This window comes from Devriesea agamarum, assembly GCF_900070355.1.
Classification (GTDB): domain Bacteria; phylum Actinomycetota; class Actinomycetes; order Actinomycetales; family Dermabacteraceae; genus Devriesea; species Devriesea agamarum.
Window position 1 is genome coordinate 1787817 of sequence record NZ_LN849456.1, and the last position, 461373, is coordinate 2249189.

At 60.9% G+C, this 461373-nt stretch carries 349 protein-coding genes, 5 tRNA genes, 1 other RNA gene and 3 pseudogenes (2 of these 358 running past the window's edge); 184 read left to right on the forward strand and 174 right to left on the reverse strand.

What is annotated here, in order from left to right; translation table 11 throughout:
• The 4 genes from BN1724_RS07760 to BN1724_RS07780 form a co-directional block, all read left to right on the forward strand.
• Positions 1 to 189, forward strand: the 3' portion of a protein-coding gene (locus BN1724_RS07760) for a heavy-metal-associated domain-containing protein (RefSeq protein ID WP_058234894.1). Its footprint begins 36 nt before the window's first position; the window shows 189 of its 225 coding nt (coding positions 37–225); the start codon falls outside the window, past its left edge; it ends in the stop codon at positions 187 to 189.
• Positions 190 to 193: 4 nt separating this feature from the next.
• Positions 194 to 2557 (forward strand): heavy metal translocating P-type ATPase, encoded by a 2364-nt coding sequence (locus BN1724_RS07765; RefSeq protein WP_231928200.1) that lies wholly within the window; start codon positions 194 to 196, stop codon positions 2555 to 2557.
• A gap of 552 nt (positions 2558 to 3109) precedes the next feature.
• A complete protein-coding gene (gene focA, locus BN1724_RS07775; protein ID WP_058234896.1) occupies positions 3110 to 4012 on the forward strand; it encodes a formate transporter FocA in 903 nt (300 codons plus the stop codon).
• Between the two features lie 198 nt (positions 4013 to 4210).
• Positions 4211 to 5686 (forward strand): FAD-dependent oxidoreductase, encoded by a 1476-nt coding sequence (locus BN1724_RS07780; RefSeq protein WP_058234897.1) that lies wholly within the window; start codon positions 4211 to 4213, stop codon positions 5684 to 5686.
• A gap of 156 nt (positions 5687 to 5842) precedes the next feature.
• Here BN1724_RS07780 and BN1724_RS07785 read toward each other — a convergent pair whose 3' ends face one another.
• The 3 genes from BN1724_RS07785 to BN1724_RS07795 all read right to left on the reverse strand — a co-directional run bounded on the left by BN1724_RS07785 (position 5843) and on the right by BN1724_RS07795 (position 8816).
• Entirely contained in the window at positions 5843 to 6190 is a 348-nt protein-coding gene (locus BN1724_RS07785) for a hypothetical protein (RefSeq protein WP_058234898.1), read from the reverse strand.
• Between the two features lie 29 nt (positions 6191 to 6219).
• Positions 6220 to 7431, reverse strand: a complete 1212-nt coding sequence (locus tag BN1724_RS07790; protein WP_058234899.1) for a pyridoxal phosphate-dependent aminotransferase — start codon at positions 7429 to 7431, stop codon at positions 6220 to 6222.
• Between the two features lie 68 nt (positions 7432 to 7499).
• Positions 7500 to 8816 carry an RICIN domain-containing protein gene (locus BN1724_RS07795; protein WP_058234900.1) on the reverse strand — a complete coding sequence of 439 codons (1317 nt, stop codon included), beginning with the start codon at positions 8814 to 8816 and terminating at the stop codon, positions 7500 to 7502.
• 325 nt (positions 8817 to 9141) lie between these two features.
• Here BN1724_RS07795 and BN1724_RS07800 point away from each other — a divergent pair, with 325 nt between their 5' ends.
• The 5 genes from BN1724_RS07800 to BN1724_RS07820 all read left to right on the forward strand — a co-directional run bounded on the left by BN1724_RS07800 (position 9142) and on the right by BN1724_RS07820 (position 16097).
• Positions 9142 to 11460: an alpha-galactosidase gene (locus BN1724_RS07800; protein ID WP_058234901.1), complete on the forward strand. Its 2319-nt coding sequence runs from the start codon at positions 9142 to 9144 to the stop codon at positions 11458 to 11460.
• A gap of 107 nt (positions 11461 to 11567) precedes the next feature.
• Positions 11568 to 12488 (forward strand): carbohydrate ABC transporter permease, encoded by a 921-nt coding sequence (locus tag BN1724_RS07805; protein WP_058234902.1) that lies wholly within the window; start codon positions 11568 to 11570, stop codon positions 12486 to 12488.
• 10 nt (positions 12489 to 12498) lie between these two features.
• The gene (locus BN1724_RS07810; RefSeq protein WP_084252873.1) at positions 12499 to 13446 is read left to right on the forward strand and encodes a carbohydrate ABC transporter permease; all 948 of its coding nucleotides are present in this window, start codon (positions 12499 to 12501) and stop codon (positions 13444 to 13446) included.
• Between the two features lie 14 nt (positions 13447 to 13460).
• Entirely contained in the window at positions 13461 to 14915 is a 1455-nt protein-coding gene (locus BN1724_RS07815; RefSeq protein WP_084252874.1) for an ABC transporter substrate-binding protein, read from the forward strand.
• Positions 14916 to 15368: 453 nt separating this feature from the next.
• Positions 15369 to 16097: a hypothetical protein gene (locus BN1724_RS07820; protein WP_058234903.1), complete on the forward strand. Its 729-nt coding sequence runs from the start codon at positions 15369 to 15371 to the stop codon at positions 16095 to 16097.
• Between the two features lie 146 nt (positions 16098 to 16243).
• On the opposite strand, the gene BN1724_RS07825 is transcribed toward BN1724_RS07820, so the two are convergent.
• From BN1724_RS07825 to BN1724_RS07840, 4 genes are all read right to left on the reverse strand, one after another.
• Positions 16244 to 16849 carry a DUF4126 domain-containing protein gene (locus BN1724_RS07825; protein ID WP_157085818.1) on the reverse strand — a complete coding sequence of 202 codons (606 nt, stop codon included), beginning with the start codon at positions 16847 to 16849 and terminating at the stop codon, positions 16244 to 16246.
• Between the two features lie 1038 nt (positions 16850 to 17887).
• Positions 17888 to 18304, reverse strand: a complete 417-nt coding sequence (locus tag BN1724_RS07835) for a hypothetical protein (RefSeq protein WP_058234905.1) — start codon at positions 18302 to 18304, stop codon at positions 17888 to 17890.
• Between the two features lie 1285 nt (positions 18305 to 19589).
• On the reverse strand, positions 19590 to 20009 hold the full coding sequence (locus tag BN1724_RS12935; RefSeq protein ID WP_157085819.1) for a hypothetical protein: 420 nt from the start codon (positions 20007 to 20009) through the stop codon (positions 19590 to 19592).
• Positions 19984 to 20790 carry a hypothetical protein gene (locus BN1724_RS07840; protein WP_157085820.1) on the reverse strand — a complete coding sequence of 269 codons (807 nt, stop codon included), beginning with the start codon at positions 20788 to 20790 and terminating at the stop codon, positions 19984 to 19986. Before BN1724_RS07840 ends, BN1724_RS12935 begins: the two co-directional genes overlap by 26 nt.
• Before the next feature lie 637 nt (positions 20791 to 21427).
• Here BN1724_RS07840 and BN1724_RS07845 point away from each other — a divergent pair.
• From BN1724_RS07845 to pgm, 5 genes are all read left to right on the forward strand, one after another.
• Complete coding sequence (locus BN1724_RS07845; protein ID WP_058234907.1) at positions 21428 to 22090, forward strand: hypothetical protein; 663 nt, start codon at positions 21428 to 21430, stop codon at positions 22088 to 22090.
• Between the two features lie 342 nt (positions 22091 to 22432).
• Positions 22433 to 23053 carry a DUF47 domain-containing protein gene (locus BN1724_RS07850; RefSeq protein ID WP_058234908.1) on the forward strand — a complete coding sequence of 207 codons (621 nt, stop codon included), beginning with the start codon at positions 22433 to 22435 and terminating at the stop codon, positions 23051 to 23053.
• A 3-nt stretch (positions 23054 to 23056) separates the two neighbouring features.
• Positions 23057 to 24055 carry an inorganic phosphate transporter gene (locus BN1724_RS07855; RefSeq protein ID WP_058234909.1) on the forward strand — a complete coding sequence of 333 codons (999 nt, stop codon included), beginning with the start codon at positions 23057 to 23059 and terminating at the stop codon, positions 24053 to 24055.
• Between the two features lie 107 nt (positions 24056 to 24162).
• Positions 24163 to 25005, forward strand: coding sequence for a DUF308 domain-containing protein (locus tag BN1724_RS07860; protein ID WP_058234910.1), 843 nt, complete (start codon positions 24163 to 24165; stop codon positions 25003 to 25005).
• Between the two features lie 107 nt (positions 25006 to 25112).
• Positions 25113 to 26750, forward strand: coding sequence for a phosphoglucomutase (alpha-D-glucose-1,6-bisphosphate-dependent) (pgm, locus tag BN1724_RS07865; RefSeq protein ID WP_197671773.1), 1638 nt, complete (start codon positions 25113 to 25115; stop codon positions 26748 to 26750).
• Between the two features lie 118 nt (positions 26751 to 26868).
• Here the strand turns inward: pgm and BN1724_RS07870 are convergent, their stop codons facing one another.
• The gene (locus BN1724_RS07870; protein ID WP_084252876.1) at positions 26869 to 27540 is read right to left on the reverse strand and encodes an IMPACT family protein; all 672 of its coding nucleotides are present in this window, start codon (positions 27538 to 27540) and stop codon (positions 26869 to 26871) included.
• Between the two features lie 386 nt (positions 27541 to 27926).
• Here BN1724_RS07870 and BN1724_RS12940 point away from each other — a divergent pair, with 386 nt between their 5' ends.
• Complete coding sequence (locus BN1724_RS12940; protein WP_157085821.1) at positions 27927 to 28994, forward strand: hypothetical protein; 1068 nt, start codon at positions 27927 to 27929, stop codon at positions 28992 to 28994.
• 113 nt (positions 28995 to 29107) lie between these two features.
• Here BN1724_RS12940 and BN1724_RS07880 read toward each other — a convergent pair whose 3' ends face one another.
• Positions 29108 to 29677: a low molecular weight protein-tyrosine-phosphatase gene (locus BN1724_RS07880; protein WP_058235877.1), complete on the reverse strand. Its 570-nt coding sequence runs from the start codon at positions 29675 to 29677 to the stop codon at positions 29108 to 29110.
• Positions 29678 to 29828: 151 nt separating this feature from the next.
• On the opposite strand from BN1724_RS07880, the gene BN1724_RS07885 reads away from it, so the two are divergent.
• The 3 genes from BN1724_RS07885 (at position 29829) to BN1724_RS07895 (ending at position 32652) form a co-directional block, all read left to right on the forward strand.
• Complete coding sequence (locus BN1724_RS07885) at positions 29829 to 30317, forward strand: GNAT family N-acetyltransferase (RefSeq protein ID WP_058234913.1); 489 nt, start codon at positions 29829 to 29831, stop codon at positions 30315 to 30317.
• Positions 30318 to 30476: 159 nt separating this feature from the next.
• Positions 30477 to 31472 carry an App1 family protein gene (locus BN1724_RS07890; RefSeq protein ID WP_231928201.1) on the forward strand — a complete coding sequence of 332 codons (996 nt, stop codon included), beginning with the start codon at positions 30477 to 30479 and terminating at the stop codon, positions 31470 to 31472.
• Positions 31473 to 31638: 166 nt separating this feature from the next.
• A complete protein-coding gene (locus tag BN1724_RS07895) occupies positions 31639 to 32652 on the forward strand; it encodes an aldo/keto reductase (protein WP_058234915.1) in 1014 nt (337 codons plus the stop codon).
• 180 nt (positions 32653 to 32832) lie between these two features.
• On the opposite strand, the gene BN1724_RS07900 is transcribed toward BN1724_RS07895, so the two are convergent.
• The 3 genes from BN1724_RS07900 to BN1724_RS07910 are packed head-to-tail and all read right to left on the reverse strand — an operon-like array spanning position 32833 to position 35557.
• Positions 32833 to 33639: an amino acid ABC transporter ATP-binding protein gene (locus tag BN1724_RS07900; protein ID WP_058234916.1), complete on the reverse strand. Its 807-nt coding sequence runs from the start codon at positions 33637 to 33639 to the stop codon at positions 32833 to 32835.
• Entirely contained in the window at positions 33639 to 34658 is a 1020-nt protein-coding gene (locus BN1724_RS07905; RefSeq protein WP_084252878.1) for an amino acid ABC transporter permease, read from the reverse strand. The genes BN1724_RS07900 and BN1724_RS07905 overlap by 1 nt, the downstream gene beginning before the upstream one ends.
• Positions 34604 to 35557, reverse strand: coding sequence for an ABC transporter substrate-binding protein (locus BN1724_RS07910; RefSeq protein ID WP_058234918.1), 954 nt, complete (start codon positions 35555 to 35557; stop codon positions 34604 to 34606). The genes BN1724_RS07905 and BN1724_RS07910 overlap by 55 nt, the downstream gene beginning before the upstream one ends.
• Positions 35558 to 35914: 357 nt before the next feature.
• Between BN1724_RS07910 and BN1724_RS07915 the strand changes: the two genes are divergently transcribed.
• Positions 35915 to 37225 carry a ClC family H(+)/Cl(-) exchange transporter gene (locus tag BN1724_RS07915; RefSeq protein ID WP_058234919.1) on the forward strand — a complete coding sequence of 437 codons (1311 nt, stop codon included), beginning with the start codon at positions 35915 to 35917 and terminating at the stop codon, positions 37223 to 37225.
• A gap of 442 nt (positions 37226 to 37667) precedes the next feature.
• Here BN1724_RS07915 and BN1724_RS07925 read toward each other — a convergent pair whose 3' ends face one another.
• From BN1724_RS07925 to BN1724_RS07935, 3 genes are all read right to left on the reverse strand, one after another.
• Positions 37668 to 39818, reverse strand: a complete 2151-nt coding sequence (locus BN1724_RS07925; RefSeq protein ID WP_084252879.1) for an ABC transporter ATP-binding protein — start codon at positions 39816 to 39818, stop codon at positions 37668 to 37670.
• Entirely contained in the window at positions 39815 to 41521 is a 1707-nt protein-coding gene (locus tag BN1724_RS07930; protein WP_058235879.1) for an ABC transporter ATP-binding protein, read from the reverse strand. The genes BN1724_RS07925 and BN1724_RS07930 overlap by 4 nt, the downstream gene beginning before the upstream one ends.
• A gap of 90 nt (positions 41522 to 41611) precedes the next feature.
• Positions 41612 to 42205, reverse strand: a complete 594-nt coding sequence (locus tag BN1724_RS07935) for a TetR/AcrR family transcriptional regulator (RefSeq protein WP_058234921.1) — start codon at positions 42203 to 42205, stop codon at positions 41612 to 41614.
• Between the two features lie 124 nt (positions 42206 to 42329).
• Here BN1724_RS07935 and BN1724_RS07940 point away from each other — a divergent pair, with 124 nt between their 5' ends.
• The 3 genes from BN1724_RS07940 (at position 42330) to BN1724_RS07950 (ending at position 47881) form a co-directional block, all read left to right on the forward strand.
• Positions 42330 to 44978, forward strand: coding sequence for a glycoside hydrolase family 3 N-terminal domain-containing protein (locus BN1724_RS07940; RefSeq protein WP_058234922.1), 2649 nt, complete (start codon positions 42330 to 42332; stop codon positions 44976 to 44978).
• 404 nt (positions 44979 to 45382) lie between these two features.
• Positions 45383 to 45997 carry a DUF6318 family protein gene (locus BN1724_RS07945; RefSeq protein ID WP_058234923.1) on the forward strand — a complete coding sequence of 205 codons (615 nt, stop codon included), beginning with the start codon at positions 45383 to 45385 and terminating at the stop codon, positions 45995 to 45997.
• Between the two features lie 225 nt (positions 45998 to 46222).
• Positions 46223 to 47881, forward strand: coding sequence for an L-lactate permease (locus tag BN1724_RS07950; RefSeq protein WP_058234924.1), 1659 nt, complete (start codon positions 46223 to 46225; stop codon positions 47879 to 47881).
• Positions 47882 to 48032: 151 nt separating this feature from the next.
• On the opposite strand, the gene BN1724_RS07955 is transcribed toward BN1724_RS07950, so the two are convergent.
• From BN1724_RS07955 to BN1724_RS07970, 4 genes are all read right to left on the reverse strand, one after another.
• Positions 48033 to 48962, reverse strand: coding sequence for a class I SAM-dependent methyltransferase (locus BN1724_RS07955; RefSeq protein ID WP_084252881.1), 930 nt, complete (start codon positions 48960 to 48962; stop codon positions 48033 to 48035).
• On the reverse strand, positions 48959 to 49474 hold the full coding sequence (locus tag BN1724_RS07960; protein ID WP_231928202.1) for a DUF456 domain-containing protein: 516 nt from the start codon (positions 49472 to 49474) through the stop codon (positions 48959 to 48961). The genes BN1724_RS07955 and BN1724_RS07960 overlap by 4 nt, the downstream gene beginning before the upstream one ends.
• A 91-nt stretch (positions 49475 to 49565) precedes the next feature.
• Positions 49566 to 52802, reverse strand: a complete 3237-nt coding sequence (locus tag BN1724_RS07965) for an AAA family ATPase (protein WP_058234925.1) — start codon at positions 52800 to 52802, stop codon at positions 49566 to 49568.
• A 138-nt stretch (positions 52803 to 52940) separates the two neighbouring features.
• Entirely contained in the window at positions 52941 to 54140 is a 1200-nt protein-coding gene (locus BN1724_RS07970) for an exonuclease SbcCD subunit D (RefSeq protein WP_058234926.1), read from the reverse strand.
• A 496-nt stretch (positions 54141 to 54636) separates the two neighbouring features.
• Between BN1724_RS07970 and BN1724_RS07975 the strand changes: the two genes are divergently transcribed.
• The 10 genes from BN1724_RS07975 (at position 54637) to nicT (ending at position 64144) form a co-directional block, all read left to right on the forward strand.
• Complete coding sequence (locus BN1724_RS07975; RefSeq protein ID WP_084252882.1) at positions 54637 to 55959, forward strand: ammonium transporter; 1323 nt, start codon at positions 54637 to 54639, stop codon at positions 55957 to 55959.
• Between the two features lie 32 nt (positions 55960 to 55991).
• On the forward strand, positions 55992 to 56957 hold the full coding sequence (locus tag BN1724_RS07980) for an urea transporter (RefSeq protein WP_197671774.1): 966 nt from the start codon (positions 55992 to 55994) through the stop codon (positions 56955 to 56957).
• 68 nt (positions 56958 to 57025) lie between these two features.
• On the forward strand, positions 57026 to 57331 hold the full coding sequence (locus BN1724_RS07985) for an urease subunit gamma (RefSeq protein ID WP_058234927.1): 306 nt from the start codon (positions 57026 to 57028) through the stop codon (positions 57329 to 57331).
• 4 nt (positions 57332 to 57335) lie between these two features.
• Positions 57336 to 58199: a hypothetical protein gene (locus tag BN1724_RS13440; RefSeq protein ID WP_058234928.1), complete on the forward strand. Its 864-nt coding sequence runs from the start codon at positions 57336 to 57338 to the stop codon at positions 58197 to 58199.
• A 9-nt stretch (positions 58200 to 58208) separates the two neighbouring features.
• A complete protein-coding gene (locus BN1724_RS07995) occupies positions 58209 to 58619 on the forward strand; it encodes an urease subunit beta (RefSeq protein WP_058234929.1) in 411 nt (136 codons plus the stop codon).
• Entirely contained in the window at positions 58619 to 60343 is a 1725-nt protein-coding gene (gene ureC, locus BN1724_RS08000) for an urease subunit alpha (protein ID WP_058234930.1), read from the forward strand. The genes BN1724_RS07995 and ureC overlap by 1 nt, the downstream gene beginning before the upstream one ends.
• Positions 60343 to 61140: an urease accessory protein UreF gene (locus BN1724_RS08005; protein ID WP_231928203.1), complete on the forward strand. Its 798-nt coding sequence runs from the start codon at positions 60343 to 60345 to the stop codon at positions 61138 to 61140. The genes ureC and BN1724_RS08005 overlap by 1 nt, the downstream gene beginning before the upstream one ends.
• Before the next feature lie 106 nt (positions 61141 to 61246).
• Positions 61247 to 61888 carry an urease accessory protein UreG gene (ureG, locus tag BN1724_RS08010; protein ID WP_058234931.1) on the forward strand — a complete coding sequence of 214 codons (642 nt, stop codon included), beginning with the start codon at positions 61247 to 61249 and terminating at the stop codon, positions 61886 to 61888.
• Entirely contained in the window at positions 61885 to 62970 is a 1086-nt protein-coding gene (locus BN1724_RS08015; protein ID WP_197671775.1) for an urease accessory protein UreD, read from the forward strand. Before ureG ends, BN1724_RS08015 begins: the two co-directional genes overlap by 4 nt.
• A gap of 82 nt (positions 62971 to 63052) precedes the next feature.
• Positions 63053 to 64144 carry a Nickel transporter NicT gene (nicT, locus tag BN1724_RS08020; protein ID WP_197671776.1) on the forward strand — a complete coding sequence of 364 codons (1092 nt, stop codon included), beginning with the start codon at positions 63053 to 63055 and terminating at the stop codon, positions 64142 to 64144.
• Positions 64145 to 64363: 219 nt separating this feature from the next.
• Here the strand turns inward: nicT and BN1724_RS08025 are convergent, their stop codons facing one another.
• From BN1724_RS08025 to BN1724_RS08040, 4 genes are all read right to left on the reverse strand, one after another.
• Positions 64364 to 64987: a hypothetical protein gene (locus tag BN1724_RS08025; RefSeq protein WP_058234932.1), complete on the reverse strand. Its 624-nt coding sequence runs from the start codon at positions 64985 to 64987 to the stop codon at positions 64364 to 64366.
• 80 nt (positions 64988 to 65067) lie between these two features.
• On the reverse strand, positions 65068 to 65802 hold the full coding sequence (locus tag BN1724_RS08030; RefSeq protein WP_058234933.1) for an ATP-binding cassette domain-containing protein: 735 nt from the start codon (positions 65800 to 65802) through the stop codon (positions 65068 to 65070).
• Between the two features lie 2 nt (positions 65803 to 65804).
• Positions 65805 to 66584 (reverse strand): ABC transporter permease, encoded by a 780-nt coding sequence (locus BN1724_RS08035; RefSeq protein WP_084252884.1) that lies wholly within the window; start codon positions 66582 to 66584, stop codon positions 65805 to 65807.
• Positions 66574 to 67515, reverse strand: a complete 942-nt coding sequence (locus BN1724_RS08040) for an ABC transporter ATP-binding protein (RefSeq protein WP_197671777.1) — start codon at positions 67513 to 67515, stop codon at positions 66574 to 66576. Before BN1724_RS08040 ends, BN1724_RS08035 begins: the two co-directional genes overlap by 11 nt.
• A gap of 86 nt (positions 67516 to 67601) precedes the next feature.
• Here BN1724_RS08040 and BN1724_RS08045 point away from each other — a divergent pair, with 86 nt between their 5' ends.
• Positions 67602 to 68243: a TetR/AcrR family transcriptional regulator gene (locus tag BN1724_RS08045; RefSeq protein WP_172797102.1), complete on the forward strand. Its 642-nt coding sequence runs from the start codon at positions 67602 to 67604 to the stop codon at positions 68241 to 68243.
• Here the strand turns inward: BN1724_RS08045 and BN1724_RS08050 are convergent.
• Both BN1724_RS08050 and BN1724_RS08055 read right to left on the reverse strand, forming a co-directional pair.
• Positions 68220 to 69113, reverse strand: a complete 894-nt coding sequence (locus BN1724_RS08050) for a hypothetical protein (protein ID WP_157085823.1) — start codon at positions 69111 to 69113, stop codon at positions 68220 to 68222. The two genes, BN1724_RS08045 and BN1724_RS08050, sit on opposite strands and share 24 nt — an antisense overlap.
• Positions 69114 to 69139: 26 nt before the next feature.
• Complete coding sequence (locus BN1724_RS08055) at positions 69140 to 70282, reverse strand: ThiF family adenylyltransferase (protein WP_157085824.1); 1143 nt, start codon at positions 70280 to 70282, stop codon at positions 69140 to 69142.
• A 476-nt stretch (positions 70283 to 70758) separates the two neighbouring features.
• On the opposite strand from BN1724_RS08055, the gene BN1724_RS08060 reads away from it, so the two are divergent.
• Positions 70759 to 71451, forward strand: coding sequence for a CPBP family intramembrane glutamic endopeptidase (locus BN1724_RS08060; RefSeq protein ID WP_058234936.1), 693 nt, complete (start codon positions 70759 to 70761; stop codon positions 71449 to 71451).
• A gap of 315 nt (positions 71452 to 71766) precedes the next feature.
• On the opposite strand, the gene BN1724_RS08065 is transcribed toward BN1724_RS08060, so the two are convergent.
• Positions 71767 to 74352, reverse strand: a complete 2586-nt coding sequence (locus BN1724_RS08065) for a 5'-nucleotidase C-terminal domain-containing protein (RefSeq protein ID WP_058234937.1) — start codon at positions 74350 to 74352, stop codon at positions 71767 to 71769.
• Positions 74353 to 74587: 235 nt separating this feature from the next.
• On the opposite strand from BN1724_RS08065, the gene BN1724_RS08070 reads away from it, so the two are divergent.
• On the forward strand, positions 74588 to 75940 hold the full coding sequence (locus BN1724_RS08070) for an NAD(P)/FAD-dependent oxidoreductase (RefSeq protein WP_058234938.1): 1353 nt from the start codon (positions 74588 to 74590) through the stop codon (positions 75938 to 75940).
• A gap of 363 nt (positions 75941 to 76303) precedes the next feature.
• Here BN1724_RS08070 and BN1724_RS08075 read toward each other — a convergent pair whose 3' ends face one another.
• Complete coding sequence (locus BN1724_RS08075) at positions 76304 to 77617, reverse strand: glycoside hydrolase family 125 protein (RefSeq protein ID WP_058234939.1); 1314 nt, start codon at positions 77615 to 77617, stop codon at positions 76304 to 76306.
• A gap of 617 nt (positions 77618 to 78234) precedes the next feature.
• Between BN1724_RS08075 and BN1724_RS08080 the strand changes: the two genes are divergently transcribed.
• From BN1724_RS08080 to BN1724_RS08095, 4 genes are all read left to right on the forward strand, one after another.
• Complete coding sequence (locus BN1724_RS08080) at positions 78235 to 80214, forward strand: glycosyltransferase family protein (RefSeq protein WP_058234940.1); 1980 nt, start codon at positions 78235 to 78237, stop codon at positions 80212 to 80214.
• 284 nt (positions 80215 to 80498) lie between these two features.
• Positions 80499 to 81743 carry a UDP-N-acetyl-D-mannosamine dehydrogenase gene (wecC, locus tag BN1724_RS08085; RefSeq protein ID WP_058234941.1) on the forward strand — a complete coding sequence of 415 codons (1245 nt, stop codon included), beginning with the start codon at positions 80499 to 80501 and terminating at the stop codon, positions 81741 to 81743.
• Entirely contained in the window at positions 81740 to 84118 is a 2379-nt protein-coding gene (locus tag BN1724_RS08090) for a CgeB family protein (RefSeq protein ID WP_084252885.1), read from the forward strand. Before wecC ends, BN1724_RS08090 begins: the two co-directional genes overlap by 4 nt.
• A gap of 19 nt (positions 84119 to 84137) precedes the next feature.
• Complete coding sequence (locus BN1724_RS08095; protein WP_058234943.1) at positions 84138 to 86096, forward strand: glycosyltransferase; 1959 nt, start codon at positions 84138 to 84140, stop codon at positions 86094 to 86096.
• Positions 86097 to 86124: 28 nt separating this feature from the next.
• On the opposite strand, the gene BN1724_RS08100 is transcribed toward BN1724_RS08095, so the two are convergent.
• From BN1724_RS08100 to BN1724_RS08195, 21 genes and pseudogenes are all read right to left on the reverse strand, one after another.
• On the reverse strand, positions 86125 to 87273 hold the full coding sequence (locus tag BN1724_RS08100) for a DUF6270 domain-containing protein (protein WP_058234944.1): 1149 nt from the start codon (positions 87271 to 87273) through the stop codon (positions 86125 to 86127).
• Positions 87270 to 89717 carry a hypothetical protein gene (locus BN1724_RS08105; RefSeq protein ID WP_058234945.1) on the reverse strand — a complete coding sequence of 816 codons (2448 nt, stop codon included), beginning with the start codon at positions 89715 to 89717 and terminating at the stop codon, positions 87270 to 87272. Before BN1724_RS08105 ends, BN1724_RS08100 begins: the two co-directional genes overlap by 4 nt.
• A complete protein-coding gene (gene wecB, locus BN1724_RS08110) occupies positions 89708 to 90985 on the reverse strand; it encodes a non-hydrolyzing UDP-N-acetylglucosamine 2-epimerase (RefSeq protein ID WP_231928204.1) in 1278 nt (425 codons plus the stop codon). The genes BN1724_RS08105 and wecB overlap by 10 nt, the downstream gene beginning before the upstream one ends.
• A gap of 110 nt (positions 90986 to 91095) precedes the next feature.
• Positions 91096 to 92157 carry an ABC transporter ATP-binding protein gene (locus BN1724_RS08115; protein WP_058234946.1) on the reverse strand — a complete coding sequence of 354 codons (1062 nt, stop codon included), beginning with the start codon at positions 92155 to 92157 and terminating at the stop codon, positions 91096 to 91098.
• Positions 92141 to 93052, reverse strand: coding sequence for an ABC transporter permease (locus BN1724_RS08120; RefSeq protein ID WP_058234947.1), 912 nt, complete (start codon positions 93050 to 93052; stop codon positions 92141 to 92143). The genes BN1724_RS08115 and BN1724_RS08120 overlap by 17 nt, the downstream gene beginning before the upstream one ends.
• Positions 93049 to 94938: a glycosyltransferase family 4 protein gene (locus BN1724_RS08125; RefSeq protein WP_172797103.1), complete on the reverse strand. Its 1890-nt coding sequence runs from the start codon at positions 94936 to 94938 to the stop codon at positions 93049 to 93051. The genes BN1724_RS08120 and BN1724_RS08125 overlap by 4 nt, the downstream gene beginning before the upstream one ends.
• A gap of 174 nt (positions 94939 to 95112) precedes the next feature.
• The gene (locus BN1724_RS08130; protein WP_058234949.1) at positions 95113 to 96537 is read right to left on the reverse strand and encodes a sugar nucleotide-binding protein; all 1425 of its coding nucleotides are present in this window, start codon (positions 96535 to 96537) and stop codon (positions 95113 to 95115) included.
• A gap of 64 nt (positions 96538 to 96601) precedes the next feature.
• A complete protein-coding gene (gene rfbB, locus BN1724_RS08135; RefSeq protein WP_058234950.1) occupies positions 96602 to 97600 on the reverse strand; it encodes a dTDP-glucose 4,6-dehydratase in 999 nt (332 codons plus the stop codon).
• Position 97601: 1 nt separating this feature from the next.
• Complete coding sequence (rfbA, locus tag BN1724_RS08140) at positions 97602 to 98474, reverse strand: glucose-1-phosphate thymidylyltransferase RfbA (RefSeq protein ID WP_058235889.1); 873 nt, start codon at positions 98472 to 98474, stop codon at positions 97602 to 97604.
• Positions 98475 to 98523: 49 nt separating this feature from the next.
• A complete protein-coding gene (locus tag BN1724_RS08145; protein WP_058234951.1) occupies positions 98524 to 99783 on the reverse strand; it encodes a glycosyltransferase family 4 protein in 1260 nt (419 codons plus the stop codon).
• A 123-nt stretch (positions 99784 to 99906) separates the two neighbouring features.
• Positions 99907 to 100662, reverse strand: a complete 756-nt coding sequence (locus BN1724_RS08150; protein ID WP_058234952.1) for a PRC-barrel domain-containing protein — start codon at positions 100660 to 100662, stop codon at positions 99907 to 99909.
• Positions 100659 to 103223: a hypothetical protein gene (locus BN1724_RS08155; protein ID WP_058234953.1), complete on the reverse strand. Its 2565-nt coding sequence runs from the start codon at positions 103221 to 103223 to the stop codon at positions 100659 to 100661. The genes BN1724_RS08150 and BN1724_RS08155 overlap by 4 nt, the downstream gene beginning before the upstream one ends.
• A gap of 128 nt (positions 103224 to 103351) precedes the next feature.
• The gene (locus BN1724_RS08160) at positions 103352 to 103852 is read right to left on the reverse strand and encodes a TetR/AcrR family transcriptional regulator (protein WP_058234954.1); all 501 of its coding nucleotides are present in this window, start codon (positions 103850 to 103852) and stop codon (positions 103352 to 103354) included.
• Positions 103853 to 103867: 15 nt separating this feature from the next.
• A pseudogene (locus BN1724_RS13580) lies at positions 103868 to 104050 on the reverse strand (TetR/AcrR family transcriptional regulator); the annotation flags it as partial.
• Between the two features lie 155 nt (positions 104051 to 104205).
• A complete protein-coding gene (locus tag BN1724_RS08165; protein WP_084252888.1) occupies positions 104206 to 105390 on the reverse strand; it encodes an aspartate-semialdehyde dehydrogenase in 1185 nt (394 codons plus the stop codon).
• Positions 105387 to 106856: an aspartate kinase gene (locus BN1724_RS08170; protein WP_058234955.1), complete on the reverse strand. Its 1470-nt coding sequence runs from the start codon at positions 106854 to 106856 to the stop codon at positions 105387 to 105389. Before BN1724_RS08170 ends, BN1724_RS08165 begins: the two co-directional genes overlap by 4 nt.
• A 337-nt stretch (positions 106857 to 107193) precedes the next feature.
• On the reverse strand, positions 107194 to 109377 hold the full coding sequence (locus tag BN1724_RS08175; protein WP_058234956.1) for an NAD(+) synthase: 2184 nt from the start codon (positions 109375 to 109377) through the stop codon (positions 107194 to 107196).
• A 22-nt stretch (positions 109378 to 109399) separates the two neighbouring features.
• Positions 109400 to 109993 carry a recombination mediator RecR gene (gene recR / locus BN1724_RS08180; protein WP_058234957.1) on the reverse strand — a complete coding sequence of 198 codons (594 nt, stop codon included), beginning with the start codon at positions 109991 to 109993 and terminating at the stop codon, positions 109400 to 109402.
• A 90-nt stretch (positions 109994 to 110083) separates the two neighbouring features.
• Complete coding sequence (locus tag BN1724_RS08185) at positions 110084 to 113143, reverse strand: DNA polymerase III subunit gamma and tau (RefSeq protein WP_067635256.1); 3060 nt, start codon at positions 113141 to 113143, stop codon at positions 110084 to 110086.
• Between the two features lie 68 nt (positions 113144 to 113211).
• Positions 113212 to 113308, reverse strand: an RNA gene (gene ffs / locus BN1724_RS08190) — signal recognition particle sRNA small type.
• Between the two features lie 200 nt (positions 113309 to 113508).
• Positions 113509 to 115035 carry a M20 family metallopeptidase gene (locus tag BN1724_RS08195; protein WP_084252889.1) on the reverse strand — a complete coding sequence of 509 codons (1527 nt, stop codon included), beginning with the start codon at positions 115033 to 115035 and terminating at the stop codon, positions 113509 to 113511.
• Between the two features lie 256 nt (positions 115036 to 115291).
• Between BN1724_RS08195 and BN1724_RS08200 the strand changes: the two genes are divergently transcribed.
• The 4 genes from BN1724_RS08200 to BN1724_RS08210 all read left to right on the forward strand — a co-directional run bounded on the left by BN1724_RS08200 (position 115292) and on the right by BN1724_RS08210 (position 118729).
• Complete coding sequence (locus BN1724_RS08200) at positions 115292 to 116956, forward strand: sodium-dependent transporter (RefSeq protein ID WP_058234958.1); 1665 nt, start codon at positions 115292 to 115294, stop codon at positions 116954 to 116956.
• Between the two features lies 1 nt (position 116957).
• Positions 116958 to 117074 (forward strand): methionine/alanine import family NSS transporter small subunit, encoded by a 117-nt coding sequence (locus tag BN1724_RS12635; protein WP_084252890.1) that lies wholly within the window; start codon positions 116958 to 116960, stop codon positions 117072 to 117074.
• 109 nt (positions 117075 to 117183) lie between these two features.
• A tRNA-Ser gene (locus BN1724_RS08205) sits at positions 117184 to 117268 on the forward strand.
• A 432-nt stretch (positions 117269 to 117700) separates the two neighbouring features.
• Positions 117701 to 118729 carry a cation diffusion facilitator family transporter gene (locus tag BN1724_RS08210; RefSeq protein WP_084252891.1) on the forward strand — a complete coding sequence of 343 codons (1029 nt, stop codon included), beginning with the start codon at positions 117701 to 117703 and terminating at the stop codon, positions 118727 to 118729.
• Positions 118730 to 118776: 47 nt separating this feature from the next.
• On the opposite strand, the gene BN1724_RS08215 is transcribed toward BN1724_RS08210, so the two are convergent.
• The 4 genes from BN1724_RS08215 to putP all read right to left on the reverse strand — a co-directional run bounded on the left by BN1724_RS08215 (position 118777) and on the right by putP (position 123393).
• Positions 118777 to 119172, reverse strand: coding sequence for a FeoC-like transcriptional regulator (locus BN1724_RS08215; protein ID WP_058234959.1), 396 nt, complete (start codon positions 119170 to 119172; stop codon positions 118777 to 118779).
• A gap of 10 nt (positions 119173 to 119182) precedes the next feature.
• The gene (gene feoB / locus BN1724_RS08220) at positions 119183 to 121186 is read right to left on the reverse strand and encodes a ferrous iron transport protein B (protein WP_058234960.1); all 2004 of its coding nucleotides are present in this window, start codon (positions 121184 to 121186) and stop codon (positions 119183 to 119185) included.
• Positions 121187 to 121190: 4 nt separating this feature from the next.
• Entirely contained in the window at positions 121191 to 121424 is a 234-nt protein-coding gene (locus BN1724_RS08225) for a FeoA family protein (RefSeq protein WP_058234961.1), read from the reverse strand.
• Between the two features lie 436 nt (positions 121425 to 121860).
• Positions 121861 to 123393 (reverse strand): sodium/proline symporter PutP, encoded by a 1533-nt coding sequence (gene putP, locus BN1724_RS08230; RefSeq protein ID WP_269447057.1) that lies wholly within the window; start codon positions 123391 to 123393, stop codon positions 121861 to 121863.
• Positions 123394 to 123944: 551 nt separating this feature from the next.
• Here putP and BN1724_RS08235 point away from each other — a divergent pair.
• The 3 genes from BN1724_RS08235 (at position 123945) to BN1724_RS08245 (ending at position 126009) form a co-directional block, all read left to right on the forward strand.
• Entirely contained in the window at positions 123945 to 124220 is a 276-nt protein-coding gene (locus tag BN1724_RS08235) for a MoaD/ThiS family protein (protein ID WP_058234962.1), read from the forward strand.
• Positions 124217 to 125464, forward strand: coding sequence for an MFS transporter (locus BN1724_RS08240; RefSeq protein ID WP_058234963.1), 1248 nt, complete (start codon positions 124217 to 124219; stop codon positions 125462 to 125464). The genes BN1724_RS08235 and BN1724_RS08240 overlap by 4 nt, the downstream gene beginning before the upstream one ends.
• A 218-nt stretch (positions 125465 to 125682) precedes the next feature.
• Positions 125683 to 126009, forward strand: a complete 327-nt coding sequence (locus tag BN1724_RS08245; RefSeq protein ID WP_058234964.1) for a hypothetical protein — start codon at positions 125683 to 125685, stop codon at positions 126007 to 126009.
• Between the two features lie 158 nt (positions 126010 to 126167).
• Here the strand turns inward: BN1724_RS08245 and BN1724_RS08250 are convergent, their stop codons facing one another.
• Positions 126168 to 126860 carry a TetR/AcrR family transcriptional regulator gene (locus BN1724_RS08250; RefSeq protein WP_058234965.1) on the reverse strand — a complete coding sequence of 231 codons (693 nt, stop codon included), beginning with the start codon at positions 126858 to 126860 and terminating at the stop codon, positions 126168 to 126170.
• An 82-nt stretch (positions 126861 to 126942) separates the two neighbouring features.
• Between BN1724_RS08250 and BN1724_RS08255 the strand changes: the two genes are divergently transcribed.
• A complete protein-coding gene (locus tag BN1724_RS08255; RefSeq protein ID WP_058234966.1) occupies positions 126943 to 129969 on the forward strand; it encodes a YhgE/Pip domain-containing protein in 3027 nt (1008 codons plus the stop codon).
• 205 nt (positions 129970 to 130174) lie between these two features.
• Here BN1724_RS08255 and BN1724_RS08260 read toward each other — a convergent pair whose 3' ends face one another.
• Positions 130175 to 130696, reverse strand: coding sequence for a ferritin (locus BN1724_RS08260; RefSeq protein ID WP_058234967.1), 522 nt, complete (start codon positions 130694 to 130696; stop codon positions 130175 to 130177).
• Between the two features lie 329 nt (positions 130697 to 131025).
• Between BN1724_RS08260 and rocD the strand changes: the two genes are divergently transcribed.
• Positions 131026 to 132249, forward strand: a complete 1224-nt coding sequence (gene rocD / locus BN1724_RS08265; protein WP_058234968.1) for an ornithine--oxo-acid transaminase — start codon at positions 131026 to 131028, stop codon at positions 132247 to 132249.
• A gap of 89 nt (positions 132250 to 132338) precedes the next feature.
• Here rocD and BN1724_RS08270 read toward each other — a convergent pair whose 3' ends face one another.
• The 5 genes from BN1724_RS08270 to thiD form a co-directional block, all read right to left on the reverse strand.
• Entirely contained in the window at positions 132339 to 133301 is a 963-nt protein-coding gene (locus BN1724_RS08270; protein ID WP_058234969.1) for an ABC transporter substrate-binding protein, read from the reverse strand.
• A gap of 136 nt (positions 133302 to 133437) precedes the next feature.
• Complete coding sequence (locus BN1724_RS08275) at positions 133438 to 134103, reverse strand: ABC transporter permease (protein WP_058234970.1); 666 nt, start codon at positions 134101 to 134103, stop codon at positions 133438 to 133440.
• Positions 134100 to 134744, reverse strand: a complete 645-nt coding sequence (locus BN1724_RS08280; RefSeq protein ID WP_157085827.1) for an ABC transporter permease — start codon at positions 134742 to 134744, stop codon at positions 134100 to 134102. Before BN1724_RS08280 ends, BN1724_RS08275 begins: the two co-directional genes overlap by 4 nt.
• The gene (locus tag BN1724_RS08285; RefSeq protein WP_058234972.1) at positions 134744 to 135622 is read right to left on the reverse strand and encodes an ABC transporter ATP-binding protein; all 879 of its coding nucleotides are present in this window, start codon (positions 135620 to 135622) and stop codon (positions 134744 to 134746) included. Before BN1724_RS08285 ends, BN1724_RS08280 begins: the two co-directional genes overlap by 1 nt.
• Before the next feature lie 191 nt (positions 135623 to 135813).
• Positions 135814 to 136617 carry a bifunctional hydroxymethylpyrimidine kinase/phosphomethylpyrimidine kinase gene (gene thiD, locus BN1724_RS08290; protein WP_058234973.1) on the reverse strand — a complete coding sequence of 268 codons (804 nt, stop codon included), beginning with the start codon at positions 136615 to 136617 and terminating at the stop codon, positions 135814 to 135816.
• 233 nt (positions 136618 to 136850) lie between these two features.
• On the opposite strand from thiD, the gene BN1724_RS12640 reads away from it, so the two are divergent.
• The 7 genes from BN1724_RS12640 (at position 136851) to BN1724_RS08325 (ending at position 143253) form a co-directional block, all read left to right on the forward strand.
• Positions 136851 to 137552 (forward strand): GtrA family protein, encoded by a 702-nt coding sequence (locus BN1724_RS12640; RefSeq protein ID WP_084252893.1) that lies wholly within the window; start codon positions 136851 to 136853, stop codon positions 137550 to 137552.
• Positions 137518 to 137940 (forward strand): PTS sugar transporter subunit IIA, encoded by a 423-nt coding sequence (locus BN1724_RS08300; protein ID WP_067635258.1) that lies wholly within the window; start codon positions 137518 to 137520, stop codon positions 137938 to 137940. Before BN1724_RS12640 ends, BN1724_RS08300 begins: the two co-directional genes overlap by 35 nt.
• Positions 137941 to 138112: 172 nt before the next feature.
• Positions 138113 to 138385 (forward strand): HPr family phosphocarrier protein, encoded by a 273-nt coding sequence (locus BN1724_RS08305; protein ID WP_058235894.1) that lies wholly within the window; start codon positions 138113 to 138115, stop codon positions 138383 to 138385.
• A 254-nt stretch (positions 138386 to 138639) separates the two neighbouring features.
• Positions 138640 to 139665, forward strand: coding sequence for an ornithine carbamoyltransferase (argF, locus tag BN1724_RS08310; RefSeq protein WP_058234975.1), 1026 nt, complete (start codon positions 138640 to 138642; stop codon positions 139663 to 139665).
• Between the two features lie 118 nt (positions 139666 to 139783).
• Entirely contained in the window at positions 139784 to 141352 is a 1569-nt protein-coding gene (locus tag BN1724_RS08315; protein WP_084252895.1) for a YfcC family protein, read from the forward strand.
• 45 nt (positions 141353 to 141397) lie between these two features.
• Complete coding sequence (locus BN1724_RS08320; protein ID WP_058234976.1) at positions 141398 to 142255, forward strand: dimethylarginine dimethylaminohydrolase family protein; 858 nt, start codon at positions 141398 to 141400, stop codon at positions 142253 to 142255.
• A gap of 11 nt (positions 142256 to 142266) precedes the next feature.
• Entirely contained in the window at positions 142267 to 143253 is a 987-nt protein-coding gene (locus tag BN1724_RS08325) for an NAD(P)-dependent oxidoreductase (protein ID WP_058234977.1), read from the forward strand.
• Between the two features lie 119 nt (positions 143254 to 143372).
• On the opposite strand, the gene BN1724_RS08330 is transcribed toward BN1724_RS08325, so the two are convergent.
• Positions 143373 to 144386: a pyridoxal-phosphate dependent enzyme gene (locus BN1724_RS08330; RefSeq protein ID WP_058234978.1), complete on the reverse strand. Its 1014-nt coding sequence runs from the start codon at positions 144384 to 144386 to the stop codon at positions 143373 to 143375.
• A 227-nt stretch (positions 144387 to 144613) separates the two neighbouring features.
• Between BN1724_RS08330 and BN1724_RS08335 the strand changes: the two genes are divergently transcribed.
• Both BN1724_RS08335 and BN1724_RS08340 read left to right on the forward strand, forming a co-directional pair.
• Positions 144614 to 144952 carry a hypothetical protein gene (locus tag BN1724_RS08335; RefSeq protein WP_058234979.1) on the forward strand — a complete coding sequence of 113 codons (339 nt, stop codon included), beginning with the start codon at positions 144614 to 144616 and terminating at the stop codon, positions 144950 to 144952.
• A 69-nt stretch (positions 144953 to 145021) separates the two neighbouring features.
• Positions 145022 to 145402: a hypothetical protein gene (locus tag BN1724_RS08340; RefSeq protein WP_058234980.1), complete on the forward strand. Its 381-nt coding sequence runs from the start codon at positions 145022 to 145024 to the stop codon at positions 145400 to 145402.
• A 167-nt stretch (positions 145403 to 145569) separates the two neighbouring features.
• Here the strand turns inward: BN1724_RS08340 and BN1724_RS08345 are convergent.
• Positions 145570 to 145657 (reverse strand) — tRNA-Ser (locus BN1724_RS08345).
• A gap of 310 nt (positions 145658 to 145967) precedes the next feature.
• Between BN1724_RS08345 and BN1724_RS08350 the strand changes: the two genes are divergently transcribed.
• Positions 145968 to 148178 (forward strand): S9 family peptidase, encoded by a 2211-nt coding sequence (locus tag BN1724_RS08350; RefSeq protein ID WP_084252896.1) that lies wholly within the window; start codon positions 145968 to 145970, stop codon positions 148176 to 148178.
• Positions 148179 to 148379: 201 nt separating this feature from the next.
• On the opposite strand, the gene BN1724_RS08355 is transcribed toward BN1724_RS08350, so the two are convergent.
• From BN1724_RS08355 to BN1724_RS08385, 7 genes are all read right to left on the reverse strand, one after another.
• Positions 148380 to 149258 carry a MetQ/NlpA family ABC transporter substrate-binding protein gene (locus tag BN1724_RS08355; protein WP_058234981.1) on the reverse strand — a complete coding sequence of 293 codons (879 nt, stop codon included), beginning with the start codon at positions 149256 to 149258 and terminating at the stop codon, positions 148380 to 148382.
• Between the two features lie 85 nt (positions 149259 to 149343).
• Positions 149344 to 150021 carry a methionine ABC transporter permease gene (locus tag BN1724_RS08360; protein ID WP_058234982.1) on the reverse strand — a complete coding sequence of 226 codons (678 nt, stop codon included), beginning with the start codon at positions 150019 to 150021 and terminating at the stop codon, positions 149344 to 149346.
• Positions 150022 to 151038: a methionine ABC transporter ATP-binding protein gene (locus BN1724_RS08365; protein ID WP_058234983.1), complete on the reverse strand. Its 1017-nt coding sequence runs from the start codon at positions 151036 to 151038 to the stop codon at positions 150022 to 150024.
• A 157-nt stretch (positions 151039 to 151195) separates the two neighbouring features.
• A complete protein-coding gene (locus BN1724_RS08370; protein ID WP_058234984.1) occupies positions 151196 to 151507 on the reverse strand; it encodes a hypothetical protein in 312 nt (103 codons plus the stop codon).
• 74 nt (positions 151508 to 151581) lie between these two features.
• Positions 151582 to 152370, reverse strand: a complete 789-nt coding sequence (locus BN1724_RS08375) for a collagen-like domain-containing protein (protein WP_058234985.1) — start codon at positions 152368 to 152370, stop codon at positions 151582 to 151584.
• Positions 152363 to 152659, reverse strand: coding sequence for a hypothetical protein (locus BN1724_RS08380; RefSeq protein WP_058234986.1), 297 nt, complete (start codon positions 152657 to 152659; stop codon positions 152363 to 152365). Before BN1724_RS08380 ends, BN1724_RS08375 begins: the two co-directional genes overlap by 8 nt.
• A gap of 45 nt (positions 152660 to 152704) precedes the next feature.
• Complete coding sequence (locus BN1724_RS08385; RefSeq protein ID WP_157085828.1) at positions 152705 to 153589, reverse strand: hypothetical protein; 885 nt, start codon at positions 153587 to 153589, stop codon at positions 152705 to 152707.
• Positions 153590 to 153667: 78 nt separating this feature from the next.
• On the opposite strand from BN1724_RS08385, the gene BN1724_RS08395 reads away from it, so the two are divergent.
• Positions 153668 to 154471 carry a hypothetical protein gene (locus tag BN1724_RS08395; protein ID WP_157085829.1) on the forward strand — a complete coding sequence of 268 codons (804 nt, stop codon included), beginning with the start codon at positions 153668 to 153670 and terminating at the stop codon, positions 154469 to 154471.
• 81 nt (positions 154472 to 154552) lie between these two features.
• Here BN1724_RS08395 and BN1724_RS08400 read toward each other — a convergent pair whose 3' ends face one another.
• Complete coding sequence (locus BN1724_RS08400) at positions 154553 to 155803, reverse strand: hypothetical protein (protein ID WP_058234990.1); 1251 nt, start codon at positions 155801 to 155803, stop codon at positions 154553 to 154555.
• Between the two features lie 2 nt (positions 155804 to 155805).
• Positions 155806 to 157008, reverse strand: coding sequence for a hypothetical protein (locus tag BN1724_RS08405; protein WP_058234991.1), 1203 nt, complete (start codon positions 157006 to 157008; stop codon positions 155806 to 155808).
• Between the two features lie 885 nt (positions 157009 to 157893).
• Here BN1724_RS08405 and BN1724_RS08410 point away from each other — a divergent pair.
• Both BN1724_RS08410 and BN1724_RS08415 read left to right on the forward strand, forming a co-directional pair.
• Entirely contained in the window at positions 157894 to 158352 is a 459-nt protein-coding gene (locus tag BN1724_RS08410) for a hypothetical protein (RefSeq protein ID WP_058234992.1), read from the forward strand.
• On the forward strand, positions 158303 to 158857 hold the full coding sequence (locus BN1724_RS08415; RefSeq protein ID WP_058234993.1) for an ImmA/IrrE family metallo-endopeptidase: 555 nt from the start codon (positions 158303 to 158305) through the stop codon (positions 158855 to 158857). The genes BN1724_RS08410 and BN1724_RS08415 overlap by 50 nt, the downstream gene beginning before the upstream one ends.
• 128 nt (positions 158858 to 158985) lie before the next feature.
• Here BN1724_RS08415 and BN1724_RS08420 read toward each other — a convergent pair whose 3' ends face one another.
• Positions 158986 to 159669, reverse strand: a complete 684-nt coding sequence (locus BN1724_RS08420) for a hypothetical protein (RefSeq protein ID WP_157085830.1) — start codon at positions 159667 to 159669, stop codon at positions 158986 to 158988.
• Positions 159670 to 160009: 340 nt separating this feature from the next.
• Between BN1724_RS08420 and BN1724_RS08425 the strand changes: the two genes are divergently transcribed.
• Together BN1724_RS08425 and BN1724_RS08430 are read left to right on the forward strand one after the other, a co-directional pair.
• Positions 160010 to 160249 (forward strand): hypothetical protein, encoded by a 240-nt coding sequence (locus BN1724_RS08425; RefSeq protein ID WP_058234995.1) that lies wholly within the window; start codon positions 160010 to 160012, stop codon positions 160247 to 160249.
• A gap of 195 nt (positions 160250 to 160444) precedes the next feature.
• Positions 160445 to 161638, forward strand: a complete 1194-nt coding sequence (locus BN1724_RS08430) for a C40 family peptidase (RefSeq protein WP_084252897.1) — start codon at positions 160445 to 160447, stop codon at positions 161636 to 161638.
• 154 nt (positions 161639 to 161792) lie between these two features.
• Here the strand turns inward: BN1724_RS08430 and BN1724_RS08435 are convergent, their stop codons facing one another.
• The 3 genes from BN1724_RS08435 to BN1724_RS08445 form a co-directional block, all read right to left on the reverse strand.
• Positions 161793 to 162623, reverse strand: a complete 831-nt coding sequence (locus BN1724_RS08435; protein WP_084252898.1) for a nucleotidyl transferase AbiEii/AbiGii toxin family protein — start codon at positions 162621 to 162623, stop codon at positions 161793 to 161795.
• A 1-nt stretch (position 162624) separates the two neighbouring features.
• Positions 162625 to 163239 (reverse strand): type IV toxin-antitoxin system AbiEi family antitoxin domain-containing protein, encoded by a 615-nt coding sequence (locus BN1724_RS08440; RefSeq protein WP_058234997.1) that lies wholly within the window; start codon positions 163237 to 163239, stop codon positions 162625 to 162627.
• Between the two features lie 100 nt (positions 163240 to 163339).
• Positions 163340 to 164113: a GNAT family N-acetyltransferase gene (locus BN1724_RS08445; RefSeq protein ID WP_058234998.1), complete on the reverse strand. Its 774-nt coding sequence runs from the start codon at positions 164111 to 164113 to the stop codon at positions 163340 to 163342.
• A 251-nt stretch (positions 164114 to 164364) separates the two neighbouring features.
• Between BN1724_RS08445 and BN1724_RS08450 the strand changes: the two genes are divergently transcribed.
• On the forward strand, positions 164365 to 165606 hold the full coding sequence (locus BN1724_RS08450; protein ID WP_058234999.1) for an aminotransferase class I/II-fold pyridoxal phosphate-dependent enzyme: 1242 nt from the start codon (positions 164365 to 164367) through the stop codon (positions 165604 to 165606).
• Positions 165607 to 165730: 124 nt separating this feature from the next.
• Entirely contained in the window at positions 165731 to 166429 is a 699-nt protein-coding gene (locus BN1724_RS08455; protein WP_058235000.1) for a DedA family protein, read from the forward strand.
• 79 nt (positions 166430 to 166508) lie between these two features.
• Here the strand turns inward: BN1724_RS08455 and BN1724_RS08460 are convergent, their stop codons facing one another.
• Both BN1724_RS08460 and BN1724_RS08465 read right to left on the reverse strand, forming a co-directional pair.
• Entirely contained in the window at positions 166509 to 169244 is a 2736-nt protein-coding gene (locus tag BN1724_RS08460; RefSeq protein WP_084252899.1) for a 3-hydroxyacyl-CoA dehydrogenase NAD-binding domain-containing protein, read from the reverse strand.
• A gap of 52 nt (positions 169245 to 169296) precedes the next feature.
• Complete coding sequence (locus tag BN1724_RS08465; protein ID WP_058235001.1) at positions 169297 to 170217, reverse strand: DUF4862 family protein; 921 nt, start codon at positions 170215 to 170217, stop codon at positions 169297 to 169299.
• A 341-nt stretch (positions 170218 to 170558) separates the two neighbouring features.
• Here BN1724_RS08465 and BN1724_RS08470 point away from each other — a divergent pair, with 341 nt between their 5' ends.
• The 4 genes from BN1724_RS08470 (at position 170559) to BN1724_RS08485 (ending at position 176884) form a co-directional block, all read left to right on the forward strand.
• Positions 170559 to 171986, forward strand: a complete 1428-nt coding sequence (locus tag BN1724_RS08470) for a dicarboxylate/amino acid:cation symporter (protein ID WP_084252900.1) — start codon at positions 170559 to 170561, stop codon at positions 171984 to 171986.
• A 180-nt stretch (positions 171987 to 172166) separates the two neighbouring features.
• The gene (locus BN1724_RS08475) at positions 172167 to 173495 is read left to right on the forward strand and encodes an MFS transporter (RefSeq protein WP_058235002.1); all 1329 of its coding nucleotides are present in this window, start codon (positions 172167 to 172169) and stop codon (positions 173493 to 173495) included.
• Between the two features lie 142 nt (positions 173496 to 173637).
• A complete protein-coding gene (locus BN1724_RS08480; protein WP_058235003.1) occupies positions 173638 to 174393 on the forward strand; it encodes a DsbA family protein in 756 nt (251 codons plus the stop codon).
• Positions 174394 to 174484: 91 nt separating this feature from the next.
• Positions 174485 to 176884, forward strand: coding sequence for an ATP-binding cassette domain-containing protein (locus tag BN1724_RS08485; protein ID WP_058235004.1), 2400 nt, complete (start codon positions 174485 to 174487; stop codon positions 176882 to 176884).
• 139 nt (positions 176885 to 177023) lie between these two features.
• Here the strand turns inward: BN1724_RS08485 and BN1724_RS08490 are convergent, their stop codons facing one another.
• From BN1724_RS08490 to BN1724_RS08500, 3 genes are all read right to left on the reverse strand, one after another.
• Entirely contained in the window at positions 177024 to 178238 is a 1215-nt protein-coding gene (locus BN1724_RS08490; protein ID WP_058235005.1) for an AI-2E family transporter, read from the reverse strand.
• 211 nt (positions 178239 to 178449) lie between these two features.
• Positions 178450 to 179607 carry an MFS transporter gene (locus tag BN1724_RS08495; RefSeq protein ID WP_157085831.1) on the reverse strand — a complete coding sequence of 386 codons (1158 nt, stop codon included), beginning with the start codon at positions 179605 to 179607 and terminating at the stop codon, positions 178450 to 178452.
• Positions 179608 to 179914: 307 nt separating this feature from the next.
• A tRNA-Leu gene (locus tag BN1724_RS08500) sits at positions 179915 to 179998 on the reverse strand.
• Positions 179999 to 180257: 259 nt separating this feature from the next.
• Between BN1724_RS08500 and BN1724_RS08505 the strand changes: the two genes are divergently transcribed.
• Both BN1724_RS08505 and BN1724_RS08510 read left to right on the forward strand, forming a co-directional pair.
• Positions 180258 to 181166: a hypothetical protein gene (locus tag BN1724_RS08505; RefSeq protein WP_157085832.1), complete on the forward strand. Its 909-nt coding sequence runs from the start codon at positions 180258 to 180260 to the stop codon at positions 181164 to 181166.
• 56 nt (positions 181167 to 181222) lie between these two features.
• The gene (locus BN1724_RS08510) at positions 181223 to 182503 is read left to right on the forward strand and encodes a DUF418 domain-containing protein (RefSeq protein ID WP_058235008.1); all 1281 of its coding nucleotides are present in this window, start codon (positions 181223 to 181225) and stop codon (positions 182501 to 182503) included.
• Here the strand turns inward: BN1724_RS08510 and BN1724_RS08515 are convergent.
• Positions 182492 to 183943, reverse strand: coding sequence for an amino acid permease (locus BN1724_RS08515; RefSeq protein WP_084252901.1), 1452 nt, complete (start codon positions 183941 to 183943; stop codon positions 182492 to 182494). The genes BN1724_RS08510 and BN1724_RS08515 overlap by 12 nt on opposite strands.
• Before the next feature lie 217 nt (positions 183944 to 184160).
• Between BN1724_RS08515 and BN1724_RS08520 the strand changes: the two genes are divergently transcribed.
• The 3 genes from BN1724_RS08520 to BN1724_RS08530 all read left to right on the forward strand — a co-directional run bounded on the left by BN1724_RS08520 (position 184161) and on the right by BN1724_RS08530 (position 187015).
• Positions 184161 to 184772, forward strand: coding sequence for a MarR family winged helix-turn-helix transcriptional regulator (locus BN1724_RS08520; protein ID WP_058235009.1), 612 nt, complete (start codon positions 184161 to 184163; stop codon positions 184770 to 184772).
• 2 nt (positions 184773 to 184774) lie between these two features.
• A complete protein-coding gene (locus BN1724_RS08525) occupies positions 184775 to 186082 on the forward strand; it encodes an MFS transporter (RefSeq protein ID WP_058235010.1) in 1308 nt (435 codons plus the stop codon).
• A gap of 126 nt (positions 186083 to 186208) precedes the next feature.
• Positions 186209 to 187015: an MFS transporter gene (locus tag BN1724_RS08530; protein ID WP_084253141.1), complete on the forward strand. Its 807-nt coding sequence runs from the start codon at positions 186209 to 186211 to the stop codon at positions 187013 to 187015.
• A 133-nt stretch (positions 187016 to 187148) separates the two neighbouring features.
• Here the strand turns inward: BN1724_RS08530 and rplI are convergent, their stop codons facing one another.
• From rplI to BN1724_RS08560, 6 genes are all read right to left on the reverse strand, one after another.
• The gene (gene rplI / locus BN1724_RS08535; RefSeq protein ID WP_058235012.1) at positions 187149 to 187616 is read right to left on the reverse strand and encodes a 50S ribosomal protein L9; all 468 of its coding nucleotides are present in this window, start codon (positions 187614 to 187616) and stop codon (positions 187149 to 187151) included.
• 19 nt (positions 187617 to 187635) lie between these two features.
• The gene (gene rpsR / locus BN1724_RS08540) at positions 187636 to 187872 is read right to left on the reverse strand and encodes a 30S ribosomal protein S18 (protein ID WP_058235013.1); all 237 of its coding nucleotides are present in this window, start codon (positions 187870 to 187872) and stop codon (positions 187636 to 187638) included.
• A gap of 169 nt (positions 187873 to 188041) precedes the next feature.
• Positions 188042 to 188626, reverse strand: a complete 585-nt coding sequence (locus BN1724_RS08545; RefSeq protein ID WP_058235014.1) for a single-stranded DNA-binding protein — start codon at positions 188624 to 188626, stop codon at positions 188042 to 188044.
• Positions 188627 to 188670: 44 nt separating this feature from the next.
• A complete protein-coding gene (gene rpsF, locus BN1724_RS08550) occupies positions 188671 to 188961 on the reverse strand; it encodes a 30S ribosomal protein S6 (protein ID WP_058235015.1) in 291 nt (96 codons plus the stop codon).
• Between the two features lie 227 nt (positions 188962 to 189188).
• Positions 189189 to 191504, reverse strand: coding sequence for a transglycosylase domain-containing protein (locus BN1724_RS08555; RefSeq protein ID WP_231928205.1), 2316 nt, complete (start codon positions 191502 to 191504; stop codon positions 189189 to 189191).
• A gap of 134 nt (positions 191505 to 191638) precedes the next feature.
• Positions 191639 to 193153, reverse strand: coding sequence for a CCA tRNA nucleotidyltransferase (locus BN1724_RS08560; RefSeq protein WP_058235901.1), 1515 nt, complete (start codon positions 193151 to 193153; stop codon positions 191639 to 191641).
• Positions 193154 to 193324: 171 nt separating this feature from the next.
• On the opposite strand from BN1724_RS08560, the gene BN1724_RS08565 reads away from it, so the two are divergent.
• The gene (locus tag BN1724_RS08565) at positions 193325 to 195949 is read left to right on the forward strand and encodes a DUF6049 family protein (protein ID WP_157085833.1); all 2625 of its coding nucleotides are present in this window, start codon (positions 193325 to 193327) and stop codon (positions 195947 to 195949) included.
• Positions 195950 to 196148: 199 nt separating this feature from the next.
• Here the strand turns inward: BN1724_RS08565 and BN1724_RS12645 are convergent, their stop codons facing one another.
• Complete coding sequence (locus BN1724_RS12645) at positions 196149 to 196511, reverse strand: hypothetical protein (protein ID WP_084252902.1); 363 nt, start codon at positions 196509 to 196511, stop codon at positions 196149 to 196151.
• On the opposite strand from BN1724_RS12645, the gene murJ reads away from it, so the two are divergent.
• From murJ to BN1724_RS13335, 5 genes are all read left to right on the forward strand, one after another.
• The gene (gene murJ, locus BN1724_RS08570; protein WP_084252903.1) at positions 196510 to 198405 is read left to right on the forward strand and encodes a murein biosynthesis integral membrane protein MurJ; all 1896 of its coding nucleotides are present in this window, start codon (positions 196510 to 196512) and stop codon (positions 198403 to 198405) included. The genes BN1724_RS12645 and murJ overlap by 2 nt on opposite strands.
• 149 nt (positions 198406 to 198554) lie before the next feature.
• Complete coding sequence (locus BN1724_RS08575) at positions 198555 to 201704, forward strand: protein kinase family protein (RefSeq protein ID WP_058235018.1); 3150 nt, start codon at positions 198555 to 198557, stop codon at positions 201702 to 201704.
• Positions 201705 to 201741: 37 nt separating this feature from the next.
• Positions 201742 to 202497, forward strand: coding sequence for a hypothetical protein (locus tag BN1724_RS08580; RefSeq protein ID WP_157085835.1), 756 nt, complete (start codon positions 201742 to 201744; stop codon positions 202495 to 202497).
• Positions 202498 to 202615: 118 nt separating this feature from the next.
• Complete coding sequence (trxB, locus tag BN1724_RS08585; RefSeq protein ID WP_084252904.1) at positions 202616 to 203572, forward strand: thioredoxin-disulfide reductase; 957 nt, start codon at positions 202616 to 202618, stop codon at positions 203570 to 203572.
• Positions 203573 to 203937: 365 nt separating this feature from the next.
• Positions 203938 to 204456, forward strand: coding sequence for a YbbN family protein (locus tag BN1724_RS13335; protein ID WP_084252905.1), 519 nt, complete (start codon positions 203938 to 203940; stop codon positions 204454 to 204456).
• 4546 nt (positions 204457 to 209002) lie between these two features.
• On the opposite strand, the gene BN1724_RS08595 is transcribed toward BN1724_RS13335, so the two are convergent.
• The 8 genes from BN1724_RS08595 to rpmH all read right to left on the reverse strand — a co-directional run bounded on the left by BN1724_RS08595 (position 209003) and on the right by rpmH (position 215627).
• Positions 209003 to 211039: a ParB/RepB/Spo0J family partition protein gene (locus BN1724_RS08595; RefSeq protein WP_058235022.1), complete on the reverse strand. Its 2037-nt coding sequence runs from the start codon at positions 211037 to 211039 to the stop codon at positions 209003 to 209005.
• A gap of 207 nt (positions 211040 to 211246) precedes the next feature.
• Positions 211247 to 212182, reverse strand: a complete 936-nt coding sequence (locus BN1724_RS08600; RefSeq protein WP_172797105.1) for a ParA family protein — start codon at positions 212180 to 212182, stop codon at positions 211247 to 211249.
• The gene (gene rsmG / locus BN1724_RS08605; protein ID WP_058235023.1) at positions 212172 to 212861 is read right to left on the reverse strand and encodes a 16S rRNA (guanine(527)-N(7))-methyltransferase RsmG; all 690 of its coding nucleotides are present in this window, start codon (positions 212859 to 212861) and stop codon (positions 212172 to 212174) included. Before rsmG ends, BN1724_RS08600 begins: the two co-directional genes overlap by 11 nt.
• 6 nt (positions 212862 to 212867) lie before the next feature.
• Positions 212868 to 213530 (reverse strand): R3H domain-containing nucleic acid-binding protein, encoded by a 663-nt coding sequence (locus BN1724_RS08610; RefSeq protein ID WP_084252906.1) that lies wholly within the window; start codon positions 213528 to 213530, stop codon positions 212868 to 212870.
• A 75-nt stretch (positions 213531 to 213605) separates the two neighbouring features.
• A complete protein-coding gene (gene yidC / locus BN1724_RS08615; protein WP_058235024.1) occupies positions 213606 to 214700 on the reverse strand; it encodes a membrane protein insertase YidC in 1095 nt (364 codons plus the stop codon).
• A gap of 93 nt (positions 214701 to 214793) precedes the next feature.
• Positions 214794 to 215069 (reverse strand): membrane protein insertion efficiency factor YidD, encoded by a 276-nt coding sequence (gene yidD, locus BN1724_RS12650; protein WP_407919300.1) that lies wholly within the window; start codon positions 215067 to 215069, stop codon positions 214794 to 214796.
• On the reverse strand, positions 215066 to 215443 hold the full coding sequence (gene rnpA / locus BN1724_RS08620; RefSeq protein ID WP_084252907.1) for a ribonuclease P protein component: 378 nt from the start codon (positions 215441 to 215443) through the stop codon (positions 215066 to 215068). Before rnpA ends, yidD begins: the two co-directional genes overlap by 4 nt.
• A 46-nt stretch (positions 215444 to 215489) precedes the next feature.
• Positions 215490 to 215627 carry a 50S ribosomal protein L34 gene (gene rpmH, locus BN1724_RS08625; RefSeq protein ID WP_058235025.1) on the reverse strand — a complete coding sequence of 46 codons (138 nt, stop codon included), beginning with the start codon at positions 215625 to 215627 and terminating at the stop codon, positions 215490 to 215492.
• A gap of 400 nt (positions 215628 to 216027) precedes the next feature.
• On the opposite strand from rpmH, the gene dnaA reads away from it, so the two are divergent.
• The 12 genes from dnaA to BN1724_RS08685 all read left to right on the forward strand — a co-directional run bounded on the left by dnaA (position 216028) and on the right by BN1724_RS08685 (position 229422).
• Entirely contained in the window at positions 216028 to 217701 is a 1674-nt protein-coding gene (dnaA, locus tag BN1724_RS08630) for a chromosomal replication initiator protein DnaA (protein ID WP_407919301.1), read from the forward strand.
• 660 nt (positions 217702 to 218361) lie between these two features.
• The gene (gene dnaN / locus BN1724_RS08635; RefSeq protein WP_058235905.1) at positions 218362 to 219486 is read left to right on the forward strand and encodes a DNA polymerase III subunit beta; all 1125 of its coding nucleotides are present in this window, start codon (positions 218362 to 218364) and stop codon (positions 219484 to 219486) included.
• Between the two features lie 29 nt (positions 219487 to 219515).
• Positions 219516 to 220829, forward strand: a complete 1314-nt coding sequence (gene recF, locus BN1724_RS08640) for a DNA replication/repair protein RecF (protein ID WP_058235027.1) — start codon at positions 219516 to 219518, stop codon at positions 220827 to 220829.
• Positions 220830 to 220831: 2 nt separating this feature from the next.
• On the forward strand, positions 220832 to 221410 hold the full coding sequence (locus BN1724_RS08645; RefSeq protein WP_084252908.1) for a DUF721 domain-containing protein: 579 nt from the start codon (positions 220832 to 220834) through the stop codon (positions 221408 to 221410).
• Between the two features lie 389 nt (positions 221411 to 221799).
• Entirely contained in the window at positions 221800 to 223803 is a 2004-nt protein-coding gene (gyrB, locus tag BN1724_RS08650) for a DNA topoisomerase (ATP-hydrolyzing) subunit B (RefSeq protein ID WP_058235906.1), read from the forward strand.
• A 278-nt stretch (positions 223804 to 224081) separates the two neighbouring features.
• Positions 224082 to 226670, forward strand: a complete 2589-nt coding sequence (gyrA, locus tag BN1724_RS08655) for a DNA gyrase subunit A (RefSeq protein WP_157085926.1) — start codon at positions 224082 to 224084, stop codon at positions 226668 to 226670.
• Between the two features lie 3 nt (positions 226671 to 226673).
• A complete protein-coding gene (locus BN1724_RS08660) occupies positions 226674 to 227273 on the forward strand; it encodes a DUF3566 domain-containing protein (protein ID WP_058235028.1) in 600 nt (199 codons plus the stop codon).
• 255 nt (positions 227274 to 227528) lie between these two features.
• Positions 227529 to 227602 (forward strand) — tRNA-Ile (locus BN1724_RS08665).
• Between the two features lie 26 nt (positions 227603 to 227628).
• Positions 227629 to 227805, forward strand: coding sequence for a DLW-39 family protein (locus BN1724_RS12945; protein WP_157085836.1), 177 nt, complete (start codon positions 227629 to 227631; stop codon positions 227803 to 227805).
• 28 nt (positions 227806 to 227833) lie between these two features.
• Positions 227834 to 227909: transfer RNA gene (locus BN1724_RS08670), tRNA-Ala, on the forward strand.
• Positions 227910 to 228474: 565 nt separating this feature from the next.
• Entirely contained in the window at positions 228475 to 229092 is a 618-nt protein-coding gene (locus tag BN1724_RS08680; RefSeq protein ID WP_058235030.1) for a hypothetical protein, read from the forward strand.
• Between the two features lie 9 nt (positions 229093 to 229101).
• Positions 229102 to 229422 carry a hypothetical protein gene (locus BN1724_RS08685; RefSeq protein ID WP_058235031.1) on the forward strand — a complete coding sequence of 107 codons (321 nt, stop codon included), beginning with the start codon at positions 229102 to 229104 and terminating at the stop codon, positions 229420 to 229422.
• Between the two features lie 77 nt (positions 229423 to 229499).
• Here BN1724_RS08685 and BN1724_RS08690 read toward each other — a convergent pair whose 3' ends face one another.
• The 3 genes from BN1724_RS08690 to BN1724_RS08695 form a co-directional block, all read right to left on the reverse strand.
• Positions 229500 to 229724: a DUF2283 domain-containing protein gene (locus BN1724_RS08690; RefSeq protein ID WP_058235032.1), complete on the reverse strand. Its 225-nt coding sequence runs from the start codon at positions 229722 to 229724 to the stop codon at positions 229500 to 229502.
• A gap of 65 nt (positions 229725 to 229789) precedes the next feature.
• Positions 229790 to 230218 (reverse strand): DUF7010 family protein, encoded by a 429-nt coding sequence (locus BN1724_RS13585; protein ID WP_407919302.1) that lies wholly within the window; start codon positions 230216 to 230218, stop codon positions 229790 to 229792.
• Between the two features lie 13 nt (positions 230219 to 230231).
• Positions 230232 to 230456: a hypothetical protein gene (locus BN1724_RS08695; RefSeq protein WP_058235033.1), complete on the reverse strand. Its 225-nt coding sequence runs from the start codon at positions 230454 to 230456 to the stop codon at positions 230232 to 230234.
• 297 nt (positions 230457 to 230753) lie between these two features.
• Here BN1724_RS08695 and BN1724_RS12950 point away from each other — a divergent pair, with 297 nt between their 5' ends.
• From BN1724_RS12950 to BN1724_RS08715, 5 genes are all read left to right on the forward strand, one after another.
• On the forward strand, positions 230754 to 230918 hold the full coding sequence (locus BN1724_RS12950; RefSeq protein WP_157085837.1) for a hypothetical protein: 165 nt from the start codon (positions 230754 to 230756) through the stop codon (positions 230916 to 230918).
• A 296-nt stretch (positions 230919 to 231214) separates the two neighbouring features.
• Positions 231215 to 231463, forward strand: a complete 249-nt coding sequence (locus tag BN1724_RS08700) for a hypothetical protein (RefSeq protein WP_157085838.1) — start codon at positions 231215 to 231217, stop codon at positions 231461 to 231463.
• A 275-nt stretch (positions 231464 to 231738) separates the two neighbouring features.
• The gene (locus BN1724_RS08705) at positions 231739 to 232458 is read left to right on the forward strand and encodes a CPBP family intramembrane glutamic endopeptidase (protein WP_058235035.1); all 720 of its coding nucleotides are present in this window, start codon (positions 231739 to 231741) and stop codon (positions 232456 to 232458) included.
• A gap of 195 nt (positions 232459 to 232653) precedes the next feature.
• Positions 232654 to 233586, forward strand: a complete 933-nt coding sequence (locus tag BN1724_RS08710) for an ABC transporter ATP-binding protein (RefSeq protein ID WP_058235036.1) — start codon at positions 232654 to 232656, stop codon at positions 233584 to 233586.
• Positions 233573 to 234382, forward strand: a complete 810-nt coding sequence (locus tag BN1724_RS08715; protein ID WP_058235037.1) for an ABC transporter permease — start codon at positions 233573 to 233575, stop codon at positions 234380 to 234382. Before BN1724_RS08710 ends, BN1724_RS08715 begins: the two co-directional genes overlap by 14 nt.
• 116 nt (positions 234383 to 234498) lie before the next feature.
• Here the strand turns inward: BN1724_RS08715 and BN1724_RS08720 are convergent, their stop codons facing one another.
• On the reverse strand, positions 234499 to 235137 hold the full coding sequence (locus BN1724_RS08720) for a response regulator transcription factor (RefSeq protein ID WP_058235038.1): 639 nt from the start codon (positions 235135 to 235137) through the stop codon (positions 234499 to 234501).
• Positions 235134 to 236237, reverse strand: a complete 1104-nt coding sequence (locus BN1724_RS08725; RefSeq protein WP_058235039.1) for a sensor histidine kinase — start codon at positions 236235 to 236237, stop codon at positions 235134 to 235136. Before BN1724_RS08725 ends, BN1724_RS08720 begins: the two co-directional genes overlap by 4 nt.
• A 405-nt stretch (positions 236238 to 236642) precedes the next feature.
• Here BN1724_RS08725 and BN1724_RS08730 point away from each other — a divergent pair, with 405 nt between their 5' ends.
• The 4 genes from BN1724_RS08730 (at position 236643) to BN1724_RS08745 (ending at position 241057) form a co-directional block, all read left to right on the forward strand.
• Positions 236643 to 237365 (forward strand): ABC transporter ATP-binding protein, encoded by a 723-nt coding sequence (locus BN1724_RS08730; RefSeq protein ID WP_058235040.1) that lies wholly within the window; start codon positions 236643 to 236645, stop codon positions 237363 to 237365.
• Positions 237366 to 237652: 287 nt separating this feature from the next.
• The gene (locus tag BN1724_RS08735; protein WP_331709470.1) at positions 237653 to 238768 is read left to right on the forward strand and encodes an FtsX-like permease family protein; all 1116 of its coding nucleotides are present in this window, start codon (positions 237653 to 237655) and stop codon (positions 238766 to 238768) included.
• 377 nt (positions 238769 to 239145) lie between these two features.
• Positions 239146 to 240372, forward strand: a complete 1227-nt coding sequence (locus tag BN1724_RS08740; RefSeq protein ID WP_157085839.1) for an MFS transporter — start codon at positions 239146 to 239148, stop codon at positions 240370 to 240372.
• A 262-nt stretch (positions 240373 to 240634) separates the two neighbouring features.
• Entirely contained in the window at positions 240635 to 241057 is a 423-nt protein-coding gene (locus BN1724_RS08745; RefSeq protein ID WP_058235042.1) for a thiol-disulfide oxidoreductase DCC family protein, read from the forward strand.
• A 320-nt stretch (positions 241058 to 241377) separates the two neighbouring features.
• Here BN1724_RS08745 and BN1724_RS08750 read toward each other — a convergent pair whose 3' ends face one another.
• A complete protein-coding gene (locus tag BN1724_RS08750; RefSeq protein WP_058235043.1) occupies positions 241378 to 242103 on the reverse strand; it encodes a TetR/AcrR family transcriptional regulator in 726 nt (241 codons plus the stop codon).
• Between the two features lie 84 nt (positions 242104 to 242187).
• On the opposite strand from BN1724_RS08750, the gene BN1724_RS08755 reads away from it, so the two are divergent.
• On the forward strand, positions 242188 to 243654 hold the full coding sequence (locus BN1724_RS08755; RefSeq protein ID WP_084252912.1) for an MFS transporter: 1467 nt from the start codon (positions 242188 to 242190) through the stop codon (positions 243652 to 243654).
• On the opposite strand, the gene BN1724_RS08760 is transcribed toward BN1724_RS08755, so the two are convergent.
• A complete protein-coding gene (locus tag BN1724_RS08760; RefSeq protein ID WP_084252913.1) occupies positions 243651 to 244103 on the reverse strand; it encodes a replication initiation protein in 453 nt (150 codons plus the stop codon). The genes BN1724_RS08755 and BN1724_RS08760 overlap by 4 nt on opposite strands.
• Before the next feature lie 129 nt (positions 244104 to 244232).
• Here BN1724_RS08760 and BN1724_RS08765 point away from each other — a divergent pair, with 129 nt between their 5' ends.
• Both BN1724_RS08765 and BN1724_RS08770 read left to right on the forward strand, forming a co-directional pair.
• Entirely contained in the window at positions 244233 to 244445 is a 213-nt protein-coding gene (locus BN1724_RS08765) for a hypothetical protein (protein WP_058235045.1), read from the forward strand.
• A 27-nt stretch (positions 244446 to 244472) separates the two neighbouring features.
• Complete coding sequence (locus BN1724_RS08770; RefSeq protein ID WP_058235046.1) at positions 244473 to 244970, forward strand: hypothetical protein; 498 nt, start codon at positions 244473 to 244475, stop codon at positions 244968 to 244970.
• A 13-nt stretch (positions 244971 to 244983) separates the two neighbouring features.
• Here BN1724_RS08770 and BN1724_RS08775 read toward each other — a convergent pair whose 3' ends face one another.
• The 5 genes and pseudogenes from BN1724_RS08775 to BN1724_RS08795 all read right to left on the reverse strand — a co-directional run.
• Positions 244984 to 245655, reverse strand: a complete 672-nt coding sequence (locus BN1724_RS08775) for a hypothetical protein (RefSeq protein ID WP_172797106.1) — start codon at positions 245653 to 245655, stop codon at positions 244984 to 244986.
• Positions 245656 to 245710: 55 nt separating this feature from the next.
• Positions 245711 to 245944 carry a hypothetical protein gene (locus tag BN1724_RS08780; RefSeq protein ID WP_058235048.1) on the reverse strand — a complete coding sequence of 78 codons (234 nt, stop codon included), beginning with the start codon at positions 245942 to 245944 and terminating at the stop codon, positions 245711 to 245713.
• 526 nt (positions 245945 to 246470) lie between these two features.
• Positions 246471 to 246725, reverse strand: coding sequence for a helix-turn-helix domain-containing protein (locus BN1724_RS13590; protein WP_084252914.1), 255 nt, complete (start codon positions 246723 to 246725; stop codon positions 246471 to 246473).
• On the reverse strand, positions 246722 to 246997 hold the full coding sequence (locus BN1724_RS08790) for an HTH domain-containing protein (RefSeq protein ID WP_058235050.1): 276 nt from the start codon (positions 246995 to 246997) through the stop codon (positions 246722 to 246724). Before BN1724_RS08790 ends, BN1724_RS13590 begins: the two co-directional genes overlap by 4 nt.
• A pseudogene (locus tag BN1724_RS08795) lies at positions 246994 to 247212 on the reverse strand (primase C-terminal domain-containing protein); the annotation flags it as partial. The gene BN1724_RS08790 and the pseudogene BN1724_RS08795, both read right to left, overlap by 4 nt.
• Before the next feature lie 44 nt (positions 247213 to 247256).
• Between BN1724_RS08795 and BN1724_RS08800 the strand changes: the two are divergent.
• Positions 247257 to 247718 (forward strand): annotated as a pseudogene (locus tag BN1724_RS08800) (mycothiol transferase); the annotation flags it as partial.
• 167 nt (positions 247719 to 247885) lie between these two features.
• On the opposite strand, the gene BN1724_RS08805 reads toward BN1724_RS08800, so the two are convergent.
• From BN1724_RS08805 to BN1724_RS08850, 10 genes are all read right to left on the reverse strand, one after another.
• A complete protein-coding gene (locus tag BN1724_RS08805; protein WP_058235052.1) occupies positions 247886 to 249472 on the reverse strand; it encodes an ABC transporter ATP-binding protein in 1587 nt (528 codons plus the stop codon).
• The gene (locus BN1724_RS08810) at positions 249469 to 250149 is read right to left on the reverse strand and encodes an energy-coupling factor transporter transmembrane component T (RefSeq protein WP_058235053.1); all 681 of its coding nucleotides are present in this window, start codon (positions 250147 to 250149) and stop codon (positions 249469 to 249471) included. Before BN1724_RS08810 ends, BN1724_RS08805 begins: the two co-directional genes overlap by 4 nt.
• Entirely contained in the window at positions 250150 to 250728 is a 579-nt protein-coding gene (locus BN1724_RS08815; protein WP_058235054.1) for an MptD family putative ECF transporter S component, read from the reverse strand. It abuts the gene before it with no gap.
• 106 nt (positions 250729 to 250834) lie between these two features.
• Complete coding sequence (locus BN1724_RS08820; RefSeq protein ID WP_058235055.1) at positions 250835 to 252562, reverse strand: ABC transporter ATP-binding protein; 1728 nt, start codon at positions 252560 to 252562, stop codon at positions 250835 to 250837.
• Entirely contained in the window at positions 252559 to 254301 is a 1743-nt protein-coding gene (locus BN1724_RS08825) for an ABC transporter ATP-binding protein (protein ID WP_058235056.1), read from the reverse strand. The genes BN1724_RS08820 and BN1724_RS08825 overlap by 4 nt, the downstream gene beginning before the upstream one ends.
• Positions 254279 to 255091: a thioesterase II family protein gene (locus BN1724_RS08830; RefSeq protein ID WP_084252917.1), complete on the reverse strand. Its 813-nt coding sequence runs from the start codon at positions 255089 to 255091 to the stop codon at positions 254279 to 254281. The genes BN1724_RS08825 and BN1724_RS08830 overlap by 23 nt, the downstream gene beginning before the upstream one ends.
• Positions 255088 to 256215, reverse strand: a complete 1128-nt coding sequence (locus BN1724_RS08835) for a Gfo/Idh/MocA family oxidoreductase (protein WP_058235058.1) — start codon at positions 256213 to 256215, stop codon at positions 255088 to 255090. The genes BN1724_RS08830 and BN1724_RS08835 overlap by 4 nt, the downstream gene beginning before the upstream one ends.
• Positions 256212 to 257381, reverse strand: coding sequence for an NAD(P)H-binding protein (locus BN1724_RS08840; protein WP_084252918.1), 1170 nt, complete (start codon positions 257379 to 257381; stop codon positions 256212 to 256214). The genes BN1724_RS08835 and BN1724_RS08840 overlap by 4 nt, the downstream gene beginning before the upstream one ends.
• Positions 257378 to 262939, reverse strand: coding sequence for a non-ribosomal peptide synthetase (locus BN1724_RS08845; protein WP_058235060.1), 5562 nt, complete (start codon positions 262937 to 262939; stop codon positions 257378 to 257380). Before BN1724_RS08845 ends, BN1724_RS08840 begins: the two co-directional genes overlap by 4 nt.
• Entirely contained in the window at positions 262936 to 270639 is a 7704-nt protein-coding gene (locus BN1724_RS08850) for a non-ribosomal peptide synthetase (protein WP_058235061.1), read from the reverse strand. Before BN1724_RS08850 ends, BN1724_RS08845 begins: the two co-directional genes overlap by 4 nt.
• 496 nt (positions 270640 to 271135) lie before the next feature.
• Between BN1724_RS08850 and BN1724_RS08855 the strand changes: the two genes are divergently transcribed.
• The 14 genes from BN1724_RS08855 to BN1724_RS08920 all read left to right on the forward strand — a co-directional run bounded on the left by BN1724_RS08855 (position 271136) and on the right by BN1724_RS08920 (position 304943).
• Complete coding sequence (locus tag BN1724_RS08855; protein WP_058235062.1) at positions 271136 to 272602, forward strand: lysine N(6)-hydroxylase/L-ornithine N(5)-oxygenase family protein; 1467 nt, start codon at positions 271136 to 271138, stop codon at positions 272600 to 272602.
• A complete protein-coding gene (locus BN1724_RS08860; protein ID WP_084252919.1) occupies positions 272599 to 273720 on the forward strand; it encodes a FecCD family ABC transporter permease in 1122 nt (373 codons plus the stop codon). The genes BN1724_RS08855 and BN1724_RS08860 overlap by 4 nt, the downstream gene beginning before the upstream one ends.
• Positions 273717 to 274790: a FecCD family ABC transporter permease gene (locus tag BN1724_RS08865; protein WP_058235063.1), complete on the forward strand. Its 1074-nt coding sequence runs from the start codon at positions 273717 to 273719 to the stop codon at positions 274788 to 274790. The genes BN1724_RS08860 and BN1724_RS08865 overlap by 4 nt, the downstream gene beginning before the upstream one ends.
• Positions 274787 to 275692, forward strand: a complete 906-nt coding sequence (locus BN1724_RS08870; protein ID WP_084252920.1) for an ABC transporter ATP-binding protein — start codon at positions 274787 to 274789, stop codon at positions 275690 to 275692. The genes BN1724_RS08865 and BN1724_RS08870 overlap by 4 nt, the downstream gene beginning before the upstream one ends.
• A gap of 197 nt (positions 275693 to 275889) precedes the next feature.
• On the forward strand, positions 275890 to 276909 hold the full coding sequence (locus tag BN1724_RS08875; protein ID WP_084252921.1) for an ABC transporter substrate-binding protein: 1020 nt from the start codon (positions 275890 to 275892) through the stop codon (positions 276907 to 276909).
• Between the two features lie 7 nt (positions 276910 to 276916).
• The gene (locus BN1724_RS08880) at positions 276917 to 278686 is read left to right on the forward strand and encodes a (2,3-dihydroxybenzoyl)adenylate synthase (RefSeq protein ID WP_058235065.1); all 1770 of its coding nucleotides are present in this window, start codon (positions 276917 to 276919) and stop codon (positions 278684 to 278686) included.
• A gap of 59 nt (positions 278687 to 278745) precedes the next feature.
• Positions 278746 to 278997 carry a phosphopantetheine-binding protein gene (locus tag BN1724_RS08885; protein ID WP_058235066.1) on the forward strand — a complete coding sequence of 84 codons (252 nt, stop codon included), beginning with the start codon at positions 278746 to 278748 and terminating at the stop codon, positions 278995 to 278997.
• Positions 278994 to 279215 carry an MbtH family protein gene (locus BN1724_RS08890; RefSeq protein ID WP_058235067.1) on the forward strand — a complete coding sequence of 74 codons (222 nt, stop codon included), beginning with the start codon at positions 278994 to 278996 and terminating at the stop codon, positions 279213 to 279215. The genes BN1724_RS08885 and BN1724_RS08890 overlap by 4 nt, the downstream gene beginning before the upstream one ends.
• The gene (locus BN1724_RS08895; RefSeq protein WP_058235068.1) at positions 279212 to 280015 is read left to right on the forward strand and encodes a siderophore-interacting protein; all 804 of its coding nucleotides are present in this window, start codon (positions 279212 to 279214) and stop codon (positions 280013 to 280015) included. The genes BN1724_RS08890 and BN1724_RS08895 overlap by 4 nt, the downstream gene beginning before the upstream one ends.
• A 93-nt stretch (positions 280016 to 280108) precedes the next feature.
• The gene (locus tag BN1724_RS08900) at positions 280109 to 292297 is read left to right on the forward strand and encodes a non-ribosomal peptide synthetase (RefSeq protein WP_058235069.1); all 12189 of its coding nucleotides are present in this window, start codon (positions 280109 to 280111) and stop codon (positions 292295 to 292297) included.
• On the forward strand, positions 292294 to 300138 hold the full coding sequence (locus tag BN1724_RS08905) for a non-ribosomal peptide synthetase (RefSeq protein ID WP_058235070.1): 7845 nt from the start codon (positions 292294 to 292296) through the stop codon (positions 300136 to 300138). Before BN1724_RS08900 ends, BN1724_RS08905 begins: the two co-directional genes overlap by 4 nt.
• Positions 300135 to 302015 (forward strand): ATP-binding cassette domain-containing protein, encoded by a 1881-nt coding sequence (locus BN1724_RS08910; protein ID WP_058235071.1) that lies wholly within the window; start codon positions 300135 to 300137, stop codon positions 302013 to 302015. Before BN1724_RS08905 ends, BN1724_RS08910 begins: the two co-directional genes overlap by 4 nt.
• Positions 302016 to 302017: 2 nt before the next feature.
• Complete coding sequence (locus tag BN1724_RS08915; protein WP_058235072.1) at positions 302018 to 304006, forward strand: ABC transporter ATP-binding protein; 1989 nt, start codon at positions 302018 to 302020, stop codon at positions 304004 to 304006.
• 142 nt (positions 304007 to 304148) lie between these two features.
• Positions 304149 to 304943, forward strand: a complete 795-nt coding sequence (locus BN1724_RS08920) for a 4'-phosphopantetheinyl transferase family protein (protein WP_058235073.1) — start codon at positions 304149 to 304151, stop codon at positions 304941 to 304943.
• 263 nt (positions 304944 to 305206) lie between these two features.
• Here the strand turns inward: BN1724_RS08920 and BN1724_RS08925 are convergent, their stop codons facing one another.
• Entirely contained in the window at positions 305207 to 305524 is a 318-nt protein-coding gene (locus BN1724_RS08925; protein WP_231928206.1) for a helix-turn-helix domain-containing protein, read from the reverse strand.
• 1006 nt (positions 305525 to 306530) lie between these two features.
• Here BN1724_RS08925 and ptsP point away from each other — a divergent pair.
• Both ptsP and BN1724_RS08935 read left to right on the forward strand, forming a co-directional pair.
• Entirely contained in the window at positions 306531 to 309155 is a 2625-nt protein-coding gene (ptsP, locus tag BN1724_RS08930) for a phosphoenolpyruvate--protein phosphotransferase (protein ID WP_231928207.1), read from the forward strand.
• A 23-nt stretch (positions 309156 to 309178) separates the two neighbouring features.
• Complete coding sequence (locus tag BN1724_RS08935) at positions 309179 to 310969, forward strand: PTS transporter subunit EIIC (RefSeq protein WP_058235075.1); 1791 nt, start codon at positions 309179 to 309181, stop codon at positions 310967 to 310969.
• 323 nt (positions 310970 to 311292) lie between these two features.
• On the opposite strand, the gene BN1724_RS08940 is transcribed toward BN1724_RS08935, so the two are convergent.
• The 21 genes from BN1724_RS08940 to BN1724_RS09040 form a co-directional block, all read right to left on the reverse strand.
• Positions 311293 to 312903: an MFS transporter gene (locus BN1724_RS08940; protein ID WP_197671780.1), complete on the reverse strand. Its 1611-nt coding sequence runs from the start codon at positions 312901 to 312903 to the stop codon at positions 311293 to 311295.
• A gap of 13 nt (positions 312904 to 312916) precedes the next feature.
• Positions 312917 to 314296 carry a hypothetical protein gene (locus BN1724_RS08945; protein WP_058235076.1) on the reverse strand — a complete coding sequence of 460 codons (1380 nt, stop codon included), beginning with the start codon at positions 314294 to 314296 and terminating at the stop codon, positions 312917 to 312919.
• On the reverse strand, positions 314287 to 314877 hold the full coding sequence (locus tag BN1724_RS08950) for a 4'-phosphopantetheinyl transferase family protein (protein ID WP_172797107.1): 591 nt from the start codon (positions 314875 to 314877) through the stop codon (positions 314287 to 314289). The genes BN1724_RS08945 and BN1724_RS08950 overlap by 10 nt, the downstream gene beginning before the upstream one ends.
• A 17-nt stretch (positions 314878 to 314894) precedes the next feature.
• Positions 314895 to 317270, reverse strand: a complete 2376-nt coding sequence (locus BN1724_RS08955; protein WP_084252923.1) for a beta-ketoacyl-[acyl-carrier-protein] synthase family protein — start codon at positions 317268 to 317270, stop codon at positions 314895 to 314897.
• A 3-nt stretch (positions 317271 to 317273) separates the two neighbouring features.
• Entirely contained in the window at positions 317274 to 318365 is a 1092-nt protein-coding gene (locus tag BN1724_RS08960) for a hypothetical protein (protein ID WP_058235078.1), read from the reverse strand.
• Entirely contained in the window at positions 318365 to 320773 is a 2409-nt protein-coding gene (locus BN1724_RS08965) for a GNAT family N-acetyltransferase (protein WP_058235079.1), read from the reverse strand. The genes BN1724_RS08960 and BN1724_RS08965 overlap by 1 nt, the downstream gene beginning before the upstream one ends.
• 21 nt (positions 320774 to 320794) lie before the next feature.
• Positions 320795 to 321427, reverse strand: coding sequence for a 3-hydroxyacyl-ACP dehydratase FabZ (gene fabZ / locus BN1724_RS08970; protein WP_084252924.1), 633 nt, complete (start codon positions 321425 to 321427; stop codon positions 320795 to 320797).
• Positions 321424 to 321726, reverse strand: a complete 303-nt coding sequence (locus tag BN1724_RS08975) for an acyl carrier protein (protein ID WP_058235080.1) — start codon at positions 321724 to 321726, stop codon at positions 321424 to 321426. Before BN1724_RS08975 ends, fabZ begins: the two co-directional genes overlap by 4 nt.
• Positions 321727 to 321875: 149 nt before the next feature.
• Positions 321876 to 322637: an SDR family oxidoreductase gene (locus tag BN1724_RS08980; RefSeq protein ID WP_231928208.1), complete on the reverse strand. Its 762-nt coding sequence runs from the start codon at positions 322635 to 322637 to the stop codon at positions 321876 to 321878.
• The gene (gene sbnB / locus BN1724_RS08985) at positions 322630 to 323811 is read right to left on the reverse strand and encodes a 2,3-diaminopropionate biosynthesis protein SbnB (protein WP_084252925.1); all 1182 of its coding nucleotides are present in this window, start codon (positions 323809 to 323811) and stop codon (positions 322630 to 322632) included. The genes BN1724_RS08980 and sbnB overlap by 8 nt, the downstream gene beginning before the upstream one ends.
• Positions 323808 to 325010, reverse strand: a complete 1203-nt coding sequence (gene sbnA / locus BN1724_RS08990) for a 2,3-diaminopropionate biosynthesis protein SbnA (RefSeq protein WP_197671782.1) — start codon at positions 325008 to 325010, stop codon at positions 323808 to 323810. The genes sbnB and sbnA overlap by 4 nt, the downstream gene beginning before the upstream one ends.
• Positions 325007 to 327448 (reverse strand): lantibiotic dehydratase, encoded by a 2442-nt coding sequence (locus BN1724_RS08995; protein WP_058235081.1) that lies wholly within the window; start codon positions 327446 to 327448, stop codon positions 325007 to 325009. Before BN1724_RS08995 ends, sbnA begins: the two co-directional genes overlap by 4 nt.
• A complete protein-coding gene (locus BN1724_RS09000; protein ID WP_197671783.1) occupies positions 327445 to 328827 on the reverse strand; it encodes an aminotransferase-like domain-containing protein in 1383 nt (460 codons plus the stop codon). Before BN1724_RS09000 ends, BN1724_RS08995 begins: the two co-directional genes overlap by 4 nt.
• A gap of 12 nt (positions 328828 to 328839) precedes the next feature.
• On the reverse strand, positions 328840 to 329085 hold the full coding sequence (locus BN1724_RS09005) for an acyl carrier protein (protein ID WP_058235082.1): 246 nt from the start codon (positions 329083 to 329085) through the stop codon (positions 328840 to 328842).
• Positions 329086 to 329141: 56 nt separating this feature from the next.
• The gene (locus BN1724_RS09010; RefSeq protein ID WP_058235083.1) at positions 329142 to 330932 is read right to left on the reverse strand and encodes an AMP-binding protein; all 1791 of its coding nucleotides are present in this window, start codon (positions 330930 to 330932) and stop codon (positions 329142 to 329144) included.
• A complete protein-coding gene (locus BN1724_RS09015; protein WP_084252926.1) occupies positions 330919 to 331872 on the reverse strand; it encodes an ACP S-malonyltransferase in 954 nt (317 codons plus the stop codon). Before BN1724_RS09015 ends, BN1724_RS09010 begins: the two co-directional genes overlap by 14 nt.
• A 26-nt stretch (positions 331873 to 331898) precedes the next feature.
• On the reverse strand, positions 331899 to 332711 hold the full coding sequence (locus tag BN1724_RS09020; protein WP_058235084.1) for an ABC transporter permease: 813 nt from the start codon (positions 332709 to 332711) through the stop codon (positions 331899 to 331901).
• Between the two features lie 51 nt (positions 332712 to 332762).
• Positions 332763 to 333710: an ABC transporter ATP-binding protein gene (locus BN1724_RS09025; protein WP_058235085.1), complete on the reverse strand. Its 948-nt coding sequence runs from the start codon at positions 333708 to 333710 to the stop codon at positions 332763 to 332765.
• Between the two features lie 42 nt (positions 333711 to 333752).
• Entirely contained in the window at positions 333753 to 334421 is a 669-nt protein-coding gene (locus BN1724_RS09030; protein ID WP_058235086.1) for a ParB N-terminal domain-containing protein, read from the reverse strand.
• 154 nt (positions 334422 to 334575) lie between these two features.
• Positions 334576 to 335181 carry a response regulator gene (locus tag BN1724_RS09035; protein ID WP_058235087.1) on the reverse strand — a complete coding sequence of 202 codons (606 nt, stop codon included), beginning with the start codon at positions 335179 to 335181 and terminating at the stop codon, positions 334576 to 334578.
• A 135-nt stretch (positions 335182 to 335316) separates the two neighbouring features.
• Complete coding sequence (locus BN1724_RS09040; protein ID WP_172797108.1) at positions 335317 to 336474, reverse strand: sensor histidine kinase; 1158 nt, start codon at positions 336472 to 336474, stop codon at positions 335317 to 335319.
• Between the two features lie 12 nt (positions 336475 to 336486).
• Between BN1724_RS09040 and BN1724_RS09045 the strand changes: the two genes are divergently transcribed.
• Positions 336487 to 337863, forward strand: coding sequence for an anaerobic sulfatase maturase (locus BN1724_RS09045; RefSeq protein ID WP_197671784.1), 1377 nt, complete (start codon positions 336487 to 336489; stop codon positions 337861 to 337863).
• Between the two features lie 114 nt (positions 337864 to 337977).
• Positions 337978 to 338997 (forward strand): TerC family protein, encoded by a 1020-nt coding sequence (locus tag BN1724_RS09050; RefSeq protein ID WP_058235090.1) that lies wholly within the window; start codon positions 337978 to 337980, stop codon positions 338995 to 338997.
• Positions 338998 to 339294: 297 nt separating this feature from the next.
• Here the strand turns inward: BN1724_RS09050 and BN1724_RS09055 are convergent, their stop codons facing one another.
• The 3 genes from BN1724_RS09055 to BN1724_RS09065 all read right to left on the reverse strand — a co-directional run bounded on the left by BN1724_RS09055 (position 339295) and on the right by BN1724_RS09065 (position 344288).
• Positions 339295 to 340188: a hypothetical protein gene (locus BN1724_RS09055; RefSeq protein ID WP_058235091.1), complete on the reverse strand. Its 894-nt coding sequence runs from the start codon at positions 340186 to 340188 to the stop codon at positions 339295 to 339297.
• A 682-nt stretch (positions 340189 to 340870) separates the two neighbouring features.
• Positions 340871 to 341926: an esterase/lipase family protein gene (locus BN1724_RS09060; RefSeq protein WP_058235092.1), complete on the reverse strand. Its 1056-nt coding sequence runs from the start codon at positions 341924 to 341926 to the stop codon at positions 340871 to 340873.
• Positions 341927 to 342068: 142 nt separating this feature from the next.
• Positions 342069 to 344288 (reverse strand): beta-glucosidase, encoded by a 2220-nt coding sequence (locus BN1724_RS09065; RefSeq protein WP_058235093.1) that lies wholly within the window; start codon positions 344286 to 344288, stop codon positions 342069 to 342071.
• Between the two features lie 423 nt (positions 344289 to 344711).
• Between BN1724_RS09065 and BN1724_RS09070 the strand changes: the two genes are divergently transcribed.
• From BN1724_RS09070 to BN1724_RS09080, 3 genes are all read left to right on the forward strand, one after another.
• Entirely contained in the window at positions 344712 to 345194 is a 483-nt protein-coding gene (locus BN1724_RS09070; protein ID WP_058235094.1) for a cation:proton antiporter regulatory subunit, read from the forward strand.
• Between the two features lie 53 nt (positions 345195 to 345247).
• A complete protein-coding gene (locus tag BN1724_RS09075; protein WP_058235095.1) occupies positions 345248 to 346438 on the forward strand; it encodes a cation:proton antiporter in 1191 nt (396 codons plus the stop codon).
• A gap of 73 nt (positions 346439 to 346511) precedes the next feature.
• On the forward strand, positions 346512 to 347381 hold the full coding sequence (locus BN1724_RS09080; RefSeq protein ID WP_084252927.1) for a VIT1/CCC1 transporter family protein: 870 nt from the start codon (positions 346512 to 346514) through the stop codon (positions 347379 to 347381).
• A gap of 155 nt (positions 347382 to 347536) precedes the next feature.
• Here BN1724_RS09080 and gluQRS read toward each other — a convergent pair whose 3' ends face one another.
• Entirely contained in the window at positions 347537 to 348964 is a 1428-nt protein-coding gene (gene gluQRS / locus BN1724_RS13595; RefSeq protein ID WP_407919303.1) for a tRNA glutamyl-Q(34) synthetase GluQRS, read from the reverse strand.
• A 354-nt stretch (positions 348965 to 349318) separates the two neighbouring features.
• On the reverse strand, positions 349319 to 350035 hold the full coding sequence (locus tag BN1724_RS09090; RefSeq protein ID WP_231928209.1) for a hypothetical protein: 717 nt from the start codon (positions 350033 to 350035) through the stop codon (positions 349319 to 349321).
• 1017 nt (positions 350036 to 351052) lie between these two features.
• Here BN1724_RS09090 and BN1724_RS09100 point away from each other — a divergent pair.
• The 3 genes from BN1724_RS09100 to BN1724_RS09110 all read left to right on the forward strand — a co-directional run bounded on the left by BN1724_RS09100 (position 351053) and on the right by BN1724_RS09110 (position 354141).
• The gene (locus tag BN1724_RS09100; RefSeq protein ID WP_058235098.1) at positions 351053 to 351292 is read left to right on the forward strand and encodes a hypothetical protein; all 240 of its coding nucleotides are present in this window, start codon (positions 351053 to 351055) and stop codon (positions 351290 to 351292) included.
• A gap of 305 nt (positions 351293 to 351597) precedes the next feature.
• Complete coding sequence (locus BN1724_RS09105; RefSeq protein ID WP_058235099.1) at positions 351598 to 353265, forward strand: gluconokinase; 1668 nt, start codon at positions 351598 to 351600, stop codon at positions 353263 to 353265.
• 336 nt (positions 353266 to 353601) lie between these two features.
• Positions 353602 to 354141, forward strand: a complete 540-nt coding sequence (locus tag BN1724_RS09110) for a peptidylprolyl isomerase (protein WP_058235100.1) — start codon at positions 353602 to 353604, stop codon at positions 354139 to 354141.
• A 190-nt stretch (positions 354142 to 354331) separates the two neighbouring features.
• Here the strand turns inward: BN1724_RS09110 and BN1724_RS09115 are convergent, their stop codons facing one another.
• On the reverse strand, positions 354332 to 355750 hold the full coding sequence (locus tag BN1724_RS09115; RefSeq protein ID WP_231928210.1) for an MMPL family transporter: 1419 nt from the start codon (positions 355748 to 355750) through the stop codon (positions 354332 to 354334).
• A 4-nt stretch (positions 355751 to 355754) separates the two neighbouring features.
• Here BN1724_RS09115 and BN1724_RS12955 point away from each other — a divergent pair, with 4 nt between their 5' ends.
• Positions 355755 to 356252 carry a hypothetical protein gene (locus tag BN1724_RS12955; protein WP_157085843.1) on the forward strand — a complete coding sequence of 166 codons (498 nt, stop codon included), beginning with the start codon at positions 355755 to 355757 and terminating at the stop codon, positions 356250 to 356252.
• A gap of 293 nt (positions 356253 to 356545) precedes the next feature.
• Here the strand turns inward: BN1724_RS12955 and BN1724_RS09125 are convergent, their stop codons facing one another.
• The gene (locus BN1724_RS09125; protein WP_058235103.1) at positions 356546 to 356803 is read right to left on the reverse strand and encodes a hypothetical protein; all 258 of its coding nucleotides are present in this window, start codon (positions 356801 to 356803) and stop codon (positions 356546 to 356548) included.
• Between the two features lie 17 nt (positions 356804 to 356820).
• A complete protein-coding gene (locus BN1724_RS09130; RefSeq protein WP_157085844.1) occupies positions 356821 to 357369 on the reverse strand; it encodes a hypothetical protein in 549 nt (182 codons plus the stop codon).
• Between the two features lie 285 nt (positions 357370 to 357654).
• Between BN1724_RS09130 and BN1724_RS09135 the strand changes: the two genes are divergently transcribed.
• Positions 357655 to 358470 (forward strand): rhomboid family intramembrane serine protease, encoded by an 816-nt coding sequence (locus BN1724_RS09135; RefSeq protein ID WP_058235105.1) that lies wholly within the window; start codon positions 357655 to 357657, stop codon positions 358468 to 358470.
• An 882-nt stretch (positions 358471 to 359352) separates the two neighbouring features.
• On the opposite strand, the gene BN1724_RS09140 is transcribed toward BN1724_RS09135, so the two are convergent.
• The gene (locus BN1724_RS09140) at positions 359353 to 359997 is read right to left on the reverse strand and encodes a pyroglutamyl-peptidase I (protein WP_058235106.1); all 645 of its coding nucleotides are present in this window, start codon (positions 359995 to 359997) and stop codon (positions 359353 to 359355) included.
• A gap of 16 nt (positions 359998 to 360013) precedes the next feature.
• A complete protein-coding gene (locus BN1724_RS09145; RefSeq protein WP_058235107.1) occupies positions 360014 to 360967 on the reverse strand; it encodes a helix-turn-helix transcriptional regulator in 954 nt (317 codons plus the stop codon).
• Positions 360968 to 361062: 95 nt separating this feature from the next.
• Between BN1724_RS09145 and BN1724_RS09150 the strand changes: the two genes are divergently transcribed.
• The 5 genes from BN1724_RS09150 to BN1724_RS09170 all read left to right on the forward strand — a co-directional run bounded on the left by BN1724_RS09150 (position 361063) and on the right by BN1724_RS09170 (position 365253).
• Positions 361063 to 361428 carry a VOC family protein gene (locus tag BN1724_RS09150; RefSeq protein WP_058235108.1) on the forward strand — a complete coding sequence of 122 codons (366 nt, stop codon included), beginning with the start codon at positions 361063 to 361065 and terminating at the stop codon, positions 361426 to 361428.
• Between the two features lie 276 nt (positions 361429 to 361704).
• Positions 361705 to 362148, forward strand: a complete 444-nt coding sequence (locus BN1724_RS09155) for an Hsp20/alpha crystallin family protein (protein WP_058235109.1) — start codon at positions 361705 to 361707, stop codon at positions 362146 to 362148.
• Between the two features lie 191 nt (positions 362149 to 362339).
• A complete protein-coding gene (locus BN1724_RS09160; RefSeq protein ID WP_058235110.1) occupies positions 362340 to 363020 on the forward strand; it encodes a GNAT family N-acetyltransferase in 681 nt (226 codons plus the stop codon).
• A 287-nt stretch (positions 363021 to 363307) separates the two neighbouring features.
• Positions 363308 to 364261 carry a type IV toxin-antitoxin system AbiEi family antitoxin domain-containing protein gene (locus BN1724_RS09165; RefSeq protein WP_058235111.1) on the forward strand — a complete coding sequence of 318 codons (954 nt, stop codon included), beginning with the start codon at positions 363308 to 363310 and terminating at the stop codon, positions 364259 to 364261.
• An 89-nt stretch (positions 364262 to 364350) separates the two neighbouring features.
• Positions 364351 to 365253, forward strand: a complete 903-nt coding sequence (locus BN1724_RS09170; protein ID WP_058235112.1) for a nucleotidyl transferase AbiEii/AbiGii toxin family protein — start codon at positions 364351 to 364353, stop codon at positions 365251 to 365253.
• On the opposite strand, the gene BN1724_RS09175 is transcribed toward BN1724_RS09170, so the two are convergent.
• Together BN1724_RS09175 and hutG are read right to left on the reverse strand one after the other, a co-directional pair.
• Complete coding sequence (locus BN1724_RS09175; protein ID WP_058235113.1) at positions 365210 to 366361, reverse strand: ROK family transcriptional regulator; 1152 nt, start codon at positions 366359 to 366361, stop codon at positions 365210 to 365212. The two genes, BN1724_RS09170 and BN1724_RS09175, sit on opposite strands and share 44 nt — an antisense overlap.
• 609 nt (positions 366362 to 366970) lie before the next feature.
• Positions 366971 to 368167, reverse strand: coding sequence for a formimidoylglutamase (hutG, locus tag BN1724_RS09180; protein ID WP_084252929.1), 1197 nt, complete (start codon positions 368165 to 368167; stop codon positions 366971 to 366973).
• A gap of 96 nt (positions 368168 to 368263) precedes the next feature.
• On the opposite strand from hutG, the gene BN1724_RS09185 reads away from it, so the two are divergent.
• From BN1724_RS09185 to hutH, 4 genes are all read left to right on the forward strand, one after another.
• Entirely contained in the window at positions 368264 to 369034 is a 771-nt protein-coding gene (locus BN1724_RS09185) for an IclR family transcriptional regulator (protein WP_157085845.1), read from the forward strand.
• Between the two features lie 198 nt (positions 369035 to 369232).
• Positions 369233 to 371014 (forward strand): urocanate hydratase, encoded by a 1782-nt coding sequence (hutU, locus tag BN1724_RS09190; protein WP_058235917.1) that lies wholly within the window; start codon positions 369233 to 369235, stop codon positions 371012 to 371014.
• A gap of 23 nt (positions 371015 to 371037) precedes the next feature.
• Positions 371038 to 372324, forward strand: coding sequence for an amidohydrolase family protein (locus BN1724_RS09195; RefSeq protein ID WP_058235115.1), 1287 nt, complete (start codon positions 371038 to 371040; stop codon positions 372322 to 372324).
• A gap of 200 nt (positions 372325 to 372524) precedes the next feature.
• On the forward strand, positions 372525 to 374174 hold the full coding sequence (gene hutH / locus BN1724_RS09200) for a histidine ammonia-lyase (protein ID WP_084252930.1): 1650 nt from the start codon (positions 372525 to 372527) through the stop codon (positions 374172 to 374174).
• A gap of 165 nt (positions 374175 to 374339) precedes the next feature.
• Here hutH and BN1724_RS09205 read toward each other — a convergent pair whose 3' ends face one another.
• Both BN1724_RS09205 and BN1724_RS09210 read right to left on the reverse strand, forming a co-directional pair.
• On the reverse strand, positions 374340 to 376622 hold the full coding sequence (locus BN1724_RS09205; RefSeq protein ID WP_058235116.1) for a hypothetical protein: 2283 nt from the start codon (positions 376620 to 376622) through the stop codon (positions 374340 to 374342).
• Positions 376619 to 377287, reverse strand: a complete 669-nt coding sequence (locus tag BN1724_RS09210) for an ABC transporter ATP-binding protein (RefSeq protein WP_058235117.1) — start codon at positions 377285 to 377287, stop codon at positions 376619 to 376621. Before BN1724_RS09210 ends, BN1724_RS09205 begins: the two co-directional genes overlap by 4 nt.
• A gap of 196 nt (positions 377288 to 377483) precedes the next feature.
• Here BN1724_RS09210 and BN1724_RS09215 point away from each other — a divergent pair, with 196 nt between their 5' ends.
• Both BN1724_RS09215 and BN1724_RS09220 read left to right on the forward strand, forming a co-directional pair.
• Positions 377484 to 377918: a VanZ family protein gene (locus BN1724_RS09215; RefSeq protein ID WP_058235118.1), complete on the forward strand. Its 435-nt coding sequence runs from the start codon at positions 377484 to 377486 to the stop codon at positions 377916 to 377918.
• 265 nt (positions 377919 to 378183) lie between these two features.
• Entirely contained in the window at positions 378184 to 379299 is a 1116-nt protein-coding gene (locus tag BN1724_RS09220; protein WP_058235119.1) for a hypothetical protein, read from the forward strand.
• A gap of 104 nt (positions 379300 to 379403) precedes the next feature.
• On the opposite strand, the gene BN1724_RS09225 is transcribed toward BN1724_RS09220, so the two are convergent.
• The 5 genes from BN1724_RS09225 to BN1724_RS09245 form a co-directional block, all read right to left on the reverse strand.
• A complete protein-coding gene (locus BN1724_RS09225) occupies positions 379404 to 381623 on the reverse strand; it encodes an iron ABC transporter permease (protein WP_058235120.1) in 2220 nt (739 codons plus the stop codon).
• A complete protein-coding gene (locus BN1724_RS09230) occupies positions 381620 to 382609 on the reverse strand; it encodes an ABC transporter substrate-binding protein (protein WP_058235121.1) in 990 nt (329 codons plus the stop codon). The genes BN1724_RS09225 and BN1724_RS09230 overlap by 4 nt, the downstream gene beginning before the upstream one ends.
• A 110-nt stretch (positions 382610 to 382719) precedes the next feature.
• The gene (locus tag BN1724_RS09235) at positions 382720 to 383658 is read right to left on the reverse strand and encodes an ABC transporter ATP-binding protein (protein WP_231928211.1); all 939 of its coding nucleotides are present in this window, start codon (positions 383656 to 383658) and stop codon (positions 382720 to 382722) included.
• Between the two features lie 125 nt (positions 383659 to 383783).
• Entirely contained in the window at positions 383784 to 384407 is a 624-nt protein-coding gene (locus BN1724_RS09240; protein ID WP_231928212.1) for a DUF417 family protein, read from the reverse strand.
• Between the two features lie 373 nt (positions 384408 to 384780).
• Positions 384781 to 386382 carry a M81 family metallopeptidase gene (locus tag BN1724_RS09245; protein ID WP_058235122.1) on the reverse strand — a complete coding sequence of 534 codons (1602 nt, stop codon included), beginning with the start codon at positions 386380 to 386382 and terminating at the stop codon, positions 384781 to 384783.
• A 318-nt stretch (positions 386383 to 386700) separates the two neighbouring features.
• On the opposite strand from BN1724_RS09245, the gene BN1724_RS09250 reads away from it, so the two are divergent.
• From BN1724_RS09250 to BN1724_RS09260, 3 genes are all read left to right on the forward strand, one after another.
• Complete coding sequence (locus BN1724_RS09250) at positions 386701 to 387543, forward strand: sulfite exporter TauE/SafE family protein (protein WP_058235123.1); 843 nt, start codon at positions 386701 to 386703, stop codon at positions 387541 to 387543.
• Positions 387544 to 387790: 247 nt separating this feature from the next.
• Positions 387791 to 388759 carry an ABC transporter ATP-binding protein gene (locus tag BN1724_RS09255; RefSeq protein ID WP_157085847.1) on the forward strand — a complete coding sequence of 323 codons (969 nt, stop codon included), beginning with the start codon at positions 387791 to 387793 and terminating at the stop codon, positions 388757 to 388759.
• Positions 388759 to 389535 (forward strand): ABC transporter permease, encoded by a 777-nt coding sequence (locus BN1724_RS09260; protein ID WP_058235124.1) that lies wholly within the window; start codon positions 388759 to 388761, stop codon positions 389533 to 389535. The genes BN1724_RS09255 and BN1724_RS09260 overlap by 1 nt, the downstream gene beginning before the upstream one ends.
• Before the next feature lie 41 nt (positions 389536 to 389576).
• Here BN1724_RS09260 and BN1724_RS09265 read toward each other — a convergent pair whose 3' ends face one another.
• On the reverse strand, positions 389577 to 390548 hold the full coding sequence (locus BN1724_RS09265; protein WP_058235125.1) for a sugar-binding transcriptional regulator: 972 nt from the start codon (positions 390546 to 390548) through the stop codon (positions 389577 to 389579).
• A 230-nt stretch (positions 390549 to 390778) separates the two neighbouring features.
• Between BN1724_RS09265 and BN1724_RS09270 the strand changes: the two genes are divergently transcribed.
• The 5 genes from BN1724_RS09270 to iolG all read left to right on the forward strand — a co-directional run bounded on the left by BN1724_RS09270 (position 390779) and on the right by iolG (position 397986).
• The gene (locus tag BN1724_RS09270; protein WP_058235126.1) at positions 390779 to 392509 is read left to right on the forward strand and encodes a glycerol-3-phosphate dehydrogenase/oxidase; all 1731 of its coding nucleotides are present in this window, start codon (positions 390779 to 390781) and stop codon (positions 392507 to 392509) included.
• Positions 392510 to 392793: 284 nt separating this feature from the next.
• Positions 392794 to 393537 (forward strand): MIP/aquaporin family protein, encoded by a 744-nt coding sequence (locus BN1724_RS09275; protein ID WP_058235127.1) that lies wholly within the window; start codon positions 392794 to 392796, stop codon positions 393535 to 393537.
• 63 nt (positions 393538 to 393600) lie between these two features.
• Entirely contained in the window at positions 393601 to 395136 is a 1536-nt protein-coding gene (glpK, locus tag BN1724_RS09280) for a glycerol kinase GlpK (RefSeq protein WP_058235128.1), read from the forward strand.
• 362 nt (positions 395137 to 395498) lie between these two features.
• Positions 395499 to 396743: an MFS transporter gene (locus BN1724_RS09285; RefSeq protein WP_084252934.1), complete on the forward strand. Its 1245-nt coding sequence runs from the start codon at positions 395499 to 395501 to the stop codon at positions 396741 to 396743.
• A gap of 253 nt (positions 396744 to 396996) precedes the next feature.
• Positions 396997 to 397986, forward strand: a complete 990-nt coding sequence (iolG, locus tag BN1724_RS09290; RefSeq protein WP_058235130.1) for an inositol 2-dehydrogenase — start codon at positions 396997 to 396999, stop codon at positions 397984 to 397986.
• A 56-nt stretch (positions 397987 to 398042) separates the two neighbouring features.
• On the opposite strand, the gene BN1724_RS09295 is transcribed toward iolG, so the two are convergent.
• A complete protein-coding gene (locus BN1724_RS09295; protein WP_058235131.1) occupies positions 398043 to 399617 on the reverse strand; it encodes an FGGY-family carbohydrate kinase in 1575 nt (524 codons plus the stop codon).
• A 4-nt stretch (positions 399618 to 399621) separates the two neighbouring features.
• Positions 399622 to 401940 carry an FdhF/YdeP family oxidoreductase gene (locus BN1724_RS09300; protein ID WP_084252935.1) on the reverse strand — a complete coding sequence of 773 codons (2319 nt, stop codon included), beginning with the start codon at positions 401938 to 401940 and terminating at the stop codon, positions 399622 to 399624.
• A 70-nt stretch (positions 401941 to 402010) separates the two neighbouring features.
• Between BN1724_RS09300 and BN1724_RS09305 the strand changes: the two genes are divergently transcribed.
• Both BN1724_RS09305 and BN1724_RS09310 read left to right on the forward strand, forming a co-directional pair.
• Complete coding sequence (locus BN1724_RS09305; RefSeq protein WP_084252936.1) at positions 402011 to 402508, forward strand: NUDIX domain-containing protein; 498 nt, start codon at positions 402011 to 402013, stop codon at positions 402506 to 402508.
• 168 nt (positions 402509 to 402676) lie between these two features.
• Complete coding sequence (locus BN1724_RS09310; protein ID WP_058235132.1) at positions 402677 to 403921, forward strand: alpha/beta hydrolase; 1245 nt, start codon at positions 402677 to 402679, stop codon at positions 403919 to 403921.
• A gap of 148 nt (positions 403922 to 404069) precedes the next feature.
• Here the strand turns inward: BN1724_RS09310 and BN1724_RS09315 are convergent, their stop codons facing one another.
• Together BN1724_RS09315 and BN1724_RS13200 are read right to left on the reverse strand one after the other, a co-directional pair.
• Positions 404070 to 404606 (reverse strand): hypothetical protein, encoded by a 537-nt coding sequence (locus tag BN1724_RS09315; RefSeq protein ID WP_058235133.1) that lies wholly within the window; start codon positions 404604 to 404606, stop codon positions 404070 to 404072.
• A 758-nt stretch (positions 404607 to 405364) separates the two neighbouring features.
• Positions 405365 to 407404, reverse strand: coding sequence for an aminotransferase-like domain-containing protein (locus BN1724_RS13200; RefSeq protein WP_197671785.1), 2040 nt, complete (start codon positions 407402 to 407404; stop codon positions 405365 to 405367).
• 323 nt (positions 407405 to 407727) lie between these two features.
• On the opposite strand from BN1724_RS13200, the gene pdxS reads away from it, so the two are divergent.
• The 15 genes from pdxS (at position 407728) to BN1724_RS09395 (ending at position 422111) form a co-directional block, all read left to right on the forward strand.
• Positions 407728 to 408642: a pyridoxal 5'-phosphate synthase lyase subunit PdxS gene (gene pdxS / locus BN1724_RS09325; protein ID WP_058235924.1), complete on the forward strand. Its 915-nt coding sequence runs from the start codon at positions 407728 to 407730 to the stop codon at positions 408640 to 408642.
• A gap of 19 nt (positions 408643 to 408661) precedes the next feature.
• A complete protein-coding gene (gene pdxT / locus BN1724_RS09330; protein WP_058235135.1) occupies positions 408662 to 409570 on the forward strand; it encodes a pyridoxal 5'-phosphate synthase glutaminase subunit PdxT in 909 nt (302 codons plus the stop codon).
• A gap of 311 nt (positions 409571 to 409881) precedes the next feature.
• Positions 409882 to 410835, forward strand: coding sequence for a carbohydrate ABC transporter permease (locus BN1724_RS09335; RefSeq protein WP_084252938.1), 954 nt, complete (start codon positions 409882 to 409884; stop codon positions 410833 to 410835).
• Positions 410832 to 411680 (forward strand): carbohydrate ABC transporter permease, encoded by an 849-nt coding sequence (locus tag BN1724_RS09340; protein WP_058235136.1) that lies wholly within the window; start codon positions 410832 to 410834, stop codon positions 411678 to 411680. Before BN1724_RS09335 ends, BN1724_RS09340 begins: the two co-directional genes overlap by 4 nt.
• Before the next feature lie 106 nt (positions 411681 to 411786).
• Entirely contained in the window at positions 411787 to 413082 is a 1296-nt protein-coding gene (locus tag BN1724_RS09345) for an ABC transporter substrate-binding protein (protein ID WP_058235137.1), read from the forward strand.
• A gap of 102 nt (positions 413083 to 413184) precedes the next feature.
• Entirely contained in the window at positions 413185 to 414273 is a 1089-nt protein-coding gene (locus BN1724_RS09350; RefSeq protein ID WP_058235138.1) for an ABC transporter ATP-binding protein, read from the forward strand.
• A 41-nt stretch (positions 414274 to 414314) separates the two neighbouring features.
• Positions 414315 to 415343 carry a formate dehydrogenase accessory sulfurtransferase FdhD gene (fdhD, locus tag BN1724_RS09355; protein ID WP_058235139.1) on the forward strand — a complete coding sequence of 343 codons (1029 nt, stop codon included), beginning with the start codon at positions 414315 to 414317 and terminating at the stop codon, positions 415341 to 415343.
• A gap of 262 nt (positions 415344 to 415605) precedes the next feature.
• Positions 415606 to 416331: an energy-coupling factor ABC transporter permease gene (locus BN1724_RS09360; RefSeq protein WP_331709456.1), complete on the forward strand. Its 726-nt coding sequence runs from the start codon at positions 415606 to 415608 to the stop codon at positions 416329 to 416331.
• Positions 416324 to 416743 (forward strand): energy-coupling factor ABC transporter substrate-binding protein, encoded by a 420-nt coding sequence (locus BN1724_RS09365; protein ID WP_084252939.1) that lies wholly within the window; start codon positions 416324 to 416326, stop codon positions 416741 to 416743. Before BN1724_RS09360 ends, BN1724_RS09365 begins: the two co-directional genes overlap by 8 nt.
• A gap of 76 nt (positions 416744 to 416819) precedes the next feature.
• Entirely contained in the window at positions 416820 to 417524 is a 705-nt protein-coding gene (gene cbiQ / locus BN1724_RS09370) for a cobalt ECF transporter T component CbiQ (RefSeq protein ID WP_407919321.1), read from the forward strand.
• Positions 417521 to 418369, forward strand: a complete 849-nt coding sequence (locus tag BN1724_RS09375; protein WP_231928213.1) for an energy-coupling factor ABC transporter ATP-binding protein — start codon at positions 417521 to 417523, stop codon at positions 418367 to 418369. The genes cbiQ and BN1724_RS09375 overlap by 4 nt, the downstream gene beginning before the upstream one ends.
• 257 nt (positions 418370 to 418626) lie before the next feature.
• Positions 418627 to 419718 carry a metal ABC transporter substrate-binding protein gene (locus BN1724_RS09380; protein WP_084252940.1) on the forward strand — a complete coding sequence of 364 codons (1092 nt, stop codon included), beginning with the start codon at positions 418627 to 418629 and terminating at the stop codon, positions 419716 to 419718.
• Positions 419715 to 420467, forward strand: coding sequence for a metal ABC transporter ATP-binding protein (locus BN1724_RS09385; protein WP_058235143.1), 753 nt, complete (start codon positions 419715 to 419717; stop codon positions 420465 to 420467). The genes BN1724_RS09380 and BN1724_RS09385 overlap by 4 nt, the downstream gene beginning before the upstream one ends.
• Positions 420467 to 421318, forward strand: coding sequence for a metal ABC transporter permease (locus tag BN1724_RS09390; protein ID WP_058235144.1), 852 nt, complete (start codon positions 420467 to 420469; stop codon positions 421316 to 421318). The genes BN1724_RS09385 and BN1724_RS09390 overlap by 1 nt, the downstream gene beginning before the upstream one ends.
• Before the next feature lies 1 nt (position 421319).
• Complete coding sequence (locus BN1724_RS09395; RefSeq protein ID WP_058235145.1) at positions 421320 to 422111, forward strand: metal-dependent transcriptional regulator; 792 nt, start codon at positions 421320 to 421322, stop codon at positions 422109 to 422111.
• A 16-nt stretch (positions 422112 to 422127) separates the two neighbouring features.
• Here the strand turns inward: BN1724_RS09395 and BN1724_RS09400 are convergent, their stop codons facing one another.
• Positions 422128 to 423666 (reverse strand): phosphotransferase, encoded by a 1539-nt coding sequence (locus tag BN1724_RS09400; RefSeq protein WP_058235146.1) that lies wholly within the window; start codon positions 423664 to 423666, stop codon positions 422128 to 422130.
• Between the two features lie 628 nt (positions 423667 to 424294).
• On the opposite strand from BN1724_RS09400, the gene BN1724_RS09405 reads away from it, so the two are divergent.
• Positions 424295 to 425743 (forward strand): hypothetical protein, encoded by a 1449-nt coding sequence (locus BN1724_RS09405; RefSeq protein WP_058235147.1) that lies wholly within the window; start codon positions 424295 to 424297, stop codon positions 425741 to 425743.
• A gap of 84 nt (positions 425744 to 425827) precedes the next feature.
• Here BN1724_RS09405 and BN1724_RS09410 read toward each other — a convergent pair whose 3' ends face one another.
• The 4 genes from BN1724_RS09410 to BN1724_RS09425 all read right to left on the reverse strand — a co-directional run bounded on the left by BN1724_RS09410 (position 425828) and on the right by BN1724_RS09425 (position 430363).
• Positions 425828 to 426730, reverse strand: coding sequence for an SDR family oxidoreductase (locus tag BN1724_RS09410; RefSeq protein ID WP_084252942.1), 903 nt, complete (start codon positions 426728 to 426730; stop codon positions 425828 to 425830).
• A 116-nt stretch (positions 426731 to 426846) separates the two neighbouring features.
• The gene (locus BN1724_RS09415; RefSeq protein ID WP_058235148.1) at positions 426847 to 427503 is read right to left on the reverse strand and encodes a cysteine hydrolase family protein; all 657 of its coding nucleotides are present in this window, start codon (positions 427501 to 427503) and stop codon (positions 426847 to 426849) included.
• Positions 427504 to 427534: 31 nt separating this feature from the next.
• On the reverse strand, positions 427535 to 428953 hold the full coding sequence (locus BN1724_RS09420) for a purine-cytosine permease family protein (protein WP_058235929.1): 1419 nt from the start codon (positions 428951 to 428953) through the stop codon (positions 427535 to 427537).
• Between the two features lie 378 nt (positions 428954 to 429331).
• Positions 429332 to 430363 carry an Lrp/AsnC family transcriptional regulator gene (locus tag BN1724_RS09425; protein WP_058235149.1) on the reverse strand — a complete coding sequence of 344 codons (1032 nt, stop codon included), beginning with the start codon at positions 430361 to 430363 and terminating at the stop codon, positions 429332 to 429334.
• Between the two features lie 125 nt (positions 430364 to 430488).
• On the opposite strand from BN1724_RS09425, the gene BN1724_RS09430 reads away from it, so the two are divergent.
• Positions 430489 to 432105 (forward strand): amino acid permease, encoded by a 1617-nt coding sequence (locus BN1724_RS09430; RefSeq protein ID WP_058235150.1) that lies wholly within the window; start codon positions 430489 to 430491, stop codon positions 432103 to 432105.
• A 109-nt stretch (positions 432106 to 432214) separates the two neighbouring features.
• Positions 432215 to 433813, forward strand: a complete 1599-nt coding sequence (locus BN1724_RS09435) for an amidohydrolase (RefSeq protein WP_058235151.1) — start codon at positions 432215 to 432217, stop codon at positions 433811 to 433813.
• Between the two features lie 135 nt (positions 433814 to 433948).
• Here BN1724_RS09435 and BN1724_RS09440 read toward each other — a convergent pair whose 3' ends face one another.
• Positions 433949 to 434440 (reverse strand): hypothetical protein, encoded by a 492-nt coding sequence (locus BN1724_RS09440; RefSeq protein ID WP_157085849.1) that lies wholly within the window; start codon positions 434438 to 434440, stop codon positions 433949 to 433951.
• A 366-nt stretch (positions 434441 to 434806) separates the two neighbouring features.
• Here BN1724_RS09440 and BN1724_RS09445 point away from each other — a divergent pair, with 366 nt between their 5' ends.
• Positions 434807 to 436450, forward strand: a complete 1644-nt coding sequence (locus BN1724_RS09445; RefSeq protein ID WP_058235153.1) for a DHA2 family efflux MFS transporter permease subunit — start codon at positions 434807 to 434809, stop codon at positions 436448 to 436450.
• Between the two features lie 192 nt (positions 436451 to 436642).
• Here the strand turns inward: BN1724_RS09445 and BN1724_RS09450 are convergent, their stop codons facing one another.
• From BN1724_RS09450 to BN1724_RS09460, 3 genes are all read right to left on the reverse strand, one after another.
• Positions 436643 to 437476: an aldo/keto reductase gene (locus BN1724_RS09450; RefSeq protein WP_058235154.1), complete on the reverse strand. Its 834-nt coding sequence runs from the start codon at positions 437474 to 437476 to the stop codon at positions 436643 to 436645.
• A 189-nt stretch (positions 437477 to 437665) separates the two neighbouring features.
• The gene (locus tag BN1724_RS09455) at positions 437666 to 438850 is read right to left on the reverse strand and encodes an alpha/beta hydrolase (RefSeq protein ID WP_058235155.1); all 1185 of its coding nucleotides are present in this window, start codon (positions 438848 to 438850) and stop codon (positions 437666 to 437668) included.
• Between the two features lie 100 nt (positions 438851 to 438950).
• Positions 438951 to 440240 (reverse strand): alpha/beta hydrolase, encoded by a 1290-nt coding sequence (locus BN1724_RS09460; RefSeq protein ID WP_058235156.1) that lies wholly within the window; start codon positions 440238 to 440240, stop codon positions 438951 to 438953.
• Positions 440241 to 440416: 176 nt separating this feature from the next.
• On the opposite strand from BN1724_RS09460, the gene lysX reads away from it, so the two are divergent.
• A complete protein-coding gene (gene lysX / locus BN1724_RS09465) occupies positions 440417 to 443806 on the forward strand; it encodes a bifunctional lysylphosphatidylglycerol synthetase/lysine--tRNA ligase LysX (RefSeq protein ID WP_084252944.1) in 3390 nt (1129 codons plus the stop codon).
• Positions 443807 to 443888: 82 nt separating this feature from the next.
• On the opposite strand, the gene BN1724_RS09470 is transcribed toward lysX, so the two are convergent.
• Complete coding sequence (locus BN1724_RS09470) at positions 443889 to 444947, reverse strand: LacI family DNA-binding transcriptional regulator (protein WP_172797109.1); 1059 nt, start codon at positions 444945 to 444947, stop codon at positions 443889 to 443891.
• Between the two features lie 194 nt (positions 444948 to 445141).
• Between BN1724_RS09470 and BN1724_RS09480 the strand changes: the two genes are divergently transcribed.
• From BN1724_RS09480 to BN1724_RS09530, 11 genes are all read left to right on the forward strand, one after another.
• Entirely contained in the window at positions 445142 to 446683 is a 1542-nt protein-coding gene (locus tag BN1724_RS09480; RefSeq protein ID WP_084252946.1) for an LssY C-terminal domain-containing protein, read from the forward strand.
• A gap of 69 nt (positions 446684 to 446752) precedes the next feature.
• Entirely contained in the window at positions 446753 to 447247 is a 495-nt protein-coding gene (locus BN1724_RS09485; RefSeq protein ID WP_058235160.1) for a flavodoxin domain-containing protein, read from the forward strand.
• A gap of 314 nt (positions 447248 to 447561) precedes the next feature.
• The gene (locus BN1724_RS09490; protein WP_058235161.1) at positions 447562 to 448995 is read left to right on the forward strand and encodes an APC family permease; all 1434 of its coding nucleotides are present in this window, start codon (positions 447562 to 447564) and stop codon (positions 448993 to 448995) included.
• A gap of 76 nt (positions 448996 to 449071) precedes the next feature.
• Positions 449072 to 449476, forward strand: coding sequence for a universal stress protein (locus tag BN1724_RS09495; protein WP_058235162.1), 405 nt, complete (start codon positions 449072 to 449074; stop codon positions 449474 to 449476).
• A 177-nt stretch (positions 449477 to 449653) separates the two neighbouring features.
• Positions 449654 to 451693, forward strand: coding sequence for a PhoX family protein (locus BN1724_RS09500; protein ID WP_058235931.1), 2040 nt, complete (start codon positions 449654 to 449656; stop codon positions 451691 to 451693).
• 245 nt (positions 451694 to 451938) lie between these two features.
• Positions 451939 to 454965 (forward strand): DUF4040 family protein, encoded by a 3027-nt coding sequence (locus BN1724_RS09505; protein WP_058235163.1) that lies wholly within the window; start codon positions 451939 to 451941, stop codon positions 454963 to 454965.
• Positions 454962 to 455294, forward strand: coding sequence for a sodium:proton antiporter (locus tag BN1724_RS09510; protein WP_058235164.1), 333 nt, complete (start codon positions 454962 to 454964; stop codon positions 455292 to 455294). Before BN1724_RS09505 ends, BN1724_RS09510 begins: the two co-directional genes overlap by 4 nt.
• Positions 455291 to 456808, forward strand: a complete 1518-nt coding sequence (locus BN1724_RS09515) for a monovalent cation/H+ antiporter subunit D family protein (protein ID WP_058235165.1) — start codon at positions 455291 to 455293, stop codon at positions 456806 to 456808. The genes BN1724_RS09510 and BN1724_RS09515 overlap by 4 nt, the downstream gene beginning before the upstream one ends.
• On the forward strand, positions 456805 to 457839 hold the full coding sequence (locus tag BN1724_RS12665) for a Na+/H+ antiporter subunit E (protein ID WP_231928214.1): 1035 nt from the start codon (positions 456805 to 456807) through the stop codon (positions 457837 to 457839). The genes BN1724_RS09515 and BN1724_RS12665 overlap by 4 nt, the downstream gene beginning before the upstream one ends.
• Positions 457839 to 458099, forward strand: coding sequence for a monovalent cation/H+ antiporter complex subunit F (locus BN1724_RS09525; protein ID WP_058235166.1), 261 nt, complete (start codon positions 457839 to 457841; stop codon positions 458097 to 458099). The genes BN1724_RS12665 and BN1724_RS09525 overlap by 1 nt, the downstream gene beginning before the upstream one ends.
• Positions 458099 to 458473, forward strand: a complete 375-nt coding sequence (locus BN1724_RS09530) for a cation:proton antiporter (protein WP_231928215.1) — start codon at positions 458099 to 458101, stop codon at positions 458471 to 458473. Before BN1724_RS09525 ends, BN1724_RS09530 begins: the two co-directional genes overlap by 1 nt.
• 228 nt (positions 458474 to 458701) lie before the next feature.
• Here the strand turns inward: BN1724_RS09530 and BN1724_RS09535 are convergent, their stop codons facing one another.
• Positions 458702 to 459931, reverse strand: a complete 1230-nt coding sequence (locus BN1724_RS09535) for a M20/M25/M40 family metallo-hydrolase (protein ID WP_058235167.1) — start codon at positions 459929 to 459931, stop codon at positions 458702 to 458704.
• A gap of 612 nt (positions 459932 to 460543) precedes the next feature.
• On the opposite strand from BN1724_RS09535, the gene BN1724_RS09540 reads away from it, so the two are divergent.
• Positions 460544 to 461373, forward strand: partial view of a dipeptidyl-peptidase 5 gene (locus BN1724_RS09540; protein ID WP_058235168.1) — the start only. 1507 nt of this gene lie beyond the right edge of the window; 830 of the gene's 2337 nt are visible here — the first part of the coding sequence; it begins with the start codon at positions 460544 to 460546; its stop codon lies beyond the right edge, outside the window.

Sequence of the window (461373 nt, forward strand, 5' to 3'; positions counted from 1 at the left end):
TGCGGACACTGCGTCAAAGCCGTCACCGAAGAAGTTGGGGAACTGCACGGCGTCAGCTCCGTCAATGTCGACCTCGTCAAAGGCGGCGCGTCAACCCTGACCATCACCTCCGAAAGCCCGCTCGAACGCGACGCCGTCCAAGCCGCACTCCACGAAGCAGGCGACACCTACGATCTCCAAGGAGAGTAAAACCATGACCCAGGTCATGCCTGAGCGCACGACGCCCCCATCCGAGACAGGCGATCTGCGCCGAGTCGATCTCGACATCACCGGGATGACGTGTGCTTCCTGCGTCTCCCGGGTCGAAAAGAAACTGAAAAAACTCGACGGTGTGCAGGCGAGCGTCAACCTAGCCCTCGAACGCGCCAGCGTCCTGGTGCCGCTTGGCCCCCGCGCCGACGGCACCACCATCACCGATGACGAGCTCGTCGCCGCCATCGAAAAAGGCGGCTACGGAGCCCACGTCCGGCACGCCGACGGGCCCGACTCCAATGCAGCCGGACCCTCGGCCGCCGAGATGGACGAGCGCGACGCCGCCGCAGTCCGCCAACACCGCGACGCCCGGCAGCGAACCATCGTCGCCGCCTCCCTCGCCATTCCAGTTCTGCTGCTATCTATGATTCCCGCCATCCAATTCCCCGGATGGCAATGGGTGGTATTCATCCTCGCCACCCCGGTTGTGTTCTACTGCGCCTACCCCTTCCACCGCGCAGCCATCACCAACCTCCGCCACGGCAGCGCCACCATGGACACCCTGGTCTCACTCGGGGTCACTGCCGCATACCTCTGGTCAGTCTGGGCCCTATTCTTCGGAGGGGCTGGACACCTGGGCATGACCATGAGCTTCAGCCTCACCCCAGCCATCCAGGCCTCCGGACACCACGAGATCTACTTTGAATCCGCAGCCGTGGTCACAACCCTGGTTCTGCTCGGACGCTGGGCCCAGGCCCGCGCTGTGCGCCGCTCTTCCGAAGCCCTGCGCACCCTACTCGACCTCGGAGCTAAAGAAGCAACCCTGCTCGAGCTCACCCCCGACGGCCAAACCCGCGAAGTTACCGTCCCGATTGACCGCCTCACCCCCGGCGATGTCTTCGTCGTCCGGCCCGGCGAGAAAATCGCGACCGACGGCGTCGTCATCGACGGACACAGCGCCGTCGACCGTTCCATGCTGACCGGCGAATCCGTTCCCGAAGATGTCGAGACCGGCAGCGAGGTCGCAGGGGCCACCGTCAACGCCTCCGGACGCCTCCTAGTGCGCGCCACCCACGTCGGAGCCGACACCCAGCTCTCACACATCGCCCGTCTGGTCGAACAAGCGCAGTCATCCAAGGCCCCTGTTCAGCACCTGGTCGATCGCATCAGCGGCGTTTTCGTCCCGGTTGTGATCATCCTTGCGCTCATCACCCTGTTCGGATGGGCCCTGACCGGACACACCTGGGAACAGGCCCTCACCGCAGCGGTGGCAGTCCTAGTGATTGCATGCCCGTGCGCGCTCGGCCTGGCCACCCCCACCGCGATCATGGTGGGAACCGGACGCGGAGCCGAACTGGGCATCCTGATCCGTTCCGCTCAAGCTCTCGAAGCCACCCGGCGCATCAGCACCGTCGTGCTCGATAAAACCGGCACGCTGACAACCGGAACCATGCAGGTCGCAGAGGTTACGCTGATCCCGAACACCACCGGTAACCAGCTCGATGCAGACACCATCGTGCGCCTAACCGGGGCCGTCGAAAACGGCAGCGAACACCCCATTGCACGGGCCATCGTGGAATCAGTCATTGACCGGCTCGGCCCCAACGCACTCGATGACCTCGACCTCTCCGAGGCCGGAGCTGTCGCAGGTACCGGTATGCGCGCGACAGTCAACGGACACCAGGTTGATGTGCGACGGCCAGCTGCCGACGATAACCTGCCCGCTCAGCTCACAGACGCCATCACCGCAGCGGGTTCCCAGGGCCGCTCCGTCGCCCTGACCGTGATCGACGGCGAACCCGTTGCCCTCTGGCAAATTTCCGACACCATCCGCGAGGAAACCCCGGCGGCACTCGCCGAACTGCGCCGCCTCGGTATCACCCCGGTGCTCGCCACAGGTGATTCACCGGAGGCTGCCCAGGCCCTCGCCACCCAACTCGGCATCGACGAAGTGCATGCGCGACAAAGTCCCGAGGACAAACTCGCCCTGGTCACCTCCCTGCAAGAGCGGGAACACGCGCATGGCGGTCAGGTAGCCATGGCCGGTGACGGGATCAACGACACCGCGGCGCTAGCCCAAGCCGATCTCGGAATTGCCATGGGATCAGGAACCGACGCGGCGATGGCTAGCGGCGACATCGTGGCATCCAGCGGCTCCATCGCCGCGGTGCCGACCGCTGTCCGGCTAGCTCGCTCCACGCTATCGACGATTCGCTGGAACCTGTTCTGGGCGTTCATCTACAACGTGATTGCGATTCCGCTAGCGATGCTGGGCATCCTTGGACCGCTGATTGCGGGCGCCGCCATGGCGTTCTCCAGTGTCTTCGTGGTCTCCAACTCGTTGCGTCTGCGCCGATTCCGCTGAGGGATCTCACGACAGCCAACACGATATCGCAACGTCCGCTACCGCATGATTCCGCTATCCGGATTCATTCCCGGAATATCGCGTCAGATCCTGCTTCGTCGCTAAGATAAAAGGGCTTGTGACTCATGCTATGAGTCACAAGCCCTTTTACGAAGGCGTCTGGACATCAACGTCCTTCGACCGAAGGAGCTGACACTCGCGAGAGAGGGATCATGCGGTGCGCACTCCAGACTCCCCCCCCGACGCGATCACCATCACGATGTCCCATTGCCTGACATTTGATGCATCGATCAACTGAAAGCTCAACGGCTTTAAATGCCTCGACCTTGAAGGGGATGGCACCGTCGCCATCGCGACCCATAGACCAGGATTCGTCCTTGTCCATCCCAGCGAAGAATTTCCCGCGGTCCCCACCTAAAAAGCTTCTTCACCCAACGGCTTCGCCAGACCGCTTAGCAACCTCTGGTGCAAAAATGCCAGGACCAATCCCGACTTCACGCTCGACAAAGCGGTACATTGTGGTCTGCACAACACGACCACGATTGAGGAGCCATGGACGATCTCGCCGGCAAAATGACTATTGCTGCCCCGCCACAGATGGCAAAGCTGCTCGACGAAGGCATGGTTGCCAAGGCAACTAAAGACAAACTGACCATGTTCCTGCTGGCCTTGTCAGGCGGCGCCTTCATCGGCCTGGGTTTCATCTTCTATGTGACCTCCCAGCAGAGCCTGCAGGGGTTCCCGCTCGGGATCGCGAAAGTCATCGGCGGTTTTGTGTTCTCCGTCGGCCTGATCGCGGTGGTGCTGTCCGGTTCAGACCTGTTCACCGGCACCACCATGACTATGGTCTCGCGCCTGACTCACAAGATTTCCACCGCCCAGATGCTCGCCCACTGGGGCATTAGCTACGTCGGAAACCTGGTGGGCTCGCTAGTCGTTGCCGTGCTGATTATCTTGGCGGGCACTCCCACCACCAACGGCGGGGCCTGGGGCGTTGTCGTCATGAACGTGGCGAACTCGAAGGTTCACCACACCTGGGTCCAGTCTCTCGTGCTCGGCTTGCTCGCGAACTTCGCCGTCTGCCTCGGGGTGTGGTTGTCCTATTCCGGACGATCCACGGTGGACAAAATGCTCGGCATCGCCGGGCCCATCGCACTGTTCGTCGCATCCGGTTTTGAGCACTCAGTTGCCAACATGTTCATGCTGCCCACCGGTCTGCTCATTAAGTACACGGGAGGAGAGGCTTTCTGGTCCTCCCCTGCCGTCACCGCAGCCCACCTCACGCCCGACAGCTTCTCGGGGCTGACCGTCGGCACCGCCATCTGGAACAACCTGATCCCGGTGACTATCGGCAACGTTATTGGCGGCGCACTGTTTATCGGCGCGTACTTCTGGCTGTGCTACCTCCGCCCGCACCGGGCTGCCGAGGCTAAGCAAGCCCTGCACAAGGCCTGAGCACCCGAAGGCGCCAAGTCCCCGCCGGCGCCTGACGAGGCCGACTGAATCATCCTCGACCCTCCACGTGATGCACAACGCCTGATTCAGTGCTCGATGCCCCTCTCACCCGGGGGCTTCCCGCATATACAGTGGAGGCCGTTATTCACCCGCCTTCATTCGGTGTGCCCGGTGAAGGCCCGACTCCCACGAGGGCCCATGTTCTCCACTTCTCCGTTGCGCCTCGCTGTCATCGGCGCAGGTCCGGCCGGCATTTATGCTGCCGAGACACTCACGAAGACCGACGCCGTCAAGTCCGGCGAACTGCCCGTCGCCATTGACCTTTTCGATCAGCTCCCTACACCGTTCGGGCTGATTCGCTACGGCGTGGCGCCCGACCATCCTCGGATCAAAGGGATTATCACCGCGCTGCACCGTATCCTCGGCCGTGGCGATATCCGTTTCTTTGGCAACGTGGCGTTCGGAACCGATCTGACCCTCGCTGAACTGCGCGAACACTATGACGCAATCATTTTCGCCACCGGTGCGTTAAAGGATGCCGCACTTGATATTCCGGGAATCGACCTCGACGGCTCCTACGGCGGTGCCGACTTTGTAGCCTGGTACGACGGTAACCCCGACTATCCGCGCACCTGGCCGTTGACTGCTGAGCAGGTGGCTGTGATCGGCAACGGAAATGTGGCCTTGGACATCGCCCGGGTGCTCGCGAAATCTGCCGACGAGCTGCTGACCACTGAAATTCCAGCCAATGTGTATGAAGGTCTCGCGGCATCGCCGGTGACCGATGTGCACGTGTTCGGGCGCCGTGGACCCTGCCAGGTCAAGTTCACTCCTTTGGAGACCCGGGAACTCGCCCATCCACGCGGAGTGCAGATGGTGCTCGATCCCCGGGACTTCGACCAGGTGTCCGACGAGGAATGGGAAATCGTCTCGCGCGATAACCGTCAAAAGCAGGTAGTTGACACCTTCACCCGCTGGTTGGAGGAGCAAAAGGAGCGCGAAGCGTCGGGGGCTGAACCCGTGGATGCCCACGGCAACCCGGTCCAGCGTCGCCTGCACCTGCACTTTTGGCATCGTCCGGTCGAGGTGCTCGGCACGGACGGCAAGGTGACCGGGATGCGGTTTGAACGCACGCGGCTCGATGAATCGGGAGCGATCGTCGGCACTGGCGAGATGGTGGACTACGAGCTCGGCGCTGTGTACCGGGCTGTTGGCTATTTCGGAACCGAGCTGCCGGAGATCCCCTTCAATACGCAGCGCGGGGTGATCCGTAATGCCGCCGGGCGGGTGTTGGACGAGAACGATTCGCCGATCCCGGGTTTGTACACCAACGGGTGGATTAAGCGTGGACCGGTGGGGCTGATCGGCGCGACGAAGTCCGATGCGCTGGAGACCATCACCTGTCTGCTGGAGGATCTACCGAATCTAGTTCCGGCTCCGGATCGAGACCCTGAATCTACCTTCCGTCTGCTGGATTCCAAGGGCGTGGATTACACCACCTGGGAAGGCTGGCTGCGTTTGGAAGAGCATGAGAAGGCGCTCGGCGCCGAGACGTTGGATGCCGACGGCAATCCGCGGGCCCGGGTCAAGGTGGTTGAGCGCGACGAGATGGTCGCCATTGCCGGTCATCGTGCTGAACTTGATGAGGACAACGCGCCGTCCGCATCTGCGTGATGTCGATGGGCGCGGCACTGTCGCCGAATTCCGCGTGGATCGGATGCCCTGGATGCCCTCACTCAGGGCATCCGATACCCAGGATGGGCCGTGCCCCTGGGCCGATACCGACCGCGGCTGACGCGCACCTGGGCTGATGGCCGCTCAGAGGCCCGATCAGGACCAGCCGATGACCGCGTCCTGCAATGCAGCTGTGTCGACTTTGCCGAAGCTATCGCGCGGTAGGGCACCGGCGGGAAGCCCTTCAACGATCAACCCGACCTGGTCCCCGTTCTGGGCATCGTCCGCACGTTTATGGTCTCGGTCAATACGCGCGATCTTTACGGTGTGCCTCTGCTCATTGAGGGTGTAGACGGCAGTCTGGCCTGCGTTGACTTTGCCAAACGTGATCACGCTCAGCAACACGACGTCTCGCGCCCCAAACGCAATCGCGTCATGAATGTCAGCGCTAAACGAGGAGGTCGGTACGGGCCTGGAATCTGAACGACGTGAGAATATCCCCATGTCCGGATCCTATCGTTCACGGTAGATCGTTAACGGCGAATTGTGCCGAGGAAGTCTGCAAGACGCCCCATAGCATCGGTCAAGATATTCACATCAGGCAAAGTCACCACCCGGAAGTGATCGGGTTCAGACCAGTTAAATCCGGTGCCCTGCACGATCAGCAGTTTCTTTTCCCGCAGAAGTTCCAGCGCAAATTGCACATCGTCGTCAACCCGATACATCTCACGGTCAATACGCGGAAACAGATAGAGCGCTCCCTGCGCTTTTTCGCAGGTGATACCCGGGATTTGCGTGAGCAGACGGTGCGCCACCGACATCTGTTCGTACAGCCGACCGTTGGGCAAAATCAGGTCGTTGATTGACTGGTAGCCGCCCAGGGCAGTGGCGACCACATGCTGAGCGGGCACATTGGGGCACAGTCGCATATTCGCTAAAACATCGAGACCTTCAATGAAGTTACTGGCGTGTTCTTTGGGTCCATAAAGCGTCATCCAACCGGACCGGAAACCCGCCACCCGGTACGCTTTCGACAGCCCATTAAAGGTGATGGATAGAAGGTCGGGGGCGAGCTGAGCCACTGAAGTGTGGGTGGCATCGTCATACAAAATTTTGTCGTAGATTTCGTCGGCGAGCAGGAGCAGGCCGTGCTCACGGGCAATGGCGATCATGCCTTCCAGCACCGACGGCGGATAGACCGCACCGGTGGGGTTATTTGGGTTGATAATGACCAGTGCTTTGGTGCGGGGCGTGACCTTGGCTGCGAGGTCTTCAAGGTCGGGCCACCAGTGGTTGGATTCATCGCAGCGATAGTGCACCGGGGTTCCCCCGGCAAGTGCCACACAGGCCGTCCACAGCGGATAATCCGGGGCAGGGATCAACACTTCATCGCCGTTGTCCACGAGCGCCTGCAGCGACATTTGGATCAGCTCGCTGACCCCGTTGCCGAGATACACATCGTCGAGTTCAATACCGGGCATGCCCTTGGTCTGGTAATACTGCGCCACCGCACGCCGCGCGGCAGGGATACCCTTCGAGTCGGAGTATCCCTGCGCCGTCGGAAGCATGCGGATCATGTCGACCAGGATTTCGTCCGGGGCTTCAAACCCGAACGGGGCTGGGTTGCCGATGTTCAGCTTGATGATTTTCTGTCCCTCAGCCTCCATCCTGGCGGCCTCAGCGGGCACCGGTCCTCTGATTTCGTAGCAGACGTGGCGCAGCTTTGAGGACTGGGTGAAGATCATGATGCCCCTCCGATGTGGTCGAAGGCCCAGCCTATAAAACGCCTCGCGGTAGCGGGGGCCGATTGCGTTTATGAGGCACTCTGCAGCGTCCACTCGTGGGCGTGACCCGCAGGTTCTTGCTGGTCGAGGTGGTCGCCGCTGGGGGCCATCGCCAGGCCACTGAACGCCGAGCGGATGCTGAATGCTTCCCCTCCGCCTGCCAGAAGGTGCCAGCGGCGGCGGGTTCCCGCGGAGTCGTAGGTGGTTTCTGCGTTGGGAACGGTCACCACCGGCACTCCGACCTGGCCTTTACCTCCGTCAAGACCCAGCATGACGGTGCGGGAGTCGTCGGTGATGCTGTAGGTGAAGTCCTCAGCCTGGGTCACGCTCCACAGCTGCCCCTGGCCGCCGACGTCCTGGACGGTGAGTGCGGAGGCACCTTCCCGTCGGGTCAAAGCTTTCCCGGTGGCTGCGTGCACGATCCGGTAGGTGCCGGGTTGAGCGCGGCGGCCTGCGGTGTAGTAGTAGGCGCGGACGTCGTCGATCGCATAATGCGCCGGAAGGTGCTGGTCCACGGGTTTGCCGAGGTGTCCTTCGAGGCTGAGCACAATGTGCCTGGACATGCGGGCCAATGATGCATGCGGGGCTTTGAGGTCCCAGGCGAGGTGGCGGTCGAAATAGAAGCGGAGGTGGTCATCGCGCCGTTCGACCCCGAACAGGTGATAGTCGGTGCTGATGTCCGCGAGCCCAGTTTGATAGTTGTGTCCGCCAAATGCCATGTGTTTGTCACCCCAGGTGTGGGTGGCCATGTCCATGCTGGTGAAGTGGAAGGTTTCTTCGATATCGATCTCGGGGTGAGGGTCTGCGCCGTTGAGAAGTTCGGGGCCACCGTTGAGGTTGGAGGATTGCAGCCACACAGCGGAAAGCACGTTAGCTGCGGATGGCAGAACTTTCGCTTTGACCTCGATATATGTGCACACGCCGGGCACGTCGAGGGTGGATTCAACAGCACCGAATGTGTAGGCGGGGCCTCCCGCGCTGCCATCGAGGTGTCCTTTGGCGGCGGCTAGGCGCAGCTGTCCATCGGTAACCGCAACGTTTTTGTCGGAGAATGTGCCCTCGCCTGAGACGGGGTACCACAGGCCGCGGTGCCAGATCGAGTTGCTGCGGGCGGGGTTAGAGAAGTCGTCGCCGAGAGCGGGAATAACGCTCCAGCCTGCGTTGGGGTCCCAGGTGGCGCCGGGCGCTGCGAAGGCCGTTTGCCAGGCCGGGCCGAGACCGAATCCCAAACCGGTGGCTGCAAGAACCGCTCCTTTGAACAGGGTGCGGCGTCGGCACGAGGTGCCGTCGGCTGTAACAGAACCGTCGTCCGAGGCGGAGTACGGGGTTCCATGAAGTGTGGGCATCGTTGCTTCCTTCGTGTGACATGGCGGCAAGGCGTAAGCACGACACACGATGAGCGCGCTAGTGCTTGAGCGGAGACTACCCCGCTGATATTGCGACCGCTAGCGATCACAGCCCCTGCCTGAAAGTACGTTTTCACAAGCCATTGACCACCGATTACTCATCGGTTTATATCTAAAACAGGCGTCTGACGTGGAGCCTTGGGGGCACGATCTGCTGCCAGCTATTGGCCCGGCACATACCCCACCCCGTGCCACAGCATCACCGTTCACCGCCGCGCCGTACCCCTGATATTCCTGCCCGCTCAGCCAGCACCGGAGCCAATTCATGAGCCGTCCGACTCACCGCATTCACCTCGCGACCGACCAGGTAAGCCTCCTGCTCGACGTCACCGAGGCGCACGTTCCGACGATTGTGCACTGGGGCGCCTCCCTAGGTGACCTGAGTGCGGCCGATGCCGACGCCATTGCGGTCGATGCCGTCGAGTTCTCCCCGGAAAGCGCTCCGGACCTCACCCTGAAGCCGTCGATCCTTCCCCAACAGGCCGATGGCTGGGACGGAAACCCGGGCATCATGGGGTACCGGGATGGCGGCGGCGACTTTTCCCCTCAGTTCACCGTGACCGGCGTCTACCTGGTTGAGCACGAACACGACGCTGCGCGAGCAGCCGGAGCCACCGCGCCCGTACCCTCGGATGCGTCCGATGGCGGGCGCGAGCTGGACGCATTTACTCAAACCGGCCCCGCGCTGGTGCGTTTTGACCTGGCCGATGACACCGCTCAGCTCAAGGCCGTGCTAGAGGTTGAAATGCTGCCGAGCGGGCTGGTCCGGATGCGGATGCGTCTGGCAAACACCGGAACCAGCCTGTACAACCTGCACGCCCTCACGCTGACCTATCCGCTTCCCATGGAGGCGACGCAGATCCTTGATTTCGCAGGTCGCTGGGGCAAGGAGAGGTCTCCTCAGACCCGGGACATCACGGTGGGCACTCATCTGCGTGAGAACCGGAAGGGACGCACGGGCGCCGATTCCACGTATGTTCTGCACGCAGGCACCGAAGATTTCGGGTTCCAGCGCGGAGAGATCTGGGCGTTGCACGTGGCCTGGTCTGGTAACCATCGGGCGTATGTGGAAAAGCTCTCCAGTGGCCACCAGGTCCTGGGCGGTGGCGAGTTGCTTATGCCCGGGGAAGGCAGACTCCAAGAAGGCGAGGAGTACACCACGCCATGGCTGTACGGGGCCTACGGTATGGGCCTTGACACCATCGCGCACCAGTTCCACCGGTACCTGAGGTCTCGTCCGCAGCATGTCGATACCGCGCGTCCGGTCACGTTGAACGTGTGGGAAGCCGTCTATTTCGACCACAACTTTGAGCGTCTGCGCAATCTCGCTGACCGTGCAGCAGCCCTGGGCGTGGAACGGTATGTGCTGGATGACGGCTGGTTCGGTTCGCGCCGCGATGACCGGTCCGGCCTCGGCGACTGGTATGTATCCAAGGACATGTGGCCCGACGGCTTGGGCCCGCTTGTCGATCATGTCACCGGCTTGGGAATGCAGTTCGGCCTGTGGTTCGAGCCTGAGATGATCAACGAGGATTCCGACCTGGCACGCCTGCACCCCGAGTGGATTATGGCCACCGGTGATCGTCTGCCGATTCAGCGGCGCCACCAGCAGGTGCTGAACCTGTCGATCCCGGCAGCGTATGAGCACATTCGTGACCGCATGGTGGATCTGCTCACCGAGTACAACATTTCCTACATCAAATGGGACCACAATCGCGATCTGATCGACGCGGGCACGCAGCCCGTCGGTCAGGCAGCCATTCACGAGCAGACCCTTGCCACCTACCGATTGTTCGACGAGTTGCAGGCCCGGTTCCCCCACTTAGAAATCGAGTCATGCAGTTCCGGTGGCGCCCGCATCGACCTGGGGATCATGGAACGCTCCGACCGCGTGTGGGTGTCGGATTGCATCGATCCGCTCGAACGCCAGCACATGAACCGGTGGACAGCTCAGCTGCTCCCCTTGGAGCTGATGGGCAGCCATATTGCGTCCGGTGAGTCCCACACCACGGGGCGTCTGCATCCGATCGCGTTTCGGTGCGCCACCGCCCTGTTCGGACATCTGGGAATCGAATGGGATCTCGCTCAGGCCACCGAGGATGAAATGGCGGCGCTGCGCGAATGGATCGCATACTACAAGCGCCATCGCGACCTGATTTGCTCGGGTGAGCTGGTGCGTGCTGACCGCGGGGAAGACTCGATGTGGGTTAGCGGGGTCGTTGATCGCGACGCCTCCCGGGCACTGTTTTCCATCGCATCCGTTGCCCGTTCCTCGGTGACTCCACGCGGCCGTATCCGTCTTCCCGGTCTGGATGCCTCCCGCCGGTATCGGGTGCGTCCGCGCGTCATCGGCAGCATGCCGGTCGGGTTCGCTCTGCCGCGATGGGCACGTCCGACTGCCGACGGCTGCGGATATGACGGCATCACCCTGCCCGGACAGGTTCTTGCGACCTGCGGATTGCAGGCCCCGCTGATGAGCCCTGATTCCGTGCTGCTGTTGGAAGTAGACACTGATCCCGCTGAGTCCGATGCCGCAGGCGCCCGCCGCCGCGGCGCGCCCACTCATCGCGCTGAGCTCACCTGAGTTTGTCACAGACGTCCCCGGGCATCCTCCACGCCCGGGGATCCCTCCTCCTTCACCCATCACCGCCTTCGAGCCGAAACAACTACATCGCCCGGAAAGGAACGACGATGTCTCCTCCAGCAGCTGTGTCGCAGTCACCGGCGACTCCGCGTCGCCGCAAACATCGTGACGACACGAAGATTGCCCTGCTGTTCATCTTGCCGGCAACCATTGGCCTGCTTGTCTTCTTGATCTGGCCTCTGATTACCGGGATCTACTACTCCTTCACCGAGTACGACGTCCTCACTCCGCCGAAGTGGACGGGTCTGAGTAACTACTCCCAGATGCTGGGCGACCCGGTGTTCTGGAACGCCATCTGGGTGACCGTCGAATACGTGCTGATCAATATCGGCGTGCAGACTGTGCTCGCCCTGGTCATCGCGGTGTTGATGCACCGGCTCACCCAGTCGACCTGGCTGCGCTCGATCATTCTGGCGCCCTACCTGGTCTCCAACGTCGTGGTCGCGCTCATATTCCTGTGGATGCTGGATGCTCAGCTGGGCATCGTAAACATGGCGATCGAAGCGCTCGGGTTCAATGCCGTGCAGTTTTGGAGCGACTCAAACCTTGCGATTCCCACCATCGCACTGGTGAATGTGTGGCGCCACATGGGATACACGGCTCTGCTGCTGTTCGCCGGTCTGCAAGCCATCCCTGACAACCTCTACGAAGCAGCCCGCACGGACGGCGCGACCGAAACTCAAATGTTCTTCCGCATCACGTTGCCGCTGCTGCGACCGATCCTCGCTCTGGTGCTGATCATGTCGATTATCGGTTCCTTCCAGGTCTTTGACACCGTGTCGGTGGCGACCCAGGGCGGGCCTGTCAATGCATCGCGCGTTTTGCAGATGTACATCTACGACAAGGCGTTCGGCCAGTTCGAGTTCGGTTACGCCTCTGCACTGTCGGTTGCCCTGCTGATCGTGCTCATGGTCATCACCTTCTTCCAGTACCGGATCACCCGCGCCGGTAAGACGGACCTGGACTGAGGAGCCCCCTATGACAACCTCTACTGCTCCCCTCGACAGCTTGGCCACCGCCAGCTCAGACCAAAAAGCGTCGCGCCGACGCAAACGCCCCACCTGGCGTCTGGTTCTGGCCTGGACAGTCATGGTGATCCTGATCCTGATCACCCTGTTCCCGTTCTACTGGATTTTGCGCACCGCATTATCCAGCAACAGTGCACTCGCCACCTCACCGGGATCCCTGCTCCCCACGGGCTTCACCATGGGCGGGTTTGAGCGCGTGTTCGGCATGCAAAGCGTGTCGGAGGCGGTTGCCGAAGGTGGGTCCGGTGCCACCATCCATTTCTGGCGCTACCTGCTGAACTCGGTGATTGTCGCCACCTGCGTCACCGTGGTCCAGACCTTCTCGTGCGCTATGGCCGCCTACGCATTTTCTCGGCTGCGCTGGCGCGGACGCGATGTGGTCTTCTTGATCTTCCTCGGCTCGCTGATGGTGCCCACCATCTTCACGCTGCTTCCGAACTTCGTGCTGATTAAGAACCTCGGACTGATCGACACCTTGCCGGGCATTATGCTGCCCACCCTGTTGATTTCCCCGTTCGCTATCTTCTTCCTCCGCCAGTTCTTCAATAACATTTCCCGCGAAGTGGAAGAGGCAGCGCTAATCGATGGCGCCAGCAAGATCCGGGTTTTCTTCAAATTGGTGCTGCCGATGTCCTCTGCCCCTATGGTGACGCTCGCACTGCTGACTTACATCACGACTTGGAACGAGTACTTCTGGTCTTTGATGGTCTCGTACACGGACTCCTCCCGGGTGCTGACGGTGGCACTCGGCGTGTTCCGTGCACAGACTCCGCAGACCGGCCCTGACTGGTCCGGTTTGATGGCCGCAACCCTGGTCGCGGCCGCACCGATGGTCATCCTATTCGCCCTGTTCGCTAAGCGGATCGTCAATTCGATCGGCTTTTCCGGCATCAAGTGAGGAGGCGGTCCGCTATGTCCGCACAACATCCCTCGTCGCAGGACCACCCTGCTTCGCCCGAACCGCATTCCTCCCACAACGCCTTTCATTCCGGTCCGCACCGGGGCCATGGCAACCGAAGCAGCCGGCGCAGCTTCTTAACGGCCACGGTCGCCACCTCTGTGGCGGCGCTGGCCGGAGCGGGCCTCGCCGGATGCTCAACCGGGAGCACCGGTGGGCGGATCGAATTGGACTATTGGCTGTGGGATGCCAATCAGCTCCCAGCCTACGAAAAGGCGATTAAAAAGTTCGAGGAAAAGTACCCGAATATTTCAGTTCGGATTACCCAGCTGGGATGGAATGACTACTGGACGAAACTCACCGCGAGTTTTGTGGCCGGTGCCAGCCCCGATGTTTTCGCTAATCACCTGGCTAAATATCCACAAATGATGAGCCTGGGTGTGATCGCTAAACTCGACCAGCTCGGAGCCACTAAGGGCCTGCGCAATTCCGATTTCAAACCGGGTCTGGCCGACCTGTGGGTGGGAACCGATGGCCACCGTTACGGTGTGCCCAAGGATTACGACACCATGGCGCTGCTGTTTGACCGCAAAACGGTGGAAGCATCCGATCTCACCTCGAAGGATCTTCAGAACCTGACCTGGAACCCCGACAACGGAGGAACCTTTGAACAGGTCCTCGCACATTTGTCGGTGGATAAGTCGGGACGCCGCGGGGACCAGCGCGGGTTCGATAAGAACAATGTCGCCACCTATGGCCTCGCGGTTAAAGATAAGACCGACTACATCGGTCAGGCTGAATGGTCCTCTTTCGCACTGGCCACCGGCTGGTATTACATGAACAAAAAGACCTGGGGCACCAGGTTCCAGTTCGATGATGAGCGCTTCCAGTCGTCCCTGAATTGGTGGGTGGGATTGTCTCGCAAGGGATTCATGCCCAAGTTCGGCGAGGTCGGCCCGTCCATCACTGGCAGCCAGCAGCTAGCATCCCACCGGGCAGCTCTTGCCGTCGACGGATCCTGGATGATCGGTACCTACGCAAAAACCGAAGGGATCGAGCTGGGCATGGCCTCCATCCCGTCGGGACCCATCGGACATCCGGTGTCGTTGTATAACGGTTTGGGTGACTCTGTGTCGGCCCATTCACGGCACCCCGAGGAAGCCTCGCGGCTCGCAGCTTTCCTGGGTAGCCCTGAGAGCCAGCGCATCGTCGGCGACCAAGCGATTGTGTTCCCCGCAACCGAGGCGGGCACCGAGGCGGCAATCTCGGCCTACCGCCAACGCGGGATCGACGTGACAGCGTTCACGGACCGGGTGAAGCTCAATCAGACCGCACTGTACCCGCTGGCTGACCACGCCGCCCAGATCCAGGCCATCATGCAGCCGGCTATGGATGCTGTCTGGATCGGGTCCATGCCGATCAAGGAGCTGACCAGCTACAACGACAAGGTCAACGCGCTGTTTACGTGATGTCTGCACGTGATACCTGCATTGCGTAATACCTGCATTCACGCGATACCTGCGGATCGGTGAGTTAGCAGTTCGCATGACCCTTGGACATGAGGCCTGGGGTCATGCGACTGGATTCGTGCAGCCGGGGTCGTGCTGCCGAAGCGGCGCGCCCTCAATAGGCGCAGCCCACCTGTGCGCGGCCAATATGTACGGTCTGCCCAGGGGCGAATTTAGCCGGGCCACATCCAACCGGAGTCGCGCCCAGCCAGAATCGCGCCCAGCCGGGGTCGTGCTACCGAAGCGGCGCGCCCAGCCGGAGTCGCGTCCAGCCAGGATCGGTAAGGTTACGGTTGAGAACACCGCTATGTTGCGCAAGTGTCTCGCCGACACCGCGCCATGCCTGCTGCGTGACAACTGCTGTGTACCAACTATTGCGAGGCTACTGTCCGCGTCCGTTTGGAAGGGAACCCCATGACTGCTCCGACTCCCCAAGATCTCCCGGCCAACCTCGGGTATGACGACGATCAGAATCTCCCGGAGCCCGATGATATTGCCGAAGCGCACTACTCGGCGTTCGAGCTGGATTTCATGATCTCGCTGCGGGAAACCGAGGCTGGCGTTATCACGCGCAAGCAGCTCGGTCTGATCGAGCTACCCGAGGATGCAGCAGACTATGTCCGGTCAGCGGTCGCTTCTGGTCTCTTTGCCCGCAGGAAGGTTGAAGGCACGGACGGGAAATGGGCTCTAAACGCCGAAGGCCAAGTCATTGCCTCAACGCTCACGTCCGCCGACCGGTGGCTCGGCTTCGCCCTCATGCAAGGTGATGCGTTGCACCCTGCATATGCGGTGAAGGCCGACGAATCCGTTCTGCTGCTGGATCACGAAGAACTCGATACCTTCAGTATCCGGGCTTTGACCGGCCCCAGCGTGCTTCCCGATGCTCTTGCAACCATTGCGTATTCATTCCTGTCCGAACGCGGTGGACGCACTGTGTCGTTGCGCCGCACCGATGCATCCAATCCTGAAATTCAGGTTCAGTTAATGCTGCACACCGATGAGGACGGCACGTGGAAGCTCGGCCACGAGCCGGTGAAGGACGATGGTAATCTCACCATCACCCCGATGAGTCCTGAGGATGTTCCCGCACTGCTCACGGCTTTTTGGGAGTCGGGCGCCAGCGCGCCTCTAACTGAGTCATAGGCGCTGAGACTGAGGCGGGCCTCAAGGAGCGGGCACGTTCTGGGTACATCTCCCTGGGGCCTATGTCAGTAAGGCTCCCCTCTCCATGAGGGTGCATTTCAATAAAGACGCATTTGAATAAGGACGTATTTCAGTAAGGGCTTATCTCAGTGGAGGCTCGGCCCGACCGGTGCGCGACGCCGTCTAGCTTCTCGGACCCGAGCCGACAGATTCGTGACCGCTTTGTGAATGCGATAGGCGACATACAGCCCCACGATCAGGAAAAAGATCGCGAGAATTGCGGCGATTACCGGCAGCAGTACGGCCAGTAAACTCATCGCGACTGCGGCGATATCCTCGCCAAAGCTCACGACCCAGTTCGAGACGGGTTCAGGCGAGACGTTCACGGCTGCGCGCGCCGTAGCTTTTGCCGCGTGCGCCGCGAACGCTGTTGCTGCCCCGAGGATAGCCATCACGACGGCGTGGACGGTGTCCGTCTCCCCTCCGAGAAGGTAACCCAATGCTCCACCGGCGATGGGCCTAATAACTACATGAATCTGATCCCATAGCGAATCGAAGTACGGCACCTTGTCGGCCAGGAAATCGACCACCAACAAGATGCCGGTGATGACGAGCACATCGGTCCGCTGTATGACTGCGGGAACCTGCTCCAGCCCGGCCAACCGCCCAACCAGACCGACTAAAAAGATCGCGAGGTAGGGACGCACCCCGCTCGCCCATGATGAGCCGAGTGTCATCAGCAGAGATTCCATCTCATCCCCTTTATCCGGTCAGGGCCTTCATGTGGCACCTGCGGGTGCATGGTCTTTAGGTTGTGGTTCGTTGCGTTATGGCCTGTTGAGTTGATATCGCAGGTTGCTTTACCAGTGTTGGTGCCGACTGCTAGTTCAAGGATGCCACTGAAGGCTGGCGTTTGCGGAGCAATGGGGCGAGACTTATGGATGCATGTCTGGAGTGCCTATGCTGTGGCTGCGTGGACTGCGCCTTAGCGGGCCGAATTTTGTTGCCGCGCTTCCCCGCCTGAGCGGCTTGGAGCGGCACGGGCCTCCCGGTGCTTATCTGTTAGCTGGTTGCTACATCTTGTTGGCGGGCTTGGACCGAGGGCTGGTGTCGACGGCAGGTGTCGGGGTTCGAGCTGTCAGTGTTGACCACTGGGTCGTTGGTGCCGATGATTCTAGACTCGCCTGGGTCGCCCCGTAGCGGCAGTGCGTCACACAGTAAGTAGCGAAACCAATAATTTCGTTTTCCTAAATAGTGCAGGTAATACAAGTTTACTGCCGGGCACCGTTGGTGAAAATATTTTATAGCTACCTACGAGAACTAGCCGAACCCACAGCGAGACTACTGCCCCAGATTAAAAACTCATGATTTTGTTAATGCCATTTGATGTTTACCCCATCTGAAAACACAAATTTCCTACAGGTTTGTTTGAATAAACAAACCTTCAGCTGCCGCCGGGCCCTTACATCCCCCTTCACACCCTCTCACCTACGTGAGGCATCCCTTCACAATGCCAGCATCCAATACCAAAGTATCTGAATATAGGCTAGCGAAAACTATCGAAACTATCGAAACTATCGTACAGGAGAAAAATTCAGCGCGAAGGATTAGCTAATCCCTAACGCTCCCACCTTCTTACGCTTCAACCGGTGGCGCCTGATCGTGCATACTCCTCATTGGAGTTGAGGCCCTCCCGCGAAGGTGCACGGCATATCCGCCAACAGTAAGAGCTTATGAAACCCGACTCTATAAAAACATTAACCATCTAAAATTACACTAAATAGCATAGTCTAATTTACTAAACGATACGATTGCGCCGTAGGGATCCCGTTGGGGGTATTTGGCATAATCGCCCGGGAAAACCAGCCAACCTCAAAAATATACTCTCTACCCGGTTTGAATGACTTCGCTAACTCAAATTTATTATCAGAAGTGACACCCTTGGTGTAACCAATGTGACCACACTCTTTAGTGTAAATAACTACACCAGCCGTCGTCACAGAGCCTTTATTTCCGCCCTTACTGGTCTTTATTTTCGCAGACGTCACTTCGCAGCACCACTGCTCAATACCTAAAGTATCTAAATATGGACTAACGGCCACCATGGCGACAAAAGAAAATATCACAAACGCGGCGCCGAATACTAGCCAGTCTTTCGCCACCTCTTGCCATAATCGCTTACCCTTCGAGCGACTGCGTCTGGTCATGCATACTCCTTACTGGTGTCGACGTCTGTGCGTGGCGAGCAGCGGTTGGCCCACGACCACCGTTAGCGCCACCTTCAATCATCGCGCTTGTCCAGTCCTCAGGCTGCGCATCACCTGCTTGCAAGGCGACGTTCGCCAGAGACGTAGCTGTGCCAATCGACCGGTCCATAGCTTGCTCAGCAATAACACCACTGATATTCCTTGGAGCAGCATGCCGAGCAGTATTAGACACCACCCTGTCCAACTGCGGCAGCCCATCCGCTACCCGCGAACCAACCGCAGAAGCCGACTTTCCAGTGATCTGAGAACTTGCGCCATTGGTCAAGAGATTTTCCTGGTGACAATCGGTTATCTTTTGACGATTTGATCGGTGTCAGAATCGTTCATTTCGGGCGTGATCGTCAGAATATTAACAGTAAGAAATATTGCGATCTATATATCAGTCTACCAAACGGTATGACGATACGGCAGGAACCCCATTCCATGCGTTATTAAAAAATGTTCGAGAGTACCAACCGACTTCCAAAATATACGTCCGACCCGGAATGAAAGAGTTTGCTATTTGATTTTTATTCTCATAGTTCATACCCTTAGAAAAATCGAGTAGCCCACAGTTTTTCGTATGGATGCGGATACCGGTAGTGGTTACAGAACCCTTGCCGCCAACAGATCTTGAATCCGGTTTTGCGGATACCACTTCGCAGCACCACTGCTCAATACCTAAAGTATCCAAATACGGGCCAGTAAAAAATTATGGCAGCAATCGCAAACAAGAAAAATCCGACGCTAAGGATTAGCCAATCCTTCACGACCTCCCTCCACGGCCTCTTACTCTTGGACTGCTGGTGTCTGGTCATGCATATCCTTACTGGTGTCGACGTCTGTGCGTGGCGAGCCGCAGTTGGCCCACGACCACCGTTAGCGCTACCCTCAATCATCGTGCCTACCCAGTCCGGGTCCCGCCCACCTTCCTACAGATCATGAACCCAGCTTCGCGGACACCACCTCCTAACACCATCGCTCGATACCCAAATTGTCCGAACTTAGGCGGTAAGCCAATATGACAAAAAGCGAAAAACAAAGCCCCCTTACTGAGTATTACTAAATTTTTCGAGATCTCCCGCCGCGGCTTCTTAATCGCCAATTAATGACGCTCTATCACACATACTCGCTCCCGATATTGAACCCTCGCATGCAGGTTTTAAGACCAACTTTTGTATCTATAAAAAAGTTTTATTCACCAAGCGAAAAAATGAGATTCCATTGCTGTGCACACTGAGGTCTTTCACCCTATGAACCGATATGATTGCGCCGCCGGAATCCCATGGGGAACAAAGTTCAGCATGATAATCCGTGAATACCATCCAACCTCAAAAACATATTCCCTACCTGGGAGAAATGATTTCGCAATTTCGTCCTTGTTTTGGGAATTTACGCCTCGATAAAACGTTATTTGCCCACAGTTTTTTGTCTCAATAAGCACATCGTAAGTAGTGACAGATCCTTTATTTCCGGTAACTGTTGTATCTCCCCGCGCAGACAGAACTTGGCAACGCCATTCCTCAATAGCTATTGAATCCAAATAGGGACTGGCTAAAACGATTCCAAGTATCGTCGCCATGACCAGTATCACGCTACATGCCAGGCGCTTTTTAAAAGTCTTCTGCCACGCTGGTTTGCTATTCGGTCGAATGTGCATGCTCATGCATGCTCCTTACTGGCGTCGAAACTTTTGCATGAAGACCCGCCGTCGGACCACCGCCACCATTTGCGATACCTTCAATTGCGGCGTTTAATAATTCTTGCGGATTTTGGTTTCCTGGAGCCAGTGCAGCATTCCCGACGGACGTAATTCCGCCGACAATTCGATCTGCAAACTGTTCGCCGATGATTCCTCCGATATTCCTTGGAGCAGCATGCCGAGCGGTGCTAGACACCACCTTGTCCAACTGCGGCAGCTTATCGGCTACCTGTGAACCGACCGCAAGGGCAATTTTCCCCGCCGCAAAGGAACCCACGCCGTTGACCACGAACCCTCGCCCGGCGGCACTCGCATACCCTTGAAGACTGTGATCCGCGTTAGGGTCAAGCGCTGTTGAGGTGACGTTACCCGCCGCACCGCTAAAACCATTAGCAAGAGCCCCACGCACTGCAGTACTACGCAACGGCTGCACGATCCGACTCCCACGCCCAGCTATACCCGCAACCTTCCTCAGCACATTCGCAGCACCACCACCACCCACAGCACCGTGACCAGGAAACCGCGGTAACGGGTCGAGATTAGCTGTTTTAAACGCGGGACCAGGAAGCTTATCCAGGTTAGGAGGCTCAGGCTTCCCAACAGCTTCATGCCATTTCTTAGTGATTTCCCACCGGTTGTTATACCACTCCACCCAGTCATTGTTTTCCGTGCGGCGTTCATCCTCACGGTGAGCGGCATCAACCATGATTTGAACATTATCGACGATATTTTGTAACGCGGTCATCAAACGGTCCGCATCACTAGCCGCGACACGCGCGTTTTCTTTAAAGATATCCGCGAAGCGACCCCTAAATTCCTCACACGCCTGGTCAACACACGAACTCCGGTAGGTCCTCTGCCAGAAAAGTTTATTTCTCGCAGAGGAACACTCATCGATCACACTCTGAGCGATGCTGTAATTAAAACGCCCTTTAGGATCCTCGGGTAAGAGCGGAACCTTAACGTACGTCCCTCCCATTGCAATGCCCCCTAATACCTACTCCAGCACTGGAGTCATCTCTACCTGTACCCAAACATGTGCGATGCGACAGGATGATCCAACACCTAGCAGGCCAGAGGAATCAACCCGACATCAGTCGATACCCTACCCCGCATCCCCAGGAACCGCCACAAAACACCCCCGTGGACAGCAGGACACCACATGACCTTCCACCCAAGATCTCGCACAACCGCCCACTCCCACCTCATCCTCCCCACCCCTATTCCCCTCTCACACCATCACCTCACCCACCGGCCTCTCAAATCACACCACGCTGATCCCACACGAACTCCCCCATGCCAGTGCCCACCATCCCGAGCAGCGCAAAAATCTATCTGCGCACGCGGCGTCGGCGCGGAAGCATCGTCATTAGAGTGGGGCCATGGCACAGTTTCGGCGCCCAGCGTCTCTTTCACCTGCGAAACAGGATCAACTCCCCGGCGATCCCGACCCGGCTGATCTCACCGACGTTGCGCATGCATCGGCGCAAGCCCTGCTGTCGTCGGTGCGCCAAGAGGCAGCCGATGACGAGGTGGTGCGCCGGGTAATCCACCTCGTGCAGCGGGAAGGCCTTGAGGACATCGCGGCGTTGTGGTCCCATGCGCCTGCCGATACCCTGCCCGGCACCTTGTGGCGGCTGTATACCCTGCACACTTGGGTCGCACGGGACCCATCCGATGTCGTGCAGCGGTACGAGGCAGGCGCACGGACCGCTCCTGGCCTGCGCTATCTTGCCGGGGTTGAGGAGCCTCTCGATATTGACCGCATCCGGGTGACGCTCGATGAGATTATGCGGGGAGTTTTCGCGGGCGATCTCGCTCTTGCCCTGCACCGGGCATCGGCCTTGCTGACTTTAGTGGCTTTTGGCACCGCTCATCTGGCGGACCAGGATGAACCGTTTCAGTTCCCGAACAAGTCGGACACCTCACAGCCCGTTGGAGATGACCTCGGCGAACAGCTCACCTTGCAGGCGCATCGCCTGCTGACCACCGCCGAAGAGCTAGACCATGCTGCGGTGCTTGAACGCAACGGGAAACTGGTCTGACAGGGAGCGCATCCGGGCACCGCGTCAGACCACACCGACCCGCCCTTCACTACAGCGCTTCGCCGACCCCGGCCTACGCTTCCGGGTCCGCCCCTGCGTTCAGTCTCACGAGCCGACGGCTTGCATGAGATGCCCCCCGGTGAATTAGACTCAACGAGCGTCGGGTCGCGGTAGCCCCGGGCTCCAACCATTGCCGCTCCGAGCGGCCTTCGCGCCGACAGGCGCTTCCCGGCCCGACGCATTCTCTTTTCACAGCGGTTCCTCACGACGTTCCATCAGCTGGTCCCGCAACTTATCGCTCGTCCGTACGGTGGCTTCACCCGTCCGTCATCAGGAGTCAGAGTGCGTTTGTTCTTGCGTGCGCGCGAACGGCCGGTCCACGACCTTTTCGCGGACGCCGCGCAACTCCTCGTGCAGGGGGCGCAGACGCTGTCGCGGACCCTTGGGGAGTCGCCCGCGCATCGGGAAGCCTTGCATGCTCTGCTTGCGGAACATGAGCTGAGTTTGCATCAGACCACCCAGCGCATTGCGAACCGGCTGGCTGATTCCCTGATCACTCCGTTTGAGGCGGAGATCTTGCATTCCTTGGCGCTGACCATGGATGATGCGGTTGACGGCATGGAAAAGGCTGCTGATCTCACCGTTCTTTTTGACCTCGGCACCGCCCCACGCTGCTTACTGGATCTCGCTCAGGTGATTGAACGGGCAGCGGACATCACCGCGGAGGCGATCTGGCAGCTGTCTAACGTCGATAGCCTCCGCGATTTTTGCATTGAGATGCGACGGCTGGAAAACCATGGCGACCGTTTGGCGCGCCAGGCTGTGGTCGGGCTGTTTTCTTCCGATGCTGACTACCGCACCATGTTGAGGATCCGCGAGCTGATCGGGGTTCTTGACGGGGTGGTGGACACTTTTGAACGTTTCTCTCGGCTGGTTGATTTGCTGCGTGTCAAGGACGCGTGAGCGATGGTTAGTGGCACCTTGCTCGCGGTTATCGCGTTAACTGTCGCGTTTGCTTTTGTGAACGGTTTTCACGACGCCCCCAACGCAGTGGCGACCTCTATTACAACGAAAGCGCTGACGCTGCGTGCTGCGTTGCCGGTGACCGCTGCCCTGAATTTGCTGGGGTCGCTCTTGGGGCTGGGTGTTCTGGCTGCTCTCGGTCATGGCGCCCTGGCCCTGTCGGGTGTTCCCGCGCTTTTGTCCTCGACTGGGCAGACGGGGCTCAATATTTTGTTGGCTGCCCTGTCTGTGGCTACGGTCTGGAACATCGTAACCTGGTGGTTCGGAATCCCGACTTCGTGTTCGCATTCCCTTTTTTCTGGGTTGGTCGGGGCCACCACCGTGGCCGGGGTGATGCAACCGGGTATCGCGGGCATGCTCAGCTGGATTGTTGTTCCCATCGCAGCCTTGATCAGCGCTTATGTCATGGTGATCCTTCTATCGAGGATGTCGCGTAGCCAACGCCTGCGGATACGCAATCGGCATCTGCGTCTGATCCAGACGGTATCGGCCTGCGCCGTCGCTCTCGGGCATGGTATTCAAGACGGCCAGCGTTCCATGGGGGTGTTGGTGGCGGCACTAGCGATGACCGGCCTTCAGGGTGAGTCCACTGTTCCCTGGTGGGTGGCGGCCGTGGTGGCTTTGGCGCTGGCGCTGGGCACCTTGGCCGGAGGGCGCCGCATCATCCGCACCCTGGGGCGTCGGCTAACGAATCTCACCACGCCGCAGGGACTCGCTGCTGAAAGCACCACGGCGTTAGCGCTATACGGCGCGAGTTTCGCAACCGGCACGGCGGTATCTACCAGCCATTGCCTGACCGCGAGCATTATCGGTGCGGGGGCAGCGGTGGGGCCCGGCGCCGTGCGCTGGTCACTGGCGGCACGAATTGTGGGGTTCTGGGTGCTAACCCCGTTTGTGTGCGCGCTCGGTGCAGCGGGACTGCTGTTCGCGCTCGGATCCTGAGTAAATATCAGCCGAAAGTCAGGTACTTTTGCGTCCCGAGTCGTTCTGCTATGTCGTAGGCAGACATTACGCTGGTGACATCCAGTTACCGACTCGGAGGTTCCATCGTGTCAGAGCAGCCCACTAACCGCCCCCGACCCACCTACGGTCTTCCCGGCGAACCCGCCACACCTCATCAGGCACAGAGCCAGAGCCCGTTTGGCGCCTCAGAGCAGCCGGTAAATCAAGGCAGCCAGGCTGAGCCCGGACCGTCCTACAACGCCGGCACCACCCCTGCTGCACCTGCTGCGCCCTCCCCGTTTTCTACTGCGGCTCCCGGTTCTGCTACGGCTCCCGGCGGCCCGTTCTATTCGGCGCAGCAACCGCCGAGCGGGTTGCCTCGCGGCGAGAAACCTCGTCGCCGGGGCCTAAAGATGACCATCATCGGCGGTGTGCTCACGGTCTTGGCGATTATCGCGGTGATCGTGTCCGTTGTCGTCATGGTCGGCAGCATGGCCAGCCTGGTAGTTGGCAACCCTCACCCGATTGAAAATGGAAAAACCACAGTCAAGGCCGAGGCTTTTTCGATGCTCATGGTGGCAACTCCTGCCGCCGATGCACCTCAGGCCACCTGCACCGCGACCGGCACTAATCCGAGCGACGTGCAGATAATCCCTCAGGAAACCGATCAGCCCGTGCCTTTGGGAGACTCGAAGACCCAGTATGTCTATAAATTCAACGTCGTCACGGAGAACGATACGACCGTCACGCTCTCATGCGAGGGAACGAACGCTGCGGTCTACACCGGTCCGGCACCGATTGGCTCGAGCATGATCGGTGGCGTTGCCGCCATCATCCTCAGCGGTCTGGTGGGTCTGGTCGGATTCATTTTGCTGATCGTCGGCATCGTGCGACTGGTGCGATCGGGTCGGGTACGCAAAGAGTGGGATCGCACCGCTACCATGCGCTGACGGCCGTCTCACCATATATCCGGCCTCAGGTCTTTCCCGCCTGAGCACTCGTACAGTGGTGGCATCACGCGCACCCGAGATCACAAGAACGTCCACGGAGGTAGATCATGCATGCACGAGCAGGCCAACCGGCGCTGACGGAGGATCTCATTGATGTGGGGGCTGTTCTCGACGCCTATTACGATCTGCATCCGGATCCCGATAACCCGGCTCAGCAGGTTTCGTTCGGCACCTCGGGCCACCGCGGTTCATCCTTGGACACCGCGTTCAATGAGGACCATATCGCCGCCACCACGCAGGCAATCGTGGAGTATCGGGCGAGCCAGGGCATCCGCGGTCCGCTATTTATTGGCCGCGATACCCATGCCCTGTCTCGTCCGGCCTTCGACACCGCGATTGAGGTGTTAATAGGCAACGGGGTCGACGTCCTGATCGATGCATTGGATACCTACACCCCAACCCCAGCTATCTCCCACGCGATTCTGGTGCACAACCGAGAGCTGTCGGCGGATGCGCCTGAGCGGGCCGACGGCATTGTGGTCACCCCGAGCCACAATCCACCCCGCGATGGCGGCTTCAAATACAACCCGCCCCACGGCGGTCCAGCAGACAGTGACGCAACCAGCTGGATCGCAAGTCGCGCTAATGAGCTGCTGCGCGAAAAGCTGCGCACGGTTCGTCGGACGGCCCGCAAGCAGGCTTTGGTCTCAGCTCGCCCCTACGATTACATCCACTCCTATGTGCGTGATCTCGACAGCGTGATCGACATTGCCGCAATCCGCAGCACCGGGATCTCCATCGGAGCGGATCCCCTTGGCGGCGCGTCGGTGGATTACTGGGCAGAAATCGGTGAGATGCACGATTTGAATCTCACCGTTGTCAATCCGTCGGTCGATCCGCAGTGGGCATTTATGACCTTGGATCGTGACGGCAAAATCCGTATGGATTGTTCCAGCCCCTGGGCGATGGCCAAGCTGGTTGATCATCGCCACGAGTACGACATCTCCACGGGCAACGATGCCGATGCTGACCGCCACGGCATCGTGACTCCGGACGCGGGTTTGATGAACCCCAACCATTACCTCGCCGTTGCGATCTCGTACCTGTTTGAACATCGTCCCAGCTGGCCGGCCAACGCGAAGGTTGGCAAGACTTTGGTGTCATCCGCGCTGATTGACCGCGTCGCGGCGTCGTTGAACCGTGACCTGCATGAGGTGCCGGTCGGATTCAAATGGTTCGTTCCCGGGTTAATTGATTCGTCCGTAGCGTTCGGCGGCGAGGAAAGCGCCGGGGCCAGCTTCCTGCGTCACGATGGTTCGGTCTGGACGACCGATAAGGACGGCATGATCTTGGCCTTGCTCGCCTCGGAGATTCTTGCGGTCACGGGGAAGACGCCGAGCCAGCTGCATGCCGAGCTCGTGGACCGGTTCGGTGCCAGTTCGTATGCCCGTATCGACGCTCCCGCAACCAGGGATCAAAAGGCGCGGCTTGCCGCCCTGTCTTCCGACCAGGTCACCGCCACCGAGCTTGCCGGGGAGACCATCACGAGCGCTGTGACCACGGCGTCTAACGGCGCTGCCATCGGCGGACTCAAGGTATCCACGCACAGCGCTTGGTTCGCTGCCCGCCCGTCCGGAACCGAAGACGTGTACAAGATCTACGCGGAGTCCTTCCGAGGCGATGACCACCTCGCCCAGGTGCAAGACGCCGCACGAGGCGTTGTTGACTCGGCTCTGAAGGACTAGCGGCTGGCCCGGCCAGCTCCGTCAGCACGAAGAACTGGCCGGCCGCACCTAAGAGTTGAGTGGCTATGACGAGCGGCTGGCTATAACGAGCTACTGTTCATGACGAGCGGCTGGCCAGTTAGACCGCCTGGTCGACGTTTTTAACACCGCGAACCAGTGGCGTTGCCGCGCCTCGAGTGACATCAGCGATGACCTCGCGCATGCGGTTCCCCTCGGCGGGGCGAACCAAAATGTCGAGGTTGACCTGCGCTCCATACGTCACCGAGTCCACTATGACGCCCCGCGCACGCAGGTCGGATTCAATGCGGCCGGCCTGCGCATGGTCAAGTGATAGCCCCCAGATCTCGTGATGAACTCGGCGAGCTCTCGGCGCGACCTCCAGTGCCCGCGCCGTAGCTTCGCCGTAGGCACGGACAAGCCCTCCCGCGCCCAATAGAGTTCCGCCGAAATAGCGTATGACCACAGCGCTGATGTCTACCACGCCGGAGCCCAGCAAAACATCGAGCATCGGACGGCCTGCGGTGCCCGACGGCTCACCATCGTCACTGGAGTGAGTCAGGATTATTCCATCGGCTTGATGCACGGCAGCAGAGCACACATGGCGGGCGTCGTGGTGGGCCTTACGGGCCGCCTCAACGAAGGCACGGTGTTCCATGTCATTGCCGGTCGCCGTGATTCTCGCCATGAAACGAGACTTTTTGACCTCCAGAAGCGCCTCTACGTACCCAGGAGATGTTGCAGTCACCGAACTATGAAGAACTAGCAGCTCGTTGCCGTCATTGATGTTCATCTCGGGGTAACCTCAGATCGATTCGCGCTAGGGTACCGTTGGGTAACGTGAAGAGGAGGGCATGTTTGTCCCTGCACATTATGTACGTTTATCCACATCGTGTGATGATTCCCTCGGCGATTCGTAAAGACTTGTTAAGGTATTGTGCACGGCACAGAGATCTGATCTGATGCGCCAGCGACTACAGTTTTCCCTCAGGTCAATGCGATGGGATGCCGTGATCGGGCCATACCGGCTCGAATAGCGTCTAGCCTCGCATTGCACGATGGCGGGTGAGGCTCGAGCCGTAGGCGGATGAGCTGTCACTGATAGCGCTAAAGCTTGACGGCATGGATACGATGCGCGAGATGCGCCGCGACGATGGAAAGTGAGGGAGGAGGCCACGCATGACTGCTCAGCGTGACAGTGCACCGAAGCCCACCCTGTGCACACCTGAATCGTCACGACCGATCTGGTTGCGCATACCCGGCACCTGCCGTCCCGTTCTTCTCGCGGTCGCGAGCGCCACTCTCTTGTGCACTCCCCCCCTTGCCGTTGGACTGGCTTACGCAAACCCAATCACAGTCCCTGAGCATCCAGACGGCGTCCCGACCGCGTCTGCCACCGCGCCACTGTCGGCTCCCTCTTTCGCGCCACATATTTCTCAGCCTGAACATATCTCTCAGCCTGGGCCGCAGCTGGTCGACTCCACCGGTCCCAACATCGCCTCCCCGCACGATAGAGCGCATGGACCAAAGGAACCTCGGGTCAGTATGGCCCCGCCCTCTATCGATATCTTTCCGCCAGGAATCGCAATTGGCGCCACCACGGACTCAACCCCGACTGACGCACCAACACCTTCGGAGAAACCGGAACCTTCGCGGACTCCTACCGCACCTCCGACGCGTAGCCCCGATATCACTCCCACGCCGACTCCCACCTCGCGGCCTACGGAGGCTCCCACTCCGAGCCCAACCCATCATCACCCGGACCCCACAACGGGGCCGACGCAGCCAGCCCCAGCCCCCACGCCATCCTCCACCCCGCAGCCGAGCTCACGCCCTCAGCAGCCCACGCGTGGCGCGACCGAGGACGTCGTGCCTGGGGCACCGGAAGCCACTCCAGCCCAGTCCCCGTCTGAAACGCACCGGCATTCGTCCACGTCTCGTGCCATTGACGGGGCAGCTGTTCCCGGCGGCCCCGCAAATCCGCCGAAGCCTCCACCCCCAGGCCATGAGCGGCCGCTTGATCGTCTGCTGCAGGTGTTCTCCAGCGACAACACGGGCGCCTTCAACACCATCCGCAAAATCCTGGTGACCGCACTCGGCCTGGCGTTTATCGCTGCTGCGGTCATGGTGGGCGCCACCTGGCGCAATCGAATCGCCACCGCACGCGATGAAGCCCGGATGCATTCTGACGAGGTCCCGCATACCGACGTGCAGGCTCCGCAAACACCATCTGCCCCCCAGGTCTAGCTGCCGCCAGAGCGACGGGCAGCGCTGCCAGGCTGATAGGTGCCACCCTTTAGACGCCATCCGCTGTAGGCGATGCCCGATTTAGGTAGCGCCCGATTTAGGAGCTTCCCGCTTTAGGCGCTGCCCAGTTTCAATTTGGGTGGTGCGGTTTCAATTTGGATGGTGCGGTCGAGCTCGGCGATCCGGTTGCGAACGAACAAAACCAGCGACGGCAATGCCCTCGAAAGCTGCCTCACCGTACGATCAAACGCCCTCTGGCCTTCGTACCAGGGGTCAGCTACTCCGAGCGCATCTTCGCGCGCGTTAGCCGGAGCCGTCGGGTCAAAAGCTCGCCATAGAAGAATTCTCGGCCCGTCACCGTCCGTGCACGTCTGTTCTGCTTTACGACGCATAGTCTCGGCATGCGAGGCAGTCATAGCCAGAACAAGATCCCATTGAGCCAGTTCAGAAACCTGTACGGCGCGCGCAATATGCTCGGGCACCTCGTATCCGGCGCGAGTCAGGGCCAGGGCAGTGCGCTCATCAATTGGCGCACCCTCGGATTCCCAGCTCGTACCGCAGGAGTCAACCTCGACCCGATCTCCCAGACCCGCTTCGGCGAGCGCGGAGCGCAGCAGGGTAGCCCCCATCGGCGAACGGCACACATTGCCAGTGCACACCGTGAGCACACGATAAACCTTCACCTGGCCCAGTGTGTCAGCTTCGTCCGGGATCAGCCAACTAGAAGGGCTCGGGTATGCCTTTGGACACGGCGATAACACCTTCGGCGGTCGCCCCAGTTCATTGCGGTACGTACAATCGAGGCCAGGACCACACGCTACAGGAGGGATCGGCATGGCTGAGATCATCGCGGCACGCGACGAACACTGGCACCTGGTGCGTGAGATTAGGTTGCGTTCGCTCAGTTCCGACCCGTCGGCCTTCGGCCAAACCTGGGAGAAGGAAAGCACATACGACGACAGCGTCTGGAAGCAGCGAGTTCACGACGCAATGTGGTTTCTCGCCATGGAAGATGACACTCCCATTGGGGTGGTTGCATCCCGCCACGAAGAAGACGCCCCTGAAAACGAGCGTGAGCTTCAGGCTATGTGGGTAACCCGGGAACATCGCAAGAGCGGAGTTGCTCAGACACTGGCGGCGGCCGTTCTGGCGTGGGCAGCGGATGACGGTGCCGATACCGTCACGCTGTACGTCGGCCCGTCTAACGAACCTGCCCGGGCCACATACAACTCACTGGGCTTTACCGACACCGGCGACCGCTGGCAGATCGACGATGATGACCCGTCCGCTGCCTGGATCAAGATGGCAAAGCGCATCGCCTGACGCTATGCGTCCGCGATACGTATCCTCATGCCTTTACTTCCGCCGTCCCTCATTGTCGCCGCCTCACTGAGGCGTCTGGCGGCGCGCAGCAGGTCTGCCCCTGCGAGCACAGGACGACCTCATTGGTCAGCCCGGTTTGAAGATAAATGGAATCGGTCCGTGGCGAGGCTCCTGAACAGGATGGGTTGGGAGGTGCGTATCCAGCCATTCCACGGCTACGGTTCCACTCGCCGCATCAGGGTGATGGCGAAGCTTTTGTATGCCTCTCCTACCACCGACCCTGACTACCATAATCAGCCGGTGCACGATATGCGCACGATGGCGGTCCGAGGTTTTCGTAACTTCACGTCGCAGATCGCCCCCTTTGCTCCGGTGACGATTACCGCGGGCGGTCGAGTGTTCAAAGTCCATGCCGACCGGTCGGGGATTGTGGATGTCATGCTGGAGGTGTCACTGGAGCCGGGCACGGCACAGGTGGACATCACCACGGAGATAGGCGATTCGGTGACCACCGAGGTGACCGTCTTTGACCCGGAGGAACGTCTGGGAGTCGTCAGCGATATCGATGACACCGTGATGGTGACGATGCTTCCGCGACCCCTGATCGCGTTCTGGAATGCCTTTATCCTGCATCAGACGTCCCGGCAGGTGGTTCCCGGGATGCCGATGCTCTATCAGAAAATTGCCGAAGCCCATCCGGCGACACCGTTTGTGTACCTGTCGACCGGTGCCTGGAACGTGTATCCGGTGCTGCGTCGGTTCCTGTACAAAAATGGTTACCCGGCGGGACCGATTCTGCTGACGGATTGGGGCCCGACGAACACCGGGTTTTTCCGCAGCGGCGCCGAGCATAAAAAGCAGACGTTGCGGCGCTTGGCCGAGCGGTTCCCGGAGATGCGGTGGCTGCTGATTGGTGACGACGGGCAACATGATCCGCAGATCTACGGTGATTTCGCTCGCGCCTACCCGCGCCATGTGGAAGGGGTTGCGATTCGCCGGCTCACCGCCCGGGAGCAGGTGCTTGCGCACTTCTCGTTCACCCCGTTAGAGCAGGGTCGTCTTCCCCTTGCTCCTCGCGATGTTCCCCATGTGGCAGCGCCTGACGGGCACGGTCTGGCTGATGCTCTGCGACGGGTAGGAACCTTGCCGTCATAGCAGCGGTGGTCCCGTGCGGCTGCCTGATGTGACCGGTTGGGAGGCTCAGTGGGGCGGCTGCGGCACTGTGCGGGTGCTCGACACACCGGCTCCACCGAGATAACGCCCAGCATCCCCGCCGTCCTTCTCTAGAAAACATCCAGAGAATAGGTTTAGCCTTCCCGTCATGACCGACGCCACGTACAAGCCCGCTATCGACCGCTACACCAACACCGACTACCGCCGGTGCGGTCGCTCAGGGCTCTTCCTCTCCCCGGTCTCCCTCGGCCTCTGGCATAACTTCGGGCACGATCGTCACTACGACGTACAGCGCTCCATCGTGCGCAAAGCGTTTGATCTCGGCGTGACCTCAATTGACATCGCCAACAATTACGGTCCGCCGCCCGGAGCAGCCGAAGAAATCTTCGGACGCATCCTGCGAGATGACCTGCACCCCTACCGCGACGAGTTAGTCATCTCCACCAAAGCCGGATACCGCATGTGGAGCGGGCCGTATGGAGACTACGGTTCCCGCAAATATCTCCTGGCATCGCTGGATCAGTCCCTGCGTCGGCTCGGCGTGGACTACGTCGATATTTTCTACCACCACCGGATGGACCCCCAGACCCCGCTGGAAGAAAGCCTCGGGGCACTGGCCACCGCGGTTCAGCAGGGCAAAGCGCTCTACGTCGGACTCTCGAATTACTCGCCGGAGAAAACCCGCCAAGCCGCTCAGATCCTGCACGACATGGGGGTTCCGTTGCTGATCTGTCAGCCGTCATACTCCATGTTCAACCGGACCATTGAACACGGACTGCTGAGCACACTCAATGATCTCGGCGTCGGCGCGGCTGTGTTTTCACCGCTTCAGCAAGGTCTGCTGACCAGCCGATACCTGGGTGGGGTGCCGGAAGGTTCGCGAGCAGCCAGCAACGGATTCCTCACCGCCCGGCAGGTGAAAGACCGCGCATACCTGCATCGAGCCCACTCCTTGCAGGAAGTAGCAGCCGAACGCGGCCAGAGTCTCGCGCAGATGGCGTTGGCCTGGGTGCTGCGGCACCGTGAGGTCACCACCGCGATCGTTGGCGCATCTAGTGCCGCGCAACTTAGCGAGAACGTGCGTTCGCTCAGCAACACTTCGTTCACCGCCGAAGAACTGCGAATCATCGATACCTACGCCGTGCACGGTACCGCGGCCTAAGTCGAGACCCGCAGGCTAACTCGAGGCCCGCGGCCTAAGTCGAGGCTCGCATACTAAGTCGGGGCCCGCGGCTTGAAGCCGTGTCTGAGGGGCTACCTCACCAAGTAGGTGTTTCGCCGCCGGGCCTATTCCCTCGCGAACCACGTCGGCGGCGCTGTGTAAAGCGTCGCCGACGCTGTCTTATAAGACGGAGGCGAGAAAATCCCTCAGACGCGGTGACCGCGGCACATCAATGACGTCGGCAGGTGGCCCCTGTTCGAGGATGCGGCCTTCATCCATGAACACGACCTGGTCGGCAACCTCGCGGGCAAATCCGATCTCATGCGTGACCACAACCATTGTCATGCCCGAAGCGGCGAGGTCTTTGAGCACCGCGAGCACTTCGGCAACTAGTTCCGGGTCCAAGGCACTGGTGGGCTCGTCAAATAGCATCAGGTCCGGTTCCATGGCCAGGGCCCGGGCAATAGCTACCCGCTGCTGCTGGCCGCCTGACAGCTCCGAGGGAAAGTACTCGGCGCGGTCAGCTAATCCCACGCGGTCTAATAACTCGCGGGCCTTGGCCTCAGCCTGTTTTGTACCAAGACCATGCACCTGAATCGGAGCTTCCATCACATTGTGAAGCGCCGTTAGATGCGGAAACAGGTGAAAGCGTTGGAACACCATCCCGATGCGGGAGCGCTGCTGGGCAATCTGGCGAGGCGATAGACGCTGCCAGCGACCATCCGGGCGCACCTTATCTTCAAACCCTTGGGTCACACCTTCGATTCGGATCCGACCAGCCGTCGGTTCTTCCAGCTGGTTAATGCAGCGCAAGAGGGTGGACTTACCTGATCCAGACGGGCCAATCAGGACGCACACCTCGCCGTTCTCAACGGTGAGGTCGCACCCCTTGAGCACACTGACCTGTCCGAATTCCTTGTACAGGTCGCGGATCTCAATGGCAGGGGGCTGGGGAGCGCTGGTGGGGGTCGGTTTGGGGGATGTCATCACAGTTCAACCTCCGGCAACGGATCCTTCGGGGTGGTACCTGCACGGTTCACTGCGGCCTGCCGGGATCGCATCCGTGATCCCGGGCCCTGAGTTGCTTGCCGGTCGTCAAAACCGCGTCCGTAATACTGCTCAAGGTAATGCTGACCGATCATGAGGATTCCGGTCACCACCAGGTACCACAGGGCGGCCACGATCAGAAGCGGCACCGGTGTAAAGAGCTTGTTCGCGATGCCGTTGGTGGCAAAGGTGAGGTCGAGGGTGAACGGCACCGCGAGCACCAAGCTGGTCGTCTTGAGCATGCCGATAGTTTCGTTGCCCAGCGGTGGAACAATAACTCGCATTGCCTGGGGAATGATGATGCGCCGCAAAATCGTGCGCTCGGACATGCCCAGGGCTTTGGCAGCTTCGCTCTGCCCGCGATCCACGGAGTTCAGTCCCGACCGTACGATTTCGGAGAGGTAGGCCCCTTCGTTGAGGCCCAGCCCGATCACAGCCGCCCAGAATGCGCTGAGCAGATCGCGGGTGGAGAATTCAAAGAGTTGGGGGCCAAAGGGGATCCCCACCACGATCTTTGGAAGGATCACGGTAAACAGCCCCCAGAACACCAGCTGGGTGTAGACGGGGGTGCCGCGGAAGACGAATATGTATGACCAGGCCACGCCGCGCAGCACCGGGTTCTCCGAGCGCCTCATAATCGCTGCCACCACGGCCAAAATGGTGCCGAGAATCATTGACAGCGCGGTCAGCAGCAGCGTCCAGCCGACACCCTGCACCACTTTGACATCAAACATGTACGTGGCGACGGTGTGCCATTCAAAGACGGGATTCGTCACCAGGAAGCGGATGAATACCACGGCGACGAGGGCGATGATCGCGGCTGAGATCCAGGTTCCCGGGCGCGGATAATTGCGGACCTGTATCCGGTCGGGGATGGGGTCGCGATGACTATACGATGCGTGCTTCACGGCTTCGGGTTCACTTCCGACGTCGGGATCATTCCACTCTCGTTGCCCCATGCGGCAAGGATTTCGCGCATGTGGCCAGAGTTGATGAGGTATTGAACAGCCTGCTGCATCGCCGTCGCCAGGCGCGTATCGTGCTTGGCGACGACGATGCCGTTCAGGGCTGAGTCTTCGATGCCGCCGATCTGTTCAAGATGGCTGCGGGACTGCTTGACGGCGTAGGCAATCACGGGTGAATCGGCGAGGAAGATGTCGGCTTTACCGCCCGCGGTGTTGGTGGCGGCGTCTGCGTTGGAGGTGTAGGCCAAGACGTCGACGCCTGAGCGGCCCGAGGCTCGGCACACCTGATCCAGGGCATTGGCTTCATCTTCCATATAGGTGCCGACCTGGACGGCCACTCTTTTACCGCAGAGGTTCTTCGGGTCGATCGCATAGGGATTACCGGCCATCACGCCGTAGGACATACCCGCTTGAAAGTAGGAGATCATGTTGACGGCGTCGAGCCGTTCGGTGTTGATGGTGAAGCTGGAAATACCAACGTCGTATTTGCTACCGATTCCGGGGATGATCTGTGCAAAGACTGCGTTTTCAGTGCGAGTGCTAAGTCCGAGGGTTAGCCCGATAGCTTTGAGGATGTCGATGTCGTAGCCGACTGCCTCCCCTTCGGAGCCGACGAATTCTGCGGGGGCGTAGTTCAGCGAGGCCGCGTTGACGAGGACGCCTCGACGGCGGATCTCATCGGGCACGAGCGCCGCGATGCGTGGCTGCTCACGGATGGAGGTGAAGTCCACCTTCGGGATTGCGCCGGATTCGCGGTCGAGTCGTTCGGAGGCGTAGGTGCATCCGGCGAGGGCTGCGGGCGCGATCACACCCGCTGCTGCGAGGCGAAGCAGAGTCCTGCGGGAGGGGGTTGCGCCGACGCTAGGGCCAGGGCCTGGCGGGCGTTTCTCCATGGTTCTCCTCGGGATGGAGGTGGGCTAGACATGACGGAAGGCTTGAGTTTATGCATCCGAGTGCATATCTACAAATTGCGAGACCAGATTCTGGATACCGGGAGTGACGTCCACAGAGCCGATCCGATAGCCGCCGATCACCCCGGCGATCCCTCTGTGCCGGCGACAGGGATCGACACTACCCGGCAGCACCGGCGCCACCCGCGATGTCCGGCGTGACCAATAACATCGATAGCAAAGAGTTATCGGGCGGAAACTCAAACCGCCACGGACTCCAGTCACGTAAAGTACTAGCGAAAACACGTGAGAAGTGAGACTAAATGCCGCTGGATCTGCGTCGGGAAAGGTGCATCGGGAATGTCAGCGAACGCGACACCTGAAGAGCCCTACGGCACCACCGGACAGCTGGTGGTCATCGGTGTTGCCGGCATCGTGATTGGCGTCGGTGCCGGGCTTGTCGCAGCTGCCTTCCGATGGGTTCTTGAGCACGGGGGTTCTCTGCGCACCGCCGTCATCGAATGGGCCCACGGCTATTCATTTCTCGGTTTCCTGCTGATCGTCGCCGTGGCCGCGCTCATGTGCGCGGTCGCCGCCGCCCTGGTACGCATCGTTGAACCCCATGCGGAAGGCAGCGGCATCCCCCACGTTGAAGCCATTGTGGAAGGCCGCAAAGAGCCCGCCAGCCTATGGCTGGTTCCGGTCAAGTTCGTCGGCGGTGTCCTCGCCATCGGCGCAGGTCTGCCACTCGGGCGCGAAGGCCCCCTAGTCCAGATGGGCGCGGGCGTCTCTCACCTGGTCACGACCCTGATTCGCCGCAGCGCCATCGACAGCCGCATTCTGATGGCCGCAGCTGCGGGCGCGGGTCTGGCCGCAGCGTTTAACGCCCCGCTAGCGGGCGGCATTTTCGTCCTCGAAGAACTTGTCAAACGATTCGACACCCGGATCATGATCGCCGTGTTGGCGACCTCCAGTTCCTCGATCACGATCATCCATCTGCTCCTCGGATCAGACCCGGTTTTTGAGGTTCCGCCCATCCCCGACTTCTCCCTCGCCTTCATTCCGATCGTGCTCATACTGGGCCTGATCTCGGGAATCCTCGGCGTCATGTACAACAAGGCAATCCTGCGCGGCCAAGCCGTGGCGGACAGGCTCACCATTCCGGTGGAACTGCGCGCCGCAAGCATCGGCGCCCTGGTTGCGGCCATCGCCTGGTTCGCCCCCAGCCTGGTTGGCGGCGGGGATCCGCTCACCGAGCGCATCCTGCTCGGAGGTCAATTCACCGTCATCGCGCTCGTTGGGCTTTTCGCTCTGCGCTTTGTTCTGGGTGTTTTAGCGTATTCCGCGGGCACACCCGGCGGCTTATTCGCACCGATGCTGGTGCTCGGTTCAGCACTCGGGGCGGCCGTGGGTGGCGCCGCCACGGTGTTGATCCCTGGCAGCGCCCCTGGGCCGACGACCATGGCTCTGGTCGGCATGGCCGCATTCTTTGCAGCCAGCGTGCGCGCACCGGTCACCGGCATGATCCTCGTGATCGAGATGACCGGCGCAACCCCGACGCTCACCCCCATGCTGATCGCATGCTGCATATCTATGCTGTTCGCAACACTGGTGCGCAATAAGCCGATCTACGACGCACTCGCCGACCGTTCCGCAGAGAAGAGCAACTAGAACAGCGCCTCTTTGGCCGTAGAGGCGGGCATTTTCAGAATTAACCCACACTAACCCGCAGCAACCCCCGAGGCAAAGGAGCTCACCATTGCTAAGAAAGGCTACAAACTTTTTTATAGGTTTCGCCGCACTTTATATCATTTTGCTCGTGATGAGCTTTCTGTTTAAAGGGTTTTCGGGTACGGATTTTATTAAAACTCTAGTGACCGCTTTTATTGTGTCACTCTTTTGGAACTTGATTCTAGTCATCAAAGAAAAGAAAGATCGCCAGAAGAGCCGCGATTCACGATCATGAGGGTGCCAATCCGTTATCAACAGATCAGCACCCTCACAACTATTCCCCGGGCCGGCGGATAGAACACAACACCCGCCGAACCCCCGTCCTGACGCACGGACGCCTTAATGCCTCGACGCCCTAACGTCCTGGCGCGCCGCGAGAGGCTCAGGCCGGATAGGAACGTCCAGCGGGAACACCGGCCGGCACGGGCGAATCAGCCCCCTCCACCTCGGAGGTAGCCCCTTCAAACTGGGACATGTACAGGCGGTAGTACGGTCCCCGATGAGCCAACAGTTCCTCATGGGTGCCCTGCTCCACGATGTCGCCATGCTCCATGACCAGAATCAAATCCGCGTCACGGATGGTGGACAGTCGATGTGCGATCACAAAGGAAGTGCGACCCGAGCGCAAGGTGTTCATCGCGTTTTGAACCAACACTTCGGTTCGGGTATCCACGCTCGAGGTGGCCTCATCGAGAATCAGCAGATTCGGTTGGGCGAGGAAAGCGCGGGCAATCGTCAAAAGCTGCTTTTCACCCGCGGAAATATTCGAGCCTTCGCTGTCGATCTCCGTCTGATACCCATCGGGAAGCTGACGCACGAAATCATCAACGTGAGTGGCTTTCGCCGCCTCAATGACTTCCTCATCGGTCGCATCCAGCCGCCCGTAGCGCAAATTCTCCATGATCGTGCCGTTAAACAACCAGGTGTCCTGAAGAACCATGCCTGTGCGCGCCCGCACCTGTTCGCGGCTGAGGTCACGGATATCCACTCCATCAATGGCGATCCGACCGCCATCAATCTCATAGAACCGCATCACCAAATTGACCAGAGTGGTCTTGCCCGCACCGGTCGGACCGACAATAGCCACGGTGTGACCGGGGTCAGCAACCAAGGACAAATCCCGGATCAACGGACGCGACGGGTCATACGAGAAGCGCACATGCGAGAACTCAACGCGACCCTCACCGATCCGCTCCGCCGCCTCGTGAGAGGTCGCACGCGACGCCTCCGGTTCCTGTTCCTCAGCATCGAGCAGCTCGAACACGCGTTCCGCGGACGCGACCCCGGACTGCAACATGTTTGCCATAGACGCGAGCTGGCTGAGCGGCTGGGTGAACTGGCGAGAGTACTGGATAAACGCCTGCACATCACCGAGCGTCATCTGCCCGTTAATAATCCGCAGACCGCCCACCACCGCGATCACCACATAGGACAGGTTTCCAATGAAGGTCATCATCGGCATGATCAGCGACGAGACGAACTGCGCTCCGAAGGAGGCTTTATACATTTCCCGGTTGCGGTTTTCAAACTGAGCAGTGACCTCCTGCTGGCGCCCAAACACCTTAACCAGTTCGTGGCCCGAGAAAGCCTCTTCCACCTCAGAGTTCACGTTGCCGGTCGCGTCCCACTGCTCCTGATAGAGCTTCTGAGCCCGTTTACCCACCACGGCGGTGATGATTCCAGCCAGCGGGATCACGCACAGGGCGATCAGGGTCAGCTGCCAGGACACCCAGAACATCATCGCGATCGTGCCCACCACGGCCACGGACGACATCATCAACGAGCTAATCGTGTTAATCAGCGTGTTTTGAATATTGTCGATATCGTTGGTGACCCGCGACAGCACTTCACCGCGTTTCATCCGGTCGAAATACGACAGTGGCAACCGATGAATTTTCTCTTCAATATCGCGGCGCATTCGATACACCATGCGAAACACGACCCGGTTGAGCATCAAACCCTGCAACCAGTTAAACAAGGCCGACACCAAATACAGACCCAGCACGGTCAGCAACACCACATGCAAAGCACCAAAGTCGATGCCGTGCCCGATGTTCAGGTTCATCCCGGAGATCATGTCGGCGAGCTGCGTATTACCGTCGGCGCGCAGGTGAGCCTCCACCTGAGCTTGGGTCGTACCCGGCGGAACTTCCTCACCGAGCTGGCGGGAAATGACCCCGTTAAACACAATGTCGGTGGCGTGGCCAAGCACTTTCGGACCAATCACCGACAGCACCATGCCCACCACTGCCAGCACCACGGCCGCGATCAGGGGACCGCGGTCGGGCCGCATCTGGGCGAGCAAACGCTTCATCGACGGCCAGAAGTTCTTGGACTTTTGCCCGGGCCTAATCCCACGTTCGGCGTTCTTTTCAGCGGCCAGTTCCGCCGCAGCCTCTACTTCGTCACCGGCGAGATGCGCGGGTTCGCCCTCGGAAGCCGTGCCCGTGGCAGGCGATGCCTGAGCAGTCTCGGACGGCGAGGCGTCAGCGGCTGATTTACCGCGAGATGTTTTATTGCGAAGCCAGCTCATGCCACGTCCTCCTCAGCGCCCTGGGAGCGCACGATTTCGCGATATGTGTCGTTGGATGCGATCAGCTCAGCGTGAGTTCCCGCGCCGACGATGCGTCCGTGGTCGAGCACCAAGATCAGATCGGCCCGGGTGATGGTGGTGACCCTCTGGGCGACGATCACCACCAGGGCGTCCCGCGTCACCGGCTGTAAGGCGGAGCGGAGTTTTGCGTCGGTGGTGAGGTCCAGTGCCGAGAATGAGTCGTCGAACAGATAGATTTCCGGGCGAGCAACCAGAGCTCGGGCGATGCACAAGCGTTGACGCTGGCCACCGGACACATTGGTGCCTCCCTGGGCGATCGGCGACTCAAGCTGCTGCGGCATAGCGGACACGAAGTCTTTGCCCTGTGCGATCTCTAGGGCGCGCCACAGTTCCTCGTCGGTGGCGTCGGGATTACCAAACCGCAGGTTCGAGGCGACGGTTCCCGAAAAGAGGTAGGGCTTTTGCGGAACGAATCCGATCCGGTTCCACAGCACCTCCGGGGATAGATCTTTCACATTGACGCCGTCAACCAGGATCTGACCGTCGGTGGCATCCAGCAGACGCGGGATGAGGTTCAGCAAGGTGGTTTTACCGGCGCCGGTGCCCCCGATAATGGCGACCGTCTGCCCAGCCTTGGCGGAGAAATTAATGTCGCTCAAGACGGGCCGTTCGGCCCCTGGGAAGGTGAAGGCGACATCGCGCAGTTCTAACGAGCCGCGCACGCTGACGTCATGCACCGCGTCGGTGGGCAAAACGACCGAGGACTCGGTGGAGAGAACCTGGTCAATGCGATCAGCCGAGACCATAGCGCGCGGAATCATCATGGTCATAAAGGTGGCCATCATGACGGCGATCAGGATCTGGATCAGGTAGGACATGAAGGCCGTAATGGATCCGACCTGCATGGTGCCTGCGTCGATCATGGGTGCCGCAAACCAGATCACGAACACGCTGGAGGCGTTGAGCGTAAACATGATGAACGGGTTCATGATGATCATGAGCAGACCGACCTTGCGGTTGAGGTCTGTGATGTCGGCGTTGGCGACCTCGTAGCGGTCCCGCTCCCACTGTTCGCGGGTGAAGGCGCGCAGCACGCGGATGCCGGTGATCTGCTCGCGCAGAATCTGGTTGATCCGGTCGATCTTCTTTTGGATCTTCGCGAACAGCGGGGCCGCGAAGAAGATCAGCACCCCGATCACACCCAGCATGATCGGAACCATGACCGCGATGAGCCAGGCGAGATCGGCTTCTTGCTGGAGAGCCATAATCACGCCGCCGATCCCGGTGATCGGCGCCTGAACCAGGAAGTTCATCGCGAAGAACGAGAGCATTTGGACTTGCTGCACGTCATTGGTGTTGCGGGTGATCAGGCTGGCCTCGCCGAAGTCTTTGACTTCCTTGGATGAGAAGGCCAAAACCCTCTGGAACAGCTTGGATCGCAGGTCTTTGCCCAGGCTCATCGAGGATCGTGCCGAGGCGTAGTTGGAGACCACAATGGCGATGATGTTGCCGAAGGCCACGAGCAGCATCCAGCCACCGAGCCGCCAGATTTCGTCGATGTCTCCCTTAGCGACACCGTCATCGATGATGCTGGCGTTGAGCGTTGGGAGGTAGAGAGCGGTCATGGCGGCACCGATCTGGAAGATCAGCACCACCAGCAACCAGGGCCAGTAAGGGCGCATGAAGCGCCAGATAAGGCGGATAAGGGTCACATTCGCTCCGTTCGAGTATGACTTGGATCGTGCGGCAGGGGCCGATCGCCACCGCATAGGTCAGGAAGTAGCTAGAACACCGTCTAATAACCGATCAACGACGACCCTGGCCGGTGTGACATCCCCGCCGGTCACCAACGGGTGCACGCTGGCGTACACGCAGGTGTCGAACAGCCGCTGGAATTGCGGCAGGGTGATATCCAGTTGGTCGCGATCCTCACCGACGAGCTCGGTGAACGCTTCGATGTAACACTTCATGTATGCGTTTTTCACATCGTCATCTCTGGTGCTGAGGCTGGGAACAATTCCACACGCTTGTAAGAAATCGTAATGCGCGAGAATCGTGGCGGCGTTCAGTTCCGCCAACTCGTAGAGCCGCTCGCGCAGCGGGAGCGTCCGGTCGAACTGTCGGATTTTTTCCAGTCGAGATTCGTCGTAGAGAACTGAGCGGATTGCGCAGTCGAGGATTTCTTCTTTGCTGGCAAAGACGGAAAACAGTGTGCCTTCGGCAACCTGTGCTGCCTGCGCGATCTGCCTGCTGGTGATGTCGCGGCCATGAGTGCGCATGAGCTCAACCGCGGCTTCGACGATCTGCCGGCGGCGTTCTTCGGGCGCGACTGGGCGCGCGCGTTTGCGCGAATATGTTTCTGGCATCCCCACACCATAAATGAGTGAGCACTCACTCACAAGTTATTTTCCCCTCGCCAGGGGTGTCGTACGTCCCACTGACTTGTCCTACGCTATTCACAGCGTGATATCGACCACGAAGGGGTCTGGGATGCGCAAGACGCTCGAGAAACTCAGCACCGTTCTCCCCCACCTCGGGGGACTGCTTGCCCAAGACACATCGCTGCCGGTCCAGGGAGACCGAAAGATCGACCCACACCTCGCCGCCCTATGCAGACGCGCCGCCGCCGACGGGATCGTCCTGTTGCGGCACGACGAGACTCTGCCCATCGCCGGACGCCGTATCGCGCTGTTCGGTCGCTGCCAGATCGACTACTTCACGGTCGGATACGGCTCCGGCGGAGACGTGCACGCGGCCTACACGACCGACCTTCTCACCGCGTTACAAGCAGACCAGCAGACCGCAGACCTTCAGCCCGAACCAGCAGCCAACCCGCCTGCCGCAGCAGACCCCCCAACAGATCGCGGTAACCATGGCGACATCAATGCGAATACGGTCATAACCGATAGCCCGGCCAGCCGACCCATCATCGATAAGCACCTCGCTGGAATGTACTCAACCTGGTGCGCTCACAATCCGCCGGATCACGGCACCTGGGGACACTGGCCTCGCCACTACCCCGAAATGCCCCTGTCCTCCGACGAGATTCACGCTGCCGCCCAACGCAGCGAGGCCGCCATCGTCATCATCGGCCGAGCCGCCGGCGAAGACCGCGACAACGTCCTAGAACCAGGCAGCTTCTACCTCACCGACGATGAGCGCCAGCTCCTCGACCAGGTCACCAACGCATTTGAACGAACCATTCTGGTCCTGAACTGCGGCAACATCATCGATCTATCGTTCCTCACCGACTACGGCACCCGCATCGGCACCGTGGTCTACGCCTGGCAGGGCGGAATGGAATCAGGCCGCGCACTCGCCGACGTGCTCACCGGCCGCGTCACCCCCAGTGGAAAACTCCCCGACACCATCGCGTGCAGCTACCGCGATTACCCGTCGTCCACAAACTTTGGCGGAAAAGACGCCAACAACTACGCCGAGGACATTTTCGTCGGCTACCGCTATTTCGAGACCTTCGCCCGCGACCGGGTGATGTTCCCCTTTGGTTTCGGCCTGTCCTACACATCCTTCACGATCACGGGCGAACTCAGCGAACCGCGAACTGAACCACCCACCACCGTCAACCTGCTCTCCCCTGCCCAAGCCACCCCATCACCAGATGACGTGGTCACCGTTCGAGCGACGGTGACCAATACCGGGGATACGTTCAGCGGCCGCGACGTTGCCCAACTGTATGTGCGCGCCCCACAAGGAGTCCTCGGCAAACCGACGCGACAACTCGTCAGCTTCGCAAAAACCGACACCCTCGCGCCCGGGGCATCGCAATCACTTCAACTCACGGTGCCATTGCGCAATCTAGCCTCCTACGACGACGCCGGTGGCACCGGACATCGCAACGCCTGGGTACTTGAAGCGGGCTCATACGAGTTCTTCCTCGGCTCCGACGTGCGCAGCGCTACCTGCATCGGATCCATCTCCATACCGGAGCTGATCGTGACCGAACAGGTCGAAGAAGCCGCAGCCGTCGCCCCCGAACACCGCTTTGCCCGCCTCACCGCCCGCCCCGGAGCCACGGACACCGCGGACCCGATTCCGATTTACGCACCCGTCCCCGTGCGAACTGTTGACCTCACCCAGCGCATTCTGAACGATCTACCAGCTGATATCCCCCTCACCGGAAACCGCCACCTCACAGCCGATGATGTGCGTGGCGGGCGGGCAAGCCTCGATGCCTTCCTAGCGCAATTAAGCCCCGACGAATTGGAAGCTCTCACCAGGGGCGACAACATCATGAACTCACCGTTGGGAACACCCGGCAACGCGGGAGTGCTCGGCGGGGTGAGCCCCGCATTGCGCGCCCGGGGCGTTGACCCGATCACCGCAACGGACGGACCCTCCGGGCTTCGCCTGGCTGCCTATGCTTCGCTGCTTCCCTGCGGGACCGCACTCGCATCCACCTGGGATACCACCCTCGTCCAAGACCTGGCCAATGCCCACGGACACGAAATGCGCGCCAAGGGCTCCCAGCTGTTGCTGTCACCCGGAATGAATATTCACCGCGACCCATTATGCGGACGCAACTTTGAGTACTTCTCAGAAGATCCCCTGGTCAGTGGCAAGATGGCGAGCGCTATCGTCACCGGAGTGCAAAGCAACGGACTTGCCGCCTGCCCGAAGCACTTCGCCGCGAACAACCAGGAGTTTCGCCGCACCCACAATGACTCCCGGGTCTCAGAACGCGCCCTGCGGGAGATCTACCTGCGAGGATTTGAAATCTGTGTGCGCCAGGCCCAACCGAAAACCATCATGACCTCCTACAACAAGATCAACGGAGTATGGGGGCACTATCACTACGAGCTGGTCACCACTATCCTGCGCAAACAGTGGGGCTACCAGGGGCTCGTGATCACCGATTGGTGGATGCGGCCCGCGCAGGACCCACATTTCCCGGGCCTGACCAATAACGCGTACCGGGTGCGAGCGGGCGTCGACGTTCTGATGCCTGGTTCCTCAGGGCCAACCCGTAAACAGGCAGATCGTTCGCTGCTCAGCTCCTACCGTTCCCCCCATGGCATCACCCTCGGCGAAATACAAAGCTCCGCTCGGCGTGTGCTTCAGTTCGTCTTCGATGCGCGCGGCGGTGACGACCACGGTGACGACCAACGCAAGCTGAGGTAGCTCGTCGAACGCGGCTTTGGGGGCGTGCAGGGCGCAGGGCGCAAGCCGGCGCGACGTCAGAAGTACACGGGGAGTGCGATCGAGGTGCACTTGGGAGTGCGCGAAGGGCTGGGTTTGCCCTGCCACAGAGCAAACCCAGCCCTCCGCCTATCCCGCCCACCAGGCGGGATGGTGAAGGCCTCCCCCGTTGGACCTCCAGATCATTCCCTTCCGGCGCCTCCGCTACACGAGCCCCCAGCTCCTGGTTGCGCCGGCGGCAGCGACCGTTCCCTCCACAAGCCGCTACCTACGCCAAGAAATGCATTCCCGGTTCCGAAGGACTGCATAACCTCGACACCCACGACAGTACGGACCACATCCCCCTTTGACCATGGGCAGACCTCCCCACCGGGTACGGTAGACCGGTGACCCGTCGAACCCAGAGAATCATCGTCGGCCTCCTGGCGCTCGCACTGATCGTCCCGGTCGGAGCACTCGGCATCGGACAACTGTTCCGTTCAGAGATTCCCGACCCTGCGGTCAGCGCAACCCCGACCGACCCTCGACCTGAGGTTGATCCGGCATCCCAGCCCAAGCCCTCCCCCACAGCAGCACCGCCCACCGTTCCAGGGCAGGATCAGCGGACCCTTGCCGGGGCGGAAGCCGCCGTGCGGAACCTGCTCGGCTCCTACGCCTACATGATGGCAACCGGCGACGTAAAGCTCTGGCAGAACCTGGTCGCACCCGAATGCAAAGTGTGCTCAACCTTCATCTCTAACACCCAATACCTGCACTCCATCGGTGGCTACCAAGTCGGCGGGGAATTCAACATCACCAAGACCGAGGGCACGGTCGAAGGCGACCCGCCCACCCAAGCCAGCGTCACCGTCGATTTCACCCAGAACACCGCGCAGCTCATCGACAACCCCAAAAAGGCGCCCCACCAGCTACAAGCACTCAACGGACGCCTCACCGCCACCTTCACCTGGACCGACAGCGGGTGGAAAGTGAAGGACATGATCCTCGCTCCCAAGGGGTGAGTCATCGGTGCACTGCCCGCTTCGCGCCACCTCCACACGCAGAATGTGACGTAAACTTCGGCGACGCATCGTGGAATGGGCCGCGCAAACGTCCCACGTCGTGTTCAATATCCCAAGTCACCGTGTCAAACGTCTTCGCAACACCGTGCTCCGGGTTTATCCCGACCGGACCGCGAGTCAGCTCACGGAGTCGTCACTGACCATTCCTCTCAGGAGTCCAGCTCGATGGAGACCTTCACTCCCGTTCCCGCGCCTGTCGCCGGGAGCATCACCCTGTCCGCATTAGTCGCCCTCATTCCTCTTGTTCTATTTTTCGTTTTACTGGCCGGACTAAAGCTTCGCTCCCACTGGGCGGGTCTAATTTCCCTCGCCGCCGCGATCGTCATCGCCGTGATCGGATTCGGCATGCCGACGGGCTTGGCTGCCCTGTCCGCAACCCAGGGAGCCGTTTTCGGCGCTTTCCCGATCTTCTGGATTGTGCTGATGGCTGTGTGGCTTTACCAGGTCACGGTCATCTCGTCACGGTTTGAGGACATGCGGCGCATCTTCGACCGCATCGGCGGCGGCGATATCCGCATTCAAGCCATCTTGATCGCATTCTGCTTCGGCGGCCTAATGGAAGCACTCGCCGGCTTCGGCGCTCCCGTGGCCATCACCGCCACCATGCTGATCTCGCTCGGTATTAAGCCTCTCAAAGCGGCGGCCACCGTGCTGGTTGCCAACACCGCACCAGTAGCGTTCGGCGCCATGGCCATCCCGATCACCACAGCGGGCCGTCTCACCGACACCGACCCGCACCACATCGCCGCCATCGCCGGACACCAGACTCCGATTCTCGCCGCCTTCGTGCCGCTGATTTTGCTGCTGATCCTGGATGGCTGGAAGGGCGTTCGGGACGCGTGGATGCCCGCCCTCATCGTGGGCGTCACCTTCTCCATCGCACAGTGGTGGTGCGCCACCTTCTTCGTGTACGAGCTGACCGACATCGTATCCTCGCTCGTGGGTCTGCTGGCCGCCATCGTCTTTCTGCGGCTCGTACCCCCGCGCAATGCGGACGAGAGCAATAAGCGCCTCGGTATCAAGGCCCCGGAACGCACCGAGGTGCTCACCGGTTCCCGCGTGTGGTACGCACTGCTGCCTTACCTGCTGGTCATCGTGATCTTCGGTATCGCCAAGCTGGTGCCTGCGGTCTCGTCCTTCCTGTCGGGAACCGACCTGAAGATTCCGTGGCCCGGACTGCACGGGCACCTGGTGGATGCGAAGGGTGCCGTGTCATCGTCCACCTTCTACTCCTTCCAGTGGCTCTCCAGCCCCGGCACTCTGCTGCTGATCACCGGTTTGATCGTCGCCGTCATCTACTCATGGCGGACCGAAAATGGTCGGTACCCGATGACCGTGGGCGCTGGTATCCGCGAACTCGGGCGCACCTTTGTCAATATGCGGTGGACGCTTCTGACCATCATGTCCGTGCTGGCTCTCGCTTACGTCATGAACTTCTCCGGTCAGACCGTCACCATCGGCCTCTGGCTCGCCGCAACCGGCGCCCTGTTCCCCTTCCTGTCGCCGATTCTCGGCTGGGTCGGGGTTGCGGTGACCGGATCAGATACCTCGGCCAATGCCCTGTTTGCCAAGCTTCAGCAGACCGCTGGGCAGCAGATCGGGGTCGATCCGTCGCTTCTGGTGGCGGCAAATACAACCGGTGGCGTGGTTGGCAAGATGATCTCCCCGCAAAACCTCGCGATTGCCGCCGCATCCGCAAATCTCGACGGCCAGGAAGCCACCATCTTCCGCACCGTGATCTGGTGGTCGCTGGGCATGCTCGCGGTTCTCTGCGTGATGATCTTCCTGCAGTCCACATCCGTGCTCGGCTGGATGCTGCCGTAAAGCACTCCTGACACCATCGTGCACCGCATGCACGATCTGAGGGGGCTAGCCGAATCAGGCTGGCCCCCTCTTTTATCCACGGACGGGATATTCATCTCCCACCGCGAATCTGTCCTTCTCTCACCCCTCGCCACTGCGATGGGTCAGCTACTCAGCCGGTCCGCCGGAAGATCAAGGCGTCCGTTCGGTAGGGCAAACCCACGACAGCTCCCCGGGCATATCCGAGGTGCTCATGCAGGTACCAGTCCAGATTGGAAAACACTCGTTCTCGCTGGTGGTCCGACGCGGTAATGACGTACGACCTGGTTCGGGCCAAATTGATGAGGTCTGCCGTTGAAAGCGGATCCTCCCAACGCACTGCCTGGCGATGCACCAGCTCAAAACCGGGCACGCGCGGGAGGAAGTCTTCACGCTGCACGTCACCTGCATGCATAATCCGTGAATACCGATGCACCCAGGGCACAGTCACATCCAAGGTGTTCCACACCAGCGCGAGTCTGCCGTCCGGGGCTAGAACACGGTCTATTTCGCGAGCCGCAGCGTCAGCATCAAACCAGTGCCAGGCCTGAGCCACGGTGACAAGGTCGTACACCTGAGTCGCGGCGTAGGTTGCTTCGGCAGACGCGACACGGCATCTCACCCGGCCTGTGAGAGTCTCCGGGGATGCCTGATCAGCACGGCGTATCAGGTGCTCGAGCATGTGAGCGCTCAGGTCGAGGGCGAGGACATCGCAGCCCCGCTCGGCTAAACGCAGGGCGAGTTTGCCCGTGCCTGCCCCCAGATCGAGCACCTGCGGGGATTGCGGCGGATGCTGCCGATCCGGTCGGTACCGGGTGGGAATCGCATCCATCAAGAAGTCGATAGCTTTGGCAGGATAGGTGGGCCGCAGCTGGTCGTACTCTTCCCCCTGGGCCTGAAATGCTGCTGCCAACTGATCGCGTCGCTTGCGGCTGCCGAACGCTGGGTTGTCACGCCGCGATATCGACGGGGTGGCGCGCTGCGGTATCGGCGGGTTATCGCGCCGCGGTATCGATGGGTTGTCACGCCGCGATCTTGACGAGGTGGCGTTACGGCCGGTCATTGAGCCATCCATATGAAAAACAGCCCCATGGACACCACCCAGGTCCCGAAGGCGAGCAGTGCCATCGATAGCTCAATGACTATGCCTACTCCGATGGCTTTGATGGCGACCCAACTGGAGTTCACGGATGGACCTAGTTCCCGCAGGCGCAGCAGTTCACATGCGAACAACCCGAGGACGAATCCGATGAATAGGCCGAGAACTGGAATGGCGAATGCCCCGATAATCGCCGCGATCACCCCGACGAGGATCGACCTGTTGGGCACTTTTTGAGCTTTGAGTCGTTTACCCGTGAGCACGTAACTGGCGCTCATCCCGGTTGCTAGCAGCACTGCCCCGATGGCGAACGTCACCCATCCGTGCCACCCCCCGATCACCAGGGCCCAGATCAACAGGCCGATCAATGCCGTGATGGAGCCGGGAAGCACGGGTAGAACGATGCCAAGAAGACCGATAATCATAAGAATCCCGGCAATCACGGTGACGACGATCTGAAGGGTCAGGGTATCCACGGAAGGATCCTACGGGCCTCGATGCGCAGCAAGGGTCTCATGTGGCTGCCCCGGCCTTCACGCGAGGGCAGCGGTGACGGACACATGTGTATCAGGCGAACACGGTCAGGGTGGAGTGGCCGGACGGGGTGCGCTCAACGTGCACTCGCTCGGCGATTCGCTGTTTGAGTTCGGGGATGTGGGAGACGATGCCGACCGCACGACCGGCATCGGCTAGACGGGTGATTTCTTGGATCACCGTCTCCAAGGTGTCGGCATCAAGACTTCCGAATCCTTCGTCGATAAACAGTGTTTGCAGTTCCACACCTCCGGCTTCGGCGGTGACGATATCGGCCAGTCCGAGGGCGAGGCATAGCGACACGATGAAGGTTTCACCGCCGGACAGGGTTTCGGGGACGCGCACTGTGTCTGTGCGGTGGTCGATGATTTTCAGGTCCAGGCCGGTGTGGGAACGTCTGCGGGATCCGTCATCTCGCACCAGTTCAAGCAGGGACGAGCTCATCACGCTCAGGCGCGCATTAGCGGCTCCGACGACGTCATCAAACCTCCTCATCAGCACGTATGTGGATAGCCGGATCCGGTCGGCATCCGAGGAGTTCCCCGTCACCAGATCAGCGACCTGCAAAATCACGCCGGCGCATGAGCGCATCGCAATGGTTTCGGTGAGCACGCGAAGAACCGCTTCGCGCGCTCGGCGCACAGCCATCAGGGTGGCTTGAGCCTGCCCAGCCGCACGGTCAGCTGCGGTTAAGGCCTCCTGTGCACTGTGGCATGCGGCCTCAGCCCGCTCACGCTGCTGGTTGAGCACACGCAAGTTTTCTGCGCTCGCGTCGGCCTGGCGGACAGCTTCATCTTCCATCCCCACAACTAGGCGCTGGCATGCGGTGTCATGCTCGTGAACGCGACGTTCTTCGGCTTCGCGAACCTCCGGCTCCATAAGCGCTGCCGTGATCGCGTCATCGTCGGTAAAGCCGCTGCCATCGCGAGCGAGGCAATGTTCCTGCCGGGTTTGGACTGCGCGCTCCACAGCTTGTTGGGCGGTGCGCAGCAGGTCAGCGATGGAGCGCGCAGCCGCTGCGATCTGTTCATAGAACGCCCGTTTATCGGCCACCCGCTGGTAGCCGTCGCAGGCGCGGTGAATGGTTTCCGCATCCCGAGTGAACTGAGCCATCGCCTCCGTGCGGCGGGTGCGCAACTGCTCTGCTCGCTCGCGCACAGTGGCAGCCTCGGCTTCTAAGGTGGCAGTGTCGCGGTCGAACGCAGCTACCTGTGTGGTGAGTTTTTCAACCGCACGGGCTGCTTTCTGCGCCTTGGCGTGGAGCATTTTCGACTCCTGGTGCGCAGCGTCGGCGACTTCACCGCTCATCCCGCCAGCTGCTTCACTGGCCTGCGTATACATCGCGTGCAGGCGTTCGCAATCAGCGCGCGCCGACTGCACCTGATCGTCGATGTGGCGGCGCTTTTGTTCAGCCGCTTCAACATCGTCAAGCTGAACAGCATCCGGTGCGGGATGCGCAGGGGCGGGGTGCTCCTGACTGCCGCACACGGGGCAGGGCTGATCGGGAGTGAGGGTGAGGGCTAACTGGGCTGCGATGCCAGCCAGGTGCCGCCTGCGTAGATCGTGTTCGCTCGCAAGTGCTTTGTCTGCACGCCGTAGCCGACCCGCTAGGAGCTTGCGCGCCGCGCGGAGGTCTTCCTCAAGTGCTGCGGCCTGACGCGCTTGATGGGCCCTATGGTGGGCTGCCTCCATCGCGGCGCGGAGGTCTGGTAGACCCTGCGCATTGTCCTGGGCGTGTTCGAGTGTGCGCATGAGCTTTGTGCGCACTAGGGGGCGAGCGGCTAACCGTTCGGTAACGTCGGTGTGCGTGGCTTCGGTGGTGGTGAGTTCCGCAGTGACCGCGGCGATGGCTCGTTCTCGCGCGGGCAGAGCACTTTCGAGTTCTACCAGGGTCCGCAGTTCACCGGCTTGTTCGGAGGCTTTGGCTGCGCAGTCTGCCAGGGTTCCAAGCACCAGGTCACAGTGCTCGGGCTGTTCACTCAGCATCCGAATCGCTGTGCGTGGTCCCTCTGTCATGAGGGGGCCGTTTCGCCCCCAGGTATCGGGCAGCTGGGCCATCAGATCGTCCGGAGCCTCGTCTAACGCCGTGCTGACTGCATTCCAAGCACGTGCCGCTGTGTGGTCAGCTTGGTTCGCACTTTTGAGGCTGCGGGCAAGGGGCTGCGCCCGAGTGTCGTCTGCCAATCGAGCACAGCGAGCTAAATGGTCATCGCGGGCTTGTTCGATCTGCTGCGCAAGCCGATCCAGGTCACGGCGTCGCTGCGCGGCTTGCCATGTCCCGCCTACGGCTTCACGGTTCTCACTGGCCCGAGCCAGTTCTTGGCGAGCGCGTTCGGCCTGCGCTTTTGCTACGTCCCGCCGGGTTTCAGCGGCACCCACCACCTCGTCGAGCTGAGTGGTCTGGAGGTCGGCGCCGACCGAGCCGGGAGGTTGCGGTTGCGAGCCTAGGGGTTGGGATTGCAATCCGGGAGATTGGGGTTGTGACCCTGCGGTGGCCGGGTGTATTGCGCTTTGGTCTTTCACCTGCTCTGCGAGGTGTTCCGCGGCGTCGTCGCTGAGCTCGGCGGCCTCAGCAAATCGGGCGATCACCGCTCCCAGTTTGGCCTCGGCCTCTTGCATGTCGCGCCGGGCTTGGCGTCGGCGTTCTTCGAGGTCTTGTTCAATTCGCTCATAGATTTCGGTGCCGAAGACGCGCTGGAGCACGGCTTGCCGCTGGGCGGTTCCAGCTCGCAGAAATCGCGCGAATTCCCCTTGGGGAAGGACCACCGTCTGGGTAAATTGCTCTCGGGTCAGACCGATGATGCGCTGCATTTCCAGGCCGATTTCATCCATCCGTATGGATATCGGTTCCAGCCCTGCGCCAGCGCCTGCGGTATCAGCGATCACGACGGGCAGTAGCTCGGGTGAGGTCAGGCGCCACAGCATCGCACGCGCCTGCTGTTTGGTTGTCCCGCCTCCGCGTTTTTTTGGTCGTTCGTATTCGGGATAGCGCCGGATGCGGTAGATACCCGCCCCGGTTTCGAGCACCAGGTCGACCCAGCTGGGTTCGATGGGATCAACGAATTGAGACCGTATGCGCTGGGGGCTGGCTCCTGCGCCTGCGACTTGCCCGAAAAGCGCATAGGTAATGGCGTCGATCAGCGTCGATTTTCCGGACCCGGTGGGGCCGTCGAGCAGAAATAGACCCGATGCGGACAGGGACACCAAGTCGATCCGGTGCTCACCGGCAAAAGGGCCAATGCCGCGCAGAGAAAGATGCAGAAGTTTCATTGGGCACCCCCGCAGTCGAGATGCCCGGGGCCTGGGAACCAGCGACGAATCCCAATCGCAGGCCACCGGGAGAATTTCGGCGTTGAGTGAGAAAGGGGAAAGCCCCGCGCGCTAAGGGCGCGGCCTCGTGTGGGGTGGCTATATCTCATAGGTCCGCGCCTTTCGGTACGACTCTTCCAACACGTCGCGTTCGGCCTGGCTCGGAGCACGCCCGAGCATGTGGTCATAGAAGTCATCCATGATGGCAAGCGGACTGTGCGCAGCACTCACCACAGGGGCCAGGGTCGGCTCCGAACGACCTTCCGGACGGTATTCGCTGAGCAGGAGGTGGGGAAAGATAGCCCGCAAACTCTCCATGAGGTGGGGCGGGCGGACGGAGTCGGTGACCACAGCGTGAACCCAGTCGTCACGGTGCTCAGCAGCGCGCCTCACCAAGTCCTGAAGAGGACCGACGAGCTCGACCATGCCTCGAGGCACCGGAGTTGGGATTCTCTCTACCTCCACCGAGTCAGCCATGAGGTCCACCAGCAAGACGCATTTACGATGATTTCGCTCCGAGAAGGAAAACGGCAGCGGAGAACCCGAGTACCAAATACAAGTATCGCTGGCAGGCACACTGACCTCCTGGCAGCCGTGCAAATGGCCCAAAGCAACGTAGTCAACCCCCGCAAAGAGTTCGGCGCTAACCGTGTCAACTCCCCCGACCCGAACATCGCGTTCCGAATCGCACCCGACTCCCCCGGCGGCAAAGGTATGGGCGAGCACAACCGTCCGCAGCGCTGAACCCGAGGCCTGCTCACTGCAGGCGAGCTCACCGCAGGGCTGAGGCAGTGCGGCTGCAATGCGGGCGCGGATGCGATCCATGGCGGCAGCCGTCACCGCCGCGTGCGAGCGCGCAAGGGGTTGATCGAGGCCATCGGCCAATTGATAGCGCATGATGTCCGGTTCGAGATAGGGCACACCGTAGAACTGCACCACGCCGAAGTCATCGTAGACCTCAACCGGGTGCTCAATGGCGGCGATATCGGTCAAGAAGTGCACCCCGGCGCGCATCAGTTCCCGGCCGAAGCCGAGGCGGGCCGCCGAATCGTGGTTCCCGGGGGTGAGGATGACTGTAGCGTGCTGGGCGATTTCAGTGAGCGTGCGCGAGAGCAAGCGCACCGCGGGGACCGGAGGTATCGCACGGTCGTAAATATCCCCGGGAATGACCACGACATCGACGTCGCGTTCTCGCACCTGGTCGATCAGGAAGCGGTGGAAGACTTCCTGATGGCCCATGAGGTCCTCCCCGTGCAGGGTTCGGCCAAGGTGCCAGTCCGAGGTGTGCAGGATTCTCATGCCCTCGACCCTACGAGGCGGGTATGACATTCGAGCGGCGACTCGCGGTGCGCTTCTCATACCGGGTTCGATCACCACGGCACGGTGGGAACCACATCCGTCCTTATCGCACGACCGCTCCGGGAGTGGTCCTACCTATGCGACTTTCCAGGAATCTCTAAGCGATTCTAGATATTAAGGCTTTTCCCATTCCACTATGTGCAAGAACTTCTCTTCAAGTTCCCACTATTTTCTCATTCTGATTCTCTTAACTTTACTCATCACAGCCTTCCCGGGAGCAAGGCCGGCAACTCCTAGGAACCCCGATAAGCCGGCATATGGATAGCAAGAAGACCCGAGACGACAGCTCACCGGCATTTTCAAGGTTCTTACAGCACGCTATCAAGCTGCTTTATGTTTTCTTTCATTTTTGCTGGAAGGAGGGCTAACATACTCTTGCCTCACCATGAGGCACCCACAACATTTACCCATCCCCTTGGCAAGGAACTAAATACCCATGAATACAGGTGATACCGCCTGGGTCTTGATCTCGACGGGTCTTGTACTCTTCATGACAATCGGGCTTGCACTGTTCTACGGCGGCATGGTCAATAGAAAACACGCAATGAGCACGATCCTGCAGTGCATTAGCTGCATCGGCATCGTGACGCTGGTGTGGACCCTGATCGCATTCACTCTCGCGTTCTCACAAGGCAATTCCGTCATCGGTGGATTCTCACTGGCCGCGCTCCACGGAGCCGACAAGGCCACCCTCGCAGGAATGACCGGGGAGCACGCCCTCAGCGTGCCGAACCTCGCCTTCTTCCACTACCACCTGATGTTCGCCATCATTACGCCCGCACTGGCCGTCGGCTCCCTCACTGGACGCCTGAAATTCGCCGGCTGGGCTCTGTTCGTCGCAATCTGGGCCATCATCGTGTATGCACCCGTCGCGCGTTGGCTATTCAGCCCGGCAGGATGGCTCTCACAGCTGGGAGCCGAGGACTTCGCCGGCGGCGCCGTCGTCCACACCACCGCGGGTGCCGCAGCACTCGCCTTGCTCATCGTGATCGGTCGCCGCCACGGCTGGCCCGGTCCCAAAACGGCCCTGCGCCCCAACTCCCTTCCCCTCGTTCTCCTAGGCACCGGCATCCTGTGGTTCGGATGGTTCGGATTCAACGCCGGATCAGCCCTTGGAGCCAATGAACTCGCCGTGCATGCCCTGGTCAACACCCAAATCGCCGGCGCTGCGGGCCTTGTCTTTTGGCTTGGAACCCAGCGCGTTATCGAAGGCAACATCTCCAGTCTTGGCGGCGCTTCCGGTGCCATCGCTGGCCTGGCATGTATCACCCCGGCCGCAGGCTACGTCGGTCCCATCGCAGCCATGATCATCGGGGCCCTCGCCGGGATCGTGTGCTTCGCAGCAACCAGGCTGAAGTACATTTTCCGCTACGACGACGCCCTCGACGTGATCGGTGTGCACCTGATCGGCGGCATGCTCGGCATGATCCTGCTCGGCTTCTTCGCGCGGCCCGAACTCACCGGAACCGGATCCAAAGGACTCTTCTTCGGCGGCGGCTTACACCTGATCGGCTCCCAATTCCTAGCGGTGGTAGTCGTCTTCGTCTACGCCTTTGTGCTCTCACTCATCCTCGGCTGGATCATCCACAAGATCATCGGCATGCGGGTCTCCGCTGAACAGGAAGAACGAGGAATAGACATTAGCGAACTCGTGGAATCCGCGTACGACAGTGCCGCCGCTGATTCCCCTGTCGCTAGCCCTGCACCGACCTCTTCGCACGGGCAAGGACCCACAACCACATCAACCAAGCTGGCATAGCTAGCGCACACGACATCAACGGTGAAACACGCATGAACAGCAAGGGCACCATCAGCAGTCACACTCCTATTCCAAGCATGGGCACCTGGCAGTTCATCCAGGCATGGCTGCGAGGAATCGCCCAAGTCGACTTCCTCCCGAACGCACTCACCGGCGCGATCTTCGTGATCGCCCTGTTCGCCTCGGGTTGGGAGTACGGTTGCTACGGGCTCGGCGGAACTCTCATCGCTACCCTCACCGCACTAGTCATGCGGGTTCCGCGCGACCAGATCGGTTCGGGCCTGTGGGGATTTAACGGTTGCCTGGTCGGCACCGGCCTCGCCGTGTTCCTCGGGGCATTCCACCTCAGCACCCTGATCCTCGCGCTGTTCGCGTGCATCGCCGTCGTCGTCATCGGAGCCGGGCTCGGCCGATTCCTCGATGCTTGGGAATTACCCGGGATGACGGCACCTTTTTGCATCGTGGTGAGCGCACTGACCATTTCAGCACCGCAGCTCACCCGAATCTGGCACGGGGGTGCCCCCGCGGCCCTTCCCACCCCTGCCGCATCCACCTCCGTCACCGGACTGCAGCTCATCGAAGGCTTTTTCGCCAACGTGAGTCAGATCTTCTTCATGCCTCAGTGGTACGTCGGCCTGATCTTTTTGATCGGAATCTTTGTCGCCAGCCGATGGCTTGGGCTGATGGCCTGCGTAGGTAGTGTGATCGCACTGTTCACAGCCTGGGCCGCAGGCGTTCCCGGAGACCAGATCGGACACGGCCTACTCGGCTATAACGCCGTGCTGGTGGCAATGGCGCTGTGCGGGGTCTTCATCCGCCGCCACGGGTTGTCCTTTCTCTACGCCATCGTGGGGGCGATGACCGCCACACTGCTCACCCCCGCTGTCAGCACGTTCTTTGGTGTTCTCGACGGACACACCCTGACCTGGCCATTCGTCCTGACCACCCTGTTCTTCCTGGCAGCGGTGAAGGCATTCCCCGAGCTAAAACGCACATAGAAACCCAACCTCCCTGGCCCCAAAAGCTTTGCTCACGACAACCTGCAAGACACCTAGAGGAGATCACCGTGAATCTGACACCCAAGGAAATCGAAAAACTGTACATCTACGTGGTGGCAGACCTGGCTCACAAGCGCCAAGGACGCGGACTGAAGCTCAACGTCAGCGAAGCCTCCGCCCTCATCAGCGAAGCCATCCTAGAAGCCGCACGAGACGGTCGCACCGTCGCTGAATGCATGGAAATCGGCAAACAGGTTCTCAACGAGGACGACGTGATGGACGGTGTGCGCGAGAGGATGCCTCTGCTTCAGATCGAAGCCACCTTCGTCGATGGCACCAAGCTCGTCTCCTGCCACGATCCGATCGGGGCCTGATCGCATGCGGACCATCCTGGCCGTCGGGAGAGAGAGCGCTGACGGCGCCGCACTCGAGGTGCCCTATCCGACGGCAACCACCGCCGAACTCGGCCAGAGCATCCATCACCTGATGAGCTCAAGCCCAGAGGCCGACGACCTGGAGCTCGGGGCCCGCGAGCCAATCTGTATCGTGCCAATGACTCTTGGCCGCGACCCCGTGCTCATAGCCGACACCGCCCGCGCCGCCCGCTGGCTGCGCGATCAGCACAGCGCTCCGGTGTGTGTGTCCGAACCCTTCGGTTCCCCCGCACACCTCATTACCTGGCTGCGCGCCGCATTGACGAAGCAATCGGGGCCTGCTGACGATAAGCACGCCGTTCTCGTCATCGGTCCGAGCATCGACCCATTCCAGGATGCCCAGCTGTTCAGAATCGCTCGCCTGGTCCGCCAACACAGCGGATACCCGCTGGTCGAGGTGGCTTTCGACGGAGGCGACCCGGATCCCTACCAGGGGCTTCAGCGCTGTCAGCGTCTTGGGGCCGAGCAGGTCATCGCTCTCAACGCAAGTTGGAATCAGCCTGAGGACAGGCCCGACCAGCTGATCGACGGCGGACGTCTGCTGGGCGCTCAAGCTGTGCAGTTCGTTCTGCGCTCGCGCATCGCCGATGCTCAGGCCGCCTGGGATCGCGGTGACGACGGCATCGCCGCCGGACTGCTCGCGGGCCACGATGACGGCTTTGCCCACTCGCACGGGTCCGACCACGAACATCCGCACTCGCACGAGCACGAGCATCCACACGAACACCCGCATGACCACGGGCATTCGCACACCCACCAACATCGCCACGCCCATTCGGGCGCGACCTATCTTCACCATCACGACTGAGAGGCAGCCATGTCAGGATCACCGAAATACCTGTGCGCCGACACCCCGATAGAAATTAACGCTGGCCGACGCAAAGCAACACTGACCGTCAGCAATACCGGCGACCGTGCGGTTCAGGTCGGCTCCCACTACCACTTCTTCGAGGCCAACCGAGAACTCCTTTTCGACCGGGCAGCGGCCTTCGGCATGCACCTCGACATCCCCGCAGGCACTGCGATCCGCTTTGAGCCGGGCGACAGCCGCACCGTCGAACTCACCGAATTCGGAGGAAACCGCAGGCTGATCGGATTCTCCGGTCTGACAAACGGTGGCATCGTCTCGCGCGATCACAAACGCGCAGCGCTGCGTCGCGCAGCCGAGCACGGCTTCCTCACCACCGGCGACACCGCAACTGACGACGATTCCAAGGATGAAAACTGATGGCACAGATTGAACGCGCGCAATACACCGAACTCTTCGGACCCAGCACCGGGGACCGTTTTCAGCTCGCTGACACCAACCTGATCGTCGAAGTGGAAAAAGACTTCAACGAAGGTTGTTTCGGTGACGAAGCGGTGTACGGCGGTGGCAAGAGCGCCCGAGATGGCATGGCTCAAGACCCGCAGACCACCAACGCACAGGGTGCGCTCGACCTGGTGATCACCAACGCGATTGTCATGGACCCGATCCTCGGCGTGGTCAAAGGCGATATCGGGGTGAAAGAAGGCCGGATCGTTGGAATCGGTAAGGCAGGCAACCCGCACACCCAAGATGGAGTCACCCCGAATCTGGTGATCGGCACCGGAACCGAAATCATCTCCGGTGAACACCTGATTGCTACCGCGGGCGGCATTGATACCCACATTCACTTCATTTCTCCCCAGCAGGCTCAGCATGCCCTATCCAACGGCATCACCACGATGATCGGTGGGGGCACCGGACCAGCAGATGGCACCAACGGCACCACCTGCACCCCCGGCCCCTGGAACCTAGGACGGATGTATCAGGCCGCTGAGGAACTCCCGGTCAACATTGGCCTGATGGGCAAGGGCAACGGTTCCCTGCCGGAGTCCTTAAGGGAACAGGTTGAGGCCGGAGCCTGCGGTCTCAAAGTTCACGAGGACTGGGGGGCAACGCCGGCAGCACTTAGCACCGCACTATCGGTGGCCGACGAATACGACGTTCAAGTCGCCGTGCACACTGACTCCCTCAACGAGTCGGGATTCTTTGAAGATACTCGGGCGGCGATTGATGGGCGCACCATCCATACCTTCCATACGGAGGGTGCGGGTGGCGGTCACGCCCCGGACATTATCCGGATCGCCGGGGAGTCCAATGTGCTGCCGTCCTCAACGAACCCGACGCTTCCGTACACCATCAACTCAGTCGACGAGCTGCTGGATATGGTCATGGTGTGCCACCATCTGAGCCCGGCCATTCCCGAGGATGTTTCCTTCGCTGACTCGCGGGTGCGCGCCGAAACCATTGCCGCGGAAACTGTTTTGCACGACGAAGGCGTGATTTCGATGTTCTCCTCGGATTCACAGGCCATGGGCCGTATCGGCGAATCGTGGACTCGTGCTTTCCAGACCGCACATCACTGCAAGGACATGCGCGGAAAGCTTCCCGAGGACTCCGAGCGCAACGACAACGCGCGCGTGCTGCGCTACCTCGCAAAGATCACGATCAACCCGGCCATCGCCTCCGGCACGGCGGGTTACATCGGTTCGCTGGAGCCCGGCAAGCTCGCCGACATTGTGCTGTGGCCGATCGACTCCTTCGCTGTGAAGCCAAAACTGGTGGTTAAGGGGGGTTTGATCAACTGGGCTCTGATGGGAGATCCGAACTCCTCGTTGCCGACCCCGCAGCCCGTGTTCTACCGGCCCATGTTCGGAGCACTAGGGCGGGCCCGTTACGCCACCCGGGTGTCCTTCATGTCCCAGGCAGGGATCGATGCGGGTGTTCCGCAGAAGCTGGGGTTACAAAGCCAAGTGCTTGCGGTGCGCGGTTGCCGCAACGTCGGCAAACAGCACATGGTGCGCAACAGCGCGACCCCGGTGATTCACGTGGATCCAGAAACCTTCAAAGTCACGCTCGACGGGAAACCAGCCACCATTGAACCGGCTCAAAAGCTCCCGCTGAATCAGCTGTTCTACCTGGCCTAATGTTGGACACTCCCATGTTTATGAAACCGTTGGGGACGGCCGATGCAGGCCCGGCTGCGAGGCCGTCACGGCCCCCGGCCCCCGCTCAGCTGCTGGCCTGTCTGCAACTGGCGGACTCGGCTTTCCCCAGCGGTTTCTACACGCTGTCCCACGGACTCGAAGGGTATGCCCAAGCGCATTCCGTAACCACCGATCAGATCCCTGCCCTGCTGGCGGATCTGCTGCGGCACACCGTGGGACCCTCCGACGCGACGGCGCTTGCACTCGCACACGCCGTGGTGTCGCAGCAGGCAAAGCCCGATCCTCACAGTTCAATGGGTAGCGACCCGGTCGAACAGTTGCGGATTATTGACCGCAAGCTGTTTGCGTGCAAGCTCAACCAAGGCTTACGCAAGGCTGCCACTCGAACCGGCCGCCAGCTTCTGGATCTCAGCCGCGATATCTTCTCTCACCCCGTCCTGCATGCATACACCGAGGCGGTGATCGCGAAAACCACGCCCGGATGCCAGGCCGTGGCGGCCGGAGTCACCTATGCGGCGGCAGGAACCGATGCTGAACAGGCTGTTCTCGCGGATCTCTTTGCCTTTTCCTCTAGCTTCGTGCAGGCAGCGCTCAAGCTGCGACTGACTGACCATCGTCGCGCGCAGATGATCCTGTACGAGGCGTTCCCGGTGCTCAGCGAGGTTGCACAGGAGGCTGTGGCCAGACCTCTGGACGAGCTATACAGCTGCAGCCCGCTCGCGGATGTTTTCAGCGGCCAGCACGAGAACGCATCCGCCCGACTTTTCGCCACCTAGGACGTGCCGCTCCCGTAGGCCCCCATTGGTCTTGGCCCGCGGGTCCGGCCTCAGCCCCTACGCGAGCATCCCATCCAACCCACCCCTACCAACCCAAGGACAACGCATGTTCGACAACGTTCTTAAAATCGGCATCGGCGGCCCTGTCGGCTCCGGCAAGACCGCCCTGATCGAAGCGATGGTGCCCGTTCTGATCGAACGCGGTTACCACCCGGCGATCGTCACCAACGACATCTACACCCAGGAAGACGCCGCCCATGTGCGCGCCACGTTGAAAGACATTCTTCCTCCTGAGCGGGTCGTAGGCGTCGAAACCGGATCCTGCCCCCACACCGCCGTGCGCGATGACCCCACGATGAACCTCGCCGCCGGAGCTGAACTACTCGAACAGTTCGACGACATCGACACGCTGCTGTACGAATCCGGAGGCGACAATCTGACGTTGACTTTCAGCCCGGTTCTGGTTGACGCCTTCGTGTTCGTGCTGGATACCGCGGAGGGCGACAAGATGCCGCGCAAGCGGGGCCCGGGCATCACCGAGTCCGATGTGCTGGTCATCAACAAGATTGATATCGCCAAGTACGTTCGTTCCGACCTAGGCGTGATGGAGTCTGATGCTCACACCGTGCGCGAGGGTCGCCCCGTGGTCTTGACCAACAGCCTCACGGGTCAGGGGATTAGTGAACTCGTTGATCTGCTGGATGGATTCCGGTTGGTTGGCACCGAGGACGCAAAGGTCCAGGCGTGAAAACCTCACCTGCTCCCGGCACTCGTGCCACCCGGCCTACCTCGGCGACCGGCCGCGCCCGCGACACTGGTCGTGCCCAGGCGACCGGTCGTACCCGGGACACTGGTCGTGCGAAGACAGCCGGTTCCGCCCGGGCAGCTCGGCTTACTCCGGCTCACTTTGAGCCGGAGTGGGTCCCCGGTGCGGTGCGAGAGTATGCGAGAGGACTGGACACATTACAGGTCGGCAGACCCGGCAAAGTTGGTCTACTGGAACTGACCTACGAGCAACGGGGTGAGCGCACTGAGCTCACCGCTCACTATCAGAAGTCGCCGCTACAGATTATGCGGCCGCTCTACACCGATCCCCATCGCCCCGACCTGCCGATCACCATGGTGATGTCAACCGGCGGTGGCGTGGTTCAAGGCGACCGCTTGCGACTCGATGTACGCGTTGGCCCTGGAGCGAGCGCGCATCTCACTACGCAGGCCGCAACCAAGATCATGAAAATGGATCATGATTACGCCACGCAGAGTGCACATCTGCGCGTCGAGGACGGCGGCTACCTGGAATATCTGCCTGATCCAGTAATCCCGTACGTCAACTCGCGGTATTTTCAGGGAACCGACGTCGTTCTGGATCCCAGTGCGACGGCGATTCTCGGCGACACGGTGGTGGCGGGCAGGCTTGCCCGTGGTGAGCAGCATGAGTTCAAGATTTTCGCCTCTGATTTAACGGTGCGCCGCCCCGACGGTACCGAGCTCGTGTGCGACACCATCCGTCTACGCGGTGACCATGCGAGCGCGCTGGTCAATTTTGGAGCGCACACCGTACTGGGCACGCTGATAGTTGTGACCCCGCTCAGGGACGCCGCAACTCTCGCGTCAGTGCTACGCAAGGCGGTAGCAGAACCGTCACCATCAACCCGCACGGGACAGCGGGGCCCGGTGACCGGAGTCAGCGTTCTTCCGTACGAATGCGGCGCCTGGCTGCGCATCGGCGGAAACAGCACGGAAGAGGTGTCACGCCTGATCACGACGGCCTGGGATGCCCTCCGCTGGGAACTTATTGATACTCCCGCCCCGAAACTGAGGAAGACCTGACCGTTTCGCGGAAAATTTTCGGCTTTTTTTGAGCTTGAAAGCTTAGATTGACGTTATCGTCACTCAACGGAAGAGACACGAGATGAAAGTTAAAAACAGGCGCGGCGCGATTATCCCCATCATCGCTGTGATTGTCGTGCTACATGTTATTGGATTCGGCACCGTGTTCGGGTTCATCATTCCCAAAGATCTCAAAATTGGTGCCACCACCTTCGGTCTCGGACTCGCACTCACCGCATATGTCTTTGGGCTCCGGCACGCATTCGATCCAGATCATATTGCCGCCATCGACAACACTACGCGCACATTATCAACCAATGGGCGTCGCCCCCGTTCGGTGGGGATGTGGTTCTCCCTCGGACACTCCACCATTGTGTTTCTGATGGCACTGCTCATCGCCGTCGGCTCTCATTACGCCTCCACCCTGGTTAATGGAGACTCCGCGCTCCACCAAACTCTCGGCATTATTGGAACCTCCGTCTCCGGTTTCTTCTTGATTTTACTGGGGGTCATTAACGTGATTGCCCTGGCTGGAATTTGGAAGGCCTTCCGGGCGATGCGCAGCGGCGAGCACGATGAGAAAGCGCTGGATGAGATTCTCGAAAAACGCGGAATCTATGCACGCATTCTTGCACCCGCTATGCGCCGTGTGGTCAAGCCCTGGCAGGTGTATTTCATCGGACTGCTATTCGGCCTAGGCTTCGACACCGCGACCGAGATTGCGCTGCTAGTTCTTGCAGGAAGCGGGGCCGCCAGCGGCATCCCCTGGTACGCGATCCTGATATTGCCTATCCTCTTTGCCGCAGGCATGTGCCTGATGGATTCCCTGGATGGAATCTTCATGGCGACCGCTTACGACTGGGCATTTGCTCGGCCTGCCCGCAAGATCTTCTACAACATGGTAGTGACGGGCCTGAGCGTGGTGATCGCACTGCTCATCGGAGTTATTGAAGTCGCTCAGGTGCTGCACGACAACGCCGGTATCAACGCTCCCATTTTGAATCAGCTCGCGCAGTTCCAGATTGATCAGATGGGTTTTGTGATCGTCGGACTGTTCGTCCTCACATGGATTGCCGCAATTTTGATCTGGAAGTTTGGTCACATGGAAACACGGTGGGAAACCATTCCCGCATCCACGCCGGTAAAAGCTAAGCAGGAGTCAATTCGAGATTAGGTACGGAAAACTCTGACGACCAGCCGGCTCTTCAAATAGAGAATACTGCAAACCTAGGAATAGCAGCGCACTGGCATCTACAACTAACCGGACACGTTTTGATAAGCAGAGACTCACCTCAATACCTATCAGTGTTCTCCGTCTAAATATTTCCCACACCTTCTCACTAATGTCGGTGTACTGAGCATCCGCCACAGAGCACGAACGGGTGTCCTTGCTTCAGAGAACTTCATCATGTCGGATTGCTCGGTTTTGGGCCACAAGCAAGCTCAGCGAGAAAGCGATACTTCCTGCCGTGACCATCCAGGAAACCCATTGCCCAGCGTTCAATGACATGGCAACGACGTTTCCGAATAAACCGATCAGAACCAGAGCGCCGACGATGGTCGAAACAGTTGACTTGCGGCGCACGCCGATGAGCCCAGCAATCAAGGTAATGCTCAGCGTGAGCAGGGTGACGCAAGCAACCATAGAGAGGGCCACGAACCACGTCCTCATGGTCAGGCTCACAGCGAGCACGGGCGTGAAAAACTCGACAGTTAGGAACGTCGCAGTACCGAGCACAAGACCGACCGCGGTACTAGCACTGATGGCAAGCGCGTAAGCGGCGTTCTTGGCGAGAAAGACGGGGCTGCGTCCGCCGGGGTATATGTATAGCTGGATCCGCCGGGTGCCGATGTAATCGGAGACGATAAAACGCGCGTAGACGACTGCTCCGTAGATGACGACAATGCAAAGTGCGACGGTTAGGGCAAGCGGAATCACGGCGCCATATTCTCGCATCATCGCGCTTTCAGGGCTGTCGTCGAACCGACCGACGAACGCGAAGAAGTACAGTGCCATCAGTACTGAGCAAGCCGCCGTTATTCCGAAGCGCGGGATGATACGTCGGTATCGTGATAGCTCGAGTCGAAGGAACCGGTTCATCGGCGTGCCTCCGCAACGCTTGAGCTGTAGAACTCTTCGAGACTCCCGCCATTGGCGTCCAGGATGCTGGTGACGTCCTGCTTTACTCCGAGGTACCCATCAGTGAGGACAGCAACGGTATGCGCGGTTTGCTCGATCTCGGTGAGTACGTGGCTAGCCATTAACACAGTCATGCCTTCAACGGCCAAGCTGGTGATCAGGTCACGCAGGTCAGAAATACCAGTCGGGTCAAGCCCGTTCGCGGGCTCATCGAGGACCAACAAGGTGGGTCGGTGACTGATCGCGCGAGCTAGAGCGAGATGCTGTTTCATACCGAGCGAGAACGAGGCTACGGGCGATCTGGCCGCCGCGGTGAGGCCGACTAGCGCGAACAGCTCGTCAATGGGCTGGTGATCGGACAAGCCAAGAAGATCGAAGTGGAGCTGGAGAACTTGCTCAGCGGTGGCGCCGTTCCGGAACTCTGGTGCTTCGATGCTCGCACCAATTCGAGCCAGGAGCGCATCGCGCGAACCGTTATCAAACATTCGTCCGGTCACGGCGATGGTGCCTGAGGAGGGGAACGCCAAGCCAGCTATCAGTTTGAAGAGGGTGGTCTTCCCGGCCCCGTTCGGCCCAATGATGGCGCAAATCTCACCGGGGTAGAGCGTGATACTGCACCCGGCGAGGATGGCCCGGCCGTCGATGCACTTCGTGACACCGGTGAGATCAAGCGTCGGAGTAGCGTCTGTCATGGTCAGTTCCTTCTCCGAAGGGCCAAGTAGGCCATGGTGTAGGCGGCAACAGCCCAAACAGCGGCAACAACGAGGTTCAGCAGCTGAGGGTCACCGGCACGGAATGCGGCCTCCCGGATGAGGTCTCCGATTGGCGCGAACGGAAGGAACTGATGCAGCGTGACAGCCCATTCCGGTAGGCGGTCGGCCGGGAACGTGATCGGGGAAAACAACAGGCCACCGATCATGACGACCTGCGTCACCAAGGACGTGACGTTGAGGGGCAGCCAGAACGCAATGGCGTACCCGATGCTCACCACCGTGAACTGCGCACCGAGCACGACGGCCACGATGCATGCGTTGACCTGGATATCGAGTCCGAATCGGAAGGCCGCGGCGAGCATGCCGACGGCGATTCCAGGGAGGGCTGCGAGACTCCAGACCACAGCATCGGCGAGGAGGATCGCCGAGCGGGGAACCGGGAGTGTCCGCTGGTAATCGAGGAGACCTTCTTGTTTCGCAGTACCTGTGATCTGAGGAGCGAGGACGCATCCGACCGCGATGATGCCGAGCGTCCAGGCGCCGGAGGACAAATATCGGGCGGCTTCACTGTCGATATCGGGGATGAGCAGGGCGAGACCGTACACGATCGCAACGGCAAACAATGCCTGGACTGCGGTGAAGACAGGAAGTAGATATTTATGGCGGAGCAAGCTCCAGCGCACAAGACCGGCCCAGCTACGGAACCACCCGAGTCTGCGAGGCAGCCTGACGGGCAGAGGAGACACGATATTAACGGCCATTGGTGATCCCTTCATACAGTGATTCCAGGGATGCCGGTGTGAGCGTGTAACTGTAGATTTCTCCGGCTTCAACCTGTTCGAGGACCCAAGCCACGGCGTCGGGAATATGAGCAGGTTCGAGGTCGAGCCGCAGCTGCCCGTCGCCGTCGACTGGATGAAGCCGCGAGGCCGCCGGCATCGTTGCGAGGTCAACGTCAGATCGGACGGAAACACTGAGAGTCGTTGTCTGCGCTCGTTGCGATAGCTGCCTTGGGGTGCTGTCGATCAGCACCTGACCGTTCTGGAGTAACACATAGCGGTCGGCAGTCCGTTGCACCTCGAGCAGGTTGTGAGTGACAACGATGACGATGTGCCCCGCGTCAGCGAGTCGACGCAGGTTCCGCCAGATCAGAGGACGTCGCACTGGGTCGACGTCGTTAGTCGGCTCATCAATGAGCAGGACAGGCGGAGACGCGATCACAGCCATCGCGTAAGAGGTCAGGCGGCGCAGCCCACCAGACAGTTTCTCGCCGCCGACGTTCTGCCACGGCGTAATGTCGAGCTCATCGATGAGAGCACTCGCCTCACGGCGTGCATCCCTCCCGGATAGTCCCCGCACCCTGCCAATCGATGTGATCGCTTGGAGAGGTGTAACGCCGGTCAAAGGCGCATGCATCTGCGGCATCATCGATGCGACACGTCGAGCCAGATCCGGGTTTTTCCCGAGCGATTCTGTGCCGTAGCGGATGTCACCGGAGGTGGGCTTGGTCGTGCCGATGATTTGGTTGAGAAGGGTGGTCTTGCCTGCCCCGTTGTGCCCGATGAGCGCTATCAACTGGCCAGGGCGGAACGTGAGGCTGATAGCGCGATTCGCCGCGACAGCTCCTCGCTGGAAGGTCTTGGTGACAGCTTCTAACAGGAGCGGTTCGGCGGGAGGAGTCACGCTCAACATAGTCAGATACTACTGGTATCTGAAATATGGATCAACGGCATCTCGGCTTCCCGGGCGCTCCGGGGCACTGTCTTATAATCGAGTTCATGGCTCGGATGACCCGCGATCAACAGCGGCAGCACAACAGAGTGCTATTGCTTGAGGCGGCTGAGCACATCTTCGCTACGCATGGCGTGGAGGGCGCTTCTCTTGACGACGTGGCTCTGGCGGCTGGCCTGACCAAGGGGGCCGTCTATTCAAACTTCCGAAACAAGGGCGAGCTGATCCTGGAGGTCATCCGCTACCGTCAGACACTCTCGCAGGAAGCGCAAGACTTCCATGCGATCCTTGATGGCGCTACTGACGATCACGAGCGTCTCGAGGCCTGGTGCAATACTTGGATAACGACAGCCAAGAGCGGTGATCGCTCCAGCTATGCCCGCCTGCTGTTCGACTTCATTCCCTACGCCCTGCGGGATGAGCAGTTGACCGCACGGTTTCTGGAGTTCATCTCACCTGCCAACGACATCCCAGCTGAGGCGTCCCCGATCCCGTCCGACAGCACCTTCGCACGTATCCCGGTAGGAGATCAGTTCCGCATCCTGATGGCACTCGATCTGGGGCTATCGGCGCTGGGGCTGTTCGATCCGGACAACGTAAAGCCCGAGTTGTACAAAACGGCAGTGCTCTCGCTAACGCACACGCTCTACGACGCCAGCACAGAATCAGAGTACGCCCAGGAGTCGTAGGACGGCGGGCACGAGCCAGATTGCCAGCAGCCCGAGTTCGCTCAGCGCGCCAAATGCGACCAACGTAAGCCACAGCCAAGCCGTTCGGGGTACGGATGTCCACGGCCGGATCGCGAGCGACATCCTGGTTTCGGTGTCAATCATGGGGTCATCAAACAGCATCTTCGCTATATAACGGCCGTCGCACTTGCGATGGAATCGGAACTGCCAGACGAGGCGCACAACCATCACGGCAACGGCGACGGTCGCGATCCACGATCCGGTCAGGGCACGCCAGACCAGCGCCGCCGTCAGGAACGCGCAGTCGGCGATCACTCCGGCGGCGACCGCTGCCAGCCGTGGCGACAACGGCCAGGCCCAGACATGCGTGAGATTGGTGGTCGCGACCGCTTGACGTACTCGTAGTCGTACTGAGCCTCTCGTCCGCACGAACGCGCGTCCGAATCCCACATGCGCAAGCTCATGCGGCACTGCTGTGATGATCACTATGGCGAGTGCGACGGCCATCGCGAGCAGCGGATGCGAGCCTGCGGATATGACGTCCGCGCCGGTGGGAATGCCACCTTGGAGCAGGAGCACGATTGCGGAGATGCAGAGCGCCGTGCCGGCCACCCACAGCACCGCGCGCGCGGCTTTCCAACCCGCGCTGACCGGCGCGGCCGGAGGTTGCCGAGCCTCCTCAGCGGAGTCATGCATGAACCCTGCGTCCAACAGGGTGTTGGCTACCGGGGCGAGGATGGAAGCAGGCTCGTTCTGTTTTACGAGCGCGCGTGCGACAGGTTCGCTGACCACAAGAGGCTCTGCGTCATCAGCGATGACCACCCACATGCCGTCGCTGAGCTCGCGAGCTCGAACTGGCTTCAGTGCCATGACGATCTCCGTCGGTCGGACCATGATCAGACCTGCTGGAGATAGTGACCGAAGACTTCCCATGTGGAAGGATTGCCAGTGCCACACGTCGGGCAGTCATTCGGAAGACGCGGCCAAGACGGATGCGCGAACGACGAGCCATCCTCATAATTCACTTCAAACTGCGTCCCGAGGGATCGCGGTTGCGTATAGCCCGTCAGGAGGCGCACGGCTTCGTCAACGATCGTGGCCGTGAGGATGAAGATGGACGGGCCGTACGCGATCGATGGCGGGTCGAAGCTCAGTTCGCTGAATGCAGCGAACTGAGAGACGAACTGAGGATCTCGCTGCGAGTAGTGGATGTTCAGACAGTCGAAACATCCTGTCTTGCCCGGGATTACGGTGTAGACACGCCCGCGACTCACCTGCGACGCGGCAAACACGCACGGAATGCCGGCCTGAACAATCGCCTTGTTCACGATCCGCTGGGCAACGAATGGTGGCTCGTCGATGGCGGAGATGACGAGATCCTTGCCGGGCAGCAAAGCCGCAACGTCGTCGACCGAACCGATGCGCTCCTGGCGAGCGTCAATGGCGATCTCCGAGTTCATCTGCGCAATCGCGTCTGCTGCGGCCAGGGCTTTCGAGCGACCGACATCAGATTCCCGGTACAGCAGCTGGCGCCCAAGGTTGCCCTCTTCTACGACGTCGTGGTCGACGATCGTGATGGAGCCCGGGCCGAGACCAGCCAGCAGCGCAAGGATATTGGAGCCGCCCCCACCGAGCCCGAGGAGAAGAATATTTGACCCGTTGATCCGCCGTTGCGGAGCAAACCGATCTCGTTCCAGGTCGATGAAGCGACTGAAGTAGTTGACGTTGGCTCGATATCTGGCGCCAATGGCCGACTCCGCACCTGGAAAGCTCTCCTCGAGGAAGCCTTCCTGATTGAGAAGCGTGATCCCGTCAAGGATGTCGTTCTCCGTGAGTTCGGGGAAGTCCTGCCGCACTGCTCGAACAACATCGTGCAGAGAACGCCCATCAAGCGCTGTAACGAGCGCCCATAGCTGGTGCTCAGGGTCGTCGAACTCTGCCGTGATACCTAGCTGTGCACCAATCCGAAAAACTCGGTCATCGAGTCGGTATGCGGGGTAAATCGGCTTGAGTCGAGGGCGCGAGGGCAGCTTGTCCACGAAATGCTCCTAGCGTCTCTCAAAGGAACGAAGAGTGGAGGGCCGCCAAGAGCCAAGAGGCTCCGGCGACCCAGTAGAAGGCACTTGTGTGCTCCGCTCATCGGGAGCATCAGACGATGATCCACCACACAGTCGCCTCCACCTTCTCAGCGCGGCGCACGGTCACGTTCTTCATGAGTCACCTCCCTCCAGGGCAAGCGATGAAGATTCGGAATACCCGTAGCCAAAAACTATGGGTATCTAGACACTGGCAGTACCTTTATTCGGAAAGCAAGAGTTTTTCAGGATTCGATTGGAGATGCCATGGATCCGGTGGATCCGAGCGAAAAGCGTCCGCTTGCGAGTCGCCCTGAGCTACTAGGCTCGTTGCCGCTTCAGTCGCGGGCATTACGCAGGTCACCGTCGCTTACGGGTTACAGGGAGCGGATACCTGGAACGATGCCTTGGCCACGCCTTGGCCGGACCAGCCGATCGGTATGGCGTTACAGATTGTGGCTGCTATCGCAGTGATGGCATTCGTAGCCAAACGCGTCGCACGACGACCCATGTACGAGCTAGAGCGCTCGGGAGCTCTCCGTGAATTTGGCTATGGCACTCTGGTTGGCGTCAGTGTAATTACCGTGGCTATAGCCTGCTTGCTCGCGCTTGGAAGTTACCGCATCACTGACATCATCGTGGGCCGTGGCCTCTTGTCTGGCTTGCTTCTCGGGCTCGGGAGCGCTTTCGGGGAAGAAATCGTGATGCGCGGAATTCTGCTGCGCGTCCTTATCGGGATGATCGGTGCAGCACCCGCACTTATCCTCACCTCAGTAGCGTTCGGACTGCTCCACCTGGGCAACCCCGGCGCCTCTCTTCTCAGCGCAATCGGCATTGCATTGCAAGCCGGTGTCATGTTCGGTGCGGCGTACTTGCTCACACGGAGACTGTGGTTTGCGATCGGCATACACTCAGCCTGGAACTTCACGCAAACCGCAATCTTCGGACTGAACGTCTCAGGCGTACCAACCGAGCCGGGGCTGTTCATCGCGGAGATACACGGCCCTGATTGGCTTACCGGAGGCGGACTCGGAATCGAAGGCTCCATCATCATGATCGCGCTCGGTCTTATCGTGAGCACGATGTTGCTGCTGCGCGCATCAGCTAAAAATCAGGCCAGGCCCTTGCCATAAACCATGCACTAGTCGGCGTGATCGCAGGTACGACTGATCTCTACCTTTCCCAACTGCGAAGGTTCGCGCATCATGGGTTCTTCAGATCGCCTGCAGCGTCGCTGCATGCAAGGACGCGGCTGAGCTATTCGGGTGCGGTCTGTTCCTCCGGCGGGCCCAGGGGCGCTTCGAGCTCGTGCGGGTTGGGCCAAACGACGTAGGCTTCCCCGGGTCATCACCACCTGGAGCAGTCCATGGCGGCGCCACCTGAACCCAGGTGACGCCGCCATTGTCAACGGCAGGCCTTAATCTGCGTATTCTCGCTGCTACACGACACTAAACTAGGCGGTTCAGCATCGCGGCAGCAGCATCGCGGTGAATAGGATCCCAGGAACGGAATTCATACCCGTTATCTACGGACCATCCGCGCGCAACCTTGGCTTTGTGTAGCCACACGATCTCCCGGTAGAACGGGTCGGTGGGCGCAACATCCGTGAACGGTGAGCTCGTCGGCAGGTCGACCTTAGGTGATCCCGAAGCGCGGAATAGGAAGGCCGCCACAGCATTGCGCTGGGCAGGGGCCTTCGGGCGGAACGTGCCATCGGAGAAACCGTTCGCAATGCCAGTGTTCTTAGCCCATATGATTTCGCGATAGAACGGCGAGGTCGGCGCAACATCCGTAAACGGCGACGCATCCGGGAGCGAAACCTTAGGGCTGCCTGCGCGGCGATACAGGAACGCCATCATCGCTTCGCGGGTTGCCGGGGCCCCGGGACGGTAGGTGCCGTCCGGGTATCCGGTAGAGATTCCCTGCTGGTTCATCCAGGAAATCTCGTTGTAGAACGCGGTTCCCGGCTTCACATCGGTAAACGCCGCTTTACTGGGCTGCGGCAGCGTCACCGTGAGCATCACATCGGTGCCGGTATTCGGTTGCGAGGAGATGTGCAGGTCAACCACCTTGGCCCCGGCCTGGTCCCGCGCTGATGCGGCCAAGGCATCTAACGGAAGCCGCAGCTGGGCCACACCATCGCGGTAGGGGGCCGTCAATGGCTTCGTACCCGTTGCCGTGCCGTTCGCTGTCCCAGGGTTCGCCTTGCCGATTGTCGCCGTGGCCTGGGCGATCTGCGGGGCGCCGAGGCTCAGGGATTCGAGTCCCTTCACATCGATCACCAAGTCAGTGCCGACAACGCGGGGTTGCGAGGTTTCCAGGCCGCGCGCCGCAAACGGCGGAACGGTGGGGCGATGAGCACCCAGATAGTCAATCCAGGCGTCCCGGTCCACCAGACCGGTGTCGGTCATGTTCTTCCCCTTAGTCAGAACATGGAAGTTGTCGCCGCCATTGATCAGGAAGCTGGCCGAGACCACCGTGTATGTGGCGTGTGGATCGAGCGCTTTACCGTCGATGTGCACCGAAGTGATCCGCTGGCCTTCCGGCCGAGTGGAATCAAAGGTGTAGGACACGTTCTTGGACAGTCCGAGTTGTATGTACGAGCGCGAGGGTACCGCTCCGTGAATATCCCGTTGCCACTGCTGTTCGAGCAGTGTTTTCACCTGGGCGCCGGTGAGGTCTACCGTGCTGAGACCGTTAGCAAACGGGATGACGTCGTTGGCTTCACGGTAGGTGATCTTGCCGTCACCTTCGCTTCCTGAAGCCTTATAGAACATATCGGCGCGGACCCCACCGGGGTTCATCACCCCGATATCGGCGCGCTTACTGGCATAGTTCTTTTGCTGGGTGCTCCACCGCATCGATTCAGCCAGCAGGTCCGACAGGGCGGAGCCACGACCGCGGTCATCGCCCTTGGCAGGCATCTCACCCTGACCGTTCCAGCGCCAGAATCCGTCTTTGTAGGTGGCGATTTGCGGTCCCCAGGCTGTGGTGATGTCGGCATCGAGGCTGCCGACGATCTTCGCGCCTTTCACTTCACCCGCAGCTTTTGCCTTCTCCACAATTTTTTTGGCCTCGTGGTAGCGGGGAAGCTTGGCCGCATCGCAGGCTGCGAGGTCTGCGCCCTTGGTCGCCAAGAGTTCGTTGGTCACCAGCTTGAGGCGGTCGCTGGCCTTGTCGTATTGGAAGGTCACCTTGGACAGCAGTTCCCCATATGAGGCTGCTTGAATAATGGGTCGGGTCCGGTCCGTTCCCGGCACTTTCGCTTCGTAGTCGTAGCGGACATGGGTGTGTCCGTTGTAGATGGCATCGGCCTTGGGCGAGGTTTTCTCGACCATCTTGGTGAACACCTGATCGTCGGTCTGCGGGGCTTTCCCCGAGTCAGCACCGACGGCCGCTCCTTCGTGGTATTCGACGACTAGCACGTCGTAATCGGCGGCAGGGATGGTGTCGATGACGGCGTTGACGGAGTCGACGGGATCCTTGAACTGGATATCAGCGATTCCGCTCGGCGTCACCAGCGACGCGGTTTGTTCAGTCACCGCGCCCACAACAGCAACCCGCACCTCGCCCGCTTTGACGATGACGTAGGGCTTGGCGGCTGGTCGTCCGTCGCGATGGAAAACATTCGCGCCAAGCAGCGGGAACTTGGAGCGCTTTTCGACGCGGTTGACCAGGGCGTCATACCCGCCGTCGAACTCGTGGTTGCCGAGCGCGGAGGCGTCAAGGTCCAAGGCGTTTAAGTAATCGATGGTCGGGTTGTCATCGGCGATAAAGGAGGAGAACTCCGAGGCCCCGATATTGTCGCCAGCGGACAGGAATGCGCTGGCCGGAGCTTTAGCCCGCTGGGTTTCCAGTGTGCAGGCGAGGTTGAGCGCAGATGAGTCAATCCGGCCGTGAAAATCATTGATGTTAAACAGGGTGAAGGTCGTCGGAGCTGCAACCGCAGATGTCAGGCTGACAGGCAGAAGCAGAATTCCGGTCGCAAGGGCAGCGGTAAGGGTTCGCCCTCGTCGGCGACATGAAGGAGACACTGAAACTCGCTTTCACGGGTCTTGGGACGGGACACCGCGCAGTTGGCACGCAGAATATCGCCACTTGTGCGGTGGTGAGTCCTATTGAACGTGACCAACCCCAGGATTGTCTGCTCGATGACCAATCAACCCAGGTATCTTGAAGGCAAGAGAAAACCGCCGTGAGAGACTGACAGCACTTCGGATAGGCCACCGACGTTCGATCCGCTACCTCGACGACGTCGAAAGGAGTGCCATGACCGTCTTTTTCTCGCACAAGCGCCGCACGGTTCCAGCCAAGGACGGAGCATCTTGGCCGCACGTGATCGTCGTCGGCGGTGGTTTCGCCGGAGCGTCCCTGGTGCAAGCCCTGCGCGATACGCGGGTGCGTGTCACTCTGATCGACCGCAACGTGTACAAAACCTTCCAGCCGCTGCTGTACCAGGTAGCGACCGCCGGGTTGAACCCGGGCGATGTCACCATGTTTTTGCGCGGGCTCTCCCTGAAACTGCCCAATATGCGCTACTGGCAGGGTGAACTCACCGGCATTGACCAAGCCTCCCAGGAAGTTGTCCTTCGCGACGGCACTCGGATGCATTACGACCAGCTGGTGATCGCCACTGGCGCCACCACGAACTTCTTCCACACCACGGGTGGCGAAGAACACGCCATGCCGATGTACACCCGCTCTCAGGCGCTCGCTATCCGCGACCGCATCTTCGCCGAGCTGGAGCGTGCCTCCCGCAGCCGCGGGCAAGACCATCTGTGCGTGTCCATTGTGGGCGGCGGCCCCACCGGGGTAGAGATCGCTGGCGCTTTAGCGGATTTCCGTATGCAAGAGCTGGACATCCTCTACCCGGAGATGGATCCGGGCACCCTGGAAATTTCCATTATTCAGCGCGGGGCCGATCTGCTGAAGCCGTACCGCGAAAACTTCCGCCAGTATGCAGCTGATGAATTGCGTGCCCGCGGCGTCGTTTTGCGTACCGGCCACGGGGTGAAAGAAGTCGGGTACGACTACGTGGTTTTGGATAACGACGAAATCGTAGAATCCGACATCACGATTTGGGCTGCGGGCGTGTCGGCGACTCCAGACGTGAAGAACTGGGGCCTGCCGCAGGGCAAAGGCGGCCGGATCGAAACCGATGAGCATTGCCGGGTGAGCGGTACGCAGAACATTTACGCCGCGGGTGACATCGCGGCCATGCCCGAGGTGCTGCCTCAGCTGGCTCAGCCCGCTATCCAAACTGGTCAGCACATCGCCAAGGTGATCCGCGCAACGCTTCGCGGCGAGGAGCCCCCGGCGTTTTCTTACCGAGACTTCGGCACGATGGCCACGATTGGTCGGCATGCTGCAATCGCTCAGATTCCCGGTGCTCCTGACCTGTCTGGGTCGATTGGCTGGGTCGCCTGGATCGCGATTCACGTGAAGTCCCTGATTGGGCATCGCAACCGGCGCGCCGTCCTGATGAACCTGCTGTCCTTGTATTCGGGGAATCGACACACGCACCAGCCGAACCCGGTGGTCGGTGAGATTAATTCCGAGGAGGCGGCGGCTATCTACGAGGCGATGCGGGATCTGCGGCGGTTCGGCGGCGATAAGAGGTAAGTCGCATTATCGGCACCGAGTAATGCGTGAGGGCGCCGGCAGTCCCCGGTCGAGTTAACTGCGACAAGAAGCGAGCCGGCGCCCAATCGGCTGCCGATCACTCTTCTTAGTGAAACAGCAAATGCATACCAAGCTGGACCGAAGCCATCGTAACGATAAATATCGTTATAAACCTAGCGTAAACAAGCCACTTCTTCGCTCCCGTTTCAGCAGGGCGTCTCATACGTTCACTCCTTACTCAAATGGCACCGATTCAACATTTTGACCGATTCAATATTTCGGATGCCATCACCCACATACACAGGCACAGCTTCCGCATAGGAGACGCATCCCCACTAAGTGAGACGACTCATGCTGCACACCTCACGCATGAGGCTGATATGCCGGACTCACCCCTGGGATCCGGAAACCGGCATGAACCAGGGCGAGCTCAGTGAACATCATATTCGACCAGGAAAACCATTCCCGGGTGAACGTCGCCGGCTCATTGACGTGAACACCCTCATGCATCATCCCGGTTCCGCCGTCGGTTGCCATCATAAGGTCGAGAAGACGGCGCTGCTCCTCGGCATCCGTACTGGTGAGCCCCTGAATCGCCAGGGCAATCGGCCACACGTGATCGGGCGGAGTATGCGGGGATCCGACACCTTGCAGCTGCTCACCCTGGTAGTAATACGGATTGTGAGAGCTGAGCACCACCCGCCGGGTGGCACTGTAGACGGGATCTTCAATATCAATGCAGCCGAGATAGGGCAGCGAGAGCAAACTCGGCACATTGGCGTCATCCATCACCACATGCGCACCCTGACCATCGACCTCGTAGGCGAGGATGGTCTCCCCGCCTGGGCCGTCCACCATCGCATGTGCGGCTAGTCCGCCTCGAATCTCGCGGGATTTCACTCGCGCCTGAGCTGCAAGCTCTTCATCCTTCAACACCTCGGTTGCGATCTGCACCAGCGCATCGAGAGCCCGCGCGAGGTAAAAGTTCCCGGGCACGTTATAGCCCAGTTCGCAAGCGTCATCGCTCGGACGGAAGCCGGACCACACCATGCCGGTGGGCACTACCAATGAGCCCCGCCCGTCGCGGCTTAAGGTGTCCTGTGCCGGAACTCCGGCGCGGCGGAAATAGTACTGGCTGCGTTCTTCATGATCCTGTTCCCGCTCAATGACGGTCAGAATGTTCTGCGCAGCTACCCGGAAGTTCTCGTCAACAAAGCCGGTGTATTCGGTGGCGCGCCATAAAGCATGGGCCAAATCCAAGCCGTAGCTCAAAGAGTCGAGTTCAAACTTTCGTTCCCAAATCCAATCGGAGACGACATCGGTATCGTCGTCGTCCCAGTGCTTGCCGTCCGCCGTACGGTTGAATGCATTGGCGTATGGATCCAGCGCAATGTACTGCCAATGCCTTCGGAGCAGACCTCCGATGAGCTGCTGAATCTCAGGACGCCCCTGGGCCAGGTAAAGCAGGGGTCGCAGCTGCGCCGCCGAATCGCGCAGCCACATCGCCGGAATATCTCCGGTGATGACGAACGTCGTCCCATCCTCGTCCACGGTGACGGTGGTTTCGGTGGTGTTGCGCAGGTAGCTGACGACCCTGTGCGCAATCTCCTCACTACCGGTCACCTCGGACACACGATCGCGGACTTCGTCGAGCAGATCGACATTGAGCTGAACCAACTGCGGCTCCTTTAATCTCAGGGCGGCTTCGGGGGAACGTGCTACAGGCTTAATGCACGCGAGCGCCGCAAGTCCCTAGCCTAACTGTTCAAAGACTAAACAAAGGTCCCGCACATCCATTGCGCCGCATCCGATGTGGCAGACGAGTGCCGCGGGTCGTCGTCCTCGGCAGGTCCACCGCGACACTTGAGGGTCGCTGCATCTCTTGAGATTTCCGCACCGCTGGCGAGGAGCTGCATCTTTGGCGAGCCCGCCAACCCTCCACCACATATCGCGTTCCTTGGGCACATATCGCGCACCTCAGAACCACTATGCGGACCAGATCTCGCACAGTGACACATCCAGCGCAACGCGGCAAACAGGGATCAGAGCCCTACCAAACCTTACAAATATAGATCGGATGTCATTACTATAAATTGTCGCAATTTCGGCTGACCCAATTGATGCACATTTCTTTATGTAGCCCTCAACACCGCCCTCAACAGGGGTATCCTCAACATGCCAAGGAGTTCGCACACGCCGGGGGCTACCCCGCGAACAACTGATCTCCTTTAGGGTTGCGTTACACCGCCTCGGAAAAGTCACATCAATAGCCAGCACCCGCCGGAGCCTAAACGATGAACCCCTTCCCCTCCATCACCGTCAAGACACTGCGCACGGCATTTTGGCATTTTCGTCGTGGCGGAATTCCACAAGTTCGCACCTGGTATACCCGGCAGAAATTACGGCAAACCGAGTCGAACGCCGATGCCCTTTCACTCCGAACCACGCCACGACAATGCCGCTATCGCCCCAAAGACCCCTACGAAACGGCTGCAGCGGGCAAACAGGAACAGGACTACACGGTTGTCGACTTCACCCCAGCCACACTGCCGCAACGACCTCCCCGCGCTTCAGAACTTAACGTAGCCGTCATTCTGGATGACTTTTCCCAATTGGCCTGGAGTTACGAATTCAACACCATCCAGATTACGCCGCAAAACTGGCCCCATATTCTCGCCGCGACGTCAATTGACATGCTGTTAGTGGAATCCGCATGGCAAGGAAACCAAGGAGCGTGGCGCTACCACCTCACCGGCCCCTCGGCACCCTCACCAGCTCTGATCTCACTCCTAGAGCACTGTCAGAAGGCGCAAATCCCCACAATTTTTTGGAACAAAGAAGATCCGCCCCACTTCGAGGATTTCCTGGCAACGGCTCGCCTCTTCGATCAGGTTTTCACCACCGACGAGACCCTGATCCCCCGGTACCGAGAAGAACTCGGACACGACCGGATCGCAGTCCTCCCGTTCGCGGCGCAAGATGCGGTGCACAATCCGATTCGACCCCGGCGCGGCCATCAAGAACGAGACGTCGCGTTCGCCGGAATGTATTTTGCCCATAAATTTCCCGAACGCCGCGAACAAATGGATCTTCTGCTCGGGGGCGCCTTAGATGTCTCCGACCGAATGACCTACGGTTTAGAGATTTTTAGCCGGTTTTTGGGAGAAAATGACCGCTACCAATTCCCAGGGAAGCTCGCACGCCGCGTTGTCGGCTCCCTGACCTACGATAAAATGCTGACGGCCTATAAAGCCTACAAAGTGTTCCTCAATGTCAATTCGGTGGTCACCAGCCCATCCATGTGCGCTCGACGAGTTTTTGAGATCACCGCCTCCGGAACACCCGTGGTCTCCACCCCCTCCGCCGCACTTCCCACCTTCTTCACCGGCCAGCAAGTTCCGCTCGCAACCTCTCGCGAAAGCGCCGGCCACATCGTGCGTGCCCTGGTGCGTTCCCCAGAGTTGCGCGATCGCACCGTGCACTGCGCCCAGCGCACCATTTGGCAACGGCATACCTACTCCCACCGGGCCCACCAAGTGCTGACTGCTGCCGACCTCGGCGACCGCGCTATGCCGCTTGAGCTGCCCACCGTCTCCGCCCTGGTCTCAACCAACCGACCCCACCAGCTGAACCATCTCCTCGGTTCAGTCGCCCGTCAGAGCGGAGTGGAGCTCCAGTTAGTGCTGGTCTCCCACGGGTTTGAACTCGATAAAGCCGCAACCGTCGCACAGGCTCACGAGCTAGGTATCGCCGATGTGCACGTAATTCACATGCCGAGTGACACCTCCCTCGGAGAGTGCTTAAACCGAGCGGTCGAGGCTGCCGACGGGGATGTTCTCACCAAAATGGATGATGACGACGTCTACGGCACTCATTACCTGATGGACCTGCTGTATGCACTGCGCTGGTCCGGGGCCACTCTGGTGGGGAAACAAGCGCACTACATGTACCTCGCAGACCATGACGCCACTCTGCTTCGTTTTCGCGATAAAGAGCATCGTTGGACCGACCTGGTCATGGGGCCGACCCTAACCGCACTGCGCGATGTCTTCCGCACTCACCCCTTCACGCCAGTTAGCCGTGGTGAAGATACCCAATTCCTGCGAGCTATCACCGCCGATGGCGGCTCTATCTATTCCGCAGACCGCTTCAATTTCACGCAGATGCGCAGCGGACTGCGGGGCGGGCATGCCTGGTCAGCTGATGACCGTGAACTGCTTGCTACTGGCGATGTGGAATATTTCGGATACCACGAAACGCATATCAACATCTAAATACATATCGATACACAAAAAGCATCAATAGATAACTGCATATCGCGACCCACGGGAGCCTCGAAAAATCGCGGCAACCACATCAAAAAAGTACGGAGGTCATAAACAAACCTGTTGGGCATCGGCGCTAGATAAACGGACGGATCTCACATTCTCTGTCCTGACCAGAACCGATAACCTGGTCTGTGACGATTCAATTTTCCTCACGACCTTGGCACATATCCCCACTTTTATATTTTCGTCTATTTCGCTTCTTCAAAACCTTTCCCCCAAGGAGCCCACCCATGAACGCCATGGACACCGTTTGCGTCATCGGTCTCGGATATATCGGATTACCCACAGCGGCAGTGCTCGCGCAGGCAGGAACGAGGGTGATCGGCGTCGACGTGAATACCCAAAACGTTGCGGCGATCAACGCGGGAAAGGTGCCGTTCGTCGAGCCTGATCTCGAAACCACGGTCGCTGGCGTCGTCGCCCAGGGCCGTCTCACCGCCCAAACCGACACTCCCGAGGCCGACGCCTACATCGTGGCCGTTCCCACCCCATTTCAAGGGGACCACGAAGCCGATCTGTCATACATCAAGGCCGCCAGCAAAGGCATTGCGCCCCAGCTTCGCGGCGGAGAACTGGTGATCCTCGAATCCACCTCCCCGCCCGGAGCAACCGAAGAGATGTCCCGCTACATTCTCGACGAGCGCCCCGACCTCACCGCCGCACCCGGCCTGCCCAATAGCGTGTACTTCGCGCATTGCCCCGAACGTGTCCTCCCGGGCCGGATCATGGTCGAAATGGTCGCCAACGACCGCATTATCGGTGGCCTGACCGCAGAAGCCGCAGAGATGGCCCGACAGCTATACTCTCGCTTCTGCCAGGCGCAGCTGCTATTGACCGACGCCACCACCGCCGAAATGGCGAAGCTCACCGAGAACTCATTCCGCGACGTGAATATTGCCTTCGCCAATGAGCTATCGATAATCTGCGACCACCTCGGAATCGACGTGTGGGAGCTGATTGAACTGGCCAACCACCATCCCCGGGTCAATATTCTTCAGCCCGGCCCCGGAGTGGGCGGCCACTGCATTGCCGTCGATCCGTGGTTCATCGTCTCTGCGGCGCGCGAGCAGGCACAGCTCATTGGCACCGCCCGCGAGGTTAACGACGCTAAACCGGACTTCGTGATCACGAAGGTCCTCGACAAAGCCGAGAAGTTTAAGGCACCGGTCATTGCCGCTCTCGGCATCGCTTTTAAAGCGGATATCGACGATCTGAGGGAATCCCCATCCCGGGATATCGCCTTGAAACTGGCAACGAAGATTCCCGACGGCCAGGTCCTCGTGGTCGAACCCAATATCTGTGAGCTTCCCGCCGATTTGGCCGACCGTGAAAACATTGAGCTGGTATCACTGGATGACGCTCTTGACCGTGCCGACATCGTGCTGGTGTTGGTCGATCACGAACCTTTTACGTCTGTGGACCGTAAACGCCTTGAGGAAAAGATCATTATCGATACGAAAGGGCTGTGGCGATGAGAGGTGGGCGATCCCGCCGGTTAATGCTGGCCATCGCCCTGCCCGGAGGGCTGGGTTTGCTGCTGTGGCTGGTCGCGATATGGATGGCGACCGGTCATGCCATCATCGCCCTCCTTGCCACGGCAGCAATCGCACTGTTCGCTCTCGCCACCGGGCTACTTGTGCTCAGTCTGCACCGCCACCAAGCGCGCCAGCTCACAGCGGTCGAAAAGCGTCTTTACAAGGAACTCACCCGGCTGGTCTACTTCACCCGCCGCACCCCAGCCATTGCCGGAACCGTCGGCCGACTGGCGCAACTCCAGTCCTCGGCTGAACACGCCGCTCAGCTGACCGGCCCGCAGCCGCATGCCACCGGCGCCGTCACCGCTTACCTGCCCGGCCAAACCAAAGGCCTCCCCATAAAGGCCCGGATTACCAGTGGTTTCAAGCTTCACGACAGCGCACCGGACGACATTGCTTTCGCACTGACTAAGCAACCTCTCAGCGTCACGATCCAGGAAGAGGGGCTTCGCCACCTCACCATGCGGGTGCAGTTGGAAGCCGCACCGCAAAGCCAGATCATTCGCGCCGGGATTGTCACGATCAAGGCATACAATGCTCGCGGCACAGAGCTTCCTCCGGTCTCAATGCTCAAGCATTCCCCCGAAGTCGGTCAGTACATCTACCTCGATCTCAATAAGCTCACCGACCTCACCTTAGATATTCCGCTCCCAGTCACCACTCAATCAGTAACCCTGGCGTTTTGCAGCTGGGCCGCCGAACCCGGGACTGTACGCATCCGCAATCTCATTGAGGCAAAAACCTCCGTAACCAGCGCCTCCGGTCCAGCCGCCGCGGGATCAGCGGCCATGCCGGCGGTAACCGCCCGCGACCGAGACCAGACCATCGCCGCGCCCCCGAAGCGGCGCATGCGCGATCTGCGGGTCGCGATGATCTGCGACGAATTTACATATAACTCTTTTAGCCCAGAATTCCATGCAATCCCCCTTGAGCCGTCAACCTGGCGGCAAACCCTTGAATCCGAGCCCGTAGATTTCTTTTTCTGCGAATCCGCATGGTCGGGAGTCAACTCCCAGACCCGGCCATGGAAGGGCCAGATCTATTCCAGCGTGAACTTCGCTCGGGAAAACCGCACCGAGCTTCTCAACATTCTCGCGTTTTGCTCAGAACACGGAATTCCCACCGTGTTCTGGAATAAAGAGGACCCCTCGCATTACGACGATAAAGTCCACAACTTTATCGACACAGCGAAACTATTCGACCATATCTTCACCACCGATGCCGACTGCGTTGAACGCTACCGTCGCGATCTCGGGCACAGCAGCGTGCACGTGCTTCCGTTCGCCGCGCAACCGAGGATTTACAACCCCCGTTCCACCGGCCACCGCAGTGACGACGTCCTGTTTGCGGGCTCCTGGTACACCTACCATGAACAGCGCTCCCAGGTCATGCAGCAGATCATGGACGGCATCGTGAGCCGGGGACTGAACCTCAAGATCTTTGACCGGTTCTTCGGAGGGGATGACCCCAACCACTTCTTCCCGGAGAAATACGCCCCCTTCTTACATCCCCCGGTCTCACACCGTCAGCTCGCCCAGGAATACCGCACGGTCAACTACGGTCTAAACTTCAATACCGTCACCGACTCCCCCACCATGTTCGCCCGGCGGATCTTTGAGCTTGCCGCCTCCAACGTCGCCGTTATATCGAATTGGTCAGCCGGAGTGGAGAGCATGTTCGGGGACTCGATCATGTATCCAGACCGCGACCCGTCCTGCCTCGACCTGCTCGGAACAGCTGACGGCGAGGACCGGCGCTACTGGGCCATGCTCACCACCTTGCGCGAGCACACCTACACCCAGCGCGTGGCCGACATCGTGAAAGTGCTTGGGTTGGACGTCGATATTCCCGGCCCCGGCCTGACCCTGCTACAAGCAGTGCATCACGAAACCGAAATCAACCAGCTGCTGCATCAGCGGCACACACTCGGGGACGCCGTATCGCACCACTGCTTCGTGCTGTCTAAGTCCATCCCCAACGACCGGTTGAGCGCGCTGTATCTCGACCTCAACCGCTATGGCTCAACCTGCGTCTCATCCGCGGTGCTGCGCACCCAGCCGGTGCGACTGGCATCCTTTGCCCCCGACGACCATGTGCTCCTGACCGATGCGAGGACGACCGTCGATCCGGCAGCCGTCCGAGACGCAACCGCCCATACGAGCTACGAGGACGGACCCATCAGCGTGCACAAGGCGACCCGAGAATTCTCCTACGTCTGCATTCCCAGCACACTGGGCACCGTCGTACACCGCGATGCGCTCGACCCGCGTGACCCCATCGGCGCGGATAAACCAATCGTCGCGTACCACCTCTGAGCCTGAAAACGAGACCACAGTGACCCTCGACGACCATCCCGCTCTCACCATCATCATTCCGTGCCACAATGCCGCGCAGAAAGTGCAGCCGTGCCTGTCCTCCCTGCGCGCGCTGAATGCGGTGCTGGACTCCCTAGAAGTCCTATTTATCGACGACCGGTCTGACGACAACACCGTCGATATCCTTCAATCTGCCGCCGCAACCCACCCCAACTGGCAGGTGATCACCCTAGAAGCCAACAGCGGGTCCCCATCGCGTCCGCGCAATGTTGGAATTAACGCCGCTCAGGGCCAGTACGTGCTGTTCATCGACGCCGACGACGAAGTGATCGTGGACTCCGTGCTGGCTCTGCTGCGCGACGCCCACCAGCACCACGCCGATATCGTGCGTTCCCCGCTGATCGTGGACAACGGCAAGTCGCGGTGGGTAGCAAACCGCATCACCGACTTCCCTCACGACGGCACGCACCGGGATCAAGTCATCTCGATCCTCACCCACCAGAGCACCACCGTCTCGACCATGGTCCGCACCCAACTGCTCAGAGAGCACGATGTGCGTTGGCCAGAAGACTTACGCATGGGAGAAGACACCGTCTTCCTCACCGCAGCGTTGCTGGCGGCAACTAGCATCCGATACGTCGACGAGCCGGTGCAGGTTTACCACAAAGCCGTCACCGCCCAGGCGTCCTCAACCCAGCAGTACGGAGAACGTGAACTGCGCAACCACCTCACCGTGTGGTCAGACGTAGACACCCTGCTGCGCCCATTGGATGTGCGCTTTTTCGACCTGCGCGGGCAGGTCGCTTTACAAAGCGTGTTTGAAGCGCTGCGCCTACACGGCACCGGGGACATCACCCGCGCCACACATACCCGTTTCCAGGAATACCTCACCTCCACGGTGGACTGTCTGAACCTCGACTCGCTGCGACCGCGCAACCGAGGATCCATTGCGACACTCCTGGATGGCTCCTATGAAGATTTCGTTCACGACTGCAAACCGCGGCTGCTTATCGCAGGCTACGACCTGAAATTTATCCGTTCCGCCGAGGAAAGCCTGTCCACCGAGTTCACCGTGCGCTATGACGAATGGTCCGGGCACGACACGCATGACCCGGCCACTAGCCGGGACTTGCTGGACTGGGCCGACGTGATCTGGTGCGAATGGCTGCTGGGTAATGCCGTCTGGTACGCCAAGCACAAGCGGGCCGAGCAGCGCCTGATCGTGAGGATTCACCGGTTTGAACTCACCCGGTCCTTCGGGCACCAGATCGCCATGGACACGGTCGATGCGTTCGTCGGGGTCAGCGTGCACACCCTGGAAGAGGCCATCCACACCTTCAACCTGCCCCGCGAAAAAACCGCTGTCATCCCCAATTACCTCGCCCTGGATAAATACACCGCTGCCGACCCTCACAATGAGTCACGCCCGTTTGACCTCGCCATGGTAGGGATCGTTCCAGCGCTCAAAGGGTATCGCCGAGCGTTAGACCTGCTGCTGGCCTTGCGCGCCATTGACTCGCGCTACACGCTGACGCTGTATGGCAAAACCCCCGACAGCCTGCCTTGGCTGATGCGTGACCCCGCTGAACGCAAGTATTTCGAGGACTGCGAGCACTTCATTGAGGACAACGGTCTCACCGATTACGTGCGCACCGCTGGATGGAGCGACTTGCGGTCGACCGTGCACCGTCACGGATTCGTGCTGTCGATGAGCGACCTCGAAAGTTTCCATCTGGCACCGGCGGAGGCGTTTGCCACCGGTAACCAGGGTGTGTTCGTGAATTGGCGCGGCGTTGAGTACATCTACCCGGCCCGCTATATTTTCTCCACGGTCGCCGAAATGGCGGCGTACATTGCGGCGAACCGAGATCTGACCACCTTCACCGCCAACGCTCAGGAGGGCGTGGCGCATGTGCGGGCACGATATGACGTCAGCGGTTTCACTGCATCGGTCAAAGATCTGGTGCGCCGCTCATAACGCCCGCCCTCACCGTGGGATCAGGAGCTCAGCGCTTGACCTCGACATCGAAGCGGTGCACGAGGAGGTCTTTCGCGCCTTCCCACGGCACAATATCGACCGATTTGAGGTAGCGCGGCTCATCCCATGACACGTTAAAGGTCGCAATATCCTGCTGCGACCGCAGCGGAATGTACACGTAATGCCCGTGCCCTTTGAACTCGGTGTAGTTCGCCCCGTGGACCTTAAACTTTTCCTCCTCGCGGAACGTCAGCACCATCAGCGCCCCCCGCAATGGATCCCGTGCAGTTCCCGTCACCGTGAGTTGCGCACTGACACCTTGGCACGGGCGTCCGATGTGATGACGCGCAACACCGTCCGAAGCCAGTGCATGGGGCTGCGCCAAGCTCAGGCGACAACCAGCATCCTTGCTCACCGACCGCAAGCCGACCCCCAGACGCCGTTCAAGCTCCCCGACCACAAAGCGATAAAAATCGGCGGAATAGTGATAGGAAGCCAGTCCCCATTTGTGCTGAGGATCAAATGAACACACCTCGTCGGGAACAAAGAGAACGGGCAGCCCCTCCTCCTGAACACGCTCAGCCAATTCCTGCATCGGCGAGCCAAAAGCCTCCTGCTGTCCTTTAATTTTACTGAGCGCGTCCGCATCGGCGTGCACTCCCGCCAGCGGGCTCGTCGCGAGCGGGGCCGCGATCAGCAACGAACGCTCCCGGCACCCGATGTCATCGAGAAGATCTGCGAAACTGCGCAGAGCATCATCGAAGAGCCGCATATACCGACGGCTTCCAAATCGGGTCAAACGACAGGTTTCTTTCCAACGGGCGACAAAGTCGGTTGAACGCAGTTCCACCGAGTTGGTGATCCGGCCCCCGCCCGGAGTCTCGTACACGCCATCGCGTTCATCCATCAGGTCCCACAGCAGCACATCACATTCTGGGGTGCGTTCACGCAGAACAACTGCCGCCGATCCCGCAATGTCACCCTCCACCATGCGGCGCTGAAACGGCGAGGTTAGACCCGAGGTATCGACATCGATCTCGACCGGACCGCCAAACGCGCTGAGCAACGACTGCCGGGCAATGTAGTGATCGACACTCACGTCATCGGTCGTGACAAATTCCAGAGCATCCCGGCTCACGCAGCTCCCATAGATAACTACCTTGGCAGATCTGCTCACGCCTCATCTCCTTCATGCTTTGGCTGAGTTTCCACCAGTTCCACTCCATCCACACGTATAAATACTGGGGCATTTCCCGCCCACCGACGCACCGAGCACTCAACACGCTGATTCGCACCACCCGGGACCGTCACCTCATATTCAAACATTGAGGTTCGGGAGTCTTGAACAATATAGATGTACCAAAATCCGCTCGGCGACCATGTCATTCCCGTTACCGGCTGATCGTGGCCGATACCATGCATGGCGATCAATACCCGATCACCTGACTCTTTGAGCACCTGTCCGCGAAAACGCATCGCCCCCTGGTTATCACTGTGCACACAAAAATCAAGAGCGTCCCCGAGACGATAAAACGGACCAAGGCTCGTAGCGCTCGCATATAACTCATTGTGCCGCTGAAGTGCCTGCGGATCTTCGCCTAAAACCTGACGCAAACGCTCAGGTTCCAGCGCAGGCCTCAGCCCGCGCCCCGTGCGCTGTTGGAGCACCAGATCACGGATGGCCATTTCCGCCGCGACCAACGCCGCACGGGCGGCCAATGCCTCCTGATCCTCAGCACCCTCGGGTTGAACCACAGCAGCTCCGCTCTGCTGTTGAACCGGCGCTGTCCCGGACTGATCGCCAGCCCCTGCGACATCCACATGGGGCGTCACAGTCTGCAACGGCGGATCGCCGATGAACTCTGCGACTATCCGCTCAATCTCCTCGCGCCGTCTCGCATCGAGCATGGTGGCCCCGAGTCGGTGCACCAGCACCACTTTGAAGATCGCACCGAGCTGGTACAGGTTTCCAAACGACCACTGACCAGAAGGCCGCATCACCAGGTCACCCACAGCTTGAACGTCGAGAAAATCCAGGTCTGAGGCCACATCTCGGATATAGTCGGCGACCCGACGCCGCATCCGTTCAAAGATGTCTATGCGCCACTGGTACCGACCGAATGCACTCTGCGACGGGAAAGCCGGATTGAAGTCAAAAGGTGGCTGCGGCGTACGTCGCAGCGGCAAACCCATCCGGTCGGCAAACTCGGCGGTTTGAGTCGGCCAGGCATCGCCCGCAAACGCTGCCGCTTCAATCGACTTATCGAATCTCCTCACAAGAAGGTAATGCAGCATTTGAGCTTGCGTAAACTCGGGCCGAACCCCGCCTAAAATACTGTGAATCCGACAATCCAGAAACGGATGAAATTCTGCAGCGCCAGCATGGCTGAGAGTAATCGAACCCGCGGTGTGCATGGGACTGCGGAGAACAAACTGTTCAGTCATTTCCAGCTTGGAATCCGGAACCCCGGCGAGCGCAACATCGAGCATCCCCATATAGAGCGACTTTAAATGCTGACGAGTATCGGCGGTGAGCAAGGTCGAGACCTCGAAAGCCTTCGCCCGCTGAGCCAGATAGGTGGCCCGATCCGGGTAGGTCGCTTTGGCTTTCATGCCGTATTGGTGTCCACCGATCAAGAGATCAGGCCGCAACTGTACTCGTTGCCGGTCGGCTAGCGATGTGCCGATAAAGTCCATCAGCACGTCATCGACCACGCTGCGAATGAGGTCTGGACCGCGCTGAATCAACTGTCTGCGATCAATGTGATGGCGATCTGTCAGCTGTGCCATCTCCATGACTTCATGGGCGGCCATAACGTCCGGCGCATACGGCTCGCCAAAGGTCATGAAATGATACCTGCGCAGGTGATCGCTGGTGCCCAGCAAACCCATAATGGCCCGGGAGTCCTTTCCCCCACTGAGCGAAATAGTTTTCCCTGCTTCGACCGTGGCGAGGAAATCCTCGATATCCGCGGCGAACTCATTCAGGCGATCAGCAACGTCGGCATCGGATATCGGCGTGTAACTCACGCCCTTACGCGGGGCGATTTCCGTGATCCCGTCCGGCTGGGCCACGTATTTCACGCCCGGGCGAGTCCTCGATACACCCTCAAGGTAATACTGGTAATCCCCGAGGTGGAACTTGTGGATCATCCAGGCTAAAGAGGTCCGGTTGAACCGTTCGCGTCCACTCAGCCACGGGCCCAGCAGCGCTTGATGGTTAGTCCAGATGAACTCATCGTCAGTCTGCGTGCTGAGCAGCTGATCTGTTCCAGGATGCCCCGCAAACACGGTGAGCTGGTCCTCTCGCACCATGAGTGCGAGGAGGCATTCGGGCACCGCGAGCGGATCTGAACCGTGCTTGTGGTCGGCCAGATCCACTGCTAAGCGGTCAAGGGTGCGCCGGGTGCGCTGTCCCTGCACGATGAGCAGGCCGCCGTCCTCTAGCGGGATGACCGAGGCATCCAAGGCCGCACCGTAGTGGAACAGGATGACCTCTGCAGCACCGCGCCGGTACACATCCACGCGGGGTTCGGTTTCGTACGGCAACCTGCGCCAGATGTCTTCGACGGCGGCGCATGACCGACCGGGTTTCGCCAGGCGGGCGAGAATCACCGACATCCGGGTGGCTCCGACATCGTTCCCGGTGTGTCTACAGAGGTGCCAGCAAAGGTGGGCGCGTGGATTCCCGCGCCGGTGGCGGTCTCGGTGCCCACGTCGAGGTTCAGGCCGGCGTTCACGTCGATGTCCGGCACAAAGTCAGCGGGCCGGGCACCGCCCAGGAACGCCCAGCGAATCGCCTCAAGGGTGCGGCGAGCCGCCAATCCGTCGCCGTAGGGATTCACCGCATTAGCCATCGCCCGATAGGCATCCTCGCAATCGAGCAGGCGTGAAACCTCATCCACCAGCCGATCCCGCTCCGTGCCCACGAGTTTGACGGTTCCGGCCAGAACCGCTTCGGGACGCTCAGTGTTATCGCGCATCACCAGAACAGGTTTACCCAGGCTCGGCGCTTCTTCTTGGACACCGCCAGAGTCGGTCAGCACCACGTCGGCCATAGCCAGAACCTTCGTGAACTCGGCGTACCCCAGGGGTTCGGTCATGATCACGTTCGGGAGACCCACCAGGGGTGGAACCATCGTCTGGCGCACCAGCGGGTTGCGGTGTAGCGGAAGCACCACCGTCAGGTCGGGATATTTCTCGGCGAGCGCGGCCACCGCGGAGGCGATATCTGACATCGCAGCACCCAAGTTTTCCCGCCGATGGGTGGTGACGAGAAGGACCTTGCGCTCACTGTCCGCCGACAGCCGTTCAAGACGTTCGTCGCTGAGCGTCACCTTGCGCGCCGACATGTGCAAAAGAGCGTCGATCACACTGTTTCCGGTGACGATCACGGCGTTCGGATCCACACCTTCTGCGACCAGGTTTGCTTTCGAGATCGCGGTGGGCGCTAAATGCAGCCGCGTGATTTGAGTGGTCAGTTTCCGGTTGGCTTCTTCAGGGAACGGCGAGTCAATGCAACCCGACCTGAGCCCCGCCTCCAAGTGGATCACGGGAATGCGCCGGTTAAACGCTGCAATGGCCGCGCCCATCACCGTGGACGTATCGCCTTGAACTATAACCGCGTCGGGGGCCTGCTCTTCCAGGACTCGATCTACGCCCTCGATCACCCGAGCCACAATGCCATTGAGGCTCTGACCGGCCGACATAATGTCGAGATCCCGGTCGGGAACGATTTCAAAAAGCTGATTGACCTGATCGAGCATCTCCCGGTGCTGGCCGGTGACAACCACGATGCTGTCCATGTCCTCGGCCATGTCAATGGCTTTGATGACCGGCGCAACCTTAATCGCTTCCGGCCTGGTGCCGTAAATGGTCATAACACGCATGGACACCTGATCTCCTTCATCGGGGTCAATTCCTTCGTGAGGCCTCTATTTCCTCAACGAAAGACCTATCTTCCTTGGCGGGACCCATTTCTTGAGCGGGCCTATATCCCTCATGGAGCCTCTCCTCCATGAGCACGATGGTGCTGACCATAAGGGTCAAGGGCTTGCGTTTCGATCACCGGCGCCTCACCAAAACGACGATGACGACCCCGAATACTCTGCCTGCGGGCAGGCACGTTCTGCGGCAATTTGATACGTTCAGGCGGAGCCGGGGCGCGGGTAGACTCCCCCTCTTCCATCGCTGCTTGCAGCAAGCTTGCGGCTTTAGCGGTATCGCCCTGGGCGAGGTTATGCGCGAACCAGCGATATTTGCGCGCAACGGTAACCGCTTCCCCATCCATCACCATGCGCCCGTGATCCATCCAGATGGCCCGGGTGCACATTTCCTCAATGGCTTGGGCCGCATGGTTGACCAGGAATACGGTGCCCGCCCGTTCGAGCATCTGTTTCATGGCGCGTTTTGAACGATCCATGAACACGGCATCGCCCGTCGCTAACGCTTCGTCGATCATTAAGATTTCGGGGCTGGCGGCCAGCGAGATCGCGAACCGCAACCGTGCCCCCATGCCGGAGGAATAGGTCTGCATCGGCAGATCGATGGCATCTCCGAGCGCAGACAGTTCCACCACCGAGTTGAACGCTTCATCGGCCTGCTCCGGAGTCATCCCCATAGCAAGGCACCCGAGTCTGATGTTCTGGGCTCCGGTGAGATGCGGAATCAGCGCGGCGCTCACACCCAGCAGCATCGGCCTGGCACTGGTGAGCACACTGCCTGACGTGGGTGCTTCAAGCCCAGCCAGAACCCGCAGCAGCGAGCTTTTGCCGGAGCCGTTGCGACCGATAATGCCGACGAATTCCCCTTCGGTCACGGAGAACGACACGCCTCGCAGCGCTAGCACACTCACCCGCTGGCGACGGGCACCTAGACGCACGCGAAGACCACGAGATGTTCCCGGCCGAGAGACTTTGGTCGTGGTGTAGCGCAGTCGCACATCGTCGGCGACCACGGAGATTCTGTCGCTGCGTTGCAGGTCCGCTGCCGGGGCCGCAGTGGGGCGGGAGGAGTCTTTGCCCGCGGGCCACAGGTTTCGCATCTCACTGTCCGCCGCCATACTTCGCCTCCTTCTTCCAAAAGAAGATGAATCCGACGACGGTTAGGGCGATACCCCAGCCGAGCAGAACTGCCCACTCTGACCAGTGCGGCCATACCCCCTGCATCAAAATTTCGCGATACATGGTCAAAGCCGCGAAGAGCGGATTCAGGTTGAGGATTGTCACTACCACGGTGTGGTCGAGGAACCGGTCGATCGGGAACAGAACTCCTGAGCCGTACATCAAGATCCGGCTCACAAACCCCATGGCATGGGCCATATCGGGAAAGACGAACCCGATCCGGGCAACGACCAGGGTCATCCCGACGTTGAGTAGGGTCTGCGCCAGCAGCACCACGGGCAGAAGGAGCCAGGTGAGTGTAGGCAGCTCATGCGTGGGAATCACGATGATGGAGATCAGCATGACCACCACCACCGGAACCAAATTGATGGTCTCCTGAACAACGGAGGCAATAGGGATCGCCGCCCGCGGGAACGAGAAGGACTTAATTAGCGATCGTCCCTGGCGCATCACCGAAGTTCCGGCAGTCAGCGCCCGCGCCGAAGATTGGAACATCAACACGCCGATCACAATGAAGGCGACATAATTTTCCGTGCCGCCACCCGCGTGGAGCACGACCCCGAAAATCAGCCAATAAAAAATGACATCGAGTAATGGCTTCAAGATGAGCCACTTGTTGCCCAGCAGATTGCCATGGTGCTGGGAGGCTGCCCGCATCCGGGAGTCCATCAGGATGAAATGCCTGCGCTCCCATAGGTCGCGAATATAGCGGGGAAGCGGTGGCCGAACCCCGACATGCCCGAGGTCTGAGGTGTCCATTCCTTCGCATTGCAATTGCTCGACGAGGGTCACCGCATCGGTTTGGCCCTGCACGCGAATCCCTTTGACGCTCATCCAACTCCCGTCATCCGTCGCGGTGCGACAGCCAGACTGTCATAAAGCTGGCGATAACTGGCGCCAGCCGCTGACCAGGTCCGTTGTCGTGCGCGGGTCCGGCCCTTGCGGGCCAGGTTCTTGCGAAGATCAGGGTCACGTGCAAGATCCCGAACTGCCCGCGCGAGCGCGTTATGCTTACCGGCGGCGACATACAGGGCCGCATCACCGAGGACTTCTCGCAGCGCAGGTAGATCACTCGCGATCACCGGTCGGCCTAACGCCATTGCTTCCACTGGTTTCAGCGGGGTAACCCGGCGGCACACGTCGACGTCGCGCCGGGGTATGACTACGGCATCTAAGGCCTGCTGGTACCCGGTGGCTAGGTCTCGTCCCACCCGTCCGGGCATGTGCACACGCTGGGCGATACCGAGTTCGTGAGCTAGGCGTTCCAGCGCCGGTCGGGAGACTCCGTCACCCACCAGCATGACGTGCAGAGGAAGAGACTGCTCGGCGCCAGCCTCGCTCTGGATCTCGGCGCCAGCGTCATGATGGATCCCGGCCTCGGCCTCGCTATGGATCAGTGTGGCGGCGGCCCGCAGCAGAACATCGAATCCCTCGTAGTCCACGAGCGAGGACACCGATCCGATCCAGAATCCGTCCGACGGTAGTCCGAGTTCGGTGCGAGCGCGAGCGGGCGAGGTCGCACGGTCAAGCAGCTGGTCGTCCACAGAGTTGGGAATCACGGTGATGCGATCAGCCCGGACCCCGCGATCCACCAGCACATCGCGCATGGTGTGCGAGAGCGTCACCACTGCATCCGCTGCCCCGGCGAGTTCACCTTCGCGTCGCGCCAAACCTGTGGCTCGTTCACTGGATGCTGCCCGGGCACGAGCGCGGTCGTCGCGTTTTGAGGCCACCCAGGTTTGTTCCATGAGGCCGCGTACTTCGTACACCCATGGCAAACCGGTGTGGCGGGCCACGGCTTCGGCCACCAGTGCATTGGTGAAGTTTGTGGTGCAACACAGCAGGTGGGGACGATATTTTTCCACCAGCTGCGCTATCTGTTCAGCCTGGGCTTGAAGGCGCTGGGTGGTGGTTTCCGGAAGTCTCGCGCCAAGAATCCGATGGTAGGTGATCGAATCCACCGTATCGGTTGCGCGGGCGAAGACTTTGCCGACGGTGACGGGGTACCCGATGCGGGTGACTCCCTGCACGTCGATTCCCGCGTTCTGGTGGGCCCTGAGCACCTTATGGGTACGCAGTGTGTACCCGGATTGGGTGTGCGGCAGAGAGTTCGTCACGATGTGCAGTGCGCGCAGGGGTACTGGCCCGTCTGTAGCTGAGGCTTTCAGCTCTGTTCGGGCGTGCTGAGCCGTCCACTGCGGCTGGCCCGCTACGGCTCCTAACCGCATCCCAGAGCGCAGCAGGTCGTGTTCGCTGAGTAGGCGTTTCCGGTAGGCCGCTTGGGCACCGCGCGCGCCGGTGAGACTGGTTATGGCTGCGGAGATTTCTCCTGTGTGCCACAGGGCCCGCGCCCGCACCAGGTTGCCTCGGGTTCCGGCCGGGGCGCATGCCATCGCGATGTCTACGTCGTTGAGCTGTAACGCCACGTTGGCGGCCAGACGAGATGTTCGTCCGCTGTCACTGAGTTCTTGGAGCACTCCATGGGCTTGACCGTCTCTGCCCGATAGCAACAGTCCCAGGGCTTTAACCCCCGGGGTTGTGAGCCCGCCCAGAGCGGTGAGTGCAGAGCCGAGCATACGGGCAGGCCGGTAGGGCATACGCCGCGATATTTGCATACCCAACAAAATCGGATCGTCGAGAGCGTGCCTGAACGCGGTGCCTGCCACCAGGGCAGCATTCGAGACAAGTCGATGCGTGCGCGCAACCTGTCTAACTCGCAAGGAGAGGCTCATTGCCGCGTTCCAGCTTTCCGCCGGACCAAAGGGGGGACGTCCGACGGGAAAAGCCTACCTGGGGCATAGTCCCCGGTCACACTCGGGCCGCCAATATCCATCACATGTCAACCACACGGTTGAGGGACATACACCGCACAGCAAAAGATATGCCCGGGGCGGTTATTGGGCGCTCAAATACTCTTTCAGCGCATCAGCAGCCGGGCGCGGAACAAATCCGGTCGCCGCTAACTTCGACAAATCCAGCGTCGAAAACTCCGGCCTGGGAGCGATACCTTCCTTACCCGCGAAGTACTCGGAGGTGGTCACGGGCGTCACCCGGGACCGATCGTGCCCCGTCAGTTCGTACACATCAGCGGCAATATCAGCCCACGACTGGGAGGGGCCCTCGTTGCTGAGGTTGTACACACCCGGCGCCGCGCCACAGCTGAGCAAATGCTCAATCCCTGCAGCGAGATCGTCAGTGAAGGTGAGCCGACCAATTTGGTCGCCCACCACCGTCGGGTCAATCCCGCGGGCCGCAAGGTCTGCCATCGTGCGCACAAAGTTCTTGCCGTCGCCAATCACCCAACTGGTGCGCACCACAAAATGGCGCGGCAGGCTCGACACAATGACGTCACTGGCGGCCTTGGTCTGCGCATACACACCGAGCGGGCTCAAACCCTCCTCTTCGGTATGCACCTCACGGGTACCGTCAAATACATAGTCGCTGGACACGTGCACGAACTGCGCGCCGAAATCGCGCGCTTTGTCCACCAATCGCGCAAGACCCGTGACGTTGACCGCCCACGCATCCGCGCGCCCCTGCGAGGTTTCGGCGAGATCCACCGCGGTGTACGCGGAGGCGTTGACGATGACACCGAAACGAGAGAAATCAAAGGCATCCACCGATGCCGGATCGGTGAGATCCAGCTCGTCGCGGTCAATACCCACCACTTCGCGTCCGGCAAACCGGCCACCGCCCGCTTCGGCGCGCGCCAAAACTGCCCGCCCAAGCTGACCACCTGACCCCACCAGCAGCACGGGCTTCGCCGGCATGGGCGTGACGTCCTCCAACATGGGATGGGCAAGGTCTTTATCAGAGCGTTCAGCCTCATCCAACGGAATCGGCCAGTTAATAGCGACCGTCGGATCCGCCAGGTTGAGGAAGGTGTACTGCGCCTGGGCATCAGCCGACCAGTGGGCATTGACGAGATACGTGTAAGCGGCGGGCGCCTCAATCGTCTGGAAACTGTTGCCCACCCCGCGCGGCACAAAAATTGCCGTCGACGGATCAATCTCATGCGTGTAGACGGTTCCGAAACTCGGGCCTTCCCGCAGATCCACCCACGCCCCGAACACGCGACCAGTCGCCACACTGATGTACTTATCCCACGGTTCTGCGTGAATACCTCGGGTCACTCCAACTTCCTGGTTAAAGGAAATGTTGTTCTGCACCGGTCCGAGGTCCGGCAGGCCGAGGGCAAGCATCTTCTCGCGCTGCCAGTTCTCTTTAAACCATCCGCGCGCATCTCCGTGCACCGGAAGATCCAGGACGAGCAGTCCGGGAATAGGGGTGGTCCGAACCGCTAGTTCCTTGGTGGTCATCGGTTTCCTCTCGCTGATCGCTTATCCGCTGTCTTGGCTACCGGGGCATCTACTGCCGGCGCTGTCAGTGCCCGGTTTTGGCGTACTTCGCTTCGGTCGCGGCCTTCTGAGGACGCCACCACGCTTCATTTTGGCGATACCAGTCGATGGTCGCGACCAGGCCAGCCTCGAAATCGCTAAAGCTTGGGGCCCACCCCAATTCGGTGCGCAGCTTCGTGGAATCAATCGCGTACCGCATATCGTGCCCGGGACGATCAGCGACATGGTCATAGGCGTCAACATCCTGACCCATATGGGTCAAAATTAGCTCGACCACATCTTTGTTGTTTTTCTCGCCGTCGGCGCCGATGAGATAGGTTTCGCCGATCCGACCCCGGTTGAGAATCGCGAGCACCGCGGAGGAATGATCGTCAGCGTGGATCCAGTCCCGCACGTTCTGGCCCGACCCGTACAGGCGCGGACGCACCCCGTCGATCACATTGGTGATCTGGCGCGGAATGAACTTCTCCACGTGCTGACGCGGACCATAGTTGTTCGAGCAGTTCGAGATCGTGGCCTGCACACCGAAGGACCGCACCCAGGCGCGCACCAGCAGGTCTGAGCCCGCTTTGGTGGACGAATAGGGGCTCGACGGGTTGTACGGGGTGGATTCGGTAAACCGCTGCGGATCATCCAGCTCCAGATCGCCGTACACCTCGTCCGTGGAGATGTGGTGGAATCGGGTTCCATGCTTGCGGGCCGCTTCCAGCAGCGTGAAGGTTCCGATCAGGTTCGTGGTCAAAAACGGTGACGGATCGTGCAAGGAGTTGTCGTTATGCGACTCCGCCGCATAGTGAACAACCGCATCCGCTTCACCCACCAGGCGGTCCACGAGCTGCGCGTCGGCGATGTCCCCCACCACCAGCTCGCAGCGGTCAGCCGGAAGCCCGTCCAAGGATGCCTTATTGCCCGCGTACGTCATTTTGTCGAGCACAACCACACGGTCGTCAGTGTGCTGAAGGACGTAGTGGACAAAGTTTGATCCAATGAATCCGGCACCGCCGGTAACCAAAAGTGTGCGCACGTCAGTGTCCCTCTCGTTCCAAAATGTTCAGCAGGTACGTCCCGTAGCCACTCTTGACCAGGGGCTCAGCGCGTTCGCGCAGTTCATCATCGCTCAGGTATCCCATGCGCCAGGCAATTTCTTCCGGGGCTCCGATGGAAAGTCCCTGACGCTTTTGCACGGTGCGGATGAAGTCGCCGGCCTCAGCCAGTGAATCGAACGTCCCGGTGTCCAGCCAGGCGGTTCCCCGGGTCAGCACCTCCACGTGCAGCGAACCGTCCTCCAGATACAGCCGGTTGAGATCAGTAATCTCCAACTCTCCGCGCGGGGACGGCTTCAGCGACTTCGCGAACTCCACCACCCGGTTATCGTAGAAGTACAGTCCCGGAACCGCGAGGTTGCTGCGCGGATGAGCCGGTTTTTCCTCCAGGGAGACGGCAAAGCCGTTCTCGTCCATCTCGACCACGCCGTACGCCGTGGGGTCAGCCACCCAGTAACCAAAAACAGCGGCGCCTTCCACATCGGTGTACTGCCGCAGCTGCGTGCCCATACCCTGACCGTAGAACAGGTTATCGCCGAGGATCAGGGCGACCTTTTCCTGACCAATATGTTCTTCGCCCAAGATGAATGCTTGGGCGAGACCATCGGGCGAAGGCTGCACCGTGTAGGTCAGGTTAATCCCGAACTTGCTGCCATCACCCAGCACACGCTGGAACGACTGGGAATCTTCGGGCGTTGTGATGATCAGGATGTCCTGGATTCCCGCCAGCATCAGCGTTGAGAGCGGGAAGTAGATCATAGGTTTGTCGTAGACCGGCATCAGCTGCTTAGACACGCCGATCGTGAGCGGATGAAGTCGGGAACCGGTTCCACCGGCCAAAATAATGCCACGCATGGTCACTAGTGTGACACGCGCGATCCCGAAGATGGCCCCAATACCGGCGTTACGATCCTTCGTGCTCGTCACAGACGCGTTGAAGAATCTCTAAATAGCGGCGCGCAAGAATGTCATCGTCCGCGTGATCGGCCACCCAACGCCGACCCACATCGCCGCGATCCAGCTCCTCGCGGTGCGATTGGAGCCGGCGCCACAGGTCAGCCAAGCCTTGCGCATCCCCTGGCGCAAGCACATCTCCCGCCCCCGAATCCCGCAGCACCTGGGCAGCCTCACCATCCAGCAGACCGGTAATGTGCCTGCCCACCGCGAGCACTTCAAAGAGCTTGGACGGGATCGTCCAGCGGAAAGGTTCCCAATCTCGCAGGGACACCACCACCGTGTCGGCCCATAGGTAATGCCCCATCACCTGTTCGGGCGGAATCCGATCGTAAATGGTCACCGGAGCCTTGGTGCGGGCCACTAGCTGCGCCAGGCGCTGTCGGTCCGAACCGTGTCCGATCAGGCGCACCGAGATCGGAACTCCCGCCTTTGCGAGCGCTGCCGCCGCGTAGACCAGCGTGTCAAGGCCCTGGCTGCGCCCCATATTCCCCAGATACAGGCAGTTCAAGGGGCGTCGCGCTCCCTCATCCTGGCCCCGACCTACCGGCGGCAGCAGAGGCCGGTGCGCAAGATCCGTGCCGTTGCGCACCACGTCCACCCGCCGGATACCGCGCCCGCGCAGCACCTGGGCAAAATGTTCGGTCGTGGTAATCACATGATCAGCCGTGCGCTGACCGTTGGTGATGGCCCGGTGCACGCGCACCTTCACCTCAGCGATCAGCCTGGCGTCACGGGAGAGCCCGCCGGTGTGCGTCACCAGGTCCGGCCAGGCATCGCGCATTTCCACGACCATCGGCAGACTGTACCGGCGTGCCAGTGCCCACGCGGCGAGCAGTGTGGGGATCGCTGGCACGGTCACCACGATCACCTCGGGGCGCGCCTCAGGATGTCGCCATAACCGGTCCAATCGGTATGCCATAGACGCCGAACTCACCAGGTGATCCAGGGTTCTCGTGATGATGTCCTGGCCGTGCATCAGGTGAGCGACCCGCAGGATCCGCTCACCCTGATCACCTCGCTCGACCCGCCCCACCCGGTGGCGCCCTCGTTCAGCGCGGGGAATGCGGCCACTGGGATAGTGGGGCCGGGGGCAGACAACGAAGAGCTGGTGCCCAGCTTGTGCGAACCGGCGCGCCAACGCGCCCCAGCGACGCTGCGGTGCCCCGGTTTCCGGGGCGTAGTAGTGGGTGAGGAGCGCGATTCTCATCTCATGAGGTGGTGGGAGCTTCGAGGGAGGAAGGGGAGCGGCCCGGGTTTACACCCAGCCTAGACACCGTGGGCAGTGGGCACAGTGCCATTGAGGGTGGCAAACCTCAGCTGACGTCGACCATCAGTCTGAACGCAACCCGGACTGTGAATCGGCGGCGTCACCGTGGCGGTCCGGGCTGTCCTGGCCCTCGCGCTCGTCGTCGCGATGATCATTAGCGTCGCACTCATCGTTGGTGTCGTACTGATCGTCGCGATGCGGATCGGCGTTGCCGCGCGGATCATCAGCGTCGCGCTGCTCACCGTTACGGCGCTGCTCGCCTTGATCAGCCACATGATCACCGTCATCACCCGAGCCGGGTGCTTCACCTGCGTCACCCCGAACGGTCTGGTCGTAATCGAGACCGTAGTACTGGAAAATCTCGCGTTCTTCCTCCGGGGTGAGATGCCCGTCGGCATCCAGGGTCGGAGCCGCTTTGACCTCGTCGCGATCTCGCACCAAGTGCACCGCATCATCGTCAATCCGCGCTAGCGCCACCGGGACAAAAACTTCCTTGGTTCCGAACAGGCCCATAGTCACCGTCAAGAAGGTGGGGTGCTGAGTGCTGTCGTCGAGATAAATATCCCCGACTTTGCCGATTTTGTGGCCATCGGCTCCGAACACGGAGGCATTGCGCAGAGCACGGTACTGCTCCTGGACGCCCTTGGACTCCGCATGGCTTGATCGTGGGCCGCCCGATGTGGGCTGAGATTCGGCTGAGGAGATCTCCGAGGTGGGTTCCTGTGCCTCGGCCATCACATCAGTGTCGGGAGTCGGTTCAGACTGCTGTATGCCGTTCAGGGCGGAATCCTCCATGTCAACTGTGCCAGGTTTGCTCATCGGGCGAACACCACTGCCATCGGGGTTTGCTCACGGCCTTGTCCCAGGGGATTATCAGCGAACTGCAATTCATAGTATTCGCTGCTTTCCGGCGCCGCCTTGCCGAGCGTGTTGCGACCAATATCGTTGGCATCCATCACTACCGTGCCGGTAAAGGTGTCGCGCCATGCGGGCGGCACCGCATCCAGCACCACCCGGTTTAAGAAGTCGGCCACAATGTCGGGATCTTTAGGCGGAAGTTTCGCCGAAACATTCGCCGGATACACCGAGTACTCAGTTGGGCCATCAATAGCCCGGACGTTACCGCCCACCACCTCGTAGAACAGGCCCTTACGACCAATCAGCTTACCCACCGCACCGGCCGCTGACGCCAGCAATACCCGCGGCAGACCCGCTTCCTGAATCGCTAAATGCATGGTCACCGGATCACCGAGACCAATACCGGCAGGGGTTCGCGCCACGTATTTCGACAGGTTACGAGCCCAGATCCCGGGATGAATGTCCCAGACGAAATAGGACCGGCCCTGCATAATCGCGATGATTTTTTCGCTCACCGTCAGGTTCCAGGGGCGACCCACCGTCGCATCCCAGTGCGAGTCATCTTCATCAGCGGTTGCGAGGTGAGCGTCCAACGCCTCGAAAAAGTCCCGCACATACCCGCCGATTGACGAGGCCATCTCGGTTTCCGCCGTAAACTTCCCGGTGCGCAGCGGATACCGACGGACCATTCCGCCACCCACCGAGGCCGGCATCGCCAAGTCAAGGTTCTTCCCCTCGTTGGAGGCTAGCACCTCCTTCGGTGCGGGTTCGTCATGCGCCCCGTGGTCATCGCCCTCAGAAGCGGCGGCTAGACCCTCAGCGCGGAGCCAGTTGTCATCCTCAATCGAGGATTCAAGCAGTTCTCGAAGCCACAGCTCCAGCAAGTAGATGCGCCATAGCGGAGCGGAATCCGTGGCGAGTCGACCCGCGATGTAGGCGTCAAACGCATCCAGAGCAGCCCGCTGGTTTATCCACGGCCGCGCGCCCAAGGTCGATGAACGCAAAACTGCGTGCACCGAGCCCTTCAGCCGGGTAAACCATTCGTCGTCGTCAATTGTCCGCGTCGGCGCAGCCGGTGTTTCCTGGATCTCAGGCGGAAGAACGCGTTCGCAGGACGCCAGACCCGCGGGACCCACCGCAGACAGCACCCGAGCATCCGCGCAGGGCAGCACCAGATCCACGCCGCACGCTGCCGCGGTATGGCAGACCGCTTCAATATCGTCTGCCCGTACCCCGGTGTTGGCCGCACTCGGGGCAACGCTCACACACGATGAGGAAGCTACATCGACCGGATCGGGAAGACGCACAAGATCATCAATGCATAGCCGTTTACGCCGAGCCTGCGCCACCTTTTTAGCCAGTCCGGTCACCGTCTGCCGCGCCTTATCCACCGTGTGCCGGGCGCGAGTCACCACATCCAGGCCAGAAACCGTCACCTGGGTGTCATCAAACACCTCCGCGACCTGTGGCTTCGGTGTTGACGCCAGCAAACCCGCACCGGGAAGGCCCGTGGTGTCCACCACCAGCGGCACTGTCTCGGCAAGCTGACGCATCGCACAAAAATGAGCGTATTCCGCGAGGGTGCGCGGCGGCGCAGACCGAGTTCGCAAAAACAGTCCGAGATCGCGTTTGAACTGGTCCGTCGACGGATGAAGATCGCGGTGCGCCGTCGCCGACCCCAATCGATCCACCACGATCTGGGCACGCGGACCGAGTGCCTGAACACTGTGAGCGCTGCGGGTTGCCGCCGACCGCACCGCAACCGTCGCCAACGCCGGGGCATCCTCAGGCAGATCAGTTGCCGACCAGGCCCCCAGCGCAAGCGCGACCGCGGCCGTCGCAGCGTCATCGGTCATCGCAATTCCCACCGCCGGGCCAGTGACCTCGTCGTGTCCTGCGACGCGATCCGGTGAGAACGCGGATTCGAGCGCTAAACCAACCGCCTCCACCACACCGGTGGAATCACCCGCATCAGCAGCGCGGCGTCCCCGCGACGTTCCCCGCGGCCGCCCGTTGTTCACGCGCTCAAAGCAGCACCGCCGCACATCGCCGTCAGCGTGGATCCGCACGATCTCATCGGCGCGTACCCGCTGAATACCAGCGATCAACGTATGCGAGGACTGACCGTCGGCATCGCCGCGCACATAGGCGTACGCCTGTTGCGGATCCGGACCCAGCTCATACCCTGCACTGCGCAGTGCCCACACCAGTTCAGGTAGCTGCGCAGCCACTGTTACCGCTACAGCCTCGGGGGCATCAGATGCGGACGGATGGTGCACATGAAAGAACAGAGGCGATGCTGCCTGCCCATGCCTGGCAAGGACCAGCCCGTCAGAAGTCGGGATCACAGCGGCCCACACCTCGGGGCCTTTGGCCTGCGGCTGGTCCGCACTCACACAATCGGTCACCTCGTCCAACGACAAATTGCAGCGCCCGACAAAAGCCGCTGGGCCAGCCTCGGGCCCATTAAGACCGACGACATACTGCCTTGCGCCGGTCATGGGCCCGGGAAGGTCTGACATAACGGGATCCTGTTCGTTCAAGGGGTCAACATGTCATGGTGTGCACGATCTTCGCGGCAGGTCACCGCAGGGTACACCCCTCCAGCATCCCACGTTCGCAGTCATGTATCGACCCAGGATCCGCGGGTTCATCGCTCATTCGACTGGTGGTCGGGACCATCTACCTGCGTCGGGCCGAACTCGTCAAGAGGTTCCACCAGAATCATCGTCAGAAATTCACGCACGTCCTGACTCACCGACACCGCTCCCCCGAGCCGCCGATAAACAGACAAGGAATCCACCATCGAGAGCAGAATCCGGGCTGCACAATCTGGATCCACCCCCGGCTTCAAGCCACCCTCAGCGGCAATAGCTCCCAGGCAACCGCTGATCATCTCAACCACGCACTGGTTTCGCTGCACAACTCGCTCGCGCGCCGGATGCCGCTCCTGCAGTGATTCCAGCTGCAACACCGAGAACAACGAGTTGAGCTGGTGCGCCTGCTCTAAACGGTCGAGAAGTTCCACTAAATAGAGCAGAGCCTCTCGCCCTTTAGTGCCAGCCCGCTGAAATTCGTGATCGCGATTGGCTTCTGCAATATCGAGAACGGCTTCAAGAAGCTTTTCCTTCGACGTGAAATGGTGCAGCATCCCCGGATGCGAGATGCCAACCTGCGCCGATATATCGCGCAGGCTCGTTCCCCGATAACCACGCTCCGCAAATAGTTTCGCGGCGCATTGAAGTATTTCTCGCCGTCTTCCTTCGCCCTTTACGTAATTCCTGTGCTGCAACAAGCTCGGGACGACCTTTCTGTCTGACAGCCACGCCGCTGAGGCTGCGACTGACATCGTGGAATTGTTACCCGTTCACCTACGAGACATAAACCGCCATCGGGATGCTCGCGGGCGGCAGTATGCTAACTCAACGATGTCCACCCTCTCTGAGATATCCCTTCCCAGCGACAGAAAATTAACGAGGTGGAATCAGCGACAGCGCCGCGGACTCACCCGGCGCGGCCCCGCGAGCGCAGCAACAAATCCGCCAGTTGCACGGCATTGAGCGCCGCTCCCTTCCGGAGGTTATCGCCCACCACAAACAGAATCAGGCCCTTGTCGTCGGGAACGGATTGATCCGTGCGAATCCGTCCCACCAGCACGTCGTTGATTCCAGCCGCATCAATCGGAGTGGGGACATCCATGAGCTGAACCCCCGGCGCCGACGCCAAGATGTCGCGGGCCTCATCCGCCCTCAGCGGCTGATCGAACCGGGCATGGATAGCCAAAGCATGACCGCTAAAGACTGGTACCCGCACGCAGGTACCGGACACCAAAAGATCCTCGATCCCAAGAATTTTGCGAGACTCGTTGCGCAGCTTCTGTTCCTCAGACGTTTCTTCGCTGCCGTCCTGCACAATGTCCCCAGCCAGGGGCAATGCATTAAAAGCAATGGTCTTCGCGTACACGTTCGGCTCAGGGAAAGTCACTGCCGCCCCATTGAGCGCAAGGGTCTCTGCCTGATCGGCGACCGCACGTACCTGACCCGCCAGCTCATCCACCCCGGCACGCCCAGACCCTGATACTGCCTGGTACGACGAGATCTGCAACTGAACCAGCTGCGCCCGGTCGTGCAGCGGCTTGAGAACAGGCATCGCCGCCATAGTTGTGCAGTTCGGATTGGCGACGATACCCCGCGGAGTATCATCCAGCACCTCGGGGTTCACCTCGGCCACCACCAGCGGCACCTGGGAGTCCAGCCGCCACGCCGAGGAGTTATCGACAACGACCGCCCCGGCCTCAGCAAACCGCGGCGCCAGATCCCGTGAGGTTTGTCCACCCGCCGAAAAGATCGCAACGTCTACCTGCTGTCCCGGCGAGGTGAGATCCGCGATGGCTGCGTCTTCCACCTCGATGTGTTCACCCCGGCACATCACCGTGCGCCCGACCGAACGCGCGGATGCGAACGCCCGCACCCGGTCTACGGGCAGATTCAGTTCGTCGATCAGGCGCAGCACCACACGGCCCACTTGCCCGGTAGCGCCCACAACGCCGAGCACCGCACCGCGACGGTGCGGCGAAGCATCAGATTGGGGGTGCGGCTTAAGGTGCGATTCAGCGGTCGACGCGGCGGGCGACGCGGTGTGCGACGCAGCGGTCTGGCCCGGGAACCCCTGGGGGTGGCTGTCTGTCATCGTCCTGTCCCTCCGTACACAACGGCTTCACCGTCATCTGAATCTAGGCCGAACGCCGTATGAATCGCACACACCGCATCCTGCACCCGGGACGCCTCCGTCACGACGGAGATTCGGATCTCCGAGGTTGAGATCATGTCAATGTTGATTCCTGCCCCGGCGAGCGCGTGGAACAGGGTGGCCGACACTCCGGGCGAGGACTTCATTCCCGCTCCGACCAGCGAGACCTTGCCAATCTGGTCGATGTAGCGAACTTCTTGGAAGCCGATGCGTTCTTGTGCCTGTTCCAGTGCGCTGATCGCTGCGGGCGCGTCAGATTCAGGCAGGGTGAAGGAAATCGCGGTGGTGTTGTCCGTGGTGGACACATTTTGCACGATCATGTCGATATTGGCGCCAGTCTGGGCCACAACCTCGAAAATCGCGGCGGCTTTGCCGGGCTGATCGGGCACCTCCACCACGGTGATCTTGCCTTCGCTGAGATCGTGCGCGACGCCGGAGATGATCGGCTGTTCCATCGTGGCTTCCTCCTTGGAGGCTATCGGGGGATTGCTGAGGGAGGTCTGCGGGGCCGCCTGGCTTGCGGGTAGAGCCGCCTGGTTTGCGGGCGGGGCCGGCTGCTGAATGTCGGCAGCGTCCTGTTGAATGTCCGGCGGCACCTGCTGGGCGCGGGCAGCGGGAGCGTCGAGCACCCGCGCCGGCGGATCGTCGGGGTCAAGCAGCACGTCGCGCTTATTTTCAGGGGCCACAATCGTCCCGACGCGTCCGCTGAAAGACGAACGCACGTGCAGCGTAACTCCGTAGCGGCGCGCATATTCCACGCAGCGCATCATCAGGATTTTCGATCCCGAGGCTGCCATTTCCAACATCTCTTCAGGGGAAATAACGGGGATACGGCGAGCGCGCGGCACAATCCGCGGATCGGCGGTGAACACGCCGTCCACATCGCTGTAGATCTCACAGACATCGGCATCTAGTGCTGCCGCGAGGGCGACAGCGGTGGTGTCTGACCCGCCACGACCGAGCGTCGTAATGTCTTTGGTGAGGCGGGACACACCCTGGAATCCGGCCACAATCGCCACGTCGCCAGCGTCGAGCGCCTCTAGGACCCGGCCGGGGGTCATATCGAGAATGTGCGCTTTGCCGTGGATGCCATCGGTGATGACTCCCGCCTGCGAACCAGTGAAGGATCGCGCCTTAACTCCGAGCCCGTTTAATGCCATGGACAGCACGGCCATGGAGATCCGTTCGCCCGCGGTCAGCAGCATGTCTAGTTCCCGCGCCGGAGGTTTATCGGTTACGCGGGCTGCGAGATCCAGCAGGTCATCGGTGGTGTCACCCATAGCCGAGACCACAACCACGACTTCGTGCCCAGCCTGGGCGTACCGGGTGATGCGCCGGGCGACCCGCAGGATGCTCTCCGCATCAGCGACGGATGACCCGCCATACTTTTGCACGATGCGGCTCATGCGTGGATGTCCTTCCGGCCGTGGGCTTCTCGGGGATGAGGGTGCAGCGAACTGGGGTCACACATGGGGAGGGATGACTCCTGGGTCAGGTCGCCTGCACAGCGCGCCCAGTTTACGACGCCCCGCACCCCGTTTTGCGTTCACGTCCGCCACCGCTATGACATTTCGCTATCGACACTGCGGTATGTAGCCACCGACATTGCGGTATGTAACCACCGACAAGGCCGCGTTTTGCTACCACACGGCGTCATATAGCGATCAGCACTCTAACCTTTAGCGCTCACCGCTGCGGTATGTAACCATCAATGGCTTGTCATACGGCACCATCGGCGGCTTGTCATGCGACAGATTGTTGGGCTGCCCGCATTGCGGCGATCTCGTCCAGCCAGATCCTGGCCCGCGCATCGGACGGCATCCGCCAATCCCCGCGCGGCGACAGCGACCCTCCCGCGAGCACTTTGGGCCCGTTGGGAATGGCAGACCGTTTGAATTGCTGGGATACGAACCGGCGACAGAACACCTCAAGCCAATGGTCAATCTCCTCGCGGGTATAGGCCCGACGATCCGCATCACGATAACCAGGGGGCCAACTTCCTCTCATCTGATCGGACCACGCCGCTTCAGCGAGCAGAGCCGTTTTACGCGGACCATAGCCGCGGCGCAGCAGATAGTAGAGCGCGAAGTCGTGCAGCGCGTACGGCCCGATGGTGTCTTCGGTGGACTGCACCTGCCCACTCTCTCCTGCCGGGATCAGCTCGGGGCTAATTTCCGTGCCGAGAATGGAATCGAGGACATCGACGGTGTCGGTTCCCAGGTCGCCGGTGTCGATCACCCACCGGATGAGATGTTGAATTAGTGTTTTCGGAACCCCAGAGTTCACCGTGTAGTGGGACATGTGATCGCCCACCCCGTACGTACACCAACCGAGTGCGAGTTCGGAAAGATCACCGGTTCCTACGACGATTCCGCCCCGCTGGTTAGCCAAACGGAATAGGTAGTCATAGCGCAGACCAGCTTGCACATTTTCAAAGGTGACGTCGTAGACGGGCTTACCGCGCCCGAAGGGGTGACCCATTTCTTCGAGCATGCGGGTGGCAGCCGGACGAATATCAATGGTTTCAAACGTGACGCCGGTGGCTTCGGCCAGACGCTGAGCGTTGGTGCGGGTGTGGTCACTGGTGGCAAAACCCGGCATGGTGAAGGCGAGAACGTCCCGGGCTGGTCTACCGAGAACCTTCATGGCGCGCAGGATCACCAGTAGGGCGTGAGTGGAGTCGAGCCCTCCGGACAGGCCTATGACGGGACGGGATCCTCCGTCACGATCTCCGCCGATGGACCGCAAGCGTTGCACTAGGCCCGCGACTTGAATCTGGAATGCTTCGTAGCAGTCTTGTGCGAGCCGGTCGGCATCCTGCGGAACGAATGGGAACCGTGCGACGGGGCGCCGCAGCTGTGAACCCCGGGCCAGCGGCCTCCTGTTCGCGCTTTGAGGATCGCGAAGATGCACCTGGATGCGACGATATTCTGCGGTGCGCTGCGCGTGTGTGCGCCGGTTGTCGTCGAAGGTTCCCTGGCGCAGGCGTTCAGCCAGCAGGCGCTCAACGTCAACATCGACGACCGTGGCTCTCGGCCCCGTGGGGAAACGCTCAGTTTCTCCAAGCAGGTCGCCGTTTTCGTACACGAAGGTTTGTCCATCCCAGGCCAGGTCAGTGCTGGATTCTCCCTCCCCTGCGGCGGCAAACACATAGGCAGCCGCGCACCGCGAGGACGCCGACCGGGCCAGCAACTTGCGGTCTTCTGCTTTACCAATTGTGATCGGGGAACCGGACAGGTTTGCGAGCACGCTCGCTCCCGCCAGCGCCGCCTCTGCGCTGGGTGGGATCGGCACCCACATGTCTTCACAAATTTCGACATGGAGTGTGCACCCGTCGATCTCTGCAATATCGAACAGGAGATCTGGGCCGAACGGTACGTCCTGGCCCAAGACCTGGGCTGCGGGGATGGTCTCATCGGGCGACGTGGAGCCAGCAAGTCCCCCGGATGCTGAGGAGGTGGCGGGCACGGGTGCGGACGGAAGGGATATGGCTTGCCCTCGCTGATCGTCGCCGGGCGCATACCATCGCCGCTCATAAAACTCGCGGTAGGTCGGCAGATTCGATTTGGGGATGATTCCGAGCACGGCGCCGCGGTGGAGGACGGCTGCACAGTTGTAGACGCGGTTTTGTTTGACCAGCGGCAGGCCAACGACCACGAGGGGGATGAGATCGATGGTTGCCTGCGCTATCTCTGCGAGCGCGGCCAGTGCCGCTTTCAGCAGGGGCGCCTGCAACACGATGTCATCTAATGAATAGCCGGTGAGGGACAGCTCAGGGAAAACAATCAGGTCAGCGCCTTCTGTGGCGCAGCGACGAATTTCCTGGATGTGCCGGGCGGCGTTGGTGGCGGGATCAGCAAGCGACACCGGAACGGTGACGGCGGCTACCCGGATGAAGCCCTGGTCATAGGCGCAGTCGATACTCACAAACCCAACTTAGCAAGCCGGTCTATACGCTGCGCCGTCCCGCGAACGCACGGCCGAGAGTTAGTTCGTCGGCGTAGTCGAGATCGCCGCCGACGGGCAGCCCAGAGGCGAGTCTGGTGACTGCGATGTCCATCGGGGCGAGCAGGCGCGATATGTAACTCGCTGTGGCTTCCCCTTCGATGTTGGGGTCCAGGGCGAGAATCACCTCGCGGGTTTCACCAGAGCCGAGGCGTGCCATGAGTTCTTTGATTCGCAGGTCGTTGGGGCCGACTCCACCGATGGGGTCGATAGCGCCGCCGAGCACGTGGTACCGCCCTTTAAATTCGCGCAGACGTTCAATGGCGACGACGTCTTTAGATTCCTCCACCACGCAAATTATGTCGTCGGTGCGGCGGGCATCAGCGCAGATCCGGCATCGATTGTCTTGCGCAAATGTTCCGCATACTTCGCAAAACCGCACTTTTTCTTTGGCTGAGATGAGGGCGTCGGCGAGCTTGCGGATCTCTGTGGCGTCGGTGTCCAGCACGTGAAAAGCGAGGCGCTGGGCAGACTTCGGGCCGATGCCCGGCAGTTTGCCGAACTCCTCGATCAGGTCCTGAACTATGCCTTCGTACACGCGTTTAACTTTAAGTCACTCATACGACGATGCGTGCACGCAGCCTGGCTCGGTGTGCACCGCAATGGCAGATGCCTTCTCGGTTTGCCGTCACTCCCCGGGTTTGGTGTCGATCACTTCGAGCACTTTGCCGCCGAGAACTGTGGCGATAACCTCACGACCTGCGGTGATGGCTCCTGGTCCGGCGTCGGCGTCATCAGGGGATGCCCCGCCGGTGGGATCTTCATCCTCGGGTAGAGCCTCCTGCGAACGCAGTGCTTGATGTCTCAGCCCTGCCCGCGCGGATTCTCGGGCGGCTTCTCTGGCGAGCGCTGCCCCGCTCATCCGCGGGGTGGCTGTTGCCGAAGGGTGGACGGAGGTGCTGGGCGTTCCCGCAGACGGTGCGGCAGGTGTCATGGGCGACGACGAGCTCAATGGCGGGGTTGCCGGTGAGTTCAACGCCGAATTCACGGGTCGATTCGCCGGCGGGTTTACGGACTGGGCAGCCTGCGGTTGAGCGTGGCTTTCCTGGGCTACGCGTTGGAGTTCCTGCGCCGCGGCCAGCAGCGCATCGTTGCCGTCGCGGTGGGCTTTGATCGCTGCCCTCAGGGCCGATGCCCCGTGGGTGCGTGGATGGTCTGGGCCGAGACCATCGCGCCCGACTGACTCCGGCAGGGGGCCGCTCCATGCTGACGTCGCCGAACTAGCTGATGATGCCGAACGATTGGCCCGTTGCCCGGCGGCCTGGTCACCGCAGTGGCCGCTAGGGCGGGCACTAGCCTGGGCACTGGGGCGGGCGCTGGCCTGGGCACTGGGCCGCCAATCGTCCTCCGGTGGGGGCAGTTGATCGTCCGGTGGCAGTACCTGGTCGTCCGGTGGCGGCACCTGGTCGTCGAGCGGCGGCACTAGATCATCCGGTATGGGGGACCGGCTATATCGGGGTGTGCCCCCGCGCGGAGGTGAGGCGATCTGCGCGGGTTCGGTCCCGGTGGGTGCAGCCTCAGGCTTGGCTGGGTCAGCCGCCGGCCTCATGGATGCAGCCTCAGGCCTAGCCGGCGCGCTATCGGGCCTTGTGGGTGCGGCCTGTGGTTTAGGGGGTGTGACCTCGGGTGTAGCGGGTGTTGTCTCCGTCCTCGCGGGCGCTGCCTGTCTGCTCGGCACGGCGGACGGGGTCGAACCATCGGCGACCATCGCGGTCACGGTGACGTCGAGGTGCAGGATCTGTCGGACTGCTTGCGCCATATTGTCGGCGGCTGTTCCGCGACCAAATGCGTCAACTAGCCCCTGCGACCGGAAGCCGAGCACGAGCTGCTGACCGTCGAATGCGTGTGGCTGCGCGTTCTGGGAGATCAACGCCCAGGATGGACGCCTAATACCGTGCAAGGCACCCATCAGAGCAGACCAATGTCCGCGCAGTTCCTCGGCGCGGTCAGCCCCAGCACCCGGGGGCGTGGGTGCGGTTGGTGTCACGTCAGCTGGTTGCTGAGCCGAGATATTTTGTCCCTGAGCCGAGCCTCCTTGCGGGGAGGATGAGGTGCCATGCGGCTGAGTAGCCTTGTCGTGCGGGGAGGATGAGTTATCCGATCCGGCGGACGAGCCCGGAATCCGGGCGACTTCACCCCAGCCGTCGTCAAGGGCCTGCTTCGGCGCTTGCGCCGGGGCGGGTGTGCTCGAATGATGTTGTTCCGCGACAGGGTGGCCTGCGGGGGCGGAGACCTGGCTAAGGGCCGACGTGGGCGCGGCGCCCGGGGTTGCTTCCCGGGCTCTACGTGCCGACTCTGCTCGCTCGCGCGCTATCTGACGTGCGCGTTCACGACCCGATACGCCCTGAGCGTTGGACATCTCAGCCGTAGGGGGCGCGGGGGCCACCGGGGAGGCAGAGACCGCAGGGGCCACCGGGGACGCAGGGGCCGCGGTCTGGTTCTGACTGAACGAGGAATCCGGTGCGGAGGATGCTTGACGACCACTACTGCGGCCCGCTCCCGACTCGGCCCCTCTATGCTGAGGCAATCCGGTGGGATGCGATGCACTGGCCAGGCCGTTCGCGGCCATAGCGCCCGCTCCCGGACCGAATGTCGACAGCAGTAGCCGGGCGCACAGCAATTCCAGGTGCAGACGAGGTGAGGTCGCTCCCGTCATCGTGCTCAAAGCGTCATTGACGATATCGCCGCAGCGTGAAAGCTCCGCGGGACCAAAAACTTCAGCCTGAGACATCATGCGCGATAGCTGGTCAGCGGGTACTTCCGGAAGAAGGTCTGCGCCTCGGTCTGGAACCGCCGCCAGAATAATGAGGTCGCGCAGCCGCTCCAGCACATCTTCAACAAAGCGGCGCGGTTCCTGCCCGGAGCCGATCACCTGCTCCACCGCTCCGTACAGAGATGAAGCATCCCCCGCGGCGATAGCTTCGACGGCTCGGTCAAGCAGCTCGGCGTCGGTGAAGCCGAGCAGGGACACCGCCATTGGATAGTCGATGCCTTCGCCCCCGGCACCTGCCATCAGCTGGTCCAGAACCGACAGGGTGTCGCGCGCAGAGCCTCCACCCGCCCGAACCACCAGGGGTAGCACGCCGGTCCCCACGGGAACGCCTTCTTGTGAGCACACCTGTTCGAGATAGGGAGTCAACACCTGGGGCGGAATCAGCCGGAACGGATAGTGGTGGGTGCGCGAGCGGATGGTGCCGATCACCTTGTCTGGTTCCGTGGTCGCGAACACGAATTTCACATGGTCTGGTGGTTCCTCCACCAGCTTGAGCAGGGCGTTAAAGCCCGCTGAGGTCACCATGTGGGCTTCGTCGATGATAAAGATTTTGTACCGGTCGCGGGCCGGGGCGAAGGTTGCACGTTCCCGCAGTTCACGGGCGTCATCGACACCACCGTGGCTGGCCGCGTCAATTTCGACGACATCGAGACTGCCCGGGCCACCGCGCGCAAGATCCCGGCAGGAATCGCAGTGCCCGCAGGGGGTGTCGGTCGGCCCTGCGGCGCAGTTCAGGCAGCGGGCGAGGATCCGGGCCGAGGTGGTTTTCCCGCATCCGCGCGGTCCTGAGAAAAGGTAGGCGTGGCCGATGCGATTGTTGCGCAGGGCTCGCATCAAAGGCTCGGTGACATGGTCCTGACCGATTACATCGGCGAAGGACTCCGGGCGATAGCGACGATACAGAGCGGTGACCACGCCCCAACCCTAGTTCAGCCCACCGACATTCCAACCCTGAGCGTCTCTGCCCGGTCTAGAGGACTCACAAAAAGGACTCCTCGCGCACCTGACAGAGCCCGCCTGCCCTTGCTGCCGTCAGGCCCTGGGGGGATTCAGCGAGATGACACCGCACGAGGAGTCCGAGCACCACTGTACCGAACACTGGAGCTGGAGCAAACTGCGGAAGAGTAATTGTCTAAGCCGTCTGCATAGATCCGCAATGAATCCCGCATGCAGCTCCATCTGGCGCCCAGGCTTCAGATCCGTGCAAGACCCGGTCTAACGGTCCACATCAACCCTATCTAGACCTATTAATCCCATATAGATCTGTTCACTTCGCGCCCTCAGTCGAAGAAGTGCGGCACGTCGATGGCTCCCCCGTCTGCTTCAAATTCGGCGATAACGCGGGCGGCAAGGTCGTCATCCCGCAGGAAATCGAGGGCGGTCACGGCGAGTCCGAAAGCCGCGTCTGCGATGGCGCGGTGGGCATGCTCGGTGGCGGCAGCCTGTGCGAACTCGGGGGTGTGTAGGCCACAGGGGGCGCCACCGGTGATCCCGATCAGGGGATGTATGCCCGGCACACGAAAACTCACGTTGCCAAAATCGGTCGAGGCCAAAGTGGTGCGGGGGGCAGCGTGCTCAGATAGCGGGGTGCGGCCGCGGCGTTGCTGAGCGCGGACCCAGCGCGAGGTGAGCGCACTGTTTGTGCGCACAGGCAGCGATGGGTGGCAGCGATCCCAGGCGAGGTCGAGTCCGCATCCCGTCATGAGCGCTGCTCCGCGGGCGACATCTTCCACGCGCTGGGAGAGCTCGCGCAGGGTTTCGGGGTAGAGCGAGCGCACGTAGAGGTCGAGCACGGCGCGATCTGGGATGACGCTCGCCCGGTCGCCGCCTTCTCTGATCACGGCGTGCAGACGGTCGCACGGCGGCATTTGCTGCCGGAGCAGACCGAGCCCTTGATACATGAGGGAAGCGGCGTCGAGCGCATTGCGACCCATGAAGGGCTGGGCTGAGGCGTGGGCCGATAACCCATGAAAGACGACACTGAGGACTCGTCGCCCGAGCCAGGGTTGGGAGGCGATGTCCTGGGCGAAGGGGTGAACCATAATCGCGGCATCGAGACCGTCGAAAGCGCCAGCTCGAGCCATCACCTCTTTACCGGTGTGACCCTCTTCGGCGGGGGTGCCCAGGTATACAACGCGACCGGGAATCGCGCCGGGGTGGGTCCGTTCTAGCTCGACGAGCGCAAGAAATGCCCCGAGACCAGCGGTTGCGATGACGTTGTGTCCACAGGCGTGCCCGATCTGCGGGAGCGCATCGTATTCGGAGAGCACGGCGATACTCCGCTGAGATGGAGGGACCGGGTCGCTCACCGATGCGACGCCGGTCAACTCTGCTCGCAACGCGGTGTCACAGTCGTGGGCGCCGGTGCGTACGGCGATGTCATGACCGGCGAGGACCTCCGCGATGCGGGCTGCTGAGCGATGTTCTTCAAAGGCGGTTTCAGGATGGGCATGGAGGTCGTCGGACAGTGCCACGAGCTCGTCACGCAGACCGTCGACGATCTGTTCGATCAGATCTACGACGTCTGCGGGCGCTCCGGTGTAATCCTGAACGTCGTCGAGAGAACCATTGATGGCCCCGGATATGCCACTCCCTTCAGAGTGGCAGGGATCCTCAGCTGCTTTGGTCGCGGGCCCAAGATCGCGTTCAACCTGGGCGCTTCGAGCCGAAACGATCCGTAGATAGGTATCCGATACGGGGACGGGATCTGGGCCGATGATCACGCGTGTCTCCCGTGGCGATTCGTGGGGAGTGCTCGTCGTTTTGTGGTCGCGATGGCTGGCGCAGGCGGGATCGTCGTCGTTCATGCGGCCAGGGTAACGCCTCCTCATCGCATGCCGGGGGTCACATGACAATCCGCCCGGCACATGCGAACTCTCTGAGATATTTCACCATTCGAGACGGCCGCACTCCACCTGGCGGACACGATGGATACTGTGTGGTCTCCTCGGGACCACGACGACGGATCCGGGGCGGTCCAATCCAGCGACCGACTGCCCCGTGAGTCGGCCACTCCCCCGGAAACCCGCCCCATCGTTGAGCTTCTCGATAGGACTTACCCTCATGACGGCTTCTTCGCCCGCGGCTCCGCGCGCTAATCGCGGTGCCTTCGCCGGACGCTCCGCGTTCATCTTCGCCGCGATCGGCTCCGCTGTCGGTCTCGGCAATATCTGGCGCTTCCCGTACGTCGCCTATGAAAACGGTGGCGGGGCCTTCATGATTCCCTACCTGGTCGCACTGCTGACCGCCGGGATTCCGCTGCTATTTATTGATTACGCAATCGGTCACCGCTGGCGTTCCTCGCCCCCGCTCGCCTATCGGCGTCTCGCCCGTAAAACCGAGGCGATCGGCTGGTGGCAGGTATTGGTCAGCTTTGTGATCGCCGTGTACTACGCGGTGATTATTGCCTGGGCTGCCAGCTACATGGTCTTTTCTTTCACCAAGGCCTGGGGTGATGATCCCGGCACCTTCTTCAAATCCACCTACACCCAGTCGGTGGATAGTGCCCATGCGAGCATCGGTTTCGACATCGTGCCCGGCGTCATGATTCCGTTGGTGCTGGTATGGATTGCCTGCATCCTGGTGCTTGCACTCGGAGTTCAAAAGGGCATCGGGGCATCCTCGACAATCTTCATCCCGATCCTGATGGTGCTGTTCTTGATTCTGGTCGTGCAGTCCCTATTCCTTCCGGGCGCATCGAAAGGTCTTGAGGCCTTGTTCACCCCGAACTGGGAATCGCTGACCAAACCGGCTGTCTGGGCGGCAGCGTACGGGCAGATCTTCTTCTCCCTGTCGGTTGCGTTTGGCATCATGCTCACCTATTCGTCGTACCTGAAGAAGAAAACCGACCTCACCGGGTCGGGCCTGGTGGTCGGTTTCGCCAACTCGTCCTTCGAGGTACTGGCCGGCATTGGCGTTTTCGCCGCGCTCGGTTTCATGGCCACCTCGTCGGGCCAGCCTGTGTCCGACGTTGCACAAAGCGGCATTGGCCTCGCTTTCATTGCTTTCCCGACGATCATCAACCAGGCTCCGGCCGGGGTTTTGCTCGGGGTGCTGTTCTTTGCCTCGCTACTGCTCGCCGGTTTCACCTCCATCATCTCGATCTTGGAAGTTGTGATCTCAGCGATACAGGACAAGCTGGGGCTCAGCCGGATCACCGGAACCGTCGTGGTGTGCGTGCCAATGGCGATCATCTCGCTCTTACTGTTCCCGACCACCACCGGCCTGAACTTGCTGGATGTGATCGACCACTTCGTCAACTACTTCGGTATCGTGGCTATCGCTTTGGTCTCCACCGTTGCCCTGGCCTACGGGGTGCGTGCGTTGCCCACCCTGCGCGACCATCTCAACGCGCGCGGTTCGTTCAAGGTGGGTCGTATCTGGATGCTGCTGGTCGGTGTGGTCAGCCCGATCCTGCTGGTCATAATCCTGGGCGGCGACCTCACTCACACCCTGAGGGATGGCTACGGCGATATGCCCACCTGGTTCGTCGGCGTCTTCGGTTGGGGTCTGGCGGCTCTGCTGATTGTTTTGTCGATCTGCCTATCTTTGGTGCCGTGGTCGCGTCGCTCGAATCACGATACTCTCGATAGTGATGGCGATCCGATCCCCGACCCGGTAATCCCGGGCAAGGGGCTTCAGGAGCTTGGGGTTGCAGCGCCCGCAGCTGAGGCGTCTGCGGCCAAAGCGCCCGCTGCTACCACCTCGACCAGCGGAAAGGAAGGCTGAGATGTCCGGAATCTCAATTGCGATGATGTTCGTCGCCATAGTCACCGTGTGGGGCGGCCTCGTCGCGGCCATTGTGAACCTGCTGCGTCACCCTGAAGAGCCCGACCAGAAGCTGTGACCTTGATCCCGCCGCGCCACCTGCGGTTCCGCTGCTCACAGCAGATCAGGTACACTTCTAAACGCTCTAGGAGATCTTGTGAGTTCATCACGTGATCAACCAGGGCACTGGAGGATTCGCCTAGCGGCCTATGGCGCACGCCTGGAACGCGTGTTGGGTTAACGCCCTCGGGGGTTCAAATCCCCCATCCTCCGCAGTCGGTCCGGCTCCACCTCGCAAGGTGGGGCCGGACTTTTCATATGTGGCGCCCACCCAGGGCGACATGCTTCCCCGCGTATCAGCGTGCTTCTTTATCACCATCGATCAATTTATGAGCAGAATTCATTACTCACCCGGGGTTGAACGGGTTCTTTCATAACCGCATCCGGGTTATTAAGACCTCCGCTTTTCCTGCCGCTCGCCGACCATTGGCGAACAGGGCACTTCCGTCATCGCGTGCGCTATCTTTATTACCTGCCTTCTCGACATCATGCACATTATCGTCATGACACACATTGACACAGTGCATTCCCAGACTGATCACGCTAATCACATTACCTAGACAATAATGATTCTCATATCGTAAATATTTAAGGCCACATGCACTGACTCTTTTATGAGCTGTGAGCTCATGGCATCCTAAGTAAATGCCCACAGCATCTCCGGCGGAGCCATCTCACAGCGATACACCCACCTGCAATTCCGAGCAGCTCCGGGGCGCTCACAGCCCGCACCGCTCGTCGAACCACGGCCACACCCACACCCACACCCATTCCCATTCGCATTCGCATTCGCATTCAGGTTCGCCGCGTCGGCTGATCCTGGTTGCGGTACTCACGGCCAGCGTGTTCGTGGTCGAGGTCATCGGCGCCCTGCTCACCGGGTCGCTGGCTCTGCTGACCGACGCGGGCCACATGATGACCGATGTGATTGGCCTCGGCATCGCCGCTATGGCTGCGCACCTCGCCACCCGGCCCGCCGATGATCGACGCACCTGGGGATTTTTACGGGCCGAAGTTCTAGGGGCCGGTATTCAGGCGACCATCTTGCTGGGGGTCGGTATCTATGCCGTCATCGAAGGTATCCAGCGCTTGTTTTCCCCGGAACCGATTACCTCCTGGGGTCTGCTGATCTTTGGCATTATCGGACTCACGGTCAATATTGTCGCGGTCTTTTTGCTGAGCACATCGAAGGATTCATCCTTAAATTTGCGGGCTGCATTTTTGGAAGTGGTTGCCGATGCCCTCGGATCAGTAGCGGTCATTGTTGCGGCACTTGTGATGGCACTGACCGGGTGGGAGCAGGCTGATGCAGTTGCCGGGTTGATTATTGCCGCGCTGATTATTCCGCGCGCTCTGTCGATCCTCCGCGAAAGCGCAAGCGTTCTCATGGAGTCCACTCCCGCGGGGATCGATGTGGAGGAGTTGCGCCACCATCTGTTAGAGCGGCCACGGGTTTTGGCGGTACACGACTTGCACGTCTCCCGAATCTCAACCAACCTGCCTGTGTTGAGCGGACATGTCACGGTCGAGGACGAATGCTTTTATGACGGGTCAATTCCCGCGTTGCTCGACGAGCTGCAAGCGTGCCTAGCCGGGCATTTTGATGTGGAGCACTCTACGTTCCAGATTGAGCCCGCGCGACACCGAGGTCACGAAAATCTCGGGCATAGCTAAGGCGTCTCTCATGCAAATCCCCCGCGCCCGCAGACAGTTAAGTCGAGCTATCGCCGTCTGATGAGGCGCAACGAGACCGGTCCGCGACGACGCGGGGCGGTCGCCTCACCCTCGGATACACCGTTGCCGCAGCAGGAGGATCCAGGAGCGTTATCGGATGCCGATGCGCACGAGCCGCACCCTCCGGACGGGCAGGAACCTGAAGGAATCGTGCGGTCGAGCCGCCCCATCCGAGCAAGTTGATCCAGGGCTGCTGCCACGGTCGCCGCCGATAGACCGGTGCGCCGGGACACATCCTGTCCGGTGGCCGCCCCCATGGTGACGGCGGTCCACACTTGGCTGAGCACTCCCCCGCCGCCGGATATTCCTGCACCACCAGGCATTCTTCCGTCACCAGGCATTCTTCCGTCGATCCCGGCGCTTTCGGGGCGTAGGTTATTCATCGTCGATCCTTCACCACAGCAGGCGTCCGATTTGGAAAATGGCCACCGCAAGCGTCCAGGCAACCACCAGTTGCAGTCCGACGCCGATCAGCGTCCACCGCCAACCAATTTCCCGCCACTGAGCGGCAATGGTGGCGACACACGGGGTATAGGCAAGCAGGAACACCATAAAGGCCCAGGCAGCGGGAATAGCTGCGCCGTGAGAGGACTTCTCGAAGGTCTCCCGCACATCCTGGGCGAGCGGACTCTTGCGCCGCTCAACATCATCGAGGTCAGAAGGGTCTTCAACCGCGTAGGTCTGAGCCCACGAGGACACCACGGCTTCTTTAGCAACGAAACCGGTCACCAGGGCGCCGGTGGTGCGCCAGTCATCAAATCCAGCCGGGGCGAAGATCGGGGAAATAGCGCCGGAGACGGTGGCGTACACCGAGTCTTCAGGGGGCACCTCGCCAAAGGGGGCGTCACCGCGCACCGGGATAGCTTGGAGCGCGAACACGACAACCACCGTGGCCACGATAATGCCGCCCGCGGTTTTGAGGAACGCATAGGTTTTCACCCAGGTGGCCTGGACAATCAGGCGCAGCACGGGGATCTGGTAGGTGGGTAGGTCCAACACGAGCGGGCTAGAACCCATCGTGCGCCACAGCGTTGAACGCAGCAGCAGTCCCACGACGACCACGAGCGCCACCGAGATCACGTACATTGCCCACACCACGGTCCCCGCATGGTCCGGGAAGAATGTGCTGGCGACCATCAGATATACGGTGAGGCGAGCGCTGCACGAGGTGAACGGGATCAGCAGTGCGGTCAGCAGGCGTTGGCGGGCGTTGGGCAGTACTCGAGTGGCGGCAATCGCCGGAACGTTGCACCCAAAACCGACGATGATCGGCAAAAATGCTTTACCGGGCAGGCCAATCATGCGCATGAGCCGGTCGGCGACAACCGCTGCGCGGGCCATGTAGCCGGAGTCTTCCAGCAGTGCCAGTGCTAGGAACATGATGATCATCAGCGGGACGAAGGTCAGCACCATCCCGACACCTGCGATGAGCCCGTTTTCGACGAAGCCGGTGATGATGGGGTTACCGAGCCCGAGGGCTTTTAGCCATCCATCAACGGTGGAGGTTACCGGACCGGAGAAGAAGGTATCTAGCCAGTCTTGCAGCGGGGAAGCAACCCGAGTCGTGAGCTGGAAAACGCACCACATCACGCCGAGGAAGATCAGCGGCCCGAGGACGGGGTTCAAGATGATGCGGTCGACTCGTTCGCTGACGGTGGCGCGCACTGTTTCGGCGCGGACGGTTGCCGCCTGCACGGCCTCATCGACCCAGGAGAATCGGTTATCGGCCAGAGCGAAGTCATCCTCATCCTGGGACGGCGCAGCGGGGGCATCGGTAGCGGGTCCGTCGGTCGCAGATGCCGCCGCTGTGATCCGTGGGGAAAACGGTTCCCGGGAGAGCGTTTGCCCGATGAGCGTGGCGAGCTGATCCAGGCCGGTTCGGCGGCGCGGATCGACCGGGGCGACGGGGCAGCCGAGGCGCTTAGACAGTACCTCGGGGTCGTATTCGAGCTGACGACGTGAGGCAACGTCATTCATGGTCATCGCGATGACGACCCGGTACGAGGTTTCCCTAATCTGCGCGGCGAGGTAGAGCGAACGGGCCAGGTTAGAGGCGTCGGCCACAACGACGACCAGGTCGGGCCGCTCCTCTACGGGGCGTTCGATGAGTAGCTCGCGGGTGAGTTCTTCGTCTGGGGAGAGCGGGTCTAGCGAGTAGGCCCCGGGGAAGTCGATGGCATCGACGACTCGTCCGCAGGGCAGTTTCCAGGCGCCACGCCCAATTTCAACGCTGGTGCCGGGCCAGTTCCCGACCGAGCGGCGCGCACCGGTGAGAGTGTTGAACAGAGTGGATTTCCCGACGTTGGGGGCACCGACAAAGGCCACCACGGCGCTGCCTGCGGGGGCTACGGTAAGTGCCCCGTCGCCGTGGCAGGACGGGGTTTGTGCTTTGGCCACGTGGTCAGCCCTTCCCGGCGATGCGCAGTGCCGCGCAGGTGCGGCGGTCCAGAGCGACTCTGCTCGATCCGATTCCGATCAGGCGTCCGCCGCCGGGGGTGCGCTGAATTGCGCGCACGCTGACACCGGTGCGCAATCCGAGTTCTGCAAGGCGGCGACGAAAGCCTGCGTCGACCTGGGGGTGGCCGAGTGTGACCAGCTCGTCGAAGTGCACGTCGAGAAGAGTGGTGGCGGACATGTTGACAGGATAAGGCACGCCTTACCTATCCACGAGGGTTGAGATCGCAATGTGATCGAGCATCCTAAATAGGATCGGCACCGTATTAATCGCGAACTCGCGGGGGTCGAAGCGCCGCTTTAATAGCTGACATCCACCACTCAAAATACGACTCTAGCTGCGGGTTTGCCCGCACCCTCGAGGGCCACGCAGCACATATGGAAGCTTTTAAGACTTTGACAAGAACTGTACTTAATCAAGTTTATTGCGGGGTAACTGTTAATTCCTGCGACTCTCCCAGCATTCCAAGGTCTCGCACCCCTGAACTCCCGTTTGCCCTGAAGCATCTGGCGCTCCTGAAGAATCTGCTAGCTCCAAGGTGTCTGCTGCCAGCCCCAAGGCGTCTGCTGCCAGCCCCAAGGCGTCTGCTGCCAACCCCAAGGCGCCCGCCCCAGCCTTAGGCTTTTGCACCTTTTCGGTCAAGGGCCGCTATCATGCGGTCGAAATCATCACCATCAGGATGGGCCGCAGCCCCTCCCGGGCGCGGCTTCCAGGTCAGCCAGCTCACCACGACCGCAAGCACCAGACACACGAGAAAACCCGGCACAATTTCATACAGGGCCCCGTCGAGCATCCCGAAAAGATTAGCCGCAGGCGTGCTCTTCCAGGTAAATACAACTACCGCACCCGCGACCATCCCGACCAGCGCTCCGGCCGCCGTCAACTTCCGCCAGTACAGCGACAGCAGGATGATCGGACCAAACGCCGCACCAAAACCAGCCCAGGCGAAACTAACCAGATCCAGAATTGTTTTGTTTCGCTCCCACGCCAGTAAAGCCGCCACAATAGCCACCACGAACACGCCACCACGACCTAGCCACAAGCTACGACGCGCCGAAAACGTCTTCCCCGACAGGCCCACCAAGTCCTCAACCAGCGCAGACGAGCACACAATCAGCTGCGACGAAATGGTCGACATAATCGCAGCCAGCACCGCCGCCAACACCACCCCAGCCACAAACGGATTGAACAAGATCTGAGCGAGATCCAAGAACACCGCTTCTTTATCGCTGAGATGCAGCTCCGGGTGCAGATGGAAATACGCGATCCCCGCCATCGCGGTGGCAGTCGCCCCGGCCACGCAAAGCACCATCCACCCGATACCAAACCGGCGCCCCACCTTAGCTTCACGCGATGACCGCAACGCCATAAACCGGATGATGATGTGCGGCTGCCCAAAATAACCGAGACCCCACGCCAACGAGGACACCACCCCTGCCACGGTCGCGCCCGCCACCAGCGAAGTAAAAGTCGGGTTCACCTGGGAAATCGCGTGAATCATGGGGCCCGGCCCGCCGACAGCGGCAATTGCCGCCACGGGAACCAGGATGAGGGCGCTCATCATAATGAGCCCTTGCGCAACGTCGGTGTAGGTGGCACCCAAAAAACCACCGAACAGCGTGTAGCACACGGTCACACCCGCCACAACCAGCAACCCGGTGTGGTAGGTCCCCCCAAATGTCGACTGGAAGAACACACCCCCGGCAACCATGCCGGAGGACACGTAGAAGGTGAAGAAGACCAGGATGACCAGTCCGGCCACAATGCGCAGCAAGCGGGAACGGTCATGCAGACGGTTCTCTAGAAAGGTGGGAACGGTAATCGCGTTCCCTGCGATTTGGGTGAACTCTCGCAACCTGGGCGCAACAAAGGTCCAGTTCAACCAGGCGCCGACGGTCAAACCGATCGCGATCCAACCTTCCACCAACCCAGAGGCATACAGCGCACCCGGCAGCCCCATGAGCAACCAGCCCGACATGTCCGACGCCCCGGCAGACAACGCCGCAGTGAAGGGACTGAGTCCGCGCCCACCAAGCATGTAGTCATCCCCGGTGGCTGTTTTGCGAAAGGCATACAAACCAATCAGCAGCATCGCAAGGAAATACAGACCAATCGCGATGGCCTTGGGAAGAAGATCCGAATCCGTCACAGGCACCTCCGTTGGCGACGAGTGCGCTCACCGCTCGGCGACGCGTTGGACACTCTAGCGGAATCTTGACATCAAGACTCTCGAACGGACGGAAGATGAGAGAAGGTGGGGATCAGGAGTTGAGTTGAGGAAGCCGAGTGGGCTGCTGTAGGTGCGTACCGGGAGAGTTTGCTCGTGGGATCAAACGGAGCCGGCCGGAGGTCAGTAGGCGGGAGAATGAACGACGCCGGTCGGCATTCAGGCCCTACCTCCAGGGGAACTGCCAGCTGTCACCTTGCCATCGGTGACCCCTTAAGGAACGAGCAGGTTGCAAAACGTGCATCGTGGTGAAACCTCCTATCACCGTACTTTCGTTCTACTACACGGCATGGAAAACCAGGTTTCCGAATCGCGCCTGATTACGACTCGATGCACCGTGACATGTCATGGGAATTCATGAAAGACATTTGTTGTAATTCGAGTCTCCCCGTAGGCTAACTCTTGTCATCGTTCCGGAATGTTTTCCCTGAGCACGATCCGGGCACAGTTCGCCCACCGGACGGAGGTGTGAAATGAGCACCCACGCCGTCTCCATCACCTTCGCCTTGGCAAACAGTACTGGCGCCCCGCAGCGGCTCAACGTGGATGGGGAATCGGTCACTGAACTCCTGCAGCAGCTCACGCGAGCGCATCCGAGTTTGCGGCAGCCACTCACCCCGGTTGATGGGCACCTACCAAAGTACATCCGGATCGTCGTTGATGGGGTTAGCTGCAGCGATGCACGCCATGATGAGGTCCTGAAACCTGATGCTCAGGTGATGATCATGTCGGCGGTCGCCGGAGGATGAGTACTGACGCCGAGACACCGCGGGGGTCGGCGCTGCGTCTGCTCACAAGGAATCCCCGTTTTGCCCGGGTCGCTCTGGCCCAGGCGATCAACAGTTTTGGCTCGTCCATGGCACCCATCGCTTTAGCGTTCGCGGCGCTGGATCGCGGATCCGGACTTGGTGGGCTCGCGCTTATTCTGACCGCCACAGCTTTGGGGCCCGCGATCATGACGATCATCGGTGGCGTCGCCGCAGATCATGGGAACCGGGCACGCTTGATCCTAGGATCCCGCGGCGTCTGCGGCTTGCTGCAGACCGCAACCGCCGTCCTGGTCCTGAGCGGGCTCTCCAGCCCATGGTCGTTAGCGCTGCTCAGTTTCGCCATGTCGTCACTGTCCTCGTACACGATTCCTGCGGCACGAGCGCTGGTTCGCGACCTGGTGGACGGAGAGGAGTTACAGCGAGGCACCGCGGTCATGAGCCTGTGCATCGATACCGCGCGGCTGCTCGGCCCCGGCCTGGCTGGGATCCTCCTCGCCGTCATTCCCAACGGAGCGGTCCTGCTCATCGACGCCTCCACGTTCTTCATCTCTGCGGCGCTGATTCTCAAGATCAGACTCGACCCTCTGCCTGCCAGAAAGGCCACGGCGTGGCAACAGCTACTCGGTGGGATCAGCTACTCAATGGGGCATCGGTGGCTCTGGGTCACCGCGATCTGCGGCATGTTCATTAACGGTGCATGGATGGCTGGTTACCAGCTTCTGGGGCCACAACTGGCGCATACCGATTATGGCGGGCCAGCCTTTTGGGGGCTTTGCGGAACCGCATATACGGCGGGGTTGCTTCTCGGCGGAATCCTGGCCCTGAAGATCCAGACGAAGCAACCGATCATCGCTTCCGTCTTCGCCTCTACCGGACTCGCACTGCCCCTGGTGGCACTCGGTCTTCATATGCCGGGTGTCCTCGTCGTCATCTCCCTGGCTTTGGCATCGGCGCTTTTAGCATTAGCCATGACGTGGTGGTCGTCGGGAGTCCCTGCCTTGGTCGACCGAGAGCATCTCGCCCGGACCTTCGCTTTCAACTCTGCCATTGAGCTCGGAGGCGTGCCTTTGGCCTACGCTGCCGTCGGAACCACCCACGTGGTCATCAACATCCAAGCACCAGCATCTGAGCTTGCAGCCGCAGTGGTCATCGTGATCGCTAGCGCAATCAACCTGTTAGCCCTATATAGATTCGCTCGCCCCGAAAAACTGCCACGGCCTTGAGACATCGGCCGAAAAGGCGAGAGAACGGTTAATCCGAGGACGGCTTCGCGGACACAAAACCGACTCTTCATAGGTAGGGGCAGACCTGGGAAGGACCATAATCACTGCACCTTCTTCGCGCTCTTCTGTTCAAGTCCGAACGACTGGACCAGGCCAAGCAGGTTGTCACGCCCAGACTCCAGGTCCTTGTTATCGCGTTCGTGGGCAATGCGGCAGGCGTGCCCGTAGGCGTCGATGATGAGGCTGTCTTTGAGTCGCTGTCCGTGTTTAAAGAGTCGGTGCGCTGTTTTGAGGGCGTGGCGGGATGCTGTCTCGTCACGTTGCAGGGTTCCTGCTGCGTCGCAGAGAACTTTTACGCCCTGGGTCTAGACGCGTTCGACGAACGCCTTTCGGATCTTGATTGGCTGCCGCCAACCCTAAAGTTCCTCCTAATCATCGACGGAATCCATGAAGTCCTAGCCAACACCTCAAACCGGGGTAAGAACGTCTTTGAGAAATGCATTCGCACAGCTAGAAGTGAACTAAAGTGCCCGCTGGAATGGTGAGACGCCCAGCCCGGCATGGATCTCCGGGGCCTCACTGCCACCATATCCATGCCCCAGGCCCCAGGCCCTGGATCCCAGATCCCAGATCCCAGATCAGCTTGTCGGTTTACCGACCCGCATTATCGACGGTCCGTACCCCAGGCGCTCCGCTTAGAGGCTCAGCCATTTAGAGGCTCAGTCACCGACAGGATCACCTCGGTGAGAACCTCGCAGAGTTTCGCAAATGACCGGGTATCGCGTCCGTCGAGCAATGCTTCCCGCATGTGCTGGTCCGCGAGGCCGTGCACGATATCCACCAGATCGTCAATATCGATCAGTAGCCGCAAACCGCAGTCCTTTAGTCCGCGCAGTATGCCTTCACCGATCAGCTGACGAAACTCAGCGCGAGCTGCTCTCCAGGTTGCGGCTGCTTCCGGCGAGCGCATAGCGTGCAATTCGAGTTCCTGCCTGACCAGGTAGAACGTGCGCCGAGATGGCAGTGTCTCCACGATGTCGCGCACGATTGCCTGGACTCGGTCACGTACCGGGCCGGGTTCGGTCTGGACGCCCGCGGCATCCGAGGATGCAGCGATCGCGGCATGCAGTTCTTTGCCGAAGATCTCGTGATGCTGCGCTAAGAGAGCCGCGACCAGATCATCCATATCGCGGAAATTTGAGTAGAAGGCGCCGCGGGTGAATCCGGCGGCGTCGCAGAGCTGTTCCACGCTCACCCCGGCCACTCCTCGCTCCGCGAATAGGGTGCGTGCGGCGTCCAACAGCCGAGCCCGCGTGCGTTGGCGTCGGGGCCCAAACCCCTTGCCCGAATCCTCTGTGTTCTGGGGCGCGACTCCGGTGAGCTCCGCCTGTCCCATCGGGTCCCCCTCACTCGTCGATGCCTGCCAACACACTAAGGATACATTGACATATCCAATACAGGTTTGTATCGTTCGCGGAATGAGCAGTTCTGTCGGTCCCGTCCACCCCCGTGCGACCCCCGGCCCCACTCCCCCGGACTCCAAGCGCCCGCACTCAGGTTCCTCCACCTCACGCGGCACAGCCAACTCCGGCCTTCTTGCCGCACTCCCCCGCGAATGGACCAAACGCCTCACCATCCTGTTCGTCGCAGGCCTGGCCATGGTGCCGATCATCTATTCCGGCCTCATGATCTGGTCGTTCTTCGACCCCACCCACAACCTGAACCACATGCAGGCCGCCGTCGTCAACGAAGACACCGGCGCCTCCACCACCCGAACCGACGGAACCACCGAACACCTCAACGTCGGCGAAACCCTCACCCACAACCTCACCACGACCCGAAGCGACTCCAACTACACCTGGGTCAGCACCGACCGAGCTACCGCCGATCGCGGCCTTGCCAACGGCACGTACGCAGCCGTCATCGAAGTCCCATCCAACTTCTCCTCCCAGATTGCGTCCCTCGGCGCCAAAAATCCTGCCGAGGCCGCCCCCGGTCTGCTGACCGTCACCACCAATGACACCATTAACTACGTGGGCGGAAACTTCACCAAACCCATCGCCACCGCCACCACCGACGCCCTGGAAAAATCCGTCCTGAAGGACTACCTCGGAAACGTCTACATCGGGTTCACCACGATGCACGACAAAATCTCGCACGCCTCAGACGGCGCCGAAAAACTTCACGACGGCACCAGCCAGCTATCCACGGGCAGCTACAACCTGATCGTCGGACTCAACCAGCTTCAAAGCGGCGCCGGAACCCTCAGCAACGGTGCCACCCAAGCTGCCAACGGATCACAGCAGCTCGCGAGCGGCCTCAGCACGCTCGATACCCAAGGCGCTGGCCTTCGAGATGGCTCCCACGCCGTCAACCAGGGAGCGACACACCTCGCCCAGGGATCCCGCCAACTGTCCGATGGCACCTCAGCCCTTGCCGGAGGCGCTGACAAGGTCGCGGCAGGCAGCGCACAGGTTGCAGCAGGCACCCGCGAACTCGATGCCAAAGCCTCCGACATCGAACGGGGAGCCCACAACCTCGGTATCACCCGCAGCTCGATCCAACGAGTCACCGACCAGCTCAACCAGACCATCGACTCAACGGCAAACACGCTCAACACGCTGATTGACGCACTCAGCCAGGCAGGTCCGCAGGCCGACAGCGCCAGCCGCAGTGCTCATGAGGTTGCGACCGGTGTTCGCGATGCCCACAACCGCACACTCAACACCGCTCGTGACCTCAGCGCACGGTCCGCAGATTCACAGAACCTCACCGCCGACTCCGCAGAGACCTCCCGCAACGCCAAGGCCCTCGCGGATTCCCTGGACAAGGCGAAAACCGCCGCGAACCTCAGCACCGACGCCGACTCGCTCAGCTCCAACGTCACCAGCTACACCGCATCGGCCGACCAGCTCGCCCGGGACTGCTCGGCCTCCGGCGCATCGGTGGCCTTCTGCTCCCGCCTGAGCACCCTGAGCACCGACTCTAAGAATCTGCGTTCTGACGCTTCCGGCCTGGCCTCAACCGCGAAAACCACTCACGAGACGCTGAGCGCAGCGAGCGACACCGCAAAGGGAATATCCAAAACCGCTGCCCACATGCATGATGTGGCTCCGGGACTCACCTCAGTCCTCGATCATTCCAAAGAGTCCGTCGAAAGTGTGACCCGTTCGCTGGAACCGCTGGTATCCACCACGGGTGAACACGAACGCCAGCTCGGCACACTGAACGACACCTTGCTTCGGGCTCGCGCAACCTCCAACGGCATCGACCGGCAGTCCCTCCGCGAGATCGTGGCGGACCTCCAACGGCGAGCGCACAACGCCGTAAACGTCGTGCCGAGTGCCTTCCAACAAGCCCAAGACGCTATTAACGGCATCCACCGACTCAACGCCGGAGCGCAGCAGGTATCGGCCGGAGCCCGCAATCTCGCATCTGCGGCTGAGCGCACTCACCAGGGTGCATCTACCCTGGCCGATGGAGCCACGTCCCTTAACCGTGGCACCGCCGCCCTCGCCAACGGCACGGATCGCTACACCGAGGGAGTTCACGACGCCAGCGGCGGCGCACAGCGTCTACACGATGCCAACAACCGCATAGCCACTGGTGCCGCAGAGATTCAGCGCGGAGCCGACTCCGCACACAACGGCGCAACCCGGCTGCACGACGGAGCCGAGCAGGCTGATTCCGGCGCTGCGAAGCTCGCCGAGGGCCTTGCCACCGCGAAGAACGATGTGCCCTCGTACACCACCGATGAGAAAAACCATCTCGCCGACGCGGCAGCCCGGCCCGTGTCAATGGATTTCGTACGCCAGCACGATGGCACCACCTTCGGTAACGGACTGACACCGCTGTTCTTGTCCCTCGCTCTATGGCTGGGCGGTATGGCCATCTTCTTGATGATGCCGCCGTTTAGGGCCAACGCGTTGGAGCGGGGCATGAACCCGATTCGCGCCACCCTCGGAGGCCTGCTGCCGGCGTGGGCCCTAGGTGTGGTGCAGACCATCATTGCCTACGCAATTTTGCGTTGGGGTGTTGGCATCCAGATCGAAAACCAATGGCATTTCGTGGGGATTGCATTGTTTGCATCCATCGTGTTTGTCACGATCAACCACAGCCTGTGCGCCACCTTCGGGCCCATCGGCAGGTTCATCGGGCTATGCCTGATCGCGCTTCAGGTCGCGGGGGCTGGCGGCACCTACCCGATTGCCACCTCACCGGGATTCATCCAGTGGGTCCACCCCTACCTGCCGATCACACACACAGTGGATGCATTCCGAGGCGCTATCGGCGGAGGCTGGGTCGATCCCTCCGGGGACTTCATAGAACTCACGTACTGGCTGGTGGTCGCCCTTATATTCTCACTGATCGGTGCCAGAATACGGTGGTTCGTCGGTCGGTCGGCGCGCATCCGGCGACTTTCTGCGGCCCGCTCCCGGCGAGCTGCCCGCGACGGCTCCTACGCACCGGACTTCTCCGGTATGGGATCGTCTCGGCTCGCGTGATTTAACAGGCCGATGCCTACGAGGAAACCGCGAGACCAGTGGCTAGACCCTGGGTCGGGCAGCCGATCTGAACTATAGGCGATCTCATACAGGGAGCCCAGACACGCCTCATGGACCACCTCAGGCACCCCGCAAAATAACTGGAAATGGCGCGTGCCCCGAACCTATGGAGGTTCGGGGCACGCGCCATATAGGAGTGGGAGCGTCAGCTACCGGAGTTTTCCGTGGTACCCGCCGGACGGGCGCCAAGTTCAGCGTCCAAGCGCAGCAGGCCGGAACCGTCGTCACCAATCAGCTCGATTCGACCGAGGATTTCGCTAGCGGTCGCTTCTTCCTCGATCTGCTCATCGAGGAACCAGTTCAGCAACGGACGCGAGTCGAGGTCACCGGCCGCATCGCAGGCGCGGTACAGCGCACGGATGGACTCAGACACCTTCTTTTCATGTGCCAGAGCGGCCTCAAAAATCTCCTTGGCGCTTAGACCTGGGCGCAGCGAGGGTGCCGGGATGGTGCCGATGCTCGCGTGGTTGTCGCGATCCACCACGTGGTCGATGAACTTGTTGGCGTGAACGATCTCTTCGTCGGCCTGGTGGCGAAGCCATGAGGCCATGCCCACCAGGTTCTGCTCGTCTGCTTCGATGGCTAGCTGGCGGTATGTAATCGCCGCCTGGAACTCCATCGTGATCTGGTCGTTGAACATTTTCTCAAGGTCTGCATTCAGCTTCATGGACAGAGCCTAAGCGCTAATCCTGACAATATCCAGAAAAGAGTTTAGAGTTTTGCGATGGTTTGCTACCCCATGAGACGCATGAGAGGTGTTCTGGGGTACGGGCTACAAGCCGCAGCGGGCTACGAGCTGCGGGCTCCAGGCATCGGGCTCCAGGCTCCAGGCCACGGGTGAACAGACGGGGTGGCGAATGGGGTAGCGAACGGCCATACAAAAGTACTTACTTACCACACCACAGTCCCGCACAGCGGGCATTCAGATAAGGACTTTGAGCTCCAAGAATCACGATTTGGCCAACACGGCACCTATCGACCCCTTACCCTGAGTCCATGAGCACTGATGCTATGACGACCACTGACGATCGCCCCCAGTCCTCGCACCTCGCTAACAATTACTTACCCCTTCCGATCACCATCGCCTCCGCAGACGGCTGCCGCGTCACCGACATCAACGGCAAAACATATATCGATGCCCTCGCCGGATACTCGGCACTGAACTTCGGCCACCGACATCCCCGCCTACTCGAAGCCGCCCGGCGCCAGCTCGACCGCATCACCCTGACCAGCCGAGCCTTCCACTCCGACACCCTTGGCCCGTTCACCGATGCCCTTGCAGCCCTCATCGCCAAAGACGTCGTCCTGCCCATGAACACCGGGGCCGAAGCCGTGGAAACCGCCCTGAAGGTCGCCCGACGATGGGGACATCAGGTGAAAGGGGTCATCGCCGACAGCGGCACCATCGTCGTCATGGGCGGCAATTTCCACGGACGCACCACCACCATCATCTCGTTCTCCGACGACGACACCGCCCGCGCAGGATTCGGCCCCTACACCCCAGGATTCCTCTCCGTACCGTTTGGCGACGCTGAAGCGCTGCGCTGGGCGCTGACCGATCACCCGGATGTGATCGCCGTACTGCTCGAACCCATCCAGGGCGAGCAAGGCGTCATGATCCCTCCATCCGGGTACCTCAAGACGGTCCGGGAACTGTGCACTGAGCATCACGCACTGATGATCGCCGACGAAGTACAGTCCGGCCTTGGCCGCACCGGCTACACGCTCGCCATTGACCACGACCACGTCGTGCCCGACATCATCACCCTGGGCAAAGCCCTGGGAGGCGGCATCATTCCGGTATCGGCAGTTCTGGCAAACCACGACGTCATGGACGTCATCACCCCCGGATCCCATGGCTCTACCTTCGGGGGCAACCCCCTGGCCTGCGCGGTTGCCACCGAAGTTGTCGCCATGCTGGAGACCGGAGAGTTCCAAGCCCGCGCTAAATCGCTGGAAACCCCATTTCACAATGGCTTGGAGGCACTGATCGGGGACGGTGTGGTGTCCGTGCGAGTGCGCGGTCTGTGGGCCGGAGTCGACATCGATCCCAAACTGGCCACGGGGAAAGAGATCTGCTTGGCGATGGCCGAACACGGCGTGCTCGCCAAAGAGACCCACGGATCCACAATCCGACTCGCTCCGCCACTGACTATCTCAGAAGATGACCTTCAGGAAATCATCGGTGTCTTGCGCACGGTGATCGCCGCACGGCACTGACCTGGGGTCTTACCGCATTACCGGCTGACGTAACTCAACCACACTGACCACAGCTGTTTGACGGGCCGGCGTGGACGGGCCCGACCCAGTTACGCGGTCAGCCCCTTCGACGCCAGCCATTCGCGCGCGATCACGTCGGCCTTGCGCTGTTTATCGACGCTAGCTGTGTTCATCTGGATCAGCTCGTCGGTGGTGAGCGCATCCGTCACGGACTTAATCGCCGCCGCGAGCTTGTCGTCGATCTTCTTGCTGACCAGTGGAATGATGTTCTGCGGAAGAATCAGATGCTTGGGATCCTTTAAGGTGACCAGCGAATTTTTCCCGATTGCTGGATCGGCGCTGTAGATGTCGGCAAGCTGCACTTCACCATCGAGCAGGGCTTTCACCGTGAGCGGGCCGCCGGAATCCTCCACAGGAGTCACCGAGGCATTTTTCACGCCGTAGACCGTCTCCAGCCCACTGGGGCCGTAAGGCCGGGTCTCAAATTCGCTATTAGCGGCAATAGCCAGCGGCGTCGTGATTTTCGCGAGATCCGCCAGCGACGCAAGTCCGTGGTCCTGGGCGAATTCCGCAGTGACGTTGTAGGAATCCTGGTCACTGGCTGCGGCGGCGGGAAGCACCCGCAACCCGTCGGGAAGCGCTGTGCCCAGGGCCGCCTGGATCGCGTCGGGATCTTTGGCGGTGGCTTTCTTATCGAGGTATTGCAGGAGGTTACCCGAATATTCAGGGAAGACGTCGATCTTCCCGGCGGTGATCTCCTTCATGTAGACCTCGCGCTGACCGATCCTCAGCTCCCGCTTCACCGGGCGACCCGCATGCTCGATGATCTGGGCGAAGAGCTCAGCGATGATCTCATTGGAGTAGTACTGCTGGGAACCAATCACAATGGCATCTGTGGCATCCGCCGTTCCAGCCGGGGTCGGTTTGTCCTGGGCAAGGGGGTCGCCACCTCCTCCGCACGCCGTCACGGCCAACGTAATCGCGGCTGACCCAACAACTCCGGCAAAGGCGCGTCGGCTATATGGTCGATGAATCTTCTCGGTCGGGGTCATCGGTCTCTCCTGGTCTCAGATGTTGCCGCTTACGTGAGCGATCGGGATAGTCGACGGTGGGTTCGGCGGGTATACATAAATACAGGGTGTACCTGGGCGAGTGTCCGGGACAGCAGAGCTGACCGGTGATGCAGGATTACCGGGCGTCAACACCTCCGGGCCTGCTGACTCTTTGCAGGATGAGCAGAACAACTTCCAGCACCACAGCCAGCGCCACAACCAGAATGGACCCGGCTAGCATCTGGGTGTAGTCCTGGGTTTTGAGTCCGAGGAAGACGTACCGTCCAAGCCCACCCGCTCCGACATAGGCCGCCAAGGTCGCCGTAGCCACCACCTGCAAGACTGCCGAGCGAATCCCTCCGATGAGAAGCGGCAACCCCAGCGGGATCTCCACCCGCCAGAGAATCTGCCACTCGGTCATCCCCTGGGCGCGCGCCGTATCTACCACGACCCGGGGAACCGCTTCGATCCCGGTGTAGGCACCAGCCAGCACTGACGGGGCCGCAAGCACGATGAAAGCGAGCATCGGCGCCATCAACCCGAGTGGAAGCAGCAGCGCAAATAGCGTGATCAACCCGAGGGTGGGCAGTGAACGAGCGGCACCGGTGGCGGCCACCGCCAAGCCTCGACCCTTGCGCGTATGGCCGATTAACCAACCCAGCGGAACCATCACCAGGCAGGTGATAGCCACTGCAATCACGGTGTACCAAAAGTGTTCCCACAGCCGGTTCCAGATTCCGTTCACACCGGTCTGGTTCGCAGGGGCAAAGATCCAGCTGAGAGCGTTCAGAACGAAAGTCATCGCGCACCTCCTCGCCGCCTAGTCCAAGGCATTGCGATGAATCCGACAATGACCAGCAGGCGGTCCAGCACCAATGCGAGCACGGCGGTGGCGAGGATTCCGGTCATGATTTCAGAGAGGATGCCGCGCTGAATTCCGTCCGTGAACAGTTGACCGAGGCTGTTGACACCGAGCACAGCCCCTACCGTTACCAGCGACACGGTGCTGACGGTTACCACGCGCAGCCCGGCCAGCAACACCGGTCCGGCCAACGGCAGCTCTACACGCATGAAACGTGCCAGCGGCGCATACCCTTGGGCGGTGGCGGATGCCAGCACATCCGCATCGACGCTGCGGAACGCTTCAGAGGCCGCCGGCACCATCAGAGCAAGCCCATACATGGTGAGAGCGACGACGATGTTCAGTGGATCTCGGATACCGGTGCCGAGAATTAACGGCAGCACAATAAACAAGGGAAGGGACGGTATCGCGTATAAAAGTCCGGTTCCCACGGTCACGGTGCCCCGCAACCATCCGGTGCGACTTGCCAGTTTCGCAAGCGGCACCGAAATCAGAAACGACAGCGCAATTGCGGGTAGCGCCTGGGCGAGATGCGCCAGCGTCGCCGACGTGATGACGTCAAAGTTACGAGTCAGCCACATCAGGCCGAGCCGTCCTGTTCATGCGCGGTAGGGGTGGCGTTGGCACCACCGGGTCCAGCGCTCACTCCGCCGTCGAGAATCCCGGCAGCGCGCCCATGCGAATCCACCACCACTTTCACCCCGTGGCGTTCTTGAATCCGCAAAGTGCGGTTGCCGCGACCGAGGCCGACGAAATCCGAGACAAAGTCATCGGCAGGGGCAGACAAGATCTCTTCCGGGGTACCCACCTGGGCAATCTCACCGCCGACTCGGAAAATTACCACGTTATCGCCGAGCAGGAACGCTTCGTCGATGTCGTGGGTCACGAACACAATGGTCTTATCGAGCTCGTCTTGCAGCCTGAGGAGTTCCTGCTGCAGATCGGCCCGCACGATCGGGTCCACCGCCCCGAACGGTTCATCCATCAACAAAATATTCGGTTCAGCGGCGAGCGCACGGGCAACCGCGACCCGCTGCTGCTGCCCACCGGACAGCTCGCTCGGATATCGGTCACCGAGCGAGGGGTCTAAGCCCACAACATCCAGCAGGTCTCTCGCTCGGGCACAGGCATCTCGACGGGAGGAACCTGTCAGCCTCGGCACTGTGGCAATGTTGACCAGCACACTGCGGTGAGGAAGCAGGCCCGCGGCTTGGGGCACATAGCCGATGCTGCGCCGCAGGTGGACTGGATTTTGATCCCGGATGTCCTGGCCGTCGATCAGGATCCGCCCCGAGGTGGGTTCAACCATCCGATTCACCATGCGCAGCAGGGTGGTTTTTCCGCAGCCGCTGGAACCCACGAACACGGTGGTGCCGCGGGCTGGAACGCTGAGGGAGAAGTTGTTGACGGCAATGGAGCCGCCCGGATAGTGCTTGCTTACGGCGTCAAACTCGATCATGGTGCCTCCCATGGTGTGCCGTCTAGGCGTTCCGACACCGTACCCTCTCTGAAGGCACACCCCAAGTTTTGCGGCATCTATGCTGGTAGAGACACTTTCGTAACTCAGGGCAACTCCTATGCAGCCGGGATCCCTCCTGTGCAGCCCAGATTGTCTCCACGTGGCTTCACGCAGGGTACCTCGCACGGACCTCAGGACGCCTGGTATGCACCCTGCCACACGCAGTCAAAGGGGGCACGGCCCTGCATGCGGTTCTCAATGGAGCTGGTCACCAGAGCTTTTGCGATCTGGGCCGCCTCCAACGGCTCGGTTCCCTTCGCTAGTTCCGCCGTGATCGCCGCCGCCAGCGAGCATCCGGCACCGGAGACTCGCTCGTGGCCGATCTTCGGAGCTGACAGGCGGGTAAGCTCGCGGCCGTCGAAAAACACGTCCACAGCATCCGAGCCATCCAAAACCACACCACCCTTGGCTAACACATAGGGAACTCCCAGATCGTGGATGCGCCGCGCCGCTTCTTCGAGATCTTCCACAGTGTCGATGCGCTCCATGCCAGATAGAGCCATGGCCTCGAAGTGATTCGGGGTCACTACCGTCGCCAAGGGCAAGATTTTCTCTTTCAACGCACGGTCGGTGTCAAGAGCAGCGCCGGGTTCCTGCCCCTTACAGATCAGCACCGGATCCAAAACAACGTGCCGCCACGGCTGCCGCCCTAGGGCTTCTCGCACTGCTTCGATAGTCGCCGGAGTTCCGAGCATGCCGATTTTCACCGTGTCGATGGTGTGAACGGCGGTTGCTGCCTCGACCTGGTCCGCGATCACCGTCGGTTCCACCGGAACGAAACGGTGCGCCCAGTCGTGCTCGGGGTCGAAGGACACGATGCAGGTAAGCGCCACACAGCCGAATACCCCCAGCTGATGGAAAGTCTTCAGATCCGTCTGCGCACCCGCCCCTCCCGACGCTTCTGAACCTGCAATAGACAGCGCAACCTGAACCATAACGACCTCCCGTTCAGCACCCCAACCGAGGCGCGACGACGTAACTGCCCGGTGGCACACCCGTGAGCTGCATGGCGGACCACCTTTTCCATTGCGCCCGATCGTACCGGCACCCTGTGACATTCCACCCCACCACCATCAAAAGATCCGCAATGCCGAGATACCTCAGCCATTGCCCAGGTACACCACACCGAGAACACAAGCACGTCGTTTACAGTCATCATGTGCTGCACATGAGCCACGGAAACATTCGTACCCGCCAGAAGTCCTCTGGCTGGTACGAACGTTTTCGCAAACTCATCGCCACACATCTGGCACCCACCCTGAAATTTCTCACCGTCGGCGGACTGGTTTTTTTCGTCGACGCGGCAATTTACAACGCACTCGTATTCTGGGATCCCTCGGTTGAAGATGGGATACTCGGAAATATCGGGTTAGGTGGTTGGGGTCGAGGAGTTCTATTTAGTCAGCCTTTAACCGCAAAAATCATTGCGATTAGCTTCGCTTCAATCCTCACCTATATCGGAAACCGGTTATGGACTTTTCGTGATCGCGGTGCGCGCACCACGCCCCGATCACTCGCCGCCTTCGTCCTGGTCAATATCATCGCCACCCTCCTCCAGTTAGCCTGCCTCGGCTTCTCACGCTACGTCCTGGGCTTTGACAGCCAGCTGGCCGACAATATTTCCGGCACCATCATCGGCCAGTTGATTAGCACCTCGTTCCGCTACATCACCTACGGACGCTACGTCTTCACCCCCGGCGCCATCTTACCCGGAGAGCGCCACGCACACGCGCATCAGCATGAGTCAGAGCCTCCGGTTTCCGTCGGCACAAGTCACCATCTTCCCTTCGCAAACCCCGACCAGATGGGACACCATGAGTACGTACACCAGACCCGTGCTGGAATCGAACCAGATCGTCCTGCACGGTAAGGCCCAGGACCTCACCTCTGCCATTACCGAGGCGGGCAACCTCCTGGTCGCTGCCGGGGCAGTTGAACCGCCCTATGTGCGCTCCATGATCGAACGGGAAAAAACCATCTCCACATTTATCGGCGGCGGCCTCGCCATCCCCCACGGCACCCTCGAATCCCAGGAACACATTAAGCGCACCGCCATGTCGTTCGTACGGTATGTCAATCCCATCGACTGGAACGGCGACGCGGTATCGTTTGTCATCGGAATCGCTGGCCAGGGCGATGAGCACGTATCGCTCCTGCAACGAATCGCCGTTGCCGTTGATGACCCGGCCCAGGTCGCACGACTTCAGCGAGCATCCACAACACAGGAGATCCTGAACGTTCTGGAAAGGAATGCATAACTGATACATGCATAACTGAGACCTGGTGTCCATGCCGAGCCCGGAACCACCGGTCACCGCGTCATGGCTCAGTTATTTCAAACGCGAACCCGAATCTCTCAACGTTCATGACCCCTACCGTCGTCGTCACCCCATCGGCGATACAAAAACCATATATCTAGGGAGTTTCACCATGGCAGAACGCACCGTCACTATCGCCAGTGCCTCCGGACTGCATGCCCGCCCCGCCGCCATTTTCTCCAAAGCCGCTGCCGGGCAGCCGGTTGCGGTCACCATCGAAAAGGCCGGGGGCAAACCCGTGCGCGCATCCAGCATCCTTATGCTGATGACACTGGGCGCCGGACACGGCGAAGAGGTCACGCTGCGCGCCGAAGGCGAAGGAGCAGAAGAAGCGGTCTCCGCTTTAGCAGCCCTGCTGGAGAAAGATCTCGACGCCGAAAGCTGAGCATCGACCAATAAGCTGCCCTCATAACTAATGCACCCTGACCGTTTCGGTGAGGGTGCATTAGTCGTGATATGCCTAGCGGGACCTCGGTCCCGTCAGGTTATAGCCCTTCAAGGCTTAACCTTTGTCCACCAAGGAGGGGACACTCAAGGCCGTGGGACGGGTCACTCCGATCACGGTCGGACTGTCGACCGTCGGGGGCATTCAACTCTGAGTGCGCTTCTGCTCATTACAGACAGATTGAGGTATTCCCCATGGCTATTACGTCTACGTCGCATTTTCAAGGGCGCAGCCTGCTTTCCACTCGCGATTTCACACGCGATGAGCTCAGCTGGCTCATCGGGTTCTCGATGCATCTGAAGGAACTCAAACAACATCGCATTCCGCACCCCTATCTGACCGGGCGCAATATCGCCCTCCTGTTTGAAAAGACCTCCACCAGGACCCGAGCAGCATTTACCGTTGCCGCCCAGGATCTCGGCGCCCACGCCGAATTCCTCGGCAAGGCTGACATTCAACTCGGCAAAAAAGAGTCGGTGCGAGATACCGCCCTGGTACTCGGTTCCATGTTCGACGGATTGGAGTTCCGAGGCTTCCAGCACGCTCACGTTGAAGAGCTCGCCAAATACGCGGGGGTCCCCGTCTGGAACGGGCTCACCGACCAAGAACATCCCACCCAGATGATCGCCGACTTCATGACCATCGTGGAAGAGTTCGGTGAGCTGTCGGGCCGCACCCTCGCCTATTTCGGGCAGGGCCGCAACAACGTTCAAAATTCCCTGATGCTCACGAGCGCCATCCTCGGCATGGATTACGTGAATGCAACCCCTCCGGAGCTAGCCCCCGATCCAGAGATCCTGTCACTGGCTCAGGAGTTCGCTAAAGACTCCGGGGCGAGCATTACCGTCACCCACGATCCGCTGGAAGCCGCGCGCAAAGCTGATGTGGTGTACACCAACGTGTGGGCGGCGATGGGCGAGGAGGACCAGTTCGCTGAACGAGTTCGCCTGATGCGCCCCTACCAAGTCAACGCGGAACTCGTGAGCCACATCGAAAACCCCGATTACATCGTGATGCACTGCCTCCCGGCATTCCACAACGCTGATACCGAGTATGCCCGGGATATTGAGCAGAGATTCGGAATCTCCGCAATGGAGATCACCGACGACGTCTTTTACGGGGACCATGCACGGCACTTCAAACAGGCCGAAAATCGCATGCATTCCATTAAGGCCATCATGGCCGCCACCCTTGGCAATCTGTACGTTCCCCACGTCTGATGTCGCGGGGAGGTGCGTGAGCTGAGCTTCAGCACCTCCCCCGCACGCTCACCCCTTCCCGCCCCTGCCGGCTTAATCATTCCCTGAGAGCCGGTCGGGCTTGCCCAAGGACCACGTTATGTCTAATGCTTCTGCTGCCGCGTCCGGCGCAGCCTCCGTCCCCCAGCCGCCTGTGCCCCCGGCAAAATCAGCCAAGAAAAAAGAACGCAAGGCTCCCAATACCTACGTCATTCTGTTCCTGATCATCGCGTTCATTGCCGTCCTCACCTGGTTCATTCCCGGGGGTGCTTACAAAACCGACGACGCTGGGCGTGCCATTGCGGGAACCTTCCAGCACGTTAAGGCTGCGCCCCAGGGCCTGTGGGACGTGTTCATGGCGCCAATTACCGGCATGCTCGGGTCGAAGACGATATCGGCCGCTATTCCCATCTCCCTGTTCGTGATGCTGTTCGGCTCCTTCTTGGAGATGATGGATCGCACCGGCGCTCTGCGGATCGGACTGCGCCGAGTAGCTTTGGCGAGCCAAGGCCGCTTGCTGCTGTTGATCGCGGTCCTGGTCACGATCATGTCGATCATGGGCACGATTGAAGGGGCGTACGAAGAGGGCGTCGTCTACCTGCTGATGTTCATGCCGATTCTGCTGGTGATGGGGCTAGACACAGTAACCGCAGCCATGATCGTGGTGGTCGGAACGCAGGTCGGCTGCTTGGCATCGACAATCAACCCGTTCGGCGTCGGCATCGCCTCGGGCATCGCCGGGGTCTCTGTCGGCGACGGGATGGGCATGCGCGCCATCATGTTCGTAGTCTTCACCGCTGTGGCCATCGCCATGATCTACCTATATGCGCGGCGAGTTCAGGCCAACCCCAGCCGTTCGATGCAGCATTTCCGTCGCGACGACGACATCAAAGAGTTCGCGGCGTCCGGCTCCGACGGTGTCGAACGCATGGTCGGCCGCCAAAAGGCCGCGCTATGTCTATTCATCGCGACGTTCGCCATCATGGTGGTCTCACTCATTCCGTGGACGTCCCTGAACTCATCGTGGACGTTCTTTGGGGACATCGCCGCATGGATCGCCCAGACCCCTGTTCTTAGGGAAGTTCTCGGTTCGGACATCACCCCCATGGGCACCTGGTACTTCGCTGAGCTCTCGATGATGCTCTTGGTGATGACCTTCATCATCGGCAAGGTCATGGGCTATGACGCAAACAAGAACGTGGACATCATCATTGCGGGTGCCGCAAACCTAGTGCCCACCGCTTTGATCGTGGCGATGGCCCGCGGCATCCAAGTGGTGATGGATGACGGCAAGATCACCCCCACCATCTTGCACATGGGTGAGGATTCCCTGTCGTCACTGCCGCCGGTGGTCTTCGCGATTGTGGCACTGGTGTTCTACTTCTTGATCGCCTGCCTGATCCCCAGCTCCTCCGGACTGGCCGCAGCCACCATGGGAATCATGGCTTCTCTGGCCCGGTTCGCAAACATTCCCGAACCACTCATGGTCACGATTTTCGGTATGGCGCTGGGCCTGGCCAAGATGGTGACACCCACCTCGATTGTGCTCATGACCTGTCTGCAAGCCGCCCATATTTCCTATGCTCGATGGCTGCGATTCATTTGGCTGTACGTGGTGGCGTTGTTCGCGCTGTGCTGCGTCTTCCTGATCGTGGCGGTCCTGATCTGATCCCAATTCATTCACAAGGAACTCAACGAAGAGGAAGGTTCATCAATGTCAGAGGATAAGGTTTACGTTTCCAACGCCACCAATGTTCTGCGCAAAGTCATGATGTGCTCGCCCGAGCACTATCGCTTCAATGCGATCAACGTGATCACCGCAGAATGGATGCGTAAGGGAGACACCGAGAAAAATGATGTGATGGTGCGCGAGTGGGAAACCCTCGTGCAGGCATACCAGGACAATGGCGTCGAGGTTGTTCGGGTACCCGCCGACCCGATGTGTCAGGTGATGACCTTCTCCCGGGACTACGGGTGCATGGTCAAGGAAGGCGCGATTATCGGCCATTTCCGTCATCCGGCCCGTCAGGTCGAGACAGAGCGCTATGAATCGGTGCTGAAGCAGATGGGCGTTCCGATCATTGCCCGCGTCAACGCCGGGTGCATGGAGGGCGGAGATTTCTGGATGCTTGATGAGCACACCCTGGTCTTCGGCCTCGTAGACCGCACCGATAAAGCCGGTGTCGCAAACCTCCGCGAACAGCTGTGGAAATACGGGTACACGGTACTGGGCATCGAAGTACCGCCGGATAACCTGCACCTGGACATGTGCTTCAACATTGTCGCGGAGAAGGTGTGCCTGGCAGTGGTGGATCAGCTTCCCTACCAATTCCTGGCCGCAATTAAACGGCGCGGATTCGAGATTATTCCGGTCGCCGCTGAGGATGTGTTTAAGCACGGATGCAATGTGCAGGCCATCGGCGATGGCAAGGTCATTGCCATCGAAAAGAATAAGCACATCAATGACCGGATGCGGGCGCTGGGACTCGACATTATCGAGGTTCCCTTCGACCAGATTCTTCACGCCGGTGGTGGCCCCCACTGCCTCACCCAACCCATTGAACGACCCTGAGCGAGGCAGTGATGCGGATTCTTATTAGCGACCAGCCCGATTCGATGATGCCGGATCACGAATTAGAGATCCGGACTTTGACCGACGGTCTCGGCCCGGACACCGACATCGAGGTGTACCCCTATGATCCGGAGCATCCGGAAGGCTTCCTGGAACGACTCAGCACAGCCGATGCCCTGCTGACCGCCTTTATCCCGCTGGACGCCAACACCTTGCGTGCCGCGAAACAGTTGAAGTTCATCTCGCTAAACTCCACGGGTTTTGACTTGGTCGATCTGGATGCTGCCCAGGAGCTCGGGATTGGGGTGTGCGCGGTCGGCGAGTACTGCACCGCCGATGTGTCTGAAGGGGCGATTGCGTTCATTTTCGCCCTCAACAAGCACGTCAAGTCCTATGGGCGAGCCATCGATATCGACCATGCTTGGGACTATGCTGCGGCCCCGGCCTGGCCGCGGACCCAGGAGCAGGTACTGGGCATTGTCGGGTTCGGCAAAATTGGTCAGTGCACCGCCCGCAAGATGTCGAATCTGGTGAAGGGGGTCGTGGCCTGCGACCCGTACCTTCCCCCTGACATCGCCAAGGATCTTGGGGTCGAACTCGTCCGCAAAGAAGAGCTGCTGGAACGCTCTGACATCATTGTCAATCACATGGCGCAGACGGACAGCAACCGGAACTACTTCGACGCCGACGCGTTTAGCCGTATGCGCCGCCACCCGATCCTGATCAACATGGCGCGCGGCACGGCTATTGACGAGTCCGCCCTGGTGGATGCACTCGATACCGGAGTGGTGCGGGGCTATGCCGCCGATGTCCTCGCCGATGAGCACCCAGATCTGGCACACCATCCGCTGGTCGGCCGCAATGATGTGCTCTTGACCCCGCATTCCTCGTTCTACTCGGCGTCGTCCCTGGAGGACTTGGAACGCATCAGCGCGCAGAATATCGTCGACTATCTATGCGGCCACAAGGACAAAGTCTTCCGCATGGTCACTCCGTAGGTAGCCGGGAGAGACTGGAGGCAGCCGGGTGGCTCCGTAGCTACCCGGCTGGCTCCGGACGTACCGCGACGTCGCCGGGCCACCGCGTGAGCATTCTGGTGACCCGGCGAGCTGCCGAGCTATTGCATGAGCAGCCGGCCATAGGCAGTGAGGTCGGTGTTGCCGCCACTGAGCACAGCACCGACCTTCTGCCCGGCGCACCATTCAGGATGTTCTAGGAGAGCCGCGATACCCAGCGCCCCGGTCGGTTCGACGATCAGTTTCGTCGTATCAGCAATGAGCCGCATCGCCCGGATGATGTTCTCTTCAGACACGGTTAACACCGCATCCAGGGCACGCACCCCGGCCGCCGCGCCGCGCAAAATGTCAAAAGTCAGTGGCGCGAGCGCCTGGGTCATCACCCCGTCAGCCAAGGTGCGCGGCACCTCGATTTTTACGATCCTGCCTTCGGCCAGAGACCGCCGGGCATCATCAGCCACCTCCGGTTCCACGCCGACGACTGCGCATCCCGGATCTGCCTCCCGGGCCACGATCAAACTTCCCGATAACAGCCCTCCTCCGCCGAGTGGGGTCAGCAGCGTATTCAGACGTTCCCCGAGGTCATGGACTTGCTCGAAGAATTCTAGGGCGGCAGTTCCCTGCCCTGCGACGATATCTGGGTGGTCAAATGGCGGCACCACCGTCGCACCGGTACGTTCGGCCAGGGCAGCACCGATCTCCTCCCGGCTTTGCCTGCCGCGCTCATACAACACCACCTCAGCGCCGTACCCAGCTGTAGCCTCCCGCTTCACGCGAGGCGCATCCGACGGCATCACCACGGTGACCCGAATGCCGAGCTCCCGACCGGCGAGCGCAATCGCCTGGGCATGGTTTCCCGACGAATAGGCAACCACACCGCGGGCCCGCTGCGCCTGATCCATACGCATCAGTGCGTTCATAGCCCCGCGCGCTTTAAAAGCCCCAACCCGTTGCAGGTTCTCGCATTTGAGAAACACGGTGGCACCCAGGATCTGGCTCAGCCGCCGCGATGTGACAACGGGGGTGCGGTGCACATGCGGAGCGATCCGCTCAGCAGCCGCGTACACATCGTGAACCGTGGGCAGGGTTGATTCCTGGTATGAAGCATCGGTCATAGTTCGACTCTAACGACGATTCCGCCTGTCATGCTGCGGGGGCTACAACCTGCTGCGATGGTTCGCCCGTGTATGACTCGCGGGATGCAGTGCCACCGAGCTCTTGCCACGTTCTTGTGGCGCGTGGCACGATAACCCACAGGAGTAACATTTTTCCCTTAACGGAACTTCTTTTCAGAATGGGTGACGATCGGGCAGATCTTTGGAGCTAGATGGGAAGGATCATCATGAGTCTGAAGCAACAAATAGTTCTTTTCGGTGCAATATGCGGCTTCCCTTTAGCTTCGAGCATTGCAACGAGAGAGTACTTCGACAAAACTAATCCGGAGATTTTCTACGTATTTAACGGCGTCTTTGTACTGGGGTTATGTTTTGCTCTTGTCGCGATGCTGGTTCGTCACAAGGTTCAGCTCCTGACTGTTGCGCGAACCCTGGTTACCCTTACATTCCTCTACGCAATTGCGGCGACGCGCAGTGACCTCGGGCCGATCATGATTGTGGTCGTCGCACTGGTATCAATGATCATATGGGCCAAGCGTGCGGAGTCTTTCGCACAACATAACTAAAGCGGTGTCGCAGCTAAAGCGTTCTCGCCCCCGGCCCTGCCTCCCAGTTAGCTGTGGCACAGTGGCTACATGAGTAATTACTACAGCGAATGCGCCCGTGAACCCTGGCGCGCCGACGCCACCTGGGTATGGAATGACAAGAACAAGCGGATGCGCAAAGCTGCGCCATTGCGCGCGCATCTTTGCTGCTCTGAATCCGATATTCAGACCATCACCCAGACCTGGCTCAACCAGTTTGAGCGCAGCGAAGGCGGCACCTGGTTCGACGGTGGCGTCGAATACGACCTGCTGAAAGCGCAGCCGGATCAGGTGATCTTGGAAATCTGTTCTGGCGGGGAGGATGCGTTCGAGTCCGTGAAAGCGAGCGCTAGCCGCCTGTTTGATGAGGTCGTCACGCCGCATTCCGATATCCGGGTTAGCTGGGAAGAAATGCCACTGCGCGCACGGTGAGGCGCGCGGCGGCTGCGCCTGGCAGGTCGCCCCGGATCTCACACGGATACGGCCTACGCCGACCCCCTGCCCCCAACCCTCGACCCTCGACCCCAAGCCTGGCCCGGCCCCGAGCAATGAAAAGCCCCCGACGCGAAGTCGGGGGCTTTTCTACCTTGCGGCAAGAGCGGTAGCGGCGGGATTTGAACCCGCGGTACGGGGTTACCGTACACATCATTTCGAGTGATGCACCTTCGGCCGCTCGGACACGCTACCGTCATCTATCTTAACTATCGTGACGGAGTCGGCCAATAAACGCAGGTCAGGTGGGATCGACGTCACTTCCCGAAACCTAGTCATGAGCCGCGGGTTGTCGCAATGAGGTGGGACGTCCCAGCGAGGACCCTAGGCCGGATTGTATAACCGAGCCGAACGGCCCGACCGAGTCGGATCGTGGAACCCGGCGGATACTCTCACCACGTCGGATGGTTCAACCCCGGCGGATAGCCTGAGCCTGTCGGTGCCGCCTGGAGACCACCCGGATGTCGCCGTCTAGTCCACAGACCAATCCACGTAGCCTAGTGCTATGACTCAACGCAGCGCCGCACAGGCCCATCCTGACACCGCAGGTACTACGCCCACGCCGACCACCGCCAAGACTGAACGGCCAGGTCCTCCCCTACCTGAGCAGCGCTTTATCGAGCGCACTCACCACGGTGACACCGTGCGGGACCCCTACGACTGGCTGCGGGATAAGGACAACCAGACTGTTCTTGACCACCTTCACGCCGAGAATGCGTACACGGATTCCGTCACCGAACCGCTCAGACCGCTGCGCGATGCGATCGTCGCCGAGATTAAATCCCATACCCAGGAAACCGATCTCAGCGTGCCGGACCGGGACGGCGAATTCTGGTACGTCATGCGTACCACCGAAGGCGAGCAGTACCCCACGTATTCTCGTATCCCTGACACGGGTTCGCGTCCCACGATCACGCCGGGGGTGTTCACCGACGACGAGCAGATGCTGCTGGATTGTCCCCGGCTGGCTGAGGGAAGCGAGTTCTTCCGGCTCGGTGGTGTGCGCCCTTCCCCCGACCACACCCGCCTGGCCTATAGTGTCGATGTCACCGGCGATGAGCACTTTGACCTGCGCGTTCTGGATATTCACAGCGGCGACGTGATTGATGATGCCGTACGCAATATCGGTTACGGTTTCGCGTTTTCCTGCGACGGTCAGTGGCTGTTTTACACCCGGGTCAACGATGCGTGGCGGCAGCATCAGGTCTGGCGTCACCGGATCGGGTCGGACGCTGCGACGGATACGCTCATCTTCGAGGAGAAGGACGAAAAGTTCAGTGTGTATCCGTTCGCATCGCGCGATGGGCAATTCTTCGTCATCGTCTCCGCGTCCTCGACCAGTTCGGAATGCTATCTACAGGATCTGTCCGAGCCAGAGAGCGAACCGCGAAGCATCGCCCCTCGTCGCCCGGGCGTCGAATACATGGTTGAGGTCGCCGGAGACCACCTGCTGATCGTGCACAACGACGGCCACATCAACTTCCAAGTAGCCCGGGCCGAGCTCAACTCCGAGGACCACTCCACTTGGCAGCCCGTGCTAACCGCAGGCCCCGGGGAGCGCATTACAGGTGTGGATGCCTTCGAGTCTGCGGCGGCAGTGAGTCTGCGTTCCGGGGGTCTGGCACGGGTTCGCATTCTTCCGCGCAAGACCGAGGCGCCCACTGGCTGGGATGTTGAGGCCGCCTGGGACCTGGGAACCAACGGGCCTTTGGACACCGTCGAACTGGATACGAATCTGTGCTGGCAGACCTCCACTCTGCGGTACCAGCTGACCAGTATGCTTACCCCGCGGACCATCTGCGAGGCGGACCTTTCCACCCGCCATACGGAGGTTCTGCGGGAAACCCCGGTGCCAGGATTTGACCGGTCCCGCTACGTTGAGCACCGCGAATGGGCAATCGCTGAGGACGGGACCCGTATCCCCCTGTCAGTTGTGCACCGCGCGGATCTATCACCCGACGGCACCAACCCGGGTTACCTCTACGGTTACGGTTCGTACGAGATCTCCATAGACCCGTATTTCTCGGTAGCGAACCTGTCGATGCTCGACCGCGGTGTGGTGATCGCTATCGCCCATATCCGCGGTGGCGGAGAGATGGGACGAGAGTGGTATGAACAGGGGAAACTGCTTCACAAGAAGAACACGTTCTCAGATTTCGTGGCGGCTGGGCGACACCTCGTGAGCTCCGGTTGGGTTCAGTCCGGGCGACTTGCGGCAGAGGGTCGCAGCGCCGGCGGCCTGTTAATGGGCGCGGTTGCCAACCTCGCTCCAGACCTGTTCCGGGTGATCCTGGCGGGTGTGCCTTTTGTCGACGCACTCACTACCATTTTGGATCCGTCGCTCCCGCTGACGGTAGGCGAATGGGAAGAGTGGGGCAATCCGCTGGAGGATCCGGAGGTGTACGCCTATATGAAGGAGTACAGCCCGTACGAGAACATCAAACCTTGCCAGTACCCGGCGATTTTTGCCGCGACCTCACTCAATGACATCCGAGTTTTTTACGTGGAACCGGCTAAGTGGGTGGCTCGGCTGCGGGAAACCGTCACCAATGATCTGGCGGAGCGTCCTATCGTGTTGCGCTGCGAAATGGTGGCTGGTCACGGGGGCCGGTCGGGCCGATACAACCAGTGGGAGCAGCGGGCCGAAGAGGTCGCATTCCTGCTCGACCAGTTAGATGCGACGCAGGTGCCCTCGCCCATCACCGAGGCCGCATAGCGAGTGGTGCACAGGGCCCCATAGCCTGAGGACATTTCTCAGCTATGGGGCCCTGTGCTCAATGGTTCAATCGCGCTCGTAGCTTTACAGGATCGCTCGGCATTGGCCGTCACAAGGCATGTCGTGCGACATACTCAGACCGTGCACTGCGTTGCAGCCTCGCGAGTCCTCTACAAAGAGGGGTTCGGACACCTGCTCTCGTTAGAAAGCGGGGATGACCGCGCCGTCACTCCAGGTTTCCTGGATGTACTTCTTGACCTCGGCTGAATGCAGCAGCTTATTGAGCGTCACCAAGGCCGGATTATCCTGATCCACCTCCCGCACCACCAGCATGTTCGCATACGGGTTGTTCTTTCCGTCTTCCAGAACCAAGGCATCTGAGCTGGGCTTCAGCCCTGATGCGAGGGCGAAGTTACCGTTGATCACGGCGGCATCGAAGTCGCCCAGTGAACGGGCCAGCTGCGCAGCGTCCACCTCTTTAAACTTAATTCCCTTCGGGTTCTCCGCGATATCAAAAAGCGTGGTGGCGGTGGGCTCGACCCCCTCTTTCAGAGCGAAGAGCTTCTGCTTCGCCAGCAAGGTGAGCGCCCGCCCCTGGTTGGTCGGGTCATTGGTGATGCCGAAGGTGGCACCCTCGGGAATCTGGTCCAGCGTAAGCGCCTTCAACTTCTTGGAGTACACCCCGAGCGGTTCAATGTGAATACCCTCAAAGGGGAATAGCTTGTAACCCTTTTCTTTGATCTGTGTTTCCAAGAAGGGCTTGTGCTGGAAATAGTTCGCATTGATTTCGCCGTCGTTCAGGGCAGCGTTAGGGATGTTGTAGTCATCCATCACTTTGATCTTCAGATCCAGCTTGGCCGGGCCCGCTAGCTTCTTCTGCACGAACTCAAGGATCTGCGCCTGCGGCACTGGGGTGGCCCCAATGGTCAGAGTGGTCACGCCGTTGCCATCTGCTTTCGGTCCCTCACTAGTTTTCGAGGAACCGCAGGCAGCCAGCGCAAGGGCAGCTAGTCCGGTGGCGGCGCCGAAGGCATACCGGCGGGTCACACGCGGACCGTTGTGGTTCGAGGGGTGATTCATTGCTGCTCCGTTCACATATGGGGCGAGGAGGTTAAAACTTTTCGGTTCGAGGGGCGACTCGAGGGGCGACATCAGCTGGTTGCGATTACCGATGATCGACAGCGCGGGCCAAAATATCCCCGACGACCTGCACGATCTGCACCATGACCACCAGCAGAACCACGGTCACGATCATCACGTCGGCCATAAATCTGTTGTAGCCGTATTGAATAGCCATCGCTCCGAGGCCGCCGCCGCCCACGGCGCCGGCCATCGCCGTGTACGAGATGACGGTGATGGCTGTGGTGGTCACCGATCCAATAATTCCGGGCAGTGCCTCAGGAAGCAGAACCCGTCCCATCAGATGGCTACGGCTAGCTCCCATCATGGCTGCGGCTTCTACCTTGCCGGAATCAACCTCGCGCAGATTGATCTCCACCAGGCGAGCAAAAAACGGGATAGCCCCAATGGTGAGCGGAACGATCGCGGCGGTTGACCCCACGGATTGGCTGACCAACAACCGGGTGAAGGGAATCAACGCAATCATGAGGATGATGAACGGCAGCGAACGACCAATGTTGACCACCGCGCCAAGAACAGTGCTCAACCAGCGGATCGGCACCAGCCCACCCTTTGAGGTGGCGTGCAGCAGCATCCCCAAGGGCAAGCCGACCAGCACCGTGAACACCATGGTGACGCTGGCCATATAGATGGTTTCCCAGAGTGCTTGCGGAAGGCCGCTAGCGCTGGTCAGGACGGGGTTATGTAACCAGGTGCGGTCCATTCAGCGTTCCACCTTCTCCGCAGCGATACCTTCGGCTTCCAAATCGCGCAGACATTCAGCGAGCCCATGTTCACTAATCGGCGTGCCGGACGCGTTGGTGAGTGCCAGTTGCACTCTGCCGATCTGGGTTCCGCCGATGGTTTCTATCGTTCCCGCCGCAATCTGCACTTCCGCGCCGCGAGCCCGCACAAAAGCGATCACATCGTCGGTACTTTTCAAACGCTCAGACGCACCGTAAAACACGTTGATCAGCAGCCCGTCGACCCCGGTCGGGGCGGGCGGCATCGGAATAAGTTCCGGCGCCAATCGCCCGTGGGGATTGCGCACGACATCTTGCAGTGAACCGGTCTCAACAATCCGCCCTGATTCCAACAGGGTAGCGCCGTCGCAGACTTCCCGGACCACCGACATCTCATGGGTAATGATCAGCACCGTGATCCCGAGCCGGTCGCGTAGGTCCCTGATCAGCCGCAATATTTGCCTGGTGGTGGTTGAATCGAGCGCGCTGGTCGGTTCATCGCACAGCAAAAGCCGTGGCGAGGTGGCCAGTGCCCGGGCAATTCCGACCCGTTGACGCTGCCCCCCGGACAGCTGCGACGGATAGTTGTTTTCGCGTCCGGTAAGACCCACCAGATCCACCAGCTCGGCAACTCGATGCTCGCGTTCCCCGCGCGGTGTGCCAGCAATTTCCAGTGGATGCGCGATATTGCGGGCGGCAGTGCGGGAGTCAAGAAGGTTGGCATGCTGAAACACCATGCCGATATCGCGGCGGGCTCGTCTGAGCGCGGCACCGACTAGCGCGGTCAGGTTCACGTCATCCACGTAGACACTGCCCTCGGTGGGGCGTTCCAGCGCAGTCAGGCACCGAATCAACGTGGACTTTCCCGCTCCGGAGCGTCCGACAATGCCATGGATGCTCCCGGCGGGCACGCTCAGGTCGATGCCGTCAAGCGCGACGACATCCTCACCTCCGTCAGGAGCTGGGAAGACCTTGGTCAGGCCGTCAAGTGTGATCACATCCGATAGTGAAACATCCGGTGATCTGGGGCGCGATCTGGCATGTCACATTCTGTCGCAGGGCCTATCTGATCGTGACCGATCTCATTATGCGAGGGGTGGGTGCACACGAAAATAGCGCCCCGTCGCCCATAGTCGAGAGACGGGGCGCTGGTGATCAGTTTCCGGTATCCAGTTCCGCATCGAAGGCATGCGATCCGGTGGGGCGGATCACGGTCCCCGTGGGTGCGGCTTCATTGGCGGGTCCGGCGATCACCTCGCCACCGCGAGCATGTTCGACCACATTGACGTTCGGGGTGACATACCGTCGTGTGATCGCCACGATCAACGGTGCGATCACTGCGATGACACCGATCAGGGCCACTTTCTGGTCCTCCGTGATCGGGATACCAAACGCAATCAAGAGAGCAATAATGGCGGCTGCGGCCGAGGTGATTGTTGCGGTTGAGAGCACAGGTTCAGTGCGCATGAGTAATCTCCTTAAGGTTTAGGGGTGAGGGGTAAAGGATTAAGGGGGAACGGTTAAGAACTAGGGGTCATGGGCTAGGAGTGCGGGGAAGGAGGGGTTGTGACGAGACAGGGGCCGCCGTCGCTTTCGGTCGCATCGGTCCATGTCAGAATCCAGTGGCCACTCTCTGGGTGGCAGGTGGCACTCACGAGCCCGCGTCCAGCAGGCCCCGTCTTCCCGGCTGGGCCGGGTGGGCCGGCAGGTCCTTGGGGGCCCGGCGGACCAGTTGGACCAGCCGGTCCGTCCTTGCCGTCTGTGCCAGGCTCGCCGTCCGGGCCAGCCTGACCGGGGATTCCGGGGACACCAGAGGGTCCCAGCGGACCGGGTATGCCGGGCTGACCGTCGGGTCCAGGCGGACCGGGTATGCCTGGTGCACCTGGTGCGCCGTCAGTCCCGGGTATTCCCGGAACACCTTGCGGCCCTTGCGGTCCTGCGGGTCCGCGATCCCCGGTCGCATCCATCACTGTGCCACCCGGAGTTTCAGCAGCGGTTTTCTGTGCATCCGCGCAGACAGCCTTGCCCTGGGTATCTTGCTTCACCGCACCAGAGGCGCATAGATCAGCCACTGACCGGGCGATATCGTGTTTAGCTTGCGTTTCGTCCTGGACTTGAACATGAGCGCGCGATAGTTGCTCACCACGTTCTCTAAGTGTTTTCCCGTTGGACCAAGCCATCACGGTCAGGACGGCAATTCCCACTAAACAGATACACAGGCCAGCGGTGAGAATCCAGATCATGATGCCCTGGACACGTTCGGCCCGGCTAGCGGCCTGTGCGCTTTGTTCGGCGCGTTGTTCGACATCCCGGATGTCATGCTCAGACATTGGGTACCTCCCGGTAAGCGGGATCCGGTTCAATGTGGTGGGCGATCAGCTGGCGGTGATACGACAGTCGATCGCTGTTGACTTGTGTGAGCGCGGCTCGATAACCGTCGAGGCTGATCTGTAGTTTCTCGATCTCAGCGAGATAGAGTTCCGCGCGGAGTTTTTGCGCCGATAGGGCGTCTTCATAGCGTTCATGTCTCATGATTCTTACTTGGGTGACAATCCAGGCGATCCCGCCGCCTACGACGGTGAGCACACCGCCCAGAGCGACAAGGATGTTCGCATCCATGCCATACATTCCTTGCCTCTCTTGAGCAGTGAGTCGATAAAGGATTTACATCTGGGAATTGAGCCATTTTTGAAGTCCTCGGACTCCATTGCTGGGCCGATCCAAACGTTTATCGATAGGGCCGCCATAATAACCCATTGTTTTCAACTTCTGTTGAATCTTTCCATAGGTATTTGGTCCGAGCGCACCGTCCGCTTTCGCACCACACCAAGATTGAAGCTTCTGAATGGTCGGTGAGCCGGAGGCATATCCGGAGACAATCTCAATAGCGTTCGAGTTAATCGCCCTTGTGATCTGATTGTCGGGCTGACGCGAGAGAATTCCATCCTGATAAGGAGCGCCGAGCACTGTCTGTATAGCGCGATTCGTGGCACGTCCCCATAGACCGTCAACGGTGATATGCGAACTCGTTCCACCACCGCCCGTGGGGGCTATACCACGTCCTGGACCAAATCCTCCTCCCATCATGATGGGGCCGTAATCCGGGCGGACAGTGCCGTACAGGCTTTTCGCGAGCCGGTAACGGTCGTGATACACCCCATCACCATTTGAACTGCCGTTATCATTGGTATTCCCACCGACCCGTTCAATGCGTCCATCAGTTCCGACGCCGGACAGTGCTAGCTCAATATGATTCATACCTTTGCCGACGATCAATAGGTCCCCACGTTGTACGTCGCTCGATTTAGGGTAAAAACGCCCTCGTTCCTTACCCCATGCCACAGCGTAAGGTACATATCGAAAATATGGGAAATTGGCCTTAGGGATAAGTGCTTTACGTGCTCCCCAACAAAGGAAATCATAGCACCAGTAAGCGCTGTCACCGTGAAGCTCACGAGAGTACTTATTCTTTTCTCCTTCACCTTCTCGATATCCAGTTTCACGAAGTAGGTAACTGATGAGCATTTCTCTTCCCAAAAGAACAGCCATGATTCAATCTCCTTATTTTTGTTATCTTAACTTGATTTATATGGGTCACATCTCAGGTACAATTTGAGAATGCGATGTGTGAAAATTTTTCGTGTGGCCAGTGTGGTGGTCGCGGTGGGTGTGTTGGTGGCGGGGTGTAGCTCTGCGGATAAGCAGCCGTCGGCAGCAACCACGTCGCCCGCGTCGGCTTCGGTCTCGCCGTCAACAGCGGGTTCTCATGGGGTAACCGCATCGTCTGGTCCTCGGGTGGTGATGCCGCAGAGGCTGGCGACTGATCCGGCAGTGTTTGGGGATCAGGTTGCGGTGTCGCAAACCGTCACGGGTCATGGTCTTGATCCGTTGGATTTTGGGCCGTGTCGTGATCAGGCTGCCCAGGGGGCTGATTCCAAGACGATCACGGGGCATGTGCTGGGTGATCGGGCTCGGCAGGCTTATATTGATGCGGGTTTACCGCGTGAAGCGGCCGAGAAGATGCATTGGGCTGCGAGTGGCGCTGGTGCTGACACTGCTAAGCAGCAGTGTGAGGGCCAGATTGGTCGTGATTTTCAGGTCGTGGTTGGGTTGCGGCAGGTGGGTGAGAACATGCACGTGATGATGACCGTGAGTTTGAAGGGGTCTCGTGATCAGCCGCCGCTTCGCGTGGATAACGCGCGTCCGATGCTGACCGCGTATGTGGGTGAGAATCATCGGCCGGTTCCTATTTCGGTGGGGGAGTTTCGGGAGGATGCGAATCCTGATGGGTCGCCTCTGTATCAGTGGACGAGTGTGGTCCCGGTCAAGGATTTAGGGCCGGTGAAGGATGTGGTGTTGCGGACGGATACGGGTTTCTTGCCCGAGTGGTTTAACGTGTTCACGTTTTATCGCATCCACGTCACCACCTGAGCGTGACGCGACAAATTAGCGGTCTCGCAGACCGGCAAGATGCCCCCAACCTCTAACAAGCGAGGTCAGGGGCATCTCAGGTCACGGCTTACGAACCCACGGCCGGTACTCGTCCGGACGGATGTTCATATCAGGTGACGGGCGACCCCAGTCAATCGGTGCCCACTCCGTAAGGTCCCAGGGGAAATCGCTGATATTAAGGCCTTGACCTCGGCCCTCGCCGGGACGCCGATACTTCTTATCGATTAGACCATCGAAAGCCCACGGATCGGCTCCATAGATATGCGCGTACGTGCGGCCCTGCTCTGCGTTGAAAGCATGACACCAGAGGTTAGTGTCTGTCGCAACAAGACCGTACGTTTGTGCTGCGCGGATAAGGATCTGTGTCAGCGGACGATACGGTTGACCTGTTCGGGGATCGTTCAACGGATCCACAGATATTGGGAGACGACCCCACTGACCGTGCGTCGGCGTGACCCCGTCCCCGGTATACCGGTTCGGATCCGATTCATTCCACTTGCGGCCGCCACTCATATAATGCTCTAACTTTCCGTCAGCACCGCGTGCGGGCCACGAAATTCGAGTGGTACCATCCTTATTGAGCATGCGTAATGCGGCGGCGGTAAACGTAAGCGCGTGATCAATCTTGCCATTTAACACTTCCGATATACCGATGAATCCCAGCGAATTATGCATTCCAGCGACATTAGAGAGACCTCGTCGCTGCTGCAAACCATAGTTGGTCGTTGCCAGGTTCTTAAAGTCAGGTTCCGCAACCGAATATCCACCAGATGCGACCCATACTCCGTCTTTATCCTTCATGGCGAAGAATAATTCCCGCATAATTCCGGTACCTCGATCATAGATCGCAAGTCCGTGATCACCATTCTGTGCGGCTACCCCCCACGAGGGTAGGGGAATAGATCCACGCATATAAGTATCGATTTCAATCTGGTCGGTTTGAATTGAGACCCCGTTCAACTGCTGGAATGTGCACGCGGGGTCACGGGAGTCCACGACGTAGGCGTGGATTGGCTGAGTACCGTACGCTGAGGTATTCAGCGATGTCCGACTTCCCCACGCACCATTCGGCCTAAACGGAGACCAGTCCCACATGTACTGCGCGTACTTTGCGGAGTCAGGGTCGAGGGGCATGTCCGCCACAGATCGCTGAAGAACGGTACCCTTCCCAATGTACGGGTCGAACATGGAGCGGAACTGCACAGCCGAGTCCTCGCCATCAGACATGGCCTTCTCCCATGATTTACCGTCATGCATGTAGGGCTGTGTGGCTTGCCACCGCCCCGATACCGAATCAAAGATACGAGTCATGGTCAGACCCCCAGCTTCGTAATCACGAGATTATCAATCTTAAAGCCAGATGCAGTCGCATAGTGCCGGACCTGAAGACCATCGGACTCGCCCTGGGCCTTTAAATCGATATCCGACTTCCCCTGGGAAACCTCACCCGACGGCGCCGTCACAGATACGACACCATCGTAATAAGACAGTTTCCAGCGCCCAATTTGTGCATCAGGACCAGTCCAAGGGATTCGTACTGAGGACTTGTGTACTACCACCGTGTCTTTTTGGAAGGTGAGGTTAATGCCTCCGTCACCGACCGTTGATCTCGCGCGGATCGCAATACTTGCGAGCGGAGTGTTCTTAGCTGTCGACGTTGTCGTACCGACAGACACCACATCAAAGGCAACCTCGAGATTCTGCGCAGCCACACGCCCGAAAATCCATACGTTACCCGTACCAGGCTTGAGAGGGGTGAGCACCCCGCCCTGGGGCCGGTATCCTTCGTGCGCGTTTCGGTCACCATGTTCACCTGAAAAGATGAACTTGCCGGTTCCACCGAGGGCATTGTTCAAGGTAAAGGGAATAGTTGCCGAGTCCGTCGCGAAATCCCCTGATGCGATAATCTCGCGTGCGTTCGGATCGGGGAAGGGATGGGTCCACGAGTAGGTGGACACCATCTTGTAGCCGGGTAGAGCGATGGCGTCAATCGTTACCTTCGACGGAACCTTTGACACGATCTTCGTGACTTCACCTCCCGGGATGTCGATGCCGTCTCGCACTCGGTATTTCACACCGACGAGGGAGGGCACGAGAACAGTTCCCTTAATGTCGTCCCACACCGGTTCACTAGGAATCACCGGAACTAGTTTTTCAAGAGGCTTCTGCCAGACAATCGGAACAGTGGTGCCATCTGCCGTTTTATACAGCCCTTCTTTCGGTTCGGTTGCGGAGACAACCGTCCAGAACCCTTGAGCCTTTGCCTGGGCATCCGCTGACCAGGAACCACTTTGCGGAGCCGGTTTCCAGCTCGCCGCACCAGAGGCGTCACGGGTGAGAACCGTACCTGCGTCACCACCCTTCGGAAGAGTTTCTAGTGCCGCGATCTCCTTTTTCGTTGCGTAGGTAGCGAGATCTGGGATGCGAGCATCAATAAGCCCTTTGACCTGCGCAAGTGCTTCATTCGAGAGAGGTCCCTCAGAAGCGGTAGCGTTAGCGTTGGGAGTAGTATTCATAATAGTTTTCCGTTCTAAATATGTGTTAATAATTAGATTAATAAATATAGTTAGGTGCAATATAATTAAGACGTGCATGCCGACTGGGGATTATTCTCATTGAATATAGATAATCGACAGCACATCGACGAGATACGGATTCCCATGTGGCATCCATTTTTATCTCGTGCCCCTGCCGTGCAGCGCTGGTTATATCCGGGGTTTAAAGCTCACCCTTTTATGCGGACAGGATCAGTCATCACGCAGGGGATCTGTTGTTAACCGGCAGTGCCGGTGCGCACCATGAGCATGGGTGCGCTCGCTCCACATCTTTCGTTGGGCGTGGTCACGGACTTGTATTCATCCCCCCTAGAGCCTGGGTCTGCCCGCATTTCAGCGGGCGTCAGCGGTCTTTCACTCATCGGTGCCGCTGGGGTTTCTCTATTTTGTTGTCAAACTTTTTGATCGCGGGGACGCACTTAAAAGTGGCCCAATATTCGACGCATAATGCGCCCGTTAGGCGGCGTTACATTCCTTTCGGGGTACACAAAACGCCTGCCATGGCCATGCAGTTACTCGCATTGCTTCGCCAACGAAGCGGTCGGCTGATGAGCCCGTCACCTCTGCCGCTCGCGCTCGTTGAATCTCGGCACAATTGAGGCCTAGGCGAGCAGCAAGCGCGGCATCGCTGGGTTCACAGAGGTACTCACGCAGCTTCGAGACGATGCCGGGCCGAAGCCCGTAGCTTTCGGTTGACATATCACCTCCTCAGTGTGAGTCACTTTTGCGTCGTCTGTTGATATAAGTAGACGCCTGCTCGGCGCGTGACGCAAGTCGTAGCCGATATGACGCGTATCACACACCTATAAGCTGGATGTTGTCTACAAAATGACTCACGATGGTGGTATGACTGAGACCTTGAAGCAGTGGATGACCCGCGTCACCCAGGGCGCTTCGCTGCGCGCAATCGCCTCCGCCGCAGGTATCAAGCAGGCGACCCTCGCCCGTCAAGCGGCAGAGAACCGGATTTCGCCCGAATCGGTCGTCGCCATCGCTCACACCTACAACGCCAACGTCCTGGAAGGTCTGATCGCACAGCGCCTGCTCAGACCCGATGACATCACTCAGGTGCGGGAAGTCATCGGACTGCGCGAAGCGTCGGACCGCGAGCTTGCCGACGAGATCCTCCGGCGTCTGAACGAACGCGGCACCGACACACTCAACTCTGATGAGAAGACCCGCGCGCCCCGTATGTCAGTCCCTCGACTTACGCTTCTTTCAGACGATGCGCCTAAAGAATGGGAGGACATGCCGTATGCCGCCGATACCGAGCATCCCGGAGACGATCCCGGCGAAGACGACTGATCTCATCACCTATGCCGAAGCTGCCGGGATCCGAGTCTTTTGGTCACCGGATCTTCCTGAACGAGGCCGCTATATCCCCGGTATAAACGTCATCGTGCTGCGCCACGGCATGACAGAGGCACGCACCGTCTCGACGCTCGCCCACGAGTTAGCTCACGCCCACTTCGGTGACTGGTGCGTCGATGAGGCCACCGAACGACGCGCCTGGCGTTGGGCTGCACGTTTACTTATCAGCCCCGTCGAATACGCATTAGCCGAGGCTATTCACCATGCCCCTGGAGCCATCGCGAGAGAACTTGGTGTCACCCGGGAGATAGTCGAAGCCTTTATTACAGAGCAAACGAAAGCTGCAGGAGGTCACGGCAGGGCAGGCGAGCAGGCGGATCGTCGTCAGAAAGTTTCAGGATCTAACGCCCGAGATGCAGAGCTGGACAAAAATTATATATGCACCAATTCTAGAAAAACATCTTTAATTGGCACAGCCGACACCGCAGTTGGCACGTAAAAGGTGAAGGGCACAGCATTTCCTGCCGGTCTAGTCCCACCCGCATATAAGGCGTGCGACCGCTACGAGATGACGTATTTTCCCATCGTGCGACCCTCTAAAACCGACCTGGACACACTGCTCTCCTTTTAGTGCGATCCTTTGCGGTCAGCGAGCGCAACCAGATAGGTGGCGCCAGCGCTCAGCCCCGCAATGGCGATCCGTGGGTGACTCACTCCGTGGCGCACGAACCAGCGTTCGAGTTTGCCGTCTATCGTCAGCGACGTCCATTGGCCGAGCGCGATCAGGCCTCCTGCTGCCACTCCAATCGGAAGCGCATACGCGGGATGAAGCTGAATGCGCGGGCGCGAGGTCTCAGTATCAGGCGACGAGGCCCCACCCTCAGGAGAAATCTCAGCTTGCGTAGCAGAGTCGGCACTTCTCTCCATAGGGATTGAGGCCGCTTCCGTCAGGCTGGCCTCGGCCACGCTCGGGGTGGCATGTGCCGGCAAAAATTGCGTAGAGTCCGCATCTGATGACGCTTCAGCACCGCCAACATTTCGTTCATTCTCTGAGGTTTGACGGGACTCTTTCCGGGCGGCTGCATACTTCAGCATGGGCTGCGCGCTGACCACCACTGCCGCTGTAATACCAACAAAGGCTGCCGGAACAATGATGTAACCCATCCGCATCCAGCGTGGAAACCGGTTCGCCGGAATCATGCCGAGCAGCCCGCCCATTGCGGCTTGCACAGCGGGGGATCGAAGGACGACGTCCACCGAGGAGGTCGGTTCAGGAGAGACTTCAGACGACAATCGGAATGGGACTCGCATCACCCCATTGTGCCAGGCAGCACGATGCCGCACCGCCCGAAGAGCCATAACCCCGACGCGGCATTGCCAACCTGGCCGTTCCACTACCTCTCCGCTCCGCGACACCGTCAACACAGCTCGCACCTTCGCCCCGCTCACCCGCCCGTTCACCTAGCGCCTTCACCCGCTCGGTTCATAGGATCCCCAAGTTCTCGCCGCCAGAGCACCGCGGCCATGAACACAAATCGGACTTCCGTTGGTACCATGTGCGTACGTCGATGTTCGCAATCCCTGATATATTTCGGTCCCGTTCATCAATGAGGTACGAGATAGGCGATGCACCCTCCCAAAGGAGAGAATCATGGGTTCATACCGAAAAAATAAAAGATACGACAAGATTCAAAAAATCTTGAGCTACGTCTCTCTCGGCATCTTATTAATGCTACTCGGAACCAGCCTGATGCTCAATGATCTCGTGATTGAGCAAAGCTATGTCTTCGGTGGTCTCATAGCTGTTATTGGGGTCTTATCCCTCGTGATTGGCTTGCGAGAAGCAATGGCGAGGCGTCGCACGGCTTCAGAACCCAAAGCCAGTATCTGACCCCCGGTGAGGTGCGCAGCACGCATAGGGCCAACCTGTGGCCATTATCAATTCCCAGCAAAATCAAAATATCTTACCCGGCAGTATGCAAAGATATCGCCGGTATTCCCTCCCGGGATTTTGCACGATAGCCTCGTAGCCGACGCACAGAACCCCATACCGGGATAACAGTCACCACATCGCAGGGAGAAGGCCATGACAGGCACCACGGATCACATCCCCGATCCGTCACGCGAGCCCCGTCCGCCACAGACGGGCGATGCGTTGCGCGCCCCACAAGATCCCGCCGAGCGTCCTGTCACCCGAAGGACCGGTCTGCGAGCAGCTGCCGCACTTGCGGTCGCCGCCCCGTTCGCCGCCACTGCCTACCGGCCCTCTCGGGCCCAGGCCGCCCCCACTGTCCCGACCTCGGGCCGTCTCATTCCCGGTGAGCATCTTCGACCTGGACGCTCAGCATTTATCGACGTCACAGCCGCCACGTTGTGGCGCGAGCCTCGCATCGCCCGTCCACGAATCGATGATCCATCGCTGACGAATCCCGTGGATTTGCGGGCGTGGAACCAGGCGATGGAACAGACGTCTGTGCGGCGATGGCTCGCTCAAGGTCTCACCGAAACCCAGGCTTTGCTGGGCACTCGCGTGATCGTCGATGACATTGACGGCGACTGGGCGAAGATCCTGGTTCCCGACCAGCCCACCCCCCGCGACTCTCGCGGCTACCCGGGCTGGGTGCCCGCGGTGCAGCTCGTGGTCAGTGACGAATTTGCTCGGGCGCAGACGCGGTCAGAGATCGCAGTGGTGACCGCACCCACGGCGTGGCTGTCGCGCGATGTGAGTGGTCGCTCTCGCATGATCGAGACGTCCATAAACACTGAACTACCGGTGCTGCGGAAGCAGGGAAAAGCTGTTCAGGTCACCCTTCCGGACGGTGCTCGCGCCTTCTTGCGCTTGCGTGACGTTGCTGTTCGCACGCCTGATCATCAGCCTGCCGCACCGACCGGGGCCGATCTGCTGGCGACCGCACAACGGTTCCTCGGGTTGCGGTATCTCTGGGCAGGGGTGTCGGCGTTTGGTTTTGATTGCTCCGGGTTTACCTACTCGGTGTGCCGGGCTCACGGCATCATCATTCCGCGTGACGCTGGGCCTCAGCGCTCTGCGGGGGATCGCGTGGGTCGGCAGGACCTCCAGGTCGGCGACCTAGTGTTCTTTGCCAAAGGCGGGGGCGAGGATGCTCCGGCGAGCGCCATCCACCATGTGGCGTTCTGGGCTGGTGATGGTTTGATCATGCACTCCCCCAACTCAGCGAGCAGTGTGGAGATCACGCCGCTTGGCGAGTTCGATTCCAACAGGGAGTATGCCGGCGCAGTACGGCTGGTCGATAACGGCTGACGGCGACGCGGCGGCATCGCCTGGGTGCGGTGGCAGCGTCCCTGCATGCCATGGAGTACTACATGATCGCTGATGTGCTATTACGCATTGCAACGTAACTGGGGTTCCGCGAGCCATGATCGGTCCCGGCGCAACAACTTAGCTATATAGGCACCTACGACGCTATGGCCTTTAACGCCGGCCCGGTAATTGTGGCGATTTCCAGCATCGAGGTATCCCATGACAGTCCATGCCCTTCTCGCTCGAACGCACGACGAAATCGCTCTGGGGCGATAAAACGGGGAGGGAGCTCAACGGTGACCGACGGCACTGTCGGCCGCTTGAGCGCACGACTCAACGCGGGCCCAAGAGCATATGGTTGCGGGGGTGCGTACCGGGCTAGCAGAGCAAGATCGACGATGTCACGCTCTCGGCTTGAGAGACGCCCATTGTGGACGCTGTAGAGGGCGACCAGCTTCTCAGCCATGTGATCTGCTACCGGTATAACTCGGATGCAATCTGGCCAGCCTCTCTGCTTTGGGGGATCTACACGACGTCCCAGCGGCACGAGTTCCCCAAGCTCACTCCAGTTATGAACAATCTGGACATCCACTTTTAGGGCGCCATGATCCTTGCCGCCGAAAAGTACCTGAAACGAGAGCGATACGAGGTCTTCGACATGACCGGGAGTCCACTTCACTAGTTCAAAGTTAAGAAAGTCAGGATCCACAGGTGAAGATGCTGCGGCCTGCCTTATTTCAGTGATCGCGGTCTCCCGCGACGTGGATGCCAGAGCACCATCGATGTCCCGGGTAGTTCGAGCAACGTCAGGAATACGTGCGAGCATCGCGTGGCCTCCTTTGAGCACCCACGTATGTGGCAATGAAGTCGAGAGCCGAGCTATTAGGCGTTGCGCGAAAAACTCATGGAGCGCACTCGATACACCCCGGGTACGTGCTTGTTGCTGAATAGCCCCAGCGAGACCTCGAGAGGTTGGGTACGCCATCTCAGGCCGCCGTAGCAGATAGGTACATCAGGGTGTCATCAGCAGAAGGTCCCAAAAGATGACGAGCTGAATCGACTGACAGTAGACCCGCGTTCACACAGTGATTAACCCATCGCGATCGGTGTTCGCCATCCATCGGCCACCGGCCCAAGTCATAGGTGGTGCGCTCCACTGACGTGGCCGGCATGCCGTCAATGATGACAACGTCTTTTGAGTCAAGCCGAAGGGTGTGGGTCGTGAGCCCAGTGAGGCGACGGCGACGCGGAACCGTCACGTGAATCTCGTCAGGAAGATCAACTGCACCGTGTAGTTCGGCAGCAGCATGATGACTCAGCACACCTGAGTTCAGCCCGAGAGGGTCGGCTGCGATGTTCTCGAGATACCGCTCAGGGTCAACCCGCTGGAGTGCGGCCCTCATATGACCAAATCGCAAGTCCTCAAGGGCGGGGACAACATAGAGTCCAGCCCCTAGCGGGGTTAGGGCACGGTGCGTATCAGCTAGACGTGCAATTGAGGTCGAGGAGATTCCCTCTGCCATGAGCTGTGGGCGAGTCACCAACCCGTGATTGCCCGCAGCTAGGTCGAGCACCACCACAAAATCATCCAGGAGAGCCATGGCTCAACGATGCCACATCCTTGTCACATATTCGATATCTGTGGCAGCAAACATGGGTATTATATTCCGATAGAACCTATCTAAGAACTTTTGTCGTCATTTATGAACGGGACCACACATAGGGCTCGGTCCAGGTCACAGCGCTAAATCCCAGCGCGATGAAGATCGGTGCCGACGAGGGGAGAGCATCAACCCAAAGTGTCTGCGCACCGGCAGCAATCGCAGCTGACATGCGACTTAGAACCGTCGCCGTAAAGAACCCCTGACGTCGACATCTCGGTATCGTTCTACCGCCCGCCAGCTCTGCTGTGCCGTTGGCGGCAAGATAGAGCCTTCCTCCCGACACTGGCACCCCATCCCGGTAGGCCACATGCACCTGAATGCTCTCGGGCTCGGCAACCAGGGATACAGCGAGTCTCTCCCGCTCGTCCGCGGCATCCTTGCGCCCGCTCTCAAGTGAGATCCGCTCATAATCGACAAGATCTGCGACATTCACCGTTCTCACCTCGTGAGCATCCTCAACCCTTTTCCTAATCGTTGTGGGCGCATCACAGAGATTCAGCGCCAGAACCATCTCTCGCGGTCCCGGTTTTAAACCAGCCGCACACAACGTTGCAGGCAGTCCCGAGGGCTTATCGTGACCGTAGACCTTCCACTCGAAGTCCGCGCCAACTTCTCGGGCCAGTCTGAGTTCGCGCTGGATCACAGCAGCGAGATCGGAGTGCGAACACGCGCTATAGACAATGCGTACCTCCGAACCATCAGCGGACCACTCCCTGACCACATTGCCAGGTACTACCTCCCTGGATAACACGCGAGTTTCATCGAGCAGTGCGAGCAAGGCACTGTCCACCGGCACCTCCGCGATATTCATCAAACACCTCTTGGTTATCGCCGCACGCCCTCTCAAACGTCACCGAGTCGGTCGCGCGCCTGTCTGCGGCCCCACTACTGACCTAGCTAAACATCTATCGACCACCCAGGTCACACACGATGTAACCACCCATCACACGCCCAACTATCCACCTAAAACACCCACTCTCATAGCTTTGTCATGCCGTGAAAGTTGTCATCGCACGACATGTCGGTTAGGCAGCGCGGACATCCTGTGACACACTTCCGGCCATGCTGATTGATGGTCCTTGGTCGGCGGCGGCACGCGGCGCAGGTTTGCTCCGTGGCTCCGCTGTGCCCGCATGTCCCGACGATCTCCAACCGACGATTTTCGCTCGTATGAGCGCTCTCGCACAGAAACACGGTGCGATTAACCTCGGCCAGGGATTCCCCGATGGGGGTACACCCCAAGCTGTTCTCGACGCCGCGTGCGCAGCGATCCGAGACGGTCACAATCAGTATCCGCCGGGGCCCGGAACCCCTGTCCTCCGGGAGGCTATTGCCGAACACCACCAGCGCTTCTATGGGATTGACCTCAATCCCGCAACGGAAATCCTTGTAACCACCGGGGCGACCGAGGCGCTGGCGGCCACCCTGTTGGCGTTTATCCGACCGGGCGATGAAGTACTGGCCCTCGAACCGTTCTACGACGCATACGCGGCAGTTGTGGCGCTCGCAGGAGGCACGCTGCGCACCGTTCCCCTGTCTGTATCGACAACTCCCGACGGCGACCTGGATCTGCGGGTCGATAGCGAGCAGTTCGTGGACGCCATGACGGATAGAACCCGGATTGTGCTGCTCAACACCCCGCACAATCCCACCGGGTTGGTGCTTGATCGCGAATGCCTGGACCGCATATCCGGGGCCGCTATCGATCGCGGTGCGTTGATCGTGACGGACGAGGTCTATGAACACCTCACCTTCGAGACCGCCCATATTCCGGTCGCAGCTTTGCCCGGGCGCGCCGAACATACGGTGTCCATCGGGTCGGCAGGTAAGACATTCGCCGTCACCGGCTGGAAGATCGGCTGGGTGTGCGCACCCGCACCGCTAATTCAAGCTATTACCGCAGTAAAACAGTTCCTGACGTTCACCAGCGGTGCTCCGTTCCAACCTGCTGTTGCGGCGGGTCTCGGGCTTCCCGACGCCGAGTATCAGCGCATCGCCGATGATCTGCACCGCGGTCGGGATTTGCTGATCTCGGCGCTACGTGAGGTCGGGTTTCGGGTAGCGCCACCCGAAGCCGGGTATTTCGTGGTGGCAGATGGAAGCCCGCTGGGCATTGAGGATGCCGATAGCTGGTGCCTCGACGCGGCATGCGACGTTGGCGTGAGTGCGATCCCCGTATCGGCTCTGTGTCATCCCGGCGCATCGTCGAACTGGGCACGGCCCCTGATCCGTTTTGCCTTTTGCAAAGAAGACGCCACTTTGCACGAGGCGGCGGCGCGACTACGCCGGTGGGCCGGTCGCTAACGGAACTTCCGGGGATGAGCACGAACGACTGCAAACGAATACGAACGACTGGGAACGGCGAGTGTGAGCATCACACGGCGGCTTAAACCTATCGGTAACCTCTCCGGTACGACAGAATCGACGCATGACGATGCGCCTGCTCATCCCTCAGCTCACGCCCGCCCTCAATGCCTCCCCTCAGACAAGCCAAGAAATTGGGGGCATTGCGGGGTGGACAGTCAGCCTGATGGAAACTATCGGCGGGCCGGGAGTTGCCCTCGCGGTGGCGGCGGAAAATCTTTTCCCGCCGATCCCCAGCGAGATCATTTTGCCGCTGGCGGGCTTAACCGCCAGCCGGGGCGGCTTCACCATCGCCGAAGCTTTGTTCTGGTCAACCCTCGGTTCGATCGTCGGGGCGCTGGCGCTGTACGGTTTGGGCCGCGCTTTTGGCCGGGAGCGCCTGGTGTGGGTTGCCGCCAAGTTGCCGCTAGTTCAGGTATCCGACATTGAGAAAACCGAGGCCTGGTTTGCGCGTCACGGCGGAAAAACGGTGCTTTTTGGTCGCCTCGTTCCGATTTTCCGCAGTCTGATCTCCATTCCTGCGGGCGTGGAGAAAATGCCGGTCTGGCGTTTCACACTTTTGACCGCGATCGGTTCACTGGCATGGAACGCCGTGTTGGTTCTGGCGGGTTATGCCCTTGGCGAGAACTGGGAGCTGGTTGCTGGGTACGTCGACACCTGGCAGAAGATCGTGATCGTGGTGGTCATCGTCGCCGTGGCCTGGTTCGTGATTGCGCGGGTGCGCGCAAATCGGCGCAATCGCAAGGCGCCGTCGGACTCGTAGATCGGCGGAACCGGAGGCAGTCGGAGTGCGGGGGCGAGTCCCCGCCCATGCTGTGAGCGGGGACTGTGCACGCCAGCCGTCAGCTGATAAATCTCTCCCCGTGAAACGGGGCCTTTCCGATCCGACGGGAGGCACCCACCTGGTCGAGATAGGGGGTGAGACCGCCGCGGTGCCGGGGAAAACCTGCCCCAAGGAGCATTGCCAGGTCGATATCCGTCACGTTCTCCACCACGTTGGTGTCGAGCATGATGTGAACTTCCTCGGCCAGAGCGTCCTGAACCGTGCGCAGCAGCCTGGGGGAATACTCCGGGTCCGGCTGCGAGTCCGGCATACCCGACTGCGAGGCCGCCGCGGCCGACTGCGAGGGCGCTGTCCCCTGTCGTGACGGACCTGTCCCCGGCCTGAGGGTCGATGCCTCAGCCGCTCTCGGCGTCGTCGGCATCTGCGTTGATATACCTGAAGCTGCCGTGTTAGTTATCGACGTTTTGGACTTGAAAACTTCTGACACCACGGGAGCAGGTACAGCGGGCATCCCAGCAGCTGCGGATCCCCCGGACTGTGCGGTGTTCGGCGGCACGGTGAAGCGCTCACCAAGCTCAACCATTCGGGATAGTCCCGGTGAGCTCGCAAAGCGCTCGCCGAGGGCGTCATGAAGAACCGATCCGACGTGCAGGGCAACGCCCGGACCCACCAGGTCTAGCAGAGTCAACGGGCGCATAGGCATCCCCATGTCATCGAGCGCGGCATCGACCAGGGCAGGATCGCGGCCGGCATCCAGTTCCGTCAGCACCGCGCCGAGGACTCTGAACAGCAGGCGATTGACAATGAAACCCGGGGCATCCGCGGAACGCACCGCAGTTTTACGACAACAGCGCACGACCTCTAAGCCGGTCGCCAGCGCGCTCTCCTCGGTGACATCGGTGTGAATCACCTCGACCAGAGGCATTTTGGCCACCGGGTTGAAAAAATGCAGACCGATCAGACGTTCGGGGTGGTTCAGTACCTCACCCATGGTCTTCACCGATAGGGAGGAGGTGTTCGTGGCTAGCACGGCGTTCCGGTTCACGACGCCTTCAAGCTCGGCCAGCGCCGACTGCTTGATTCTCATCACCTCTGGCACAGCTTCAATCACCAGGTCGCAGTCGGCAAGATCATCGACCCGATCCGTTCCGCTGAGCAATGCACCCACCTGGTCGGCCTGCTGCTTGGTGATCAGACCGAGTTTGGCTCTGGTGCCCACCACATCGCGGGCTGCGGACACTCCGCGTGCGGCGAGCGCCGGGTCGAGGTCCCTCATAATGACCGGGACCCGCAGCCCGAGAGCTAGCTGAGCCGCGATCTGTGAGGCCATCAAACCCGCGCCGGCCAGACCTACTGAACGCACCGGCTGCGACAGAGGCACGCTGGTGTGCCCGGGGCGTCTGCGTCGCAGCAGCTCGGCTGCATAGATGGAAACCGCCGCCCCCGGCGAACGAACCAACTCATACAGTGTGGTGGCCTCGCGCTGAAGTGCATCGCTGAGCCTTGATCCGGGAAGCGCCTCAATGAGGTCAAGTATCCGCCCGGGGGCCTCGGCACCGCTGCGGCGGGCTCGCTCCGCCCGAGGTCGAGCTGCGGCGATAACCTCATGAAGTTCGTCTTCCGGCGACGAGGCTAGCTGGGGCCGACCATACATTGATGCCGGCGCCACCTCAGATGATGGCGTGAGCGACGAACCAGGCAGCTCCGGATCAGGCGATGGTGGCGCAGCCGAATCAGTCGTTGCCAGCAGGGGCGGTCTGCGGAGGGCGGACACATCATCGACGGACTCTAGGCGGTCGGCGAGGAGATCAAGGGCCTGGGGTAGATCGGAGGCCATCGCATCGATTAGTCCTATATCCAGCGCAGCCTGCGCGGACAGGGTTTTGCCTCGCTGGGAGTCCTCGATGAGCAGCCGCAGTGATCGCTGCGGCCCAATCAGCCCTGGAAGCACAGTGGTTCCTCCCCACCCGGGGATGATGCCGAGCCCCACTTCGGGAAATCCGAGGGCTTTGACTTGCGGCTGTGCTGTGCGCAGGTCGGCCATGAGAGCAACTTCCATGCCTCCGCCGAGGGCGGTGCCGTTCAGATGGGCGAGCACCGGAACAGCGCTTTGACGCACCTCCTGGTGCAGACGATGCATGGTGGAGGTCATCTCGTGAATCATCTCGCCGGTGTGGCTATCCTGCGGCGAGGCGAACATGGCGAGGTCGGCGCCTGCCAGGAACACGTCCGCTGTGCCGGTTAACGCGATGGCGTCGATGCTTTTGGCTTCGGCACGGGTAAGCGCGGTATCTAAAGCGTCAGCGTAGGCGGCGACTGAGGCTGGTCCGAGTGTGGCTGGACGGCTTTTGCCTGAGCCATCGGATGGGGATGCCGGAGCGAAGCGGAGCACCGCCACTGTTCCGAGCCGTGGATGGTCAAGATCGGTGACCTCGATCCGGGTGATGTGTTCGGTGTACCCCGCCGGGGTGACCGGGGAGGTTGAGGTGTCCGAGGGAGCTGGCGCCTGATTAGTCCCAGTAACGGTCTGAGGTTCGGCGGCGGGTGACTGGTCGAGCGCGGATTCGAGCGCGGATTTCTGATCGGCCACGGACTGCTGGTCGGTCTCCGATGCAGATGCGGCGGCGGATTGCGGGGTGGGGACACTGTTCACGGGATCCTCCGGTGGATCGGTCGCGACACCCGGACGCTGGTGCGGTGTCGGGTGGTTGGCGATGGACACTCGTCCATCGCCAACCACCTTTACCGATACTGAGCGTCCTAGGTACTTGGGTTCCCCATCATGTCGGATCATCTCGAATCCGGCAAGATGTCCCGCGTCTATCCGCGTGTTGCCCCAGGAATCCTCAGCGAGATGCGGAGCGAATCGCGTCGATAATTGAGGCGATCACATCTAGGCGTCCCTCGACGTCCGAGTCGGCGGGCACCTGAATCTTTGCGCCACTGAATCGTTCAGTTCCCCCCGCAGCGGCGAGACACTGGGCCACAACCTCAGCATCCATGAGCGAGGTGGGCTCATCCGCTGCGAGCGGGAGGTGCAGGTCAGCCCATCCCACCCCGTAGGCGTTATTGTCCGGTCCGGCACCAGAGAACATGACTCCTTCGAGAAGACCCTCCGCCACCAGCTGGGCAATCTGCTGACGGGGGCGGTCTGCGTCATGGGCTTCCAGGGCGCTACGTCCCCAGTTGATGGTGATCCCGATGCCGGTGCCGCGAACGACTTCGATTTCGTCGTCGAGGGTGAGGAAGCGTTTTTCTCCGGTCACTTTGGGGTCGTAGGCGTCGCAGTGCTCGACGATCAGGCGAATACCGTCGGGGATGATCGGCAGCAGGTCCTCTAAGGATCGAGCGAATGCCTCGCGGTCGGCGGTCACGCTCGGGGCGCTGTGCACGTGCAGCGCTGCCACACTGTTTTCGCCGGTCCGGTCACGCAGTCCGTCGGCGGCGCTGAGCGCGCGACGCACCAAGTCGAGGGCCTGGGCGCGTCCCTCGGGATCCACAGAGGCCAGCCCAAATGTCGGATTGGTGCCGACGCGCATCATGGTGCCGGGAATCAGGGTGATCACGCTGTCGACAAATCGACCTCGCACCTGGCCCGCGAGGTGATCGAGGCCGTCCGTCAAGGGGTCGCCGTCGTATCCCTTAAAGGGAATTTCTAGTGCGGTGGCAAGCTGCCGTTCCGCGAGACGGGTGTAGAAAAGGTCCTGATCGTGAGGGGTGGCGGGTAGCGCGGCATAAGCGCCAACGACGAGGGGACGGGTGGACATCGGCGGGTTCTCCGGTATCTCTGCGCGGTTATGGACGTTCTTAGTGTGCCCCGCGCCGCACGGGATAGCACTTTGGTGTCGGCATCGTGAAAAACGTGAGGGTCCCTGGTCGGCCCGGGTCAGGGTGCGGGCTTAATCCACTCAAAGCAGGCTAAGCGCGCCCATGCGCGACCTGACGTCGGTTGAGCCGCCGTCCCGAGGTCATCCTCGCCGACATTCAGACAGAAATAGTCTCAAGCCAGAAGGATGGGTCATCCGTCACGGTGACTTAGGCATGACTTAGGCCACTACATAGCTATACCTATGGACCTCCTAGATACCCAGGCGTAACATACATTGGCGTGAACACGCCGCACCTTCCCACCGATACCGCTGAGCCAGCATCCACTCAGACCACCCCTGAGCACCACAAAACTGCAGCTGAAGCTAAGAACACCCATAGAAATCACCCCTTACGTTGGCTTACCGCGGTTTTCCGGATACCTTTCGGGGCGCAGGTGATTATCGGCCTTATTCTTGGCATCGTCTTGGGACTAATCGCCGCCTACCTCGGCCCCGCATCCATCAGCGGAGGCAAACCAGACCCGAACTGGCTCACCGTCACCCTTCAAACCGTCGGCTCAATCTTTATTACCCTGCTCAAAGCCCTGGTACCACCGCTGGTATTCCTGGCAATCGTGTCCTCTATTGCAAATCTGCGACAGGTCTCCAACGCTGCTCGCCTCGCCTGGAAAACCCTCCTGTGGTTTGCCATCACAGCGCTCATATCCGTAGGAATTGGCATTTTGCTCGGCGTGATCACCAACCCGGGCCATGGAACCACCGTCGCCGCAGATGCGGCAAAGATGCCCGCCACCCAAGGCAGCTGGCTCGACTTCCTTGAAGGCCTAGTCCCCACCAACTTCCTGGGCATTACCGGAAGCCTCCACGACAACTCCGTCAGCCTCGGATTCAACACCCTGCAAATCCTGGTCATCTCCATTGCAGTCGGAATCGCCGCACTCAAAGTGGGCGACAAAGCCGAACCGTTCTTAAAGATCGTGTCCTCGCTGCTTGAGATCGTGCAAAAGCTGCTGTGGTGGGTGATCCGCCTCGCTCCCATCGGAACCATCGGTCTGCTGGGCAACGCCGTCGTCAGCTACGGATGGGACGCCATCGGATCCCTCGGCGTTTTCGTAATCGACATTTACGTTGGCCTGCTCATCGTTGGACTGGTGGTCTATCCGGTGATCGTCAAGGCCAATGGACTGAGCGTGCGAGCCTTTTTCCGCAACGTCTGGCCCGCAACCTCACTCGGTTTCGTCTCCCGCTCCTCGCTCGGCACAATGCCCGTCACCCAGGCCGTCACCATCGAAAACATGGGAGTTCCCAGGCAGTACGCGTCCTTCTCCGTGCCGCTTGGCGCCACCACCAAAATGGATGGCTGCGCCGCCATCTACCCGGCGCTGGCCGCAATCTTCGTTGCGAACTTCTTCGGCATCCAGCTCAGCCTGATGCAATATGTGCTGATCGCTTTAGTCGCGGTGCTCGGTTCAGCCGCCACCGCGGGTATGACCGGCGCCACCGTCATGTTGACCCTCACCCTGTCGACGCTCGGCCTTCCGCTGGAAGGTGTCGGTCTGCTGCTGGCCATCGATCCAATTCTCGACATGGGACGCACCGCGTTGAACGTAACCGGCCAAGCCCTTGTGCCCACCGTAGTGGCAAAACGCGAGAAAATCCTCGACCGCGCCATCTACGACTCACGCACCAACGCCCAGTTCGCCTAGGAATTAGCCGGGTGGGGCCGGGCCGTCACATCGCGCGCATCTCAAGACCCAAGATCGCGCCGATATTTTCGACCGCACCGAGCCCCTCCGGCACAATGAGACCAGCGCGCTACCCCCACGTCGACTGCATATCGCCGCGGCGCGCCGGTCTCATCTCCTCGGCCCGAAAGGCCACATTTCATGCGCGCCTTCCATCATGTTCTGGTCAACACTCTCATCGCGAATGTGACCACATCGTATTTGTGGTTTGCCCTGACCTTTTGGGTCTATCTAGAGACTGAAAATGTCATGTCGACCGCTTTTATCGGCGGTACCTACATGCTGCTCATCGCGATATGTTCCCTGTGGTTCGGGGTTTTTGTCGATCACCATCGCAAAAAGAACATCATGATGTTCTCCAGCGTCATCACCCTCGCCATGTACCTGCTCGCGGTGATCGCCTGGTTCATATTGCCAACCACAAGCCTGCTGGATTGGACTAGCCCCTTTTTCTGGCTGTTTGCCGGGCTGATCTTAATCGGCAGCGTGGTCGAAAACATGCGCAACATTGCGCTATCCACCACGGTCACCTTACTGGTGCCCGATGATCGCCGCGATAAAGCAAACGGCCTGGTCGGCGCGGTGCAAGGGGTCGCTTTCCTGGTCACCTCCGTATTTTCGGGCCTATCGGTGGGGCTGCTCGGCATGGGTCCCACCCTTGTCATCGCCACCGCCATGACCGGCCTCGCGCTGCTGCATCTGCTCACCATCTCGATTCCGGAAGCCTCCCCGGCCGCTGCACGCCCACCTGGTTTTGCCCACCAACTTGACCTACACGGCTCCTTCACCGCGATCCAGGCCATCCCCGGACTCTTCGCCCTGATCCTGTTCACTTGCTTTAACAACCTGGTAGGTGGAGCTTTCATGGCTTTGCTCGACCCCTACGGGCTCACGATGTTCGGCGTGGAAATCTGGGGCATCGTGCTTGGCATCACCAGCACCGGATTCATCGTCGGGGGGCTGATCATCGCGCGGGTCGGACTCGGCCGCAATCCAGTGCGAACACTTCTGCTAATCAACGCCGCGATTGCGATCATCGGACTGACATTCGCGATCCGGGAAACCTGGCTGCTCTTTGTGGCGGGCAACTTCGTATACATGTGCATCGTTCCCGCAGCCGAAGCGTGCGAACAAACCATTATTCAAAAAGTGGTTCCCTATTCGCGACAAGGCCGCGTCTTTGGGATCGCCCAGAGCATCGAAAGCGCCGCCACCCCAATCTCGTCATTCTTGGTCGGTCCAATTGCACAATTTTGGGCGATTCCCTGGATGAAGAGCGAACATGGCCGCACCACATTCGGGTGGTTATTAGGTGAGGGCCAGGCCCGAGGGATCGCCCTCGTCTTCGTGATCGCCAGCCTGCTCATGCTCGCCGCCGTCATCATCGCCTTTATGTCTCGGCCCTACCGCCTGCTATCACAGTCCTACGGTATGAAAAAGCCCGTCCAACCGATCCCCGACCTCGCTTAAGACAACCGTTCAAGAAAACTAAAGCCACAGGTCAACACAGTAAAAACTGATACTGTGCGGGGCTTACTCCCGCCCAGCCCAAGCTTTGGAGCCGTAGGATCGTAACAGTTCTATCCCTTCACTCACGACGAGGTGTTCTCTTATGGCATCCCCGCATATCCACCGCCGCACCCTGATCACCACCGGTCTTGTGGCACCGCTGGCATTAACCGCGTGTGGGCAATCAACCGCCCCGGCCCCTGACCTGACCGGGGACAAAATCCCCTTCGACAAAAGATTCCCCTACCTCGCTCTCGGTATTCCCGGTACGACAGCCCAGCTTGCTATCGGAAGCACCCAATCTGATATACAAGCCACCCCTGCGCCGTCACCGAGCAGTAGCGACCCGCTGGCATCTCATCGTGCAACCGTGGTGGACATCTATCTCGATTTCCAGTGCCCACACTGCGTGAAGTTCGACGAAGTTTTCAGTCCCGATCTTCGCCGCATTGCCAACGAACGCCTCGCATCGGTACGTCTCCACCCCCGCCCCATGCTCGACCGAGATTCCATCGGCTACTCCACCAAAACCGCAGGGGCCGCCGCAGCGGTTTATGCCGACGATTCCCGACGACTACTCATGTTCACCAGAAAAATGATGGCGGCCTTACCGAAAGAAGGCCCCACCCCCGACGACGCGGAGATCCTAAAAATCGCCAAGGAATCAGGAGCTGGGGAACAAGCATTAAAGGCTATTCGGGAGAACACCTATATCTCGTGGGTGACTAAGGTGGTCGAGCCGGAGGCCAAAGCCCGCGTCAAGGGAACCCCGGTGGCCCTGATAAACGGCGAGAATTTTGACACCCATAGCAGTGCCGGGGCGCTCTATGACGCCGTTAAAAAGCTAAAGCGGTCCTGACCTCTCCTCCCGAGCCCCTCGGTCCGCAGATAAAACTCCGATCGCCCCTTATCTGCTGCTGGCAGCAGACCCCTGCTTCCAAGGAGACCGCATGAGCAGTCCGTCTGGTTCACCCACTGCTGAGAGCACCCACGCCGCTGACCAGCACGACCGCATTCGAGTGCGAGGGGCTCGGGAAAATAATCTGCGGGATGTCAGTGTGGATCTCCCGAAACGACGGCTTACGGTGTTTACCGGTCCGTCGGGGTCGGGAAAAAGTTCGTTAGTTTTTGACACCATTGCGGCAGAATCGCAGCGAATGATTAACGAAACCTATAGTGCCTTCATTCAAGGTTTCATGCCCACGCTCGCCCGGCCAGAGGTCGATATGCTCGACGGGTTGACGACCGCAATTATTGTCGATCAGGAACGCATGGGAGCGAACCCGCGTTCCACCGTCGGAACCGTGACGGACGCGAATGCCCTACTGCGCATCCTCTTCAGCCGCCTCGCTCACCCCTACATCGGGGGTCCTCCGGCATTTGCGTTCAATGTGCCGTCTGTTAAAGGGGCTGGCGCCATCACCGTTGAACGCGGCGATAAGAGTATCGCGACGAAGGCCACCTATGAACGCACCGGAGGAATGTGCCCGAGGTGCGAAGGGATAGGGTCGGTCACCGATTTTGATCTCAGCGCGCTCTACGACGATTCCAAGTCGCTTAACGACGGCGCGTTAACCATTCCCGGATACAGTATGGACGGCTGGTACGGACGCATTTTCCGAGGCTGCGGATATTTTCCCGCGGACAAACCAATCTCGACCTTCACAAAGCGCCAACGTCACGACCTGCTGTACGGCGAACCCACAAAACTTAAGGTCGATGGCGTCAACGTCACCTACGAAGGGTTGATTCCGCGGATTCAAAAATCCATGCTGGCGAAGGATAAAGAATCCATGCAGCCCCATATTCGCGCTTTTGTGGAGCGGGCAATTACTTTCACTATCTGCCCCGACTGCGAGGGGACTCGGCTCAGCGACGCCGCCCGCTCCGCCACCATTGACGGAACCAGCATTGCGGATGCCTGCGCAATGCAAATTGATGACCTCGCCGTATGGGCTGGCAGCATTCATCAGGAATCGGTGGCACCGCTGCTGGCCGGGCTCGTTCATCTGCTCGACTCTTTTGTCGATATCGGCCTGGGGTACCTCACCCTAGCCCGACCATCTGGCACCCTTTCCGGTGGTGAAGCTCAGCGGGTCAAAATGATTCGCCACCTAGGTTCATCACTAACCGATGTCACATATGTCTTTGATGAACCCTCCATCGGTCTGCATCCGCACGACATTCAGCGCATGAACCGTCTTCTGCAACGTTTGCGGGACAAAGGAAACACGGTCCTGGTGGTTGAACATAAACCGGAAATGATTGCGATCGCGGACCATATTGTCGATCTCGGACCCGGTGCCGGAACCTCAGGTGGCACCATCTGTTTTGAGGGCACGGTCGATGAGTTGCGGGTCAGCGACACGCTGACCGGGCGACATCTCGACGATCGAGCCCGACTGAAAGACAGCGTTCGACCTCCGACAGGACAGTTGGAGATTCGAGGGGCGAGTGCTCACAATCTCCGAAACATCGACGTCAATATTCCGCTCGGTGTTTTGGTGGCAGTCACTGGCGTGGCAGGATCCGGAAAGAGTTCACTGATCCATCAATCCATTCCAGCGTCCGACAATGTCATCGTCGTCGACCAGACGGCAATTCGCGGTTCACGACGCAGTAACCCCGCCACCTACACAGGGTTACTCGACCCCATTCGCAAAGCCTTCGCGAAAGTCAACGGGGTCAAACCGTCACTGTTTAGCGCAAACTCCGAAGGCGCCTGCCCGCTATGCAATGGTGCAGGTGTGATCGAAACCGATCTCGGGCCGATGGCGAACGTCACCGCAGTCTGCGAGGAATGCGAAGGACGCAGGTTCCACGCCTCTGTGCTGAATTACCGACTCGGTGGCAATGAACAGGGCAAAAACATCAGCGAAGTTTTAGCGATGTCAGTAAGCCAAGCAGAAGCATTCTTTAAAGACGGGGCCGCACGTATTCCGGCGGCGCATAAGATCTTGCAGCGCCTGGTCGATGTCGGGCTCGGCTATATCTCCCTTGGGCAACCGCTGACCACGCTATCCGGCGGCGAACGACAACGGCTCAAGCTGGCCACGCATCTTGTGGAACGAGGCGGCATCTATGTTCTGGATGAACCCACCACCGGTCTGCATTTATCCGATGTGGACCAGCTCTTAGCTCTGCTGGATCGGATCGTGGACGCCGGTAAATCCGTGATTGTGATCGAACACCACCAGGCCGTGATGGCACATGCCGACTGGATTATTGATCTCGGCCCCGGCGCTGGCCATGATGGCGGCCGCATCGTCTTTGAAGGGACATCTGCTGAGCTGGTCTCCTCCCGCTCCACGCTTACCGGGCAGCACCTCGCGCAGTATGTCGGGTATTAAAGAAAGGGGCAGCGGGCTTAGCGCACGCTATCGGCCAGGATTCGGTTATGAGTGCTCCACTTTGCCTTGGTGTCAGGACGGATGCGTTGGTACCACCGGCTCAAGCCTGTGATGAGCGGGGAAATCCCGGGTCTGATAGTTAGCGCCGTTGTCGGTGACCACCCGGTGGATCCTGGTGGATGCCTTTGGCTGCATCGTCATCTTCCAACCCATCAATATCTGCCGACTCAGCGATGTTGTCGGAAGCGTCGCTGTCGTTGGGAGAGTCGGCAGGCGAGTCGGCGGCCTTAGGGGTATCGGCCACGAAAGTATTTAGCCATCGCACCGCAGGATCGACATCGATGAAAAACTCCTTCACGAGCAGGGTCATCGGCACAGAGAGCAGCGCTCCAATTGGTCCGAGTACCCAGGACCAAAACAGCACCGATAAGAAGGAAATCGTCGCCGAGACCCCCACCGCATGACCAGTCACCCGCGGCTGAACAACACCTTGCACCAGCATCGCGACAGCACAATAGACCACCACCACCGTAATAGCCGTGGCAGTGCCCTGGTCGAGCAACGCCATCAATGCCGGCGGCACCAGCGCGAAGACGAAACCAATATTGGGGATGAAGTTGCATAGAAATAACAAAATTGCCCAGACAATCGGCAGCGGCACCCCTAAACCCCACAGCACGAGGCCGTCAATCACCGCCACGATCACGCCGAACGCGGCGGTCACCACCCAGTAGGACCGAATGCTACGGGTGAACTCTTCAAGCGCCGTCACGGCATGAGGACGGTGACGCCCCAGCACCTCGAGCCGTTGGTCCAAGCCGATTGCATCCATGCCAAAGAACACCACGGTGGCGATGGTGGCCGCCAAGAGACCACCGATCGAACCGATGGACGACAGAAGATTCGAGGCGATGCCGACGAAACTTCCGAGGTTGATCTTTGAGAACCAATCGTCGACCGTTTCCTGCGCGATACCGAGTTTGCGCAGATGATCAAGAACTTGCCCAGCTAACCCGTTGAATTCAGACGAGTATCTAGGCAATTCAGAGATCAGTTGGGACAGCGCCCAGGCTAGGGTCAGAACAAACCCGACCAGCAACCCGAGCACAATCAGCGCACATAAAATCGCTCCCACCGGGCGCGGAGCCCCGTGCCGGACGAGAAACCGCCCTACCGGATAGACGGCGATCATCAGATTCAGGGCAAGGAAAACCGGGATGATGAGCGAGGCCAGCTCCTGCATCCCCTGCAACACCAGCCAAGCTGACGCCAGCGCAACCAGGATCAGAACCCCCCGAGGCACAATCGACCGATCAAGATGAGGCTTGCCAGGACCGTTGGTGGGTTGGGACATCGCGGCTCCTAGTTATCACTCGCACCCCACTAAGGGTGTGCCGGGCGTTCGGCTTTGATCGTACGGGGTCATGCCCACTCAAGGGGAAGATAAAGCCGGATGGGGTATCGAGAACAAACGAAATCTCATCGGGTGGTTATGGTCCGTCCGTGGCACCTCATGTCGTTCAACCGCGGAGCTCAACAGAGGAGAAGGTGACGAACCGGCGAACTCACGCGCGCTTTGGTGGCTCGTCCGGCAGTTCCGGTAACGACGCTAACAACGCCACCGCACCATACAGGGCGATGCTTGGTAGCGTCGCAAGGAAGGGGTCTCCTAAATCAGCGAATCTACCAACTATCACCGCCACCACACCGGTGACAAATGAACTCAGGAGTGACACAACCGAGGTGGCTCCGGCACGCTGCGATGAATCAATGACTGATTGGAATTCAGCCTGACAATAAACACTGACAGCGATATGAAATAGCACATGTAAGCCGAAACAGATTATAATGAGAGCGACGTTTTCAAACGTTGCAAAACCTGAAATGGCGAGAATATTAAGGAAAATAATAACGTAAAAACCTCGCCGTTTAACGTGTCTATGCCGGATAAGGTGACTACCCAAGATACCCGCAATCTTCATCACCGTGAAGCCCGCGAACACCGCCGTCAAACTTGTGTCACCGAGTCGAAGCTGCCACAGCAAAAAAGGAGCCACCAAGGCGGCATCCGCAAATATAACTACCCGCGCCCGAGGGTGGAACGCAATGGTATACAGGCCAGCTAAATAGGATTTCAGCGGTTCTACCGGCCGATCGCTTGCGTCTCGCACCGACGGCCTACCGAAGAAAAACGCGATTCCTGCGAGCGCCATAAACAGCGCTCCAAGCCCCCACACATACCGCGGGTTATGTGTGAAAGCTATGAAACCAAGGCCCGCACCAGCAAGGGACGTGGCCGCACCAAGCAGCGTAATTGCACCAATAGCCCGCCGAAGCTGATAGTCGGTTGATCGTCCGAGGCGGTTAATGATGTACGCGACGGACGTGCCACTCATCGCTGCGGCGCCGATGCCAGCTAGAACCTCTGCGGAGAAGTCACCAAGTGGGCCGAGTGCCAGGAAGAAAATGGCCAGCCCGAGGAACCTTAAGCCGTTTCCCACCTGGATCGCCACCCAATGGGATTTACGGTCAAAAATTATTGCTGAGGGAATCTCCGCCAAAGCGACTGAGATAGTGAATGTCGCAGCAAGCGCGCCGATAACCGTGACGGAATAGCCCATTTCACGAAAGTAGAAGTTATCGAATGCGCTGAACGAACCTATCCCTAGTCCGCTGAGAACTAGGAAAAGCCAAATCCCATAACCGGTGCGCTTAATCATCATGGATGCAGCGAACAGACCGGGGTGGCTGCGCACCGCGCCTGCCCCATCTCGATCATCGCTTTATTCACCGCTTTCGGAAGTTCAGAGGCCGCTGGCATCCCCTACACACCGCCATCTAATCTGATCCGAACCACCGATGGCACAGCGGAGCAGATGGCAGAAGAGTGGAAGACGGAGATGTACACCCAACACACAACAACTTGGACAGTGTAACGCTCGTAGCCGCGGCGAGCACACTCGTCGCCCGGCATAAAAATACCTCTGACTCGGAGACTTAACTCCTTGCCAGAGGCTATTTCCTGCTCTGTGCGCGAGGGGGGAGTTGAACCCCCACACTCTTTCGAGTACACGGACCTGAACCGTGCGCGTCTACCTATTCCGCCACTCGCGCTCATCCTCTGCGCCAGGTGTCGAGCACACCAACGCCGAGGTTTTCTTTAGCTTACCCCGCGATCTGCGTCAGCCCCAGCGCATTAGGCCCGTACGAGACGAACGCCACGCAAACGCGGTGTCTAATGCAGATCAATCAGAAAAGTTAACCCCAACTCGCACCTTATCGGCACCACGTTATCCCGACTATTCAGGCATGGCTTGCCAGAGTTCTGCGCCTGCTCTGGGTACGTTCACCAAGGCGCGGTAGCCTGCACAACGTGGTCTTCCGTGCACGTCAGCGCCTGGTCGCTATGACAGTCGCCCTCGCACTCGCAGCTTCAGGTCTGGCGGGTTGCGAGGCGATGAGCCATGCCGCCTCGCCGGAGAAGCGCACACCAGCCACGGCTCTTCCGTCCTGCGCCACCGCGTCAACAGCTGGTGACCTCGACGAAGGTTCATTTACAGCCAGCAACGGCGAAACGTCTAAATACTGGGTGCGTGCGAATCAAGCTCGGAAAGAAGCCGGCAACCATGGCCCCACCGGACTTCTGGTGTGGTTTCACGGCGACGGTGACGGCTCTTTCCATGAACCGGATGATGACCCTTCGCTGACGGGTCCGAGCAGCATCACTGAGACGGCTGCCCATCACGGATATATCGTGGTTGGCATTACCACTCCTGATCCTGCCACCGGCACCTGGTGGATGGACGGCCCAACGAATGCCACGTTGGTCAGTGAACTCATCCCGAAGCTCAGGGCCGAATACGGCCTGCGTAAATGCGGGGTCGTGCTCGCTGGTTTCTCAGGTGGCGCAGAGTTCGTCACGATTGACCTGGTGGCCGAGCATTCGGCGATTTTGACTCCCCCCGGAGCCGCCATCCCTGCCCCAGGTAGCGGAGCCATCCTTTTTTCGGGTGGCGACCAGCCAATCGTGCCGCAAGTGATTCCCTCGCGCGGTTTCGCTGCGTCGTTCCCGATGCACTGGTCTGTCGGCAGTGAGGATAACGTTCCTGATGACACTGGATGGAATGCGACGGATGCGGCCACGGAAGGCGAGTCCTGGTACGGCAAGCATGGTTTCCCGGTGTCGATGCTGGTGATCCCCGACCATGCCCATGTTCTGTCGGACGTGTACGCACCGATTTTGGATAGCCAGCTCACCCAGTTTTCTAGCCGCCACCGCTGAGCCAGCCTTACGCCCTAGTCACCCGGCAGCGTCTCGTACGCCCGTATCCTGGGTGAATGGCCCCTCCTCATCGCTTGGTCGCAGTTGACCTCGCGCGAACTCTCGCTCTGATTTTCATGTTTGTGGCGCATACCGCACCGAATGATGGCCCGGGACGCATTCTTATGCTCAGCGAGTTCCTTACCGCTCCTCTGTTCGCGTTTCTGGTGGGGGTATCGCTCATGCTTTCGGCGGCGCAGGCTCAAAGCTGCAACACCCACGCTCGCACCTGGGCACTTGGTCAGATGGTGCGCGCCAGCATATTGGTCGTGAGCGGCATCATCTTGGCGCTAGCTACGCCGAGCGTGGTGATCATCCTGATTCACTTGGGGGTCTTGATCGTGGTGTGTTTGCCGCTGGTTGCTCTGCGCACGCGCACTGTAGCAATGGTCGGTGTTCTCTGCGGGCTCGCCGGGGTGCTGATCACCGCATGGGTCGAGGTTCGCCCGAGTGCCGGTGGGCACTTTGATAGTTCTGGGAACGTCAGCACCTCTGGCTTGTTTGGTCCAGGCGGTCTATTCTCTCCAGACAGTTACGCGAAACTCCTATCGTTGATCCCGGCACCGGCGCCTGCGATCCAAGATTTCTTTCAGGTCATCAGCGCCGGAGGAACGTATCGGATCAGCCTGTTTGTGTTGTATGCCTGCGCGGGCATCATTGTGATTCGCCGTCTGACCGGTTGCGGCCCGGCTCGACTCATGCACCCGTCGTCCCGGCAGGATCTGCCGATGAAATCAGCCTCACCGATGCTGACGGATCGAATGCTGCTGTCGAGTCTGCCGACGGCGGTGCCCCTACCGTCGCTGCCGAATCTGCCAAGCCGAACCGGCGTGTTTTCGATGGCATTGGCCGCCGTGATCGCCACCGCAATCTCCGCGCTGTTTATCGTGGTTCCGAATTTGCTTGGGGATCCGGTGCACGCCTATTCGGGCACGCTAAAAGAGACGGTGGGGAATCTCGCCGGGGTCATCGGCATCATCTTGTGGTGCACCGCGTTGACAAGGCTTCCTTGGACGCGAGGCCGCACTCTTGGCCAGGCTGTGCCACAACTACTTATCGCACCTGGTCGCATGACGTTTTCGCTGTATGTCATGCAGGTGGTGGCGCTGTATGTCATCACCCGGGGCTTATCGATGTCTGATGATTCCTGGGCTGTGCTGGCCGCCTTGATCCTCGGTTCCTATGCCATCGTCGCTATCTGGCGATGGTTTGGGCCTGCGGCGCCGTGGTCGCGGGGACCGCTGGAAGGCGTAACGGCTCTCGCTGAACGGGCTGTACGGCGCCTATCACTCGTGTAGGAGGTTTGCCGTCCGGTCGATTTTGCGCCGCACCACCAGGAAATATGCGGCGGTCAGCACCAGGATGAACGGTACGCCCACCATGGCCGCGAAGGTCATGTCGGGCACCACGGTGACCGTGGCGAACACCCACACCACGCCGATCAAACCGATGACAGCGGTGATGGGACCACCGGGGGCCCGGAAAGGGGCCTTACCGTCGCGGTGGCGCCAGTATTTGAGGTAGCTGACCAGGATCAGTGCCCACACGAGGAGCACGGAGAACAGCACGATGGAAATCATCACGACGAAGACGTCGCCGATGCCAGTGAGCGCCATGATCGCGGCAATCAAGATGCCAAGCGTTGAGAACAGGGTGGCCTTGATGGGCACCTGTGACGGGGAGATCGTGCCGAAGGTGCGCGGTGCCATCCGGTCCGTCGAGAGCGAGTGCAGCATGCGTCCGCCGGCGTACAGGTTGGCGTTGGCAGCGCTGAGCGCGGCCACCAGAACGATGAAGTTGGTCAGCGATGCGGCGCCGGAGATTCCGAGGTCCTGGAAGACCAGAACGAATGGGCTGTTGGAGACGTCGCCGTGGGAATCTGCTGCCGACCGCCATGGCACCAGGCACACGATGATGGCGATTGCGATCACGTAGAAGAAGGCCAGTCGCATCATGATGGTGCGGGTTGCGGTGCGCACGGAGCGTCCGGGGTCTTTGGCTTCGGCTGCGGAGATCGAGAGCAGTTCGATACCGCCGAAGGAGAACATGACGACTGCCATGCTGACCCAAACCGAGCTGAATCCTCCGGGCATGAATCCGCCGTCGGAGGTCAGATTGCCGACGCCGGCGGGTGCGTGTCCGGGAAGGCCGACGAAAACGAGCAGGAGACCGACCACGATGAAGGCGAAAACCGCGATCACTTTGATGCTGGAGAGGACGAACTCCACGGTTCCGAAGCTTTTCACACTGATCAGGTTGAGGATCAGGATGAAGGCAGCGAAGACGAGAATGCCCAGCCAGATCGGGATTTGCGGCCACCAAAACGTCAGGTAGGTGGCAACCGCAACCAGCTCTGAGCCGGTCACAGCTACCGTGACCCACCAGTATGACCAGCGGGTGAGGTAGCCCCAGAACGGGCTGAGGAAGTGTGAGGCGAGGGTGCCGAAGCCGCCGGGGACGGGGTAGCGCGATGCCATCTCGCCGACGCAGACCGCGATGCACGCGGCGATCAGGGAGCCGATGGCAAACGACAGGATGACGGCGGGTCCGGCGACGCCAATGGCTTTTCCGGAGCCGAGAAAGAGACCGGTTCCCAGGGCCGAGCCCATCGCAATCATGGCCATCTGGCCGTGGCCGAGGGAGCGGCGCAGACCTACATTCTCCGGACCTGACTCACCGTTCTTGGGGGCGGGTGGACTCGGTGGTGCGGCAGATTGGGAGGAGAGGGGGCTCGGCATGATGGCTCCGGGACTAAGGCCGCCCGGCGCACGGAACACGCCGGCGACGGGGACGGGTACCGAAGCACCGTAAACTGTGCGGCCGGGATCAGCAAAACGTGTTTAATCCGTAGACATCTGATGTTGGCATAGACACGGTGATCGTGCTCGGCGGGCATGTTCGGTGGGGTGACCTGCACCCTTGATCTAATTAGGCATGCTAACTATATTGGGGTGAGTGGACATCAGGTCATCCATCACCCCCTCACCACCCACCAGCACTGACACCGGCACCGGCACCGGCACCGGATCATCCCCTCAAAGCGGCCACCCCAACACCGGCGGTGAGCACGTCCACGAATCCGGTCCCGACAGGACGAACAGAACATCGCCCAGCCATCACGATGCATCCATGGGACACAGCGCATCCATGGGAACAGAACTCGCGATTGCATGCAGCCGCTTCGTGCGCTCATCCGCTCGCCGCGCCGCTGGAGACACCCTCTCGGTGACCTGGCGCATCGTCTCCCTCATCGACGCCGAAGGACCGCTTCGCCCCTCAGAGATCGCCCGCTATGAGCGCACCTCCCGACCCACCACCACCGCCGTTGTGCAGCGGCTCGAAGCTGACGGCCTGATCACCCGCACCGCAGACCCCAAAGACTGCCGATCCGTGCTGGTCCAGCTCACCCCCGAAGGCCACGAACGCCTCGCCAGTTGGCGACAGGCGGTTGCCGAATGCCTCGACCCATTGCTGACCGACCTGCAACCAGATGGGCTCGACATTCTGCGCCGAGCCACCCCCCTACTCGAAGTACTCGCAACCCGTTTAGAAGGACTGACCGACTGAATATGACCAGCTCCCCATCCACCATCCAGGTATCGAAAACTAGCGTCAAAGCACAGCAAAGCAGCCCCTTCGCAGACGCCTTCCGCCAATCCCGCTCCGTTTGGGCTATCGCTTTCGCCGCAGCCGTGTCGTTTATGGGAATTGGGCTCGTCGATCCGATCCTGCCCGCGCTCAGCAAAGATCTCGGTGCCACCCCGGCCCAAGCCATGCTGCTGTTCACCAGCTATCTGTTCATCACAGCCATCGCAATGTTCTTCACGTCCTGGGTTGCATCAAAACTCGGAACCCGCACAACGCTGCTGATCGGACTGGGTTTTGTGGTCGTGTTTGCGGGTCTGGCCGCACTGTCTGGAAGCGTCGGACAGATCATCGGCCTGCGCGCCGGATGGGGACTCGGCAACGCACTGTTTATTTCGACAGCCCTCTCGGCCATCGTGGGCGCCAGCGGTGGTTCCGCGGCCAGCGCCATCGTGCTGTATGAGGCAGCCTTGGGTGTCGGCATGGCGTTTGGCCCGCTGATCGGCGGACTCCTCGGTCAGGTGTCCTGGCGTGGCCCCTTCGCCGGAACCGCCATCTTGATGGGGATCGCCGTGATCGCGCTGATCACCCTGCTTCGGCCCGGTGCCGAGCGTCCCACCCCCGTCCACTGGGGCGCCGCGCTCAGCGCTCTCAAAGTTCCTGCTCTGCGCACACTTGCGGTGACCGCAGTGTTTTATAACTTCGGGTTTTTCACGCTGCTCGCATATTCTCCATTCCCCTTGGAAGAAGCCGCTGAGCGCGCAGGCCTGAACTTCGGTGCGCTCGGCTTAGGGTTCGTGTTCTTCGGCTGGGGTCTTGGGTTAGCGTTGACATCCGTTCTGATCGCGCCGATTTTGACCCGTCAGATCGGCTTACTTCCCACCCTGGTTGGCAGCCTGATCGCTCTCACGGTTCTGCTGGTTCTGCTCGGGATTTTCCACCACGACCTCGCCACCTTGATCATCTGTATTGTGATCGCCGGATTCGTGCTCGGCCTGATGAACACGGCACTAACCGAGGCCGTCATGGAAGCGACGGATCTTCCCCGCGGGGTCGCCAGCTCTGCATATTCAGGGGTGCGGTTCTTAGGCGGGGCCATCGCACCAGCCATCGCAGGGCCAATCGCCGGGGCGCTCGGGGCCTCTATTCCGTATTACGTGGGCGCCGCTGCGCTCGTGGTCTCGATCCTTGCCCTGCTTGGCGGACGTAAACATCTCACCCGCGTCCATCAGCAGCTGCACCTCAGCGCCCGCGACGAAGCTGAGGCTATCGCCACCGGGGATGAAATCTGAGTTTGTCCGAGCGCGCCTGAGAGCCACGCCTGAGGGACCGCGTATAAAAGGCTAAGCTCAACCCAATGATCAATTACTGATGTTTTGATCGTTGGAGGCGATCATTCTCGCACCTATGTTGATCAGATGGCACGAGAATTCAGGACCGGACCGCGAGGCGTTGCAGGCGTCGGAGTCTTCTTCATCAGCAACGGCGCAGTCTTCGCTGGCCTGCTGCCCTGGTACCCGCTTATGATGCAACGCCTAGAACTGAGCGCCTGGCAATTCGGTCTTATCGTCGCGTCGTTTGTAATCGGGGCCATCGTCTCCTCCGTCCTGCCATCGCGCCTCATCGCACGCTTCCGCGCGGTGCCGGTGGCAGTTGGAGGCACCCTAATGCTCGCCGTCATCGCCATCTGCGGAACCACCATCGAAGACGTGGCAAACAACTGGTCGGCCATCGCCGCCGTTCAGATCAGCCATCTACCCGCGGCAAGTGCCGGTATCGCATTCAGCGTCGTCATCAGCAGCCAATGCCTCGGACGCTTCAGCGGCGATGCCCTCATCCAGAAGCGAGGACGGACCTGGGTTGCGCGCCTCGGCGGAACCCTCATCATTCTCGGCGGAATCGCCATCCTCACGGCACACGAGCCCATTCAACTTCTCGCTGGACTGGCTGCGGTCGGGTACGGTTCAGCAACCCTGGTACCCAGTGCCCTGGGGGCCGCCGCGCGGATCCCAGGCGTGAGCCAAGCCGCTGGCGTCACCCTCGTGAACTGGATTATGCGAGTCGGGTTTCTCGTCACAAGCCCCCTGGTCGGTTTTATCACCACCGAAACAAGCCTACGGTGGGGGCTATCCACCCTTCTGCTGGTCGGCATCACCGCACTCGCGCTCGCCAGCAAACTCAGTCCACAGGAGAATACGAAAAGCCCGGTTCGCAGCGGGAACTAATGTTCCTGCCGCAAACCGGGCCCTCACCAGTTCAAAGCCGTCACCGGATCACATCAGCGCGAAAGCGCCCCAGACTGATCCGGAATCGGCTACTGCACCCCGTCAGTTGACCGGGTGATACCGGTAGCTGAGATCAGGCCTTGCGCCCCTTAGCGGTCACAACCTGAATCGTCAGATTCGCGTAGACGTCCTGGTGCAAACGCACCGTCGCCACGTGCTCGCCCAGCGCCTTGATCGGGGTCGGGAATTCGATCTTGCGCTTGTCGATGTCCTTAGCGAAGGCCGTCTTCACCGCCTCAGCCACATCGGCCTGGGTAACAGCGCCGAACAGACGACCATTCTCGCCGGACCGCTCGGCCACGACGACCGGCTTGGTCTGGAGAAGATCGCGCAGTGCCTGCGCCTCTTCCAAGTTCTCGATCGCGCGCTTGCTGCGAGCGGCGCGGATCTGCTCGAGCTGACGCTCGGCGCCCTTCGTCCACGGGGTGGCGAGGTTGCGAGGCAGCAGGTAGTTGCGGGCGTAACCGTCCTTGACGTCAATGACGTCACCGGCGGCACCGAGCCCGGACACCTCATGGGTGAGGATGAGCTTCGTAGTCATGCGTGTCTCTCCTCTAAGATCAGCGGCCGGACGTGGAGTACGGCAGCAGGGCGATTTCGCGGGCGTTCTTCACGGCCTTCGCAATCTTGCGCTGCTCCTGGACAGTGACGCCAGTCACCCGACGGGCACGGATCTTGCCGCGGTCGGAGATGAACTTCCGCAGCATGGCGGCGTCTTTGTAATCGACCGTCTCAATGCCCGCGGCCTTGAGCGGGTTCTGCTTCTTCTTCGGCTTGCGAAGAACAGGCTTGGCCATCGTGGTGCTCCTTCAAGCATGTAGGGAGCCCGGGCTATGCCCGGGATGGAGTTATCAGTGGAAGGTGAACCGGTTTCCGTGACAGCGCACGGAGCGCGCGGAACCCGGCACCATGGGGCTCGATAAAACGAGTCCGCAACGAGAAATCAGTGGCTCTTGATCAGGCTGATCAGAACGGCGGGTCGTCGTAGGAGTTACCTCCGCCGGCCCACGGATCATTGGCGTACGGAGCGCTCTGCGGCTGAGCCTGGTACCCACCCTGACGGGGGGCTGCCTGAGGCTGGCCGAAGCCACCCGAACCCGCATCGCCTGCGAATCCTCCAGCGTTCTGACCGCCGGCAAAACCTGCGCCCTGGTGACCCTGGTTGCCGCCGAAGCCACCGCCTCCGCGCTGCACCTTGACCGGCTTCGCCGTGGCATAGCGCAGGCAGGGGCCTACTTCGTCAACGTCCAGTTCGACCGAGGTACGGTTGTTGCCCTCGCGGTCGGTGTAGGACCGCTGCTTCAGCCGACCTTGGACGATCACGCGGGTGCCCTTCTCCAGCGATTCCGCGACGTTCTCAGCCGCATCGCGCCAGATGGAACAGCGCAGGAACAGAGCCTCGCCGTCTTTCCACTCGCCGGACTGGCGGTCAAAAGTGCGCGGGGTAGACGCCACTGTGAACGACGCAACCGCCACGCCCGACTGGGTAAACCTCAGTTCGGGGTCAGCGGTCAGGTTACCGATCACGGTGATGACGGTCTCGCCTGCCATGGATCCTCCTAGGGACTATGCGTTTGATCGGTGCCCGAGCAAGCTCAGGCTGCGTCAACCCGCATGAGCTTGGTGCGGACAACGGTCTCGTTCAGGCCGAGCTGACGATCCAGCTCCTGTGCCGTCGCAGAGTCCGCGGTGAAGTTGAGGACGATGTAGATGCCCTCAGTCTTCTTGTTGATTTCGTAGGCGAACTTGCGCTTGCCCCACACGTCAATGTTGTCGACGGTCCCGCCGTGCTGCGGAATGACCTGCACGAGCTTCTCGAAGGAGCCCTGCACGGTACGTTCGTCAACATCCGAATCGAGGATGACGACCATTTCGTACTTGCGCATGTGTATCTACCCACCTCCTGTGGTCTTAACGGCCGCGGTCCTTCCGCGGCAGGAGGGTCATGCGGCCCGGCCCGGTCCGTCGGGTGACGGTGGGCACGGACTGATCTAGCGTACCGGGCCGCGGCATCCCGCGGGAAGATGATCCTGATCCGTGCGCCGGGGATCACATGCGGACATCCAAGCGGTATAACCGCTCACGTCACGCCCGGTTTCACTACCCCACGGGATCAATCATCACCATCGTCACCGCGATAAACAGGGCGATGATCGTTATCTAAGGGCTCCGGTCGTTCGGTCGGCTGCACCGCTGGACGCGACGGCGTCACGCTGGGAATCGTGGGCCGCACAGGCTTTCGAGTCGGGGTGTCCGTCGGATGCACCGGCTCCACCTCGTCCGTTGGCTCCGGGGTGGTCGGACGCACACTCTCACTGGGCGTGGAGGTGGGCGATTGAGAGCGCGGAGCTGTGGGCTCACTCGAGCGGTCCTTAGACTGCGACCCGCCGTAGACCCGGTCCGGGAAGTCTTCCACCGGTTGACCCTTCAGAACCGAATCCATGATTTCGACCCAGATCTGCGGGGGCAGCGTGCCACCGGTGATGGACTTAAATCCACCAAACGGGGTCAGAGTTGCTTCGCCCTTGCCGTCGGGAGTGGGCTGGTACATGCCAACCGCGGTCACATACTGCGGGGTGAAGCCAACAAACCAGGCTGAGCGGAATGAATCAGAGGTACCGGTCTTACCCGCTACCGGGCGCTTGAAATTCTTGGCGATGTAGTTTGCGGTACCGCCCGACGATGTGGGGCCCTGCAACGCGACCATCGCATTAGTGGCTACACCTTCGTCGATAACCCGCTTGCCATCATCTTTAAACTTGTACCGAACCGAGCCGTCGGGGTTGGTCACCGAGACCACGATGTGGGGGTCTCGATGGATTCCGCCGGAGGCAATAGTCGCGTACGCCTCAGCCATTTCCTCCACCGTGGGCGAGGCGGTACCGAGCACGTTGGTGGGTTCAGAGTTCAAACCGGGGGTCTTCTCCGAAAGTCCCAGGTCGATGGCTACACGCCGGGTGGCGTCGGGCCCAACCTTCAAGTTCAGGGCCGCAAACGCCGTATTCGATGACTTTTCGAGGGCGCGCAGCAAGCTAATCCGGTAGCCGTACTGGGCTTTGTCGAAGTTACTGACCTTCCAACCATTGAACTCCTGCGGACCGTTACCCGGCCACATAGAGTCCAGGGAAACTCCCTGTTTCAGGGCTGCAACCAGCGTAAACAGTTTAAAGATCGACCCTGCCTGCATCCGGGACTGAGTGGCATCGTTGCGTGGCTGGGTCAGATAGTCAGCCCCGCCATACATGGACACAATCGCGCCGGTCTTCGGATCAATGGTGATGGTGCCGACGTGGTTGAGTTTGGGTCGGTCATAGGGCAGGTCGCCCACCGCTTTGGTCGCGGCATCCTGCGCATTTTGGTCGATCGTTGAGACGATCTTGAACCCTCCGGTGTTGAGCTCATCCTCAGGAATGCCCTTCGCGGCGAGTTCTTTACGGATACTCGCCAGCAGATAGCCGCGGGTTCCGGCAAAAGTGTTCTCTGATTTCACCGGGATCGTGGCTGGGAAGGTCAAGGTCTTCGCCTTTTCAGGGCTGAGCACCTTGGTCTCATTCACCTCACGGTTAATCACCCGTTCCCACCGCTGCTTAGCTTTAGACGGGTTTTTCGCCGGGTCGTAGACGGATGGAGCCGGAATGATACCGATCAGCATGGCAGCTTCGGAGTCGTCCAGATTCTTCGCGTCTTTACCGAAATACACCTGCGCTGCCTGCTGAATACCGTAGGCACCTCGGCCAAAGTAGATCGTATTCAAGTAGCGCGACAGGATTTCATCCTTGGACAACTGCTGGTCGGCCTTGATCGCCATCATGGCTTCTTTGGCTTTACCCCAGTAGGTCGTGGTTTTTTTGTCGCTGTAGTAATTCTCGACGTACTGCTGGGTGATCGTGGACGCACCCTGTCTGGCCCCACCGGACAGGTTATTCACCAGGGCACGCAAAATACCCTTCGGGGAAATGCCACGGTTTTCATAAAAGGTGGAGTCTTCGGAGGCGACGATAGCGTTCTTCACGCTCTGCGGGATGTCGGAGTCCGGAATGATCGTCCGGTTGACCTCGCTGAATGTCCCCATCTTGGTGGTGCCATCCGCGTAGTAGACGGTCGAGGTCTGTGCGAGCGCAATATCCGTTGGCTTCGGCACGGTCACCGAAACATACAGGTAGGTAAACAGCCCGGCCACCGCAAGAACCCCGAGCACACAGGCGGTAAAGATCAGACGCCACGACGGCAACCAGCGCCACGGGTTCTTCTTGCCCGCCCGCGGATAGTTCAGAAGGTTCTTCTTCGGGCGCTCCCCCCGGCTGCCTCGCCCCCGAGCGGCAGGCGCTGCTGCGCCACTCTCACGAGGCGCGGTTCGGGAGGAATGGCGCGAGGATTGGGAACCCGAAGCTCGGGACGCACGACGGTTCGGTTGGCGGGATGCGCTCACGCGGGACCTCTCCTGCTCTCGACGTCTTACTGCGGACATAGTGTGCCCACGCTTCAGTATCGACGCCTGCGGGCCTACACGGGAACCATGTCGCGGTATCTCTCACAGGAGACACACACTTTTTATGGTGCCCATCACATCCGATTATTCCACCATTGCAGCAACAAAGCCTTAGCCTCCTCGCGCGAACTCGGGCCGTGTTCCATCCGGTGATCAAGCAGATAACGGTAGGCCTGGCCCACGTCACGGCCCGGACCGATCCCCAGAATCTCCATAATGTCGCGCCCGTCAAGATCCGGACGAATTTTAGCTATCTCTTCACGCGCGGCAAGCTCTTCAATGCGCTGTTCCAAATTGTCATAGGCACGAGAGAGCCCCTGAGCTTTGCGTTTATTCCGCGTGGTGCAGTCCGCCCGAGTCAACCGGTGCAGATGCTGAAGCAAATCGCCAGCGTCGGTGACATACCTGCGAACCGCCGAATCGGTCCACGCACCATCCCCATACCCGTGGAACCGAAGATGCAGTTCCACCAGTCGCGAGACTTTCTTCGTGGTGTCCTTATCAAATGCGAGCGCCTTCATTCGCTTCGCCGTCATCTTGGCACCCACCACCTCGTGGAAACGGAAGGTGACCACACCGCCCGCCTCAAACCGCCGCGTGGCCGGTTTACCCACATCATGCATCAGCGCAGCCAGACGCAGAATCAGATCCGGAGACTCACACGGCCCCCCGGACCCCGCCGGCGACTCCAGATCTATGGCCTGATCCAGCACAGTCAACGAATGCTGGTAGACGTCCTTGTGGCGATGGTGCTCATCAATGGTTAACCGCATCCCGGGAAGTTCCGGCAACACATACTGCGCCAGACCGAGATCCGTCATCAGCTCCAACCCACGCCGCGGCTTACCGCCAAGCATCAGCTTGACCAGCTCATCGCGCACCCGTTCAGCCGACACAATCTCGATCCGGGCAGCCATATCGTCAATCGCCGCCGCCGTCTCGGGTGCAATCGACATATCCAGCTGCGAGACAAACCGGACGGCGCGCATCATGCGCAACGGATCATCGTCGAAAGACTGCCGAGGATCTACCGGGGTGCGCAAAAGTCCCCGGGCCAGATCGCCGAGACCGTCGAACGGATCCACGAATTCGAGTGTGGGCAGCCGGACAGCCATCGAGTTCACCGTGAAATCGCGCCGGGACAGGTCCCCTTCCAGACTGTCTCCGTAGGCGACCACAGGCTTGCGGGACGTGGCGTCATACTGTTCTGTGCGGTACGTGGTGATCTCCACTTTGAGGTCCCCGCGAGCAGCCCCGATAGTGCCAAAATCGCGACCCATATCCCAGATCGCCGACGACCATCCGCGCAAAATATCCTCGGTCTGCTCCGGTCTGGCCGATGTCGTAAAGTCCAGATCGGCGCTCGAACGCCCCAGCACCGCATCGCGCACCGGACCACCAACCAATGCGAGTTCATGCCCGTGATCGGCAAACAGACGCCCCAGTTCGTGGATCTCCGGCGGCAGAGCGTGAAACATCACCTCAGCACGCTTACGCGCGACCTCTTCGCGCACGCGCGCGGTCTCAGCAGAAGCTGTCTCACAACCCGTTTCACGAGTCTGACGCACACCATTGGAGGCATTATGCATCGAGGTCACAGCGGTTTTTTTTGGCTGAGATGCGGTCTGCGGATGGCCGGGTTCCCGGACTGTTGAGCGCGAGTCGGGGGCGGAGGGCGATGTCGTCACAAGCGGGCCTGTTCACATTGGGATACGTCGGTATGCACCAGCGTCCGGAGGCGTTCGTTCTACAGTGGGGCCATGCCGAGTCACCCGACGTCCAGCGCTCCGACTCTGCCGGACGCCGTGATCCGGCCGCGTCGATTCCACGGAGGCACCGTGGCTGCCTTCCGTTCGTCCGTTGCGGGACGGATACTCGTCGGCCTTCTCGCCCTCGTGCTCGCCCTCGTGCTCGCCCTCCTGATCGCGGCACCGGCCCAGTCTAGCCCGCCTCCCGTCACCGTTCGCCTGAACCAGCTGGGTCCCGATGTGGTCCGGCCCGGTTCCACGGTGCAGGCGAGCATCACGGTCACAAACAACGGCGCGACGCCGATCACGAACCCCGTCCTAGAAATGCACGTGAGTTCCTCGCGGGTCACAGATCGCGCCATGCTGGCCGAGTGGTCGCGAAGAACCCCTGACGAGCCACTGGGCCGGCTCGTTGCCAGCACCGGTCTCAATGCAAGCGGGGTCTCTGCGCCCTCAGCAGCCACGATTGCACCGGGAGCCAACGCCACGCTGACCGTCAGCGCCCCGGCGGATTCCTTACAACTGTCGTCCGAAATGGCGCTGTGGGGGCCACGTCGAGTCGCACTGGTGGTACGAGATGGAGCCAGTAACCCGGTGGCGGTGGTGCGGACTTTCATGATCTGGGTCCCCAGCGCTGACGCCGCACCGCCCGGCGCTGTGGATTATTCGGTGCTCGTGCCCATTGCCGCCCAGGATCCCGCGGCCTCGGTGGCCACACCTCAGGCGTTCAATGCGTCGGCCACCTCAGGGCGGCTTCAGCACATCGTCCAAATAGCTAAACGGGTCGGTGTGGACTGGTGGCTGGACCCATCGCTGCTCTCACCGCCACCCGCCACGCCCGCAACAGAGGAAAAATCCACTCAGCAGCCGAAACCTCAGCCCACGCCACCGTCCGGGGGGACCGCCCCGCCATCCACAAACCCGGAGGAGAACTCTGGGGCTAAGCCGTCAGACTCGGCCACTCCCGCTCCCACTGCGAGCGCGAACCCGCAGCCCCCCTCAGCGTCGCAACCTGCCCAGTCGGCCCCTTCCGATGGTGCATCGGGTAACCCATCCGCTCCCAGCGCATCCCCCACACCGAGCCCCACAGCCACCTCCACGCCGCCAACAGATGATGAAACAAAGGCAAAAACCCCTGCCCACATCATTGCTCAGACCCTGCGCGAACACGCCAGCGATCACACCGTGCTGGCCATGCCATATGCCCGCACGGATATCGCCTCAGTTGCCCGGGCCGGTGCCCACGACGTGCGCACGGCAGCTCTGGATAAAACCAAGGAAACTCTCACCGCAGCCGGAATCGACAGCGCCGGAATAGCCGTCGGGCTAGCACCTGAGAGCGCCTCTGTCTCCAGCGCCCGTCAGGAGTCCTCAGCAGGGGCGCAGATTCTCCTGGCACCATCCGCGACCGTGCTACGCAAGCCCGACGCTGAATATCTGCCCTCGATGGTGGGCCGGTTGAGCTCCGGAGACAAAACGGCGAACGAAACGGGTCCCATTGTCATTGCACCGGATTCCACGCTGTCAGAACAGTTCGGGAATCTGGCCAGCACCGTCCCGGATGATGCCGCCATCCTTTCGCAGCGCATGCTCGCCGAAACCGCTGTGCTCGCGGGAGCCCGCGACGGTAAACCGGCGGCCCATATTGTGATCGCTTTGCCCACCGATACCGATCCCAACCCAGCGACGGTTAACGCCCTGCTCAATAGGCTGACCGGCACTCAATGGGCGAGGTCAAAGCCGCTATCGACACTGCTCGACCAGGCTGGTTCAACAGAAAAAACGGCTGCACACGACAACGGTGCCACCGTTCCCCAAAACACCAGCGCGCCGGGTCTGGGACCCGTGACCGAGCTGCACGCGGCGGTCTCTCACGACGGGGAGTGGGATATTGCCCAGCATTCGGATGAACCCGCCTATCTGCCACCCGCGGTTGTGGAATCGGTCAACGACCAGTGGACGCGCCTTGGCAACCTCGCCTCCGCCTTGGAGAAACCCGAGGTCCTCGATGGATTGCGGCTTGAGGCCTTCGCTGCCGTGTCTACACCGTTGCGCGGTCACCCCAAGGAAACTGCCCAGGCTGGTGGTGCTTTGGCCTCTCAGGTCAATGCAACCCTCAGCAAAGTCCAGGTGGTTGCCGCATCCAGCTATAACCTCGTCTCGAGTTCAGCGGGCATTCCCGTCACTATTTCTAACGACCTCCCGAGCGCCGTATCGGTTCGCCCGCAACTGTCACCTGATCGTCCTTTGATCCGTATCGGTGAGGACGTGCCACTCGCTAAGATCCCTGCGCACGGGCGAGGCACAGTCACGGTACCGGTCGAAGCGATTGCCAACGGCAAAGTCACCCTGACGGTGCAGCTGCTCACCGCGAAGGGCACACCCATTTCCGCCACCGGGGGCACCCCGTTGAGTGTGAACGCCAACTGGGAAAACGCCACCACGCTGATCGTCGTGGTTGCGATGGGCCTGCTGGTGGTGGTTGGCGTGCTGAGAGCTCGACATACCGGCAGTGATAAGCGTGTTCCTGGGGAGGTGGGCCCTGAACCTCCGTTGCCGGGTCTCGAAGAGGAACGGGCCGCAGATCAGGAACGTATACAGCATCGGTCCGATGGAAAACACTCGGCGGACTCATGACTCCATCCGATACCGATAGGTCCGGCGCCTCCCCGTCGCACCCTCACCAGCCCTCGGGCCGACGACGGGCACCGGTTCCACCGCGCATTCCTCGCCCGGATCAGGCGCAGACGCCGCCTCGGTCCGCGACCAGCGCTCGCCGGGCCGCCACCGCGGGGTCACCTTCTGATCGGGATCGTATGACCGCGTCCTCCAGTGGCTATCCGGCCTCGGCCCGTAGGGCGTCGCGATCGGTATCCTCGCAGCCCACGGGTGATGTCAGGGCACAGGAGGGTCGAAAGAGGGCTGGAGTAGCAGCGGCTTCCACGTCGACGGGGAACAACGCGGCAGGAAACAAACCAGCGGGGAGTAGGCCTGCTGGACGCAACCTTGCATCGCCCGGACCAGCCAGCGCGCGCTCCGGGAGTGCGAGCTCGGCGAGCGGGAGTTCACAGAATGCGAGCTCGGCGAGCGGGAGTTCACAGAATGCGAGCTCGGCGGGCGGAAGTTCAAGGAGCGGAAGTTCGGCAGGCGGGCGCACAGAAGGCAGCCGGAATTTCCTGCTGCGCGCCAGCGCCCTCATGGCCGCCGGATCCATCGTCTCCCGCGCACTCGGGTTCGTAAAGAACTTCCTCATGGGCATGGTTTTTGGCGGCACCAATACGATCGCCGCCAACGCCTTCAGCGCCGCGAATTTGTTGCCGAACTCCGTGTGGATTCTGGTCGGCGGCGGCGTGCTCAACGCCATTTTGGTTCCTGCGGTCGTGCGCGCGATGACCCATCGCGATGGTGGAACCGACTATTTGTCTCGGCTGGTCACCCTGATTGTGATCCTCTCGCTCGCCGTCACCGCGATCTGCACGCTGGCCGTGCCGTGGCTGCTGACGGTCGGGAGCGGCCAGCTCAGCTCTCAGGGCTACGTGATGGCGATGTCCGTCGGGTACTGGCTGATGCCGCAGATCATCTTTTCCGCCCTCTACGTGCTGTGCGGCCAGATCCTCAACGCGCACAACAGCTTCGGCCCTTACAGTTGGGCACCGGTGCTCAACAATGTGGTCGGCATTATCGGCGCTCTGGTGTTCCTCGTCCTGTTCGGGACCTGGACGGGTGGTCACGGTCCGTGGACACTCGGGATGATCCTGACCCTAACCTTTATCAACCTGGGTGGTTCGGCTGCTCAGGTGGCGCTGCTGGTGGTATATGTCCGCGGTCTCGGTTTACGGCTGCGCCCGCGTTGGGGTTTCCGCGGAATGGGCCTCATGAAGCTCGGCAAAATCGGTATCTGGTCTTTGCTGATGATCGTGCTGGGTCAGTTAGCCGTATTTGCATCCCGCTGGTCCACGGAAAATGCGGGCCAGATGAGCGCCCATTTACAGGCCAAGCATGACCCCGCATCAAACCTGTTCCCGGCAATTAGTGCCCTCGACAGCGCCTATCTCGCCTTCATGCTGCCGCAGGGCATTATCGCGGTAACCCTGGTCACGGCCATATTCCCGTCCCTGTCTCGGGCAGCCGCAGCCCAAGACCACACCGCTGTTCAGCGTCAGTATGCGTCGGTGAGCCGGATCCTACTGGTGCCAATGATGCTGTGCACCGTGCTGTTCACAGTGCTTGCGGCACCCGTGATGTGGGTCATCGTGGGCGGATCCACCCCAGCCGCATCCCGCGCAACCGGTTGGGTGTTGATCGGGTACATCCTGGGGTTGGTTCCCTTTTCTGCGTCGTACCTGATGAAGCGCGCTTTTTACGCGTATGAGGATGCCCGGTCCCCGTTCCTCATGCAGATCCCGACCACCGCGGTGTCCTTGGTCGCGGTCATCCCCATTTTGGAATATGTGGACCCGGGGTGGGCTGCCTTCGCCGCCGCGCTGACCACATCCATTGGGAGCCTTCTGGGCTGGATTCTGGGTGCATTCATTTTGTCGCGCCATCTGCGCCGACGTGGGGCCCGCGGTTCAACACTGCGTGAAACCGTCGAGGTGTATGCGAAGCTGATCGCTGCCGCTATCGTGTCGGGAATTGCAGGCTATGCGGTGCTGAAGCTGCTGGATTCATTTCTTTGGTCCTCCCGGATTACCGCCATCATCGTCGGGGTCATCGTCGGCGTGGTGGTCACCGTGGTGTTCTGCGGTATCGCCTTGGCGCTGCGGGTGCGCGAACTGGGCATGGCGGTCGACATGATTCGCCGTCGGGGCCGAGGCGGACCTGGTGCGCCAGACGCCTCGTCGTCATACACGGGCGGAAGCGGAGCTCACGGGGTCTCGGATGCTGATTCTGTTCCGTCGGGGGCAGCATTGCTGAACGATGTGGATTCACTTGGGCGTCCCATTGGAACCGGTCTTATGCGCTCTCCGGGAGCACACCGTCGCCGCGGCGGGGTGCGGGCCCGGACTGGGCGTCGCCAATCAGGCACCCGCCAGGCGGGCCGCAGGCTGAGCACTACTAAAGGATCATCCCGCACCAACCGACGACGATGACATAGGCCTTATCGACGAGAACTCGTACCATGGGGCATACGGTGAGGATGTATTTGGCCCTCAGTTGACAGAGCATGACCGCTTTATGTGCGGGAACGTCGCGATGTTCCCGCGCGAGCACAGCCCGGATGACCACATAAGGACGAGGTGTGAACGAGCAACGTCACAACAGCAGCCCCTTAGCGGGACGGTTGGAGATCCTCGGCGACATTGATCTCGGCCCGCGCACACCGCCAGGGGTGAGTTATCACCATGCTCGCGCGCTACCAAACGGCGAGGATGTCGATGTTGTGTTGGTCAAAGGGCCAGCCGCGCTGGAAGCCGCTGATGCTGCTCGTCGCGCATTCCTGGTTCAAAGTCCGCGTCTGGCACGGCTGATAGACATTGAGACCGTTGAGGATGATGACGGTCACTCGTTCAGCTATGTGGTGATGGAACGGAACACGGACCCATCGCTCAGGGACATTATGTCCTGCTCAATATTGCGACCTGAGACTATTCGCTCGATTGTCGGAGAAGCTGCTCTCGGCCTCGACTCAGCGCGCCGACGAGGACTGCGCCACCAGAACCTCGATGCGCGTCGAGTCCGGGTCAATCTCGATTCCGGACGGGTCAGTGTGGTCGGGATCGGTATTGAAGCCGCGGTCATTGCTCAGGCCCCGGTTCCAGCATCCCAGGCACACAGCCCCGGTGAGGGTGAGTCGGCGTCAGACCCAGAGCATGATTCAACCTCTCACCATGAGACTTCCGCTGGTGGAAGCAAGGCCACCGAAGGAAGCTCGGTGGCATCTGACAGTTCGCTGGATGTGACCGCATTGGCTGCGATCCTGTTTCAGGGGATGACAGGGGTTGATCCCCTGTCTGATGATTCTGCCGTCAATGACGACGGTCAGGTTCTGGCACCTTCTAGCTTGGTGTCGCGGCCCATTCCCGAAGATCTCGACCTGCTCACGACTCTGGTGCTGCGCGGAGATAGTGATGCCCCCGCAACCGTGCGCGAGTTCGTCGACGATTTGCGTCCCTGGCAGTCGGTTCCGGTGACCTTGGAGGCATGGGATCCAAATTCTCCGTCCGCACCTGTTCCTGATGAGCCCTACGATCAGGCGTCTGATGACTATGACGACGTCTGTGATGTGCCGACGGCTCTCATGCCACGCGTGTCCGCGGATAGCGGTGGTGCTGTCACAAAGACCGGTGGCGCCATCGGTGACGCGGGGGCGAGCGCTGCAACCGTGGCCGGAGCGACAGCCGCCGGGGCGACCGTTATCGGAGCCGCCGCGCTGGCCGGGGGTGTAGGCGCTGGTGGTACCGCATTCGCTAAGACCGTAAGCGCTGCTAGCGAGGCTGAGACTGACGGCGATGTCAGGTCTGCCGATGCTGGAGGCACAGCGATCATCGGTGCAGCCGATGAGGCTGCGGAGAACACGGATGATGCCGAAGATGCGCACGCCACCAACGATGACCTCCACCATGGAGAGATTCCAGACCATGGGGATGAGCCCGGGCATGAGGATATACCCGGCGATGTGGCCGCGGATAGCGTTCACGACAGAGCTGAACAGGCCGATCAACTGACCGATGATTCCGTTGAGCTATCCGATGATTCGGAGGTCCATGTCGAACAATCTCCCACCATGCAGTTCACCGTGGGTCTCCTTCGAGACGCCGAACGTCCTCGCACTGGCTGGCCGGGCGCTCCGACCATCACCCCGGCGCACATTGCCGCTGCTCAGGATGATGCAGATGCTGAGGATGACCACACCGATGGCGATTTTGCACCGGATGATAGTGCCACCTTGCACGGGGGTAGTGCAGCCGCACACGGGGATGACGCAGCCCTGCAGGGGCATGACGTAGCCACACACGGCGATAACATCGCACCACACGGGGATAGCGTCACCGCACAGAGCGATTTTGCTGACGTTCAGGCTGGCACATCCGCCGGTGGTGAAGGGTATGAACAGGACGATTCCTCGGTGACGTTTGGGGATGACGACCATACCGGCCAAGTTCACGGGACGCCCGAGGAACAGCAGGACGGCGCTGCGGAGATTTCCGAATCTGCCGCTGACGCACACGCGTTAGTCAATGACCTGGCTCTGACTTCTGACCGTCCCGCGTCGCAGTACCCCGTCCGATTGGATATCAATTCTGATACTGATCGCACGGCCCCTTCGACCGGCGCCTCGACCGGGGCAGCGGCATCGACAGCTGCTCTGCCACAGGCGGCTGCATCAGCTCGACCATTTCCTATCTCGCTGCCAATATCATCGCCCCCGTCGATGCCGTCCACTCCATCAGCTCCGCCCTCGCAGTCAGCGGCTGGATCAAGCCACAGTGCCCCTGCTCATTCGGACACCGACCCGCAACTCGACGTTCGTAACGCAATCAGCCCAGGTCAGCCCACGCGCAAACACCAGCAGCCCCCGGATGCAACGGTGAAGCTGAGTGCGCTAGATGTGCCGGCCCCAGCTCCAGCAGGCCCCATTGTGGTGCCTGGACGAGATCGGGACTGGACTGCGAGCACTAATGCTCTGAGCCAGTCGACAGGAAACGTGTCCGTGGACTCATCGCCCACCACTCTCATCCGAGATGTGATGGGGGTGGCGATGGCTTCTGACGATGCCGACACCTATCGCCTTGGTCCGCAAGATGCGAAGGGTAAGTCTGATCAGACACGCTGGATTCTGCTCGGGGCCCTGGTGCTGATCGTGCTTGCCCTGGTGCTCGCGATCACCGCGATCACCTCAGTCACCCGCGACCGCACCGCTTTACCTGCTCCGACGCATAGCGCATCCGCTGCGCCGGCTCCTTCTGGGCAGACATCTCCACCGGCGAACGTGACTCCTTCACCAACCCCGACCCCAACCTCGGCCCCACCCGTGATTGGGAATGTGTCAGTGGTATCCCAGCCCTCTGGAGCAGCTGATTACCAGGATCGAGCCGGGAATGTCACGGATGATAATCCGGCCACCGAGTGGCGAACGAAGATTTACAAGAATGCGAACTTTGGCCGCATGAAAGACGGCCAAGGTCTTCTCATAGCGCTGCAAAATCAAAGCGACGTGCACGCCGTCACCGTCACCTCGCCAACTCCAGGCGGAACGGTTGAATTGCGGCAGGTAAATGCGGATGGTAGCCCTGGCGATGTGCTCGTGTCTCAGCCGCTTGCCGATGGTGATACCAAACTCCAACCACCGAACCCGGTTAAGGCCCAGCAACTCATGATCTGGTTCCCCGAACTACCGCCGGATGCGGGAGGTTACCGCGTGCGTATTTCCGAGGTCAGCGTCGAGTGATCAGCGTATGAGCTCGGCACACGGTGATCCAGAGCCGATGACACGTCCTAGCGATCTCGCATCGCAACGCGGCGCTGGGATCGCGGAAACGCGCAATGCAGGTGCCGGTGGGGAGGCGACCCCTGTCGAAGCCTCTGTCGATTCCTCTGTCCACGGCTCTGTCCAGGGCTCTGACGAGAGCTCTGCGTCGGAGTCCAATGATCACCGTCCCGGGGCCTCGTCGAGCGCGCGTGTTGGTAGATTCCGACCTCTCCGGCTTCCCTTGGCTTCCCCAGCCAGTTGGTGGCCCCGCACCATTCCGACAGGGACGCTGATCGTGTTCATGGTCTGCGCCATGCTGCTCGGTTTTCTGCTATCTAAAGCACTGGTGATGTCCACGGCTAATACCGCCTTTTCAACCTCTGATGTTCAAGCGGCCGACAACCAGAGCACGCCAGCGCTCAACTCAGCCGGTTTACCCGTCGTTTCTGAAACTGGGCTCGGTCAGGAAGTGCAGAAACTGGTGACCACGGGAAGTCAGCCCGCTCCGGTTTCCTTTGATGTGGCGTTGTGTATGAGCCGCTTAAAGATGACTGAACCGGCCCTGCTGTTAGAAGAAATCCAATGGTCACCCAGTGATCAACACGGTTGGATCATCGTGCACTCACCGCGCACAATCCAAGAGCTCCGTACCAACGGTGGAGCCGTCGGTGCGCTGGTCGTTCAGTCCTCGTGTGGGATGCAAAACAGTAGTTCTGCAGACGCGTCGATACTGTGGAACGGTAGTGTCATGTTGATGTCGGGGCCGGTGTAATCATGCGATCCTGGTGTTCCGCCACGGACTGATTGTTTTGCAACATGGCGCACTCATCGACGTTCGCGTCGTGTCGAGCTTTCGCGACGACGCCGACTGACCCTGTGAAAGGATTCCTGTGACCGAGAACCCGTCGGCGACAAGCCCTCTGCACGACCTCATCATTATTGGCTCGGGGCCCGCGGGCTACACAGCCGCGATTTATGCTGCCCGAGCTGAGCTTCGACCCATCGTCCTGGCAGGCGCCTTAGAGTCCGGCGGTGCCCTGATGAAGACCACCGAAGTCGAAAACTTTCCCGGGTTCCCGGACGGCATTATGGGCCCAGACCTGATGGGCAACATGCAGCAACAGGCTGAACGTTTCGGTGCTGAGATCGTGATGGAAGATGTGGTTTCTGTCGATCTCACTTCGGACATCAAAACCGCCACTTTAGATGACGGCACGGTCTATCGCGCACGGTCGGTCATTCTTGCAACCGGCTCGGCATACCGGGAACTGGGTCTTCCCGATGAACAGCGGCTATCAGGGCGGGGTGTTAGCTGGTGCGCGACCTGCGACGGTTTCTTCTTTAAAGACAAGGACATTGCGGTGGTCGGCGGGGGCGATAGCGCTGTCGAGGAGGCAACATTCCTCACCCGCTTTGCGTCCTCGGTCACGCTTATTCACCGCCGCGACGCGTTGCGGGCATCAAAGATCATGGCTGCCCGCGCCGAGGCCGACCCCAAGCTTTCTCTGCTCTGGAACAAGGAAGTGACCGTGATCCACGGTGAGAACAGCGTTGACGGTTTGACCTTGCGCGACACTGTTACTGGGGAAAACAGCACCCTAAACGTGTCCGCCCTTTTCGTGGCCATTGGACACCTGCCGCGCACCGATCTTTTCGCAGGTCAGATTGAGTTGGACTCCGAGGGCTACATTGTCTGCAAGGACCGCTCCACGTACACCTCGGTTGACGGAGTCTTCGCATGCGGCGACGCGGTCGATCACACCTATCGCCAAGCGATCACCGCCGCTGGCTCCGGGTGCTCTGCTGCTCTCGACGCTGAACGCTGGCTCGCCGCCCAAAACGATTAGGCGGGCGCAGGGTGTGGACTGCGAGCTAGGTAGGGGCTGCAAGCTAAGTAGAGATGTAACTTCGGTCTAGGTGTCTGCGGCAAGGGTTGCGGTCAGAGGCCTCTACCTAGGGACCGCGATAGGTGTTGATGATCAGCCGAGCTAGCTAGCCGCCACAGTTGGGCTAGATTCCCGCAGGCGGTGGACAGGCTGGTAGACCGCCAACAGCACAGGCGGAGGGGTTGACACCTTAATGGTTTCAACCCCTCCACGCGACACAGGGCCATGGTCAGGTGCGTCGTAGTATCAACTTGAGTGCAGGAATGGTGTCCGTGGGGAGTAAAACAGGTCGGTGCGACAGTACATTCTCGCGATAGTCTGACTCGGTGTCGACCGTCCGCAAAAACTCACCCCATGAGGGCCATGAGGGCCATGAGGGCCATGAGGGCCATGAGGGCCATGAGGGCCATGAGGGCCATGAGGGCCATGAGGGCCATGAGGGCCATGAGGGCACGATAACCGAGGGTGATGGGGTGCGCGATATCCGGTCACCCGATATACGACTCATTTTGTTTTTCGCACCAGGCCGCACCGCGTGTAACCCCGCGCGTTTGGCAACCGAAGAGCTTGCGCAACGATGGGGCGATACGGTCACCACCGTGGCCTGCGATGTTGATCGCTACCCGCGCGTTATCGACGCGTATCGTCTACAAATCCTTCCCACCTGGGTTTGCCAACAATTCATACCTGGAGAGCAACTACTCGATTCCGACGACAAACCTGCGGGACACGAGATGGACCGGTTAGCGGGATCCGCTGCCAAGCACCAAATCGCATCCCTGGTCGAAAGATGCACGAATGAAAGCCGAGCACCTAGCCAACGGGACAACCGACTCGACGCCTAGTTTTCAACGTAGTCGTCAAGCATGCACGACGGTACACGTTGAGGACTCGGCCATGGAGAACACAGGTTACTAGTTAGTAATTAAATGGGGAGCTGTTTATATGTTTTGTCACCTATAAGCATATCTAGGTGTTGTAGTTGTAGATACTGGTTAGCGGTGATTAGTTCTTACATTAGACGGCCACGTGGAATGGGGTTATCTACGCGAGTCTGAACGTAATCGCCTGCTAGCCTTTGGTGAACTCCGCGTTCGATGCAGCGTATGTCCACCGCAGGGCAACGGATTGGTTAGCAGTTTCTGGTACCCATCATGTGGATAACTTTTGATTTTGTGAGTTGCTCAGAGTGCCATGACCACGTGAAACGTGGATTATCAACAAAGCCGCCTCGCTATCCACACACCTACACGATTTTGTAGCGTGCGGTTATCCACAGCAGCATCCACTGTTGTGTGTTCTCCTTTGCGGCGATCCTTAGCATCATCATGAACCCACAACAGCGTGTGCAATTTGAGGTTTCACGTGACACACCGGAATCTCCTGACACCGACCAGCTCCGCTCCATTCACCGCAACCGAACTGTCCTGCTCAATGGAGCATAGGGCAGAGGGTCCATCTACCAGATATCCAGTGCCTCCTTGCGCTCGTCACTTAGGTTGTCTGAATCCTGTGCTGGACGGACCGATGGGGTTACCAACCTGCATAGACCTTAGAATCTTGGCGGACTAGCGACCTCAATAGGCCCCGCAGACAATGGTTTTTAGACCTCTCTATCACCTCGGCCTAGTCATACTGCACCTGGATGGACCACATCTCGGGTTCCCAGAAAACCTATGGCCAAGCGCTTTCACTCTGATCATCACATCATCGATCATGCAAGAATGCGGAACAGTTAGCTTGATCCGTCACAAGTATCCCAACTAACGCAGAAGATGGACCTTCTGTGATTGCACGGGGAGTAACCCTATGGCTTAGGGCTACTCAAAACCAGGGTCTACCATACGAATGGTGCGATTAGGCTTGGCGAACCATAGCGTCGAGCAACGTCGAATGTTCGCTGACATCGGCTCCAAACCAGCGCGAAACCAATGCTAGTACCAACGCCAATGACACCTAATCATTCGCCATTCACAAACCGGCCTCGGAGCTAAATACCTTTCTCCGGATCAAGCGATCCCTCCCCACAGATCTAGGATCAAAAGACCAGGCGCATCCTTAGATGGCGACACACCCATCTCTTCCTATGAACATCCAATTGCGGGTTGCAGACCTGGCGTACAGAAGGTAGTGCATTCGCCCACCCCTTCACCTCCAGACCTTCACGCAACCCAGGGAGTCTTCTCTAGATGTTCGCGTTTCCCGTGAAACATTATCGAATCCACATCTTTATGGGCGCTACACTCAAGGACCTGACCGTTCCTAATCGTCTAGAAAACTCACTTCGTTCTCAAGAATCTGTTATCCCCACCGATAACTAAGTACTTCGATCGGTAGCGTGCAATCATCACTGGTGTAGGGCTTGGGGCTCACAGATCACGGATCACGGATCACGGATCAGCTTTGGCACAGGCACCAAAGGATCGGCGAGTACCTACCTGCCGTCTACACACCTGCCCGTCCTGCCTTGGTCCGTACAGCATCTGTGGTGATCGTTTCACGTGAAACAAAAGAACGTGTTCTAGCCTACGATCATGACCTTGCTGGCGCGTTCATGCGCGTCGCAGATCATGCAGCCTCGTCGAGGCTCTCAATTTGAGGAGCATAGGCGGCAAGTTCGGCGACGTTTACCCTCTTTGAATTTCACGTGAAGCACGGCAACAAGTTTCGGTTTCGCTTCAGGATTTGGACAGGAATACCCATTGGTCCATGACTAGATACGCGAGCCATCACGTTCCACGTGAAACCTACCGCCATAGTTTGTGGACAATACACCTCATAGCGTTCCGTGCCATGGTTGGCCACACTCAAGCAGTGACGTCCTATAGGTTCAGAAGCGCGAGCTTTCCTCAGTCTCTATGAGATGCCACTTCAGAAGTCTCCGAGGTACCTGCGCTGATTATGAGGATCCGGGTGCGAAGAACTAAATCTGAAATGCGAGAGCCATAACCCCGAGGCGAAGCGCTGTGGACTATCTTTCGTCCAGAATCTCGATCATGCTGCGTGACAAATACAGGTTTCACGTGAAACCTAAACGGACGCCCTAGATATCAGTCGCCTAACCAAGGAGATGGAACCTGCAGTAGGTGTCTCATACTGTCTATCCACCTGCTCTACCTGCTCGTCTTCTTAGGGTGAGCATCAAAACTCTTCGTCCTCAACCTAGCGACGTACGCAGTAGGTAAACCGCGATGTCACTGCCCAGATCTGAAGGTGGGACATAATTCGATCGAGCTCCAGCTGCGTGAGACTAGTTGGACTTCGCCAGCCTAAGGTTTCACGTGAAACAGCGGTATTCAAAAGGAGCTCACGAGAGCATGCCACCTAAAAACCTCGCACATCTCGACGCTAGCGGCCCTGAACCTCGTGGCTTAGCAAGCCATCGCACCCTTGCTAGGTTTTACCATCGCCGCTTACCGCTCGGCAGCCAGACCTTACATAGCGACAAATTTTTGATCATATCGCTACCTAGTTCCCCAACTAGGAACTCTGTAGAGGTGGGGCAGCCGCTATCCACCTCGATCACTCGTCATGTTTTCATCTCAGATGGAACCATCGTTAGCTCATCGCACCCTTCCGGTTTCACGTGAAACGAGACTCTAGACAAACGCTCCGAGAGCCAAGTTCGCGAGAAACCATATCCGCAAAACGCATCATCTCTCGCACAAAAACGTTTGGCTCACTTCAGACCTACTAAAGCTTGCGCACGGTTTCGTAGAAAACGGCCCAGTCCTTCTACTCGACCGGTTTCACGTAAAACATTCCCAGTCAACACCACTTGCGCAACGTGACCGCGGTATCCGTAGCTACTAGTCGTTTCACGTGAAACACATAGGTACCCAACTTGGACAACAGATGCGGCCTAGGTACCGAACGGCTCACGGAAAATATCAATCCCCAGAGAGCGACGACGATTCCATCCGCGACTGGCCGCACTTTTCCCTGCTCTCATGAGGTTTCAGGGCACCACGCAACGGTGATGCAAAGCCTTAAGGCAACAGGGCAGAGCCATACGGCAACAGCAACTCTTCAACAACAGCCTAGCGCGCAACATCTTCCCCTCAAAGCTCATAATGAATCCGATACAGAGCTCCAATCGCCACGGATCCATCTAGTACTACGCAGCACGTCTCAACTCTTGAAGTTTGTTAAAAAACCCTGTGCACCCTCGCATCACCGAACGTCGGCTATGTGTCAAGGAGAGTACGACACCTCGCCTTCCCAACAGGACTTACGGTTCCTATATATCGCCGCCTCATGGGGTTTAGGTATCACGGGAGGCATTCGACTGCGGTCACGTTGTTTCTACGAGATGCCATTTCCTACAACAGAGATAGGTACCTCATTGGCCCTATCAGCTCAAAGAGAATAAGCGCCCATCCGAGGTAACAACCTATCCGCGGTAGCACCATCTACTTAGGGCGAGAGTACAACTCCCTAGATCACAACACGCCTATGAGACGTTTCCCTAGCCTATTGCGCGATGACTAGGTTCTTGGCGGAATACAAACGCACAAACCATGACCAGGTACCGCCTACCATCTAGACATGGTCTTGCCAGCCATCAGAAGGCGCAGCTGAGCGAATCTGTTCTGGACCAGATCGATACGCTACGACATTGCGGCCCAGCGACGCACCCAGCGAGGCACCAGACGGTAAACAACGGAATCATGGACGTCGGCTTTCCAGGTCATAAATCGCTGGGTTCTCCGGGCTTCGCATCCTCCAGATGCTCCTCGTGTTTCACGTGAAACCATGGATGCACGACCGATGGCGCTCAAAAAATTAGAAGGGTTCCACACGAGTTTTAGGGTAGTTCCGTTTATCCACCACGTTTCACGTGAAACCGAGAGCAGCACTGCCCACAGTTTGCGTCTTGTGGCTTCATCCCTTCTTGAAGCGAGCCGAAGCTGCCAGCAACTGCACGAGGTTTATTCACCGACCACAGCAGAAATAGGCCAAACAATCAAACCAAAGTGCGACAACGAAGATCCCCGCGCTAGTCCATTCAGGCATATGTTTAGAGAAACCCGGGCTCACACGTGGAGGTCAACATTGACGAGTTGACCCGCCAAACCACTTGTCACACCCTCACACCGTCAAACATTACAAGCCAAACAACCCTGCCAGACCCGACACACGATGCCCCGCCACACCCTAAAGAGCACTTAAACAACACTCTTCACCGTCGCACAATGAGTAGTGGGTGCGATCAGATTCGGCAACCCCAAATCGTCAAACCCAGCCGACCAAGGTTTAAGCCGTACTTAACACCTCAAACCACTGAAAACGTGCCGTTCTACTATAGAAAGCTATCGGCAGGCCACCGACAGCCGTGAAACACACACCAGGCGATTGCCAGATCGATCGGCACCCATCAGATCGTTCAGATCATTGTTCGTCGATGTGAAGGTCGATTCCCATCCGGTGAGCCAGCTGCTCCAGCTCATCCAGGCTAGTAAACTCCAGAGTAAGTTTTCCTTTGCGCTTGCCCATGTCGATACGAACCGGAACTTCAAAGCGGTTTGAAATCTGAGAGGTGAGGTCGACGACCCGAGGGTTGTACGTCGTCCGGCGCGGTGCCGTGCGGCCGCGCACAGGCTGAGTCCCGCCGGCCACAAGCTTTTCAACCGCGCGCACCGACAGTCCCTCGGCGACAATACGTTGGGCCAATTCCTCAATGAGGGCGGCATCATCCAAAGAGAGCAAAGCCCGCGCGTGACCCGCAGAGAGCGCACCGGAGGCGAGACGACGCTGAACCAGGGGCGGTAGCTTCAACAGGCGAAGAGTGTTGGAGATCTGCGGACGGGAGCGTCCAATCCGTTCGCCTAGCTCATCCTGGGTGCATCCGAAGTCATCGAGTAGTTGCTGGTAAGCGGCAGCCTCTTCCAGAGGGTTCAGCTGTGTACGATGAAGGTTTTCCAGCAAAGCATCGCGCAGAAGATCATCATCGCTCGTTTCACGGATGATCGCCGGAATCGCGGTGAGTCCCGCTCGCCTGGCCGCGCGCCAACGCCGCTCGCCCATGACCAGTTCAAAAGACTCACCAGCATCGGTAGCGGAAATGGGTCGCACCACCACCGGCTGAAGCATTCCAACTTCGCGCAGGGAGTATGCGAGTTCATCGAGCTCGTCGTCGTCAAAGATCGTGCGTGGGTTCCGCGGGTTCTCGCGAATCTCTTCAATCGGAATTTCAGCGAATTCAGCGCCAGGTACCGACACCAAATCAGGCCCATCATTGATAACCGGGGCGGGCTGATCCTGAGCGTCACCAGAGCTCTTCGGCGTACTGGCGGCAACCGGCGCTCCCTTCCCAGCCTCAGCCCCCTTGGATCCCTGATGATCCTGCGCACCCTTAGTAGCTCGCACATCCGGTGCAGTCTGCGCGTCTTTCGCTTCCTCAGCAGGCTTAGTTCCAGCCGTCCCTTTCGCGCTGGTCAGGCTCGGCGACGTACCCGTCGTCCCAGATGCTGTGGGCGTCAAGGACGCCTTCTTAGAATCGGAAAGACTGTCCTGACCATCACTAGTATCCGGTGTGGATGCCTTGGCCTGAGCGGTTATAGATGCTTTAGCCTTGGCGGCTCCAGATGCTTCGGTCTTACGGTCACCAGACGCCTTGGCACCAACGTCCTCACCGGCGCTACCGCCAGTGCTCTTGGTCGTGCCACCTGAAGCCTTTGTACTGCCACCGGGACTCTTGGTGGCCTTCGTGGCCCGACCCCCAGCGGAGCCAGCGGTTACCTTCGTTTTCGACGGTTTTACAGCACCAGGTACCTGACCAGAACCCGCCACGTCAGCATCACCCGTCAGCTTGGCACGACTCGTCGCCTTGGCATTACCCGCAGCCTGAGCGCCACCGCTCGTCGTTGCAGCACCCTCTGACTTAGCATCATCGCCAGACCGGGCACCACTAGATGACTTAGCAGCCCCCGTTGGTTGAGCAGCTGCGGTAGGCTCCGCGCTACCGCTGGCCGCGGCAGACCTGCTCGACTTTTTAGTTTTAGCCGGTGTCGCCGACGTAGCAGCTTTGTCCGCAGACGCAGCGCCACCCGTTGCACGGGATCGGGCAGTACGTTTGGCACCGTTCTTCCGCTCGGCGGCGGCACGCGCCATGTCTTCAGCAAGATCTCGACGCACGCCCGACGACCGTGTTGTTCCCGACCCGGAATCTTTCACGACGTCGGAGTCGACCGGCGGGCCGGAAAAGAACATATCGACGGGCCTGCGAGCGGCTTTAGAGGATGTGGCCGCATTCTCGCGTATCCCATCGCCTTCCTTCACCTGTGTCTTCGGTGAGGGTTGGTCGGCCGCATCTGCCAAGGAGTCGTCAGACTCGTGCGCCGGGGTGCGCACCTGAGTCGTGGGCCTGGTCGCCGCACCGGGAATGAGTGCGCCAAGACCTCGTCCGAGTCCTCGCTTTTGGGTCATTCGTCCTGTCCTTCACCCTAAGTCACGGTCATGCGGCCTTGAGCTGTCCACGATATCGGCGCCAGTACCGTACTGGAACGCGATAACCGGTGGCTCGGCCTCCGCATCATCGTTGCGAACCACGGCCTTACAGCTACCGCGCTCGCGTCCTCTACGAAATCTACTGTTGTCTATTCTCGTCTATAGCATCCTGATCGGATGCGCCCGCTAGCCGATAGCATTCATAGCGATCTCTCGCGCCGCTACCCGGTAGGCGATTGCCCCGGAACTGCCTGGATCGTATGAGAGTACCGTCTGCCCGTAACTCGGTGCCTCGGACACCCGAACCGAACGCGGAATAGTGGTTTCCAAGGTCTGCTCCGGGAAATGTGCGCGGACATCGTCGGCCACCTGGGAGGCCAGACGAGTTCGCCCGTCGTACATGGTGAGCAAAATGGTGGACACCATCAGCTCAGGGTTGAGATGAGCCTTAATCAGCTCAATGTTCTTCAGCAGCATGCTCAGCCCCTCCAGTGCGTAGTACTCGCACTGGATCGGAATCAGAACTTCACGGGCTGCAACCAACGCATTGACCGTGAGCAGGCCGAGGGACGGCGGGCAATCAATCAGCACATAGTCCAGTCGCTTCTGCCCTATATTTTCGCGCTCGCGCACATATTCAGCGATGGCATTCTTTAACCGGTTCTCCCGGGCCACCATGGACACCAGTTCAATCTCGGCGCCTGACAGCTCAATGGTCGCCGGAGCGCATTCGAGATTCTCAATATCCGGGCAGGCAGCTACCACATTCATCATGGGGACCGAATCAACCAGAACGTCATACATGCTCACGACGCCGGAATGGTGATCAACGCCGAGGGCCGTGGAGGAGTTGCCCTGCGGATCCACGTCGATCACCAGCACATTCATGCCCCCTGTGGCCAGGGCGGCGGCGAGATTCACTGCGGTTGACGTCTTGCCGACCCCACCTTTTTGATTAGCGACGGTGAAAATCCGGGTCTCAGCTGGGGTGGGAAACACTTGCCCCTCCAGTTCCCGACGACGGGCGTGGTCTTGCTGCAACTGCCGCAAAAGGGGGGTATCGGCACCGATATCGGCGAGTGGTCCGTCGGAATCGGCGGCCTTCGCGGACTCATCGACCACGTCGTTCTCCTCTCGTCGGACGGCTCCTCAGCCCCTGGCGGTGCACCTGCACCACCACCACTGTAGTGGGGTTCGGCACGTCCCCGACGCCTAGCTCCACAATCTGCGGGGCGCCTCCGCCACAAGCGGTGATCACGCGCTGGGCGTCTTCCACTTCGCGAGCGGCTGAGGACCCTTTGAGTGCGATGAGAGAGCCACCGTCTCGAACGAGCGGTAGGCACCACTTTGAGAGCTTATCCAAGGCCGCCACGGCTCGCGCGGTCACAATGTCCGCATCCAGCTCGCCGTGCAAAGTCTCAGCTCGCGCCCGGCGAACCTCAACGTCAAGCCCAAGATCCTGCACGACCTCAGTCAGCCAGACCGTGCGCCTGAGCATGGTCTCCACCAGGGTGATCCGCAGATCTGGACGGGCAATCGCGAGGACCAGACCAGGTAGACCCGCACCTGATCCCACATCGATCACGTCCCGCGCCGAGGAAGGGATGGCGTCGCTGAGCAGCGCGCAGTTCAGAATGTGACGCTCCCAGAGCCGCTCAACCTCGCGCGGACCGATCAGACCCCGCTCCACCCCACTAGTCGCGAGGTGCTCAGCGTATGCCTCGGCATGATGGATCCGCTCGCCGAAAAGGCGCTTGGCGAGCGGCGCATATGTATCGGGCAGGGGCGGCGCGGCGGCCACGGGAACTCAGCCTTCCGGGTAGATGACGACGTGGCGGTTTTTGGCTTCGCCGTCAGACTCGGAACGCAACCCTTGATCTCGCGCGCAGTCGTGGATCACCTTGCGTTCAAACGGGTTCATGGGGGCAAGCGCAACTGGCTGACCACTCTTGGTTGCCTCGGCGATGGCGGCGGCCGCGGCGTTTTGAAGCTGCTGTCGACGGTCGGCGCGGAATCCGCCAATATCCAGCATCAGCCGGGACCGGTTTCCGGTTTTGGTTTGTACGGCGAGGCGGGTGAGTTCTTGCAGAGCATCCAGGAGTTCCCCTTTAGCTCCGTTCATGCGCACCAGTTGGTCGGCGCTGCGAATCTCGACGGAGGCGCGGTCACCGTCGACATCAATATCGATGTCGCCGTCGAGGTCGGCAATGTCGAGAAGTTCTTCGAGATAGTCCGCTGCGATGTCGCCTTCTTCTTCCAGGCGACGCAAACGTTCCTGCGGGGTCTCCTCGGGCACATCATCGCGGGTTTCGCTCTCGCGCTGCGTGGCAGCATCCTGGTTGGCTTCACCGTGATCTGCGGAGGTCTCAGACGCCGCGTTATCGGCGTCGGTCACATCAATATCGGGGACGGATGTTGCGGCCTCAACGTCGTCGGCTGCTGCCGGATCCTGGAGGGGGGAATTGGTCATCAGGGGTCCTTCCTACGTGGCATATGCGCAGCGGGCGGAGCGGGCACCGCAGCCCGACTCCGCCGCTGCGAGGTCTTACTTTTTCTTTTTGCGTGAGGAACGGGATCCGGCATTCCCAGATCCCGCGCGGGAAGCGGAATTGTTCTGGGCTTGCTGTTTGCGCCGTTCTTCCTGGGCTTTAGCGCGGGCTTCACGAGCTCGGCGCAGCTTCTCCTCATCGCTGAGTTTCTTCCCCTTGGATCGCTTCTTCCCCACGGGCTGAACGCGCACGGGCTCGACCGCAGCCTGTGCCGTGGGCGTCTTTTTCTTGGGGGTAAAGTCGATGGGTTCCAGACCTTTGCGGACGCGCCGCGCATTAATGCGCTCTTGGCGTTTCTTTTCGGCGGGTGAACCGGGAGTGGGGGTATTGCGGATCACGATCCACTGCTGCACGAGGGTCCACACGTTGGTGGTGAGCCAGTAGACCAGAACACCGATCGGCATGGTCGGGCCCGTCAGCACGTAGATGAACGGCAGGGTGTACAGCATGACCTTTTGCGTGTTCGCCATCGGGCCCTCCAGGGCCGTCGGCGGCATATTGCGCATGGTCAGTTCCTTCTGGGTGAAGAAGGTGACCAGGCACATGCCCGCGATCAGAACCCCGGCGAAGATTTTCGGGGCCACGCCGTCGGTGATGAACGAGTTTGAAATGCCGACGCCGAAAAGGTGAGCGTCGTGAGCGCTTTGGGCCAGCTCATGGGTGAGCGGGCCAAAGCCCTTGCTGCCCGGTTGCGCGGCTCCGGGAAGCTGATAAAACAGCACCCTGAACAGCGCAAAGAAGATCGGCATCTGTAGCAGCACGGGCAGGCAGGAGGAGAACGGGTTGGCTTTGGCCTCGCGGTAGACCGCCATCGTTTCCTGGGTCATGGCCTGGCGGGACGCAGGATCCGTTTTGCCCTTGTACTTCTTCTGGATGGCCTGGATCTCCGGCGAGACCAGCTGCATCGCCCGGGAGGCGCGGATCTGTTTGACGAACAGCGGAATGATGAGGATGCGGATGACGGCGGTGAGGCCGACAATCGAGAGCAGCCAGGTCAGCCCAGAGTCGGGATCTAGGACGACTGACAGCACGGCATGGAATTGCACCATGATCCATGCGACAGCCCATTCGATCGGGTAGAGAGGATTCATCGGCCTGATCTTCCTGCCGCCGGGAAGCGCATGACGGTCATGCGAACGGTCGGCTCATGGTCGGGTACCTGACAAGAGTAGATGGTGGGGAGGTCAGTCGTCGCCACGATGTCGTGGATTCGACCACATCCCCGGGGCGGGCACATGGTCGACGCCTCCGTGGGAGAACGGATTGCAGCGCAGAAGCCTCCATATGGTCAGGAGGGTTCCTTTGAAGGCGCCGTGGATTCGGATGGCGTCGTACCCATATTGGGAACAACACGGATAGTACCGGCATGCTGGTGGGGTATACCGGGATATTCCCAATTGGTAGCCGCGAATGAGCAGCATCAGCGCTTTACCGGGCAGTGCCATCAGCGCGCGGATCACGGCTGATCATCCGGTGAGCTGGGTACAAAGCGTCGAACGTACTTGGAGATGACGCTGGCAAGGCAATCCTCAACCTCATCTTGCAGTTCATTAAAGCTGAGGTCGGCGATTCCTGGCCGGGTGCGGACAACGAGGCCGCTGCTGCTGGGAAGCTGAGGGAGGTGGTGGGTCATGATGTGCCGCAACCGCCGACGCACAAGGTTTCGTCGGACAGCTGTGCCGATTTTCTTGGACACGACGAAACCCACGAGGGGACTCTCGCCGCCGGGTAGGGGCGACAGATGAATCACCACGTGGGTTCGTGCACTTCGTACTCCGGTGCGGGAGATGAGACGGAAGTCTTCCCCTCGCCGCAGCCGGTGACAGGCCTTCACAACCGGCGCGTGCCGACTGGGTCAGACACCACGACCCTGGCCTGGCTCATGCCGAGAGTTCGGAGCGCCCTTTGCGACGGCGAGCGTTGAGGATCGCGCGGCCAGCGCGAGTGCGCATCCGCAGACGGAAACCGTGCTTCTTGGCGCGCCGGCGGTTGTTCGGCTGGAAAGTCCGCTTGGTCATGTCGTTCTCCTGGTGAAAGGACTGGACGTCTTAGGGGTGCTGAGCTGGTCCGGGTTGAGCCCCTAGGCGCATTCTCCGGTCGCCTACAGCACAGACTTGTCCACGATACGCACCGTCTCCCGACCGGTCAATTGCAATGGTGCAGGTCAGACGGTTTGTGGTCGGTATCTCATGTGGATCTGTCCCACATCAGCCCGCTCTGTAGGCCGATCACTCATCCACAGTTTTCACATTCAACAAAATCGCTCTGATCACTGGTCTTAGCTGCGACGGACAGGAATCGGCGGTTGTTTATCCCCAAAAGCTATCCCCATATGAGTGTCATAAGCCTCTGCCCTGAGGGGTCTGTGACCTGTGGTCCCGTCCATTTAAACGCCGTCAGCTTCACAGGTGTGAAACTATGTGGATAACTAAGTGGACATCGCACCTGCCGACGGAAGACGAGATGACGACGGATACCTCTGACCCAGATGAGACGTGGACCCGGTGTCTCACCCGCTTGCGCCAGGACGACCGAATCTCCGAGCGCGCGATGGCCTACCTGACGTTCTCCCGCTTGATGGGCTTCTTCGGTGACACAGCATTGATCGCTGTTCCCGCCGAATATGCCAAAGACCTGCTAGAACAGCGAATCCCCGAGGTGATGAGGGAAGTTCTTTCGCAGGTTCGTGAACGGGAGACGTCCTTCGCTGTCACCATTGATAAGAACCTCTTGGAGGGCGGAGACGACAACGACGGAATGCCTCATCGAGGGGCTTCCGCCGCACGTTCGTCGGAGCCACAGCGGCCCGCTGTTACTCCCACACCACCGCCGAGCCCCACTGTGGATAACGCTGTGGATGACATGCCGATAACTGCGCGGCCCATCCCGTCTCAGCATGGCGTGAGTGCTGGTGATAGAACCTCCGCACCGGTCATGCCGACTGTGCATTCAGATATCCCCGTCCGCCCACATCTGGATCGTCCGCGCACCGATGCCATGCCTGCGACGCCACCGGCAGAGGACGGTGGGTCCACTCTCGGATCGCAATCCCGACTAAACTCAAAATACACTTTCGACACATTTGTGATCGGTGCATCAAATCGCTTTGCTCAAGCCGCAGCCTCGGCAGTGGCCGAAATGCCTGCTAAGGCCTATAACCCTCTATTTATCTATGGCGGATCCGGGCTTGGAAAAACGCACCTGCTGCATGCGGTCGGACACTACGCAACCTCGCTGTTCCCGGGCATCGAAGTGCGCTATGTGAACTCCGAAGAATTCACCAATGACTTCATCAACTCCGTGCAGTCCGGCCAGTTCGGTAAAGCGCAAGAGTTCCATAAGCGGTACCGCGATATCGACATCCTGTTGATCGACGATATCCAGTTCCTTCAGCGTGCCCCGGAAACGATGGAAGCCTTCTTCCATACGTTCAACACGCTGCACAACGAGAACAAGCAGATCGTCATCACCTCCGACCTCCCCCCGAAGCAGCTCGGAGGTTTTGAGGACCGGATGCGTTCCCGGTTCGAGATGGGGCTGATGACGGATGTGCAACCACCCGACCTCGAAACCCGAATCGCGATTTTGCGGAAAAAGGTGGAGATGGAAGGAAACCAGGAAGTTCCCCGCGACGTCCTGGAATACATCGCATCCAGAATCTCCACCAATATTCGCGAACTGGAAGGCGCGCTGATCCGCGTACAGGCGCTACATTCCCTGTCGCGCCAGCCGATGGATGTTTCGCTCGCAGAATCCGTGATGAAAGATCTTCTCGCCAATGAAGATGCCGGCGAAGTGACCGCGACGGACATCCTGGCACAGACCGCCGCATACTTTGGTCTGAGCGTGGAACAGTTGCAGGGAACCGCCCGCACCCGCGTGCTAGTTACCGCTCGTCAGATCGCCATGTATTTGTGTCGCGAACTGACGGACCTGCCTTTGATCCGGATCGGCCAGGAGTTCGGTGGGCGTGACCACACCACAGTGATTCACGCGAACAAGAAGATTTCGCAGCTCATGAAGGAGCGCCGCGCGATTTTCAACCAGGTCACGGAACTTACGGCCCGGATCAAGAACGGCAGCGGACGCTAACTGGGAGAGAACCTGCGTGGGGCACCGGCTCTACCCCAGATACCGGCACGGAACGTCACCTGGATCAGGTACGTCGCTGTATGCGACGCAGATCACGGTAAAAGCGCACTACGGAATGACATCCCACGTCAGAGACGTTTATCCCCACTGTGGATAATTCTGTGGACAATGTGGAGCAAGGAATTGTTGTCGCAGGAACCGAATGACAGCAATGTGAACAGCGTTCAAACGGCTCGGTGAAGCATCCACAGGGTATCCACGAAACCCACCGGAGAATCCACGATCGGTGCACGGGCCCGTTAGGGCCTGTGATCAGGGAAAACATGTGTTTTCCACAGGATCAACAGCCGTTAATAAGCTGTATTTCTTTCTATAGCCGATCAGATGTGGATGACGAGCAGTGCTGCGCCAAGCTCGCGAAAAGGCTCGGACGGGTCCTCACATGGGCAGACCATGACCGCGCAGGCGAGACTCCGGCTAAGGTGGAGTTCCCGGTAATGCACAGCTGATGCGCACGTGAGATGCAGATCCTCAGACCACACCAGCGCGCAAACCGGGCCAGGACAGCACATTTGGTCTGAAGACCTGACCAGATAAAGCCCTATTTTGCCTGAATATGACCGAAAAACACTCGATGACAACGTGAAGGAAGTGGCGACGGTGAAGTTCCACCTCGACCGCGGCGCGCTCAATGACGCCGTCTCCTGGGCCACCCGAACCCTCCCGGTGCGGCCCGCAATGCCGATCCTGCAGGGTGTGCGAATTGTGGCCGACACTGCTGGTGAACTGCAGCTTTCCACCTTCGACTACGAAGTCAGCGCCCAGATTCGCGTTCCGGCGCAGGTCGATGATCCGGGAGAGGTCCTGGTGCAGGGCCGAATGCTCGCAGAAATCGCCCGCGCCCTACCCAACAAGGATGTGCAGGTTCATCTCGAAGGCACCAAACTGCAACTGCGCTGCGGATCAGCCCGGTTCGCCCTGGCCATCATGCCGGTAGAGGAATACCCGCAACTGCCCACCATGCCCGAAAAAACCGGATCGGTTCCCGCCGAGCTATTTGCTGAAGCCATCGGTCAGGTAACCATCGCCGCCTCCAAAGACGACACCCTGCCGCTTTTGACCGGTGTACGAATCGAGATCGAGGGCGAGAAGATCACCATGATGGCGACCGACCGCTACCGACTCGCCATGCGTGAGTTCACCTGGAATCCGAATTCACCCTCACTCAACGCCACCGCCCTGGTGCGCGGACGCACCCTGCACGAGGTCGCGCGGTCGCTAGCCACCGGCGGCACCGTGGATCTCGCCCTGTCAGAAGGTAGTAGCCACCAGCTCATCGGATTCGAGTGCGGGGGACGCCGGACCACATCGACGCTGGTCGATGGCGATTATCCGCCGGTGCGTCGACTCTTCCCGGAAACGGTTCCGATCTCCGCGGTCGTGGCAACCCAGCCGTTAATCGAAGCTGTGAAGCGCGTGTCCCTGGTCGCCGAACGCAACACCCCGGTGCGTCTGACATTCACCGAAGGCCAGGTGGCGCTGGAAGCAGGAGCCGGTGATGATGCGCAGGCCTCCGAGGTTTTAGAAGCGCAACTCGAAGGCGATGACATCGTGGTGGGCTACAACTCCGGCTATCTCCTCGACGGACTCGGGGCACTTGGCACAGACTTCGCGCGACTCTCGTTCACCGACTCGATCAAGGCATCGGTTCTGACCGGCCAGGAGAGCCTGGAAGGCGATCTCGATGAGAGCTACCGCTACCTGATCATGCCGATGCGGATCTGACACACCAGGTTGTCGCCCACCTCACGGTCATGGAACTTACGTCGTTAGACCTCACCGACTATCGGTCCTACGAGCACCTTGGCCTTCGGTTGTCCCCGGGGGTGACGGTGTTTGTGGGACCGAATGGCCAGGGCAAAACAAATATCGTCGAATCCCTGTGGTACCTGGCCACTTTGTCCTCACATCGGGTATCCCACGACGCCGCTTTAGTACACCGTGGCAAAGCGCAAGCCATTGTGCGAGCCGGTTTCCTACGCGCCGGCCGTGCGGTACAGGTCGACCTGCAAATCGCCACCAGCGGCTCGAATCGGGCCCGGTTGCAGGGCCGGTCACTAGCCAGGCTGCGTGATCTGCTCGGGCAGGTGCGCTGTGTGCTCTTTGCCCCCGAAGACCTGGGGCTGGTGAAAGGGGACCCTGACGGTCGGAGACGGTTCTTAGATGAACTTTTGTTCACCATCGCACCTCGATTCGCCGCGGTAAAAGCTGATTACGACCGGGTCCTCAAACAGCGTGCGAGCCTGTTAAAACAGATGCGGTCGATGCGTCGAGGAGCGCACGGGAAAACTGTGGGAGGGCTGGATCCTCAGGAAGCTGCGGAATCGACACTGACGGTGTGGGATGAGCAGCTTGCCCGCACCGGTGCTGAACTCATCCGCGCCCGGCTTCACCTCACCAACCGCCTGAGGCCCCACATGCGCTACTCCTATCTGCGGGTCTCATCCGATGCCGCAGCCGAAAGCGCACTCGCCCTGGGGCCCGCTGATCGCGGCGAGGTTCAGTGTCCGGCCGATATCGGCTATCGCTCTGCCGCCTGGGATACGACCCTGGATGAGCGTCGAGAAAACCTCCCCGACCAGCGGCCTCTTCCATCCCTGCGGGAGGTGCACGACGCGATACTTACCGAAATTCAGCGCCGCCGCGAGGATGAGATCGAGCGCGGTGTGTGCCTAGTCGGACCACATCGCGACGACCTGGACATTACCCTCGGGGAGTTTCCCGCCAAGGGATATGCCAGCCACGGTGAATCCTGGTCGCTCGCACTCGCGTTGCGGCTCGGAGCGTTCGATTTGCTGCGGATTGAAGAGGGCGAGGTCGGAGATGGGGAACCGATTTTGATTCTCGACGATGTGTTCGCGGAATTAGATATGCACCGTCGAGAACGGCTGGGCCGGATCATTCAGGATGCTCATCAGGTTCTGGTCACCACCGCCAATGACGCGGACATCCCACAGTCACTGTCTGGTGGCCAGCTGCACGTGGTTGAGGTGACCAAAGGCGCGGCAGTGCCGAGGCCGCCGGTACGCGGTGGCGCAGGTGGCGGTGAGATCGGCGGGGGCTGGTGATCATGACAGAGCCATGGGATTCCGACTCCGAGGAACCTCAGGAGATCGAGGAACCCGATCCCCAGGAGTATTGCGGAGGCAGCGAATATGCTCGTCGGGCGCTTGGACAAGCTCGGGCGCGCGCCCGCGAACGCGGACTGTTCCCGACCAGCAAAAAAATGGTGGCTCGCGATGTGCGCGACCGTTCGACCAGCGCTCCCGGGTATTCCGGGGCGCGGCCGGACCCCCGCGACCCTCAGGGCATCGAATCCGTGCTCTCTCGGGTGCTCGGCGATCTCGGGTGGAGGGACGGTCTGGCAGTTGGTCGCGTGATGTCGGAGTGGGAGCGGATCGTCGGTGACCAGATTGCCGCTCACTGCACGCCGGTCTCCTGCGACGACGGGGTGTTGGTGCTCAGCGCCAGTTCGTCGGCGTGGGCTACTCAGATGCGGTTGATTTCAAAGCAGCTGATTACTCGGATTCATGAAGAGGTCGGCCGGAACGTGGTGACCGAGGTGAAGGTGACCGGTCCGGCGGCCGCCACCTGGAAAAAAGGGCGACGGACCGTCACCTGGCGCGGCCCTCGCGATACCTACGGATAGGTGTGAGGGCCAGTCACCGGCACGGAATGTTGACGAACGGAGGGCTTCTGTCCGTTTCCTCGAGGGTGCGTTATGTGCTATGTATGGCGCGGCCCATAAACCGACTAAAGACCCACCGTATGTATCCCTCCTCGCGGATGCGGTTATGAAGCCGTCTCAGGCGCCCTGGCGGCCCGTATACCCGGTCTTGAGAGATGTCCGACCCTCATATGCAGCGTAGGTACCCGCGTGTCCGGTAGAATCGTGAAGGTTCGGTATCCCACGGTGGAGTGCCGACTGTATGCCCCGCCCGGGGAGAACCCGGAAACCGTCGGCCATAAGGAGCGGACCCCTTCGTGAGCGAGAATGCGACGCCCGAACAGACCTTTGATCACACCGCTCCTGCGGATATCCGCAATAACCTTGCGGACCAACACTACGACGCCAGTGACATCACAGTGCTGGAAGGGTTGGAAGCTGTTCGCAAACGCCCCGGTATGTATATCGGTTCCACCGGCGAACGCGGTCTGCACCACCTGGTTTATGAAATCGTCGACAACTCGGTCGACGAAGCGCTCGCCGGACACGCTACCAAAATCTCGGTGACGATTCTGCCCGACGGCGGAGTCCGGGTCGAAGACGATGGCCGCGGCATTCCGGTCGATATGCACCCCACCGAAAACAAACCGGCTGTAGAACTCGTGCTAACCGTCCTACACGCCGGCGGAAAGTTCGGCGGCGGCGGCTACGCGGTCTCCGGCGGCCTGCACGGGGTGGGATCCTCCGTTGTCAATGCCCTATCTACTCGGCTCGCCGTGGAAATCCACCGCGACGGTTTTGTATGGCGGCAGGCCTACCGGCGCGGTGTGCCAGAAGCCCCCTTGGAAAAAGGCGAGGCGACAGACCGCACCGGAACCATCGTCACGTTCTGGGCCGACCCCGACATCTTCGAGACCACCGTCTACGAATTTGAAACCCTGCGCAAACGGTTTCAGCAGATGGCTTTCCTCAACAAAGGACTCAAGATCTCCCTGCGCGATGAGCGGGTTGAGGAAATAGAGCCCGTCGATGACGTGGAAGTATCTGAGGAGGACGCTAAACCAGCTGGTCCCAAAGAAATCACCTACGTCTACGACAACGGTCTACGCGACTTTGTTGAATACATCAATAAACAAAAACGCGCGGAAATCGTCCACCCCGAGATCATCGACTTTGAGGCCGAGGACACCTCGGTCATGATCAGCGTCGAAATCGCTATGCAGTGGACGACCGCGTACTCGGAGTCGGTGCACACCTACGCCAACACCATTAACACCCATGAAGGCGGCACCCACGAAGAAGGGTTCCGGGCGGCGCTGACCGGCATCGTCAACCGGTACGCCCGCGCCCAAGGCATCATGAAGGATAAAGACACCAACCTCACCGGTGAAGATATCCGGGAGGGCCTGACCGCTGTGGTGTCCGTTAAGCTCGGCGAACCTCAGTTCGAGGGCCAGACTAAAACCAAGCTCGGCAACACCATCGCCCGCACCTTCGTACAGAAGGTGATGACCGATCGGCTCACCGACTGGTTTGAATCCCACCCCAGCGAAGCCCGCGACGTGATCCGCAAGGCACTGTCGGCAGCTGCTGCACGAGAGGCCGCACGCAAGGCCCGCGATGCGACCCGGCGCAAATCCCCGCTGGAATCCGGCGGCATGCCCGGCAAACTGAAAGACTGTCAGTCGCGCAACGCCTCTGAATGCGAAATTTTCATCGTCGAGGGTGACTCCGCAGGTGGATCAGCTGTCCAGGGCCGCGACCCCCGCACCCAGGCCATCCTGCCGCTGCGCGGCAAAATCCTGAACGTCGAGAAAGCCCGCCTGGATCGGGCTCTGGATAACCAGGAAGTGCGCTCGTTAATCACCGCGTTTGGCACTGGCATCGGAGAAGACTTCGACCCGGAGAAACTGCGCTACCACAAGGTCATTTTGATGGCCGATGCTGACGTCGACGGCCAGCACATCTGCACTCTGCTGCTGACCCTGCTGTTCCGCTATATGCGACCGTTGATCGAACTCGGCCACGTGTTTATTGCGATGCCCCCGCTGTACCGGCTGAAATGGTCAAACGCCCCCCACGAATATGTTTACTCCGATGAGGAACGCGACACCCGGCTCGCCGAAGGGCGCGCCGCGGGCAAACGCATCCCCAAGGACAACGGCATTCAGCGGTACAAGGGCCTAGGCGAAATGGACTGGCGCGAACTGCAAACCACCACTATGGACCGCGCCGTGCGCACCCTCAAACAGGTCACGGTCGATGAAGCCGCCGACGCCGACACGATCTTCTCCGTGCTCATGGGAGACGACGTGGAAGCCCGCCGCCGATTCATCCAAGAAAACGCGAAGGACGTCCGCTTCCTCGATATCTGACCTGATCACAGATCTCGCAGATATCAGGCCCACGTTCCTCATAGTCGACGTCCTTACACGCTGGAAGGCACACCATGAACGACCAGAACACCCCGTCGGGTAGCGGCCCTGCCCCCGACTCCGAGGCCAGTCGCATCGTGCCAGACGCGGCGGCATCCTCCGCCGATTCGGCGGCCTCACAGCAGGCTGCCCGAGCACACACAGGCGCTGACGCCGCGCTCCCGGCCACGAGCACCGCCACCACCGTGGTGGAACCCGTCGATGAGGGCGACCACATTATGCAGGTCGACCTCAACCAGGAGATGCAGCACTCCTACCTGGACTACGCCATGAGCGTGATCGTCGGGCGTGCACTGCCGGAGGTGCGCGACGGTTTGAAACCCGTGCACCGCCGCATCATTTACGCAATGTATGACGGTGGATACCGTCCTGACCGGTCGTTCTCTAAGTGCGCCAAAGTTGTCGGCGATGTGATGGGTAACTATCACCCGCACGGCGATATGGCGATCTACGATGCGATGGTTCGCCTGGTCCAACCGTGGTCGCTGCGCTACCCGCTGATCCTCGGACAGGGTAACTTCGGTTCCCCGGGCGACGACGGCGCCGCAGCTCCTCGGTACACCGAATGCAAAATGGCGCCGCTCGCCCTCGAACTCGTCCGCGATATCGACCAGGACACCGTCGATATGCAGGACAACTACGACGGCACAGTTCAAGAACCCACTATTTTGCCGTCCCGGTTTCCGAACCTGCTCGTCAACGGCTCCGCAGGTATTGCCGTGGGTATGGCCACCAACATTCCCCCGCACAACCTGCGGGAAGTTGCCGAAGCCGTGCAGTGGCTGCTGACCAATTACGAAGCCACCAAAGAAGAACTGCTAGAGGCGTGCCTGGCCCGCATTAAAGGCCCCGATTTCCCCTCCGGCGCCACCATCCTCGGACGCAAAGGCATCGATGAGGCCTACCGCACCGGTCGCGGGTCCATCACCCAGCGCGCGGTGGTCTCCACCGAGGAGATTCAGGGCCGCATGTGCCTGGTGGTGACCGAACTTCCCTACCAGGTCAACCCGGACACCCTGGCACGGAAAATCGCGGAAATGGTCAAGTTGGGCCGGATCCAAGGCATCGCCGATATCCGCGACGAAACCTCGGGACGCACCGGTCAGCGCCTGGTGCTGGTGCTCAAACGCGACGCCGTCGCCAAGGTGGTTCTCAACAACCTGTACAAGCACACCCAGCTGCAGGAAAACTTCTCTGCCAATATGCTTGCCCTGGTCAATGGGGTGCCCCGCACAATTAGCATCGACGTGTTCGTGCGCGAATGGAGCAAGCACCAGATCGATGTGATTGTGCGGCGGACGAGGTATCGTCTGCGCAAAGCTGAGGAACAGATTCACGTCTACCGCGGGTACTTAAAGGCTCTGGACCTGCTCGACGAGGTCATCGCCACCATCCGCCGCTCCCCGAACGCTGACGATGCCCGTGCAGCTTTGATCGAACTGCTGGACATCGACGAAATTCAGGCCAATGCGATTCTCGCCCTGCAGCTGCGGCGCCTGGCCGCCCTGGAACGGCAAAAGATTATCGAAGAGCACGACCGGCTCGAAGCCATGATTAAGGAGTACCAGGCAATCCTGGCCTCCCCTGAACGCCAGCGCCAGATCGTCTCCGAGGAACTTGCCGAAATCGTCGATAAATACGGCGATGACCGGCGCACAGAGATTGTTCCCTTCGACGGCGACATGTCGATGGAAGACCTCATACCCGAAGAAGACGTCGTGGTCACCATTACCCGTGGCGGCTACGTGAAACGCACCCGCACCGACCAGTACCGGGCGCAAAAACGCGGCGGAAAAGGTGTACGCGGAGCCAGCCTGCGCACCGACGACGTGGTCGAACACTTCTTCACCACCACCACCCACAATTGGCTGTTGTTCTTCACCAACCTGGGCCGGGTCTACCGGGCTAAAACCTACGAACTGCCCGAAGCGCCGCGCGATGCCAAGGGCCAGCACGTGGCAAACCTCCTCGCCTTCCAGCCCGACGAGCACATCGCCGAAGTCATGGAACTCAAGAGCTATGACGACGCCGACTATCTCGTGCTCGCCACCCGGCGCGGCCTGGTGAAGAAAACCGCTCTAAATGCGTTCGACTCCAACCGATCCGGCGGGCTGATCGCGATTAACCTGCGCGAAGTCGAAACGGAAAACGGCGAAGGCCAGAACGAAATACAGCGAGACGAACTGGTGGCGGCCTGTGCGGTCAGCGCCGAGGACCACCTGATCCTGGTCTCGCGCAACGGCCAATCCGTACGGTTCCCCGCCGCTGACGACGTGCTGCGCCCCATGGGCCGTGCCACCAGCGGCGTCACCGGGATGAAGTTCCGTGAAGGCGACGAACTACTAGCTATGGACGTGGCGCGCCCCGGCACGTTCGTATTTACCGTGACCGACGGCGGGTTCGCCAAGCGCACCTCCATCGACGAATACCGGGTCCAAGGCCGAGGAGGCCTCGGCATCAAAGTTGCGAAACTTCCAGATGACCGCGGGCACCTCGTCGGTGCGCTGGTGGTGGAAGAAGGCGACGAAGTTCTGGTCGTGATGGAAAAAGGCAAGGTTGTGCGCTCCAGCGTGGACGGTGTGCCCGCCAAGGGCCGCGACACCATGGGCGTCGTCTTCGCCAAACCCGACAAGGGCGACCGGATTATCGCTGTGGCTGGTAATTCTGAGACCGAAGATGAGCTAGATGAGCTGAGTGCTGGCGACGGTGAGACGCCATCCCTGCCCGATGAGCAGGCAGATGCTCTAGGCTCTGATGAACACGACGCCCGGGAAAACCAGGCGCCGTCGAGTGACGACGAGGAGTAACCCGTGCCCGAGTCCGTGCCCGCTAAGGACACCCGAAAGACGTTGACCTTCACCGAGGAGGGATCCTCGGGTAGCTCGCGCACCGGTGGTGCGGTCCGCTCCGGCGCTTCTGTGCCTGCGAACACTGCCGGTGCCGCTAAGGCTGCCGGTGCCACCGGCCCCTCTGCTGACGGGGCTGCATCGGGCGCCGAGACCACTGGTGGCGCTAATGCCACGAAGAAGTCCGGTGCCCAAGCTGTTCCATCCCCGCGCAGAGTCCGCTTGACGCTATCCAGGATTGACCCCTGGTCAGTGATGAAACTGTCGTTCCTAGTGGCCGTGGCTTTTGGGGTTGCGACCGTCATCTGCACAGCCATTCTCTGGGGCGTGATCGATCAGATGTCGCTGTGGGACAAGCTTCAGGCCCTCGGCGCGTCGATGAACGACAACAAGCCGTTGCCGCTGTTTGAGTACTTCCAGTTCACCAAGGTCATTAGCTATTCGATCGTGGTCTCGGTGCTCAATGTCGCGGTGATTACCGCACTCGGAACCCTGGTCGCATTCCTCTACAACATCGTGGCGGCTCTGCTCGGCGGTCTGAAACTCACCTTCACCGACGACTGAGCGTGACGGAAAGCCAGCTACGCGAGTGGGTGATGGTCGACGCCAGTTGACCGGCTTTTCGGGGCGTATGACGGTTGGTGCCAGGGGTGAGGTGATGCCGAGCAGATGAGGGCACCGGGTGACAGACCGTCGCGGGTAGAGATACGTTTATCTGGTGTGACCTCGCGTACAAGCGCCCGCTCTGAGTGGACTCAGCGGCCAGCGCTCGGCTACGGTAGAGCGTCGGCGGATGAAGAAACTGAAACATCCACCAACGGGCCTATAGCTCAGTCGGTTAGAGCGCTGTCCTGATAAGACAGAGGTCACTGGTTCAAGTCCAGTTAGGCCCACTCACGAGGATTGTTAGGGGAGATTCATGAAGTTCCTGAAGACCACCCTCGCACTGACCATCGCGGTCGGTGCCGGCCTCATGATATGGCGAAAAATCGAATCGGACCGATACGAAGAAGACCTCTGGGCCGAAGCAGAGCGCTTCCCCGAGGAATCCTTCGACCCGGTACCTACCCGGATCGATATTCCGAAGAACTCCTGACGTACCTCCGGCGCTAGCCGGAGATCTCGGGGCCTTGGCGCAATTGGTAGCGCACCTGCTTTGCAAGCAGGGGGTTACGGGTTCGAGTCCCGTAGGCTCCACCAAACATGTATGACGGGAAGATATGACATGTGCAGAGTTGTCATGTTCCCGTAAGGGTTTTTTCTCCCCTGTCACTGTGATCGCGGGTTTCGCTGATGATGGTGCCGAACGGTTCTGCGATCCTGGGGTGGTTCAAGGATGCACTTCGATCTCAGCTCTTCCGCTGTTTATCGGACGCCGTCCCGATGCCACCCAAAGCAGTTGGTCCAGCTGAACTTGCACTCGAAGTGGAAGCAGGCAACCTTCAGTGCGATTCTGATCGAGCACGGACCTTAGCTCCGCGCCAGTAGCACCTCAGGTGGGGTGGCGCGATCATGAGCCGTGTAATCTGCGACCGTTCCGGAGAGGCGTCGCACTCGGTTGGACCTCCGCCATGTCCCCAGGCGATGAGCTCACGATGCGCGATTGCTGGGTGGACCTCTTTATAATCACGATTCGGTCACGGTGTCTTGGGCGCTGTCACAGCCCACGCTGTTCTCGATAATCCTGTTAATGAGGGCCACCGCTAATTGTCGTTACCCCTCGACCTGCACGGGACAGGATGCACGCCAACGTAAGGACACGTTCGTGAAGACTCGCATTTCTCTCGCATCGCTGGCTGCTTTGGTGCTTGTGGCGACGATGCTCACACCCACCGCCGCGCTGGCGGACGAGCATGATGTGCTTCAGCCGTCGACGTCGATTCAGACCACCGGTCTGGGGAGTGGAGACGGGGCGGCGGTTGATCCTGCAGAGGAGTACACCGCGGTGATCGCCGGTGTCGAGTACATCGAGCCTTCTGGCGTCTCAGCCAGGCTGGCCGCACCTGGTTGCTTCAGCAGCGATGAGGCGACGAAGAGGATCAATATATATCAGCGACGCAATCCAAACGGGGTTGCGAAGCTCGAGTGCGGTACCGCGTCTGGCTATGGGTGGCGGCATATCGCAAATGCTCACGGGCAGGATTGGCAGAACATCCTGACCAAGTACAAGATCTCCGGCACTTGGTCGGATTTCGCGAAGTGGAACATCGGCAACACTGTTGGGGCGCCGGCGTCCGCTCCATACAACAGTGCGAATAACAGCTACACCTACCAGTCCCCGTTGCAGATCAAGAATTCAAAGGGACAGGTTGTGCGCACCTACACGGTGAAGGTTCCGGTCGGTAAAACGACCGAGCGAATCATCACTGCCTTCCCGAGCTGAGATGCGCTGATGGACGAGACTGCGCCGGACCTGTTCGACCGCTTCGTGCAGCATCTTCGCGCCGTTGACAGCAGAAACAGCGGCGACTACGAGACTGGACGACTGACCGTGTTCGAGGAAGGCTCCTCGCTTCACGCGATCTTCCTGACCAGCCCAGCCGATCTCCAACACCGGCTCTCCATGCTCTCGGAGGACGCATTGCGGATTTGGCCTGAGTCCACGAGCGAAATCGCGGCGTTCCGCCTCCTATCCATCCATCTGGAAGAGAGCCTGAGTACGGGAAGGTCGTACACCTACCGGCTCGGAAGAGACGGTATCCGCCCCCTCTGAGCAGAATAGAAGATTTAACGTCCCGCTCGATATGAAGAGCACTTCATTTATCCTTTTGTGCACTTTGAGCGGGAATTTCACGCAGGTGTTATATGGTCTAGGAACTCTTGCCGCAAGCCACGGGATGCAGCAAGAATTTCGATACCCAGGAGGCACCCATTGGTATCAAAATCGAGGGTCGCTTGAGTTTCACCATGCGGAGTGTCTATCAGAGACACCTGCTGGGTAGCTTCACTGGCTTTGATGACATCTACGAGGGAAATGTAGGCAGCATCGGCTTCGGAATCGTAGGTAGCTTTCATGATCATCCTTTAGTAACGGTAATGATGGTGCCTGTTGTGTTGTTGACGATGAAACGGATCGTATGTCACCTTGGCCCATGCCGCGCCCTGCCTCTTGAGTGTGGAATATGCACAACCGCTGGTCGCGGCTGCCGTCCTGATAAGGAAACACGCGTCTCACGTCGATAGCTGACATATAGGGGAACGGATGAGACGAGGAATACCGCAGCCCCAACCCATCCGCTGATATCTCGCAGCACCGGAACAACGAAGATCGCGGCTGTGCCAATAGCGACCAGAGCACCCGCCAAGACGCCGTACAGGTGCATCCCGTAAAGCGAGATGAACGTGCGGTAATGAGCACCTACTACGATCAAAGAAGCAGGTAGAAACAACGAAGGACTAAACGTGCCGAGTGAGATGGCGATCAGCAACCCAGGTGGCACAGTAAAAGCGCTCTGCATCGCAAGCGCGATGGACGGGTGGCCCTTGGGAAGAAACGCCGGTCCTCCCATATTTGTCGCCCCGTCACTTATCGTCCGTGCGACCCATCCGTGAGCGTGCGATCAAGGTGGCTCCTCCCACGAGGCATCCCCAAGCAATCACCAACACGATCCACCCCAAACCCTGCCACGCGGAGTCACCGATCCAGTCTCGGATCACCGGTCGCATGAGATGAACGATTAGGCACAGGACGATCAAAGCGCCCCCTGCCACAGCCTGTGCCACCCGTCCCCGGGCCGTAGAAACCATGAAACCGAACCTCCTTGTCTTGGACTTTCGTTATATCGGTGGAGCAGTGCCGACCGCCAGCCACCCCGCGATGAGTACCGATATGCATCGTAACGTGTTATTCGGAGGAAACAGGCCTGGAGGGCGTATTTCCATGATCGCGACGTGTTCCGCATCGCGACGTATTCCATATCGTCTCGGCAGGCTCACAAGTTGACACCAAAGCGTGATCCAGGGTGTCTGCGATCACATAGATGGGGTGATATGGTCCGAAGACCCGGTCTCAAATGGGGCGATTAGCGTGGAGGAGGAGCCGTCATGGCTCGGTTCACGATCGATAGCAATACGGATCTGGCGCACATTATTGCCGCGCTACGGACTGCGGCGTCTGCGGATTCCCGCAACGCTGATGCGGTTCCCGATGCCGATGAGCCCAAGGATTCTCAGAAGAACTGGAGCATGACGATTACCGTGGAGGATTAGCGGACGCCGACTTATGGGTGATCTCCGAGCGGGCAGGAATGCTTACCTCCTCTCGCGTGGACTATCGGGAATCGGTAGAGCCGCCTCGGGCGCGCTTATGCCAATTGTTTTACTGAACCAACTGGGCCAGTCGGCGACTCTTTTTGCAGTTCTTTAAGCTCATTCCATGGCCATTGGTGTGCTTTTGCTGCCAGCGGTCTAACTCCTCAACCAAGTGATTGGATTTTCCGCTGTTAACGACTTGACCGCAGGGAATAAGCGGGTATTTTCTGCTCTGCCTAGCTGCTGCTGGCCCGTTGAGTCAGCCGTTCAGAGTGTTTCTGCTCGGTGGTGGCGAGCTGTTCCAAGCGTTCTTCGGGACTCTCCTCCTGGCGACAGCAACTGGGGTCGTGCAACGGGACACCTCGGAGGCAACCATTGCCAGCATCATGAGTCTATTAATGATCGTGGTTGAGCTGTTTAGCCTGCTGGGGTTGCTCCTGTCGGGAGTTCTTATGCTGATCGTCTCTCCGCTCATGATCGTCATGATCGCGGGGATGGCCTAGGCCCTGATCGGTGGCTTCTGGTTTCTACAACCGCGGTGACATGCGCTAACGCATCGACCATCGCGAAATCAGACGATACGATAGCCAGGCGTCATAGTCGACAGACTGGGCACTCATTATGAATGTCAAGATCTTCATGAATGTGAAAGTGGTGGGTTAGATGCCGGTTGGTTATCGCCGGGTTGAAGAGCCCACATTATTGTCGCCGGTCAGAAGTTCGCCCGGGCCTGTATCCGGCACCGTTGCCGAACTCACCCGGCTGAAAGGTGGTCAGCATGTTGCTTAGCATCGTGTCGTTGTGCGCAATCCTGGTGGCGGTTGTGCAAGTTCTGCTAATGGGCGTAATCGGCTATCCGCTGGCGCGAAGACAACCCGATGGTATGGAGAAGTTCCACCGGTCAGGCTTCGTGTGGTGGGTGATTGCCTTAGCGTTGGTCACCGTCGTCGGTCTGTGGGCGCACCCGCAATGGTTTACGTTGATGGCACCCTCGAGCCATAGCTGGTCGTTGCTGCGATTTATGGTGCCATCGGTGATCGCACTCGCGATCCTTGTGGCGGTTGAGCTCATCTCTGAGAAGATCATTCGCCGCACGGCGACGGATGAACAGTTACGCAAATACGAAGACGCCTACGAGGGGCAGCTACCTGCCTGGATTGCGACGCGACGGTCCAGGCTGCTCATTGTGCTCGCCCTCGTTGCCCTGCTAGAAGAAATTGTTTTTCGTGCCATAGGTTTAGGTGGTCTGCTAGGGATCTGGGATCTACCCAAGCCTCTCGCGGCTGGTATCTGTGCGGTGGCATTTGGGCTGAGTCACTGGTATGGAGGATGGCGCCACGTGACAATAAAAATATTTACCGGTGCTGTTCTTGTGTGGGTGACATTGTCTGCCGGATGGGTGAGCGCTGCGCTGGTACATGTCGCTCTGAATATTATTTTGACCTTGGTTTCTAGAAATTCACAAAACTCCACTAAAAATGCTTTGGCTGCTCAGTAATTAAAGACATGTTGTCAGATGTTTAATGTTGTCAAATGTTTAAGGGCGGCGATCAGCGGAATATGACGACTCAATAAACAGAAGATCTGATTAGTGAAACGGTGACGGCCAGGCTAAGTCGGCAGAGAACTAGCTGATCGCAGCGCGGTTTGTGGAGCACATGAGGCCAATCTATTTCGGACTGAGGCACAATTTATGACAATAAACTTCGACACGCTTATACAGGCAGAAAACCTGAGTCGCAGATACGGCGATATTCAGGCACTCGATCAGGTCAGCATCGAGGTATCTCCCGGGGAAGTGGTGGTACTCGCGGGCCCGAACGGGTGCGGGAAAACCACACTGGTCGAAACCTTGATGGGTCTTCGTCGAGTGCACAAGGGAACAGTTCGCGTGCTTGGTGTCTCTCCTCGATCCGGTCGCCAGCATATCGCCCCGCATGTGGGTCTGACCCTGCAGGGTGCGGCGTTGCATAGCCAAGTGACCGCTAAAGAGCATTTCGCTTTTGTGGCAGCTCTCTATGGCCGATCCAAGGCGGATGTTGAGCAGGTGATGCAGCAGTTACAGCTCACAGATTTTGCAGGTCGTCGCTATGGAAAGCTCAGCGGCGGTCAGCAAAGAAGGGTGCAGGTAGGTGCTGCTTTGCTATCTCGGCCACGATTGCTCGTGTTGGACGAACCGACGTCGGGTGTGGATTTGGAATCGCGCGGGGAGATGTGGGCAGCGGTGCGGTCATGCACCGTCGATGCGGGGACGGGAGTTTTGATCACGACGCATGATTTAACGGAGGCTGAAGAGTACGGCGATCGGGTCGTCATTATGCGGGCGGGAAAGATCGTTGCGCAGGGCGCACCGATCGAGATCGTCACTCGCTGCCAGCTTCATGCCGTGGTCTCCGTTCGCTACGGTGGTCTGCCGTCGGGCGGTATTCCACAACGGGATGATCTATGCCTGCTTAAAGAAGATGCAGGATCGGTGGTTATAGGGTGCAGCACTGAGGCCGCTGAGAAATTCGTTCTCGACTGGGCGCACACGAACCCGAGTTTGCGTCACGCGTCGTCACGAGCGCCAATCCTTGCTGATGCTTATTTGTACGCCCAAAGGAGTGGTGAGAATGGGGCACGCTGAGAAGGATATGGTGATCACTGGTAACCCGCGCGGGCGGGTTGCGAAAGCATGGCTACGGCAATTCCGCAATCAGTTTTTATGTTTCCTTCGTGAACCCGCAGCTGCCGTCTTCAACGTTTTAGTGCCGCTATTTATTGTCACCATTGAGGCAATATCGTTTGGTGAGACAGAAGCGATAGGCTCCAGCATTCCAGGGCTACGAGTTGTGGACACCCTGCCAGCAATGGCTGGGGTTATGTTCGTGATGATTATCGGCTTGTTCGGCATGAGTGTCGGTTTATCTTCAATGATGGAATCGAGAACGCTCGCGGGCTATAGCCTGAGGCCCGGCGGAATATGGCTGGTGATATCGTCCTACGCAGCCGCGCTGCTGTGCATTGTGGCGCTCGGTATGGGAATCTCCATAGCGGTCCTCATGGTGTTTTGGAACGCTTTGCCCCCGGCGCATATCGTGACAGGCATCGGGATGTTACTCCTGTCTGCGTGCTTGTTCCTTTTGGTGGGGGCCGTAATTGCAGGTCTTACGCCCTCGCCCCGGTCCGCACAGGGAATCTGCTCGGCGATATTCTTTCCGCTTCTTTTCCTCTCAGGAGCTATCTTCCCGTTAGACAGCTTTCCTAGCGGCATCCAGCTAGTCTCGAAAATTTTGCCCGGCCACCACGTTGCCGAGCTGTTGTACGCGGCCTGGCTCGACAATCAGCCATTCCCGTGGCTGCCCTTCGTCTATGTCCTGGTTTTAATTGCGGTTGCCACGGGTCTTACCGCGGTGGTCTACCGCCGTCGAGAAGACGTATAGGGGTGTCACCCGCCGAGAGATATAAGGCCCCAACCGGGTCTGATGTGTGCTGTTGTCACATCGATAGCCGTCCCGGAGAAAGATAGGACCGTTGTCCAGCGTTTCGCTGGTGAAGGTTAGTCAGACAGCGTCTTATAGAGCGTGAGGGCAAGTGAAGTGCGATCCCGCTCGTCGAGTTTCCGGAGTAGTGCCGACACGTGATTCTTGACAGTCCCCTCGGCGAGAACGAGATGGGTTGCGATTTCGGAGTTTGTGAGGCCGCGTGCGACGAGTTCTGCAACGACTCGTTCGCTGCGGGTAAGGATGGCGAGTGGTTCGTCCTTGGTGGTTTTGGGTTGGACTGCCGCGCGTGCTACGCGCGGGTCAATCACCATGCCGCCGCCTATCGCCGCGTGCAGCGCTCTTGTGAGTTCTTCCACGGACGTGTCTTTGAGGAGGAAGCCGGACGCACCCGAGGCGATCACCGCTTGGACGAGCGCATCGTCATCGAAAGTCGTGAGGACGAGGACGGGTAAGGTCGGATATTCGCGCGTGCAGTGTTCAGCCAGTTCGATCCCATCCATGCGGGGCATCCGAGCGTCAGTGAGCACGACATCCGCGTCTGTCATCGTGAGCATGTCAAGTGCTTTCTGACCGTCCTCTGCCTGCGCGACGACTTCGACTCCGGTGCTGGTGGCAAGGAGCATGGCCAGACCTCGCCGGATCAACTGCTGGTCCTCAACGAGCAATACCTTAATGGGCCGTTCGCGGTTCACCGGGTGGCATCCTTAGATCTTAGGGAAGCTTCACCGATCGGAACGAAGACTTCTAGCGTGAATTCGTTGCCTTGACGACGCGCGCGCATTGATCCTCCGTGTTTTGTCGCACGGTCAGAGAGGCCACGTAGGCCAAATCCGAGTTGAGGTGGGTCTTCATTCATTTTTACGGTGACTGCACGATCAAGGCGGTTAGAGATCGCAAGATGCAGAAGATGACCGTTCGTTTCCAGCGTGATGCGGACGCTGCGTGCTCTGCTATGTCGCAGCGCATTGGTCAGCCCTTCTTGAACTGCCCGATAGATGAGTAGGGCGGTTGCATCGTTATGGGTCAGTTCATGGTTCGAGGCGTCGTCACCTAAGACCTCGACAGTGACGCCTGTCCCGCGGAATGATTCTGCGATCAGTTCTAGGGCGGACAGTCCCCGTGCATTGGCATCTCGTACAGGATTGAGGGCTCGTACCCAGGTACGCATCTCCGCCAGGGCTTCGCTTGAGGTGTCCTTGGCGGTACGAATCTCCTGCCAAGCCTGGTCCGTGTCAGAGGCCCGCATACGTTCAGCGAGTTCAAGGCTCATCGATACCAACGTGAGCCTGTGGCCAAGCCCATCGTGAAGTTCACGGGCGCTGCGCGCTCGCTCATCAGAAAGTAGGAGTTCCTTCTCGATCTCCGCGGCGTGCCGTAGGCGGTCGATGACTTTTTGATCGGTGGCTCTGCGTTGTTCGTATCTGCGCAGAGCGAGACCGAGCGCAATGCCAAAGCACAGCATGACGGCGAACGGCACAACATTGATCAGCGCCTGCATGACGGCGTGGCGGAAGGCTTGCCAAGACCCTAGACCGTCACACATGTGGAGGGCGAATCCGGCTCCAGAGATCCAGATCGTTGCGTAAACTCCTGCCTTCGGGGAGACGTCGATGACAGCAAATGCGACGACCAAAAGGAGCACGGGAATGGTGAAGCCGAGTGTTCCGAACACGGCGACTGGGGTCGCCAGCACAACCGTGACCGCGGTCAGCGCGATGCCGTGACCGATGCGGACAAGACGCGGGCGCGTCATCCATAGCGCGCCGATGAGTGGGACGAGTGCGAGCCACATGATGGCAGTTGCCAGACCGGATCCTTGTCTGCGTGAAGCCGATGATGCGCAGCAGGGCCGCTATACCAAGGCAGCACAGTGCGATGACCTGCAGTCCCATCATCGTGCGCTCGACGTCCACCGTGGAGGAGCCCATGGGTTTTACTCTACTTCCCTACTACGCAAGAGGCCCGAGACCCCCATGACCGCGGTCATGAGTTAATTCATGACTTCAGCCAGATGTACCGAATCGAGCATGTTCCTATGGTTGTGAACGTGGACGACTACGGAGGGCTCGTTGCTACCGAGCTTCACCAATGAGGGCTTGCGATATTGACTAAGGTGCGTCTCGAAAGGATGGGCAATGCCGCTCGCTGCTACGGGCACCGAATTCTTGTACGTCCAATCCACGAATCGAGATCTCGTATGACGACCGTTCTCAGCGCTCGTGATGTGTGCCGGAGCGTGACCACAGGCCGTGTGACGACCGATGTCCTCCGGGGATGTGATCTGGAGTTACACGGCGGTGGGCTTACCGCGGTCGTTGGGCACTCGGGCTCGGGGAAGTCTTCATTCCTGATGTGTCTCAGCGGTCTCGATCAACCGAACTCCGGTTCCGTAAGTGTCAACGGCCGCGATGTCTACCGGCAGTCTGCCAGTCGTCGTGCGAGTATGCTCCGTTCAGAGATCGGATTCGTCTTTCAGCAGTACAATCTCGTGCCGTTCCTCAACGTGGAGGAAAACATCACGCTTCCGTTCCGACTTGACCATACGCCAGTCCCTCGCGACGTGGTGGCTGAGCTGATCACGTCCTTTGGATTAAGTCACCGGCGTAAGGCGCCAGCGCGATCACTGTCCGGTGGAGAGCAACAGCGCACTGCCCTGTGCCGTGCATTGGCGCGGCGCCCGAGCATCGTCTTCGCCGACGAACCTACCGGTGCGCTCGATTCGCAGAATACTCAGCTGGTGCTCGGAACGCTTCGTCGTATGGCTGACGAGGGGCAGATGATCGTTATGGTCACCCATGACTTGGACGCTGCCGCATTGGCTGACTCCATCGTCATCATGCACGACGGTCGCACCGTGAGAACTCTTGGACGCAGCACAAGCCACGAGATTCTGGCGGTCATGACCGAGCTGAAGGGGTGAACGATGCCGCGCTATGTTGTCCGAATGTTCGCCGATGAATGGCGGCAATGGAGTCCCTCTATCGCCGTGGTTGCGGTCATCGCGACCATGATCGGCGTGTGCGTGCATCAGTTCGCCTGGACCAGTGACCCTGCTTTCCGCGCCGCAGTGACTAACGCTGGGGTGCCCATCGCGGAGTTCCAGATTCTCTCGGTGACGATCTACACCGTCATCGCTCTAGTCTCCTGGGTCAGCCTTACCGTTGTGGGTAGAGCTAGCGTCCATGTCACACGTAGCTCCCATGCTCTCTGGCTGCTCATGGGGCCCCTCCTGCCACAGTCTTCATGGCAACGCTCCTCGTGCTTGTCGTCGTCGCCGCGTGCGGGGCAATCATCGGTGCGATCCTATCCACCCTGCTGAGTTCCTGGGCGGTCCCTGCCTTCAACAGCGCTGTTGCTCCCTCAGCTTCTCTGCCGGGTTTTACGGTCGTTTGGTGGGCCCCGTTCGCTACGGTCGTTCTCAGTATCGTGACGGCTGTCATCGGTGGGGTCGTGCCAGCTAGACGCGCCTCACGAACGTCTCCGAGTGCCGCGATCCGATCGAGCAGCACCGAGCAGCACCGAGCTGCATCGGCGATCCTGCGGATTGTAGCCGGGGCATTCTTCATCCTCATCGTCGTCAGTCTCGTCATCGCTGCCGGGTTCGCCACCCAGTTGGGGTCGACCACCCCTGCTGCATTGTTCAACCTCGCTGTGGACGCCGGCGCAAGCGCATTGATCGCCGTCTACCTGCTATGCCCCGAGCTCGTTGCAGTTGTTTTCTGGGTACTTCACACCCTCCTTGAACGCGTTCACGCAACATCTGCAAGTCTCGGTGTCCGTGCGGCAGCTGACCGCGTGCAGCTCAGTGCGACGACGATCGCCCCACTAGCGGCCGGACTCGGCGGTATCGGGCTCTTGTTATGCGCTGTGAATTCTGTCGTCGCGCTGGTAGAGACGCTCCAACCCGGCACCCAAACTGATCTCACCGACGTGTGGGTCATTATCGGCGTCGTCGCAGTGGCTATGCTCGCCACCAGTGCCGCCGTGGTCGCGCTGTCAGCGCGCGGTCGAGGTCGAGAGATCGCCCTGCTCCAGGCAGCGGGCATGCACAACGCACAAATACGATCACTGATTGCTGCCGAGAGCCTGGCGATGGCTCTTGCAGCATCCATCGCTGCACTCATCCCCGTCGGCATCGCCGGCCTGGTAGCGGCCTTAGTCTCTCACGCAGTTCTGGGATATGCGACCGTTGAATGGCCCATCCTCGCTATGGGAGTCGGCACCGTCGCCTCGTCGCTGGTGCTCTTCGCCATACTCCTCATCCCTGCGAATACACCATTGATGCGTGGACCCAGCGCCCAGCTGCGCGAACAAGCGATCTGACGTGTCTGCCACTAGTGTCCCGCCTCGGGTTATTGACACACTCACATTCTGATCAAGCTGCAGCGAGGCGCGACGCGCATTAAATAAGTGGAGCTAGGTGCCACATGTGGGTTTAATAGCACCTGCATGCCCCTGCGTCCTTGACGGTGAGGGTGCGAAGGCACGTGCAGGTCGATGCTATTTATGATCAACCGAGACCGATCATCACACCGCCATCCGTTAATAATCCGACCTCTATTCGTGACCGTACCCGGTCAGCACCACCGGTATAAACCACAGGAAGAAGCGTTGTGCGAGCCATCCTAGATTTTCGTGGACGACATGCCACAGATTTGAAGAGTGTTAGTCCGCGTGGCCTGGTGAAGGCGCGTCGAGCCATGGCATTGGGGTTGATTATTTCGGTCTTGGGTGACCGAGTGGTGGCAGGCGGCGTCGATGGGATCGTCGTCGCCGGAGCTATTCCAGTGATCTGGGTGGCCATATCGACAACGGTCGAAGAGTCAATAGTTTTCCTCTTCCCGGCCTACGCCCGGCTATTGAAAAAGTTCTCACCGGATTGGACGCTGATCACAGAAGATCTCGCCGAAGCGTTCCTCGCTTTCCTTGCCACGGCTGCCCTCCTGCTGTTTCCGCAATGGGGATTATGGCCGCTTATTGCATACCTGCTCGTGCTCATGCTCTTAACACCCGTTACCGATATTGCCGATGAGTTTTACGGGGCAAAGCTCGCACGAGTAAGCGAAAAACTGGCGATGGACTACAACGCCTCGATTGCCGCGACGCTCTCGATTGCTGGGTTCGTAGTGGCGGTCCCGCTCGGGGCCATCATCGCCTCGCAGTCGGCGGTGGCGATTTTGCTGGTAAACGTCGCGCTATCGCTGATCGGGGCACTGACCCGGGCCCGTATCTCCCGGCAGGTGCGCGTGGGTCCAGCAATTGACGAGGACGAATCCGAGTTCGATGTGGTCGGTGCGCGGATGCGTGCTCGGCAGTTTATGCACGACCTGTTTCGTTCCGGACCCGCCTCCCCCGCCCTCTCTTTTATTCTCGGCGTTATTGGCGCTCTGACGGGTCATCTCTTGTTGTTGTGGGCGGCAGGGTTAGTTGGCGTCAGCCCGTTCATGGCCACGTCGCTGATTTTCTTCGTGTTCGGAATATCCGCGGCGGCGGGTCCGCTGATCGCATCTCGCCTCGCCGGGCGATTCTCCACAGAGTTATCGCTCGTCGTGACCGCGGTGATGTCGGTGCTCAATATTTGCTGGTTTGCGATCTATTTGGGATTCGCGGAGAAGCCCTCTGTCGTGGTCGCGATTGGGTTTATCGTGGTGAACGTGATCGTGGGTCGGCTCCGGAATACCGTGCTAGAGACCCACCGACAGCGTTTCTTTAAGGGGTCGCAATACGCCCGGGTGATGAGCTGGTCCTATGCGTTCGGTGGCGCCGGCACACTCATCGGTATGTGGCTCGCCTACGGGATGGGTGTTCCTACCTCGCCCCAGGCGGCCCTATGGTTGGCGGCGATCTTGTGGATTCCCCCGGCGATTTTGGTCGCGAGCAGGGTGAAACCGAAAGAGTCTGTGAGCGCTGATCGGAAGGCTCCGTAGGGCTACTTAGTCCGATTGATCCAGGGTAGGTCAGCTGGCTCAAGGGAGCGATCCGTCGCGAGGAGTCTAGCTGGGCTTCCGCAATGTCGAGATGCGTAAACTTCCCGCAATACTGCAATACTTTTATTCGGCGCATAGTGCTTTACCCTGCAATGGATACTTACCACCGGTGCGTTAGTATTCAGGTAAGCGGAGAGAATTTATAAAGCATTGATTCTTTGTCTATGGGGAACCGTAATTAATTGTCGATAGGAGTTCAGGGATGGCTGACGCGATTGATCTCGTTTTTGACGGGAAGTGCGGGTTTTGCACCCGTTCTGTCATGTGGGTTAAAGGACTTGATCGGCACAACCGGGTGCGACTTCATCCGTCCCAACGCCCCGGTGTTCGAGAGGAATTTGATCTCACCGAAGAGCAGACGCGCGCAGCAGCCTGGGGTTTTCGTCAGGGGAAACGCTACGCCGGAGCGGCGGCGATTAATCTCGCTGTCGATGCCGCCCTTGGTATTCGTATCTTCTCCGCGCTATATCGAGTCCCCGGTCTTCGGCAGGTTCAGAACGCTGGTTATGGCTGGGTGGTCAAGAATCGCTACCGCCTGCCGGGCATGGCGCCCTGGTGCAATTCCCATCCGGCTGACTGCGGCTCTAGTAGGAGCGGCAACGCTAGAGCGTGCGCATCCTCGTGAGGTTTGGGTAGTGGTGATGATTAATCCCCTAGTTTGGATAGAACAACCAAACTAGAACTTATGGAAGCAGGATCTATCACGTACCCGCGGTGAAACACTGAAGACCTGGTGAAGCATTGAAGACCCAGTGAAGTGCTGAAGACCCGGTGACGCATTGAAGTTGCAGTGGGGCACTGAGGATGTGCTGAGGCACTGAAGGTCCGGTGAAGTATAGAAGACGCGGTGAAGCGCTGAGGGTGTGATGAGTCAGCGGGTTGAGGCCGACTCAGAATCTGCGCCGCACACCGTGTGGGTTTAGCTCCTTATCCGGCTGCGCCTTCTTATCCGGCTGCGCCGAGTGCCCTCATTTCTGAGTCCTGTTCACCCTCGCCGAGAACCTGCGCGATGCCGATGAGCAGGGATTGCATGAGCAGTTGAAAATAGTGTTCGCCGATGGCGTCGCCGTCGGTTCCGCTGAGCGGCCGCAGGAAATCGTCGCGCAAAAGAGCAACGGCGGGTGAACGGTCAGCTAGGGGCGACAGGCTGTCCACCATCGCGCGCACGTCGTGACGGTCTGGGGCGCGCACAGACTGACGGTCACGCTGAGCAATGGCGCCCATCGCAACGTTGATGATCATGGCGTAGCCGAGCGGTGCCTTTGAGCCGAGGCCCGCGTCGGCAAGTTTGCGTAAGGCGGTTTCGTAGAGCGGGAGCAAGGAAGTCGGTAAAGCGCCCACCTCGACACGGTCGATGATATGCCGGGTGACCCCGGTGTACTGCAGGAGGGTTCGGCGCAGGGACATTAGAGCTTCCTGGAACCAAATATCCCAGGTGAGGTCGTCATCGGGTAGTTCCACTAGAGAGCAGACGTGGTCACGGACGGCGTCGTGGATATCGGCCTTGGAGGGGAAATAGTGGTAGATCACCGACGGGGCTACGTCGAGTTCGGTGGCGAGATCCCGGATTGACCAGGCGGTGAGTCCGCGGTCGCGGGTGAGGTCGCAGGCGGTGGTTGCGATGTGCGCGGGGGTAAGCCCGACGCGACGCGAGGTGTCTTTGCCTGCCATGCGGGAAGTCTAACCCGACGTCTTGAGGATACTAGAACATCGTTCTACTCTAGTAATATTGATTCTCATGATTTCGGAGGGCTCATGACCGCACCCGCCATAAAACCTCGCGACGAATCCCAGGCGAAGCTTCTGCTCACCATGGTGATGCTGGCCTTCCTGGGCCAGATGATTCTCAACCCGGTGATCGCCCCTCTCTCGCGAGCGATGGGACTGCAACCGTGGCAAATCGGCGCCACCATATCCGCGGCAGCGCTCGCCCTGGTGATTTTCAGCCAATACTGGGGGCGGAGTTCCCAGCGAATCGGCGTCAAAAAAGTGCTGATGGCTGCCATGATCATTGCATTTTGCGGACTGGCCGGATTCGCCGCTATGGCGTGGCTGGGTGTCCGCGGCATACTGGCGGGCCCGCTTCTGTTCATCGGAATCTTGCTCACCCGAGGCGTTATTTACGGCGGAGCCATCGCCGCGGTCGCCCCCACCGCCCAAACCCATCTAGTCAATCAAAGTACCTCCGAACGTGAACGCGTGAAAGCCGTGGGAGCCTTGGGGGCGGTGCAGGGCATATCCTCCATTCTTGGATCGGTGCTCGGTGGCGTTCTGGCTGCTGTGGGCGGGCTGATGCTGCCGGTTACCCTCATGCCGCTGATGATGGTGGCGGGGATTGTGCTGCTCGCTCTCCGATTCCGAGCCCAGGACGCTAAAGCGCTGGTGGAGCAGCCGCGACCGGTGTCATTCCGAGACCGCCGGGTGCTGCCCTTCCTGATCGCCGGATCCCTATTTCTCTTGGCGTTCTCTGCCCTATCAACGATCCTCGGCTTCGCGGTCCAAGATCGTTTTGATTTCAGTGACAGCGTCACGGCTGCGGTCACCGCGCTCCTTTTGCTCGTGATGTCGGTGGTTATGGCAGCCACCCAGGGCGGACTGGTGCGCCGCCTGCATTGGCCAGCGCGCAAGCTCCTTCGAGTCGGCTTTGCTGTGATGGCCGCTTCCGGGGTGGCGCTGCTCATTCCCTCATCGGTATGGGTGATGGGGCTGGGTTGCGTTCTGCTAGGGATCGGCTCAGGTCTGGCGATGCCCGGTTATATCGCTGGCCCCACCATGCAGATGACCCGCGACGAACAGGGCGGGCTGGCTGGCGTGATCAATGCCAATAACGGTCTCAACTACGCCATTGCCCCGGTTGCCTTCACCAGTCTTTACGGCGTACACCATTACTTTCCGTTTATCGGCATCCTGCTGCTGTTTATTCTCGGCCTGGCATTTACTCTGGTACACCCCGCTTTTCAGGTCCGGGGCGCGGGGTGTGCCGAAGCCGTAGGTGGGGGTACCGTCGGTGCTGAGGCTGAGGCCGAAGCTGGTGCCGAAGCCGTTGCTAAGACTCGACCCAACGCCGCAACAGAAGTCGAAACGATTACGGTGCCCGGTCCGGTCACAACGCCCGGACCTGTGACGACCGACGGTGGACCCGAGGCTGTGGCGGGAGTTGCCACCATCGCGGACCCTGGGACGGACATCGCAACCGAGACTGGAGGTGCTGCCCGGAGCTAAGAATGATCGCCCCGTGTGTGCTCGCCGCGGGCCTGCTCGGCGATGCGCCTCATGGCGCGTCGGAATGACTCGGACGCATTCGCAGTCGCGATCCCCTCAGCATCCGACGTCGCCTCTGCACTCGCTGTGTCATGAGCGCTCCCAGGCACATTTCTGATGCTGGCTCCCGTCGCGGTCTCTGGTTCGGGATCTTCCAGAAGGATGAGAGGGGTCTTGAGATCACGACTGACCCTCAACATATGCTGGGCGAGGTAGCGCAGGGGCGCGGTTCTAGAAGCGTCTGAGCGGGCCACAGGGATCTGAAGGACGTAGGCGAGGTGTGCGTGGCCGTTGAAGGGGTTTACGGCCGTCCAGGAGGGCTCTGGGAGGTCTGCGCGGTCAGCGGCCCAGTCGGCGTCGTCGTGGTCGACGTCGACGACCACGCACCACACGAGGCCGGGGGAGTTGATTTAGACGTAGCGGCAGGCGATTGCTTTGGCGCGGGGTTCGCGCCAGCAACCGTCGCGTAGGTCGTCGGAGACGTTAGGGGGACTGCACCATCCAGCGCGCGTCGTCTCCTCCTTTGCGGACGCGGGCGTGTGCTGCCCCTGGCCCTGGTTTCAGCGCGCAGTGTTCATCCTCCGTCGGCCACGCTGAAAGCGATGCAAGCTGCCGAGGGGATGGGCCGAGACGTGTTCGAGGAAGCGCTGCAGCGGGCTGGGGTGCGGTACGAGGCGAACGTGGCTAGTACGGGACGGGTGAGTGGCTACCGGTTCTCGATCAGCCAGGACGCACAGGGCAAGCCAGTGTGATTCAAGGCGTCGCAGCTGGACCGGTCGTTGTCCTGGACGAAGGTAGGGCAGCGCATCGAGGCGATCGAGCTGGTCCGAGTACAGCCGGTCGAGGCTGAACCTAAGCGGTTCTTCGAGTCGAAGGCTGCGTATGCGCAGCGGGTAGAGACCGCACAGCAGGCCACGGCCCAAGCGGAGCTTAAGGCGGTTGCGGCTAAGTGTGAGCAGCGGTTAGCGCAGGCAGTGCCGCCGAGAAATCTGGGTGCGGAGATCCGGGGTGTGGGTGCTGCTCAGCAGCGTGCTCAGGTGTACCGGAAGCGTCAGGCGCAGCGGCGTGAGTGGTTGTCGATGGTGGGGCGGGTTCGGCAGGTGTGTGAGCCTGAGGGTGGGTGGAGGTCGCTTCGGCAGATTGATAATGCTGTGAAGAAGCAGGGTGTAGGTGTTCGTGCTGGTAAGCCGCAGGATAAGGCTCACACGTTGAGCGAGTTCCAGGCCCGTCAGCGGCGTGTTCGTTCACCAGAGTCCCGGCGGGGTCTAACCCGCTGACATGGTTAGCGGGTCAATCGTTCGAGTCGCCACGCATCTTGTTGATCAATTTTTTGACATGGGGCCGAAGGGCATCTTTTATCGGTTTGGCTAACTTGCTCTTTAGGAAACCAACTAAAGCTCCACCCGGAACTGCCCCCCAGACGCAGTCCAGTGCCACATCGATACCGATATCCGTGGCCTCATCGATCTTCCCATGTTTCAGCAGGTTACCTATCTGATTCCTAACCGACCCGTACATGATGCTTCCCACACATCCAACAATTGCTGCAGCAGCCCATGCTGGAAGAATCCTAGGTTGAACAATGATTTCGCTACCGATTTCCTCCGCCCTCGGGTCCGGAGCGGTTTCCGGGGCCAGTGCTCTGATTATATCGGTGGCTTCTTTAGTGGATAGGTCCCCTGACTTCGTGGCCTCCCTAACTGCATCTCTAAAATCTTTTGCAATATCCTCGGCATCCTGCTTTGTGAGACCAATGTCTAGCAAATCTTTTTCGGACAGCCTTTTCGCGGAGCAGGGAGTAGGGATGTGTGTTGACGTCGCCGCAGGATGACTGATCGAAACACTTGCTTGGGCTGGAGTGATGGTTGCTAGCGGCAAAGCTGCGATCATAGTTGCCGCCACAAGTCTAGTTAGTCTCATTCTGTAAAACCTCATTGTCTTTATGGATATTTCAATATGCACACTATGGTAACATGATGTGCATGACACGGTCTAGTAGGATGATTCGAACCTCTGTCTACGGCCTCTGCCTCATGTTGCTGGCGTTTTCTTTGGGATCGCTTAGGCAATTTACTTCCGTCGCCATCTTCTCCCGGGCGACTGACTCGAGTGGTGACATCCTCTTCGTCCTTGCCATCATGTCAGGTAGTCTTGGGGTGTTTTCATATGTGTTATCTACGTTAATTTTTTCTTCACCGATGAGTTTGTATATTGTGGCGGAGCCGCTGAGGGCGGCCATCTTAGCGTTCATCTCATGCGTCTCTTTTTCGTCTGCGGCAATCGTTAGGGACACGGAACCGATAAATGTCTATTTAACTTTAACTTTTGGCTTGATAGTGTCATTTCTCATGGGAATATTCTTCTACTTTCTTGTAAAACGACTCCATCGAAGCGTTTCGTATAACGAATAATCAGATGGCTATTTGGAAGATTGCTAGAAAAAGAGTATTGCCGCAGGCTAGATAGTTTTTGTGTTATATGTACGGGTTTCTAGATAAGGCTATATATCCTATATGAATTATCTGTAGGTTATGGGATGCTTTACTGAGCGTGGCGGGTTTCTTTGCCCGCGGTGATCCAGGGGTTCATGGTCTGTTCAAGTGGGGTGGTCGGGAGTTCAGGTGTGGTTGGTTTTGGTGCTTCGAGGAGGCGAAGGGTGTGTGTCTGGGCTTCGATGGTGCGTTGTTTCTCATCGATTTGAGCGCGTGCCCCACGGAGTTCGGCTTCGGCGACGGCAGCGCGTTTCTCGGCGTCTGCGAGTTGCGTATAGAGGGTTTTTAACGTCGTATCAAAGGGGTGTCACTAAGGGGTGTCATGGTACGTGTCAACGTGTCATGTGAAGGGGTGTCAGGGGGTGCCACGCGGGGCATCAAACCTTCTGCCACCAACGCTGATATCGGGATGCGCCATGACGTGTCATGACGCGTCGCACCCAGTTCAGTGAGACGTGCCAGGCGACGCCTCACCGTGGACACCGAAACACCGCATGCGCGGGCCGCTTCAGCTAGCGACAGGACCGGTTCTGTGCTCACGCGGTGACGTTCTCAGAGCGGCGGATCCTGGCCTTGGCGGCAAGCTGGTAGGCCGCTGAGTCGGTGATCCCGCCCAGCTGCTCTCCGACCTCGCGCCACTTCAGTCCCGATTCACGCAGCTCGAGAGCGCGGTCTTGCCGGGTATGCGTGTCCGCCACGTACTCAGCGCGAGGCTGCGCCACAGTGCGACGGATTGTGCGCTCTGAGACCCCGAACTTCTTTGCGAGCTCGCGAGCGGTCTGCCTGCGCTTAGCGGGTTTGAGGGCAGTCATGACTCCACCTCGATGTCGTCGGTGATCTGGTGCTTTGGTGCGCTGCGCCGGGGTTTCTGTGCTCGGTGGCGTTGGATCTTGCGGAACTTGTCTTCGCTGAAGTGTTCCCAGATCCATGTGGCGACGGAGCGTGCGGTGTCGCGGACTTCGCGTTTGGGTAGTGGTTCGGGGAAGCGGGTGTTGATGCCTTGCGCCCAGGCCAAGGTCATGTTTTCCCAGTTGTCGTGGCGGTCGTCGCGGTGGCGCCTACGGACTCAATGACGACCAGGCCCGTCAAACCCCCGTGCGCAGCGCTCTGAGCATCAGCGGGATCATCAAGCACATCATCTTCTGCATGAAGAAAGCGCTCTCCGAGGCCGGCCATCACCAACATGACCAGCCTTATGAGGCATTCGTTGCCAGTTTCTCACCGACCCAAGATGAAACGATCAACGCCCTCCTCGCCACTTTTGACGATGTCCGTGACCAATACATGTCCAGGTGCCGCCAGCGAGACCTCGAAGAGGAGATACCCGTGGGCCCGATGCCGTGGTACGGCATGGACGAGGTACGATCGGCGAAACTCCGTTACCTGTACGTCCACTACGTGGAGGAGTTCGCCCGGCACGCGGGCCACGCCGACATCATCCGTGAGCAGATCGATGGCACTCAAACGCTGGAACTGCTATTCGCGGCCAAGGGATGGCCAGCCAACGAGTTCGTCACCCCGTGGACTGCCTGAGCTCAAGTCGGGCGTAGGCCTCCTGGCCGGGCGTGGATCGCGTGACCTGGGGCGGTCGGATGACCTCGGGCGGATCGGGTGACCTGGGATGAATCGCCTGATCTGACCTGTGCGATCCCACGAGATGGGGCAGGCATGCGGTAGCGATGGCACCGCCGTGCCCACCATCACCCGCCTATCCCGATCACAACGTCACCACACTCAGCGGCCAGTTCATGATCGTGGGTGACCACCACGACCACCCGACCATCGTCGGCAAGACGTCGCAGCAGTCCGGAAATGGCTAGCATGCCGTCGTGGTCCAACCCCGACGTCGGTTCATCAAATAACACCAGATCCGCGTCGGCGGCCACGGCGGTTGCTACCGCCACCCGCTGCCGTTGCCCACCCGACAGTGCCATCGGATGGCGCTCGCCAAGACCGGATAGGCCCAAGTCATCCAAGATGGCGTCCGCGTCGATGCTTTGACCGCGACCTGCCTTGGCCCCGGATTTCAGTTCCCCGTGAACGGTGTCGGAAAACAGCTGGCGGTTGACGTCCTGCATCACGACGTAACTGCGTCTAAGCAGGGTGCGCCGGTCAAGTGGTCGACCATCGAGACGGATATTGCCCTGGGTGGGGCGAGCCAAACCCGAGAGCAGCCGTACCAGTGTGGATTTCCCGGCACCGTTGCGGCCGGTCAGGACGCTAACCCGGCCGCGCGGCAGGTGAAGGTGATCGATCTCGACGGCGGGGGGAAGGCTGCGGCGATATCGGAACGACAGGTTATCAATCGTGATCCCTTCAGGGTCATCCCCGTGCGATGTTTCAACCGGGTTTACCTTCTGATCCCCGTCCGCCTTGTCAACCGGATCCGCCTTGTCAACCGGATCCGCCTTGTCAACCGGATCCGCCTTGTCAACCGGATCCGCGTTTCTAACCGGGTTCACGGCAGCATGCGGAGATGCTGCCTGAACTGAACCCGCGGGGGCGTCCGGTACCGAGACGTCCCCCAACTCCCAAACAGTGTCGCCAAGGCGCCGCAGCCCAAGTTGCCGACGCCGTTGATCATCCATGGCAAAAAACTCCGCAGCCGCGAGTTCAAGGACCATGCGCCCACGATCCAGGACCACCACCCGGTCCACCACGTCCCGAAGGAACGAGACCCGATGCTCCGTGATCACAACGGTTTCGCCCTCGGATCGCAGCCGAGTCAGCAGGTCTCGCACGGCCGCAACGCCTATATCGTCGAGGTTCGAGGTGGGTTCATCGAAGACGTAGAACTGAGGATGATTGACCGCGGCGGCAGCGATGGCGATCTGCTGTTTCTGACCGCCCGACAACTCAGCCATGCGCCGGTTAAGCAGGTCCGTTATCCCGAGCCGGCCCGTGACAGTGGCGATCCGTTCACGGATAACATCCGGTTCCAAACCCGCGTTCTCACTGGCAAAAGCCAACTCGGCGGTCGAATCCGCGCAGAAAAACTGAGTCCGCGGATTTTGGAACACCGTCGAGACCATACGCCCCAGCTGATGCAATTCCTGATCGGATGGGCGCAAACCCAACACCTCGACCTCGCCGGTGATCTCCGCAGAATAAAGATGCGGAACGAGCCCGTTGATCAGCCCGGTAAGAGTGGACTTACCGCATCCGCTGCGACCGGTCACCAACACCACCTCACCCGCATCAATGGTGAGGTCAAGCTCGTGCAGAGCTTCCGTCGCATTGCCGGGGTAACGCACGGTCACACCGCGAAGGCGCGCGGCCACAGTCATAGGAACACTCCAAGCCCATAGGCGGCAACCCCAATGACGAGGACCGCCAAGACGATATCCGCGAAAGAAAACCGCAGCGTCAAAATAGTGCTGCGGCGACCCGGCCCACCGAAACCGCGGCTGAGCGCCGACGCCGTCAACTCATCACCCGAACGGACCGCGGTCGCCAACAACGGAATAACCAGATACTCCGCGGTGCGCAACGGATGACAAACAACCGACAACGGACCGCCGATGAGCCCGCGCATTCGCATCGCATCCCCAATCGCTCGGGCTTCGGTCACCACTGTCGGGACGAACCGCAGCACCACTGCAATCGGCACCAGCAGAAACCGAGGGGCTCGGATCTGAGTCATCGCCGCCATGAACTCTGTCGGCCGCACCACGGTGATGAGGAACCATCCGTACGCTCCGGCTAGGCAATACCGCCACAGGTAGGTGATGCCGATTCCAAACGCTCCTGCAACGGAGCCACCGATCATCTTCAGCACTTCAGCACCACCCACCAACAACACAGTCGCGACCAACAGCCAGCCAAGCTGACGCCATAACCGATACATGATGAGCAGCAGCGCCAGCACGGCCACCGCCACCAGATCAATACGACGTGGCAAACTGGCCAACAGCAGGGCGTCGACGATGACGACGGACGCCACTAACGTGCGGACGTCGAACACTCAGGCCAGTCCGGCGCGTTCAAAGTGCTTGGACAGTGCGCGTCGACCAATCAGCCCGCCGATCATTCCGACAACCACCATCGCCACCAGCATGCCGATGATGACCGGAGTGCTAAAGAGTGAGGTAAAAGCGTTGGCCCACTCATCACCCATTTGGCGGCGATATTCGCCCAACACCTCCTCGCGCATAAAGAGCAGCGGCAGAAAAGCCCCGATGACCCAGAGACAAAATACGCCGTAGGAGACCACCGTGGCCCATGCGGCACGGAAACCCCCGCGGGCGGCAATCACATCCGCAATGAGCCCGGCCACCAGCGCGGTCAGAATACTGATCGGAGGATGTCCACCCAGGGTGACAAGGATGCCCAGCAGGAGCGCCATCAGCGTGATCAGACCGAAGTGGTGCACTCGAGTCAGGAAAAGCATGTAGGTGATTCCGTTCAGCAGAACGGCGATGATGGCACCGACTAACTGCAGCACCGGCGCGATTGCACCGATTGAGTTAAACAGTAAATAGATGACGGTGTAAACAGCGGTGAAGATGCCCAAAGAAATGAGCTCTTTCGCGGTGAATTTCATGATTCTCTTTCTCTTGTTATCGTGGTGAATCAATTACTACTGTGTGCGTCCGAAATATAAATAAGGAATATGCACCAGTGCTTTTTACGGGAGTCACGATGGTGTTCTACGACGCGACCCGCCAGCCCTGGGCCTGCTCGCGCTGACGCCAAAAGTGCGCATAGCGTCCGTTCAACGCAAGCAAATCCTCGTGACTGCCCTGCTCAACGATCCGACCCTCGTGCAAAAAAGCGATGACATCAGCACGGGCAATGGTTTCGAGCTGATGCGCAATCACCAGCACCGCCGTACGGTCGGGCAGTTCCGTCAGCGCTGTTTGCACAGCGCGAGCGGTAGTCGGATCCAAAGCCGCAGTGGCCTCATCCAGCAGCAGAATCGGGGCCCGTTTGACCAGGGCCCGAGCGATCGACACCCGTTGGCGTTCGCCCCCCGACAACCGTCGCCCACCCTCACCGACGCGGCTCGCCCAGCCATCCGGAAGACGCTCGGCAATCTCATCGACCCGAGCCAATGTGGCTGCCCGGCGAATCTGCTCCTGACCGGCATCCGGATCACCGAGTGCAATATTGGCTTCCAGCGTGTCATCAAACAGATAGACATCTTGGAACACGAGCGACAGATACTGCATCCGGTCAGCTTCGGTAAGCGCCGGCAACGGAACGCCGCCGATCCGGATCTCGCCGCTATCGACCTCATGGAACCGGGCCATTAACCGAGTGACGGTAGTTTTGCCAGACCCAGACGCTCCAACCAGAGCGGTGATGGTGCCAGGTCGCACGCTAAGATCCAGATCGCGCAACAGCGGCTCATCGCTATACCTGAAGCAGACCTTGTCCAGAACCAGGTCATGGCCATCCGGAACGCCCTGTGACGTCTCCGGTTCAGGCAGAGTCGGCAAGGACAGGATGTCGCGCACCTCGCCCACTTCAGTGCCCGCGCGATGCAAGGCGGTGCCGAGGTCAGCCAAAATCCTCAACGGGCCCGTGAACTGGGCGATCAAACCAATGATTGCCACCATCAGCACCGGATCCGCGGTCCCACCCAGCGCCCACAACACCGCCAGAGCGACCAGGATGCCGTATACGGTTTGCACCACGAAACCCTGCGCCACCATGCCAATGACCTGCGACCACAGTGCCCGTCGACCCGCTGTACGCTGCGTTTCAATGGCATCGGCCAGCGGCTTGTAATCGGTGCCCTGAAGGCCGCCGGCACGCAACGCGACCTGGTTGCGGGCAAACTCCAAAAGCCGGTTATCGGTGTCGATAGCGACATGATGCAGCGCATCCTCGGTCCGGGCAGTTCCGCGCCCCGCCCAGCGCGCCGTCAAGTAGATCACCGGCGCGGCGACGGTCAGGGCGAGCCCGAGCCGCCAATCGAACACGTACGCCACCACCGCAATCGTGGCTGGGGTGGAGATGTTGACCACGAACGGCACCAAAATGTCCATGGACGTCTGCGCCACGAACATCGTGCCGCGGACAGCAATATGAGAGACCCGGCCCGTCTGACGCGGTTCAAACCAACCCAGCGGCAGCCGAACCACATGTCGGCCCAGCCGGTCGTGCATGGTTTCAATCACCTTCATCGAGGTGATAAACCCGATCCGAGTCGAGGAGACCACCAAGATAGCGTTGAGAGCCGCCGCTACCGCTAGCACGATCAGCCAGATATAGACGCCCCGCCAATTCTGGTCGAACAGGGACACCAGCACCGGAACCATCGCTGCCAGCGCCAGCCCCTGGCTGACCCCATTTGCGATTGCGAACGCTAAAAAGCGCCGCAACTGGCTGTGAGCCGCTGGCCCGCCGATGTCGATCAGAGCCCGAATCATGCGCTCACCCCCTGGTGATCGGCCCACAGAGCGGCGTAGGTTCCGCCGCAGGCCAGCAAATTCTCGTGGGTGTCGTGCTCGAGGACCCGCCCGTTGTCCAGCACGGCGATGGCATCCAGATTGACGATGGTGGACAGCCGATGCGCGACCACCAGGACGGTGCGTCCGCGGGTCAGCTCGCCGAGGGCCTGCTGAATCTCCACCTCAGATTCCGGGTCGGTTGCGGACGTGGCTTCGTCCAACACCAGCACCGGGGTATCCATGAGCAGCGTCCGAGCTATCGCCACCCGTTGAGCCTCCCCACCAGACAAGCGCACATCCGACCCGACAATCGCGTCGTAGCCGCGAGGCAGCTCCATGATCCGGTCATGGATCTGGGCTGCGCGCGCCGCCTCAAACACTTCCTCATCGGTGGCATCGGGCCGTCCAAGCCGCAGATTATCGGCAATGCTGATCGCGGGCAGCTGCACGTCCTGAAGCACGATCCCAACAGTGCGCCGTAAAGTTTGCGAACTCATCTCCCGGACATCCACCCCACCGATCCGAATGGACCCGGCGTCAACATCCCGGAACCTAGCCACCAGACTCGCCACGGTGGACTTCCCCGACCCGGACTTACCCACCAGCGCCAACGTGCCCCCTTCGGGAACGCACAACGACACCTCCCGGAGCGCACGACGCCCCGGAACGTAGGAGAAACTGACGTTCTCGATCACGACGTCGTGTCCGGTCGGAACCTTCGGATGCTGCGGCTCGGGCAGTTGCGGCTCATCCAGCAGGGAAGTGATCCGGCTGGCCGCTTCCAAAGATTCATTGCGGGCTTGGCTAGCCGACGCCACCGTGTACAAAGTGCTGGGTAATAGGAGTGCCACGATGGTGACAACCAAAACCTCACCGGGGCCGGTCCACCCAGCGTGCACGAACCAACTGCCAACACCGAGGCTGATCAGTGCCACAACGGGCCCGGCCAACGCCAGCAACGCGATGGACTGAACTTTCATCTGCGGCCCGACCAGCTCGGAAAACTCCTCGCGAAACTCCCGCGACACCCGATGAAAACGCGCCGACCCTTCGCCACCGCGGCCAAACACCTTTAAAACGGCAACCCCGCTGACATAATCCACGATGGCGGCGCTAACCATCGCCAGACCCGCGGCGATCCGCCGCATAATCTCCCGCATATCGCCGCGCGAGAGCAGCGAATACACCGCAAGATACAACCCCATCGGCAGCAGCGAGATCAGCCCCAGACGCCAATCCACCCAGAAACAGAACAGCACCCCAGCGAGCGGAGTCAGTGCCGCCGCGACCGACTCGACCACGCTGTGCGCCACCAGATGGTGCAGGGCATCGACATCGTTTTGAACGCATTGACGAACCCGGGCCGAGCCTGCATCGTCAAACCAACCCAGGGGAACTCGCCCCAAGGTGTTCGTGAGGTCGCGACGGAGTTTCGCCTGCAACTGGACGTCTGCGAAGTGAGTGAGCAAAAGAGCGAGCGAGGACAATAACGCTTGCACCCCCACCGCCCCCAGGAACCAGGCGACTTGCGTCCACGCGGCCTCATGGTTCGCGGGATGCATGAGCAGGGCCTCGCTGAGACGCAAAATAGCGAGGTAGGGCAGGATCGACACCGCTGCGGCGCCGGTCTGCAATATCATCGCGATGATCGTGGGTGCGGCTATGGGCCGCAACAGTCTCAGCAGGGGTTTTGAATCAGGCGGGGTGTGGTTCACCATCGGCTCCTTCGAGATGGGGGGACAGATAGTCGCTGAGGACCCGGCAGCAGTGAAGCTGTGGGGCTGCATGATGAAAGTGGTCGCCCGGCACAAGCCGTACCCCATCGAAACGGACCGCATGCTCACCCCAGGCATGGGCGCCCTTCGATGTCACCTCGGGATCTGCATCGCCGTTGATCACCAGAATCCGAGGAATTTTCGGACCGGATTCGGCTGCGTCGTGAGCACGGTGGGTCTCCACCATGCGGTAATCCTCGCGGATTGTCGGCAGAAATATCTGGGTCAGCTCCGGCAGCGCGAACACTTCGGCATTGCGCTGATTCAAGCGCACCAGGTCGGCGATGAGTTCCCAGTCGGGACGCTGGTGCATAGTGCGTCGAAACGTGCGTGATCCGGGTGCGTCGTGACCAGACACGACCAATGTCGGCAAGGATCCACAAGCTGTGAGCCGACGTGCCACTTCATGTGCGACCAGCGCCCCCATGGAGTGTCCGAACAGCACCGGGTTTGTGGGTGACCCCAGATGTGACCCCAGGTGCGACTCCAGATGGGACTCCAAGTGTGAACTCAGTTCTCCGGCGATGTCCTCGGCCAGGGTCGAAAGATCGACGGGATGGGTTTCGCCGATCCGGTGATCCCGCCCCGGATAGGTCACGCCCAGCAGCTGGGCACCCTTTACGTGACCTGACCAATGCCGGAAAAACCGGGGACTGCCACCGGCGTGCGGAAATAGCACCAAAGGTCGGCCCTGGCCTAAGCATCCGGGTAATTGTTCGACGATCCGGCTCATTGGATACCCGCCAGCAAAGTCGTCCGATCGTGTGGTTGTTCAGCATGCGCTGGGGTGGCGGGCGGTAACTTCGCGCTGATGGTTTCCCACAGCCTCAGCACCGCCAGGGTGCGCTGGTCTGGGATTTTGGGTGCTGCAAGCAGGTCACGGAGGGCTCGGTGGATGGCCTTGGGCCACAGCTGGGCGAGCACCTGCCTCGCGGTCGGTTCGTGAGTTGGCGGCAAGGTGATGGCGGCAGGGACGTCCGGTGCGATGGAACATCCGTCGATCACATGCGGACGCGGAAGCCAGCGGCAGGGCCCATGCGGATGGTCCAGGTGCAGTTCACCGTCACTGTGGCTGAGCGTGTACGACATCAACGGTTGAGCTAGATTGTCCGGGTCTTTCGGGTCCAGGCGGGCACCGATCACCACATCGACGTCGATTCCCGACCAGTCCAACCGCACCAGATGCCCGTTTGTGCCGCATAGGACCTCAGGATGTCGCGGCGGCGGACCTGGACACACTTCGGCGAGCACATGCAAGGTGGAATGCAATGTTTGCCCACAGGTTCGAGCAACTATTTGATAGACCGGGGCATGCCGCTGTAGTTCCTGAGCACGGGCAATGAACCGGCGCACCGGCTCCAGATGGGTGTAAAACGGGTTGACCGCGAACCCGGTTCCTCCGTTCCGGGCGTGCCGCATCGAAGCCGTAAGATCACGGGTGTGCACGGGCAGTTCTTGCAGCACCGCAATTCCGCGGCTCAGCAGAGCAGCCGCAATGTCGTCACCGGCTCCGCCGACCAGCGAGGAACGAACCGCCACCACGGCGGCATCTACATCAGTGACCTCATCGAGAGTGCACAGAGGAACATCGCACTCATGCGCGAGTGCCTGCGAGCGCGTACCGCCTGCTCCCACCACGCAGGCCAGCTTCGCCGGGGACTCAGGGTGCTGTAAGGCCCGGGCATACTGCGCGCCAAATGTTGCACCCACGACGGCTACCCGTGGACGCTGCGGGAGTGGTTGCGCGCTCGCCAGCGTCACCTGCGCGCTTGCCGGCGCCACCTGCGCGCTTGCCGGCGCCACCTGCGCGCCGCTGATGCCTGTCCGCGCGTCCCCCGTGTCGTCCCGTGCGCTCACAGCTCACCCTCCTCAAGGGCCTCTGTTTCACCGAAGCCCGGGCCGACCCCGGCGCTGAGTTGTACCTGAGGAGTAAGGGCATCGGCCAAATATGCCCACACTGATTTGGCGTGGGGCGTATCGGGTTTCGTCTTTCCCGCATCGGATTCTGTTTTTCCCGTATCGGATTCTGTTTTTCCCGCATTGGATTTTGAATCGTCCACATCGGATGCAAGGTGAGCCCCGGGCGGAAGCTCGGGAAGCAGGGCGTACGCGGCGGCTATGGCTCCGGTGGCAGCGTACGAATCGGCACATGAGACCCGTGCCCACCCTCGGTCCTGCCCGGTGATCGCTTCGACCAAAATATGGAAATAGGGGGCTCGGCCAAATAGATCGGTGCGCGCCGCCGCGAGGGCTTCGGCAAGATCAGCATCCCCGCTCAGACACCGCCGTAGAACACGTTCGGTGACGGGACCGTCGGTGATATTGGCCCAGGAAACATCCTCCGCCCCCGCCTGCACGGCCCGCAGCTCAGCTTCTTCATCGAGGTGAATGTGGGGGGTGGCAGTGGGTGGGAATGGCGGGGGCGGTGCATCGACCCGTTCAGGTCGCACCCCGACCCGGCGTCCTCGGGCTAGACGCATTCCAGCCCGGTCCCCAATCCCAGCCGCGTGCAGATATTCCGCGACCCCGGCAGCGGTTAACGGTTGCAGCCCGCCGCACCAGCCACGCACCCGCTGTGGCCGCACCCCCAGGTGCGCAGTGGCGATAGCAACCGCCACCCCGGACAGTCCCGGCTGGACGCCTGCTCCCAGCACCGCGCTCACCCCGGCGGCAGCGGCGATGGGATCGAGTTCGGACACCAGCCGTTCCGCCCCCGGATCGACCAGGCGCACCCCGGCACTCAAGACCACTCGCCCGACCGAAGCGGAGTACCGGTGTGACGGTCCGGCGCAGCACACCACCACATCGGTTCCGGCCAGCAGATCCGTGATGACCGGCTCTGAGACCGTTCCTGCGACCAGGGCATCCAGGTCCAGCCCCGGATGGATCACCGCACCCGGGCAGGAATCCGCTACCTGGGCGGGATTGCGGCCCACCGCGATCACCTCAGCGTCCGCTGCCAGCAAATGTGCCACACAGGCGCGTCCGACCGCGCCCCGAGCACCCAATACCACTGCTCTCATTGAACCCACTCCCGAGCCAATCCGGCGACGACCGCGTCGGCGTTCGGTGCTCGAAGACAGTCGAAATGGGTGCCGTCAATATCGCGGATCTCTAACTCACCGAGGCAGAACTCCGACCAGAACTCGGTCATGTCCTCCCGTAAAGTGGGCAGAAAATGCAGGTCACCGCGTTGGCGCAGGAAACATATCCGGCCAAGGTACGGCGGTGCCTGCCAGGTGGCCACCGCAGCTAGGGACTGTTTGAAGATCTCCTTCACTGACCGGAGAGTCTCCGGCGTCCACGTGCGATGAGGATCGGTCTCAGCGAGTCTGCGTAAGCGCTCTTGAGAGTTCACGGGGGCACGGTCTATATCAGCGGCTAGACCAGGCTCGGCGAGCCGACGGATTGACCCGGCACCGACCATGGTCGGATTTTCTCGACGGGCCGCGGTCAGTGCTCGACCGAGCGCGTGCTCATCAATGTCGATTCCGGCGTCGGCGGGATTGCGATGCAGGAGCTTTGCGAGGGAATGATCCAGTAACAGGTCATCCTGGACAGCAAACGGGATGCGGTATGAACTGACCACCGTGCACCCGGAGACGTCGATACCCGCTTCGGCGAGCCGGGTGGCGACCCCAGCGGCAATCAATCCGCCCATGCAGTACCCGAACAGGTGAACCCGCTGGATTCCGAGCGCAACGAGCTCGGCGGTATAGCGGTCAGCGAGGTGATCTAACAGATCATCCGGGGCGGTTTCTAGGTAGCCGTCACCGGGAACCCGGTGCAGGCCGAGCACCCGTGGCCGCCGGTCGGCGCGCTCTAGCGAGGTGATGACATCGCGGTAGGGGCCCAGCCCGCCGGATCCATCATGGACGAGCACCAACACGTGGTCCTCGACGCCTACCGCAGGCAACAATTCTGTGACCGAGCCCGGTTGCTCCTGGTCGCGGTCGCTTTCGTGCGGTGCGCCGGTGCCAAGCGCTTGGGCACACCCGGCAATGGTGGGGTCGGCGACAATCCGTCGCAGCGCATCGTCCCAGGCCACGGCCTCAGCACCGGCAATGTCGCGGCGCATTCTGCCGATGCAGCGGGCCAGCAGCAGTGAATCTCCGCCCAGATCGAAGAAATCTGCATCGGGTGTCAGAGGGGTGACACCTAGGTCCAGCACATCGCGCCAAATGGCGGCAACCTGATGCTCGGTCGGGTCTAGTTCGACCGGCGCGCAGGCTGTTACTGCGGTGTGGGAGGGATGGTTGGCAAGCTGTGCAATCTCGGCCCGGTTGACTTTGCCGTTTCGGGTCAGCGGAATCTCATCGACCACCGCGACCATCTGCGGAACCATGTAGCGGGGGAGTTCCTGTGCAAGCTGATCGATGAGGTTCTGTGCATCAAGTGGTGCCCGGTCATCCCCGGTGGTTGCCCACATCGCATGCTGATGACCGATCCGCATTGGGTGATTCGGTGCTGCTGGGAAGCATCCGGCCAGGTGGAACGGAGAGTTGTGGAGTACGTGGTGCCATTCGTCCAAGCTGAGGAACGGACTGCCGGTCTCGACGCGCAGATCGGCGAAATCTGTCAGTCCCTCCTTGAACTCCATTGAGGTCATGAGTGCCGCATTGACCGCGGTGGAGTCGATAAATGCGAGTGCGCCGCCCGGGGCCAGGAGTGCGGCCATGCGGCGCAGAGTCTCTGGAATATCCCGGGCGTTGTGCAGCACGTTGGCCGACAAGATGACATCCACTGAACCGGGAACGATGCCGGCGGGGTCGTTGATATTGAGTAGGCCGGTTCGCAGCTGGGGCCAGCGCGCCGTGATCTCGTCGAAGAAGAATGGCGACACATCGGTGAACAGGTAGTCCACTCCCGCCAGATCCTCGCCTAGCTCTGCGGTGAGAGCCTCCAAGACCGGTGCGGTGGTGCCGCCCACCCCGGCACCGATCTCTAGGATTCGCAGTGTGCGCCCGGCTTGGTGCGCCCAGCGGACCCGCTCGGTGATTCCGGCCGCAATCACCGTGTTAATCCAGCGACTAAAGAGGTTATGTCCATATGCTGCGCGAGCCACATCGGTGTTTCCTTCGGGAAACAGCAGGGCCAGTGGATCCACAGTCCCCGTGAGTAAACCTGGTAAATCGTCCAGGCATTGACGCACATAATCGAGCTGCTGCACCCCGTACCCGATCCGCTGATCGAGTTCGTAGATCCGGTGCCAGCGACCATCCTCACCGTCGAGATCGGGATCTTTAAGAATTCGGATCAGACCGTCATCAATCGTGACCCAACCGCGCTCAACCAGCAGCGATACCCAGCGTTCGACCAGGTCCCGATGCGGTCGGGCCTCCAAAATCTCGATCAGTTCCGTCACGGTGCGGCCCTCACCGCGGGCAACGTGCGCTGTCATCCGGCGCACGGCAGAGTCCTCGACGGTCTCTGCGAGTTCAATGAGAGCATCCGCATCGACATCGCGGATCATGTCCCGGTCGGCTCGCTGCATCGCTTCGATGACCGCGTCGGTGCGCGCCGCGCTGTGGCGGGCATACTCCTCGGAGGATTCGGGTAGCACCGCGACGACCAAACTGGTGGCGCCGCTGTGAGCTACTGCCGCCACTGCCCGGGAAACTCCTTCACAGCCCGACAGCACCGATTCGATTTCACCGAGTTCAATCCGGTGACCACGGATTTTGACCTGTCCGTCCACTCGACCCAGGAACTCGATCTGGCCATCTGGCAGCAGCCGACCCGTATCGCCGGTCCGGTAACAGCGCTCGCCGTGTCCCGGATGGGTAAAGAACGCCGCGGATGTGCGTTCTGGATCGCCAAGGTAACCCTGGGCAACCCCGTCGCCACCGATCACCAGCTGGCCGATCTGCCCCACCCCGGCGGGTTCATCTTCGGCATTCATCACCCAGATGCCTTGATCATCCAGCGCCGTGCCGTACGGGATTGACCGGGCGGTATCCGGTAAGGGCCGGGTGACTTCATGGAATACCGACCAGATCGCTGCTTCGGTCGCCCCTCCCAGAGAGAAAAATCGTGCCGACGGGGCGTATCGCCAGAGCTCAGCGGGCTGGGTGACCGGCACCCAGTCGCCCGAGACTAAAGCTGCTCGCAACGGAAGCATCGAGCCGGTGGCCTCACCCGCCAGATGGTCCAGCAGCAGTTGTAGCTGGGCGGGAACCGAGTTCCACACCGTCACCCGGTGGTCACTGACCGCTGCAGCCCAGGTTTGTGGGTCAGCTGTGGTGCCACTGGATGGGATCACCACGCGACCGCCAGCCCCCAACATCCCGAATGCGTTGAACACTGATAGGTCGAAACTGTGCCGCGACACCGCGAGTACGGTATCTGCGGGCCCGAGGTGTAACCGGTCGGTCACATCTGCCAGCGTGGTGCGGGCCTGCCGGTGGGTGATGACGACGCCTTTGGGTGTCCCCGTGGAACCGGAGGTGAAAATGACGTATGCCTCGGAGTCGGGATCCACCTCGATGTCGGCGAGGCCGAGAGTGGTCAATGAACTGGGCACGTTAGACAGTGCTCTGGTCGCCTCAGGCAGTCCCTCCGGGGTGCCGTTCGGCCCAGTGGCCGCGCCGCTTGGTGTCACAGCCGCCTTGTCCAAGGCATGAGCCACTTCGGTGAGCACAGCGGAATCGGCGTCAATCAGCAGGGCCGACCCTTCAGCGCGCAAGGTCTGCATGACCGCCTTGCGACGAGCGGACGGCCAATCAGGCTCGACCGGCACATAACACCCGCCAGTCATGAGAATGCCCAGTTCAACCGCAATCTGCGCGGCTCCCGGTGGGAGTGATACCGCGACCCGGGTCGTGACTTCCCGGCCCATCTGAGGCTTCAGCCAGCGCGCCACCGCCGCCGCTGCAGCAACCAGCGCGTCACGCGTTACCTCGCGATGACCGTCCACGATGGCAGGGGCGCACGGATCTTCGGCCCACCGTTGAAGGATCGGTTTGTGCAGGGTTGCGGGGGTTCTATCGAGTCGGCCCGAGCGGGGAATCGGAAGCGGCGCCTTCCGCGGTAGTGGGTCCCCGTGCGGGATACCGGAGCTGACCAGAGAATCGACGAGAGCCGTAAAGTCTGCGAACGCGTCATCTAAAACGGCACCGGAAAAACCCCCGTCTCGGCAGTCCCAGTCAAGGCTTATGCCGCCCCCACCAGGAACAGGAGAAAACTGGACATCCAGCAGCACCTGCGGGGTCTGGCTGAGCCCGAATCCTGGCCGTGGCCGCAGCACGGTCCCAGCGGTGGTGTCGCTGGCACCGATTGTGGAGGTGACCACCACCGGTGCAGAGAATCGGTCCTCACCGCGGGCTTGGGCAACCAGACGGGCCAGCTCAACCCCCGACAGTGCGCGGTGTTCGAGGGCATCGAAGATCGAATTCTGGGCGGTGGTCGCTGCCTCGGTTAATCCTGTGTTGGCCTGACCATCGACCTCAACCAGCACGGTGCTGGTGAAGTCCCCGACGATCCGGGCAACATCGGGCACGACCGGACGCCGATCAGCGACCGTCATCGCGACCAGTCCTCGGGCGGGCCCACCGTGCCGATGAAGGACCCGGCCAAGCGCAGCTACCAGCAGTGATGTAGTGGTCACGCCCTGTTCTCTGGCGATGGATTCCAACCGACGCCAGTGATCGGCGGAGAGCAGGTGGCTGCGGCGGGTGAATCGAACCGGACCGTGTGGTGCGGGCGCAGGATCGGCAGGGTGGCCGGCCTCTGGGGCGAGGGTGATCGGATCGGGCAGTTCATCCGCTCGATCTGTGGAGAATCGCTCGGTCCAAAATCGTTCTGCCCGCTCCCGCTCGACCCGGCTAGCCAAAGACGCCTCATATGCCCGCACGGTTGCCAGATAGTCCCGGAATGTGAGCGACGGTGGTTGCGGCACGTGACCGGTGAGCGCCGACTCCAGGTCGGCGAGGATCACGCTCAACCCGACATAGTCGGTCAGAAGCAGATCCACTGACAGATGCAGCACAATGTCATCGATACCGATCGTGGCGACGATGTCGATCAGTGGTTCCAGATCGGCGGGGTTGGTTCCCGACCCGGTGGCAACAGGGTGAATCCGCGTCTGCAGACGTTCTCGAACCCTCTCCCGTTCAGTTGCGGGGTGGATAACCAGCGGAACGTCGAGCTCAGGAATCACCTGCTGCCAGCCCTCCGCGTGCACAATGGCCCGCAGCATGGGATGACACTTCACCACGTGCTGCCATGCGGTGGTCAGCGCATCGGCAGGATCATTCCCGAGCAATGCCGGGTCGATATCGAACTCGGCATACCCATGACAGCCCACTCCGCCGTCGGAGAACGCACTGGTGCGTCCGACCAGGTAGGCGCCCTGAACATCGGTGAGAGGGAACGGCTCGTAGGTGTTGTCTCGATCCCGTATGACCGGGTTACGGCTGCGCTCACGCACCATGTGCATGATCTCGGTCCGAGACTGCTTGATCTTCTCTTTTAGGTCCGCGGTGAGAGCCCCGTGGGGTGCCCGGAAGCGCAGCGTATCGTTCTCCAGCCACAGTTCAACACCGATGGTGTCGAGATGGTCGAGTAAAGCGGTCGGGGTCACAGGGTTCCTTCCTCAACATCGGAGGCTGCGAGTGGTGCGGGTTGTGGGGTTGGGGAGGGGCTGATGATCGGACTGTTCGTGTGGCTAGTCCCATGACTGGATTCGCTACCGTGGCTGGATTCGGCGCCACGGTTGGGCCCGGTCCTGGGGCTTGTGTCTGAATTGCGGCTCGGGTCTGTAGTGCGGCTTGGGTCTGTAGTAGGGCCCGCGTTGGGAAGGGCGCTGACGACACCGACAAACTGGTCCAGGTTGGGGTTGACCAGTAACATCCGCAGGTCGATGCCGGGGTGAACCCGTTCGCGCAATAAACGCACACAGCGGGTAGCGCGCAGGGAATCGCCTCCAGCGGTAAAGAAGTTCAACGCCGCGGCATCAACGGCCGTGAGGGTAGACAGCCCCAGGACCTCCGCCCAGATGCTAGCGATCCGGTCGAATAGGGGATCGGGGTATCGTCCCTCCTGACCGACGGTGTCGGCGCGGTTACCGGGAACCTGGGAGCGGCCATCGGCCGCCTCCGCCAGACGGGCCGCCATGTGATCCAGATGATGCTGAACATCGGCGGTATCAAGCAGCTCACTGATGTGATCCGCGCTGATATGCAGGCCGCGTTGATCGGCGGATACCTGCACGTCGAGCAGAGTTTGTGGGGTCTGCGAGGACGCGTACACCATTGGTCCGAAACCGAAATCGTTGAGGTTTTGATCCTCAGCAACCAGCCCTAAACCACAGGTGAACACCACCGGGAACATGGCCGCCACCGGGTCACCGGTGTTCTGGAGGATGCGCCGCTGGACCCACAGGGTGCCGGTGGTGTTGTGATCAGCAGCTTCGGCCAGATCGGTCTGGATCGCGGTGGCAAGCCCCCACAAGTCCTCCTGGTGGCAGTGACGGCACCCGATCGGGATCAGGGAGGTGAAATCACCCAGAACCTTTTCAATACCGGGCTGTGACGGGTCGCGGTCGAATCGCGTCACATTGACGGTGAGATCAGATGCTCCGGACCACTGAGCTAATTCCGCGGCATAGGACGCCAGAACCACGGCGGCTGGGGTTAATCCATGCCGGGCGGCTGATGTTTTAATGCGTTGCCACGTCGACGCGTCGAGTTCGGCGCTTACGCGGGTGAAATGCGGATGCTCCACGCCAGCTAACGATTCGCGGGGCGCTAGAGTCGGGGCCGCTGGCAGGGTTTCGGCGACGCTATCCCAGTAGCGTCGGTCAGTCTCAACCCGGGTTTGGTCAGGATCTCGATCTGGCAGATCGCCGGTGAGCCACGGGTGTGCGGCGATGTGGGAGGCGAACGACGGCGCATCGGGGTTAGGGGCTGACTGCGTGGGAGCAGGTTCTCGGGTTGTGGGTAGCGCACAGGATGGCTCGGGCGCTGAGGCATCGGCAGTGGTCCCGACATAGCCCCGACCGATGTCGCCCAGAACCAGCAGCATGGAGGCACCGTCGAGCACGGCATTGTCCATACCGATACCGATGGTGGCCGCCGTGTTACCCGCGGTGTCAGACGTGTTACCCGCGGTCTCAGACGTATTACCCGTGGTGGCCGTCGCATTACCCGTGGTGGTCCCGCCCGTGATAGCTGCGCCGTTACCGATGGCGGCTGTGTCGTCGTGCTCGCGGCGCCAGCGGATCATTAATGCGGAGCGCTCGGAAAGGTCAACGACCTCGGTTTCGGTAGCTGCACGCGGATCCGGGTGTTCAACCACCACCGGAGGGACCGTATCGACAATGTGAGCGTCGCCCCGCAGCAGGGTGCGCAGCCCCGGATGTCGGGCAACCACTGTGGCCACCGCATCAGTGAATCGCTGTGCGTCGAAGTTCGGGCAATGAAACTCGAAGTAGCAGTGGGCTGATACTCCGCCCAGCAATTGCTGCGGTTCTCGCCCCGTCAGGTATGCCCGCTGCACCTCGGTTAGCGGATGTCGGACCAGGGCCTTGTCAGGGGAAAGCCCTTCTTTGGTGGGAGGTTCCGAACCGGCGCGAGGTTCTAAATCGGTATCGGTTCGCTGAGACAACAGTTCGGCCAGGTCTCCGAGCTGCGGATGGTTAAACAGCTCCACCAGGCGCAGAGCGAGCCCGGCGCCGCGCAGATCGGCCAGCACCCGAGTGGCGATTAGTGAGTCCCCGCCGAGGGCGAAGAAGTCGGCCTCATCGCTGAGGGCGCTGGTTTCGGGTTTGACGTTGAGGTGCCGCCGCCAGATTGTGCCCAGCAGCTCTCGGATGTGTTCGCGGGTAGGGGCTGCTGGGGTGGATGGGGCGAAGGGCTGAGTTGGGGTTACCGACGGGGCCGAGGGTGCTGCCTGGGTCGTCAAAGCCGCCGAGGTCACCGCTGTTGCCGGCTTCGCCGAGTCCGCCGCCAGGGTCGATGTCACGGCACGCTGGTTGGCGTGAGCGTGCAGGATCAGCAAACCGGGGTCTGAGGCATCCACCGACACGGGGCGCCATCCGGCCTCTTCTACCTGTTGCCACCAGTGCGGCAGCGGGCGCAACGGTCCGTCCTCGTCGAGAATTTCCGGGTCAAGCAGCGCCGCAGAGAGCAGCGAGGCCACACTCACGGTGGGAATCTCGGCTATCCAGCACCGGGTAGCTGTGATCCGGTTTAGTTCTGTCACCAGCCGGGGGTCGCGGTGCAGCGAAGCACAGGCGACGACCAGATCGGCGCGCTCACGCGGTGCGCTGTGTCGGGCGGGAATGCCCCTGTCGAGCGCAAGGTCGCGCAGCAGGGTGTCGGTTTCGACGCAGGTCCACCTCAATGTGGCGGCCCGGTCGGGATCGACTGCGCGGAGGGCAGACAGGGCGGCCTCGCGCACCAGTCCGGTTCCGCAACCGAGCTCAATCACGTCGGCATGGTGTGGTAATTCGCGCAGCGTGCGGACCAGATCGCGGCGTGCCGCCTCAAAACCAGCGGAGGACAGCAGCAGTGCCTGGGGAGATAACTCGGGATGCTCTAGCAGTGCGGTGGCCCGAACGCGGCCGGTGAGGCAGTCGGCGAGCAGCTGGGCATATTCCTGCGGCACCTCAACTGGTTCAGCGCGGCGATGGTGCGCTCGCCAGGCGTTGGCAACCGGTTCCAGTCCCGGACGCACGTCGGCGTCGTTGACTAGGGCGCGCGCGTTCATCAGCAGCGATTCCTGCCATGCCAATGAGCGAGGACGGGTGGCGGTGGAACTCGACACGGGCATCGGGGGAGACGCTGCGCGGAGGCCCGCAGAGGGTTTTGCGGTGCTATGCGGGGTGGTCTCTAGCGTGGACGGGGTTGCGGGCCGGCTCAGGTTGAGCGTTACATCTGAATCAAGGTCAAGCGTGTCCGCCACAGAGGTGAGGATCTGATCAGTGAGGTCCGTGCTCAGCACACCGTCGGGGTGGTCGAGACGGATTTCTATCCCGTCGCCCTGATGCGCAACCTGGCAATCGATGAGCACCCCTGGGGTTCCGGTCACCGACCACACTGGCCGCAGCATGCCGTCAGCGAGAGCACGTGCGGAGGCCACCCCGATGGTGCTGGTAAATACCACCGGATATGCGGCTCGGCCAGCACGGATGATTTCTCGACTGGTCGGCGCTTTGCCGCTGGCTGCGTGACCGAGAGCGGTGTGGACGTGGTGAATGTCGATATCCGGGCCTGCGGTACACAGCGCAAGTTCCGTAAAGTTACCGAGGATTTCCGTGTTTGTTCCCTCGGGGCGGCGCGAGACCGGCACCGTGATTCCCATTCGGGCTTGTCCGGTGAGCTGTCCGAGGGCGTTGGCGAACGCGTGCAGCAGCAGCGCTGATTCGGTGACGCCGAGCCGTTGAGCCTGGGCAGCGAGCTTCGTGACGCTTTGAGCCGTCAGCAGTAGTGATCGGCTGGCCGGTCGGACCGGACGGTTCTCGCAGCGGCGGTGGGGAAGGGCGGGGGCTGGTGGCAGGTCGCCTGCATCGGGTGCAGCGTCGAGTGCAGCCCAGCCTTCTTTGTTTTCCGCCGCACGGGTGTAGGCCCGGAACGCATCCAAGGTGGGATCTACCGGCAGGCGTCGGGGTGTTTCGGCGATGTCATCGAGCAGGCAGGTGAGCACGGTGGCCAGTGAGCGGGCATCCATGGGCAGGTAGCTGAAGCGCACTCCCACTCGGTCCGGGGAGCCGTCGGTCAGCAGTTCCATGACCGGCGATTGCTCGAGCTCTAGGTGCGGATCTCGCAGCGATTCGATCAGATTCTTGACTCGGCGAAGGGGAACGTGAACTGGGCCGGTGACGTCCTGCTCGGCATCGTCTACGCGGCGGCACCTCAGCACGTCGAGCCCGTTGACGAGCGCATGTGCCGCTGCGGATAACTGTGAGAGGTCAAGTGCGGACCCGTCCCGAGTCGCGAGCACGGTGGCGAATAACGGGGGTGTGCGGACAACTCCCACCATGCCGTCGGCGCCCAGGGCATATGCCCGTTGCAGGGCGGTGAGTGGGAACGGGCCGTGGTCTGGTTCCCATTCCGCTGTCTGGTCAGCAGTTGCCGATGGGCCAGCAGTTGCCGATGGGTTAGCCGCCGGCAATGGGTGAGCAGTCTGCGACGGATCGGCAGCCGGCGATGGGCCAGCAGTTGCCCACGGATTAGCAGGCTCAATGGGTCCAGCAGACCCAATGGGGTCGGCGGTCTCAGTGGGCTTAGCGCCGGATCGGGATGCGCGGCACAGTCGGTCCAGATCTCGCAGCTTGGGCTCTGCGAACAATTCCGCGACGGTTACGGCATATCCGAGTCGACGCAATCGTGAGCACAGTTCCGTTGCCAGCAGTGAATCACCGCCGGCGGAGAAGAAATTCTGGTCTGGATCTGGGTGCTCGATTCCGAGCACTGCGGCCCATTCAGCGGCGACAGGTCCGTCGACGCGACCGCGTGTATCCGAGTGGCTAGCGTCCAGTAAATCCTCTGCCCACCGACGGTCAGTTTTGCCGTTGCTGGTGAGTTTTAGCTGGTCGGCATGGGCGAACACCGCGGGGACCATATATCCGGGCAGTCGGGAGCTGAGTGCGGCGGTGAGTTCAGTATCGGAGGGACTATCGCCGACCAGGACTGCGCCGAGGGCGGACCGGTTGCGGATCGGAACCACCACGGCGTCGTGCACACCGGGCAGTTGCCGCAGCGCATGCTCGACCTCTCCGCATTCGATGCGATGCCCGCGCACTTTGACCTGGGTATCGCTGCGTCCGAGGAAGACCAGGATCGCGCCGGGCAGCCACATCCCCAGGTCCCCGGTGCGGTACCAACGTTCTCCGTCGGCCTCAAGAAATCGGTCAGAGGTGAGGTCCGGGTTACCGCGGTAACCTGCGGCAACTCCTGCCCCGCCGATCCATAGCTCACCGGCGACGCGGTCAGGACAGTCGCGGCCTTTCGCATCGGCCACTTTGTAACGCTGACCGGACAGCGGCACCCCGTAGGGGATCGACGACCAGGCGGGGTCGAGATCGGCGGGCGAGGTGATCACGAATTCGTTGGACCAGATCGCTGCTTCAGTGGCTCCGCCCATTGCTACCAGCGTTGCCTCGGGGGCAGTTTTGGCGAGGCGGCCCGGTAGGCCCAGGTCGATCCAATCCCCCGAACACAGCACACGACGCAACCCCAATGGGTGCTCAGCGGCCACGCATAGCATTTCGGCCAGGTTTGGTACCGAGTTCCAGATGGTGACCTGGTGAGCGCGAATCAGTTCAGCCCAGCGAAATGCGTCGCGGCGCGAATCTTCCGAAATCAGGACCACTGCGCCGCCGACGAAGAGCGGACCGAAAATGTCGTACACACTCAGGTCGAAGTCCAAGGCGGAGACGGCCAGGCTGCGGTCGGTCGGCCCGACGTGGTTGCGCGCGTTCACATCGGCGATGGTGTTGGAGGCACTGCGGTGGCGGATCTCAACACCCTTGGGTTCACCGGTGGAACCGGACGTGTAGATGATGTATGCCAGCTGGCCATCGGGTACATCGACGGGTTGGGCGAGCTCTTTGCTGCCTGATTGAGCGAGCTCGGTGCTGCCTGGTGTGGTCAGCCCCTTACCGTCGGGCTGGGTGAGAAATTCGGCGTCGATGAGAAGGGTCATGTCCGAGGCGGTGCGGATGCGTTCTACGCGGTCCTCGGGTTGGTCAACCCCTAGCGGAAGGTAGCAGCAGCCCGCGTAGAGCACGGCGAGCACCGCTATCACCTGGTCGGGGCCTTTGGGTAGCCGCACACCCACGACGGAACCCGGGTTGGTTTTGTCGGCAATCCGGGCCGCTAGCTGTTTCACGGCGGTGAGCAGCTGGCGGTAGGTCATGGATCCGTGCGGGTGGTCGGGGTGATCGCCAGGGTCCCACAGCAGCGCGGGGGCATCCGGGGTGCGCTGTGCCGCGTCCAGGAAAGGCGCGTGCAAAAGTCCGGCGGCGACGGGAGGTGTCGAGTTGACTCGGTGGCGTTCAGCGAGGGTTTGCGGCGGCAGGGTGATGAGATGGTCGAGGTCTAGCGCGGCATCGTGTGGATCTGCGGTAGCGAGGGTGTCTAGAGCGGAGCTGAACGTCGCAAACAGCTGTGTAGCGACATCGTGGTGGAGGGTCCCGCGCCTGATGTCGAATGAGATAGTGATGCCAGCCTGCGAAAACCGGATGATCTGGCAGTCGAGGATGACCTGGGGTGTGGAGGAACGAACGCAGCGGAACTCGCCCAGGATGGAGACCACGTCCGGAGGAAATAGCGGGGTGGTGGGCGCATAGGTGAACACGTAGGGCGATAGGCCGCGATGGCCCTCGGTGGCTAGGGCGTGTCGGAGCTCATCGGAGGCGTCCACGCCGCGCACCAGGCGGTGCCGCAGTTCGTGGCCTGCTCCGGTGGCTAAAGTGGCTAGGTTCTCGGCGGGTATGGATCGGTACGCGAAGGTCCGGGTGCGGTCGGCGACGTGGTCTTCGCTGCCGCGGGTATCTACCCCGGTGACCGTGAGGATGAACTCCGGCACCGATGACCATCGGCGCACGCATTCCTCGAAGGTGGCGAGCACGAGGGCGGTGGGGGCGACTCGGAGTTTGCGCGCGTAATCGCTGATTTTCTGCCACTGTTCGAGTGGCATGAGGCGTTCTAGTCGGTCAGTAGCCGGTGGTGTGCTCGGCTGGGCGCCTGGTAGTTCCGGGGCGGGCAGAAGAGCGTTGCGGCGTGGATCGGGCGCGTGGGTGTCTGGTCGCTTGCCCCGTTGGCGCAGACTGCTGCTGAGGTCGGCAAAGGTGTATCGGGGGGCCGTGGAATCGGGTTTCTTAAGGCCTTCGGCGAGGTCTGCGGCCATGCGGCCGAGGCCGGCGAGATCGGTGACGATGAGGGAGGCCAGTAGATGAATGGTGGTGGTTCCGTCGGGCAGGAGCGATGCCTGAACGGTCCAGGTTCGCCCGGCTGCGAGGTCGACAGGGAAGTGCATGAGGCGGTTGCGGATGTGTTCCACGGCGGCGTCGGGATCTGCGTGGGCTCGCAGGTCATGTACCTGCAGGGGGAGTGTCTGCGGTTCTTGATCCACAAGGTGGGTGGGGTCGGGTATGGTTGCCCGCAGTGACGGGTGGCGGTGTAAGCGTTGCAGAGCCACCTCTAGTGCTTCGGGTGCGATGTGGTTGCCGCCGAACTCGATATAGCCCAGACAGTGTTGACCGCCTAGGGGTTGATTGGGGTCGGCACCGACCGCGTACGCCGTTTGGATGGGGCTGGCTGCAAACACGCCACTCATATGTCTCCGCACATCACTTCTAGATGGTTAGCTAAGGCTAACCTAACTAACGGTAGTCCCTGGGGTGACACCTCCCCCAAAAAAGTGGCAGTAGCCAGGCCTCATGTGCGACCGATTGGCGTTCTGCCACCCCCATTGGCAGGCGGTCACGATTGGTAACCGCGCCCACACCGTACCGTTACTGAGAATCGTTTGCAACAATGTGAATTGACTGGGAGTGGCCCGGTATTGCGGTGGGAACGGGTGGCGGCAAGGGTGGGAGTAGCGGCAGCGGTTGCAGGTGGGGTGGGGGCGGTCTGCGCAGACCGCGTCTCATATATAGGGTAGCCTTGCTTAAATAAGAAACATACCTGTAGCGTAATCCCCGTGCTGGGTTGGTCCTGCTCGTGCAGGGTCCAGTTCCGGTGATCTCGGTCCGGTCCGCTCCGGACTCATAGACACCGGTCCCACCGACGCGGCATTGCACACGCTCCCTGAGTCCCCTGGAAGGATCTCCATGCCCATCCCTGTCCCGACCCGGGAATACAACCTCGATACTCAGGACAGTGTTGACATTGACCTGTTGGGCGTCGGCTTCGGCCCGTCAAACATGGCCTTGGCAATTGCGCTGCAAGAACAGGGATGGGCAAGCGCCTCAACCGACGTCAATGCGACCGATCACCAGCAGACATTCGGTTCCGACCGCGCGCCCCGCGCCCTGTTCTTAGAAGCATCCACCGAAACCACGTGGCACCCGGGCCTGCTCTTCGAGGACGCCAGCCTCCAGGTGTGCTTTGCCAAAGACCTGGTGAGCTTCCGCAACCCCACCTCACCCTTTAGCTTCCTGAACTTCCTGGTCGACCAAGGCCGAGTGCACGACTTCTTCAACCGCGGATCCTTCGCCCCGCTGCGCGTGGAATTCATCGCCTACCTGCGCTGGGCCGCCGAACAGCTCGGCCAGTGGGTCCGCCGGGGTGAACGCGTCGTAGCGGTACGACCGCGGCGTCGAGACGGCGAGATTATCGGCTACGACGTGGACTCCGTGACCGGCGACGGGAACATCACCACCCGCCGAGCCCGGCACGTGGTGATTGCAGCCGGACTACGCGCCCACCTTCCCGAGGACTTCCCCGACCACCCCGCCGCCTTCCACAGTGGCGAATATCTGCACCGCATCGGCGACCTGCGCGACGTGCGCACCGCCGTCGTGATCGGAGGAGGCCAGAGCGCCGCTGAAGCAGCCCTAGAAACCCACCGTCGTTTCCCGAATGCCACGGTTCACCTGGTGCACTCCAGGTTCGGGCTGATCCCCTCCGACGCCACCCCCTTTGCCAATCGCATCTTCGACAACCCGTCTGTCGACACCCTCTTCCATGCGCCGGAGCACGTACGCGACCGCCTGCACAGAGTGCACGCCAACACCAATAACTCGGTGGTTCATGAGCACACCCTCCAGGAACTCTACGACGCCTGGTACATCGGGTCGTGGACGGGTCGTGAACAGCTCGTGCTGCACGACGTTTCCACAGTGCTGGGGGTGACGGTGACGGAATCCGCTGCATCCCAGGAAGCCGCCGCACACTCCACCGACAGCGCCCCCTTGCGCGTTGATGTTTTGCATGAAATGGATGGCACACAGATCAGCATTGACGCCGACCTCGTCGTGGCAGGCACCGGCTACGAACCCGTCGATCCCTCCGCCCTGCTGGGCGAAGCCGCCGCGGAGCTGGTGCGCGATCACGCCGGACGCCTACGTGCCGAGCGTGACTACTCGCTGATCTGGAATACCCAGGCTTCGGCGAAGCTGTTTGCTACGGGGGTCACTCAGCACCAGCACGGACTGTCTGTCACGCTCCTGTCCAACATTGCGCTGCGCGCCGGGGAAATTATTGAGGCGCTGCACCCAGTCATCGCGGAACCGGAGAGCCGGCCTGTGAATGCAGAACACCTCAGTGCTGTGGCTTTAACCGGCCAGGGCCTATGACGCCCGTACTCACCCCCACCGTTCAAGAGGACGGGGACACAACCAGCCACGACACTCGCCGGGGTCTTGAACCCAACGACCCCAGGGCCGTGCTCGGAGCGGTCACCAGCAGTGCTCGACGACGCGTGATCGGACTGCTTGCGCTGATTGCCACTTTGGTCATGGTGTGCCTGCTGTCGCTCGCATTGGGGGCCCGAGACATCGGCATCAGCACGGTGGTGCGCACCATCATGTCCATGCTGTCGGGCAACACACCTACCGGATACGACGCCGTGGTCATCGCCAACGAGCGTCTGCCCCGAACCATTGTGGGTCTGCTCGTCGGGCTGTGCCTCGGGGCAGCCGGCGCGATCATGCAAGCCATTACCCGCAATCCGCTGGCCGACGGAGGAATCCTCGGGGTCGAGCTGGGCGCGGCCTGCGCGGTGGTATTCGGCATCGTGTACCTGAACCTGACCAGCACGTTTGCCACCTTCTGGTTTGCTCTAGTCGGGGCGATGGCGACTGCTGGGTTCGTCTATGCGGTCTCCCGCTGCACGCGGTCGCTGTCCTCCGGGGTGTCGCTGGTGATTTCCGGTGCCGCCACCGCGGCGATGCTCGGGGCGCTCATTAACCTGCTGATTATCCGCGACGAATCAGCCTTTTCCCGCTACAAATTCTGGTCCATCGGTCAGGTGGCGGGACGCGGCGACACCCTCGGGGAGCTGTGGCCTTTTGCCGTGGTCGGGCTGATCCTCGCCCTTTTCAGCGGGCCGACCTTAAACGCGCTGTCGCTCGGTGAATCCGTGGCAGCGGGTCTCGGGGTGAAGGTGCACCGGGCTCAGCTGTGGACCGCGTTTGTTGCCGTGATGCTCTGCGCAGCGGCAGTGGCAGCAGCCGGACCGATTGCGTTTATCGGGTTGGTCGGAGCCCATCTAGCCCGGCTCGTTGTTGGCGCTGACCAGCGGATTTTAGTGCCATTTGCGATGCTGTTTGGAGCCACCGTCTTGGTGGCAGCCGATGTGCTCGGACGATTGGTCCCAGGTCAAGGCGAAATTGCGGTCGGGATTATGACCGCCGTCGTGGGGACTCCGTTCTTTATCGCGTTGGCCCGTACCCGGAGGCTGGTGGAGGCATGACCAGCACCCTTGCGCCCGCCCCAGTTCCCGAGCAGGTCAGGACCTCCGCCCAGGTACTGGACATGCTGCACGCTCAGCGCCGTCGCCGCCGCACCCGGGCACTTATCACCGCGAGTGTTCTCACCGCGATCCTGCTGATCGGCATGATCGCCGAAATTGTGGTCGGTGGCAGTGCGCGCATTGAGCTCTCTGAGATCCCGGCGGCGGTAATCGGACAAGGGGAGGGCCTTGCCGACTTCGTGATCTTTGAGACCAGACTTCCGCGTGCTCTGGCAGCGGTGCTGGTTGGGGCATTGTTTGGGCTATCCGGGGTGATGTATCAGCGGCTGATCGGCAATGTCTTGGCGACCCCCGACATTATTGGGGTGTCTGCCGGAGCCAGCACCGGCGCCGTGATCGTGATTGTCTCGGCGGCAGCAAGCGGGGTGGCGGTGCAGGCCGGGGCCCTCATGGGCGCGGCCTTGGCAGCCGCCTTGATTTTCGGACTCAGCTGGAGCAAAGGCTCATCCACCTACCGCCTGGTGCTAGTCGGCATTGGTGTTGGTGCATGTTTCTCTGCTATTACCAGTTATTTACTGGCCTTCGCGGGAACCGAGGTGTCAAACCGGGCGATGCGCTGGCTCATCGGTTCTCTATCCGGGGTGCAGTGGGCCGACATTACCCCACTGGTGATCACCCTGGTCATTGGAACTTTAGCTGCACTCATCATCGGCCCGTCGCTGGAAACAATACGGCTGGGTGACCCTTTGGCCGCAGCCCTTGGCACTCGGGTTCAGTTACTGCGTATTGCGGCACTGGTGCTTGGGGCAAGCCTGGCTGCCATCGCCACCAGCGTCTCGGGTCCGGTCGGATTCATCGCGCTGGTATCCGGTCCGATTGCGACCCGGCTATTTCCGGAGGGAGGAGTGCTGCCAGCCGCATTAGTTGGCGCAACACTGCTGGTGCTCTCCGACGTCACCGCCCAGTCGGCTCCTGTGATCAGCCCAATCCCCACCGGGGTGCTTACCGGTCTCGTCGGGGCTCCAATCCTGATGTTCCTGCTCATGAAACGGAAGGCCAATAGCCGATGACCACCGTACGCCGCCCATTGGACAGCACGGTCACCGACGCCACGGTCATCGACTCTGCGGTCGCTGGTTCCACGGCGACCGGTTCCACAGCGACTGATTCCACGCTCACCGCGCCGAGCCTTTCCGCACACCACCTCGCCGTCGGGTACGGGAACACCCTCGTGATGACCGAGCTCGATCTTGAGATCCCCACTGGTCAGATCACGGCTCTGATTGGCCCCAACGGATGCGGTAAGTCGACACTGCTGGGAGCTATGGCCCGGCTGCTGCCCGCCCGGCACGGCGCCGTCTACCTGGATGGTGCTGCGATTCATCGCCTACCCACCCGGGAGGTCGCCAGAAAGCTCGGTCTGCTACCGCAGGCACCCATCGCCCCGGAGGGCATTACCGTAGCTGAACTCGTCCGTCGGGGCCGGCACCCCTACCGGCGATTCGGTGCCGGGACCAGCGAGGACGATCAGATCGTGGCGCAGGCCCTGGTGCGTACCCACATGGGCGAATTCGCAACCCGGCCCGTGGATTCACTGTCGGGCGGTCAGCGTCAACGGGCCTGGATCGCGATGGCGCTCGCCCAACGCACCCCGCTGCTGCTGCTGGACGAACCCACCAGCTATCTCGATATTGCACACCAAATCGAGGTGATGGACCTTCTGGTGGAACTCAACCAGGCAGGAACCACCATTGTGGTGGTGCTGCACGACCTCAATCAGGCTGCTCAATACGCCCATACCGTCGTCGTCCTCAAAGAGGGGACCATTGTCGGGCTGGGCCGTCCGCATGAGGTGATCACCAGCTCGTGTGTGCACGACGTCTTTGGGGTGCGGGCACGGGTCATCCCAGATCCGGATACCGGCTCCCCCCTGGTGTTGCCGCGCAGCCGCCACGATGCGACACCGTCTTAGACCTGACTATCTGTATGGCCGACCTTGTCTACACCTCGACCCGATATGCATCCCAATGTTGTCGTCCTGAGAGCCTGCCCGTCGCCTCGACGCCCCAGGTAGGCGGCATCCGCTGGATCCCAGCACCCCACCCCATTGCGGCCAGGACACCCTGATCCCGCACCCTCCCCACCACCCCACCAAGGAGTGAGACCACCATGATGAGAATGACCCGACGTCGAGTTGTCGCTGCCGCGGCAACTCTCGTGCTGAGCGCCGTCGGCCTCACGGCCTGCGGATCGAAGTCCGAGCCCACCCCGTCCGCTGCACCGTCCTCGGGCGCAGCCTCTGCCTACCCGATGACGCTAGAGAGCCCGTTTGGAAAAACGGAGCTGAAGGAAAAGCCCAAGCGGGTCGCCGTGGTGTCGGATATTGATCTCGACATTGCCCTAGCGCTGGGCATTAAACCGGTGATCAGCCCCCGATACGGGGATGCCAAGCTGGAACCGTGGGAAGCCCCCGTGGTCGAAAAGCTCGGCGGTGACCTCACCACCTACAACTCCACCGACGGTGTGGATTTTGAAGCTATCGCGGCTGCTAAGCCCGACGTCATCCTCGCCACCAGCGGATGGTCCCTGGATAAGGACTACGCCCAACTGTCGAAGATCGCCCCGGTCGTTTCCTACCAGGGCAAAGACGGGCTGAGTGCGATGACTTGGGATCAGCGAACCAAGGAAGCGGCCAAAGCCCTGGATGAGACGCCCAAAGCAGAGGCCGTGATCGCAGAGGTCACCAAGAAGTTTGACACCGCGAAAGCCGCGCACCCCGAGTTTGCGGGCAAGTCCTTCACCTACGCGGTGATCCATCCTCAGCAGATCACCTATGAGTCCTACAAGGGCGGCGACGTCAGTTTCTTCACCCGGCTCGGCTTCACCCAGCCGGAGATGGCCTCCAAGTTCGGGGCGAAGAACAACGGCGTCAGCCGGGAGAACCTGGACGTGCTTGATTCCGACATCCTGCTGATCGGCTACCCCTTCGGCGACGAGGGCCTGATGAGCCGCGAGAAGCTCGAAGCTGACCCCCTATTTAAGCAGCTCAAGGTGGTGTCTGGCGGTCACTACGCGGTGGTTCCCGACGAGATTGCCTCCCCATTGGCCTACCCGACCCCGCTCAGTGAGCCCTGGCTGGTGGACCAGTTGGTGCCGATTCTGTCCACCGCTGCCGCGGGAAAGAAGTGATTACACGATGACAGGTGGGTCCCTCGCGACGGTGGTGCCGCTGCCGATTGACGGTGTGGTGCCATACCCCGATGAGTACATCGAGCGCTACCGTGCCAACGGCCTGTGGATAGGCCAGACCCTGGATGCGTTCCTGCGCGAAGCAGTCGCGGGGGACCCACACCGTCTCGCCATTATTGACGGCGAGCATCAGATCACCTACGGCGAGCTGGATCATCTGGTCGCCCGCGCCGCCACCCTGCTGCGAGGTCGTCTTCAGCTGAGTCGCGGAGACCGGGTAATCGTCCAACTGCCCAACATCTCCGAGTTTGTGATCATCACATTTGCCATGTTCCGGCTGGGCGTCATCCCCATCTTCGCGCTGCCCGCTCACCGCCGTACCGACCTGCTGCACTTCGCGCACACCGGCGATGCGGTGGGCATCGTGACCCGACGCCTGATCGCAGGATTCGACCATGCCCGCCTCGCCCGCGAGGTCATCGACATAGCCCCGACCATGCGCGATCTGGTTCTCGTCGATGACCTAAGAGAAGACCTACGGAACCTGCCCCCTGCCGGCACCGTGGCGGTCTCACCCGCCGACGTGGCCTTCCTGCAACTTTCCGGGGGAACCACCGGAACCCCTAAACTCATTGCCCGCACCCACGACGACTACCTATTCTCCGTGCGGGAGAGCGCACGCATCTGCGAACTCGGGCCGGACAGCCGCATGCTGGTGGCCATCCCGATTTCCCACAACTTCACGATGTCCTCCCCCGGCATCCTGGGCATCATTCACGCCCGCGGCTGCATGGTGCTCACCGAGGACCCCAGCCCGGCCACCGCCCTGGAGCTGATCGCCCGCCACCGCGTCACCATCGTCCCGACCGTCCCGCCCCTAGCAATCGGCTGGATGAACTCGCCAGAGATTGAACACGCCGACCTGAGCAGTCTTCGAGTTCTCCAAGTTGGCGGAGCCAAGCTCAGCCGCAGCGTCGCCACCCGCATTGAGCCCACCTTCGGTTGCCGCCTCCAGCAGGTCTTCGGCATGGCGGAAGGCCTGGTCAACTACACCCGGATAGACGATGACCTCGACACCATCGTCTCCACCCAAGGTCTGCGGATCAGCCCCGCCGACGAAGTACGGGTCGTAGATGAGCGCGATCAGCCGGTTCCCCCGGGTACGCCGGGCGCGCTGCTGACCCGCGGGCCCTACACCATCCGCGGATACTTCCGGGCTCCCGAACACAATGCGCGCTCGTTCACCCCGGACGGGTTCTACCGCACCGGCGACCTGGTGATCGAACGCGAAGATGGGTACCTCACCGTCGTGGGCCGGGTTAAAGACCAGATCAACCGCGGTGGCGAAAAGATTGCCCCGGAAGAAGTAGAGAACGCGCTGCTTGCCCACCCGGACATCCACGATGTCTCCGTCACCGGCATCCCCGACGAGGTTCTCGGTGAGCGCATTCACGCGCACATCGTGCTGCGTCGGACGGGTCCCGGTCAGGGGCAGCAGAGCGGGCAGGGGGTAGACGATGGCGCCGATGGCGCGAGCGGGGGCTCGGCTGGCCCCGATGTGAAGGCTCGCAGCCTGCGGCCCGTGGATCTGCGGCGGTTCCTCGCCGCGCAGGGCCTAGCCACCTACAAAATCCCGGACGTATTTGCGCTGGTAGAAGCCCTGCCTGAAACCGGTGTCGGGAAAATCGACCGCCGTAGGCTCAGCCAGGCCCCAGGCGCACCGCCTCGTGACCTCGGCCAGATCAGCGCCGATGACATCAGACCCGACCAGGAGTGATCGGTCTCGGCGCAACTAGCCCTCACCAGATCAGCCCCAACCCAACCAGAAAGGACCTCATGCCGCCGTCTAACACCGCGCTCACCCGCGCCCGCGACTTCGTAGCCCAGGTTGTTCCCGACGACATCTCCGAGGCAACCGCCGAGGAAGACCTGCGAGATTACGGCCTCGACTCGGTGCGCGCGATTGACCTGATCGCCCTCGTGAATGCCGCAGGAGGCGAGCTCGGATTCCCCGACCTCGCTGGCGGCCCGACCCTGACCATCATCGCCTCCGCCCTGGAGGCCTCCGATCCGGAAGGACCCCGATGACCACGAACCCCTTTGACGACGAGGACGGCGTCTTTCTCGTACTGATCAACGACGAAGAACAGTATTCACTGTGGCCCGCGTTCGCTGAGGTCCCCTCCGGCTGGAGTGTGGTGCTCGGCGAGTCATCACGCGCAGATGCCATCGCCTATGTCGAGGCGAACTGGACGGATCTGCGTCCACGTTCACTGCGTGAGGCACTGGCTGGGAGTACCTCATGAGCGCCGCACCGATCCAGTACGTCGACTATCCGGTGCGGATCCGTGACGTTGAGGTGGTGCGCACCACCGTGCTGTCGGACACCATGATTCGGCTGACCTTGGGCGGGCCGGGTGCCGACGGCTTTGAAAGCGCCATCTTTGATGAGCATGTCAAGCTCATTTTCCCCGACCCTGACACTGGTGAACTGCGCCTTCCTACCCCGGATGGCGATGAACTGGATTGGCCCAGGCCGGTTCCGACGTCGCGGGAATACACGGTGCGGGCCTACCGTCCTCAAAGCCGTGAAATCGATATTGATTTCGTTGTGCACGAGGTCGGTTTGGCCTCGGATTGGGCGCGTGCGGCGGTCCCGGGCGATCGCGTGCACGTGGCGGGTCCTCCGGGAGGTTACCGGATCAGCGACGACTACGACTTTTATGTGCTTGCCGCTGACGAAACGGCTCTTCCTGCGGTGGCCCGGTGGTTGGAGGAGAGTCCTCGTGACCGTCGGGGAGCTGTGGTGATTGAGGTGGCTGGGCCGGGCTCTAAGCAGCCGCTCGAGGCGCCGGAGGGTGTGAGCGTCACCTGGGTCTACGGCGGACATGTCGCCTCCACGGTGTTGGAAGATGCGACCCGCGCGGTGGAGATTCCTGAGGGTGCGGAGGTTTTTGTGTGGCTGGCCGGGGAAGCGGGTGCCATTAAGCCGCTTCGCCGCTGGGTGCGTCAGGAGCTGGGTCTGACCAAGGAACACTCCTCGATTACCGGCTATTGGAAACGCGGCAGCGCCGACACCCACGAACATCTCGACGACGACGAGTAAGCGGTCGCGACGATTAATCCGAGCTGACTTTGCGTCCGCGTCTGTGACGAGACCACCTGTTCCTTCCCCCCTCACCACCAGGATGTTTTCTTCGTGACCAGTACTGTTCCTTCCCCATACGCCGATTCCCGTCCGAACCCGGACCGACGGCCAGAATCTGCCGTGCATTCATGTGATGCCGCGTTGGTCGGATCGGATGCAGTGTCGGAAGAGGTTTTGGCGTTGAGTCCGGCTCAGCGCAGCATCGTCGATGCCCAGCTGCTGGACCCGGATTCCGATGTGTTCGTGGTGGCTGACCGGATCGATATTCGTGGGACGGTCTCGACCACTCTGTTGGCACGGGCGATTGAACAGACGTCGGCGGGCACAGAAGCGTTCGGAACCCGTGTCCGGTGTGATGAGGTGACGGGTGAGCCGTTCCGTATGGCTGGGCCGGTGCAGGCGCGGGTGCGCATCTATGACGTGTCTGCGCAGGCTGATCCCCAGGCGGCTGCGCAGCAGTTGATTGAAGCGGAGCTTGCGCGGGGCGCGGGCGGTTTGTCGGCCCAGGAGCTGGTTGGGCACCTGGTGGTGCGGCTGAGTGCGGGGCACGTGGTGTGGTTGATGCGCTGCCACCATGTGATGGCCGATGGGTACGGGTTATCGCTAGTTGCCCAGAAAGTTGCCGAACGTTACCGCGAATTGGCGGCGATGGACGCGGTGCAGGGCGCGGCAAGGTCCGTTCCGACCGGTGCAGAAACCGGATCGGCGCGCACTGTGGACGACGTACCCATGGGCGACTGGCAGCCCGGATTCGGATCCCTTGAGACCTTAATCAACGCCGACATTGAGGCGGCCAGGACCGCCGACTCATCGGTCATCGAACCGGTGCTGGATCGGGCAGTGGCATCGCTTTGTGTCGACGGACAGGTGCCCACCGTCTCCGGCCGTAGCGTCCCGGCAGTGCGCCGTGCCATCGGAATCGATGTGGTGCTCGACCCCGACGCCACCAAAGCCATGACCCGGATTACTACACGCGAACGCAGCCTCACCTGGGCTGACATTCACACCGCGCTGTACGCTGCCTTCGCTGCCCGGGCCGCAGGAACCGACGCGGTGGTGCTCGGCATCCCCTTCAGCGCGCGTGGAACCCGGCTGGCGGCGCTTACCCCGTCGATGTCTGTGACGGTGCTGCCGCTCCCGGTGCGAATCGATCCGCAGCACACGATCAAAGAGCTCGCCCGAGATGTCGGCAAGGACCTATCGAGTCTGCGGCGCGTCCAGCATCTGCGCGGAGAACAACTCGCCGCCGACCTCAAAGTGCCCACTCTTCTGCGCGGACCGGGAGTAAACCTCAAGCCATACACCCCGACCTTGGACTTTGGCGTTGCCCAGGGGAGGATGCGCACCGAAACCGCAGGTCCGGTGGATGACCTGGATCTTTCCATTGCCGCTGGTCCGGACGGTCTGACTCTGCGCCTCGAGGCCAATCCAGACGCCTACACCCACCATGAACTCACCGAAATTGCTGCACGTTACCGTGGATTTGTGCAGCAGGCGCTGGAACATCCTGATCTGCCGCTGGGACGAATCCCGGCTCTGCCGGTGGGAGACACAGGCGCGGACGCCTCTGAGCCGCTGCCCGAGAGCGGTTTTGCGCTGGTCGATGTCTCTCATGCGCTCGCCGCCGCAGCCCGACGCTACCCCGATGACGTCGCCGTGCGCAGCGGACATGACAACCTGACCTTCGCCGACCTGCACGCCCGCGTGCGCCTCCTTGCGGAGCGTTTGGCACACGAAGGAGCGGGCCCGGAACGGGTGGTTGCAATTGCGCTACCCCGCGGCATCGACCTGGTGGTCGCCATCCTTGCGGTGCTGGAAACAGGCGCCGCATTGACCCCGGTGGACTTGGGATATCCGCCGGAACGGATCACCTACCTGCTGGATGATTGTGACCCGGTGCTGGTGCTAGCCAGCGGGGATACCTGGGTTGCGCAGCATCCACGGGCTTTTCTGATCGACGGTGAGCCTGGGCGGGGCGGACGTGACCTGGACGATGTGCACGGATCGGCTACCCGGTCTGAAGAGGCCGTCGGAGACCAGCACCAGCTGCCCGGCACCTACCACCCGGCCTCCCTCGCATACCTGATCTACACCTCCGGTTCCACGGGCGCCCCCAAGGGCGTGGGAGTCTCACGAGGATCCCTGGCCTTTTTCCTGGCCCACCATGCAGCCACCCTGTTCGGCCCGACAGCTGAGCGGGCCGGACGCAGGCTACGGGCAGCCCACACCGCATCGTTCTCTTTCGACTCGTCGTGGGAACAGCTTTTATGGCTGCTGCTCGGGCATGAGCTGGTGATCTTTGACGAAGATGATCGGCGTGACGCCCGCGCCGTGGTCGAAGCCATCGACGAGCTGCGCCTCGACACCCTCGATGTGACCCCATCATTTGCCACCGGCCTAGTCGAAGCCGGCCTGTTAGAGACCGTTCACCGGCCAGAACTGTTCCTGATCGGCGGTGAAGCCGCTCCCGCAGATCTGTGGCAAAAACTTGCCAACTCGGATCTGCGCAGCCACAACTATTACGGCCCAACCGAAGCAACCGTCGATGCGCTGGAAGCCCCGGTGGCGGGGGAACGGCCCACGATTGGCCGGGCGCTCGCTGGCACCGATGCACTGGTGCTCGACCGGGCTCTGCACCCGGTCCCCGTCGGTGTAGCCGGAGAGCTATATCTGAGCGGCCCGCATCTAGCGCGCGGCTACCAGGGCCGACCTGACCTCACGGCCTCCCGGTTTATCGCCGACCCCCGCGGCGGTGGCGGGCGGCTCTACCGCACGGGTGACATTGTGCGGATTGAGGATGACGGGACGGTGTCCTACCTAGGTCGCAGCGATGACCAGGTGAAAATCCGCGGACATCGGGTTGAGCTAGGGGAGGTGCGCCAGGCCCTCATCTCACTCGACGGGGTGGCGCAGGCAGTAGCGGTGGTGCGCACCACCGGCGGCGCGACCCGGCTGCTCGGATTTGTAATCCCCGACGATGGGGCCCACCTGGATGCATCTGAGCTGCTGGATCGGGTACGCGGTACTGTGCCAGACCATCTGGTGCCTCATGCCCTGGGGATCCTCGATGAGTTTCCGCTGACCGCCCACGGGAAACTCGATACCGCTGCTCTTGCTGAGCCTGATCTGCCGATTGCTTCGGGCCAGGCTCCCCAGACCGACCGTGAACGAGCCGTGTGTGCGGCCATCGGGGACGTGTTGGGCAGCGAATTCGTGCCGGTTGATGTCGACATTGTGACGCTCGGTGCCGACAGCATTGCCGCGATTAGCATCGTCTCTGCTCTGCGCCGCAGAGGATGGGTCGCTCGTCCGCGGGATCTGTTTGCGGCCCGCACAGCCCGTGGTGTGGCGCAGCTGCTTCAGGAATTGAACGCCGCCTCACCGGCGTCCGATGGGCAATCCACCTCTAGGGTGTCGGCGACGGGGCCCGTTCCGGCTACTCCGGTGGTGCGAGAGCTCGAGAGATTATCCCCGAGCCTGAGTGCGGTGGCGGGCTACGCACACAGCGTGGTGCTCACCGTGTCTGACCTCGACCAGGATCGGCTGCGCGAGGCTCTGTGTGAGCTCTCCCGACGGCACCCCATTTTGCAGATGACAGTGACCGAGGGGCCTGACGGGTGGGACCTCGTCATCCCAGAGGCGGCTGCCGGCGCGACCATTAAGCCGGTCCATGACGCCGTGATCGGCGAGTCGGCGGGCGGTACCGCCACTGCTGTGGCGGCGGGGGCTGCCGTGACAGCTGTGCCGGCGTGCCCGTTTACCGTCCGCACAGGGAATGACCTGGACATATTGCGGACCCAACTAGTGGAAGACCTCGATCCGGCCTCGGGCCAGATGCTCGCGGTGGGTCTGTGCCGGGACGATTCGGAGGGCACGCGCGGATGTGATCTGGGCGGCGTGCATCGGGGTGGTCCGAAGGGCGCTACTCAGGCGGGTGTCGATGCGCCCGGCTCGGGCCAGGCTGGTATGGATGGCGATGGCTGCCGGGTGGAGATCGTGCTGGTTGCGCACCACCTGGTGATTGATGGGGTGTCGTGGCGTCTTTTGATCCGTGAGCTTTCGGAGCTGGTGGACACGGGGCACAGGGGTGCCGCAGGGGGACATGAGTCCGTCGGAGCTGATCTCAATCCGGTCGGATCCGACGTCAAATCTGCTGGATCGGATACCTCCTTCGCGGGAGTCGATGCCAATCTTGCCGGTCGTGCCGTGGATGCCGAGTGGCGTCGACGAGCATTAGCGCTGGATATCCTCTCCCTGGAGCCGGACGAAGAACACCATTGGCGCCGCATAGCCCAGAGTCCCTGTGCACTGTTCCCGCAGCCACCTGCGGCCACGCCCTGTCATCGGGTGACGCGGATTGTGCACGGCGCGGACTCGAAGGTTGCCGAAGCAGTTCTGCGCACCCTCCCGGCCTATTTACACGCACGGCCAGATACCGTGCTGGCCGGTGCTTTAACCGCAACCTTGCGGGAATGGAGCGGCGTAACTAACGGTAACTTCCTGTTGGATTGGGAAACTCACGGTCGAGATCCTTTGGTGCCCGGTGACGAGATGGCACACGGCCTCGGGTGGTTCACGGCTGAGTTCCCGATCGCAATTGACCTCGGTCTGGGCGAAGAATCCTCTAACGGCACCGCGACTGGCACACTCGCATCCGCCGACGCCACCAATCCACAGCAACTTGCCGAGGCTATCCGAGCTGCCCGCCACGCTCTGGCAAGTACCCCGCGCGATGGTCTGGGCGCTGACCGCGTTCGCGATGAGAGCGGAACCCCGATGCGAGCGCGCCCCAGTGTGCTGCTGAACTATCTAGGACGCTTTTCCGAAGAACCCCACGGAGACCACACGTCCGTGCGCCTAGCCGGTGAGCGCCCCTTTGAGGTGCATTTTCCCCCTGACCTTCAGATCGCCCATTCCCTGGAAGTGGCCGTGTTCGTGCGGCCGGAGGATGCCGGTCTGGACGTCGAATGGAGCTTTGCCCCGGAGCTCGCCGTCGAAGCGGACCGGATCATTGCCACCTGGGAACGGGCACTGAGTGCGCTCACCTCCCTCGCGGATCGCATCGCCGAAAACCCCGCGGGAACGCCACCCACCCTCATACCCGAGGAGGCAGCCGCAACGGGTCTCGACCTCACGACGGTGCGCCGCTGCGAACGCGAGTACGGTCCGCTCCTAGACATCGCGCCGCTTTCACCGATGCAAGAAGGTCTGCTCTTCCACGCGCTCAAAGACGGTGACCAGGACGTCTACCTCACGACCACCACCGTCCACCTGGAGATGGCCCCGGACCGTACGGGCCGTCGGGAACCGATTGACCCCGAGCTCATCGCCCAAGCGGTCCGCGTCGCGGTCACGAACAATCCCCAGCTTGGCGCTGCATTTGTGGTCGGTGCAGCGGAGGGTCCCGTGCAGTTGATTCCCCGGGACCCCACGGCGCAGGTGAGCGTGCACGGCCTCAACGCTGGCGCCGATATGGAGTGTGCCGATCAAAACACCGCGGATAGGCAGTGCAGCGATTCCGACATCGACCGCCTCCCGGACACTGGCCGCGTCCCCGACCAGTTCATCGCGCAGCTAACCCAGTCGGAACTCGCTCGCCGGGTTGACGTGTCGAGGCCGCCGCTGCTGCGCGCACATATTGTGCGCACCGGCAGGCATACGGCAACCCTGGTGTTGGCCGCCCATCACCTGCTGATGGATGGGTGGTCCACGCCGCTGCTGATCGACCAAATCCTCGCCGAAACCCGTACAGCGCCGGGGACGATGATCCGCACGGCCCCGGGTGCGAGTCAGGCGCTGGGTGTGAGTCAGGCGGCGGGTGCGAGTCATGCGCCGGGCGGGAGCGAGGGATGGCTCTGCCTGCGGCGTGCACTCACGGCCCAGCAGCATCGCGATGACCAGGATGCTCGGCGTGTATGGGCCGAGTATCTCGATGACGTGTCCGGTGGAACTGTGCTTGGCGGTGATCAGAACCCGAAGAACCATATGGCACCCGTCATCACCGAAACGATTGCTGTTCCGCTTGCCGCCGACGATGGTGCGGCGCTGGCCACGACTGCCCGCACCGCTGGGCTGACCATGTCAACCGTGCTGACCGGAGCGTGGGCGCATGTCGTGGGTCGCGCTCTCGGGCGTACCGACGTGGTGGTCGGCGTGACCACGTCCGGGCGCAGCGCAGCGGTGGAGGGCATCACCGAGGCGATTGGGCTGCTGTCTGCCACGGTTCCCGCGCGGTACCGAATGCGCCCCGACGAACCGTTTGAGGATCAGCTGCGCCGCTTCCAGAAACAGCGCGCTGAGCTGCACGAGGTGGAGTCGCTACCGCTCGCAGAGATTGAGTCCACCGCCGGGGTGGGATCGCTTTTCGACACCCTGGTCGTGGTCGAGAACTATCCAGCGGGAACTGATGACATCGCGGGTGGTGTGCGAATCGCCGGGATCGAAGCGGCGGGCGCAACGCATTACGCGGTCGGTATCACGCTGCTCCCTGATATGGCGGGCGTGCCGACCGGTCGTGACGAACGATCCGAGACCGTGCGCATTGACCTGGACTACGACCGGGCTCGGATATCGCCCACTACGGCTCGGGCATTGGCAGATGAACTGGCTGCGGTGCTCAGCGCGCTGGGCAGGAACCTGCGCCACACGCCGCTCACTGTGCCCGCCGGTTCTAACGGGGCTCCTCCTGTGGTTGAGGTTCTGGTTGGCCCGACCCCGGACCAGACTCCGGATGATGGCAACGGAACCTGCGCGGTGGTGCGCAGTCTTGTGCGGGCTGCTGAGGCCGACCCGGACGCTATTGCCGTGCGCTATCAAGATCGCGCGGTCGGCACCCGTGACTTAATCCGCTTGGCGGGTGGTATTCAGCGTGCGATCAGCGGCGTTCTCGCGTCCGCGATGGATTTTGTTGTCACTGATCCCGCCGCGATTGATCCCGCTACCACTGGTCCCGCTACCACTGATTCTGCCGCGACGGATCTTGCCGCGATCGATCCCGCCACCGGCATGGGGGCGCGGACTGTCCCTCATGGTGTGAGTGAGCGCAGGGCTGCGCTCCATGATGCCCATGAGGTTGTGGTGGCGTTAGCCCTTCCCCGCGGCATTGAGATTGTCGCTGCAATCACGGCATGCCTCGCGTACGGGGCTGCCTTTGTGCCCATGGACCCCTCGCTGCCAGCTGACCGGGTCATGGATTTGATTGCCGACAGCGGCGCTAGCCTCGTGATGGCTCCCGCCGGCAGCGACGTGGCCCGTCGTGCTCATCAAGCCAACATTCCGGTGATCGACCCGACTGATCCGGAGGCGCTGACCCCCTGCCCGCTCACCCCACGCGCGGTCCCGGGGCAATCGGCGGCATATCTCATCTACACGTCGGGATCGACGGGGCGTCCCAAAGCTGTGGTGATTACACGCGATGCGCTGGACACCCATTTTGAAGGACTGCGCACCGGACGCCACGCCGAACTGGTGGAGCGGATCACCGCGCAGCGCGGGCGCAGACGGATTATTGCGGTGCACAGCGCATCGTTCTCATTCGACACCTCGTTTATCCAGCTGCATTGGATGTTTGCCGGGCATGAACTGCTGGTGTTGGACGAAGATGAACGCCGCGATCCTGCCCTGTTTGCGGCTCGAGCGCGCGGGGCCGACGTGATCGATGTGGCCCCGGTGCTCGCCGAGCAGCTTCTGGCGGTGGGGCTGTTCGACGGGGACGACCCTCTGCCTGAGGTGTTTCTCGGCGGGGAGGCGGTGACTCCGAGGTTGTGGAGTGCTTTGCGTGACCGGGCTGATCGGACCCGGGCATTGAATCTGTACGGTCCGACCGAGACCACCGTCGATGCGCTTGGCCAGCTCGTCCACGATGCTCCGACTCCGCTGATTGGAACCCCGGTCGCGGGGATTAACGCCACGGTTCTCGACCCGTGGCTGCGTCCGGTGCCGCGCGGTGCGGTGGGCGAGCTGTATATCAGCGGAGGCCAGCTTGCACGCGGTTATGCGGGTCGGCCCGGTTTGACCGCTGCGAGCTTCGTGGCGGCTGCTGACGGAGTGCGGCGCTATCGCACCGGTGACCTGGTGCGAGTCGCTGAGGACGGCCATGTTGAATATCTGGGCCGGGTGGATGACCAGCTGAAGATTTCTGGCTATCGAATTGAACCGGGCGAGGTGGAGACGGCTCTACGTGTTCTGCCCGAGGTTGAACAGGCGGCGGCGTTTGCTGACGTTCCGGGCTCAGTAGCGGGACGGCTCCTCGCTGCGGTAACTCGCAGTAATAAAGCGAATGGAAACCTTGACCCCGACGCGGTGAAGGAGGCTCTGGCATCCTCGCTTCCGCACTATATGGTGCCCTCGCAGGTGCTGGTGCTCGACCAATTGCCGCTGACCACCAGTGGCAAAGTGAATAAATCTGCGCTGCGAGACTTGGCTGCACAGCGCGGTCGAGGCGATACCCGGGTGCTGGTGCCGCCGTCGACGCCGGAGGAAAAAGCTCTGGTCGCAGCGGTTTCTGAAACGCTCGGTGCGCAGGTATCGGTCAGTGACGATTTCTTCCAGCTGGGTGGGCATTCTCTGACGGCGCTGCGCGTGATCGGAGCCCTGCGCGGTGCCGGCTGGAGCCTTGGGGTGGCGGATATTTTCGGGCAGCGCACCTTACGACGCATCGCCACGATGATGTCTGAATCAGGGGCGCCGTCAAAGCTGATGAAGGACACCGACCGGGGGGTGACCTCGGGGTTTGTACCGATTTCTCGGGCTCAACGCCGATTACTGTTCCTCGCTGAAGTTGAGGGAGCAAACTCCACCTATACGGTGCCGGTCTCACTCGAACTGTCCGGGCCGGTCGCCCCTCAGCGTCTTGCATCGGCCTGGGAGAAGGTGGTCAGGCATCACCCCGTATTGCGCACCGTGTATCGCCGACTCGACGGTGATTTCGGCGCGCAAGTTCTCTCCGATCCGCCACCCTCATTCGCGGTCGAGGAGATTAGGATGCCGGCGGTCAATGACCCCGGGATGCCTGGGATTGGCGACCGTGGCGTCGTCGGATCAGTCGATTCTGGGGAACGGGCACGGTGCGGCCTTGACCTCCTCGAACAGCGCATCGCCCAGGAGGAGGCACGCACCTTCGACCTCTTCGATGCGCCGCCCGTCCGGCTGACCCTGCTGACCTGTGGTGCTCGGCAGGTGCTCGTGCTTGCTGCCCATCACATCGCGGTCGACGAAACGTCCATCCAGGTCATATTGGAGGATCTTTCTGCGGTATTAAACGGTAAGGAACCGAAACCTGCTGTGTCGTTCGCGGAGGCTATATCACCGACTGTTTCTTCCCAGGAAGCGGGCGGTGATCCGGAGGCATTGGACCGGTGGAGGCAACGCCTGGCAGGTATCCCGGTAGAACTGGAGCTACCCACGGATCATCCGCGCCCGGATCGACCCGGATACCGGGCGCAGACCGTGAACCTCACCGTGCCCGATGACCTGTCCCGACGCGTGAACCAGCTTGCGGCAGATCGGGGCGTCACCCCGCTCATGGTGTTGCAAACGGCGGTAGCCACGCTGCTCCAGGCGCTGGGTGCCGGTGAGGATGTGGTGCTCGGATCCCCGGTTTCCACCCGCACGGATGAGCGAGCTGCGCGTACGGTCGGTTACCTCGTGAACACGCTTCCGATCCGGTTGAACCTCAGCGACCCGACAGTGTGTTTCGCCGAGCTCGTGCAGCGCACACGGGATGCGGTGCTGGATGCGCTCGCCGACGCGCAGGTACCCTTCGACGCGATTGTTGATGCTCTCACCCCGCCCCGTGCCCTCTCTCGCCATCCGCTGTTCCAGACCATGGTGGCGATTGAAGCGCCGGTGGATGCGCACCTGAGTTTCGGTGACATCACCGCGAAAGAGCGGGAAGGTGTGGTCGATGCGGCTCGGTTCGACCTGGCCGTTCGATACCGGCCTGCTTTCGACCGGGATGCTTCTGACCGGGGTGGTGTCGCTGAGGGTGCTCAGGCTTCAGACACCTCGGCAAGACTTGCGCTCGTCGCCTCGGCAGACCTGTTCGATTCATCGACGGCAGTTGAGCTGGCTGATCGCCTCATGCAATGGCTTGACCAGGCCACCATGACCCCGCACGTGCCGCTTAGCGCGTTCGATGCCCGATTGCCTCGGGAGCGAGAGCGTCAGGCTGTGGATTCGGGTGTGCACGCCGAGGCCCTGTCGCTGCTGAGCGCGTTTGCACATCGCGTTGAGACGACGCCGGAAGCTCTCGCGCTGGTTGCAGGCGGTGACCGGATCCAGTATGCGCAGCTCGCCCGTCGAGTCGTGACGCTGCGCAATGCTCTGCTTCAGGCGGGTGTCACCTCGCAGGATCGGGTCGCTGTGGCGACCGGTCGCGGGCCAGAGCTGATTGTCGCCCTGCTCGGCGTGCTCGCTGCTGGAGCGGCTTATGTGCCGCTGGACGTTGATTATCCCGACGAGCGGATCATCACCATGTTGGATGATGCCGATCCCGCCATGGTGATCGTCGATGAGACTACCCGGGGCGCTGGTCGAGGTCGCCGCGAACTAGTGGTGGCCCGCAGCGGCGACATTGGTATCGAGCGTAGCGACGACATGGGTATCGAGCGCAGCGGCGACATGGGTATCGAGCGTAGCGGCGACATGGGTATCGAGCGTAGCGGCGAGTACGGCAGCGAGTATGGCGACGATAGTGGTGCCGGCCATGTTGGCAATTCTGGCGGTCAGTTCGCCGCCGTATATGACACTCTGGCGACAACACCAGCCAATCCACGGCAACTCGCAGAAATCCTGCGTCACTCGACCACGCCGCACGATTCCGCCGCATACGTGATCTACACATCGGGTTCGACCGGGCGCCCCAAAGGCGTGGTCATTCCGCGCAATGCGCTGGAGGCCTTTATCGCCCACGAGGTGGCCGCGCTCAACCTGAAGGCTAGCGACCGGATGCTGTCAGTCACCACGGTGTCCTTCGACATCGCCGCGTTGGAAATCTATGTGCCGCTCGTCAGTGGGGCCACCGTGGTCTTGGCTGGCCGCGAGGAGGTACGAGATCCTGACCGGCTGGCGGGCCTGATCCGTGCCGAACGGGCGACGATTCTCCAGGCCACGCCGTCGCTGTGGCGGCCACTTCTGGAAGCTCAACCCGATGCCCTCGCGGGGGTAATGGCCCTGTCCGGTGGGGAAGCGCTTCCCGCCGACCTAGCCGCATCCCTGTGCTCAGCCTGCCGGTCCGTGCGCAATGTGTACGGGCCGACCGAAGCGACAGTGTGGGCCACGGCGCAGAACGTTATCGCCGCTGAGAACCGGCCCGATCAGCTGGGCAAGGATTCGGCGTCGATCTTGCCGATCGGAGTCCCCTTTAACGGAATCCGGGCCGAGGTCCTAGATGCCCTGCTGCGTCCGGTGCCCGACGGTGTGCCAGGGGAGCTGTATCTGTCCGGTACCCAGCTCGCCCACGGTTATCTCGGGCGGCCCGACCTGACCTGCTCACGATTCGTCGCGGACCCGTATGGAAAGCCGGGTGAACGGATGTACCGCACCGGTGACCTGGTCACCCGTGACGGCAACGGCACTCTGCGCTTCCTGCGCCGCGTCGACGACCAGGTGAAAGTCGATGGTCACCGCATTGAATTGGGTGAGGTGGACGCCGCTTTGCGTGCGATCCGAGGAGTGCGACGCGCCGCCAGTGTGGTGCGAGCCGACCACACGGGCCGTGCCCGGTTGCTCGGCTATGTGGTTCCGGAACCGGGAGTGCAGCTGGATGTTCTCGGCATCCGGCAGGCGCTCGCCGACAAACTACCCGCCGCCTACATTCCCCGCAGTGTGAGTGTTCTCGACGAGATTCCTTTGACACTGAACGGGAAGATTGCGCGCAACGCCTTGCCAGACCCGGCGACCTGCGAGGACCGGCAGCTGCGCAGTCCGCGCACCGACGCTGAACGGGCCGTGGTGGATGCGGTCGCCGAGACCCTTGGCCGCCCCGATATTTCCGTGGACGATGCGTTCTTTGAACTCGGCGGAGACAGCATTTCCTCGATCCGTCTGGTTGCGCTCGTGAGGCAACGCGGATTTGTGATCACCCCCGGGTTGGTGTTCTCCCAAGGAAACCTCGCGGACCTCGCCGCCGCCGCCCAACCCCTGAACCAAGAACCTGTCCGCCGCACCCGTCGCACCAGGGCGCGTCTGAACGCGCGCGACCTCGGCGCCATCGAACGACTTTTGGAGGACCCCCGATGAGCACCCACGCCGCCGCACCATCCGCACAGGCCAATTCGGTGACCGAAGCGAGGACAGCGGGGGTCACGCCGTCCGTGATCGACGTGTGGCCGCTGACCCCGCTGCAAAACGGGTTACTGTTCCACTCTCTGTGGGAGCAGGAGTCTGGCCACACCAGCTCCTACCTGCTGCAATGCGCTGTGGAAATCGAGGGAGAGGGTCTGGAACCTGCCATTGAGCAGGCCCTTTCGGACACCCTGGATGCTCATGAGAATCTGCGTGCGGGCTTTTACCCGGAGGGTGAAGAAGGGCCCGTCCAATTCATTGTCGATAGCGCGCAGGTGCCGCTGACGGTGCTGGATCTGAGCGCCGCGAATGCGGCTCCGCGTGGGCAGGCGCCATCGCACTCTGAAGTCGCTCGAATCGCAGCCGATCAGTGGGAACGCGGATTCGATCTGGCGCGGCCGCCGTTGCTGCGGGCGTGCTGGCTGAGACTTGCCCCCGCGCGTTCAGTTCTGCTGCTCACCGCTCACCACCTTGTGCTCGATGGATGGTCGATTCCTCTGCTGCTGCAGGACATTTTGGATCGCGCGAGCGGGAATATTCCGCCCGAGGCTTCCGCCACCTACCTCGACTACCTCGACGTCGTAATGCCCGAGGATGACGCTGAACGCACAAGCCGTCACACCGACGCCGTGTGTGACACGCTTGCCGGTCTACCTGGTCCGACGCTACTTGCCCCGCAACAGATCGCGGCGGGAGTGGCCTTGGACTGCCCGGTGGAGCATCGTCGCATCAGTCTCCCCATAGGAAGAAAGTTACGCCAATGTGCACGGGAACTTGGCGTCACTCCAGCGGCGATTCTCAGTGCCAGCTGGGGAATAGCACTGGGCCGACTTACCAACGAATCCGACGTCGTCCTTGGTCTCACCGTGTCGGGGCGCAGCATCGACCTGTCCGGCGCAGACCGGATTATCGGGCTGCTCGGCAACACGCTTCCGCTGCGGATCTCGGCAGCTCCGGGCGACTCCCGGGCTGACGTCCTGCGCCAGGCCCACCGACGCTACGGCGTCCTAGCCGACGCCCAGTCCGCAGATCTCGGACAGGTGCAGACCCGCCTAGGGCACGGAACCCTATTCGATGCACTGCTGGTGGTCGAGAACTACCCAGGCGATATATCTCAGTGGCAATCCACCGACGGCGCTGTGCGAGTTACCGGAACCTGGGCGCACGACGCCACCCACTACCCAGTTTCACTGCTGGCAACCCTCGGCGAAGACCTAGTTCTGGAACTGTCCGTGCGCACGGACGTCCCCGGAGGCATCGACGGCGTCAGCACTGTTTTGCAGGCTGTTCTCAACGCTGTGCTGGATGCCCCCACATCCACGGTCGCCGCCATCACCTTCCCCGCAGCCGATGCCTCCGAGGTATTAGACGGTGGACCCGCGCCCGAAGATAACCTGGATGATCTGCTCGATCAGGTGCTCAACCGACACGCTGATGACGTTGCGGTTGTGCAGGGCGACAATGCGATCACAACAGCTCAGCTCCACGCCCAGGCTCAATGCCTGATGGACGATATATCCGCTGCTCCAGGCCGCGGGGTGGTGGGGATTTTATCCCCCCGCGAAATCACGCTGGTGGCCGGGGTGCTGGCCGCGCTGCGCACAAAGCGCCCGTTTCTCGCCTTGGATCCCACAACTCCACTCGACCGGCTGCGCGCCATGCTCAAAGATGCAGGGGCTGACACCCTCATTGTGTCCGCCGGGCAAGAATGGGTGGCACGCCAGCTCGGATTTGTCCCCGGGACCTCGCGGGTATGGCGGATGACAGGGCAACAGTCGAGCGTCCCGACAGACGAGCGTCGTTTGGCTGTCCAGCGCCATTCAGTGAATCAAGCGAACACCCACACAGACCGAGGTGCTGCCGCTGTAGGTCATCAGATTGGTGGGGGCCAATTCAGCGTTGAGGGCCAAGAAGACGCCGCCTACCTGGTGTTCACCTCTGGCACCACCGGCAGACCTAAGGGGTGCGTGAATACCCGCCGCGGGCTCACCGTGCGTCTGGCGTGGATGCGGGACCGCTTTGGCATCGGGGCGGATGACGTCATCCTGCACAAAACCCCGCTGAGTTTTGACGTGTCCGTCTGGGAACTGGTGCTGCCGCTGGTCACCGGGGCGCGGCTGGTGCTGGCACCGGACGGGGCCCACAGCGACCCCGACAGGTTGGATGCGCTGATTGCCCGCGAGGGTGTCACCACGGTGCATTTCGTACCGTCGATGCTCGGCGCCTATCTGGACCTGGTGCCTGCTCCATCCTGGAACAGCGTGCGCAGAATCATCTGCTCCGGGGAACAGTTGCCCGCGGCGCTCGCCGCGCAGGCCAGTTCCGTCGCCGCCAGCCCCGTGCACAATCTCTACGGACCCGCGGAAGCCGCGATTGACGTGACCGCCTGCGAGGATATTGCGCGCGTAGACCAGGGGGATCAGTATCGCCAAGGAGACCAAGGGAATATAGGGGCTCAGGCCGGTCAGAATGAGGTCGAGCGGTTTGAGAAGGTCGATCAGAGGGCGGGCTCTGCTGTATCGGTGAGCCGGGCTGTAGCCCCGATCGGGTCCGCCGTTCCCGGCACGATCCTGCGCGTGCTCGACAGCGCATTGCGCCCCGTCGGAGTGGGGGGCGTGGGTGAGCTGTACCTCGGCGGATGCCAGCTCGCCCAGGGATACACAGCGCAACCCGGGCTCACTGCGCTGAGGTTTATCGCCGATCCGCAGGGCAGCGGAATGCGGCTGTACCGGACTGGGGACATCGTTGAACTGGCCCCGGATGGTCTGATCTATCGCGGACGCAGCGATGACCAGGTGAAAATCCGGGGTATGCGAGTGGAACCGGCAGAGACCCGGGCCGCACTCGACGCTCTGCCCGAGGTTGCGCAGGCGGCAGTTCTGGTCGATCCCCAGGCTGGTCCGGCACTGGTAGCTCTGGTGTGCCTGAGTGGGCCAGAGCGGTCACAATCCCCGGTCTCACACGAGGTCACGCAGCTGCTCGACCGGGTACATAATGCCTTATCGAGCACGCTTTCGGAGGCGCAAAGGCCCGCCGCGATAGTGCCGGTTACATCCCTTCCGGTCACCGCGAACGGAAAACTGGATCAGCGCGAAGCCCTCCGTTTGGTGCATGAGGCCCGCTTGTCCGCGCGGGCGCAATCTACGCCCCACGCGGAGGCGGGGGTAGCCACCGATCCGCGGGCGCTTCGCCTGATGGAGATCGCCCGCGCGGTGCTGGGCCGTGATGTCGGCGGGGACCAAGACCTGTTTGCCGCGGGTCTCGACAGTATTTCCGCGATCCAGTTCGCGGCGCTGGCCAGGCGGTCGGGTCTGAGCCTCTCGCTGTCCGCCATCTTTGAACACCGCACCCCGAAGGCGCTAGCCACCGTATCCGGCGAGATCGGTTCGGAGGATCCCTCCGACGTGGACACTGTGGCCGGACAGTCCGCGACGCTGTCGCTGGTGTCGCTGTCTGAGACCGATACACGAGTGCTCGATCAGGTTGTTCCCCATCGGGAAACCGTGAGTCCGCTCGGACCTCTTCAGGAAGGTCTTTTCCTGCACACGCAGCTCGGCGGTGACGCGCTGGATGTGTACGTGGTTCAGCACCGTTTAACGCTGCGCACCGAGGTCAACGTGGATGCGCTGCGCCGTGCGGGAGACGCGCTGCTGCGTCGGCATCCCAGCTTGCGCGCCGGTTTTGTTGGGGAGGGGATGCAGGCACCGGTCGCGTTCACCATTCCCGCGGTGCCCATGCCGGTGGCAGAGTACGACCTGACCGATATGGCATTCAACGATCAGGAAGCATGGCTTGAACAGCTGACAGAGCAGCAGGTTACAGATGGTTTTAACCTTGCGAAGCCGCCGTTGATCCGGATCGTCGCGGTGCGCCGCGGCCCAGAGCACTGGCTGATCAGTATTGTTCACCACCACATCCTCACCGATGGCTGGGCGCAGACCATTTTGCTGGACGATCTTTTCCAGCTCTACGACCTGGCGTTGCACTCCTCGGGCACAGTCACTGACGCAGACCTGCCACCCACGGCTGACTACACCGAATATCTGCGGTGGGTGGCGGCGCAAGATCGGGAATCTTCCCTTGAGATTTGGCGGCGTGAACTGTCGGGGCTGGATACGCCGACCCTGGTACGACCCGAATCTGTGGTGAAACCACCCGTGCTGTCTGACACTGTCTCGCAGCGATTGGATCGCGACCTGACCGGCAAGCTGACCGAGCTGGCACGGCGTAGCTCGGTCACCCTGTCCACGGTGTTGTCCTATGCCTGGGCGCATGTGCTGCGAGGTCTCACCGGCCAGGACGATGTCGTATTCGGAACCACCGTGTCGGGCCGACCCGCTGAGATTGACGGCGTGGATCGGATGGTCGGTCTGCTCATGAACACCGTGCCGGTTCGGGTCCAGATCCATCCCGGCCACGATATTTCCCAGCAGTTACGCGAGCACCTAGCGTCTCAGGGACGCGTTATGCCCGCGCACCATATTGGCCTCGGATACGTCCAGCAGGCGGTGGGACACCCGGTTTTGTTCGACACCCTGTACGTGTTCCGCAACCTTCCGGTGGATGAACAGGAACAGTCTGCCGTGTTCGCCCGTCACCGGATTACCGAAGCTGACGCCTACGATGGCACGCACTATTCCCTGGCGATGACGGTGAACCCTGGTGCGGAACTCGAAGTTGCATTGGCGTATCGCCCCGATGTGGTGGAGACCCCGACGGCGGCTATTTACCTCACGCGCTACCTGGAGACGTTGCGCGCCTTGGTCGGACCAGATCGTCCGGTCGGCGCCATACAGAACGCGGTCGATAATGAAAAGTCGCTGGTAGATCGGGTTAACGAGGAAGCTACGCGGGTTGCGCCAGAGGATCGGCACGACGATGGAGGCACACGAACCGTCGCCGACCTTTTGATGGATGCGGCGACTCGCACCCCTGATCGAACAGCACTGGTGGGCCGGGATCTGAGTGGATCGGAGCAGGCGAGATGGACTTTTGCCCAGCTCGCGCAACGGGTTGACGAACTTGCCGCCCTCATCCTTCGGCGCGTATCGGGGCCGGAAGCGGTGGTGGCTCTCGCCCTGCCTCGCACTGTGGAACACGTGGCGGCGATCTTTGCGGTGCTCCGGGCAGGCTGCGCCTACCTTCCGATCGATCTGTCCCTGCCTACGGAACGCCAGAGAGATATGGCGCGCCGAGCTGGAGCCGAATTGGTGCTAGTGCCCCCGGGAAGTTTCGGTATCGAAGGCTTTGGGTCGCTCGATGTCACCGCTGTGCCAGAGGTGCCCTCGGTTAATTTCGCACCCCCCGCGGTGCGCCCCGACCAGCTGGCGTACACCATTTTCACCTCCGGCAGCACCGGTCAACCCAAAGGAGTTGCCGTTCCTCACCGCGGGTTGGTCACCATGTACGACAACCACCTCGACGCCATTTTCCACCCCGCAATCCACCGCGCTGGACGTTCCCCATTGCGCATTGCGCACACGGTGTCGTTCTCCTTCGACATGTCCTGGGAAGAACTGTTCTGGCTGCTCGATGGGCATGAGGTGCACGTCGTAGATGAGGACAGTCGTCTGGACGTGCCCGCGCTGGTCGAGCACTACGCCCACACCGGGATCGACGTGGTCAACGTGACCCCGTCCTATGCGCAGGAACTCATCCGTGCAGGCCTGTTGGATAAACGTCCGCCCGTGCTAGTGCTGCTAGGTGGGGAAGCAATCCCGGCCAAACTGTGGACCCTCCTGCGCGAACACCCCGATCTGATGGCCTATGACCTGTACGGGCCCACCGAGTTCACCATTAATGCGCTCGGGGTTGACCTCTCATCCAGTGACACCCCGTGCCTGGGGCGCCCGATCCTGGATGCCAAGGCATACGTGCTGGATTCGTCGCTGCGGGAGGTGCCACCGGGAGGAACCGGGGAACTGTACCTCGGTGGCGCTGGAATAGCCCGAGGGTATGTCGGTCAAAGCGGCCTGACGGCCTCCCGATTCGTGGCGAACCCATTCGATGGACCTGGTCAGCGGCTATATCGCACCGGAGACGTCGTGCACCGTACGGCAGATGGCGGCATCGAATACCGTGGGCGCGGCGATGACCAAGTCAAGATCCGGGGATATCGGATTGAACTGTCGGAGATTGAATCGGTGGCACACATGCATCCCCGGGTGGCGCAGGCAGCGGCTTCGATTCGACGCAGTCCGACCGGCGCCGAGGCGCTATGCCTGCATCTGGTGCCGGTGGCGGATGAGCTGATCGCGGATGAACCTGGCGGCGATGAGTACGTCACGGATGCGCTGTTACCTATGGCGGGTGAGCCGGTATCGGTATCGGATGAGGAAAAGCCGGGCGATGGAATATCGGACGAGGCCCTGCTAGAGGATGTGCGGACCTGGTTGACCAAGACTCTGCCGGGATACGCCGTGCCGCGCCTGCTCTCGGTGGTCGCCGCGATTCCTCTGACGGCCAACGGAAAAATCGACCGCAAGGCCCTACCCGAACCGCCCTCGATGGCCTCCGGCGATGCGCCGATAGGCGAGGGAGAAATCACTGTGGCCAGGATATTTTCCGAGATTCTGGGTGTTGAGAACGTGGGTCGGGACGACAGTTTCTTCGAGCTGGGCGGACACTCTCTGCTGGCGATGCGGGTGGCAGCGCGCCTCGCCGAGGAGCTGGGGGCGCCGGTTCCCGTCGGCACGGTGATGGTGCATCCGACAGTCGCCGGGCTCGCCGCAGCATTGGCGGCGCCCGCGCGTGCCGGAGCTCTGGCTCACGCTGTGCATCCCGGTGGGCACGCCGCCCCCATTGACGCGGCCCCATCCGGCACGGGCACATCTGACACGAACACATCTGGCACGGGCACATCTGGCGCGGCCCAAACTGATCTGACCCGATCCGCCGCGACATCCGCCGCTCCATCCGCCGCTCCATCCGCTGCACCCGCATCCGCCGGTTCCGATGAAAGTTCAGCCCACAGTGCGGGGCTTGCCCCCGTGCTCACACTGCGCGAACCCGGAGCACAGCCCCCGCTCTTTTGCGTGCACTCGGCGGGGGGCTTTGCCTGGCAGTTCTCTCCGCTGGTCACGATCATGCCCGGCCAGGTGGGAGTGATCGGCCTGCAAGCTCCGTTGCTGTCAGGCAGCGCCAGCACGGCGCAATCTGTCGACGACTTGGCGAGTGAGTACCTCACGCGGATCCGCGCCGTGCAGCCGCATGGACCCTACCGTATGCTGGGGTATTCCTTCGGCGGGAACGTCGCCCATGCGATGGCGGCGCAGCTGACCGCGTCGGGGGAGAGGGTTGAGCTCTTGGCTCTGCTGGACCCCGCTCCGCTGTATGGGCCGGGCGGGCAGGCTAGTTCCCGTGGCGAAGGGACGGACGGTGAACGGTCGGACAGCGAAGGCCTGGATAACGGGTGCCTAGATAGCGATGGTCGAGACGACGACACTGACGATCGCGAGCTGTCGACCGAGAATCAGGACACTGACCTGCGCGAAGCAATTCGCTATGCCCGGAGCATCCCAGCTCTTGCCGACCAGGAGACGGCTCAGCTGGTCGTCAAAAGCCATGCCTGGGCATCAGATCTCATGGCCCGTTCGATTTCCCCAACCACCTCGGTGCCGACCCTGCTGGTGCTCGCGGCCCGCGAAAATCCCGACCCGGAAGCCTGGGGCGCTTTGCTGGGCGATGACCTCCAGGTGATGTCGCTAGACACCGATCATTTCGATCTGGTCGCCCCGTCGTCCTGGGAGAGGATCGGAGGGGTGCTCACGCCCCGGCTCCGCGGAGAGGTCTCATGACCGCGCAGGCCAGCGCGGAGCCTGCACCGACGGTTCCCCGTCCGCGTTTGCGCTGGCCACCCCAAAAACAGCAGGCGGCGCGGGTACGGAGATTGCTGTACGAAGTCGCACTCGGCGTCCGGGGTGATTTGGCAGTGGCGGTCCTCGGTTCGCTCCTGCGTCAGAGTGGGTTCCTCGCCGCGCCCTTCCTGCTCAGTCGGGCCATTGACGACGGGGTAAAACCCGGTAACCCAGCTGCCACCGCCTGGTGGTGCGGTGCGATTGCGCTAGCTGCGGTGGCCCAATACCTCGGACTGTGCGTGTGGGAATACTTCGGTAACCGGGCGGATGCGCGGGCAGGAGTGGCGCTGCGCACGCGGCTGCGCACCAGTGTGCTGAGTTCCGGCGCATCCTCGCAGGCGGTGGGCACCGGGGATCTGGTGGTGCGTGCCGGACGCGACGTGGATGCGGTTCGGGTGTGGGTGCATGGCCTGCCGACGTGGGCTGTGATTGTCATGACCGTGCTTGTGTTGGTGCCGGGATTTGCCGCGCTCGACCCATGGTTACTGATGGTTGCCGCGGGAACTGTGCCGTGTCTAGTGGCTCTGTCACTGCTATACCCTCGCCGTTTTGAACGGGCCAGCGGCCATGCGGCGGCGGCCCACGGGATGCGAGCAAACGTGGTGGACCAGATTGTGCGTGCCGGTTTGCCCTTGCGCGGTATCGGAGCGCAGGACGTCATCCTGGATCGGCATCGGGAGGCCTCCGAGGATCTGGCGCAGCGCACGGTGCGCGCTTCCGGGGTGTTGGCCCGGTGGACAGCACTCGGTGAAGGAGTACCGGCTATCGCCACGGCGGTTGGCGTGCTGGTGGGAGCTCTCGCAGCCTTAGAGGGTCGACTGAGTATTGGCAATTTGGTGACCTTCACCGGGTGGATGGCGACGGTGGGTATCGCGGTGCAGGTCGGGCTGATGCGATGGACCCAGGGGGTGGATGCGAAAGTCGGTGCGACCCGATTGCTCGCGGTGATTGGCCCTCGGTCGGAGAGGCTGGAACGGTCTGCGCCAGATCACCGCTCGGATCCTGAAGACGTGGCAAGTACCGGGGTCGGGAGTCCAGCCAAGGCCCGGGGTGGGGTTCGGGCCAGGATTCGGGATGATGCCAATTCCGGGACCAGAGCCCGGGTTGAAGCCAGGCTCACCTCCCAGAGCGAGATGGGCGGGGAGCCCATCAAGTTACAGGTCTGCGATTTGGTTACGATCCCCGGGGCTGACCCGATAAATCTCGACCTCACAGCGGGCTGTTTAGTGGTGGTGACGGGGCCGGTAGCGAGCGGGAAATCGGTTCTCTTGCGGGTGCTGGCCGGTGACCAACAGCCACATGCCGGGCACGTATTGGTCGATGGCGTGCCGATCCACCGCGCCCGATCCGCTAGCGGACCTGAGGCCACTGGTATCCAGGTCGTCGAACAGCGTCCGCTTGCGCTCACCGGCACAGTGCGCGACAACCTTGCGCTCGGCTGCGCCACCGGCGATTGTCAGGCGGACGACGCCCGCTACCGGGAGGCGTTACATACGGTCGGATTGGACACTGAACTATCGAGCCGTGCCGCCCGTGATGTGCTGGATCTAGACCTCGGCGAGGGCGGCGGAGAACTGTCTGGAGGTCAGCGGCAGCGTCTAGCCGTCGCCCGGGCGTTGGTCGCTGACCCCCGACTCGTGCTGCTGGATGACGTGACCTCGGCGGTGGATCCACACACTGCATCGCGCCTGGTTACCGCGATGCGAAAGGTATCTCGAACATCCATTGTGGTGGCGTCGGGACACAATCCGTTTCTGCTGCGCGAGGCAGACCTCGTGATCGATCTCGGCGCATCAGCACCGGAGGTGACACCTTAGTTATGACAAACTCTGATGCGACAGATCTCAAGACCGCGCAGGTCACCACACTGGCGGATAATCCGTCACGGCGCGGGGTGGCCCGGGCTGCGTGGCGATTTGCCAAACCCCACGGTTTTTTGATTGCGGGGGCAGTAGCGCTCGCTGTGCTGGGGAGTTTCGCTGCGACCTTGCCGTCGGTGGTGGTTGGACGCCTCACCGATGCTCTCCTAGACGGAGACCGGCAGCGGGTGGTGATGTTCGGGGTGATCGGGGTTGCCCTGGCACTCGGGCAGGTGGTGCTGTCGGCACTCAGCCGGGCGCAGCTTGCTGCGTCGGGTGAGTATCTGGTGCGCGATGTCCGAGACACGGTCGCGCACCGGCTCGCGACGGTGTCGTTGCGCTTTATTGAGCGTCACCGCACAGGTGAGCTCTTGCAACGCTCCACAGCGGAGGTGTCGGCGCTGTCGGCATTTGTACGCGAGTCTTTGGCAGGGTTGGTTGTCACGGTTGCGACCGTGGTGCTGTTCGTGATCGTGCTGGCCACCCAGTCGTGGATCCTGGTGGTTGTTCTGCTGGGCGTGTTTCTTCCGCCTTCGCTCTATGTGATGCATCGGTTCCGTTCGCAAGCGGCTACCGCTTTTGGTGCGGAGGCACAGGCGGAAGCCCAGGTAGCTGCGGATTTAGCTGAGAGTTTTCGGGTGCGCTCTTTGCTCGCCTCAGCCCCCGAGATCACTCGTGAGCGCCACGCGAACCGGGCAGCGCAGCTGAACCAGGATGCGGTGTCGGCGCAGCTACGGACGGTGAGGCTCGCCCGGTGGGTGGGTGCCACCACCGTGATTGAGGGCCTGACGATGGTGGTTCTGATCGCTGTCGGGTCCTACCTGGTAGCGCAGGGCATGGTGACCGTGGGCGTGGTGGTCACATTTGTGCTGGCCAGCGTCACGCTTTTCGCGGGGTTCTCGGATCTGGTCACGCTGGTCGGCCACATCGAAGAAGTCTTAACGGGTGCGGCTCGGGTGCACGAGCTCATTGAGGCGAGCACCAATGGGTCCGACCGGCGCCAGCAGGAAGGCGGGGGCCGGGCATCGTCGCGAGATCGAGGCCGAGGTCGAGGTCGAGGCCGGGGTGCGGTGCGAGGTGTAGGCCGGACTGTGGCCCGAAATCCGGGCCGGGAGGCTATGCGAGCTGCGGGCCAAGTGGCAACGCGAGATACGGACCGGGGCGCGGTGCGAGATGAGGGCCAAGGTGCCGTGCCGGATGTGGACCGGGTTACCGCGTCGCGCACACCCGATGTTGACGAGGCGGGTACGCCCGCCGTTGAACTCGACCGCGTGTGGTTCGGGTACGACACCGAACCGGTGCTGCGCGGACTGTCGCTCAGCATCGCTGCCGGTGCGAGATGCGGGCTATCGGGCCCGTCCGGCGCCGGAAAATCGACCATCGCTACGCTGATCGCCGGGCTTTATGAGCCGCAGGCGGGTCGGGTGCGCTGCTGCGGCATCGACCTGTCAACGCTCACCCCGCACGAGCGGGCCCAGTTGGTGTCGTTTGTTCCTCAGGAAGTGATTCTCGGGCCGGGCACCTTGGCCGATGAGCTGAGACTGGCTGCACCGCAGGCCGATGACGACACATTGCGCGAGGCTTGCGCTGTGCTCGGACTTAAATCCTGGCTCACGAGTCTCCCCGATGGCCTGCTCACCCCGGTGGGTGCCGGATCAGTGCTGAGTGCGGGGGAACGGCAGCTGGTGGGTCTTATCCGGGTGGTGCTTCGCGGCAGCCCCGTCATTGTGCTCGATGAGGCCACCTCAGACATTGACCCGGCGGTGGCTGAACTGGTGGAAACCGCGCTCGATCAACTGGCGGCTTCGCGCACAGTGATCGTGGTGGCTCATCGAGAGAGCACTCTCGACCGGCTCAGCACGGTGTATCGAATCGAAAACGGCACAGTTGCGGCATACGCTAACCGAATGGATGATCGGACCGGCAACCGTGACGGGCTCATGTCATGAGGATGCCGTTCTCCGAAGACCTTGCGTCCGCGCAGGTGAGGATCTTGCGTCAGACGGTCCAGCTCCCCGATCCGAGAACTATTCCTGGTCTGGGAACCGATGCCGCCGTCCACGCGGGTGGGGGAGCATTGAGGGTGTCCGGATGGCTGAAGCCTGCCGGACCGGCGGAGGAGTCGACGCGATTGCAGCAGGGGCGGTAGGTCGTTCGGTCGAGACGGGGGCGGTAAGTAGCTCGGTCGCGGCGCGGGCGAGTTGGGGGGCGATGCCGGGCAGTTTTGTCACGGTCACTATTGCGATAGCCGACGGATTATTGTCGGCGAGCCCGCCCGCCTGGCTACGTCTTCTGCCCGACGACCTACGTCGAATGCGGGCATACCGCCGCGAGGAGGATGTGCGGCGCTTCGTCACCGGTCGGGCTCTGGTCGCCTGCATGGCACGCCAAATACTCGGCGATTCGGCTCATGACCTGCGGTTTAGTCGTTTGGTTGACGAGGTAGGAGAGCGGAAACCTCGGTTCGCCTGGACATCGGATCCCGCGGGTCCACCGGATCTACCCGAGGTATCGATATCGCACAGCGGGCACTTAGTGGTGGTCGCTTTTGCGATGGGGTTCGAGGTGGGGGTGGACGTTGAAATGCACAAGTCTTTTTCCCTGCCTTTTACTGGCGCAGAGGACCCGGTGATGCGCATTGTGCTGACCCCGCAGGAACGAGCACGGCTGCATTCTCGAGGGGATGCCGCAGAGGCGTTTACGGCCAAAGAAGCAGTGTTGAAAGCGGTTGGCTGGGGTCTCGCGATTGACCCGCTGCTGGTCGAAATTATCGACAATCGCGTTACGCGTTTCGACGCACCACAGGCACGGGCGGTCTCTATTGCCCCGTTAATTGTTCCCGGCGAGGCTTCGGCGCATGTGGCGATTGCGCCGTTGGAGGCGTAGGGCTGGCTTCTGCGAAGATAGCTTGCACAATCCGTGGGGTGGTGTGGTCTCCCTTCGTAGTCTCCATGTGCAATATTTTGTGACGAGTCCAAGCGGTTCCATCTGATTGGACGTATCTTCAAATGTGTGCCGAGGTTGGCTTTCAATGATCGATGCCAAGGTGTGGATGTTCGTACGCTAGGAGCCAGTGGTCTGCTTACTGTGCCTCGTACTAAAGATCATGAAAATAATTCCTAAAAATACGTTCGGCTGGTAAGCAGATTTCAGTCTTTAATCCGGATCTCTAATACTCCGCCGACAGCTTGGGCAATGCGTACAAGCATTACCCCTCCGGGTACCTGCGCACCATTTTCGATAGCTGAGATGACGTTTTGGCGAGTGCCTGCACGTCGGGCGAGCTCAGTTTGCGTGAGACCTGCATTTATGCGGGCCTTATAGACCATTTCAACAATATGTAGTCGCGCTTCCGCGATGGTGGTGGCTTCCGCGTATCTGGCGTGTTCTTCGTCGCTCATCGTGGCCAATTTTTCAGCCCTGGCCTGTTCCCAGGAAACGGTTTCTAATTTTGTCATCGAGGTCATTCGGAGTAGTCCTGCCTGAGTATAGTGGTATAGTCGTCCCACCTCGTGAGAGCTTGGTTATCATGGCGATGACAGAAGCTTATTCCCGTGAAAGCGTGTGTGAACCGGGTTTAGGGAATTTGTTGACTAGATGTTTGGCGGGTCACGATTCCACTCGACGCCTTAGACACATAAATGATCATGGTGGTGTGCGTAGAGTCGGCGATGCGAGGCGGCCCCGTCGTGCTTCCCATGGTCGGTTATGTATCCAGGAGGGCTTTTGTGCTGTTGCATGCCACCTGGTTATCCTCCTGTAGGTCTTTTGCGCTTGCCGGTGTCGGCGTAGGTAGCTGAAGGTGCCTCTGGGCCATTAATGGTGGGGCGGGAAGCCATGCCCGTCCTAGTGGCCAGAACCCTCGACGATCAAGGCCGCTCACAAAGTAGCGGCGTAGACCGGTGTGCGGGACATATGGGGAAAACGGGAAGGGTAGGGGCTGCCAGTATTTAGTTATTGGAAACAAGATGTCGTGGGCGGGCGGCGACTGGAAGCCCTGGCGACTGAAAACCCGGGTGACTGAAACCCTTGGGAAACGGCACTACCACGGAACCGTTTGAGCTTCCCACTTCTCCACTTCATCACCCTCGGTTCAATCGAAATTCGGGAGTCGCACTCCTAGAGAAACACCTTAGAAACGCCCGGAGCTCCATCCTCCTTGCCGCTAACCCCGAGCCAACCACTATGTCCAGACAAAGTTCACGCCTCGGTAACTGCGATTATGTCAAGCCTTGGCAGGTGCCGAACACGTGTTTAGGATGCAGATCCGAACACGTGTGCAGGGCGAATGTGCAGGGCGCTTTGGCTATCATGTTATAAAGCGCACATCCACTAATTTTAGGTGCGCGGTCCCACGGGAATGGCCTCACACTAGGTGCGGACCCGATTGCCGTGGGTTCACGGGATGGGTTGGACATACGCCTCTGGCAGGGTCGCACCCATCCTCTTTGTCGCTGAAGAGGAGGGACGCTGGTGAGTGACCCAATGAATGCCACCCAGATCAGGATCAAGGCACCCCTGACGGGCATCATGATGCCCATTGAGCAGGTGCCGGACCCCGTATTTGCCCAGAAAATGGTGGGCGATGGTTTCTCAATTGACCCGTTGAGCGGCGAGCTCGTAGCTCCCGTCAGCGGTGAAGTTGTCGACCTGCAACCGTCAGGCCACGCCATCACCATCCGCTCGGACGAAGGCCTGGAAGTGCTCATGCACATCGGCCTGGATACCGTGAAGCTGAAGGGTGAAGGTTTCACGCCCAAGGTTGCCAAGGGTGATCGGGTGAGTGTGGGTGATGCACTCATTGACGTCGACCTAGACAAGGTCGCAACCCGAGCCAAGAGCCTGCTCACCCAGGTCGTGATTACCAACTCCGACCGCATTTCCGAGCTGCGCCCGCGCACCGGTATGGTCACCGCCGGCAAAGACGTTGCCGCCGAGGTCACCCTGGCCGTGGACGCTGCCCAAGCCGCGCAGAGCGCCGGTGAACAGGAAGTTCTCTCCGAGGACGTCCAGCTGCCGAACCCGACCGGCATGCATGCGCGCCCCGCCGCCACGCTGGCGAACCTCGCCAAAACCTTCAACGCCGACATCCACCTGCACCGCGGATCTGACGATGCTGACGCGAAGAGCATTGTGTCCGTGATGGCACTCGGGGTGCGCCGCGGCGAAACCATCACTGTCTCCACGCGCGGATCCGACGCGCAGACCGCATTGACCGAGGTCGTCAAGGCCATTAAAGAAGGGCTCGGCGAGGACTGCCCGCCCCTGGACGGTGCAAGCACATCCGATGCACCTGCTGCCGCCCCCGTCGCGGCCACTGCTGCCGCTGCAGCCGACACCTCAGCTGCCCCCGCTCCCAAAGCGGCTGAGGAACCGGCAAAGCCGCTGTCTGGCGATCCGAACCTCCTGATCGGTGTCTCCGCCTCCCCGGGCCTCGGTGTTGGCACCGTGGTGCAGCTGCGCCGCGAAGAGATCGAAGTTGTCGAACACGCCGATAACCCCGAGGCTGAGAAGAGCAAACTCACCGCCGCTATCGATCATGCGATGGGTGAGCTGAAACAGTTGCAGGACCGTCTGGAGCGGGAAGCCTCAGCCGACAAGGCTGCCATTTTCGCAGCTCACCAGGAAATCCTGGGCGACCCGGCGCTCGAAGAGCTTGCCCTGAACGGCATTGAACAGGGCAAGAGCGCGCCGTTCGCGTGGCGGGCCGCGTTCACCAGCTTTGCTGAACAGCTGGCTGCACTCGACAATGAAATCCTGGCGGGCCGGGCAACCGACGTGCGCGACGTAGGCCAGCGGGTGCTCGGTGAACTCACCGGTCAGCGCTCCCAAGCCCCGACCCTCGCAGCGGGCAGCATCCTGATCGCTGAAGACCTCACCCCGTCCGACACCGCACAGCTGGACCGCACCAAGGTTGTCGGATTCGCCACCACCGGCGGCGGTGCCTCCTCACATGTGGCGATCATCGCCCGGTCACTCGACATCCCTGCCGTGGCGGGGATCGAAGCCCGCGCTCTGACCATCGCCGACGGCGCCAAGGTGGTGCTGGATGGCACCAAGGGCACTCTGCGGATGAACCTGTCCGACGCTGAAATCGAAGAGATTCGCGTCCGTCAGCAGCGGATCGAGGAGAAAAAGGCTGCCGATGAGGCACGCAAAGACGATCCCGCCATCACCACCGACGGACACCGCGTCCAGGTGGTCGCCAATATCGGTGGCGTTGAGGACGCCCGCCAGGCCATGACCATGGGTGCTGAGGGTGTCGGTCTGTTGCGCAGTGAGTTCGTGTTCATGGACCGCACCACCGCCCCGACCGAAGCTGAGCAGGCCAAGATCTACTCCGACTGCTCGCGCGCCCTGACCCTCGGCCAGCCGCTGGTGATCCGCACCCTCGATGTCGGCGGCGACAAACCGATTAGCTACCTGCCGATGCCCGCCGAAGAAAACCCGTTCCTCGGCGTACGTGGGGTGCGCCTCGGCCTGGAACAGCCCGAGGTGTTGCGCACCCAGATCCGCGCGATCCTCGCCGCGGCCAACTCCGGCGCCGACCTGCACGTGATGTTCCCGATGATCTCGACCATCGAGGAATGGCGCGCCGCCAAAGCGATTTTCGACGAAGAGCGCGACAAGAGCGGAGTGACCACCAAGGTGTCGGTTGGCATCATGATGGAAGTTCCGTCGGTCGGCGTGATGGCACACCAGTTCGCCAAGGAAGAAGGCTGTGACTTCTTCAGCGTTGGCACCAATGACCTCACGAGCTACACGCTCGCGATGGACCGGGGGCACCCCAAACTCGCCCCTCAGCTTGACCCGTGCAACCCAGCCGTTTTGACCCTGATCGGTCACGCGGCCGAGGCTCTGCACGCACACGGTAAATGGCTCGGAGTCTGCGGCGGTATCGCCTCGGATCCCCAGGCTGTCCCGATCCTCCTCGGGCTCGGCGTGGACGAGCTGAGCTGCTCCGTCCCCGCTATCCCGTCCATCAAATCGATGGTGCGGGCCTACTCAATGACCCAGTGCAAGGATCTGGCCCGCAAGGCCGCTTCCTGCGCAACCCCAGCAGAAGTGCGCGCTCTCGTCCCTATTGACGTTGCGTGACACCCGGCCAAAATAGGATAAAGATGAGTAACACCGCATCAGACATCGTCAAGGCAGTCGGTGGTCCTGAGAATATTCAGGGATTGACCCATTGCGCTACCCGCCTGCGTTTCCAACTCAGGGACTCCTCCGTGGTGGACGCGAAGCAGGTCGAGGCAATCCAGGGCGTCATGGGCACTGTGCCCCAGGGCGGAAACCGCTTCCAGGTCATCATTGGTGGCGCCGTTCAGAACGTATTTGACGAGATTCAGCGACTTCCCGAAATGTCAGCTCCCAAACAGCTGACCGACGCCGAAGTGAAGGCGGCCGCCCGTGCTGGCGGTCCGCGCGGACGCTTCGCCTTTATGGACTCGTTCTTCGAGTTCCTGTCGGACTCGTTCCGCCCCATCATCGGCGCCCTGCTCGGTGCGTCGCTGTTCATCACGTTCATGTCCCTGATGAGTACCTTGGGCGTGATCGGGAACTGGGCCGACCCTCGTACCGACCTGCCGCCGTCGTGGCAGTTCATGAACCTTCTGTGGCAGTCGGTCTTTATCTTCCTGCCGCTGATGGTTGCCTACAACGCGTCTAAGAAGCTGAAAGCTGACCCATGGGTTGGCTTCGCGATCATGGCACTGGTAATGCTGCCGGGCTTCTCGAAACTCGGTGAATCCCCCGCAGCGCACACCACGGAGTTCCTCGGCTCCAAGGTGACGTTGATCGACATCTTCGGCGTGCCGCTGACCATCTTCAACTACAGCTCGCAGGTGTTCCCGCCGCTGCTCATGGCGGCGCTGCTCGGTCTGCTGTACAAGCTGCTAAAGAAGATCATCCCCGCCAACCTGCAGCTGATTTTCGTGCCATTCTTCGCCATGCTGATCATGCTGCCGCTGACGGCCTTCCTGATCGGCCCCATCGGCGTGTACGCAGGTGCCGCCGTCGCCGACGCACTGCAGTGGGTGAACTCGCTGTCGCCATTCGTGTTTGCGATTATCGTGCCGCTGGCTTACCCCTTCATGGTGCCGCTCGGTCTGCACTGGCCGATCAACGCCATCATGCTGCTGAACATCCAGACCCTCGGATACGACTTCATTCAGGGCCCCATGGGTGCATGGAACTTCGCCTGCTTCGGTGCCACCGCCGGTGTGCTGGTCCTGTCCTGGCGCGACCGCGACATGCAGATGCGTCAGACCGCAACCGGTGCCCTCGCCGCGGGTCTGCTCGGTGGTATCTCCGAACCGTCGCTCTACGGTATTCACCTGCGCTTTAAGCGGATCTACCCGCTCATGCTGGTGGGCTGCCTCCTCGGCGGTATCGTCATCGGCATTGGCGGCGGTGTGAAGACCAGCGCCTTCGTATTTACCTCGCTGCTGACCATCCCCGCATTCGACAATATCCCGCTGTACGCGATCGGTATCGCCGTTGCGTTCTTCACCGCCATGCTGCTGGTGATCTTCGTGGACTACCGCACCCCGGAACAGCGCGCTGAGATCAAGGCCGCCAAGGCTGGTGCTTCGGCTGACACTGAGGAGGAGTCCGCTGCGGCTGCTCCCGCCGCCATCGCCGTGGACGAGGCCGAGGCGAAGCAGGCCACCGAGTGGCTCGCGGCTCTCGGTGGCGCGCAGAACCTGGTGAAGGTCGATGCGGTTGCCGAGACTCGTTTGCGGGTGGAACTGAAGGACGGCTCAAAGCTGGATCAGGACGCTCTGCGCGCAGCTGGTCTGCCCGGTGCCGTGAAGATCTCGCCGACCGTCTGGCATCTGGTAGCGGGCCTGAAAGCCCCGCAGCTGGCCGCCGCGATGAACGAGCAGGTAGGCACTGCCGTTCTGGCCTGAGACGATCTGCATGACTGAGACTGGACTCGGAGCCGGTGAGGCCGAGAAGCCGCTGATGCGTTCACGCATCAGCGAGCTTCCGGCTCACAGACTCTGACCTCTCACGGATTACCCTCGAAACCTGCCGTGGGGGACACGTACAAAGTGTGTCCCCCACGGCAGGTTTTTATATACGGGATGGGCGCGGGGATGCCGCGATCAGATAGCCGTCATCATCCATCCAGCTACGTGCGGTGCCACCTAATTACCTGTGGCACAGCCCAACTATCTGCGGTGCTGTCACCTACCTATGGTGTTGTCATCTATCTGAGGTATCGCATCGTCTATCCGTGGTGTCGCTTCTCGACCGCGGCGAGTATCCCCGCGGGCACCGCACACAGTGCCGTTGCGCCGAGCAGCCACCAGCTGGATGCCGCAAAAACATGCGGGGTCAGCCCGTGGTTGCGAACGGAAAGGGTCTGTAGGACGACCATGATGATGGTTGCCGCCAACGTGCCACCGAGCCGCTGCACGAGGTTGAGCTGAGGAGATGCCTCACCGATGGATTCGCGCGGAATAGATTCAAAGGCACGCGTCATGGCGGGGACGATTGTCAGCCCGGCACCTGCGCCCCGGATAATCAAGATGATCATAAGCAGGGTGTAAGACGTCGTCGCCGACAGGTGCACCAGTGGAATCGTTGCCGCAATGGTGAGCGCGATGCCAACGATCATGGTCATTCCACCCCCGATTTTCGCCATCATCCGGGGACAGAGAATGGCGGAAAGCAGCACGCCGACACCACTGATGGACAGCAGCAGGCCGGTAACGATGGTGTTGTTACCGCGTCCAGCTTCGAGGTACAGCGGGATGATGACCATCGGTGCATACAGGATGAACCCCAAAAAGAACACGTTGATCGCTGACCAGGTATAAACCGGGATTCGCAGCAGGCGAAGGTCCATCAGCGGGTGCTTGGCATGCAATTCCCGGTAGACGAACACAGCTGCGAACACGAGTGTGATCGCACTGGTTGCGCCGACCTCCCCGATTGAGAGCGGATGGTGCGCGAGCGAGTTAATGACGATGACGCAACCCAGCACCGTGCCTATGCCGGTGACCAGCCCAAAAACATCCAAACTTCGGGCGGGGCGATGCGAGGTGTCGCGTCGGGGAAGATGCCGCAGCGCGGCGACCACCACGATGGCGCAGTAGGGAACGTTAACCCAGTACACGGCACGCCAGCCCCCGGCGAATGCAATCAGCAACCCACCGATGGTCGGGCCAACTAAAGGAGCGATACAGGAGACCGTCCCGTTCAGTGACTGCACTTTGCCCAGGAATTGTTTCGGGATGTCCTGGGTGATCAAGATGATGGCGACCGGGGTCAGGATCCCGGCGGCTGATCCCGAGACGGCGCGAAAAGCAACCAGCCACCACAGCGATGGGCTCAGTGAACACGCCAGTGAGCTCAGCCCGAACACTACGAGCGCGGCGGTAAAAAGCTGTCCGGCACCGTAGCGATGGACCAGCCAGGATGTCAGCGTCATGGTGGCGCAGAAGGCCATCAGATACGAGTTCAGCACCCACTGCATGGACCCGATGGAACCGAATGATTCGGCGGTGGCGTGCAGTGACACGTTCACGATGGTGGTGTCGAGCATGGCGATGAACGATCCGGCCATGGCGATGACGAGGGTGGCGGTTGTGGTCCCCGAGGAGGTCATGGTACTGGGCTCCTCACCTGTGGGGCTGGCGCCAGTGGTGGGGATGGGGCCAGACCTAGCGCCGTCGATGTCCGTAGGACCGGCAGCGGGTGCAGGCCCGACGGCGGATGCAGTGCCGACGGCGGATGCAGGACCAACGGCGGATGCAGTGCCGACGGCGCATGCCGCGGGATTGGGGCCGGCGACGGCGGTGTTGGCAGTGGTGGTGTCGGAAGACGTGGTGGTCACGTGGCTCTCGCAATCAGTGAGCGGGATTCAGGGCAGTCGTTGAGCTCGCTGCGGCCATTGAGCTCGGCGCGGCCGTGGAAGGTGCCGCAGCCATGGAAGTTGCTGCAGCCATGGAGGTAGCTGCAGCCGTGGAGGTTGTCGCGGGCTGGTCGGCCACCGCGGGGCCAGCGGTGTCAGTGGTGTCAGCCGCTGCGATGTGGTTCGCAATGGCGGACAGGATCGCGCGAGCGATCTCGGCGTCATCGTCGTGCCGGCAGGCGAGGGTGAGGTCAGTGCCCCTACCCGGGATGGTGTAGGAACTGATGAACATTGCGGCGTACGGCACCAGCATCGGCAGGGTGTGCATTCCGGTGGCGGTGAACGATGCACAGGTGTAATCAGCCAGCCTGGCCGTTCCGTGGTCGGAAATAATCGCTAGGCAGGGGAAACGCCCATCGCGCCCGACATCTTGCGCCTGCCGGATGGTACGTGCCACGGGGTTTGTGCGTCGGAAATCAGAGGTGACCGATGCCAGCTCAGCGCCCCGGGAAAGCGCCTGCAGCAGCATTCCATAAGCGCAGCGCCACCGGGTATCGCGGTCGATATCCAGGTAGAGCGGGACGCTCAGGTTTGCGGTGGACGCAGACCGGCGGTCGTGGCGACGCAGATCCACCGGGATGAAAACCCGTGCTTGCGGCCCGACTAGGAAACCTGCGAGCACCTCCATCATGCGAGCCGTCATCGCCGACGCAGTATGAGGGGTGGTGAGGCGGTACCAGGTGAGCTGATCGCGCGGGGACCGGCCATTGGAACGCAGCGGTGACGGACACATCAGCGACCCACTGACCGGGGCGGGCACGGCCTTACGCTGGCGGGCAGCATCCGCGTAATCCTGCTCGGTGAGCGTGTTGTGTCGGGATCCTTCGAGGTCTTCGCCGCGCAGGACCCGAAAAAGCTCGGCGGTCCAGTGTTCGAGCCCGCGCCCGTCGGTGATCAGATGGCTTGCCCGAACCACCAGGCTGACCCCGTGGGGCTGGTGAATGATGTGAAGGGCGCACAGTGGCCCGCGCACCGGGTCAAAGGGCTGGTGCATGAACGGGGCGCAGGTCCAGTCGGCATCATCCCTAGGTCCAGCGCCCATCCAGTGCTCGGTGACGACCGGCACAAGGTCGGACTCCACCCAGAATGCGCCCCGGCGCACCACGTTCAGACCCGGGTTAGCCTGCGCGGTGATCGCGACGGCCGGTTGTAACCGCTTCGCGGACAGCTCACCGACACCGTCTATGACCAGGTTAATCACCGGATGCGATCCCTGAGTGGCAGCGTTGAGGTACCCGCGCTCGGTGGAGGAAATCTTGCGCCGGTAATACGGGATATCGCGGTCACGCGGGGTATCGGTGTGGGTCACGGACACGTGAGCAGTCCTTCCGATGGGATCGGTGTGGGTTCAAGACGCAGGCCGAGGCGGCGGTTAAGAGTGCCGGACCACCAACGCACCGGCTCAGGCTGGGCGGCGGCGAGGGCGAGAACGCCTACGTCGCACGGGCGGCTCTGTACCCAGCCCACGCCCTGTACCTTCCGCCATCCGGACGTCCATCCAGGGAGCTGAACGTCGCGAAAGTCCTCGACACTGAGACCAGACATTTTGATGAGCGCTTCGGATTCGGCGAACTGGGCGATGGTGGCGGGTTGGTGGGCCGGGAGGCGCAGAATCTCGGCGAGATAACCGAGGGCAGCCGGACGATGACGGTGATCCTGTAGGTCGATACCGATGTGGTGATCAGACAGCGCCACCCCACCCCACCGGCCACAGTGCGACACCGATCCATGCATTCCTGCACCCGGCCACCACCAGCGTTGATCGGGGTCACGGGTGAGGATCTCACCAGCGGGCACACCCCGGGCGGTCGCGACGGTTTGGAGCAGGTAGCGTCCACCTCCGCTGGTGTGATGGCCAAACTGGTCGCGATGCTGACCGGACTGGCGAACCGTCACACAGTCGATGACACCGCTTAAGCTGAGCATGGCCCGTCAATCACCATGGCGGCGTAGGCTCCGCCCAAGGCATATGAGGACAGCAGAATCGGGCTAGCCTGGTCGGTGCCCAGCAGCGCCGCAGCGAGACCTAAACCAGCTGAAGACCCCTGGGTATCTCCCCAAACCGTCTTCGGGCTGAATACCCGTCTCCCACGAAGACCCGCGTCCTGGAATGCTTGGGCTTCAGCTGCTTCTACCTGGCCACTCCCGTGAGCCGCTGAAATCACGGTGCCAATCTGGTCGGCTTTGAGCTCGGCGCGGGTCAGCGCAGTGGTGAGCGCCTGCCCCCATCTGTGACCGTCGTCGCCGGTGCGACCCAGGCCCGTCAGCTGGCCGGTTGCGCCGAATCCGCGGATGGTGCCGAGAATGCGGGCCTGCCGTTCCGTGGCTGCGGCTCGTGACTCCACCAAAACAGCCACGGCCCCGTCAGAAATCGGTGCCCTTACCCCGGTGCCCGTGCCGTGCCGGGAGTTGTGCTGGGCGGCGACCTCTAGCGCTAGCGGCGGGAACTCGTCGGCGATGACCACCATGATCCGTTCGGCTCCGCCACGTCGAATCACCCGGCTCGCCAGATCGAGCGCCATCACAGAGCTAGTCCCTCCGGAGGCGATGGTGGCGGTGTAGCCCCGGTAGCGGTTCAGCACTGCCAGGTGCCCGGCGGCCGCGTTCACCACAGTATTGGGGAAGACCAGCGGGTTTGCTCCCTGGATACCCGAGGTGATGATGCCGTGATCAAATTCGAGCAGCGCAGACACCGGGCCGTATCCGGTAGCAAACACGATCCCGGTGGTTTCCGCATGGACTCGGGTGAGCTTGCCGAACTCTGAGTACAGATCGTTAACGCTCGCTGCCGCCACGATAGACAACGGGTCCAGACGGCGCGCCTTGGCCGGGTTAACACCACGGACCGCCCGTTTCAGATCGGCTCGACCCCCGACCAGGGCAGGGTCGAAGCCATCTCCATCACGATCCATGTACCCGGCCATCAACGAGGCCAGTTTCCGGCAACCGATGATTGAACCCGCGAGTGCCCCCACCCCGGTAATAACCGCGTCATGCCTGGTGGGGTCCGGAGTTTCGATGCGCTGGTCCGGTGAACACACCACGATGGACGCGTTGTTACCGCCAAAGGCGAACGAGTTCGACATCGCCGTTGCCACTCGGGCAGGCCGTCCGCTGTCCGGGACGATATCGAGACCCGACGGGGCGGGCAGGTCGCGAGTATTAATGGTCGGTGGAAGCATCTGCTGGGTAATGGCCAGCACGGTGCACACGGTTTCGATGGCGCCCGCGGCACCCAGCGTATGGCCGAGGCTGGACTTCACGGAGCTGGCCGGAGGGCGGGGCTGATCGCCAAATAGCAGGCTAATGGCCTTGGGTTCGACGGCATCATTGGTGGGGGTGCCGGTTCCGTGCAGGTTGATGTAATCGACCTGGTCGGGTGTGTGTCCCGCGCAGTTTAAGGCCGCACTCATGGAACGGTAGGCACCCTGTCCGCTGGGGTCGGGTGCGGTCTGGTGGTAGCCGTCGCAGCTGGTGCCATACCCGGCGATCACCGCGAGCGAGTGGGCGTTGCGCTCGCGGGTGAAGGCGTGGCGTTCGAGGATCAGGAAACCTGCCCCTTCACCCAGTGTGAGACCGGTCGAGGCCGACATGGGGCTGCACGGGTTGGGGTCTAAAGCGCCAAGGCAGGAAAAGCCGTAGGAGCTCAGCGATGCTAGCGGGTCAACACCTCCGCAGATCACCACGTCGACGTCCCCGGCCCACAGCATCTCGGCGGCAAATCCAATGGCGATGGCACCGGCTGCGCAGGCGTTCGAGGTCACCGCTCGTGGACCCTTGGCGCCGACGTGGGTAGCAATATGGTCGGCGACGCAGTGCAACTGGGAGGTCAGCGCCGCCTCATCGTCGATGTCACCGTCGCGGATGGCGCGAGCGTGGGCGCGTTGCAGGGTGGGCATCGCGCCGAGACTGGATCCGACGATGACGGCGATCCGGCTGGGATCACAATGGCTCAGGCGGAGGTCGGCGCTGTGCAGTGCCTGGTCCACCGCGGTAGATGACAGGGCGTAGCAGCGGTCGATCTCGGGATCCTGCGCGGTGGAAATCATTCCGGCCCAGGTGGTGAGCAGATCCGAGGTGTCGAACAACGTGTTCGTGACAATGCCCGACTGTCCCGCGCAGATATTGCGCCAGCTGGTGTCGGTGTCGTCTCCGTTGGCGGTGACCAGTGAGATACCGGTGACCGCGACGGTGTTGTCAGCAGTGTTCTCAACGGTGTTGCCGCCGCGAAGAGTGCTGTTGGTAGGCAGAGCGTTGCCGCATGGGAGAGCGTCGGCGTGGTGAGGCATGGTTCAGCCCATCGGTTCGGTGGCGGATCGTGACAGCACACGGGGCAGTGACACGGTTATCAGGCCCTGGTCACCGTCGGGTCCAGTCGCGGTGAGATCTAGACCCGGCACCCAGAACGGGGCTTCGACCACGGCAAAGAACAGTTCTTCGTCGGGGTTCGCGGACGGGCTCTGGTAGACGATCTCTCCGATGCCTTCCTCCCCGGCGCACACCGGCGTGCCCTCAGGCAGCGTGGTTCCGGTGGCGGCGACCAGCGGTACCAGCTTGGCCTGGTTTTGAGTGGGCGGGGTGAGATGCTGCGACCCGCGGAAATCACCGAGCCGCTTCCAATCCACCATCCAGGAGAGGTCCAGCTGGTTGACGTTCAGTCCGTGCACGCCCATCCGGTAATAGGGAACCCCGGCTTCTGCTTCGACCCGGGCGAGCCCGTCGATGCCGACCACATCGCCGCCGTGCTGCCTGGCCCGTTCCGTGACGATGGCGGTGGCGCTGTGGGGCGCATTGCTCAGCAGAACATAGCCGTATTCACCGGTGGTGGAGATTCGCACTAGATGCGCGCGCGCATCTGTGTCACCGGTACATCCTCCCGGTGCGGATAGGGCCGAGCCAGACGCGCTGGTCTCCGGCGAAGCACTCTCTGGCAGAGTGCTCTCCGGCAGAGAGATATCGGTAATGCCGTGCAGGGGGAGTCCTGCGATATCGAAATCCAGGAATGTTTGAGCAACTTTCCACGCGGAGGGGCCCTGGAACGCGACCGCGCCCCATCCGGACGGGCTCACCTCCCAGATCACGCCGTCAGGCACCGGGATATCTGACAGGTAATCCTGGACCTCATCGGCGCTGACCGGTGTACGCGCCAACAACCAGGATTCATCGGTCAATTCCAGGTGGGCAAAGATGGCGAAAGGCTCGCCCTCGGACGTCAACGCCAGGCATTCATGCGTCGTGTCGGGATCCATGAATTCGCTGGATCGCGACAGTAACGCATCGCAAAAATCAAGCCGTTCGTCGCCGACAATGCGCACGAGCGGAGTCTCAATCGGGTGGACGGCCGTGGACTGGCGAATAACCTGGTAATCGGTCTGACTGGTCATCAGTCATCCTTTCGGTGGGGGAGTGAGCTATCCGAGACCGGATATTGGGTGAACTGTGAGGGGCGAGTATGGACCGGTTGCGTAGCTTCCGGGTTTAGGGCCGCGGGAAGCTGGTCGGTATGGGATTGCTCGAGGAGCCGGACCGTTTGGCAGGGCCCCGTCGGGGCGCCAGTTATACGAAGCCGCCAGGTCATGGGTGCGTCGGGCCCGATGGCCCGACTGACGCAACCGATCAGGAGCCCCGACGAGGTCGAACGCACCAGGATTTCCGGGCTCAACGCGTCGTGATAACCCGGTGCGGGCCCGATCTGGAACCAGAATCCGGCATCCAGTTCGACGGCGACGCCGCAGGTCCAGCGCTGCCAGCGTCTCGATGCGGTCAGCGACCATAGGCCGGACGGGCCGGGGAACACGATGCGTCCGCCAGTTCGATGACGCGGGGTGACCCAGAGGACGTTCTCGCTGGCGGTAACCGTTACTGGTACAGGTGCGGGCGCAGGTGTAGGAGCAGGTGTAGGTACAGGTGCGGGTGCAGGCGCAAAAGTGGGCATAAAAATGGGTGGAGCTAGCACGGTGAGGTCGTGGCAGCCTGGCCCGTTATCGCCGACACGGTGTCGAAGCTGGGGGATGATGGCGTCGGGGTCATCCTCCGCGGGCCGCAGACCCCAACCGATCCCGTGTCGCCTGTCCTGGCGGGAAATTTCCTGGCTGGTCCAGATGCCGTGGGACCAGACGGGGTTGCATGCGAAGGCTCGGCGTCGCGACGGCGCAGAGCGCACCACAGATCGGCCATTGACTATCCATCGCGTCACCGCGTGGGAGCCGGCATCCACGGTGAACTTTTCCTGTGCGAGCTCGGGTGCGGGTTCGGCTGCTACGGGTATTGCCGTGGGTTCACTATTGTTCGGGGCTGACGGCCGTTGCTCGGTTGCGTCGCACAGCATGATCGACGTGCTCAGGTGAACCGTGCCGGTTCGGTCAGTGCGCAGACGCCGATCCAGCAAATGCGAGTGCACCAGGGTATCGGCGGGGCCAGCGGTGGATGCCACGGGGCGAGCGTCGCTGTCGTACCAGGTGATCACGCAATTCGGGGGTAGAGCAGTGCCCGCGGCGGGCATTTCGCTTGCGTCGGGAACGGCTACATCGTCGCCGACAGGGCAAAGAGACGGGGATATGTGCTGGTCAGAGGTGGGCGTTGACGTGGGTAGAGGCTCGATGGCACCGACGGTCAACCAACCCTGGCGCACTCCGACCCACTGAAACATCCGCACCGGGGCATCCGGAAGACCGTGGATAGTGTGGGTGACGGTATTCGCCCCCAGCTCTATGCGGCACGACAGGTCGCACGGTTCCTGCCCCCGGTCTTCCGGTGCCCTCTGGTCTTCCTGTGCATCCCGGTGCTCCGGCGCGTCCCGATGTTCCTGATCCGCCCGATCGTGCTGAGTGATGACGAATCCGTTGGGTACGCGTGCGATGGTGAGCGGCCTAGGATTGCACTCGCGCCAGCCGCCGGCCCGATGGGGGACATGAGCGGGCAGAGCCCACTGCATCAATGGACCGTCGATGTGCCGGTGTGTGAGAGTGACGGTGCCATCGGCGGCGGAGACTCTCAAAGCGAAGTCTCCTCGGTGATGGGTGTGCTCGCCAGGGGTGGCGATGGGTCGGGCAGGTGGGTTGGTGAGCACCACGGGCCGGGTATCACCGCTGGCCAGTTCGAGTTCTGCCGTGGTCACCGTGGCGGCATCGACATCCACCACAGCGCGCACCTGAACGGCGCCGAGACCGAGGTGGTAGCGCACGGAGCGCCGTCCGCGATCCCAAAAAGTGTCCGGCTGGAGCTGGTTGCTTAGCCGTGTAGTCAGGCCCCCGAACGCGGTGAGCGAACGCAGACCAGCACGCATGTCATCGTCGAGATCGTCGATTATGGCGCGCACAATCAGCGGGATGAAGTTCGCCAGCTGCACGTTGCCGTCGGCTCCCGGCTGAGGATGGTCGATGCACACGCACCCAACCCGTCGATAGACCCGCAGGGCCGCCGTATTTGCCGGGTTGACGGTGAGGGTGAGAACGCTGAGTTTTTCGCGCAGCATGCAGTCAGAGGCCTCGCTGAACAATCGTCCTGTGACCACTGATTGGCGATAGCGCGGGGCTACGAAAAACATGTCGGCAATGCCTTCACCGGGGTGTGCGGTGCGTCGGCCATTGCTGCGAAATACTCCGATCGTGCCGATAACCCGGTCATCGTCACAGGCCAGGAGAAAGCAATATGGGCCCCGGTCGGTAATTTCCCGATGAAACTGCTGTGCTGTGACGCCGCTGCTCACCGGATTCGGGTTGTCGGCGTGGGAGGTAAAGAGATCGGCGACGGCGGGAGCATCGCTTTCCCGGTAATCCCTAATAATGACCATCGTGGTGTTCTTTCGCGGGTGTTAACCGAGTCGCTCGGTCACGATGAGTGTTCCTGCGGCAACCACCTTGCGATCCACGGTCGCCCGCACCTGGGCTTCGCGCAGACCGGAATATCGTGCGCCGAGCCGGGCAGACAGGTTCAAAACATCGCCGGGCACAACCAGCCGTGAGAACTTCATCTTGTTGATGGATCCCAAATAGCCGACGTGTTGGCTCAGCTGTGAAGACGTGGCGCCGTCATCGGGTGACCCGGTGACCTGATGGGTTGTCTGCCGGGCGCTTTGCTCGGTGGCTTTCGCTGCGGCTTCTTTGTGTTCGGCGATATAGATCACCGCGATGAGCTGTGCGAGGGCTTCAACAATCATCACCCCGGGCATGATCGAATGATCGGGGTAGTGGCCGGCGAAATACGGCTCGTTAATGGAGACGGCCTTAATTCCTTCGCCGCTCAGCCCGGGGTGGACATTGTGAGCGCGGTCGATCATGAGCATGGGCCAACGATGCGGCAGCATTTGCTTAATGTCGTCGCTGGAATAGGAATATAGCTGCTGCGATGTGTCCCCTGTTTGTGGGCATGTTTTCTGGGCGTACCTATCTTGGTTGGCAGGTCCCTGGGTCGAACTTTCTCGTAGGGGTAGCGATACGGAGGTCATGATGCGGGAGTGTTGCGTTCGATGTGGTCGACCATTGCGTTAATGGAACCGAAGGCTTGGGAATCGTCATCGCTTACCGACACCCCGAATTCGTTATTGACCATCACCACGACTTCGAGGGTGTCCAGCGAATCCATTTCCAAACCTCGTCCAAATAGAGGTTGATTATCGGAAATGATGTCAGGGCTAGTTTCTAGGCCCAGGCTGTTAATGATGTTGTTTTTGAGTTTCCAGTTCGTCGCCATTCGCTGCTCGGCTTTGTCGCGAATAGAGGCGGCATTGAGATGTGATGTAGACATATGGGGTCCTTTTCGGTGGTGAAACGGTGATGGGTTCGAGGGGCGATGGGCCGGTTGCGGCCTCGTCGGCTCAGCTCTTTCGCCTCAGCTCTGTCGGGATCGCGCTGGGTGCTCTGGTTGGTTCGGATGGGCAGCGACAGAGCGTCAAGTCAGCCGGTGATCATGCCGCCATCCACGGTGAGCACCTTGCCGGTGACATAGGAGGCGGCTGGGCTGGCTAAGAAGGTGACGCACTGGGCAACCTCGCTGGCGGTTCCAAGTCGTCCCAGTGGGATGGCGCTGGCTGCCTGTTCGCGGGAAGAGGCTGACAATTTGGCGACCATATCGGTGTCGATGAAACCCGGAGCCACGCAGTTGACGCGGATGCCTCGGCTGGCGGTTTCGAGCGCGAGGGTTTTGGTCAGGGCGATGCATCCGCCTTTGCTGGCGGCGTAGTTGATCTGTCCGCTGCGACCGGCGATGCCGCTGGTGGAACTGATCACCACAATGGAGCCGCCGCTGCTGTACATGGCCTTTACGGATTCGCGAGCGCATCGGAATGTGCCGGTGAGATTAGTGTCGATGACGTCGTGCCATTTGCGGGTGCTCATCGTGGCGGCGTGACCGTCAGAGGTGATCCCGGAATTGAGCACGCTCACATCCAGGCGTCCGAAACGCTCTCGGACCGCGCGGAAGGCGGCGAGTACGCTCGCATCATCAGCGGTGTCCAGGTTCAAGACCAGGGCCTGCCTGCCCGCATCCTCAACTTGCTCGGCGATTTGCTGCGCCGCCTCTGCTCGCAAGCGATAGGTGATGGCGACATCGCACCCGGCTTTCGCCAGCGCGACCGCGGTGGCGGCACCGATTCCGCGGGAGGAACCGGTCACAAGTGCCACAGTGCCCGGAGTAAACAGATTCATCAGCTCAGCCACGGGTCACCTCACCCTCATCCGCGGCGTGATCTTGCGCGGAGTGGTCTTGCGCAGGGCGGCTGGGTTGCACGGGGCTGTCTTGTGCGGCGTGGCCATGCGCGGGGCCGTCCTGTGTGGACTCTCCCTGCGAGGTGAGGTCGCTTGGCGCTAAGTTGCCGTGGCTCGCGCCGGTGACCGGGTGATGCTCGGGGGTGAAACCCTCCAAATCCACGCCGACACCGTGACGTTGGCAGTAAGTGAGAACCTCCCTGGCCAGAGCAATATCGAGCACGCCTAGCCCAAACGGGGAGAACACGATCCGTTTGGCCTCGGGCACGGCAGCGGCACCGAACAGCATGTCGCCCAGCGAGCAATCAATGAAGTCCCGGTGACCGCGAATTTTCTCGGCCAGGTGCAGGCTGGTCTCTTCCCGGCACACGTGGTCGGGATCATCGACGACATTGGCGGCGGTCAGAATCGACTGAGGCGTCAGATCGCGCAGAGACAGATGTAAAACCACCTGATGCGCAGGACCAGGCAGCTCCGAGAGGTCTAGCGAATGGCTGGAATCGGTGGTGGCAATGGTGACCGTATCGCTGCTTTCAAAAACGTCCGCGGGACAATCAGCGGTGGTGACGGTGATCTCGCGATGCGCTAGGGCCAGTAACCCGCCGAATGTTTGGGCTCGGTGCGGTAAAACGTCGTGCACCACGATGGTGCGCAAATCGGGGTGCAGCTGCGCGAGCTCGCGCACGGTCTGCAAGTTGATGGTGCCGCACCCGATCACCCCGACGGTGTGCACGGGACGACCGCAGTGCAAAACCTGGCTGGCTAAAGCCCCGCTGGCCGCGGTGCGAGCGATGGAGATCTGACTGGATTCAAGAACCGCCAGAGGATAACCGGTGTCCGGGGAGTTCAGGATCAACAGAGCCGACGCGCGCTGCTGGCCCTGTTCGGTATTGCTCGGAAATGAAGCAATCCACTTCATCCCCATGGCTTCGTGATCCCCCTCCAGATGAGCTGGAAGGGCGATGATGCGATCCGAGGGGTGATTCAGCGGACGCAGAAAACACGAGAACGGCACAACGGTGTGGCCGAGGCTATGCATCATGTAGGCGTGTTGCACAGTGCCGACGGTCGATAATTCGGGGCTAGAGAGGGCGCGGGCGACATCCGCGCTATTGAGCGCTTTCATTGGGCTTTCCTTCGGGACAGGCGTTGTGGAGTGAGGTCAATCGGCTGCGGGTTCTCAAGAGAGAACGCCCAGGTCTCGGGGCTCGGCAAAGGGCCTAGGCGCTCACGCACCCAGGACGGCGAGTACACGGTGTCCAGGTATCGGTTACCGCCATCGGGCATCAGGGCCACGACGTGAGCCCCGGCCAGTTCGCTCCCCAGCTGCCGGGCGCACCGCACAATGGCGGTCGCAATCGCGCCGGATGAGCCACCGAGAAGCAGCGATTCAGTGCGCAAGAGTTCCTGGCAGCCGATAACACAGTCCATATCGGTCACCAGAACGAGGTAATCCGCGAGCCCGTCAGCCATGAGCTGCGGGCGCACGGCAGCTCCGTGTCCGGGGATGTAACGGGGGCCGTCGATCAGGGGCTCCCCGAAGATCCGGCTCGATATGGAATCCACCGCAATCACGGTGACATCCCGGCCAAGACGGCGAAGCTCCTCGGAACATCCCCGCAGGGTGCCGCAGGACCCGGCGGCAACCACCAGGTGAGTGATGTCGGGTACGTCGCGCAGAATCTCGGCGATGGTTGCGCGGTGCGCACGCGGGTTATCAGGATTTTGGTACTGGTTTGGCCACCAGGTATTCGGGATTGTCCGGCAGATCTCGTGGACCCGGGCCAACCGTGCGGGCAGGTATTCACCAGTGGCAGGATCTGGATGCTCAATCACCTCGACCTGCGCACCGTAGGCGCGCATCAAGGCGATATTGGTCGGGGTTGCCTTGACGTCGGTGACGCAATGGAAACGAAGACCGTAGGCGGTGCACAGCTGGGCTAGCGCAATGCCGAGGTTGCCGGAGGAGGATTCCACCACCGTGGTGACGCCCGGGATAATCCGGTGATCGTGAAGAGCCCGGGTGAGCATCATCTGGGCAGCTCGAGCTTTAATACTGCCGCTCAGATTGTATTTTTCGAGCTTCGCGTACAGCGTGAACGCGGAGGTAGACAGGAATTTATCGAGTCGGATCAGCGGGGTGTTCCCAACCATGGTTGCCAGGGTGTGGGTCACTGATTGGTGCGGCACAGGATCTTCGCTGGGCAGTGCCAGGCCTTCGCTGCACAGTGCGGTGCGCTCTTCGGGCGGCGCAGAGCCGTCCTTGGGATGCAGCGGGAGCTCGGGGGCCTGTTCGGGCATAGTGGCGGTGGCTAGCAGGCTCATCGCGGTTCGCCTTTCGCCATCGCAACCCAGTGCTTGCGGGTCACATGGAAGCGGAACTCGCTGGTGTAGCGGCCCCCGTGCTCGTCGGTCAGCCAGCTTTCCTGCGGATGAGGAAGACACTCGCTCGCGGTGACGCGCGACCCTCCACTGAGGCGTTCCTGGCGTACCAGCCGGGTAAATGTTGACACCAACAGCGGACTTGTGAAGTCGACATAGACAGGTTTGGTTTCGCTGGGAAACTTCATAAAGACACAGCTCGGCAGCTGGTGGGCCCGGCGCCACCGGTCCACGGTGGCAAAAACGTCGGCTTCGCTGGCGTGACCGGGCAACGACAGGTCATCTAGACCCACCTGCCAGGTCTGCCGAAACAGCACCAGATCATCAATCGTCAGACGCGGAGCTGAGGAGCCGGGAAGGCCAATTTTGAACGCATCGCACGCGAGGATTGAGAGGGGAACGGCCCATAGCTCCGCCAGGGTGGCAGTGCGCTGATCTGGGAACACGCCGATAAAACCGGTGTCGTGGGGGCGCAGTTCGATACAGCCAGCAGGAACGACATGGCGCGGGTCAGTCGGGATTGCCGTGGTGAAGCCGATCCCGGTTTCGGAGGTACCGATCCGGGCGGGTTTGGTGCGTCCGGTGTTGCGCCGCCACGCTTCGGGGAAAAGCGGCACGATCCTGCTGCTGCCGAGCACGGTATTGATGGCGTCGCGCACGATCAGGTTTGCTCTGTCGGCCAGTGGCCATTCAAACAGTGGGGTTTCGCAGGAGGCGAGGCAGGCATGCAGCTCGCTGATCACCACCTGGTAGTTGCCCTGAGCGATCTCCTCGGCGGAGGAGGTGAGGATGTGAATATCGGGGCTGTGCACAGCCATCGCCGGAATCAGGTGGTCTGGCAGTGGGAACTGCCGGTGGACTTCGGCGGCGATGTCGGCGGATTTCATGCACACCCGGTTGGCGTGACCAGAGGCGTCGCCCAGGATGGCATTCCACCGCTGGGAGAGTTCCGCGGTGACCCCGGTGAGGGTGGGGGTGTCATCGCCCCAGAACAGGGACATGGACGGCGCCCATACGTCGGCCAGGGTGAGGGTGTGTCCGGGCCTCATCCGGGAGGAGATCAGGGTGGTGAGCTGCTCGGTGTAACGGGCGGTGAGCTCTGCGGCAAACCAATCGGCAGAGCGCAGAACCAGGTCCAGCGGGGCGGAAATACGCTCTAGCAGATCCCGTCCGATACCGGTGTCAATCCCCTGGTCGCAATCGAAATAGGCGATAGTGCGAGCGGCATAGGCCCGACCTTCATGGCGCTGGGCTTTCTCTTGGGTGAGCTGTGTGAACTCTTGATCGAGCCGACGGATCAGCGTGCGAATATCCCGGTGTCTGCGTGGCCTTGCGGTTAGGGTCGCGGTGAGCTGGTCAATTAGCTGGTTAAACCGGGCCAAGGTCTCCTGGCAGCGGATGCGAGTGACCGAGCAGTCAATAGCATCGACCCGGTCGGAGAGGAGCTGCCAGGAGATGGGCGAGATCGGCAGCGCCCCGTTCCAGTGCACCAAACGTTTGCGCGCGTATCGGGTGATGATCTTTTCGACGATCTCCCGGGTGAATTCCTGGCCGGGGTGGCGCTCGCGCAAGGTTGTGAGAATGTCCGGTCCGGTGCGCATTCCGTCGATGAGGCTCAGCACCGCGAGATCCGCAGCGGGCACTCGCAGCGGCGGCAGCGAGCGCCGGCGTATGATCCCGTGCTCCGGGTCAATCGCGTGGTCTACGCGCACCAGCGGAGGGAACCACCAGCGGGCTCCGGCATCAGCCAGTTGGGCGGCAATCGCGTTAATTGCCCAGGCCTCTAGTCGGACGACGGTGGCGCGCGGGGTTCGAGAGAACGCGGTGGGTAGGCAGGCCGTGTCGGTCTGACCGATTGGAATCCAGGAAATCGGGCCGAAATAGCCAATGGATTCGGCTTTGCTGCAATAGCGCTGCCAGTAGCTCGCGACTGCGCGCTCGCGGTTGCGACGCTTGGACCTCGGGTAGGTGTCGATGGGGCCGAGTTTTGCGACACAGGTGTCGATGAGCTGAGGGTTTTGCCAGGTGATCGCGGTCAACAGGTCGGGGTCTGCGCAAAGCTTGGCTATCGCGTTGGATGAGTGCACGCGCTCAGCCTCGAACAGCTCGGTGAAGGCGTCGGCGTCGAGGTCGCCGCGATCCAGATCCTCTAACGCTTTGGCTAATGCATCGCTTTGTAATAGGTCTAGGCCGTCGGCGGAGAAGCCTGCGCTGCGCAATAACCCGGCTCCGAACACTGCCCACGGGGTGGTGCCAAGCGGCACTGTGCGGTGCAGCAGGTCCCGGATCGCGGGTGCGGAACCATGCGTGGAGCTGAGCGCGTCATCCCCGACGCTGGCCGGGTCACGGTGGGAGTAGTTCGTCATGGTGGTGGTGCTCATGGCGCCGTCATTTCGTCAGTGGGAAGGGGCCGCGGCCCGTCGTGGATGTCGTGCGAGCCCTGGGTGTCGTGTGAGCCCTGGATGTCATGTGAGTCGTGGGTGTGGTTCAGGTCGCCGGTGAGCGCGCAGGCTAGTCGCCGCGCTCCGTCGGCCAGCAGGTCTGGGCGACAATGGCTGAACGACAGACGCAAGCAGGTCCGGTACGGGTGATGCTCGCTGATCGCGAAGTGGCAGCCGGGAACGTACATGACTCGGTGCTGCGTGGCCCGCTCGGCGAGTTGAAAGGTGTCGATTCCGTCGGGCCCGGTGAGCCAGAGGTAAAACCCTCCGGACGGTTCGGTCCACCGCCACCCGGCATCGGTCAGAGCGCTCTCAGCGAGGGCACGACGCAGGCTCTCGTGCTTTGCTCGATACCGTTGCCGGTAACCGTTAATCAGCGCGTCCCAGCCCGCCTCACGCGAGATGATCCCGACGATGTCGTGGGCCAGTGCCGACGGCGACAGGGTGAGAACTTCCGTCGCAGAACGCAGCTGATCATGCAGGTAGGTGGGCGGGTCAATCCAACCGCAGCGCAGCCCGGGGGCGAGCACTTTGGAGAAGGTCCCGAGGTAGACCACCCGCTCGGGAGCGATAGATTTCAGCGCTGGGAAGGTCTGGTCGGTGAAGGACAGTAACCCGTATGGATTGTCTTCGACTACCAGCAGGTCCAGGTCGGCGCAGACGCGCATCAGCTCGCGACGACGCTGAGGGGGCTGGGTGATGCCGGTCGGGTTATGGAAGGTCGGTACGGTGTATACAAAACGCACGCGATGCCCGGCCCGCCGAGCTGCTTTCACGCATTCAACCAGTGCGTTGGGATTGAGACCGTGCTCGTCGATGGGGCAGTCAACCAGGGTCAGCCCCGCGAACTGGAAGGCCGCACTAGCCCCCGGGTAGGCGGGTGATTCGCAGATGACCGCGTCTCCAGGTTCGGCCAGTCCGCGGGCCACGGCGACCAAAGCGGTTTGGGAACCGGAGGTGGGGATCAGATGCTCACTGGCGGGGATGTGTTCGCGGGCGGTGAGGTCCGTGATGGCACTGGTCAGGGGACCGCGCACGGTGAGCGGCGAATACTGCAAAAGGGTTGAGGCGCCGAGCCGGAGCCGACGGGCGATGTGTTCGGCGAGTTCATATGCGGGCAGGTCGGTGAGGTCGGGAAGGCCGCCGGCAAACGAAATGGTGCCTGGATGCAGCTCGAATAGGTTTGGCATCTCGACGCCTCGGCGGGGCCGGTTGCGGTCGGTAGCTCGATTCGTGGTGCTCTCGGGTGCGGCTGTGGCGGGTTCTGCCGACGGTCGTTGTGTTGTCCCCAGGTGGGCCGTGGGGTGGTGGGGGCTCATGGTGAGGGTCCGTTACTTGTCCGCACTGACACGGGTGGCTTCAGCGAAGGCGTGCAGATCCGCCGCGTTGCCGAGCCTGCCGTCAGCCAACATGGCGGGGTCGATGTCGATCCGGTAGGTATCTTCAACCGCCACCAGAATGTCCAGCAGAGTCAGGGAGTCCACCCCGCAGCTAGCGAAGGGGAGAGTGGGATCATCAATGGTCAGACCGCATTTTTGGGTGAGTAGATCGGTGAACTCAGTCAGGGTCATGGGCATGGGGGCATCCTTCTCACGTGTGTGGGGAGCGAACTAAACCGGGGCGGAATGCCGGTTTAGACGCTGGAGGCGAGGGCTTTCGGGGCGCGATCCGCAGGTACATCTGCCTTGGCATCCGGCGGTCTGCTGGCATTCGCATGCGGTCTGCTGCCATGCGGGGCGTGGTACTCCTGAGCGATGGGAGCGCTGTGTAATCGGGTCCGGTCGGGTTTCCCGTTGGGTGTCAAGGGCACATCAGTCAGGCGGACAATGCGGTCGGGCTGGCGTGCCGGGTCCAGCTCGATGCCCAGGTGCTCAGCCACCCGGGCAGGGTCCACGGTCCCGGTGTAGAACAGTGTGAGGTCGGCATCCTCGCTGGCAGGGCGGGGAACAATTGCGGTGTCGAGATCGCTGATCTGTTCGGCAGTGGTTTCGATGTCGTACACGGACAACCGGATTCCTCGACGTTTAATCAGGTCATCATCTCGGCCGAGGAAATACAGTCGATCCTCAGCATCGAGATAGCCCTGGTCACCGGTATGAAGCTCCAGGGATCCGTCTGGAGTGGGAACGAACCGTTGCTGGGTGGACATCGGAACGTTCCAGTACCCGGCCATCACGGTGGGTCCGGACACCACGATCTCTCCGGGCTGACCGACGGGACGAGCAGTGCCATCGGCAGCGATGATCCGGATGCGGGTGCCGGGAAGGGCTCGTCCGACCGACTCGGGGTGGGCGGTCCATTCCGATGGCGGCAAAATGGAGATGCGTTTGCACTCCGTCATGCCGTACATGGAGGCGAACTCTGCCCCAGGAAGCAGCGCGAGCAGCTGTTTCATGATCTCTGCGGGCATTCTGGCGCCGGTGTTTGTCAGCAGTCGTACCGGCGCGGGGATGGCGCGGTTGCGGCTGAGTGTGAGCAGCATGTGGGCGAGGGCTGGGACCAGCGGGATCACGCTGATATGTTCCCGACGGATGAGATCGAGCAGCTTGATGTCGTATTGCGGGTCGGCTAGCACGATCCGAGCCCCGCTCCAGGCTGCGAGGAAAATCTGGTAGAGCCCGTAGTCGAAGGCCAAGGGCAGTCGGCACAGGATGACGTCGGAGTGGGTGTACATCAGGGTGTCGGCAATTGCCTGGACGGCTGACAGGATGCAGCTGTGGGGGCTCATCACGCCGTGGGGTTTCCCGGTGCTGCCGGAGGTGTAGATCAGCAGCCCCAGGGCGTCGGGTGTGCAGCTCGATGGCTTTGCCGCCAACTGAGTCGTCGATCCGGCAGCTTGTGGGTTAGTTGCTGCGGCAGTAGTTGGTGGTGTATTCGCTGACTCTGTGGTCGGTTGTTCCGCCACGAGAGCGATCTCATCCCAGGTCGCCACGATGGCTGGTGCACAGGTAGCCGATGCACAGGTAGCCGGTGCGCAGGTGGCCGCCCCTGCTGTAGCGGGCTGGTCGGCGGCAGGTGCGGGGATGGTGGATTTGTGTATCGGCGGACCCGGGGAATAGTCGGGCTGATGAGCAGCGCTATCGGTGCTGTGACCGGCGCCGCTGGGGTGGCACCCGATTACCAGGGTGGGGGAGCAGTCGGCGACTAGTTCCCGGATCTGGGAGTCGGTCAGATTCGGGTGCACTGGCACGAACACCGCTGCGCGGCTCAGCGTCGCCCACAGTGCGAGGACGACCAGGGCGTCGGATGGGGCAGAGCACAGGACGCGGTCTCCGGGGCGAACCCCGTGCCTTTGCATCCACTGCTCAACCCGCTGCACTCGTTCGGTGAGCTGTCGCCAGGTGAAACGTCGATGAGTGTCGATTAGTGCGATGTCGTCCGGCCATAAGCGGGCACAGCGCTGAAGGAGCTCATGCACCAACATGGGCGGTCTCTTCCTGGTCGATGGCCTGCACCTCACGCCATCCTCGTCCAACACAGGGGCCGCATAGCACCAGATCTCGCGGTCTGCTGATGCTGCGCTGAGGCAAATCGGGAAACTCTCGGCGCAGCAGACCGCTGAGCACCTTCGCCGGGGGAAGGCAGATCACTTCATCGGGAGAGCAGGCAGCGATCCTCCTCATGCACGCATCCCAACGCACGGGTTCAGTGATCTGCTCAATCAGGCGTTCTCGCAGCTCAGCACCTGAGGTGACCAGGGCTCCATCCAGATTTTGGATCACGGGAATGCGAGGGTCATGGAACTGAACCTCGGCGATGGTCGCACGAAATTCGTCCCGGGCGGGATTCATATAGGGAGTGTGAAACGCCCCGGCCACGGCGAGGCGTCGCACCGCGGCGCCGCACGGAGGTTGGCGCACGAGGTCCTCGATGCGTTCCTCTGTTCCTGCCGCGACCAGTTGACCAGCGCCATTAACAGTCGCCAAGTAGATATCGCGGGAGCGCAAGTCCGCCAGCACCTCGGACATCTCGCCGCCGAGCACCGCGGCCATCGCGGAGGGCTGCGCGGAGCAAGCTTTTGCCATGGCCAGACCTCTAGCCCGGGCCAGCCGCACTGTATCGGAGGGGCTCAGTGCGCCCGCTAGGCAGGCGGCAGCGAGTTCTCCGACGGAGTGACCGGCGATCGCCGAGGTGTCATCCGTAACTACCGATGCGGCCAGGATCGCCTGTGCGACCAGAAGTGGTTGCGCATTTTCGGTGAGCTGGATGGTCTCCGCGGTGGCCTTTGTTCCGAGTTGCACGAGGTCGGTGTCACTCGCGTGCGACCACGCGAGGATCTGCTCCGCGTGGTCCGGCGAGGTCAGCCAGGCCGCGAGCATCCGCGGTTTTTGGGCGCCCTGTCCGGGGGCGACGACGATGCTCATGGAATCTCCTCGATACGGGGCCGCGGTTAGTTGCGGCCGCCGCTGGCGCGGAACCGCACTGCAGCGAAGATGACGAACCCGATGAACCAGGCCAACATGTTGACGATGGCTAACACCAGGGACGAGTGCGCGCCGCTGGGCGAGTAGCCGCCGTCGAGGGCGTAGCGGGCGAGCGTGGAGATGCCAAACATCGGGGTCCAGCGGCCGATCTCCAGGATGATGCCTGACAGTGGGATGAAGAGGTTCCCGATAAACGCGAGCGCGGTGATGGTGATACCGGGAACGTGAATGACAACTTCGGGTTTCACCGCGAGGCCGAGCCCCAGCCCAAGAGCCGCGAAGATAGCAGAGCCCAACCAGGCGACGACTAATCCGATAACCCAGACCTGTGCCGGGGCGTCGGCTCCGGTGACAGCGCCCAAAATACCGACCAAAATGACGGGGAGGGTTGCCGCCACCATCGAGGCAGCAACTTTAGACAGGATGTATCCCATGGTGCCGAGCGGGGTGAGGCGCATGGTGCGCATCCAGCCGGAAGACTTTTCAATGCTGATGCCGACGGCGTTAGCGGTGGCTGAGGTTGCCGCGCCATAGACGGCAATGCCGATCATCATCCAGGCGGCGAAATTGCCGTGCGGTATTCCGGCGTGTGCGGGCCCGGTTTTAAACAGTGCTAAATACAGCACGGCGGGTAGCGCAAGCGAGAAGATCAGAGCTTGGCGTTTAAAAGGACGTTTGAGTTCGTAGCGCAAATAGCGCAGCTGAAAACCGCCAGCTTTGCGGGAACTGAGCGGACGCAGGGCGCGGTGGGTGCCGACAGTGGGCGAGGGTGAGGTCATGACGGGTCCTTCATAAAAAGTATGTGGGGTTCAGCGGCGGCGTGAGCGGTGTTATTTGCTGGTGAGGGTGAGGAAGGCTTCTTCGAGGCTGCGAGGAGCTATTTCCAGTTCTTTGGCACCAGCGGTGAGCAGCGCGGTCGCAAATGCGTCGCTGTCGGGGTGGTCGAAATAGGTGCGGTGTCCGCGCCGGTCGATCAGTTTGGCTTTGGGGTCGCTCAGCAATGCGTTCACGGCGTCGTCGGGAAGAACACACGACAACACGCGTCCGGCGGTGGCGGTGCGGATTTCGTCGACGCTGCCGTCGGCGACGATCTGGCCGTCTTTAATCATGATGACGCGGTCTGCGAAATTGTCGGCTTCTTCAAGATAATGGGTAGCGAAAACAACGGTGCGACCCCGGCTGGTGTCTTGGCGAACCTGTTTCCAAAAGTCGTGGCGTGCGTTGATATCCATGCCTGCGGTGGGTTCGTCGAGAATCATGATCTCGGGGTCGGGCAGCAGGGCGAGCGCGTACCGAAGGCGCTGGACTTCACCGCCTGAGCTTTTGCCGACGGTGCGGTCGGCGAGCTGGGTGATGTTGGCGCGTCTCATACATTCTTCAACATCGGCCCCGCGGTAGAGCGAGCCAATCATGTTCATGGTGTCGCCCATGGTGAGGTCGGGAAGCATCCCGCCGCTCTGCATCACTGCCGAGATGAGCCCGGCGTGAGCGGCGGTGATGGGGTCTAATCCAAAAACGCTGACGCTTCCGCTATCGGGCTTGGTCAGTCCGAGCAGAAGATCAATGCTGGTGGACTTGCCGGCGCCGTTGGGGCCGAGAAAGGCGACAACTTCACCGCGCCCAATCGACAGCGACAGGTTATTCACGGCGGTGATGGTTTTCTGCTCTGAGATGGTGAAGGTCTTCGTGACCCGGTCCATCCGCAGTGCGGTGTTCGGATCGGGAACGCTGTCACCGGATGCGGCTGAGGCGGTGGACGCTGTGGTGGTGCTCATCATTTCGCTTTCAAGGTGTGAACTACGGGTGCTGGCGGTGCTGGCTCAGGTCGGGATCGTCAGGGCGACGTCATCGTGCTCAGATCGTGGCGGCGGCCAGAGACTCCCGGTGGCCAGATTCTTGTCCAGAAGTATCGGAGCAAACTGGGTAATTCCCGAAGGAAGCGGGCCGTAGTCCATCGCCAGCTGGGCGATATCGCGCCAGAGCAGGGGAGTCCAGGTGAAGACGGGGATGGCGGGATCCAGCCCGAGGGTGGACGGCACTCGCCGGGCAAATCCCAGCTGTAGTTGGCTCGCAACCGCGTGCACAGCGGTAAAGAGATGCCGCGTGTGGTGAGGACGCTGGCCAAGAAACCGCCGCTGTCCCCAGGTGCTCACACAGCCCAGAGGCCTGGTGTCATCGCTCGCGAGGTGCGGCGGAATCTCGGTGGCCTGGAGGCTATCTAAAACATATGACCAGCTAGGAATGCGGGTGTGGGCCGGCAGCGAGATGACGGTCGCGGGAATGTGGGTCCAGCCGAGTTGCCGTGCGGCGAGCGCCCGGTGGGCTCCGTCCAGGATGATCTTTTGACCCCGGTAGACGGTGGCGAGGATGGGCCAGCGCAAAGTGCTGGTGCTGAGGTCTTTGCGCAGCGCATCTACATGCTCGGAATCGACCTGCTCGTGCCACAACAGCTCGCTGAGGCGAACCTCTTCGTGGCATAGCGTGTGCATCGTGGTCTCCGGGTGCTCAAAGGTGAGTGACTGATAGCCAGGCTATGCACGCTTGGAGCCCCGGTCACTAGATTCTGAGCTGCTGCCGATAAACGCAACCGCAGGTCATGGCTATGTCATGCGCGCGACATGACGAGTGTCATTTGCTGCTCGTTTACAGCCAGCCCCGGTCTTGGCAGTAGGAAATAGCGCTGATTCTGCTGTTGGTCCCTAGCTTCGTCATCGCCGACGAAATGTAGTTGCGGACTGTGCCGGGCGAGAGGAACAGCAGTTTGGCGATCTCCAGGGTGGATACACCGCGTGCGAGTTGACGCATCACATCCAGTTCCCGTTCATTCAGCGGGCACGGACCTAGCTGAAGAGCCTCAGCTGCCAGGTCGGGGTCGAGAACCGTTCGGCCTTGAAGAACCTCATGAATGGAGTCAATCAGTCTCACCGCGGTGATGGTCTTAAGCAGATACCCGTTGGCCCCAGCCTTGATCGCAACCTGAAGGTAACCGCTGCAGGCGAGTGAGGTGAGCAGAATGATTTTGCCGGTGTAGCCGTGTTGGCGAACCGCGCGGGTAATGTCGATGCCGTTGGGGCCGGGCATTTTGACGTCGATCAGCATTAAGTCGGGGTGATGCTGCTCTAGTGCGGGAATGACGGCGTGGCCGTTGCTCAGCCGAGCGACTACCTCGAACTCGGGGTCGGTCTGTAGGAGCACCTCAAAAGCTTCGGCGACGAGTTCGTCGTCATCGACCAAAATTATCCGTACCACGTTGTCCCTGTCGCTTAATCCTGATGGTGCCTCCCGACTATTTTCACCTACTCAATCTCGTAACCTGACCCTGCGCTGATGCCCATCCTGACCGGCGTTAGCGCCCCTCAGGCCCAGCCCCAACCCGACATCGCCTTATTTCTCCGAGTCGGATGGATTGTCGATCGGCAGCTGTACTTCGAGCCGGAAACAGTTTTTCTCACAGGGGCCGGCGTGCACGGTTGTGCCCCGTCGCGATAAGCGTTCGCGCAGATGGTTCAGCCCAGTTCCGGTATCGGGAGATGCTGCATCGGGTGGGCAACCATCGTTGATCAACCGGATGAGCGCGCGATCATCCACGATCCGCACCGTGATCCAGCAGGTGGTCGGTTGCGAGTGTTTCAGCATATTGGTGATGCCTTCGCGCAGAACTTCTGCGATGGCTTTGCTGAGGGCGGCGTCGTGAATGGGTTCGGTGTCGGCGTGCACGGTGATCCCAAGGCCCTTAGCGATGACTTTCGCTGAGGACAGCTCGTCGCTCAGATCCGGGGTCATAGAGGTGCGAATGAGCTGCTGAAGTTGCTGCCGCCCGCACAGGATCGCCTGATGGGATTCTTGAATCTGGTTTTTTGCCCGCTCGACGTCCTGATCGATCAGATTTAATGCTGCTTGTTGACGCAGGGAGACCGCGACGAATGTCCGGCCGATGACGTCGTGCAGCTCGCGGGAGATCCGTAAGCGTTCTTTGTCGATGTTCGCGCGGGTCAACTGTTCTTGGGCGATCAGTGCTTCGTTGCGGAACCGGGCCAGCATGAAGAAACTCATCAAGACGGTGATGATGGTGAGCCCGGCGATGATGATTTCGGTCTGGGTGAAGATCTGGAACGGACCAGCGGAGACAAGGAAGATTTCCACCAACCCTGTGATGACGAGCCCCCACCAGGCATAGCGTCGAGAAAGCGCGAGGAATACGGCCATGGGGATCACCCCGGCCACGTGGATACCGGGTGTTGCTGTGGCGACCAGCAGGACGATGACGCTACAGATCAGACTCAGCACGCGCCACCGCATCGTGGTGAGATTGCGCAAGCAGGTGGTCTGTAACGGCCAATACACCGCCACGATGGCAAGCGCACACCCGGAATAGACGATGCTGGCTAGAAGACTCCAGGTGGTGGTTGGGGTGGTCAGGATCTGGTGCCAGGTGTCGATCACTCCGAATCCGGTGGCGGCGGCACTGACCACGAGCGATGCGAGCTCGGCCCCCGGAAAGTGGGAGCGCGGCCGGAAGGTGGAGTGTGCTTTACCGCCCATCAGCCTTGTCTGGTGAGTCGTGTCGACGAGATGAACTGTGTCGATCAGCCGGATATATTTCGCCCCAATGTAAGGGGGAGATTCCCCGGACACAAATTCGCATCGTTCGACGCGTTGGATAGGGACTGGTTTCATCCTGAAGCTGTCACCTACGGTGGACCTATGCCGCGCCGTTTGCCGTTTACCGTCGTCACGAAACCTACCGGTGCGGCCTGCAATCTCAACTGCACGTACTGTTTTTTCCTGTCCAAAGAAAAGCTGTATCCGCACGACACACTGCGGATGTCTCCGGCAGTTCAAGAGCGGTACATCCGTGCCTATCTCGCCGCACAACCTGACGGTGATGTGACCTTGACCTGGCAAGGCGGGGAACCAACTCTGATGGGTCTGGATTTTTTCCGCCGCGCCTGCGAATTGGTGCGGCGGTACGCTCGACCGCGCCAGCGAGTTCAGCAGTCCATCCAAACCAACGGCGTTTTGGTGACCGATGAATGGGCTGCGTTCTTTGCCCGCGAAGGTTTTCTGGTGGGTTTGTCGATGGACGGACCGGCCGATATCCACGACACCTATCGGGTGAACAAGGCGGGGCGCGGAACGTATGGCCAGGTGGTGCGGGGCTGGGAGGCTCTACAGCGACAAGGCGCCGAGGTCAATATTCTGTGCACCGTTCACGCCGGGAACCAGAATCATTCGTTGGAGGTCTATCGTCATTTCCGCGATGACCTCGGGGCGAAGTATATGCAGTTCATTCCGATTGTGGAGCGGGTGCTGCCGGAGGATCTTGAGCTCGCCAACCAGGGATGGGTTGACGGTGACGGTGGCACGCGCCTGCTCTATCTTCAGCACGGTGATGCCGTCACCGAACGGTCGGTGAACCCGGCGGCATACGGTCGTTTTCTATCCGAGATCTTTGCCGAGTGGATCGCCCACGACGTAGGTACCGTGTTCGTTCAGGATGTGGATGTGGCGTTGTCGGCCATGTTCGGTCAGTACACGTTGTGTGTGCATGCTCCGGAGTGTGGCGGGGCGCTCGCCGTGGAGCATAACGGCGATGTTTATTCGTGTGATCACTATGTTGAGCCGGATTATCGCCTGGGTAGCGTGCTCACCGATGATTTCGCCGACTTGCTGTGTTCGCCGAGTCAGCGCAGTTTCGGACGGGGAAAGCGTACTGACCTGCCTTCGCAGTGCCTGCGCTGCTCGGTCCGTCCGCTGTGTCACGGGGGGTGCCCGAAGGATCGGTTCATTGATTCTGAGGATGGCGAACCCGGGTTGAATTACCTGTGCGCTGGTTACCGTCATTTTTATGAAACTGCTTTGCCTGGGTTGCGGGCGATGGCGCGCCTGGTGGCGTCGGGGCGGGAAGCCCGCGAGGTCATGACGTCCTAGGGACGTGAGTTGCCCCCCTCGCAGATGACCAGCACGACAACCTGACGCTAACCTGAGAGGCGTACGCGCTGCGGCGCTCCGCTCGCTCCCGACTCTTCGAGAGGTCCACCATTTATGGGTGAACTATCCCTAACATTCGAGATCGTCTCCTTGGCGGTTCTCGTGGCGATCCTTCTGCTCGATTTGTTGATCGTCTTCAAACGACCGCACGAACCGTCCATTAAGGAATGTACGGCGTGGATCGGTTTTTACGTGGGTCTTGCCATTGTGTTCGCCATCATCTTGATTTTTGTGGGCAACGCCGAGGTGGCAGGGCAATTCGTGGCTGGCTGGCTCACCGAGTATTCGCTGAGCGTGGACAACCTGTTTGTGTTCATCGTGATTATGACCAAGTTTGCGGTGCCACGGAAGTATCAGCAAGAAGTCCTGATGGTCGGGATCATTATTGCTCTCATCGCTCGCGCGATCTTTATTGTGATTGGCGCCGTGGCGATTAACCACTTGTCGTGGCTATTCTATATTTTCGGCATTTTCCTGTTCTGGACTGCTTGGCAGCAGGTCAAAGGGGAGGATGAGGATGAGGAGCAGGATTCCTTCATCATGCGCACTCTCAAGCGCTTCATCCCGGTGACCGAACACTACGAGGGAAATAAACTGCGCACTCGGATCAATGGCAAAGCCATGTTCACTCCGATGCTGCTGGTGTTCCTCACCATCGGCTTGACCGATGTCATGTTCGCCCTGGACTCCATTCCCGCGATCTTTGGTATCACCCAGAATCCGTTCCTGGTGTTTACCGCGAACCTATTTGCTTTGATGGGGTTGCGTCAGCTCTACTTCCTGCTGGGTGGGCTCATGGATCGCCTGGTGTACCTTCACTACGGTCTCGCTGCGATCTTGGCGTTCATCGGCGTGAAGCTCGTCCTGCACGCTCTACACGAGAATAATCTGCCGTTCATCAACGGTGGGCAGCCGATCCATCAGGTGCCAGAAATCCCGATTTGGCTATCGCTTACGGTGATTATCGGTTCGATGGTGGTTGCCACCGTTGCGTCCTTGGCCTCGCGGCGCAACGCGGATCGAGATGCTGATTCCGAAAGCATCGAGCACAGCCCCGATGCGGGTAAGGAGTAACGCCCGTCCGGAGTCAGGGGATAACTCCTGGTTCGGCTTTGCCGGTGGACCTCGCCCGATCCAGCGCATAATGCGGGTCGGCGCAGGAGCCCACTCGGCTGCTTGGACACCATAAAGCGTGAGGCGCGCTGATCGTAGGTTGATTTTACGATCAGCGCGCCTCACGCTTTGATGCCGGGATGCTGAATATCCGCGGTGCAGGCTCGCGCCTGCTCAGCGAGATATCTGAGGCTGGAGCCTGCACGTCCAGTCCTCAGATATCTCAGAGCTCGATCGACGAGATGCCGCCGAGGTATATCAGTAAATACCGTCGCCCTTTGCGCCGAAGAATGCGAAGTCGCCAATGGTGGACGAATCAGCGCGGCCATTGACGAGCGGAACATCCTTACCGGACGATGGCGGGTTCGGGCCGCGCATCACGTACTTGATACCACCGAATTTATTCCCGGTAGCGTAGTAGTTCTGGACGGCCTGGAGGAATGCGGGATAGCACGGTGAGGAGTCGGTCAGCTCCACGCCGGTGGCCTTTTGGACATCGGTGGCTAACGGGGCGGCGATGCCCATGGGTTCGAGAACGACCTTGGTGTTGAGACGTCCACCAGCAGTGATGCCGTCCTGCCACTGTAGGTTCAAGTCAAACTCTTTGCCGGCGGGCTGATCGTCTCTCAGCATGCGCAGCAGGATTGCCTGGGTGTCGCCAGGGCTAAAGGTAGTCTCCGTGGTGGTGTTACCGGCTCCCTTACCAATGGTGCCGAGGTAGTTCCCCTTGAGGTCCTCGTAGCCGTAGTACGAGCTGGAGGTGGTGAACGCGCGGTGGTCAGTGACGCGCCCGTGGTCCGGGAGGTTCACCAGTTGCATCTTGTAGATGAGGTCGTACTTGTAGTTCGGGCTGCCCAGCTTCAGGGCTTTGGAGCCAACATTCTTGACGTTGAGGTAGCTGTTGCCCAGGAAGCCGTTGGCGCTGCCGACAGGCTGGTAGTAGTTGATCTCCAACGTGACGCCGGTCTGGTCTGGAATGCTGCGGATGTAACCGTCGAAGTAATCTTGAATCTTCTTCAGGTTTTCTGGCCTGCAGGCTGCCGAAGCGGCGAAGGCCGGGCTACCGGTGACTATTGCTACGGTTGGCACCGCCCACATCGCGCCTTTGGCGAGGGTCCGCCGAGAGACGAGTTTTTCTTGATCGGGTGTCACGTTTACTCCTGGTATCTCCTGATGGGTTCGTGCGACGACATCACTACCGACCAATGCTGTTATGGTCCACTATGAAATGCTTCCGCGCGACATGCCGCAACCATTGCCTTACGGTGTAGTTAGACCGTACCACCAATTAGTACCGTCCCAACGGGACTGGACCTAATGTCATATGCAGGCACAATGTCGCGATGCTGGTCAGTCCAGCTGGTTCGGTCCCGCTGAGCCGATTGTGAGTGTGTTATGTGTCCCGATGGATCCGAGTGGTTTTGTCGTGGAGGAGCCAAGATCTTAGGTGTCTCATATGTCTTGTGGCCTCGGTGTTTAGTCGGTGCGGCTACGTGTTTCTGCGTCATGAACCGCGGCCCCGGTTCATCTTTCTGAGAATGATAATTGTGATCGTCTCGTCCATAAGTTGGTGTGAAGCGGCCTACCGCAGGCGGCACCGTGCTTCACGCCATCGGTGCCGCCCACGATAGGCCGCTTCATCTTTGTTTTTAGTTGTGTACGGTGCGCCGCGGTGTTGTTCACCTCGGGCCACCGAAGGGGTCCCCACCGCGTTACCTTGCGACGCGTACACAGTGGCGTGGCAATGCTCGGCGGGTCGGGGGATAGCCTAAAGGCCCGCTATGGCAGATGGACAGCTCCAGCCGATGAGCAACTCCAGCGAATGGAGAGCGCGTCAGCTCGCAGGAGCGGGGGCTGGCGCGGGGTCTTTTGGTGCCGGTAAGTACGGTGGAATCCACCAGCAGTTCACGGGCTTTGCCTCAGCTGGGTTCAGTGCGTTCACAACCATCTGATAGGCGACCGGGTCGTAGGTGAAGTTCTGATGTCCGTGCGCATCGAGGCCGCACACATTTTGCACGACTTCGTTCTTGACGCCGGGCTCATCAATAATCGCGTTCGTATACGGGGTGACCACTAAATCCAGCTTGGTGGTGATGACCGTGTACTTCACGCCGGGCACGGTCAGGCCACCCTCATTGAGTTCTTTCAAGAACGGTGAGCCCTCCAATTGCTGGAGCAGTGAGGTGCGGTTGTGCTTGTCGATAATCTCTTCCTTAAGGGACGGGGCTTCTTTCAATACATCGCGAATCAGGTTCTTCAAGCCCCACATGGTGGTTCCATGGTTAGAGGGCACGAGACCGATTAAGTGATTGACCTTGGAGGCTCCGCCGTACCACTTGATGTATGCCCGCGGAAGCGGGCCACCGCCCTGCGAGTGTCCGATCAGATCGACTTTCTTTGCGCCGGTTGCCTTCAGAACCCGATCGACGAATCCCGCCATGAAGGCGGCGGACTGCCGAATATCGCCGGCGAATGACGTGGAGTCATTCGTCGGGTTGGTCGAGGGGTTGTAGTTGAAGGTGTACACGCAGTATCCGGCGTTGCGCAGATGTGGCGAGTAGAATGACCAGGCAGAAAAGGCGTCTTCAATCGTCCCGGGGATTAGGACGATGGGATTCTGGCCCTTCTTTGGCTTACAACTGAAATCGTTTGCGCCACGGGGCCACATACCGGGGGTGATCCCGGCCGCGGCTTTGGCGGCGATGAAGGTGTGGAGTTCGGCTCCCTGACGGGTGGAGGGAATGCCACCCGGGCTGGTGGCAGCTTCGACGCCGCCGGGATTCTCGGGGGTAGGCAGCGGTGTCGATGCCTGTGCGGCACCGGCGCCGGTGATTACCGAACCTATTAGCGTCAGTGCGAAACCGACATTTAGCAGACGAGAACGCATCATTGCTCCTTCTCAGGTTAGATTTTTCGGTTCTTATGACATCGGCACCACATATATGGGATATGTGATGCCGATGTCATGAAGGGTGTGTGCGGGGTGGAGCGGATCGCCGCCCCGCACCTGACTTATTTCATCCGTAGGACTGTTACTTCACCTGGTAGGTTGCGGTTCCAGCGATATCGTTGACGTCATTTCCGACCATGACTCGGTAGGTGCCTGGACGGACGACAAACTTATCTTTTTCTCCCTTCCATATAGCGAGTTGCAACGGATCGACAGTCATTTCGACGGTCTTTTGTTCGCCCGGCTTCAGCTCGACTTTGGTGAAGGCCCCGAGCTCGCGAGGAGGAGTGGTCAAATCCGGGGTGCTGGGTTTTCCGATGTACACCTGCGGAACCACTTTGCCAGTGCGTTTGCCAGTATTTGTCACGGTGACTCGGACCTTGAGCGGGTCTTTCGATGACCCGTGGTCCTTCACAAGAGCCACATTGGAGTAGGAGAACGTGGTGTAGGACAATCCGTACCCAAATGGGAACAGGGGCTTTTGACCGTTCGCGGAGTACCACCGATACCCCATGAATACGCCCTCGGTGTAATTGGCTTGGAAACCGAGCTTTGATCCGGGGAACTGGTCGCTGTGCGAGGCAGGCTTCTGCTCGTTGGATGCGGGGAAGGTCTGCGGCAGGCGTCCGGACGGGTCAACTTCCCCGAACAAGAGGCGAGCGGTTGCTTCACCGCCCGCTTCGCCCGGGTACCAGGTGTTGAGAACACCTTTTACCGAGTCGAGCCACGGCATGAGAACGGGGCCGCCGTTTTGGGTTACCACGATGGTGGGTGCGCGTCGCGCTGCGATATTCACCGAGTTGTTGACATGGGGCATGAAATTGAGACCCGGGCGATCAAACAGCTCGGTAGACACAGTGGTGGCTACGACAATCACCAGGTCGGACTTCTTCGCGGATAGAGCGATACCGGCGGGGTTCCATTCGGAGACCCAGTCCACCTCCACCCGATCCCCGTAACGCGCCTTAATACGGTCGAGTAGATTGTCGCGGGTGATGGCGTTGACGGCTGATGATCCGCCGCCCTTCAGAGCGCTCTTGGCTCCATCGCCGACCACGGTTACACGGTGGATCTTGGGATCCTTGGCGTTCAGCGGCAAAATCCCGTCGTTCTTGAGCAGGACGGAACCAGCTTCGGATGCTTTCTGGGCAACAGCTTGGCCGCGCGAGACTGGGATTTCGCGGATGGTGCGCTGCCGATCACCTCGCTCGGAATCCCACGGGTGATCAAACAGGCCGAAGCGGAACATCTGCACGAGCGTTTCGCGCACACGTGTACGCACGTCATCCCAGCTCATGTCGCCGTTTTTAATAGCCCGGGTGACGAGCAGCTTTGACGTCCAGAAGTTGCCGGGAAGTTCGACGTTCAGACCGTTCTTAATATCTGTTGGCGACCAGGCTGCCGGGTAGTCAGTGACCACGAAGCCTTTGAATTTCATATTTTCGCGTAGGTCCCGCTTCAGCGTTTCCGGGTTGCCGCAGGCGGGCTTGTTGTTCACCTTGTTGTAGGCGCACATGACGATGGCGGGATCCGACTTTGCGATCGCGATCTGGAACGGCTTTTCGTAGATCTCGTGCAGGGTCCGGTCGTCAATGTTTGAGGAGTTCTGAGTCCGGTTGGTCTCCTGATTGTTGGCCACATAGTGCTTAATGGTGGCCATCAGCCCGGTGCTCTGGACGCCTTCGACATGAGCGGCGGCTATCTCGCCTGATAGCAGGGGGTCTTCGCCAAAGTATTCAAATGTGCGGCCTGCGGTGGGGTTGCGGGCAAGGTTAAAGCCGGGTGAGAACAGGACGTCCTGTCCGCGGTCGCGAGCATCTTGAGCGATTGCTTTTCCATAGGACCGAGCTAGACCCGGGTCAAAGCTCGCAGCCTGGGTGATCGGGGCTGGCATCTCAGTGGCTTTGTCACCATTTCGCAGGCCTGAAGGGCCGTCAGTCATGATGACGGCAGGCACCCGTAATTCCGGAATGGCGGGTATATAGCCGATGTACTTTGGTCCTTTTTTGGGGGCTGTGCCGCCAATGAGTCCACCGTCTCCGTGGAGCATATGAATGAGTTGATCTTCATTCATAGCCTTCATCAAAAGATCTGCCCGAGCTTCCGGTGAGAGATCTTTGTTCAGCCAGGGATATGTTGCAATATCGGCGGCGCTATTACCCGTGGAGGGTATAGGTGAGGCTGTTGATGTGAGTGCAGAACCCCCCACTAGCATTGAGACCCCAAGAACAATGGCAGCCGTTCGAGATAGCAGTGGGCGACGTCGTCGATTGGGGGTGGCGTCGGTTTGAGCGTCGGGCATAACTTCTCCTCGTCGAGCTCTGTGTCGTAGGTACTACTGTCGGGAAACTATGAAACCACAGCGGTTCAGGACTGTGGAAGTTTGCTGAGGGTTCTCTCTGTGCTATGTCCGCCCTTTATCCAGGGTTTAGTGCCCCATAATGATCGCTAGCTAGCGATCATCCGTGTTGGCGATCATAAATAGTCAGGGAGACATACCTTTCGACAGTCCTTATGTATTAGCGGGACTGCACTTTAGTGCTCAGCTTTCTTTCAGATTCGCTGTTTGACCGAGTCAGCTGTCCTACCCCGGAGCACTCGGGCCCCGTCGCCGGCGGAGGTATTTCTCTACCAGGTATCTCTCGGCCAGGTATGTCCGAAACTGGATGCAGTCGAGCGGGAAACCGCCGGAAAGGGAGTGACAGCGGTGGCGTAGGCTATCGCCGTGAAGATCAACGAGACCATCCTCCCGGGCCTCGGGGTGCGCCAGGAGCTTGCGTTGGAATCGGGGCGACGGTTATGCCTGGTCGGTTTGCGCGACGGCACCACCACCCTATGTGTATCCAGCATCGATGATCCCGACGCGATGGAAATTAGCGTGCCGCTCAGCGAAAAAGAGGCCGCGACGCTCGGCAGCCTACTGGGAGGGCCTGAGCTAGCCCGCAGCCTGGCTCGTGAGCAAGAAGACCTCGACGGAGTCAGCACCCACCAGCTTACTCTGCCCAAGACCTCCCGGTACGTCGGGCAGCCCTTGGGCTCAACCCGTCTGCGCACCCGCACCGGTGCGTCCGTCGTGGCGGTCATCCGCGACGGAGTTACAGAACCCTCACCCGGGCCAGACTTTGTTCTCCACGCCGGTGACCGCGTGGTCGTGGTAGGCACGCCCCAGGGGCACCAGATGGCCCTGGATATTCTGCGCGAAAGCTAAGTCACCGCGAGGTTCGCAGCCTCTGGCCCCCAGTTCCCTAGAGAGAGGATAACGTGCACGCTTCGACGCTTGCGATCCTCGAATTGGGACTCGTATTTTTCGCATTGGGTCTACTTGGACGACTCGCGCACCGGGTTGGCATCTCTCCGGTCCCGTTTTACCTGCTCGGCGGTTTAGCCTTTGGACACGGAGGGTTTCTCGAACTCCCTCACATCATGGATTTCGCATCGGTGGCCAGCGAAATCGGTGTCATCTTGCTGCTGTTCGTCCTCGGGTTGGAGTATTCCGCGCGGGAACTCGTCACCGGCATGCGACGATCCTGGCAAGCAGGTGTTCTCGACATCGTGCTCAACGCGCTCCCGGGAGCGTTGCTCGTACTGGCCATGGGATGGGGCCCGTTGGCAGCACTTGCTTTCGCCGGTGTTACCTATATTTCCTCCTCGGGCATCATTGCGAAGGTGCTGAGTGATTTAAAGCGCCTCGGTAACCGTGAAACCCCGATTATCCTCAGTCTCTTGGTCTTTGAGGATCTGGTCATGGCGATCTATCTGCCGGTGCTCACCACGTTACTGGCCGGGGTCAGCTTTCTGACCGGTGCCCGTAGCCTGGCAATTGCGCTCGGCGCGGTGGCGGTTGTCATGGTGATTGCCCTGCGGTACGGGCACGTGCTCTCCCGGCTCATCGAAAGCGAACTGCAAGAAGCATTCATGCTGGTCATGCTAGGGGCAACCCTATTTGTGGCCGGGGTTGCGGCGCAGATCAATGTGTCCTCCGGGGTCGGTGCGTTCCTCCTCGGAATCGCGATTGCTGGTTCCACGGCGGAAAAGGCCACCCGGCTGGTGGAACCTCTGCGCGACCTTTTCGCTGCGATGTTCTTCGTGGTGTTCGGGCTCACCACCAGTCCCGCGACAATTCCCGGCGTGCTGGCACCGGCTCTTCTTCTGGCCATCATCACCGCCATCACCAAGATTGCGACGGGCATCTGGGCTGCCCGACGACAGGGGATTGCTCTGCCCGGTCAGATTCGTACGGGCACCACACTTGTGACGCGCGGGGAGTTTTCGATTGTGATCGCCTCGCTCGCTATGGCTTCCGGAACGGTCCCGCAAACATTTGGTGCGCTGGCAACGGTGTACGTGTTGCTGCTCGCTGTGATCGGCCCGATATTGGCGCGTCTTTCGGGTCCACTGGCTCATGTCGTCGCCGCCGCCAAGCGCTTGCGCCGAGCCCAAGGTGCCGGATAAATAGGTCTCTGACCTGGGAAGGCAAGCCTCAGCTTGCTTGATGTCAAGAGATCTGAGGGGTAGCGTCCCCGCTATGAGCACCGTCAAGATATGTCCTCAGCCGTGTGCCGCGGAGTCTGTCTGCGGTGAGTATCCCTGCCTGGAGTGGTCCGAGACAGGGGAAGTCAGGTTTGAAACAGATGTCGCCAACCGAGAGAACGATCCACAGAACGAAATAGCCAAGCCCGAGGCGGAACTGGTCGAGCTCCGCGTGTCTCACGACCGAAGTGCGACCTCTCGACGCCTGAACCAATTGCGGGCCGGGGTGCTCGGAGCCAATGACGGCATCGTCTCGGTTGCGAGCATCGTGATCGGCGTCGTAGCAGCGACATCGAACGCGGCCGCCATTGCGGTGGCCGGTGTCGCAGCCCTCTCGGCGGGAGCACTGTCGATGGCCGTGGGGGAATACGTATCGGTGTCCACCCAGAAAGACACCGAACAGGCACTGTTTGAACGCACCCGCGTCGCGCTTGCCACCGACCCGCACGGCGAACTCGTGGCTTTGACGGATGCCCTGGTAGAGACCGGGATTCCCCGAGATCTGGCATCAGAGGCCGCCACTCGGATGACCGCGCACGACGCGTTAGATGCTCATTCCCGGGTGCGCTTTGGGATTGAGGAGGCGTCCATGGCCTCTCCCGGTGCGGCAGCATGTGCTTCACTCGGCGCTTTTGCCCTGGGCGGGCTCATTCCCTTACTCGCATCGCTGCTTACCCCGGCCCCATGGACCATTCCCATGATCGTGGTCGCGGTGATCTTAGCGCTGGCAGCGACCGGGTTCGTCAGCTCTAAACTCGGCCAAGCCGCGTCCGGGCGCGCCACAATCCGCACCATTGTGGGTGGCATCCTCGCGATGGCGATTACGTTCGGGATTGGTTCACTGCTCGGGGTAGGAATCGCCTGATATCCAGGTCAGTGTTGGGTCGTCTAGCACCATGTCAGTGTTGGGCCCGCCAGCACTACGTCGGCGTCGGGTCGGTCAGCACAACTAGGTCACTGTTGGGCCGGCCAGCACCAGGCTCGGAGCATTAATCGTTACAGGACCATCCCGGCACCGGGTCAGTCGCCAGTTACCACCCAGGGCGTAGAGGGCATAGCATCCGGGTCGAAGGCGAGCACGAGATCATGCACATCGTCAATGCCCGGATATCCGAGAGAGGCTGAGATCTGTTCGATAACCTGCGGAACACTCTCCCCTCGCTGAAGCCGTTCCCGCAGGGTCACGGCGCCATCGCGTTTAGCTAACCGTGCCCCCGAGGTGTTGACGGCGAGCGGAACATGCACGTAATCCGGGGTGGGTAGGCCGAGCAGGTGTGCCAGATAGGCCTGGCGGGGCGCAGAGGTCAGCAGATCATCACCTCGCACGATCTGTCCCACACCCTGGTATGCGTCATCCACCACCACCGCGAGGTTATAGGCCACCACGCCATCGCCGCGTCGCAGCACCAGGTCGTCTACGGAGGCTGACACGATCCCTGCATGGCGGTCATGCACGGTCCAAGATCGGACGCTAGAGCGCAGGCGGAGTGCGGGTTCGCGCGAAAGCTCCCGCATCCGGGCTCGTCCCCGTTCCCGCGCTGCCTCGTTCAGATTCCGGCAGGTACCTGGGTAGGCCCCCGGTGGGGAATGCGGCGCGGATGGTGCCGACAGAATTTCCCGGCGGGTGCAATAACACTCGTACGCCAAGCCCTGTTCCGTGAGCGTGGATAGGGCACGCGCATAAGCATCAGAGCGGGAAGACTGGAACAACACCTCGTCGTCGTAATCGAGCCCTAAGGTCGCCAAGTCCTCAAGCTGACGGGTCGCCGCCCCGGGTCGCACCCGGTCGAGATCTTCAACGCGCATCACAAAGGGGCGACCTTCTCGCCGCGCCGCCATCCACGCCAGCACAGCGGTGCGGAGATTGCCCAGGTGTAAGTCACCACTCGGCGACGGAGCATAACGCCCCGCCCCGGCAATGCGACGCAGAATCACGTGATCGGTGGGATCCTCCTCATCGCGCTCATCAGTGGGTAAAAACCCAAGCCTAGAGGCCAAACGCCGCGACCGTAGATTGGCGCTCGCCGTGTGCACAATGATTTCTGTCCCGGGCAGCATCCGGTCAGCCAGGCCCAACAGGGCGCGCATCGCCTCGGTGGCGTACCCCTGCCCCCAGGCCTCAGGCAGCATCCGGTAATAACAGTTCAGGACTTTCCGACCGTTCAAGGTCAGGAACTTGGTGCCGCAGACCCCTACCACGCGCCCATGCGCACCCGTCTCCGGGCGAAGCCGCACACAGTGGTAACCGATCCCATCGGTGTGCCATTTCAGCAGCCAGCGATTGAGCACATGCCGCATTTGGTCAACGGTGCTGAGCGGGCCAATTGAATCGTCCGCGAATGCCGCGGGATGAGAGTGGATATTCCACAGCGCAGGGAGATCGTGCGCTGTCACCGGTGTGAGCTCCAAACGGGGCGTGAGAAGCGGTCGGTCCACGGGTGTGTACACGCCAGCAAGTGTAGGGGGATCGATGCGGGAAGGTGACGTCAGGCGGGTGCGGTATGTGGCGCAAGCGCACAGGGTTACGAGGCGAGGTCGCGCGGTGAGGATGCCCTCTTTAACGTGCCGGTGCACGGCTTTCATGGCGCCTTGACGTTGAGCTATAGCACCGCAAGGTCATGCCATAGCACCACGAGGTTGAGCCGTGACATCGCGAGGCGGTGACCGCGTTGTCACGGTCACCGCCTCGCGATGGTGGGTCGCTAGAGCCCAGCTGCTCTCGAGCAACGGCCACACGCCGTGGTAGGACGGGTTTGGCTACGCGTGCTCGGCAGTGGAATCCAACGACGGTCTACATGCCGATCAGAGATCGCCGCGGTGGGTGCCGCGCTTCTTCTCGTCCTCTTCGCGACGAGCCTTCTCAGCTGCCGTGTCAGAGGTCAGCGAACCTGCAACGTCACCGGCTTCGGCGCCCGCAACCGTGTCGGACACTTCGGCGCCATCCTTGTCGTCCGAACCGGCGGCCGGATAGTGGGCGCGAGCGAAATCAGCGGGCGGTGCCCACGGATCCTCAATCGGACGGGTCTTCTTCCAGGCCACATATCCGGCTGCGGCACCTGCGCCGACCAGGGTCAGCAGGAACAGCGTCTTGCCCACGGAGCGCTTCTTCTTGCGCTTGGTGGGGGTGGTGACTGCCGAGTGAATGTCCTTGTAGCCCTTCTCCCATTCCTTACGGGCAGCGTCCACAGCGGCGGCAACAGTTGCCTGAACCGTGGCATTGGTGGCGCCGTAGGTCTTCTTAGCGCGCGGAAGGTAATCCTGGCGCACGTCCTCCCGCAGCTTTGCGGCGTTCGGATTGATTTTCTCGGCAAGATTCATAACGCGCTCGTTCTGCTTGGCGACGCCGCGGCGAACACGATCGGCCACGACCGGGCTGTACGTGTCGTAGAAATCCGTGGCGCGCATACGCGCTTCGTGGGCACCCTCGGTTACGAGGGGGCCAACGTTGGAAAAGACGCGGCTAAGACCGGCGTTGGCCTGCTCGATCCCCTTCTTCGTCGCCTTCTTCTTGCAGCACATGATGCCCATCGCGGGTTTCCTTTCGCAATCGATACGGCAGACGTCTTACGGCGACCGCCGACGGAGGCGTGACGGGATGCCTGTACATCCTTACCGGACCATACATATACCGGGCCTGCGCCCCACAGTACATATATGTGTAACCGTGGTGAGACCACACGATATGAACGGTCCGGGACGAACGGACGTCCCATACCGTCTCAGCCTACCGTGTCGCGGCTCACCGTGCGCTGGGACGCGGCGGGCCATCGCCGAAAGTCGGTGATGAGCGGTGGTGATCCGCGGCCATTTACAGCAGCTATCTATAGCCGAATGACGATCGAATAGCGATCCCGGTCTAGCGCGGGTACGTGGGCAAGGGTGGGTGTGACTCGACTGATTAGAGGAGGGGCTTACTCGCTGACATGACGGTGTCGGTGGGTCTGCTGTCCAGTTGAATGTGTGTGCGGGGCGAGGGAAATGTGCGACCTGATCGTTGTTTATAACGCTTCGGTCAATTTGAGTGGACGTGTTGACTTAGTCCAACCGGCCATGTCTAACCTTCTATAGGTGCGATACCTATCAGGAGGGGATATCCGAAGATCGGAGCAGGCCAATGAAGGTAGGGAAATCTACGATAACCGCACTAGTAACGATGAGTCTCTCGTGGGGTGGCGGTGCGGTCGCAAGCGCCAGGCCCACGATTGGGAATCGCGTGCCCCTCGTTGAGAAGGGCTCCGAGGTTGTGGGCAACCCGCTTGTTCATTTCACCAAGCCAGAAATTATGAATACGGATCAGGGGGGTCTGTATAAGTTTGATGACGCTCGAACCGGCAAGAAGTACGCTTACTTTATCGACAAGCAAGGAAGCGTTTCCGAGGGAGCTGTAAAGGGTAAGGTTGTTGCCCACCTGCGGAAGGGCTTGGTGGGAAGTTAAGGCTGGTGAATACTATGATCGCGGCAACTGTATCAAGATTAACTATTGGCTAACCGTTGAAGAAGTCCAACGTGGGCCCATAACTGCACATGAGGTGACCAATGGAACGATATAAGAAGAGAGGATTGCAGCACTCCCCGCGGTTCTGGGTGTGGGTCCTCATAGCCATCATTCTCTACCTCGCAATAGGCTCGTCTCCTGAAATTTCGACGGGGCTTAAAATTGCGCTGATCGCATGCATCTGGGCTCCGCTGGTGATTTATCTTGGGTACGTCTTCATCGGGTATGTGAAAGAAGGCTTCAGGGAAGGCGATCCAGATACTAAACGCCCGGCTCGTTAAACAGTGAACGGATGTATGTAAACCACTGCGAGTAGCCGTCATGTAGTGAGTAGGTTTAAGCCTTCCACGAGTACGTTGAAAACCATCCCTGTCACTAGGGGCTGTTAGCCTAAAGGCTAACAGCCCCTAGTGACTTTTCTTTGTCTTTATAGTCAAAGACGAATCGGTGCTCGTTGAGGATTTGGGGCGTCGTTTAGGCGTTATGGATCTGGCCCGGTGCCCTTCCCGCTACGCTCAGATGTGATCCAACGGGCCGCGCGTCGCAGCGACCGGCCCCGAGAACCCCACGTCGTCCGGAGGAAGTAGTGCCTGATCCGTTTGCCATCACCATTGATGATGCCCGCCTGCCACTCGTGCTCGCCCTAGATATCGGGTCCACCGGAACACGCGGCGGTATCTACGATGCCACCGGTCGTCCGCTCTCCGGAGTCCGAGCGAAAATAGCTCACGCGTTCACTACGGACACCGACGGCACCAGTGAAATTGACGCAGATCAACTGGTTGACGAAGTAGCTCGGGTGATCGACACAGTGCTCGCCAAACTTCAGGACCGATGGCGGAGATCCAGGCGCTCCGCTCTGACCGGTGATGATGGAGACCACGGCGTTGAGTCGCATCAGAAGACCACGCCGCAGGCCACGACTAGGACCTTGCAGACCGCCGGAGCGCAAGAAACGGCTGCGTCGCAGGAGATAACTGGGCCGCAGGTGCACGCAGTCGGTTTCGATGTGTTCTCTGCGAGCCTGGTCGGGGTGGATACGGACGGTCAGGCAGTCACCCCATGCACCACCTACGCCGACTCCCGCCCTACAGGTGACGTCGATGAGTTACGCCGGGAACTCGACGAAGCCCAGATACAGCAGCTCACCGGAACCCGGCTACACACCTCGTATTTACCGGCGAAACTGCGCTACCTGGCGCGCACGCAACCTGAAGTTTTCGCACGCTGCGAAACCTTTATGACCATCGGGGAATACGTTCATGCGCGCCTACTCGGGGTGTCGGCGATCGGAACCGCTGAAGCGGGCTGGACAGGAATGCTTGAGCGTCGTACCGGGCAATGGTCCACCGACATTGTGCGAGCCGCAGGCATTAAAACCTCGCAGCTGAACCCCGTGCACAACCCCGATAACACGCTCAGCAGTACCCGAACCGATGCGCGGTGGCCGGCACTCGCCGGTGCCCGGTGGCTGCCGGTGGTGGGGGACGGGCTCACCGCAAATCTCGGTATCGGAGCTGTCGGCGCCTCAACATTCGGTATGTCCGCGGCCACCAGCGGAGCCGTGCGGGTGGTGGCCGAGACAGATATTGACACCCTGCCCACCGGCTTATGGTGCTACCGGATTGATGATCACCGCTCACTGGTCGGGGGCGCCCTCAACGATGTGGGACGCCTCATCCAATGGGTGGAAGCCGTGGTCAACCGTGCCGAACCGGAAGTATCTGACCGTTCCGGGACTTTGCCAGTGGCCTGGTTCGATACCGCCTTTACCGCTGATCCCACGCCCGCAACCCCGCTGGTTCTGCCGTTCCTGTCCGGGGAACGCTCCACCGGATGGAACGGAAACGCCCGGCTGACCATGACCGGAATCGGGGCGGCGACCACCTCTCAGGACCTCGTGCGAGGCGTTTTTGAAGGGGTTGCGCTGTCTTATCGGCGTGTGTTCGATCAGCTGGTTGAGGTCGCCGGACGCCCGAGGCAGGTCATGCTCTCCGGAGGTGCGGTAACCGCTCTGCCCAGCTGGGTTCAGGTGTTGGCCGACGTGCTAGAAACCCCCGTGCACCACGTCGAGCTGAAACGGTCAACCATGCGGGGTGCTGCCTTGCTGGCCCTGGACGTGATTGATCCGGACGGTGAGCGTGCCCCGGTCCCATCGGCACGAGTAGTGCAGCCGCGCCCCGAGTTCGCCGAACACTACCGTCAGCGGATGGCCGCCTTCGAGGAGCTGTATGCGCGTGACGTGGCGGGCTAATGGTCGGGAGGTTGCTTGCTACGTGCGACGTGAAGGGATGCTCTCGGGCGTTCACCCGTGATGCATGGCGCGGTCAGTTAACTTAGGGCTGGTGCCATGGAACGCGGTCCGAGCGACGGCGTGACCCTGATGCGTGACAGTCGTGGTGTCATGACCGGGTGATGCGGTCGTGGGAGAGACCGCAATCCATCGGCGAAACGGTAAGCGGGCAGCAGAACCTACCACCGAGAAAAGTCCAGGTCACGGCTGCTGCGGACGTGAAAATCGGATGCATCGACGGGGATTGAGCTTCGCAAGTTGTCCCGCGGACCGTGTCGTCTGTGCGAGGATGAGCCCATGTTCGCAACACTGCACACCTCTGTCGGGGACATCCGTCTCGAACTTTTCCCGGACCACGCTCCGAAGACCGTCGAGAACTTCGTCGGTCTCGCGAAGGGCACCAAGGAATTCACGGATCCTCAGACCAACCAGAAGGTGACCCGTCCGTTCTACGACGGCATCTCCTTCCACCGTGTCATCGACGGATTCATGATCCAGGGTGGATGTCCGCTCGGCACCGGAACCGGTGGCCCCGGCTACACCTTCGACGACGAGATTCACCCCGAAAAAGACTTTAACTCCCCGTACGTTCTGGCTATGGCGAACGCGGGCAAGCGGATGAACGCTATTACCGGTCGTCCTTCAGGCACCAACGGCTCTCAGTTCTTCATCACTGTGGGCCCGACCCCGCACCTGATGGGCAAGCACACCGTCTTCGGCCAGGTCGCCGACGAGGAGTCCAAGAAGGTTGTGGACTCCATTGCGACCACCAAGACGGATATGCGTGACCGCCCGCTTGAGGAGATCACCATTAACTCGGTGACCGTCGAGGACTAACCCACCTGCGCCACTGCGCGGTTGATGTTCTCACCACAACCTGATTGCACGATGCGTCGGCTGGGTGAGAGCTCATGACGATATGCAGCAGGCCCCGGACTCTACGCTCATGTGCAAAGAGTCCGGGGCCTGCTGCATGACCTATGAGCCGTTGGGGGTGAGGCTTGCCCAGCTGTGCCGGTGGGGCAGCTCAACCGCGCCGGGTGTGCCGAGCTAGCCGTCCAGGCCACCACATGGCGCGTCCGAGCAGTGCAAACAGCGCCGGAACCAGTACCGTGCGCACGAGCAAGGTGTCCACCAGCACGCCGAGACCGACGATCAACCCCAGCTGTCCGAGCACGACTAGCGGCAGCACCCCTAGCGCTGCGAATACGGCGGCAAGCACAATACCCGCACTGGTGATCACCACCCCCGTCCGGCTGACAGCGTGGACCATGCCGATCCGAGTGGCGCGACGGATCCCGCCCGGAATCCCGTCGTCGAGCAGACGGATAGTTTCATGCCGTGCCCGATGCACGAGGAAAATCGTGTAATCAATCCCGAGGGCAACCAGGAACAGGAACGACAGCAACGGCACCGTGATGTCCAGGGCTGGAAATCCCAGCAGATGGGTTCCCACAAAACTGCCGAGCCCGATAGCTGCCAGGGCACTGAGCACATTGACAGCCACCAGCACCAGCGGCGCAACCACCGCGCGCAACATCACGGCTAAGACGATCAGCACCACCGCGAGAATCCACGGGGCGACCACCATCAGGTCGCGCATGGAATCATGGCGGATGTCCAGAGCCGTGGCGCTCGATCCGCCGACCAGGGCGTGTGCCCCCGGAATGTTTCCGACGGCGTCGCGAAGATCCTGGGCCTCCCGCTGCGCTGCTGCGGAATCCGGTTCTGCCGAGCCCACCGCCCGCAGTTGAACCAGACCACTGGGGCTGGTGCCGGTCGGGGTGACGCGCCGAATACCGTCGACATGGGCCGCGGCATTCATCACTTGTTTCTGCGATGAGCTGGAGGCGACGATGAGGTGCGGTTGGGCCTCACCAGCGGGGAAATGTTCACCCATGACGCGCAGGCCTTCCGCCGAATCGCTCGGCACAGCAAATTGTTCCAGCTGAGTGAGTCCGACTCTGGTTCCGATTAGTCCGCATGCGAACACGACCAGAAGAAGGACGGTGCCAACAGTCGCAAGGACGGGCCGCCGGGTAGTTGCCGAGGCCACCGCGTGGAAAATCCCGCGGTCATTGTCGGTGGCGCTGTCCGTGGCAGTGCTGGACTGCGTGGCTGTGCGTGTGTTGATATCGGGTGCCGCAGCAGCCTGAGCGGGAATGGAGGATTGAGCTGTGCTCGTGCCATGAGGTTCCCCTGCGCCGCCGTGATGTGCCGCTGTGTCATCCCCTGTGCTGGTGTCATGACGTGTCGGTGGCTCACCTGCTGCGACGGCGGGGCGGGGAATGAAGGGCCAGAAGACGCCGCGTCCGGTGATCGCGAGCAGGGGAGTCAGCATGAAGAGCACCAAAATAAGCGCGGTCATCAGGCCGACCGCAGCCGCGATACCGAGGCCGCGGGTCGCGGGCATGACCGCTGCGATCAGAGTCAGAAGCGCGATCACGACGGTGAGGTTAACGTCCGAAGGGCACTTCATGCGCAACGGTGACGTCATCGACGAACTGGTCGCTGAGCTCGCCGTCGCCAGGCTGTCGCGTGACGACGCAAGTGACCTGCTGACGCCCACAGACGACGGCCCCGACATTGCGGCCCTGAACGCCCGTCTCGTCGAGCTGGAGGGCCGAGAGACGTCAATCGCCCTACTGATCGTCGGGGTCAAGATGAAACCCGCCGCCGTGGAGCCCGCCCTCGACGAGCTGCACTCGGAACTGCGTAGCGTCAGCGAGCAGATCGCGCGGACGGTGCGCCGCGACCCGCTGGCCGAGGCCGTCGGACGCGAGGACGTGCGCGTCTGGTGGGACCGGCTGACTCTGGCTCGAAAGCGTGTCACCGTGGAAACGCTGATGGATGTGCGCATCCAATCCGTTGGCCACGGGCGCAGGGTGCGAACTACCGAGCAGACACTGGAGACCATCAAGATCGTCTCTGGAAGAAGGGAAGCGTGACAATGACTGACATCATGCGCTGCGAGCACGGCTTCCACTACCACCGCGGCCCCCACGCGTGCGACTGTGGCAACCATGACGATGACTGCCCCTGCTGGGCGTCGAAGCAAGCGGAGGACGCCGGGGAGCGTTAGCCATCCCGGCGGGTTGCCGCACGCGCTCCGCGTGTTTGCCCTGTGTCAGCGATACTCCGCTCAACTGAGTCCGTCTAGAGGGAACCCTCGGAACTGGCGCGGGCGCGACAAAGCCCCAGAGCGGTTTTTCTGCCGCTCCGGGGCCGGTCATGCCCGCTTTTACGAGCTGATCGCGTTCACTGCTTCGATGATCGATGCTTCTGGGTGCTGCTTCCGGTATTCCTTGACAGCTTTCGGATCGATGCCGTCGGCAGCACCGGGTCTGACGTTTTCCTGCTTGCTTCCGAAGAACGTCAGGATCATGATGGCCCACGCCCCGAAGATCGCGGTCACGAGCCAGGTATCAAATACCACGTAGGCGACAGCCGCTGCCGCGAGGCAGGCGAATACCAATGTGTACCTGAGGTTCCGTTTCATTTCGCCCCTAACTTCCTTCACCACTTCCAGGGGCAGGCCTTCTTGACGGCTGCAATGCCGAGCAGTTCGGCTCCCAACGCGGCAGCAGCCCCGCCGAGAGCCTTCAGCTTCTCATGAGAGAAGCTCGCTCCCCACATCAGCTTGATTGCCTTAGTCACGCCGCCTAACGAATCCATCAGCTTCTTGATCTTAATGATCTTGGCAATCGGGATCGCAGTGGTGCCAATGGCCAGCAGAATAGCGCCTGAGCACTCTAGGAAGCCGGTGGGCTCGGTGACGACCATGCCCTCGATCGTCAAGGGCTTCTCCTGCAAGTTCTGAGCCACCCAGAGGCGGGTCGCCGCGTCTCCTTTGAGGAGGACAGACTCGGGGATCTGGTCGATCGCCCGCAGTAGCTCTTCAATCTGCTGCGCGTCGCCGACGGAGGAACCCGTGACCGAGACGACGGTCTCCGCAATGGGTTCCGCTGCTCGTGGCGCGGCAGTGGCGGGCGCGATGGTCGTCATCGCGAGCGCCGAAGCAACCACGACGGTAGTTGATACACTGATCACTTTTTGGATTTTCAAGCTCTCTCCTATGAGATATTGACATTGACCAAGGTACTTCTTAAGTATATCATTAATAATAGTGTATTTCATATCGTTCAAAAAATGGCCACGGTTGGTTCCTCAAAATCGATGTGGTGGCGATGAATACGGTCGTGCTCAGACGCGTAGGTTTGTTACGGCTACGTCGGTCTTAGCGCTTTCACGCTAAGTTTTATGACGCTCTGTCAGATCAATCGAACGGTTGACTTTGCTGGTGACAGCCTCCGTGCGCCGAATGTCTGACCGGTGGTGTAGGAATGAGGGATGACGTCTCCATCGCCTCAAGATTCGCCCCGTCGACGCCCTACCTATGGCTTACCCGGTCCGTCGCAAACCGGAGCTGAGCAGCACGAAACGCTGGATGACGAAGCCCGCGCGGTGTTCGTCTACCCGCCACAAGGATCCGGTGGTACCGAAACGGGCCTCTCAGGTGGTTTAGGCCAGACTCCACCTGGAGGGCTGTATCAAACCCCGGAGCAGCCACGTACGGTAACCAAACGAGTTATCGCTCCAGGAACTCCCGTGGTGACGTACACGGTGATCGCTCTGTGTGTGCTCGCCTACCTGGGGCAGATGCTGATCCCGGAGAAGGTGGAGTTTTATGGGGCGTTTATGCCCGCGCTCGCCGCCGACCATCCATGGACGTTCCTGACCGCCGGTTTCCTGCATGCCGGGGTCATACACATCGTGTTCAACATGTACGTGCTCTGGGTGGTGGGACGCGCGGTTGAACAGGCGTACGGCTGGTGGCGCTATCTCACGATCTACCTGGTATCGATAATCGCCGGGAACGTGACCATGTATGTGACGGCGTTGGCCTCCGCCGAAACCTGGATTACGTGGGCCGTGGGCGCGAGTGGTGGCGTGTTTGGCCTGTTTGGGGCCCTGTTTATCCTGGCGAAGAAGATGCATCAGCCGACCGGACAGATCTTGATTCTGGTGGCCATCAACCTTTTCATCACGTTCTATTTCCCGAACATTGCGTGGCAGGCGCATGTCGGGGGCTTAGTGGTGGGGACGGCGATCGCGACCGTCATGCTGTATGTGCGTCCGCGGGTTCGCCCCTGGTATCGGGTGTGAGCGTCGTCGGGTGCGTGGAACCCGGGCCGGGCATCAGAGAATCTGGCACCGACATCGCATGGGAAGTTGAGCGGGTGCCCTTGGCCTTGGGCTTGGCGTCGGTGCCTCATCAACATCGGGGTGAACACCGACCGTGAAACTACAGCGGTGTGACTATCCCCAGGGTGTGGATAACTTTGGGGATGGAGTGAGGAGAAACCTGAACTAAAGCTGAAAACTGTGGATAACCGCGGGGATTCTGTGGACGTTCATGGGTGTGTCTGCTGCGGAGGGTGTTCTGGGTGTCGCCGCTGAACTGGCTGCGGTGGTGCGATCCGAGGACGGTTTTACAGTTCGGGCCTAGTTCGGTGCGCTTATTTTCCACCGCCTCTGGCCGCCGCTGCGGCGGGAGGCATGAGGGGCGTCATGGGCTCGGGTCGCGGCGCGATGTTGGGGGAGCTTGGCGGGCGCGCCTGATGTCCCCCTCTCGCATTTAGATGGCTATCTTTGCTGGTAGAACGGAGAATACGATCCGAAGTGGCGCTGTAGCCTCAGTGGACAGTGTTTGGTCTGCTGCTCATACCTATTGTGGCGGTGCGGAGGTGAAGCCGAGGGGGGCGAGGTGCGCTCGAGGGGGTGCGGCGAATAGCGCGTGACGGCAGGCGCGGTGGCGCATCTGGGCGGCAGTCATCCACAACCGGTACGGGGCGACACGCGAGCACACCTGCGAAATAACAAGCGTGTGATTAGTCCCCAGCTGTGAATAATTTTGTGGATAACTCTGTGGGAGCGTAGATCAGAGGCGGGTCTTTCACACTGGCGGCGGGCTGTCGGGGCCTTTTCGCGTCTTGGTGGGCATCCCCTCGCAGTCGATCGATTGGGGTCTGTGGGGAGTGATGTATCTCAGTGCTCTGACCCACCAGAGATTTTCATATCGCTTGCGTCGCTGCCCAGATTGAGGGTCACGTCCACGGCTCGGGCAAGTGCGATACCACTCGTGCGTGCGGGTAGGTCGGATACCGCAGGCACATGGATGAATCCGGCCCAGCGGATTTGCTGATTAGTGCTCGCGACGTGCATGAGCCGATAAAAAACGTCATTGCATACGTATGTACCTGCGGTTTGAGACACCGCTGCGGGAATATCGTCACAGGTGAGGGCGTGCACAATACGTTTCAGAGGCAACGTCGAGAAATATCCGACCGGGCCACTGGGAATGCAGGGTTCATCGATGGGCTGAGCGCCGTCATTGTCAGGGATGCGAGCGTCGCGAATATTGACGGCGACGCGCTCAACCGTGACAGCTGTTCGGCCGCTGGCGAGACCGGTTGCGATAACGAGTCGTGGACGATGCTGCGCGATTAGATCTAGAACAACCTGTGCCCCGCCGCCACCTTCTGCCGTGCCGAAGGTCACCGGTATCTCGGCTACCTCCACGTCAACATAGCGGGAGAGCAATTCTTGGGCGTGGCAGACGGCACCCCAGGAGGGATTGGCATTATTTCCGCCGAACGGAGCGAATCCGGTGAGTAGAACGTCGGTTCCCATGCGGAGTACCTCTTTCTTAGGGGGAGGGGTGGGCCTGTGCTAGATGGCACGCTAGATCGTGTATTCGTCGAACTGCGTCAGGCGGACTGATCACCTGAATATGATCCCCGAACTGGAGAAGCTGGCGAACAGACTCCATCTCGGGATATGCGAGCGTAATCTGAACCCATTCACCCTGTGTTTCCGCGATGTTGATGATTCGTGATCCGAGGATGCGTCGGGCAAGGTCGAGACGCGTGGCCCGCAGCTTTGCATGAATCGTCACCGCCCGTGCTGGTGAAAATTCGTCCATCAGACGGTCCCAGACACTGGTGAGTGTTTGTCCTGCGCGGAGATCTGCCTGCTCCTGAAGAACCTCATAGGTTTCAATGCGACTCGCTTTGAACATGCGAGGAACGGTTTTGACATCGCCAATGAGGTACCAGGAGGCCGCTTTATTTATCAGGCCGTAGGGGTCAACAAGGAGCTGTGTACTTACTAGCTCTCCGCTTCGTCGGTAGCGGAGACGGATACGGCGTCGATTACGTGCGGCCTCTAGCAAGTCGTGCAGGTCCATATTGTGTTCGTTGGAAAACCATCCCGACGAATCAATGCGCAGGACGTCTGCCAGAGGTAAAGCTTCATCGTGGGGCATCCGGGATGCGGCGGCAGCAAGTTTTTGTTGGGTCTGGGCGCTCACGTTGCCGAGGCCGATCTGTGCGAGTGTGCTCGGAATAATGCCAGTCGTGGTTAAGAGTTGAATTTCGGCGGGGTTGAGTCGTGCCAGGTCTAGCCGGGCTCGCCTATCTAAGACGATGGCTCCATATCGACCCCGCTCAGTGCGGATAGGTGCGCCTGCGGCTGATAACGCCTCGACATCTCGCAGGATAGTGCGTTGAGATACCTCGAACCGACGGGCTAGTTCTCTGCTCGTTAATCGGTCATGGGTCTGCAAGAGCAACAGCATGGACAGCAGGCGGGCTGATTTCACGGGCCTGATCTTTTCATAAAGATGACATTAGTTGTCGTATATCAGTGATGGTCTGAGTGGTGACAGAATAAATCGAACCGAGGAGTGATCTCTCCATGCCAGCCCCAAATCTTTTTCTGATATACGTCAGTGATACGGAACGTTCGACCGCGTTCTACAGCAATCTGTTCGACATTGAGCCGGTCTTTGTTAGCCCTCGCTACGTCGCCTTCGAGGTAGCTCCAGGAGTCCTCTTTGCGGTGTGGAGCGGGCATAGCCACGATCTATCGGGGACCGCTTCGCGAGCGAGTGAGGTGGGGCTGATGATTCCCAACTCGGCCACCGAGATCGATGACCTCTACCTGCAATGGTTAGCCAAGGGGGCACGGGTGGTGAAGGAGCCCCACGATGATGTGTTTGGTCGCACCTTCATGGTTGCTGACCCTGACGGGAATGTCATTCGTGTGAGCCCCGTCGACTGAGGTGGGCCTATTCGTCGATGCGCATACTTGGCGATAGGTGTGCCCGATAAGTCCTTTGCGGACCCGGGTTGAGTGCGTTAGACTCAACTTTGGAATACGTGGGGTGCGAGCGGCGTTGCACTTCACGTAAGTTCGGATCTGAGGTGATAGAAACCAGGCCCGCATGCCTCACTGGCACCCCTGTGGATGGCCGCGTGGATGTCGGGTCACGGATCGCACCGTAGGTCTGTTCCCCCTAGATCACAGCATGATCGCACGACGAAGGAGAACCAAGTCATGGCACGCTCGTTCAACCCCCTGCATGAAATGGACCGCATCCTCTCGGACATGACCAGGACGCCTGCATCACTGGCTATGCCCATGGACCTTTTCCGCAACGGTGATGTGTTCGTGGCACAGGTCGACCTGCCGGGTGTAGACCCTGCATCGATCGACGTCGACGTCGAGGATCGGACCCTGACCATCCGCGCGGAACGCACGTCGGCTCCAGCTGACGAAGATCGCCAGTGGCTATCGCACGAGCGCCCCGTGGGAACGTTCGCACGTCAACTCACGCTGGGCACCCGGGTGGCGCTGGACCGCATCGAGGCCAGCTACCACGACGGTGTTTTGGAACTGACCATCCCTATGGCCGAGGAAGCCAAGCCCCGCAAGATTTCCGTGGCCCACCGCGATGAAAAGAAAACCATCACTGGCGAAGCTGATCGCGTCGCCGAATAAGACCACGCCGCCGCTACGGCATCCTCACACGAGGTGACGAGCGGGATCTGACCTGTGGTGTACAGGTAGAAGTTCACTCCCTCATGCTCGCGGCGGCTCGGATCCATGGACAGCTGAGGGGTGTCGCGCACATTGCGGCACCCCTCAGCTATGCCTGTCGTAGGCAGATGTACCCGTCGTAGGGTATGAGAATGGCGAATTGTGATGAAAGCAGTGCACCCGATCCCTTAGCGAAGGCCTTTCCGCCGTTTGGTGTACGCATTGAAGCGGGTGAGCTCACTCTGAGGCTCATGCGGGATCAGGACTTCCCGGAATACTTTGAACTTCTCGACTCCCCGATCTTCGAGGATGAGGAAGCCGACCACGTGTTCCCGTGGTATCGACAGAACCCAAGCGAACGTCAACGCGGTGCCCTCATATATCAGTGGAAGGTGCGTGCGGGTTTTGAGCCGGACGGTTGGCGCCTGCCCATGGCGGTACTCAAAAATGGTCGAATCATTGGGTCGCAGGAAATATCGGCAGAACAGTTTTCTGTCACGCGATGCGTTCGTTCAGGATCATGGCTCACACGTTCTGAACAGGGCCGCGGATTTGGCAAACTGATGCGGCAGATGATGCTGGTGTTTGCGTTCGACTACCTCGGGGCGACCCGCGCAGAATCATCCGCGGTAATTGGCAACCAGGCATCATTCGGGGTGTCCCGAGTCTGTGGCTATGAGCTGAATGGTACGAGTGTTGAGTCTGCAGGTGGAAGATCGGTGGTGGAACAGCGATTTGTTGTCACCCCGGACACGCTCGTGCGACCCGACGTGGAGGTTCGCGTTATCGGACTGACCGATGAGTTACGTGAAATGCTCGGCGTTTTTCAGTAGGGAGTCGTGGCCGCTGCGGCACCCGCAGACCTTGTTGAGGCGGAGACCCTCGTATCGCGCCCAACACCTAGGACACGGGTTCAGGCTCTGGGGCGGCCTTTGTTCCGTTGACACTGAGAAAGCGTTCGCGCGCGAATCTGGTGCCGACGATGATGGCGCCGGTGCGTAACCCATGGCCAGCAGCTGTTCGGTTGACCCTCCTGGAGTAACATACTAAGCACCTGCATGAGTATTGTGCTTATCTTGTAACATCATAGGTGTTACTTTCTCAGCTCAGGAGGTGTCTGATGCGCTCTGTCGACGTGATCACCACGCTTGAAGAGCTCGGATCTTCTCAATGGGGACTCGTCACCACCGGCCAGGCTGAGGAATACGGAATTTCCCGGGTCACGATGGGGAGGCTCCGCGACGACGCCATCATTTCGCCTGTGCGACGCGGCGTGTGGGCATTGCCTTCGGCGGACCACGGACCCCTTCAGGATTTGAAGGCAGCGTGGCTGAGTACAAACTCCAAAGCGCTTGGAGGGGAACGCTTAAACCCGTGCGATGTCGTCGTGTCGTTCGTCTCGGCGGCCACCGTGCACGGTCTTGGAAATCTCATTCCCCAGCAGCATGAATTCACCGCGCCGAAGCGTCGACAAACCATTCAGTCAGATCTTCGGTTTCACCGCGCGGATGTCACGGGTGATGTCGTCATCGTCCACGGATTGCCGGTGACTTCCATTCCGCGAACCGTGGCAGATCTCGCCGCGACATCGATCGATTTCGACCATCTTGGAACCATCATTAGCGATGCGCTTGCCTTTCCTGATGTGCGTCCTCGTGACCTTGCGGCCCGACTTGATCCCTATGCGGGGAGATACGGTTATGCGAATGGCGCTTTGCTCGTCGAGGCGAGCCTAGAGGTGGTGGGCCTTCCCGCTGTGGCGATGAATCTCAGTGCAACCCGCGCTCTGGCGAAGGCTTTTGCGTCCCAGAGCTCGATTAACCTTGCTTCGGGGCTTGATGAGGCTATTGCTCGGCAACTCAAAAAATCAGGACTGGTTGAGAGGCTCGCTCACCTTATCGGGGAGGCCTTTAACCAACATGGAAGTCCGTTCCAGTCTAGTTCCGATGCGGTTCAAGGACCTTTAAAGGGGAAACTCCCCAAAATACAGCTCGGTATATTTGAAGACCCCAGTGTTCAACACTCTGATCGTGCTCGCTCCCACAATCACGACGAAGCTGATATGGAAGAATAAAGGTGGTTAATTCTAAGCGTCGAAGACGACCTCAAACGCCCCAAGCGCTGCGGGCGTCATTAAACCAAAAACTCAAGAATGCTGTTAACGTGAAGGGTGCATCGATCGAAGAGGTGCGCAAGCAATTCGCCTTCCAACTGCTTTTCCGCCGCATGTTTAGTGAGGACAATGGGCGATGGATAGTTCTCGGCGGTAATGCCCTATTGCTCCGTACCGGAGGAGGCCGCTTCACCCAGGATGTCGACTTAGCGCGCGCCGAAGGATGGGAAAGCGATGATGAATTGAGAGCTGAGTTTCAAGAAATTCTCACCCGCGACGTGGGGGATCCTTTCAGTTTCGTGATCGATCGTTTTACTTCGCATGACCGTAGCGACCCCTATGGTTACGGATCTAAAACAGCGACGGCGCACCTCACCGTCTTTCTCGGTCCCAAAGTTTTTGAGTGGTTTACCATTGATTTCACAGTGCGCCGGCATGTTACTGGTCCCGTGGACTATCTAGCTCTTAACCCCGTAATAGATCACGAAGTGTTGGGTGACCTCCCAAAGGTCCCTGTCGTTCCAATCGAAAATCAAATAGCAGATAAGGTCTGTGCATTATACGAAAAACATAACGGGCCGACAGCCTGGTCGACGCGTTACCGAGATTTAGCAGACATTGTTCGCATTGTGCTGGATTTGGAGATCGATGGTGCTCGACTCAAAACCATGCTTCGTTATGAATGTTCGCGGCGCCGAATCCATGAATTACCCAGAGCGCTTTGTGCGCCACACGAGTCTTGGATCAGTGAATATCCGGCTGCTGCCCGCCGATTTACGGGTTTCCCCGCAGCATTTCACGATCTCGACCAGTCGCTTAGCTGCGCAGGACGCTGCCTGAACACGGTGCTTGACGGAACCCTCGCTGAAGGGGTGTGGGATCCATCCGCGCAGCGCTGGCGTGAAAATCCTAGGACACGGGTTCAGGCTCTGGGGCGGTCTTTGTTCCGTTGACACTGAGAAAGCGTTCGCGCGCGAATCTGGTGCCGACGATGATGGCGCCGGTGGCGACCACGCGGGATCCGAGTGGGATCGTCAAGATATCGGGGCTCCAACCCAATCGTCTGGTGAGGGTGTCGACAATGCCGCGGGTGAGCACGCTTTTTGCTGCCGCTGCCTCACCGCCAATGGCAATCCGGTCGGGGTCGATAAATTCGATCACCGGGGCGAGCCCGTCCCCGATCATGTGCGAGGCTTGCTGGACGAAAGCCACGGCGTCACTGTCGCCCGCGAAGGCACGAGAATATACGTTCTGGCCCCGGCGTTCGAGGCTCGGACCGGTGCTTAGAAGTCGGTATAGCTGGTCCCAGTTGCCTTTGCTGAGTTCCCCTGCTTCGCCATGGGCGCCGCGGTGGATGGACCCTCCCAGGACCAGGCCGCACTCGATATGCGAGCCGAGAAGCAAGCAAATCATGGTGCCGGTGTCGGGAACATTGACTGCCCCGGCGAGCGCTGCCAGGTTGGCATTGTTTTCCACGATGACGGTGGTTTGATACCGCTGGGTCAAAAAATCGTGGAGAAGAGAGCCGCGCCAGCGGTGAAAAATCCCTGAGCGGGTGATGATGCGGGTATTTTGCACGACGCCCATCACGGCTACCACGAGGCACGCCAGGGGAGTGTTGCGGATGGTGTTCTCGGCGAGGGCTTCGTTCAGGAGCTCTTCGATCAGGAGCGGAAGGTCATCGACACCGCGAAAGTTGTCGGGTACATCGAGGGAACGCTGGGCGCGCGGCGTGGCGTCGAGGTCGGTGATATGCACTTCGATCCGGTCACTGTGTAAAACCACTGCGCCGACTAAAAACGCGTGGGTAGCGAGCCGGTAGCGTCTGCTGGGGCGGCCACCGCGAGGAGTGGAACCGGTGGGGGCTTCCTCGGTGATCACCCCGCCTTCCAACAGTGCGTTGATGGCTGACGCCACCGTGGGCCTGGATAATCCTGACGCGCGGCAGATATCAGAGATGGTTTCGGGGGTGCTGGCACGGCGCAGGACTTGGATCACGGTGCGCTGACTGACGAACGACATCCCCGGGGGGACGAACAGGTCAGGCGCAGTGGCTGGCATCGGGCACTCCTCGGGTGACACGGCGGCTGATCAGGCTCGTCTTAGCTGGTGGCTAGAGACTAATGCGGAACCTGACCAGATGGTCAACGTCTGTTATAGCGGGTCGACCTTTGAATGGCGAGGGCCGTCCGGCATAGCCGACAAATATAACGACGTTATTAGAAGAACAATGTGGTGATGCGGGGATATAGCCGGTTGATTAAGCGGATTCATTTTAGGTGCGATGGTCCCGCTGACCCCGGCAGAAAGTCCCGCCTCTGACCTATCGGACTACTGTGCGATGAGCAGATGAAGTCCGTTCATATGGCGCAATGAACTCTCATATGCGGCCATGGAGTGTGACAGTTGAATATTACCGTTGAATATAAAAATTAAATGCGTGAACACAATGTGGTCACGAATTGTCGCGGTTGGAAGCTTTCGGCGCCCGTCGTGTCCTTAACGGCGCACCGTGAAGGAATAGCTGCACACGGCGTTCATGGCCGCGCTCGGTTATGTCTGTCGACCCGGTCCACGGTGTTCGTGGAGCGGTCGGTTATGTCTGTCGCCTCGGTTATCGCTATGGCCTCGGTTGCGCCTGGGTGCGGTCGTTGCGACCGGAGCGCCCTGTTATGACCGGGAAGCTCTGATCCAGTGGGTCACGGCGGTGTCGATGAGACGGGCTCCAGTGCGTGCGGTCCGGTTATCAATGTCGAGGTGCGGATTGAGTTCCACCACGTCGACTAAGGCCAGTGACCCGCTGCTGGCCGCTGTGCGTACGGCGCAGTCAATCAACGGCATCGCCACACCGTATGCGGCGGGCGCTGATACCCCGGGCGCGTGCGCAGCGGGGAGTACGTCGAGGTCGATGGTGAGATAGAGAAGGTCGAGATCCCGAACAAAGTGCTCAACGAAACTGCGCACCGCCGAGAAACCTCCCTCAGCGCACTCCACATCGGTGAGATACGAAACCCCGAGGTCGTGAGCCTTTGAAAAGAGCACGCCGGTGTTGGATGGTTCGCTGATCCCCAGGACGGCGTAACGAAGCGCCCTGCCGCAGCGCTGTTCAGAATTAGCCATCTGTAAAAACGGGGTGCCGGAGGTCGGCTGGTCCTCATGGCGCAGGTCAAAGTGGGCGTCGAGGTTGAGCACACCCCAGCGCACGTCGCCGCCCAAGCGTCCGGAGCGAAGCAGCCCCTGGTAGGAAGCCCAGGCTGTTTCATGCCCGCCGCCGAGCGCAACCGCGAGATCGTGGGGACGGGCGCGGAGAATAGCCGCGAGTTTGTCGCCCATCTTCGCCTGCGCTGTTTCCAGGTCATGCCCATGGACCCGGATATCTCCATGGTCGAATACGGGAACATCCGTCGTGGCGCGCGCATCATGCAATGCGAGCGGTGCCAGTGCGCGGCGCAGCTGATCGGGGCCTAGGGCTGCTCCTGTTCGGCCGCGGTTGCGGCGCACACCTTCGTCGGAACAAAAGCCTGCCATGTGAATGGCTAGATGGTGTGGATCGGTGGGCGCCGGGTCGTGGTGCCCGTTTGATGCCCAGCCCTGCTGTGCGCTGGACAGCCGGTCCTGATGTGCGTCCATTGCCGAGCTCTGATGTGCGTTGGATACAGGTCTGTGCCGAGGGGAAGAGGGTGAGTTTGATCCGGGAGCGCTGCGAACCACCTGGTGCCAACGGGCGTGCTGGGCGCCGTCGCCGTCGTGGCGACCCGTCCATAGGTCTGCGGCCGCGGTCGACAGTGCGTCGCGCCTAGCCCGATTGTGCTGGGCCGTGGCAGCCTCATCGGCGCCGGGAACGTCGTCGGAAATACCGGTGTTCATGAGTTCCTCATCCTGGGTATACGTCTGGCGCGGGCTCGCCCCGCACCGTCACCCCATATGCACACCCTGCCACCTAGGTGGCATGCTGGCCACATCATGTCATCAAAAGTTCCCGCCGCCGATGCTACTTTGCGGGTGCTCGCGCATCTGTCTGCTCAGCGCGGACCGGTGCCTGCCGCTCGACTCGCTGCTGAACTTCAGTTGCCGCGCTCAACCGTGTACGACCTGCTGTCGGTGCTGACCGAGCACGGGTTCGTTCTTCATCTGCGCGAAGAACGCCTCTATGGGCTTGGGCCCGCCGCATTCGCTCTGTCCAGTGCCTATTCGCGGCAGGCGCCTCTGGCTCGGGTTGGTCGACCGGTGATGGAACGGTTGGTCGATGAGATCGGAGAGTCCGGGCATTTGGCGGTGCTGCATGGCCGGGATGTGCTGTACATCGTTGAAGAACGCGCCCGAAATCGACCGTCGCTGGTGACGGATGTGGGGGTTCGTATCCCCGCTCATTTGACGGCTAGCGGTCGGTCGTTGCTGGCGGGTTTGCCTCCGGCGCACGTCAACGTGCTGTATAGCAGTGTCGAAGATTTCACGCATCGCACCTCAGCGGCCGCCCCACGCAGTCCGCGGGAACTGAAGGATTTACTCAAGCAAGTCCGTCGCGATGGGGTGGCGCATGAGTGCGGGGAGGTGACGGAAGGTTTCGCCTCAGTGGCGGCGCTTGCCCGCGATCATGCTGGGATGCCTGCAGCGGCAGTGGCGTTGACCTGGGTTGATACGAGAGCCGGGGAGGAGGAAGCGGCACGTTTTGCGCGGGCAGTGCGTCGCGCTGCCGATGATCTGACCCGGGCCCTGCACGGTCGGAAGCCGTAGCTCACAGAGCACCGCATTATCCGTAATCCCGGACAGTACCGTGTGGTGAGTGTGAAGCAGCGTCGGTTCAATGTGGTCTCCTGGAAGGGCCGTCCGGGCCCGAGCGCCACTTTTCGATGGGGAAGGACCACGATGACCACCGAACACACTCCTGCGCCAGCAACGTCACCTGCACCACTGTCCCCGCCGTCAAACCTCATGCCCCCGCAATCTGACTCGACCCACACCCCCGCGGGTCCTCGCGCAGTCCGAGCCCCCCGCGGCACCGAGCTGACGGCCAAGAGCTGGCAAACCGAAGCGCCGCTGCGAATGCTCATGAATAACCTCGACCCCGAGGTGGCCGAACGCCCCGATGACCTCGTGGTGTACGGCGGAACCGGGCGTGCAGCCCGCTCCTGGGACGCATTTGAGGCCATCATCGCCTCCCTGAAAGAACTGGAAGACGACGAGACACTGCTAGTCCAGTCGGGGAAACCCGTCGGCATCATCCGCACCCACCCGTGGGCGCCGCGAGTTCTGATCGCCAACTCCAACCTGGTCGGCGACTGGGCGACCTGGCCCGAGTTCCGCAGGCTCGAAGCCGAAGGACTCATGATGTACGGCCAGATGACTGCGGGTTCGTGGATCTACATCGCCACCCAGGGGATCCTGCAAGGCACCTTTGAAACCTTTGCGGCAGTGGCTCGAAAGCTGAACGCCGAAGGCCGACTGTCTGAACCGACCCTGGCTGGGACGCTCACACTGACCGCAGGCTGTGGCGGGATGGGTGGAGCCCAGCCGCTTGCGGTGACCCTGAACGGGGGCGCGGTGCTGGTGGTGGACGTTGACGAGTCACGTCTGCGGCGGCGCCTTGCCAAACGGTATCTCGACGAGGTGGCGCCCAACCTGGATGAGGCCATCAGCCGTTTAACGGCAGCTGTCAAGGAACGTCGTCCATTGTCTGTCGGGCTGGTGGGCAACGCCTCGGAGGTTTTCCCCGAAATGCTGCGCCGCCACCGTGCCGGCGAGGTGCATGTGGACGTTGTGACCGACCAGACCAGCGCCCACGATCCGCTCAGCTATCTGCCCACCGAGTTCGATGTGGAGCACTGGCATACCGAGGCTGCCGCCGACCCGGAAGGGTTCACCAAGAAATCCCGCGAAGCGATGGCCCGGCATGTGCGCGCCATGGTGGAGTTCCAGGACGAAGGCGCAGAGGTCTTTGACTACGGGAACTCGATCCGCGACGAAGCGCGTCTGGCTGGATACCACCGCGCCTTCGAGTTCCCCGGGTTCGTCCCCGCCTACATTCGGCCACTGTTCTGCGAAGGGCTGGGACCATTCCGGTGGGTGGCGCTGTCTGGTGACCCGAACGACATCGCGGTCACCGATGCCGCGCTCAAAAACCTGTTCCCCGAGAATGAGCATCTGCACCGGTGGCTGGACGCAGCGGCTACATACGTGGAGTTCGAGGGTCTGCCCGCACGTATCTGCTGGCTGGGCTACGGTGAACGGCACCGGGCAGGGCTGCTGTTTAACCAGCTGGTGCGCGACGGCGCAGTGAAAGCCCCGATTGTGATTGGCCGTGACCACCTCGACTCCGGTTCCGTCGCCTCACCCTACCGAGAGACCGAAGGCATGCTAGACGGCTCGGACGCCATCGCCGACTGGCCGCTGCTGAACGCCCTGACCTCGACCAGTTCCGGCGCGACCTGGGTCTCCATTCACCATGGCGGAGGCGTGGGTATTGGCCGCTCGATCCATGCGGGGCAAGTGGGGGTAGCTGATGGCACGGACTTAGCTGCGGAAAAACTCACCCGCCTACTCACGAACGATCCGGCTCTTGGCGTGATGCGGCATACGGACGCCGGATATTCCCGCGCGGCCCAGGTCGCTACCGAGCGCGGTGTGCGGATCCCGATGCCGCCCCGTCTGAGAGATTCGGAAGAACATGCAGAAGTACCCGCGGAAAGGACTACGGGCCATGACGCGTCACGGTGAGGTCGACCGGGTCAGGAGGCCTGATGACCAGTGAGCTGATAACCGGGATTAGTGAGCTGACCACTCTCGATGCACCGCTGCACGACGCAAATATCGCCCCGGTTCTGCACGATGCCGCCATCGTCATCGACGACGGTTTAATTGCCTGGGTCGGACCCGCCGCGCACGCCCCCGCCGCTGATCGGCACACCGACCTGGAAGGCCGAGCCGTCTTGCCCGGGTGGGTGGACTCCCATACTCACCTCGTTTTCGATGGCGACCGGTCCGCAGAATTCGCGGCCCGGATGGCAGGGGAGTCGTACCAGGCCGGTGGTATTTCGGTCACCACCGACGCCACCCGATCAGCTAGCGATGACCGACTGGATGCGTTGATCACGGCACGCATCGACGAGGCGCGTCGAGGCGGTACCACCTATATCGAAACCAAAACCGGATACGGGCTGAGCATCGACCAGGAAGCGCGGGCTGCCCGCATAGCATCCCGCCACGCCGACGAGGTGACGTTCCTCGGAGCCCACCTAGTTCCCGACGGACAAGACGCCGACCTGTACACCGAGGACGTGGCCGGCCCCATGCTCGACGCAGTGATCACCGCCGCGGGAGAGTCTGGAGGGTCCCGACTGTTCTGGGCCGATGTGTTCTGTGAACGCGGCGCGTTCAATGAGACCCAATCCCATCGGGTCCTGACCGCAGCGAAGGCCGCAGGCTTGGGGCTTCGGGTTCACGGCAATCAACTTGGACCTGGGCCCGGGGTTCGGCTCGCGGTGGAATGCGGCGCTGCGAGCGTGGATCACGTGAACTATCTGAGCGATGGAGACGTCGATGCGCTCGCCGGGTCCGGGGGTGGGCACGCTGCCGACGGGGCTAGGGCGCAACCGGGTTGGGAAACCGTGGCGACGGTTCTGCCCGCCTGCGATCTGTCCACGCGGGCCCCGCTGGCCCCGGCGCGGCGCCTGTTGGATGCCGGGGTGAGCATCGCTCTTGCCTCCAATTGCAATCCGGGCACCTCCTATACGACGTCCATGTCATTTTGCGTGAGCACCGCCGTGTTGCAGATGGGGCTGTCCATCGCCGAAGCGGTGGCGGCGGCAACCCTCGGCGGGGCCAGAGCTCTGCGCCGGGACGCCGAATCGCTGGCAGCGCGCACCCATCCCGGCCCTGAACAGACCTGGGCTCCCATTGGCCGTATCACCCCCGGGCATCGCGCTGACCTTCATGTTCTTAATGCCCCCGCCGCGATTCACCTCGCCTACCGGCCAGGGATGCCGATGACGCACAGCGTGTGGCGGGCAGGCGAGCGCATCGTGTGAGCCCTAGGCGTTGGAGGCGGATCTGGCCGTGGACACAGATCGTGCCGTTGCCAGCGGGTCTGAACTTTACCGCGGGTCTGGCCTTTGCCCGTGGGGTCGGTCTCTGGCTACCGATCCGGTCTTCGGCCGCCGAGCTGACCCTCGGTAACCAATCCGACTCTTTCCCCGACCATTGACTCGATAAATCAGGAGAACGTTTGATGAACCAGCAGCCCACCCCGTCCCCCGACGTGCATCGAGACGGCCTGACTCCCGACATAGGAGGAGGCTGCCCGGGAGGAGGCCACCTGGGCTCCGATACAGCTGCTGCTGAGTCTGTCGTCCGCCTCGGGATTCAAGGGCTCACCGCAGCTGATGTGTTGGCCGTGGCGCGCGACGGGGCACGAGTTGAGCTGACCGAGGAATCCCGACGCACGGTAGCGCAGGTCCGCGCCCATATCGACGCCCTCGCCCACGCCGACCGCCCGGTCTACGGGGTGTCCACCGGGTTTGGTGCGCTCGCGAATAAACACATCCCGCCCAGTCAGCGCACCGCCCTGCAACGCTCACTAATCCGCTCACATGCGGCAGGCATCGGCCCCGAGGTAGAACGCGAGGTGGTGCGCGCCATGATGCTGCTGCGCGCCCGCACCCTGGCCTCAGGGCGAACCGGGGTGCGTCCCGAAGTCGTGGAGACCATGCTCGCCCTGCTAAACGCCGGGATCACGCCGATTGTGCACGAGTATGGTTCGCTCGGCTGCTCAGGCGACCTCGCCCCGCTCTCGCACTGCGCACTAGTTTTGATGGGAGAGGGACGGGCGCGCGATCAGGATGGACACGAACGACCCGTCGCCGACCTGCTTGCAGAACACGACATCACCCCGGTGGTGCTGGCCGAAAAAGAAGGCCTCGCGCTGATTAACGGCACCGACGGCATGCTCGGCCAGCTGCTCATGGCGATTGCTGACCTCGACCAACTAGTGCGGATAGCGGACGTGACCTGCGCATTCAGTGTGCAAGCGCTGCTCGGCACAGACGCGGTGTTCCGCCCTGAACTGCACGGCCCGCTGCGGCCTCATCCCGGCCAGAGCGCCTCAGCGGCCAACCTGTTTGCGCTCTTGCAAGGGTCGGGCATCGTGGAGGAGGTGCATCGCAGTGCCTCCCGGGTGCAGGACGCTTATTCACTGCGCTGCGCCCCACAGGTCGCCGGGGCAGTACGCGACACCCTCGAGCACGCCCGCACCGTGGCAACCCGTGAGCTCGCCGCGGCGATCGACAACCCGGTGGTGCTTGAAGACGGCACTGTCACCTCGAACGGGAACTTCCATGGCGCGCCGGTCGCCTATGTTCTGGACTTCCTGGCGGTAGCCGTTGCCGATTTGTCGTCCATTGCCGAGCGACGTACCGACCGCCTGCTCGACCCAGCACGCTCGCACGGCCTGCCCGCCTTCCTCGCGGATGACCCGGGTGTGGATTCAGGGCTCATGATCGCCCAGTACACGCAGGCTGCGTTGGTCGCAGAGAATAAACGCCTTGCGGTGCCGGCGAGCGTCGATTCGATTCCCTCCTCCGCGATGCAGGAGGATCACGTCTCGCTTGGCTGGCATGCCGCTCGCAAACTGCGCCTGGCGGTGGGGAATCTGCGTCGAGTGCTGGCAATTGAGCTGGTGGCGGCAGCGCGCGGGATGGATATGCGCTCGCCGCTCGCTCCGTCGCCCGCCACCGAAGCGGCCCTTAACCTGCTGCGCACGAGCGTGCCCGGCCCAGGGCCGGACCGTTTCCTCGCCCCGGATCTCGCATCCGCTGAATCGCTGCTGGCCACTGGTCGTCTGCTCGCTGAGGTGGAGCGGGTGCTCGGTCCTTTGGCTTAGACAGGTGTGCGGCGCGGGGTCGCCGGTGCCCGGGTCCTTTCGTGGACCCGGGCGGTTAGGGCATCTGGACTAACAAGGACGGGTGTTCGCGTGGGGCTGGAGCTGTGTGGTGTTCGCCTGATCGTGATTTGAATCAGGCCCTGCTGCTGCGCTGTGTCCGTCGGGTTAGTTGGTGGCTCCGGGTCGCCATTGGCGCAGGCGTTCGCGTTGGGTTATTACCGAGATGGCGGTCATGGCGAGGGCTGCGAGCAGGGGTAGTACGGTGGTGGCGATGACGTAGCCCGGCGGGAAGTAGCCGTTGATTGGTGGGAGGGTGAAGGGCAGTGTGGTCCAGTAGGCAACACCGATCCCAACCCCGATGGCGATGCACATTGGGATAAGGACTCGCGCCAGACTGATACTGATCAGCACGCCTGGTTTTGGACTCCACATGCTTAGCACGCCGGTACGGTCGCTAGAAGTACGAGAATCTCCGAGGATGCTGCCGCTGATCGCCAAAGCGAGCATAACTGCGGCTAAGGTTCCGTAAAACGGTAGCCAGCGCGCCTGCTCTAGGCGGCTATCTGAAAGGGCGCGTGCCTCTTGACCGGGGTCTGTGAGACCTGGTCCCGGAATGATGTGGCGGACAAGTTGCTGGCGAAAATGCTCGAATGGAATGGGCTGTTCGTTTAGGGATGTGAGGTAGTATGAAGCACTTCCTAGGTAATTGTGGTGATCTTTATGAGGAATTAAAGGGTCTTCAACGATGACTTCAAGCTTGGAAAATCCGTCGTTCGTGACGATGAGTTCTACTTCTCGGGACTTGGGAAATTGATCAACGGTGAGAGTGGTGTTCTGGCAGCTGAACACGATTTTCTGGAGTGTTGGGCACGTGCCGGTAATGATCGCATCTCCAGGGCGCTTCTGGGAGTCGGGCCGTTCAATTTTAAGGTAACCAAAGCGGTCATCGATCATTGCACGCAATGTTGTTTGAAGCTGGGGAATATTTTCCCACTCAACACGAGCGATGGTCCCACGGGAGAGATTTTCCTGGGTCAGTGCATGTTCTTCTGCGGTGTCGGTCATTGTGCTCATCACCATCACATGGCCAGTGAGAACGATGACCAGGGTCATGGCTGCTGTGAGTCGGCGAGTCGACTTTGCACCGTTAAGAACTTGGCGACCCCCGATGAGTAGGCCGGTGGCTCCGGTGTGGCGACCTATGGTCACAAGGACTCGGGCCGCGCCCGCGCAAAGGGATCCGATGAATGAGGGAATTGTTAATGCAACGAAAAAGATCCCCGTATAAGCAATCAGTGTGCGGGCGTAGTTGTCGGTGTGTTTCAGACTCCAGGTCACGAGCGTAACTAGTAAAAAACACGCGATGGGAAGTGCGGCGAGTTTCCACCAACGCTCGCGAAATGGCTTTCCGTGAAGGCGTGTGGACATGGCTGCTAGGCGGGTGCGATTAGTCCACCACACAATCCCGAAGCTGGTCATCCCTCCGAGTGCATAGAACCCGATAAGTAGGGGCAAGTTGGCCCGCATGTCCGCAGAGAGAATGGGGTAGCTGACATACGGTAGACGGACGTCAACTAAGCAGATGGTCGCTAGCACGGCGGTGGCAGCTAAGGCCCCCACCAACATGGGGCGTCGAGTAGCGCCAGCCACGAATGCCCTGCGTTGCGCCGCGTTGGCCCCCAGGATCGTCATGACAACTTGTTGTCGGTCGCGCTTTGAGGAACCGACGCGTGCGCCGGCGAGCATTAAGATGGTGGCGGGAAGGATCAAGAAGATAATCGCTAAACCGAGCGGTGTTTCAACCGGTGGAATCGAACTTATTCCTCCCGCATCTGCACTATTGAATGGCGAGATATCTGTAGGGGGCTTCCGGCCATTCAGGGGGTGCGCGGAAGATTCGTCGAAAGTTCCTGCTCGAGGTCGTATGTAGGCCAGTTTTTCGTCCGGTGAGATGAGCCCTTCGCGACCGATGGTTCCCGGTGCCCGTGTGCCATATCGTTGAACAGTAGTGTCACCTTCAGGGGACGCGGCTAAGGCGGGAGATAGCAGCACCTCGCCCGGTTCGGGCCACGAAGAGAGCCCAGGGGGTAATACTGAGTTAGGCCCCGGCGCGATAATCATCGCGATGAACGATGAATTAAGCGCGGTTACGTTTATGATTTTTAGCGCTCCCTCACCGGGAAGGGCGTAGCCTGCGGTGATGTCTGGGGACCTTTTGTAGTCTCGTTCAAGTCCTTCTTGGTATGCCGCCAAAATGATGCCGATAGCTGCGTAGGACAGGATCAGGAAGAACGTGGCCAAGGCGAGCAGGATTGAGGGTATGTGTCGGTCGGGGCGGGAGCGGTGGATGGTGCGCCCCAGGGTGTACCAGTAGCGTCGGTCTTCCCGGGCCGAGCGGGTTGCTGTTTTGGATGCCGCCTGGGGGTGATGTTTGGTTGCGGTGTTCATAGGGCATTGAGGTGGGCCGGGCCGTCTTCGGATGGCACAAGTTGGTAGACCGCGTCGGCTCGGTGTCCGAGGTCGAGGTCGTGGGTGACCATGAGGACTGCGCTTCCCCAACGCTCGGGGATGGACAGTATTAGATCCCCGACCATGTCTCGGAATTCGGTGTCGAGGGATCCGGTGGGTTCGTCGGCCAGCACAAGCTGGGGTTTGGTGATTAGCGCCCGGGCGATGGCTACGCGCTGTCGTTCGCCGCCGGATATGTCGCGGGTGAGGATGCCTGTGGTGGGAAGGGAAAGATCCTCGAGAAGTTTTTTAGCGGCGTCGAAAGCTTCGGTTCTGCTGGACCCGGACAGCAGAGCGGCTACTGCGACGTTCTCGATGGGTTCAAGTTCATCGATCAGTTCGCCGTGTTGGAACACCATGGAGACAGTGTGTCTTAGGTATTCCTGTTTTTGTTGCTTAGACATTTTCGAGACATCATCGCCATTGACTGTGATGACTCCTGTCGAGGGCTTAACGAGGCCGAGGATCGCGGATAGGAGGGATGATTTGCCGGACCCGGAACGCCCGATAATCGCAGCGCTTGTGCCTGGTTCCAGGTGCAAACTCGCCTTGTCGACGACAAGGCGGCGCCCATACTTAAGAGAAACTTCATCAACTTTCAGCACCGGCGCCGCATCCTGTCTCGGTGTGGAGTTCTTTGTGGCTTGGGGATGGCCCACGAAGCAGGCTGCTGCGACTTCGCGGGTCGTACCACCTAGCGTGACATGAGGGATTAACGAGTGATGCCGCCATCAGGGTAGAACATCCGACCTCTAGGGGCTTGCGAGTGAGCTTTCGCTTTGCTACCCGTACCATGAGTGCATGTCGGACTTCATCGCCCGTATTCCGCAGGAGCTGCGTGCCGTGGGCGCCTCAACCGTATGGCGGCTGGTGTTCGTGGCGGTGGCTATTGTGGCCAACGTCGGTTTTTACCTGCCTAAGGTGCCTGCGGTTCCGGGCGGCCTCACTATTCCGGGCTTGGACAAAGTTGTTCATGGTGTGGTGTTTGCGCTCACGGCGTGGGCTTTGCTGAGGATTCTTGCGCCGCGTCGTCGGTTCCCGGCGGGCTGGGTGGTGTTGCTGCTGCTGTGTCATGCGGGGGTTATCGAGTTGGTTCAGGGGTGGCTGTTGTCGGGGCGTTCGGCGGATGCTTGGGATGTTCTTGCCGATGTGGTCGGCATTGTGGTGGGAGTTGTCGGATGGCGTTTTGAGCAGGTGCGGCAGTGTTCGACCGAGTGGTCAGATATCCGCGAGTGACCGTGTCTGAAGCTGTGGAAATCCATATGTTTTGCGGGAGTGACGCCGTCACGTGACGTAAAGTTGCGGTATGTTGCTGTGGTGAACTGCAACAATTGCTGGGATAAACGCAGTTCTTTGGTGCGGAGTTCGGGGTACCTTTGATGGTTGCCTGAGCGCCAAATTTGGGTTGTGTTGGTAGGTACTGGTGTGCGTGCGGCGTACCCTGGTGGCTGACCTAGCGGTAGTTGAACAATGAGTCATCATTGAGGAAAGGACCCATCACGTGTCCTCGGAAGATGCCCATCCCCACGTGGGAGACCGGACACGCCATAGCCTGGCAGAACTTCTGATCTCCTGCGACGACCTGGACTTTAGCGTGGAGGGGGACGGCCATGACCGCGCGCTGAGAATTGCGCCCGTCGATGCTGCCCGCCTTGCCGCAAGACTAATGGACCAGGTTGCCGAGGCGATGGCGCAGCAGTATGAGATCCAACCTCCCGGCGCAGCCAAAGTGGCGACTCTGCGTCCGATCCCGTCACCACTGGACCTAGCGAAAACTCCGAGCCGCCACCGAACCCCGGGCTCTGACCAGGCGCAAGGCAAACATCACGACGATGATGCGCACGCTCCCTCGCCACTGGACCTCATGAAGGCGCTGGAAGAAAGCATCCGCCCCCGGGACGGACACCTACCGCCCAGCGCAAACTCCGGCGATGCGCACCAGCCCACCACGGCCCTCGGTGATGAACGCCCGAATCCCTTCAACAAGGCGTCGCACCCTGTGCTGGTGCGCAGTCCGCAGCGATCAGCCGCCCACGACGGTGCCCAGCGGTACGCCACCATTGAAAGCGGTGGCGAACTCACATTCCGCCGCACCGACCACATCGTGCCCCCGGAAAACCTGTACCGAGGTTTTGAAATTCTGCCCGGCGCCAGGGAATACGCTGACCGCTGCGGTTTCACCCTCGACCAAGTCGTCGAAGCGGCCTGCGAACCTGACGAAGAATGGCTATCGGATCGAGGTAGCGCGGATTACCGTCTCAAAGGGGATGTCTGCGCGGTCGTCGCCCACGACACTGGGTCGATCCTGTCCGTCTATTCCCGCTCCCGAGCCCTGCGTGACCAAGCCAGAGCTGAATCCACCGGTGTGCAGGTTGTCAGACGCTCTTACTCCGGAGGCCCCGGAAACCGTTATCCCACGACCAACTCTGATCTCATTGCTCGTTTGCGTCGGGCAGGGTTCGACGTGTCCTGGGGCAAGGGACATCCGAAAGTCACTCACCCTGATCATCCTGGCGAATCCATGCCGTTCCCGCTGACGCCCTCGGATGCGCGCGGAATGCGCAACACCGTCACCGACCTCAACCGCATCTTCGGGGTTGATCTTCGCGACGTCTAAGCCCGACGATCACGAACCATCGGTGTATCTGCTGTTCAAAGGCCGCAGCTCACCCCTGAACCCTGCAAAGCTTTCGACCCCGAAGGGCCGGCCTGCAAAGGCGTCTATCCTTTGCGCCCGGCCCGGTTCAGCCGCACCAGCAAGTACAGGAAATAGGGTGCGCCGATGACCGCGGTCGTGGTACCAGCAGGCAACTGCATTGGAGCGATCACAGTTCGCCCGATCACGTCGGCAACCACCACGAGCAGCGCGCCCAAAGCCGTTGCAAGAATCAGCAGCGGACGGTGCCGGGGGCCGACCAGCATTCGCGCAGCGTGAGGGGCGACGAGACCGACGAACGAGATCACCCCGACCACCGCGGTCGCAGTCGCTGCTAAGACCACTGCGAGAACGAGCGTCACCCAGCGCAAGGCACCCACCCGAACCCCGAGCACCCGCGGAGTGGTGGGGTCCAGCTGAACCAGGTCGAGCGCACGAGCAATGCCAAACGCGACAGCCACACCGATGGCAAGAACCACAGCGGCCACAATTACCCGGATTCCACTGGCACCGTACGAGGAACCAGAGAGCCAGGTCAACGCTTTGGCCTGATCCCACGGGTCAGTTCCCACGATGATCAGGGTGGTAATCGACAGAGCTGCGGTACCGACCCCAAGGCCAACTAATACCAAACGGGTGCTGCCGTCGCCGCCTCCGCTCACCCCAAGGCCCAGCACAATCGCCGCGGCAATAGCAGCCCCGATCAACGCACCGGTGATCACACCGCTGAAACCCGCAGACGGAACCAGAATGAGGGAGGTGATCGCACCGGTGCCTGCGGCCGCGCTCACCCCGAGCAGACTCGGATCCGCGAGGGGGTTGCGGGTTGTGGCCTGGACCAGCGCCCCGGAGAGCGCAAGCAGTCCTCCGGCCAGAGCCGAGACTCCCACCCGAGGCCACCGAGAATCGAGGATTAACTCGATGCGTCCGCTGGCCTGTCCTCGCAGCCAATTCACCACGTCACCGAGCAGAAGTTTCGCATCGCCCAGCAAAACCGCGATGAGGATCGCGACCACGGCTAACGCAATGCCGAGCGCAACGGTGCGTCGTGGCCCCCACCAGCGGTTGGTGGGCAGACCGCGAGAAGCTAGCAGCGCCGCCGAGTCTAAACCGACTGGACGCGCCCGCCCGAGCACGACCGCCAGCACAACCATCACCACGGCGCCAATCAAACTGGTGGCCACCCCGGTGGGTACTTCGAGTGCGCCCATAGCCCCAAGACCTGCCCGCAGGCCGACGTCGGCGCCGATTGAGATGAGCGTTCCCAGCAGCGCCGAGACGATAAAGAGCGGCGCGGTCAGCCGGAGCATCCGCAGCCGGGGGGCGAGCAGCCGTGCGACGACGGGGGCGACCAGACTGACAAAACCGAGTGGTCCCACCACGCTGACCGCCGCCGCGGCCAACAGCACCGCGCAGACCACGCTGATTGAACGCAGCAGCCCGACCCGGACGCCGAGCGTGCGCGCCGCGTCCTCTCCGAGTGACAGCACATCGAGCTGCCGAGACAGCAGGAAGATGACCGCGGCCACGACGATGGCTAGCGGAGTGATGCGGGCTAGCGGTCCCATACTGGACTGTGAAAGGGTCCCCGATGCCCACGCGTATAGCCCGGTGGTGCGCTCGGTGTTGAGCAGGATCAGCAGGCCGGTCAGGGAGGTGAGTCCCATGGTGAGGACGGTGCCGCCGAGCACCAGCCGCAGCGGGTCGCGGGCGCCGCGGGCGAGCATCATGACGATAAGAGCCGCAGCCATGCCGCCGCCGAAGGCGAGGATGGTCCCGCCGAGGGTTCCGACCCCGAACCCGGCCACCGCAGCGACGGTCAGGCAGAAATACGCTCCGGCATTGATCGCCAGGGTGTCGGCTGATGCCAGCGGGTTGCGCGAGAGACTCTGGAGGAGCGCACCTGACAGTCCGAGCATCGCCCCTACGATGATCCCGGCGAGCAGCCGGGGCACGCGGGTGGTGGTGATGATCGTGCTGGTCTGGGCGTCGGCAGTGCCCGTCAGGGTTTGCACCACGTCATTCCATCCGAGGTCAGAGGTGCCCTGGGAAAGGTGCACGATGCTGAGCGGAATGATCGCCAGTGTCAGCAGGGCAACGACCAGCACAAAGGGTATGAGCTCTCCCCGGCGCCGCGCCGGGTGATGATTGCGTCGCGCCGGGTGGTGGTCAGGGCGGCCGGTCTGGCCGCCTGTGGGTCGCACCGGGCTCGAGCACTGCGTGAGACCAGCTGAGCGGATGGAATCGGAGGGGTTGGTCAGGTTAGCTGCGGCGGCTGCGCTCACGCGTAGACGCCTACCAGCTGATCGATGAACATGCTCAAAGGCTTCGGGCCGCCGTAAATCCAAAGGCCCTGGGCTACGGGGTGGACGTCACCGCGTTTGACCGCGGGAATTGAGGTCCACACCGCGTTTTTGCTCAGATCGTTCTTGACGGGGTCGTTTGTCGGATCGGCCCAGTAAAAGATGCGGGTGTTCTCGGGAATCTTGGTGAGTGCTTCCAGATCCAAGGTGCCAAGGCCCCAGCCGTCGTCCCCCGGCTCATTCCACGCGTTCTTAAGTCCCGCTTTATTGGCGGCGGCTCCGGGCAGCGATCGGTTTCCATGCACGCGGAAGGTCACCTGACCACCGGTCACATAGGGGTAGATAAACAGGTAGGGCTGGTCAGCTGCGGGCGTGAGCTTGGCCTTCACCTGGTCGAGATGCTTGTCAAAGGCTGCGAGGTTTTCCTCGGCTTGAGCTTTCTTCCCGACGACTTCGCCGGTCACCAGGTGGTTTTGACGCATGAGGTCCAGGGGGCGGGTGGCATCGGCACCCTTCAGCAGCAACACCGGCGCGATCTTGCCCATTTGGTCCAGAGCATTGTCGGGAATAGATGCGTCGATTCCGAGAATGAGATCGGGGGCGAGCGCCGCCACCGCGTCGATACTCGGGGTGGTGCGCAACCCGACATCTTTCATCCCCGCAGGCAGAGGGTTAGCTTTGCCCGCCCACTCGCCGTAGCCCTTGATATCGGTGATGCCGATCAGCGGGCCGCCGACAGACAGCACGTCGTCGACGCTGCTCCATTCGAGCGCGACAACCTTGGTGGCGGGCTTGGGAAGGGTGACATCTTTGCCTTTGACATCCTCCACAGTGATGGGTCCGCCTCCGCTACTGGATGCGGCAGGCGCATCCTTGGCAGGTTCGGTAGTGCCGCAGGCGGCAAGTCCGAGGCCGAGCAACGGAACGGTGGTGCCAAAGCGGATGAGAGAGCGGCGGGACAGTGACATGGTGCCTCCAGGGCTACGAGTGGGGGAGAGGGGATACGTGCAATGGGTTGTAATGCAGTCGTTAACGGTGCGCTGACCTGCTCAAAGTGCGGTTGTCGGTGTGGTTTAGTTCATGCGGCACCGAGTGTGGCGGCATGCTGAGCGGTGGGGGTGTTGTCGTCGAGATGGGCGAGGGCACCGAGCAGGTCGATGCGCAGCAGGCCGGTGGTTTCGTGGGTGCTGACGTCGACGTCGACGCCGTACACCTCCCGAAGGCGGTCAGCCGTAAGGACCTCGCGGGGGGATCCGGTGGCGACGACCCGCCCCTCGCACAGTAGGACGATGTCGTCGGCGACAGCGGCGGCTTGTTGCAAGTCGTGCAAAACAATGCCGACAGCCAGGTGACGGCTGCGGGCGAGGGAACGGACCAGGCGCAGGAGCTCAACTTGGTGGCGCAAGTCGAGGTGGTTGGTGGGTTCGTCCAACAGCAGGATGTCGGTGTCTTGGGCGAGGCATGAGGCCAGCCAAACCCGCTGCATCTGGCCACCGGACAGGGTGTCAACGGGGCGGTGAGAAAGATCGGTGAGTCCGGTTGCCTCGAGCGCGCCGGCGATGGCGGCAGGTCCGTGTGGGTCGCGGGAGGTGAAGCGGGAGCGGTGCGGGTGCCGTCCGAATGCGACGACGTCTTGGACGGTGAAACCGCCCGGGGTGGGGCGGTTTTGTGAGAGCAGTGTTAAGTGGGTGGCGAGTTCGCGCGGCGAGAGGTCGCTAATGCTGCGTCCGCCGAGTTCAACGCGACCTGTCTGGGCTCGGTGCAGGCCTGACATGGCGCGCAGCAGCGTGGATTTTCCACTTCCGTTGGGCCCGATGAGGACCGTGACTCGGCCGCGCTGGATGCTGGCGTCGACGTCGTGAACAACTCGGGTGCCGTCGTAGGCCAGGCATACCGAGCGCGTGCCGAGGGGGGTTTCGGAGGTCTGTTCACCCGTGGACGGGGCAGATTGGGCCGCATTGTGCGCCTGCGCTGAGGCGCGGTCGCGCGACGGCTCAGAATTCCGAAACATTGTCATCACGGAAACGAAATTAGGGCCACCTTAGTTTCTGCGCAAGCACTGGGTCACTGAGGTGGGACGGATCACTTAAGGCCCCGGGGTGCATGTGGTGCGTGTGGGGCATGCGGGGCGTCGGGTGTGGGTTATGCGCTCGCGGTGGCGGTATCGCTGAGGTTCGATGCAGCTTTTGCCTGACGACGGGCGAGCAGCAGTCGGGCCGAATCGCTTGCGACCCACAGGGATGCCCCGAGCATGATCGCGTCCTTAATGACTAGGCGTCCTGCTCCGGACAGGAACGGGAAGCCGTGGGTTTCGGCACCGAGGTTGGGTACCCAGGCTTCGGGGGTGGTGACCAGGAAGGATAGGGTGACCAGGCTCATGCCGGTGAGCAGCAGGCCGCCGATCATGCTGAACCACGGGTTGATCCATCCGGCGGCGATCAGAAGGCCGAGCAGCACGATAATTGCACCGATGAACAGTGCTGTCGGGTAGGTGCCGGCGGCCTCATGCCAGGCTCGGTTGGTGGGGTTCAGCGCGCCTTCGGGGTTCTTGTGCTGGCGATACTGTTCGGGGTTTGTCAGCATCCAGCTGAAGAAGGGGCTGTTTGCTACGAACGGTACAATGCCGTCGGCTTCGTAGCGGGCCAGTTTCAGCAATCCGATCCACAGTGTGACCACGATTAATCCCACGCGGGTCAGGTGTGCGCCGAGACGGTCTAGGTGGGCGATGAAGGCAAGTAAAGGGTTCGATGTTGTGGTGGCGGGCACGATAAAGCTCCGATCGGTGTGTTTGCTGCGCTTTGGGGGCGCTACTGCATCGTTGGCAAGGACAGAGAATAGAGAATAATGATTCTCCACCGCGGTACACCTTAGCCCGGCACGTCGGGACCGTCGAATGGGACGGCGACCCTCGAAACGGATCCCCATCAGCTAAAAGGGTGCTGACCACTGAAAGGGAAACCAACGCTGATTCAGCACCTAAATGCCCGGCGATACTCTGCCTCAGTGCCTCAGTGCCTCAGTGCCTCAGTGCCTCAGTGCCTCAGTGCCTCAGTGCCTCAGTGCCTCAGTGCTGCCGCTCCGCCGCCGTGTTGCCCATGTCGCCGTGTTGCCCCTGTCGCCCCACCGTGCCGACGAGGTCTCACCAACCCCGAACAATATCCGCGTCGCCGGGCTCAGGGATCTCAGGATCGAACGGAATCATGGGGCGAGCGATCTGCCGATGACCCAGTCGCCTAAGGTTTTGATCCACCCCACCCGGCGTCAGTGCCATCATCCAACCCTGCTGCACGGCAAAGAGATCCGGCTCCAAATACCCCATCTTCACCACGACGAGATCGTAATCCCCTGGATCGACACCGAGACGCGAAAACATCTCCGCCTTGCCGTATTGAGCCCGGCGGGAGGTCAGCACCAAGTCCAGGCCCGTTGGCGCCTCACGATCCGCCGAGATGCTGGATTCCAAGGGAGCCCCGACGCCATCTGAGCTAGCCCTGCACGTCGGTTTAGCGATATCTGCCGATAAGTGATGGCCTGGTTGAGGGCAATCAGCCCGGGCCAAGACATTGAGCCGGACCGCCGGGCCAGTGTCGGGGGCCTCAGAACGCGCCACCACCCGGGCCCTCAACGGCACTGGACCTGGGGGACGCGAATCGATCCGACCGCCGACCGTAAATGTTCCGTCTCCACCTTCCGGGAGGTCCCACGCGTGCTGCACAGTGACTGGATCCACCAGCGAGACCACTAACACCGTCGTCGCACCCGACCGGACCTCGTCGCGGCGCAAAAGCGCGTCCAGCGCCACCGTGACATCGTCGGCGCCGCCCGCTCCCGGATTATCTCCGGAATCAGAAATGAAGAATGGTCGCTGAGACGATGCCATCGCGATATCCAGGCACTCCTCGATACTGGCCGTCGGAGCGACGAAGGCAAACTCGTGCCGAGCCCGCCACACGGCCCGGGCGAGGTGCAGGGCTGCCGCATCCACCGCGTCGCGGTCGAATCCGACGGCAGCGACCGCAGCCTGGCAGCGCGGTTCATCGGCCCAAGCAAACCCGATCCAGTACGAGACATCCATAACCCCGTCCTGTGCAGCCAGGTGCGGGATCTCCGCGTACAGCGACGCAGCAGGCTCGACCCGGGTCGATGTTATTTCGCCAGGCAGCAGGATCGGGACGTGGACGAGGGCCTTGTAGGGTCGAACCGGGTATGAGTCGATAGCCGCCAGGAGATTTCGCACCGCGCGCTCGCGGGTCTCCTGCACATCGACGTGCGGGGCCGTGCGGTAACAGGTCAGCAGGTCACAACCGTTAAACAGCGTATGCGACACATTCCCGTGCAGGTCCATTGATGCCGACACCATCACGTCTTTACCGATGACCTGGCGAATCGCAGTGATCAGGTCGCCCTCGGCGTCGAGCATCCCTTCGACCGCCATCGCGCCGTGAATATCGAAAAAGAGACCGTCCAAAGGCTGGTGCTCCTGTGCAACGGCCAGCCCTGAGCAGATTTCGTCTCGCCAAGCCAGGTAATCCTCACGCACAACCTGCCCACCTGGCAGGGCGCGAGCATGCATAATTCCGACCCAATCAGCCGCATCCCTCAGCGGACCCGATAGAAGCGGGTCCTGTTCGAGCAGCTGTTGCCCCCTGCGGATCGAAAAGTCACGGGCGCGAGAACGATGGGGTGTGAAGGTGCTGGATTCGATATGCAATCCGCATACCACAATTCGGGGGCGTGGCATCACAGCTCCTGCCGAGGTGAAGGGTCCGAGCCGCCGCATGCTCAGGCAGAGTGCGGGCGTGAGAACATCGGTGACTGCTTATAGCTTTGCGGGCAGAAGCAGGACCTGCAAGAGTGTGGGCGACCTGCGTGAACACGATGAGGAGGAGCATCGCCAGGAGCAGGACCTGCACGAGTGCGAACCGGACGCGCCAGGTTAAGCGGAGGTAAGGCGAGGTCCCTGCCATTTGTTGTCTACCATAGGGCTGAATGTCCATCTCGTTCCCGGCGCGGTCGGCGACTCAGTGAATGGGCACCATCGGCTCGGGAGACCAATCGCATGGAAATTGCCATTGCATCGATTTTCGTCGGCCTTGCGATTGGACTTGTCGTAGGCACGCTCGGGGCGGGTAGTGTGTTTGCGGTACCGGTTCTCGTCTACATCCTGGGTCAGAATCCGCATGCCGCATCGGTGAGCTCTCTTCTCATCGCCCTGGCGACGGCACTGACCAGCATTGTGCATCACGCCCGCAGCAAGCACGTGGTGTGGGGGCGCGGATTGGTGTATGGCCTGATCAGCATTATTGGCGCCTTCGTGGGGTCGCGCTCGGCACTGCTGATTCCGGGATGGCTGCTGATGGTGCTGTTTGGCCTGATGCTGCTGACGGTGGCCGTTCTCATGGGGTACAAAGGCATCTCGCTCAGACGCAAGGAATCAGCAGCGGCATCCCTGGTGCGGGTGCCAGAGGCTGGGGGGTCTGTCCCTGACGCTCCGGATGCCCCTGTGAGCATGAAAGCCGCACCTACCTCAATTTCGATAGTGAAGGTGGCTCTCGCGGCGCTCTGCACCGGGTTTCTCACCGGGTTCTTCGGGGTCGGCGGAGGCTTCGTCGTGGTTCCGATGCTGGTGCTGGTTTTGGGTCTTGACATTAAGAAGGCGTCCGGTACCTCGTTGCTGGTGATGGTGATTGCCTCCGCGAGCAGCCTGATATCACGGATCGGGACCAATGTCGTCATTGACTGGCAAGTTACAATTTTGTTCACTGTGGGCTCCGCGGTTGGGGGGCTGCTCGGTGGGCCACTGTCGGCAAAAGCCAGGCCGTCAACCCTCACCCTGCTGTTTAGTGTGCTCCTGACCGTGGTGTCGGTGTTTACCCTGATTCAAAACGCTTTAGGGAACTGAGGAGGCCGGTCACTGCCGTATCCTCGGCGGTGGCGCTCGCCGCTTGGAGTGGACGCCGGTGTCGCCGAGGTCCTCCCGTCGCAATGTGGTTTCTAGGTCGCATTGGTTTCTAGGTCGCACAACTACATACCGTGAACAGGCATCCCGCACTGCTGAGGGATGCAGCTGAGTAATCGCCCCTCTGGAGAAGGAATGGTGAATGATGGTTACACAACCTGCTAGACACCGAAGTTCCCGTAATACGGATATGGTCGCCACGCTTCGCCACGCGGTGAAAACATATAACGGCATAAATGTTGTGGACGGCGTTGATCTGTCGCTTCAGGCAGGGAAGACAACTGTTCTGGTTGGCCCCAACGGGTCGGGTAAAACCACAACCATGGAGATGCTGGTCGGATTGCGCCGGCTCACCTCTGGTCAGGCGCAGATTGCCGGGATTCCCGTCGTTCCCGCTGGCGAGCACCGGTATCACGTCGGTGTTCAGCTGCAAAGTTCGGGGCTTCCCGCGAAGATTAAGGTGATTGAGGTTATTCGATCCACCGCCTGTCTCTACGCGAACCCTGCAGATTGGCGGGATATGGCCGAACGGTTGGGCGTTGATGCCTTTCTGAAAGCGACTGTCGACAATTTGTCGGGCGGGCAGCGGCGGCGCCTCGACATTTTGTGTGCGGCGCTCGGCAGGCAGCCGGTGTTGGTTCTCGATGAACCGACCAGCGGGGTCGATCCGGAAGGTCGAGCGATTGTCTGGGATTTCGTGCGTTCGTTGAGCGCTCAGGGAGTGGCTGTTTTAGCGTCAACGCACGACATGGCAGAAGCTGAAGCGTTCGCCGATGAATTGCTGGTGATGGCCGCTGGGAAGATCCGTCTGTCTGGGTCGGTGTCGGAGGTGATGTCGGCCTTAGACGGTGACCAACGGTTGCGTATCGCAAGTCCTCCGCCACCCGTTGTGGAGCTTGTAGCTACATCGGGCAGGCCGTATGGCCGCAGCGGAAGTTCGCTGGTGGTAATCGGTAATTCTCAGCAGATGGCATCGCTTGCCGCGCAGATCCAGTCTGTTGCTGGGGAGGGCAACCTCGACGTTTTGCATGGGCCTATGCGGCTAGAAGACGTGTTCTCCGTGGTCATGAACAACCTTGAGTCAGGGAAAGAATCGGACGGCGCGATAGGCGATGAGACCGTCGAGGACGCACACACATTACGAGTTGAGGAGCGATAATGTCGGCTCAAACCCTCGCCGGACGTCGGGGCCGCATGATCGGCAGTTGGTATCGTCAAGAACTTCTTCTTCTGATCCGTGAACCCGTGGCGATATTTTTCTCCCTGGCATTCCCGCTCGTGATCTATGTGTTTATAGGTATGCCGTACGCCAATGAGGTCTTGCCGGATACTCAGTCGCGATTTATCGACGTGATGTTTCCGTCGCTGGTTGGAACCGTGTCGGCTAATCTCTTGCTGATGGGTCTTCCTATTTACATCGCCGAGTTGCGCACCCGCCAGGTGGATAAGCGCTATCGGTCTATACCGCTGCCGGGAAGTGTTTTCGGTGTTGCGGTGGTGTTGTCGATGCTCACGCTGACCGCATTGGCATCCGCGGTGATCATCTTGGTGGTCGGGCTTCGGCATGGTCTGCGGTCGGAGAGTGTTGATCCGATCTTCCTGCTGCTGAACCTCGGCTTAATTGCGTTCCTGTGCGCGGCCGGGTTTTTCTTGGGCACTCTTCCGTTTGGATCTCGCACAATTCAGGCAGCCAGTGCCGCTGTTTTCTTTATTCTTTTCTTCGGTTCGGGGGCCGCGGCGCCGTTGGATGCGCTTCCCTCGATTGTTCAAAACATCCTCGAATGGAATCCGCTGAAGGTCTGGTTTGATGCGCTGGTCAGTGTTTACACCGGTTCCGGCCTGCCGGGTGACAGCGTATGGAAGATGTGTCTGACCCTGGTCGTGGGGTGTGTGCTGGGGTTGATCGGTCTGCGCAATTGGCGCCGGGTTGAGTAACTGCCCGCCATAGCTCTTTGCCAGACGGCTAATCAGCGATGCTAGACCGCTGCTCGGTCGGATGAGGTCAGCAACATCCGGGCGGTGATGTCGTCCACCACGATGTCGGTGGCGACTCCCGCCATGAGCGCTGCCTTCAGAGCGGGAACCTTCTTGGCGCCGCTGACCACCAGCACGCGGCGTGGAATGTGGCAGAGCGCCTCGGGCGAGGGGCCAGAGCAGCGGGCATTGATATCGACGTCTTGCCAGGTGCCGTCTTCCTGCAGGAAAACGGTGCAAATATCTCCGACGACTCGCTGCCGGCGCAGCCGGTCGAGGTCTGTTTTTTCGAGATACCCGGAGGCGTACACGTGGGAGGGCACCCCGGAGGTAAAGGTTCCCACCCCGAATACCGCGAGGTGTGCTCGTGATTGCAGGTCGAGGATGCGGCGGGTAGATCGTTCGCGCCACAGTGCCTGTTTGGTTTCGACGTGGTCGAAGAAGGCGGGTACGGCGAAGTGGTGGGGTTGGGCGTCGTAGGCGCGGGCGAACTGGGAAATTACCCAGGAGGCGTGACCGAGCCCGCCGCCTTCTGTGTTGACCGCGCCGTTCAGCTGGACCACGGTGACCCCTGTTTCGGGTCGCGGGGTGAGTGCCCGGGCGACGGCGGCCATCGTTGTTCCCCAGGCGAGGGCGATTGTCATATCGGGGGCGATGAGCTGGTCCATGAGCTTGGCGGTGTCGGTAGCTACCCGCTCCATGCGTTCGCGGTCGGAGAGCTCGTTGGGCACGGTGGTGATGTGCACGCGCACGCCCCAGATTTCGGCGAGTTCCTGGCATAGGCGGGAGGCGTCGTGCCCGGGCGGTTTCAGTGTGATTTGGACGATTCCGCTGTCCCGGGCGTCGCGCAGCAGGCGGGAGACGGTGGAGCGCGATACGCGCAGGCGGGAGGCGATGGCTTCCATGGTGTCGCCGTCGCTGTAGTACATCTGTGCAGCGGTGTAGGCGTCGTCCTGGCGTGACCTGCGACTCATCACCCTATCATGTCACGAAAACTGCACGAACGTGCATTCGGTCGCGCCAGATTGCACAGATGCAGCATTATTGGGGACATAGGTCCCGCTAGTGCCCGCGCCTTGAGGCGTGGGCACCCTGCTGGCGGTCCACCCATTAACGTCCACGATGTCCACCGGCAGATTTACCGCGCGGCCCGCGCCGCGTCGCCGACCCGAAGGCAGTATCGCAGTCAACGAGGAGCAGGTTCATGGCCGACACCGGAGTCTTGTCCCGCGCCACGCGCGCCGAAGATCTTGAAAGGTTAGCGGCGACCAGTGCCGCAAAGCCGCTCGACGTTCTCGTCGTCGGAGGCGGCGTCACCGGAGCGGGGGCCGCCTACGACGCCGCGCTGCGCGGTCTGGATGTGGGACTGCTGGAAGCATCCGACTGGGCATCCGGCACCTCATCCCGCTCATCCAAACTCATGCACGGCGGCTTGCGCTACCTAGAAATGCTCGACTTCAAGCTCGTCGCCGAAGCGCTGCGCGAACGGGACCTGATGATCCGGCACACCGCACCGCACCTGGTGCACCCGATCAGCTTCGTGTTCCCGTTTGAAAAACCGTTCATCGACCGCGCATTCATCGGCTCCGGCGTCCTGCTGTACGACGCGATGGCCGTGCGGCCCGGCGTGAAGCGGGCCGTGCCCATGCATCGCCACCACACCCGCGGCACCCTGCGCAAGCGTTTCCCCGCCCTGGATCTGGACGTCATCACCGGTGCACTCGAGTACTACGACGCGCAGGTAGATGACGCCCGCTTCGTCGAGGTGCTGGTCCGGTCGGCCCGCGCCCGCGGAGCAGCCACCGCCAACTATGTCAAAGTGGTGGACTACCTGCACGAGGGCGACCGAGTAGTAGGGGCTCGCGTTCGCGACGAAGAATCCGGTCAAGAGTTCGACGTCTACGCGCGATGCACCATCCTCGCCGGAGGTGTGTGGACCGAACAGCAGCAAGACCTCGCCCAGGCAGATACCGGGCTGAAAGTGCTGGCCTCCAAAGGCGTGCACATCACCGTCGCCAAAGACCGCATCGCCGCAGATCCCGACGTCGGCGTCATCACCAAAACCGAGAAGTCGGTGCTGTTCATCATCCCCTGGGACACCTATTGGATTATCGGCACGACCGACACCCCGTGGAATGAAGCCGTGGATTCACCCGTGGCTACCTCGGACGACATCGACTATGTGCTGGAGCACGCCAACGCGGTCCTCAGCGACAACCTCACCCGCGATGACGTGATCGGCGTGTACGCGGGCCTGCGGCCACTGCTGCAACCCGTCGGAAAAGATGCCGGAGCCTCCACCAAGGTCTCCCGCGAACACACTGTCATGGAGGTCGAACCCGGCCTGACCGCGATTGCAGGCGGCAAATACACCACCTACCGCGTGATGGCGGAGGACGTCGTCGATTTCGCGATCCGCGACCACTACCGCGACCGGACCTGCCTGACCGAGTCGGTGCCGCTGCTCGGCGCCCAGGGCTACGGAGAACTCAAAGGCCGCGCCGACGACATCGCCCGCACATACGGCTTCAGTGCTGAGCGGATTCAGCGGCTGCTGCGCCGTTACGGTTCGCTGCTTCCCGACCTGCTGGCGCTGATCGACGAGGATTCCTCCCTCGGCCAGCCGCTAGCCGGAGCCGAACGGTACCTGCGCGCCGAAGCCGTGTATGCGGCACGCTACGAAGGCGTGGTGCACCTGGATGACCTGCTCGAACGCCGTATGCGACTGAATTACGAAGTCGCCGACCGCGGTGTCGGAGTCGCCGACGAAGTAGCCACCTTGGTGGCTGAAGATCTCGGCTGGGATGAGCAGCGCGTCAGTGAAGAGGTGAAAGCCTTTAAGCGCCACGTCGCAGCACAGCGCGCAGCCGAGGGCACACATGATGACGCCAGCGCTGTCGCTGAGCTGGTCGCTGCTTCTCACACTGAGAGCTAGACCGGGGAACCTCAAGCCGAAGACGTAGGTCTTGTGAACTCGGCGGGCGGAGCCGGAAGAGCCGTCGCCGCCCGCCGATTTCCCCTGTGCGATACGGTTCATCGCAGCACCGGACCGGATGCGGCGACCGTGTCATTGCCATCAACCCGTCGGATAAACGCCGGGTGATACTGTTCAGTAAATTGGGTGCGGAGCATCAAGAGTCTGCCGCCCCGCAACCATTGCCATGACGGTTCGCCGCTTCCCCTGTCCCCGCGGCGAATCCCACTCAACGAGGAGAACGCATGGGAACTATCTTCCTGCACGAGTTCGCGGGAACCGCGATGCTCATCCTGCTGGGCGGCGGCGTCGTCGCCAACAATTTGCTCACCAAGAACAAAGGTAAAGACGGTGGCTGGCTCATGATCAGCTTCGGCTGGGGTTTAGCCGTCTTCGCAGGTGTGTACGTGGCCTACCGGACGGGTGCCCACCTCAACCCGGCGGTCACCCTAGGCCTGTGGGCCAACGGCAGTGACCTGTACGTCGGTGACGCAGCTCGAAACCTGCCGGCCATTCACGCCACCCTCCCCAACATCCTGACCTACCTGATCGCGCAAGTGTGCGGTGCATTCGTCGGCGCCATCCTGTGCTGGCTCGCGAACAAGAAGCACTACGACGAAGAGCAGGACGCGGGTCTGATCCTCGGCACGTTCTCCACCGGACCTGCGATTCGCTCCTACGGATGGAATGTGCTGACCGAGGTGATCGGCACCTTCGTGCTCGTCTTTGTCGTCATCCTGTTCGGCGGTAGCCCCTCGGGCCTTGGCCCGTTGGCCGTCGCTCTATTAGTGGTGGCCATTGGCGTCTCCCTCGGTGGTCCGACCGGTTACGCCATCAACCCTGCCCGTGACCTCGGTCCGCGTATCGCGCACGCCCTGCTGCCGATTCCGCACAAGGGGAGCTCCGACTGGTCCTACTCGTGGGTGCCGATCGTGGGCCCGATCATCGGTGGCGTGGTGGCTGGTCTGCTGGCCAAAGCGTTCATCTGAACCTGACACGACATTCCCTGATCCTGACACCACTTCCGCTCACCAGATTCCGAAGGAGCCATCATGAGCGACACGACTAAGTACATTCTTGCCATCGACCAGGGCACCACCTCGACCCGCGCCATTGTGTTCGACCACTCCGGGAACATTGTGGCCAGCGGGCAAAAAGAGCACCAGCAGATCTTCCCTAAATCAGGGTGGGTTGAGCACGATCCAGCTGAGATTTGGGCCAACACCCGCCACGTAGTCGGACAGGCCCTGGTCAACGCCGAGATCAACCGGCACGATCTGGCTGCCGTCGGTATCACCAACCAGCGTGAAACCGCGGTGGTGTGGGATAAAACCACCGGTGAACCCGTCTACAACGCGATTGTCTGGCAGGACACGCGTACCCAGCGGATTTGCGACGAACTCGCCGGGGACGACGGAGCCGATAAGTACAAGGAGCGGGTCGGACTTCCTCTGGCGACCTATTTCTCCGGCCCCAAGGTGAAGTGGATCCTCGACAACGTCGAGGGTGCGCGCGAGAAAGCTGAACGTGGCGACCTTCTGTTCGGTAACACCGACTCCTGGCTGGTGTGGAACATGACCGGAGGTTCCGACGGCGGTGTGCACGTCACCGACGTCACCAATGCCTCGCGCACCATGCTGATGAACATCGACACCCTCGACTGGAACCCCGATATTTGTGCCGACATGGGAATCCCCATGTCGATGCTGCCCGAGATCAAGTCCTGCTCTGAGATTTACGGGTACGGGCGTAAACGAGGTCTGTTGATCGACACCCCGATTGCGGGCATCCTCGGCGACCAGCAAGCCGCCACCTTCGGCCAGGCCTGCTTCGAGGTCGGCATGGCCAAGAACACCTACGGCACCGGTAACTTCATGCTGATCAATACCGGCGAAGAGCTCGTGCGCAGCGATAACGGTCTGCTGACCACCGTGTGCTACAAGCTCGGCGAGAACAAGCCGGTCTATGCCCTGGAAGGTTCCGTGGCCGTGACCGGTTCGCTCGTGCAGTGGGTGCGCGATAACCTCGGCCTGATCGACAATGCCCCCCAGATCGAGGACCTGGCCAAGCAGGTTGAGGATAACGGCGGGTGCTACATCGTCCCGGCGTTCTCCGGTCTGTTCGCACCGCATTGGCGAGCTGACGCTCGCGGCGTGGTCGTCGGCCTGACCCGGTATGTGAATAAGAACCACATCGCCCGGGCAACGCTTGAAGCCACCGCCTTCCAATCTCGTGAGCTGCTCGATGCGATGAATGCTGATTCCGGTGTCGATCTCACTGAGCTGAAGGTTGACGGCGGCATGGTGAAAAACGAAACCCTGATGCAGTTCCAGGCTGACATTCTTGGGGTTCCCGTGGTGCGTCCGAAAGTTATTGAGACCACCGCGCTGGGCGCCGCTTACGCAGCCGGAATTGCTGTGGGCTTCTGGTCCGGTGAAGAAGATGTGGTTGCGAACTGGGCCGAGGATAAGCGGTGGGAGCCGCGCATGGACGACGAGACTCGTGAGCGCTACTTCCGGCTGTGGAAGAAAGCCGTGTCTAAGGCCTTTGACTGGGTGGACGACGATGTTGAGGCGCTCTACGGCTGATCTTTGAGGTCGCTAGTGGCCTAGCTCGGTAGTGCGCGTGAAGTGCGCAGTGAGTGAGGTCGAGGCAGATCTGCAATAGATTAGGTCGATCGTGAGCTTCTACGTCTCACGTTGGATCATACGGGCAGGTCGGATGCTAAGGTAGGCGTCCGACCTGCCCGATATTTATGCTTGTATGGGCTATGGGCTATGGGCTATGGGCTATGGGCTATGGGCTATGGGCTATGGGCTATGGGCTATGGGCTATGGGCTATGGGCTATGGGCTATGTGAGTGCAATGCGGGCACGTGCGATACAGACGCGCACAATGCGAGCAGGGGCGGGCAGAACTGTGCTGGGCGTGATGGAGGGGGAACGCGCGTTTGGTCCTACCTAAAGTGGTCGCGATCTGGAGTGTTCAAGGAGTTTCGAGAACTCTGTCGAGCGCCGTCACGGTGGCGCTATCGCTGTACCTGTTTCACAACACCGGCTCTGCGGTGGTGCTGTCATCCGTTTTAGCTGCGAGTATGCTCGCCTCGATTTATCTGTCCCCGATTGCGGGTGGATTCGCCGACCATTTTCCCAAGCGCAATGTCCTGTTGATTGCCAACCTAGGCTTAGCTGCCCTTGCGGTTGGCATAGGAATCAGTGCGACTTCTGACCAGGGATATGCGGCACTGTTTGCGCTGATCGTCATATCCGGCGGCTTCGACGCGGTGATTGCTGTGACGTTGCAGGCTGCCGTCAGAGACCTCTCGGATGACCACGATTTGGTGCGCGTCAACGCGCTGACCGTTCTGCTGCAAAACGCCCCGTTGATCGCTGGACCGCCGCTCGGCGCATGGCTCTATGTCAGCTTCGATTTCCTGCACATCAGCTACGCCAACGCCGCATCATTCGTGCTTGCGGGCGTTATTGCCATGGCTTTGCCGCGGCATCGGCCCGAGGCGGTGTATGGATCGTGGATCACCATGCCGTTTCGCGGGGCGCGTGATGGCCTCGCGCTGCTGTGGCGCGACCGGGATATGCGCAGTACCCAACTCGCGTATTCACTGTCCAACGTCGGCAACGGGCTCAGCGCCGGCGTCATCTCAGCGTTTGTGATCTCCCGAGCCTCGAACCCGGAAACATCGGTGGCTGCGTATGCGACCGCCGGCACCGTGGGGGTGCTCGGGGTATCGGTGGCGATGATGCTTTGGCGTCTGCCCGGGTCACGCTCGCGTTGGGTGATTGCCGGGCTCATGATCGGGGTGCTCGGTGGACGTCTTCCGCTGCTCGCGACTGCAACCTGGCTGAGCGTTGCGCTGATCGGGTTTGTTCGGTCCGCTGCGCTAGAGGCTTCCAATGCTCCTCTGCTCGCGATCTGGCAGCAGGCAACGCCCCGCGAGCAGCAGGGCCGGATCTTCGGTGCCCGTCGGCTGCTTGCCCAGGGGCCGTACCCGATTGCAGTCTGGCTCGGGGGCTTTATTGCTGAAGAGGTTGGTTACCGGACCGAACACGCTCATGGATTCGATGGGATGAGCCTGGTCATCGTGATCGGCGCGGCCATTGAACTGGTGGCGGTGGTGTTGCTTGCGCGCTGGAGCGGAATCGCCAGGCTGGAACGCAGGCGTTCGGTCAGCACGTGAGCACACCGGTGCGAGTTTGACGGATGCGGGTTGTGATGTGCGCGGCGTGGCCGTGGCTGGACACCTCGAGCGCACCCCGCAGGAACCGCCTCGCTTCCCAGGAACTACCAAACAAATCCCGCGTCTTGTGCGCGATAATGTCAGGACATACGCTTGTGTGGTACCTGGCTATCAGTGCGACATCTGAGACTGCGCTCGATATCGCGAAGCTAAACGGCACACATACCACCGGAGATCAACGAGGAGTTCCACCATGACCCGCATTGCCCTGATCGGAGCCGGACGCATCGGCACTGTGCACGCTCGCGCCGTAAGCGCATCACCCGGGGTTGAGCTCGCCCTGGTCTGCGACCCGTTTGAGGACCGCGCCGCTCAGATCGCCTCCGTCTACGGAGCCGACCACTCGGCCGACCTCCAGGATGCATTCCGCCGGGATGACGTCGACGCCGTCATCATCGGGTCACCAACCCCCTTCCATGTTGAGCACATCCTGGCCGCTGTGTCCGCCGGCAAGCGGGTGCTGTGCGAAAAACCGGTCGCCCTCGATCTCGACCAGGCCAAGCGGTGCCTCGACGAACTCGGCGACCAGGCGCAACACGTCATGATGGGCTTCAACCGTCGCTTTGACCCCACCTTCGCGGAAATTCATCAGCGAGTGCAGCAGGGAGAAATCGGTGATCTTCAGCAGCTCACCATCGTCAGCCGTGACCCCGCCGCCCCTCCCGTGGAATATGTCGCTACCTCCGGTGGACTTTTTAAGGACATGACAATCCACGACTTTGACATGGCCCGCCATTTCCTCGGAGACATCGCCGGAGTTTCGGCCCGCGGCACCGTGATCGACCCCGCGATTGGCGAACAAGGCGACATCGACCAAGCCATCGTCACGCTGTGGAACGCAGCCGGGCGCACAGCCGTGATCGTGAACTCCCGGACCTGCGCCTACGGTTACGACCAGCGTCTGGAAGCCTTCGGGGCCACCGGCTCGCTCAGCGCCGACAATCTGACCGCTACCGCAGTGCGCCGCGCCGATGCCCAGACCACGCTAGCCAAGGGACCGGTGCTGGACTTCTTCCTTGCCCGCTACGCCGACGCCTATCGGATCGAAATCGAGGCGTTCCTTAAGGCCGCTAAGACGGGGGAGCCGGTCAGCCCGTCAGTGATCGACGGGTACGAAGCCCTCCGGGTCGCGGAAGCAGCCGGTCAGAGCCTCGCGCAGGGAGGAAACCCGGTCAGTTTGTGATCGGGTATCAGTGACAAGGAGTCTGTGACCGCCCCATACTCACACGAATGACCCGCTCAGGGCTGTAGCGACGCTAAACGATGCTGCAGCCCTGAGGTCGTTCGGTGCAGATCCCGGTATAAGCCATACAGCTCCTCGTACAGGCCCCGGGTATCGCGGGAACCGTGGGGCACAAGGGCTTCATGGGCGTCGCGGACCTCACCGGGCTGTAGGGACCCGAACGCAGCGCGCGCCTCGCTGTTCAGGCTACAGGACGGTTCGATGCGATGCTCAACCGGATTCCACTCATCAACGCACGCGCACATCCCGATCGCCCGCGCCGCCAGGAAAGCATTCCCGTAAGAAGCCCCCACCGAATAACGGTGAACCTCCTGAGGGATACCCGTCACTTCGGTGACCACGGCGGTCCAAAGCGAGGCCTGAGTACCGCCACCCGCACAGGTGATGCGATTAATCTCCACACCTGCACCGCGCATCGCCTCCAGATTGTGGCGCACCGCGAAAGCCGTGGATTCAAGAATCGCCCGGTAGATGTCGCCGCGCACATGACGGGTGGTCAGCCCCGCAATCACGCCGCGCGCATCCGGATCGTGCAGAGGCGAACGCTCACCCGCAAAATACGGCAAAGCCAAAAGGCCGTTAGCGCCGGGTGGGGACTTTTCGGCCTCGGCAACCAGCTGCGCATACGAGATACCACCGGTCAGATCCCGAAACCACGACGTGATGCTACCGGAGGCGGCGAGACCTCCGGCTAGATGGCGCATCCCCAGTTGCGTCCCCGCGGTCCCCCACATCGCCGGATGCCGCACCCGCCGCGGCACGTTTGCGATCAGGAACATCGTGGAACCGTACATTAAAAACAGTTCCCCCGCCCGAACCGCACCCACAGACTCTTGTTCAGCCCAAGCATCAATAGTCCCGTACAGCACAGGGGTTCCGGCCTGAAGCCCCGGGAGTTCAGCAGCCACCGACGCCGTGACCTCGCCGCAAATATCCCGAGCCCAACCCAAACGCGGCAGCATCAGTCCGGGTAAAAGATCGCGCACCAGATTGTTATCCCAGGTCAACGTCTCGGCATCCAGTAGCGGGGTGCACTGGCTAGCCGAATGCCGATCCAAGACGTATTCACCGGTCAGGTGCCGAATGAGCCACGATGCGGGCATATATAAGCGAACCCCCGCGGCAAACTCCTCAGGAGCATGGTCCTGGAACCACATGAGCTTGGGACCGGCAGCCTGCGAGGTGAGCGGACTGTCGCAGGTCGCCAGCACCCTCTCATCGCCGAGCAAATCACGCAGACGAGCAATCTGCGCACCCGACCGGGTGTCCACGCCGTATAAAGCCGCCGGGGCGAGGGGGCGGTCCGCGTGATCGGTCAGCCCGACGCACGGACCCATCCCCGACACCCCGATCGCGAGAACTCGCACCGGGTAGGCGGCAATGAGCTGGGAGAACAGAGCCTTGAACTCGTCCCACCACAGCCGCATATCCATCTCTACCCGGCCACCCGAGGCATGGGTGACGCGATGCTCGACGGTCCTTGCACCGATCACCGAGCCGTCAGGATCAACCAGAACAGCCTTGGAACTGCCGGTGCCGATATCGACCCCGAGGAACGCCTCGCCGCGCATAATCTCAGCGGAGCGGAACCGGACCCCGGTGCTTCGTCGGCTCCAAACGGATCACCACAGATTTGTACACCGGCGTGTACGAATCCTTCGCCACCTGTCGGTTGTGCACCAGCACATTGGCCTCCGGGAAGTAGGCCAAAGCGCAGTCCCGTGCGGTCGGGTACGACACAATCCGGAACGCGACCGCCGTATGTTCCTCACCCTCGAAAATGGAGGTGATGTCAACGATCTGCCCGTCGCTCAGCCCCAGACGCGCGATGTCGTCGGGGTTTACAAAGATGACCCGACGGCCCTCAGCAATTCCGCGGTAGCGGTCATCGAGACCATAAATCGTCGAATTGAACTGGTCGTGGGACCGGGAGATCTGCAACAGCAGATGCTTCTCAGGAATCCGTACGACATCCAGTTCGGACGCCGTGAAATTCGCTTTACCCGTCGGCGTATTAAAGGTCCGAGAATCGCGCGGCCCGTTGGGCAGTTGGAACCCGCCAGGAATGTTCAACCGCTCATTGAAGTTCTCAAAACCGGGAATGATCCGGGAGATATGGTCACGGACCACGTCGTAGTCGTGTTCCATAGCGTCCCAGTCGATCTTCGGATTGAGTGGGAACGTGCGCTTAGCGATGCCAGCGATGATGGACGGCTCGCTGCGCAGCATGTTCGAGGCAGGCTTTAACCGACCCCGGGTGGCGTGCACCATCGACATGGAATCTTCCACGGACAGTCGCTGCGGCTTACCACCGGTCATATCCAGCTCGGTCCGACCGAGCGTAGGCAGAATCAGCGAAATCTTGCCGGGCGCGGTATGCGTTCCGTTCAACTTCGTGGAAATGTACACCGTCATGTCGCAGTTACGCAGCGCTTTTTCGGTGTAGTCAGAATCGCCGGTGACCCGGGCGAAGTTCCCGCCCATCTGCAGGAAGAAGGTCGCCTTGCCCTCGGCCATCGCGCGCACCGCGTGGACGGTATCCACTCCATGCTGACGCGGGCTGGTGATGCCAAACTCGCGATCCATCGCCTGCAAGAACTGTTCCGAGGGCTGCTCGGTGATGCCCTGGGTGCGGTCCCCCTGCACATTTGAATGGCCGCGGACCGGGCACAGTCCCGCCCCGGGCCGACCGATATTGCCGGTCAGCAGCAGCAGATTCACGATCTCCTGAATGGTCGCGACTGATTGACGATGCTGCGTGACGCCGAGCGCCCAGCACACGATGACGGACTTCGCATCCATCACCATCTGCGCGACCTTTTCGATCTGCGCCCGCGCAACACCGCTGGCGTGCAGGATGTCCTCCCATGAGACGCGGTCCAATGCCGCCACCAGATCGTCATAGCCGTGGGTGTACTCCTCGACGAACTGGGCGTCGACAGCACCGTGTTCCAGCAGCACTTTGTTCACACCCATGAAAAACGCGAGGTCACCCGCGAGCCGGACCTGAACGAACTCGTCGGCGAGCTTCTGCCCGTGCCCGAGCACATCCTTCGGTGACTGCGGATCCTTAAAACGCAGCAGGCCCGCTTCCGGCAGAGGGTTGACCGCAACGATCTTGCCGCCGTGCTTCTTGTTCTCCGCCAGCGATGCGAGCATTCGCGGATGGTTGGTTCCCGGATTCTGACCTGCAATGATGATCAAATCCGAGGTTTGCACGTCGTCGAGCGTGACGGTGCCTTTGCCGACGCCCACGGTCGGAATCATGGCAACGCCCGAGGACTCATGGCACATGTTCGCGCAGTCCGGCAGATTGTTGGTTCCCAGCTGACGGGCCAACAATTGCAGCATGAACGCGGTTTCGTTCTCCGTGCGACCGGACGTATAGAAAATCGCCTGGTCGGGATGATCCAAAGAATTCAGCTGATCGGCGATAAGGGTGTACGCCTCTTCCCAGGTGATCGGTTCGTAATGCTCACGCCCCTGCCGAAGCACCATCGGATGGGTGAGCCGACCCTGTTCGCCGAGCCAGTAGTCAGACTTTTCATGCAGCTCAGAAATGCTGTGGCGCGCAAAGAACTCCGGTGGCACCCGGCGCAGCGTCGCCTCATCGGCCACAGCCTTCGCCCCGTTCTCACAAAACGCGATCGGCCTGCGGATCTCGGCGGGTTCATCCGGCCATGCACAGGACTGGCAGTCGAACCCGTTGTGCTGGTTCACCCGAAGCAGCGTGCGCGCAGTCCGCCGCGGCCCCATCTGCTCCATACCGGTTTTCAAAGCATTCAGACCCGCGGGCAAACCGGTAGCCCACGTTTCAGGTTTGTGGATCGTCAGATCGCGGTCGCCCTTGTCATCGCGCGGCGCTGGACGAGCAATGAGGGAGTCGATGTCCATGGAGACCTTCCTCTCGGGTCACGGTAACGTCGCCATTGTTCCACGCCGTACCTTCTGAGACAGTGAGAGCGTGAACCTGTTGCTGCCCGATCCGGTGTATTTCGCGTCGTTACCCAAGGTCATCACGTCAGGAGCGGCGCTCATTCGTGACGAAAAAGATCGTGTTCTGATCGTGAAACCCAACTATCGCACCCACTGGCTGCTGCCCGGCGGCTGTCTGGATGAGGGCGAGGACGCCCGGCAATGCGCCCGCCGGGAGGTGCGTGAAGAGCTGGGGCTGGACGTGGAGGTGGGGCGACTGCTGGTAGTGACCTGGGTTCCCGCATCGCCTGCGCGAGGCGCCCCAATGGGCGTGCATTTCGTGTTCGACGGGGGCGTGCTGCCCGCCGCCGAGATCGCCCAGAAAATTGTGTTGCAACAGAGCGAGCTGGACGCCTGGGATCTCGTGGATCCCCAGGATGCTGCGTGTCTGAGTGACTGGGGTGTGGCCAGGGTGCAGCGCGCCGTGCGGGTGGCTCGCGGTGAGGAAGCGGCGGACCTCGACGGCTTGATGGGGATGCCGGGGTGATGACGGGCCTGGCACGGCGGTGGCGGACTAGCGGATGCTCTAAGGGCGCCGCACCCGGTCTCGTGTCGTTGGGCGAAGTGCTCGCCGCGGTGTAAATCCCGCAGCGATATGCGACGATGCTCGATAGATTTCCAGCTCACGGTGCGCCGATTCTTCGAGGAGAAACCTATGTCGACCGCCTCTGTCGCCTCTGCTGCGTCCGCTACCCCGAGCGACGCCGAGCGCCGCGACCAGTTCGGGCGCACACCCCGCCCTGCCTACGATCCGGCAGTTGCAGCGTTTTTAGAGCGGGTGCCCCCTGCTCCTTTGGATAGTGCGGATGATATTCCGGTTCGTCGGGCCGGAAGCGAACGGACCCTGCGCGATGTGTTGGCACAGCTCTCACCCGAGCAACGGGACCGCGTGGCTCATGACGAAATACAGGTGCCGGGATATAAGGGGCATGCGCTGACCGTGTCGCTCTTCCGCGATGCCCGCCATGGTGAGGCAGAGGCAGAGGCAGAGGCCGGAGCTGAGGTGGGGACTGGTGCAGCGAGCCCCGATGCGCACGGCGCTGAGCACCCTCAGAATGGGGGCGACGCTGCGCAAGGCGATGCTGCGCAGGGGGACGTTGCGCAGGGCGCCGCCACCAAGGGACCGGGATTCGTGTTTTTTCATGGCGGCGGCATGATGTTCGGCAATCGCTTCCACGGGATTGAATTGCTTCTTCCCTGGATCTTTGACCACGGCGGAGTGCTGATGTCGGTCGAATACCGCCTCGCCCCGGAACACCCCGCTCCGATTCCGGTTGAAGACTGCTACGCAGCGCTCGTCGCCCTGACCGAACGCGGCCATGACCTCGGGTTTGATCCGCAAAGGCTGATCCTGATCGGGGTCAGCGCCGGTGGCGGACTCGCCGCCGGAACCATGCTGCTTGCGCGCGACCGTCGAGGCCCGAGCCTGCTTGGCGTCAATCTGATCTGCCCGATGCTGGATGATCGGAACGACTCCCTGTCATGCCAACAATTCGAGACGCTCGGCACCTGGACTCGACGTGCCAACGCTATCGGCTGGGCGGCTCTGCTCGGTGACGCCGGACCTGACGAGCAGGTCTCGCCCTATAACGTGCCCGCTCGCGCAACCTGGCTCGGCGATTTGCCGCCCGTGTGCATTGAGGTGGGTAGTGCCGAGCCGTTCCGTGACGAAAACATTGCCTTCGCGTCCGCGATCTGGCGAGACGGTGGAGCCTGTGAACTGCATGTCCTACCGGGTGGAACGCACGCCTTTGAAGGGTATGTGCCTCATCTTGCGATTGCTCAGCAGGCGATGCACACGCACGGCGAGTTTGTGCGCCGCCTTCTCAAACCGTCCGATGTTGAAACAGTGGCTGAGCGCATGGTTAATGCGGCCACGCAGGGGTACGTCGAACAGTAGGTTGGTGCCGATTCTCTGTGAAGCGTTTATGTGATCCGCCGACGTAAACCAGCCAAAAGCACGAGGTGCTCGAACAAACTTGTCCGAGCACCTCGTGCTTTGAATAGACTCTAGTAAAGGTCGTTAGCTGCTATATAGAGCAGTACCCTTACATGCAGGCTTCAACCACCTGCTGGATACCCATGATCTCGTTCAGAACTTTCTCGGCTTCCTTACCAAAGTCGATGCTGAGCTTGCCTGAGCGCAGAGCCTCCCACACGCCCTTGATGCCGCCATACTTCTTGAAAGCCTGAACGATCCACTGAATGATCTTGATGACCGAGATCCCGAACTTCACCACGACCGAGACCACAGAGAATGCGCACTTCACCGGGTTGGTCACCATGACGGTGTTACCTAACGGGGTGGAGAACAGGCGCGGCTGCGGCGGGGTGACAACCTTGAGGTCACCGAGATGAGCGCGCAGCTTTTCTTCGTAGTTGGGGTACGACTTCGGGTCGGCCTTCTTGAGGTCCGCCGGAAGTGCGTCGAGGCGGCCTACGATGGTCTCCAGCTGCTTGGTCGGATCCTCAGGGGTATCCATGAAGCCGAGGCTAACCGGAGTGTCGGCTGCGTAAGCCACCGACGGAACGGTCAGGGCGAGCCCGCAGATGCCAGCGGTCTGGAAGAACGAGCGGCGATGCATGAGATGGTCCTTTGCAGTTGAATGCTATGCGTTTGTGGTGCGACGAGGGCGGGGAACTCGTCACGCAGGAAGGTTAAAACAGAAAAGAAAACAGAAGCCGGGATATATCCCAGAGAGAGGAGGAGAGTATACGAAAGATAGATTGAACTCAGATTAGCTGTGAGTTGAATGAATGCTTTCGCTAGATTACCTCGCTTAAATGATCACAATCCGTCACGACCTCTCAGTTAGTTCCTGTGCTTCACCCAGCAATCGTTCATGACACCTTTCTGACTCGACATCTACGTGAGGTCAGGCCGAGCCTCAGGTAGCTAGCTCGAGCCTCAGGTAGCTAGCTGCGGCATGGCGCCGAAGCAGTTGCGGCTGCTGACGTGGTTGTTTGCTCGTGGCATAGGTATTGAGGCGGGGGCGGAGCTTGGTTGGTAGCCCGGATTGTCAGGTGTGAAATCCGAATAAAGGCCCTATTTAGTGATGGGTAGGGTGTCAGTGGGGCCTTGGTGATGGGTGGGGTGTCGGCGGGGGCTTGGGGATTGGTGAGCTTGGGTTCCGGCATCTTTGGGTGGATGGGATTCTGACGGTCCCCAGCATGGAGTCTGATGATGACCGGCTCGGAGCCTTTCATGGCGAGGCAGACCGTAAGATTGTCATGAATAGGTGATCGCCTAAATCCATTAATTGCTAAAAGATGACATCCGGAACCTCGAAGGATTTATCTTGTATTTTGATAAGGCTAAATTTATAGCTACCCCGCGACGGTTTTACGTAGTAAATGTTCCCTCACATGCTGCGACCAGATGTGGCAATGCCTGAGTTAGAACAGTGTCGTCGATGCCTGCATATCCGAATACGATTCCGTGGCGGACGGAATCGGTCGAACGTCCCCAGTAATCGCTCAATGGCCTCACCAAAAGTCCCGCTGTGCGGCAACGGGATACGACCTCGGCATCGGGGTCTGATGTATGGACAACCGCGTCCAGTCCGCCGGGCATCGGCGCTAAACGTGCTCGAGTTGCCGTTGCGAAGGCGTGAAGAACAGCATCGCGTCGCCGCCGATACATGGCCCGCATTGTCCGGGTGTGGCGATGCAAATGCCCAGAGTTCAAAATATGTGCCACGGCCCGCTGAGTAAGGGTGGCCACCGGCATTCCAAGCGTTGCACGCAGCATTTCGGTCTGCGTCACCAATTGGGGGGGCAAAACTAAATATCCAGTTGCTAGGTCGGGCGATAGGACCGTCGAGAAAGTCCCGAGCAGCGCCACGTGGGTGCCATTGGTATCCAGTGAGGCAAGTGCGGGTAGAGGTGCGCCAACGTATCGAAGCTCAGAATCGAAGTCATCCTCTATGAGCAGCACATCGTTGTTCCGAGCCCATTCCAGTAACGTAAGACGGCGCGACAGAGGCAGCGAGCCACCGAGCGGGTACTGATGGCTGGGGGTGATGATTAGCGCGTCCGGAGCGTGGGAACCGCTGGGCAGATTGTCGGTGCGAAGGCCGTCATCATCGACGGGGAACGGGACCACACGGTGCCCCAGCAGGTCTGGTACCGCCCTAAGCCCTGGATAGCCAGGGGATTCCACTCCTATGCGTAGCATCGGCCGGGGTAACAGATCCGCTTCATGGGCCTGAGTTAGCCCTATGCGGTCCGTTGGCAGCGACCGCTCCCGTGAACCGACATCAACGTGCGTAGCTGACGCCGTCCGATCCGGCTGAGTGAGTGCGAGCAAAAGCAGGGAAAGGCCTTCTCGGGCGCCTGCAGTGATGCCGATTTGGTGCGGGTTGGTGTGAACACTGCGGGTACGCCGAAGATACGACGAGATTGCGAGTTGAAGCGTCGGGTCGCCGATGAGGCTGTTGCCCGTGGTGAGCTGATGACCGCGACCGGGTTGACTGCGAGAGGCGGACTGGGTGCCGGACCTGGCTCGGTCACGGGACCCAGCTCGGTCAGCAGGCTCTCGTCGACCTGCTGCTCCGGAGCTATCCGGATAGTGAGCCTTAGCCCCAGATGCGGTTACGGGGGTGCTTGCGCATACGGATGTGGGTGTAGGGCAAGGGACCTGAGCCGAGCCCGCATGATGACGGGCCGCTTCGCGCCAAGCGGCACGCCACACTGGTCCGGCGAGCCGACTGACATCAGGTCGGCCCGGGCGAAGATCCAGCACGTCAGTCCCGGATATGCCAGGTGTGGGACTGTTCGATGTGCGTTTCGTGGTGCTATATAGAGCATGTGGTGGGGTGTGAGGTGACGCGAGTTGCTTCGTGCTAGCTGGGGTGTTCAGTGCGGAGCCATGTAGCGGGGATGCGAGTGGTCCGGTCTTGTGGACCCTGGTTCCGTCAAACCCCGCCTCATGGGCCCCGGACTCGCCAAATCCCGCCTCATGAGCTCCGGACCTACCAAAACCCGCCTGATCACCCCCGGACGCATATGCCCTCTTCCCATATGTTTCGGTCCTCTGAATCCCGATCCCGTCGACCTCTGAATTGTCTGGGCTAAGGCGAGGACTTGCGCCAAGAATGTGTTGCGGGTGGATTCGTTCGAGATCAGGGTTGATGCACGTCGATCGGCCCTGACCGGCTGATAGATACCCCTCGCCGAGCAGCTGATCGTAGGCGGCGACCACGCTGCCGCGCGAAATACCGAGCCGACTACTGAGGTGCCTCGTAGAGGGAATAGTCTCGCCGGGAGTGAGCGTCCCATTCGCGACCAATTCGCGTAAACCATCGGCAATTTGCACGGGAAGTGACCGTGGATCGCGGCGGTCGATCCTGAGGGGTACAGCGAGGTCTACACGGGCCGTCATACGGGAATTCTGAACCCTCGCGCCCCAACTGGTCTAATCCAATGCGTAGGAAATGGATCTAGAAAAGGACCAGTGGGTGGCGGACGATAGCGAACATGTCTGCCGATGTACACGCCACCACTGCCCGTTCCGCCACCACTCGTTCGTCAGAGGACCTCCTCACGACGTCCCGGTCCGCCGAGGCCCAGTCCGCCGAGGTTGACCCCGCGGGCGACCGCTTCGCTGACGACAATCGCCCCACGGATACCCGCTCAGCCAGCGCATCCGGCGCTAGCTCCTCGGGCCAGGCCTCACCCAGCTCCGTTGGAACCAGCCCCACTGGTATCAGCCCCGCCTCACCCAGCCCCGCCGGAACCGGATCGCCATTGGTCAAGCGCGGACTCGCCGACATGCTCAAAGGTGGCGTGATTATGGACGTGGTCACTGCTGAACAGGCGCGGATCGCTGAAGACGCCGGAGCCGTTGCGGTGATGGCCCTGGAACGAGTCCCTGCCGATATCCGCGCCCAGGGCGGTGTGGCCCGCATGTCTGATCCCGACCTGATCGACGACATCATTTCGTCCGTGTCAATTCCGGTGATGGCCAAGGCGCGCATTGGGCACTTCGTGGAAGCTCAGGTGTTGCAAGAACTCGGGGTGGATTACATTGACGAGTCGGAAGTGCTCAGCCCCGCCGACTACTCCCACCACATCGATAAACAGGCCTTTACCGTGCCGTTCGTCTGCGGAGCGACCAACCTCGGGGAAGCACTGCGCCGGATCGCTGAAGGTGCGGCGATGATTCGTTCCAAAGGGGAGGCCGGCACCGGAGACGTCTCCGAAGCCACCAAGCACATCCGGGTCATCCGCCAGCAGATCGCACAACTGCACGCGACGTTCACAGCAAATCCCGACGAGCTGTACGTGGCGGCCAAAGAGCTTCAGGCCCCGTACGACCTCGTGCGCGAGGTTGCCGAGACCGGAACGCTGCCGGTCGTGCTGTTTACCGCCGGGGGCGTGGCAACACCGGCGGACGCCGCCATGATGATGCAGCTGGGCGCGGACGGAGTGTTCGTAGGCTCCGGCATCTTCAAGTCCGGGAACCCGGCCCGGCGCGCGGAAGCTATTGTGCAGGCCACCGCCCAGTATGACTATCCGCGGGCCATTGCGGAGGCTTCGCGCGGGCTCGGCGAAGCGATGGTCGGTATCAACGTGGCGGATCTGCCCGCACCGCACCGACTGGCCGAACGCGGTTGGTGATAGCGGCAAGGATACGAACGTGTCGTTCAGTAAATACCGCGCCCCGAGTTGCGCCCACTCCTCCCATCCGGTGACCCCTCGTATCGGCATTCTCGCCCTCCAGGGTGGAGTGGCCGAGCATGCCCGGATGATGGAGTGGCTCGGTGCCGAGGTGGTTTTGGTGCGCAAAGCCGAGCACATTGTGTGGGACCCGCGTCGCCTTGCCGGAACCGCGTCTCAGGGTGGGAGCGCATCCCACGATAAGAGTTCACCTCGTGAGGGCGTGGTCCCGCCGGAGGATGAACCCCCGCTGGAGGATGAACCCCCGCAGGTTGATGTCTCCCAGCAGATTGATGTCTCCCCGCACCTTGGTGGACACGTACCCGGTCCTGGCATCGCCGCGATCAAAGGCCCCCCGCCTCTGGACGGGCTCATTCTGCCGGGTGGGGAATCCTCGACCATCGACCGGCTGCTGCGTCGATTCCAGATGGCGCAGCCGCTGGCAGAGGCTATCCGCGCGGGCCTGCCGACACTGGCCACCTGCGCTGGTTTAATCCTGCTTGCGCGGGAGGTGATCGATCCGGCTCCTGGACAGAAGAGCCTCGCGGTGCTGGATATCTCGGTGCGGCGCAATGCGTTTGGGCGACAAGTTGATTCGGCGGACGAAATAGTGCACACCGCGTATGGTCCGGTGGCGGCGGCTTTTATTCGAGCGCCTGCGGTGGAACGGGTCGGGCCGGGCATCAACGTGATTGCCCGCCGGGATCACGCTGATGGCAGCGACCGCCTGGAGTCCTGCAGCCGGGTCCAGCCGCACTCCCAACCCCTCACCCAGGGACCGATTGTCGGCGTTGACACGGCGACGGTCATCGGAGTGTCGTTCCATCCTGAGCTCACCGGAGACGACACCGTGCACCGCGAACTATTGCGGCGGGCCACAGGGCACTGACACCGACGCTGTAAGCAGTCGATCCCGTACTAATCGGGGCTGTTGCGTCAAGGGAATTTTGTCCTCGCGCAGCAGCCCCGCGTCGGTCAACGCCCTACCCCCAATGCCCATTCTGATCCAGATTATGCTTGTGATCAGCGCTGATGTGAGCCAATATCCATAGCGTCGAGGGGGAACCGCCCTCTGCGCGTCACCTTCTGTTCATCTTTTGTTCCCACCGTATTCATCCGCGATCCCTAATGTCCTAGAACGTGAGCTCGACCGCACCGCCTCCGACGCCGCAGGTTTCCGCTTGTCACAACACAGGTGCGGTGCCACTCACCGACACATCCCGCGATGCTGCATCCCTCGCAGACGAACCTGGCGTTGCGGGGGCACATCCCGCTAGACGCCGCCGACTTCGCACCTGGCTACTGTTTGCCGGACTCATCGCCCCCAACCTGATTCTGCTCGGCGTTTTCACCTACCGGCCCCTGCTGGACGATATCCGCCTCTCGTTCTTCGACTGGAATATTTCGTCCCCGACGTCAACCTTTGTCGGGCTACAGAACTACATTGAGTGGTTCGCACGCGACGACACCTGGCAGATCGTCCTGAATACCGTGGTGTTCACCATTGCCGCTGTGGTCGGCTGCATGCTGCTCGGGCTGGGCCTGGCTCTGCTGCTGGACCAAAAGCTCTTCGGACGCAATGCTGTGCGTTCAGCGATCTTCGCGCCGTTCGTGTTGTCGGGTGCCGCCGTTGGTTTGGCCTTCCAGTTCGTCTTTGACCCCACATTCGGCATGATCCGCGATCTCGCCGGACGCATTGGACTGGGCGTGCCCAACTTTTACGAAGATCCCACCTGGGCCATGGTCATGCTGACGTTGACCTACATCTGGAAGAACGTGGGGTACAGCTTCGTGATCTACCTGGCCGCGCTGCAAGGGTTGCGCCAAGATCTGTACGAAGCAGCGGCTATCGACTCGGCATCGAGATGGACCACATTCCGTCGGATCACCCTGCCGCAGCTGCGCCCGACCACCTTCTTCCTCTCGATCACCGTGATGCTGAACTCTCTGCAGGTCTTCGACATCATCAACGTGCAGACCCGCGGCGGTCCCCAAAACACCGGCACCACCACCATGATTTACCAGGTGTATGTGGAAACCTTCGTGAACCAGCGCGCGGGATACGGGGCGACCGTCGCCACGATCATGTTCGTGGTGCTGCTCATCATCACCCTGATTCAAGTGCGCATGATGGATAAGGACGGAGCCCGATGAATACTGCCGCAGGCCAGGGTTCCCTAGCGCGCAAGCTCCTCGGATACGGGGGGATGGCGGTAGTGCTGCTCATCATTGGGGTGCCGCTGCTATGGGTGCTCATCGCGAGTGTGAAGACCCCGCCGGATGTGCACACGGTGCCCGCCACCTGGATTCCCCGCCCCGTCACGGGTGAGAACTACCAGTATCTAATGGAGCAGATTCCGTTCCTGACCTACCTGCGTAACTCGTTCATCATTGCGGGCACGCTAACCGTCGTGAAGGTGCTACTCGGCGTCATGAGCGCATTCGCGCTGGTATTCTCCGACGTTTCGCGCAAGCTCCGCAATATTTTGTTCGTGGTGATTGTCGCCGCGCTGCTGATCCCTAATCAGATCACCGTGATTTCCAACTATGCGTTGGCATCACAGCTCGGGTGGCGCAATACCTTCGTCGGAATTATCGTTCCGCTCGCAGGCGTCGCATTTGGCACTTTCCTCATGCGCAATCATTTTTTGAGCCTGCCCAGTGAAGTGATCGAAGCAGCCCGGATGGACGCTGCCAGTCCGATGACTTTGCTGCTTAGGGTTGTGCTTCCGATGAGCTGGCCCACTCTGGTGGCTTTTGTTCTGATCACCCTGGTCAACGAGTGGAATGAATACCTCTGGCCGTTCCTCATGTCCGACCAGGCCAATACGGCCCCTCTTCCCATCGGCTTGACCCTGTTGCAAAACAATGAGGGTGCCTCGAACTGGGGACCGATTATGGCGGGAACTCTGCTAACGATGCTGCCGGTTCTCATCGTGTTCTTGATCCTGCAAAAACCCATGATCAAGGGCCTCACCTCCGGAGCGGTGAAGGGATGACTGTCGCCGCCCCCAGTTTGCGCCCGCGGAATATACCCCTGAATGTTCCACTGTTGTTCCTCCTGCATTCCCCGCTCATCCACCGTCACTAGTTCTGAGGAGCCTCATGGCTACATATACTCGCCGCGGTCTGTTTGGCCTCGGGTTCGCCGCCAGTTCCGTTGCGCTCGCCGGCTGTGCCGGGATGGGTGGCGGATCCCAGCAGTCTGGCGATGCCAATAACTTGCAGTTTTGGTCCAACCATCCGGGCAGTTCCAAATCTGTTGAACAGGAACTCATTAAGGGGTTCGAGCAGGCCAGCCAGGGCGTGAAGATCACACTGGTGGATGGCGGCAAGGATTACGAGGAAGTCGCCCAGAAATTCAATGCCGCGCTGTCGGGCGGAGACTTGCCCGACATTGTGGTGGTCTCCGATGTCACCTGGTTCAATTTCGCACTCAATAAGCAGCTGGCTCCGATTGATGATCTCGCGCAGAAAGCGGGTCTGGACCTGTCGGACTATGTGAAGCCGCTGTATGCCGACTACCAGCTCGAGGGCAAGCACTATGCGCTGCCGTACTCCCGCTCGACGCCGCTGTTTTATTACAACAAGACCATGTGGAAGGCTGCGGGCCTGCCGGATAAGGGGCCTGAATCGTGGGACCAGCTGCGCGAATGGTCTGATGCGCTGCGTTCAAAAGCTGGCGCGAAATTGGCTTGCGCCATGGCCAATGGAGCCAATTACCTCGACTGGACCTTCCAGGGACTCGCGTGGTCTATGGACGGAGCCTATTCCAAAGATTTCACGGCAACCTTCACCGACCCGAACACGGTAAAAGCCGCAACCTTCGTGCAGGAATTCAAAAAGTCGGGACTGTTTGACGTCTCCCCAGACCCTGCTCCGGTGTTCTCCTCGGGGCAGGCCGCTTGCATTGTGGAATCCACCGGATCGTTACAAGCGATCTTGAAGGGATCAGCAGGAAAGTTCGAGGTGGGTACCGCGTTCTTGCCGGGTCCGAAGGGTCGCAGCTGCCCGACGGGTGGCGCGGGATTGGCTATTCCCGCGGGTATTTCCGAAGAGCGCAAGATCAATGCGCTCAAAGCAATCGGTTTCCTCACCAACACCGACTCCACTGCCACGTTTGCGGAGGCCACCGGGTATATGCCGGTCCGCACCTCCGCGTTGCAGACGCAGAAAATCAAGGACTACCTAGCGAAGGTTCCGCAGGCGAAAACCGCGCTGGATCAGTTGGAATACACCAAGCCTCAGGATGCGGCACGAGTGTTTGTTGCTGGCGGTGGCAAGCAGATCGGTGGCGCGCTGGACAAGATCGTCCAAGGCCAGAGTGTGCCCACGGTTCTCGGTGATCTCCAGGCGTGGATGAAGCCCAAGCTGGATGATCTCGCCAAGAAAGTGAAGTGAGCGTGGCCCTAGTCGGCGCGCATTGCTGGGCCGACTAGGGCTTATAGACCCCTAGATTTGACCGGCTCGGTCTTGTACCGAGTCACGTAAGAATGGAGCATCATGGCACGAGTGCGGTATGACCGCGCGACGCTTACCTATCCGGGTAGCGACACTCCCGCTGTTGACGCCCTCGATCTTGAGATCGACGACGGTGAGTTTTTGGTTCTGGTCGGCCCGTCGGGCTGTGGGAAATCCACGTCATTGCGCATGCTGGCGGGGCTGGAAAAAACCACGTCGGGAAAGATCTTGATCGGGGATCGTGATGTCAGCGGCGTGTCTCCGAAGGATCGCGATGTGGCAATGGTGTTTCAAAGCTATGCGCTGTATCCGAACATGACCGTTCGCGAAAATATGGGGTTTGCTCTGCGCAATGTGAAAACCCCGAAGGATGAGATTAAGCGCCGGGTGGACGAAGCAGCGCGCATTCTGCATCTGGATACTCTGCTCGACCGTAAACCGAAGGCATTGTCTGGTGGGCAGCGTCAGCGGGTGGCGATGGGTAGGGCCATTGTGCGGCGTCCGGCCGTGTTTTGTATGGATGAGCCGCTGTCGAATCTCGACGCGAAGCTGCGGGTGTCCACGCGTGGTGAAATCGCGGAACTGCAGCGGCGTTTGGGTGTGACCACTCTGTATGTCACCCATGACCAGGTTGAGGCCATGACTATGGGGCATCGGGTGGCTGTGCTGTCTGACGGCAAGCTGCAGCAGGTGGCGACGCCGCGAGATATCTACGCTCAGCCAGCCAATCTTTTCGTGGCGACCTTTATGGGCTCACCGGCGATGAACTTGTTCACTGGTCCGATTCGTGAAGGCCGTCTCGCTGTGACCGATACACTCGCTTTGGCGGCTCCGCTGGATGCCGGAGGAGAAGCTGTTGCGGGTATTCGCTCGGAGGAGTGGGAGCTGTGTGGCCCTGACACCGATGCGGCGTTGCGCTTGCGGGTGAGTCAGGTTGAAGCCCTCGGCTCGGAGTCTTTCGCGTACTGTCAGCCCCTTGAACTGGCCGCGGGCGTGAGCACAACGGCTCCGCTGGTGTCGGTGCGACTGGATCGCAAGGTCTCTGCCCATCCCGGGGATGAGCTGGCAGTGCGTCCGATTCTCGAAGATGTTCGCTGGTTCGATTCTGCCAGTGGGCTTGCCCTCTCCTGAGCTGGTCATGGCTGTTAAGCCACTGGTCGTACCCTGAAGAGATGGGTCGCATCACCGCTAGCAGAAAAATTACGTCCGTCCGCGTACGCGATGGACGCCTTTTCCACTCCGAAAAACCCGACCATGTGGCCGTGGAGGAACCCTTAGACCTTCGCCTCAATGGTGAACCGCTCAGTCTGACTATGCGCACCCCCGGTCACGATGTTGAGTTGGCACATGGGTTTTTACACGCTGAGGGGCTGATCGCATCGCGGCAGGATGTGATTGAAGCCCGTTACTGCGATGGTGCCGTGGTGGCTGGTGAGGACGGGCTCGAACGCAACACCTATAACGTCCTCGATATCTCGACCCATCGTCGGGACCTTCTGGATGGACGCGATCAGCGTCGCTTTGCTATGAACTCATCGTGCGGGGTCTGCGGATCCACCAGTATTGATGCGGTCGTGACGGAGGGGCGCTACCGGGTATCGGCTGATGCAAGCTGTCCGGCACCTATGCGGATCACCCCTGATGCGGTGCTTAGCGCGGTTCGCCATCTCAGTGACGGACAAAGTGTTTTTCAACGGACTGGGGGAGTGCATGCGGCGGGAATCGCTGCTCCGACCGGTGACATGTTGGTGGTGCGCGAGGACGTCGGGCGGCACAATGCGGTGGATAAAGTGATTGGGTGGGCGTTACAGCGGGATTTGCTGCCGCTTGCGGGAATGATGCTTGTGGTGTCCTCGCGGGCAAGTTTTGAGATTGTTCAAAAGGCTTACATGGCGGGAGTGCCCATGGTGGTGTGTGCGTCGGCGCCCAGTTCTCTGGCGCTGGCAACCGCAGAGCGGGTTGGGATGACGATCTGTGGTTTCACTCGGGCTGCTCAACCTGAGGGGCTATCCGCCTCGGTTCGGGGTCAAGGTGCGTTAGGGCGGGTCAAAGGTGCAGTAGGGCGGGGTCAGGCAGCGAAAGCGCGCAGTCACGGTGTCCCGGAATTGGCTGAGACGGATGGGCGCTTCAACCTGTATACCGGCGCGGATCGCCTTGATTTGTCGGCTAGCGAGTCGGCACCGCGGCCGAGCATAAAATAGAAAACCCTAACGTTTCTATATTGTGGGCTCGCAAGGAGTTCGCTACAATTTCCATATTAAGCAACGATCTACTTGCCTTATTGGCTTAACTATATTGATTCCCGATATCGGCTAGATGATATAGCCTGCGCCAAGTCGTGACTTTCGTCCCTTGTTTCATCGTTATTCTCTCGGAATACTGGATTGCAGCGTTTGACGAAACGTATCGCGGGACGGCCTTAATGACGCTGTCAAAGGCATGGTTCCCGATCATGGCTGATCGATGCGAAAGGAACGATCGTTGCATATCGCTGAAGGTTTTTTGCCTCCGGAGCATTGTGTGTTCTGGGGAGTTGCGTCCGCGCCTTTTGTAATCCACGGCGCCTACTCAGTGGTGAAAATTGTTAAGAATAAGCCGGAAACAAAACTTCTTCTCGGTGCGGCTGGGGCTTTTACATTCGTGCTTTCCGCAATCAAGCTTCCGTCGGTGACCGGTTCTTCATCCCACCCCACCGGAACGGGAGCCGGGGCTGTTTTATTTAAACCTCCTGTCATGGCATTCCTCGGTGCCATCGTGCTACTTTTCCAGGCGCTTCTTCTCGCGCACGGAGGCATCACTACGCTCGGTGCCAACATTATGTCGATGGCCATTGTGGGCCCATGGTGCGGTTATGCCTTTTATCGGCTGACCCTCATGCTGGGTGGTCCACAGATGGTGGGGATCTTCCTCGCCATGTTCTTTGCTGACCTGTCGACCTACTGTGTCACCTCGGTACAGCTGGCGGCTGCGTGGCCTGATCCCGCAACAGGTTTCCTGGGCTCGGTTGAGAAATTCCTCGGTATTTTTGCTATCACTCAAATTCCGCTGGCGGCAGCCGAGGGAGTCCTCGGTGTCTTGCTATTCCGCTATCTCGGCAAGATCGCTGGCAAGGAGCTGAAGATTCTCAACTTCTGGAACGATAAGAACAGCAAGAAAGCTAAGAGCGTGGAGGAGCTCGGCCATGTCTGACAACGTTGTCGAAAATCCGGTCCATATCGAAGGCCAAGATAAGCCTGAGAGTGACGCGCAGTCTGGGAGCCGCAAGAGTTCATGGGTGATCACCCTTGGCCTCGTGATTGCTCTCATCTTGCTCTTCATTATTCCGCTATGGGTAGCTCCGACCAGAGCTGGTAGCGATGAAAACTTCGGTGGGACGGATGATGCCGCGACGGCCCAGGTGGAAGCATCGCATCCCGGGTACAAGCCATGGTTCTCGCCGGTCTTTGAACCGGGTAGCGGTGAGGTCGAATCTGGTTTGTTCGCCATTCAGGCAGCGATCGGTGCTGGTCTCGTTGGCTTTGCGCTCGGCCACTTTCACGGTCGGACCCGTACCTTACGTGCGGTGGAGGCGAATAAGCCGACCACGGTAAAGAAGAACTGAGGTGTCACACCAGCCAGCTCTGGATAGGGCTGCCTGGTCGAGTCGTTGGCGTTACCGGTCCGTTGGCGAAAAAGCGCTGTATTCATTCGGCCTGGTGATTGTGACGATCAGTGTCCCCGTATGGCCGGGGACGCTCATCGTCTTTATCGTGGCCACCTGCTCGGCGGTTTTGATTGCCAAAGTTCCGTGGAAGCTCTATGCGCGAATGGTGGCTGCTCCAGCGGCTTTCGTCGCGATCAGTGTGCTCACAGTTGGCATCAGTATTGGCGCTCCCCCCGACATGCCGAAACTGTGGAGTTGGGGATGGCTATCCATGACTCACCAAGGGCTGGCTATGGCGGGGACTCTAGCCGGGCGCGGATTTTCGGCCATGGCCGCGCTCATTCTCTTTGCGGCGACGACCCCCATGACTGACGTGCTTACTTTTCTTCAGCGATTACGGGTACCTGCTCCACTCATTGATATTGCATCGTTGACTTATCGGTTGTTGTTCGTCCTAGCTGAAGTCACGGGGCGGGTGCGTGAAGCTCAAGAACAGAGACTGGGATACGTCGGCTTTCGCCGGAGTTTTCACAGTCTCGGTTTATTGCTGTCTTCGGTGCTGCTGCGTTCGTGGGAACGCGCGCAGCGATTAGAAGCAGGCCTGGCCTGCCGCGGCTATGACGGGGAGCTTAAGGTGCTCACCTCACCCAGCCCTGTGTCATGGCGATTTGTCGTGGGTAGTGTGATCGTCTTGGGGCTGGTCATTGCTGCTGCTTACACGGGGAGAATAACCTGGTGAAAATTGAATTAGACCAAGTAGACGCTCATTACGACAGTCACCAGGTGCTGAATGGTTTGTCGTTGACCATTACTGATCACACCCGGCTTGCCGTGGTAGGGGCCAATGGCTCGGGTAAATCAACCCTGTTCAAGATATGCACAGGGATGGTGCAGCCGACAGCAGGCACCGTGACCCTCGACGGCCAATCGCTCACCTATTCGCGGCCCGCACTTCGCGAGCTGAGGCGCAGAGTCCAGTTGGTCATGCAGGATCCTGATGACCAGCTCTTTAGCGCAGAGGTGTTTTCTGATGTGTCCTTTGGTCCGATTAATTTGGGCCTTAGCAAGGATGAGGTGAGGCGGCGAGTCGACGAAGCTCTTGAGCTATTGCAGATTACGCATCTCGCCCGGCGTCCTACTCACCAGCTGTCTTATGGCGAACGCAAACGCGTCACCCTCGCCGGAGCTATGGCCATGCGACCGGACGTGCTCCTACTCGATGAGCCGAGCGCTGGGCTCGACCCTGAGGGGGTGGCGGAGATGTTCGATGCGCTATCGGTGTTAGAGGAATATGGAACCACTCTGGTGCTGTCCACACACGAAATGGAGTTGGCATGGGAGTGGGCTGATCGCGTCGCGGTCATTGCTGATGGGCAAGCAACCAGCGGTGGTATCGACCTCTTAGTGGATCCTTTGGTGATCCGTCGGTCGCGTTTAAGAGTGCCGATACTCGCGCAGCTGGCCAAAGAGCTCACACCGGGTCGGCTTCCCCGCACTGTTGCGGAATTACTCGCTGATGTGAAGACGGCTGCGCCCGTCACGGGTACCCGCTCGTCAGATATGGGGACTGCGGCGACGTCGTAATGCAGGTGTCGCGATAACGCGTGCCATAGGTCCTTGTGCCTAGCGTCTTGAACCTTGCCCCTTGTCGTGGCCTCGGGCCAGCGTGCATGCCGTGGTCTCGCATGCCGTGGCCTCGGGCCTGCCTGCACGCAGGGGCTTCATGCCGGCATGCACGCGGTGGCCTTAGTTGATGTGCCGAACCCTGGCGCATGCCGGGAGAGGGGTGTCACACCCTGACGCATTTGAATATTAGGCGCTCCCCCTGACACTATTTCGGCATGCCGAAATCTCCTCGCCGTCATCGCCCCACCCGGCCACTCAGCACCCACCCCCGACCTCGCTCTTGCGCCGCAGAGCTCACCATCCAAACCCGACCCAAGACCTGCATTGCCCGGTCTACCACCCCTAGTCCACAGACCGGCACTGAGCGTCCCGGTCGTCGATCACCGCTGAGTTCCCTGCGCACACTGCTGTCCTTTATCGCGGTGCTGTGCGTAGGCGCCATTGTCCTCACAGCCTGCGGCAGCATCGCCTCAACCGAGCAGCCGACGGAAAAACCGCTGGTGCTGACCACATTCTCAGTGCTTGAAGACATGACCAAGAACGTCGCAGGCGATCACGTTCAGGTGCGGTCGATCGTTCCGCCCGGCGCTGAAATCCACGGATACGAACCAACACCAAAAGACATCGCCGCCGCCTCGAAAGCCTCATTGGTCCTCGACAACGGTCTCCACCTCGAACGGTGGTTTGAACGCTTCACCGAGCAAATCAAGGTCAAACACGTCACCGTCAGCAGCACCGTTGAACCGATTAAGATCAGCGAAGATGCCGCCGCAGGTCAGCCCAACCCGCATGCCTGGATGAGCCCCGACGCCGCTGTCAAATACGTGCAGCAGATCGATAAGGCACTCTCTGAGCTCGACCCGGATCACGCCGCCGACTTCCACGCCAACGCGCAGCGATACATCGGCCAAATCACCACCGTGCGCGATGAACTCCGCCGCGACCTCGACGCCCTACCCGCCACCTCACGCGCACTCGTAACCTGCGAAGGAGCATTCTCCTACCTGGCGCGAGATATGCACCTCACCGAGCATTACATCTGGCCGGTCAACTCTGAGAACGAGGCCACCCCGCAGCAGCTTGCTCGCACTATCGCCGCTGTGAAGAAAGACAAGATCCCCGCTGTGTTCTGTGAGTCAACCGTCTCCGACGACCCGATGCAGCAGGTCGTCCGAGAAACCGGTGCCCGATTTGGTGGAATCCTTTACGTGGACTCCCTGAGCGACCCCAAAGGCCCGGTTCCGACCTACCTCGACCTTCTGCGCCACGACGCCCGCACCATTGTGAAAGGGCTCAGCGGCAAGTGACCAGGGTTGCGAATCCCGCCCTCAACCCCGCCCTTGAGGTCAAGGGTCTCACCGTGCGCTACGCACAGACGCTTGCCCTCGACGGTGTCGACCTCAGCCTGCCAGCGGGACGCATCACCGGTCTGGTGGGAATGAACGGAGCCGGTAAATCGACCCTGCTCAACGCAATTTCGGGATCGGTGGCCGTGCAGGCGGGCAGCATCACCATTGACGGAGGGCCACCCATCCGGGCGCGCCGACTCGGCCGGCTCGCATTGGTACCTCAGCGCGACCGACTCGACCCCACCTTCCCTATCGACGTTCGCCACGTCGTGATGACCGGACGCTACCCCCACATGGGGATCACCCGCCGTGCCCATCGCCGCGACCGCGAACGCGTTCACGAGGCACTGGAACGAGTCGGTCTAGCGGACCTAGCTAGCCGTCCCTTCGGCGCTCTATCGGGCGGGCAACGGCAACGAGTTCTCATCGCCCGGGCAATCGCCCAGGAAGCTGGGCTTCTGCTGCTGGACGAACCCTTCGCCGGGGTCGATCGAACCAGCGAGGAGCGTCTTGTCAGTGTGCTCGCAGACATTGCCCAGGAGGGAGCCTGTCTTCTGGTCTCAACCCACCACCTCGACTCCATAGAGTCCTGGTGCGATGACATTGTGCTGCTCAACCGCCGGATCGTGGCTCACGGCCCCGCCGGCGACGTGCTCACCCCAAAGCTGCTCGCGGCGGCGCTCGGTCTCGTGGGAACGGAGGCCTGATGGACATTCTTCACCTCGTACACGCCATTGCTGAGCCGTTCACCCTGCCTTTCATGCAGCGTGCGTTATGGGTTGGCCTCGGCATCGCGGTGGTCTGCGGCCTGCTGTCGTGTTTCCTCGTGCACCTCGGATGGTCACTTATCGGGGACGGAGTCTCCCACGCGGTGCTCCCCGGCGTCGTGCTCGCCTACGCGTTGGGGCTGCCATTTGCGGTCGGTGCCCTCATTTTCGCCCTGATCGCGGTCGGCCTCATCGGTGGACTACGGCGCCTGCCCGTCATGAAAGAGGATGCCTCCATTGGCATCGTCTTCACCACGCTATTCTCGCTGGGGCTGGTTCTGATTTCGATCACCCCTAGCTCCATCGATCTCGGGCACATCCTGTTCGGGAATCTTCTCGGCATCGCCGACAGCGAGATCGTGCAAGTCGCACTGATTGGCCTCGTGGTGCTGGTGGTGCTCGCGATTCGGTGGCGCGATTTTCGACTCATGGCCTTTGATTCCGCGCATGCCGGGGCCATCGGTTTGCGCGTCGGTCTGCTTAGCGGGCTCATGCTCGCGCTTCTAGCCCTGACCGTCACCGCTGGATTGCAGGCTGTCGGTGTGATCCTGGTGGTAGCGATGCTGATTACCCCCGGAGCTGCGGCGGCACACTTGACGCACTCGTTTGCGCGCATGGCAGCGGTCGCAGCGTCCATATCCGCACTGTCTGTCCTGGTCGGTCTGGAAGCCTCCTTCCACCTCGACGTGTCACCGGCAGGCACCATCGTGCTGGTCCAGGGTGTTGTATTCGCACTGTGTGCCATTTTCGGACAACGTGGCGTGATAGCCAGGCTTCGCTACAGTGGATGACATGTCAGCATCGCAGGTCTCTGCCTCTTTCGAGGACTACCTCAAGGTCATCTGGAGTCTTCGTGAGTGGTCGCGGGACCCGGTCACTGTGAAGGCTCTCGCCGAGCGTCTCGGATACTCGCCGTCGTCCGTGTCAGAGGCGGTGAAGAAGCTGGTCGCCGCCGGGCTGGTCGCCCACGAACCCTACGGTGGAATTGAGCTCACCACATCCGGGCACGCCCTCGCGGTGCGTATTATTCGGCGCCATCGAGTGATTGAAATGTTCCTCGTGGACTACGCCGGATATGCCTGGGATGAGGTGCACGATGAGGCGGAAGTGCTGGAACATGCCGTCTCCGACCATCTTGTCGACGCACTGTGGCACAAGCTCGGCCATCCCTCAGAAGACCCTCACGGTGATCCCATCCCCGATGACGACGGAATTTTGGTCCGACCGACCTCGGTCCCTTTGAACTCCTTATCGGAAGGAGAACGCGGTCGGATCGTACGGGTCAGTGACCAGGAACCGGAACTCCTGCGCCACCTGGCTGACGAAGGGATCGTGCCGGGTGTTGAGGTCGAGGTGGTGCGCGTGAGGGTCTATGCCGGGCTGACCACCTTGCGGATCCTGCCGAAAAACAGTGCCGGTGACAACCGCGCGGCCAGACCTGGGAAAACATCGGGCATGGACCAGAATAAATTCCTGGGTGCGAACTCGAAGGGGCCCGGCATTATCGCCCATCCGGACACCGACCTGGTTGAACTGGGAATGCCCGCAGTTGACGCTTTGCGGGTGGAGGCGCTGACGGTCTGACCGGGTGCGGGCGCCCCTAATTGCGCATACTCCAGGCGCGAAGTTTCCGCGTCAGTGTGGTGCGCAATGATCCCGCGGCCTCCGCATGGAGCTCGGAATTCTCGCGATCCGCGCGCTGTGAGCAGTGCAGCAGCATCGCGAGCTTTTCGTATGCTTCCCAGCCCTCACGCCGCTGCAATAGGGTCTCAGGCTCTTCCGACTGGGTTGGTCGCAGACGGGACGCTTCCTGCGCGTAGGCATCGACGAAAAATCGCACAGCGTCACGGCTTAGCGGCACATACCAAGGTCCGCCGTGCACTTCTCCGCCAATAATTGCGAGATCGCGGGCGACGTCGTCGAACCGGGCCCACTCAAAGTCGATATATCGGGGTTCGAGATCGAACGTGTTCTGATCGGTGGGCGGAAGCGTGTCCCGATCAGTGGGTGGAAACGTGTCTCGATCGGTGAGCGGACACGCGTGGCGTTCGGCGGGTGATAACGCGCTGCGGCCAGGGTGTGAAGCGGCCAGCTGGCCCTCTTCGGGGCCTCGCGTGGTCCACAAAATATTGGTGGTCACGAGGTCCCCGTGCACGAGCGCGCGACGAGGCGACCCAAACGACCGATGCTCCGGTGAGTGCGGGTGCGGGCGTCGGTGTGACTCCTCTGCCGGGTGGCTGTCGATATGTACTTGCTTAGTGGTGCATGGTTGGCTGGTGGTGCTTGGTCGCTTGGTGGTGCATGGATGGCCGGCGGTGCGCTCGCAGGATGCTACAAGTCCCCGCGCGAGATCGTGCAGTTCGCGATGCTGATCGAAGAGGTCGGGATCGGACCTGTTCCACCATGACATGGCTGAATCGAACTCGACGAGCAGCGAGCGCGGACCCCGTTCGATGGCCTGGGCTGCCAGACCCATGGAAGACTCAGCTGGTTCATCCACGCGATGCAGGGCTGCGAGGGCGCGGGCGTGAGCCAACAGCTGATTTTCTCCCCACTGATCAGGGCCAAGTACCGTGCCCGGCACGTACGAGGTCACTAAGAAACTTCGGCCGCACGGCGACTCGGCGGGGTCCTCCTGCCACTCCAGAACTCTAGGGGTGGGTGCGGACGAGGCGTCGGCGTGGGCATCGTATTGTTCCCAAACCTTCAGAGCTGCCACCTCGCGGGCCAGGGATTTTGCGTGACCGTCAGGGCTTCGACGGGTGACTCGGCATATGGCTAGCGGCTGGGCTGCTTCGATTGGTGCCACGGCGGCTGGTGAGTCTGGGGCGGGTCGAGCCGCGCCGGGTTGGGGGCCGACGTGAGGTTGCGGGTTATCTGAGTTGAGGCGAGTGGCAGCTGCGGGTGCAGGTGGTGCCGAGTGTGATGGTGGCTGCTCGGCGCGGTGGTCTAGTCGCCAGGCGGCGAAGGATTCACCGGCGCCGATTAGATGGGCCGATACGAGTGTCGGCTGGGCGCGCGGGGTGAGGGACTGGTCAGTACCCAGGGTTAGGCGCCCTGAACTGATGGCATATGCGAGAGCATGCCCGGTTGCGGGAGAGTCAGCCGGCGGCGCGTCGGGGAGGGGCGTGGCAGGCACGGGCATCCTTGGTGTCTGGTTGCTAGCTATTGCGGGGCGCTCGCCAGTCTAGGGGGAGGGTCGTCCGGCTACGGTGGGGCCCTCGCAAGGGGTGGACACTTTGTTGGTTCCGGTATGGATCGGCCGCCGTGGGGAGCACTTTGTCGCCGTGAGTGGGTACCTCGTCGCCATGGCAGGCATTTTGTCAGCGTGAATGGATGCCTTGTCTCCGCGGCAGGCATTTCGCCGCCGTGAGTGGGTGCGCTCGCCGGACCGCGCGTCTGTGGCCTGTAAAACCGGAGGGTGTACCGGTTGCTGAGGTCATCCCGCTGAAATCGAGTGACTCGATACGCGGGTAGGCCTGGTGACGGTGGCCTGCGGTTCCGGCGAGCAAGGGGTGGTGCAACTCCCAAATCCCACAGGATTAGTCTGCCATGAATTAAAAGTTAGGTCTACCGAATCTCGATGACGAGTGGACGATGGTGTCGTGGTGTCGTGGTGTCGTGGTGTCGTGGTGTCGAGGTGTCGTCGGGCCGTCGCGCCGGCTTTGGGTGGGGTCGCGATTAGTTTGCGTGAGGCCGATAAAACTGTGGCTGCTCAAATCCGTACACCAGGATGAGAATGGCTATCGATGCCGTTACCCTGAAGCATGGCCTCAACGACCTCCCTTGCTCTACGCACCGGTTCTCTCCTCCTCGCGATCGGCACCCTCGCCGCCTGCGGCCAAGGCGCCACCTCCGGCGATAAAAATGCGCAGCCGAGTGGATCCCCAACTGCCGCCTCCTCACAGCGCAAAGAAGTGGCAGGCCTGGACCCCCGAGTGTTACTCACTTTCGACGGTGGCATCATGACCGTCGACACAGCCAGCGGCAACGTCATCGCTACCGAAAAACGCGATGGCTTCTTCCGGCTCAACAATGCCGGCGATGGACGTCACGTGATGGTCAGCGATGGCAACGCATTCCATCTGTTCGACTCCGGTCTGATCGCCCAGGCACACGGCGACCACTTCCACTACTACACCCAAAACCCCGCCATGACCGGCGCCAGCTTTGCGGCGACAGAACCCGGACACGTCGTGACCCACCGTGGGAAAACCGCCCTATTCGCTGACGGCACCGGGGACATTCAGGTGATGAACTCCGGCGACCTCTTCGCCGGGAAAAAGCCCACAGCTATTGACACGACAAAAACCAATGCGCCGCACCACGGGGTGGCTGTTCCCCTGAAGGACGGTGCTTTGCTCATGACTCAGGGCACTGAATCTGAGCGTCACACCGTGCAGGTGAAAGACAAATCTGGCGCGGTGATCGCAGAAACCACAGACTGCCCCGGAGTGCACGGGGAGGCCGCCGCGAAGCCCACCGACCAGGGTGATGTGGTGGCCCTCGGGTGCGAAAACGGCCCCGTGGTCTACCGCGACGGAGCATTCCACAAGATCAAAGCCCAGGAGGCCTATCAGCGCAGCGGGAATCTGGTCGGCAGTGAAGAATCCGAGATTGTGCTCGGTGACTACAAAACCGAAGGCAAAAAGCCCGAAGGAGAGATTGAACGGCCCACTCGAGTTGCCCTCATCGACACCCGAGCTGACGCCCTCAAAGTGGTTGACCTCGGCTCCTCGTACCGCTTTCGCTCACTCGCTCGCGGGCCGCACGGCGAAGCCCTGGTGCTGACCTACGACGGCGAACTCAATGTGATTGATCCGGTGAAGGGCACGGTGGTTCGGGAAACAAAAGTTATCGAGCCCTGGCGGGAGGATGCTCAATGGCAAAAGCCCGGCCCCGCGCTCAAGGTTGCGGGCGACTTCGCGTATGTCACGGATGCTGCCTCGAAGAAGCTCCATATCGTGGATATCGAACAGGGCAAGATCGCCAAGACCATTAACCTGCCCGAAACTCCGAACGAAATCGCCGTCGTGACCGGGAAACCTGAAGCACCCGCCCCCGATACGAAGGACGGTGGTCACGCCCAGCATGAGCACACCGGCGACCACGGTGATCACGAAGGGCACTCGCATGAGGGCGATGGACATGAGGGTGACGGACACGGCTCGCAAGAAGGCCACGACCACGGCGGACACGAGGGCCACCAGCACTGACGTCGGTGACATGACGGGTGCCGACGGGGCGCCTGTCTTGTGACTGCTGAAGTCCGGTCTCCTCGGCGCGGAAGGTCAGTGCGCTTAGTTCACGTGGGGTGTGCTGAAACCGCCATTGCTCATGAGTATCTGACCGTTAATCCAAGCGCCCTCAGGGGACAGAAGAAAACGGACTAGATGACCGACAGTGGCAGGATTCCCGAGCCGTCCGCCCGGGGTAGCTGCGGCCAATGAGCTGTGGAGTTCGGGCGTCATCCACCCGGTGTCGATAGGGCCGGGGTTGATGACATTCGCCCGCACTCCCAGATCCGCTAATTCGCGTGTTGCAGCTAAGACCAGCCGGTCCAAAGCGGCTTTCGTGGCGCCATACGGCAGATTGTGAGTCGTATGATCACTGGTCAGAGCGATGATTTCGCGATGCTGACCGCTGGGGTCGGCTGGATGATGTAATGCGCGCTGATCACCATGAGGTGTGGATACCTCTAAACCCGCTACCGGTTCGTCTTTGGGTAGCTGCTGGGCAAAAGCTTTCATCAGCAGCCAGCTAGCGCGTACATTCACCGCGTAGTGGCGATCAAAACTCTCGATGCTGGTGTCGGCAATAGAGGAGTCCACAGATTCGCAATGGCTCATGACCAGAGCACTGGGTGAACCGAGCTCGGTGCAGCACCGTGCGATCACCTGCTCGGGAACTGCCGGGTCGCAGAGGTCGCCGGGAGCCAGGATGATCCTTCGCCCGAGCTCCCGCAGCTCATCGGCGAGGCGGTCGGTGTCAGAGTGGGCGCCCAGCACCCGTTGGTCGTAGTCGGCGTGAAACGACAGGGTGAGGTCCCAGCCATCGGCAGCTAGACAACGTGCGATGGCGGCACCGATGCCTTGGCTGCGACCAACTCCAGTGAGAACAGCGACCCGGGCCCTTCCAGAAGGTTCACTCCCGGGTCCGGGATGCTGACACGCTGTGGTTGCGGCGGATGAATGGTGGTCCATGTGCCCGTTATAACAAGCCAGCCACAAGAACGCGATGTTATTTTTGGTCGCGATCTAGCTGTGGATATCGGCCGACGATGTCAGGTTTCTACGTCCAGTCTGGAGCGACGCTGGGCCTACCCCTGCACCGCGGTAGAGTCGACGATGCTCACCTGGGGAGGAAACAACCCCATCACCTGCATGGCTGCTGCGTGGTTATCCGGTGTCGATCCCGCACACGCATCGGCAACTACCTGGACCCGTGCCCCGGCATCCCCGGCAGCGAGCGCGGTCGCGATGACGCAGCAATCGGTCGCCACACCGGTGAGTATCAACGACGGGGCCCTATCCAGGGACCAGGATGGGGCCGTTCTGCTGTCTACTGGACCTACGGTCCACTCCGCCGACTCTGCGGTGCCCTCCGCCGTGTCCACAGCCTGCCCACCTATTCGGCGTTCTGCCTGCGCAATGGCTCCCACCAGCTCCGGGCCCCATTTACCGAAGGTTGGCAGATCAAGCGTCGGGTGGGCAGAAAGAACCCGAGCGTCGTCGATGAGGTCGAACAGCGGATCATCCGGGTTGCGGTCGGCAAACGGCCACTGCGCGAAATACTCGCCCCACGAGGTTGAGCGGTCGGCGGTAGGCAGCCACCGGGTGAGCAACACACGCGGCCCAAACCGAGGAGCAAGCTCCTGTATGACCGAAAAGGCGCGGTCGAAATCGGGTGATGCCCACGGCGACGAGGGGGCAGCGAAGATACGCTGTAAGTCGATGGCAACCAGCCACGGGGCCATATCGTCAGTCCTTCCTCGGTGTGTTCCCCCGTCACCGTTCTTCTTGACGCCGAACAGTCTTGGCGCGCAAAACCAATGTCACGACGAACGACAGCACCAGGGCGATCAAAACCCCCAGGTTGGCAGCCGCCCACGGGCCTTCTTTGCCGCCGAGCGGACCGAGGAAGTATCCCTGCCAGTTATTCCAGGGGGCATCTGCGGCGAAGGAGTTCACCACCAGCCCCCAACCGATGACGGATGCCACCGCTATGGTGATGAGCGAGGTGAAGTCGAATGCCCGGTAGCGTCCGCGGGCATCGAATAGGGCATGTTCGTCGTAGTCGCGGCGGCGCAGTGCGATATCTGCGATGAAGATACCCGCCCAGGCGGCCAGAGGCACGCCGAGCGTGATCAGGAAGCTCTGGAATGGTCCGAGAAAGCTCTGGGCGAAAAACACCACCCAGATTGTTCCAAGCGTAAGAATCACCCCGTCGATTCCGGCAGCGGCCGGGCGCGGGATGCGGATCCCAAGGCTCAGCAAGGTCAGGCCGGAGGAGTAGATACCGAGAACAGCGCCGGAAACCAAGGCGAGCACGGCGGTCAGCCAGAAGGGGATCAGCACCCAGGTCGGCAGAATCGTCGCCAGGGTACCGATCGGATCGTTGGCGATTTCCTCCGACAGTTTGGGATCGGACCCAGCCAGCAGCAGACCGAAAACCACCAGGATGACCGGGGCGACGGCGCCGCCGAAGGTGTTCCAGGCGACGATCGCCCCACCGGATGCGGTGCGCTTTTGATAGCGCGACCAGTCGGCGGCGATATTGATCCAGCCGAGTCCAAAACCGGTCATCACCATCACTAAGGCGCCAATGACCTGCTGGAATGATCCGTTGGGAATGGCTAGCACGGAATCCATGGAGATGTGCGGGATGGTCAGCGCCATGTACACAATGGTGACGGCGCCGGTGATCCAGGTGAGGATCGATTGCAGACGCATAATCGTGTGGTACCCGGCGATGGAGGCGCACACGATGAGCGCGGCCACGGCAGCCGCGGCGAGGAGTTTCACCGCATCACCGCTGGACCACCCGAGGCGAGAGAACACAGTGGCGGTAGCGAGCGTCGCCATAATGGCGAGGAATGTTTCCCAGCCGATAGAGGTGAACCAGGAGATAATTCCGGGAACTTTCTGTCCGTGTACCCCAAACGCCGCGCGTGAGAGCACCATGGTTGGGGCGGAGCCGCGTTTACCAGCGATAGCGATCAGCCCGCACAGCATGAACGAGATCACGACACCGATTACGGTGACCGCACTGGCCTGCCAAAACGACACCCCAAATCCGAAGACGAAGGAGCCGTAGGACAAGCCGAACACGGATACGTTGGCGGCAAACCACGGCCAGAACAAATCTCGGGGGCGGGCGGTGCGTTCGCTTTCACGGATGATGTCGATGCCGGTGGTTTCAATCAGCTTGCCGGTTTTCTCGCGAGGGTGCGCTGAATCGGCGGGATGGTTCGTGTGAGGGGAACCGGGGGAGGGGGCCTGGGAGGTGGACACGGAGTCTCCGATCAGTGCGGTGTCTGAGCGAGAATATGCCGGACGGAAGGACAATAACGAACGCCAAATCCGACGAACGATATTGCGCCACGCAGTGGTTAGCGTGGTGCATCACATCATCGCATTTCCATAGGCTCAAGCCCATAAAAGTCCGCCTCATGAATCCCGGGTTTTACGGGTCGCTATGGGGAACCGGCGTGCCACTTGGCGCACAAGTGTGCTCTGCCCGGCGTGAGGATCGCGGCTAATAGCACGCCTCATTGGGTGGTCTATGAGCGTGTGCCCCGAGTATTAGAGCGGTGGCTGCACAAAGCGTTGCGCCGCGAAGCTATCGGGTTCTAATAACCAGCCGCCGAGTTTGTCCCAGCGAAAAGCCAAAATCGTATCCACCAGGCGGGCGTGCTTGATACGGGATTGGATGGTCTCGTTGACCATTGCGATGTCATCTGCGGAGCGCACCAGCAGACCGAATGTCACGTTCTCCGGACCGGCAGTGGTCACCATAAAGCGCAGCACTCCGAGTGTGCGCAGAATACTCCGTAATGTCCATATGTCTGCCAGGTTCATCCGAAACTGAAATACGCACTCAATGTCATAGCCGAGTAGAAACGGATCTATTTCGACGCCGAGCTGAAGGGTGCCCGATGCGAGCGCGGAATCCAGTGCGCCGCGTACCGTGCCGATACCGGTGTGGGTCATATGTGCAACATCTTTGAGGCAAATACGCGGGTTGGTGATGAGCTCACGCAAAATAGGGAGGTCATCAGGGCGCAACGCGCGGCGCGCTTTGGCTGGCGGGTTAGCCGCCTTCAGCAGTTCCAGCTGGGACGTGCTCAGTTCACGCATGCGCCATTCCAAGCCAGAAGCAAGACGACGGGTCACCAGCGTGGTGCGCGTGCGCCGGACTCCCGGTATTCGTCGGATCGCAGGGAGCAGATCTCTGCCGAGGGTGCGGATGCCCCGGGTGCTGGTAGTCAGCAGGGCATCGGCGCCGCGCAGAGTGCGTTCGACCGTCACGACGCCTGGAAGTTCCACGAGGTCGGACAGCAGGCGATCATCGTCCCGGCCCGCGCTGTCCAACGCGATCAGGGAGGTAACTAGGTTGTTGTCGATGCCGTGCCATTTGGCCCGACTAAATGCCGCACCCCGGGCCAGTAGTCCCTGCCAATGCCGGGCGGCGGTGCGATCAGAGATTCCTAGCACTTCTCCGACGAGAGAAAACGGGGCCCTTGGAGCGTGCTGGAGCACACTGAGGAGACGAATATCGATCTCGCTGAGACTGTCATCGACGACATGCGATGCTTTTAAGCTAGAAATCGACATTGAAAAACCTCCTGAAGCCATTCTTCGTCATCCGTGGCGGGACCCGGGTGCGGGGCGCGAAGGTAGGGAGAGTAACGGTGAGGCGGGGCCCATCGCGGGGTGCCCGGTAGAAAGGAACCGACGTCATGTCCGATGTGCCCTCAGGGCCAAATAAGCCCGATACCTCTATTCTCATTGACAGCAAAGGCGAAACCATGGGGCCGTCCACGGCGGTCGCGCTCATCATGGGCTCCATTATCGGAACCGGGGTATTCATTCTTCCCTCGTCAGTGGCCGAATATGGATGGCTTGGCATGATTGGCCTAATCATGGCAACCGTTGGCGCGGTTGCGCTTGCTTTGGTCTTCGCCTCCTTATCTAAGCGTCGACCAATGCAGGGCGGACCGTACGCGTACGCTCGTGAAGGCTATGGCGACTTCGCCGGATTTACGAACGCATGGTCATATTGGTGCGCGGCCTGGCCGGGTAACTCAGCTATCGCTGTAGCCTGGGCTGGATACGTCATGGCTCTGTTCGGCTGGGACGACAAAAATGTCCTTCTGAAGCTCGCTATTTGCGCGGTTGGTCTATTCGTTCCGATGGCTATTAACCTGATCGGCGTGAAGTCGATGGGGGCCTTCCAGATCATCACGACCATCTTGAAGATTACCCCGCTGGTGTTCATGGGCACGGTTGGCTTGGTATTTGCTTTCCGATATGGGAATTGGCCCGAGTTCAACCCGAGTGGGCAGAATATCTTCACCGCCTTGGCGACGTCGCTGTCGCTGGCAGCCTTTGTATACGTCGGTGTGGAGACCGCATCCATCGCCGCCTCGAAGGTGCGAAACCCTGACCGTAACGTTCCCTTGGCCACTGTTGGTGGCACCGTTGGCACCGCCGTGGTGTACATCTTGGTGACCATCGCGGTGTACGGCATCGTCCCCGGCGAGGAACTGCGCACTACCACCGCTCCGTTCTCACTGGCGCTCGACCAAATATTTGGAGGCACCTGGGGCGGTAAAGTCGTCGCGCTCTTTGCAGTAATTTCCGGTATCGGCGCCCTGAACTCATGGGCCATGATTACCGCCGAAGTTCCCCAGGCGGCAGCCCGCAATAAGGTGTTCCCGCAGTTCTTCGCCCGTGTCAATCGCAAGAATGTTCCGTATTGGGGTGTTATTAGCGGCCAGGTGCTTTCGTTTGTGCTGATCGCCGTGGCCTCGATCGGTCAGAGCGGGGTTGCCGTCTTTAACACCATCGTGTTGATGTCAAACGTGGCGGTCGGCGTCCCCTACTTCTTCTCGGTCCTGGCTCAGCTGTACTACCTGTACACGGAGGGTCGCCGCTTGGATCCGCGGACCTTCCCGCGGGAAGTCGTGATCGCGATCATCGCGCTGATCTTCTCGGTGTACATGATCTACGGCGCCGGAGAGACGTCCGTCTTCATCGGCTTCATTGCCTTCCTCGTCGGGTGGATTGTGATGATGGGTCTGTACATCAAGACCGGACGCTACGGGTCTACCTCGCTGGCTGAGCGACCCGGTGACCCCACAGTGGAGGAGGCCCTTGCACAGTTCGCCTCGGGATCGGAGGGTTCTGCTCTGGCTGGTGGTGCCGTCGCATGGGGTGGTGCCGTTGCCCCGGGCGGGATGGTAACTCCAGGCGGAGCCGTTGCCTCAGGAGGGGTGAGTTCCGCCGGTGATACGGGTCCGGCAGGCGGACCGGGGTCTTCCCGGGGCGACGCGGTCGCGAAAGAGGATCTATAGCCAGAACGGATCATCCTCGGTAGGTCGGGAGTCAGATGGATATCGGGCTCCCGACGCCCGGGATGCGCCGGAGACATAGAGCGGACCAGATGAAGGGAGTCTGATCAGAATGAAAAATTCAGAGGTTTTCTACACCGCGGCCAAGGTATTCACCGGCCAGGACGAATCGACTTTCGCCACCGCCTTCGCGGTGGATGGCGACTCCTTCACCTGGGTCGGCGCCGCCGAGGATATTCCCGACGGAGCCCGCAAGGTCGACCTCGGTGACCGTACGGTGTTGCCCGGCCTGCTGGATGTGCATACTCACGCCACCTACACCTCCGCGATGGGGCGTGCGGTCGCATGCACCGCGCCGAAGGTTACGGATATACCTTCGTTGCTGGAGGCTCTGCGCGAACACCCAAATTATGGACGCGGCGGCTGGATTGAAGGATGGGGGTATGACGAGTCGAAACTCGCCGAACACCGCACCCCGACCCGCCACGATCTCGACCAGGTCTCTGTGGATCAGCCGGTTTACCTGCAGCGCTCAGACTTCCACTCCGGCGTCTGCAATACCCGGGCCCTGGAACTCGCGGGGATTACCGCCAGTACCCCTGATCCGGAGGATGGACGTTTCGGACGCGACGACAGTGGTGAGCCCAATGGTGTGCTGATCGAACACGGTGCCAACCAGGTGGTCAATCAAGCCAAAGGAATGATTGGTTTCGATGGGGCAGTGCAAATGCTTGCCGATTCCACCCTCCATTTCGCCGAGCGCGGCCTCGTCGGCGTCACGGATCTCTTTTGTGTTCCCACGGATTACGACTACCGAGATCTCTTCCGTGAAGCAGCTGTCCGAGGATTTGCGCAGCAGTGCCGTTTCTACCTCGACTTCGCCAGTCTGCAGAATTCGCCTGTGCGGGAGATTCAGCCAGAGGACCTGCGGGGTCGGGTCGCGCTCGCCGGAATCAAACTGTTTGCCGACGGGTCCATGTCCAATCGGACCGCCTGGATGCGCGACCCTTATCCCGGAACCACTGACGATGTCGGTATGGGCACGGCCTCCCCAGAACAGATGCAGCAGGCCCTCGAGTACGCGCGGCCTCGCGGGCTGCAGATTGCCGTGCACGCGATGGGGGATCGGGCGATTGAAGCGGTGATTGAGGCTTATGAACATGAGGAGCCGTGGCTCGATTCTGTGCCGTCAGTGCGAATCGAGCATGCGACCATGCTGGATCCCGACTTGATGGAACGCATGGCAGCAGCTCGTATGCATTTTGGTGTGGCCTCGAATATCGATTTCCTGTACGCCGAATACGAGTCCTATCGGGATAATCTCACTCCCGACCAATTCGCGCGGGCGTACATGGTGAAGGCTCTGTATGAGCGGGTCCCGGATTGTGCGTTGAGCTCCGACTGCCCAGCGACCACCTGGCCCGACCCCGACGACCCGTTTTACTCCATGCAGGCCGCAGTTACCCGTCGGGCATACACCGGTGATCCCATCACGGTGAACCAGGCGATCACCATTGAGCAAGCCGTGCTCATGTACACCGGACGCGCTCGCGGCTTAGTAGACATGCCGCGCCTGGGCCGAATTGCTCCGGGGTATGAGGCCGCGTTCATCACGCTCAGTCAGGATATTTTCACTGTTCCGTCGGACCAGATTGCACGCACCCAGGTGATGGGAACGTGGATTCAGGGGGAGCGCGTTTTTGCTCGGTAGTCAGGCCATAGGTCGAGGGAGCTGGTTAATGGACCCCATCCGGTAATAAGCCTGATCATCCGGTAACGGTCCGCTCAGCTGCCGAGGTATGCGGCCAATGGCTGCTGGGAGTTATGGTGCCTCTCCACGTGTAATTCAGTTTTCGGGCCCGTGGAGGCGACGCAGCATGTCCTGATCCATCCGGACGTCGGCGGAGGCATCGTCTAAGGCACGGGCCCAACGCTCGATGAGACCGGATTGCTCGCCGGGGCCTAAGAGGTGCTCGTGGTGGATGTCGAGATAGGTGCCTGACGGGTGATCGTGCAGCCTCACCTGGAAAACGGTTTCGTGATTGAGGGTAGCTGGAGTCCAGCGCACTCGGATGTGGGTTCCGACCTGGCAGCCGATCACTCGGCCGACTTTGCGGCCATGGGTTGCCAGGGTTGCGCCCATCATCTGAGGTAGGCGGTCGATTCCGAGCCAGTGCGGCATCCATTTATTGATGAGGAGTATCCACACATCTGGGCGGGGGCCGCGCATAAGGCGGCGGACATTGACTTCCGAGCCTGTGATGCGCGGGGCATCGCAGGTCTGGCTGTTTGCTGCGTCTGCCCCGTGCCTGGAGGGGTCGAACTGTGCCTCGTGCATACCAACACGGTATGCCGGGAACCTGCGAGGGCAAAGTGGGTGTTCTTCGGTGGGGCGGGGTGGTGCCTGGATATCGGTGGTGAGGAGCTGGTGCGGTGTTGATGAGGCGGTGGTGAGGGTGGTGTTGTGATGGCAGTGGAGAAGCCCTCGGGCGCGGCCGAGGGGTGGTGAGATGTTGATCTCGTTTTGTGGTTCAAACAGGGTTCGAGCATGTGTGAAATATGCATACTGAAGATTAGCTGAATGTTTCATGGGTGAATAGGTCAGGCATTTTGGTCTGCATGTTAGGGCCTTTTGGACCGCACATTCTTCAAGGTCAACCCTTTGGTGGATGATCGTTATGACGCGGCGTCATAAACTTGAGGCATGTCAACCGCACCACTCGGCACGCCGGCCGCCACAGAACCGGCACCTGCCGCCGACCCCCGGCGTTGGAAAGCCCTGGGTGTTCTAGCCCTCGGCCTCGCGCTGATTGTGATCGACGGTTCCATCGTCTCCGTCGCGCTTCCGGACATCATCAGTGACCTCCGGCTCGACATCACCGACGCGCAATGGGTGAACTCCCTATACGCCGTCGTGTTCTCCGCACTCCTCCTTCTGTCAGGCCGCCTGGGCGACCGGCTCGGACGCCGCACCCTATTCATTGCCGGGATCATCGTGTTCGTTGGGGCCTCAGTGTGGGCCGCCTGCGTCGGTAGTGGGGCCGGGCTGATCACCGCCCGCCTAGTACAAGGCATCGGCGGCGCGCTCATCATGCCGGCCACGCTCTCCACCGTGAACGCAACCTTCCGCGGCAAAGAACGCGCCGCTGCCTTCGGTGTGTGGGGCGCCGTGATGTCCGGAGCCGCCGCGCTCGGCCCACTGCTCGGAGGCTGGCTCACCTCCAGCTTCTCCTGGCGGTGGATATTCCTGGTGAACGTACCGATTGGCCTCGCAGTCATCGTCGGCGGCCTGCTCTGGGTTGCCAACACCCGCTCATCCACCGATGGTGCTCGTCATGAAGGGATCGACATCCTCGGTGCCGTCCTCAGCGGCCTCGCGCTGGGCAGCATCGTGTTCGGCATTATCGAAGCCACCACGCTCGGCTGGTGGACCCAGGGTCACCCGCTGCACGTGCTCGGATACGACCTGAACGGTCCGGCGGGAATGTCGCTTGCCCCCATCATGATTGGCCTCGGGGCAGTTCTGCTCATCGCCTTCATTCTCTGGGAAGCCTGGCGCGCACAGCGGGGGCGCAGCGTGCTGCTCGACCTCAGCCTGTTCCGCCTGGCGACGTTCTCCTGGGGCAACCTCACCGCGATGACCGTTGCGGTCGGCGAATTCGGTCTCCTCTTTGTTCTGCCGCTCTACCTCGTAGACGTCCTCGGTCTCAGCACCCTGCACGCCGGGTTTGTGCTCGCGGCAATGGCACTCGGTGCCTTCTTCTCCGGTGCCTCCGCTCGGCACGTTGCGGACCGCTTCGGAGCCCCGGCGACCGTCATCATCGGGCTCGCCCTGGAAGTTGCCGGAGTGCTCACCCTCGGGTTCATCCTCGGGCCAGACACCTCACCCTGGATGCTGGTGCCGGTCCTCATGGTGTACGGGGTCGGCCTCGGTCTCGCCTCCGCCCAGCTGACCAGTACCGTTCTTGCGGATGTCCCCACGGATCAGTCCGGGCAGGGATCTGCCACCCAGTCAACGGTGCGCCAGCTAGGGACGGCGCTCGGTGCCTCCATCGCCGGAGCTCTGCTCGCAGGAGGGTTGAGCGCGGGAATCGCCGATATGAACGGGCAAGCCGCGCAGCTCGCGCACAGTGTTAAAGACTCTGCGGGGGCAGCGCTCATGGCCTTTAGGGACCAGCACCTTCCCAACGCTCTGTTCGATCCGCTGCTGACGATGTTTACCGACGCCAGCCGGTGGAGCATTTTCGGGGCGGCTATCTTCCTGGCGCTCGGCCTGATTGGCGCTATTCAAGTGGCTCGCGTCGCCCGGCGCAGCGCCCACGCCGACGTGCTCGGGGCTCGTCGCTGACACGCTCATCCCGTGACATCGTTCCCGCCCACCTGATCCCGACGAACCGCATCCGTCAAGATCGCTATTCGATAGATCGCGCCCCGGCAGAGAGGAATCTGTCGGGGCGCGATCACGCGGGATGGGTCTCACAAACCCTGCGGAGCCGTTGCGTCAACCGCGGGCCCCACGGAGAGTTGTGCGGGCGACAGCTTAGAAATCGATATCGGAGGGATCTGGTCCGATCCGGCCATCGGGGCGGTCAAGCTCATGAATGGCGGCGATGTCGTCATCACTCAGGGTGACCTTCAGCGCCTCAAAGTTCGAGACGATGCGTTCCGGAGTGACCGACTTCGGGATGGCGACATTCTTCAGCGCCAGATGCCAGCTCAAGATCACCTGGGCTGCGGTGGCGTCGTGTCGTTTGGCGATGCCGGTTATGACCGGGTGAGTGAGCACATCCTTGCCCTGTCCCAGCGGTGACCAGGCCTCGGTCACGATCTTGAACTCCTCGTGGACCTCGCGCAGACGCCGCTGCTGGAAGAACGGGTGAAGCTCAATCTGGTGAATCACAGGAACGATGCCGCTTGAGTCAATCAACTCCCGCAACTGCGGTTCGGGGAAGTTCGATACACCGATAGAACGCACGCGCCCCTGCTTTTGTAATTCAATAAATGCGCGCCAGGTGTCAAGGAAGAGACCGGCCTGGGGCTTTGCCCAGTGGATGAGGTAGAGGTCAAGGGTGTCGAGCCCGAGCTTTTCCATGGAGGTGTCGAAGGCTCGCAGTGTGGAGTCGTATCCCTGATCGGTGTTCCACAGTTTGGTGGTGACAAAGATGTCGTCGCGGGGAACGTCAGTTGCTTTGAGGGCCCGCCCTACGCCGTCTTCGTTGCCGTACACCGCCGCGGTGTCGATATGGCGGTATCCGGTGGCCAGGGCTTTTTCCGTTACCTCGGCGGCAACATCGTTATCGACCTGCCACAGTCCATATCCGAGCTGGGGGATGGTGTTGCCATCGTGGAAACTAACGTTGGGGGCGGTGAGCATATAGTTATCCTTTCGGGCCGGTGATCGGCGAGAACGATTCGGACCCTCTCAGTATGGTCAGCTTATGAGCGGCATCACAAGTTGGGTTGAGTCCAGTGGCCGATAGCTGCGGCTGAGGATGACGGCTGAGGTTGCGACCGAGGTGGGCAGCTGAGATCGGCCTGAGACCAGGCTGAGGGTAGCGAGACTCTACTTTTCCGTGGCGAAGTAGGACGCGTTCTTGGCGAGCCATTTCAGTGAATTCGGCAGGTGATTCACCCACAGGTTCACAAAGTGTCCGCCCGTCTTAGTTTGCTCAACCGTGAGTGCAGTGGGGCCGTGCGCTGCGCTGACCGCGTTTCTCATGCGCAGCAGGGATGCACGGGGGAGGTCATCTTTTCCTCCGGAGAAGAAGTAGATGCTCACCGCAGGCTTATGGTGGCGTACAAGATCAGGCAGGTTGTATTTGGGATCGCGGCTTGAGGTGTGGGCCTGGCCCTTGGCGTAGTCCGGTTCAAAATACCCCGCCAAGGTGATGGCCGTGGGTGCAATGTTGGGATGGCGAACCGTCACCATGGAGGCGCACCAACCGCCGGCGCTGTAGCCGAGCGTTGCCCAGGCTTTGGGGTCCTTAATTGTGCGCATATGGGTTTTAGTCCAGTTGACGACGTCCTGCGTAATCCAGGTTTCCCACCGATTCTTACCGTTGGACGGATCCACGCACTCGGTGTCGTTGCTGCCGGGGTACACGTTCGGTGAGACCACGATGGCCTGGCGCATCTCACCGTTCTTCACCAGATCGTCCATGGTGGGGCCGAGCGGGAAGGGTTTGATCCAGGCTTCCGGGGCACCGGGAATCCCCGGGAACGCGAGAATCACCGGGTAGTTCTTGTTCGGATTCTGCATGTAGCCGGACGGCAGGTACACCAGAGCGGTGTTGGTGACGTCGCTAGCTTTGCCAGGGACGGTAACGGTCACCCATTGGCCGGTGGACACATTTTTGACGGCACCGCCGAAGGCAGGGTCGGCGACGGGGTTGCGCTGGAGGGCGGTGATCCCCTTGTCGGCGTCGTGCTCTGATATGATCTCGTGCCCGGTTTTGCCGGGGGTGCCGCCGAAGCCTTCGGCGGAGGTCTGGTCGTCGGCGCTTCCGAAGCTCAGCAGATCGGACCAGGTCGGGAACATTTGGTTTGCGCGGTTGATCGCGAGGAACACCGTCATCATGACCAGGACTGGTAGGAGCACCACCACGATTACCTGGGTGATGATTCCGCCGACTTTGCGGTGTAGCCACAGCAGGCGTGGCGCGACGATGATTCCGAGGAGGAAAACGATCACCGCTGCGATGCCGAATATCCAGCCCAGTGCGGGGCTCATGATGTCGAACGGGCCCAAGGGCTCCTCCTTTATTGCATTGTTCCCGAGGTGAGTCACGCTGGCGCCGTCGGGACACCGTTCGGCAGATTGGGCCAGAGTTCTCGTTGAACCTAAGACCTTAGTGTGAATGATCCTCGAATGAACTCTGAAAGGATCCTGACATGTATCGGGGATGCGGTTTCAGATGGTAGGCAGCGGCCTGCTGAGGTCCCCTTGACGCTGACGGCGGGGCAAAAAATGGCTCGTACTGGGCCAGCCAGGTTAACGCGCCCGGTGTTTTATTGATCCACAGCTGGATGAGATGCCCGCCCGCTCTGGTCAACTCGACGGTGAGGGAGGTCGGACCCTTAGCTGAGGCCACCGCATCCTTCATTAAGGCCAGCGTGCGTTGAGGAATCTTGTCTTGGCCCCCCGCAAAGAACAGCATGGTCACCGGAGGTTTGCGTTCGCGCACAATCCGCGGCAGATCATAGGTGGGGTCACCCGGGGGAGTGCGCTGCTGTCCCTTCGCGTAACTCGGTGTGAAGTACCCGGCCAAGTTAATTGAATTAGCAAAGAGATCGGGATGGCGGACAGAAAGCATTGATGCACACCAGCCTCCGCCGCTATAACCGAGTGTGACCCGGGCGCGAGGATTATTAATGGCGCGCAAGTGCGTCTGCGTCCACTCCACCACATCACGAGTTATCCACGTTTCATAATGGCCTTTGCCCTGTGCGGGATCTACACACTCGGTGTCGAGCTGTCCGGGAAACACATTGGGCGCCACCACAATGGCCTGACGCGCACTGTTCTCCGCGGCAAGCTTTTCAATCGTCTGATCGAGCTTAAACGGGTGCTCCCACACCAGAGGCGTCCCCGGAAGCCCCTGAAACGCATAGATCACCGGATAGATGCGGTCGGGATTTTGAAGATAGCCCGCCGGTAAATACACCCTGGCCTGATCCACCACATCGCTAGCGCGGGCCGGAATCGACACCGCCACCCACTGCCCCTCCGCAGTGGATTGAATCTTCCCGTGAAAGGCAGGATTGAGCTGAGGATTGCGTTGCAAGTGCGATAAATGCGCCGGATCCGGTTCAGCATCAGTGTGCGCGACCTGAGCGTGGTGAGTGCCCGGCGCAGGACCAACCAGCTCCGTGGTGATATGAGGCTTCGCTGACATCGCCATCAGATCGGACCAGGTGGGGTAGATATTGTTTTCCCGATTAACGGCTAAAAAGACGGTCAGCATCGCCAGCACCGGCAAAAAGATCAGCACCAAGATCTGGATCGTGATACCCATGCGGCGCCGAGTACGCAGCAGCCGCGGAACCACCACCGCGCCGACGATGAACAATATTCCGGTGGCAATCCCCGTGATCCAGCCCAGCAGTGGGCTGAGCAGGTCAAACGGTCCTATTTCCACTCTTCGCCCTTTCTCGGTGCCTCATCGCGTAGACGGCTAGCTCACTATCCCAGGTCGGATTGCTGCAGCAGCATTCTCAAAGGTATATGCGCGTAGTATCGCTGGGTGCCCGCACATACGTTACGCGATAGCGAATGGTGAGGCATCAGGAAATGTAAAGGTATGGGGAGTCCTGAATGAGTAAACCGTCGGCTGTGACTCGGATATCGCCGCGCAAAGAACTATGGGCAAGCATTCTCACCTGGGTGTATGTCATAGCGACCGTGTGGTCGATCGGTCTGACCATCTTCCGGCGCGGACACGGTGGCTCATTCCCCGAGTACCTGTTCGGGATGCTTTTGAACATCCCGGTGTTTCCCTCGCTCGCATCGGTTGCGCTCCTCACCCTGCTCACCAGCGCCCTCATCCGGCGTAAACGAGTGGCCCTGCTGGTCGTGGGCATACTGCAACTGGGCGGCCTGATCCTGGCGCTGGAAGCAATCATCGCGGATGTGCTCAACTTCCAGCTTCTGATCGACCTCGATGGCTGGGGGATGACCACCCTGTGGAGCATTATGGACCTGATCAGCGTGCTCATTGCGCTGTCCATGGTGCTGCTGACCTGGTGGCTATGGCCCTGTTTCCCCGCCCGCATGTCGCGCGGCTCCGTCCTCCTGGCGGTTGCGGTGCTAGCCACCGGGTTCGTGGTATCCGTCGCCCTCACACACTTGCTGGTCATCACCACCACCCACCTGCACGGCATGGACTGGCGGATTCTCCGCTACGCCCTGCTCAGGCCATTCGGGCTGGTCGACCCCGGTGTTCACCAGTTCGGGGTGATCCCCCGCTGGATACCGGGGCTCACCGGATTCCTGATCGGCGCCACCATTTTCCTGGCCGCCTACATGTTCCTTCGCTCCAGTCGACGCCGGGGCCTGTGGACAGGCCGACAGGAAGTGACCCTGCGCTCGCTTCTGGCCCGCTCCGGTGAGGCTGACTCCCTGGGATACTTTGCGACCCGACGCGACAAAGACCTGATCTTCTCGCCCGACGGGCAGGCCGCCATCGCCTACCGCGTGGTGGGTTCGGTGTGCCTCGCCTCGGGCGACCCGGTGGGACCGCACAGCGCCTGGCCCGGTGCCATCGATGCCTGGCTCACCCGGGCACGCACCTACGGGTGGATGCCCGCGGTGCTCGCCGCCGGAGAACGCGGCGCACGGGCCTACGCGGACGCAGGGTTGGCGGTAATCGCCCTCGGCGATGAAGCCATCCTCGACAGCAACCGGTTCGATCTGGCCAACACCTCGATGACCCCGGTGCGTCGGGCGGTGGCTCACGCCCGAAAAGCAGGGCTCACCACGCAAATCCGTAGACATCAAGACCTCACCGACGAGGACATGCGGGACGTGGAGAACCTCGCAGAAACCTGGCGCGAAGGCGGGGTGGAACGCGGCTTCTCCATGGCGCTGAACCGGCTAGGAGACCCCGCTGATGGGCAATGCGTTCTGGTCAGTGCACACGACGAACAGGGCCGCATGGTCGGCTTTTTGTCGTTTGTTCCCTGGGGGCGCCGCGGGGCCTCACTGGACTTGATGAGGCGCGCCCCCGAAGCCCCCAACGGCACGAATGAACTGCTGGTCGCCGCCATGATGCAGGACGGATCTAGCCTCGGCATCACCCGAGTCAGCCTCAACTTCGCAATGTTCCGCAGCATCTTCGCCGAGGCGCAGCGGATCGGCGCGAACCCGGTCACTCGCCTGAACTCACACATCCTTGGCCGACTGGACCGGATCTTCCAGCTCGAACGTCTCTACCGTTCAAACCAGAAATTCCAGCCGGAATGGATCCCGCGTTACCTCTGCGCCGAAGGGTTGCTGACCCTTGCCCGCGTGGCCTGGGCGGCAGGCGTGGCCGAGGGATTTATTCCCCGTATCTTGCGGCCCCGCGACACCGAGGCCGGGCAGCTGAGCCCGGCTGAGTTGGAGGAGGTAAAGCGGATCGCAGCTGAGAAACCCGATGTCGCCGATCTCGCTCCCCGACGTTCGGATCAGTCCCGCCACCGGGTGCGGCATTTGGAGATGCTGCGCGAAGCAGGACGCGAACCGTACCCGGTGGGTCTTGGCACCCCAGAACCGCTCGCGGATGTGGCTGCGCTCCTGCACGCTGATCCAGATGAGCGCGGGGACGCGGTGCGAGTTCAGCATGCTGACCAGACCGCGCACGTCACCGCGGGCAGGGTTGTGCGGTTACGCAGCCACGGCGGAGTGACCTTTATTGACCTCATGGATGGACGTACGCGGGTTCAGGTCGTGGCGGAAGAATCTGTCATCGGGGAAGCTGAGCACCGGATGCTGCGCAGCTGCGTGGATACCGGAGACCTAGTGGTCATGACCGGTGTGCTCGGCCAATCCCGCAATGGCACGCCCTCCCTCATGCTCAGCTCGTGGCAAATGGCATCCAAATGCTTGCAGCCGATTCCGTTCGACAGTTTCGAGGATCCAGAGTCGCGTTTGCGCAGGCGTTCCACGGACTTGGTTGTGCATCCGCAGGCGACACATCTGCTGACTGCACGCTCCCGCATCGTCCGGGAGATTCGCAGCTACCTCGTGTCTCAGGGATACGACGAAGTTGAAACCCCCATGCTGAACACGGTGCACGGCGGGGCCAGCGCACGGCCCTTCCGCACCCACATCAACGCCTACGGGATGGACCTCACCCTGAGGATCGCCCCCGAGCTGTATTTAAAGCGGCTGCTGGTCGGCGGAATGGGACCGATTTTTGAAGTGGGACGAAACTTCCGCAACGAAGGTGCGGACGCCACGCACAACCCTGAGTTCACCGCGCTCGAAGCGTATAAACCTTTTGCCGACTACCACGTGATGCGTGAGCTCACGGAAAATCTTTTGAAGGCCGCTGCCCGCGCGATGTACGGGAAGGAAATGCTACCGCTGCGCGATGTGCATCGTGATGATGCGCCTGGGGACGATTCTGACGGTCGGCGAGCCGAGCCCGTTCTCACGGACGTGTCGGGTCCGTGGCCTGTCATTAGCGTGTGCGATGCGGTCTCGGCGGCAGTGGGCCGCGAGATTTCGCTCGACACTGATTTTGAGGAGCTGCTGGCCCTTGCCCATGAGCACCAGATCCACGTCCGCGATGACATGGGTGCGGGAGCTTTAATTGAGGAGCTGTACGGGGAACTGGTCGAACCGGCCACCATCTTCCCGACCTTCTACATTGACTTTCCCGCGGAAACCTCGCCGCTTACCGCCCCCCATCGCAGCACGCCGGGATTGGTTGAGCGGTGGGATCTCGTGGCCAATGCGATGGAGATCGGGACGGCTTATTCCGAACTCGCCGATCCGCTTGAACAGCGGGCGCGTCTGACCGAGCAGTCTCTTAAAGCAGCCGCAGGCGATCCTGAAGCCATGGAGGTGGATGAGGACTTCCTGTTCGCGCTCGAAAACGCTATGCCTCCGGCGGGCGGGCTCGGGCTCGGCGTGGATCGCATCGTGATGCTGCTGACCGACACCAATATCCGCGAGGTGCTGACGTTCCCCTTCGTGAAACCGGCCCGGCGTGGATCCTGATACGTCTGACGGTTACCGCACCCGGTGAGTCGGGATCGCCCTGGGCCGGATTAACTCCGAACTGGATTAGCTCCGGGCCGGATTAGTTCCGGGCTGGGGCGGTGGACTGGCGCACGATCAGACTGCATGGCAACACGGCGTGCTCATCCGACTGTCCTTGTGCAAGGCCAATCGCGATGCGGATAGCGGCTGCTCCCATGTCGGGATGAGGCAGCCTGACCGAGGTGAGAGCGGGAACAAAAGAATCCGCGAACTCTGGTTCGTCATCAAAGCCGACGACGGAGATATCCCCGGGCACCGACAGCCCGGCATCGCGCACCGCCATCACCGCGCCCGCAGCGACCCGATCCTGCACACAAAACAGGGCCGTGGGGCGGATCTCGGGCGGCAGTGTCATCAGCGACGCAGTGGCCCGGTAACCCCCGGCCATGGTCCAGGCTGTTTCCACCACCGGGCACAGCAAAGGGTTCAGGCCCGCCTGCGAAATCACCTCGATAAAGGCAGCCTCGCGCCGGTCGGCCGCTAAGCAGGTGTGGCCCTGCAACATGGCGATCCGACGATGACCGAGCTGAGTTAAGTGCTCAACTGCGTCCCGGGCGCCGCGTTCGTCATCGGGTGTGACCGTGGGAATCACTCGGCCTTGAGCGGCCTCAGCTTCGGCCGCCAGGGCAGTGGGAAAGCAGTTGAGCAGAACCAACGGTTCCTGGCGCATCACCGCCGGGGGAGTGACGGCATCCAGGCTCACGGTCACGAAAATTAACGCGTCAACCATGCGGTCGAGCAATGCGCCCGCGGCACGGTCCGGACTATCGTCAACTGCCACATCCGACAGCAGCGTCATATAGCCCTGGCGGGAGGCTTCAGCCATGGCACCGCGCAGCATCAACCCGGCAAACGGTGAGGTGGTGACCCGGTCGGTGATGACGCCGATAGTGCGGGTGCATGAATCGCGCAGCGCCATGGCCACACTGTTACGGCGATATCCGAGGCGGGCTGCCACGGTGAGGACGCGCTCGCGCGTGGCGTTGCCGACCTCCCCGTCGGCTCGACCGTTTAACACCAGGGAGACCACTGTGCGAGAAACTCCGGCCGCTTGGGCGACGTCCATCGTGGTCACGCGCCGCTTGGAAGAGGTTGCCATGCTTATTGTGCCTGTTGTGCCCGTCGTAGCTGTTATATCTGTTGTGTAGAGGGTTTCTGTGGGGTGTGTGCTATCTATCGTGTTCGGTCTGTCCTCCATCGGGGCGGTGTGCGTCGATCCCGTGGGTGACGGCGTGGACGCACGCGAGCAGAGACGGTGCGGCGTGCGGTGATCGGTCACCGTCCGATCCTTCCATGAATGAGGCCCGATACGATGTCAGGGTGCGTTTAGCAGGTTCCTCATCCCCTTCTGCTCCGCCGGTGCGTCGCCGTCGAGCCAAGCATTACTCCTCAAAGATTTCCGTGAAGTCCGCCGACCGCCGTCGACCACGGAAAGTTCCGGTTTATCACCATCCCACGCGCCGTGTTCGCAGCACCCGTCACTGGGAGTTTTATCCACTGTTAGACGCACTATTTGTGGCAGCGGCCGGGGCCATTACGGTGTGGCTCGCAATTGTGTACCTACGCCAAGGTTTCTCGCTGTCGCCGACCAGGCTGCTGTACCTCCTGGTTTTTTGGGTGATGCTGTCATATCTCACATTGCCTCGGCTGCATCAGGTGCTCACCTGGCTGTATTTGCCCGACTATTTTATTGGCCGCACCCGCACCTCAGACGGGGTGCTGGGGGACCCCGTGAACCTGGCGATGGACGGCGATGAATGGGATATTCACGTGGCGATGCGGCGCGCTGGGTGGGTGCTTGCCGATGAGATCACCCTGCGTTCTAGCTGGAAAATGGCGATTTCAACCGTGTTTAGACGTTCCTACGCGGCAGCCCCGGTATCCTCTCTGTTCCTGTTCGGACGCAGACACGACTTTGCCTATCAGCAGGAAGTCGGCGGATCAACCACGCGTCGGCATCATGTTCGGTTTTGGCGGGTTCCCGATGGGTGGGTTCTGCCCGGCGGGCATAGGGCGCAGTGGTTGGCCGCTGGAACCTTCGACCGCGCGGTCGGATTATCCATGTTTACCTTGCAAATCACCCATAAAATTGATGAAGACATCGATGTCGAACGCGACTACATCATCGACACCCTGCGCTACGCCGATCCCGAGGTGGAGGTGCGCACGATCAAGGACTTTTCGACCGCCTACCACGACCGCAACGGTGGCGGGGACCGGTTGCGCACCGACGGGCATTTGCCGGTTATCAACCTGACCGGCGCGAGTGAGCGTTCACAGGGGTCAACCGCGATGATGCTTCCCCGCCACCGCCCAACCGGAATCGCGGTGATTGGCAGCCGTACATTAGCGGTCCATCACAGCAACCGGCGAATCTCGGGCCATGTGCACGACGCGCTCGACAATGCGATCGACCACCACCTGCCGCCGCCCACGATTGTCTTCACGGCCCTGCTTGCGATGCTCCAGGTGCTGGCTATCGCGGGAATGTGGATTGCCGGGAACCTCGACCTGGACCTGGACTCGATTGTGCAGGACCTTGCGGTGTTGCTGCCGTCGGGCATTAGCTTTGCGTGGACCGGTATTGTGGCGACCGTCGTCGCCGCGGTCGCGTTGCTGCTGGTATTGGGCACAATCGCTCGAAATCGCTGGTGTCGTTTGGGGTTGATGGCGCTCTACCTCGGTGATGCGGTGCTGCGGTTGGTCCTGATGTCGGGGCTGGATCGCAGCCAGATTCATCATTCAGAACTAGTCGGGGTCGGATTGTCGGCGATGGCTTTGATGGCGATCACCTCGGATGCGGCCCGACTGTGGGTGCGCACCCCGAGCGAATAGACCGGTTGCGTCGCTGCTGATGTCATCGTGTGGAGTCGATCCCGGTAACAGGGGAGCATAATCAAAAGCATGAGCATTGTGATCGTCTATGCGAGCCACACCGGTGCCACCCAGACCTTGGCCGAACGTTTAGCGGTGGTGCTTGCGGAGATGGGGTATGCCGCGGAAGCAATTGACGTTGAACGCGATCCCGATCCGGCGACCTACGACGCGGTGGTGCTCGGCAGCGGGATCCGCATCGGTAAAATCGAAAAGAGCGCAAGCACCTGGGTATCTGCTCATCGCGACACCTTGGCTACGCGCCCGCTCGCCCTATTTACCTGTTCCGGTGGGGCGGTCGACCCGGACAATGATGACCCCGCGAAAATCCTGGCGAAAACAGCCAGCAAACTGCCGTCCGCCCCAGTCGCAACGGCTGCGTTTGCCGGGTGGATGTTGGCCGACAAGCTGACCTTGGCTGAGCGGGCAGTGCTCAAAGCCGTGGGCAGCCCGATGGGTGATTTCAGAGATCTCGATGCGGTCGAGTCCTGGGGAAAAACTCTGCCCGCTTTGCTGGGAGTGTGATCCGCGAAAGCTGCGACGACTGGCGTTGCGGTCGGTGACGGCGGGTGTGACGGACTCGCCAAAGCGTGTGAAAAGGTACGGATTCAGGTCACGACTCGGCCACGACGGTGGTCGTGGGTATGACAGATCCCTAGCAGCCCGGTAACCTCCCCTCACAGACTCATCCCAGGAAGGGGTGAGCGCCTTGGTCATGCCAGACAGTGAGTGAAACTCTCTGCTACGGGTGACCTGAGACGCTTTGAAGCCTGAGCCAGCACAGGGTTGATGACCACGTTGGCGTGGCCTTTGCTGACACGAACGAGGGGAAGTGCCCTATGACCACCCAGAAAACCTCGGCGGTAGCGCCCGAGGGACATGACGGAGGGGGCCTGAAAAAGGCGATTACCCCGGGACTATTACTACTCTTTATCGTCGGAGACATCCTCGGTACCGGCGTTTACGCGTTGACCGGTAAGGTCGCGGGTGAAGTTGGCGGTGCCGGCTGGGTACCGGTGATTATTGCGTTTACCGTCGCCATGATTTCGGCCCTGTCATATCTCGAAATGGTGACCAAATATCCGCAGGCCGCCGGAGCTGCGCTCTACGTGCACAAAGCCTTCGGTATTCACGTGCTGACCTTTATGGTGACGTTCGCCGTGCTGTGTTCAGGCATAACCTCGGCCTCCACCGCCTCGACATTCCTCGCAGATAACTTTTCTAAAGCCTTCCACCTGGATTGGGGCACCACCGAGGTGACCGCGGTGGCGATCGCATTCATTGTGATCGTGGCCCTGGTGAACCTGTGGGGCGTCGGCGAGTCGGTGAAAGTAAATGTTGTCCTCACCCTCATCGAACTTTCCGGTTTGGTCCTCGTGGTCCTGGTCGGGTTTATTGCCATCGGAGAAGGAAAAGCTGACTTCTCCCGCACCGTGGTCTTTGAAACCCCTGGCGACAAATCAATGTTCCTAGGGATCGTTGGAGCGACCGCTCTGGCCTTCTTCTCCATGGTTGGCTTCGAGGATTCGGTCAACATGGCGGAGGAAACCCAGGACCCGGTCAAAACGTTCCCGCGCATGCTGATCGGCGGCCTGTCGCTGACCGGTGTGGTCTACGTGCTGGTGTCCATCACCGCGGTGGCTATTGTTCCGGTCGGAAAGCTCACCGAATCGTCCACGCCCCTGCTTGAGGTCGTGCACGCGGGCGCTCCCAACCTGCCAATTGACGATATTTTCCCGTTCATCTCCATGTTCGCTGTGGCAAATACGGCGCTGATCAACATGATGATGGCCTCCCGCTTGCTGTACGGCATGGCTCGCCAGGATGTTCTGCCCCGGTTCCTCGGTGCGGTGCTGCCGGGGCGCCGCACCCCGTGGACAGCCGTCGTGTTCTCTACCGTCCTCGCCATCGGCCTGATCTGGACGGTGAAGAATGCGATGGGTTCTGCCACCTCCGGGGCCCTGGGTGGAACCACCGCGCTGCTCCTGCTCGCTGTGTTCGCGCTGGTGAACATCGCTGTGCTGGTGAACCGGCGGGATAAGGTCAGCCACCGTCATTTCCGGACCCCGAGCGCGCTGCCGATTATCGGCGCCATCACCTCATTCGCTCTGGTGGGTCCGTGGGCGCAGAAGACCATCAACTACCAAATAGCCGGGGTGCTGCTCGGAATCGGTTTTGTTCTGTGGCTGATCACCTATCTGTACAACAGCCTGGTGCGTGCGCATCGCACACGAATCCGGCACCCCGAGGATCTCGACTTCGACCGTGAATAGCGCTTACGCAGCATCGTCGAGAATTATGCATGAGAATGACCGTGGCAAGAGTTGCTGAGCTCGTGAGGAGTGCCTAGTGAAGATCCTTGTGGGATATGTTCCCACCCATACCGGCCAAGCTGCCCTGGAATATGCGATTCAGGAAGCGCAAGACAAACACGCGAGCTTGATCGTGGTCGCGTCCCAGCAGGCGCTCGAACGAAACCGGTCCAAAACCGTGGAACCGGGGATTCCGCTTGCGGAACGGCTTGCCGCCTCCGGGTTACAGCACGAAATCCGCGAGGTGCCGCGGCGCGATGACCCGGCTGACGACATCCTCGAAACAGCTGAAGACATTGAGCCCGACCTGCTGGTGATCGGAATGCGTAAGCGCACCCCGATCGGGAAGATGCTGCTCGGTTCCACGGCGCAGCGGGTGCTGATGGAGTCGCCCTGCCCGGTGGTATCGGTGAAGCCCGGACAGGTGCCCGTCCAGAAATAAGGTCACGGGCGGGATTTAACGCAGCGTTCACGGAGGAGACGACGACCCGTCATATCCCGGTGTCAGGGTGGTCGGCGACACAGCGTGCAAAGGCGGAGGCGCACAACGGTCGATCCGCCTTTGCACCGTCATCCCCATGACGAAAGGTCCCCCGTGAACCCCCTGCCTCCTCTGCCGATGCTCGGCCACACCCGCGGAAAGCGGTCGCCCATCACGTGTGCGCTCAAATGCGATAACGCCTGTGACAAACCCGCCTGCAATACCTCCTCCAACGAGTATTTCCGCGACATCGCTGAGGCTGCTCTGAGTCGCCGTGTACTGATGGGTGCCGGGGCGGCGGGAGCGCTCGCCCTCGCGCTGAACCTGCCAGGTTCAACCCCCTCCGCGCAGGCAGCCGGTTCCAGTGCGCTCGGAGTCGACCAGGCCCGCCTAGGCCACAGAGGATTGAGCAGCCCGGGCGGCACACCGCTGCGCTTTGCCCCGATTGCGCCCGTGCCCGCGGAGACCGACCGGTTCATCACCCCACCCGGATTCGCATGGCGTCCGGTGATCCGCTGGGGCGACCCGCTGTTCCACGACTCCCCGGAGTTCGATCCCGACCACCAAAGTGCTGAGGCGCAGCGGATGCAGTTCGGATACAACAACGATTACACCGAAATTCAAGAAGTTCCCGGTTCGCGCGGCCGCCGGGCACTCATGTTCGTCAACCACGAATACACCAACGAAAACATCATGTTTCCCGACGATATGCCGGCTGACCAGAAGGCCCGCATCGGGATGGAAGCGCACGGCCTCACCGTCGTCGAAATCGCCCGCAAGAATCGCCGCTCTCCGTACTCGTACGTGCGCGGCGCGAAGCTCAACCGGCGCTTTGTCAGCGACACCACCTACCGGCTGACCGGACCCGCCGCCGGGCATCCGCTGCTGCGGACCGTCCAGGACCCGGGCGGACGCACCGTGCACGGAACCTTCGGTAACTGCTCCGGCGGTCTCACGCCGTGGGGAACCTTCCTCGCAGGGGAAGAAAACTTCAACGGTTACTTCGTCACGAATGGAACCAGCGCAGAAGACAAGCGGTATGGCCTCACCTCAGAGCCCACAGTCCGCGGCTGGGAAAAAGTAGAGGACCGTTTCGACACCCGTAAAGCTGGCTACGAAAACGAGAAGAATCGATTCGGTTGGATTGTGGAAGTAGATCCGTGGGACCCCACATCCACCCCGCGCAAGCACACCAGCCTGGGGCGCTTTAAACACGAAGGAGCCAATGTCATCATCGCCAAAGACGGTCGAGTGGTGGCCTATTCGGGCGATGACGAACGCTTCGACTACCTGTATAAATTCGTGTCCAGAGCGAAATATCGACCGCATGACCGGGCACATAACCTCACCCTGCTCGAAGAGGGAGATCTCTACGTCGCGAAGTTCTTCGGTGACTCTCCCGCCTCAGAAATTGACGGTTCAGGAACCGTGCCCTCCGATGGTCGATTCGATGGGTACGGCTGCTGGTTGCCGCTGGTCGTCGGCGGAAAATCGGCGGTTCCGGGAATGAGCGTTGCCGAAGTGTTGGTCAACACCCGGCTCGCCGCCGACAAGGTTGGACCCACCAAAATGGATCGGTGCGAAGATGTGGAACCGTCCCTGCATTCGGGTCGGGTGTATGTGGCCTGTACGAACAACACCGACCGCGGAAAAGACGGGAAAGCGGGCCCGGACGAAGTGAATCCGAGAGCGCGCAACCGCGACGGTCACGTCGTGGAAATCGACGAACGTGGAAACCACAGTTCGCAGCGATTTGCCTGGAACCTGCTGCTGGTGTGCGGAGATCCAACGAAAAATAACAGCACCTATTTCGGTGGATTCCCCTCCGATCAGGTGTCACCGATTTCCTGTCCGGACAACCTCACCTTCGACTCCGTGGGCAACCTGTGGATCTCCACCGACGGGGCACCATCGACCATGGGATATTGCGACGGACTATTCCGAGTCACCCTGCACGGACACCAACGGGGTCGGGTCGAACAGTTCATCTCGGTTCCCCGGGAAGCAGAAACCTGCGGACCCGTCGTGCGAGACCAGGACCGCACCGCATTCGTCGCGGTGCAGCATCCGGGTGAAAACGGTACCTGGGACGATCAACGCTCCTATTTCCCCGACTACGACGGCACCCTGCCGCGCCCAGCGGTCGTCCAGATCTATCCCCGCCGCGGTCGGAATTAAAGGGCGTCATGACAAGGCCGGGCCGAAGACCAGAAAGATAAGCTGGGAAACGCGGCGCAAATATTTCTCCGAAAAGAAGGGATGCGACAGTAGGTAAGGGTCGGGACCGGGAATATCGCGCTAAACAGAGTGCCTTTTAGTGAAGCAGTGCACGTTCACAACCGGCAAACCTTGGGGTTGAGCAGCGCTGATCGGTACACTGGCCCGCATGGTTCCCACCCCACATCGTCAGGCTGATTGAGCTCATGCCCCTATTGTGGACACTCATCATCCTCCTCGCCGCTGTCATTCTCGCGCCGATCGGCTCCAAACTGCTGGGACGCGCCTCAGGATGGCTGCTCGCCGCTATCTATCTTGGGGCAGCAGGTGCATTCCTGCCCGCTGCCCTCGCAGTGGTGCGCGGTGGCGGGCAATCCCCCGCGGCAGGTACCGGCACGGATCCGGCCAGCTTCGCTGTTCCTTGGGTTCCCACCTGGGGTGTTGAATTCGCCCTCAAGGCGGACGGGCTGGGAGTGGTCTTTACCTTTATCGCCCTGCTCATTGGTGCGGCAGTCCTCGCCTATTCCGCGCGATATTTAGATAAAGGGCCAAACATCAGCTTTTACCTGTTGATGGCAACATTCACGCTGTCCATGGTGGGCCTCGTGCTCGCCAATGACATCATCGTGTTGTTTATCTGCTGGGAACTCACCTCGTTGGCGTCCTTCTTCTTAATCGCGCGGTCGGGGGCTGCCGGACAGGGACCCTCACTGCGAACTCTGCTCATTACATTTGTTGGCGGGCTGTTCCTGCTTGCAGCCGTTGCCCTGATCGTCGGCACGCTCGGCACCACCAACTTGCACGACATCCTCAACTCCCAGGTGTGGCGCACCGACCCCGCCTTCACCACCTTGATCGCGGTGCTGGTGATCATCGCAGCCGCCACAAAATCAGCCCAGTTCCCCTTCCACGTCTGGCTTCCCGACGCGATGGCAGCCGCTACTCCGGTATCGGCCTATCTGCACGCGGCTGCCGTCGTCAAAGCCGGGATTTTCCTGTTGCTGCGGTTCTCCCCGGCCTTCCACAGCAACCCGGTATGGAACGGGCTACTGATCGGGCTCGGCCTAGTGACCGCGTTTGTCGGCGGATATTTTGCACTCCAGCAAAATGATCTGAAGAAACTCATGGCCTACTCGACGGTGAGCCAGCTCGGCCTGATCGTCACCCTCATCGGGGTGGGCACAAAAACCGCGCTGACCGCCGCCATCTTGCACACCATCGCCCACGCCCTGTTTAAGTCCGGGCTATTCATGATGGTTGGCGTCGTGGACCACGCAGCCCACACACGCGACTTCCGGCGCATGCCGCCCATGTGGAGGAAGCTTCCGTTCTCCTTCGCCATCACCATCCTCGGATGCGCCTCCATGGCGGGTCTACCACCCCTGCTCGGATTCGTCTCCAAGGAATCCCTGTTGGCCGGGGCCATGACCGCCCCCGGAGCCCCCACCATCGGCTGGCTAGTTCTGATCGGTATCGCCGGAGCCAGTGTGCTCACCTTCGCCTACTGCGTGAAAATCGTATTCGGCGCCTTCATCGACGGGAAGGATCGCACCGCGGACGACAGTCACGGGCATCACCGCGACGTGAGCCGGCCCGACCTCCTGCTCGTGTTGACCGCCTGCCTACCGATCGTGGCGAGCTTGCCTCTAGCCATAGTCGTCGGAATATTTGACGCCCCACTGGGAGCGGCAGTGACCGCAGCCGGTCACCCCAATGCTGAACCGCACCTAGCGCTCTGGCACGGTATGACCCTCGAACTAGGCGTCACCCTGATCGTGATCGGACTGGGAGTGTTGATCGCGGGATTCCGTCGCGAGATCTTCCCCGTCATCGAACGCCACCCGTTCCCCATCGACGGGGCGCGCGCCATCGGCATGCTCGAACGGCTTCACTATCAGCTTGCCCGTCTGCTGGAGCGGCCCACCGCATCGGACGACCCCATGCGGCACATCGGGGCCATCGTGGTGGCATTCGCAGCCGTGGTGCTGTCCGGTCTGGCCCTGCTCTTCCCGCAGCTCGCCCCAGCACAGCCAGGCACCAGCACAGCCTTAGACGCCGTGCTCCTAGTGCTCATCACCGCCGCCGTTCTGCTCGTATGCACCGCGGACTCCCGACTCGCCGCGACCGTCTCCCTGTCGGCGGTAGGCATCCTCGCCACCGTGCAGATCCTTTCACTCGGTGCGCCCGACGTCGCCCTGACCCAGCTGCTGGTCGAAGCTCTCACCATCATCGTCATCATGCTGGTGCTGCAAAAACTTCCGCTCACTTTCGGACGCGCCGGGCGCAAACGACGCGGCGGCGCACTCGCCGTGGCGATCCTCACCGGGCTTGCAGCAGGCGGCGGAACCTTCATGTTTATGGGACGCCGCGGACGCTCCGACATCGCTGACTACTACATCCACAACGCTGAAGAAATCACTGGCGGACACAACATCGTCAACGTCATCCTGGTCGAGTTCCGTGCCTTAGACACCCTCGGCGAACTGGCGGTTCTAGGAATGGCCGGGGTTGCGATCGTCGCTGTTTTGTCCACCGTCCGGCACATTTTCGTCGACCCGCAAGGGCGGCGAGACGGCGGACACGTGGACGAACCACGCATTGCCCTGCGCAGCGAAGGCACCGCCGCCCACCGTGCCATCGCCTCGGCCTGGGGCAACGCGGCGGCCCTGCAACTAGCCGTCCGCATTCTCGCCCCGCTTCTCGCCCTGGTCTCGGCCATTTTGTTCCTGCGCGGGCACAACGCACCCGGGGGTGGCTTCATCGCGGCCCTGGTCGGTTCAGCCATCGTCGGTTTCATCTACCTCTCCACCTCCGAAGACCGACAGATCGGACCGCCGCGTCTGCCGCTGTTCCTCATCGGAGGCGGTATCGCCCTGGCTGTTCTCACCGGAGTGATCGGCTTTACCGCCGGAGGTTTCCTGACCCCGCTGCATGGAGAGATCTTTGGCCAGCACGTCTCAACCTCCATGGTTTTCGACATCGGCGTATACATGGCGGTGCTCGGTTTGGTGATGGTGGCCTTTAACCTATTGGGCACCTCCGCCGCCACCAAACTATCCCCGACGGGTGAACAAACCCGCGAACGCACCGACGAAGCCGTCGAAGGTGAACTACCTGGTCCGCTCGACACCACTCGCGGCGACCGGCGCTCGTGGCGGCGGGGGCACCGCGTCGGCGTCGGAACCTCGCATCTGACCGACGGAACGCAACCGAAGGAGGCGGGACGTCGATGATCCTCGCAGCGACCATCACCGTTTTGGTGACCGGTGGCACTTATCTGCTTTTGCAGCGGAGTATGGTGCGCACCGTATTTGGCATCAGCCTGCTCAGCCACGCCGCGAACTTTATTTTGTTAGCCGCCGGAGTCCCCGGTTGGAGAGGTGAACCGATCACCGGGAGTTCTGACCCCTCCCAGATGGCTGATCCACTGCCCCAAGCATTCGTGCTCACCGCCATCGTCATCACCCTAGCGGTCACTATCTTCATGCTGATGCTTGCCGTCATCGGTCACAACGACGACCTGTCGCGTGACCCCGACACGGGGGAGACACACGACTCGTGAGCCCTGTCCTTCTACCTCTCTTCGTGGCCGTCCCGATGTTCGCAGCGGCCCTGCTGGTCCTTTTCCGCGGCCCGGTCATTGGCCGGATTGTGCTGACCGCAACCCCGCTGCTAGTGCTAGCTGGCGCTATCGGCCTTCTGATCACCCATCGGAGCCAACCGGTGATCGCGCATTCTGTTGGCGGATACGTCGAAGGTCTCGCGATTCCGTTTGTGTCCGACTCGTTTACGGCACTCATGCTTGCCGTCACTGCGCTCAGCACACTGGCCGCCGTGCTGTTTATGATCCGCACCCGCGAAGACCGCTACCGATTCGTTCCCCCGCTGATCCTGTTACTGGTGGCCGGGGTGGACGGCGCGCTGCTGACCGGCGACCTATTCAACCTATTCGTGTGGGTTGAGGTCATGCTGATGCCGTCCTACGCGCTGATCGCTGTCACCGGGTCCTGGCGACGCCTCGGAATTGGCCGCATGTTCGTGTTGGTGAACCTTCTGACCTCGACGATCCTGCTGATCGGCGTGGGGATGGTTTACGGGACAGCGGGTACCGTCAATCTCGCTGAACTCGCGGGCGCCGGTGCAAAAAACCCGGTCACGGCGGCTGCTCTCGGCATTGTGCTGCTGGCTCTGGCGGTGAAAGCGGGTGTGGTTCCCGTGCACGGCTGGCTTCCCCGCAGTTACCCGGCTACCTCCGGCGGCGTCATGGGCCTGTTTTCGGCCCTGCACACAAAAGTTGCCCTCTACGCCATTTTCCGCATCATCGCCGTCACCTTTGATGGTCGTTTACCGTACGACGTGGTGGCGCTCGTCCTCGTCATCGTCACGATGCTGGTGGGAGCCATCGCAACCGCTGGGGTTCGTCGTATCCGGGCTGCGCTCGGTTTTCAGATGGTCAGCGGGGTCGGGCACATCCTGATCGGGGTGGTGCTGATGGGCCAGGTGGCGCTCGGAGCGGGGATCCTCTACATGATCCACCACATCGTGACGATGTCTGCTCTGGTGCTGGCCATTGGCGCAGTAGAACACATCTATGGCTCGGGCAAACTCGACCATATTCGTGGCCTCGCCCGACGCGAACCGTGGGTAGCGACGGTTCTCGCGCTCGGTTTCCTTTCCCTGGTCGGGCTCCCGCCCACCTCGGGGCTATGGGGCAAGATCGGTCTGATGACGGCCAGCGGGACGGACGGCGGCGTCGAGGGATACCTCCTGATCGCTGCAATCATCGTGGCGTCGATCGCCTCCATGATGTCCCTGCAGAAAGTGTGGCGCATGCTCGCCTGGGGTAAACCCATGGAAAGTTACCGTCCCGACGACGAAACTATGGGTCGCGGCGCCCCGGTCGCCCTTCCCGTCGATGTCCGTATTCCGGTATCACTGTTGCTGCCGTCGACACTGATGATCGCGGTATCCGTGGCGATATTCGTCGGCGTCGGTGTGCTGCTGCCGGAGGTTAACCGGGCTGCCGGCTCCCTGGTGGATATCCCAACCTATGTGAAGGCGGTGCTCGGACGATGATGAACCCCTGGTACTGCATGACCTACGGCTTCTTCATCGTGCGTGAAGTGGTGAAGGGATCCATCCAGGTGGCGCGGGCTGCGTGGAGCCCTCGCGGTGAAGCCTCTCCCGCCATTGTCGAATACCGTATGCGGTGCGCCACCGACGTTGAGGTCGTCTCCATGGCCTCATCCATCACCATTACCCCGGGCACCCTGGTGGTTGGGGTTGCGCACGGCACGGACTTAGAGAACGCGTCGCTGTTCGTTCACGCCTTGTTCGCTGACAGTCGCGAGCAGGTGATCGAGGATCTCACCGACATGGAGGACCGGCTGCTGCGTGCAACGCGGGGCCGTAAAGCTGCTCAGGCATTGCCCCGCCCGAGCCAGGGTGCGGATGTGCATGGCCCAGGTGCGCAGGAGACAGCGGGCGCAGAGGCTGCGGGCGCTGCAAGTTCGGCAGAGGTTGTGGCTGTGAAGGAGGCTGCCGGGGCTGCGAGTGCGGGGGAGACTGTGGGTGCGAAGGAGGACACGGGCGATGCGGTCATGCCTACTGCTGAATCTCGGCATGAGTCTGAGAAGTCCCAAGAACAGCTGAGTCGCTCCGAAGCGTTTGAGGGATCACGAGCTACGCAGGCAGCTGTTGACCGCGCACCAGCACCCGAGCAGAGCCCACCGGACTCTGCATCATCCACGCAGGTACCTGCTTCACGTCCACCTGTGGCCGAGCCGGTCACCGACCGTACGGATGGAGGCACCATTCGGCGCCGAGGCCGCCGCGCGGGCAGACCAGACCCGGAACGGGAGACCAATCGACTCCGACGTATCGCACTCGAAGGGGAAGAGGCCGTCTATCGAGGACGCCATGCCGGTGCGGCAGGGCCATCCACGACAGGTCAGGTGCCGGTAGTGCCGTCAACGACCGGCCAGGCCTCTGCGGTGACGTCAACGACAGATCAAACCCCAACACAACAGTCACCGCACCACACCCGAACCCGCTCGCGGCGTCGCTCATCCGCGGACATCGATGAGCACGGAACAGGAGGCGAGTGATGACCATCATTTTATGGATCACCATTGCGCTACTCGGGCTGACCATCCTGGTGGGTCTTGCGCGCATCGCCAGCGCCCATGACGCCGCCAGCCGCGCCGTCGTCGGTGACCTGGTGTTCTTTTCCGCCATTGGGATTTTGGTGATTCTCGGGCTGTTTAACGATTCTGTGGCAGCCATTGACGCCGCGCTCATCGCGTCGCTGCTGGGAGTCCTCGCGACCATTGCCCTCGCCCGCATCCTCACCCGAGGGAGACGCTAATGCAATCGATGACTGTGCCAGACATCGTGGTGACCGTAGTCGTCGCGGTGCTCGTCCTCGGCGGGGCATTTTTCATGCTGACCGCTGCGGTCTCAATGTTCCGTGCCCACGACGCACTCGCCCGCATTAACGTGCTCTCGCCGGCGACCGGGCTGGGCTTGCCGATGATCGTGCTCGGCGCATATATCCAGCACGTCTGGGTCGGTGGATTCTCAGTTTTGGTGCTGATCAAAGTGGTGATGACCATTATCGCGCTGATTATCGTGTCATCGGTGGGATCAAATGTGCTGGCCAGAGCCGCCTACCTGTCCGGTGCTGCGGTGGATCCGCGCACGTCCCCGCAGGAACTCGCCGAAGACCCCGACCGGAGCTAATATTCCGGCGGCTATGCCGTCACGATCTGGTGCTCTGATTTCTCAGCCCAGATTGGGCTCAGAAGATGCTGTTCACCTCAGCCAGGCGCATCTCATGTGCGGTGACCACGGTGCGCGCCCCGGCAATGATGGCCCCACCTCGTCATAGACGGGATGACGGACCTGGTGCGCCGGATGGCGGGAGTGCACCGCGCACCTGCATGTCATGATGTGGCCCGCACCGGGTTGTTATCGGGACGGTTTGTCATCGCTGAGATCGGCGATCAGTGCATCAAAAAACGCTTCACATGCCTCAAGCTGTTCCAGCGTCACAAACTCATCCGCAGCATGGGCTTGGGAAATATCCCCGGGCCCGACCACGACCACGCTCATACCCGCATGCTCGTAAATCCCAGCTTCCGTGCCGTAGGTGACCTTCTCCTCGCAGGGAATAGCACCAAGCTGCACGGCATAACGTGCTGCCTCTGAATCCGGGCCACCATCGAGCCCATACAGCAAACTGACAATATCGATAGACGCCCCCACCTGGTCCGTCGCACTCGTGGGGTCAGCGGGAATCGCGTCCTTCATCTCGACATCCAGCTCGTGAATCTTCGCAAGAATGCGGTCGACAATCGGCTCCACCTCGACATGGGGAAGCGCCCGGAACTCGAGTTCCAGATCCACGGTGTCGGGCACGGTATTACACGCGATACCACCGTGGAACACATTGACACCGCCCGTGGACCATGCGACCGGGAACGCCTCATCGTACGGGCCATTGAGTCGGAAGCTATCGATAATCTCGGTGTGGAACCAGTCGGTAAAACGTGCCGCATATCGAATCGCATTGAGACCGCGCGGAAGAAGCGATGAGTGCGCTGCAATGCCGCGGAAATGCGCATGCAAAACATTCATCGACTTATGCGCGCTCACAGCCCGCATACTGGTGGGTTCCCCGACAAAGGCAATGCGAGGATGGATTCCCACCTCGTCTAATTGCTTTACCAGTGCCCTCGCGCCATTGCAGTTAGTTTCTTCATCCCAAGTGGCCGCAATATGGATCGGTTCACGCAAAGTAGCGGCAGCGAAACGGGGAGCGAGCGCGGCGGCAATACCGAGATACGACTTCATATCGGCAGTTCCGCGCCCGTAGAGCTTGCCGTCGCGAACTTCCGGGCTGAACGGATCACTCGACCAGTTCTGACCCGTCACCGGAACACAGTCGGCGTGTCCCGCGAGCAGAATCCCTCCGTCTGTCGAGCCGTCTTGTGCCGGGAACGTGGCGAGGAGGTTAACCCGAACCTCATCTTGTTCAGCGAAGGTTCGCACCTGCGCCCCCGCTGCCCCGAAGAGCTCAGCCAAAAGCTCAATCGCAGGACGGTTTCCGAGCGCAGAGGTGGTATCCAAGGCGACGAGCGCCTTCACAACATCGTGAACAGTGTTCGACGCGGCGGCAGGAGTAGGAGTGGTGCTCATGCAGGCCAGGTTAGACCCAGAATCCTTGTAGTGGGGGTAGCTCCACACCGGTTGAGACTGTGCGGCGGTGGTTTCTGGGCGGGGTTGATGCAGGGAGGGCGGTGGGAGATGGGGCGACGGTGGGTGTAGGCGGAGTTGAGATAACCGCAACGTATGATGCGGCGTGCAGTCAAGAAATAACCTGTAGGGGAGAAATCGTTTCAGCAACCCTAGGTCGATTATGCAAGGCGACAATGCCTGTAGTGATTACTGGGCTGAAATTGGATGATCCGAAAATGTGGCACACTATCCTCTCTGATTCACGGTACTGCTCGTGCTGGAAGTGGTACCAAGCCGCACTACACCTCGCGTGGCGCATGGTGGAGTAGGTGATGGTCGTAAGTCAGAGCGTCGGGTATCACGAAGCTAAGCCCAAATCTAAGTGACAATTCAAGCTGGAAAGGAGTACATCGTCGAGATCGGTTGGTGTTCTCGTGTCTATATTAAGAAAATTATTCTCCATGGCGTGCGTGAACCGAAATGCTGTCTCGGTACCTCATTTACCTCCTCGATTCATGCCTTGCTCGGGTCTAGTCACAGTTCTCCCAGAACAGACCGCACTACGCTAGGGGAATGACGACGCTTTCCTATGGTTCGTGGCCCTCTCCGATCTCAGCACAGCAGCTCGCTACCGGCGGCGTAGCGCTCGGCGGAGGAATATTTGTCGGGGACGACATCTGGTGGATTGAAGGTATCGCCGCAGAAGAGGGCCGGCAGGCAATTGTTCGCGCTGCCCGCTCGTCCAAAATAGATCCCAGTCATTCCTCGAGCCCCCACCCATCGAGCACCGGGGGCACTTCATCCGAAAATGTAATGGCCTCTGCCGACCGCATCGTAGTGCTGCCAGCCCCGTACAACGCTCGGTCGCGAGTGCATGAATACGGTGGCGGATCGTGGACGACCCTCGGGAATAAAGACCCCTTGATCGTTTTCGTGAACTTTGCTGACCAGCGACTGTACGCCTTCAAAGAGGGCGAAAAGCCAAAACCGCTGACCCCGGAAGGCCCCGAGGTGGCAGCGGCTGGTGGGCCGTCCTTGCGGTGGGCATGCCCCGCCCCCTTCTGCGACGGGGAGAACGTCATTGCTATTTGCGAGCACCATCGTGACCCCGCGCCCGCGTCCGCTCCCAGTCCTGCGCCCGCGCCAAGCCCTGAACCTGTCTCTAGCCCGGTCGCCGCTCCCAGCCCAGTCGCCCATGCAGCCGGGAACATTGAGCGGTATCTCGCAGTGATACCGGTCGACGGATCAGCGGCAACTGACCCATCCCGTATCAGGCGACTGACTCCGACCAGTCGATTTGTGGCCTACCCTCGGGTGAGCCCCAACGGGCGCAAACTGGCTTGGATCTCCTGGGAGCATCCGCAGATGCCCTGGGATGGTACCCAGCTGCACATCGCCGATAT

Coding starts and splice junctions, on each gene's coding strand:
- BN1724_RS07765 (WP_231928200.1), top strand. CDS start 194: ATGACCCAGGTCATGCCTGAGCGCACGACGCCCCCATCCGAGACAGGC.
- focA (WP_058234896.1), top strand. CDS start 3,110: ATGGACGATCTCGCCGGCAAAATGACTATTGCTGCCCCGCCACAGATG.
- BN1724_RS07780 (WP_058234897.1), top strand. CDS start 4,211: ATGTTCTCCACTTCTCCGTTGCGCCTCGCTGTCATCGGCGCAGGTCCG.
- BN1724_RS07785 (WP_058234898.1), bottom strand. CDS start 6,190: ATGGGGATATTCTCACGTCGTTCAGATTCCAGGCCCGTACCGACCTCC.
- BN1724_RS07790 (WP_058234899.1), bottom strand. CDS start 7,431: ATGATCTTCACCCAGTCCTCAAAGCTGCGCCACGTCTGCTACGAAATC.
- BN1724_RS07795 (WP_058234900.1), bottom strand. CDS start 8,816: ATGCCCACACTTCATGGAACCCCGTACTCCGCCTCGGACGACGGTTCT.
- BN1724_RS07800 (WP_058234901.1), top strand. CDS start 9,142: ATGAGCCGTCCGACTCACCGCATTCACCTCGCGACCGACCAGGTAAGC.
- BN1724_RS07805 (WP_058234902.1), top strand. CDS start 11,568: ATGTCTCCTCCAGCAGCTGTGTCGCAGTCACCGGCGACTCCGCGTCGC.
- BN1724_RS07810 (WP_084252873.1), top strand. CDS start 12,499: ATGACAACCTCTACTGCTCCCCTCGACAGCTTGGCCACCGCCAGCTCA.
- BN1724_RS07815 (WP_084252874.1), top strand. CDS start 13,461: ATGTCCGCACAACATCCCTCGTCGCAGGACCACCCTGCTTCGCCCGAA.
- BN1724_RS07820 (WP_058234903.1), top strand. CDS start 15,369: ATGACTGCTCCGACTCCCCAAGATCTCCCGGCCAACCTCGGGTATGAC.
- BN1724_RS07825 (WP_157085818.1), bottom strand. CDS start 16,849: ATGGAATCTCTGCTGATGACACTCGGCTCATCATGGGCGAGCGGGGTG.
- BN1724_RS07835 (WP_058234905.1), bottom strand. CDS start 18,304: ATGACCAGACGCAGTCGCTCGAAGGGTAAGCGATTATGGCAAGAGGTG.
- BN1724_RS12935 (WP_157085819.1), bottom strand. CDS start 20,009: ATGAGCATGCACATTCGACCGAATAGCAAACCAGCGTGGCAGAAGACT.
- BN1724_RS07840 (WP_157085820.1), bottom strand. CDS start 20,790: ATGACCGCGTTACAAAATATCGTCGATAATGTTCAAATCATGGTTGAT.
- BN1724_RS07845 (WP_058234907.1), top strand. CDS start 21,428: ATGGCACAGTTTCGGCGCCCAGCGTCTCTTTCACCTGCGAAACAGGAT.
- BN1724_RS07855 (WP_058234909.1), top strand. CDS start 23,057: ATGGTTAGTGGCACCTTGCTCGCGGTTATCGCGTTAACTGTCGCGTTT.
- pgm (WP_197671773.1), top strand. CDS start 25,113: ATGCATGCACGAGCAGGCCAACCGGCGCTGACGGAGGATCTCATTGAT.
- BN1724_RS07870 (WP_084252876.1), bottom strand. CDS start 27,540: ATGAACATCAATGACGGCAACGAGCTGCTAGTTCTTCATAGTTCGGTG.
- BN1724_RS12940 (WP_157085821.1), top strand. CDS start 27,927: ATGACTGCTCAGCGTGACAGTGCACCGAAGCCCACCCTGTGCACACCT.
- BN1724_RS07885 (WP_058234913.1), top strand. CDS start 29,829: ATGGCTGAGATCATCGCGGCACGCGACGAACACTGGCACCTGGTGCGT.
- BN1724_RS07895 (WP_058234915.1), top strand. CDS start 31,639: ATGACCGACGCCACGTACAAGCCCGCTATCGACCGCTACACCAACACC.
- BN1724_RS07900 (WP_058234916.1), bottom strand. CDS start 33,639: ATGACATCCCCCAAACCGACCCCCACCAGCGCTCCCCAGCCCCCTGCC.
- BN1724_RS07905 (WP_084252878.1), bottom strand. CDS start 34,658: ATGGGGCAACGAGAGTGGAATGATCCCGACGTCGGAAGTGAACCCGAA.
- BN1724_RS07910 (WP_058234918.1), bottom strand. CDS start 35,557: ATGGAGAAACGCCCGCCAGGCCCTGGCCCTAGCGTCGGCGCAACCCCC.
- BN1724_RS07915 (WP_058234919.1), top strand. CDS start 35,915: ATGTCAGCGAACGCGACACCTGAAGAGCCCTACGGCACCACCGGACAG.
- BN1724_RS07925 (WP_084252879.1), bottom strand. CDS start 39,818: ATGAGCTGGCTTCGCAATAAAACATCTCGCGGTAAATCAGCCGCTGAC.
- BN1724_RS07930 (WP_058235879.1), bottom strand. CDS start 41,521: ATGCGCCCTTACTGGCCCTGGTTGCTGGTGGTGCTGATCTTCCAGATC.
- BN1724_RS07935 (WP_058234921.1), bottom strand. CDS start 42,205: ATGCCAGAAACATATTCGCGCAAACGCGCGCGCCCAGTCGCGCCCGAA.
- BN1724_RS07940 (WP_058234922.1), top strand. CDS start 42,330: ATGCGCAAGACGCTCGAGAAACTCAGCACCGTTCTCCCCCACCTCGGG.
- BN1724_RS07950 (WP_058234924.1), top strand. CDS start 46,223: ATGGAGACCTTCACTCCCGTTCCCGCGCCTGTCGCCGGGAGCATCACC.
- BN1724_RS07955 (WP_084252881.1), bottom strand. CDS start 48,962: ATGACCGGCCGTAACGCCACCTCGTCAAGATCGCGGCGTGACAACCCA.
- BN1724_RS07965 (WP_058234925.1), bottom strand. CDS start 52,802: ATGAAACTTCTGCATCTTTCTCTGCGCGGCATTGGCCCTTTTGCCGGT.
- BN1724_RS07970 (WP_058234926.1), bottom strand. CDS start 54,140: ATGAGAATCCTGCACACCTCGGACTGGCACCTTGGCCGAACCCTGCAC.
- BN1724_RS07975 (WP_084252882.1), top strand. CDS start 54,637: ATGAATACAGGTGATACCGCCTGGGTCTTGATCTCGACGGGTCTTGTA.
- BN1724_RS07980 (WP_197671774.1), top strand. CDS start 55,992: ATGAACAGCAAGGGCACCATCAGCAGTCACACTCCTATTCCAAGCATG.
- BN1724_RS13440 (WP_058234928.1), top strand. CDS start 57,336: ATGCGGACCATCCTGGCCGTCGGGAGAGAGAGCGCTGACGGCGCCGCA.
- BN1724_RS07995 (WP_058234929.1), top strand. CDS start 58,209: ATGTCAGGATCACCGAAATACCTGTGCGCCGACACCCCGATAGAAATT.
- ureC (WP_058234930.1), top strand. CDS start 58,619: ATGGCACAGATTGAACGCGCGCAATACACCGAACTCTTCGGACCCAGC.
- BN1724_RS08005 (WP_231928203.1), top strand. CDS start 60,343: ATGTTGGACACTCCCATGTTTATGAAACCGTTGGGGACGGCCGATGCA.
- ureG (WP_058234931.1), top strand. CDS start 61,247: ATGTTCGACAACGTTCTTAAAATCGGCATCGGCGGCCCTGTCGGCTCC.
- nicT (WP_197671776.1), top strand. CDS start 63,053: ATGAAAGTTAAAAACAGGCGCGGCGCGATTATCCCCATCATCGCTGTG.
- BN1724_RS08025 (WP_058234932.1), bottom strand. CDS start 64,987: ATGGCACTGTACTTCTTCGCGTTCGTCGGTCGGTTCGACGACAGCCCT.
- BN1724_RS08030 (WP_058234933.1), bottom strand. CDS start 65,802: ATGACAGACGCTACTCCGACGCTTGATCTCACCGGTGTCACGAAGTGC.
- BN1724_RS08035 (WP_084252884.1), bottom strand. CDS start 66,584: ATGGCCGTTAATATCGTGTCTCCTCTGCCCGTCAGGCTGCCTCGCAGA.
- BN1724_RS08040 (WP_197671777.1), bottom strand. CDS start 67,515: ATGTTGAGCGTGACTCCTCCCGCCGAACCGCTCCTGTTAGAAGCTGTC.
- BN1724_RS08045 (WP_172797102.1), top strand. CDS start 67,602: ATGGCTCGGATGACCCGCGATCAACAGCGGCAGCACAACAGAGTGCTA.
- BN1724_RS08050 (WP_157085823.1), bottom strand. CDS start 69,113: ATGGCACTGAAGCCAGTTCGAGCTCGCGAGCTCAGCGACGGCATGTGG.
- BN1724_RS08060 (WP_058234936.1), top strand. CDS start 70,759: ATGGCGTTACAGATTGTGGCTGCTATCGCAGTGATGGCATTCGTAGCC.
- BN1724_RS08070 (WP_058234938.1), top strand. CDS start 74,588: ATGACCGTCTTTTTCTCGCACAAGCGCCGCACGGTTCCAGCCAAGGAC.
- BN1724_RS08080 (WP_058234940.1), top strand. CDS start 78,235: ATGAACCCCTTCCCCTCCATCACCGTCAAGACACTGCGCACGGCATTT.
- wecC (WP_058234941.1), top strand. CDS start 80,499: ATGAACGCCATGGACACCGTTTGCGTCATCGGTCTCGGATATATCGGA.
- BN1724_RS08090 (WP_084252885.1), top strand. CDS start 81,740: ATGAGAGGTGGGCGATCCCGCCGGTTAATGCTGGCCATCGCCCTGCCC.
- BN1724_RS08105 (WP_058234945.1), bottom strand. CDS start 89,717: ATGTCGGTGATTCTCGCCCGCCTGGCGAAACCCGGTCGGTCATGCGCC.
- wecB (WP_231928204.1), bottom strand. CDS start 90,985: ATGCGTGTTATGACCATTTACGGCACCAGGCCGGAAGCGATTAAGGTT.
- BN1724_RS08115 (WP_058234946.1), bottom strand. CDS start 92,157: ATGGCGGCGGACAGTGAGATGCGAAACCTGTGGCCCGCGGGCAAAGAC.
- BN1724_RS08120 (WP_058234947.1), bottom strand. CDS start 93,052: ATGAGCGTCAAAGGGATTCGCGTGCAGGGCCAAACCGATGCGGTGACC.
- BN1724_RS08130 (WP_058234949.1), bottom strand. CDS start 96,537: ATGACCACCAAGGAACTAGCGGTTCGGACCACCCCTATTCCCGGACTG.
- rfbA (WP_058235889.1), bottom strand. CDS start 98,474: ATGCGTGGCATTATTTTGGCCGGTGGAACCGGTTCCCGACTTCATCCG.
- BN1724_RS08145 (WP_058234951.1), bottom strand. CDS start 99,783: ATGAGAATCGCGCTCCTCACCCACTACTACGCCCCGGAAACCGGGGCA.
- BN1724_RS08150 (WP_058234952.1), bottom strand. CDS start 100,662: ATGAGCAAACCTGGCACAGTTGACATGGAGGATTCCGCCCTGAACGGC.
- BN1724_RS08155 (WP_058234953.1), bottom strand. CDS start 103,223: ATGTCAGACCTTCCCGGGCCCATGACCGGCGCAAGGCAGTATGTCGTC.
- BN1724_RS08160 (WP_058234954.1), bottom strand. CDS start 103,852: ATGCTGCACCATTTCACGTCGAAGGAAAAGCTTCTTGAAGCCGTTCTC.
- BN1724_RS08165 (WP_084252888.1), bottom strand. CDS start 105,390: ATGACAGACAGCCACCCCCAGGGGTTCCCGGGCCAGACCGCTGCGTCG.
- BN1724_RS08170 (WP_058234955.1), bottom strand. CDS start 106,856: ATGAGCCGCATCGTGCAAAAGTATGGCGGGTCATCCGTCGCTGATGCG.
- BN1724_RS08195 (WP_084252889.1), bottom strand. CDS start 115,035: ATGAACGACGACGATCCCGCCTGCGCCAGCCATCGCGACCACAAAACG.
- BN1724_RS08200 (WP_058234958.1), top strand. CDS start 115,292: ATGACGGCTTCTTCGCCCGCGGCTCCGCGCGCTAATCGCGGTGCCTTC.
- BN1724_RS12635 (WP_084252890.1), top strand. CDS start 116,958: ATGTCCGGAATCTCAATTGCGATGATGTTCGTCGCCATAGTCACCGTG.
- BN1724_RS08210 (WP_084252891.1), top strand. CDS start 117,701: ATGCCCACAGCATCTCCGGCGGAGCCATCTCACAGCGATACACCCACC.
- BN1724_RS08215 (WP_058234959.1), bottom strand. CDS start 119,172: ATGAATAACCTACGCCCCGAAAGCGCCGGGATCGACGGAAGAATGCCT.
- BN1724_RS08225 (WP_058234961.1), bottom strand. CDS start 121,424: ATGTCCGCCACCACTCTTCTCGACGTGCACTTCGACGAGCTGGTCACA.
- BN1724_RS08235 (WP_058234962.1), top strand. CDS start 123,945: ATGAGCACCCACGCCGTCTCCATCACCTTCGCCTTGGCAAACAGTACT.
- BN1724_RS08240 (WP_058234963.1), top strand. CDS start 124,217: ATGAGTACTGACGCCGAGACACCGCGGGGGTCGGCGCTGCGTCTGCTC.
- BN1724_RS08250 (WP_058234965.1), bottom strand. CDS start 126,860: ATGGGACAGGCGGAGCTCACCGGAGTCGCGCCCCAGAACACAGAGGAT.
- BN1724_RS08255 (WP_058234966.1), top strand. CDS start 126,943: ATGAGCAGTTCTGTCGGTCCCGTCCACCCCCGTGCGACCCCCGGCCCC.
- BN1724_RS08260 (WP_058234967.1), bottom strand. CDS start 130,696: ATGAAGCTGAATGCAGACCTTGAGAAAATGTTCAACGACCAGATCACG.
- rocD (WP_058234968.1), top strand. CDS start 131,026: ATGAGCACTGATGCTATGACGACCACTGACGATCGCCCCCAGTCCTCG.
- BN1724_RS08270 (WP_058234969.1), bottom strand. CDS start 133,301: ATGACCCCGACCGAGAAGATTCATCGACCATATAGCCGACGCGCCTTT.
- BN1724_RS08275 (WP_058234970.1), bottom strand. CDS start 134,103: ATGACTTTCGTTCTGAACGCTCTCAGCTGGATCTTTGCCCCTGCGAAC.
- BN1724_RS08280 (WP_157085827.1), bottom strand. CDS start 134,744: ATGTGGCTGACTCGTAACTTTGACGTCATCACGTCGGCGACGCTGGCG.
- BN1724_RS08285 (WP_058234972.1), bottom strand. CDS start 135,622: ATGATCGAGTTTGACGCCGTAAGCAAGCACTATCCGGGCGGCTCCATT.
- thiD (WP_058234973.1), bottom strand. CDS start 136,617: ATGGTTCAGGTTGCGCTGTCTATTGCAGGTTCAGAAGCGTCGGGAGGG.
- BN1724_RS12640 (WP_084252893.1), top strand. CDS start 136,851: ATGAGCCACGGAAACATTCGTACCCGCCAGAAGTCCTCTGGCTGGTAC.
- BN1724_RS08305 (WP_058235894.1), top strand. CDS start 138,113: ATGGCAGAACGCACCGTCACTATCGCCAGTGCCTCCGGACTGCATGCC.
- argF (WP_058234975.1), top strand. CDS start 138,640: ATGGCTATTACGTCTACGTCGCATTTTCAAGGGCGCAGCCTGCTTTCC.
- BN1724_RS08315 (WP_084252895.1), top strand. CDS start 139,784: ATGTCTAATGCTTCTGCTGCCGCGTCCGGCGCAGCCTCCGTCCCCCAG.
- BN1724_RS08320 (WP_058234976.1), top strand. CDS start 141,398: ATGTCAGAGGATAAGGTTTACGTTTCCAACGCCACCAATGTTCTGCGC.
- BN1724_RS08325 (WP_058234977.1), top strand. CDS start 142,267: ATGCGGATTCTTATTAGCGACCAGCCCGATTCGATGATGCCGGATCAC.
- BN1724_RS08330 (WP_058234978.1), bottom strand. CDS start 144,386: ATGACCGATGCTTCATACCAGGAATCAACCCTGCCCACGGTTCACGAT.
- BN1724_RS08335 (WP_058234979.1), top strand. CDS start 144,614: ATGAGTCTGAAGCAACAAATAGTTCTTTTCGGTGCAATATGCGGCTTC.
- BN1724_RS08340 (WP_058234980.1), top strand. CDS start 145,022: ATGAGTAATTACTACAGCGAATGCGCCCGTGAACCCTGGCGCGCCGAC.
- BN1724_RS08350 (WP_084252896.1), top strand. CDS start 145,968: ATGACTCAACGCAGCGCCGCACAGGCCCATCCTGACACCGCAGGTACT.
- BN1724_RS08355 (WP_058234981.1), bottom strand. CDS start 149,258: ATGAATCACCCCTCGAACCACAACGGTCCGCGTGTGACCCGCCGGTAT.
- BN1724_RS08360 (WP_058234982.1), bottom strand. CDS start 150,021: ATGGACCGCACCTGGTTACATAACCCCGTCCTGACCAGCGCTAGCGGC.
- BN1724_RS08370 (WP_058234984.1), bottom strand. CDS start 151,507: ATGCGCACTGAACCTGTGCTCTCAACCGCAACAATCACCTCGGCCGCA.
- BN1724_RS08375 (WP_058234985.1), bottom strand. CDS start 152,370: ATGTCTGAGCATGACATCCGGGATGTCGAACAACGCGCCGAACAAAGC.
- BN1724_RS08380 (WP_058234986.1), bottom strand. CDS start 152,659: ATGGATGCGAACATCCTTGTCGCTCTGGGCGGTGTGCTCACCGTCGTA.
- BN1724_RS08385 (WP_157085828.1), bottom strand. CDS start 153,589: ATGGCTGTTCTTTTGGGAAGAGAAATGCTCATCAGTTACCTACTTCGT.
- BN1724_RS08400 (WP_058234990.1), bottom strand. CDS start 155,803: ATGACTCGTATCTTTGATTCGGTATCGGGGCGGTGGCAAGCCACACAG.
- BN1724_RS08405 (WP_058234991.1), bottom strand. CDS start 157,008: ATGAATACTACTCCCAACGCTAACGCTACCGCTTCTGAGGGACCTCTC.
- BN1724_RS08410 (WP_058234992.1), top strand. CDS start 157,894: ATGACTGAGACCTTGAAGCAGTGGATGACCCGCGTCACCCAGGGCGCT.
- BN1724_RS08415 (WP_058234993.1), top strand. CDS start 158,303: ATGCCGCCGATACCGAGCATCCCGGAGACGATCCCGGCGAAGACGACT.
- BN1724_RS08420 (WP_157085830.1), bottom strand. CDS start 159,669: ATGCGAGTCCCATTCCGATTGTCGTCTGAAGTCTCTCCTGAACCGACC.
- BN1724_RS08425 (WP_058234995.1), top strand. CDS start 160,010: ATGGGTTCATACCGAAAAAATAAAAGATACGACAAGATTCAAAAAATC.
- BN1724_RS08430 (WP_084252897.1), top strand. CDS start 160,445: ATGACAGGCACCACGGATCACATCCCCGATCCGTCACGCGAGCCCCGT.
- BN1724_RS08435 (WP_084252898.1), bottom strand. CDS start 162,623: ATGGCGTACCCAACCTCTCGAGGTCTCGCTGGGGCTATTCAGCAACAA.
- BN1724_RS08440 (WP_058234997.1), bottom strand. CDS start 163,239: ATGGCTCTCCTGGATGATTTTGTGGTGGTGCTCGACCTAGCTGCGGGC.
- BN1724_RS08445 (WP_058234998.1), bottom strand. CDS start 164,113: ATGAATATCGCGGAGGTGCCGGTGGACAGTGCCTTGCTCGCACTGCTC.
- BN1724_RS08450 (WP_058234999.1), top strand. CDS start 164,365: ATGCTGATTGATGGTCCTTGGTCGGCGGCGGCACGCGGCGCAGGTTTG.
- BN1724_RS08455 (WP_058235000.1), top strand. CDS start 165,731: ATGACGATGCGCCTGCTCATCCCTCAGCTCACGCCCGCCCTCAATGCC.
- BN1724_RS08460 (WP_084252899.1), bottom strand. CDS start 169,244: ATGATCCGACATGATGGGGAACCCAAGTACCTAGGACGCTCAGTATCG.
- BN1724_RS08465 (WP_058235001.1), bottom strand. CDS start 170,217: ATGTCCACCCGTCCCCTCGTCGTTGGCGCTTATGCCGCGCTACCCGCC.
- BN1724_RS08475 (WP_058235002.1), top strand. CDS start 172,167: ATGCGCGCCTTCCATCATGTTCTGGTCAACACTCTCATCGCGAATGTG.
- BN1724_RS08480 (WP_058235003.1), top strand. CDS start 173,638: ATGGCATCCCCGCATATCCACCGCCGCACCCTGATCACCACCGGTCTT.
- BN1724_RS08485 (WP_058235004.1), top strand. CDS start 174,485: ATGAGCAGTCCGTCTGGTTCACCCACTGCTGAGAGCACCCACGCCGCT.
- BN1724_RS08490 (WP_058235005.1), bottom strand. CDS start 178,238: ATGTCCCAACCCACCAACGGTCCTGGCAAGCCTCATCTTGATCGGTCG.
- BN1724_RS08495 (WP_157085831.1), bottom strand. CDS start 179,607: ATGATGATTAAGCGCACCGGTTATGGGATTTGGCTTTTCCTAGTTCTC.
- BN1724_RS08510 (WP_058235008.1), top strand. CDS start 181,223: ATGGCCCCTCCTCATCGCTTGGTCGCAGTTGACCTCGCGCGAACTCTC.
- BN1724_RS08515 (WP_084252901.1), bottom strand. CDS start 183,943: ATGCCGAGCCCCCTCTCCTCCCAATCTGCCGCACCACCGAGTCCACCC.
- BN1724_RS08525 (WP_058235010.1), top strand. CDS start 184,775: ATGACCAGCTCCCCATCCACCATCCAGGTATCGAAAACTAGCGTCAAA.
- BN1724_RS08530 (WP_084253141.1), top strand. CDS start 186,209: ATGGCACGAGAATTCAGGACCGGACCGCGAGGCGTTGCAGGCGTCGGA.
- rplI (WP_058235012.1), bottom strand. CDS start 187,616: ATGACTACGAAGCTCATCCTCACCCATGAGGTGTCCGGGCTCGGTGCC.
- rpsR (WP_058235013.1), bottom strand. CDS start 187,872: ATGGCCAAGCCTGTTCTTCGCAAGCCGAAGAAGAAGCAGAACCCGCTC.
- BN1724_RS08545 (WP_058235014.1), bottom strand. CDS start 188,626: ATGGCAGGCGAGACCGTCATCACCGTGATCGGTAACCTGACCGCTGAC.
- rpsF (WP_058235015.1), bottom strand. CDS start 188,961: ATGCGCAAGTACGAAATGGTCGTCATCCTCGATTCGGATGTTGACGAA.
- BN1724_RS08560 (WP_058235901.1), bottom strand. CDS start 193,153: ATGCATAATGCCTCCAATGGTGTGCGTCAGACTCGTGAAACGGGTTGT.
- BN1724_RS08565 (WP_157085833.1), top strand. CDS start 193,325: ATGCCGAGTCACCCGACGTCCAGCGCTCCGACTCTGCCGGACGCCGTG.
- murJ (WP_084252903.1), top strand. CDS start 196,510: ATGGCCGCCGGATCCATCGTCTCCCGCGCACTCGGGTTCGTAAAGAAC.
- BN1724_RS12645 (WP_084252902.1), bottom strand. CDS start 196,511: ATGAGGGCGCTGGCGCGCAGCAGGAAATTCCGGCTGCCTTCTGTGCGC.
- BN1724_RS08580 (WP_157085835.1), top strand. CDS start 201,742: ATGACACGTCCTAGCGATCTCGCATCGCAACGCGGCGCTGGGATCGCG.
- BN1724_RS08595 (WP_058235022.1), bottom strand. CDS start 211,039: ATGACCCAAAAGCGAGGACTCGGACGAGGTCTTGGCGCACTCATTCCC.
- BN1724_RS08610 (WP_084252906.1), bottom strand. CDS start 213,530: ATGACCAATTCCCCCCTCCAGGATCCGGCAGCAGCCGACGACGTTGAG.
- yidC (WP_058235024.1), bottom strand. CDS start 214,700: ATGAATCCTCTCTACCCGATCGAATGGGCTGTCGCATGGATCATGGTG.
- rpmH (WP_058235025.1), bottom strand. CDS start 215,627: ATGACCAAGCGGACTTTCCAGCCGAACAACCGCCGGCGCGCCAAGAAG.
- dnaA (WP_407919301.1), top strand. CDS start 216,028: ATGTGGATAACTAAGTGGACATCGCACCTGCCGACGGAAGACGAGATG.
- recF (WP_058235027.1), top strand. CDS start 219,516: ATGGAACTTACGTCGTTAGACCTCACCGACTATCGGTCCTACGAGCAC.
- BN1724_RS08645 (WP_084252908.1), top strand. CDS start 220,832: ATGACAGAGCCATGGGATTCCGACTCCGAGGAACCTCAGGAGATCGAG.
- gyrA (WP_157085926.1), top strand. CDS start 224,082: ATGCAGGTCGACCTCAACCAGGAGATGCAGCACTCCTACCTGGACTAC.
- BN1724_RS12945 (WP_157085836.1), top strand. CDS start 227,629: ATGAAGTTCCTGAAGACCACCCTCGCACTGACCATCGCGGTCGGTGCC.
- BN1724_RS08685 (WP_058235031.1), top strand. CDS start 229,102: ATGGACGAGACTGCGCCGGACCTGTTCGACCGCTTCGTGCAGCATCTT.
- BN1724_RS08690 (WP_058235032.1), bottom strand. CDS start 229,724: ATGAAAGCTACCTACGATTCCGAAGCCGATGCTGCCTACATTTCCCTC.
- BN1724_RS13585 (WP_407919302.1), bottom strand. CDS start 230,218: ATGGGAGGACCGGCGTTTCTTCCCAAGGGCCACCCGTCCATCGCGCTT.
- BN1724_RS08695 (WP_058235033.1), bottom strand. CDS start 230,456: ATGGTTTCTACGGCCCGGGGACGGGTGGCACAGGCTGTGGCAGGGGGC.
- BN1724_RS12950 (WP_157085837.1), top strand. CDS start 230,754: ATGGCTCGGTTCACGATCGATAGCAATACGGATCTGGCGCACATTATT.
- BN1724_RS08705 (WP_058235035.1), top strand. CDS start 231,739: ATGTTGCTTAGCATCGTGTCGTTGTGCGCAATCCTGGTGGCGGTTGTG.
- BN1724_RS08710 (WP_058235036.1), top strand. CDS start 232,654: ATGACAATAAACTTCGACACGCTTATACAGGCAGAAAACCTGAGTCGC.
- BN1724_RS08715 (WP_058235037.1), top strand. CDS start 233,573: ATGGGGCACGCTGAGAAGGATATGGTGATCACTGGTAACCCGCGCGGG.
- BN1724_RS08725 (WP_058235039.1), bottom strand. CDS start 236,237: ATGTGGCTCGCACTCGTCCCACTCATCGGCGCGCTATGGATGACGCGC.
- BN1724_RS08730 (WP_058235040.1), top strand. CDS start 236,643: ATGACGACCGTTCTCAGCGCTCGTGATGTGTGCCGGAGCGTGACCACA.
- BN1724_RS08740 (WP_157085839.1), top strand. CDS start 239,146: ATGGCATTGGGGTTGATTATTTCGGTCTTGGGTGACCGAGTGGTGGCA.
- BN1724_RS08745 (WP_058235042.1), top strand. CDS start 240,635: ATGGCTGACGCGATTGATCTCGTTTTTGACGGGAAGTGCGGGTTTTGC.
- BN1724_RS08750 (WP_058235043.1), bottom strand. CDS start 242,103: ATGGCAGGCAAAGACACCTCGCGTCGCGTCGGGCTTACCCCCGCGCAC.
- BN1724_RS08755 (WP_084252912.1), top strand. CDS start 242,188: ATGACCGCACCCGCCATAAAACCTCGCGACGAATCCCAGGCGAAGCTT.
- BN1724_RS08780 (WP_058235048.1), bottom strand. CDS start 245,944: ATGAACGCTAAGATGGCCGCCCTCAGCGGCTCCGCCACAATATACAAA.
- BN1724_RS08790 (WP_058235050.1), bottom strand. CDS start 246,997: ATGACTGCCCTCAAACCCGCTAAGCGCAGGCAGACCGCTCGCGAGCTC.
- BN1724_RS08805 (WP_058235052.1), bottom strand. CDS start 249,472: ATGACTGTGGCCGCGCGCCTTCGCGGTGTGACCGTGCGTTACCCCGGC.
- BN1724_RS08815 (WP_058235054.1), bottom strand. CDS start 250,728: ATGAAATTCACCGCGAAAGAGCTCATTTCTTTGGGCATCTTCACCGCT.
- BN1724_RS08820 (WP_058235055.1), bottom strand. CDS start 252,562: ATGATTCGGGCTCTGATCGACATCGGCGGGCCAGCGGCTCACAGCCAG.
- BN1724_RS08825 (WP_058235056.1), bottom strand. CDS start 254,301: ATGGTGAACCACACCCCGCCTGATTCAAAACCCCTGCTGAGACTGTTG.
- BN1724_RS08830 (WP_084252917.1), bottom strand. CDS start 255,091: ATGAGCCGGATCGTCGAACAATTACCCGGATGCTTAGGCCAGGGCCGA.
- BN1724_RS08840 (WP_084252918.1), bottom strand. CDS start 257,381: ATGAGAGCAGTGGTATTGGGTGCTCGGGGCGCGGTCGGACGCGCCTGT.
- BN1724_RS08850 (WP_058235061.1), bottom strand. CDS start 270,639: ATGAGTGGCGTGTTTGCAGCCAGCCCCATCCAAACGGCGTACGCGGTC.
- BN1724_RS08855 (WP_058235062.1), top strand. CDS start 271,136: ATGCCCATCCCTGTCCCGACCCGGGAATACAACCTCGATACTCAGGAC.
- BN1724_RS08860 (WP_084252919.1), top strand. CDS start 272,599: ATGACGCCCGTACTCACCCCCACCGTTCAAGAGGACGGGGACACAACC.
- BN1724_RS08865 (WP_058235063.1), top strand. CDS start 273,717: ATGACCAGCACCCTTGCGCCCGCCCCAGTTCCCGAGCAGGTCAGGACC.
- BN1724_RS08870 (WP_084252920.1), top strand. CDS start 274,787: ATGACCACCGTACGCCGCCCATTGGACAGCACGGTCACCGACGCCACG.
- BN1724_RS08875 (WP_084252921.1), top strand. CDS start 275,890: ATGATGAGAATGACCCGACGTCGAGTTGTCGCTGCCGCGGCAACTCTC.
- BN1724_RS08880 (WP_058235065.1), top strand. CDS start 276,917: ATGACAGGTGGGTCCCTCGCGACGGTGGTGCCGCTGCCGATTGACGGT.
- BN1724_RS08885 (WP_058235066.1), top strand. CDS start 278,746: ATGCCGCCGTCTAACACCGCGCTCACCCGCGCCCGCGACTTCGTAGCC.
- BN1724_RS08890 (WP_058235067.1), top strand. CDS start 278,994: ATGACCACGAACCCCTTTGACGACGAGGACGGCGTCTTTCTCGTACTG.
- BN1724_RS08895 (WP_058235068.1), top strand. CDS start 279,212: ATGAGCGCCGCACCGATCCAGTACGTCGACTATCCGGTGCGGATCCGT.
- BN1724_RS08905 (WP_058235070.1), top strand. CDS start 292,294: ATGAGCACCCACGCCGCCGCACCATCCGCACAGGCCAATTCGGTGACC.
- BN1724_RS08910 (WP_058235071.1), top strand. CDS start 300,135: ATGACCGCGCAGGCCAGCGCGGAGCCTGCACCGACGGTTCCCCGTCCG.
- BN1724_RS08915 (WP_058235072.1), top strand. CDS start 302,018: ATGACAAACTCTGATGCGACAGATCTCAAGACCGCGCAGGTCACCACA.
- BN1724_RS08920 (WP_058235073.1), top strand. CDS start 304,149: ATGGCTGAAGCCTGCCGGACCGGCGGAGGAGTCGACGCGATTGCAGCA.
- BN1724_RS08925 (WP_231928206.1), bottom strand. CDS start 305,524: ATGACCTCGATGACAAAATTAGAAACCGTTTCCTGGGAACAGGCCAGG.
- BN1724_RS08935 (WP_058235075.1), top strand. CDS start 309,179: ATGAGTAACACCGCATCAGACATCGTCAAGGCAGTCGGTGGTCCTGAG.
- BN1724_RS08955 (WP_084252923.1), bottom strand. CDS start 317,270: ATGCCTCACCACGCCGACGCTCTCCCATGCGGCAACGCTCTGCCTACC.
- BN1724_RS08960 (WP_058235078.1), bottom strand. CDS start 318,365: ATGACCAGTCAGACCGATTACCAGGTTATTCGCCAGTCCACGGCCGTC.
- BN1724_RS08965 (WP_058235079.1), bottom strand. CDS start 320,773: ATGGTCATTATTAGGGATTACCGGGAAAGCGATGCTCCCGCCGTCGCC.
- fabZ (WP_084252924.1), bottom strand. CDS start 321,427: ATGACCTCCGTATCGCTACCCCTACGAGAAAGTTCGACCCAGGGACCT.
- BN1724_RS08975 (WP_058235080.1), bottom strand. CDS start 321,726: ATGTCTACATCACATCTCAATGCCGCCTCTATTCGCGACAAAGCCGAG.
- sbnB (WP_084252925.1), bottom strand. CDS start 323,811: ATGAAAGCGCTCAATAGCGCGGATGTCGCCCGCGCCCTCTCTAGCCCC.
- sbnA (WP_197671782.1), bottom strand. CDS start 325,010: ATGAGCCTGCTAGCCACCGCCACTATGCCCGAACAGGCCCCCGAGCTC.
- BN1724_RS08995 (WP_058235081.1), bottom strand. CDS start 327,448: ATGAGCACCACCACCATGACGAACTACTCCCACCGTGACCCGGCCAGC.
- BN1724_RS09000 (WP_197671783.1), bottom strand. CDS start 328,827: ATGAGCCCCCACCACCCCACGGCCCACCTGGGGACAACACAACGACCG.
- BN1724_RS09005 (WP_058235082.1), bottom strand. CDS start 329,085: ATGCCCATGACCCTGACTGAGTTCACCGATCTACTCACCCAAAAATGC.
- BN1724_RS09010 (WP_058235083.1), bottom strand. CDS start 330,932: ATGTTGGTGCATGAGCTCCTTCAGCGCTGTGCCCGCTTATGGCCGGAC.
- BN1724_RS09015 (WP_084252926.1), bottom strand. CDS start 331,872: ATGAGCATCGTCGTCGCCCCCGGACAGGGCGCCCAAAAACCGCGGATG.
- BN1724_RS09020 (WP_058235084.1), bottom strand. CDS start 332,711: ATGACCTCACCCTCGCCCACTGTCGGCACCCACCGCGCCCTGCGTCCG.
- BN1724_RS09025 (WP_058235085.1), bottom strand. CDS start 333,710: ATGATGAGCACCACCACAGCGTCCACCGCCTCAGCCGCATCCGGTGAC.
- BN1724_RS09030 (WP_058235086.1), bottom strand. CDS start 334,421: ATGCACACGCTATGCCACGAAGAGGTTCGCCTCAGCGAGCTGTTGTGG.
- BN1724_RS09040 (WP_172797108.1), bottom strand. CDS start 336,474: ATGGGCGGTAAAGCACACTCCACCTTCCGGCCGCGCTCCCACTTTCCG.
- BN1724_RS09050 (WP_058235090.1), top strand. CDS start 337,978: ATGGGTGAACTATCCCTAACATTCGAGATCGTCTCCTTGGCGGTTCTC.
- BN1724_RS09060 (WP_058235092.1), bottom strand. CDS start 341,926: ATGATGCGTTCTCGTCTGCTAAATGTCGGTTTCGCACTGACGCTAATA.
- BN1724_RS09065 (WP_058235093.1), bottom strand. CDS start 344,288: ATGCCCGACGCTCAAACCGACGCCACCCCCAATCGACGACGTCGCCCA.
- BN1724_RS09080 (WP_084252927.1), top strand. CDS start 346,512: ATGAGCACCGTCAAGATATGTCCTCAGCCGTGTGCCGCGGAGTCTGTC.
- BN1724_RS09090 (WP_231928209.1), bottom strand. CDS start 350,035: ATGTGCTGCAAGAAGAAGGCGACGAAGAAGGGGATCGAGCAGGCCAAC.
- BN1724_RS09100 (WP_058235098.1), top strand. CDS start 351,053: ATGGAACGATATAAGAAGAGAGGATTGCAGCACTCCCCGCGGTTCTGG.
- BN1724_RS09110 (WP_058235100.1), top strand. CDS start 353,602: ATGTTCGCAACACTGCACACCTCTGTCGGGGACATCCGTCTCGAACTT.
- BN1724_RS09125 (WP_058235103.1), bottom strand. CDS start 356,803: ATGAAACGGAACCTCAGGTACACATTGGTATTCGCCTGCCTCGCGGCA.
- BN1724_RS09135 (WP_058235105.1), top strand. CDS start 357,655: ATGACGTCTCCATCGCCTCAAGATTCGCCCCGTCGACGCCCTACCTAT.
- BN1724_RS09140 (WP_058235106.1), bottom strand. CDS start 359,997: ATGGGAACCGACGTTCTACTCACCGGATTCGCTCCGTTCGGCGGAAAT.
- BN1724_RS09150 (WP_058235108.1), top strand. CDS start 361,063: ATGCCAGCCCCAAATCTTTTTCTGATATACGTCAGTGATACGGAACGT.
- BN1724_RS09155 (WP_058235109.1), top strand. CDS start 361,705: ATGGCACGCTCGTTCAACCCCCTGCATGAAATGGACCGCATCCTCTCG.
- BN1724_RS09160 (WP_058235110.1), top strand. CDS start 362,340: ATGGCGAATTGTGATGAAAGCAGTGCACCCGATCCCTTAGCGAAGGCC.
- BN1724_RS09165 (WP_058235111.1), top strand. CDS start 363,308: ATGCGCTCTGTCGACGTGATCACCACGCTTGAAGAGCTCGGATCTTCT.
- BN1724_RS09175 (WP_058235113.1), bottom strand. CDS start 366,361: ATGCCAGCCACTGCGCCTGACCTGTTCGTCCCCCCGGGGATGTCGTTC.
- hutG (WP_084252929.1), bottom strand. CDS start 368,167: ATGAACACCGGTATTTCCGACGACGTTCCCGGCGCCGATGAGGCTGCC.
- BN1724_RS09185 (WP_157085845.1), top strand. CDS start 368,264: ATGTCATCAAAAGTTCCCGCCGCCGATGCTACTTTGCGGGTGCTCGCG.
- hutU (WP_058235917.1), top strand. CDS start 369,233: ATGCCCCCGCAATCTGACTCGACCCACACCCCCGCGGGTCCTCGCGCA.
- BN1724_RS09195 (WP_058235115.1), top strand. CDS start 371,038: ATGACCAGTGAGCTGATAACCGGGATTAGTGAGCTGACCACTCTCGAT.
- hutH (WP_084252930.1), top strand. CDS start 372,525: ATGAACCAGCAGCCCACCCCGTCCCCCGACGTGCATCGAGACGGCCTG.
- BN1724_RS09205 (WP_058235116.1), bottom strand. CDS start 376,622: ATGAACACCGCAACCAAACATCACCCCCAGGCGGCATCCAAAACAGCA.
- BN1724_RS09215 (WP_058235118.1), top strand. CDS start 377,484: ATGTCGGACTTCATCGCCCGTATTCCGCAGGAGCTGCGTGCCGTGGGC.
- BN1724_RS09230 (WP_058235121.1), bottom strand. CDS start 382,609: ATGTCACTGTCCCGCCGCTCTCTCATCCGCTTTGGCACCACCGTTCCG.
- BN1724_RS09235 (WP_231928211.1), bottom strand. CDS start 383,658: ATGACAATGTTTCGGAATTCTGAGCCGTCGCGCGACCGCGCCTCAGCG.
- BN1724_RS09245 (WP_058235122.1), bottom strand. CDS start 386,382: ATGCCACGCCCCCGAATTGTGGTATGCGGATTGCATATCGAATCCAGC.
- BN1724_RS09250 (WP_058235123.1), top strand. CDS start 386,701: ATGGAAATTGCCATTGCATCGATTTTCGTCGGCCTTGCGATTGGACTT.
- BN1724_RS09255 (WP_157085847.1), top strand. CDS start 387,791: ATGGTCGCCACGCTTCGCCACGCGGTGAAAACATATAACGGCATAAAT.
- BN1724_RS09260 (WP_058235124.1), top strand. CDS start 388,759: ATGTCGGCTCAAACCCTCGCCGGACGTCGGGGCCGCATGATCGGCAGT.
- BN1724_RS09265 (WP_058235125.1), bottom strand. CDS start 390,548: ATGAGTCGCAGGTCACGCCAGGACGACGCCTACACCGCTGCACAGATG.
- BN1724_RS09270 (WP_058235126.1), top strand. CDS start 390,779: ATGGCCGACACCGGAGTCTTGTCCCGCGCCACGCGCGCCGAAGATCTT.
- BN1724_RS09275 (WP_058235127.1), top strand. CDS start 392,794: ATGGGAACTATCTTCCTGCACGAGTTCGCGGGAACCGCGATGCTCATC.
- glpK (WP_058235128.1), top strand. CDS start 393,601: ATGAGCGACACGACTAAGTACATTCTTGCCATCGACCAGGGCACCACC.
- iolG (WP_058235130.1), top strand. CDS start 396,997: ATGACCCGCATTGCCCTGATCGGAGCCGGACGCATCGGCACTGTGCAC.
- BN1724_RS09295 (WP_058235131.1), bottom strand. CDS start 399,617: ATGCGCGGCGAGGCGTTCCTCGGGGTCGATATCGGCACCGGCAGTTCC.
- BN1724_RS09300 (WP_084252935.1), bottom strand. CDS start 401,940: ATGGACATCGACTCCCTCATTGCTCGTCCAGCGCCGCGCGATGACAAG.
- BN1724_RS09310 (WP_058235132.1), top strand. CDS start 402,677: ATGTCGACCGCCTCTGTCGCCTCTGCTGCGTCCGCTACCCCGAGCGAC.
- BN1724_RS09315 (WP_058235133.1), bottom strand. CDS start 404,606: ATGCATCGCCGCTCGTTCTTCCAGACCGCTGGCATCTGCGGGCTCGCC.
- BN1724_RS13200 (WP_197671785.1), bottom strand. CDS start 407,404: ATGACGGCCCGTGTAGACCTCGCTGTACCCCTCAGGATCGACCGCCGC.
- BN1724_RS09340 (WP_058235136.1), top strand. CDS start 410,832: ATGAATACTGCCGCAGGCCAGGGTTCCCTAGCGCGCAAGCTCCTCGGA.
- BN1724_RS09345 (WP_058235137.1), top strand. CDS start 411,787: ATGGCTACATATACTCGCCGCGGTCTGTTTGGCCTCGGGTTCGCCGCC.
- BN1724_RS09350 (WP_058235138.1), top strand. CDS start 413,185: ATGGCACGAGTGCGGTATGACCGCGCGACGCTTACCTATCCGGGTAGC.
- fdhD (WP_058235139.1), top strand. CDS start 414,315: ATGGGTCGCATCACCGCTAGCAGAAAAATTACGTCCGTCCGCGTACGC.
- BN1724_RS09360 (WP_331709456.1), top strand. CDS start 415,606: ATGCGAAAGGAACGATCGTTGCATATCGCTGAAGGTTTTTTGCCTCCG.
- BN1724_RS09365 (WP_084252939.1), top strand. CDS start 416,324: ATGTCTGACAACGTTGTCGAAAATCCGGTCCATATCGAAGGCCAAGAT.
- BN1724_RS09380 (WP_084252940.1), top strand. CDS start 418,627: ATGCCGAAATCTCCTCGCCGTCATCGCCCCACCCGGCCACTCAGCACC.
- BN1724_RS09390 (WP_058235144.1), top strand. CDS start 420,467: ATGGACATTCTTCACCTCGTACACGCCATTGCTGAGCCGTTCACCCTG.
- BN1724_RS09395 (WP_058235145.1), top strand. CDS start 421,320: ATGTCAGCATCGCAGGTCTCTGCCTCTTTCGAGGACTACCTCAAGGTC.
- BN1724_RS09405 (WP_058235147.1), top strand. CDS start 424,295: ATGGCCTCAACGACCTCCCTTGCTCTACGCACCGGTTCTCTCCTCCTC.
- BN1724_RS09410 (WP_084252942.1), bottom strand. CDS start 426,730: ATGGACCACCATTCATCCGCCGCAACCACAGCGTGTCAGCATCCCGGA.
- BN1724_RS09415 (WP_058235148.1), bottom strand. CDS start 427,503: ATGGCCCCGTGGCTGGTTGCCATCGACTTACAGCGTATCTTCGCTGCC.
- BN1724_RS09425 (WP_058235149.1), bottom strand. CDS start 430,363: ATGTCGATTTCTAGCTTAAAAGCATCGCATGTCGTCGATGACAGTCTC.
- BN1724_RS09430 (WP_058235150.1), top strand. CDS start 430,489: ATGTCCGATGTGCCCTCAGGGCCAAATAAGCCCGATACCTCTATTCTC.
- BN1724_RS09435 (WP_058235151.1), top strand. CDS start 432,215: ATGAAAAATTCAGAGGTTTTCTACACCGCGGCCAAGGTATTCACCGGC.
- BN1724_RS09440 (WP_157085849.1), bottom strand. CDS start 434,440: ATGCACGAGGCACAGTTCGACCCCTCCAGGCACGGGGCAGACGCAGCA.
- BN1724_RS09445 (WP_058235153.1), top strand. CDS start 434,807: ATGTCAACCGCACCACTCGGCACGCCGGCCGCCACAGAACCGGCACCT.
- BN1724_RS09450 (WP_058235154.1), bottom strand. CDS start 437,476: ATGCTCACCGCCCCCAACGTTAGTTTCCACGATGGCAACACCATCCCC.
- lysX (WP_084252944.1), top strand. CDS start 440,417: ATGAGTAAACCGTCGGCTGTGACTCGGATATCGCCGCGCAAAGAACTA.
- BN1724_RS09470 (WP_172797109.1), bottom strand. CDS start 444,947: ATGGCAACCTCTTCCAAGCGGCGCGTGACCACGATGGACGTCGCCCAA.
- BN1724_RS09480 (WP_084252946.1), top strand. CDS start 445,142: ATGAATGAGGCCCGATACGATGTCAGGGTGCGTTTAGCAGGTTCCTCA.
- BN1724_RS09485 (WP_058235160.1), top strand. CDS start 446,753: ATGAGCATTGTGATCGTCTATGCGAGCCACACCGGTGCCACCCAGACC.
- BN1724_RS09490 (WP_058235161.1), top strand. CDS start 447,562: ATGACCACCCAGAAAACCTCGGCGGTAGCGCCCGAGGGACATGACGGA.
- BN1724_RS09500 (WP_058235931.1), top strand. CDS start 449,654: ATGCTCGGCCACACCCGCGGAAAGCGGTCGCCCATCACGTGTGCGCTC.
- BN1724_RS09505 (WP_058235163.1), top strand. CDS start 451,939: ATGCCCCTATTGTGGACACTCATCATCCTCCTCGCCGCTGTCATTCTC.
- BN1724_RS09510 (WP_058235164.1), top strand. CDS start 454,962: ATGATCCTCGCAGCGACCATCACCGTTTTGGTGACCGGTGGCACTTAT.
- BN1724_RS12665 (WP_231928214.1), top strand. CDS start 456,805: ATGATGAACCCCTGGTACTGCATGACCTACGGCTTCTTCATCGTGCGT.
- BN1724_RS09525 (WP_058235166.1), top strand. CDS start 457,839: ATGACCATCATTTTATGGATCACCATTGCGCTACTCGGGCTGACCATC.
- BN1724_RS09530 (WP_231928215.1), top strand. CDS start 458,099: ATGCAATCGATGACTGTGCCAGACATCGTGGTGACCGTAGTCGTCGCG.
- BN1724_RS09535 (WP_058235167.1), bottom strand. CDS start 459,931: ATGAGCACCACTCCTACTCCTGCCGCCGCGTCGAACACTGTTCACGAT.